This is a genomic window from Saccharospirillaceae bacterium, from assembly GCA_022448365.1.
GTDB lineage: Bacteria > Pseudomonadota > Gammaproteobacteria > Pseudomonadales > Oceanobacteraceae > Bacterioplanoides.
Window position 1 is genome coordinate 288,357 of record JAKVCS010000001.1, and the last position, 461,373, is coordinate 749,729.

The 461,373-nt window shown below is 48.3% G+C and carries 417 protein-coding genes, 9 tRNA genes and 6 pseudogenes (1 of these 432 cut by a window edge); 146 read left to right on the plus strand and 286 right to left on the minus strand.

Going from position 1 to position 461,373, the window contains the following annotated elements:
* Positions 1 to 1,419, minus strand: partial view of an ATP-binding cassette domain-containing protein gene (locus MK185_01275; protein MCH2039254.1) — the 5' portion only. The gene continues 501 nt to the left of window position 1, outside the view; the window shows 1,419 of its 1,920 coding nt (coding positions 1–1,419); the start codon lies at positions 1,417 to 1,419; its stop codon lies beyond the left edge, outside the window.
* Between the two features lie 268 nt (positions 1,420 to 1,687).
* Here MK185_01275 and MK185_01280 point away from each other — a divergent pair, with 268 nt between their 5' ends.
* The 4 genes from MK185_01280 (at position 1,688) to MK185_01295 (ending at position 6,398) form a co-directional block, all read left to right on the plus strand.
* Positions 1,688 to 2,833 (plus strand): efflux RND transporter periplasmic adaptor subunit, encoded by a 1,146-nt coding sequence (locus MK185_01280; protein ID MCH2039255.1) that lies wholly within the window; start codon positions 1,688 to 1,690, stop codon positions 2,831 to 2,833.
* Positions 2,834 to 2,836: 3 nt separating this feature from the next.
* The gene (locus MK185_01285) at positions 2,837 to 5,980 is read left to right on the plus strand and encodes an efflux RND transporter permease subunit (GenBank protein MCH2039256.1); all 3,144 of its coding nucleotides are present in this window, start codon (positions 2,837 to 2,839) and stop codon (positions 5,978 to 5,980) included.
* A 236-nt stretch (positions 5,981 to 6,216) separates the two neighbouring features.
* Positions 6,217 to 6,292, plus strand: a tRNA-Val gene (locus tag MK185_01290).
* 29 nt (positions 6,293 to 6,321) lie between these two features.
* Positions 6,322 to 6,398: transfer RNA gene (locus MK185_01295), tRNA-Asp, on the plus strand.
* A gap of 389 nt (positions 6,399 to 6,787) precedes the next feature.
* On the opposite strand, the gene MK185_01300 is transcribed toward MK185_01295, so the two are convergent.
* The 11 genes from MK185_01300 to MK185_01350 form a co-directional block, all read right to left on the minus strand.
* Positions 6,788 to 7,813: an AraC family transcriptional regulator gene (locus tag MK185_01300; protein ID MCH2039257.1), complete on the minus strand. Its 1,026-nt coding sequence runs from the start codon at positions 7,811 to 7,813 to the stop codon at positions 6,788 to 6,790.
* Positions 7,814 to 7,818: 5 nt separating this feature from the next.
* Positions 7,819 to 8,625, minus strand: a complete 807-nt coding sequence (locus MK185_01305; protein MCH2039258.1) for a hypothetical protein — start codon at positions 8,623 to 8,625, stop codon at positions 7,819 to 7,821.
* Positions 8,626 to 8,716: 91 nt separating this feature from the next.
* Positions 8,717 to 11,200, minus strand: a complete 2,484-nt coding sequence (locus MK185_01310) for an MMPL family transporter (protein MCH2039259.1) — start codon at positions 11,198 to 11,200, stop codon at positions 8,717 to 8,719.
* A gap of 2 nt (positions 11,201 to 11,202) precedes the next feature.
* A complete protein-coding gene (locus MK185_01315) occupies positions 11,203 to 12,429 on the minus strand; it encodes a YCF48-related protein (GenBank protein MCH2039260.1) in 1,227 nt (408 codons plus the stop codon).
* A 184-nt stretch (positions 12,430 to 12,613) separates the two neighbouring features.
* Positions 12,614 to 13,984, minus strand: coding sequence for a DUF1329 domain-containing protein (locus MK185_01320; GenBank protein MCH2039261.1), 1,371 nt, complete (start codon positions 13,982 to 13,984; stop codon positions 12,614 to 12,616).
* Positions 13,985 to 14,052: 68 nt separating this feature from the next.
* Positions 14,053 to 16,680 (minus strand): aminopeptidase N, encoded by a 2,628-nt coding sequence (pepN, locus tag MK185_01325; protein MCH2039262.1) that lies wholly within the window; start codon positions 16,678 to 16,680, stop codon positions 14,053 to 14,055.
* Positions 16,681 to 16,714: 34 nt separating this feature from the next.
* Positions 16,715 to 17,566 (minus strand): DUF2797 domain-containing protein, encoded by an 852-nt coding sequence (locus MK185_01330; protein MCH2039263.1) that lies wholly within the window; start codon positions 17,564 to 17,566, stop codon positions 16,715 to 16,717.
* A gap of 13 nt (positions 17,567 to 17,579) precedes the next feature.
* Complete coding sequence (locus tag MK185_01335) at positions 17,580 to 17,828, minus strand: YeaC family protein (GenBank protein ID MCH2039264.1); 249 nt, start codon at positions 17,826 to 17,828, stop codon at positions 17,580 to 17,582.
* Positions 17,829 to 17,885: 57 nt separating this feature from the next.
* Positions 17,886 to 18,743, minus strand: a complete 858-nt coding sequence (locus tag MK185_01340; protein ID MCH2039265.1) for a rhomboid family intramembrane serine protease — start codon at positions 18,741 to 18,743, stop codon at positions 17,886 to 17,888.
* Complete coding sequence (locus MK185_01345; GenBank protein MCH2039266.1) at positions 18,744 to 19,700, minus strand: metallophosphoesterase; 957 nt, start codon at positions 19,698 to 19,700, stop codon at positions 18,744 to 18,746. It abuts the gene before it with no gap.
* Between the two features lie 2 nt (positions 19,701 to 19,702).
* Positions 19,703 to 20,587: an NAD(+) kinase gene (locus MK185_01350; protein MCH2039267.1), complete on the minus strand. Its 885-nt coding sequence runs from the start codon at positions 20,585 to 20,587 to the stop codon at positions 19,703 to 19,705.
* Positions 20,588 to 20,673: 86 nt separating this feature from the next.
* Between MK185_01350 and MK185_01355 the strand changes: the two genes are divergently transcribed.
* Entirely contained in the window at positions 20,674 to 21,555 is an 882-nt protein-coding gene (locus tag MK185_01355) for a DUF1853 family protein (GenBank protein MCH2039268.1), read from the plus strand.
* Positions 21,556 to 21,559: 4 nt separating this feature from the next.
* Here MK185_01355 and MK185_01360 read toward each other — a convergent pair whose 3' ends face one another.
* The 3 genes from MK185_01360 to MK185_01370 all read right to left on the minus strand — a co-directional run bounded on the left by MK185_01360 (position 21,560) and on the right by MK185_01370 (position 24,535).
* A complete protein-coding gene (locus MK185_01360; protein ID MCH2039269.1) occupies positions 21,560 to 22,423 on the minus strand; it encodes a pyridoxal-phosphate dependent enzyme in 864 nt (287 codons plus the stop codon).
* Positions 22,424 to 22,441: 18 nt separating this feature from the next.
* Positions 22,442 to 23,641, minus strand: a complete 1,200-nt coding sequence (locus MK185_01365) for a hypothetical protein (protein ID MCH2039270.1) — start codon at positions 23,639 to 23,641, stop codon at positions 22,442 to 22,444.
* A 117-nt stretch (positions 23,642 to 23,758) separates the two neighbouring features.
* Positions 23,759 to 24,535 (minus strand): hypothetical protein, encoded by a 777-nt coding sequence (locus MK185_01370; protein MCH2039271.1) that lies wholly within the window; start codon positions 24,533 to 24,535, stop codon positions 23,759 to 23,761.
* A 188-nt stretch (positions 24,536 to 24,723) separates the two neighbouring features.
* Between MK185_01370 and topA the strand changes: the two genes are divergently transcribed.
* Both topA and MK185_01380 read left to right on the plus strand, forming a co-directional pair.
* Positions 24,724 to 27,408 (plus strand): type I DNA topoisomerase, encoded by a 2,685-nt coding sequence (gene topA, locus MK185_01375; GenBank protein ID MCH2039272.1) that lies wholly within the window; start codon positions 24,724 to 24,726, stop codon positions 27,406 to 27,408.
* 211 nt (positions 27,409 to 27,619) lie between these two features.
* A pseudogene (locus MK185_01380) lies at positions 27,620 to 27,817 on the plus strand (helix-hairpin-helix domain-containing protein).
* A 64-nt stretch (positions 27,818 to 27,881) separates the two neighbouring features.
* Here MK185_01380 and MK185_01385 read toward each other — a convergent pair.
* From MK185_01385 to MK185_01405, 5 genes are all read right to left on the minus strand, one after another.
* Positions 27,882 to 28,592, minus strand: a complete 711-nt coding sequence (locus MK185_01385) for a hypothetical protein (protein MCH2039273.1) — start codon at positions 28,590 to 28,592, stop codon at positions 27,882 to 27,884.
* Positions 28,593 to 28,602: 10 nt separating this feature from the next.
* Positions 28,603 to 28,854, minus strand: coding sequence for a glutaredoxin family protein (locus tag MK185_01390; GenBank protein ID MCH2039274.1), 252 nt, complete (start codon positions 28,852 to 28,854; stop codon positions 28,603 to 28,605).
* Between the two features lie 74 nt (positions 28,855 to 28,928).
* A complete protein-coding gene (locus MK185_01395) occupies positions 28,929 to 29,981 on the minus strand; it encodes a DUF5610 domain-containing protein (protein ID MCH2039275.1) in 1,053 nt (350 codons plus the stop codon).
* Positions 29,982 to 30,093: 112 nt separating this feature from the next.
* Positions 30,094 to 30,378 (minus strand): hypothetical protein, encoded by a 285-nt coding sequence (locus MK185_01400; protein ID MCH2039276.1) that lies wholly within the window; start codon positions 30,376 to 30,378, stop codon positions 30,094 to 30,096.
* A gap of 122 nt (positions 30,379 to 30,500) precedes the next feature.
* Positions 30,501 to 31,598 (minus strand): AraC family transcriptional regulator, encoded by a 1,098-nt coding sequence (locus MK185_01405; GenBank protein MCH2039277.1) that lies wholly within the window; start codon positions 31,596 to 31,598, stop codon positions 30,501 to 30,503.
* A 99-nt stretch (positions 31,599 to 31,697) separates the two neighbouring features.
* Between MK185_01405 and MK185_01410 the strand changes: the two genes are divergently transcribed.
* Entirely contained in the window at positions 31,698 to 32,570 is an 873-nt protein-coding gene (locus MK185_01410; GenBank protein ID MCH2039278.1) for an acyl dehydratase, read from the plus strand.
* 116 nt (positions 32,571 to 32,686) lie between these two features.
* On the opposite strand, the gene MK185_01415 is transcribed toward MK185_01410, so the two are convergent.
* Positions 32,687 to 33,091 carry a hypothetical protein gene (locus MK185_01415; GenBank protein MCH2039279.1) on the minus strand — a complete coding sequence of 135 codons (405 nt, stop codon included), beginning with the start codon at positions 33,089 to 33,091 and terminating at the stop codon, positions 32,687 to 32,689.
* Positions 33,092 to 33,300: 209 nt separating this feature from the next.
* Between MK185_01415 and MK185_01420 the strand changes: the two genes are divergently transcribed.
* Positions 33,301 to 34,056, plus strand: a complete 756-nt coding sequence (locus tag MK185_01420; GenBank protein MCH2039280.1) for an outer membrane beta-barrel protein — start codon at positions 33,301 to 33,303, stop codon at positions 34,054 to 34,056.
* A 376-nt stretch (positions 34,057 to 34,432) separates the two neighbouring features.
* Entirely contained in the window at positions 34,433 to 35,476 is a 1,044-nt protein-coding gene (locus MK185_01425) for an AraC family transcriptional regulator (protein MCH2039281.1), read from the plus strand.
* Positions 35,477 to 35,492: 16 nt separating this feature from the next.
* On the opposite strand, the gene MK185_01430 is transcribed toward MK185_01425, so the two are convergent.
* From MK185_01430 to lepB, 7 genes are all read right to left on the minus strand, one after another.
* Entirely contained in the window at positions 35,493 to 36,038 is a 546-nt protein-coding gene (locus MK185_01430) for an NUDIX hydrolase (protein MCH2039282.1), read from the minus strand.
* Positions 36,025 to 36,633, minus strand: a complete 609-nt coding sequence (gene rrtA / locus MK185_01435; protein ID MCH2039283.1) for a rhombosortase — start codon at positions 36,631 to 36,633, stop codon at positions 36,025 to 36,027. Before rrtA ends, MK185_01430 begins: the two co-directional genes overlap by 14 nt.
* A gap of 31 nt (positions 36,634 to 36,664) precedes the next feature.
* The gene (locus tag MK185_01440; protein ID MCH2039284.1) at positions 36,665 to 38,824 is read right to left on the minus strand and encodes a M6 family metalloprotease domain-containing protein; all 2,160 of its coding nucleotides are present in this window, start codon (positions 38,822 to 38,824) and stop codon (positions 36,665 to 36,667) included.
* 133 nt (positions 38,825 to 38,957) lie between these two features.
* On the minus strand, positions 38,958 to 39,986 hold the full coding sequence (locus MK185_01445; GenBank protein ID MCH2039285.1) for an alpha/beta fold hydrolase: 1,029 nt from the start codon (positions 39,984 to 39,986) through the stop codon (positions 38,958 to 38,960).
* Positions 39,987 to 40,082: 96 nt separating this feature from the next.
* A complete protein-coding gene (locus tag MK185_01450) occupies positions 40,083 to 40,439 on the minus strand; it encodes a glutaredoxin (GenBank protein ID MCH2039286.1) in 357 nt (118 codons plus the stop codon).
* Positions 40,440 to 40,545: 106 nt separating this feature from the next.
* Positions 40,546 to 40,698 carry a hypothetical protein gene (locus tag MK185_01455; GenBank protein MCH2039287.1) on the minus strand — a complete coding sequence of 51 codons (153 nt, stop codon included), beginning with the start codon at positions 40,696 to 40,698 and terminating at the stop codon, positions 40,546 to 40,548.
* A gap of 32 nt (positions 40,699 to 40,730) precedes the next feature.
* The gene (gene lepB / locus MK185_01460; GenBank protein MCH2039288.1) at positions 40,731 to 41,561 is read right to left on the minus strand and encodes a signal peptidase I; all 831 of its coding nucleotides are present in this window, start codon (positions 41,559 to 41,561) and stop codon (positions 40,731 to 40,733) included.
* A gap of 108 nt (positions 41,562 to 41,669) precedes the next feature.
* On the opposite strand from lepB, the gene MK185_01465 reads away from it, so the two are divergent.
* Complete coding sequence (locus tag MK185_01465; protein MCH2039289.1) at positions 41,670 to 42,653, plus strand: alpha/beta fold hydrolase; 984 nt, start codon at positions 41,670 to 41,672, stop codon at positions 42,651 to 42,653.
* Here the strand turns inward: MK185_01465 and MK185_01470 are convergent.
* The 4 genes from MK185_01470 to MK185_01485 all read right to left on the minus strand — a co-directional run bounded on the left by MK185_01470 (position 42,641) and on the right by MK185_01485 (position 46,133).
* On the minus strand, positions 42,641 to 43,975 hold the full coding sequence (locus MK185_01470; protein ID MCH2039290.1) for a deoxyguanosinetriphosphate triphosphohydrolase: 1,335 nt from the start codon (positions 43,973 to 43,975) through the stop codon (positions 42,641 to 42,643). The genes MK185_01465 and MK185_01470 overlap by 13 nt on opposite strands.
* An 83-nt stretch (positions 43,976 to 44,058) precedes the next feature.
* Complete coding sequence (locus MK185_01475) at positions 44,059 to 45,096, minus strand: aldo/keto reductase (GenBank protein MCH2039291.1); 1,038 nt, start codon at positions 45,094 to 45,096, stop codon at positions 44,059 to 44,061.
* A gap of 69 nt (positions 45,097 to 45,165) precedes the next feature.
* Positions 45,166 to 45,651: a PaaI family thioesterase gene (locus MK185_01480; GenBank protein ID MCH2039292.1), complete on the minus strand. Its 486-nt coding sequence runs from the start codon at positions 45,649 to 45,651 to the stop codon at positions 45,166 to 45,168.
* A complete protein-coding gene (locus MK185_01485; GenBank protein MCH2039293.1) occupies positions 45,648 to 46,133 on the minus strand; it encodes a PaaI family thioesterase in 486 nt (161 codons plus the stop codon). The genes MK185_01480 and MK185_01485 overlap by 4 nt, the downstream gene beginning before the upstream one ends.
* 186 nt (positions 46,134 to 46,319) lie before the next feature.
* Here MK185_01485 and MK185_01490 point away from each other — a divergent pair, with 186 nt between their 5' ends.
* From MK185_01490 to MK185_01515, 6 genes are all read left to right on the plus strand, one after another.
* Positions 46,320 to 47,135, plus strand: coding sequence for a thioesterase family protein (locus MK185_01490; GenBank protein MCH2039294.1), 816 nt, complete (start codon positions 46,320 to 46,322; stop codon positions 47,133 to 47,135).
* Between the two features lie 233 nt (positions 47,136 to 47,368).
* A complete protein-coding gene (locus tag MK185_01495; GenBank protein MCH2039295.1) occupies positions 47,369 to 47,746 on the plus strand; it encodes a response regulator in 378 nt (125 codons plus the stop codon).
* A gap of 1 nt (position 47,747) precedes the next feature.
* Positions 47,748 to 48,356 carry a histidine kinase gene (locus tag MK185_01500; protein ID MCH2039296.1) on the plus strand — a complete coding sequence of 203 codons (609 nt, stop codon included), beginning with the start codon at positions 47,748 to 47,750 and terminating at the stop codon, positions 48,354 to 48,356.
* Positions 48,357 to 48,358: 2 nt separating this feature from the next.
* Positions 48,359 to 49,330 carry a diguanylate cyclase gene (locus MK185_01505; GenBank protein MCH2039297.1) on the plus strand — a complete coding sequence of 324 codons (972 nt, stop codon included), beginning with the start codon at positions 48,359 to 48,361 and terminating at the stop codon, positions 49,328 to 49,330.
* Positions 49,331 to 49,410: 80 nt separating this feature from the next.
* A complete protein-coding gene (locus tag MK185_01510) occupies positions 49,411 to 50,436 on the plus strand; it encodes an AraC family transcriptional regulator (protein MCH2039298.1) in 1,026 nt (341 codons plus the stop codon).
* A 49-nt stretch (positions 50,437 to 50,485) separates the two neighbouring features.
* The gene (locus MK185_01515; protein ID MCH2039299.1) at positions 50,486 to 52,117 is read left to right on the plus strand and encodes an alpha-amylase family glycosyl hydrolase; all 1,632 of its coding nucleotides are present in this window, start codon (positions 50,486 to 50,488) and stop codon (positions 52,115 to 52,117) included.
* A gap of 30 nt (positions 52,118 to 52,147) precedes the next feature.
* Here the strand turns inward: MK185_01515 and MK185_01520 are convergent, their stop codons facing one another.
* Complete coding sequence (locus MK185_01520; GenBank protein MCH2039300.1) at positions 52,148 to 53,023, minus strand: prephenate dehydratase; 876 nt, start codon at positions 53,021 to 53,023, stop codon at positions 52,148 to 52,150.
* A gap of 275 nt (positions 53,024 to 53,298) precedes the next feature.
* On the opposite strand from MK185_01520, the gene MK185_01525 reads away from it, so the two are divergent.
* The 3 genes from MK185_01525 (at position 53,299) to MK185_01535 (ending at position 56,379) form a co-directional block, all read left to right on the plus strand.
* Positions 53,299 to 54,270 carry a hypothetical protein gene (locus MK185_01525; protein MCH2039301.1) on the plus strand — a complete coding sequence of 324 codons (972 nt, stop codon included), beginning with the start codon at positions 53,299 to 53,301 and terminating at the stop codon, positions 54,268 to 54,270.
* Positions 54,267 to 55,106: an HAD-IIB family hydrolase gene (locus tag MK185_01530; GenBank protein ID MCH2039302.1), complete on the plus strand. Its 840-nt coding sequence runs from the start codon at positions 54,267 to 54,269 to the stop codon at positions 55,104 to 55,106. Before MK185_01525 ends, MK185_01530 begins: the two co-directional genes overlap by 4 nt.
* Positions 55,107 to 55,167: 61 nt before the next feature.
* Complete coding sequence (locus tag MK185_01535) at positions 55,168 to 56,379, plus strand: glycosyl transferase (GenBank protein ID MCH2039303.1); 1,212 nt, start codon at positions 55,168 to 55,170, stop codon at positions 56,377 to 56,379.
* A gap of 158 nt (positions 56,380 to 56,537) precedes the next feature.
* On the opposite strand, the gene MK185_01540 is transcribed toward MK185_01535, so the two are convergent.
* Positions 56,538 to 56,828 carry a DUF6482 family protein gene (locus tag MK185_01540; protein ID MCH2039304.1) on the minus strand — a complete coding sequence of 97 codons (291 nt, stop codon included), beginning with the start codon at positions 56,826 to 56,828 and terminating at the stop codon, positions 56,538 to 56,540.
* 108 nt (positions 56,829 to 56,936) lie between these two features.
* Here MK185_01540 and MK185_01545 point away from each other — a divergent pair, with 108 nt between their 5' ends.
* A complete protein-coding gene (locus tag MK185_01545) occupies positions 56,937 to 57,620 on the plus strand; it encodes a DnaJ domain-containing protein (protein ID MCH2039305.1) in 684 nt (227 codons plus the stop codon).
* A gap of 114 nt (positions 57,621 to 57,734) precedes the next feature.
* Positions 57,735 to 58,808, plus strand: coding sequence for a polysaccharide deacetylase family protein (locus MK185_01550; protein ID MCH2039306.1), 1,074 nt, complete (start codon positions 57,735 to 57,737; stop codon positions 58,806 to 58,808).
* A gap of 16 nt (positions 58,809 to 58,824) precedes the next feature.
* Here the strand turns inward: MK185_01550 and MK185_01555 are convergent, their stop codons facing one another.
* Positions 58,825 to 59,529: a M48 family metallopeptidase gene (locus tag MK185_01555; protein MCH2039307.1), complete on the minus strand. Its 705-nt coding sequence runs from the start codon at positions 59,527 to 59,529 to the stop codon at positions 58,825 to 58,827.
* A gap of 38 nt (positions 59,530 to 59,567) precedes the next feature.
* On the opposite strand from MK185_01555, the gene MK185_01560 reads away from it, so the two are divergent.
* Complete coding sequence (locus MK185_01560; GenBank protein MCH2039308.1) at positions 59,568 to 60,143, plus strand: YecA family protein; 576 nt, start codon at positions 59,568 to 59,570, stop codon at positions 60,141 to 60,143.
* A 78-nt stretch (positions 60,144 to 60,221) separates the two neighbouring features.
* On the opposite strand, the gene MK185_01565 is transcribed toward MK185_01560, so the two are convergent.
* From MK185_01565 to MK185_01575, 3 genes are all read right to left on the minus strand, one after another.
* Positions 60,222 to 61,598 (minus strand): phosphate ABC transporter substrate-binding/OmpA family protein, encoded by a 1,377-nt coding sequence (locus MK185_01565; GenBank protein ID MCH2039309.1) that lies wholly within the window; start codon positions 61,596 to 61,598, stop codon positions 60,222 to 60,224.
* Between the two features lie 150 nt (positions 61,599 to 61,748).
* Positions 61,749 to 62,399, minus strand: coding sequence for an START domain-containing protein (locus MK185_01570; protein MCH2039310.1), 651 nt, complete (start codon positions 62,397 to 62,399; stop codon positions 61,749 to 61,751).
* Between the two features lie 76 nt (positions 62,400 to 62,475).
* The gene (locus MK185_01575) at positions 62,476 to 62,790 is read right to left on the minus strand and encodes a BolA family transcriptional regulator (GenBank protein MCH2039311.1); all 315 of its coding nucleotides are present in this window, start codon (positions 62,788 to 62,790) and stop codon (positions 62,476 to 62,478) included.
* Between the two features lie 130 nt (positions 62,791 to 62,920).
* On the opposite strand from MK185_01575, the gene MK185_01580 reads away from it, so the two are divergent.
* On the plus strand, positions 62,921 to 63,568 hold the full coding sequence (locus MK185_01580) for a hypothetical protein (GenBank protein ID MCH2039312.1): 648 nt from the start codon (positions 62,921 to 62,923) through the stop codon (positions 63,566 to 63,568).
* 99 nt (positions 63,569 to 63,667) lie between these two features.
* Here the strand turns inward: MK185_01580 and MK185_01585 are convergent, their stop codons facing one another.
* A complete protein-coding gene (locus MK185_01585) occupies positions 63,668 to 63,859 on the minus strand; it encodes a hypothetical protein (protein ID MCH2039313.1) in 192 nt (63 codons plus the stop codon).
* Between the two features lie 213 nt (positions 63,860 to 64,072).
* Between MK185_01585 and ylqF the strand changes: the two genes are divergently transcribed.
* Positions 64,073 to 64,990 (plus strand): ribosome biogenesis GTPase YlqF, encoded by a 918-nt coding sequence (gene ylqF, locus MK185_01590; GenBank protein ID MCH2039314.1) that lies wholly within the window; start codon positions 64,073 to 64,075, stop codon positions 64,988 to 64,990.
* 120 nt (positions 64,991 to 65,110) lie between these two features.
* Here ylqF and MK185_01595 read toward each other — a convergent pair whose 3' ends face one another.
* Positions 65,111 to 65,548 carry a DUF695 domain-containing protein gene (locus MK185_01595; GenBank protein MCH2039315.1) on the minus strand — a complete coding sequence of 146 codons (438 nt, stop codon included), beginning with the start codon at positions 65,546 to 65,548 and terminating at the stop codon, positions 65,111 to 65,113.
* A 266-nt stretch (positions 65,549 to 65,814) separates the two neighbouring features.
* Here MK185_01595 and MK185_01600 point away from each other — a divergent pair, with 266 nt between their 5' ends.
* Entirely contained in the window at positions 65,815 to 66,309 is a 495-nt protein-coding gene (locus MK185_01600) for a DUF2489 domain-containing protein (GenBank protein MCH2039316.1), read from the plus strand.
* 38 nt (positions 66,310 to 66,347) lie between these two features.
* Complete coding sequence (locus tag MK185_01605) at positions 66,348 to 66,929, plus strand: YceI family protein (GenBank protein MCH2039317.1); 582 nt, start codon at positions 66,348 to 66,350, stop codon at positions 66,927 to 66,929.
* 71 nt (positions 66,930 to 67,000) lie between these two features.
* Here the strand turns inward: MK185_01605 and MK185_01610 are convergent, their stop codons facing one another.
* Positions 67,001 to 69,250, minus strand: a complete 2,250-nt coding sequence (locus MK185_01610; GenBank protein MCH2039318.1) for an EAL domain-containing protein — start codon at positions 69,248 to 69,250, stop codon at positions 67,001 to 67,003.
* 96 nt (positions 69,251 to 69,346) lie between these two features.
* Positions 69,347 to 70,336, minus strand: a complete 990-nt coding sequence (locus MK185_01615; protein ID MCH2039319.1) for an AraC family transcriptional regulator — start codon at positions 70,334 to 70,336, stop codon at positions 69,347 to 69,349.
* A 207-nt stretch (positions 70,337 to 70,543) separates the two neighbouring features.
* Here MK185_01615 and MK185_01620 point away from each other — a divergent pair.
* A tRNA-Val gene (locus MK185_01620) sits at positions 70,544 to 70,620 on the plus strand.
* Between the two features lie 144 nt (positions 70,621 to 70,764).
* On the opposite strand, the gene uvrB is transcribed toward MK185_01620, so the two are convergent.
* Complete coding sequence (gene uvrB, locus MK185_01625) at positions 70,765 to 72,804, minus strand: excinuclease ABC subunit UvrB (GenBank protein ID MCH2039320.1); 2,040 nt, start codon at positions 72,802 to 72,804, stop codon at positions 70,765 to 70,767.
* A gap of 140 nt (positions 72,805 to 72,944) precedes the next feature.
* Between uvrB and MK185_01630 the strand changes: the two genes are divergently transcribed.
* Positions 72,945 to 74,126, plus strand: coding sequence for a pyridoxal phosphate-dependent aminotransferase (locus MK185_01630; GenBank protein MCH2039321.1), 1,182 nt, complete (start codon positions 72,945 to 72,947; stop codon positions 74,124 to 74,126).
* 84 nt (positions 74,127 to 74,210) lie between these two features.
* On the opposite strand, the gene hda is transcribed toward MK185_01630, so the two are convergent.
* Both hda and MK185_01640 read right to left on the minus strand, forming a co-directional pair.
* Positions 74,211 to 74,918 carry a DnaA regulatory inactivator Hda gene (gene hda / locus MK185_01635; GenBank protein ID MCH2039322.1) on the minus strand — a complete coding sequence of 236 codons (708 nt, stop codon included), beginning with the start codon at positions 74,916 to 74,918 and terminating at the stop codon, positions 74,211 to 74,213.
* 18 nt (positions 74,919 to 74,936) lie between these two features.
* A complete protein-coding gene (locus MK185_01640; GenBank protein ID MCH2039323.1) occupies positions 74,937 to 75,959 on the minus strand; it encodes a DUF2066 domain-containing protein in 1,023 nt (340 codons plus the stop codon).
* Positions 75,960 to 76,134: 175 nt separating this feature from the next.
* Here MK185_01640 and purM point away from each other — a divergent pair, with 175 nt between their 5' ends.
* The 5 genes from purM (at position 76,135) to MK185_01665 (ending at position 81,356) form a co-directional block, all read left to right on the plus strand.
* Positions 76,135 to 77,202: a phosphoribosylformylglycinamidine cyclo-ligase gene (gene purM / locus MK185_01645; GenBank protein MCH2039324.1), complete on the plus strand. Its 1,068-nt coding sequence runs from the start codon at positions 76,135 to 76,137 to the stop codon at positions 77,200 to 77,202.
* Positions 77,199 to 77,891, plus strand: coding sequence for a phosphoribosylglycinamide formyltransferase (gene purN, locus MK185_01650; protein ID MCH2039325.1), 693 nt, complete (start codon positions 77,199 to 77,201; stop codon positions 77,889 to 77,891). The genes purM and purN overlap by 4 nt, the downstream gene beginning before the upstream one ends.
* A gap of 65 nt (positions 77,892 to 77,956) precedes the next feature.
* Positions 77,957 to 78,709 (plus strand): DUF3108 domain-containing protein, encoded by a 753-nt coding sequence (locus MK185_01655; GenBank protein ID MCH2039326.1) that lies wholly within the window; start codon positions 77,957 to 77,959, stop codon positions 78,707 to 78,709.
* A 62-nt stretch (positions 78,710 to 78,771) separates the two neighbouring features.
* Entirely contained in the window at positions 78,772 to 79,353 is a 582-nt protein-coding gene (gene dcd, locus MK185_01660; GenBank protein ID MCH2039327.1) for a dCTP deaminase, read from the plus strand.
* Positions 79,354 to 79,541: 188 nt separating this feature from the next.
* Positions 79,542 to 81,356: a polysaccharide biosynthesis protein gene (locus MK185_01665; GenBank protein ID MCH2039328.1), complete on the plus strand. Its 1,815-nt coding sequence runs from the start codon at positions 79,542 to 79,544 to the stop codon at positions 81,354 to 81,356.
* Positions 81,357 to 81,376: 20 nt separating this feature from the next.
* Here the strand turns inward: MK185_01665 and MK185_01670 are convergent, their stop codons facing one another.
* The 24 genes from MK185_01670 to gyrA all read right to left on the minus strand — a co-directional run bounded on the left by MK185_01670 (position 81,377) and on the right by gyrA (position 106,126).
* Positions 81,377 to 81,922 (minus strand): sugar transferase, encoded by a 546-nt coding sequence (locus MK185_01670; GenBank protein MCH2039329.1) that lies wholly within the window; start codon positions 81,920 to 81,922, stop codon positions 81,377 to 81,379.
* Between the two features lies 1 nt (position 81,923).
* Positions 81,924 to 82,868 carry an NAD-dependent epimerase/dehydratase family protein gene (locus tag MK185_01675; protein ID MCH2039330.1) on the minus strand — a complete coding sequence of 315 codons (945 nt, stop codon included), beginning with the start codon at positions 82,866 to 82,868 and terminating at the stop codon, positions 81,924 to 81,926.
* A 104-nt stretch (positions 82,869 to 82,972) separates the two neighbouring features.
* The gene (locus tag MK185_01680; GenBank protein ID MCH2039331.1) at positions 82,973 to 83,722 is read right to left on the minus strand and encodes a class I SAM-dependent methyltransferase; all 750 of its coding nucleotides are present in this window, start codon (positions 83,720 to 83,722) and stop codon (positions 82,973 to 82,975) included.
* Positions 83,723 to 83,873: 151 nt separating this feature from the next.
* Positions 83,874 to 84,911 (minus strand): WavE lipopolysaccharide synthesis family protein, encoded by a 1,038-nt coding sequence (locus tag MK185_01685; GenBank protein ID MCH2039332.1) that lies wholly within the window; start codon positions 84,909 to 84,911, stop codon positions 83,874 to 83,876.
* A gap of 2 nt (positions 84,912 to 84,913) precedes the next feature.
* Positions 84,914 to 85,465, minus strand: coding sequence for a hypothetical protein (locus MK185_01690; GenBank protein ID MCH2039333.1), 552 nt, complete (start codon positions 85,463 to 85,465; stop codon positions 84,914 to 84,916).
* Positions 85,465 to 87,252, minus strand: a complete 1,788-nt coding sequence (locus tag MK185_01695) for a hypothetical protein (GenBank protein ID MCH2039334.1) — start codon at positions 87,250 to 87,252, stop codon at positions 85,465 to 85,467. The genes MK185_01690 and MK185_01695 overlap by 1 nt, the downstream gene beginning before the upstream one ends.
* A 9-nt stretch (positions 87,253 to 87,261) precedes the next feature.
* A complete protein-coding gene (locus tag MK185_01700) occupies positions 87,262 to 87,969 on the minus strand; it encodes an ABC transporter ATP-binding protein (protein ID MCH2039335.1) in 708 nt (235 codons plus the stop codon).
* Position 87,970: 1 nt separating this feature from the next.
* On the minus strand, positions 87,971 to 88,738 hold the full coding sequence (locus tag MK185_01705) for an ABC transporter permease (GenBank protein ID MCH2039336.1): 768 nt from the start codon (positions 88,736 to 88,738) through the stop codon (positions 87,971 to 87,973).
* 61 nt (positions 88,739 to 88,799) lie between these two features.
* Positions 88,800 to 89,861 carry a nuclear transport factor 2 family protein gene (locus MK185_01710; GenBank protein MCH2039337.1) on the minus strand — a complete coding sequence of 354 codons (1,062 nt, stop codon included), beginning with the start codon at positions 89,859 to 89,861 and terminating at the stop codon, positions 88,800 to 88,802.
* Positions 89,858 to 90,493 carry an HAD family phosphatase gene (locus MK185_01715; GenBank protein ID MCH2039338.1) on the minus strand — a complete coding sequence of 212 codons (636 nt, stop codon included), beginning with the start codon at positions 90,491 to 90,493 and terminating at the stop codon, positions 89,858 to 89,860. Before MK185_01715 ends, MK185_01710 begins: the two co-directional genes overlap by 4 nt.
* Positions 90,483 to 91,121, minus strand: coding sequence for a hypothetical protein (locus MK185_01720; protein ID MCH2039339.1), 639 nt, complete (start codon positions 91,119 to 91,121; stop codon positions 90,483 to 90,485). Before MK185_01720 ends, MK185_01715 begins: the two co-directional genes overlap by 11 nt.
* Before the next feature lie 9 nt (positions 91,122 to 91,130).
* Positions 91,131 to 91,886: a glycosyltransferase family 2 protein gene (locus tag MK185_01725; GenBank protein ID MCH2039340.1), complete on the minus strand. Its 756-nt coding sequence runs from the start codon at positions 91,884 to 91,886 to the stop codon at positions 91,131 to 91,133.
* Positions 91,879 to 92,214 (minus strand): hypothetical protein, encoded by a 336-nt coding sequence (locus tag MK185_01730; protein ID MCH2039341.1) that lies wholly within the window; start codon positions 92,212 to 92,214, stop codon positions 91,879 to 91,881. The genes MK185_01725 and MK185_01730 overlap by 8 nt, the downstream gene beginning before the upstream one ends.
* 14 nt (positions 92,215 to 92,228) lie before the next feature.
* Positions 92,229 to 92,930 (minus strand): orotidine-5'-phosphate decarboxylase, encoded by a 702-nt coding sequence (gene pyrF, locus MK185_01735; protein MCH2039342.1) that lies wholly within the window; start codon positions 92,928 to 92,930, stop codon positions 92,229 to 92,231.
* Complete coding sequence (locus tag MK185_01740) at positions 92,927 to 94,105, minus strand: tetratricopeptide repeat protein (protein ID MCH2039343.1); 1,179 nt, start codon at positions 94,103 to 94,105, stop codon at positions 92,927 to 92,929. The genes pyrF and MK185_01740 overlap by 4 nt, the downstream gene beginning before the upstream one ends.
* Positions 94,106 to 94,107: 2 nt before the next feature.
* Positions 94,108 to 94,389 carry a LapA family protein gene (locus MK185_01745; protein ID MCH2039344.1) on the minus strand — a complete coding sequence of 94 codons (282 nt, stop codon included), beginning with the start codon at positions 94,387 to 94,389 and terminating at the stop codon, positions 94,108 to 94,110.
* 15 nt (positions 94,390 to 94,404) lie between these two features.
* The gene (gene ihfB / locus MK185_01750; protein ID MCH2039345.1) at positions 94,405 to 94,701 is read right to left on the minus strand and encodes an integration host factor subunit beta; all 297 of its coding nucleotides are present in this window, start codon (positions 94,699 to 94,701) and stop codon (positions 94,405 to 94,407) included.
* A 207-nt stretch (positions 94,702 to 94,908) separates the two neighbouring features.
* Positions 94,909 to 96,585 (minus strand): 30S ribosomal protein S1, encoded by a 1,677-nt coding sequence (gene rpsA, locus MK185_01755; protein ID MCH2039346.1) that lies wholly within the window; start codon positions 96,583 to 96,585, stop codon positions 94,909 to 94,911.
* Positions 96,586 to 96,819: 234 nt separating this feature from the next.
* Entirely contained in the window at positions 96,820 to 97,509 is a 690-nt protein-coding gene (gene cmk / locus MK185_01760) for a (d)CMP kinase (protein MCH2039347.1), read from the minus strand.
* Positions 97,510 to 97,511: 2 nt separating this feature from the next.
* Positions 97,512 to 99,791 carry a bifunctional prephenate dehydrogenase/3-phosphoshikimate 1-carboxyvinyltransferase gene (locus MK185_01765; GenBank protein ID MCH2039348.1) on the minus strand — a complete coding sequence of 760 codons (2,280 nt, stop codon included), beginning with the start codon at positions 99,789 to 99,791 and terminating at the stop codon, positions 97,512 to 97,514.
* Between the two features lie 2 nt (positions 99,792 to 99,793).
* On the minus strand, positions 99,794 to 100,933 hold the full coding sequence (gene hisC, locus MK185_01770) for a histidinol-phosphate transaminase (GenBank protein MCH2039349.1): 1,140 nt from the start codon (positions 100,931 to 100,933) through the stop codon (positions 99,794 to 99,796).
* A gap of 3 nt (positions 100,934 to 100,936) precedes the next feature.
* Positions 100,937 to 102,034 carry a prephenate dehydratase gene (gene pheA / locus MK185_01775; protein MCH2039350.1) on the minus strand — a complete coding sequence of 366 codons (1,098 nt, stop codon included), beginning with the start codon at positions 102,032 to 102,034 and terminating at the stop codon, positions 100,937 to 100,939.
* 286 nt (positions 102,035 to 102,320) lie between these two features.
* Positions 102,321 to 103,403, minus strand: a complete 1,083-nt coding sequence (gene serC, locus MK185_01780) for a 3-phosphoserine/phosphohydroxythreonine transaminase (protein ID MCH2039351.1) — start codon at positions 103,401 to 103,403, stop codon at positions 102,321 to 102,323.
* Between the two features lie 83 nt (positions 103,404 to 103,486).
* Positions 103,487 to 106,126, minus strand: a complete 2,640-nt coding sequence (gene gyrA, locus MK185_01785) for a DNA gyrase subunit A (GenBank protein ID MCH2039352.1) — start codon at positions 106,124 to 106,126, stop codon at positions 103,487 to 103,489.
* Positions 106,127 to 106,418: 292 nt separating this feature from the next.
* On the opposite strand from gyrA, the gene MK185_01790 reads away from it, so the two are divergent.
* From MK185_01790 to MK185_01810, 5 genes are all read left to right on the plus strand, one after another.
* The gene (locus tag MK185_01790; protein ID MCH2039353.1) at positions 106,419 to 107,741 is read left to right on the plus strand and encodes a TRZ/ATZ family hydrolase; all 1,323 of its coding nucleotides are present in this window, start codon (positions 106,419 to 106,421) and stop codon (positions 107,739 to 107,741) included.
* A gap of 155 nt (positions 107,742 to 107,896) precedes the next feature.
* Positions 107,897 to 108,631 carry a bifunctional 2-polyprenyl-6-hydroxyphenol methylase/3-demethylubiquinol 3-O-methyltransferase UbiG gene (gene ubiG / locus MK185_01795; GenBank protein MCH2039354.1) on the plus strand — a complete coding sequence of 245 codons (735 nt, stop codon included), beginning with the start codon at positions 107,897 to 107,899 and terminating at the stop codon, positions 108,629 to 108,631.
* Positions 108,621 to 109,298: an HAD-IA family hydrolase gene (locus tag MK185_01800; protein MCH2039355.1), complete on the plus strand. Its 678-nt coding sequence runs from the start codon at positions 108,621 to 108,623 to the stop codon at positions 109,296 to 109,298. The genes ubiG and MK185_01800 overlap by 11 nt, the downstream gene beginning before the upstream one ends.
* A 48-nt stretch (positions 109,299 to 109,346) precedes the next feature.
* Complete coding sequence (locus tag MK185_01805; protein ID MCH2039356.1) at positions 109,347 to 110,147, plus strand: YciK family oxidoreductase; 801 nt, start codon at positions 109,347 to 109,349, stop codon at positions 110,145 to 110,147.
* A 128-nt stretch (positions 110,148 to 110,275) separates the two neighbouring features.
* Positions 110,276 to 111,403, plus strand: a complete 1,128-nt coding sequence (locus tag MK185_01810; GenBank protein ID MCH2039357.1) for an aminotransferase class V-fold PLP-dependent enzyme — start codon at positions 110,276 to 110,278, stop codon at positions 111,401 to 111,403.
* 205 nt (positions 111,404 to 111,608) lie between these two features.
* Here MK185_01810 and MK185_01815 read toward each other — a convergent pair whose 3' ends face one another.
* Positions 111,609 to 111,998 carry a DUF3127 domain-containing protein gene (locus MK185_01815; protein MCH2039358.1) on the minus strand — a complete coding sequence of 130 codons (390 nt, stop codon included), beginning with the start codon at positions 111,996 to 111,998 and terminating at the stop codon, positions 111,609 to 111,611.
* 113 nt (positions 111,999 to 112,111) lie between these two features.
* Between MK185_01815 and MK185_01820 the strand changes: the two genes are divergently transcribed.
* Positions 112,112 to 112,816, plus strand: coding sequence for an endonuclease I family protein (locus MK185_01820; protein ID MCH2039359.1), 705 nt, complete (start codon positions 112,112 to 112,114; stop codon positions 112,814 to 112,816).
* Between the two features lie 67 nt (positions 112,817 to 112,883).
* Here the strand turns inward: MK185_01820 and MK185_01825 are convergent, their stop codons facing one another.
* The 10 genes and pseudogenes from MK185_01825 to MK185_01870 form a co-directional block, all read right to left on the minus strand.
* Positions 112,884 to 114,314: a phosphatidylinositol-specific phospholipase C domain-containing protein gene (locus MK185_01825; GenBank protein MCH2039360.1), complete on the minus strand. Its 1,431-nt coding sequence runs from the start codon at positions 114,312 to 114,314 to the stop codon at positions 112,884 to 112,886.
* 138 nt (positions 114,315 to 114,452) lie between these two features.
* Positions 114,453 to 114,800, minus strand: a complete 348-nt coding sequence (locus MK185_01830; GenBank protein MCH2039361.1) for a DOPA 4,5-dioxygenase family protein — start codon at positions 114,798 to 114,800, stop codon at positions 114,453 to 114,455.
* Positions 114,800 to 115,063, minus strand: coding sequence for a hypothetical protein (locus tag MK185_01835; protein MCH2039362.1), 264 nt, complete (start codon positions 115,061 to 115,063; stop codon positions 114,800 to 114,802). The genes MK185_01830 and MK185_01835 overlap by 1 nt, the downstream gene beginning before the upstream one ends.
* A 146-nt stretch (positions 115,064 to 115,209) precedes the next feature.
* The gene (locus MK185_01840) at positions 115,210 to 115,563 is read right to left on the minus strand and encodes a hypothetical protein (GenBank protein MCH2039363.1); all 354 of its coding nucleotides are present in this window, start codon (positions 115,561 to 115,563) and stop codon (positions 115,210 to 115,212) included.
* Between the two features lie 38 nt (positions 115,564 to 115,601).
* The gene (locus MK185_01845; protein ID MCH2039364.1) at positions 115,602 to 116,117 is read right to left on the minus strand and encodes a glycine-rich domain-containing protein-like; all 516 of its coding nucleotides are present in this window, start codon (positions 116,115 to 116,117) and stop codon (positions 115,602 to 115,604) included.
* A 46-nt stretch (positions 116,118 to 116,163) separates the two neighbouring features.
* On the minus strand, positions 116,164 to 117,909 hold the full coding sequence (locus MK185_01850; protein ID MCH2039365.1) for a hypothetical protein: 1,746 nt from the start codon (positions 117,907 to 117,909) through the stop codon (positions 116,164 to 116,166).
* Between the two features lie 314 nt (positions 117,910 to 118,223).
* Positions 118,224 to 121,136: a type I restriction endonuclease subunit R gene (locus MK185_01855; protein ID MCH2039366.1), complete on the minus strand. Its 2,913-nt coding sequence runs from the start codon at positions 121,134 to 121,136 to the stop codon at positions 118,224 to 118,226.
* A 43-nt stretch (positions 121,137 to 121,179) separates the two neighbouring features.
* Positions 121,180 to 122,415: a restriction endonuclease subunit S gene (locus MK185_01860; GenBank protein ID MCH2039367.1), complete on the minus strand. Its 1,236-nt coding sequence runs from the start codon at positions 122,413 to 122,415 to the stop codon at positions 121,180 to 121,182.
* 9 nt (positions 122,416 to 122,424) lie between these two features.
* A pseudogene (locus MK185_01865) lies at positions 122,425 to 123,996 on the minus strand (type I restriction-modification system subunit M).
* Positions 123,997 to 124,121: 125 nt separating this feature from the next.
* The gene (locus tag MK185_01870; protein ID MCH2039368.1) at positions 124,122 to 124,982 is read right to left on the minus strand and encodes a restriction endonuclease; all 861 of its coding nucleotides are present in this window, start codon (positions 124,980 to 124,982) and stop codon (positions 124,122 to 124,124) included.
* A 351-nt stretch (positions 124,983 to 125,333) separates the two neighbouring features.
* On the opposite strand from MK185_01870, the gene MK185_01875 reads away from it, so the two are divergent.
* Positions 125,334 to 126,920, plus strand: coding sequence for a phosphoglucomutase, alpha-D-glucose phosphate-specific (locus tag MK185_01875; GenBank protein ID MCH2039369.1), 1,587 nt, complete (start codon positions 125,334 to 125,336; stop codon positions 126,918 to 126,920).
* Between the two features lie 62 nt (positions 126,921 to 126,982).
* Here MK185_01875 and MK185_01880 read toward each other — a convergent pair whose 3' ends face one another.
* A complete protein-coding gene (locus MK185_01880; GenBank protein MCH2039370.1) occupies positions 126,983 to 127,156 on the minus strand; it encodes a hypothetical protein in 174 nt (57 codons plus the stop codon).
* 131 nt (positions 127,157 to 127,287) lie between these two features.
* On the opposite strand from MK185_01880, the gene MK185_01885 reads away from it, so the two are divergent.
* The gene (locus tag MK185_01885; GenBank protein MCH2039371.1) at positions 127,288 to 128,232 is read left to right on the plus strand and encodes a GGDEF domain-containing protein; all 945 of its coding nucleotides are present in this window, start codon (positions 127,288 to 127,290) and stop codon (positions 128,230 to 128,232) included.
* Positions 128,233 to 128,400: 168 nt separating this feature from the next.
* Here the strand turns inward: MK185_01885 and MK185_01890 are convergent, their stop codons facing one another.
* Entirely contained in the window at positions 128,401 to 130,209 is a 1,809-nt protein-coding gene (locus MK185_01890; protein MCH2039372.1) for an acyl-CoA dehydrogenase, read from the minus strand.
* Positions 130,210 to 130,549: 340 nt separating this feature from the next.
* Positions 130,550 to 132,274 carry a long-chain fatty acid--CoA ligase gene (locus MK185_01895; protein MCH2039373.1) on the minus strand — a complete coding sequence of 575 codons (1,725 nt, stop codon included), beginning with the start codon at positions 132,272 to 132,274 and terminating at the stop codon, positions 130,550 to 130,552.
* Between the two features lie 208 nt (positions 132,275 to 132,482).
* On the opposite strand from MK185_01895, the gene MK185_01900 reads away from it, so the two are divergent.
* The 4 genes from MK185_01900 to MK185_01915 all read left to right on the plus strand — a co-directional run bounded on the left by MK185_01900 (position 132,483) and on the right by MK185_01915 (position 137,329).
* Positions 132,483 to 133,535: an AraC family transcriptional regulator gene (locus MK185_01900; protein MCH2039374.1), complete on the plus strand. Its 1,053-nt coding sequence runs from the start codon at positions 132,483 to 132,485 to the stop codon at positions 133,533 to 133,535.
* Between the two features lie 119 nt (positions 133,536 to 133,654).
* A complete protein-coding gene (locus MK185_01905) occupies positions 133,655 to 134,728 on the plus strand; it encodes an acyl-CoA desaturase (protein ID MCH2039375.1) in 1,074 nt (357 codons plus the stop codon).
* A 160-nt stretch (positions 134,729 to 134,888) separates the two neighbouring features.
* A complete protein-coding gene (locus tag MK185_01910) occupies positions 134,889 to 136,787 on the plus strand; it encodes an EAL domain-containing protein (protein MCH2039376.1) in 1,899 nt (632 codons plus the stop codon).
* A gap of 77 nt (positions 136,788 to 136,864) precedes the next feature.
* The gene (locus MK185_01915; protein MCH2039377.1) at positions 136,865 to 137,329 is read left to right on the plus strand and encodes a hypothetical protein; all 465 of its coding nucleotides are present in this window, start codon (positions 136,865 to 136,867) and stop codon (positions 137,327 to 137,329) included.
* Positions 137,330 to 137,359: 30 nt separating this feature from the next.
* On the opposite strand, the gene MK185_01920 is transcribed toward MK185_01915, so the two are convergent.
* The 4 genes from MK185_01920 to MK185_01935 all read right to left on the minus strand — a co-directional run bounded on the left by MK185_01920 (position 137,360) and on the right by MK185_01935 (position 141,766).
* Positions 137,360 to 138,508 carry a 2-oxo acid dehydrogenase subunit E2 gene (locus MK185_01920; GenBank protein MCH2039378.1) on the minus strand — a complete coding sequence of 383 codons (1,149 nt, stop codon included), beginning with the start codon at positions 138,506 to 138,508 and terminating at the stop codon, positions 137,360 to 137,362.
* Between the two features lie 69 nt (positions 138,509 to 138,577).
* Complete coding sequence (locus tag MK185_01925; GenBank protein MCH2039379.1) at positions 138,578 to 139,582, minus strand: alpha-ketoacid dehydrogenase subunit beta; 1,005 nt, start codon at positions 139,580 to 139,582, stop codon at positions 138,578 to 138,580.
* Positions 139,583 to 139,604: 22 nt separating this feature from the next.
* Positions 139,605 to 140,681, minus strand: coding sequence for a pyruvate dehydrogenase (acetyl-transferring) E1 component subunit alpha (pdhA, locus tag MK185_01930; GenBank protein ID MCH2039380.1), 1,077 nt, complete (start codon positions 140,679 to 140,681; stop codon positions 139,605 to 139,607).
* 44 nt (positions 140,682 to 140,725) lie between these two features.
* Positions 140,726 to 141,766 carry an amino acid dehydrogenase gene (locus MK185_01935; GenBank protein MCH2039381.1) on the minus strand — a complete coding sequence of 347 codons (1,041 nt, stop codon included), beginning with the start codon at positions 141,764 to 141,766 and terminating at the stop codon, positions 140,726 to 140,728.
* A 331-nt stretch (positions 141,767 to 142,097) separates the two neighbouring features.
* Between MK185_01935 and MK185_01940 the strand changes: the two genes are divergently transcribed.
* Positions 142,098 to 142,634, plus strand: a complete 537-nt coding sequence (locus MK185_01940) for a YaeQ family protein (protein ID MCH2039382.1) — start codon at positions 142,098 to 142,100, stop codon at positions 142,632 to 142,634.
* Positions 142,635 to 142,678: 44 nt separating this feature from the next.
* Here MK185_01940 and MK185_01945 read toward each other — a convergent pair whose 3' ends face one another.
* Together MK185_01945 and MK185_01950 are read right to left on the minus strand one after the other, a co-directional pair.
* Complete coding sequence (locus tag MK185_01945; protein ID MCH2039383.1) at positions 142,679 to 143,824, minus strand: hypothetical protein; 1,146 nt, start codon at positions 143,822 to 143,824, stop codon at positions 142,679 to 142,681.
* Positions 143,825 to 143,841: 17 nt separating this feature from the next.
* Entirely contained in the window at positions 143,842 to 144,990 is a 1,149-nt protein-coding gene (locus MK185_01950; protein MCH2039384.1) for a 1-acyl-sn-glycerol-3-phosphate acyltransferase, read from the minus strand.
* A 259-nt stretch (positions 144,991 to 145,249) separates the two neighbouring features.
* On the opposite strand from MK185_01950, the gene MK185_01955 reads away from it, so the two are divergent.
* A complete protein-coding gene (locus MK185_01955) occupies positions 145,250 to 145,651 on the plus strand; it encodes a hypothetical protein (GenBank protein MCH2039385.1) in 402 nt (133 codons plus the stop codon).
* 38 nt (positions 145,652 to 145,689) lie between these two features.
* On the opposite strand, the gene MK185_01960 is transcribed toward MK185_01955, so the two are convergent.
* Complete coding sequence (locus MK185_01960) at positions 145,690 to 147,711, minus strand: response regulator (GenBank protein MCH2039386.1); 2,022 nt, start codon at positions 147,709 to 147,711, stop codon at positions 145,690 to 145,692.
* 48 nt (positions 147,712 to 147,759) lie between these two features.
* Positions 147,760 to 148,305: a helix-turn-helix domain-containing protein gene (locus tag MK185_01965; GenBank protein ID MCH2039387.1), complete on the minus strand. Its 546-nt coding sequence runs from the start codon at positions 148,303 to 148,305 to the stop codon at positions 147,760 to 147,762.
* A gap of 248 nt (positions 148,306 to 148,553) precedes the next feature.
* On the opposite strand from MK185_01965, the gene MK185_01970 reads away from it, so the two are divergent.
* The 4 genes from MK185_01970 to MK185_01985 all read left to right on the plus strand — a co-directional run bounded on the left by MK185_01970 (position 148,554) and on the right by MK185_01985 (position 154,752).
* Positions 148,554 to 150,386 (plus strand): response regulator, encoded by a 1,833-nt coding sequence (locus MK185_01970; GenBank protein MCH2039388.1) that lies wholly within the window; start codon positions 148,554 to 148,556, stop codon positions 150,384 to 150,386.
* A gap of 145 nt (positions 150,387 to 150,531) precedes the next feature.
* Complete coding sequence (locus tag MK185_01975; protein ID MCH2039389.1) at positions 150,532 to 150,792, plus strand: hypothetical protein; 261 nt, start codon at positions 150,532 to 150,534, stop codon at positions 150,790 to 150,792.
* Positions 150,793 to 150,832: 40 nt separating this feature from the next.
* Positions 150,833 to 153,685 carry an insulinase family protein gene (locus MK185_01980; GenBank protein ID MCH2039390.1) on the plus strand — a complete coding sequence of 951 codons (2,853 nt, stop codon included), beginning with the start codon at positions 150,833 to 150,835 and terminating at the stop codon, positions 153,683 to 153,685.
* A gap of 296 nt (positions 153,686 to 153,981) precedes the next feature.
* Positions 153,982 to 154,752, plus strand: coding sequence for an SDR family oxidoreductase (locus tag MK185_01985; GenBank protein MCH2039391.1), 771 nt, complete (start codon positions 153,982 to 153,984; stop codon positions 154,750 to 154,752).
* Positions 154,753 to 154,806: 54 nt separating this feature from the next.
* On the opposite strand, the gene MK185_01990 is transcribed toward MK185_01985, so the two are convergent.
* Entirely contained in the window at positions 154,807 to 155,124 is a 318-nt protein-coding gene (locus MK185_01990) for a hypothetical protein (GenBank protein ID MCH2039392.1), read from the minus strand.
* 113 nt (positions 155,125 to 155,237) lie between these two features.
* Between MK185_01990 and MK185_01995 the strand changes: the two genes are divergently transcribed.
* Genes MK185_01995 through MK185_02015 form a run of 5 tightly spaced genes read left to right on the plus strand, consistent with a single transcriptional unit; the run spans position 155,238 to position 158,297 of the window.
* The gene (locus MK185_01995) at positions 155,238 to 155,564 is read left to right on the plus strand and encodes a DUF2282 domain-containing protein (GenBank protein ID MCH2039393.1); all 327 of its coding nucleotides are present in this window, start codon (positions 155,238 to 155,240) and stop codon (positions 155,562 to 155,564) included.
* A 7-nt stretch (positions 155,565 to 155,571) separates the two neighbouring features.
* Complete coding sequence (locus tag MK185_02000) at positions 155,572 to 156,543, plus strand: DUF692 domain-containing protein (protein MCH2039394.1); 972 nt, start codon at positions 155,572 to 155,574, stop codon at positions 156,541 to 156,543.
* Positions 156,540 to 157,076: a DNA-binding domain-containing protein gene (locus MK185_02005; GenBank protein ID MCH2039395.1), complete on the plus strand. Its 537-nt coding sequence runs from the start codon at positions 156,540 to 156,542 to the stop codon at positions 157,074 to 157,076. Before MK185_02000 ends, MK185_02005 begins: the two co-directional genes overlap by 4 nt.
* Complete coding sequence (locus MK185_02010) at positions 157,069 to 157,608, plus strand: sigma-70 family RNA polymerase sigma factor (GenBank protein MCH2039396.1); 540 nt, start codon at positions 157,069 to 157,071, stop codon at positions 157,606 to 157,608. The genes MK185_02005 and MK185_02010 overlap by 8 nt, the downstream gene beginning before the upstream one ends.
* Positions 157,605 to 158,297 carry a hypothetical protein gene (locus MK185_02015; GenBank protein MCH2039397.1) on the plus strand — a complete coding sequence of 231 codons (693 nt, stop codon included), beginning with the start codon at positions 157,605 to 157,607 and terminating at the stop codon, positions 158,295 to 158,297. Before MK185_02010 ends, MK185_02015 begins: the two co-directional genes overlap by 4 nt.
* 49 nt (positions 158,298 to 158,346) lie before the next feature.
* Here MK185_02015 and MK185_02020 read toward each other — a convergent pair whose 3' ends face one another.
* From MK185_02020 to MK185_02050, 7 genes are all read right to left on the minus strand, one after another.
* Positions 158,347 to 160,251: a TIGR03545 family protein gene (locus MK185_02020; protein MCH2039398.1), complete on the minus strand. Its 1,905-nt coding sequence runs from the start codon at positions 160,249 to 160,251 to the stop codon at positions 158,347 to 158,349.
* Positions 160,252 to 160,261: 10 nt separating this feature from the next.
* Positions 160,262 to 160,768 carry a TIGR03546 family protein gene (locus MK185_02025; GenBank protein MCH2039399.1) on the minus strand — a complete coding sequence of 169 codons (507 nt, stop codon included), beginning with the start codon at positions 160,766 to 160,768 and terminating at the stop codon, positions 160,262 to 160,264.
* 95 nt (positions 160,769 to 160,863) lie between these two features.
* Positions 160,864 to 161,727 (minus strand): DMT family transporter, encoded by an 864-nt coding sequence (locus MK185_02030; protein MCH2039400.1) that lies wholly within the window; start codon positions 161,725 to 161,727, stop codon positions 160,864 to 160,866.
* Positions 161,728 to 161,814: 87 nt separating this feature from the next.
* Positions 161,815 to 162,648 carry an HDOD domain-containing protein gene (locus MK185_02035; GenBank protein MCH2039401.1) on the minus strand — a complete coding sequence of 278 codons (834 nt, stop codon included), beginning with the start codon at positions 162,646 to 162,648 and terminating at the stop codon, positions 161,815 to 161,817.
* Between the two features lie 285 nt (positions 162,649 to 162,933).
* A complete protein-coding gene (locus tag MK185_02040; GenBank protein ID MCH2039402.1) occupies positions 162,934 to 163,380 on the minus strand; it encodes a DUF4124 domain-containing protein in 447 nt (148 codons plus the stop codon).
* Between the two features lie 2 nt (positions 163,381 to 163,382).
* Positions 163,383 to 165,107, minus strand: coding sequence for a single-stranded-DNA-specific exonuclease RecJ (recJ, locus tag MK185_02045; protein ID MCH2039403.1), 1,725 nt, complete (start codon positions 165,105 to 165,107; stop codon positions 163,383 to 163,385).
* Positions 165,108 to 165,119: 12 nt separating this feature from the next.
* Complete coding sequence (locus MK185_02050; GenBank protein ID MCH2039404.1) at positions 165,120 to 165,968, minus strand: DNA ligase; 849 nt, start codon at positions 165,966 to 165,968, stop codon at positions 165,120 to 165,122.
* Positions 165,969 to 166,168: 200 nt separating this feature from the next.
* Between MK185_02050 and folK the strand changes: the two genes are divergently transcribed.
* A complete protein-coding gene (folK, locus tag MK185_02055; GenBank protein ID MCH2039405.1) occupies positions 166,169 to 166,576 on the plus strand; it encodes a 2-amino-4-hydroxy-6-hydroxymethyldihydropteridine diphosphokinase in 408 nt (135 codons plus the stop codon).
* Here folK and MK185_02060 read toward each other — a convergent pair.
* From MK185_02060 to MK185_02080, 5 genes are all read right to left on the minus strand, one after another.
* Positions 166,563 to 167,291, minus strand: coding sequence for an SDR family NAD(P)-dependent oxidoreductase (locus MK185_02060; GenBank protein ID MCH2039406.1), 729 nt, complete (start codon positions 167,289 to 167,291; stop codon positions 166,563 to 166,565). The genes folK and MK185_02060 overlap by 14 nt on opposite strands.
* Positions 167,292 to 167,392: 101 nt before the next feature.
* Positions 167,393 to 169,945 carry a penicillin acylase family protein gene (locus tag MK185_02065; protein ID MCH2039407.1) on the minus strand — a complete coding sequence of 851 codons (2,553 nt, stop codon included), beginning with the start codon at positions 169,943 to 169,945 and terminating at the stop codon, positions 167,393 to 167,395.
* Positions 169,946 to 170,127: 182 nt separating this feature from the next.
* A complete protein-coding gene (locus MK185_02070; GenBank protein ID MCH2039408.1) occupies positions 170,128 to 170,580 on the minus strand; it encodes a hypothetical protein in 453 nt (150 codons plus the stop codon).
* A gap of 317 nt (positions 170,581 to 170,897) precedes the next feature.
* Positions 170,898 to 170,974 (minus strand) — tRNA-Met (locus MK185_02075).
* 124 nt (positions 170,975 to 171,098) lie between these two features.
* A tRNA-Met gene (locus MK185_02080) sits at positions 171,099 to 171,175 on the minus strand.
* A gap of 235 nt (positions 171,176 to 171,410) precedes the next feature.
* Between MK185_02080 and MK185_02085 the strand changes: the two genes are divergently transcribed.
* The gene (locus MK185_02085) at positions 171,411 to 172,460 is read left to right on the plus strand and encodes an AraC family transcriptional regulator (protein MCH2039409.1); all 1,050 of its coding nucleotides are present in this window, start codon (positions 171,411 to 171,413) and stop codon (positions 172,458 to 172,460) included.
* A 62-nt stretch (positions 172,461 to 172,522) separates the two neighbouring features.
* Here the strand turns inward: MK185_02085 and MK185_02090 are convergent, their stop codons facing one another.
* Positions 172,523 to 173,461, minus strand: coding sequence for a LysR family transcriptional regulator (locus MK185_02090; GenBank protein MCH2039410.1), 939 nt, complete (start codon positions 173,459 to 173,461; stop codon positions 172,523 to 172,525).
* 113 nt (positions 173,462 to 173,574) lie between these two features.
* Between MK185_02090 and MK185_02095 the strand changes: the two genes are divergently transcribed.
* The 3 genes from MK185_02095 (at position 173,575) to MK185_02105 (ending at position 175,466) form a co-directional block, all read left to right on the plus strand.
* On the plus strand, positions 173,575 to 174,012 hold the full coding sequence (locus MK185_02095) for an acyl-CoA thioesterase (protein MCH2039411.1): 438 nt from the start codon (positions 173,575 to 173,577) through the stop codon (positions 174,010 to 174,012).
* Between the two features lie 262 nt (positions 174,013 to 174,274).
* Positions 174,275 to 175,003 (plus strand): DJ-1/PfpI family protein, encoded by a 729-nt coding sequence (locus MK185_02100; GenBank protein MCH2039412.1) that lies wholly within the window; start codon positions 174,275 to 174,277, stop codon positions 175,001 to 175,003.
* A gap of 94 nt (positions 175,004 to 175,097) precedes the next feature.
* Positions 175,098 to 175,466: a hypothetical protein gene (locus MK185_02105; GenBank protein ID MCH2039413.1), complete on the plus strand. Its 369-nt coding sequence runs from the start codon at positions 175,098 to 175,100 to the stop codon at positions 175,464 to 175,466.
* 153 nt (positions 175,467 to 175,619) lie between these two features.
* Here the strand turns inward: MK185_02105 and clpB are convergent, their stop codons facing one another.
* The gene (clpB, locus tag MK185_02110) at positions 175,620 to 178,223 is read right to left on the minus strand and encodes an ATP-dependent chaperone ClpB (protein MCH2039414.1); all 2,604 of its coding nucleotides are present in this window, start codon (positions 178,221 to 178,223) and stop codon (positions 175,620 to 175,622) included.
* A 272-nt stretch (positions 178,224 to 178,495) separates the two neighbouring features.
* On the opposite strand from clpB, the gene MK185_02115 reads away from it, so the two are divergent.
* Positions 178,496 to 179,380 (plus strand): DMT family transporter, encoded by an 885-nt coding sequence (locus MK185_02115; GenBank protein ID MCH2039415.1) that lies wholly within the window; start codon positions 178,496 to 178,498, stop codon positions 179,378 to 179,380.
* Positions 179,381 to 179,524: 144 nt separating this feature from the next.
* Entirely contained in the window at positions 179,525 to 180,430 is a 906-nt protein-coding gene (locus tag MK185_02120; protein ID MCH2039416.1) for a LysR family transcriptional regulator, read from the plus strand.
* A 49-nt stretch (positions 180,431 to 180,479) separates the two neighbouring features.
* Here MK185_02120 and MK185_02125 read toward each other — a convergent pair whose 3' ends face one another.
* Positions 180,480 to 180,944: a thioesterase family protein gene (locus MK185_02125; protein ID MCH2039417.1), complete on the minus strand. Its 465-nt coding sequence runs from the start codon at positions 180,942 to 180,944 to the stop codon at positions 180,480 to 180,482.
* Positions 180,945 to 181,185: 241 nt separating this feature from the next.
* Between MK185_02125 and MK185_02130 the strand changes: the two genes are divergently transcribed.
* The 3 genes from MK185_02130 to MK185_02140 all read left to right on the plus strand — a co-directional run bounded on the left by MK185_02130 (position 181,186) and on the right by MK185_02140 (position 184,898).
* Positions 181,186 to 183,408 carry a carboxy terminal-processing peptidase gene (locus MK185_02130; protein ID MCH2039418.1) on the plus strand — a complete coding sequence of 741 codons (2,223 nt, stop codon included), beginning with the start codon at positions 181,186 to 181,188 and terminating at the stop codon, positions 183,406 to 183,408.
* Between the two features lie 164 nt (positions 183,409 to 183,572).
* Positions 183,573 to 184,328, plus strand: a complete 756-nt coding sequence (locus MK185_02135) for an enoyl-CoA hydratase-related protein (protein ID MCH2039419.1) — start codon at positions 183,573 to 183,575, stop codon at positions 184,326 to 184,328.
* Positions 184,329 to 184,559: 231 nt separating this feature from the next.
* Positions 184,560 to 184,898: an HPF/RaiA family ribosome-associated protein gene (locus MK185_02140; GenBank protein MCH2039420.1), complete on the plus strand. Its 339-nt coding sequence runs from the start codon at positions 184,560 to 184,562 to the stop codon at positions 184,896 to 184,898.
* A 72-nt stretch (positions 184,899 to 184,970) separates the two neighbouring features.
* Here the strand turns inward: MK185_02140 and MK185_02145 are convergent, their stop codons facing one another.
* Together MK185_02145 and yaaA are read right to left on the minus strand one after the other, a co-directional pair.
* On the minus strand, positions 184,971 to 185,549 hold the full coding sequence (locus MK185_02145) for a YajG family lipoprotein (protein ID MCH2039421.1): 579 nt from the start codon (positions 185,547 to 185,549) through the stop codon (positions 184,971 to 184,973).
* Complete coding sequence (yaaA, locus tag MK185_02150; protein MCH2039422.1) at positions 185,542 to 186,330, minus strand: peroxide stress protein YaaA; 789 nt, start codon at positions 186,328 to 186,330, stop codon at positions 185,542 to 185,544. The genes MK185_02145 and yaaA overlap by 8 nt, the downstream gene beginning before the upstream one ends.
* A gap of 106 nt (positions 186,331 to 186,436) precedes the next feature.
* Between yaaA and MK185_02155 the strand changes: the two genes are divergently transcribed.
* From MK185_02155 to sufT, 8 genes are all read left to right on the plus strand, one after another.
* Positions 186,437 to 187,108, plus strand: coding sequence for an adenosylcobinamide amidohydrolase (locus MK185_02155; protein ID MCH2039423.1), 672 nt, complete (start codon positions 186,437 to 186,439; stop codon positions 187,106 to 187,108).
* Between the two features lie 306 nt (positions 187,109 to 187,414).
* Positions 187,415 to 188,737 carry an acyl-CoA dehydrogenase family protein gene (locus tag MK185_02160; GenBank protein MCH2039424.1) on the plus strand — a complete coding sequence of 441 codons (1,323 nt, stop codon included), beginning with the start codon at positions 187,415 to 187,417 and terminating at the stop codon, positions 188,735 to 188,737.
* 178 nt (positions 188,738 to 188,915) lie between these two features.
* A complete protein-coding gene (locus MK185_02165) occupies positions 188,916 to 190,136 on the plus strand; it encodes an acyl-CoA dehydrogenase family protein (protein MCH2039425.1) in 1,221 nt (406 codons plus the stop codon).
* A gap of 140 nt (positions 190,137 to 190,276) precedes the next feature.
* The gene (locus MK185_02170; GenBank protein ID MCH2039426.1) at positions 190,277 to 192,100 is read left to right on the plus strand and encodes a long-chain-acyl-CoA synthetase; all 1,824 of its coding nucleotides are present in this window, start codon (positions 190,277 to 190,279) and stop codon (positions 192,098 to 192,100) included.
* Positions 192,101 to 192,404: 304 nt separating this feature from the next.
* The gene (purE, locus tag MK185_02175; protein ID MCH2039427.1) at positions 192,405 to 192,899 is read left to right on the plus strand and encodes a 5-(carboxyamino)imidazole ribonucleotide mutase; all 495 of its coding nucleotides are present in this window, start codon (positions 192,405 to 192,407) and stop codon (positions 192,897 to 192,899) included.
* 85 nt (positions 192,900 to 192,984) lie between these two features.
* A complete protein-coding gene (locus MK185_02180) occupies positions 192,985 to 194,058 on the plus strand; it encodes a 5-(carboxyamino)imidazole ribonucleotide synthase (protein MCH2039428.1) in 1,074 nt (357 codons plus the stop codon).
* Positions 194,059 to 194,117: 59 nt separating this feature from the next.
* The gene (locus tag MK185_02185; protein MCH2039429.1) at positions 194,118 to 194,663 is read left to right on the plus strand and encodes a DUF2058 domain-containing protein; all 546 of its coding nucleotides are present in this window, start codon (positions 194,118 to 194,120) and stop codon (positions 194,661 to 194,663) included.
* 13 nt (positions 194,664 to 194,676) lie between these two features.
* A complete protein-coding gene (sufT, locus tag MK185_02190) occupies positions 194,677 to 195,204 on the plus strand; it encodes a putative Fe-S cluster assembly protein SufT (GenBank protein MCH2039430.1) in 528 nt (175 codons plus the stop codon).
* Between the two features lie 123 nt (positions 195,205 to 195,327).
* Here the strand turns inward: sufT and MK185_02195 are convergent, their stop codons facing one another.
* Complete coding sequence (locus tag MK185_02195) at positions 195,328 to 196,149, minus strand: NmrA family NAD(P)-binding protein (GenBank protein ID MCH2039431.1); 822 nt, start codon at positions 196,147 to 196,149, stop codon at positions 195,328 to 195,330.
* Between the two features lie 140 nt (positions 196,150 to 196,289).
* On the opposite strand from MK185_02195, the gene MK185_02200 reads away from it, so the two are divergent.
* On the plus strand, positions 196,290 to 197,306 hold the full coding sequence (locus tag MK185_02200; GenBank protein ID MCH2039432.1) for an AraC family transcriptional regulator: 1,017 nt from the start codon (positions 196,290 to 196,292) through the stop codon (positions 197,304 to 197,306).
* A 49-nt stretch (positions 197,307 to 197,355) separates the two neighbouring features.
* Here the strand turns inward: MK185_02200 and MK185_02205 are convergent, their stop codons facing one another.
* The 5 genes from MK185_02205 to MK185_02225 form a co-directional block, all read right to left on the minus strand.
* Positions 197,356 to 197,514, minus strand: coding sequence for a hypothetical protein (locus MK185_02205; protein ID MCH2039433.1), 159 nt, complete (start codon positions 197,512 to 197,514; stop codon positions 197,356 to 197,358).
* Positions 197,515 to 197,538: 24 nt separating this feature from the next.
* Entirely contained in the window at positions 197,539 to 197,853 is a 315-nt protein-coding gene (locus MK185_02210) for a hypothetical protein (GenBank protein MCH2039434.1), read from the minus strand.
* 99 nt (positions 197,854 to 197,952) lie between these two features.
* Positions 197,953 to 198,168 (minus strand): TIGR02450 family Trp-rich protein, encoded by a 216-nt coding sequence (locus tag MK185_02215; protein MCH2039435.1) that lies wholly within the window; start codon positions 198,166 to 198,168, stop codon positions 197,953 to 197,955.
* Between the two features lie 165 nt (positions 198,169 to 198,333).
* Positions 198,334 to 199,185, minus strand: a complete 852-nt coding sequence (locus MK185_02220) for a PhzF family phenazine biosynthesis protein (protein ID MCH2039436.1) — start codon at positions 199,183 to 199,185, stop codon at positions 198,334 to 198,336.
* A 257-nt stretch (positions 199,186 to 199,442) separates the two neighbouring features.
* Positions 199,443 to 200,015 (minus strand): NAD(P)H-dependent oxidoreductase, encoded by a 573-nt coding sequence (locus tag MK185_02225; protein ID MCH2039437.1) that lies wholly within the window; start codon positions 200,013 to 200,015, stop codon positions 199,443 to 199,445.
* A 192-nt stretch (positions 200,016 to 200,207) separates the two neighbouring features.
* Here MK185_02225 and MK185_02230 point away from each other — a divergent pair, with 192 nt between their 5' ends.
* A complete protein-coding gene (locus tag MK185_02230) occupies positions 200,208 to 200,780 on the plus strand; it encodes a TetR/AcrR family transcriptional regulator (protein ID MCH2039438.1) in 573 nt (190 codons plus the stop codon).
* Between the two features lie 53 nt (positions 200,781 to 200,833).
* Here the strand turns inward: MK185_02230 and MK185_02235 are convergent, their stop codons facing one another.
* From MK185_02235 to MK185_02270, 8 genes are all read right to left on the minus strand, one after another.
* A complete protein-coding gene (locus tag MK185_02235) occupies positions 200,834 to 201,199 on the minus strand; it encodes a VOC family protein (GenBank protein MCH2039439.1) in 366 nt (121 codons plus the stop codon).
* 107 nt (positions 201,200 to 201,306) lie between these two features.
* Positions 201,307 to 203,370, minus strand: coding sequence for a hypothetical protein (locus MK185_02240; GenBank protein MCH2039440.1), 2,064 nt, complete (start codon positions 203,368 to 203,370; stop codon positions 201,307 to 201,309).
* A 142-nt stretch (positions 203,371 to 203,512) separates the two neighbouring features.
* Entirely contained in the window at positions 203,513 to 206,668 is a 3,156-nt protein-coding gene (locus tag MK185_02245) for an efflux RND transporter permease subunit (GenBank protein ID MCH2039441.1), read from the minus strand.
* Between the two features lie 24 nt (positions 206,669 to 206,692).
* Positions 206,693 to 207,892 (minus strand): efflux RND transporter periplasmic adaptor subunit, encoded by a 1,200-nt coding sequence (locus tag MK185_02250; protein MCH2039442.1) that lies wholly within the window; start codon positions 207,890 to 207,892, stop codon positions 206,693 to 206,695.
* 311 nt (positions 207,893 to 208,203) lie between these two features.
* Positions 208,204 to 209,202: a tRNA 5-methoxyuridine(34)/uridine 5-oxyacetic acid(34) synthase CmoB gene (gene cmoB, locus MK185_02255; GenBank protein MCH2039443.1), complete on the minus strand. Its 999-nt coding sequence runs from the start codon at positions 209,200 to 209,202 to the stop codon at positions 208,204 to 208,206.
* Positions 209,203 to 209,211: 9 nt separating this feature from the next.
* Complete coding sequence (gene cmoA / locus MK185_02260) at positions 209,212 to 209,973, minus strand: carboxy-S-adenosyl-L-methionine synthase CmoA (GenBank protein MCH2039444.1); 762 nt, start codon at positions 209,971 to 209,973, stop codon at positions 209,212 to 209,214.
* A 201-nt stretch (positions 209,974 to 210,174) separates the two neighbouring features.
* Complete coding sequence (locus MK185_02265) at positions 210,175 to 211,671, minus strand: hypothetical protein (GenBank protein MCH2039445.1); 1,497 nt, start codon at positions 211,669 to 211,671, stop codon at positions 210,175 to 210,177.
* Positions 211,672 to 211,816: 145 nt separating this feature from the next.
* On the minus strand, positions 211,817 to 213,133 hold the full coding sequence (locus tag MK185_02270; GenBank protein ID MCH2039446.1) for a DsbA family protein: 1,317 nt from the start codon (positions 213,131 to 213,133) through the stop codon (positions 211,817 to 211,819).
* Between the two features lie 134 nt (positions 213,134 to 213,267).
* Here MK185_02270 and MK185_02275 point away from each other — a divergent pair, with 134 nt between their 5' ends.
* Positions 213,268 to 213,588 (plus strand): hypothetical protein, encoded by a 321-nt coding sequence (locus MK185_02275; GenBank protein MCH2039447.1) that lies wholly within the window; start codon positions 213,268 to 213,270, stop codon positions 213,586 to 213,588.
* Positions 213,589 to 213,597: 9 nt separating this feature from the next.
* Positions 213,598 to 214,812 carry a cation:proton antiporter gene (locus tag MK185_02280; GenBank protein MCH2039448.1) on the plus strand — a complete coding sequence of 405 codons (1,215 nt, stop codon included), beginning with the start codon at positions 213,598 to 213,600 and terminating at the stop codon, positions 214,810 to 214,812.
* Between the two features lie 7 nt (positions 214,813 to 214,819).
* On the opposite strand, the gene flgL is transcribed toward MK185_02280, so the two are convergent.
* The 14 genes from flgL to MK185_02350 form a co-directional block, all read right to left on the minus strand.
* Entirely contained in the window at positions 214,820 to 216,058 is a 1,239-nt protein-coding gene (gene flgL / locus MK185_02285; protein ID MCH2039449.1) for a flagellar hook-associated protein FlgL, read from the minus strand.
* A gap of 9 nt (positions 216,059 to 216,067) precedes the next feature.
* Entirely contained in the window at positions 216,068 to 219,055 is a 2,988-nt protein-coding gene (gene flgK / locus MK185_02290; GenBank protein ID MCH2039450.1) for a flagellar hook-associated protein FlgK, read from the minus strand.
* Positions 219,048 to 220,127: a flagellar assembly peptidoglycan hydrolase FlgJ gene (flgJ, locus tag MK185_02295; GenBank protein ID MCH2039451.1), complete on the minus strand. Its 1,080-nt coding sequence runs from the start codon at positions 220,125 to 220,127 to the stop codon at positions 219,048 to 219,050. The genes flgK and flgJ overlap by 8 nt, the downstream gene beginning before the upstream one ends.
* A gap of 120 nt (positions 220,128 to 220,247) precedes the next feature.
* Complete coding sequence (locus tag MK185_02300) at positions 220,248 to 220,559, minus strand: hypothetical protein (protein ID MCH2039452.1); 312 nt, start codon at positions 220,557 to 220,559, stop codon at positions 220,248 to 220,250.
* Positions 220,556 to 221,653 (minus strand): flagellar basal body P-ring protein FlgI, encoded by a 1,098-nt coding sequence (locus MK185_02305; protein MCH2039453.1) that lies wholly within the window; start codon positions 221,651 to 221,653, stop codon positions 220,556 to 220,558. The genes MK185_02300 and MK185_02305 overlap by 4 nt, the downstream gene beginning before the upstream one ends.
* Before the next feature lie 4 nt (positions 221,654 to 221,657).
* The gene (locus MK185_02310; GenBank protein ID MCH2039454.1) at positions 221,658 to 222,335 is read right to left on the minus strand and encodes a flagellar basal body L-ring protein FlgH; all 678 of its coding nucleotides are present in this window, start codon (positions 222,333 to 222,335) and stop codon (positions 221,658 to 221,660) included.
* A 25-nt stretch (positions 222,336 to 222,360) separates the two neighbouring features.
* Positions 222,361 to 223,146, minus strand: a complete 786-nt coding sequence (flgG, locus tag MK185_02315) for a flagellar basal-body rod protein FlgG (protein MCH2039455.1) — start codon at positions 223,144 to 223,146, stop codon at positions 222,361 to 222,363.
* Positions 223,147 to 223,171: 25 nt separating this feature from the next.
* Entirely contained in the window at positions 223,172 to 223,918 is a 747-nt protein-coding gene (gene flgF, locus MK185_02320) for a flagellar basal-body rod protein FlgF (protein ID MCH2039456.1), read from the minus strand.
* 165 nt (positions 223,919 to 224,083) lie between these two features.
* A complete protein-coding gene (locus tag MK185_02325) occupies positions 224,084 to 227,695 on the minus strand; it encodes a flagellar hook-basal body complex protein (protein ID MCH2039457.1) in 3,612 nt (1,203 codons plus the stop codon).
* Positions 227,696 to 227,713: 18 nt separating this feature from the next.
* Entirely contained in the window at positions 227,714 to 228,505 is a 792-nt protein-coding gene (locus MK185_02330; GenBank protein MCH2039458.1) for a flagellar hook assembly protein FlgD, read from the minus strand.
* A 10-nt stretch (positions 228,506 to 228,515) separates the two neighbouring features.
* Positions 228,516 to 228,962: a flagellar basal body rod protein FlgC gene (gene flgC, locus MK185_02335; protein MCH2039459.1), complete on the minus strand. Its 447-nt coding sequence runs from the start codon at positions 228,960 to 228,962 to the stop codon at positions 228,516 to 228,518.
* Positions 228,963 to 228,964: 2 nt separating this feature from the next.
* Entirely contained in the window at positions 228,965 to 229,363 is a 399-nt protein-coding gene (flgB, locus tag MK185_02340) for a flagellar basal body rod protein FlgB (protein MCH2039460.1), read from the minus strand.
* Positions 229,364 to 229,565: 202 nt separating this feature from the next.
* Complete coding sequence (locus tag MK185_02345) at positions 229,566 to 230,387, minus strand: protein-glutamate O-methyltransferase CheR (protein ID MCH2039461.1); 822 nt, start codon at positions 230,385 to 230,387, stop codon at positions 229,566 to 229,568.
* Positions 230,388 to 230,409: 22 nt separating this feature from the next.
* Positions 230,410 to 231,336 (minus strand): chemotaxis protein CheV, encoded by a 927-nt coding sequence (locus MK185_02350; GenBank protein ID MCH2039462.1) that lies wholly within the window; start codon positions 231,334 to 231,336, stop codon positions 230,410 to 230,412.
* 92 nt (positions 231,337 to 231,428) lie between these two features.
* Here MK185_02350 and flgA point away from each other — a divergent pair, with 92 nt between their 5' ends.
* The 6 genes from flgA (at position 231,429) to MK185_02380 (ending at position 234,572) form a co-directional block, all read left to right on the plus strand.
* A complete protein-coding gene (flgA, locus tag MK185_02355; protein MCH2039463.1) occupies positions 231,429 to 232,148 on the plus strand; it encodes a flagellar basal body P-ring formation chaperone FlgA in 720 nt (239 codons plus the stop codon).
* A gap of 90 nt (positions 232,149 to 232,238) precedes the next feature.
* Positions 232,239 to 232,544 carry a flagellar biosynthesis anti-sigma factor FlgM gene (gene flgM / locus MK185_02360; protein MCH2039464.1) on the plus strand — a complete coding sequence of 102 codons (306 nt, stop codon included), beginning with the start codon at positions 232,239 to 232,241 and terminating at the stop codon, positions 232,542 to 232,544.
* A 14-nt stretch (positions 232,545 to 232,558) separates the two neighbouring features.
* Complete coding sequence (locus MK185_02365) at positions 232,559 to 233,029, plus strand: flagellar protein FlgN (protein MCH2039465.1); 471 nt, start codon at positions 232,559 to 232,561, stop codon at positions 233,027 to 233,029.
* Positions 233,030 to 233,064: 35 nt separating this feature from the next.
* Positions 233,065 to 233,805 carry a flagellar brake protein gene (locus tag MK185_02370; GenBank protein MCH2039466.1) on the plus strand — a complete coding sequence of 247 codons (741 nt, stop codon included), beginning with the start codon at positions 233,065 to 233,067 and terminating at the stop codon, positions 233,803 to 233,805.
* Between the two features lie 73 nt (positions 233,806 to 233,878).
* A tRNA-Arg gene (locus tag MK185_02375) sits at positions 233,879 to 233,954 on the plus strand.
* 366 nt (positions 233,955 to 234,320) lie between these two features.
* Entirely contained in the window at positions 234,321 to 234,572 is a 252-nt protein-coding gene (locus MK185_02380) for a hypothetical protein (GenBank protein ID MCH2039467.1), read from the plus strand.
* A gap of 224 nt (positions 234,573 to 234,796) precedes the next feature.
* Here the strand turns inward: MK185_02380 and MK185_02385 are convergent.
* The 4 genes and pseudogenes from MK185_02385 to MK185_02400 form a co-directional block, all read right to left on the minus strand.
* Positions 234,797 to 234,912: pseudogene (locus MK185_02385) on the minus strand (transposase).
* A gap of 190 nt (positions 234,913 to 235,102) precedes the next feature.
* Positions 235,103 to 235,882: an oxidoreductase gene (locus tag MK185_02390; GenBank protein MCH2039468.1), complete on the minus strand. Its 780-nt coding sequence runs from the start codon at positions 235,880 to 235,882 to the stop codon at positions 235,103 to 235,105.
* Positions 235,883 to 235,922: 40 nt separating this feature from the next.
* On the minus strand, positions 235,923 to 237,260 hold the full coding sequence (locus MK185_02395; protein ID MCH2039469.1) for an aldehyde dehydrogenase family protein: 1,338 nt from the start codon (positions 237,258 to 237,260) through the stop codon (positions 235,923 to 235,925).
* Positions 237,261 to 237,262: 2 nt separating this feature from the next.
* Positions 237,263 to 238,063, minus strand: coding sequence for a hypothetical protein (locus MK185_02400; protein MCH2039470.1), 801 nt, complete (start codon positions 238,061 to 238,063; stop codon positions 237,263 to 237,265).
* A gap of 166 nt (positions 238,064 to 238,229) precedes the next feature.
* Here MK185_02400 and MK185_02405 point away from each other — a divergent pair, with 166 nt between their 5' ends.
* The 4 genes from MK185_02405 to MK185_02420 all read left to right on the plus strand — a co-directional run bounded on the left by MK185_02405 (position 238,230) and on the right by MK185_02420 (position 241,922).
* Entirely contained in the window at positions 238,230 to 239,045 is an 816-nt protein-coding gene (locus MK185_02405) for a LysR family transcriptional regulator (protein MCH2039471.1), read from the plus strand.
* Positions 239,046 to 239,148: 103 nt separating this feature from the next.
* On the plus strand, positions 239,149 to 239,685 hold the full coding sequence (locus MK185_02410; GenBank protein ID MCH2039472.1) for a redoxin family protein: 537 nt from the start codon (positions 239,149 to 239,151) through the stop codon (positions 239,683 to 239,685).
* A gap of 97 nt (positions 239,686 to 239,782) precedes the next feature.
* Positions 239,783 to 240,973 (plus strand): low temperature requirement protein A, encoded by a 1,191-nt coding sequence (locus tag MK185_02415; GenBank protein MCH2039473.1) that lies wholly within the window; start codon positions 239,783 to 239,785, stop codon positions 240,971 to 240,973.
* Positions 240,966 to 241,922 (plus strand): ion transporter, encoded by a 957-nt coding sequence (locus MK185_02420; protein MCH2039474.1) that lies wholly within the window; start codon positions 240,966 to 240,968, stop codon positions 241,920 to 241,922. The genes MK185_02415 and MK185_02420 overlap by 8 nt, the downstream gene beginning before the upstream one ends.
* A 74-nt stretch (positions 241,923 to 241,996) precedes the next feature.
* Here the strand turns inward: MK185_02420 and MK185_02425 are convergent, their stop codons facing one another.
* From MK185_02425 to MK185_02440, 4 genes are all read right to left on the minus strand, one after another.
* A complete protein-coding gene (locus MK185_02425) occupies positions 241,997 to 242,554 on the minus strand; it encodes a carboxymuconolactone decarboxylase family protein (protein ID MCH2039475.1) in 558 nt (185 codons plus the stop codon).
* A gap of 31 nt (positions 242,555 to 242,585) precedes the next feature.
* The gene (locus MK185_02430) at positions 242,586 to 243,230 is read right to left on the minus strand and encodes a DsbA family oxidoreductase (protein MCH2039476.1); all 645 of its coding nucleotides are present in this window, start codon (positions 243,228 to 243,230) and stop codon (positions 242,586 to 242,588) included.
* Positions 243,220 to 243,525: a hypothetical protein gene (locus MK185_02435; protein MCH2039477.1), complete on the minus strand. Its 306-nt coding sequence runs from the start codon at positions 243,523 to 243,525 to the stop codon at positions 243,220 to 243,222. The genes MK185_02430 and MK185_02435 overlap by 11 nt, the downstream gene beginning before the upstream one ends.
* A 102-nt stretch (positions 243,526 to 243,627) precedes the next feature.
* The gene (locus MK185_02440; GenBank protein MCH2039478.1) at positions 243,628 to 244,212 is read right to left on the minus strand and encodes an NAD(P)H-dependent oxidoreductase; all 585 of its coding nucleotides are present in this window, start codon (positions 244,210 to 244,212) and stop codon (positions 243,628 to 243,630) included.
* 137 nt (positions 244,213 to 244,349) lie between these two features.
* Here MK185_02440 and MK185_02445 point away from each other — a divergent pair, with 137 nt between their 5' ends.
* Positions 244,350 to 244,706 carry a helix-turn-helix transcriptional regulator gene (locus MK185_02445; GenBank protein ID MCH2039479.1) on the plus strand — a complete coding sequence of 119 codons (357 nt, stop codon included), beginning with the start codon at positions 244,350 to 244,352 and terminating at the stop codon, positions 244,704 to 244,706.
* Between the two features lie 505 nt (positions 244,707 to 245,211).
* Here the strand turns inward: MK185_02445 and MK185_02450 are convergent.
* The 9 genes from MK185_02450 to MK185_02490 form a co-directional block, all read right to left on the minus strand.
* Positions 245,212 to 246,552 (minus strand): RHS repeat protein, encoded by a 1,341-nt coding sequence (locus tag MK185_02450; GenBank protein MCH2039480.1) that lies wholly within the window; start codon positions 246,550 to 246,552, stop codon positions 245,212 to 245,214.
* A 178-nt stretch (positions 246,553 to 246,730) separates the two neighbouring features.
* Positions 246,731 to 247,087 (minus strand): hypothetical protein, encoded by a 357-nt coding sequence (locus MK185_02455; protein MCH2039481.1) that lies wholly within the window; start codon positions 247,085 to 247,087, stop codon positions 246,731 to 246,733.
* Entirely contained in the window at positions 247,071 to 247,529 is a 459-nt protein-coding gene (locus MK185_02460) for a hypothetical protein (GenBank protein ID MCH2039482.1), read from the minus strand. The genes MK185_02455 and MK185_02460 overlap by 17 nt, the downstream gene beginning before the upstream one ends.
* Positions 247,526 to 247,765, minus strand: coding sequence for an RHS repeat-associated core domain-containing protein (locus MK185_02465; protein ID MCH2039483.1), 240 nt, complete (start codon positions 247,763 to 247,765; stop codon positions 247,526 to 247,528). The genes MK185_02460 and MK185_02465 overlap by 4 nt, the downstream gene beginning before the upstream one ends.
* 263 nt (positions 247,766 to 248,028) lie before the next feature.
* A complete protein-coding gene (locus tag MK185_02470; protein MCH2039484.1) occupies positions 248,029 to 248,733 on the minus strand; it encodes a UTRA domain-containing protein in 705 nt (234 codons plus the stop codon).
* A 28-nt stretch (positions 248,734 to 248,761) separates the two neighbouring features.
* The gene (locus MK185_02475) at positions 248,762 to 250,153 is read right to left on the minus strand and encodes a DUF5690 family protein (protein MCH2039485.1); all 1,392 of its coding nucleotides are present in this window, start codon (positions 250,151 to 250,153) and stop codon (positions 248,762 to 248,764) included.
* A gap of 20 nt (positions 250,154 to 250,173) precedes the next feature.
* The gene (locus MK185_02480) at positions 250,174 to 251,418 is read right to left on the minus strand and encodes an FAD-binding oxidoreductase (GenBank protein MCH2039486.1); all 1,245 of its coding nucleotides are present in this window, start codon (positions 251,416 to 251,418) and stop codon (positions 250,174 to 250,176) included.
* Positions 251,419 to 251,609: 191 nt separating this feature from the next.
* On the minus strand, positions 251,610 to 256,436 hold the full coding sequence (locus tag MK185_02485) for a PA14 domain-containing protein (GenBank protein ID MCH2039487.1): 4,827 nt from the start codon (positions 256,434 to 256,436) through the stop codon (positions 251,610 to 251,612).
* Between the two features lie 276 nt (positions 256,437 to 256,712).
* Positions 256,713 to 259,331 (minus strand): TonB-dependent receptor, encoded by a 2,619-nt coding sequence (locus MK185_02490; protein ID MCH2039488.1) that lies wholly within the window; start codon positions 259,329 to 259,331, stop codon positions 256,713 to 256,715.
* 404 nt (positions 259,332 to 259,735) lie between these two features.
* Between MK185_02490 and MK185_02495 the strand changes: the two genes are divergently transcribed.
* The 4 genes from MK185_02495 to MK185_02510 all read left to right on the plus strand — a co-directional run bounded on the left by MK185_02495 (position 259,736) and on the right by MK185_02510 (position 264,126).
* The gene (locus tag MK185_02495) at positions 259,736 to 259,999 is read left to right on the plus strand and encodes a DUF4212 domain-containing protein (protein MCH2039489.1); all 264 of its coding nucleotides are present in this window, start codon (positions 259,736 to 259,738) and stop codon (positions 259,997 to 259,999) included.
* Positions 260,000 to 260,014: 15 nt separating this feature from the next.
* Positions 260,015 to 261,790, plus strand: a complete 1,776-nt coding sequence (locus MK185_02500) for a cation acetate symporter (protein ID MCH2039490.1) — start codon at positions 260,015 to 260,017, stop codon at positions 261,788 to 261,790.
* 413 nt (positions 261,791 to 262,203) lie between these two features.
* Complete coding sequence (locus MK185_02505) at positions 262,204 to 263,583, plus strand: PhoH family protein (GenBank protein MCH2039491.1); 1,380 nt, start codon at positions 262,204 to 262,206, stop codon at positions 263,581 to 263,583.
* 132 nt (positions 263,584 to 263,715) lie between these two features.
* Entirely contained in the window at positions 263,716 to 264,126 is a 411-nt protein-coding gene (locus MK185_02510) for a hypothetical protein (GenBank protein MCH2039492.1), read from the plus strand.
* Positions 264,127 to 264,202: 76 nt separating this feature from the next.
* Here the strand turns inward: MK185_02510 and MK185_02515 are convergent, their stop codons facing one another.
* From MK185_02515 to MK185_02540, 6 genes are all read right to left on the minus strand, one after another.
* Positions 264,203 to 264,673 (minus strand): hypothetical protein, encoded by a 471-nt coding sequence (locus MK185_02515; protein MCH2039493.1) that lies wholly within the window; start codon positions 264,671 to 264,673, stop codon positions 264,203 to 264,205.
* A 208-nt stretch (positions 264,674 to 264,881) separates the two neighbouring features.
* Positions 264,882 to 265,133 carry a hypothetical protein gene (locus tag MK185_02520; protein MCH2039494.1) on the minus strand — a complete coding sequence of 84 codons (252 nt, stop codon included), beginning with the start codon at positions 265,131 to 265,133 and terminating at the stop codon, positions 264,882 to 264,884.
* Positions 265,134 to 265,392: 259 nt separating this feature from the next.
* Positions 265,393 to 266,529 (minus strand): ATP-NAD kinase family protein, encoded by a 1,137-nt coding sequence (locus MK185_02525; GenBank protein MCH2039495.1) that lies wholly within the window; start codon positions 266,527 to 266,529, stop codon positions 265,393 to 265,395.
* A gap of 105 nt (positions 266,530 to 266,634) precedes the next feature.
* A complete protein-coding gene (locus MK185_02530; GenBank protein ID MCH2039496.1) occupies positions 266,635 to 267,663 on the minus strand; it encodes a phospholipase A in 1,029 nt (342 codons plus the stop codon).
* Between the two features lie 122 nt (positions 267,664 to 267,785).
* Positions 267,786 to 268,235: a hypothetical protein gene (locus MK185_02535; protein ID MCH2039497.1), complete on the minus strand. Its 450-nt coding sequence runs from the start codon at positions 268,233 to 268,235 to the stop codon at positions 267,786 to 267,788.
* A gap of 161 nt (positions 268,236 to 268,396) precedes the next feature.
* Positions 268,397 to 269,170, minus strand: a complete 774-nt coding sequence (locus MK185_02540) for a ferredoxin--NADP reductase (protein ID MCH2039498.1) — start codon at positions 269,168 to 269,170, stop codon at positions 268,397 to 268,399.
* Between the two features lie 114 nt (positions 269,171 to 269,284).
* Between MK185_02540 and MK185_02545 the strand changes: the two genes are divergently transcribed.
* Entirely contained in the window at positions 269,285 to 270,178 is an 894-nt protein-coding gene (locus MK185_02545) for a LysR family transcriptional regulator (protein ID MCH2039499.1), read from the plus strand.
* Between the two features lie 24 nt (positions 270,179 to 270,202).
* On the opposite strand, the gene MK185_02550 is transcribed toward MK185_02545, so the two are convergent.
* Positions 270,203 to 270,454 carry a cysteine-rich CWC family protein gene (locus tag MK185_02550; protein MCH2039500.1) on the minus strand — a complete coding sequence of 84 codons (252 nt, stop codon included), beginning with the start codon at positions 270,452 to 270,454 and terminating at the stop codon, positions 270,203 to 270,205.
* A gap of 121 nt (positions 270,455 to 270,575) precedes the next feature.
* Here MK185_02550 and MK185_02555 point away from each other — a divergent pair, with 121 nt between their 5' ends.
* Positions 270,576 to 270,908, plus strand: coding sequence for a type 1 pili tip component (locus MK185_02555; GenBank protein ID MCH2039501.1), 333 nt, complete (start codon positions 270,576 to 270,578; stop codon positions 270,906 to 270,908).
* 2 nt (positions 270,909 to 270,910) lie between these two features.
* On the opposite strand, the gene mazG is transcribed toward MK185_02555, so the two are convergent.
* The 4 genes from mazG to cysM all read right to left on the minus strand — a co-directional run bounded on the left by mazG (position 270,911) and on the right by cysM (position 276,461).
* Complete coding sequence (mazG, locus tag MK185_02560) at positions 270,911 to 271,750, minus strand: nucleoside triphosphate pyrophosphohydrolase (protein MCH2039502.1); 840 nt, start codon at positions 271,748 to 271,750, stop codon at positions 270,911 to 270,913.
* Positions 271,747 to 274,008: a GTP diphosphokinase gene (gene relA / locus MK185_02565; protein MCH2039503.1), complete on the minus strand. Its 2,262-nt coding sequence runs from the start codon at positions 274,006 to 274,008 to the stop codon at positions 271,747 to 271,749. The genes mazG and relA overlap by 4 nt, the downstream gene beginning before the upstream one ends.
* Positions 274,001 to 275,398, minus strand: a complete 1,398-nt coding sequence (rlmD, locus tag MK185_02570) for a 23S rRNA (uracil(1939)-C(5))-methyltransferase RlmD (protein MCH2039504.1) — start codon at positions 275,396 to 275,398, stop codon at positions 274,001 to 274,003. Before rlmD ends, relA begins: the two co-directional genes overlap by 8 nt.
* Positions 275,399 to 275,552: 154 nt before the next feature.
* The gene (gene cysM, locus MK185_02575) at positions 275,553 to 276,461 is read right to left on the minus strand and encodes a cysteine synthase CysM (protein MCH2039505.1); all 909 of its coding nucleotides are present in this window, start codon (positions 276,459 to 276,461) and stop codon (positions 275,553 to 275,555) included.
* A gap of 193 nt (positions 276,462 to 276,654) precedes the next feature.
* Between cysM and MK185_02580 the strand changes: the two genes are divergently transcribed.
* Entirely contained in the window at positions 276,655 to 279,501 is a 2,847-nt protein-coding gene (locus MK185_02580; protein ID MCH2039506.1) for an ATP-binding protein, read from the plus strand.
* Here MK185_02580 and acpS read toward each other — a convergent pair.
* The 12 genes from acpS to rpoE form a co-directional block, all read right to left on the minus strand.
* The gene (gene acpS, locus MK185_02585; GenBank protein ID MCH2039507.1) at positions 279,474 to 279,881 is read right to left on the minus strand and encodes a holo-ACP synthase; all 408 of its coding nucleotides are present in this window, start codon (positions 279,879 to 279,881) and stop codon (positions 279,474 to 279,476) included. The genes MK185_02580 and acpS overlap by 28 nt on opposite strands.
* A complete protein-coding gene (gene pdxJ, locus MK185_02590) occupies positions 279,881 to 280,633 on the minus strand; it encodes a pyridoxine 5'-phosphate synthase (protein MCH2039508.1) in 753 nt (250 codons plus the stop codon). The genes acpS and pdxJ overlap by 1 nt, the downstream gene beginning before the upstream one ends.
* Positions 280,634 to 280,658: 25 nt before the next feature.
* Positions 280,659 to 281,360: a DNA repair protein RecO C-terminal domain-containing protein gene (locus MK185_02595; GenBank protein ID MCH2039509.1), complete on the minus strand. Its 702-nt coding sequence runs from the start codon at positions 281,358 to 281,360 to the stop codon at positions 280,659 to 280,661.
* 198 nt (positions 281,361 to 281,558) lie between these two features.
* Positions 281,559 to 282,464 (minus strand): GTPase Era, encoded by a 906-nt coding sequence (gene era, locus MK185_02600; GenBank protein ID MCH2039510.1) that lies wholly within the window; start codon positions 282,462 to 282,464, stop codon positions 281,559 to 281,561.
* Positions 282,461 to 283,162, minus strand: coding sequence for a ribonuclease III (gene rnc, locus MK185_02605; GenBank protein ID MCH2039511.1), 702 nt, complete (start codon positions 283,160 to 283,162; stop codon positions 282,461 to 282,463). Before rnc ends, era begins: the two co-directional genes overlap by 4 nt.
* On the minus strand, positions 283,159 to 283,542 hold the full coding sequence (locus MK185_02610; GenBank protein ID MCH2039512.1) for a DUF4845 domain-containing protein: 384 nt from the start codon (positions 283,540 to 283,542) through the stop codon (positions 283,159 to 283,161). The genes rnc and MK185_02610 overlap by 4 nt, the downstream gene beginning before the upstream one ends.
* A 15-nt stretch (positions 283,543 to 283,557) precedes the next feature.
* Positions 283,558 to 285,357 (minus strand): translation elongation factor 4, encoded by a 1,800-nt coding sequence (gene lepA / locus MK185_02615; protein ID MCH2039513.1) that lies wholly within the window; start codon positions 285,355 to 285,357, stop codon positions 283,558 to 283,560.
* Between the two features lie 223 nt (positions 285,358 to 285,580).
* A complete protein-coding gene (locus tag MK185_02620; GenBank protein MCH2039514.1) occupies positions 285,581 to 286,996 on the minus strand; it encodes a DegQ family serine endoprotease in 1,416 nt (471 codons plus the stop codon).
* Positions 286,997 to 287,109: 113 nt separating this feature from the next.
* Positions 287,110 to 287,550: a SoxR reducing system RseC family protein gene (locus MK185_02625; protein ID MCH2039515.1), complete on the minus strand. Its 441-nt coding sequence runs from the start codon at positions 287,548 to 287,550 to the stop codon at positions 287,110 to 287,112.
* 36 nt (positions 287,551 to 287,586) lie between these two features.
* Positions 287,587 to 288,576: a MucB/RseB C-terminal domain-containing protein gene (locus tag MK185_02630; GenBank protein MCH2039516.1), complete on the minus strand. Its 990-nt coding sequence runs from the start codon at positions 288,574 to 288,576 to the stop codon at positions 287,587 to 287,589.
* A gap of 1 nt (position 288,577) precedes the next feature.
* The gene (locus MK185_02635) at positions 288,578 to 289,228 is read right to left on the minus strand and encodes a sigma-E factor negative regulatory protein (GenBank protein ID MCH2039517.1); all 651 of its coding nucleotides are present in this window, start codon (positions 289,226 to 289,228) and stop codon (positions 288,578 to 288,580) included.
* 42 nt (positions 289,229 to 289,270) lie between these two features.
* The gene (gene rpoE, locus MK185_02640; GenBank protein MCH2039518.1) at positions 289,271 to 289,858 is read right to left on the minus strand and encodes an RNA polymerase sigma factor RpoE; all 588 of its coding nucleotides are present in this window, start codon (positions 289,856 to 289,858) and stop codon (positions 289,271 to 289,273) included.
* Positions 289,859 to 290,055: 197 nt separating this feature from the next.
* Between rpoE and nadB the strand changes: the two genes are divergently transcribed.
* Positions 290,056 to 291,660, plus strand: a complete 1,605-nt coding sequence (gene nadB / locus MK185_02645; protein ID MCH2039519.1) for an L-aspartate oxidase — start codon at positions 290,056 to 290,058, stop codon at positions 291,658 to 291,660.
* 14 nt (positions 291,661 to 291,674) lie between these two features.
* Here nadB and MK185_02650 read toward each other — a convergent pair whose 3' ends face one another.
* Positions 291,675 to 292,076, minus strand: a complete 402-nt coding sequence (locus MK185_02650; protein ID MCH2039520.1) for a hypothetical protein — start codon at positions 292,074 to 292,076, stop codon at positions 291,675 to 291,677.
* A complete protein-coding gene (locus MK185_02655; protein ID MCH2039521.1) occupies positions 292,066 to 292,341 on the minus strand; it encodes a succinate dehydrogenase assembly factor 2 in 276 nt (91 codons plus the stop codon). Before MK185_02655 ends, MK185_02650 begins: the two co-directional genes overlap by 11 nt.
* Before the next feature lie 128 nt (positions 292,342 to 292,469).
* Between MK185_02655 and MK185_02660 the strand changes: the two genes are divergently transcribed.
* The 3 genes from MK185_02660 to MK185_02670 are packed head-to-tail and all read left to right on the plus strand — an operon-like array spanning position 292,470 to position 295,157.
* Positions 292,470 to 293,450 carry a hypothetical protein gene (locus MK185_02660; GenBank protein ID MCH2039522.1) on the plus strand — a complete coding sequence of 327 codons (981 nt, stop codon included), beginning with the start codon at positions 292,470 to 292,472 and terminating at the stop codon, positions 293,448 to 293,450.
* A 37-nt stretch (positions 293,451 to 293,487) separates the two neighbouring features.
* The gene (locus MK185_02665; protein MCH2039523.1) at positions 293,488 to 294,330 is read left to right on the plus strand and encodes an HDOD domain-containing protein; all 843 of its coding nucleotides are present in this window, start codon (positions 293,488 to 293,490) and stop codon (positions 294,328 to 294,330) included.
* Positions 294,331 to 294,347: 17 nt separating this feature from the next.
* Positions 294,348 to 295,157 carry an HDOD domain-containing protein gene (locus tag MK185_02670; GenBank protein ID MCH2039524.1) on the plus strand — a complete coding sequence of 270 codons (810 nt, stop codon included), beginning with the start codon at positions 294,348 to 294,350 and terminating at the stop codon, positions 295,155 to 295,157.
* Positions 295,158 to 295,207: 50 nt separating this feature from the next.
* Here MK185_02670 and MK185_02675 read toward each other — a convergent pair whose 3' ends face one another.
* Positions 295,208 to 296,347 carry an enoyl-CoA hydratase/isomerase family protein gene (locus MK185_02675; GenBank protein MCH2039525.1) on the minus strand — a complete coding sequence of 380 codons (1,140 nt, stop codon included), beginning with the start codon at positions 296,345 to 296,347 and terminating at the stop codon, positions 295,208 to 295,210.
* A gap of 79 nt (positions 296,348 to 296,426) precedes the next feature.
* Here MK185_02675 and MK185_02680 point away from each other — a divergent pair, with 79 nt between their 5' ends.
* The 3 genes from MK185_02680 to tsaA all read left to right on the plus strand — a co-directional run bounded on the left by MK185_02680 (position 296,427) and on the right by tsaA (position 298,936).
* Complete coding sequence (locus MK185_02680) at positions 296,427 to 297,122, plus strand: hypothetical protein (GenBank protein ID MCH2039526.1); 696 nt, start codon at positions 296,427 to 296,429, stop codon at positions 297,120 to 297,122.
* A 21-nt stretch (positions 297,123 to 297,143) separates the two neighbouring features.
* On the plus strand, positions 297,144 to 298,088 hold the full coding sequence (locus MK185_02685) for an alpha/beta hydrolase (GenBank protein MCH2039527.1): 945 nt from the start codon (positions 297,144 to 297,146) through the stop codon (positions 298,086 to 298,088).
* 131 nt (positions 298,089 to 298,219) lie between these two features.
* Positions 298,220 to 298,936: a tRNA (N6-threonylcarbamoyladenosine(37)-N6)-methyltransferase TrmO gene (gene tsaA, locus MK185_02690; protein MCH2039528.1), complete on the plus strand. Its 717-nt coding sequence runs from the start codon at positions 298,220 to 298,222 to the stop codon at positions 298,934 to 298,936.
* Here tsaA and tmpT read toward each other — a convergent pair.
* Entirely contained in the window at positions 298,928 to 299,587 is a 660-nt protein-coding gene (gene tmpT, locus MK185_02695) for a thiopurine S-methyltransferase (protein ID MCH2039529.1), read from the minus strand. The two genes, tsaA and tmpT, sit on opposite strands and share 9 nt — an antisense overlap.
* A 387-nt stretch (positions 299,588 to 299,974) precedes the next feature.
* On the opposite strand from tmpT, the gene MK185_02700 reads away from it, so the two are divergent.
* Both MK185_02700 and MK185_02705 read left to right on the plus strand, forming a co-directional pair.
* Positions 299,975 to 301,429: an RsmB/NOP family class I SAM-dependent RNA methyltransferase gene (locus MK185_02700; protein MCH2039530.1), complete on the plus strand. Its 1,455-nt coding sequence runs from the start codon at positions 299,975 to 299,977 to the stop codon at positions 301,427 to 301,429.
* 174 nt (positions 301,430 to 301,603) lie between these two features.
* Positions 301,604 to 302,461 (plus strand): CPBP family intramembrane metalloprotease, encoded by an 858-nt coding sequence (locus tag MK185_02705; GenBank protein MCH2039531.1) that lies wholly within the window; start codon positions 301,604 to 301,606, stop codon positions 302,459 to 302,461.
* Between the two features lie 98 nt (positions 302,462 to 302,559).
* Here MK185_02705 and MK185_02710 read toward each other — a convergent pair whose 3' ends face one another.
* From MK185_02710 to MK185_02720, 3 genes and pseudogenes are all read right to left on the minus strand, one after another.
* Positions 302,560 to 303,366 carry a transporter substrate-binding domain-containing protein gene (locus tag MK185_02710; protein MCH2039532.1) on the minus strand — a complete coding sequence of 269 codons (807 nt, stop codon included), beginning with the start codon at positions 303,364 to 303,366 and terminating at the stop codon, positions 302,560 to 302,562.
* Between the two features lie 107 nt (positions 303,367 to 303,473).
* A pseudogene (locus MK185_02715) lies at positions 303,474 to 303,824 on the minus strand (FKBP-type peptidyl-prolyl cis-trans isomerase).
* A pseudogene (locus tag MK185_02720) lies at positions 303,822 to 303,866 on the minus strand (hypothetical protein). The pseudogenes MK185_02715 and MK185_02720 overlap by 3 nt, the downstream one beginning before the upstream one ends.
* A gap of 225 nt (positions 303,867 to 304,091) precedes the next feature.
* Here MK185_02720 and MK185_02725 point away from each other — a divergent pair.
* The 3 genes from MK185_02725 (at position 304,092) to MK185_02735 (ending at position 306,714) form a co-directional block, all read left to right on the plus strand.
* Positions 304,092 to 304,940, plus strand: a complete 849-nt coding sequence (locus MK185_02725) for an HDOD domain-containing protein (protein ID MCH2039533.1) — start codon at positions 304,092 to 304,094, stop codon at positions 304,938 to 304,940.
* 89 nt (positions 304,941 to 305,029) lie between these two features.
* Positions 305,030 to 305,524, plus strand: a complete 495-nt coding sequence (locus MK185_02730; GenBank protein ID MCH2039534.1) for a hypothetical protein — start codon at positions 305,030 to 305,032, stop codon at positions 305,522 to 305,524.
* A 26-nt stretch (positions 305,525 to 305,550) separates the two neighbouring features.
* Positions 305,551 to 306,714 carry a putative manganese transporter gene (locus tag MK185_02735; GenBank protein ID MCH2039535.1) on the plus strand — a complete coding sequence of 388 codons (1,164 nt, stop codon included), beginning with the start codon at positions 305,551 to 305,553 and terminating at the stop codon, positions 306,712 to 306,714.
* 79 nt (positions 306,715 to 306,793) lie between these two features.
* On the opposite strand, the gene MK185_02740 is transcribed toward MK185_02735, so the two are convergent.
* From MK185_02740 to MK185_02750, 3 genes are all read right to left on the minus strand, one after another.
* Positions 306,794 to 307,279: a peptidylprolyl isomerase gene (locus tag MK185_02740; protein ID MCH2039536.1), complete on the minus strand. Its 486-nt coding sequence runs from the start codon at positions 307,277 to 307,279 to the stop codon at positions 306,794 to 306,796.
* A 136-nt stretch (positions 307,280 to 307,415) separates the two neighbouring features.
* On the minus strand, positions 307,416 to 308,630 hold the full coding sequence (locus MK185_02745; GenBank protein MCH2039537.1) for a DUF4124 domain-containing protein: 1,215 nt from the start codon (positions 308,628 to 308,630) through the stop codon (positions 307,416 to 307,418).
* Between the two features lie 356 nt (positions 308,631 to 308,986).
* Positions 308,987 to 311,272, minus strand: a complete 2,286-nt coding sequence (locus MK185_02750) for an ATP-dependent helicase (protein ID MCH2039538.1) — start codon at positions 311,270 to 311,272, stop codon at positions 308,987 to 308,989.
* A gap of 103 nt (positions 311,273 to 311,375) precedes the next feature.
* Here MK185_02750 and MK185_02755 point away from each other — a divergent pair, with 103 nt between their 5' ends.
* Positions 311,376 to 312,665 carry a protein kinase gene (locus MK185_02755; protein ID MCH2039539.1) on the plus strand — a complete coding sequence of 430 codons (1,290 nt, stop codon included), beginning with the start codon at positions 311,376 to 311,378 and terminating at the stop codon, positions 312,663 to 312,665.
* 174 nt (positions 312,666 to 312,839) lie between these two features.
* Here MK185_02755 and trpS read toward each other — a convergent pair whose 3' ends face one another.
* The 3 genes from trpS to MK185_02770 all read right to left on the minus strand — a co-directional run bounded on the left by trpS (position 312,840) and on the right by MK185_02770 (position 315,616).
* On the minus strand, positions 312,840 to 313,859 hold the full coding sequence (trpS, locus tag MK185_02760) for a tryptophan--tRNA ligase (GenBank protein MCH2039540.1): 1,020 nt from the start codon (positions 313,857 to 313,859) through the stop codon (positions 312,840 to 312,842).
* Positions 313,860 to 314,035: 176 nt separating this feature from the next.
* Positions 314,036 to 314,656 carry a threonylcarbamoyl-AMP synthase gene (locus MK185_02765; GenBank protein MCH2039541.1) on the minus strand — a complete coding sequence of 207 codons (621 nt, stop codon included), beginning with the start codon at positions 314,654 to 314,656 and terminating at the stop codon, positions 314,036 to 314,038.
* A gap of 99 nt (positions 314,657 to 314,755) precedes the next feature.
* Complete coding sequence (locus MK185_02770) at positions 314,756 to 315,616, minus strand: PHP domain-containing protein (protein ID MCH2039542.1); 861 nt, start codon at positions 315,614 to 315,616, stop codon at positions 314,756 to 314,758.
* A 234-nt stretch (positions 315,617 to 315,850) separates the two neighbouring features.
* Between MK185_02770 and MK185_02775 the strand changes: the two genes are divergently transcribed.
* From MK185_02775 to MK185_02805, 7 genes are all read left to right on the plus strand, one after another.
* Entirely contained in the window at positions 315,851 to 316,150 is a 300-nt protein-coding gene (locus tag MK185_02775; protein MCH2039543.1) for a YciI family protein, read from the plus strand.
* A gap of 24 nt (positions 316,151 to 316,174) precedes the next feature.
* Positions 316,175 to 316,843, plus strand: coding sequence for a TIGR04211 family SH3 domain-containing protein (locus MK185_02780; GenBank protein ID MCH2039544.1), 669 nt, complete (start codon positions 316,175 to 316,177; stop codon positions 316,841 to 316,843).
* Positions 316,844 to 317,233: 390 nt separating this feature from the next.
* Positions 317,234 to 318,727 (plus strand): Fe-S cluster assembly protein SufB, encoded by a 1,494-nt coding sequence (gene sufB / locus MK185_02785; protein MCH2039545.1) that lies wholly within the window; start codon positions 317,234 to 317,236, stop codon positions 318,725 to 318,727.
* Positions 318,728 to 318,890: 163 nt separating this feature from the next.
* A complete protein-coding gene (gene sufC, locus MK185_02790; GenBank protein ID MCH2039546.1) occupies positions 318,891 to 319,640 on the plus strand; it encodes a Fe-S cluster assembly ATPase SufC in 750 nt (249 codons plus the stop codon).
* 10 nt (positions 319,641 to 319,650) lie between these two features.
* Complete coding sequence (gene sufD / locus MK185_02795; protein ID MCH2039547.1) at positions 319,651 to 320,955, plus strand: Fe-S cluster assembly protein SufD; 1,305 nt, start codon at positions 319,651 to 319,653, stop codon at positions 320,953 to 320,955.
* Between the two features lie 40 nt (positions 320,956 to 320,995).
* Positions 320,996 to 322,216 carry a cysteine desulfurase gene (locus MK185_02800; protein ID MCH2039548.1) on the plus strand — a complete coding sequence of 407 codons (1,221 nt, stop codon included), beginning with the start codon at positions 320,996 to 320,998 and terminating at the stop codon, positions 322,214 to 322,216.
* Positions 322,217 to 322,241: 25 nt separating this feature from the next.
* Positions 322,242 to 322,616: an iron-sulfur cluster assembly accessory protein gene (locus tag MK185_02805; GenBank protein ID MCH2039549.1), complete on the plus strand. Its 375-nt coding sequence runs from the start codon at positions 322,242 to 322,244 to the stop codon at positions 322,614 to 322,616.
* Positions 322,617 to 322,745: 129 nt separating this feature from the next.
* Here MK185_02805 and MK185_02810 read toward each other — a convergent pair whose 3' ends face one another.
* From MK185_02810 to MK185_02885, 16 genes are all read right to left on the minus strand, one after another.
* On the minus strand, positions 322,746 to 324,086 hold the full coding sequence (locus tag MK185_02810) for a DUF3570 domain-containing protein (protein ID MCH2039550.1): 1,341 nt from the start codon (positions 324,084 to 324,086) through the stop codon (positions 322,746 to 322,748).
* Positions 324,022 to 324,402 carry a DUF4266 domain-containing protein gene (locus tag MK185_02815; GenBank protein ID MCH2039551.1) on the minus strand — a complete coding sequence of 127 codons (381 nt, stop codon included), beginning with the start codon at positions 324,400 to 324,402 and terminating at the stop codon, positions 324,022 to 324,024. The genes MK185_02810 and MK185_02815 overlap by 65 nt, the downstream gene beginning before the upstream one ends.
* Positions 324,403 to 324,442: 40 nt before the next feature.
* Positions 324,443 to 324,922 carry a TlpA family protein disulfide reductase gene (locus tag MK185_02820; protein MCH2039552.1) on the minus strand — a complete coding sequence of 160 codons (480 nt, stop codon included), beginning with the start codon at positions 324,920 to 324,922 and terminating at the stop codon, positions 324,443 to 324,445.
* Between the two features lie 59 nt (positions 324,923 to 324,981).
* A complete protein-coding gene (locus MK185_02825; protein MCH2039553.1) occupies positions 324,982 to 326,223 on the minus strand; it encodes a hypothetical protein in 1,242 nt (413 codons plus the stop codon).
* Between the two features lies 1 nt (position 326,224).
* Positions 326,225 to 326,821, minus strand: coding sequence for a hypothetical protein (locus MK185_02830; protein MCH2039554.1), 597 nt, complete (start codon positions 326,819 to 326,821; stop codon positions 326,225 to 326,227).
* 4 nt (positions 326,822 to 326,825) lie between these two features.
* Positions 326,826 to 327,332, minus strand: a complete 507-nt coding sequence (locus MK185_02835; protein MCH2039555.1) for a hypothetical protein — start codon at positions 327,330 to 327,332, stop codon at positions 326,826 to 326,828.
* Positions 327,329 to 328,132 (minus strand): hypothetical protein, encoded by an 804-nt coding sequence (locus MK185_02840; GenBank protein MCH2039556.1) that lies wholly within the window; start codon positions 328,130 to 328,132, stop codon positions 327,329 to 327,331. Before MK185_02840 ends, MK185_02835 begins: the two co-directional genes overlap by 4 nt.
* Before the next feature lie 104 nt (positions 328,133 to 328,236).
* The gene (locus tag MK185_02845) at positions 328,237 to 329,217 is read right to left on the minus strand and encodes a type II secretion system F family protein (protein ID MCH2039557.1); all 981 of its coding nucleotides are present in this window, start codon (positions 329,215 to 329,217) and stop codon (positions 328,237 to 328,239) included.
* A gap of 14 nt (positions 329,218 to 329,231) precedes the next feature.
* A complete protein-coding gene (locus tag MK185_02850) occupies positions 329,232 to 330,407 on the minus strand; it encodes a type II secretion system F family protein (protein MCH2039558.1) in 1,176 nt (391 codons plus the stop codon).
* Positions 330,404 to 331,948 (minus strand): CpaF family protein, encoded by a 1,545-nt coding sequence (locus MK185_02855; GenBank protein ID MCH2039559.1) that lies wholly within the window; start codon positions 331,946 to 331,948, stop codon positions 330,404 to 330,406. Before MK185_02855 ends, MK185_02850 begins: the two co-directional genes overlap by 4 nt.
* A complete protein-coding gene (locus tag MK185_02860; protein ID MCH2039560.1) occupies positions 331,948 to 333,243 on the minus strand; it encodes a hypothetical protein in 1,296 nt (431 codons plus the stop codon). Before MK185_02860 ends, MK185_02855 begins: the two co-directional genes overlap by 1 nt.
* Before the next feature lies 1 nt (position 333,244).
* Complete coding sequence (locus MK185_02865) at positions 333,245 to 333,847, minus strand: hypothetical protein (GenBank protein MCH2039561.1); 603 nt, start codon at positions 333,845 to 333,847, stop codon at positions 333,245 to 333,247.
* Between the two features lie 28 nt (positions 333,848 to 333,875).
* Positions 333,876 to 335,213 (minus strand): type II and III secretion system protein family protein, encoded by a 1,338-nt coding sequence (locus MK185_02870; GenBank protein MCH2039562.1) that lies wholly within the window; start codon positions 335,211 to 335,213, stop codon positions 333,876 to 333,878.
* The gene (cpaB, locus tag MK185_02875) at positions 335,203 to 336,078 is read right to left on the minus strand and encodes a Flp pilus assembly protein CpaB (protein ID MCH2039563.1); all 876 of its coding nucleotides are present in this window, start codon (positions 336,076 to 336,078) and stop codon (positions 335,203 to 335,205) included. Before cpaB ends, MK185_02870 begins: the two co-directional genes overlap by 11 nt.
* A 73-nt stretch (positions 336,079 to 336,151) precedes the next feature.
* On the minus strand, positions 336,152 to 336,340 hold the full coding sequence (locus tag MK185_02880) for a Flp family type IVb pilin (protein ID MCH2039564.1): 189 nt from the start codon (positions 336,338 to 336,340) through the stop codon (positions 336,152 to 336,154).
* A 100-nt stretch (positions 336,341 to 336,440) separates the two neighbouring features.
* Complete coding sequence (locus tag MK185_02885; protein MCH2039565.1) at positions 336,441 to 343,160, minus strand: hypothetical protein; 6,720 nt, start codon at positions 343,158 to 343,160, stop codon at positions 336,441 to 336,443.
* A 356-nt stretch (positions 343,161 to 343,516) separates the two neighbouring features.
* Between MK185_02885 and MK185_02890 the strand changes: the two genes are divergently transcribed.
* Together MK185_02890 and MK185_02895 are read left to right on the plus strand one after the other, a co-directional pair.
* The gene (locus tag MK185_02890; protein ID MCH2039566.1) at positions 343,517 to 345,889 is read left to right on the plus strand and encodes a hypothetical protein; all 2,373 of its coding nucleotides are present in this window, start codon (positions 343,517 to 343,519) and stop codon (positions 345,887 to 345,889) included.
* Between the two features lie 203 nt (positions 345,890 to 346,092).
* Positions 346,093 to 346,169: transfer RNA gene (locus MK185_02895), tRNA-Met, on the plus strand.
* 101 nt (positions 346,170 to 346,270) lie between these two features.
* On the opposite strand, the gene MK185_02900 is transcribed toward MK185_02895, so the two are convergent.
* The 11 genes from MK185_02900 to rlmF all read right to left on the minus strand — a co-directional run bounded on the left by MK185_02900 (position 346,271) and on the right by rlmF (position 357,018).
* Positions 346,271 to 347,164: a tyrosine-type recombinase/integrase gene (locus MK185_02900; GenBank protein MCH2039567.1), complete on the minus strand. Its 894-nt coding sequence runs from the start codon at positions 347,162 to 347,164 to the stop codon at positions 346,271 to 346,273.
* Entirely contained in the window at positions 347,164 to 348,471 is a 1,308-nt protein-coding gene (locus MK185_02905; protein MCH2039568.1) for a hypothetical protein, read from the minus strand. Before MK185_02905 ends, MK185_02900 begins: the two co-directional genes overlap by 1 nt.
* 189 nt (positions 348,472 to 348,660) lie before the next feature.
* Positions 348,661 to 349,803: an assembly protein gene (locus MK185_02910; GenBank protein MCH2039569.1), complete on the minus strand. Its 1,143-nt coding sequence runs from the start codon at positions 349,801 to 349,803 to the stop codon at positions 348,661 to 348,663.
* A gap of 15 nt (positions 349,804 to 349,818) precedes the next feature.
* A complete protein-coding gene (locus MK185_02915) occupies positions 349,819 to 350,160 on the minus strand; it encodes a minor coat protein (protein MCH2039570.1) in 342 nt (113 codons plus the stop codon).
* Complete coding sequence (locus MK185_02920; protein MCH2039571.1) at positions 350,160 to 351,185, minus strand: hypothetical protein; 1,026 nt, start codon at positions 351,183 to 351,185, stop codon at positions 350,160 to 350,162. Before MK185_02920 ends, MK185_02915 begins: the two co-directional genes overlap by 1 nt.
* A gap of 87 nt (positions 351,186 to 351,272) precedes the next feature.
* On the minus strand, positions 351,273 to 351,497 hold the full coding sequence (locus tag MK185_02925) for a hypothetical protein (GenBank protein ID MCH2039572.1): 225 nt from the start codon (positions 351,495 to 351,497) through the stop codon (positions 351,273 to 351,275).
* Positions 351,498 to 351,815: 318 nt separating this feature from the next.
* Complete coding sequence (locus tag MK185_02930; protein MCH2039573.1) at positions 351,816 to 352,121, minus strand: hypothetical protein; 306 nt, start codon at positions 352,119 to 352,121, stop codon at positions 351,816 to 351,818.
* 80 nt (positions 352,122 to 352,201) lie between these two features.
* A complete protein-coding gene (locus MK185_02935) occupies positions 352,202 to 352,489 on the minus strand; it encodes a hypothetical protein (protein MCH2039574.1) in 288 nt (95 codons plus the stop codon).
* A 1,003-nt stretch (positions 352,490 to 353,492) separates the two neighbouring features.
* Positions 353,493 to 354,206, minus strand: a complete 714-nt coding sequence (locus tag MK185_02940) for an MFS transporter (GenBank protein MCH2039575.1) — start codon at positions 354,204 to 354,206, stop codon at positions 353,493 to 353,495.
* Between the two features lie 212 nt (positions 354,207 to 354,418).
* Positions 354,419 to 355,663, minus strand: a complete 1,245-nt coding sequence (gene moeA / locus MK185_02945) for a molybdopterin molybdotransferase MoeA (GenBank protein ID MCH2039576.1) — start codon at positions 355,661 to 355,663, stop codon at positions 354,419 to 354,421.
* Between the two features lie 236 nt (positions 355,664 to 355,899).
* Positions 355,900 to 357,018: a 23S rRNA (adenine(1618)-N(6))-methyltransferase RlmF gene (gene rlmF, locus MK185_02950; GenBank protein MCH2039577.1), complete on the minus strand. Its 1,119-nt coding sequence runs from the start codon at positions 357,016 to 357,018 to the stop codon at positions 355,900 to 355,902.
* Between the two features lie 301 nt (positions 357,019 to 357,319).
* Between rlmF and MK185_02955 the strand changes: the two genes are divergently transcribed.
* A complete protein-coding gene (locus MK185_02955; GenBank protein MCH2039578.1) occupies positions 357,320 to 358,585 on the plus strand; it encodes an inorganic phosphate transporter in 1,266 nt (421 codons plus the stop codon).
* A gap of 80 nt (positions 358,586 to 358,665) precedes the next feature.
* Here the strand turns inward: MK185_02955 and MK185_02960 are convergent, their stop codons facing one another.
* The gene (locus MK185_02960) at positions 358,666 to 359,271 is read right to left on the minus strand and encodes a YIP1 family protein (GenBank protein MCH2039579.1); all 606 of its coding nucleotides are present in this window, start codon (positions 359,269 to 359,271) and stop codon (positions 358,666 to 358,668) included.
* A 162-nt stretch (positions 359,272 to 359,433) separates the two neighbouring features.
* Positions 359,434 to 360,255, minus strand: a complete 822-nt coding sequence (locus MK185_02965; GenBank protein MCH2039580.1) for a TatD family hydrolase — start codon at positions 360,253 to 360,255, stop codon at positions 359,434 to 359,436.
* A gap of 82 nt (positions 360,256 to 360,337) precedes the next feature.
* On the opposite strand from MK185_02965, the gene MK185_02970 reads away from it, so the two are divergent.
* Positions 360,338 to 360,718: a hypothetical protein gene (locus MK185_02970; GenBank protein MCH2039581.1), complete on the plus strand. Its 381-nt coding sequence runs from the start codon at positions 360,338 to 360,340 to the stop codon at positions 360,716 to 360,718.
* Position 360,719: 1 nt separating this feature from the next.
* Here MK185_02970 and msrA read toward each other — a convergent pair whose 3' ends face one another.
* A complete protein-coding gene (msrA, locus tag MK185_02975; protein MCH2039582.1) occupies positions 360,720 to 361,334 on the minus strand; it encodes a peptide-methionine (S)-S-oxide reductase MsrA in 615 nt (204 codons plus the stop codon).
* Between the two features lie 54 nt (positions 361,335 to 361,388).
* On the opposite strand from msrA, the gene MK185_02980 reads away from it, so the two are divergent.
* Together MK185_02980 and MK185_02985 are read left to right on the plus strand one after the other, a co-directional pair.
* Entirely contained in the window at positions 361,389 to 362,126 is a 738-nt protein-coding gene (locus MK185_02980; protein MCH2039583.1) for an MBL fold metallo-hydrolase, read from the plus strand.
* Positions 362,127 to 362,150: 24 nt separating this feature from the next.
* Complete coding sequence (locus MK185_02985; GenBank protein MCH2039584.1) at positions 362,151 to 362,804, plus strand: 50S ribosomal protein L11 methyltransferase; 654 nt, start codon at positions 362,151 to 362,153, stop codon at positions 362,802 to 362,804.
* Positions 362,805 to 362,880: 76 nt separating this feature from the next.
* Here MK185_02985 and MK185_02990 read toward each other — a convergent pair whose 3' ends face one another.
* The gene (locus tag MK185_02990; protein MCH2039585.1) at positions 362,881 to 364,692 is read right to left on the minus strand and encodes an alkaline phosphatase D family protein; all 1,812 of its coding nucleotides are present in this window, start codon (positions 364,690 to 364,692) and stop codon (positions 362,881 to 362,883) included.
* A gap of 293 nt (positions 364,693 to 364,985) precedes the next feature.
* Here MK185_02990 and MK185_02995 point away from each other — a divergent pair, with 293 nt between their 5' ends.
* Positions 364,986 to 365,348, plus strand: coding sequence for a hypothetical protein (locus tag MK185_02995; GenBank protein ID MCH2039586.1), 363 nt, complete (start codon positions 364,986 to 364,988; stop codon positions 365,346 to 365,348).
* Positions 365,321 to 366,910 carry a VacB/RNase II family 3'-5' exoribonuclease gene (locus tag MK185_03000; GenBank protein MCH2039587.1) on the plus strand — a complete coding sequence of 530 codons (1,590 nt, stop codon included), beginning with the start codon at positions 365,321 to 365,323 and terminating at the stop codon, positions 366,908 to 366,910. Before MK185_02995 ends, MK185_03000 begins: the two co-directional genes overlap by 28 nt.
* Positions 366,911 to 367,003: 93 nt before the next feature.
* On the opposite strand, the gene MK185_03005 is transcribed toward MK185_03000, so the two are convergent.
* The 7 genes from MK185_03005 to MK185_03035 all read right to left on the minus strand — a co-directional run bounded on the left by MK185_03005 (position 367,004) and on the right by MK185_03035 (position 372,515).
* Entirely contained in the window at positions 367,004 to 367,756 is a 753-nt protein-coding gene (locus MK185_03005; protein MCH2039588.1) for a TIGR04219 family outer membrane beta-barrel protein, read from the minus strand.
* 244 nt (positions 367,757 to 368,000) lie between these two features.
* Positions 368,001 to 368,711: a phosphoribosylaminoimidazolesuccinocarboxamide synthase gene (locus tag MK185_03010; GenBank protein ID MCH2039589.1), complete on the minus strand. Its 711-nt coding sequence runs from the start codon at positions 368,709 to 368,711 to the stop codon at positions 368,001 to 368,003.
* 64 nt (positions 368,712 to 368,775) lie between these two features.
* Complete coding sequence (locus MK185_03015; protein MCH2039590.1) at positions 368,776 to 369,540, minus strand: MBL fold metallo-hydrolase; 765 nt, start codon at positions 369,538 to 369,540, stop codon at positions 368,776 to 368,778.
* A complete protein-coding gene (gene bamC, locus MK185_03020) occupies positions 369,537 to 370,208 on the minus strand; it encodes an outer membrane protein assembly factor BamC (GenBank protein ID MCH2039591.1) in 672 nt (223 codons plus the stop codon). Before bamC ends, MK185_03015 begins: the two co-directional genes overlap by 4 nt.
* The gene (gene dapA / locus MK185_03025; protein MCH2039592.1) at positions 370,209 to 371,084 is read right to left on the minus strand and encodes a 4-hydroxy-tetrahydrodipicolinate synthase; all 876 of its coding nucleotides are present in this window, start codon (positions 371,082 to 371,084) and stop codon (positions 370,209 to 370,211) included. It abuts the gene before it with no gap.
* Between the two features lie 112 nt (positions 371,085 to 371,196).
* Positions 371,197 to 372,267, minus strand: a complete 1,071-nt coding sequence (locus tag MK185_03030) for an AI-2E family transporter (protein MCH2039593.1) — start codon at positions 372,265 to 372,267, stop codon at positions 371,197 to 371,199.
* Positions 372,268 to 372,272: 5 nt separating this feature from the next.
* The gene (locus MK185_03035) at positions 372,273 to 372,515 is read right to left on the minus strand and encodes a sulfurtransferase TusA family protein (GenBank protein MCH2039594.1); all 243 of its coding nucleotides are present in this window, start codon (positions 372,513 to 372,515) and stop codon (positions 372,273 to 372,275) included.
* 197 nt (positions 372,516 to 372,712) lie between these two features.
* On the opposite strand from MK185_03035, the gene MK185_03040 reads away from it, so the two are divergent.
* A complete protein-coding gene (locus MK185_03040) occupies positions 372,713 to 374,164 on the plus strand; it encodes a M48 family metalloprotease (GenBank protein MCH2039595.1) in 1,452 nt (483 codons plus the stop codon).
* 63 nt (positions 374,165 to 374,227) lie between these two features.
* On the opposite strand, the gene nadA is transcribed toward MK185_03040, so the two are convergent.
* The 20 genes from nadA to MK185_03140 all read right to left on the minus strand — a co-directional run bounded on the left by nadA (position 374,228) and on the right by MK185_03140 (position 389,745).
* Entirely contained in the window at positions 374,228 to 375,256 is a 1,029-nt protein-coding gene (gene nadA / locus MK185_03045; GenBank protein ID MCH2039596.1) for a quinolinate synthase NadA, read from the minus strand.
* Positions 375,257 to 375,467: 211 nt separating this feature from the next.
* Positions 375,468 to 375,543: transfer RNA gene (locus tag MK185_03050), tRNA-Lys, on the minus strand.
* An 84-nt stretch (positions 375,544 to 375,627) separates the two neighbouring features.
* Positions 375,628 to 375,703, minus strand: a tRNA-Lys gene (locus MK185_03055).
* Positions 375,704 to 375,882: 179 nt separating this feature from the next.
* Complete coding sequence (gene ybgF, locus MK185_03060) at positions 375,883 to 376,671, minus strand: tol-pal system protein YbgF (protein MCH2039597.1); 789 nt, start codon at positions 376,669 to 376,671, stop codon at positions 375,883 to 375,885.
* Positions 376,671 to 377,237: a peptidoglycan-associated lipoprotein Pal gene (gene pal, locus MK185_03065; protein MCH2039598.1), complete on the minus strand. Its 567-nt coding sequence runs from the start codon at positions 377,235 to 377,237 to the stop codon at positions 376,671 to 376,673. Before pal ends, ybgF begins: the two co-directional genes overlap by 1 nt.
* Positions 377,238 to 377,270: 33 nt before the next feature.
* On the minus strand, positions 377,271 to 378,560 hold the full coding sequence (tolB, locus tag MK185_03070; protein MCH2039599.1) for a Tol-Pal system beta propeller repeat protein TolB: 1,290 nt from the start codon (positions 378,558 to 378,560) through the stop codon (positions 377,271 to 377,273).
* Positions 378,560 to 379,396, minus strand: a complete 837-nt coding sequence (tolA, locus tag MK185_03075) for a cell envelope integrity protein TolA (GenBank protein ID MCH2039600.1) — start codon at positions 379,394 to 379,396, stop codon at positions 378,560 to 378,562. Before tolA ends, tolB begins: the two co-directional genes overlap by 1 nt.
* A gap of 16 nt (positions 379,397 to 379,412) precedes the next feature.
* Positions 379,413 to 379,862: a protein TolR gene (gene tolR / locus MK185_03080; GenBank protein ID MCH2039601.1), complete on the minus strand. Its 450-nt coding sequence runs from the start codon at positions 379,860 to 379,862 to the stop codon at positions 379,413 to 379,415.
* A complete protein-coding gene (tolQ, locus tag MK185_03085; GenBank protein ID MCH2039602.1) occupies positions 379,862 to 380,587 on the minus strand; it encodes a protein TolQ in 726 nt (241 codons plus the stop codon). The genes tolR and tolQ overlap by 1 nt, the downstream gene beginning before the upstream one ends.
* A 45-nt stretch (positions 380,588 to 380,632) precedes the next feature.
* Positions 380,633 to 381,058, minus strand: coding sequence for a tol-pal system-associated acyl-CoA thioesterase (gene ybgC / locus MK185_03090; GenBank protein MCH2039603.1), 426 nt, complete (start codon positions 381,056 to 381,058; stop codon positions 380,633 to 380,635).
* Positions 381,058 to 382,086: a Holliday junction branch migration DNA helicase RuvB gene (ruvB, locus tag MK185_03095; GenBank protein MCH2039604.1), complete on the minus strand. Its 1,029-nt coding sequence runs from the start codon at positions 382,084 to 382,086 to the stop codon at positions 381,058 to 381,060. The genes ybgC and ruvB overlap by 1 nt, the downstream gene beginning before the upstream one ends.
* 14 nt (positions 382,087 to 382,100) lie before the next feature.
* Complete coding sequence (gene ruvA / locus MK185_03100) at positions 382,101 to 382,709, minus strand: Holliday junction branch migration protein RuvA (GenBank protein MCH2039605.1); 609 nt, start codon at positions 382,707 to 382,709, stop codon at positions 382,101 to 382,103.
* 113 nt (positions 382,710 to 382,822) lie between these two features.
* Positions 382,823 to 383,353, minus strand: a complete 531-nt coding sequence (ruvC, locus tag MK185_03105) for a crossover junction endodeoxyribonuclease RuvC (GenBank protein MCH2039606.1) — start codon at positions 383,351 to 383,353, stop codon at positions 382,823 to 382,825.
* 76 nt (positions 383,354 to 383,429) lie between these two features.
* Positions 383,430 to 383,870 (minus strand): protease complex subunit PrcB family protein, encoded by a 441-nt coding sequence (locus MK185_03110; protein MCH2039607.1) that lies wholly within the window; start codon positions 383,868 to 383,870, stop codon positions 383,430 to 383,432.
* Between the two features lie 5 nt (positions 383,871 to 383,875).
* Positions 383,876 to 384,331, minus strand: a complete 456-nt coding sequence (locus MK185_03115) for a hypothetical protein (GenBank protein ID MCH2039608.1) — start codon at positions 384,329 to 384,331, stop codon at positions 383,876 to 383,878.
* Between the two features lie 128 nt (positions 384,332 to 384,459).
* The gene (locus MK185_03120; GenBank protein MCH2039609.1) at positions 384,460 to 385,035 is read right to left on the minus strand and encodes a hypothetical protein; all 576 of its coding nucleotides are present in this window, start codon (positions 385,033 to 385,035) and stop codon (positions 384,460 to 384,462) included.
* Positions 385,036 to 385,087: 52 nt separating this feature from the next.
* A complete protein-coding gene (locus MK185_03125; GenBank protein MCH2039610.1) occupies positions 385,088 to 385,723 on the minus strand; it encodes a 50S ribosomal protein L11 methyltransferase in 636 nt (211 codons plus the stop codon).
* A complete protein-coding gene (locus MK185_03130) occupies positions 385,710 to 386,762 on the minus strand; it encodes a murein transglycosylase domain-containing protein (protein ID MCH2039611.1) in 1,053 nt (350 codons plus the stop codon). Before MK185_03130 ends, MK185_03125 begins: the two co-directional genes overlap by 14 nt.
* Before the next feature lie 70 nt (positions 386,763 to 386,832).
* On the minus strand, positions 386,833 to 388,137 hold the full coding sequence (locus MK185_03135; protein ID MCH2039612.1) for a DUF1329 domain-containing protein: 1,305 nt from the start codon (positions 388,135 to 388,137) through the stop codon (positions 386,833 to 386,835).
* A gap of 309 nt (positions 388,138 to 388,446) precedes the next feature.
* Positions 388,447 to 389,745: a homoserine dehydrogenase gene (locus MK185_03140; protein MCH2039613.1), complete on the minus strand. Its 1,299-nt coding sequence runs from the start codon at positions 389,743 to 389,745 to the stop codon at positions 388,447 to 388,449.
* A gap of 229 nt (positions 389,746 to 389,974) precedes the next feature.
* Here MK185_03140 and MK185_03145 point away from each other — a divergent pair, with 229 nt between their 5' ends.
* Positions 389,975 to 390,490 (plus strand): glycine cleavage system protein R, encoded by a 516-nt coding sequence (locus MK185_03145; protein MCH2039614.1) that lies wholly within the window; start codon positions 389,975 to 389,977, stop codon positions 390,488 to 390,490.
* A gap of 77 nt (positions 390,491 to 390,567) precedes the next feature.
* Here the strand turns inward: MK185_03145 and MK185_03150 are convergent, their stop codons facing one another.
* The 13 genes from MK185_03150 to MK185_03210 all read right to left on the minus strand — a co-directional run bounded on the left by MK185_03150 (position 390,568) and on the right by MK185_03210 (position 408,650).
* Complete coding sequence (locus MK185_03150; GenBank protein MCH2039615.1) at positions 390,568 to 391,428, minus strand: DsbC family protein; 861 nt, start codon at positions 391,426 to 391,428, stop codon at positions 390,568 to 390,570.
* A gap of 210 nt (positions 391,429 to 391,638) precedes the next feature.
* Positions 391,639 to 392,004 (minus strand): 50S ribosomal protein L19, encoded by a 366-nt coding sequence (gene rplS / locus MK185_03155; GenBank protein MCH2039616.1) that lies wholly within the window; start codon positions 392,002 to 392,004, stop codon positions 391,639 to 391,641.
* Positions 392,005 to 392,031: 27 nt separating this feature from the next.
* Positions 392,032 to 392,784 (minus strand): tRNA (guanosine(37)-N1)-methyltransferase TrmD, encoded by a 753-nt coding sequence (gene trmD / locus MK185_03160; GenBank protein ID MCH2039617.1) that lies wholly within the window; start codon positions 392,782 to 392,784, stop codon positions 392,032 to 392,034.
* A gap of 21 nt (positions 392,785 to 392,805) precedes the next feature.
* Positions 392,806 to 393,357: a ribosome maturation factor RimM gene (gene rimM, locus MK185_03165; protein MCH2039618.1), complete on the minus strand. Its 552-nt coding sequence runs from the start codon at positions 393,355 to 393,357 to the stop codon at positions 392,806 to 392,808.
* Between the two features lie 18 nt (positions 393,358 to 393,375).
* Positions 393,376 to 393,627, minus strand: coding sequence for a 30S ribosomal protein S16 (gene rpsP / locus MK185_03170; GenBank protein MCH2039619.1), 252 nt, complete (start codon positions 393,625 to 393,627; stop codon positions 393,376 to 393,378).
* Between the two features lie 192 nt (positions 393,628 to 393,819).
* Positions 393,820 to 395,067: a CDP-archaeol synthase gene (locus MK185_03175; protein ID MCH2039620.1), complete on the minus strand. Its 1,248-nt coding sequence runs from the start codon at positions 395,065 to 395,067 to the stop codon at positions 393,820 to 393,822.
* A gap of 210 nt (positions 395,068 to 395,277) precedes the next feature.
* Positions 395,278 to 396,903, minus strand: coding sequence for an AMP-binding protein (locus tag MK185_03180; GenBank protein ID MCH2039621.1), 1,626 nt, complete (start codon positions 396,901 to 396,903; stop codon positions 395,278 to 395,280).
* A complete protein-coding gene (locus tag MK185_03185; protein MCH2039622.1) occupies positions 396,900 to 398,042 on the minus strand; it encodes a hypothetical protein in 1,143 nt (380 codons plus the stop codon). Before MK185_03185 ends, MK185_03180 begins: the two co-directional genes overlap by 4 nt.
* 282 nt (positions 398,043 to 398,324) lie before the next feature.
* Positions 398,325 to 401,090, minus strand: coding sequence for a phosphoenolpyruvate synthase (locus MK185_03190; protein ID MCH2039623.1), 2,766 nt, complete (start codon positions 401,088 to 401,090; stop codon positions 398,325 to 398,327).
* On the minus strand, positions 401,083 to 403,941 hold the full coding sequence (locus MK185_03195) for a phosphotransferase (GenBank protein ID MCH2039624.1): 2,859 nt from the start codon (positions 403,939 to 403,941) through the stop codon (positions 401,083 to 401,085). Before MK185_03195 ends, MK185_03190 begins: the two co-directional genes overlap by 8 nt.
* Positions 403,938 to 404,873 carry a UbiA family prenyltransferase gene (locus tag MK185_03200; protein ID MCH2039625.1) on the minus strand — a complete coding sequence of 312 codons (936 nt, stop codon included), beginning with the start codon at positions 404,871 to 404,873 and terminating at the stop codon, positions 403,938 to 403,940. Before MK185_03200 ends, MK185_03195 begins: the two co-directional genes overlap by 4 nt.
* Positions 404,874 to 404,905: 32 nt before the next feature.
* Positions 404,906 to 407,215, minus strand: coding sequence for an MMPL family transporter (locus MK185_03205; GenBank protein ID MCH2039626.1), 2,310 nt, complete (start codon positions 407,213 to 407,215; stop codon positions 404,906 to 404,908).
* Between the two features lie 376 nt (positions 407,216 to 407,591).
* Complete coding sequence (locus tag MK185_03210) at positions 407,592 to 408,650, minus strand: GGDEF domain-containing protein (GenBank protein ID MCH2039627.1); 1,059 nt, start codon at positions 408,648 to 408,650, stop codon at positions 407,592 to 407,594.
* 234 nt (positions 408,651 to 408,884) lie between these two features.
* On the opposite strand from MK185_03210, the gene MK185_03215 reads away from it, so the two are divergent.
* Positions 408,885 to 411,209 carry a M48 family metallopeptidase gene (locus MK185_03215; GenBank protein MCH2039628.1) on the plus strand — a complete coding sequence of 775 codons (2,325 nt, stop codon included), beginning with the start codon at positions 408,885 to 408,887 and terminating at the stop codon, positions 411,207 to 411,209.
* A 119-nt stretch (positions 411,210 to 411,328) separates the two neighbouring features.
* The gene (locus MK185_03220) at positions 411,329 to 411,892 is read left to right on the plus strand and encodes a rhomboid family intramembrane serine protease (GenBank protein ID MCH2039629.1); all 564 of its coding nucleotides are present in this window, start codon (positions 411,329 to 411,331) and stop codon (positions 411,890 to 411,892) included.
* Positions 411,893 to 411,944: 52 nt separating this feature from the next.
* Here MK185_03220 and MK185_03225 read toward each other — a convergent pair whose 3' ends face one another.
* From MK185_03225 to purL, 3 genes are all read right to left on the minus strand, one after another.
* The gene (locus MK185_03225; GenBank protein ID MCH2039630.1) at positions 411,945 to 412,148 is read right to left on the minus strand and encodes a hypothetical protein; all 204 of its coding nucleotides are present in this window, start codon (positions 412,146 to 412,148) and stop codon (positions 411,945 to 411,947) included.
* A 27-nt stretch (positions 412,149 to 412,175) separates the two neighbouring features.
* Positions 412,176 to 412,949 (minus strand): hypothetical protein, encoded by a 774-nt coding sequence (locus MK185_03230; protein MCH2039631.1) that lies wholly within the window; start codon positions 412,947 to 412,949, stop codon positions 412,176 to 412,178.
* A gap of 93 nt (positions 412,950 to 413,042) precedes the next feature.
* A complete protein-coding gene (purL, locus tag MK185_03235; GenBank protein ID MCH2039632.1) occupies positions 413,043 to 416,939 on the minus strand; it encodes a phosphoribosylformylglycinamidine synthase in 3,897 nt (1,298 codons plus the stop codon).
* Between the two features lie 497 nt (positions 416,940 to 417,436).
* Here purL and mltF point away from each other — a divergent pair, with 497 nt between their 5' ends.
* Positions 417,437 to 418,894: a membrane-bound lytic murein transglycosylase MltF gene (mltF, locus tag MK185_03240; protein ID MCH2039633.1), complete on the plus strand. Its 1,458-nt coding sequence runs from the start codon at positions 417,437 to 417,439 to the stop codon at positions 418,892 to 418,894.
* A 149-nt stretch (positions 418,895 to 419,043) separates the two neighbouring features.
* On the opposite strand, the gene MK185_03245 is transcribed toward mltF, so the two are convergent.
* Positions 419,044 to 420,111 carry an alpha/beta hydrolase gene (locus MK185_03245; GenBank protein ID MCH2039634.1) on the minus strand — a complete coding sequence of 356 codons (1,068 nt, stop codon included), beginning with the start codon at positions 420,109 to 420,111 and terminating at the stop codon, positions 419,044 to 419,046.
* A gap of 55 nt (positions 420,112 to 420,166) precedes the next feature.
* Complete coding sequence (gene tadA, locus MK185_03250) at positions 420,167 to 420,640, minus strand: tRNA adenosine(34) deaminase TadA (protein MCH2039635.1); 474 nt, start codon at positions 420,638 to 420,640, stop codon at positions 420,167 to 420,169.
* A 363-nt stretch (positions 420,641 to 421,003) separates the two neighbouring features.
* On the opposite strand from tadA, the gene MK185_03255 reads away from it, so the two are divergent.
* A complete protein-coding gene (locus tag MK185_03255) occupies positions 421,004 to 421,399 on the plus strand; it encodes an acyl-CoA thioesterase (protein MCH2039636.1) in 396 nt (131 codons plus the stop codon).
* Between the two features lie 44 nt (positions 421,400 to 421,443).
* Here MK185_03255 and MK185_03260 read toward each other — a convergent pair whose 3' ends face one another.
* Positions 421,444 to 421,689: a hypothetical protein gene (locus MK185_03260; protein MCH2039637.1), complete on the minus strand. Its 246-nt coding sequence runs from the start codon at positions 421,687 to 421,689 to the stop codon at positions 421,444 to 421,446.
* A 209-nt stretch (positions 421,690 to 421,898) separates the two neighbouring features.
* Between MK185_03260 and MK185_03265 the strand changes: the two genes are divergently transcribed.
* Positions 421,899 to 422,465, plus strand: a complete 567-nt coding sequence (locus tag MK185_03265; protein MCH2039638.1) for a TIGR00730 family Rossman fold protein — start codon at positions 421,899 to 421,901, stop codon at positions 422,463 to 422,465.
* A 104-nt stretch (positions 422,466 to 422,569) separates the two neighbouring features.
* Here the strand turns inward: MK185_03265 and MK185_03270 are convergent, their stop codons facing one another.
* On the minus strand, positions 422,570 to 424,132 hold the full coding sequence (locus tag MK185_03270; protein MCH2039639.1) for a cation:proton antiporter: 1,563 nt from the start codon (positions 424,130 to 424,132) through the stop codon (positions 422,570 to 422,572).
* Between the two features lie 74 nt (positions 424,133 to 424,206).
* On the opposite strand from MK185_03270, the gene MK185_03275 reads away from it, so the two are divergent.
* Together MK185_03275 and MK185_03280 are read left to right on the plus strand one after the other, a co-directional pair.
* On the plus strand, positions 424,207 to 424,824 hold the full coding sequence (locus MK185_03275; protein ID MCH2039640.1) for a DUF924 domain-containing protein: 618 nt from the start codon (positions 424,207 to 424,209) through the stop codon (positions 424,822 to 424,824).
* Between the two features lie 140 nt (positions 424,825 to 424,964).
* Entirely contained in the window at positions 424,965 to 427,025 is a 2,061-nt protein-coding gene (locus tag MK185_03280) for a neutral/alkaline non-lysosomal ceramidase N-terminal domain-containing protein (GenBank protein MCH2039641.1), read from the plus strand.
* A gap of 96 nt (positions 427,026 to 427,121) precedes the next feature.
* Here MK185_03280 and arsH read toward each other — a convergent pair whose 3' ends face one another.
* The 4 genes and pseudogenes from arsH to MK185_03300 all read right to left on the minus strand — a co-directional run bounded on the left by arsH (position 427,122) and on the right by MK185_03300 (position 429,937).
* Positions 427,122 to 427,847, minus strand: a complete 726-nt coding sequence (gene arsH / locus MK185_03285) for an arsenical resistance protein ArsH (GenBank protein ID MCH2039642.1) — start codon at positions 427,845 to 427,847, stop codon at positions 427,122 to 427,124.
* Between the two features lie 114 nt (positions 427,848 to 427,961).
* Entirely contained in the window at positions 427,962 to 428,981 is a 1,020-nt protein-coding gene (arsB, locus tag MK185_03290; GenBank protein ID MCH2039643.1) for an ACR3 family arsenite efflux transporter, read from the minus strand.
* Positions 428,982 to 428,991: 10 nt separating this feature from the next.
* Positions 428,992 to 429,483, minus strand: a complete 492-nt coding sequence (locus tag MK185_03295) for an arsenate reductase ArsC (GenBank protein ID MCH2039644.1) — start codon at positions 429,481 to 429,483, stop codon at positions 428,992 to 428,994.
* A 181-nt stretch (positions 429,484 to 429,664) separates the two neighbouring features.
* Positions 429,665 to 429,937 (minus strand): annotated as a pseudogene (locus tag MK185_03300) (metalloregulator ArsR/SmtB family transcription factor).
* A gap of 235 nt (positions 429,938 to 430,172) precedes the next feature.
* Between MK185_03300 and MK185_03305 the strand changes: the two are divergent.
* The gene (locus MK185_03305; protein ID MCH2039645.1) at positions 430,173 to 431,006 is read left to right on the plus strand and encodes a sulfite exporter TauE/SafE family protein; all 834 of its coding nucleotides are present in this window, start codon (positions 430,173 to 430,175) and stop codon (positions 431,004 to 431,006) included.
* Between the two features lie 121 nt (positions 431,007 to 431,127).
* Here the strand turns inward: MK185_03305 and MK185_03310 are convergent, their stop codons facing one another.
* Together MK185_03310 and MK185_03315 are read right to left on the minus strand one after the other, a co-directional pair.
* Entirely contained in the window at positions 431,128 to 432,156 is a 1,029-nt protein-coding gene (locus tag MK185_03310; protein ID MCH2039646.1) for a methionine synthase, read from the minus strand.
* A gap of 15 nt (positions 432,157 to 432,171) precedes the next feature.
* Positions 432,172 to 433,173 (minus strand): DUF1852 domain-containing protein, encoded by a 1,002-nt coding sequence (locus MK185_03315; protein MCH2039647.1) that lies wholly within the window; start codon positions 433,171 to 433,173, stop codon positions 432,172 to 432,174.
* Positions 433,174 to 433,480: 307 nt separating this feature from the next.
* Here MK185_03315 and MK185_03320 point away from each other — a divergent pair, with 307 nt between their 5' ends.
* Together MK185_03320 and sph are read left to right on the plus strand one after the other, a co-directional pair.
* On the plus strand, positions 433,481 to 434,740 hold the full coding sequence (locus tag MK185_03320) for a saccharopine dehydrogenase NADP-binding domain-containing protein (protein ID MCH2039648.1): 1,260 nt from the start codon (positions 433,481 to 433,483) through the stop codon (positions 434,738 to 434,740).
* Positions 434,741 to 435,175: 435 nt separating this feature from the next.
* Complete coding sequence (gene sph, locus MK185_03325; protein MCH2039649.1) at positions 435,176 to 436,750, plus strand: sphingomyelin phosphodiesterase; 1,575 nt, start codon at positions 435,176 to 435,178, stop codon at positions 436,748 to 436,750.
* Positions 436,751 to 436,853: 103 nt separating this feature from the next.
* Here sph and MK185_03330 read toward each other — a convergent pair whose 3' ends face one another.
* The 4 genes from MK185_03330 to MK185_03345 form a co-directional block, all read right to left on the minus strand.
* Entirely contained in the window at positions 436,854 to 437,192 is a 339-nt protein-coding gene (locus tag MK185_03330) for a hypothetical protein (GenBank protein ID MCH2039650.1), read from the minus strand.
* Between the two features lie 332 nt (positions 437,193 to 437,524).
* Positions 437,525 to 437,992: a hypothetical protein gene (locus MK185_03335; protein MCH2039651.1), complete on the minus strand. Its 468-nt coding sequence runs from the start codon at positions 437,990 to 437,992 to the stop codon at positions 437,525 to 437,527.
* 32 nt (positions 437,993 to 438,024) lie between these two features.
* Entirely contained in the window at positions 438,025 to 438,732 is a 708-nt protein-coding gene (locus tag MK185_03340; GenBank protein MCH2039652.1) for an OmpA family protein, read from the minus strand.
* Between the two features lie 21 nt (positions 438,733 to 438,753).
* A complete protein-coding gene (locus tag MK185_03345; GenBank protein MCH2039653.1) occupies positions 438,754 to 440,004 on the minus strand; it encodes a hypothetical protein in 1,251 nt (416 codons plus the stop codon).
* A gap of 395 nt (positions 440,005 to 440,399) precedes the next feature.
* On the opposite strand from MK185_03345, the gene MK185_03350 reads away from it, so the two are divergent.
* From MK185_03350 to MK185_03365, 4 genes are all read left to right on the plus strand, one after another.
* The gene (locus MK185_03350; GenBank protein ID MCH2039654.1) at positions 440,400 to 442,889 is read left to right on the plus strand and encodes an acyl-CoA dehydrogenase; all 2,490 of its coding nucleotides are present in this window, start codon (positions 440,400 to 440,402) and stop codon (positions 442,887 to 442,889) included.
* A gap of 296 nt (positions 442,890 to 443,185) precedes the next feature.
* Positions 443,186 to 443,506, plus strand: coding sequence for a YbjQ family protein (locus MK185_03355; GenBank protein MCH2039655.1), 321 nt, complete (start codon positions 443,186 to 443,188; stop codon positions 443,504 to 443,506).
* On the plus strand, positions 443,506 to 444,006 hold the full coding sequence (locus tag MK185_03360) for a YbjQ family protein (protein MCH2039656.1): 501 nt from the start codon (positions 443,506 to 443,508) through the stop codon (positions 444,004 to 444,006). The genes MK185_03355 and MK185_03360 overlap by 1 nt, the downstream gene beginning before the upstream one ends.
* A gap of 2 nt (positions 444,007 to 444,008) precedes the next feature.
* Positions 444,009 to 444,845 (plus strand): M48 family metallopeptidase, encoded by an 837-nt coding sequence (locus MK185_03365; GenBank protein ID MCH2039657.1) that lies wholly within the window; start codon positions 444,009 to 444,011, stop codon positions 444,843 to 444,845.
* Between the two features lie 50 nt (positions 444,846 to 444,895).
* Here the strand turns inward: MK185_03365 and MK185_03370 are convergent, their stop codons facing one another.
* The 4 genes from MK185_03370 to MK185_03385 form a co-directional block, all read right to left on the minus strand.
* The gene (locus MK185_03370; GenBank protein ID MCH2039658.1) at positions 444,896 to 445,579 is read right to left on the minus strand and encodes a PepSY domain-containing protein; all 684 of its coding nucleotides are present in this window, start codon (positions 445,577 to 445,579) and stop codon (positions 444,896 to 444,898) included.
* Between the two features lie 11 nt (positions 445,580 to 445,590).
* The gene (locus MK185_03375) at positions 445,591 to 447,006 is read right to left on the minus strand and encodes an ATP-binding protein (protein MCH2039659.1); all 1,416 of its coding nucleotides are present in this window, start codon (positions 447,004 to 447,006) and stop codon (positions 445,591 to 445,593) included.
* Positions 447,003 to 447,713, minus strand: coding sequence for a response regulator transcription factor (locus MK185_03380; protein ID MCH2039660.1), 711 nt, complete (start codon positions 447,711 to 447,713; stop codon positions 447,003 to 447,005). Before MK185_03380 ends, MK185_03375 begins: the two co-directional genes overlap by 4 nt.
* A 231-nt stretch (positions 447,714 to 447,944) precedes the next feature.
* Positions 447,945 to 448,547, minus strand: a complete 603-nt coding sequence (locus MK185_03385; GenBank protein MCH2039661.1) for a peroxiredoxin — start codon at positions 448,545 to 448,547, stop codon at positions 447,945 to 447,947.
* A gap of 142 nt (positions 448,548 to 448,689) precedes the next feature.
* On the opposite strand from MK185_03385, the gene MK185_03390 reads away from it, so the two are divergent.
* Positions 448,690 to 449,631, plus strand: coding sequence for a hypothetical protein (locus MK185_03390; GenBank protein ID MCH2039662.1), 942 nt, complete (start codon positions 448,690 to 448,692; stop codon positions 449,629 to 449,631).
* A 136-nt stretch (positions 449,632 to 449,767) separates the two neighbouring features.
* On the opposite strand, the gene MK185_03395 is transcribed toward MK185_03390, so the two are convergent.
* Positions 449,768 to 452,815, minus strand: coding sequence for an efflux RND transporter permease subunit (locus MK185_03395; protein ID MCH2039663.1), 3,048 nt, complete (start codon positions 452,813 to 452,815; stop codon positions 449,768 to 449,770).
* An 18-nt stretch (positions 452,816 to 452,833) separates the two neighbouring features.
* Positions 452,834 to 453,907, minus strand: coding sequence for an efflux RND transporter periplasmic adaptor subunit (locus tag MK185_03400; protein ID MCH2039664.1), 1,074 nt, complete (start codon positions 453,905 to 453,907; stop codon positions 452,834 to 452,836).
* Positions 453,908 to 454,109: 202 nt separating this feature from the next.
* Between MK185_03400 and MK185_03405 the strand changes: the two genes are divergently transcribed.
* The 4 genes from MK185_03405 to gcvP all read left to right on the plus strand — a co-directional run bounded on the left by MK185_03405 (position 454,110) and on the right by gcvP (position 459,623).
* Positions 454,110 to 454,769: a TetR/AcrR family transcriptional regulator gene (locus MK185_03405; protein MCH2039665.1), complete on the plus strand. Its 660-nt coding sequence runs from the start codon at positions 454,110 to 454,112 to the stop codon at positions 454,767 to 454,769.
* Between the two features lie 259 nt (positions 454,770 to 455,028).
* Positions 455,029 to 456,111, plus strand: a complete 1,083-nt coding sequence (gene gcvT, locus MK185_03410; protein ID MCH2039666.1) for a glycine cleavage system aminomethyltransferase GcvT — start codon at positions 455,029 to 455,031, stop codon at positions 456,109 to 456,111.
* 98 nt (positions 456,112 to 456,209) lie between these two features.
* On the plus strand, positions 456,210 to 456,593 hold the full coding sequence (gene gcvH / locus MK185_03415) for a glycine cleavage system protein GcvH (protein MCH2039667.1): 384 nt from the start codon (positions 456,210 to 456,212) through the stop codon (positions 456,591 to 456,593).
* A 102-nt stretch (positions 456,594 to 456,695) separates the two neighbouring features.
* Positions 456,696 to 459,623, plus strand: a complete 2,928-nt coding sequence (gene gcvP / locus MK185_03420) for an aminomethyl-transferring glycine dehydrogenase (GenBank protein MCH2039668.1) — start codon at positions 456,696 to 456,698, stop codon at positions 459,621 to 459,623.
* Positions 459,624 to 459,761: 138 nt separating this feature from the next.
* Here the strand turns inward: gcvP and MK185_03425 are convergent, their stop codons facing one another.
* Together MK185_03425 and MK185_03430 are read right to left on the minus strand one after the other, a co-directional pair.
* Positions 459,762 to 460,358: a hypothetical protein gene (locus MK185_03425; protein ID MCH2039669.1), complete on the minus strand. Its 597-nt coding sequence runs from the start codon at positions 460,356 to 460,358 to the stop codon at positions 459,762 to 459,764.
* A 56-nt stretch (positions 460,359 to 460,414) separates the two neighbouring features.
* Entirely contained in the window at positions 460,415 to 461,338 is a 924-nt protein-coding gene (locus MK185_03430) for a hypothetical protein (GenBank protein ID MCH2039670.1), read from the minus strand.
* Positions 461,339 to 461,373: the final 35 nt, after the last annotated feature.

Here is a 461,373-nt window from a genome sequence, read left to right on the forward strand (position 1 = left end):
ATCCAAGTCGTTGGTCGGTTCATCCATTACCAGCAGGTTGCAGGGTTTCAGGAATAACTTCGCCAGTAAAACCCGGTTACGCTCACCGCCAGACAGTGCCTTGACCGGCGTCCGCGCTCGCTCACCTGAAAACAAAAAATCACCCAGGTAGCCGATAATATGACGCGAGTTGCCATTAACGATCACATGATCTTTGCCATCAGCAACGTTATCAGCAATCGATTTTTCTTCGTCTAACTGATGACGAGCCTGGTCAAAATAGGCAACTTCCAGTTTGGTTCCGACTTTGATTTTGCCTTGCTGTGGTTCGAGTTTGCCCAACAGCAACTTCAGTAATGTACTTTTTCCAACACCATTGGGACCAACCAAACCAATACGATCGCCACGCAATACATTGGTTGTGAAATCGTCCACCTGTGGCACCGATTCACCCGTTGCTTTCTGCCAGGCATACGAAAGGTTCTGAATTTCGAACACCATTTTCCCGGAGCTTTCCGCCTGCCCCAGGTTGAGGTTCGCTGTGCCGCTCACTTCTCGGCGAGCTTTGCGATCTTTCCGCATTTCTTTCAGTCGCTCTACACGACCTTCATTACGGGTTCGGCGCGCTTTAATCCCCTGGCGAATCCACTTCTCTTCCTCTGCCAGCCGCTTATCAAACAAAGCATTCTGTGCTGCTTCGTCTTCCAGACGTTTCTCACGGTGACCGATAAAGCTCTGGTAATCACCACGCCATTCATAAATGTGACCGCGATCCAGATCAAAAATCCGCGTTGAAAGATTCTGCACGAATGCCCGGTCGTGACTGATAAAGACCAGAGAGCCATTGAATTGCTTTAACTGCTCCTCCAGCCATTCGATCGTAGGAACATCCATATGGTTCGTTGGCTCATCGAGAATCAACAATTCCGGTTCAACCACCAACGCACGGGCCAGCATGACACGACGTTGCCAGCCCCCGGAAAGGGACGCAAAACTGGCTTCCCCAGGAAGATTGAGCTTCTGAATAATGGCATCCACTTTCTGCTGCCAGCTCCAGCCATCTGCGGCTTCGATCTGATTCTGCAGTTTTTCCAATACCTTCAGATCGGCCGCCTCACCTTTCGCAGTTTCATCGTGATACAACGCAATGGCATGGCCTAACTCGCCGAGACCGTCGGCTACCACGTCGTATACCGGTGAGTCTGTTGCCTGTGGGAGTTCCTGCTGCAATACCGCTACCCGTAACATATCCCGACGAACGACAGAGCCATCGTCGGGAATCACGTCACCACTGAGTACTTTTAACAGCGTCGATTTACCTGCACCATTTCGACCAACGATACAGACACGCTCACCGGAGTGAATTTCAGCATCAATTTTATCGAACAGCACATGATCACCAAACGCCAGTTCAACCTGCTTCAACTGCACTAACATCATTACCGGATATCACCCTAATTTTACGGCAAAGCGCGCAGTATACTGGAATCAGGAAAACAATTGCTTTGTCCTAAATACGAAACACAGTGTTGCTAATAACTTTGCAAATAAATAACTTACTTCTGTCGTCTTCTAAGGTACAAAAGCCGATTGGATTATCCAACCGACTTGCGAGATAACATCATGCCGCACGTCGATATTCACAGACAAAAATCACTCGCAAACAGTGACAGCACAGAAAACTCGTTTTAGTAACGGAAACACAATAATGACAATACATCTGAATCAGGGGCACTTTGCTGCCATCGTTTTGTTTCTGGGTATGATCCTATGGGTCGCCAGCGGTAGCCTCGGCCCGGAGCAAGAATTCTCGAATCCCCGCCCTCTGGTTATGGAAACGGGTTTAAAACGTGTTCAGGTAGAACGCATGGAAGGCAAAGCAACCCGACGAGATGTGCTGGTGTCCGCTCATACTGCCGCCAATCGCCGTGTTGAACTGCGCTCGGAGATTCGCGCCAGAGTCATCCGTATCGCTAAGGCCAAGGGTGAAATGGTTAAACAAGGCGATGTTCTGGTAGAGCTGGACGCCCGCGACTGGCCAGCGCGACTGAAACAAGCGAAAGCCAGCCTCAAGCAACGTCAGCTGGAAGCGCAAAGCGCGCAAACACTGTTCAACAAAGAGCTAGCCAATGAAGCACAGCTGGCACAGGCTCAAACGGCACTGGCAAATGCCGAAGCGGAGATGATTCAGGCGCGTATTCAGGTCAACGCAACCAAAATACGCGCGCCATTTGATGGCATTGTCGATCAGCGTATGGTGGAAGTGGGTGATTTCGTCAAAGACTCCCAGGCCATTATCACGGTTCTCGATTTCTCACCGTACCTGGTGGTGGGTAACCTGCCAGAAATTGAAACGGCGAATGTGCACATCGGTGACCGTGGTTACGCCATTCTGGTTGATGGCAGTCGCGTTGATGGCAGAATTCGATTTGTTGCCGCAGAAGCGGACAGCCAAACCCGCACTTTCCCAATCGAACTGGAAATTGATAATCCCAGTGGTGTGATGACCAGCGGTCTGACGGCAAAAATACACGTACCTCAACCGGAGACACACGCCTATCACGTATCCCCGGCGCTATTGATTCTGAGTGATGATGGTCATCTGGGCCTGAAAGGTATCGATGAACAACACAACGTGGTGTTCCGTCCAATCAGCCTGCTGAAAGCCGATAACGATGGCATCTGGGTACACGGCCTGGGAAAGCAAGCTGACATCATTACCGTAGGCCAGGGTTTCGTCGAGTATGGAGAGCAAGTTGAGCCGGTATTCGTCAGTGAGGAAATGCACAGCCAAACCGGCGAACCGACCTCTCAGCCAACCGCTGATGAACAAACCGCTCTGACGGCAGGATAAGTCATGAATAGCTTAATTGATGCTTCCCTGCACCGCACCAGAACCGTTCTGATGCTGTTCTGCCTGATTGCCCTGGTCGGTATTGTCACTCTGGTGACCATTCCGAAAGAGAGCAATCCGGATATTACCGTTCCCCTGGTTTACGTTTCCGTCAACCATGATGGTATCTCTCCGGAAGATGCCGACACCCTGATATACAAGCCGCTTGAGAAAGAGCTGCGCGCTCTGGATGGCCTGAAAGAAATGATCTCTACCGCCACCGCCGGTCATTTATCGATTCAGCTGGAATTCTACACCGATACCGATATTGACCAGGCGTTATTGGACGTGCGACAGAAAGTCGACGATGCCAAAGGAGAATTACCCTCAGATTCGAAAGAACCAAAAGTGAGAGAGATCAACGTCGCGCTGTTTCCGGTCATGGTAGTCACACTCGCCGGTGAAATTAATGAATCGGCCTTGTATGCCGTTGCAAATGACTTGCAGGACCGTCTCGAAGCTTTACCCGGCGTCCTGGAAGTAAAAGTGCGTGGCAAACGAGAAGAAATTGCTGAGATCATCGTTGATCCGGCACGGATGGATAATTACGGCCTGACATTAGGTGAGCTTGGCCGTTTGGTGGGGAATAACGCACAGCTGGTTGCCAGTGAAGATCTGGACACCGGCGTTGGACGGTTTGGTATTAAAGTGCCTGGTCTTGTCGAAAGTATTCCTGACATCCTCGAGTTGCCGGTGAAAGCCAACGGTGATGATGTGGTGTTGTTTCGCGATATTGCTGTCGGTCGTCTGGCTTACAAAGACCGCAAAAACAGCGCGCGGGTTAATGGCAAACAGGCCGTTACACTGGAAATCAAAAAGCGCATTGGCTCCAACATCATTCATACGTTGGATGACGTCAAAGGCATCATTAAGGAAGTAGAGCCGTATTGGCCGAACGGTATTCAGGTAGGTTTATCACAGGATGAATCCGACCAGATCAAAGAAATGCTCAACGACCTGTTTAACAACGTACTGGTGGCAACCCTGCTGGTGATGATTCTGATACTCGCCAGTCTTGGCGTACGCAGCTCTGTTATGGTTGGCATGGCCATTCCCGGCGCTTTCCTGATGGCACTGATTGTCTTAAGCATGATGGGCTATACGCTCAATATGGTGGTGTTATTTTCGCTGATTCTGTCGGTCGGCATGCTGGTTGATGGCGCTATCGTTGTAACCGAATACGCTGATCGCCGGCTGGCCGAGGGCGCTCCCGCGCGCCACGCTTACAGTGAAGCGGCGAAACGCATGGCCTGGCCAATTATTGCTTCAACGGCTACGACCCTCGCGGTATTCCTGCCTCTGCTGTTCTGGCCAGGAACCACGGGGGAATTCATGAAGTATTTACCCCTGACTCTGCTGTTTACTCTCACCGCATCTTTAATTATGGCGTTGATAGTTGTGCCAACCATCGGTGCTTTGATCGGCAAACAATCGACTCAGAACCTCAAGACGCTGAAGATGGTGAAAGCCGCAGAAGAAGGCCATTTTGACGAGGTTACTGGTTTCACCGGGGGGTATATCCGATTGTTAAATCGTGCTTTGCGCCACCCATTGAAAATTCTAGGCACTGCTATCGCTACGCTGATCTTATCCTTTGTCGTGTATGGCAAGTTGGGACACGGTGTTGAGTTCTTCCCCGATGTCGATATCGATGTTGGCCTGGTGGATGTTCGCGCTCGAGGCAATTTGTCGATAGAGGAAAACGAAGCATTGGTGCAGCAGGTTGAGGCCCGAATCTTCGATATGGCAGAAATTGAGTCGATATATACGACCACCTTCGTGCGCGCCCCCAGTGACGCAGCGGATGACGTGGTTGGCCGAATTCAGATTGAGCTGGTTAATTGGAAGCACCGGCGTACAGCGAACGAAATTTTAAAAGATATCGAAGTACGCACCGCAGATATCGCCGGCATCATTGTCGAAACACAGAAAAAAGAAAACGGACCGTCTGCTGGTGCCGACATCCAACTCCAGTTCACTGCTGCCAGTGCCGACGACATTATTCCGATGCTTGAACAGGTCAAAGCCATTTTCGCTGCCGACCCCGATTTGAAAGATGTGCGCGATGACCGGCCACAAGACGGCATCGAATGGCAAATGGATATCAATCGTGAAAAAGCCACCCGGTTCGGCACCGACATTGTCAGTACCGGATCAATGATTCGCATGATTACCGGCGGTCAGAAAGTCGGCGAATTTCAACCGGATTACACCGATGAAGAAGTCGAAATCATGCTGCGCTACCCGACCCAGGCACGCAATATTGACCAGTTCTCACAATTTAACGTTCAGACCGCCTATGGTTTGGTACCAGTCTCTAACTTTATGGAGCGCATCGCTGTTCCCAAATCCGGTGACGTTGTGCGGATTGATGGCAAACGACGCTACCGCTTAACCGCCAACGTACAGGACGATGTCAATCCTACCGATAAGATCCTGCAATTGACGGAACAACTGAAACAGTTTGACTGGCGTTCTGCCGGGGTTGAACCTCGATTCCGTGGTGACTTTGAGAAAATGGCCGAAACCGGCGCTTTCCTGGGTAAAGCGTTTGGCATCGCAATCTTCCTGATGGCCACCATCCTGGTAACCCAGTTCAACAGCTTCTACAACGCTGGATTGATCATGAGCGCTATCGTGTTGTCGATTGTTGGCGTGCTGTTTGGTCTGCTGATTCGTGGCGAGCCGTTTGGCATTGTCATGAGTGGCCTTGGTGTGATCGCCCTGGCCGGTATTGTGGTCAACAACAACATTGTCCTGATCGACACCTTCAACCGCTTGATCCGGGACGGTCTGTCACCTTTGGATGCAGCACTGCGCACTGGTGCACAACGGTTACGCCCGGTGATGCTGACAGCCATCACCACCGTCCTCGGTCTGATGCCAATGGTTTTACAATGGAACATTGACCTGATGAACCGCCAGTTTTCCGTTGGCGCACCGTCTTCTCAGTGGTGGACTCAGCTATCCACCGCCATTGCCGGAGGTTTAACCTTTGCGACCATACTGACGCTTATCATGACGCCGTGCCTGCTGGTACTCGGTGAAAATATGAAACAGAAAAGCCGCGACAAAAAAGCGGCCAAACAAGCAACCGCAAACGCTTGATCGACGGCGCTGGAAGCGGGCGAAACAATCGCCGCTGATGATTTTTCATCGGCGGTGCTCTTGAGTTTCTGTTCGACACTTGCGAACGTCGATTAAATAACTCTGATCAGTTTGCGAGCAAAAAGGATGTAATTCTCGCAAGTTACTGAAAAAATTAAAAAAAACGATCAAATTTCTAAATAAATGTTTGACACTTCAAGGATTCTGAGTAGAATGCGACCTCGCTTTTACGGGAAGGGTGATTAGCTCAGCTGGGAGAGCATCTGCCTTACAAGCAGAGGGTCGGCGGTTCGATCCCGTCATCACCCACCAAGCCGTAAAGCAGCGATTTACGAAACGATGGACTGGTAGTTCAGTTGGTTAGAATACCGGCCTGTCACGCCGGGGGTCGCGGGTTCGAGTCCCGTCCACTCCGCCATTTCTTCGTTAGTCCCCTTCGATCAAAAAAATACCTTATCTTGCTGTTTTGCAGTTAATCGAATCCGATTTTGTCATCTGTCGTTCATCTAATTAATTTACTGTCTTTTGTAATCAGTCTGATTCTGAATTCGTCTATTTTCTTGACCATTAAGTCAGATTAGATATGATTAGTAAATCTGGCACATATGATGCTAAATCCATACATCAGCATCAAAGCAAACAGTCGGATGCCTGCAGCAAAGGGAACGCAGGAAGTAAGAAACTAAGGAAACGAAGGAGGACAATTATGTCTGATTATATTGATGATCTGCTCGACGTTGGTTACGACGATTTTGACGACGATGTCGATGACGCAGTAGAGCTGTAATGCTCTTGCACGCTGGCCAGCTAATTTAACCGGCCACGGGCATCTTCTCTGAAACGACCGGGCGCCTGCCCGGTCCATCGTTTAAAGGCTCTCTGAAACGCAGCTGTCGAGCCAAACCCCAGCAGAAAAGCAATCTCCCCCAAGGTTAAGGTGGTATCACGCACATAGCTGACTGCCAGATCTCGCCGTGTATCGTTCATTACTTGCTGGAAACTGATGCCTTCGGCATTGAGACGCCGTCTAACCGTCCAGGGCGCCATATTCAAACGATGGGCAACCATATCAAGCGTCGGCGTCTGACCTTTCAGCAGAGGTCCAATGGCGCGCTCAATCACCTCCCGAAAACTCAATCCCAGGCGCACACGCTCCAGTTCACGCTCAGCCAACTGTTTTAATCCCTGATACGTCGATGCACAACGATGGAGCGAAGGCAGTGCCAATGCCCAGTCGTGAATCACCACAGCGTTGCGTTCAGCACCAAAACGCACATCACAATCAAAGTATTGATCATACTGATCACTGTATGACGGAGCGCGAAACTCAAACTCAACACGTTTCACCAGATCATCACGGCCACTGAGCCATTGCAACATTCTCACCCAACCAGCCAGCACAGAATCAACCACAAACAGGTTGTATTCATTGTAAGGGCTTATCGAATAAAAATTGGCAACGCCATCGCCATTTTCGAGATAAAAACCGGAGCGCCCTCGGGCATTGAAAGAAGATAACAATTCGAATTCAGCAATGGCTTTGCAGGCGACCCTGACATCGGGCGCAGTCTGAGCTACCAGCCCTGCCAACCCAAGGCTACCGGCTGAAGTCAAACGCCCCATTTCAAGACCCAACCATGGAATCTGATGTGCCTCGATACAAGCATGGCCCAAACGCATAAAGCGCGGAATACTGATACGGGCATCCGGTGAATTCAACTTCACCAGATCCATCTGATACTGATCAAACTGAGCAGCTGGATCTCCACCCAACGACTCCACCGCGCGTCCCATGACCTCAACAATTGCTACCGAAACGTCACCTAACTTCATAGTGATCAGGCGTCAAAACTGTTGTCATCAGATGCTGGAGGTGCCTCCTGCGACTGCTCCTCACCCTCATAAAAATCGAGTAAGAAACGATAAGAGAGCGATAGCATCACCAAGCCAACCAGAGTTGTCAGGTAAATGCCGAATGCCGCGAGGTAGTTCAGTAGTCCAGACGCATCCTGTGCAATAAAAGCCAGCCAGAACGGCAACGCCATAATAATCGGTACTACCCAAACAACCACAACCAACCGACTGCCGTTACCCTTACTGATATCCCAGGCACGTGCCAAACCGGTTTGGGTACCCAGCGCAACTTCAGGCAAAGTAATCGACAACCGCGACCAGATATACAATGTCAACATCACAGCCACAGCAACGGCGAATATCGTGCGCTCCGGCCCTACAAGCGCCATCAATCCCATCATCACCGAGGAAAACACGACCACACAACAAACGGTAATTTGCAGGCCACGCAACAAATAACGAAATTCATTACGTCCAAAGCCATGAATCGCATTGGCGTTCCAGCCCTCTTTCGGCAACAAGGTGAACCGGTGACAGGCCGTCGCCATCAATATACTGAGAACAATCGAGGCAACCACAAATATCAGCTGTTCAGGATGGAAAACCGGTATCTCTGCATCCACATCGGCCGGGAAGAAATAATGACTGGCCCAATCGATTGCTGCAAGAATCAGCATCGCCGGCAAAAACATCCTGATGACATCGGCACGTTTTTCCCACAGTAACTCAACGGCTTCCTGAACAATGTCAACCACAGGCAGTTCAGCTTCCAGACCCAGACGACTTTTCATTCCATTCCTCGATTTAATGACACAAAAAAAGCGCTGCTATCTTAATGTGATTAACATCAAGCTAACACCGCTTTTTTAATAGCTCAGCTAATTAACCGGCTGGCGGTACATCACCATGACGCTTGTTATGGCGCTTGATAATGCGCTCCGGACTGAGCAGGAAGTGAGCCAGCGCAGGCAGTAAGATCAGTGCACCCAGCATGTTCCATAGGAACATAAAGGTCAGCAAGATACCCATGTCAGCCTGAAACTTGATCGGCGAGAAGATCCAGGTGGTAACGCCTAATGCCAAAGTAATACCCGTAAAGCTCACTGCTTTACCCGTGGATTTCAGTGTCTCGAGGAAAGACTCCTGCAACGACTTACCAGCGATAATCATGACTTCCAGACGGCTGTAGATATAGATACCGTAGTCAACACCAATCCCCACACCCAGGGCGATAACCGGCAATGTTGCCACCTTCACACCGATACCCAAGTAGGTCATCAGCGCCTGACTCAGTACAGAAGTAAGAGCGAGCGGAATGATGATACAAGCAACGGCGGTGAACGATCGGAACGTTGCGAAACACAACAGGAACACAACCACGTACACAAAAATCAGCATGGTGTTCTGAGCTTCTGCAATAACCTGATTGGTTGCCGCTTCGATACCGGCATTACCTGACGCCAGCTGGAACCTTATCGGCACAGAATCAATCTCACCATCAGCGACAGCCTGGTCGATTTCAGAGATGCTGTAGCCAAAGTATTTCTGATCAACCTTATCGTCGTACTGAGCTTTAAAGTCTTCAACTGCTTTTACTGCGGTTTCCAACGTCTCAGCTTTGTGGTCATTCAGATAAACAATAACCGGTGCCATTGAACACTCCGAATTCAACAGCGAACTCGGGGCGCGCTGAATTGAAGTATTCAAAATGGTCTGGTTACGTGACAACGCAGACCAGTTGAGGTTGCCCTCGTTCATCGCTTTCGTTACCAGCTTAGACACGGTTACCAAGGAGGTCGTCGATTGCACACCCGGTACGTTTTCCATGTACCACATAAAGCGATCTACAGCGTCCATCACCTTGTAAGAGTTACATTGCTCTTTTGCCGTTTCCACCATCACAACCAACAGGTCGGAACTGGTGGAGTAATTACTCACCATAAAATCATTATCGAGGTTATAGCGCGAGTCGGCACGAAGTTCTGGCGCGCCTTTATCAAGATCCCCAATTTTCAGATCCTGACTGACAAAGTAACCCCCAAAGGCCATCGCTATGGCAATAACAATAGGGAAAGGCGCAACTTTACGGGTCGCAAAGTGCGATAGAAATTTCCACAGCTTCGGCTCGGATTTTTCGGTTTTCTCGGCGTGGCGGATGCCACTGGCACTGATGCCGATGTAAGACATGATGATCGGCAACAACACCAGATTGGTGATAATGATCATTGCGACACCAACCGAGGCAGAAACCGCCAGCTCCTGAATCACGCCGATATCAATGAACAGCAGCGTCAGGAACCCCATCGCGTCACTCATTAGCGCCAACATACCCGGAACGTACAAGCCACGGAACGCTTTACGCGCTGCCATCAGGCGGTTCTCACCTTTACCCGCTTCAATTGCGATACCAGATATAATCTGAACCGCATGACTGATACCAATCGCAAACACCAGGAAAGGCACCAGTACCGAATACAAATCAACGGTGTATCCCATCAGAGCCAAAGCACCGAGCTGCCAGACAACTGCGATCAATGATGCCAGGATAGGAACAACGGTTCCTTTGATGCAACGAGAGTACAGGAACAACAAAACAGCCGTCGCACCCATAGCCATCAGGAAGAAGATCGCTATTTTGCCAGCACCATCTAACAGATCACCGAGCTTTTTCGGCGTACCAGTGATGTAAATACGATAGTTTTGATCACCGTATTTGGTGCGTATTTTGTCTTCCAGATCATGGGAGAACTGTTGGTAATTCAGTTTTTCACCGGTATCCGGATCCTTCTCAACCAGAGGCACGTCAATAATGGATGAGCGAAAATCATTAGAAACCAGACGTCCGACCTGACCGGATTTCAGCACGTTCTGACGCACCTGCTCCAGGCTGTCTTCCGAACCGTCGTAAGTACTCGGAATAACCGGACCACCCTGAAAGCCCTCTTCCGTCACTTCAGTCCAGCGTACATTCGGCGTCCACAAAGACTTCATGCTCGAACGATCAACGCCTTTAACGAAGAAAACTTCATCGTTAATTTTACTCAGAGTTTCCATGTACTCTTTAGTGAAAATTTCGCCTTTAGTGGACTCAACCGAAATCTTTACGTTGGCAACGCCACTTTTCATCGAGTCTTTGTGTACCAGGAAGTTCTGGATGTACTCGTGATTCAGCGGGATGTATTTCTCAATGCTGGAGTCCAGTTTTACCTTAGTTAAACCGTAGGCAAAAACGGTGGTTAATGCCGTCAGAATCAGCAATACCAGAAACCGGTTATTAAAAAACAAACGCTCAAGCATGGGTTCGGCTTGCGGAGTCAGGATGAAATGCTCCGGCTCCGATGAGAAATGATGTTTTTGTTCAGCCATTATCAGAAGTCTCCTGCAGCCATACTCACGGTTTGATCAATTAGTTCACCGGTTGCGCTCAGCAGCTGGATACCCGCTTCACCGACCAGAATAAAGCTGCCATCTGAAGCTTCTGCAACAGCGGCGTAGGCTTTTCGGCCTTCGAGAATTAACGTACGACTTTTCTTTAATGCCTTATCAAACAAAATTGCAGAACCGCCATTACCAACCAGTACCGCATTTTTCAACCCAACAACACCGGACAGCAGAGTCTGCTCGCTACCCGTCATAATTTCGGTCCAGCTAATGCCCGCATCAGAAGAACTGTATACATGCCCCCGCAAACCGAACAATAATTGCTGATCACCGACATTAATAAGGCTGAATAAAGAGCCCGCATAGGGTGACGGAATCGAATGCCAGGTTTCACCCAGATCGTCCGAACGCAGAATCATTCCCATTTCACCAACCACAACCAACGAACGGTTACCCACTAGCGTTATAGAGTTCAGGTGGAATCGCTCCGGATTCGGCAGTCGGGCTGAAACATCTTTCCAGGTATTACCGCCGTCGGAGGTGTAGAAGAACATTCCGTATGCACCCACGGCGAAACCTCGGCGGGCATCATAGAACCAAACGTCCAGAAATGGCTTGGTTGATCCAGTGCTGGCATCGTATTCGGCATCTTCGAGAGAATAAGTAGCGGCTTCCAGCGCCATTTCAGCTTCCTCGATCAGCACTGTGTTATTCGAAGCCTCTGCGGCATCCAGTGCTACCTGAGACTGCTGCTTTTTATTTTTCGCAGCCGTAACAATCGCTTTGTTGGCGCTGTAACCATCGAACTGACGTTTCCAGCTTTGGCCAGAATCGTTCGACATAAGCACGACACCATCATGACCAACCGCCCAACCATGCTTAGCAGATGAAAAATAGACAGCGGTTAACGTCACACTGACAGGAACTCTTGCTTGCTGCCAGCTGCGGCCGTTGTCATCGGAATAGATGATATGACCATGACCACCGACCGCGACCAACCGCTGACCAGCACGAACAACGTCTAATAATAATGTTTTATGGGCCTTGGAAGTTGAAGCCGCCGGCGTGTCCAGTGGATCTTTCCACTTCGCTTGACTGGCTTGAGCAAAAAACAGTTGAGAAAAAACCAAGGTCAGAATGACCCAAAACTGGCGTGAGCCTGAGCGATGTGCTTTCCCCAAAGCAGCATCCGGCTGAACCAAATTAAACCTCATAAAGGGCTCCGTTCTTATACTAATGTCGGAAGGCAGCTAGTCTAGCCGACGATGTTATCAATGACTAACGCCCCGTTGTTACGAAATGTTAAGTCATTTCAGGTCTAATTTACGACTTTCCGTATCGATTGTTCCAGATATGACAACGGAGGGGCAAAAGCACCATCCGCATCATACTTAAGGATTAGCGACGACCACGTCGGCGTAATTCCGAAGGCGTAAAGTAACGCTCGCCCGGTGGCTTATCACTGAAATCAATGGTCTTCTGTTCTTCGTTATCCAAGCCTTGTACATGATAGCGCTTCGCTTTCAGATCATGGAAAACATCCAGCGTTGTCCAGGTTACCGGTAACTCGTAGAACGTCTTAATGTAGGCCATATTCACTCGCCACAATTCACCAGCCGAATCGTACAAATCACCAGCAGCAATACCCCACGTATCCTCATCAAGATAGAAGCGGCGTTTGTGATAAACATGGCGGCTACCCTCTTTCAGGGTAGCTTCAACAATCCAGACACGGTGTTTCTCATACCGCGTAAAGTCTGGATTAAGATGACCCGGTTTAATCATGTCATCGTAACTGGTCTGATTAGAACTCAACTTGTAGTTGTTGTACGGAATGAAAATTTCTTTTTTGCCGATCAGTTTCCAGTCGTAACGATCCGGAGCACCGTTAAACATATCGGTATCATCGGCATAACGCAGACCATCGGCGGCCGCGATTGGTGTGTCATAGGCCAGGTTGGGAGCACGGCGCACACGACGTTGACCCGCGTTGTATCCCCACGCTTGACGAGGCTCGTCAACCTGATTCAGAGTTTCGTGTACTAATACCGCACCACCAGCCAGACGCGCTGGAGCTTTGGTGAATGACAAGTAATAGAACAAAATATTGTCCAGATCATTGATGCTGCGATCCTGGCGGTAGTAGTTGAATTCAACTTCTTGCTGCACCGTCACCAACGAATAATCACCGTTAACCTGAACAGCAATTTCAGAAGCACGACGCGTCAGATAGACACCGCGCCAGCGGGTTATGTGATTCCAGATCGCTTCCAGACCATTTTGAGCTATCGGAAAAGGAATACCACCGTAGGCATACAGCAGGCCGTTCCCATTTTCAGCCAGGTCAGCACGCAGAGCATTTTTATAGGTATTGTCATACACCCATTCCGGTGCAGCTGCAGTGCGACGGGTTTGATAGATTGGCATTTTGAAGGTATCAGGATACGTATCGAACAAGGCCCTTTGGCCATCGGTTAAAAATTCCTGATACTGCTTCACATTGGCCGCAGTAATGGTGAACAGAGGTTTGTCAGATGCGTAAGGGTCAGGGTGGTGCTGGCCAGCTTTTGAGTACTCCAGTGGCGGAAGGTTTAAGCCACCACGCCACGGTGGAATATCCCCACTTTTATTACCCGCGCGTTCAGCCCCCAAAGGCGTTAATTCGTTTTTCAGGCGTTCGGCCTGCTCGACCGAAACAGCTGCGATTGACGACGGAGCTGCAAGAGACAGTGCCAACGCACCTGCCGCGATCCAATTATTTTTCTTCATTTTGCGACCTCAAGACACCGCTTCAGCGGCTTATATGCGCTCAAGCATAAAGAATAAACGCTTTATGCTCAAACCAAACTCTTACTAACCACTTCGTATACGTCTTTCGACAAGTCCTTCTGGCCAATAATACGCTGCAGCTGAGCCTGCATTTGTTGTCCTTGGGAAGGAATTAAACGCTTCCACTTTGTGAGAGGCGCCAGTAAACGCGATGCAATTTGCGGGTTGGATGCGTTCAGACGAATCACCGCATCCGCCAACAACTGATAGCCTCGACCGTCCTCAGCATGAAAATGACAAAGCGCCTGGTTGGCAAATGCCCCAATCACAGAACGCACCTTGTTTGGATTGCGCCAGTCAAAGGCGTCATGCGCCAGCAGTGATTCGATAAAGTCTGCTGTGCCAAGCTTGCTTGATCCCGCCTGAACCGACAACCACTGGTTAATCACCAAGACATCGTCTTTCCATTGTTGATAGAAACGGTTCAGGTAATCAGTCGCTAAACCAGAATCGGCACCGTTGATCAGAGTCACCAATGCTGACATCTGATCAGTCATGTTATCTGCTTGCTGGTACTGCCGCTCAGCGCTGGTCACTCCATCCTCTGAAACCAGTGATAAGTAGCTCAGTGCCAGATTTTTCAACGCCCTGGCCGACATTTGCTGTGGTTCAGGCGCGTAAGGGAAATCAGATTCCATCCGTGTGTAGACTGCAGAAAATTCCGACTGCAAGGATTCCGCGATGACTTGGCGTACTTGCTGGCGCGCTTTATAAATCGCTTGCGGATCAATTTTGGCTGAGAACTCTGCAATGTAAGCTTCCGAAGGCAAAGTCAGCAGATAAGCTACCATTGCTGGGTCCAATGATTCGTCTTTCAGCAGGGATGCCAAAGCCTTTCGGGCTGGCTCATCGAGGACAAACGATGCATTCATTGCATCATTTATCCAGCCAAGCATCAGTCGTTGACCCGCATCCCAACGATTAAAACCATCACCATCATGCTCTAACAGGAACAATAACTCATCACGACTCTGATCAAATTCCACTTTAACCGGCGCGGAAAAATCGCGGAATAGCGACAGCACCGGACGCTCAGGCAAATGGTTAAACACAAATGTCTGAGTCGCCTCCGTCAGGTGTAACACCTGACTGCTGGCTGTCCACGCGGAAGCTGGCTCAACATGAACCGCCATATCACGTCCGTGACGATCCAGCAGGCCCATTTGCACTGGAATCCACATCGGTTGCTTATCAGTTTGTCCCGGGGTATCCGGGCATTGCTGTGTCAATGTCAGAGTTAATGCCTGTGAGACATCATCGTATTCACTCCTCACCTGCACAACGGGTGTACCCGCCTGCTTGTACCAGCGTTTGAACAGGGTCAGATCGCAACCATTTGCGTCTTCCATAGCTTGGGTAAAATCGTAAATAGTCACGGCCTGACCGTCATGGCGCTCAAAGTATAAATCTGAGCCTTTGCGGAAACCTGCCTCGCCAAGAATCTTGCGCTGCATTCCAACCACCTCAGCGCCTTTTTCGTAGATAGTGACGGTATAAAAGTTGGATATTTCGATAAAGGAATCCGGTTGCACCGGATGTGCCATCGGCCCTGCATCTTCAGCAAACTGCACGGTACGCATGATACGCGCGTCTTCAATGCGCTTTACCGTGGCAGAGTTCATATCCGCCGAGAAGGAGGCATCGCGGAAAACCGTAAAGCCTTCTTTCAGACTGAGCTGGAACCAATCTCGACAGGTAACCCGGTTACCCGACCAGTTGTGAAAATACTCATGGGCAACAATGGCTTCTATTCGTTGATAGGCCGCATCGGTTGCGGTAGCCGGATTCGCCAGCACACAGGAGGAATTAAAAATATTTAATCCTTTGTTCTCCATGGCGCCCATATTAAAATCATCGACCGCAACGATCATGAATATGTCCAGATCGTATTCCCGCCCATAAGTGTCTTCATCCCACTTCATTGAACGTTTTAAGGCATCCAGGGCGTAGTCGGTTTTATCGACATTCTGAGGCTCGACAAAAATCTTCAACGCCACGTCACGACCACTCATGGTGACAAAACGATCTTCTTTCACCTGCAAATCTCCGGCGACCAGAGCAAACAGGTAAGCCGGTTTTTTATGAGGATCATTCCAGCTGACTTTTTTCAGGCCGCCCGGCAGATTTTCCTCATTTATCAGGTTACCGTTAGACAGCAATACCGGATGTTGCTCGGCGTTGGCGATAATGTGGGTCGTGAATACCGACATCACGTCTGGTCGGTCGAGGTAATAGGTAATGCGCCTGAAGCCTTCTGCTTCACACTGGGTACAGTACATAGAACCCGACTGGTAAAGACCCTCCAGTGCTGTGTTTTTATCCGGATAAATCCGGGTTTTGATGGTCAGTTCATGTCCTGAAGACAGCTGATGAAGCGTCAGACTCTCTTCATCAAGATCGTATTGGTGCGATTCAAGCGCCAAGCCATCAACTGCGACGGAGATTAATTCAAGCTGCTGGCCGTCCAAACGCAGCGATCCGTCCCCATCTACCTGAGCGTTGCGTACAACATGCAAGTTCGCCGTTACCAGCGTATATTCCGCCTGCAATTCAAATGTCAGATCCGTTTGCTCAATCCAGTAACCAGGTTGCTGGTAGTCCTTTAAATAAATGGCATTAGGTTGTGCGTCGCGCATAGTCGCCTCTGATGAATGACCATAAACAATAACGTTAGTCGTTAACCTTAACGGTAACGGCATAGGATGTGAATTTACGAATATTAATCACACCACTGTCTAAGATGAGGTATTGCCCTTTCACGCCCATCAGCGTGCCCTCAACCAACGGATTTTTATCAAAATTAAAACTACTCACCTTAGTTGGAAACTGCTGGACCGGAAAATCAAATGAATAAGGTTCAGCATCGTACAACAACTCAATATCGCCCGGTGCTTGCGCCGCAATAATCGAGTTCAGATCGAGTGAAAACAGGTCAAACAAACGATCACGTTCAGCTTCCAAATCAACCGGATCTGCGTTGCCCTTAAGCATTGCCCGCCAATTGGTTTTGTCAGCGATATCCTGGCGCAGGCAATCTTCGATCAATCCCGATTGGCGCCGGGTTGCAACGCGAGCAATCGGTAACGCCTGGGTCGCTCCCTGATCCAACCAACGAACCGGAACCTGAGTCGCACGAGTGATCCCCACCTTGATACCGGATGAATTGGCCAGATAAACGACATGCTCGTTAAAGCAAACCTTTTGAGCCCATTCAGGCTCACGACAAGTACCCAGATGAAAGTGACACTTTTCAGGACTCATCATGCAGGAATCACATTGCGCCAGCTTGCTGAAACACGGGTAGCAGTAACCCTGTCCAAAGCTCTTTTTGCTTTTACGTCCGCAATGACAACAATGGATATCTCCCTGATACTCGATTGTCAGTTTCTTACCGATCAGGGGTAACAGCGGAATTGGCTGGTTATCTACCAGCAATTCATAATGAACGATGTCGCTGTCTTGATGATTTGCAGCAACCGCTCGTGCAGCCATCTTTTGCAGATGGCCGGAAAACTCACTCATGTCAGTCCCCAGATTACTGCAGGGTCAGGGTCTGAATATCATCATCACCGGTGGATGACTTGCAACCGTCTGCAACATAACCCACACGCTGTTCAACAGGCACATCGTGACTACGTTCGTAATGCAGAATGGCTTCCATGCACAACTCGCGCTGCCCTTCTTTCAGTTTAATACCGTTAGGCCAGCGACCCGTCGCCACGGCATTTTTGAGGTTTTCATAGACTTCTGGGGTCAGGGATTGAATCAGTTGATCAAGCGTCATGTCATTCTCATCAATTATCACGGGGTCCGGTTGATCACCGGTTTTTGTTAATTCAGATTACTGAGCAGGAGGCTCAGGCACGATTCGGCGTGCTGGCCACAGCTGGGACAATAATAACCCACAAATCAGGCCACCAAAATGGGCGCCGTGGGCAGTACCGGACAAACCCGGTACCACAGTGTCGCCCAGCAAGGTCAGCAGTAACCAGGCAATCATCACCGTCAGTAATACCGGTGGTACCTGATATCCAAGCCTGAATCGGTGTTCACGGCTGGCAACCCAGGCCAGCATGCCCAGCGTCACACCAGAGGCACCACCAAAACCCGGACCGCCGTACCACCACTGCGCCGCATTGCCCATTACCCCACAGAGCAGAACGATCAACAGCATTGCGGCTTTGCCATCGATGACTTCAATGCGACGTGCCAGAACCCACCACCAGACCATATTCATAAGGATATGCAGAAGAGAAAAGTGCAATAAGGTAGGCCGCCACAACTGCCAAAGCCCTATTTCAACATAAGCATTCAGACTGAATCTGTGTTCCGGCCACAATGCCTGCCCCAGCATCACCCAGGCGTTCCAGTCCGTACTGATGTGCATCCAGGCGAATACGGAGGCAAACAACGGGATGAATAAAAACGCCAGTGGAGCCTCACTGATTTTTAGCACCCAACTGCCGTTGTGACTTTCGCTAATCAGGTCAGCTTCGTCCAACTGCCCTTGCTGCCATTCTTCAAGCCAGGTCTGAACCTGCGCCATATCGCGGTCATCAGCCAGATACAGGCACTGTTTACCTTCCTGAGTAATCACCCGATGAGTAATTTTGTTTGCCCATAAACGCCCGGTCAGTGGTGACAAATCCACATCTGGCTCAGCCACCAGAGCTAACATGGGTTCGATCTCAGTCTTCACTCAGCGCTCACTCTTTTCAACACGAACCCAGGCAAACTTCCCGGGCTGCAAGTGGTGCTCATTATCCATACGGTATGCAACAAGACGGCCGTATTTCACCGCACTGTAATCCAGGCAGGCGATGTTTTTTTCTATCGGAGCCGGGATGCCCCACATCCAATAGTGACCAATAAATAAAGGTTTTTCCTGAGGGCCGTAATACAGCAGCTGTTCTTTTTCTTCAGCCGATAATAGCGCATGCTGCAGGTCGTCCGGCAAAGGGTCTGGCTGAAAAATCACATCGCGGTAGCGCTGTGGCGAATCCGCCCAGAACTTGGTGCGGAAAAACTGACGCACCATGCCGTCTTTCGCCGTCATTGATCGACCATCCGGTAATTTCAGCGACGTACCGCGCAAGGTACGATCAAGAAACCGATAAATGAAGGAATCCGTTTGTACGGATTCTTCCAGCAAGCCTTTATGCAGCCGGTTCCCTCCGTATTGAGCAATGAATTCATCAATCATCGCCTGATCCCAGCAAGCATGAACCACCCGAAAATGTTCGAATTCCTGAAACAGTGGTAGCTCGACAAACCAGTCAAGAAAGTCATTAAAATCGTGCGGATGATTAGCAAACTGCTCCATCGTCTGCTCAACGATAAAATCGTTTCTTTTAGTGTGTGGTCGCAAGAACGGCTGACGCATCCCCGCGGGCGCCTCAGTGCAATAGGTGACCACGTTGTATTCGTGATTGCCCATAACGATCTCGGCATGGCCTGCGTCCACCATATCGCGCACGATATGGCAGGCCATACGTATGTGCGGGCCGCGATCAACAATATCCCCTAAAAACACTACCTTGCGTTTAGGGTGCTGATACACACCGTTCTTTTTACTGTAACCCATTTGTTCCAGCAAACTGACCAGCGTCTTACCACAACCGTGAATATCCCCGATTAAATCGTATCCCTGGCGCATCATTAGTCCCCCAGGTTGCTGGCCCATCCTAGCTTGGTTCGGCAAATCTCATAGAAGTTATGACCTTGCGGATGAATCAGCTTCAGCTTATGGGCTTTCTTGCGGATAGTAATCGCATCACCAGGCGCACAGGGTATATGGTTCTGGCCATCGCAACTTACCGTTGGATAAATATCCTGCTCAGCACTAACAACAATTTTAATTTCACTTTTACCGTCGACCACAATCGGGCGGCTGGACAGGGTATGAGGAAACATTGGCACCAACACCAGAGCATCGAGACGAGGATGCATGATCGGGCCGCCACCTGACAACGAATACGCAGTGGAACCGGTTGGCGTCGATACAATCAGGCCATCAGAACGCAAGCTGTAGACAAACTGGCCTTCGATGTACAGATCAAAGGCGATCATCCGCGCCGATTTTCCCGGATGCAGTACCACATCATTTAATGCCGCTGCAGACCCAATCGGATTTCCATCACGCTTCACTTCGGCATCGAGCAAGAAGCGACGTTCCTCTTTGTAGTGTCCATCGAGTACATCCTGTACCGCGTCCAGCATGGTTTCATCTGGGCTGATATCTGTGAGGAAACCCAAACGACCTCGGTTAATGCCAAGAACCGGGGTATTAAATTTCGCCAATGCGCGAGCAGCTCCCAGCAAGCTGCCATCACCACCCACCACGATCACCAAATCGCAAATTTCGCCAAGAATACTGACCTTTGACGTTTGCATCCCATGGCCCGGCATCACTTCTGCGATACGATCTTCGAGGATCACGTGATAGCCCTCTTCCATCAAGTACTGCTTCAGTCTCTTGATGGTCTCAATCACTTTTTTACTATTGAGGCGACCTATAATGCCAATATTGCGGAACTCTTCCATCTGCTGTTAACTCGTCGAATTCGGATGCATGGGGTATAACTGCGGGTTATACCACAGCCGCTTGTAAAACGCTTTCAGGAGTCTTTGTGTTTTTCCCCCCGCTTGACCCCAATCATCCCTATTTTGCGCTACCCAGCCAACACCAACGCGACCTGATCTGGAGCTTGCTTGGTCCGGCATTGCTGGACTGCCCATGGTCTCCAGCGACATCCGAGTTGCTATCGGAGGCCAATACATGGCAGCAATGGATTACTGAAATAGCTGGGGCACCGGATTATCGCAGCCCGAGACTTGGGCTGATGTTCGAGCAAATATGGCATCAATACCTGGAGTTATGCGGCCATCGCTGGCAGGCGAATCTGCAGATACAACAACAGAAGAAGACGGTGGGTGAATTTGATTTGCTGGTTGAGAACCAGGACTCCGAACCGCAACAGTGGCACCTGGAATTGGCGTTAAAGTTTTACCTTGGTTTTAATCACGACTGGATTGGGCCCAATCGTCGTGACTATTTAGCAGATAAGATCCGTCATACCGTTGATAGGCAGTTGCAATTATCGAGAAACCCGGCGGCACATGAGCAACTTAGGCACAACAACTGGCACTCACTGCAACCACAAGCATTGATGCGCGGTTGTTTATTTCATCCCGCTGACGAGAGCATAACAGCCACCTTACCCGAAGAGGTTAACGCCAGACACTGGCGTGGTTACTGGATACACCAGTCGAGTGCTCAGCGTTATCTTCCGCAGGGACATTGGTATTTGTTGTCAAAACCGCAATGGATCAGTCCTGCCCGGGTTGATTTCAGTGTCGACAAAAAAACACTGCTTCGTCATAAAGACCTTCATTTTCAACACATGGACACCGCTCTCTGTGCCGTCCAGGTAAAACGAAATACTGCCGGGTTCTGGTGTGAACAACAACGCTGGCTGATCATGCCGGATCAGTGGCCGCAGCCTGGATAAAACATCAAAGAAAGTAACCTCGTCGCCCCTGCAGACCACCAGAGTGAATCAACAGCACTCGCTGATCAATGAGCGCCTGCCGCTCGCGCTCCTTCAGATAAGCGTAAACCAACTTAGCGGTGTATACCGGGTCAAGCGGCAGGCCTGATACATCGAATTCCCGAATCATCTCATGCAACTGCTTATTAGTGCGGGCAAAACCTCCAAAATGATAATCATCAAGTAATTTCCAGTTATTCCCGGTCATCATCTGCTGCCACGCTGCTTGTCGTTCACCATGATCCGCCACCACATTAACACCGACAACCCGACAGGTTGATTGTTGCTGCTGCAACGCGTTGGCGAGACCTAGCGCAGTCGTGCCGGTACCAACGGCAAGCCACACCTGATCAAACTCCTGGCAATAGGGAGCCAATAATTGACATCCTTTCAGCCCCTCGGGGCCAGCGCCGCCCTCCTCAATCACATATGCCTGAAATTCATCGGCCAACTGCTGCCGATAATCAGCCTGATAACGCTGGGCGTAGCGCTTTTTATCGGCAAATACCAACTGCATACCGTATGACTGACAATCCTGTAACGTTTCCGTGAGAGGAAGATGCTTATAACCACGAACAATGCCTATGGTTTCAAGACTAAGGCGTTTCCCAACGGCAGCAAGGGCATGAAGGTGATTCGAAAAAGGGCCGCCAAAGCTGACGATACGAGTTACATTTAGCGCTTGGGCACGTTCGATGTGACCAAGCAGCTTATACGCTTTATTGCCCGAAATGACCGGATCAAGGCGATCCAGGCGCAGGACCCTTGCCTGATTACAACCCGGTAAGGGCTCTACAGGCAGTTTTTTTTGCAATAGCTGGCGTAACACAACACTTCCGCGAGACAGTTAGCCAACAAGATTAGCTCTTTTATGAAGTTTACAAAAGGCACTGAGACGGTATTCGAAATCGCGCGGTTGCTCGACTCTGGGAATTTCTGCCTGACACTGCTGACATCGTGGGTCGTCGTAATGATCCAGCCAGTTGCGATATTCCTCTTCACCAACAAAGCACTTTTGCGCCGCATAGGCAATTGGGTTGTCCGCATACAACTTCATGTTATCGGGTGTGATCGTGAGATGCCCGGCGCCGGGATGAAATGCAACCAACACTGCATCAAGGCCTCCGATACGACTGACGAAGCGATCAATACTTTGCTCTTCAAGGTTTTCGACCTGCTGCTGCAAACGCAGCATCTGGTCATTATCTGCTCCGCTCTCCGCTGCCGGTGCTGAACAGGCGTCAACACCAGTGTCAGTTGTCGAATTGTGTAAAGCCAGCTCCAACTCAGATTTCAACTGCTCGATCTGTTGCTCCAGATCCGCGACTTGCTGACAATGAAGCTGCCGTAATTGCTCCACATCGTCATGATGACCATGCGCCATCGAAGCCTGAGTCTGGCGGTTGAGCTTTTCGTTCATTCCGCGCTGGCGCTCGATCTCGTGCTGCAATTGCGCCAACTGATTGCGGTAGGCTTCCACTTCATTACGCAATGTTCGCTTGAGTTCTTCAACTTCTGGATCAGTGTGCTTTTGCGCCAGTAATGAACTCGCTGACGTACCACTGACACGTTCCACCGCGGATACAGGATCAACCGTTTTCTCAGCCGATTGGGCGGTTGTTGCACCGGCCGCCAGGCGATTATCCCGCAATGCTTTACGGATCGCCATGAAGTCAGACGTCACAGGTTCCCAGAGTGAATCAGCATGCCAGGAGATAGAGCACTGCGTCTGACAAGCGAGCTTAATCCGACCCGCACCCATATTCGGGCCACGACCAGCGCTGTCAGCAAGGCGTCGCAACGGCATGTACCAATCACTTACCGGCACTCCCACTTCACTGCTGTCGCGTTGCAACGGAATTTCAAACAGTACGATAGCTTCTGCACAACGGTGATTCCCGATCTGGACATAAGCAGCCAATAGTTTATCACTGGCAATACTGGCTAGGGATGACTGACGACGCACACGCTGTTCAAAATCTGCGAGCCAATAACTGGCGACTACGTCATGCTGATGCAGGATAAATACAGCTTCCTGAAGACTCATCAATGGTATCTCGAATGTAATAACTTATTATTTTGGACCGCACACTAATCAAAATGTGCACCGGGCTAAAGGTTTTTCCGATGATCGGTAGGTGTTTGTGACTCAGTTCACATGTGCTCAGAACTTTTGCTTTTCTCCTGCGGATGGGTCAGCGGGAATACCAAACTCGTTCTGCCCCTTGGTTTCCTCTTGAGATAAAGCCTTGCTAAGGTTGTCTTCCGGTTCTTCACCACCGTTATAAAGCGAGCTGGTTCGGTTGGCAATTCCACGGATTTTGTCATTTTTCTCCGGGTATTGAATATCAAACTCAATCAGCAGTTTCTTCGCTGCTTTATAATAATTTCCAGCCGTAACCACATCCCCTCTTTTGGCCGCTACATCGCCTTGGGCGGTATAGGTGTCCACTTCACAATCGAGCAAAGTCATGCGCAAGTAACGACGGTATTCCATCATTGCAGTCTCAGAGATAATGCGTTGCTTCATCATCGGGCTGAGGGTTTTCATTATTCGCGAAAACTGTTGCTTGGCATAGCGAATCTCACGATCACTCTTCAAAACCTTGCGAACCGTCTTGGTGGCCTCAATTTTTTCCTGATACGGCGCTTTGTCAAAGGCTAAATCCTCGGTATGTCGCTCTTTCTTAGTCAGTGCATCCTGATAACGCTGGTACAGATAGTCCACCCGGTCGAGAACAACCAGCTGAATTTCTTTGAAGTTGTCGACCAGCATAAGGAACTCCAGCGCCTCCAGAAGATCTTCGGCCGCTGTTTTTATCGCCCTTGCCTGTGAGCGCTGTTTAAATTCCAATTGCTGCCGACGACCCGCGAAAACCAGGCCAATTAACACCAATGCAATCGGTAGCGCGATCGCAACAACTAGGCCAATCGCAGACATAAGTTGTCATCCCCCCCCAATTCTGTGCTATTCCTGAAAAAGATGAATACATCTGAGTTTAGCAACAATTGACCAGTACGCCGGGCGAGTTTTGTCAAAATGAAGCTTGACCGCACCCCCGGTATTGCCATTAAAGTGTCGCCTCTTAGCGACTGGCTGGTTCAACTACAAGGGTAAAACGAAGGATTATGGGCAAATCGCTGGTAATTGTGGAGTCGCCTGCCAAGGCCAAAACCATTAATAAATATTTGGGCAAAGACTACGTTGTGAAGTCCAGCGTTGGACACGTTCGCGACTTGCCTACCTCTGGCTCAGGCAAAAAGTCTGACCCGAAAGAGCGCGCTCGCCAAGCTGCGCTGACCCGTAAAATGTCGCCAGAAGAAAAAGTGGCGCACAAAAAACGAAAAGCCAAAGAACAGCTGATCAGCCGCATGGGGGTAAACCCGGAAGACGGCTGGAAAGCGAACTACCAGGTGTTACCCGGCAAAGAAAAAGTTGTCGATGAATTAAAACGCCTGGCCAAAGATGCCGATCATATCTATCTCGCAACCGATTTGGACCGCGAAGGGGAAGCCATTGCCTGGCACCTGCGGGAAATCATCGGAGAGAAAAACAAAGACTACCGTCGTGTCGTGTTTAACGAGATCACCAAAAAGGCGATTCAGGCGGCATTTGAACAGCCGTCAGAGCTGAATATGAATCGCGTTAACGCCCAACAGGCTCGGCGCTTTCTCGACCGTGTTGTTGGCTTCATGGTTTCGCCTCTGCTCTGGAGTAAAGTTGCCCGTGGCTTGTCTGCAGGTCGTGTGCAATCCGTTGCGGTACGGTTAATCGTTGAGCGTGAGCGTGAAATACGTGCCTTTATCCCGGTGGAATATTGGGAGGCATTTGCCCAACTAACCACCGCTGACGGCACTGAACTACGCACCCAGGTAGTAAAGTACAAGGGCGAAGAATTCCGTCCGGGCAATGAAGCCGACACGATGTCGGCGGTAGAGACACTGCGTGCCAGTGAGTTCCTGGTTAAAAGCCGTGAAGACAAACCAACCAGCTCTAAACCCGCGGCACCTTTTATCACCTCGACCCTGCAACAAGCCGCCAGCACACGCCTGAGCTTCAGCGTTAAAAAAACCATGATGCTGGCGCAGCGACTCTATGAGGCTGGCTATATCACCTATATGCGAACCGACTCCACCAACCTGAGTCAGGACGCAATAGACAGCGTACGAAACTACATCAGCGATAAACTGGGCGAGAGCTATTTGCCCGAAAAACCGCGAATTTACAGCAGCAAAGAAGGCGCTCAAGAAGCACACGAAGCGATTCGCCCTTCCGATGTAAAATTGCGTGCGGCTGATCTGAAAAGCATGGAGCCGGATGCTGAACGTCTTTACGATCTGATCTGGCGCCGCTTTGTCGCTTGTCAGACAAACGATGCCAAGTTTACCAGTACGACCATTACCGTCGCTGCCGCCGATTACGATCTCAAGACCCGCGGTCGTGTGATTCGCTTTGATGGCCACCTGAAAGTACTGCCGCCTGTCAGCAAAGGTGACGATGACCTGTTATTGCCTGACGTAGAGCAAGGTGAAAAACTGAACTTGCTGGAGCTGCTGCCGAAGCAGCACTTCACCAAACCTGCTCCGCGTTTCTCTGAAGCTGCGCTCGTTAAAGAACTGGAAAAACGCGGTATTGGCCGCCCCTCTACCTATGCCTCTATTATTTCCACGATTCAGGATCGTGGTTATGTAAGCCTGCAGGGACGTCGCTTTTACGCCGAAAAAATGGGTGACATTGTTACCAGTCGCCTGGTTGAAAGCTTCGATGAACTGATGGATTTTGGCTTTACCGCCAGCATGGAAGAAAAGTTGGATGATATCGCTGACGGTGCCATCAACTGGACTCAGGTTCTTGATAATTTTTACACCGATTTCCACGGTCAACTGGATACAGCAGAAAGCGAAGATGGCATGCGCCTCAATGCGCCGGTCGATACCGATATCGAATGCCCGAAGTGTTCTCGTAATATGCAAATCCGCACTGGCACAACTGGCGTATTTCTGGGCTGCTCAGGGTATAGCCTGCCTCCCAAAGAACGCTGCACCCAGACACTGAACTTAATTCCAGGTGATGAGGCCATCACAGCGGACGAGGACGAAGAGGCGGAAAGCCGTCGATTAATGGATAAGCGTCGCTGTACCATCTGTGATGCCGCCATGGACAGTTACCTGCTTGATGAAACTCGTAAGGTTCATATCTGTGGCAACAACCCGGATTGCTCAGGCTTCGAGGTTGAACAAGGGCAATTTAAGATCAAAGGCTACGATGGTCCAACCCTTGAGTGTGATCGCTGTGGCAGTGAAATGCAGCTTAAATCTGGCCGCTTTGGTAAGTATTTTGGCTGTACCAACGAGGAATGTAAAAATACCCGCAAGCTGCTGAAAAACGGTGAGGCTGCGCCTCCCAAAATGGATCCGATTGCCATGCCGGAACTGGCTTGTCAGAAAGTTGAGGATACTTATGTATTGCGGGATGGCGCAGCCGGACTATTCCTGGCTGCCAGCCAGTTCCCTAAGAACCGTGAAACCCGTGCTCCATTAGTCGCAGAATTAATACCGCACCAAGCGGAGTTACCGGAAAAGTATCATTACCTGCTCGACGCTCCACGTGCTGACAGTGATGGCAACCAGGCAACCATTCGATACAGCCGTAAGACCAAAGAGCAATACGTTATGACCGAGGATGAAAAAGGCAAAGCCAGTGGCTGGGCAGCGCACTTTGTTGACAGCGCCTGGGTAATAACAGAGAAGAAAAAAGCGGCCAAGAAACCTGTAGCTAAAAAAACAACGGCGAAGAAAAGCGCAAAGTCCTGATCAAGTATCTGACTGGCTCATAAAATAATCCGAGAAAAGTCTCAGTTAATTGATGCTTTTCCCGGATTTTTTTATATCTCAAGATTGTTATTTTCTGAGTTCTACTCATGGAATAAGGAAAATAATGATGAAATGGCTACCAAAAGCGCTGATCGTTTTGTGCATTTCTGCTGCAACTTTTATGGCACTGGCTAACGAAAAAGCAACGCCGGTGAACATCAATACTGCTTCTGCTGAACAACTGACTGAACTGAAAGGAATCGGACTGAACAAAGCAAAAGCCATTGTGCAATACCGTAAGGATAAAGGCCCGTTCAGCTCTGTAAATGAGCTGATATTGGTCAAAGGCATCGGCGAAAGCACACTAAAAAATAATGACGGTATGCTCGTCACCACAACGGAACAATGATTGGAGTATTAATAAAGGGTCATAAACACGATGGTGTTTATGACCCGACAATCAAAGTGACCGATCACTCCGTAATCAGGCAGTTCCCCCACTCACAACGAGCAAGAATATAGCTGCCATCCGGGCAGCGACCATCATAAACTTCATGAGGCCAGTCATTCTTCAGCAGCTGAACCCGAGCACCCGGACAGCCATGTCGTTTCGCTAACTTTTCCACCACATAGAATGAACGACCGTAAACCTTTTTGGTTCGTTTTTCGATTGATGCGCGTTTCATTGCTAAATCCTTACCCTGACTTTGCGCACGACGCTGAAGTTTCACCAGGCCCTGATAGAGCTCTTCATTACCGCGCAAATCCATTTCGCCCTCGTTATAGCGCTCAAGCACTCGCAGGCATAAATCTTCTTTGTCGGAAGCGCCGGTCATCAACTCGTTAACTTCCTGCTCAGCGGTCTCAACAACCTGCCAGGTCAGTGCCATAGCCATTCTCGCACCAGTTTCAGCACGGTCATCAGTGACTTTAATAATGTCGTATGCCAGACCAAAATCCGCCCCTTCAACAAAGGCTCCGTTACGTTTCCACCAGTTTCTCTGAGTACGCAGTGCTTCTTGCTTGGTTTCACTACTCACATCGTAACAGGCGTCAACCCAGCTGCGCAGACTGGTATCTGTCTGCAGGGCGTAATAAACAGCCTCGCCTGTCGGCGAAAGCGGGTTAGAAGAACAACCGACTAACCCGAGGCTGAGCAGAAACATTGAAATAATAAAACGCATGGGAATCCCCTTAAGATATTGTGTCCTTTTGATTTAACCAAACAAACAACTCTTCGTAATTAAATGGCCAGTCTAATTCACGGCCGGATTGTTCGTCCTTGAGAACGGGGATACGAGTACCAAAACTGGCAACCAGCTGTTCAGATTCTGCAATATCCTCAACATATACTTCCAGCGGGATATCAGCAGCGACCTCAACAATGACCTGTTGTGCTAATTCGCAAAGATGGCAGGCTTCAGTGCCATACAAAACATACGCCATGAAAGTCCTCCGTTATCAACGCCGTTATTATAGCGTTGATAACGAGTCACACTGAACAGAATATAACGAGGATATTAACTTTCGTTACCTGACAGCAACCCGGATAACTTTCCAGCAGCTTCCAGACCCTGCTGGAACTGATTCCAGATGGGTAAACGCTCCTCTTCAGGCAGCAGGCTATTCATCAGGTCTTGCAGAGTTTTTTCAGGTTTTGCCAGTGCATCAGCCTGCTCTATCGCGCGAGTGTAAGCGTCAATGTAGGAAGCGAGTGGTGCCTTCAAAGCTTCAAGCTGCTCCGTTGGCAACTGTGGCTGAACCTGAGAGTAGGCTCTGGTACTGGTCATCACTGTTTGCTGCGTCAGATTCAGACTTAGCGATGCAAGTTCGTTACCATCAAATCCCAAAGACATAGCCTGCTCCAATGCACTGCCGAGATCGCCCGAAAAGAAACGTTCACTCAGGTCCTGCACTGAATTAAACAGATTGCTCAGGGCTTTCTGTTCTGCCTCATCGAGGTTACCTTCGACTTCAAAGGTCCAGGCAGAACGATTACTGGAACTCACCTGAAGAAAGTCCGGGGCAGACTCTGAGCGCCGTTGCTCTGACTGGGAAAACGATACGGTTACGCTATCACCGTCACGTGTCATAACATCCAATGTCAACGAATTTGCCACTTTAAGAGAAGAAGTCGAAGTGATCTCATTCAGTTGACGCGTGTCAGTATAGTTTTGCTCGCCACGCTCGATTTGATTAATTCCCTCCTCAACCAATTTTCGCCCTGCTGCGATTTCCTGCCTGAGCTCGTCGGTCATCAAACCACGGGCTTCAATAATCTCCTCTGCCTCCGCATAACCGCGAGCAACGCCTTCACGAGCAGCTGCAATCCTGTCTGCGACCCGCTCTGTGCTGGCACCCGAGGCGCGTAAACTATCGACCCCCCGACCAATAAAATCGAGCATATTATCAGCGGTACGCTGGGGGGATTGCCTTGCAGTTTTTAACAACTCCTGAGCAACTGGTTCAGTCACTGTTTTATTCGTTGCATAGGCTTGGTTAGAAACGGCGTCGCCGGCCCTGCCTTGCGGTTGCAGAAAGCCGAATTGACTGGGATTGACGGTAATAGACATAAGAGGCCACCAAACAAACAGAGCTATACCAGACGTTATCGGCAGCCCTGGCTGGTCATTTAGTGAAAATGAAAACTTTACACTTCAGCGTACCAGCCTGCTGAGGGACTGGCTAATAACAAATAGCCCCTTGCTGAAAGTCCTCAGAAAATTCGATGTTCCAGCTTATCTGGTGCTTATCGAGTTCCAACATGACTTCCTCTACCGATGAAGACAACAGTTGCATCATTTTCATCGCTTTAAATGCCGCACGACAAGCTGCTTCATCCAAACCCATGGTTTCCTCAAGCGACATAACTCCCTGCTCCACCAGAGCAACACGCCAGCTGTTAGTATCACCATGACTTAGCAGGTGATCGACGAGAGGTTTTATCAGGGAGTGTTTTTCCGTAGCCATATGCCACCTCTTTATTCGACTTAACGATTATTCAGTTGAATACTAAAGATGGCCCGGCATTAGCCAGAAATCCAGTGCAAAAAATGAACAGTCCTATGACTTTAACTCACAAATGCCAAAGTTCATCCCTGTTTGCGCTGGTTTCTATACTCGACAGGTGTTTGGTTGGTCCAGCGCTTGAACGCGCGATAGAAGGTACTGGGCTCAGAAAACCCTGTCAGGTAAACAATTTCATCAATGCTCTCGTCAGTCCCTGATAGCAGTCGTTTTGCCAGATTACAGCGGTAGTCCGCTAGTAGTTGATTGAAGTTGGTTCCGGCTTCCGTCAATCGAGTCCGCAAGGTTCTCGGTTTAATATCCAGACGCGCAGCCACATCATCCAGATTTACCTGGCCGGTCTCCAACACTTCACCAAAAACTTTGTAGACCTTTGATACAACATCTTGACGCTCGAGTTTTGCCACGTGCTCACTCGCCAGCTTTTCGTGCAATTGCAGCAGCTCAGGCTCGGCATGGGACGAAGGCAGGTCAAGAATTTTCACATCAAAGTAGATACGGACTTCGGATTCAGAAAATCTCACAGGACACTGATAGATTCTCTCATGTTCTCTGCTGTTTTCAGGGGCTGCGTGCGAGAAATGAATACAGGATGGCTTAAACGCGCCGTCGGTTACATATTGGAAAAACTGAATTAAACCCAGTGCCATGCATTCCGATAAGTGCCTCAACGCGTGGACTTTCTGGCTACTGCTATCAACGCAGATATAAGCCTGTCCGTTGTTCATACCAATACTCGCTTGTGATGCATCACTGAGCAATCGTTGGTAATTTAAGACACGATTTAAGCCTTCACCAAAAGTCGGACTGGACAAAAACAGATATTGCAGAACCTGACCTTTAAACAGCGGCATTTTTTCGCCGAGATGCAGCCCGATATTTTGGTCACCGCTGATCTCTTCCAACACATTCCAGAATAATACCTGTGCATCATGAGGCGTCCGCAGATGTCGGTCTTCGAGCAACTCTGGTGTAATACCCAGACGCGCACATACAGCCTCAACGTCCAGACCCAGCTTAACCATTGCCTGGTAAGCCAGTTGAATCATAATGCCTGAGTCGCGCAGTTCTGCCATTCCGCCGGACATAAGTGCTTGAATTTCCTCATGAGTGTTGCTGAATTCTGCCAGATATAACGCTTCCTGCAAGTCCTTATTGGCCAATCTGACGGCGAGCCTGCACTAACTTGCCAATGGGGGGACTTCTGGCACCGCCTAAACTCGTGTGTTTACAAAGCGTTCTCCCCGTTTAAGGTTTTCAACATGACTCAAGCGACACGTCTGCAATTCAACGAAACGCCCGGTACTCTTGGGCAATATGCCCGCGCATTATTGGCAAAAGGTAGTAAACAAAAAAATCCCGAACTACCACAGCTAGAAGCGATTCAGACCGGCGTTAAAGCCGATAAAAACAAAGTGGCGACCTATGCCGATGTTTGCGGCTTTAACAGAGATAGCTCCGTTCTGCCGCTGACTTATCCTCACATCCTAGCCTTCCCGTTACATATGGAATTGATGCTGCACAAGTCATTCCCTCTGGCACTGATGGGTCTGGTTCATATCCGTAACAGCATTACTCAGTTCCGCAGTATTCGTGTCGAAGAAAAACTCGATGTACGGTGCTTCATCGCTGGCAGTGAACGAACTGACAAGGGACTGGAGTTCGATATCAAGGCAGAAGTTTCAGTCGCTGGCGAATTGGTATGGGAATCGCTGAGCACCAACCTGGCGCGCATTGGTGGAAGCGTCAAAAAAGCCAAAGAAAATAAAGCACGCCCGGCACTACCAGTCCATGCAATGGCAGAGCGATGGACGCTAGCCAGTGATCTGGGGCGCCGCTATGCACGAGTTTCTGGTGATTCTAACCCGATACACCTGTACGCCATGTCCGCAAAACTGTTTGGCTTCAAAAGCCACATAGCCCACGGAATGTGGAGTAAGGCTCGTACGGCAGCTGCTTTACAGAAAAAGCTCGGGGCTGAGGCGTGTACGATTGTGACTGAGTTCAAATTGCCGGTGCATTTGCCGACAACTGTTGAGATGGATTACACCCAGGAAGCAGGTGACATCTCATTTGATCTACGAGATATAAAAGGGCAAAAAGTGCACATGAAAGGCTCAATAAGTGCACTGTAATTTCAAACGAGGGTCTGCTGCATTGCAGCAGATTCCCCTTCAGCACATCATCCGGCATACGCCATAGCGCTTCGTAAACACACTGCTTTAGCCTTCGGACCTTTTAACAGCCCCGCTTACATGACTTCTTCACCTTGCGGCCTTCCCGACAACCACTCACAAGCCTCACTCTGATTATCAAACAACTCAACAGGGTAGTCTGGGGCATGATAGCTGACAAAAACTGAAACAAAGTGTTTGAGCATGAAAGACTGCCCTACAATGGCCAGTGCGGTTGTCAGAAACTGAGTATCAGGGCGGGAGGCAAACAACTGAACTTCAAAGTCGATGGTCAGCAGATCTTTCGCCAGCAACAGCAGCGGTAGTTTCTCTTTACTGGCAAGACGGCGACGTTCCCGATAAACAAACTGCACCAGCTCCAGGCTCAAATGGCGAGTGCCGCGCAGATCTGCGTATACAATTTTGTCTTCCCCCAGCCAAACATCGGGCTTGGGGGGAAGGTCAACACCGCGAACTGTCATATTTCTTTCAGTTATAAGAATAAAGTTTTAGAAACAATATCAGAATTTTCGTTAAAGAACAGTGACAAAGTAAACTCTGGTGTATTGAATCAAGCACTTCAAAGGTTAATGCCGACAAAGCTCACAGAACTCAGGCATATATTGCGCTTGTCACAACATTTACACTCATCATCAAAACCCCACTTTAACTTAACTGCGGCGCTGGTATTATGTCCGACAGAACCGCTCTGACGGACAAAAAACAACAAAAACGGACTCACCTCACTATGCGCTTTTCGTTGAGCTTCGCTCCCGCAATGTTTTCTTTTCTGGCTGTGATCATGCCTGCATCCGCACACGCAGAGGGTGGATTTGTCAGTATGCAGGCTGGAATCACCGATTCTCAGGACATGGGTAAGTTCGGCACGGCCTACAAAATCCACTTTGGTCCGAATATCCTCGATAACCTCGCGCTTGAGTTTGGCCTGTTGGATATGGGAGAGGCGAGTTACAACGACCCTACCCCCATTTATGATGATGTCAGTGACACCAACGCACCGCGTTTCAGAAACAGTGGCCATGGAGAGGTGACACGGACTGACGGCAGTGCCGACGAGCCATCCAAAGCGACCTTTACCGGAATATCTTCCGCTCACCCACGCGGCTTTTTGATAGCGTTTCGTTATAGCTTCGACCTTTCAGACACCTTGAGGTTTTTCGTAAAAACCGGAGCCAACATCTGGCAAGCTGATTTTGAGGAGATCGAATTAATAGCAAACCAGAACAAGGATCCCGTCCAGCGCCGCGTTGTGAGTTCGAACAAGAAAGCGTCGGCTGTCGATCAAATCTCTGGTGGTGGTTTGTTATGGCAACCGGTTAAAAACCTGGCATTACGTGCCGAATTAGAGACCACTGCCCTCGATAGTAAGGATTTCAACAGAGTTCGTTTCCAAATGATTACTCTCGGCGCCCAATACGAGTTTTGATCGATCAAAGGGGGGCGACGCTCTCAATGCCGATGGTTGAGTATTTCTCTTTTCTGGCTCTAAAAAAATTGAAAATCATTCGCAGCCATCGCCCTTACCGTGCCGCTTATCCGTTTCTGCAGGCTAAGGTCGCAAGCCAATTGACAGATAACTTACAAAAGCCAGATACTCTGAATTGTCGTATCCCAATGAATGAGACCCGCTTCACAGCGGCGGGTATAAGCGTGTCACATCGTTGTTACGAAAAGTAACAACGAACAATTTTTGTCACATGGTTTTACGATAAAACCTGCCATTTTAGCAATATGACCAATGGCATAACGATTGCTAAAGGTTATAGTCTAACAATAAGAATGAATCGCGTGGGCACTCAATAATGGAACAAGGCTATCTTTCGACTGCACTGATCAGACCACTCCTGGAATCTGCAGGTTCTGATTTCTTCAATGAGATCCAGTCACACCCAGATTCCGTCCAACGAATCCTGAAGCAACTGAAAGACCCTGACAGCCGAGTCAGTGCCAGTGACGCCGATCAACTGGTCAGCGAATTAATTGGCAGTACGCATGACGAATCCCTCTGCGTACAACCTGCTCACAAATTTAATGCACATAGCAGCTGCCAGTTACAGCATCTATTTTTATGCTGCAACACCTTGCGAGAAGCTTTGTATTACCTGGAAAAATTCTCCTCCCTATTGGGCGACCAACTTGAAGTCCAGGTAACGCGAACTCGCGACAACATCATTAAGGTTAAATTGCCGGTCAATGAAAACTTTATCGTCGCTGCAGAAAGACGACGCAGTGAAATGGTCATCAGTGCACTGCTAAGTTGGCTTCGTCAGTTATGTGGGCCGGAACTGCAAATTACGTCGATTCAGTTGCCATTTCCGGCAACTCAATACAGCAGTCAATACCAACGCGCCTGGAAAACCGAGACTGAATTTAATTGCGACGAGTGCAACATTCAATTCCACAGTAAATGGCTGGATGAAGGTTTACACAATACCAATCCGCACATTCTGAAAATGATGAAACGCGAGGTTGAAGAACAATATAGAAAACTCGCACGCTCAGGATCACTCGCGGAACGAATTCGTAAAGCTCTGACCCAGAATAAAGTTCGCCTTAATGCTAACCAGCAAGAAGTAGCTGACTACTTTCATATCAGTGCTCGCACTCTGAATCGTCATTTGCATAAAGAAGAAACATCACTCAAACAAATTGTCACGGATGTAAGAATCGAAACCGCAAAACGTTTACTCGTTACCAGCGACGACAGTATTGAACAAATAGCCCTGCATATTGGACTTTCAGGGCGCCGAACTCTGGATCGTATTTTTATAAAGGAAATCAACCAAAGTCCCGCGCAATACCGACAAAGCCAGCGTTCTACCCCTTTGGTTGCAGTGGCGGGTTAGATTCTAACAATGCGTGTCAGGCCATTCCCTCAAGCCTGACTCGCATTAATGCTGCAACACTGATTGCATCTGTAATTTCGCCATTCAAAACCATCGTTAGAGCATCTTCAAAAGCTATCCGGCGAATACTGATCACCTCTGTTTCTTCAAACTCAGTTTCTCCCTGAGACAAACCACGAGCAACGAAAACTTCCGCTTCTTCGTTAGTAATCGAATTACTCAGATGCAAATTGAATAAGCTGACAACATCCGTTGCGATTAATCCGGTTTCCTCTTTTAACTCGCGAACCGCGCAATCCTTACCAGATTCTCCATAAGGTGCACCACCCATTGGAATTTCCCAGTGATATTGCCGCAAGGGATAACGATATTGGCCCACAAGCCAGGTGTCGCCATTTTCTGCGATAGGAACAATACCAATTGCCCGGTTTTTAAAGCTGACGGTTCCATAAATTCCAGGATTTCCAGCTGGGTTTAATACATCATGGTGCTCGACTTCGATCCAGGGGTTTTGATAAACCGTTTCCTTGCTGATCAGTTGCCATGGATTATCCGTGCTCATATTCCCTCCATCGTTTTAGACCGAAATACGCTGTTAAAAATAACACACCTGAAACGGTACCCAGCAAATGTGAGTTAGTTTCCACTCGCCCACCAATATAACCGTACATCGCCATATCATCGTACCAGGGTAACTGTTCCCAGATGACTTTAGCGATAATAACGGTAGCGAATAACCACGCCATGCGATGACTGTAATATTTGGAAATAAAGGGAGCGACTAATAACAAGCCGTGCAAAACACCGGACATCCCAACGTATTGCTGAAGGTAATCGGCATAGATATAAAGGCCTGTCCCGACCCACATGCAACACCAGAGAAGCAATAAAACACCGGTAGCATTATTCAGATATCGCCCTGCAATATAGGCAAACAGCACCATCCCCAGAGAGTTTCCAAGTAAATGATTGACCGATAAATGAACCCAGTTGGCAGAGAAAACGCGCCACCATTCACCAACATCAATCTGAGATCGGTTGAACTGCAACCATTGGGAAGAATGAGGTTGTCCAAGCGCCAACGCCAACATAATTAAGATGACGATCAGATAAAGCGAATAACTTTGCCAGAATAATCGAACCGTAGAAACCAACACAGGAGACGTCCTGTCAGAGAATAGGTCGCTATTATACCCGGCGACGACGCGGAACCAAGATCAATAGCAACAACGACAACATGCCAGCACCGGATGAACTTTCCCCTTCCGCTCGGGATACATCGCCACGATTCAGGAAAGGTGCAGCTGGTATGTCTCGATTCATGACCAACAAGCGGGTGGCGACATCAAATTCGGCCGCCTCAAAATTATCAGTAGCCACCTCACGTACCCAGGTCTTTTCACTTAACTGGCCCTGCAGATCTATCGCAAGTGGTTGATGGTCGGAATCAGCACGACTGGTTAATAATACGAACACACGACCGTAATTCTGGTTTTGCAGGCGCTGATTTAACATCAAACGGTTCCAGCCGGATACCACTGGAAAACCCGATTCCTTCCACAACGCGCCCTGATAACCAGAGCGCACGGGATCATCAGGAAATATTTCAACGTCAACCCGCCCCTCTCCCAACGCAAACCAATCAACACCGTCGATCCAAACCACATTGTCACTCAGAGATAATTCGATCAGCACTTGGGCAGCACCGCTGTATTTACCCCAGGCCGCATTTGGACCAACGTCGTCATACCCCAGATTATCGCCGAATACCGGATTAGTGACATTGAGGCTCACGTCCGCAACGATCCCGGTTTCCATTTCCAATAACTCAACGACATTGGGTAACTCGTTGGCAGCCGGACTTGGGCTGACAGCTGAAAATAATGTCTGATCAGACGCCGAACGGAACACATCATTAGCATCGCCACGATTGCGATTCTGATCGAGATCTGAACCACCATCAGCTTCCTCAACATTCACCAGCTGGCGACTGACATCATCATTTTGATTACCCAATGGGCCATACCCGACCCAGTCGTCGATACGCGTGACTAATACGCCCTCTCCCGGCAAACCCAGGTCGTAGTTGTCGTGACGACGATGCTCAAGCAGGATACGCTGCCCATGGCGGTACCCATCCAGATTCACTTCCAGTACATCCGGGCCATCAGTCACTGCGCGCATGGTGACATTATTCATCCCCTCCTTGACCTGGCCCAGGGAGATGAAACCTGCCTGTTCCTTACTCCAACCCAACATATGCGCCGGGCTGTTGCCAGCAGCACCAGATGCTGAATTCCAGCCACCCAGCCCCATCAATCCCCAACGACCAATTCCCATACTTTTACCACGGCGGTCATACAAGTCAGGCAAATCGAACAGCAAGTGACCAAGTTCGTGACAGATGATTCCAATCGTGGCTTGCTGGGTTTGATGACGTTCGCCAAACATCGCATATTCGCCGATATTCAGATCTTGATACTGCCCCCGATACAAACTGCTTTTGTGTGCCCAGATACGCGGGCGAGTTGTGCCGGCACCAGCAAAAGCCTGTTCATAGCCTGAAACTAAAAACACCACACCCAGTTCGTTGGGATCGAGCCAATGATCACCGTTTTTATCGTATTCCCCCAAATTCAGATCTGCTGGCAAACGCTGCAGCACTTCCCGGGCAAGGTTTTGACTGGCGCTGCCGTATGCACTGCCGAAGTCGGGGTGTTTTCCCGGGAGAGTGATCGACACAATGCCGTCATTGGCCGTTCCTACGTTCTCAGTAACGGGGCGCACATCGAAATTGCCATAGGAATTTTCAAGAAAATAATGATTAACGCTGTCTGTCTCACCAAATAAGCTGCGCGCGACTTCCGCATCCGAGTAACGGAACCCCTGATCAGCGAAGGCAACCCGAATCACCAACAAGTTCTGGCGGAAATATTCCCAGCCTCCCGGATATCGATAAGGTATTCGGGTGTCGGTTTGCTGGTTCTGAGCGGAAATGACCGATAAGGCTTGCCGGTTATGTATTTTGAAGTCAGCGGTCGAGTGCTGATGAAGGTTTGTGTTCTCAATAATATGGCTGACATCGAGCCCATCAACTACCGGTGAATCAGTTGCCACAACGACACCCTGACTATTAACGTCGGCATAAAACCAGATATCGCCGCGCTGCAGGATTTTTCTGCCACCGAGTGTTTCAAGCCAATGATTGTCGCGATTACCTGCGGGTGTAACCTGAATTTCAGAGCCATCAGACAACATCAGCATAAAAGGTTGTTGCAAAGGCAACACATTAGCCGCGGCAGCCTGAGCCAGAAAGTAAATAAGGATGTAGGCAATCGATCTGAACATGATTATGGATCAAGCAATTTCTTACTCTAACCATAGACAACCCCAGTTCCTTAAAAGGCTGAATTAACAAACCCCTACAGATAAACGTTTTATTGACAGTAGATATACAAAGTTATGCCAATTTTTTCCGTACTCAATCCTGATCAGTTACTAAAGCCTCGCACTTCCTCTCAACCACCGTATCGTTATCAATCAGTGAATCGATAAACGCCATCGCCCTTTCTTCCATCCAATAAGTTTGATCTCGACTTTTTTTAATAAACCCAACGTGACCTCCGGATTCGGGGACTTCGAGGTATAAATGCGGATGATCACAAGCGATATCATGCGGATAACAGGAGGGGGACAGAAACGGATCGTTTCTGGCATTCACCAATAATGCCGGAATATTGATGTCTTTTAAGTACCCCAGACAGCTGGATTGTGCCCAATAGTCCAGTGCGTCATCAAAACCATGCAGAGGCGCGGTGTAACGATCATCAAACTGGCGAAACGTGCGAATATTGCGGTAGTTATCGACTGACACTAAATCCGGGAACTGCTCCGCCTTTTGCGTCATTTTTACTCGTAAATCGCGCAGGAAGCGCCACATGAATATGCGGTTCTCTGGTTTGGCCAACTGGTCTGCACTGCCGCGTAAATCGCAGGGTACCGAAAAGGCACAAACCCCCTTAACCTGTTCAGCAATTGGTCGCTCACGCCCGGCGTAAATCAGGCTCAGATTCCCCCCCATCGAATAACCAACCAAAAATATCTGCTGATAACCTTTGCCAATGGCATGCTGCACAACAGCATCCAGGTCTTCAGTCGCGCCACTGTGATACATGCGTGCCAAGCGGTTAGGTTCCGGGCTGCAGTTGCGAAAATTCCAGGCCAAGGCGTCATATCCATGACGATTGGCCTGACGCAGTGTACCGAGGATATAAGGACGTCGGGAGTGCCCTTCGAGTCCATGAGATACAATAACCAGAGGTGGTAAGGCTTCACCGCTTTCTACCGTTTTTGACCAATCAAGATCCAGAAAATCACCATCGTCCAACTCAATCCGCTCCACCTGCAATTCGGGTATATCAAGCTTGCGAAACACCGTTGGATAAATACTCTGAACATAACCGTTGGTAAAACCATACGGTGCACGATAACGGGATTGGATAATTGGCATAACAGCTCTGCTGGCAGTGTGTCTGAGCAGGCATTGTAACTGCCCGAATAAGAAATTCAGCAGCGGAAAGTGCAATAACCAGAGGCACTCGGGCCATCAGAAGTGTTGGTTAAGGTACTCAAGAATTTTATCACGGCTATAGAGCCAGTTTTCATCCGGCCCATCGGCAACTCGCAAACAGGGGACACGCGGAGCACCTCCACCATGGAGTAATTCATTGCGGTAAGCGTTCACCCGCAAGACATCCTTTTCAACAACGTTGAGACCGAGTTTCTGACAGTGGCGTTTTATTTCAATGGAGGATGGGCAAGTCCGACAAAAATAAAGATGCATGCGCCGTGAAGCACGATTGAGATGATTTTGTTCTGCGACAGAACGCGCTATCGGTTTCACTGGCAAAATACGGTCGATAAAGTCCGCCGTCATACCTTTGAATTGTCGTGTCAGTCTCATCGCAAACCACTCGATCACATGAAGGCGGCATTGTAAGCAGTTGGCGACAAATATCCAGTAGTGAATCGTCCGAATTGACCGAGATTTTATTCTTACCCTGACACCCTCAGGGGTTATTCAGTAGGGTGATGGACGAAAGAACCACCAGAATGGTAACAACCATCAACCAGCGACTGCGCTGGCAGAACTTGCAGGAGGCCTTTTCTGGTTTTCTGGTCGGTTCCGAACGGCCGGCAGAGGTGCGGCGGATAGCAAACATAATTAATCTCCGAATCTGCTATCCAGTATAGATCAGTTAATCAGCTTATTACGGCTGAAGCTGGGGATGTCAGTCCAGTTTTCCCAGTGCATCCAAACAGCAACGGCTTTCCCCACAATATTTTCCTCGGGAACAAATCCCCAGCCACGGCTATCGTGACTGTTACCTCGGTTATCCCCCATCATAAAGTAGCTGCCCTCGGGCACAGACCACTCACCCTCCGGACCTGCCCAAACAACCTTCTGGTTAGTTCGGCGGTCAACACCGACAACCCACTGGACATCGGCGTCAGCAGCATCCATTTGCTCCTGCACCAGATATTTCGTGGGATTATAAGGCGGTTCACCGCCCAGTTCTTGAGTCGGTATCACGTTGCCATTAATGGTCAGCTGTTTATTGCGGTAAACAATATTATCACCCGGTAACCCAATCACTCGTTTAATAAAGTAACGAGGATCATTCGGCGGAAAAAATACCATCACATCACCACGCTCAGGTTCACCAACGGGTACCAGAGTGTTGCCAAATACCGGCATTCTTAAACCGTAGTGGAACTTGCTCACCAGAATAAAATCGCCCTTAATCAGGCCCGGTTCCATCGAACCCGAGGGTATCTGGAAGGGTTCTGCAATAAAAGATCGAAGCACAAACACGATCGCCAGTACCGGGAAGAAAGACTTGCCCTGCTCAATAATGAACGGCTCTTTAGCTGCGTCTTTAATTTCTTCGGGAGTGGCGTGGCGTTGACGAAGCTGCTCGATGCGAGCGAAGCGTTGATTGGCAAACCATACTTTATCCGCCAAAGCGATTAATCCGGTTACAGAAGTAGCCACCATGAGGATGAGCGGGAAATCGATGTCCATAATAATTCTTATAACGTGTAATAATAAAAAAGGGCATTCTAACCGCCTGTCCAACTTTACGCGAGCGGCTAAACTCTTTATTACGATTTTCAGCAGCCACATACCATAATGACTGAGATAACCACCCACAGCGGCCTGAAACTGGCTTATGAAAGCTTTGGCAAGCCAACCAACCCAGCCGTCATCCTGATTATGGGCCTTGGCGCCCAAATGAAAATCTGGCCTGATGCTCTGTGCACAGCCATCGCCGAAGCAGGCTACTTTGTCATCCGTTTCGATAATCGCGACGTTGGCCGCTCCAGCCAATTTGATCAACACGGCAATCCCAGTCTGATCAAAACATGGCTGCAACAAAAACTGCAGCAAAAACCTAAGGTTCCCTACACATTACGTGATATGAGCCGTGATGTTCTGGCATTGATGAATCAGCTTGAGTTGGATAGTGGTCACCTCGTAGGCGCCTCAATGGGTGGCATGATCGCTCAAATCCTGGCCGCAAAGCACAGGAAACGTGTGCGTAGTCTGACGTCGATTATGTCTGCCCCGCGGGCGCCAGATTTGCCAGACCCAAACCTCAAGGTGTTGCTGCAGCTGGCAAAACGACCTCCCCCACTCAACAGGGAAGCCGCCATTCGTTACACCATGCGCATGAACCGACTGATTGGTTCACCAGCCTACCCGATGGATGAGTTCGAATTAAGACAGTTGGCAGAAACCAGTTTCGAGCGCAGTGGCACACCCGGCGGCTTTAAGCGTCAGTTGGTGGCGATTACGGCTGCCGGAGATCGCAGCCGGTTGTTACAGAAAATTAAGGTGCCAGCTCTGGTCATCCACGGCTCCGACGATCCTCTGATTCCGGCTCGTTTAGGCGAGGATACCGCGGCCAATATCCGTAAAGCCAAATTAAAAATCATTCAGGGTATGGGCCATGACCTGCCTCCGGCATTGGTGCCGAAGTTAAGCCGTATATTGATTAAACACCTGCAAAAATCGGAAAAAAAATGGCAGCGTAAACTCGCCAGAAAAGAGCAAAGTCAGCCAGAATTTTGCCCGAAACAATCTAATACCAATCAACAGACTCAAACCGGTTGATAACCAGAAAATTGTTTTGCCAAGTCTGCAGCATAGTTATCTGTCATCCCTGAAATATAATCCAACGCGCGCATATAGGCCTGATACAAACTCCAGTCACTTTGCGGCGCTGATTTACCCATCAATTCCAATACCCGCTCATTGCGAAATGTCGCCTGCCCCTCGCAAATACGCTGCCGAACGGCGGTCAGAAAGGCCTCGAGTAAGATACCCAGCGTTGAATACGAACCGATTTCCACGGCAAGCTTACGGCCGTCTTTAAAAATTCTCTGGCGGGCTAAATCTTTTGCTGCATAAATCACTTGTGCAACCGGACCATCGCAATAATCAACCAGGTCGCCTTTCAGCGTACCCGACAACAAGGCAGCCTGCTGCTTCACAAATGCGTTACTAACCGCACCTACCATGGCTTCCATCACATGCCCGCGCAACATCTGTAAACGCCGCCGATCATTGTCTGCCTGGGCCAGATCGAGACTTGAGTCCTGCCACTGCTGTGCTAACAAAGGTCGTAATAAATCTTCGACTTCCCGATAACGCAGCAGCCCCATTTCAATACCATCCTCGAGATCAATCAGGCCATAACAGATATCATCAGCAGCCTCTAACAAGTACACCAAAGGATGACGACACCAGGCATTTTCGTGGATTTGTATAAGCCCTAATGTATTGGCCACTTCACGTAGAATGGGTAACTCTGTCTGGTAACAACCGAATTTTTTGCGGTCACCCCGGTCAATATAATCAACACTCCAGGGGTACTTCAGAAAAGCCCCGAGGGTGCCGTAAGTCAGACGCATACCACCCTGAAACCGGTGATATTCAACCTGTGTGACAATCCGCAAACCCTGAGCATTACCCTCAAATGTTTGCAGATCGGCTTTCTCAAGATCACTCAAACCCTCGAGGAAATGTTGATTCTGTGGATCACGGAACCAATGGCGAATCGCATCTTCTCCGGTGTGCCCATAAGGCGGATTACCAATATCATGCGCCAGGCACGCCGCCTGAACCATTGCACCAAGATCCTGTGGTGTAATCGCTTCAGGCAGTTGGCTCTGCAGTGCTTCACCAACCCGCGTACCTAATGATCGACCGACACAGGCTACTTCCAGACTGTGGGTCAGACGGCTATGGATGTGGTCATTCTCCGATAAAGGATGAACCTGTGTTTTGCGGTCCAGGCGACGAAATGCGGAAGAAAAGATAATACGGTCGTAGTCTTTGTGAAATGGCGAGCGCCCCAGTTCGACGGCCAGGGTACACTCGGGCGCACCAAACCGCATAGGCGACAATAGTTGTTGCCAATTCATCATTTCCATATTACTTCCTTATTACAAATGCTTCGCAACGCCCAGGCAATAAGCCAGCAAGCCGTTAATCGAGGTAGCCGTAAAAATACGGGTCAGAAAACCGCAGGGTACTCGCGCCGAATAGCCTCAATCCCCTCAAAAACCTCCTGCGACAAGGTCACATCAATAGCATCGATGTTAGTTTTCAGCTGCTCCATGCCGGTTGCACCAATTAACGTAGAGCTGACAAACGGCTTACTGTTAACAAAGGCAATCGCCATCTGACACGGATCAAGACCATGAGCCCTGGCCAAATTAATGTACTTTTCCGCAGCAGCATCAACAGCCCTGCCTGTTCGGTGTTCCGGCCGGGTCTCGATGGTCAGGCGAGCGCCATGCGGTTTAGCACCACCCAGGTATTTGCCACTGAGGATGCCGCGGGTTAACGGCGACCACGCCAGCAAACCACAATCTTCGGCTAACGCTATTTCTGCCAGGTCAGGTTCAAAATATCGGCACAATAACGAATATTCATTTTGAATACTGGCCATACGCGGCAACTGATTGTCTTCCGACAGACGCAGCCACTTTTGAGTACCCCAAGCCGTTTCATTGGACAAACCAACGTGTCGTATTTTTCCCTGGTCAATTAATTCTTGATAGGTACGCAGTACCTCAAGGAAATTATCCTGCTCTTTTTCCGCATCAAACTGCGGAGCAAACCCCCAGGTTTTGCCAAAATGGTAGGAACCCCGGTTAGGCCAGTGCATCTGATACAGATCGATGTAATCGGTTTGTAACCGTGTCAGACTGTCTTCCACCGCTTTGATAATATTGTCGCGGTTAATGACATCGCCATCTCGAATCCAGGCTAATCCGGGACCAGTAATTTTACTGGCGAGAATGACCTTATCGCGCTGCCCACGTTCTTTAAACCATTGGCCAATAATGGTTTCGGTTGTGCCGTAAGTTTCCGGGGACGGTGGAATTGCATACATTTCCGCCGTATCGAAAAAGTTAATGCCGCGCTCCAGCGCATAATCCATTTGCTCAAAGCCCTCGGCCTGGGTGTTTTGTTTGCCCCACGTCATGGTGCCCAAGCCGATTAAACTGATATCCAGGCCAGTACGACCCAATTTGCGGTATTCCACGTAAAACTCCTGTCACTAACAGAAGCCAGAGTTTAACAAGTATTTAATGAGGCCGCTTCAGGCAGTTGCTTATCGGTTGAGCAGGAAATGAGCACGCGCGGTGGCTATCGGACTGGATCGCTCAGTTTGCCAGGCGTTGATCGCAACATTGGCTACGCGGGTGCCCTGGCGCCAGACCTGACATTCCGCATACGTATCCTGATGTCGCCCCGCCCGTAAATAATCCAGCGAGAAGTCGATCATCTTGGGCAGCGTTGCACAATCCATATTCATAATCAGGTGCAATGAGGCAGATAGCTCCATAAAGCCACCAATCACGCCGCCATGTATCGCGGGTAGAATCGGGTTACCGATGTTGTCGTCGTTTTTTGGCAGCTGGAATAAAACGTCTTTCCCCAAACGCTGAAATTGCAAACCAATCAGGTTGGCATACGGAATACTGTCTACCAGCGGCTGAAAGTTTCCACTTTGCTGAGCCTGGTGCAGCACGTCTTCAAAGAAGCTATTACTCTCGACCACTATCGGGTCCGGAGTCACAATGGGTGAGTCAGTCATGCATCGTCTCCGAATTCAATTTTGGCACGGAATTCTGGTGGGGTCATGCTTGCCCCAATTCTCATAAAGGTCGCAGCACACTTTGCAATAAGATCGCCTCTCTCACCGCCTTCTTCCTGATACACCTCACATTCGGTAAATACCACACTGCTGGCGATACGTGTCGCTTTCGCCACCGCAACCAGATCCAATCCTGGTGTTGCCGGCTTCATGTAATCCATGCGCAAATCCAGTGTTGGGCACAATTCGAAATCCGGCAATATCGAAAAAACGGCAGTGCCACAGGCGGTATCCATAAGTGTCGTCAAACTGCCACCATGCACAGTTCCCATTACCGGGTTACCGACAATTTGCTGCGCATAAGGCAGGCGCATGGTTACGCTGTCCGGCCCGGCGCCGTCAACTGTCAGACCTAAAACCTGGCAATGACGTAACATGGCCAGGAAGCGCTTGGCTCGGGTTTCTATAGAAAGTGATGTCATAAAACTTACCTAACTGCAGAGGTCGCGGTTATACCGGATTTAATAGAATAGGCAATGATCATTTTGTCGCACACAATTGACATAAACGCCAATTCACAAGCAGTAACTTGTTCAATTATGCCAAGACATTGCAGGCCATAAGTTTACACCGTAAACTTCACATCGACATTCTAGGAAGTACAGGCAATGACACAAGCACAGAACACGATCGATTTCTATCTGAATCAGGTTGGCCAACAAGACATCGTACTTGACCCAAGCTGGGGCCAGGGAAGAACCACCTTTGGTGGGATGTCAGCCGCATTAGTGCTGAAGCTGCTAAATGATCAGGCGGCGGATGATGGCTTGTTGCGATCGTTGAATATTGCCTTCTGTGGTCCGCTGTTTACCGAGCAAGCCTGTTCTCTGCAATCTCAGGTCATTCGCCGGGGAAAGTCCATCAGTCATTTACAGGGACAGATTTTACAAGATAACAAAGTAGCCACCCTGGTGAACGCCTGTTACGGGCGCGAGCGCGAATCTGATGTGCTCGTTCATCACTCTCCGGTTAGCCTTTTGAAAGAAAAAGACGGGCAGAAACTCAATTATATAAAGGGCATCACGCCTGAATTTGTGCGTCATGTCGACTTCATCTACCACAGTGGTCAGTTTCCGTTTACCAACAGCAAAGTGAATCATATTCACGGTATGATGCGATTCTGCGATCATCCACAAGAAATTCGTGATGAACATCTGGTTGCACTCATCGATGCATGGCCACCAACGGTGTTGCAAAAACTAAAATCACCTGCACCCTGCGCCAGCGTCACCTGGAGCCTGGAGATGGTCACCCCGCTCAGTCAATTGCCTCAGCCAATCACTGGTGATGACTATTTGATTTACGAAGCCGAAATTCGTCAGGCGCATGACGGATACGCACATACCGAAGCACGGATCGCCTCTCCAGACGGCATTCTGTTAGCCCTCAGCCGTCAATTGATTGCGGTTTACGACAAGCGCTGATCAGCTGAAGGCCAACCACAGGCAATGGCAGCGGTAATGATTTGCGGGGAAATTCGCTTGTCGTTGATAGCCAGCTCTGACGCAATGCGCTCAGAATCCAATGTCACTAAAACACAAATAAAAATACCCTTTTATCAATAACTAAAGCCTTGTCTGAGTCAGGGTTTTAAGTTGCCGAATCGCCGCAGGCCAGCTATTACTTAAGAGTATTTATTGACTGGCCCAGAGATATTATGGCGACAAAGGTTCTTATTTGCGACGACTCCAGCTTCGCGCGAAAGCAGATGGCACGTGCCCTTCCACCGGAATGGGACGTTGAAGTTCATTTTGCCAGCGACGGAGTGGAAGGCGTCGAACAGATTCGCCAGGGCAACGGCGATGTAGTATTCCTCGATCTGACCATGCCGAATATGGATGGGTATGGTGTATTGGAAACCATCAAACGTGACGACCTTCCGGCTATGGTTCTGGTGGTATCCGGCGATATCCAACCTGACGCCCAGGAAAGAGTGAGAAAACTCGGAGCCATGGCTTTTATCAAAAAGCCCATCGATGCCGACAAAGCACGCACCGTGCTGGCTGAGTACGGCATTCTGACGATGGAGGCCTGATATGAGCGAGGTAACTCTGAGCGAAGATCAGCGAGATTGCTATCAAGAGCTGACTAATGTCGCCATGGGCCAGGCTGCAGACCGCTTAGCAAGATTGCTCGACGCTTATGTTGTGCTACCGATTCCGCGCGTGAATCTGATTGAGAACAGTGAGCTGCACATGGCCATTCAGGATGCGGAGAAAGACGCCGCTATTTCTGCCGTTTGCCAGGGCTTTATTGGCTCGGGAATTGCCGGTGAAGCGTTACTGTTGTTTAACGACACCAGCTTTCAGGATCTATCCTCTCTGATGAGTTATACCGGTCCACTGGATCGGCATGCTGAGCTGGAGTTGCTGATGGACGTGAGTTCGGTGTTAATCGGAGCGTGTATTCAGGGCATCGGTGAACAGCTGGAAATTCACTTTAATCAGGGTCATCCGGTTGTCCTCGGTCAGCATTGTCAGGTAGCCGACATTCTTAAGAGTGGCAATCATCAATGGAGTAAAACCCTGGCGATTGAAATCCATTACACCATTGAACACGTCAACATCGACTGTGATTTATTACTGCTGTTTACCGAAGACTCGGTACACAAGCTCAATAATGTTATCGACTTTTTGCTGGATTAATCATGAGTGATTCAAATTTTGATATCGGCGACATTCACTGGTTAATGGATATTTTGCAAAATATCGACGTTGGCCTGGTGGTGCTTGATCGCAACTATGAAATACATCTCTGGAATGGTTTTATGGAAAGCCACAGCGGTATCAGCCCACAGAATGCCAAAGGGCAAAATTTATTTGAGCTGTTCGATGAAATTCCACGGGAGTGGTTCACGCAAAAGTCAGAAGCGGTTTTCCAATTAAAAACCCGCACCTTTACTATCTGGGAACAACGGCCATATCTGTTTAAATTCAAAAACTACCGACCCATAACCGGCCGCGCCGCCACCATGTATCAGAACACCAGTATTATCCCGCTGGAATCGATTAATAAAACCGTCGATCACATCTGCATCATTATTTACGACGTAACCGACGTGGCCGTGAATCGCGAAGATGCGTTAAAAGCCGCCCAATCACTTGGGCAACTCAGCCGCGCAGACCACCTAACCGAGTTGCCTAACCGGGTCGTCTGGGAGCAGGAGGTTCAGCGCGAATACAGCCGCTGTTGCCGCAGTCAGAACCCATCGACACTGGTGGTGTTTGATATCGATAATCTTAAACAAATTAATGCGGCATATGGCCACAAAACCGGTGACGAAGTCCTGAAAATTGTCTCCGATTCGTTGCGCCAGACAATGCGTCAGACCGATATGCCCTGCCGTTTTGGTGGCGATATGTTTGCCATATTGCTGGTGGACACCAGCGAGGTTAACGCCAGCCGCTTTGCAGAGCGAATCCGTAAAGCCATTGAGGTGCTGGACATACGAACACAAGAGCAGCAACTTAGGGTCACTGCCAGTATTGGTGTTGCGGAGTTCTCCAATACCTTCGCTAACGAAACAGATTGGATTCACGCGACCAACAAAGCGTTACTGCACGGAAAGCAACTTGGGGGCGATCAGGTAACTCTTTATCATTCTAAGGCGCTGCAATAGTCGTCGCTGCACTGGTCAGCATTGCCATGATTGACATATTCGCTCAAACTGCCTGCGTGTTTTGAACTCAATCGCAGGCCATGTCCAAACATCACGCTCAAGTCCCTCACGAATTTATTGATGCTCCGTTAAGAGGTGCCGAGTCCCTCGGTATCTCACGCCAGCAGATCTGGCAAACTGCTGGCCTCGATCACCGCTTGTTGGCGCAGCAGGGATTTACCATCAGCCATGAGAGCTACGCCAGGCTGATGGGAAGCCTATGGCGCGAGTGCGACGATGAATTTATGGGGTTGGCCAAAGTGCGCTCCCACTTTGGTACCTTCAGTATGATGTGCAAAGCCATCATTAGCTGTACCTCGCTGGAACATGCGTTACAGCGCGCGCGTCAATTTTATGCCCTGTTTGACCACGCTCCGAATATCCGTCTGGAAAAAGACAAACGCTTAAGCAAGATCATTATTGAACATGACACCCGTTATGATCCGGATTTTTTTCTTGCAGAGTCATTACTGGCCATCTGGCATCGCCTCAGTAGCTGGTTGGTTGGCCAGGGAATTCCCTTGCTATCCGTCAGCTGTGCTTACCCACCGCCACGCCATCATCCGTTGTATCAGGTTTTGTTCGCTACCCCGGTTAAATTTTCTCAGAGCGAAACTTATTTGCGGATACCAACCCGTATGTTGTCATTGCCGGTGAGTCAGACCCCAGCGTCATTGCGAGCTTTCCTGGCAACATCGCCAGCCGATTTCCTGGCCCGGCCAAATCCTCACGAGAGCATGACCGGTAAGTTACGACAGCTCTTCCGTCAGTACCCACTGGAAGAGCTACCAGCGCTGAACGATACCGCCAGCCTTCTGAGTATTTCCGGTGCGACGTTACGTCGCCGCTTGAGTGAAGAGCAAACTTCGTATCAAAAATTAAAAGACGAATGCCGATTAGAAGAGGCAAGCCTGCTGCTGACCCAAGCCGACGCCAATATTCGCAACATCGCCGAACACCTGGGCTTTACCGAAGCAAGCACCTTTCATCGTGCCTTTAAAAAATGGCAAGGTCTTACACCCGGCGAATATCGGGCACAAAAATTGGCTGAAAAGAATTTGTCATAACCTGGCTTTACCCTCGGACTATCGACCATGAGCGTTCGGGAGACACATTGTGTGGTGGAAGCAAGGCGTTATATATCAGATTTATCCACGCAGTTTTCAGGACAGTTCAGACACCCCCGATGGCATCGGCGATCTGCGTGGTTTAATACATCGCCTGGACTACCTTAATGATGGAACAGAACAATCGCTGGGGATTGATGCCATTTGGCTTTCGCCTTGTTTCCCCTCTCCGATGGCCGATTTTGGTTACGATATTCAGGATTATTGCGCTATTGATCCGGTATTCGGTTCCATGGCTGACTTTGAAGAGCTACTTGTAGAAGCACATCGACGCGGTATTCGTATCATCCTCGATTTGGTGGTCAATCACAGCTCCGATCAACACCCGTGGTTTATCGAAAGCTGCAACCCAGCCTCTGAAAAAGCGGATTGGTATATATGGCAGGAAGGCACGGAGAATCGGCCTCCGAATAATTGGCTGAGTTGTTTTGGTGGCCAGGGATGGACCTATCATAAAAGCCGTAAAGCCTGGTATTACCACTCATTTTTGTCGCAACAACCGGACCTGAACTGGCGAAATCCGATGGTACAGTCCGCCATAAAACAAGTGATGAAATTCTGGCTGGATAAAGGTGTTGATGGTTTCCGCCTGGATGTTGTGAATCTTTATTTCAAAGATCAGCAACTTCAGAACAATCCAATTCATCGATTTAAAGTTGCCCGTGCCTACGATCGGCAGCGACATGAGTTTGATCGTGATCAGCCGGAAATGCATGCGTTATTGCAGCAGATGCGCCAGTGGGTTGATGACTATCCAGATCGTATGATGATCGGTGAAGTGATGCTGGCCGATGAATCCAACAGCGAGTTACCTGCCAGCTATTACGGTAATAACGACGAATTGCACCAGGCGTTCAATTTCGAATTTTTACGCTGTCCATTCAACGCAGATGCTTTCCGGGCGGTAATAGAAAAATGGTCAGCTTTACTCGGCGAGAAAAACTGGCCCAATTATACCCTCAGCAACCATGATTTTGTTCGCCATGCCAGTCGCTATCAGCAGACAAGACACACTCAGGCACGATTAAAATTACTGGCATTGCTGTTACTGACATTGCGCGGTACACCGTATCTTTATTACGGCGAAGAGATCGGGATGCCAGAGCAACCGGTCAAACGCAGGGATATTCAGGACCCGGTGGGTAAACGTTACTGGCCGATATATTCCGGCCGCGACGGTTGTCGCAAACCCATGATGTGGAGCTCCAAACGTCGGTCACGAGGTGGGTTCAGCCGCGAACGCAGCTGGCTGCCACAGACACCAATCGCAGGCATTAGTGTGGCAGAGCAGCACTCGGATCCTAACAGTTTATTAAGCTGGTACCGACAGTTGATCTGGCTACGCAAACGCACCCCGGCTTTGCATTCAGGGTCATTAACTCTGTTGAAGAGCGATAAAGATATTCTGGCTTATCAGCGGGAACTGGATAACGAGCGATTTTTAGTGGTGTTGAATTTTTCCGCGAAAACGAAACATTTCGACAAACACATACACGGCTCATACAACAGTAGCGACCTACACGTCATTATTAACTCGCACCCACCATCGCCAGACAATAAGGAAGTGCGTCAGTCACCCCCAAACTTATTGCCGTACCAGGGGCTTATCGTTAAATATTAAACGGTAACTTTTAAACATTCGTGGGAAGCATTACACGAAAGCACTACGCTTACGATATTCGTGCGCCGGATAAGCGCCCAAAATGCGCAAATCCCGAGAGAAATGCTCAAGTTCCTCAAGCGCGTGAATCATCGATGGTTGGTCTGGATGACCCAATACATCCAGATGAAAATGACTGGCTTCCATCGTGCCACCATCCATATAGCTCTCAAGTTTGATCATGTTAATACCATTAGTGGCAAACCCACCCAACGCTTTATACAAGGCCGCTGGTATGTTGCGTACCGCAAACAGCATGCTGGTAATATAGGTGGTATCCGGCTGGTAATCCTTATGCTCCGGTTCTCGACTGAAAACCAGAAAACGTGTGGTATTACCCATCACATCCTGAAAATTATCATGCAGAATTTCAAGACCATATAACTCCGCTGCCAACTCAGAAGCAATGGCGCCACGCTTCAGATTACGGGTCTGACTCAGCTTCTCAGCTTCCATTGCTGTATCCATCATGGCGACCGGCTTCATCCCGAGATTGATAATACGCTGATGACATTGCGCGAGTGCCTGGGGGTGAGATGCAACTTCCTCAATATCCGTCAGCTTGACACCCGGTACTGCCAACAAACAGTGGTTTACCGGCTCGAAATGCTCTCCAATCACATGCAGCTGTGTTCGTGGAATCAGCCTGTAAATCTCTTCAACACGTCCTGCGGTGGAATTTTCCAATGGAATCATAGCGCGATCAGCGAAACCATTGGCAACCAGATCCAGTGCCGACAGAAAGTCTTCACAAGCCACTGCTTCCCAATCAGAAAACACCTTGCGACAGGATAAGTGCGAGTAGGCACCTGCGGTTCCCTGATAAGCAACACGATGCGTTGTGGATGAAAAAGCCTGCTGAGTCATGCTGTTTTCCCTTCGCGCCCTAAAAACGGGCATTTTTACCGACTGACATTGATGACACTTCTTTCTAAGCTCTTTTTTGGTGCGCGTGTAAACCGAAACAAACTCAGAAATAAGTACTCAAAAAAGAGGATTGTACGTTATTCCTTAACGATTACCTTGTACTAAAACAACATCGCACGCAGTTTTCTTCGTTAAACCGCTCGACAGTACAGAGCATTAAACGGTGTGGCACAGAGTCTGCAACGTATCAATTAATCATAGGATTCGAGGTGAGCATGGCAACGGTATGGCCTGACGCTTTAACAACACACAATCAGACGCTGGTGGAACAGGCACAGGGCGCCTGGCTGGCAATGCCGGAAGCCTGGAAGGAGCAACTGGAGACGTGTTGGCTGCCATTGGCGAGCCATCTGGCTGAGTTCAGCAAGCAATACAAAGCCAAACATCATCAGCCAGCCATCGTCGGTGTTCATGGCGGTCAGGGGTCAGGTAAATCAACTCTGTGCCGGGCACTGGCCGATATTTATCAGCAAGCGTTCAACTGGAAAGTTGCGGTTATTTCAATCGATGATTTGTACCTGACTAAACAGGAACGGCAGCAGCTGGCCAGCGATATACATCCTCTATTGGCAACCCGAGGCGTACCCGGTACCCACGATGTTGCTACTGGTGCTGAGCTATTGCAGCAACTCAGGACGCTCGGCAGCAGCAAGTACCTCAACTATCCGGCCTTCGATAAAATATCTGATGACCGTTGCCCACAGGATGAATGGCACGGCATCAGTGGTCCTGTTGATCTCATTCTGTTCGAGGGTTGGTGCGTAGGCTGCCAGGCTGCAGACAATACCGAATTACAGCAGCCAGTTAACGCTCTGGAACAACAAGAAGACAACAAGGGTTTTTGGCGCCAGTGGGTGAACGATCAGTTAAAAGATTATTATGAACCCTGGTTTCAGCAAATTGATTATTTGCTGATGCTAAAAGTCCCGGATATTGACAGTGTTAATCAATGGCGCTGCCAGCAGGAACGCGACAACGAAAAGCTGAGCAGTAATACCCGGTCTGCCTCCGGCATGACGGATGCTCAGATTCGTCGTTTCGTTCAGCATTATCAACGCTTAACCGAACGCGCATTAAGAGACATGCCGGGTTATGCCGATCTGATATTAGAGCTTAATAATCAGCATCAGGTCAGTGCAGTACACTACAATACATCACAGCTTATCTCTGTGGAGGAAAGTGTATGAAAGCGTTTACCCACTGGATCGTTCTGACCGATCTTGATGGCACCTTACTCGATCATGACAGCTACAGCTCAAAGCCAGCTCACGATGCCATATCCCGCCTGGTACTGTCGAATATACCCTGTATTTTTAATACCAGTAAAACCTTTGCCGAAGTTGCTCAGCTGCGTCGTGACATGCATATCACAAGCCCGTTTGTATGTGAAAACGGTAGCGCTTTATTTATTGCAAAAAATAACGGTCAATTTAATCCGCTCAGTACGCAACAACAGGATTACAACAGCGAAGTTCTGGCAACCCCCTATGCAGACCTGATTAAAATTCTGTATCTGGCGCGCCAACAAGGTTTTAACTTTCGTAGCTTTAACGATATGCCTGCCAATGAAGTCGCTGCGATAACAGGATTAAGCGAAGATAAAGCCTGGCTGGCAAAACAACGCAGCGCATCCGAACCATTACTGTGGCGTGGTCATAAAGAAGAGTTGCCAGCATTCCGGCAATTTATCGAATCGCATAAATTGCAACTTATACAAGGGGGTCGTTTTTATCACGTTATGGGGGCCAGCGACAAAGCCAATGCAAATCACTTTTTCCGTAACTATTACGCCGAACAGCATGAAGTGGCACCAGAAAAAATTGGCATTATCGCATTGGGTGACGGTGAAAATGACCGCAACATGCTTGAGCAAGCGAACTATCCGATAGTGATACCCGCCGCAGAAAATACCACACTGCAGTTGAACAACCCAAACACCATTATCGCAAAACACGCCGGTCCAGTGGGCTGGAACCAGGAAATTCTGAAACTGATTGAACAACTCGGCGCCAAATCCGGATAACCGTTAGTGTTTTAAGACGGCTCGGATAGACGCATTACTGGCTGTATTAAGGAGCATCACAGTGGCTGATTTTTATCAAAACGGCATAATTACTAATCTGCATAACCTGACGGATAGACCGTTGGAGGATATCGAAAAGGAGTTAATGAGCTTCTCGCGGGTGCGCCCCATGTCACTTGTTTTACCATCACTCTACTCCGAACTGGAAGGTCCGGCTCTGGATAATATTATTCAGGAAATCTGTCAGGTGCCCTACCTGAACGAAATTGTGATTGGCCTTGATCGTGCCAGCGAACAACAATATCACCATGCTCAGGAGTTTTTCGGCCGTCTGCCACAGCATCATCGTATTTTATGGAATGATGGCCCCCGTCTGAAAAAACTCGACTCGTTATTGCAGGAAGAAGGCCTGGCTCCTAAAGAACTCGGAAAAGGCCGCAATGTCTGGTATTGCTATGGTTATGTATTGGCATCCGGCAGAGCCGAGTCGGTGGCATTACACGATTGCGATATCGTTACCTACGACCGCAGCCTGCTGGCACGTTTGATATATCCGGTCGCCAATCCCGGATTCAACTATGAGTTCGCCAAAGGTTACTATGCCCGCATCGCGCAGCAAAAGATGAATGGCCGGGTCAGTCGACTGTTGGTGACTCCCCTTTTGCGCGCACTGAAGAAGGTTTACGGTTCTCTCGATTTTTTAGAGTACCTTGATAGCTTTCGCTATCCATTGTCGGGCGAGTTTTCAATGCGCACCGACGTACTCAACGATATTCGCATTCCAAGCGACTGGGGTCTGGAGATTGGTGTACTTTCAGAGATGAAACGTAACTATTCAACCAACCGCATCTGCCAGGTTGATATTGCCGACGTTTACGACCACAAACATCAGCCACTGTCAGAAGAAGATGCCAACGCTGGCCTATCGAAAATGAGCATTGATATCTGTAAAGCCATTTTCCGAAAACTGGCGACCCAGGGCGAAGTATTCACCAACGAAACTTTCCGCTCTTTAAAGGCAACTTACTTCCGGATTGCATTGGATTTTATTGAAACCTACTACAACGATGCCCGGATGAACGGCCTTAACCTCGACCGTCATGCTGAAGAAAAAGCCGTAGAGTTGTTTGCCGAAAATATTATGCGAGCAGGTGAACACTTCCTTGCAAACCCAATGGAAACACCATTTATTCCAAGCTGGAACCGGGTTATTTCAGCTATGCCAGATGTGCTGGATCGACTATACGAAGCGGTGGAGGAAGATAACGTCTGAAGTGAGCGCCAAAGCGGCGTTGTATTGCTTGAATGATCCGAGGCCCTTCCTACTTGGTAGAGTCGGGCCAATCTCAGTTCCTTCCTGTGCGGTTCACACGAGACGACCGCTTGTGCAGAACCATACATAGGCACCGGCCTCAAACAGTATCGCCGTATTCAGTGAAAATGTAGCCGTTGCCGTTCGCTGTGTGCTACTGAATCAGTACTGTTGACCATTTCATCGTACGGCATACTTTGAATCATATATCCGTGTTGTACGCCTAACATGGCGAGCTGATGCGAACATTCAGCCAAGCTTCTAAAGCGCTTCGGCTGATTGTTCTCCATCAGCAAACTCTGCATACCATCATGAAAAATCTGAACCAGATACAAGTCCCCTTCATTCGCCAACACATGCACTTCGGGACGGGAATAATGAGCACAACGCTTTAACTCTTTTAACGTCATGATGACCTCCAAAGCTGTACATTCCTTGTACAGAGTGCGATAAAGCCATATCGCGCTCCAGTAAAGATTTGCTAACCCGGATTTGCATCACTCTGTTACAGTCTGAATATGAAACCTATTGATTCCAGTGATGATCAAAACCACCAGGCACCAGACCAGCAACAAGCTCTGGGTGATCTGGACGTTATTCGTCAGCTGCTGGCCAGTTATTTGTCCGACAGTAAGCGCAGCTCCGTTTATGAGCTGGTCAAATGGTTGCAGCAACCGGAACAGGCTATTTTTAACGAGGATGCCCTGAAAGATGCGTTAATGCTGTTCCGCTGCAATTTCTTCATCATGCACGCACTTTACCAATTGAGAAATCACTGGCTGAGTCTCGGCGTCGGGGAGCTATTGATCTCGGCACTGCATGTCCAGCTTGTACGGCAATCACCCGAACAGAAAACCGCAGAGCAACATTCTGCAATCAGCAGTAACTCACGAGATCTGGACTGTGCCGACCCACTACAGGCGTATTATCTCGACCTCAATAATCTGTCGACCAGTCGTGAGGAAGTTGAACGGTTAATGGAGCAATTCTGGAAAAAGATGGCGCGACCGGATTACAGCAGCCATCAGGATGACGATCTGGCTACGCTGGAGCTGAAACCACCGGTATCTGCACGTGAAGTACGCCAGCAATATCGGCGCCTGGCGATGAAACATCACCCCGATCGGGGTGGTGACAGTTTGCGCTTCCGACAGATCAACGCGGCATTCCAACGTCTCAAGCAAGCACCCTTTTATCACTGAAGATCCTAACCAGCCGATGTCTAATACACGCACATCACTCGCAGACTGAAGTTACGAAAGTCGTTTGAGTCTTCTGCTATCATCTGTCAGAAATCACATTCGACAGAGAGAATTATGCATTTTTCCCGGCTTTTCATTTTGCTTCTATCGACGCTGCTGCTGTCTCCGATATCTCAGGCACTGGTGATTCTTCAATATCATCATATTGATGCTACTACGCCACCGGTAACCAGTATTTCTCCAGACAATTTCGAACAGCACATGCAGCTGTTAGAGAGGGAGGGGATGCAGGTGGTTGATCTGGAAGCGGCTCTGCTGGCACTACAAAATGGCGAAGCACTGCCACTTAAAGCCGTTGCGATCTCCTTTGACGATGCTTGGGAATCGATTTACCTGAATGCATTTCCATTACTGAAAAAGCGAAATTGGCCCTTTACCATTTTTGTTAATACTCAGGCTGTGGACGAGAAGCACAAAAAAGTCGCCAGCTGGGAGCAGTTAGCTGACATGCAACAATTCGGTGGAACGATGGCAAATCACTCACATAGCCATCCGTATTTAATCGAAAAACCGACTGATCTGTCGTTGGATGAATGGTTAACCAAAGAAGTCATCGAGCCGGAAAAGCGCATTCAGAAAAAGCTGGGCGTCAGTCATAAAATGCTGGCTTACCCCTATGGTGAATTTAATACCGATATTGCCGACTGGCTGAAGAAAAAAGGTTATATCGCCTTTGGTCAACAATCAGGTCCGGTTGGTAAACACTCACATTTCCAGGCATTACCGCGTTTTCCAGCGGCCGGGATCTACGCTAACCCAAAAACACTAAAAACCAAGTTAAAAACTCTGGCATTTCCAATTACGTCCGAGCAACTGGTTGACCCTGTTCTGGCTGAAAATAATCCACCAGAATTAACCGTAAGTTTTGTTTCTAACGATTTATATCGATCTCAGATTCAGTGCTTTGCCAGCGGCGAAGGTGCAATTAAAACTGAGGCTAAAGCCCAAAAGATCTTAAACCCGGAAACGGGTAAAGAAGATCAACACATCCGTATCGTCACCCAGGCTGAAAAACCAATAACAGCAGGCCGCGGTCGATACAACTGCACGGCGGCCAGTAAAAAGCATAAAGGTTTTTATTACTGGTATTCTCAGGTATGGATTAACACTGACGTTAAAAAACGCTGATTTTTAGTCAAGCGAATCAGAGAACGTTTGCAGATGCCTGTTGCAGGCGTTTCTCGCGCTGGCGCCAGTCCGGCAGTGCTTCACTCATCAGCGACTTAAATCCTGTACCGTGATCAAAATGTTTCAAGTGACACAACTCATGCACCACCACCAGCTCGATCAGCTCAGCCGGTAATTGCATCAGTCCCAGGTTAAGGTTGATATAACCACGTTGGGATAAACTTCCCCAGCGGGTTTTCATCTTCTTCACTCTCAACGTCGGCTGCCGGTTCGCGAAGCGGCTGAAAAACGGCCACCAGTGATCAATTTGTTGCTGGAAGTAGGCGCGCGCCTGGGGCCTTAACCAGTTATCCATGGCGTCACGTACATCAATAAAGTTCCAGTCATGAGGCACCCACACCTGATTGTCGGTGACCAGGAACTCATCCAGCGCACTGGTCTGAATGGGATATTCCTTTCCCAGAATTGAAAAACTTTCCAATGCCTGCTGTTGGCGCTGTAACGCACCGGCTCGCTGACGCTTCAGCCAGGCTTCATTCATTTTCACAAATGCCAGTACGTCATTTTTCGCGCACCCCAGAGGAATACGCAGGTCGACCTCACCCTGCTCGTTAATTTGCAGCCGCATACTTTTGCGTTTCATGGCACTAATGAGCAGTTTTACCGGCTCACCATCAATATCCAGCCACATTTGTTGTTGATACGATTTTCGCGCGCCCATAAGCCTGTTAGGATTGCCTGCAAATTCAGGAGTATTGTATGTCTGACCTCAACAGTATCCCAGCTTTAACTGAAGATGAGCTGGAAACCCTCGGCGTTTTGCTGGAAACAGAAGCAGAACGTCAAGACAGTTTCGATTTTTTTGCCGTTCACGGTCTCATAACCGCCCTGCTCTCTGGCCCGAATGAGTTCGATATTCGCCAGGTATGGGATTGTGCATTTGACGAACAATTAGGTTTCAGTAAAGAGCAGAAAGTCCAGGTTAACGAGCTGATGTTAAAACTCAGCAAAGAAATCCAGGCCTGGTTAGATTCCGGACAGGATTTCCCGGTACCCGCCGACCTGACTCTGGTCGATGACGAAGAGGAAGAGCCCCCTCTTGAAAGCTGGGCCATCGGCTATATGACAGCAGTGATGCTGCAGGAAGAAGACTGGTACGCCGAACACGAGGAGAAGGTCGCTGAGTGTCTGTTCCCGATCATGTATGCCTCCGGTCTGTTTTCAGATGAACCGGAAATGGCTGACATCGACGAAGACGTGGAATTGTCTGATCAGATGTGTGGCAATATTCCAGCCGCCGTCATTCAGGTGTATTTGCAGCTGCACAGCAAGTAAGCCAGGCCAGTACGTCATCATGAAAAAGCCCCTGCCAGCCAAACTGACAGGGGCTTTTTATATTGATGATCCGCTTGCTCAGTCTGCCGCTGCAATCGCTCCAGAATCGCGCAACCATACTTCCACCCGCCGGTTTTTCATTCGGCCCTCGCTGCGGTTAATGGATGCCACCGGTAAATATTCCCCATAGCCAACTGACTGTTTCGGATAAATACCATTGCGAACCAGCTCTCGTCGTACTGCCATGGCACGAAGTTTCGATAATAACTTGGCACGTTTTTCCGTTTTCTTCTTGTCTCCGAAACCGATCAACAGCACTTCACGCTGCTTTTGTGACTGCAGATAATCCACCAGCCGTTCAATATCTTTCAGTGCTTTATTATCAAGCTTGGCACTGCCCTGTTTAAAACGGAAATTAATCGTCAGGCGCTGAGAATCCGAAGTTAGTTCCCTAAAATCCTGAGGAAGATCGGCATAAAATTCTGGCGTGACCGCTTTTAGTTCCTGCGAGATAAAGCCGGTATCCGCAACAATTTTCTGACCCGCATCGTGCAGAGCGAACTCGATAAACTCCGTGGCATACTGATTGTCGGATGCACCCGGTGTGTACATGAACAACCGGCGAGCTAACGCATAGTCCTCGGTAGCAACAGTCAATTTATTCGGTAGCAGTGCTTTAGCACTGCCGTCCGATACAGCAATCAGCTTGGCGCTGCGCACCGAGGCTAAACCAACAAAACCGATACCGGCGATATCCCCGGCGACCGTATCTGAAAGCGCGTCGTTAGACTCGAATCGCTGTGCACTGTCGATCAGCTTCTTTTGCTTCCCCAGCACCATGCCGTTGAATGAATCCCAGGTACCGGATTTATCATCACGTGCATACACATTAATTGGCCCCGGCTTACCGCCCAGCTCAGACCAATCCTGATAACCACCGGAAAATATCTCAGCGATTTCGTTGACACTCAGATCCTGAATCGGATTCTCCGGATTAATAATGATTGCCAGACCATCAATGCCAACAATGTGCTCACTCTGGGGGGCACGCATGTCGGCACTGTCTTTAAGCAGGTTGAATTCTTTGTCTTTAACCGGGCGTGAGGCAGCAGCGATATCAGCTGCGCCTGAAGCTAAACCTTTAAAACCGGTGCCGGAACCATGAGCAGCGACAGCGATATACACCTGAGTACGACTGTCACGCACAAAAGCGCTTATCACCTTCTCATTCTCAACAGCACTCTCCTGCACCTCAATTCGCTCAGCACCTTTGCGGCGCAAATACTCTTTCACAAGGTTCGGAGCCAGAGCCGCACCAATCGTATTGGAGCCCTGTATCGTAAACAGTGTTGTCTCGCCATCGATCGGCAAATCACGGAATTCGGATACAACAGCCTGTGCCGCTGACAGCCCGAAAGAACAAATAAGAATGGTTAAAACACGCAGGAATTTCATCGCCTGTGGACGCCCATTTAAAATTTCCGGGCAGTGTATGACGTATTTATGACAATGCAATGACACATGTCATTGAGGAGGACTCTGCCAACCCCCCTTTTGCCCACCGTTTCAGTGGGCAGTTGCTGGCTGATATCCGGCAGTGAACGCTCAGCGGTTCTTGATAAATGACAGCTCAGCACTCTGATATCGATCATTGGTCAGCAGCTTTTGCATGTTTTTCATGGTGTTGTACGGAGTGTCTACCACCACGCTGTTGGCCAACCAGGATGGCAGGCCGCCATTTGGCTCTGCATGGACTTCATACACGATATCCACCAAACCCTCTGAGTTTGGCGTGAAACTCCAGAACCCTTTCATGGTCGTGATGCGAATGTAATCGTCGTTTGCCGGGAATACGTCGTTGCGCGCTTCAACATCAACGCGCACAGCAAGCGTTTTCGGGTCTTGCGTGGCCAGGCTGTGAACCACCGTATCACGATCAGAAACCGGCCATGGTGCTTTAGTGATCATGTAAGAGATGGCTTCGCCGGGTTTTATGTCGTCAATGATCTCCAACACACCGCAATTATGCATCCACTCAGGCGCGCGCTTGGTATCCTCGATCAGGGCTACAGGTGCAGTTAGCGTGGTTTTAAAGCTCATTTCGCCACGAAACGCCTTCAGATCCGAACCCTCCACTTCCCGGGTGAATACTCGGATACCACGCTCTTCATCTTCCTTCTCTAACTGCCATTGGTTCTCAGCAATAGCAACATAGCTGAACAGCAGGCCGACAAGGCCGGTTAAAACATACTTCATTGTTATTCTCGCGATGGAATGTGCCGGGCAGTGTGCCAGACTTGCCAGATGGCGACACTGTCCGTAGCGGCGGACCTTATCCGCCTTTGCTGCCACCAAGGCAATTCGGCGAATCCGGAACCTGGCCACTTTGTTGCCACTCTTGTGGGGTGTAGAGATGTAAGGCCAGTGCGTGCACCGGCCCTGCTAATTCCTCAGCTAGCACGCCGTAAATCAACTGATGACGAGCAACTGGGCGCTTGCCGTCGAACTGATTACTCACCACGGTCAGTTTGAAGTGCGAATCAGTCGCCGGGCCAGAGTGCATATGACTTTCATTGGCAATTTCCAGAAATGCTGGCTCAAGATGTTGTAGCTTAAGGTTGATGGTATGTTCTATTGAAGCGGACATAGGGTTCTCCGGCACATAAATCACGCACTATAAATCATCCGCTAGTGGTTGCACAAAACCTCTGTAAGCATATACAGTAACTGTGAAATTTTTGTTGAACCAATTCAGGCCATTGCCAGGACCCCATTACATGCAGGATATCGATATCACCAGCACTCAATCTCTTATCGACCGTTACTACGAGGAAGAAAAAGCTCAGCGCGAAATGGAGCAAACGCTGGCCAGCGTAACCACGCGCCTGGATGCCAGCGACCTGGCAATGTTGTCGATTATCTCAAAACGCTTTCGCAAAACCCGCGAAGAAGTCGCTCAGGAAATATTGTCCAGCGCATTGGTCGATCTGTTTGCCCGCGTCGATGCCAGTGAGCGTAAACTGATGGCACGTGATGCCGACGATGCGGCCAAATCCATTGCCAACGAAATTGCGGAAGAGAACGGCGTTCACAGTATTGAGTTTAAGGGCGGGGCCTGGGGTAACCATGATCGTGCAGTCACAAAACTCGAACGAAAGAAGGCCAAACAGGACGAAGAAGCAGAGGCCAACTTTGAAAAGGCTGTGGCTGAACGCGTTGCAGCAGCTGTGGCAGCCGAACAAAGCGAACCGCAAGCGGCCGATGAGACAGCGGAGGTTGAGGAAACCAGTCAGTACGCTGAAACAGCTGCCATCGATAAGACACCGGCTGCTGTTGAAACTCAGGTAGAAGAAGATAGCCAAGCGACTGCCGCAGAAATGGCTGACGAGAAATCAGAAGCTCCGGCTTCAATGTTTGCCGGCTAGTCACTCATCAGCGATAGCGCTTACACGGCTGATAACGTTAACCTCCTCTTCATACGAAGCGGAGGTTATTTTTTATCTGTCTGACGTTGATACGGCTGTTCACTTACGCCAGATACGTAACTCACGGAACTCACCCGGTCCGGCCTGCATCCACAAGACTTCGGTCTGATCTGAAAAAACGAATTTGTTTCCAACGAGAAACCCGGCACGACGACGTCCGGAAACGGTAGCAGAGGCCTGTCGCCCCTGCTGTTTGGCACTTTGGGCAAAATCATCAGGTAAGAGATCCATAGGTCTGTCTCCCGTCAAACTCAACTTCCACCAGCGTAAGCCGGTTTTGTGACAATCCTGTGTCGCTGACTGCTAGGCCTGTTCTCTGTGGCGCCGTACCTGATTTCGGTACGATTATGAATAGCGTGAGTACAGCTTTAGCAGTTGCTCTACACAGGCCTTGCTTTACAATGTGCCGCCCTTTTCATCCATCGTCAATCGGAAATCGTCACTATGGCAATCCACTGGTTCCCGGGCCATATGAACAAAGCCCGCAAAAAAATCGCCGAAGCCATGCCGGAAATCGATCTGGTGGTTGAGGTGCTCGATGCCCGTTTACCGTTTTCCAGCACCAATCCTCTGGTGGATGAACTCAGAGGCGACACCCCTTGTATTAAGATTCTCAACAAGTCAGATCTGGCCGACCCGAAGGTTACCCAGCAATGGGTGAATTACTTTGGTAACCAACACAACACCCAGGCTATGCCGCTGGTTGCTGAAGACAAGAAGCAGGTTAAAAAGGTAATTCAGCTGTGTAAGAAACTGGGGAGTCGGCGTACAGAGAAAAAGCTGGCGATCCGCGTGATGATTATGGGTATCCCGAACGTGGGTAAATCCACGTTGATTAATGCGCTTGCTGGTCGCCAGATTGCCCGCACTGGTAATGAGCCAGCAGTTACAAAAGCCAATCAAATGATCGACCTCAAGAACGGAGTGGTGTTATCCGACACCCCAGGCATCCTTTGGCCCAAATTCGAGAACGAAAAAAGCGGTTACCGACTGGCTGCCAGCGGCGCGGTCAAAGATACCGCCATCGAGTACACCGATGTTGCGCACTTTGCATTAGGTTACTTACTGGAAGCCTATCAACAACCGCTGATGACACGATTCAAAATGAAAGCGCCGCCGGAGAATGCCGAGCAGGCTCTGAATACAATCGCCGCGAAGCGAGGCTGCTTGCGTCCGGGAGGCATTGCCGATCTGCACAAAGCGTCAGAACTGTGCCTTCACGAATTACGCTCAGGGAAGATTGGTTTGGTCTCACTGGAAACACCAGATATGGTCGAAACGGAATTAGCAGAGATTGAAGCCATCCGCATCGCTGCAATGGCAGCGGAAGAACAACAAAACGACAATGAGCAGAAGCGTTGATCGGGTGGGCGATACTGTTTTCTGCTTCACAACCACCGCGATACGCTACTGACGAAACACAGAAGTATCAGGTGTTTATTGGACACTACCCGGTCTTTGTTTGTCGGTTTGCCAGTTAGCTTAATCCTGTTGCTGGATAACGCTATAAACCTGATTGAAGATCAACCACTGCGGGTCTTCGTCAGCAACCACTTCAATCGGGTACAAACCTCTGTCTGTCGGAATGTCGTCCAGAGCGGTTTTCAGGCTTTCCAGATCTGTGCAGTAAATGATCCACTGATTGACCGCATCGTGGGTAATCATCATTGAGACAACGGCGTTTTCATTGGGTTCCAACGCTACCTGAAGACTCTGATGAAACACCAGAATGCTTTGTTGTTCGCTGTCTGCCGGAAAACCGCTGCTTTCGTCCTGAGTGTCGGCGTGCCAGGCAATTTGAACACAGATGGGAAACTTTTCCGATTCGGCAGCCAACTGCCAGTCTTCGCGGAACTGAATACTGATCGGCTTCCCGTTTAGATCTCCGGTTGCCCTTACCCAACGATTATTGACCAGCATGGTCATTTTCCTTATTCGTTTTTCTGATCATTCAGAGTAACCAATATTAGGAAAAATGCCATAGATACACCGGCTTTTATACCCGACAGCCCGGTGATTGATTTGCCAGACACCGTCAGGGAACACGTAACGACTGTGAATAAGACCAAAACAGACTTTTCGCCAGAATGCCAAACGAAGGGTGTTTATCCGGTAAAGACTAGCCTAGACGGTGCAACACTCGTCATAATAACGCCCTGTTTTGATTACGTGAACGAAATAACCTTATGAGCCCCACTACCCTGTTTGCCATCGTTGGTCTGATCATCATCATTATACTCGCAGCCTATGCCTGGAATCTGGTTAAACAAGTAAAACAAGCTGAAGCCGACGTCGAACGTCAGCAACAGGAGGAGGCGGCAAAGGCGGCTCACAATCTCCGCCAGAAACAATTGGAACTGGTTAATGATATCCGCTTTGTTGCACGCTCGGTGCTGGAACAGCAATGTGAAATCACCGAAGGCGTATTGCGTATCCATTATCTGATTTCAGGTCTGGATCCAGATGCATGGCAGCTACCAGAATTGACGCAACTGCGTAAGCACTACGAATCGACACGATCAATGCCGATTCTTGATGAATATAAAAAGCTCAATAAGAAGCAGCAATTTAAGCTGGATACACAACGCTGGACGCTGGAAAGCGATAATAAAGAGGCGATCGAAAAGGATCTTCGCTGGCTGGTGACTTACTCTTTCCCGCAGGTTACGCTGCTGCAATAATCCTGTTCTTAACTAAAACAAGTCGAGGGAAAGAACCTATGCCGTTGAAGAGATTTGCCCCAACGTTATTGGTAACAATGCTGAGCAGCACATCGGTACTGGCAGACTGGCAACTTGTCCAACCGTCGGAAGTGACATTTGTTACGGCTAAAAACAACCACCTGTTGGAAGTGCATCGCTTTGACCAACTAAGTGGTGAGATCTCTGATGATGGTCTGGCTAAGGTCGAGATCAACTTAACCAGCATCGACTCACGCATCCCTATTCGCGACCAGCGTATGCGCGATCTGTTATTTGAGGTTTCCAGCTTCGCCAAAGCGACCATCGAAGCGCAATTGCCAACTGACTTAATGCAAAAACTCAAAGCCGGTAGCGTTCAGCAAGTTGAATTAGCTGCGACATTAAGCCTGCACGGTAGCAAGGAAGAAATAAACCTGAAGCTTCTGGCGGTGCCGTCCAAAGATGGGCAACTCATTGTTACCAGTTTGCAGCCTGTTTTGATTCACGCTAATGATTTTGCCATGACGAAAGGTATTCATTTACTGCGCGACATTGCGAAATTAAAAGTCATTGCTGAAGTGGTTCCGGTTAATCTGACTCTGACATTCACTGCTCAATAGATAAACTCTTAAAGCAGCTTTTCCTGATAACGATCAGGAAGAGCTGCTTTGTTAAAGGCCAAGAGATTCAGTCAAAAGTAATTTTTCTCAATATCGTTGGCAGAGACCGGTTTACTGAAGTAAAACCCCTGAATTTCTTCAACTCCCAGTTCTTCAATGATCTTCAACTGCTCCTCATTCTCTACACCTTCTGCAATCACCGTCAAATCGAGGTTATGAGCGAGGTCAACAATGGTTTTTGCCAACGTTCGATCGTCCGGGTTATTTTCAATATTCATAACAAACGCACGGTCAATTTTTAATTTATCAATCGGAAAATCTTTGAGGTAACTCAGTGATGAATAACCCGTGCCAAAATCATCTATCGACAATTTAAAGCCCAAAGCCTTCAATTCATGCATGGTTTCAATGCTTTTTCGAATGTCATTCATCAGTAAGCTTTCTGTAATTTCAAGCTCGATCATCGTCGGGTCAATCTCATAATGGTGCAAACATTCACTCACCATCGGGATAAAATCGGGATGACGGAACTGTCTCGCTGACAAATTAATTGCAACGTTCAACGGCTTTTCATCATTCCAGCACTCGAACTGGCGGCACGCTTCATGAATCACCCATGCACCAATCATAACGATTAATCCGGTTTGCTCAGCCACCGGAATAAACTCACCTGGCGACACCATACTGCCATCGGCGCGCCGCCATCTGATCAAAGCTTCAACACCCGAGATCTGGTGCGTGTGGGCGGAAATTTTCGGCTGATAGTGCAGTACCAGCTCCTGATCATCGATGGCATGACGCAGATTACGTTCAATATCAATCCAGGCCTGCTCTCTCACATGGATATCCTGGCTGTAGCTTAATAAGCCATCACCACCGTCACGCTTGACGCGAGTGAGTGCGGCATCCGCGTTGGCAATCAAAGTCTCTCCATTCTCGCCATGATCTGGGCAATGACTTACGCCAACGCTCACTGTCAAATGGAACTCGTTATTGTCCACATACACCGGCACTTTCATTTCTTCAACCAAAGCAGCCGCCAGGTTCTCTGCAAAATCATGTTCCGGTAATTCATCCACCAAGAGAGCGAACTTACTGGAATCCAAACGGTACATTTTGTTGCCAAGATCCAGCGTGCAGTAGTTCTGAATAAAATGATTGAGGTTGTCAGAAACAGCTTTCAAAATCTGATCGCCGACCTGATAGCCAACACTTGCCGTGACCAGATCAAACCGATCCAGGCTCACCAACACCAGTGCAAATGGGGCTTTATGTTGGTTATTTGTCACCAGGGTTTTAAGGCACTCATTAAAAAACCGCCGGTTTGGCATCTCGGTGAGCACATCGTGGTAAGCCTGAAACTCCAGCTCCTGTTGTGCCTTCGTGCGTTCACTGATGTTTTCAATGTACAAATGTACTGTATCCAGATCACGCAACAACGACAGCGAATATTGCAGCGTACAGCCGTCCGATAGACAGGAAACCCATTGCGAATAATTGTTTTTACTCTTCTGCAGGCTGAGCAACAGTTGTTGAAAATCGTCTGGAAGCAGACTTTCGGCACGTCGAGAATCATTTCCGAGAGTTCTCATCAGGTCGAAACAGGCCGGATTACTGTAGGTTATTTTCCCACGCCAGCTAAAGCTCATAATCGGATTAGGACTGCGCTCAGCAAACATAGCTAAACGACGGCGCTTTACCGTTTCACTGATGTAGCTGTTTACGTAAAAACCAACAAAGGCAGCAATTACAATCACTAATAACGCAAATCCAATGACGAGTGAACTACTCAACTCCGTTTGCTCCTGCGTGTGCTCTGCAGTCACCACTGCATCGTCTTTGATTGTCTCCACCAATAGATCCAGACTCGGCAAAATCCGTCGACCAGCTGCGCTGACAAAACCAAGCAGTTCGCGGGCTTTATCCCAATCAATTTCTCCCGACCGGAACATACGGTCCAATTGTATCGAGTATTGACTCACCATATTCTCATCGCTGCGGATTTGCTCAATCTCGATGATGTGCGGGAATACATTGGCGATCTGCTCTAAATCTCTGGAGATGCGCTGACGATTCTGTGTCAGCAATGGCTCAAATTGTTCACTATCGGTTGTTGCGTAATATTCATAGAGCAGGCGCTCGTTTTCGATGATGGCGATGTACAGATCGTTAATACTATCGAGCCGGGGTAGTTTTTCTTCCACCAGTTGATTCGTCGTTTCTGTAACATGGCGTCCTGATATGAAGATGCTGCTGGAAATTGCCAGGCCTAGCGCCAGAATCAGAAGATAAACCAACAGAATTCGAATTCTTAGCTGCAAAACAGACTCCTCGTATCGGTTAATCGAGACTATCTTTCTGAGTCTAGTTCATCCTCGGTTGTCTGCTCTTCTCGCTCTTCATATCGGCAGTCGCGCTCAATGGCTATTCTGGTATTGGCGCGGAGTGACGCCAGCCTCTCGCTTAAACGCACGCTGGAAAGCGCTTTGTTCCGAATAGCCGAGCAGTAAGGCAATCTCCGCCAATGTTAGTTGGCCCGACTTCAACTGTTCTTTGGCCAGCTCGGTACGTGTCTGGGCAAGAATCTGCTTAAAAGTGAAGTTGTATTGTTGCAACCTCCGAAATAGGGTTCGCTCAGACATACGTAATTCGGTGGCAACAAAACCCGACGTCGCCTGACCTTTGTGCAGAGCTTTCAACAAAGCATCCCTCAGGTGGACGATCAGGTCATCCTGTTGCGGCAAAATCGCCAACATGGCTTTTGCCTGCTGTTGCAGCAAAGATTTCAGATCCGGGTCGCTATTAACGATTGGCCAATTAACGTATTCCGCCGGGAAACAAATCGATGTTGCCGGTTGATCAAACAGCACCTCGTCACACAACGATTGGTACCCATCCTGTGACCCGTCAGGCTGGGGAAAAGAAAAACACAAGGTGGTGGCTTTAAGCTCAGATTGGCCAACCATGGTGCGAATAAAATTCACCATGCCGCTGATCAACACCTGATCTGACAACACATGACTGAGCTGATAGTGGCGACTCCAGCTCAATGTCATAAGTTGACCATCGGTGCTTGCCTGGGCACGATCGCCATCGTGCAATAGACCCTGATAGCGCTGAAACTCAAGCAATGCCTCGGCCATTGTGTTGCATGCCAGCACCAGGTAACCCAGTACTCCGAGGTGCACCGGACGAACACTCTCCCCCAATTCCAAGGCAATATTTTTATTCGGGTAACGCGCCTGCAAAGCTTCGAGAATCGTCCACCAGCGCTCAAACGTAATGCGGTTATTCGCCGCAATGCTCTCAAGCTCCAGATAAAGATACCAGTCACAATCATTCTGCTGCTGCAGATACTGGCGGACCAAGCCCGCAAGATCACCACTCACCTGAAATTGTGTTTGCACAGAAATGCTCCCGATTATTGATCGACTACTGTAATGGCAGGAAAAGTCAAAAATCAACCTATATTCCCGCACGGAACGCCAGCACTGGACATCGATACTGAGCACGGTTCAAAGGCTACCAGACTGATTTAAAAGAATTTTCTTCACTATAAAAGCTTCAACAGGGTTGCAGAGAGCCAAACGCCCAGTTAATATACTCGCCAATTCAGGACTATAGCTCAGTTGGTTAGAGCGCTACCTTGACATGGTAGAGGTCCCCAGTTCGAATCTGGGTAGTCCTACCAAGATGATGAAAAAAGGCGCCCAGAGGCGCCTTTTTTGTACCTGATGTACCCGCAGCCTGCATTCAAGCAGGTGATACGGTGAGTTATTTCTGAATCTCTCGGCGTTATCAGAGCAATCCATTGCTGACTACAAACACCCTACGACTAACTGTTTTCGATAACCTTTTGCTTCATTTCATGCAATAAATCACGCAACCGTGCGGCTTCCTCAAAGTCGAGGTCCTTCGCTGCTTTGAACATCCGGTCTTCAACCTCGGCAACATGCTGTACTAATTTAGGCGCTGGCAACGATTTCCAGTCCTGGGCTTCATACTCAGCAACGTCTTCAGCCACTTGCCGTACGCGATTGCCCTTACCACGACCTTTAGATTTTTTGCCCGGCGGGGGGGCTGCTTCAAGAATATCTTCAACGGATTTGGTCACACCCGTCGGCACAATTCCGTGCTCTTCATTAAAGGCAATCTGTTTCTCGCGGCGGCGATCCGTTTCGTCCATCGCTCGTTGCATAGAATCAGTAATCCGATCGGCATAAAGAATCGCTTTGCCGTTTAGATTTCGCGCTGCACGACCAATGGTCTGAATCAGTGAACGTTCCGACCGTAAGAAACCTTCTTTGTCGGCATCGAAAATCGCCACCAGCGATACTTCCGGGATATCAAGACCTTCTCGCAATAAATTGATACCGACTAACACATCAAACTCACCAAGCCGAAGGTCGCGAATGATTTCCACCCTTTCGACGGTATCGATGTCGGAATGCAGGTAACGCACCCGAATACCTTGATCCAGCAAAAAATCGGTTAGATCTTCCGCCATTCGCTTGGTTAATACGGTAATCAGAATCCGCTCACCTTTGGCGACGCGTTCCTGAAGCTCATGCAATACATCATCTACCTGTCCAGTCGCCGGGCGTACTTCTAATTCGGGATCGATTAACCCAGTGGGTCGAACCACCTGCTCAACCACATGATCTTGATGATCCTTTTCGTAATTACCCGGTGTCGCGGATACAAAAATGCATTGGGGCACAATCGCTTCCCATTCTTCGAACCGCATCGGACGGTTATCCAACGCTGATGGAAGACGGAAACCAAATTGCACCAGCGTCTCTTTGCGGGAGCGGTCTCCCCGGTACATGCCACCAATTTGTGGAATGGTGACGTGAGATTCATCCACAAATACCAGGGCATCTTTCGGAATGTAATCAAACAGGGTGGGCGGTGCATCGCCCTCCGAACGGCCAGATAAATACCGTGAGTAGTTTTCGATCCCGGAGCAATACCCCAGCTCACGCATCATCTCGACATCATAACGAGTACGCTGTTCGAGACGCTGTGCTTCTACCAGCAGATTATTGTCTCGATAATATTCAAGGCGCTCCTTCAACTCTTCTTCAATCCCATCAATGGCACCAATGATGGTTTCCCGAGGTGTGACATAGTGTGTCTTGGGGTAGATCGTCACCCGCGCCAGACGTGAACGAACTTCACCCGTCAGTGGATCGAACAGGGAAATTTGCTCAATTTCATCGTCAAAAAGTTCGATTCGAACCGCTTCGTCATCACTTTCTGCCGGAAAGATATCAATCACATCACCGCGTACCCGGTAAGTCCCACGATGAAAATCTATATCGTTACGGGTGTATTGCAATTCAGCCAAACGGCGCAAGACAGTACGTTGGTCGACTTCATCACCCCGCACCATATGCAACATCATTTTCAGGTAGGAGTCTGGGTCACCCAAACCATAAATAGCTGATACCGTTGCAACGATCACGGCATCACGACGTTCCATCAACGCCTTAGTTGCTGATAAACGCATCTGCTCGATGTGTTCATTAACCGATGCATCTTTATCGATAAAAGTATCCGATGCGGGTACATAAGCTTCGGGCTGATAGTAGTCGTAATAGGAGACAAAGTACTCAACAGCATTATTCGGGAAAAATTCTTTAAACTCTCCGTAAAGCTGAGCTGCCAGAGTCTTGTTGTGCGCCATAATAATAGCGGGACGCTTACACTCTGCGATAACGTTGGCCATGGTGTAGGTCTTACCAGACCCCGTCACACCCAGCAGCGTTTGCTTTAACAATCCGGCTTCAACCCCTTGAATCAGACCTTTAATAGCCGTCGGTTGATCTCCGGCAGGAGAGTATTTTGACTGAAGTTCAAATGCCTTACTCATCAGGATTCCAGAAAGTCGTTGTTTCGCTAAGTAACAGTTTCGATTAGAATTATACGGATTTTTTACGGCAGTAGTTGTCAGTAGCGACAGAAACTCGCAACGAACTGCTTTCCCACCACGCGTTTACTGAGGATACACACTTGGACCTGCAATTGTCTGATCGCGTTCAACAGATCAAGCCATCTCCTACTCTGGCGGTAACAAACCGCGCAGCAGAACTGCGAGCGGCAGGCAAAGATATTATTGGCCTGGGCGCTGGCGAGCCGGATTTCGACACTCCACAACACATCAAAGATGCAGCCACAAAAGCGATTGCTGATGGCTTCACCAAGTACACTGCGGTGGATGGTACTCCGTCTCTGAAGAAAGCGATTATTGACAAGTTCAAGCGTGACAACGGTTTAAGCTACGAGCCAAATCAAATCCTGGTGTCTTGTGGTGGTAAACAAAGCTTTTTCAATCTGGCTTTGGCACTGCTGAACCCAGGTGATGAAGTTGTGATTCCTGCGCCGTACTGGGTATCTTATCCAGACATGGTGAAAATCGCTGAGGGTGTTCCGGTTGTTGTTGAAACAGACCAAAGTGCCCGCTTTAAAATGACAGCGGACCAACTGGATGCGGCAATCACCGAGAAAACCAAACTGGTTGTCATCAACAGTCCATCCAATCCTTCCGGCGTGGCGTATACCGAATCAGAACTGAAAGCTCTGGCTGGCGTTCTGAAAAAATACCCGAACGTATTAATCGCGACTGACGACATGTACGAGCATATTTTATGGGCTGAAGGTGGTTTCCATAATATCGTAACAGTATGCCCTGAGCTTTATGACCGCACACTGGTTATGAACGGTGTTTCGAAAGCATACAGCATGACCGGATGGCGTATCGGATACGTAGGTGGCCCGCAAAAGCTAGTTGCAGCCATGAAAAAAATTCAGTCACAAAGCACCTCGAACCCAACGTCAATTGCTCAGGTCGCGGCTGAAGCTGCGCTGAACGGAGATCAAGGCTGCGTTCAGGATATGTTAAAAGCATTCAAAGAGCGTCACGACTATGTCGTCGCTGCACTGAATGACCTGCCAGGGGTTGAGTGTGTTGAAAGTGACGGTACCTTCTATGCCTTCCCAAGCTTCAATGGAGCCATGGAAGCCGCAGGTATCGACTCCGACGTCGACTTCGCGGAAAAATTGCTGAACGAGGCCGAAGTAGCACTGGTTCCGGGTTCAGCATTCGGTACTCCTGGCCATATGCGTTTGTCTTTCGCAACCAGCATGGAAGTTCTGCAGCAAGCGATTAGCCGTCTGAAACAAGCACTAAGCTGATCAGAGCACCGTCTGACAGACAAATAAAAAGGCCGTTCTTTACAGAACGGCCTTTTTTGTATTCAAAACAATAAATCAGAAAAGCTACCAATCCAGTTCAGCTTTGATAAACGGGATGGTCAGTTTGCGCTGTGCAGATAATGACGCCTGATCAAGCTTGTCCAATAAATCAAACAACCCCTGCATATCACGCGGGCCGCGTGTCAGAATAAAACGTGCCACATCATCACCCATGTTTAGACCACGACGCTTAGCGCGCAACAACAACGCCTGAACTTTATCCTCATCTTCTAAGGGTTCCACTTGATAAGTCATACCCCAGGTAAGCCGGGAGACTAAATCCGGTAGGTTCACGCCGATCGATTTAGGGCTATTATCAGCAGCAATCAACAAGTGTCCCTGACGATCGCGTATGCAGTTAAACAAATGGAACAGCGCCTCTTCCCATTCAGGGTTACCAGTGACCGCCTGAATGTTATCCAGAGCAACCAAAGGTAATTGTTCCATTGAGTCGAGTACGGCCGGGCTATATTCTGCCAATTCATCCAGTGGCAAATAAACACTCTGATGCCCAAGACCTTCAGAGTAGTGACAAGCAGCCTGCAGCAGATGACTGCAACCAACGCCATTGGCGCCCCAGAGAAAAATGAAAGGCTCTCCCCGAGTCGTCCACTGACGTTGCAGTTCATGGACAACCTGCTCATTCGGCCCAGCATAATAGTTTGCAAAGCGGGCATCATCTCGAATCGCTACCGATAATGTCAGCTGCTGTTGCGGCTCAACAATAGCCATATTTTCCTGCGTCATAACCTACTTATATTGCCCCCAGTGCAATACACCCGCGTCTTCACCCATGCTCAAACGCTTATCAAGCGACATCACACTCCAAACCTGCTGCCAATCGGCCGCCAAATCCAGCGCCAGTGTAAGACGGGTACCATCCACACTGAGCAAGCTTACGTTATTTATGGCCACCTTAGAATTGAGATACATTAATAACTCATGGTACCCAGCAAAATTCTCCACACCCGTGACCTGTAACTGAAATCCATCAGACTGGCCGACAACGTTCGTTTCAACCGCGTATTGGGAAGCAAAATAATTCGCAACCTGATCGGCTATCAAACGCAATACGCCTTCGGCATCTGCTGCCTGAGCCGACAATGACAATGTCGTTTGCTGATGGAAAAGAATACCGCTGTAATTCCAGCCCGACGCTGTGGCCGGACTCAACCTGCCAGCAACAACGGCATCCGCTTGGTAACGACCGGATGCGACCCGGATATCTTGTTTGAATAGACCCCAGAGTTTTTCCAGCGGCAAAACAAGTTCATCCGCCAGGTCCAACGTTGGCCATAATACAGGTAGGCCACGTTCAGACATTACGCGTTCAAACAATACTGGCCATGCACCGCTATCCTGATGAAGAAGTTGTCTTTGGGTATCTTCTTCCACCGCCTGCCAGATAAGAATCAGAGGTCGGCTTGCCCCCCAAATAGGCTCACCGGCATTGCGCAAAAGACGGTCAATCATATTGCCAGCAAAAATCACTTTCAGCCTGACAGAGTCATCGACTTCGTCGCGGGCGTATCGATAACGTTTTACCAGACGATCAGCACGACTCAATTGTTGCTGTATCGCCGGGTTATCCAATACCGATTGCTTACCCGACACTTTCACCAGTGCTCTTTGCAATGCGAGTGCCATTCCCAACTCACGATTTTTCGGCGTTTGGTCCGCCACTGCAACGTCGATTTCATACAGGTCTGAAACCATAACAGCAGTAGAAAAACTCGACCAAACCGTCAGCATTAACAACAAAAATGGGCGCACAATCAGGCTTTACCTCCAACCGAATTCGATCAATTGAGGCGTATTGTGCCATGACGTGTAAATTTAACCAGTAGTCAGGGCAGAAATTGATAAAAACAGAAGAAATGCAGGATGCGTTTACCATGACAAATCGTTAGAATACGCGCCTTTCCATTAGCCAACCTGTGACAACGGCATGAGCGAACAGCAATCTCCTGAAAAACAATCCCTTAGCTATAAAGACGCAGGCGTCGACATTGACGCAGGTAACGCTTTAGTCGATCGAATTAAAGGGGTTGCTAAACGCACCCGACGCCCGGAAGTTCTGGCTGGATTGGGTGGCTTTGGCGCTCTGTTCGAGTTACCTCAAGGGTACAAGCAGCCAGTCCTGGTTTCCGGCACCGATGGCGTTGGCACCAAACTGCGCTTAGCCATGGATCTGAATAAGCATGACTCTATTGGCATCGACCTGGTAGCCATGTGTGTAAACGATCTGGTAGTTGCTGGTGCAGAACCCTTGTTCTTCCTTGACTACTACGCAACAGGCAAACTGAATGTTGATGTAGCCGCCGCCGTTGTGGAGGGCATTGGTGAAGGCTGTTCACAGGCCGGTGCTTCTCTGGTTGGCGGTGAAACCGCTGAAATGCCGGGCATGTATGAAGGTGAAGATTACGACCTCGCCGGTTTCTGCGTCGGTATCGCAGAAAAAGAAGACATTATTGATGGCACCAAGGTTCAGGCTGGCGATAAGCTGGTGGCCTTAGCTTCAAGTGGCCCACACTCTAACGGATACTCTTTGATCCGCAAAATTATTGAAGTATCCGGCGCAGACCTAAGCGGTGAACTGGATGGTCAACCGCTAACTGATGCGTTGATGGCACCAACGAAAATCTACGTAAAATCGACTCTGAAACTGATCAGCACGTCCGATGTTCACGCGCTCTCACACATCACCGGTGGTGGCTTCCAGGAAAACATCCCGCGCGTTCTGCCAGAAAACTGTAAAGCGGTTATCGACAGCAACAGCTGGCAATGGCCTGCTGTTTTCAACTGGCTGCAAGAACAAGGCAACGTCGAAACTGCTGAAATGTACCGCACCTTCAACTGCGGCGTTGGTATGATCATCGCCTTGCCAGAAGACAAGGCAGATGCGGCCGTTGCATTACTGAACGCAGAAGGTGAGCACGCCTGGATTATTGGTGAAATCCAGCCCCAGGCCGAAGGTGAAGCTCAGGTTCAGTTCACTGGCAAACACCAATTATGAGCGTAGACACGCTGAATGCGGGCAGCCTGCCCGCAGAGAAAGATGACAAACCTCAAATCGTTGTACTGATATCAGGCAGTGGCTCCAATATGGTCGCCATTGCTGATGCTGTAAAAAATGGCGATATCGACGGCGAAATTGCCGCTGTCATTTGTAATCGCCCCGAAGCTCCAGGCATTCAGAAAGCAAAAGATCGCGATATCGAAACTCAGATTGTCGACCACAAAGAATTTGCCAGCCGCGAAGACTTTGATGTTGCACTGATGCGAGCCATTGATGAATATCAACCAGACCTTGTTGTGCTTGCGGGCTTTATGCGAATTCTCACACCATCGTTTGTGATTCGATATCACGGACGCATGCTGAACATTCATCCCTCTTTACTGCCTAAGTATCAGGGACTCAATACCCATCAACGCGCACTTGATGCCGGAGATGAAAAGCATGGGGTTACCGTTCATTTTGTAACAGAGGAGCTGGATGGTGGACCGAATATCATCCAGGCAGTAGTTCCCGTTTACGATGGTGACGATGCGACCAGCTTGCAGCAGCGGGTTCATACTCAGGAGCACATCATCTACCCTATTGCAGTTAAGTGGTTTGTGAACGGTCGCTTAACGATGAAAGGCAGTAATGCCCTACTGGATGGAAATGTGATTCCCGACACAGGCTTACGTCTGGATCTGTAAATAGCTAAACGCACATCGAGTTTGGCTATATACTGGCTGGCAAATGGACTTGCCGGACAAGCTTTATGCTCAAGCAACTATTAATTTTTCTTACCTTTTTCAGTGCCGTCGTCAGCGCTGACCCGCAGCCATCCGGCATTACCGATAATTCAGCCCCCGCGCAGCAGGAACCACAGACTAAAATCATCCCCTTCATCGCCAAGTACAAGACCGAGTGGAAGCTGGGATGGTTCAGTGTGGATATTGATGCTAAACGAGAACTGAAAAAGATCGGCAACAACCGCTGGAAACTTGTTTTCGAGGCAGAAACCGGCACAGCCAAATTAAAAGAAAGTTCCGAATTTACCTTTTCATCTACCGATCGTTTGCAACCTCTTCAATATGCCTATCGCGCCAGCGGTCTATTTAATGAAGATGATCGCACCCTGAGCTTCCACCCGAATGACAACTCGGTCCTAGATAAGGAAAAGAACATCACCCATCAGAGCGTATGGCAGAATGAAATACAGGACAATCTGACCTATATGCTTCAGGCGGGCCTCGATCTGGCAGCAGGGAAGACTGAATTCAGTTATCCCGTGTTTGAAAAAAACAAAAGCAAGGACTTTCACTTCAAGGTTATCGGCGAGGAACAGCTGAAAACGAAAGCAGGCAAATTAAATACCATCAAAGTTCAGCAAATACGCAAGAAGAAAGGTCGTGAGGTCTATGCATGGTTTGCAAAAGACAAAAATTACCTGCTAGTTCGGCTGCTCGATAAAAAGAAAGGCAAGAAACGCTACGAAATCAATGTGACCAAAATCAACATGCAAGAGTGATAGGCTAACGAAGTCGATCTGAGGTAAAATCCCACAACTTTAATTCCAGCGGGACTCTACCTATGCGACTCAGTGATGGCGACATCGAACAACGCCTGCAAGACAAAAGCATCACCATCACGCCAGCTCCTGACGCCGACGCCATAGCAGGCATCAGTGTTGACTTGCGCCTAGACCACCGTTTCAGAGTGTTCAGCAACAACTCAGCAACCCACCTTGATTTGTCTGGCGACAGAGAGCAACTTGAACGCGACATTGATCGCATTATGAGCAAAGAGATCGAGATTGCCCAAGATGAAGCACTATTTATTCACCCTGGCGAACTCATCCTTGGTGCCACATTGGAATCCGTGACCATCCCTGACGACTTGGTAGGCTGGCTCGATGGTCGTAGCTCATTAGCGCGGCTTGGCTTAATGGTACATGTAACCGCAGGTCGCATTGATCCGGGCTGGGAAGGGCAAATCGTACTGGAGTTTTACAACAACGGTAAATTGCCACTGGCCTTGCGCCCGGGAATGGTAATCTGCGCCATGTCTTTTGAGACGCTGAGCAGCCCAGCCCAGCGCCCTTACAACAAACGAGCAAATGCCAAATATCGCGATCAACAAGGGGCGGTAGGTAGCCGTATTTCGAAAGATTAAGTCGAGAATATGGGTATAAACTCAGCAACTTATGATTAGTGACTAAACTTCAGGCAGGTCAATGTTTATGTGGTATATTCAACACACATCTATATACACAGGCTAGAGCAAACAGAATGTTATCTTATCTACTGAGTGCTAGACGCCCCGTAAAACGTTTGATCACCCTGTCATATGACGCGATAGCAATGCCTATAGCTATTTATTTGGCATTAGCTTTACGCCACGGTGATATATTTCCAACAATCAATCACAGCATAGCTGTAAGCGTTCTGACTACAACAGTATTGAGCTTAGTCGTATTTGTTAAGCTAGGCTTCTATAAAGCTGTTATTCGCTTTATGACCAGTAAAGCATTTAATTCTCTAGGTATCGGTATATTAGTTTCTGCCACTATATTAGGCACTAGTAGCTTTCTCACCCAAGCCTCCATCCCTCGCTCTAGTATTATTATTTATATATTCACCGCTTTTGCGCTACTTGCCTTACCACGATTATTTATTCGAAGCCTAGTTATCCAGCAGGGTAAAATAAGAGCTCAACCCGTTATTATCTATGGAGCCGGTCAACAAGGTCTAGAATTGAATCAATCGCTTGCAACCAACAAAGAGTACCGACCGATTGCATTCATCGACGACAATATAAAGAAACAAGGATCCCAGATTAATGGCCTAAAAGTTATTTCTTCATCTGAGTTGGAGGAAGTACTAGAAAATCAGCCATGTAGGAAAGTGCTACTCGCATTAGGAAATACTAGCTCCTCGAGAAGAAAGCGCTTAATTGAAGAGCTCGCAGAAAAAAAATTGGAGGTCCTTACTACACCAACGGTTGCTGACATCGTCAGCGGAAAAGCAAGAATTGAGGAAATTCGTGAAATTGAGATTGAAGATTTATTAGGTAGAGACTCGGTAAGTCCACAGCATCATCTGATTGGTCAGAATATTACAGATAAAGTTGTTCTAGTAACTGGTGCTGGTGGCTCAATAGGCTCGGAACTTTGCAGGCAAGCGATTTGCCAGAAGCCAAGTAAGCTAATCATGCTGGAGCTAAACGAATTTAGTCTATACTCTATTGAGCAGGAGTTGAGTCAGATTAATGAGAATGATCAACTCAGTGTTGAATTAATATCCATATTGGGGTCAGTACAACGTAAAAATCTCCTAGAAACTATATTTAAAACCTTCAGAGTTCAAACAATCTACCATGCTGCAGCTTATAAACACGTGCCATTGGTAGAACACAATGTCATAGAAGGTGTGCGCAATATTGTTTTCGGAACTTGGTGCTGCGCGGAAGCCGCAATAACTGCGGGAGTAGAGCGTTTTGTATTGATCTCGACTGATAAAGCAGTACGCCCAACCAACGTTATGGGTGCATCGAAGCGTTTAGCAGAACTGATATTGCAGGCACTCAACGCTCGTCAGAAAGACACCCTTTTTTGTATGGTACGCTTCGGAAATGTATTAGGTTCTTCAGGCTCTGTAGTTCCTCTTTTCCGCAACCAGATTAAGGAGGGAGGCCCTATCACTGTAACTCACCCGGATATCATGCGTTATTTTATGACGATTCCAGAAGCCTCACAGTTAGTTATTCAAGCAGGAGCGATGGGCAAAGGCGGCGATGTATTCGTATTAGACATGGGTGAACCAGTAAGAATAACAAACCTTGCAAAAAAGATGATTCAACTCTCGGGCTTAACTGAGAAAACTGAAGAAATATCAAACGGTGATATCGAAATAAGATTTTCAGGGCTCCGCCCAGGGGAAAAACTATATGAGGAACTATTGATAGGAGACAACGTTGAAGGTACGAACCACCCACGAATAATGACAGCAAAAGAAACCTTCCTAACTTGGCCAGAAACTCACAATCTTCTTCATCGACTAGATAATGCATGCGAAGAATTTCGAGTGAGTGACGTAATCAATCTATTACTTGAAGCACCTGCATCCTATGTTAGTCAAGGAGACTGTCCAGACTGGGTGATGAATGCAAATAACTGAAAGATAGAAGATTTAAGGGATTAGCCACCCCCAAACCTATCTCCCGAACCTTTACCTGCTAGTGTTTTCATAATAAATCTAAAATAATTTGCAATTGACATTTCTTTAATCATCTTAGCATCAGTCATCGCTAACAACTCGGGTGTCGACATATCAATCTCATTTATCTGAGCCAAGCCAGTAATTCCTGGGCGGACGCGATACACGGAAAGAGCATCTCGCTCGGCAATAAGCGCCTTTTGATTGAATAGATTCGGCCGCGGACCAACTAAGCTCATATCACCGATCAACACATTCCAAAGTTGTGGTAATTCATCCAATTTAGACCTGCGTAGAAACATTCCAAATCTAGTCACCGATTCAGGAGTTAAAAGGTGTGTAGCGACAGATTCCGTTCCTTGCTTCAATGTGCGAAACTTAATTAAAATAAAGGGAACCTTATTTCTACCAACACGCTCCTGAAGAAACAAAGCAGATTGGCCATTTAATATATATATCACCACCAATAACGGAAAACTGATGAGCAACCCGAACAAAGAAAATATAATATCAATTTTACGAAACATTCTACTCACGCCCCTCATCCCAGTGAACGACAGAATCTCTAATACCTTGCTCAACAGTATAAGGTGGGATCCAGCACATTTGGGAAGTTACCTTAGAGTTATCGACCTGGAGATTTCCGATTAACTTATTAATGACTGAAGATTTATTAAAAACAATTCCAGCGATCCGAAATACAAAAACAGGGACAGAAAATAGGTTTCTTCGTAGTCCTCTGAAGTTTCTCAAAAAACAAACTAGTTCCGACAAAGACAGATCGTTTCCATCGCAGACTAAAAAAATCTGATTCGAAGCCTTGTCGTCGCAGAGACAGCAAGTAATGAAGTCAACTAAATTTTTCACATATATCAAGCTACGCTTGTTTCTAATAGAAGCAAATGGCAATGGCAACCCCGTCGAAACCAGCTTCATTAACCTTGAGAAATTTCCGGGTGCGGAAGGGCCATAAATTAGAGGTGGACGGATGATCACGTAATCCATACAATGCTTTCCACTTTCGGATTTAAGAGCCTTTTCTGCTTCATACTTTGAGGCGGAATATATATCCTGCGGTTTCTCTTGACTAAACTCAGTAAATGGTTTCGCAGAATTTTGCCCATTTACACCGATACTACTGATAAATATAAACCGCTTAACGCCCGCAACAGATGCTTGCCGAGCTAACGCTCTTGTGCCTGAAGTATTAACCTCTTCAAATTGATCAACGTCTATCGCCTTATGGTCGCCCAAAACATGTGCCAAACCTGCCAAATGAATGACAACCTGGACTCCTTCCAGCGCTTTCGAGAAATCTGTAAGGCCACTTATGTTCCCAATAGCAACTTGGTCTACCTGATATTCTTCGATTCTGCTATGACGTACAGCTAGCCTTATATCTAGTCCCAAAGCGATAAGCTTTTCCGTAAGGTTTCTCCCTAAAAATCCGCTTGCACCAGTTATAAGAATCATAAGTCACGTAAGCATTAATAAACGATTTAAGAGGAGAAACTCCACACCCTGAAGACACACTCGCAATCAACTTTAATATATAGAGTTGCGTGTAAAAGTACTGCCTATTTAGAGCAGAACCACATCGCCCTTAACCCATGCCTCCAATCCTCAGAGTCTGTTTGTTTCCAGTTATACTGATGAAAGTTAGAATTACACCTTGCATCTACTACCCGATGAAATTCTACGTTGTTAGACGCAAAAAAGTTTTCAAGATAAGCCCCCGATGGCCGGCTTCCCCTGCCAGTAAAGGATTGGTCATAACCACTTGAGTCTTCATCAATAACCAGTACAAAATTTGGATCAGTTGAGTCTGATATTTCAGTTTCCAACACAAGATTATTACTAAATTGCAAGCATTTTTCAAGAGAGTACTGAATATCTCCCAAGTGATATAAAAGCCCCATGTGTATAATCAGATCGTACCTTGACTCAAATGGCCACTCGCTGTTTACATCTGCTTTTATAGTGGTCATCCAAGGATAGCGTGAATTCACAATATCCAAGTGCTCTTGACGTGCGTCACTAACAGTCACATCCGCACCTAGAGCAGCAAACATTAGACTAATGTCAGCATATCCGCACCCAATTTCTAAAATCTTTTTACCTTTAAACCAAAGAGGTCCATAATGTTCAATTATTGCAGTTACTCTTTTTTCACGCCAGATTTCATAATGACCTGAAAATCTGTTTTCTTTTAATGCCACGATATCACTCTCAGCCAATGCAAGGTTTTCCTTTAACTCCTTCACTAAAGAGACTTTCTCTAATAACTGAGAATCTAGTATATCAACCCTGCTTTCCAGATAATTCAAGCTTTCTTGAAAGGCATTTTCCTTAGCAATAGTCCTTTATTTTCTGGCCTTAAGGTAGCGTATCATATATTTTTCTTCCTTTATAAAACCCGTACAAAAATAATCAATGTGTTCTTCGTAGTAAATAGTAATTTATTTTACGCTACAATTATTATCGACTCCCTCTTGGGTGTGATAGGTTGCGAGATTTTTTTAAATTTCGCCTTACCTTTAACGCCAGTGAAGGCGATATACGAAACAAAATCATATTGATACAGCTATATATAAAGATTGGCTTCAACCAGCATGTTATATATTTAGCAATTAACACCTGAGAGTACCTAAAGAAAGAGAAATATCTATTCCCAGATCTGCGGATCAATTTATCAAGTGTACTTTGTTGATAGCCAGAGTGCTTGCTATAGCTTGCATTAAAAATCTGAGGTGGATAACGTAAACCGAGATCTTTCCAGCTGATAATCATAAAATTATACGAGATATAACTTTCAGAGATTCTGAACATAGAATAACTCGAAAAACCTGCATAGGGCAGTTCAACATAGACACCATGCTTATCAAGCCATCGGATCATTAATGTCTGTTCTGGAACATGCTTCATTCTGCTATAACCCAGCAAATTTCCGAAGAGGCGTCTTTGAACAACAGGAAACATCGCATCCCCTTCTTCAATCGAATCGCCACACCATAAATCGATAAGGTCTTTAGTATAACCAAAGTGTATTAAATCAGAGGGATGAAATAATAAAGGTACTTTAGTCGGGTCCCTCGATATAAGATCCGACATACCTATCTTGTTATGTAACAAACTATACTTTGATTTAGATGATAAACACTCCCCCCCACACCGAACCATCTCCTCAATAATGTTGATAAGATTACCATTTTCAAAGAAATGATCTGCCCTTACCTTGACAGCAAATTCAGTTTTAACAGCTGCAAGGCCCATAGAAGTAGACAACACCTGAGAGGCAATATAATTATTCCGTTCATTAAAATCTAAAAATGGGACTAGGGGGTCAGATAAGATAATCTGATCCACATTTAGTCCCTCTATACTTTCGTCACGCCAAGTAGAAACAACTATTGGCGCACCAGGAAAATACTTATGAATTGAACTTACGCAACTATCTACACCAGCAAGAGGTCCCTGAATTACGAAAGTCAAATCGTCAGTAGAGATAGTTTTCATATCTACTTTAAACGTCGTTTACGAGAAAAGAGATCAGATAGAGAAGAAATTCCATATGCAAACCTGGTAATCTTTGACCTACGATAAAACCATTTAACTTTATGCGAAAGATCTGAAATATCTATACCGGTAGGAGTGTAATAGACCCTATCAACCAACAACGATGATATAAAACTCAATTCAAAATCTGGCACAATAAATACAAAATCTAGATCCCTCTTGCTATACAACATTTCTTTTCGAATAACTTCCAAAGCCTGACCGAAATAAAATCGCTCAAAAACCGAGAAGTCTAAGACAACAAACCCTCCAGAGCAAGACATAATAAAGTTAGCCAGCTTTGATTTTTCAACTTGATTTTCTTCATTAAGGAAGTCTGTAATAACTCCGATGGAGTAATCATCGAAATTTTCATTCCTGCACCTCAATATAGCTGGTAGAGACTCGATTGAAAAAACATTCACCAGAGGGTCGTCTAAACTATCCTTATTTAAAGCAGCGAACAAAGTGCTTGAAAGAGCTTGTTCAGCCAAATCAGAACTAATAAGCAACATCATTTTTCTCCGGCTCTATCCAAGTATGGAGTAGAGGCACTAATCGCCCTCAACATGGCTTTCCTCCCGCCACGCAAATAAACCAGGTCTGTGAAATAACACAGCCACATGGCGCTAATACTAGAACCCAAATAACTTAAAGGCCCTTTTTTAACATAGTAATCACTATAAGACTTCAAAAAAATTCCTTTAGAGGAACGCTGAGAAATTTGACTAGCCAAGCCAACTTTCTCCACCAAGCCATTAAGATCAATATCCCCACCTTGCTCCAATATACTCTCAATCATCCAATACTTAGCGCTCGGGCTTATTTCATCCAGAAAAAGATATTTTTCCAGATCTAAAACGAACCTATGAACACTGCCACGATCGAGCTTCAAGGTTGTAGCCTCGAGCAAACCCATTATTACTAACAACCTTTCTTTGTTAGATACAACTTTTTTAGAAAGGATCTCTAAAATATCAGTGATTGCTTCCTTATTCTTCACATAGATGTTCGTATAAATGTAGCACTTCCTGACAAATTCATCTTTTGTGAGCCTAAAAAGTGGTTTTCTAGGTATAGGAAAGAACTCAAAAGCCCCAAATACATAAGATAACTTGCCTGAAGTTTTCTCTGCTATTACTCCCCCATAATGAGAGAGCAAAGGCCGCGAATTAATTGACTGCGTTAAAGAATACGGATTTACAACTGAAGGTACACCAAACTTAAATGCTCGAATACCATACTCTACATCTTCAAATTCAGCCCAATATAATGATTCATCTTGCGAAACATACTTCCAGAGAGCTTTCTTTACAATATAGAGACTTCCAGTTGCGTAAGAACTGCCGGGATGCCCACGCCTTGGGTGCGCGTATGCGAAGCCAGACGAATCTACCAATTTTAATATAGGCTTAAATACGGCCCCCCCGTTTAAATTCTGATCGCTCTTAAAGAAACCAGAAACTCCATTAGACAATCTTCCCTTGATGAAATTGAAGTCAGAATAACGCCTTGGACAAAAATTATATTTATCATCGAAAAATAAGCTCTGGAAGGTAAGAAGGGGATAATTATCCCCATATCTTGACATTGCCTCACCAAAGTCTAAAGGCAGGTAAACTCTATCATGAAGCATACAAATATTATTATAGCTAGCCGATTCGACAAGGATATTCTTTTTCTTAGTGATCCAAACAGGTGGAGCAGGTATATCTTCACCTACAATTTTTACTGAGTCAAAGTACTTGAAGTTTTCGCCCGGACGGCCACACAATATAACCTCTTTCACCGGAACATCGATATCCAAAATTCGCTCTACAATTTTATTCAAGACAGTTGCATCACCAGGGCCAACAGGTATACAAAAACTCCAATCATTTAATCCCGACGATGATTCAACGCGTAGCCTATCCACCTTTTTATATACAACTCCCCTTTCACCCTGACTAATATTTTCAAAACTATCTGCATAGTACTCAGGTAAAGAGTATGAGAGGTTACAATCTTCAATAATCTCCACTGTTCCACCGAGCGGAACTAAATGAAGCACATCCCAGAGTATATTGGCATAAAACTGAGAATCATTAATGACATTATACAAAACTATGTTTCGACACTTCCCAATACTTATCCGCGAGCATCCATCAAACTTTCTAATTTTTCTGGATTTATATTTTCTAGGATAAGGACGAAAGCTAAATATCGCGGTATTATTGCTTTCAAAGGAGTCTAAGGACACCTTAGGAAGTTTACGAGGCGATACACAACCCAATTTCTTGTCTGCAACCAGCTGGTACAACATAATAAAACCCTAATAAGAACCAGACCTATTTATTTTACCGCCTGAAAGTTCGATAAACTTTGTACAAAAGTGGGAAGCCTGCTCTTCAGAATGTGTTACCAAAATCAAAGTAACCCCAGAGTTTTGCAACTCCCTTATTTTTTCATAACATTTTTCTTGAAAAGGAGCATCGCCTACTGCGAGTATTTCATCAGCCAATATAATATCCGGCTGCATATGAACAGCAATAGAAAATCCCAAGCGCATCTGCATGCCAGACGAATAGTTCTTTAAAGGAACATCAATAAAATCACCAAGCCCTGAAAATTCGACTATTTCTTCGTATACTGACTGAGCATATTCATTAGTAACACCAAAAAAAGATGAATTTAAAAATATGTTATCAGAACCAGTCAATTCAGAGTGAAAGCCTGCACCCAACTCGATCAAAGGAGCAACTCTACCTTTTACTTCAACACTGCCCGAGTTTTCTTTGTAGACACCTGCAAGAACACGCAACAAGGTACTCTTACCTGACCCGTTACATCCCAATAACGCTACTGAATCCCCTGAGGAAACAGAAAGGCTTACATCATCAAGAACTCTATATCTCTGCTTAACACTTCTAATACTTCTATTAAAAAAACCAATAAAAGCTTGCTTAACACCAGAAGGTTGGTTATGAATCAAGTCGAATTCTTTAACTACATTTTTTATATCAATTGCTAACTCAGTCACGTCACAACCTCTCTATGGCATGTCTAGAGTATCTATTAAAAACAGACCACCCGATCCAAAAAGCCAAACAACTCGAAAAAAACATTATTAGCCAGTCTACATCATCAGGGATTTGATTTTCGTGCAAAATACCATTGATAGATCCAATATAGCAGGCAACCGGGTTCAAGTTATAATAGAGAACTAGGCCTTCAGGAACCAGGCTGATGGAATATACAACAGGGGACAACCAAAATAGCAACGGTAAAAATACATCAATCAAATGCTTCACATCACGAAAATAGACATAAAGAACACTTAAGAGCAAACTAATGCCGTAAATAAAAATAAGATACAGAAACAAGGCAATAGGATAGTATAAGAGCTCTACCTCAATTGCACCACCTAAATAATGAAAAGCACATGCATATATAATTAAAGCTACCATCCAGAAGCATAAAGCAGTAACAAAGTTTGCACTTACAATATGACTCATAGGAAATGCCATCTTCCTCAATAGTGAAACATTTCTGACAAGAAGATCACTACTTTGGCTAATAATCTGAGAAAACAACGACCAGTGAATAAAACCAGTCACAACATATAGTGAAAAGTTCTCTATTGGGCTAGGAAAAACCACCGTAAAAACGTAATAGTAAACCGCAATATATAAGAGAGGACTTCCTAGGGACCATAACACCCCCATATAGGCACCCATATATCTTACTTTTATTTCCGCTCTAACAAGGTTTCCGAAAAGATCTCTATAAGAAACTTTTTTTGCTTTCATAGTTTATGACGCTTAAAAAATAGTACAAAACAAAGGAGAGCCTCAGCTCTCCCTATGTCAATCATATCTCGTAGAGATACGCATTCAAAGATGATATCAAGCCCCCCTTCCAACGAATTATATCTGTCCCCCTAAAGCTTTTATCATTTAGAATCAATACAAACTCTATTACCGAGTGATGCAATCCTGAAGAAATGGATTTGATATCAAAATCTAATCTTTCGATTGATGCAAATAAATCAGATATATATTCCCTGATCTTTCCAACCCCTGTCAATGATACCGAAGGGTCAACGAGATCCGCATTATCGCAAAACATTTCAATAACCCTATCAAGATCCTTGTTTTGAAAAGCACTACAATATTTATTTGTCAACTCTCTCAAAACCTCGCATTCAGATTTAGAATCGCGTTCGAATTTTTTGATTGCATGTACATCGTAGAAATTATAATACTCTTTATTTAAAGCATGCGCGGCCACTTTCTTTCCTTTTAAAATAAAATCATTCAATACCGCAGAAATATAGTACTGACCCTCATTATGACCTTGTTTCCGAATAACATTCTTGGCCGATTCAAAAAAGTCACCAGCTCTTTTAAAGTAAAAGAAACCTGCAAGAGCATTATTACTAACGACTTTCTTTTCAGAAACCTGCACAACATTGCCATTTACGTCCATTTGAATATAAGACCATTTAGGGTGAACTGATTCAAAGGTTAATACTCCTGCATCAGCTAATTGATCTGTAAAATAGTCTAAGCATTGATCAATATCATCCTGAATAACTTGATCGGCAGACGAAATTATTAGAGGCGAATCATGATCAATGGAATCACAAGCTAAAAGGCAAGTACACAATGCACCAGCTGTTGGCCCTTGTATCTCGTAAACACTACCTTTGCCGGCAGTTGCAACGCGACATATATCAGCAAGCCCAAGCTCTTTATTCTTCGTAGATGGAACAGCAAATAAGAAATTACTATTTCGCTTCATATCAGAAAATGATTTCAACGAAAGTTCAAGCAATGTCTTACCATTTAACTCAGTAAGAATTCTTGGATATTGATACTCATCAGAGACACTATACAATACATCGCCACACATCGGCATTAATATATTCATATTTCCTCCTGAGCTTTGCAAATTGCTTCTTGAATATTTTTAAAGTTAACGTCAAACACCGTTTCAACCTTCAACACATGCGCTCCACTTGCATATGCAGCTCTCAATCCATTTTCATTATCTTCAACAATGAGACACTCCTTAGGAGTTAATCCCAGCTTATCGATAGCTAAGTTGTACATTTCAGGATCTGGCTTACCATTTGAAACATCTTCGTTTGATACGAAGAACTCTAAATAGTCGATTAAATGGGCTCGAGTTAACATTGACGCGATAGTTGCACTAATTGAGTTTGAAGCAACAGCTATTTTGTACCCTGAATTACTCAGGCTCGACAATGCATACTCATGATGAAACAAAGGCCTACACAGATTATTCACCATTTCCATAGTAAACTGCTGCTTCATCTCGTTTATAAATGAGTGCAACCCGGCCGACAGGCCTTTATCTCTAGACAGCATCTTTAACTTATCTTTTGTAGGGAGACCATCATACGTTGTTTCGTGTTCAGTGCGTGTAATCTCCATCCCGAAAAGTTCTAGAGCCTTATTTAAAGCATCATAATGCCACTCTTTTGCATCGATCAATACGCCATCCATATCAAAAATGACGGCTTTAATTTTACAACCCATTTATAAAGTACTCCTTAGCCAGTTCAGGGATATCTGTACATAAAATTGTGACAACACCCCGCTGCTTTTCTATCACATCCTTTAACAATCGCCATTCGGCATCATGAGGCCGTTTATGCAACTCAGGGGAAACGATACAAATATCTTTTCCGGTTGAGTTAACGCGCTCTAAAAAGCCACAATCAAATTGATGCCCTAAAAAGCTATCTACCCATATCCCACTAGCCTGCTCCCAGAGATCACTCTCCCTTTCATACTCACTGGAGCGCATAAATACACGCAACCCCTTATCGATATATCCGACAGTGTCTGGAATCGACATATCAAAAAGAAAATAGGTCGAAACAGAGTATTTCTTCAGAATCCTCTCTACTTCCGCCTGTAATCCATCACTTTTGATATTTAAGGCTAGAGATAGACTCTTGTCATATCGACAATAAATACCAAGAAACTCTTCAAATGTAATCTCATCACCGGTCGGCATATCATGACTGATAACAATTTCGCCACATCTATCTCGCAAATCGGTTTCAGTTCCGAATCCCATTGAGAAAGATCGCTCGAAAGCTACTACTGAATTTTTCTCTTCCTCTGATTTCCAGTAACCTCTGTGGGATATAATTTCCATTTTGCCCTCCTAAAAACTGATCGCCTTTTCATATACAGCCTGGGTTTTAAATAACTCCAAATCAGCAGGGATGCCTAAGCCATACATCCCGTTGGCCTCTTCCCCAATGTTATAAACGCCAACTTTAGCTGCATCATCTTCATGCATATAAGTATAGACAGGTGCGACGTAATACTCACCGTTTGACATGATTTTATTGTCGATCATCTTTTCAGCTTTCTTTACAAAATCAGCTCCATTTCTATAGTTGTATATCCCCACGGTAGCCTCGTCAGAAACAACAACCTTTTCAACAACTTCGTTAACCAGACCGTCATCACCAACTTTCGCATATGACCACTTAGGATCATCAGCCTTCATTGTCATAATCAAGCCATCAAGGGAATTAGACGCCATATGCTGGAGGTAGTCGTTAATATCAACATCTACCCATTGATCTGAGTTAGCAATCATAAGCGCGTCATCATTATCAATGTACTCTTTTGCACATAACACAGTACAAGCGGCTCCCTCTGTGACTCCATCGATGCTGACAATAATAGAACCCGGAGCCCACTCTTCCAATTTTGGAGCAAGACTATACTCCTCAACATGCTGCCGCTGACATATAAAAATGAAACGATGCTCACACTTTGGTCTCAGGTTGTTTATTACAACCTCAATCATCCGCTTATCATCTAGCTTAATTAGCGGCTTTGGATCCGAGTAGCCTTCTCTGGCAAATCGACTCCCTCTTCCAGCCATTGGAATAACAATATTAAGCATTTGTATCCTTCTCCAAGTATTTATCATTTAACGCGCCTGGTACTTTAACAACAGCTGTGACTGTATCCTCTATTGCTCTGAAGTCAGTGAATTCTCCAGGTTGTATTTTGACAATATCACCAGCCCGGTAAATACCACCCTTCATTTCTGCTTTACCAGAAATAATAACAGTAATTTCTGTTGCTATTTTATGGCAATGGCTTTCTTCGTAGTCCCCGACTACAAACTTTTGAATAGCAACCTCAACATCCGTTGTTTTGACTACGTTCGGCTCGAAGCCTCCAACAAACCATCCTCGCACCATGTCTTCTAATTTGAATTTTTCCATCAACTAAGCTCTCATTATATTTTCACCATATCGGCAAGAATATTATTACAAGCCAAATATGGTTCTTTTTCCCCAGTAATCGGTCTGCCAATCACCATATAATTCACACCAGCAGCTAGCGCTTGCTGCGGAGTCAAGACACGACGCTGATCACCTTGATCTGAGCCTGCCGGGCGAATCCCTGGAGTCACTGTCAAAAACTCAGGACTGCAATTATTACGAATTAACTCAACTTCCTGTGCCGAACAAACAACACCATCCAGGCCTGAATTCTGAGTCAGTAGTGCCAAACGGCGAACCTGCTCTTGAGGATCCAGGTTTAAGCCAATTTCAGCAAGATCATTCTGTTCCATTGAGGTCAGAACAGTCACACCTATCAACAAAGGCTGATGCGATTTTTTATCTAATTCGTTACGCGCAGCTTCCATCATACGGCGACCACCTGACGCATGAACGTTCACCATCCAAACACCAAGATCAGCGGCAGCACCAACGGCTTTGGCACATGTATTTGGAATATCGTGAAACTTCAGATCCAGGAATACATCAAAGCCCAATGCATGCAGTTTTTCTAAGATAACCGGGCCCGAGGCGGTATACAGCTCTTTGCCAACTTTCACCCGACATTGGGCCGGATCAAGTTGCTGAGCCATTTTTATCGCCAAATCCTGATTCGGGTAATCCAGTGCTACTACAACTGGTGACAAAGTAGTCATATATCCAATTTCGCTTTTTGAGCCGTTGGTACAAAAGAAGCCACTGTTGCCCAATTCTTACAACTCGGGCACCGCCAATGAGGCTCTTTTGCTTTAAATCCACAATTTTTACAAATGAACTTAGGTTCATTTTCTACAATGCGCCGGAGAATATCATAGAGTATTAACAACTGCGACTTATCAAGCTGCTGTTTGTGACGTACAACCATCTCGACCAACGAGAAAAAACCCGAGTTAGAGGGCTGATTTTGTAGCTCCTGCAGAAGAGAGCCAATAGCCACTTCCGGACCCTGACCTTCAGCCAGACAGTCTATTTTTGCCACCAATGCCGGGACGTAATGAGTTTCCTTCCAGTGGCGAGATAAGTGATTCAATAAACCACCGGCATCGCCGACGTGCTTGAACGAATCCACCAGAGGATCAAGGATCGATATCAATGCCTGAGAATCGATTTCTACCGCTCTTAAATAACAGCGAACGGCCTCATGATATTCTTTCTGGCTGAACGCCATATTCCCAGACACGACAAAGGCCCTGGCACAGGCGCTATCGATTTTTAAAGCAGCACGTGAGAGTTTTTGCGCTTCAAGAAAGTCACCAGCAATAACAGCAGACTCCGCCAACTCACAGACCGCGTGAGATACTCGTCTGGCTAACAACGGAGAAATATGAATTTTTTTGTTCAGATAGAGATCGTATATTTCCTGCCACTCACCTTCCTCCTCATACAATTCAACCAAATGAGAGGAAGCTTTTTCTCTGACGCGCCCCTTTGCATCTAATAGCTCGCTGAATAGGCGCTCAGCCCGATCAAGTAAACCTGCATAAGAAAAGTCGATCGCGAGTTCTAATTCAAGAGTTTGTAAAGTTGTTTTGGAAAGATCGGTTCGGGCAAACAAAGACTGATGAAGATGGATAGCCCGGTCAACCTCACCCTTCTCACGCAGAGTTTTGCCAAGCTTAAGAAACAGGTCAATAGAGTCATCATCAAGACTCGAGACATTTAGGAGACGCTCGAGCGAAACATCACCCGCCTGCGCCAGCAAATCTTCCACACTTGGCATCCAGTCATCGGGAGTCGATTTCTTCGCTTGCCTGGCGAAGCGGTACCCCAGCGTCCAGCCAATGGCGATACCCAATAAAAGCAGCACATAAATCAGTGCAGAATCCATCATTTTCAGGATACCCGATCAAGACGCCGCTTGGATTCTTCCAACTCTTTTTGCAACTTGCGTAATTTCATTTTCTGCGATGCATCCCTAACACCTGTAATCAACCAGGCCAATAACGCTCCGACAGAAAAAAATAGACCTACCCACAAAGCCATGGGCATGGTGACTTCCAGACCTGCAAGAAAGTTGATGCTGATCATTGAACTGTTGTGTGCAGCAAAAGCCAATGTGTAAGCCAATACGGCAAGAAACACCGCAATACTCAGCACTAACCTAATCTGTTTCATGTGACTTCCTGAAGATTAATGCTCTTCAACCAAGCTATCGTTTACCTGGTCTCTGAGTTCTTTTCCCGGCTTGAAATGCGGAACAAACTTTCCTTTCAGATCAACCGTCTCGCCTGTCTTGGGGTTTCGTCCCACACGAGGAGCGCGATAATGCAGCGAAAAACTACCAAAACCCCGAATCTCAATTCTCTCGCCAGACGACAAAGTCTGAGACATATGATCCAGCAAAGTCTTCACCGCCAGCTCTACATCCTTAGATGATAACTGAGGCTGCCTGGACACAATTTTTTCGATAAGTTCAGATTTTGTCACCTTCATTCCCTCCTTGAGAACGTGCCTTTGTGTGTAGCATGACAATAAACCTAGCTAAATCATGCAGTTAGGTGATTTTATTTGCAACCCCAGATGAACATTATTTAGACAATTGTGAAAATTACACCATTTTTCACACTGTATAAAACGAAAAAACCCGCCAAAAGGCGGGTTTTTCTTAGACTGATTTCTCAGAACAGCGAACAATTACTTGTTCAGCTGCTCCTTGATCAGATCACCGATAGTGGTAGGACCGGCTACTTCAGCATCAGCTTTCGCACGCTGCTCTTTCAGAGCTGCTTTATCAGCTGCATCGTCTTTAGCCTTAACAGACAGAGCCAAAGTACGGTTCTTACGGTCAACAACTGTAATAACGGCTTCAACTGCATCGCCTTCGTTCAGAACGTTACGCGCATCTTCTACACGATCACGACTGATATCAGATGCCTTCAGTACCGCTTCAACACCTTCAGCCAGCTCAACAGTAGCGGCTTTAGCGTCTACAGCAACAACCTTACCAGTTACCAGAGCACCCTTGTCGTTCTCAGCAACAAACTCGGAGAATGGATCACTTTCCAGCTGCTTAACACCCAGGGAGATACGCTCACGCTCAGGGTCGATAGACAGGATAACAGTTTCCAGCTCATCGCCTTTCTTGTAGTTACGAACAGCGTCTTCGCCGTTGTCGTTCCAGGAGATGTCAGACAAATGAACCAGACCGTCGATACCACCGTCCAGACCGATGAAGATACCGAAGTCAGTGATAGACTTGATCTTGCCGCTGATCTTGTCGCCTTTGTTAAACTTAGTACCGAACTCTTCCCATGGGTTCATGGTGCACTGCTTGATACCCAGAGAGATACGACGACGCTCTTCGTCGATATCCAGAACCATCACTTCTACTTCGTCGCCCAGTTGAACAACTTTGCTTGGGTGAATGTTCTTGTTAGTCCAATCCATTTCAGAAACGTGAACCAGACCTTCAACACCTTCTTCCAGCTCAGCGAAACAGCCGTAGTCAGTCAGGTTAGTCACGCGCGCTTTAACACGTGCGTTTTCTGGATAACGCTCATTGATGTTAACCCATGGATCATCACCCAGTTGCTTCAGACCCAGAGATACGCGGTTGCGCTCACGGTCGAACTTCAGAACTTTAACGTCGATCTCGTCACCAACAGCAACGATTTCGCTTGGGTGCTTGATACGCTTCCAAGCCATGTCAGTGATGTGCAGCAGGCCGTCAACACCGCCCAGATCTACGAATGCACCGTAGTCGGTCAGGTTCTTAACGATACCCTTAACAGACTGACCTTCTTGCAGGTTAGCCAGCAGCTCTTCACGCTCTTGAGAGTTAGCAGCTTCAAGAACAGCACGACGAGAAACAACCACGTTGTTACGCTTGGCGTCCAGCTTGATAACTTTGAATTCCAGCTCTTTGCCTTCCAGGTGCAGAGTGTCGCGTACCGGACGTACGTCAACCAGAGAACCAGGCAGGAATGCACGGATGTTTTTCAGGTCAACGGTGAAACCACCTTTAACCTTACCATTGATGATACCGGTAACCAGCTCATCAGCTTCGAAAGCTTTTTCCAGCTCTTTCCAGCTTTCAGCACGCTTAGCTTTTTCACGAGACAGTTTGGTCTCACCGAAGCCGTCTTCAACTGCTTCCAGAGAAACCTGAGTTTCGTCGCCAATAGCAACTTCTAACTCGCCTTTTTCGTTCAGGAACTGGCTGCGAGGGATAACCGCTTCAGACTTCAGGCCAGAGTTTACTGTTACCCAGTCGCTGTCGATATCAACAACAGTACCGGTAACAATAGAACCAGGCTGCATATCCAGTTCTTTTAAGGATTCTTCAAATAGTTCAGCAAAGCTTTCGCTCATGGTCATGATATATACCTATCTCGTTACGCGCGCTTCGAACTTGACCTTTGTTGATTAACGGTCGGGAAGCCGAAGTTAACGCTTGCCGGATAGCCAGTTATCCGGGGTTAGTTTATTTTCAAAATAAAGCACTGTTGAGCCAGTCTTCAGCGATGTTAGCGCTTGTGACTGCACGGCCCACTGGCCAGTGTTTTATTTCAATCTCAGAGTACGCTGCTCTGTATACACACCTACTCAGGCCAATCCGGATTTATTCACCAGATCCAGCACCTGATTGCAGACTTCTTCAATGGTCATAGAAGTGCTGTCAATAACAGTGGCATCGTCGGCAGGCTTCAGGGGAGCCACAGCACGGTTGCTGTCTCGCTCATCCCGGGCACGTATGTCTTCGATAAGGGCGGGCAAACTAGCATCAAAGCCTTTTTCAGTCAACTGTTTATAGCGGCGCTGACCACGCTCTTCAGCGCTTGCCGTGAGGAACACTTTGACCCGAGCCAGAGGAAATACCACGGTCCCCATATCCCGGCCGTCGGCAATCACGCCCGGTAACGTTTGAAAGTCACGCTGACGCTGCAATAACGCCGAACGAACTTCTGGCAAAGCAGCTACCTGAGACGCCAGACTACCTACCTCTTCGGTACGGATCTGATCAGTCACATCATCACCTTCCAGAATCACTTTGACACCTACCGGAGTCGGCTCGAAGCGCACATCCAGATTGGCAGCCACTTCCGAGATGGCATCTTCGTCATCCAGCGCAAGGCCTTTACGATCCGACGCCAAGCCGGTAATGCGATACAAAGCACCGCTGTCTAACAACTGCCAATTCAGCGCCTGAGCTAAACGAGCGCAAACGGTGCCTTTACCAGCACCTGACGGGCCATCAACTGTGATTACCGGAGCATCTGGATTAACAACAGCCATGTTTACACCTCTTCCACAGTCAGATTCATACCAGCGCCATTAGCCAGTTCAACAAAGTTCGGGAAAGACGTTGCGACATTAGCGCAATCAAGAATATTGATCGGCGCCTCGCTACCACGCAGAGAGGCAACAGCAAAACTCATGGCAATACGGTGATCGTGGTGAGTAACGATATCTCCGCCACCAAAGCTACCTTCAGAACCAAAGCCCTGAATGACAGCACCATCCTCAGTGCCCTTCGCATCAACACCTAACGCCACCAAGCCATCGACCATCGCCTGAATGCGATCGCTCTCTTTTACGCGTAATTCTTCAGCGCCAGTCAGAATGGTTTCCCCTTCCGCACAGGAAGCTGCAATAAACAACGCCGGGAATTCATCAATCGCCAGCGGTACCTGATCTTCCGGAATATGAATACCTTTTAGCGGAGCGCTCTGAATACGGATATCCGCCACCGGCTCGCCACCCACTTCGCGCTCATTCAATACCTCCAGATTACCACCCATGGCTTTCAGAATATTGATCACACCAATACGGGTTGGGTTAATGCCCACGTGCTCCAGAGTAATATCAGAACCTGGCATAATACTCGCCGCAACCATAAAGAAAGCGGCAGAGGAGATATCAGACGGTACATCGATACTGGTCGCGGTTAATTCACCGCCTGACTTCAGAGTTACCGTATTACCGTCAACCTGAACGTCATAGCCGAAGCCTTTTAACATACGCTCTGTGTGATCACGGGTTGGTGCCGGTTCAGTCACAGAGGTTTCGCCTTCGGCATACAAACCCGCCAACAGCACGCAGCTTTTTACCTGAGCACTAGCCATTGGCAGATCGTAATGAATGCCTTTCAGAGCAGAGCCACCTTTAACCAATTCACTGCCTTTAATAACCAGAGGCGGGCGACCGTTTTCAGCCGTCTCAACTACAGCACCCATTTCTTTTAACGGATTGGCAACACGACCCATTGGGCGTTTGGACAGCGATTCATCGCCACTCATTTCAACATCAAACTTCTGACCTGCCATCAAGCCCGACAACAAGCGAATGGTGGTACCCGAGTTACCAACATACAACGCATTGGGCGGCGCCTGCAGACCATGCAAACCAACACCATGAATAGTCACACGACCGCGATGCGGCCCCTCAATAACTACCCCCATATCACGGAATGCCTGTAACGTTGCCAAAGCATCTTCGCCTTCGAGGAAGCCAGTCACTTCGGTCGTGCCGTTTGCCAGCGAGCCCAGCATGATTGAGCGGTGAGAAATGGATTTATCCCCCGGCACTCGAAAGCTGCCGGATAATGCCTTACCCGGAAGGGCACGGTAAGTGATAGATGTCGCTTTCATAGGTTCCACATAGGCCCTGCGGGCGAGTATTTTTGAGAAGTGGTCACGCGCAACCTTGGCCCGGGTCAGAACCCCCATAACCTGGGTGGTATCATCGTCCTCGATGGCCTGGCGCAAAAATTTGAGATCGTGCTGAAATAAATCCAGCGTCTTTAAAATCTGGTCTTTGTTGGCAGAAAAAATATCCCGCCACATTACCGGGCTACTGGCTGCAATGCGGGTAAAGTCGCGAAAGCCGCCGGCCGCGTAATTAAAAATTTCTTTATTTTCATGACTGTTCGCCAGCGTATCAACCAGCGAATATGCCAATAAATGCGGTAAGTGACTGGTAGCAGCCAACACCTCATCATGGTGCTCCACAGCCATGTATTCGACATCGGCACCCACCACACACCAGGCATTGCGCACTAACGCCAGCGCCTGATGAGACGTATGACTTTCCGGTGTAATAATAACTTTGTGGTTGAGATACAGATGTTCATCCGCAGCAGTCACACCACTGCGTTCGGAGCCTGCAATCGGATGGCCAAGGACAAAACGATTAAAATCAGCACCAAAGATTTTCGAGGCTGAAGCAGCCACCGAACCTTTAACCGAACCTACGTCGGTTAACACGGTATTTTCACCAATAAACGGAGCAATGGATTCCAGAACCGAATCAATCGCCAAAATAGGCACAGAGACAATCACCAGATCAGCACCACGCACAACCTGCTGGATATCTTCATCGTAGGAATCAATGATGCCGTGCTCTTGCGCCAACTGCATGGAGTCCAGGTTACGGTCATAACCCGAGACCTGCTGCACGCAACCGCGCATACGCAGACCTTTAACCCAGGAACAACCAATCAACCCCAGGCCAATCACCGCGATTTTGTTAATGCAAAAGCCTGGATTGACCTTTGTTACTGAACCGGTAATCGACACACTCAAGCGTTCACCTGCTCGGCTTTCACCTGAGCTAACACGTTTTCTAATGCAGCGATGAATGCCTGGTTTTCTTTTGCAATACCAATAGAAACCCTTAAGTGCTCAGGCATTTCATAATTGGCTACCGGACGAATAATCACACCCTGGCGTAAAAGGCCATCATTTACCGCCATCGGATCAACCCCTAAGGGCATTTTAACGCAGATAAAATTACCAACCGATTGGATAAAGTCGAGACCTAAACGGTTAAACTCGCCCTCCAGGTAAGCCATGCCATCGTTATTTACAGCAATACTCTCTGCCACATATTCGTCATCCAACAACGTCGCCTTCGCAGCCGCCAGGGCAAACGAATTGACATTGAATGGTGGTCGTACACGATTCAGTAAATCTGCGATTTCCGGACTGGAAACACCATAACCAACGCGCATCGACGCCAGACCATAAGCTTTAGAGAAAGTGCGAGTTACCACCAGATTTGAGTACTGCGGCAACAGCGCCATGCCATTCGGATAGTCTGCTTCATCAACGTACTCGAAGTATGCTTCATCCAACAACACCAGAACACGCTCAGGTACTTTATCCAGGAACGCAATCAGCTCGTCCTTTTTGATCCAGGTGCCAGTGGGGTTATTCGGGTTGGTCACAAACACGATACGGGTTTTATCGTTAATAGCCGCCAGCATAGCGTCCAGATCGTGAGCAAAATTCTTCGCTGGTGCAGCAATGGTTTCCGCCCCCACCATTTTTGCCACCAGACCATAAATCGCAAACGCGTGCTGAGAAACAACAATATTGTCGCCATCATTCACAAACACACGGGTGATAAAATCTAAAATATCGGACGAACCATTACCCAACGTGATTTGCTCTGGCTGGATATTCAGTTTTTTACACAGAACGTTCTTTAGTTCGAATCCTGCACCATCCGGGTAACGGGTCAACTCTTCCAGCTCACCCTGAATTGCCGCCAGCGCTTTGGGACTTGGACCGACCGGATTTTCGTTACTGGCCAGCTTAACGATGTCTCTCTCGTTTAAACCAAGCTCGCGCGCCAGTTCATCAATTGGCTTACCTGGCTGATACGGGCGCAAACTCTGAACACCTTCAACCGCCTGGCTCTTGTAATCTGTAGTCATAATTTAAAGCACCGCTTTTGGGTAAGAACCCAGACATTTAAAATCAACAGAGATATTGCGCAGATTTTCCAATACCGGTGCGATATGCGCGTCGTCTGCATGACCTTCAAAATCAATAAAAAATACGTAATTCCAGGTACCAGATTCAGAAGGACGACTCTCAATACGCGTCATACTGATGCCCGCCTGATGGAACGGCTCCAGCACCTCGTATAACGCACCCGGCTGATTACGGCTGGATACCAGAATAGAGGTTTTGTCTTCACCGGAAGTCATGGTCTTTTGTGGACCAATAATCAGGAAGCGTGTGGTATTGTCGGGACGATCTTCAATCTTGGCATTTTTCATTACCAGATCGTACAGCTCCGACGCAGCTTCTGAAGCAATAGCAGCTGCACCCGGCTCTTGTGCTGCGCGCTTAGCCGCTTCGGCATTGGAGTTCACCGGAATACGCTCTACATTCGGATAGTTCTGATCCAGCCACAATCGACACTGCCCCAGAGACTGAGCGTGAGAATAAATCTTTTTAATCTCACTTTCTGTTTCGCTTTCTTTAACCAGCAAATGGTGATGAATGCGCAGAGCAACTTCGCCGCAGATGTTCAGATTGGAATGAACAAAGGTATCCAGCGTATGAGTTACAACACCTTCGGTCGAATTCTCCACCGGAACAACGCCGTAATTCGCATTGCCGCTTTCTACTTCACGAAACACATCAGCAATAGAAACCTGACCGGTACATTGAACAGCATGACCAAAGTGCTTCACTGCCGCTTGCTGAGTAAAGGTACCTTCCGGGCCTAAATACGCTACGTTTAAAGGCTCTTCTAATGCCAGGCACTGAGACATGATCTCGCGGAATAAGCGCGCCATAGACTCATCAGCCAACGGACCCTCATTACGATCCATGACTTTACGCAACACCTGAGCTTCACGCTCAGGACGGTAAAACACCACGTGCTCACCCGGAGCTGCGTATTTTTGTTTTACCTCGGCGACTTCCTGAGCACAGCGTGCGCGCTCATTAATCAGCTTATGGATTTCTTTATCCAGGCTATCGATTTTATTGCGTAAAACCTCAAGTTCCTGTGCTTCGCTCATGCCGCTTCCAATCCCATCCAGGCAGAAGAAGGTGGTCTGTTTTTCATAGCAGCAACATGGATGTTGCATGCTCATCAAAGGACGCAGGGACGCTCCTTGTGATGAGTGCGGCCGAATAACAGTCCACCTTTCCCGCCGATATTTATCTGACTATTAGCCACCAGCCATATAATTCTTCAGCCGCCGGATCAGTGTCACGTCCATGTGCCTTGATCCTAACGCGACATCCTGTCGCTGCTTTTGAAGAACAATATGACTAGAGGCTTCAAATTTCTTTAATTTAAATCTACGAATTTTTAGCCGCAAACTCAGCCATAAATTCAATTAACGCATCCACGCCCGCTTCCGGCACTGCGTTATAAATGCTTGCACGCATACCGCCCACACTGCGGTGACCTGCCAGATTTAATAAACCTGCTGATTCAGTCTCTGCCAGGAAGGTTTTATCCAGCGCATCATCTTTCAGCGTGAAAGGCACATTCATGATCGAGCGATTGTTTTTAGCAACCGGGTTAGCGTAAAAACCACTACCATCAATATAATCGTACAGTTTCTGGGCTTTGCGCTGATTAATTTCTGCCATAGCAGCAACGCCACCCTGCTCTTTTAACCATTCAAACACCAGCCCCGCCAGATACCAGCTGTAGCTTGGTGGCGTGTTGTACATAGAGCCATTATCCGCAGCAACCGTGTAATTAAACATGGTTGGCGTACCGTCAATCGCTTCGCCCAGTAAGTCTTCACGAATAATGACGACACACAGACCAGCAGGGCCGATATTTTTCTGAGCACCGGCGTAAATCATGCCGAACTTAGAAACATCAATTTCTTCTGACAGAATCGCTGAAGAGAAATCTGCCACCAGCGGCACGTCGCCAGTTTCCGGAATGTAATCGAACTTCACACCACCAATGGTCTCATTCGGGCAGTAATGAACATAAGCCGCATCAGCGGATAAGTTCAGTTCATCCTGTGCTGGTGCAGAAGTAAATTTATTACCTTCTGTCGTTGCGGCGACATTCACGTCACAATAACGCTTAGCTTCAGCAATCGCTTTTTTAGACCATTGACCAGTATTGATGTAGTCAGCTTTCGGCTTGCCGCGTAACAGGTTCATCGGAATCATCGCGAACTGGCTGCTGGCACCACCCTGCATAAACAGAACTTTGTAGTTATCAGGAATCTGCATTAAGTCGCGCAGATCCCGCTCGGCTTTTTCCGCAACAGAAACAAACTCTTTGCTACGGTGGCTCATTTCCATAATGGACAAGCCCTTGCCATGCCAATCAGCCATTTCCTGCTGAGCGCGCTCTAAAACTGCCGTTGGCAAAGCCGCTGGGCCTGCACAAAAATTAAATGCTCGGGTCATATTGCTCGATCTACAAATAGTTTGTTTGTATAAATTCTTTCACAAGAAGAAAACACCCACTATTGCGGGTGTTGTTTGGATGCTTACTCAGCCACTGGCGCATCGCCTTCAGCATCGCCATTGCTTTCACTATCAGGAGTGTTTTCTACACCCTCTGCATTTTCAGCATCCAGATTTTCTTCATCTTCGTCAGCGGCATCACAAATACGCTCAACACCCACCAACTTCTCTTTTTCAGACACTTTAATCAGAGTCACACCCTGAGTATTACGGCCTAATTGAGAAACTTCGTTAACGCGGGTACGAACCAATGTGCCTTGATCAGAAACCAGCATCACTTCGTCGTTTTCGAATACCTGAACAGCCCCCACCAGCGAACCATTACGCTCACTGGTTACCATGGCAATAACACCTTGCGTACCACGGCCTTTGGTCGGGAATTCAGTCACTGCCGTACGTTTACCAAAACCACGTTCAGACGCCGTCAGGATGGTACCGCCCTCTTCCGGGATAATCAGAGAGATAACATTCTGGTCATCGGCCAGTTTGATACCACGAACACCACGAGCAGTACGACCCATTGGACGAACCGCCTCTTCGCTGAAGCGTACCGCTTTACCAGCATCCGACATCATCAGAATATCTTTCGAACCATCGGTAATCGCAACGCCAACCAGGTGATCACCGTCATCCAGTTCACAAGCAATCAGGCCCGTGGAACGTGGACGCGAGAACTGATCCAGAGAGGTTTTCTTAACCGTGCCTTTCGACGTCGCCATAAATACATAACGATCAGCACTGTATTCATCCACCGGCAGAATTGCGGTGATACGCTCACCCTCTTCGGATAAATTCAACACGTTAACAATCGGGCGGCCTTTCGCATTACGGCCAGCTTGCGGAATGTCGTATACGGTTAACCAGTAAACCTTACCAGCATCAGTGAAACACAGTACGGTATCGTGGCTGTTTACCACCAGTAAATGCTCAACAAAGTCTTCGTCTTTCACCGAAGTTGCCGACTTCCCTTTACCACCACGACGCTGCGCCTGATAAGTATCCATCGGTTGAGTTTTGGCGTAACCACCGTGAGACAGAGTCAACACCAGATCCTCTTCCGGAATCAGATCCGCCATGGTCAGGTCACGTTTTTGCGCGATGATCTCAGTACGACGTTCATCGCCGTATTCTTCACGAATCGCTTCTAATTCTTCACGAATCACCTGCATCAAACGCTCAGCACTGCCGAGGATTTCCAGATATTCAGCAATTTCCGTCAATTTAACCTGATATTCTTCAATCAGTTTTTCGTGTTCCAGGCCGGTCAGTTTCTGCAAACGCAAATCCAGAATCGCCTGAGCCTGAACCGGCGACAAATAATAACGACCATCACGGAAACCATACTGCTCTGGCAGATCATCCGGACGACACGCGTCTTCACCGGCACGCTCAAGCATGTCGGACACATCACCGGGTTCCCAGGCCGTATTAATCAGCGCTTCTTTGGCCTCAGCCGCTGTCGGAGAGCGCTTGATCAGCTCAATAACCGGATCAATATTCGCCAGTGCCAGCGCCAGACCTTCAAGAATATGGCCACGCTCACGGGCCTTACGCAGTTCGAAAATGGTACGACGGGTCACCACCTCACGACGGTGTTTAACAAAGGCGTCCAGCAGTTGTTTCAGGTTCAGCGTACGTGGCTGACCATCCACCAAAGCCACGGTATTAATACCAAATACCGTTTGCAATTGCGTTTGTGCAAACAGGTTATTCAGAACCACTTCCGGCATTTCGCCACGACGCAATTCCACAACGATACGCATACCGTCTTTATCAGATTCATCACGCAGTTCCGTGATGCCTTCGATTTTTTTGTCTTTGACCAGCTCGGCGATTTTTTCAATCAGACGCGCTTTGTTCACCTGGTAAGGAATTTCGGTGAAGATAATTGAAACTTTGTCGTTTCTTTCATTTTCTTCAAAGTGGTGTTTGGCACGCATGTAAATACGGCCACGACCGGTACGATACGCGTCAACAATACCGTCACGACCATTGATAAAAGCACCGGTCGGGAAATCCGGACCTGGGATATATTCCATCAAGCCATCAACATCCAAATCCGGATTGTCGATCAATGCCAGTGTGCCGTTCAGCACTTCGGTGATGTTATGAGGAGGAATATTGGTCGCCATACCCACGGCGATACCAGAAGAACCGTTTACCAACAGGTTCGGAATGCGGGTCGGCAATACTTCCGGAATCTGCTCAGTACCGTCGTAGTTAGGTACCCAATCAACGGTTTCTTTTTCGATGTCACCCAGCATGCTGTGGCTGATTTTCGCCATCCGCACTTCGGTATAACGCATTGCCGCTGCAGAGTCGCCATCGATCGAGCCAAAGTTACCCTGGCCATCCACCATCATATAACGCATGGAGAAGTCCTGGGCCATACGCACGATGGTGTCGTATACCGCAGAATCACCATGAGGGTGGTATTTACCGATTACGTCACCAACCACACGGGCGGATTTTTTGTATGGCTTATTCCAGTCATTGCCCAGTACGTTCATGGCATGTAACACACGACGGTGTACCGGCTTTAAACCGTCACGTACGTCAGGTAATGCACGACCAACAATTACGCTCATGGCGTAATCAAGGTACGATTGCTGCAGCTCGTCCTCGATGTTGATTGGCAGTACTTCTTTGGCTAACTCACCCATAGATATCCGACCTGTTCCTTTTTAAGGGGTTAACGCTCTGCTTGAACGTTAAATACAAAGCATCGGAGCATATCACAGTTACCAACCAAAAACCGAAGAAAAACAGGGAAATACCCGCTGAGAGCTCCTGTATCGCGCTCTCAGCGATTTTTGCTTTCAGACACCTGTCTATATCGGTTAAAAAACAGACAACAAAAACCCAGCGCCAACAGCAACAACAAGCTCTGAGAGATTGATAAAAATCAGATATACTCTTACACCACTATGATAACCAGATCCGGAACCCTGACGTATGCAGGCTGATATTCAGATTAACGCCCGCTGGGTCGCACCATTAAGCGCTTCCCATAGCCGCACATTGCTAAACAACCAGGCAGTATTCGTAAAGGATGGCAAAATCCTCGCCATTCAGGATCAACAAGCAACAAGCCATGAAGCGGACCAAGTTGTTGAATTAACGGACCACCTCTTATTACCCGGCTACGTGAATGCTCACGGCCATGCAGCCATGTCATTATTCCGTGGCCTGGCCGACGACCTGCCGCTGATGACCTGGCTAAACGAACATATCTGGCCCGCGGAAGCCAAATGGACAACCGCTGAATTTGTTCTGGATGGCACACGACTGGCCATTGCAGAAATGCTTAAATGCGGCACCACGACCTATTCCGATATGTACTTTTATCCGCAGCAAGGGGCACAAGCGGCCTTCGAGTCCGGTATTAGAAACGTCAGCTTTACGCCGATTCTGGATTTCCCGACGAACTTTGCCCAAAACGCCGACGATTACATTGAAAAGGCCGTTGCCGCACACAAGCACTACCAAAACCAGCCTCGGATTACTTTGGGACTCGGGCCACACGCACCGTATACGGTTTCGGATACCCCTTTGAAAGAGGTAACTGCACTGGCGGATCAGCTGGATATTCCGGTTCAGATTCATTTGCACGAAACCGCTTTTGAAGTCGCCCAAAGCCTGGAAGAAAAAGGCAAACGACCGACTCAGCGCTTAGCCGATTTAGGTTTTTTAACCGAGCGTGTCAGCTGTGTGCACATGACACAGATCTCCGACGACGACATTGAAATTCTGAAACAAACCGGCGCTTCCGTTGTGCATTGCCCGGAATCCAACTTAAAACTGGCCAGTGGTTTTTGCCCAACCGCCAAACTGTTAAGCAATGGCATTAATGTAGGCTTGGGAACCGACGGGGCCGCCAGTAATAACGATTTAAATATTCAGGGCGAAATGAAAACCGCCGCGATGCTGGCCAAAGCCGTCGCTGAAGATGCCGCCGCTCTGCCCGCCTGGCAAGCTTTGGAAATGGCTACCATTGGCAGCGCCAAATCTCTGGGGATTGATGATCAGGTTGGCTCACTGGACGTTGGCAAGTGGGCGGATATGCAGGCCGTGAATTTATCTCAGCTGGGTCAGAACCCACTGTACGATCCAATTTCGCAACTGGTTTATACCGATTCGAGTCGTGCCACCGAGTACGTTTGGGTTGAAGGTAAAGCCTTATTAGAAAAAGGCCAGTTAAGTGAAGCCAGCGGCCTGGATGAAGAACAGTTAATTGCCAATGCAGTGCAGTGGCAGAAGAAAATTTCGCAAAATTAATTTTTAGGAACCGCAAGCAGGGTCAGTACCCATTATTTTTCAGCCGCCGGACCGAACAGCACATCACTGTGCTGGCGATCCTACCGCCACATCCTGTGGCGGCTTTGAAAAACAATCTGTACTAATACTGCTTCCTGGTCAGATGAAGTGACAAAATGACTACTAAAAATAGACAAAACGTCGACAGCGCAGAAATCGCAAAATTTGAAGCTCTGGCCACCCGCTGGTGGGACCTGGAAAGTGAATTCAAGCCGCTTCACGAAATCAATCCACTGCGAACGAACTACGTTGATTCCATCGCTCACCTGGCCGGCAAAAAGGTGCTGGATGTGGGCTGCGGTGGTGGCATTCTGTCAGAAGCAATGGCGCAACGCGGTGCTGACGTTACCGGTATCGACATGGGTCAGGCCAATTTAAATACCGCTAAGCTGCACGCGTTAGAAAGCGGCGTAAAAGTCGATTACCAATGCATCCCGGTAGAGGAACTGGCCGATCAACAGCCGGAATCATTCGATGTGGTAACCTGCCTGGAAATGCTGGAACACGTGCCGGATCCACTTTCCATAATAAAAGCGTGTCATAAGCTGGTTAAGCCTGGCGGCCATGTGATCTTCTCCACAATCAACCGCAACCCAAAGTCTTACGCCTTCGCCATTATTGGCGCTGAATATGTACTGGGTCTGGTTCCGACAGGCACTCACGATTACCACAAGTTTATAAAGCCGAGCGAGATGACCCGCTGGTGCCGCGAAACCGGTTTAGTCGTTACCGATATGACCGGCATGGTCTACAACCCAATCACTAAGGTTTACAGCCTCAAAGACAACGATGTGGACGTCAACTACCTGATGGCAACCGAGAAAAAGGAAGGTCCGTCGAATGAAGCCTGAAGCAATCCTGTTTGATCTGGACGGCACTCTGGTCGATACCGCTCCTGACTTTTTTGCCGTGGTTAATGGCTTGCGTAAAGATCAGGGCAAACCGGAGTTAGCGGATGAGAAAATACGCGAACAGGTTTCTAATGGTGGCTCTGCCCTGACCCGAATCGCCTTTGATTACCCCGATCAGGCTGGTCGTGATTTAGCAACAGCCTCCGCTGTTTTTATTGAACATCGCCAACAGCTACTGGACCGCTACTTCGATAATATCGGTACCTTAAGCGGCTATTTTTCTGGCTTCGAAACGGTACTGGCAGAACTGGAAAAACAGCAGATTCGCTGGGGCATTGTGACCAACAAGCCACGCCTTTATACCGACGAGCTGCTGCAGAAGCTGAATATTCAGTGTGATGTGGTGATTTGTCCAGATGATGTTTCCAAAGCAAAACCCGATCCGGAGCCACTGTTAAAAGCCGCTGAAATGTTAGGGCTGAAAGCCGGACAATGCTGGTACGTTGGCGATCATATCCGCGACATACAAGCTGGCAAGGCTGCCGAGATGTTCACTCTGGCAGCCAGCTTCGGTTATATCGAAGCCGACGACAGTGCTGAGAACTGGAATGCAGATGCCATTATTGAAACACCTGAAGCACTGCTGCAAGAACTCGCAGCGCGGTAAAAAATACAAACTGAACTTAATCCGATTAAAAATTACGAAGCAAACACAATGATCGATATTAGCCAGCTAAAGCCTGTTAAACAGGCACAACAAGAACAGGTTTTAAAAGGCCGCGTTATTCTGGTAACGGGCGCTGGTTACGGCATTGGCCGCACTGCCGCATTAACCTACGCACGCGCTGGCGCAACCGTTCTGCTGCTGGGCCGCACTCAGGAAGCGTTAAACGACACTTACGATTTAATTGAAGCGGAAAACCTGCCTCAGCCTGCCGTACTACCGTTCGACTTGGAAGAAAATGACGAAGATAAATTCCGCCAACTGGCAAATTTAATTGACGACAATTTCAATCACTTAGATGGTGTATTATTAAATGCTGGTGTCTTAGGGCAGCGTACGCCTTTGGATAATTACGATTGGAATACCTGGCAAAAGGTAATGCAGATTAATGTGAACGGTCAGTTCGTATTAATGAAGCACCTGATTCCACTGCTGCGCCAGGCTCCCAACGATGCTGCCGTCGTTTTTACCACGTCTAGCGTGGGCCGCAAGGGGCGTGCTTATTGGGGTGCTTACTCTGTATCAAAATTCGCCACCGAAGGCCTGATGCAGGTTCTGGCAGAAGAACTGGAAAATACCTCAGACGTACGGGTGAATTGCATTAACCCAGGCGGTACCCGCACTCAAATGCGCGCTTCAGCGTACCCGAACGAACACCCACACAGCGTTCCTGAAGCAGATGAAATTATGCCTCTGTATATGTACCTGATGTCACCGGATTCTATCGACGTTAATTGCGAAAGTATTGACGCTCAACCGAAGAAGGCACCGGGCGCTCGCAGCGGCCAGTAAATGGAACTCGCGATCGCTGAATCGCTACCTGGATAATACAGTTCCGGCCTGTGCGCTTTACCCGCACAGGCTTTTATTATCTAATCGACGAAAATTTGTCTTATTTTTACCAATTTGCAGGAGACAGCATGGCTGGCTTACTTCCGGATATGGATCCAGACGGCTTATTAGAATATTCCGTTGTTTTTACTGATCGCTCTCTGAACCACATGTCACAACAGTTCCAGACTGTCATGAATGACATTTCATCAACCCTCAAATCCGTATACAGCGCCGATGCCGTCGTTGTAGTGCCAGGTGGCGGAACTTACGGTATGGAAGCCGTGGCTCGTCAATTTGCACAAGACAAAAAGGCCCTGGTGCTTCGTAACGGCTGGTTCAGCTACCGCTGGACTCAGATTTTTGAGATGGCCAACATCCCGGCCTCTTGCACGGTATTAAAAGCTCAGCGCATCGAAGAAGGCTCACAAGCACCATTCGCTCCACAGCCAATCGACGAAGTGGTCGCCACCATCAAAGCTGAAAAGCCGGAAATGGTATTCGCACCACATGTAGAAACCGCATCCGGCATGATTCTTCCAAACGACTACCTGAAAGCCGTTGCCGATGCCGTGCATTCGGTTGGCGGATTGTTCGTTCTGGATTGCGTGGCTTCTGGTACCTTGTGGGTTGATATGAAAGCCATCGGTGTCGATGTACTCATCAGCGCACCTCAAAAAGGCTGGAGTTCTTCGCCATGTGCCGCACTGGTGATGATGAGCCAGGCTGCTGTGAATACGATGGAAAACACCACCAGTACCAGCTTTGCAGCCAACCTCAAGCAGTGGCACATGATCATGCAAGCCTACGAAAACGGCGGCCATGCTTACCATGCAACCATGCCAACCGATGCACTGACCAAATTCCGCGACACCATGATGGAAACCAAAGAATACGGTTTCGATAAAGTGCGCGAAGAACAGTTAGAGCTGGGTAGACGCGTACGTGAGATGCTCGAAAGCAAAGGCATCAAAAGTGTTGCCGCAGAAGGCTTTAAAGCACCCGGCGTTGTCGTTAATTACACCACCGACAGTGATATGCAAAACGGTAAAAAATTCGCCGCACAAGGCATGCAGGCTGCTGCCGGTGTACCACTGATGTGCGACGAAGGTGACGACTACCAGTCTTTCCGTATCGGCTTATTTGGTTTAGACAAACTGCACGATGTTGACGGTGCGGTTGATCGCCTGGAAAAAGTGATAGATCAGATTCTGTAATTCCTGATCAATACTGCTTATACAGAAAAGCCGGAGATGAGTTTATCCATATCATTTGCGGCTTTTTTGTTTATCCAGACCAGTGCTTAAAACCTGCACTTTTTCAGCGTTTTAACCAACACGCAGGCATAAAAAAACCGCCATCGTCATAACAGCGGTTTTTAAAACAATCGCACGGCTTACACAACAAAGCCGGGGGCAGTCATCAGAACGGCACGTCATCATCAAACGCAGGGCCAGAGGACGACGGCGCAAAACCGCCCATATCAAAATTCTGAGCCGGAGCGGCATCACCGGCGCGGTCTACTTTCCAAGCCTGCAGGCTGGTAAAGCACTTTTCCGGCTTACCTGGCGCATTCCAGAGACGGCCCGACAGATTAAACGTCACCATCACCTCATCGCCTACCTGATAGGCATCCATCAGTGCACACTTGTCTTTAATCAACTCCAGCGCCACATAGTTCGGGTAATCCGGGTTTTCACCTTCACCGCTCAGCTTGATAACAAACTCACGCTTGGTGAAACCGTTCTGACCGTATTCGCGGGTCTGATCGATGGAGTGAATGATTCCCTGGGCTTCGAAGCTCTTAGACATATGACTACCTGATGGCTGATAAATTGAATGCCGTCATGATACCACCTTACCAATGATTTCTAACCCTATTACAATGTTGAACCTTCAGAATCTGAGTTGTATCTGAGCCCGATATGCCGTCTTTGTATGCCCTGACCGTGCTGGCATTCAGCACCCTGCTGTTCGTTTCCCATACCTCTGCCGAGCCACTCACCTTTCGCCAGGCCAAAAAACAGCTGAAAGCCCTGTATCAGGACGAACACCAAACCAGCTTCTATTGCGGTTGTGACTTTCGTTATCAGGGTAAAAAACTGATTCCAGACCTCAACAGTTGCGGCTATCAGGTACGTAAACAACACAAACGCGCCAGCCGTATCGAATGGGAGCACATCGTCCCGGCCTGGGCCTTTGGGCATCAGCGCCAGTGCTGGCAAAACGGCGGCCGCAAAGCCTGTAAAAGAGACCGCGTATTTCGCCTGATGGAAGGGGATATGCACAACCTGGTACCCGCCATTGGTGAAGTGAATGGCGACCGCTCGAATTATCGCTTCAGCGATTGGAACGGCTTCCCGCAGCAATATGGCCAGTGCGCCATGGTGGTCGATTTTAAAGGCAAGCGCGTACAGCCAACGCAGCAAAGCCGCGGCGCCATTGCCCGCGCTTACTTATATATGGAAGAAAAATACTCACTGCGATTATCGAAAAAAGAGCGCAAACAATACCAGGCGTGGAATAAACAACAGCCGCCCGGCCGCTGGGAATGTCGCCGCAATCGTTTAATTGAGAAAATTCAGGGAAACAGAAACCCATTCATTAAGAACTGCAAACGCACGCAATAAAATATCCAGAAATAAAAAAGCCCGGTTTGTTTTCCAAATCGGGCTTTATTCAGGCATCAGGGTGCAATCAATTCCCCCAGTGCCATTGCTGGTTCGCACCACCGTGGTAACTCCACTGGCCTACCTGACTGCCGGCACCCGTACCATACGCATCCACAGCGATATTGTTATTGTGACGATTGCGCAGCGAAGTACCGACCCAATCGAACTTCAGGTTGTTGCTGTTTACACAATCCCAAATCACAATCTCACCACCGTTATGGGCCTGGCCACGGTTATCCAAACACTTGCCTAACGCACTGCGCATAAAACCCGTGCTGGCATCATAAGCCCACTTCTGATTCTGGCCGCCGTGACAAGTCCACAGCGCCACATTAGTGCCGTTCGCACTGCTACCGCCGGAAACATCCAGACATAAACCACTGCGGCCATCTTTCAGTTCACGATACTTTTGTTCTGGGTGCAGGGGTTTTAGATCATTTAATTTAATGATGTTCTCGATCAAACGCTTACCTGGGAAATCCGCCATCACCATACCGGTGAAACCACCATTCGCGATGTAATCTGCGGTCAGAGTATTGGTACCTTCAAAGGCAATGGTACAGATGCCGATAAAACAGCTGACACGAGGGAAATCAGGATACGAGTTTTTCCAACCCGGAGTGGTTAAACCCGTCGCCAAACGTGGTGCCGAAGTACCATTGCTGGAATGACCACTGGACACGAAATAAGGCATAGAGCCAACCGCCGCCGACAGGTAATTCATATAAATAGTATTGCGGTTACCGTTCTGGGCTTTGACGATGTGATTTTTAATACGGGTCCACTTGTCGTACAGATCCCAGTTGGTCGACATCTGGTAATCGTCCTGCTTATCGATATAGCCGTACGACAAACCGTAGTTACCGCCCGAGAACTCCTGCAGAATCACAAACTTGCCACGGATTTCATCCAGCGTTGGGTTGCTGTTGGTTGGCACCCAGTGCTTGGAACCATTCTGGGCCAAATAAGAATCCAGCGTTGCGGCATAACTGCGGGTATTGTTTTCAGAAGTATGCTCAGCACGTAAACGAAACAGCACAGTTTCAGACGGGTTAGCATTCAGGAAGTGAGTAATATCGCGTAATACATCATCAAAATAAGTATCCTGAGCGATTATACCGTGGTGCATACGGAAGGTATCGTTGATATGACGGGTACGCATATCAAATACCCGAATACCGGAATTCAACTGCTGCATTAAGGTCATGGTCTGGTTTTGCCAGATATCTCCCGCCTTAATCGACATAGTATCGTGAGTACCCGGAAGTGAGAGCTGACTGACTCGTTTGCTACCATCAACCCGAGACATCCAGCTTGGATTATGGGCAACAGCGGCGTAATCGTGATTATAGGCACCGTCGTTATGGGCGCTGGCAGAATGGCTGAAACCTAACAGACTCAAACCCGGCAGAGCAGCCATCAGGGCGATCAGAGTTTTTCGTTTAATGTTTATCATGTTTGGACCGTGAGATTATTTCTTTATTGTTTTTATCAGGTCGCAATAAATCATTAACGCGAGCGAACCTCAATCAATAACTGTCCGAGAGGGTACATTGGCACAGAAAAGCACAAGCAGATTAGGGCTTTATCACAATCAGAACATGGATAAATCCAGTTCCACCGCATCACCTAACCAATAGGCGTAAGTCGTATGATCAGCCAGATCATTACCCGTTAATGCATGAACCAGCACACTTAAATCGCCACGCTGCTCATCCAGCCAGGGAATAAACGCATCAAACGACTTTTTGCCAAAGATAATCTGGCAACTCCAACGGGTATGAGGGCCGATGGGCCTGCGATGAACGCGACCCACCCTTAAACCAAACAGCTCCCCTGCTTGCTGGCACAGGTGGGTAGCAAAATCGACCGTTGCTCCATCAAAATACACATGAGCGTGATAAGCCTTGTGCTTGTTGACGGGCCGCTGAGGAGCTGACATTAACGATCACCTTTGATTTTTCGCCGTAGCCACATAAAAGGATAGCTAATCACCACAAACGGATACATCAGCGGCGGGTACACAGAAAACACCACCGCCATTAATGGCAGGCAGAACAGCACAACCACATTGAAGGTGCCAAGCTCGTCAAATACACCATTGATTCCGCCAGGGGCCTCTTCCAGGTACAGAGTGAGCTTAACGGCACCAATAGTGAGCAGAATGAGTGCGGCGAAGTAAATCAGGGCTTTGGAGAGTTTCATAGGAATGACGGCGATGAATCAACGAGTGGTGATATTAACACACGACGCGCAGGCCATATAAGCGCAGCGCCATCCGGAAGTGCCGTCATGCACGGTGTCACGGAAATGCCGATTACGAATTTCATAACCGGCACATAAAGCCAATATTAATAACCTCGCTTTGTTAAATGCCAGCCATCTGAATAGGGACATGGATAAGCCGTCAGAATGCGTCCTTCTTGACGTTCGATAATAAATGCGCGTTTTACCGCCTCAGCACGGCTGCGATAGGTTGCTTTTGCATAACCGCTCCCACTGATGCAGTGATCACACTTATAACTTGGCGTGAGCCTATCCGCAGGTGCTAAGTGCCAGAATTGGCATTTATTGCAAAGATATGGGAGCAGCTCCCGGCCAAATTCTGACTGAACATAGTCCGCAGCATCAGAAGCTTCCTGTTCTGAACTATAAACCGACAGCGGTTCCCCAGACACCTTACCAAAACAACTTTCACTTTTCATAGATACCTCCAGAAGCGCCCTATCGGGCGCAGTGATCGTTATTTACAAGCGCCTGGGACACGGCAAGCACATTCCGAAGGCGCATGGCAGGCGTGATCAGGCCCACAACGCGATGCATTTAAAGGGCTTTTGCTCGGATACAAACCAAAATGCTTTTCGTATAAAGCAATGGTTTTATCAAAGGCCGCAATCAGTTTGGAATAATCTTCCTTTCCGTAAATGCCAAAATACGGATAGTGATCAATAAAACAGCCAAATATCTTTTGGCAATCCTCACGGTAAGCCTTGGTATCGAGAATATGCGCATGCCATATCTGATCGATCTGCTTGCTTGGTACAAACGAAACTCCCGGGTAGAGTTTCTTCAGATGAAGAAAACGGCGGTACTCGAGTTCGGCTTTGTCCCACTGTTCAGCTGTCATCTCAGCCTCTGGGGCTTGGGTATACTTGTGGCGCAAGTGTGAGAAGTCCAAAGCCTGGATTTCAGGTAATAAATCCTCAGCAAGCATGTGAACAGGGCTGACCAAAGCAGGTAAAGTCTGAATAGTAGTCATAGCTATCTCCTTAAAGTCTAAAAGTTAGTTTTCGATAAATAAGTTGTTATTTGGACATGTCGTAACAGATCCGAAAACCAATTTTTAGATGCTTATATTTCCCAGAAGAATCTAAAGGAGGAGATGAGCGATTAACATTATCATTTCCGTAGAAGCTCTTTAATGAAGCAGACCGAATACATGCTTTATCAGAAACCCACTCCGCAAAATCATTGCTATTTAGGAACACCAAGCCACTACCATGCTCAATTTCTGAAATTCCTTTTTTGTATTCTACTTTCAAAGATTGGAAAGAATCCTCTGGCATGTATGGAGGGTGCTTTGAATAAACATGATTATTGGGGCCAGTATATCTAAGATGTTCATGGATACTGTCTTTCAACGACAAGCCCACGCACTCTTTCCGTAACGATAAATATTCTGAAGACGATAACAATCGAACAGGAATTTTGTATTTATCACCATACCATTTGCAATAGGCTAAAGCATCAAACCAAGTACAGGCCACTGGCAGAGCTTCATCAGTATCAGAATTTATGGGTAAAATAGCATCTCCTACACGATACTCTAAATACTCACTATTCTCACTTAAAAACTCGTTAAAATCTTTTATCGATACAAGGTTTGATATACATATTTCTTCTTCTAACAAAGACACTGGCAAGAAGCCATTCTGATAAGTTCCATAGTGTCTAACCTGGTCACTAAATAACTGTTGATATTTTAAATAATTTATTAGTATCTCATTAGATCCGGGATAGTTACTTGACTCTCCTCCCATCTTGTAATAGTGACACTCTGACTCATGATTGTCTTTTTCACGCCAGCCTTTATATTCGAAATAATGCCAACGATCGAACGCATAATCAGAAACAAAATACGGAACATCCGCGATTTTTAGCTGATTCTCCATAAACTTATGCTGGAACTCATGGTCTTTCAATCCACGATATACAAAGTCAAAATTACCATCGCGCCCTTTTAAAAAAACAAGATTGTTATTAAAGGGCATAATCTCTACCCAACCTTGATCCTGACCATCAATACGCTGCCTAAACAATTCCATAATCAGGCAACTCCCTTTTAAAGAATCCTGATAGCCTTTACACCCTAGATCATTATTATACAGTGCTATCACACTGTGTCTTTCGCGCGGTGAGACCAAGTCATCACCAATAAGATTAAAACCACTATCGATATCTTGATCGTAACCACCCAATACGAAATCAATCAAACGTCGATCTGAATAACCAATACTCCCTTTCACAATACAATCACTATTAGCCTTGGCGATTTTAAGGTTATGAATCACTGCTCTTAAACCATGCCCAGGCACAACTAAGTCTTCGAGAAACTCTTCATCCCTCATACGATGATTAAAGTACCAGAAGCCATCACTGAAAGTATCTGCATAATTGAAGTCATAACCTGTAAAAATACGCGCAGGGGTAGGCGAACCGGATACAAACAATCTTTCGGCTATCTTCTGTTTTGAAAGCCTAGGGGGATAACCGTGGCCTGGATTCCTTATTTCACAAAGGTCAACCTGTTTTAACAGGTTATGTTTCCTCAAAAAAGGAAAAAGCTCTTCTTCATATACTTTCTTATATGCAGAAAATCCACCTTTAATCCCAAAGGACTTAGCAATGAAGTTAAGAATAGAAGTATGAGATATTATCTCTCGATCCTTCTTAATCTTCTTTGCTGATTTTTTTAATTGCTCAGGGGCTAGCTCACGGATTGGAACGACATGAAAATTATTGAAAGGTAAGTAAGAGATAGAAGCTTTCATAATATAAACCTATTTCTAGATCACTCAGGCAGAGCCTGCTACTTCTGGGAGATCCAATAAATTTATATTGAGGTCGGTAGTTCTTTGAATATTGCAAAAGCAAATATTTTGAGCGCTTTGTTTGACAGAAGTACAATCAACCGCAGGTATGACTCAACCCTATGACCCGTACGATATATACTACGAAATATCTTGTCAATTGATTTTTCATTGATTGTAAACTTGTTCTACTGAACAACCACAACACTAGCCCTACTTGTGTCCAGTGCATAACAACTTAATTAGATCAGTGTGATTAATTCCTTCCATCTTACTTACAGCCCCTGATAAAACACCTCAACAAACTGGCGCATTTTATCGGTGATTCTCGGAATCACTTTTTTACGCTGCATCAGTGAGGGCTTGGTTTCCATGGCTTCGGCGATATCCTCGCGGCGAGGGTCTTGATTGGTGGTGATCATTTGCTCTACCAGCGCCTGTACATTGGCAGGAATCAACTTTTCCTCATCACACACCGCATTAAGCTGTTCAGTTTTTTGCGCTTCCCAATAGTTATCAAAGGCTTCCAGCACTTGCTCTTCGCTGTCCAGACCTTCCATATTTTTCTGGATAAACTGGTCGATCAACTCTTGTTTGTTGCGCAGTTCAGGTGAGCCGCCTAACAAGTCCATAATGGATTTGTATTGGTATTCGTACTCTTTCTCGGTATCGCTGCCCGCCAGTGCGGCAATCAGGTTAAGGATGTACTTAACGTTGATTTCATCGCGCTGGATCAGCTCCAGCTCAAAGTCGACTTCTTTCAGGATGGAGGTTTTCTGAACCTGATTGTCGGTACGTACCTTATCGTACAGGTCGAGGTATTTGCTCTTATAATCCTCGAACTCCTGCTCTTCCATATTGACCTGCTCAAAATCGAAGTCGGCAAAGCTGGTGAGAATATTGCGTAAGCGCATCAATTCACGGAAGGCCTGCACAAACTTCAACTCTTCTTCCTCGTCTTTCAGCACATCCACATCGTCCAGATCCGGGCATATCGCTTTCATCTCGAAGTAGGTCTTATTAAATAACTTAATAAAGTCTTCCAGCGGCGGCATGATCACGGTTTCTTTAGCGTCTTTGTTGCTGAACAGGGTGAGCGCTTCATCGGTGGCGTTCTTCAGGTTACGGAAACAAACGATATTACCCTGAGATTTTTGCTCATTCAGGATACGGTTGGTACGGGAAAACGCCTGAATCAAACCATGATGCTTGAGGTTTTTGTCCACGTAGAGGGTATTCAGTGGCTTGCTGTCAAAACCGGTGAGGAACATATTCACCACCAGCAGAATATCGACCTTACGCTCACGTACCTTTTTCGACAGATCGTTGTAGTAGTTATAAAACGACTTGCTGTCTTTGGTGGTATAAGCCGTACCGTACATCTGGTTGTAGTCATCAATATAAGACTCCAGCTTATCGCGGCTATGGCTGAATACCCGGCTGTTATAGGGTGCCGCCTGTTCTGCCACGTTGTTGAAATCGGTACCATCAACTTCATCAACGCCATCCAAAAAGCCATTGGCATCCGGGTCGTCTTCATTGGTGCCATAAGAAAAGATGGTGGCGATTTTTAAATCGTGCTCACCCGCTTCTTTTTTGCGCTTAAACAGATCGTAATATTTGATCAGGGTCTCGACACTGCTGACACAAAACATGCCGGTAAAGTCAGGATAGCGGGTTTTGTGTTTATGATGGGCAATAATATAGTCACTGATTTTCTCCAAACGGCGCTCATCATCCATCAGCTCTTTGGTATCAATGCCCTCTACTTCGATATCCATTTCGTTGTTACTGCCGACTTTCTTATAGCGGCCAACGTACTCCACCGAGAACTTCAGTACGTTTTCGTCTTTAATGGCATCAACAATGGTGTATTTGTGCAAACACTTGTCGAATAAGTCTTTGGTGGTGACTTTACGGCTGGCCTTGGTGTGGGCATTTTCTACTAAAATCGGCGTACCGGTAAAACCAAACAGCTGGCTGTTATTGAAAAACGACACGATGCTCTGGTGAGTATCACCAAACTGGCTGCGATGGCACTCATCAAAGATAAAGACGATACGTTTATCTTTTAAGCCATCCATCTTCTGGCTGTAACGCTTTTTAGTAATGGCGTTATTCAGCTTTTGGATGGTAGTAACAATCAGCTTGCTATTACGGGTATTCTGGTTGTGTTTCGACACGTAGCTGTCGCTGAATTGCTGCACCAGCACATTGGTTTTGTCGGTGCCGTCGACACAACCTTTGGAAAAAGTATTAAATTCTTTACTGGTCTGGTAATCCAGGTCTTTGCGGTCAACTACAAATACAACTTTGTGTACTTCGGGCAAGGCAGTCAGCAGTTGGGCAGTTTTAAACGATGTAAGCGTTTTGCCGGAGCCAGTCGTGTGCCAGATATATCCATTTCTGCCTTCATCTTTCGGCGGATTCTGAACCCGATCAATAATCGCTTCGGTGGCGTAGATCTGATACGGGCGCATCACCATTAGAATCTTTTCCGCTTCGTTTTGTACGATATAGCGGTTAAACATCTTATTCAGGTGTTCGCGGTTTAAAAACACCGCAGAAAAATCGCTTAATTCGGTATGGCGGTTGTTTTCTTTATCCGCCCAGAAGAAGGTCTGTTTAAAGCTCTGTTTTTTGTTATTGGCGTAATATTTGGTGTTTACGCCGTTAGAAATAACAAACATCTGTACATACTGGAACAGGCCATAACTGGCCCAATAGCTGTGGCGCTGATAGCGCTGAATCTGGTTAAAAGCTTCTTTCATCTCCAGACCACGACGTTTTAATTCGATTTGCACCAGTGGCAAACCGTTTACCAGAATAGTAACGTCGTAACGGTTTTTATAACGCCCTTCCACCGTCACCTGCTGGGTGGCCTGCCAGCGGTTTTGGGCAAAATCGTCGTGCAAAAAACGCACATAACCCGGTGTGCCGTCGTCTTTATCGTACTGAAAGCGGTCACGCAGAGTTTTGGCCTTGTCAAAAATCGAACCCTTCGCTAGATGATTTAAGATCTGTTTAAACTCGCCATCGCTGAACTGCACATCGTTCAACTGCTGCAACTGCCTTTTTAAGTTCGCCAGCAAGCTGGCCTCGTCGCTGACGCTGACCAGCTCAAACGATTGCTGCTGTAATTGCTTAAGCAAATCCGATTCTAATACGGCTTCGGGCTGAATGGCCATGGTTCTCCTTAACGCTTTGTTCTTTTGCTAGTCAGGTATTGGGTTATACAAACATCTGCTGCAATAAGCCTTGTTTATAGGCTTGGGTTTGCTCGATTTGTTGTTGAATTAGATCTAGTTTTCTTTCTAATTCAATCGAGAAACTCACAATTCGTTTTTGCTCATCCAATGAAGGAAGCTTAACTCTTGTTTTTAACCAGTCTTGTGTTTTAAACAGAAGCTTCTCTATGTGAACACCATCGCTATTCCTGAAATAGACCTTTTTCATTTTAGGGGTTTTAGATAATAGATTGAAATAGTGAATATCAAGCACATCCGGCACTCCCTCAAATACATTGTATTCATTTGATAGTATTGCGCCTTCTAAGTACTTGGGCACTATACCACATGCGCCGTGTACAATTTGTCGCTTTGAAATCACAAACTGGTTTTCTTTTAACTTAAATTGCGTTTTTACCAGCACTTCCTTTCCAAGGTACTTCCCACGGCTTACAATCCCTCCATTTCGCCGCTTGGCAGTAATAAGTTCGTATTCTTCATTATCTTGCATATCGACAGGATTACTCTGCAATAGCAATACTTTCTTCAGTTGTATGGATTTCCAATCCGGGAAGTCCTGACCATTATCATCTTTAAACCGCAGCTGCTGGCTAAACAACTGCTGCATGATGCCTTTTTTGTATTGCACCAGTTGTTCGTGCTTTTGTTTTAGCAGACTGATTTTTTTGTCGATGGTAGAGAGAAAAATGGAATTACGACGTTGCTCAGTCAAATCTGGGATAGCTAAACGAAACTGTTTAATTAGCCCTCCGCTTAAATTTTTTTGACCGCCATCATTTGACAAATTTCGGAGATTTTCATAATGAGACTGAAGAAGATAAAAAATAAAGCGCGTATCACACCTTTCTTTATCCAATAAAATCGCCGCACAGGCCTGATTAGTAGTAGCTTCAATATTCAAAACTGAAACTCTACCCCTTGTAATTCCTTGTCCATACAGAGCAAGAAGAATCGTTCCTTCGGGAAACAACTTTGCAGAGCTATTAGCTAAACCGTCCAAAGTGATATAGTTTTCAGCTTCAACTATGTCTTCAAAGTTAATTTGGGACGTAGTCACCCATGGAATTTCCCCACCCCAATATGCTGAATTTGCTCTATTTGGCGTCCCACCAGATGTAACTTTCGCAATTGATCCAATACTAGTTATTTTCCAACTATCACTAAACCCCAGAAACCTAAGCTGAGGCACCTTGCTTTTTATATTTATTACATTACCCATAAACGCCTCCTAAGGTGCCTGAATGCCCAGCTGCTGACAAAACTCCAGCAGCTTTTCGTCCACATCTTCCAACTCGGTTTCAATACCTTTAATATCTTCGGAAACCGCCGCTAAATCCACCGGTTCTTCTTCTTCAAAGGTGTCGACATAACGCGGGATATTCAGGTTAAAGTCGTTATCGGTCAGGGAGTTGCTGTCTTCCGCGACTTCGCCATTGTTATCCCGCTCCGGCTTAATCGACGCCACATAGGCGAATTTGTCGATAAATTCGCGTTTGCTATAGGCCGCCATAATGCGCTCAAGGTCTTCGTCGCGCAGGTAGTTCTGGTTGGTGGCTTTACCAAAATGGGCGCTGGCATCAATAAATAAAACGTCTTTAGACTGCTCTTTGCGCTCAGGGCTGTTGCGATTTTTCTTCAACACCAGAATACAGGTCGGAATTGAGGTACCAAAAAACACATTGGCCGGTAAACCAATGACCGCATCTAAAGCATTATGGGTTTCGATTAAGAACTTACGGATATGGCCTTCAGCCGCGCCTCTGAATAGCACACCATGGGGCAATACCACCGCCAAGGTGCCGTTATCCTCCAGTTGGTGATACATATGCTGCACAAAGGCAAAGTCGGCTTTACTGGCGGGGGCTAACTTGCCGTAATCCTGAAAGCGTTCGTCACTTAAATGCTCAGCGGCGGCTGACCATTTAGCAGAAAACGGTGGATTGGCCACCACCGCATCAAAACACTGATCAATATGGTGTGGTGCTTCTAAGGTGTCGTCTTGCTGAATATCAAAGCGGCTATAATGCACGTCGTGCAGAATCATATTCATGCGCGCCAGGTTATAGGTGCTGGGGTTCGACTCCTAACCAAAATACTGCAGGGTTTTGGTGAGCTGCTCACCATTCTTGTGAGTCGCCAGTTCCCTTGCGACCCGTAATAACAGGGAGCCAGAACCACACGTTGGATCGTATACGCTTTTGATGTCATCACGACCATGGGTAACGATTTGCGCTAACAGCTTCGATACCATTTGTGGGGTGTAGAACTCACCGGCTTTTTTACCGGCACCACTGGCGAATTGACCAATCAGGTATTCGTAGGCATCACCCAATACGTCGATTTCGGTATCACCTAACGCAAAGTCGATGGCATCTAAGTGGCTGAGCACTTTGGCAATCAGCTCATTTTTAGCTTTTTCGGTTTTACCCAGTTTGTTAGAGCTTAAATCCAGGTCATCAAACAGGCCGTTAAAGTCGTCTTCAGCATCGGTGCCCATGGTGGATTGTTCGATATGGCGTAATACTTCACCGAGCTGCTCGATAATAAATTCGTCCTGCTCACCTTTTTGCGCAATCACATGGAACAATTCAGAGGGCTTTAAGAAATAGCCCAGGTGGTCGATAGTTTCTTCTTTTACCGCTTCCAGTATTTCCTGGCCTTCTGCACTGGTTTCATCAATATCGATGAATGTAATACCGTCTTCGGCCAATAGTTTGTCGGCGTAGAGATGGATTTTCTCGGACAGAAACTTGTAAAAGATAAAGCCTAAGATGTAATCGCGGAAATCATCGGCACTCATATTGCCGCGCAGGGTATTGGCGATGTTCCAGAGTTGTTTTTCTAAATTCTTTTTGTGTTGTTCGACCATGGGGTTTCCTATCCTGCAGAACCATCAAATAGCAGGCTGTTGATGCTTGAAGAGGATTAGTCTTCGTTAAAATAATCACTGTCGATGGACTTAACTTCCACCACCCGTTTGATCGCTACACCCAGGTTATGGTCAATCATTAGATTGGTTAACGTTTCACCGTCAATCAGCACAATGCGCTTCTCAATTAAGGAGACGAATTCTACCGCATCGGCGCTGAACTTGCTGGTTGTAATAAACACGCCTTTCTTAGCACGCTGCATATCCAGCGCACCGGCAAATGCCTGTACTTCCGGGCGACCAACGGTTTTATCTGCATAACGTTTGGCTTGCAGGTAAATGATGTCTAAGCCGAGTGGATCTTCATTGATGATGCCGTCGATACCACCATCACTGGTGTATTGGGTCGCCTGCCCTGCTTCTTTACTAAAACCGCCGTAACCCATGGCTAACATCAGGTCGACGACCAGCTGCTCAAAAAAACGGGGGGACGCTTGTTTAGTTTGCTCTAATAAGTCAGATGCTAAGGTACGCCTCAGCTCATCGGCGGCTTTATCAAACAACTCTTCCGGCGTGGAGTCGTCATCTTTCAGGCTTTCGATTAGATTCGAGCCTCCATCATTCTGCTGGCCATCATCTTTGCCTTTCGCTGGACGAATAAACTCAACAAATTCGGGATATTGCTTCAGGAAAGCATTGTTTATTTGAGAGCAATCACGAAGAGCTGTTTGTCCTCTACAAGTAATCTGAACATAACCAGGCTCTGGAATACTTAGTAACTTCGCTTTATACAGGTAGGTACGAGCCCATCCCAAACGATTCGCAACCACTGTACCTTTACCGCTAGCAATGGTTTTTCCTTGATCACTCTCAGATATGTCCAACAACTCGCAAATCATCACTTTTATGTCACTCAAGCGACGACTTTACCCATCCTCTAACAAGCTAATTAGTGGGTGCATAAATGATTGGTAGCTGGGGATCGGCATCACGCTTCCTTACGAGTTTGAGGAAGTTGATTATACGAATTAATAACTAATTTAACAGTTTAAAGAGGCCCGATTTTGAAGATTCCCCCGGTGGCGTTGCGCTTACTCACTCCGCGATGTGATTCGGAGCAGGTTGGGCTGCGCCGAACAATTCTGTCATATCCGGCTTTTATGCTTCGCCACAAGACTTCCAGCGCTGTTTGTTAGAAAATAGTGCCCATCAGATTACTCTCAGGCCGGTACCGACACCGCCCTGTTTCACAATTCCAAGGAATGAAGATGTTTAACGATTCTGTTCTTACCCTGTTTGCCGCCAGCGAAATCAATGGCGAAGCATTAAAACCGGTAAAGTTTGGTACCTCTGGCCATCGCGGTACGTCCCTGAAAGGCAGCTTTAACGAACAACATATTGTTGCCATTGCCCAGGCGGTGGTTGATTACCGTCAAGAAAACTGCATTAACGGGCCGCTGTTTGTCGGCCGCGATACCCACGCCCTATCTAAACCCGCCTGGGAAATTGTGGTGCAGGTTCTGGCCGCGAACGGCGTTGATGTACGTATCGCTCAGGATAATGAAGTCACAGCAACTCCACTGGTCAGCCACGCCATTTTGACGGCAAATACCGCCTCCGAGCAGCTGGCCGACGGTATTATCATTACCCCATCTCACAATCCGCCGGAAGACGGTGGCATTAAATACAACACCCCGGATGGTGGCCCGGCCGACGGCTCAGTAACCGGCTGGATCGAAAACCGCGCGAACCAGTATCTGCAACAGTTACAGCAAAATAATGAGGCCGATATTCAGCGCGTTTCACTGGATGAAGCCCTGGCCAAAGCCAGTACTTACGATTTCGTTGGCATTTATGTTGATGACCTGAAACGTGTGGTGGATCTGGATGCCATCGCCAACAGCTCCCTGAAACTGGGTGCCGATCCGATGGGTGGCACGGCCTTACCGGTATGGAACAAGCTGGCAGAAAATGCGGCGTTTAACCTGAAAGTGGTGAACGATCAGATAGATGAATCCTTTGCTTTTATGCCGCCAGACCACGATGGTCGCATTCGCATGGATTGCTCCAGCACTGCCGCCATGGCCAAGCTGCTGGATATTCGCGATCAGTTTGATCTGGCCTTTGGTAACGATCCGGATGCCGATCGCCACGGCATTGTTGATGCCGCAGGTCTGATGAATCCCAACCACTATTTGTGCGTGTGTGTCGATTATTTGATGAAACATCGCCCGCAGTGGTCGCGCGATTTAAAAATCGGTAAAACCCTGGTGACATCATCAATGATGGACCGCGTGGTATCCGCTAACGAGCGTGTGCTGTACGAAGTACCGGTTGGCTTTAAATGGTTCGTTCAGGGCTTGTTCCATGGCGATCTGGCGTTTGGTGGTGAAGAAAGCGCCGGTGCCAGCTTATTAACCTTCGACGGCAATGCCTGGAGCACGGATAAAGACGGTGTGGTGCTGTGTTTATTAGCGGCAGAAATTACCGCCGTAACCGGTTTAACGCCATCGCAATATTATGCTGAGCTGGTAAAGCAACACGGCAACCCGCATTACAAGCGTGTCGATGCTGCAGCAACACCGGAGCAAAAAGCGGCTTTTAGTCAGTTAACCGCCGACAGCGTAACTGAAAGCGAACTGGCGGGTTACGCTATTACCTCGGTTCATACCAATGCTCCGGGTAACAACGCCGCCATTGGTGGCTTAAAAGTATGTACCGAGCAAGGCTGGTTCGCCGCCCGTCCAAGTGGTACCGAAGATATTTATAAAATCTACGCGGAAAGCTTCCAGGGTGAGGCGCATCTGCAATCGCTCATTGAAGAGGCGCAAAAGCTGCTGAGCCAGATTCTGTAGCTTCCTTCTGGCGACTGGCAATCGGCCACAGCGGCAACGAGCAGTGCTTGTTCTTGCCGCTTTTAGGCTGGCGGGTTAGCCGTTGCCGCTACCTGAGTATGAATTGCTGTGGTGATACGCTGCTGAAACTCATTCTGACAGCTTAGACAGGGCAGGTTCGACGGATATTTGCCACATAGACGATTACTACAAGTCATTTTCTTGGCTAAATAACTGACAAATTGATCGTCAAACATCCAGCTTTTCCTCTGAATTTTCGATAAAACCCTTTAAATTACTGTTTTTTAACGATATTTTTTCAGTTAAAACTCTGGCATAGAAATCGCTTAACAGCTGATATGAATTTTTTGCCAGAACGAGGTGGCTCATGGTGAGTCCATTACACAGCAATGGTCGTGCACAATTACGAGAAGAGAAATCAGTGACCACCATTGGTGAACTAGCACTAAAGCCCGACCTGCGCCCGGAAGTGTTGCTGAAATTGTCCGGCAAATTGCAAACCACGCTGGAGTTGTCACAACTGCTGGAAATATTCTTCGAAGAAATCCAGCAAGCCGTACTAGTTGACGGCGTAACCTTCAGCCACACGGCTAATAACTTGCTGTTGAGCGAAGGGAAGACGTCACCGCATTCAATCAGCTACCGGTTGCAAACACAGCAGGATTACATGGGCGATCTGACGTTCCATCGCGCTACTCGTTTTCGCGAGCATGAGTTGGCTAACTTGGAAGGATTGCTGTCAACACTGGTATATCCGATGCGCAACGCGCTACGTTATTTCGAAGCTTTGGCGGCAGCGTTCCGCGACCCACTGACGGGCGCTGGTAACCGCGTTGCGTTGGATAAAACACTGGGCCGTGAAGTAGAACTGGCAAAACGCCACGGCCAGCAACTGTCGGTACTGATGATTGATCTTGACCACTTTAAACAAGTGAACGACGAGTTTGGTCACAGTATGGGTGATAAGGTGTTAAAAGACGCAGTCAGTTGTATTACCGCCTGTATCCGACAAACCGATATGTGTTTCCGCTATGGCGGCGAAGAATTCCTGGTCATGCTTTCCAGTGCAGACCAAGCGGGTGCATTGCGCATTGCTGAGCGCATTCGTATGGGCATTGGTGCCTTAGAGTTTAAAAACAGCCGCGGAAAATTGCAGGTTACCTCAAGCGTGGGCAGTGCAACATTACGCGGTACCGACTCTATGGACAGTCTGGTGCAACGCGCCGACAACGCATTATACGAAGCGAAGAACGGCGGACGTAATCGGGTAATCAGCGATGCCGACACCGCCTTCACTGCACTGGAGCATTAGTCGGGATTTATCGTTACCGATTTGCTTGCCGATTCTGAATGCACCCAGGAATCGGCTTTTTTATTGTGTGATTACGTAAAAACTGTCAGCAAATAAAAACCGCATGCTGCCTGCTCGTATTCTGAGCGCAGAATGTGGTTTTTATTTTTCCGGATTAATTATTAGCCATTAATCCAGGAACGAAAAATGTTCGTCTTCCATCTGCATCAGCGACTTAGGATCACGAACCATCATTTTGGCATGACCTTTTGCACGCGGCAAAATACGCTTGAAGTAGAATTCAGCCGTCTGAATTTTTGCTTTGTAAAAGTTAATATCACCTTCCCCTGCTTCAATTTTTGCGTAAGCAGTTTCAGCCATCAGAGCCCAATAATAAGACATGGCGATATAACCGGCATACATCAGATAATCAAAGGAAGCCGAACCCACCATATCGCGATCTTTAGACGCTTTAAAAGCGATGCGGTAGTTGTTCAGCTTCCAAGCCAGCATGTTGCGCTTCAATGACTTCACCATCTTCTTCATTTCCGGGCGCTTATTCTTTTTGGTGAACTCACTAACCAGGTCTGCGAAAGTATTAAAAGACTTGAACTTACCCAACAGCATCTTACGCCCTAACAGGTCGAGCGCCTGAACACCGGTAGTACCTTCATAAAGCTTGGAAATCTGAGCATCACGAACAATCTGCTCCATACCCCATTCTTTAATAAAACCGTGACCGCCGTAAACCTGAACACCGTGGTTAGCCGCTTCATAACCCAGTTCGGTCAGGAAGGCTTTCAGAATCGGCGTCATAAAGCCCAGCTCATCATCGTACTGGTCATACAGTTTCTGGTCACCACGGGTGTGGGCCGCAGTCATCAGATCCGCCAGGCGAGCGGCGTGATACACCATCGCACGACCACCCTCAGCGATGGCCTTCTGGGTCAGTAACATACGACGTACATCGGGATGAACCATCAACGTATCAGCGACTTTATCCGGATCTTTGGTGCCACTCAGCGACCGCATCGAACGACGGTCTTTGGCGTATGGCAGTGCTCCCTGGAATGACAACTCCGCAGATGCGACGCCCTGGAGAGATGTACCGATACGTGCAGTGTTCATAAAGGTAAACATGCACATCAGGCCTTTGTTTTCCGGGCCAATCAAGAAGCCTTTCGCGCCGTCAAAGTTCATTACACAAGTAGAAGATGCATGGATACCCATCTTTTCTTCAATCGAGCCACAACTAACGGGATTACGGTCACCCAGCGAGCCATCTTCATTAACGTTAAATTTGGGCACAATAAACAGAGAAATTCCGCGTGTGCCTTCGGGTGCATTGGGCAGCCGTGCCAATACGATATGAACAATATTCTCGGTCATATCGTGCTCACCCGAGGAGATAAAAATCTTCTGACCGGTAATAGAGTAAGAACCGTCCGCGTTTGGCTCGGCCTTGGTTTTTACCTGTCCCAGATCTGTACCACACTGGGCTTCGGTCAGACACATGGTACCCGTCCAGCGTCCCTCAGACAGAGGAATAAAGAACTCTTGCTTTTGCGCTTCTGTACCGTGCATCCAAATGGTATTCATGGCACCCAGAGACAAGCCGGGGTACATGCCCCAACTCCAGTTTGCGGTGCCGATCATTTCAGACTTGGCCAGTGCCAAGGACATAGGCAAGCCCTGACCACCGTATTCAATCGGCGTCGCCATCGACTGCCAGCCATTTTCTACGTACATCTGGTAAGCTTCTTTAAAACCTTTAGGGGTTTTAACGTCACCACCCTCGAAGACACAACCCTCATCGCCACTCTGATACAGCGGTGCAATCACCTCTTCAGAGAAAGAAGCGGCTGCCTCTAAAATCATATCGACCATTTCATCGGTCGCTTCCTCACCACCCGGAATGGTTTTGTAATGATCCTGGAACTTATAAACGTCGTTCATCAGGAATTTAATGTCTTTAACCGGAGCCTTGTACTGAACCATGGTGCTTCCTAATCAAAAAAAACTGAATGTTATTGTTAGTTGGAACTTCATCATTCTTACAATTGGTTACAAAAGCGCCATTGGCTTAACGGCCGGATAACGGTGTCAGTTCGGTCTTTCAGGGCGGAAATTGATAGGAAGCGGATATTCAGGAAGAAATTTTCCTGAGCATAAAAAAACGCGCCCTGCTTTCGCAGGACGCGTTTTTATTCGATCACGCTGAAAGCGTCATCGAGGAAGTCAGAGCAAGACAAAAATCAATTCAGAAGCACAGTTTATTCGTTATAAAGGAGCATTATGAATTGATTTTTAACACCGCTCAGGCGACGCAGATAGCTCGTTAGGCTGGTTCTGCTGCGCGCTTGGCTTCCTCTTCGTCTTTCAGCTCTCGACGCAGAATCTTACCAACCGGCGTCATTGGCAATTCGTCACGGAACTCAACGTAACGAGGTACTTTATACGCTGTCAGGTTTTCACGACAGAAATTCCGGATCTCATCGACCGTCACATTTTCATCAGAAACCACCACAAACAGCTTCACAGCTTCGCCGGTTTTCGCATCTGGAATACCGATCGCTGCACAGTTCTCTACCGCTGGGTGACCTGCTGCAACATCTTCAATCTCGTTAGGATAAACGTTGAAACCTGAAACAAGAATCATATCTTTAATGCGGTCAACAATCTTCACGAAGCCATCATCATCAATAACGGCAACGTCACCGGTGCGCAACCATTGGCCGTCGGCAGTGAATGAATCAGCGGTTGCTTCCGGGCGATTCCAGTAGCCTTTCATTACCTGAGGACCATTAACGCACAATTCACCGCGCTCGCCTGGTGCCACTTCGTTGCCGTTATCGTCGATGCACTTCAGGGCAGTACCAGGAACGGCCTGACCCACGGTACCCATACGCTCCAGACCCGCTGCCGGGTTCATAGTAACGGCAGGAGAACACTCGGTTAAACCGTAGGCTTCCGATACACCAACGCCCGTCACCTCTTTCCAGCGCTTGGCTGTGTCATCCATTAATGCGGTACCACCGGACAGGGTAATACGCAGCTTCGAGAAATCCATTTCACGGAATTCTTTGTGATCCAGCAAGGATACGAACAACGTATTCAAACCGATAATGCCGGTCAGTTGATGCGGTTTCATCATACGAACGAACATATCGGTATCGCGTGGGTTCGCAATCAGAATACTGTGGTCGCCCGCCTCAAACAGAGCCATCAAATGAACGGTGAATGAGTAGATGTGGTAAAGCGGTAGAGGCGCAACGATCTTGGCACCGGTTTCCGGCTTCAGTGGCTGCCCCTGATCATCAGTCTGTTGCAGCATGGCGTGAGACTGCATCATGTTAGCAACCAGGTTGCGGTTGGTCAGTTCAGCACCTTTGGCAACACCGGTGGTGCCGCCAGTGTATTGCAGGATGATCGTATCGTTCGGATTCTTGATGTAATTCGGTTCGAAACCGTTGTGCTTAGCACCTTGTGCCAGCGCCTTACGAAATGGAACAGCTTCTGGCAGGCTGTATGCTGGCACCATTTTCTTGATGTACTTAGCCGCACTGTTAATCACTGTACGTTTCAGGAAAGGCAGCATGTCAGCCAGAGACGTCACAATGATGTGCTTCAGGCCGGTTTCTTCTTTGATGTTCTGTACCGATGCGGCGAATACGTCCATACACACCAGCGCTTTAGCGCCGGAATCGTTGAACTGGTGAAGCATCTCACGCTCGGTGTAAAGCGGGTTAGTATTTACCACAACCATGCCAGCGCGCAGTGCACCGTACATAGCAATCGGGAATTGCAGAATATTTGGCATCTGAATCGCGATACGATCGCCCTGTTTCAGGCTGGTATGATTCTGCAGATAGGCAGCAAATGCAGCGGAATACTCATCGATCTGACGATACGTCAGTGTGTAACCAATGCTGGTGAAAGCCGGACGATCGGCATACCGTTTAAATGAGTTTTCAACAACCTCAACAACGGCGTCGTATTCGTTCAAGTTAATGCTGTCGGGCACGCCAGGTGCGCGCTTACCATCCCAGAAAGATGCTTCCACGTGTAGTCTCCCCAAATGCGGATATCGAAGAAAGAACCAATTACCAACCCATTTCACCGCGTTATTTTTGGCTTTGTGAGGGTTAGCTGAAGGCCTGTTTGTTTTTTTATTGGCCAGAACTATGAACGAAAGTGCATTTGAGTTAAAGAGGAAATCGTGACATGATTCCGGTCATTCTACGCCAGAGAGCAAAAACTGCCTGACCAATATGCCCAATATCAGCGCAGCATCGCGCCCTTTTATTGCCACCGAATACTTGTCGCAACTGATTGATTTATTAGCCAAGCAAGGGATAAACGCTGCACAACTGGCTCACGGTACGGGTTTGACTGCCGCAACCCTGACTTCGCCTCAGGAATACATCTCTCCGCTGCAATATCATAAGGTCATCGAAAACGCACTGGCGCTGAGTGGCGACCCGTTGTTGGGTCTGGAACACGGCAAACGCATGAATATTTCCAGCCATGGATTTCTTGGTTTTGCCATCATGGCCTCTGATACTCTGGGCGATGCGCTGTCGCTGGCTATTCGATACGCCCGGACACGCACTCTGCTGGCTGATATCCGTTTTATTCAGGAAGACGATACGGCCATTATTCAGATCAATCGACTGGCGGCCATGCCCACAACGTTTTCATTTGTGGTTCAGAACATCATTTCGACCTTTGTCACCATTGCCCGCTTTCTCACCCAGAATCAGGATGAATTAACCGCTCTGGTGAAGTTCGTTGACTCACCGGCCCGCCCTGAGTCCTGCTACGAAGGCCTGCTCGGCCTGCCTGTGATGTTTAACCAACCACACAATCAGCTGTGTTTGCCTGCCTTTTTACTCGACACACCGGTTTCTACCGCCAACACCACCGCACGGCGAATGGCCGAGACAGAATGCGAGAAATTGTTGGCAGAGCTGGATCGGGGCCAGGACCTGGTGACTCAGATTCGTCGCCATCTGGAACAGATGAAGGCTTTTCCAACGCTCACCGTGATGGCCGACAAGCTGCAGTCCAGTCCGCGCACGATCAACCGTCAGTTGGCTCAGTTGAATACGACGTATCAGAAAATCATCGACGAGGCGCGACGAGAACAGGCAATGCTATTGCTGCTGGAAAGCAGTACGTCGGTTGAGGACATCGCACATCAACTGGGGTACAACGATCCATCAAACTTTGGGCGGGCATTTCGCCGCTGGTTGGGAATCTCTCCACGGGCCTTCCGGAAGAAAGCGCGTGAAAAGAACGAAAAGTTCATACCAGATGCCTAGCGCAACATCACTCCTTCTGAATTGGCTGATCTGACAACAGCAATAAGCTGTACGAACGTATGATCAGCGATTTTTTTCCGCTAAGATGATGTTGGCCTAATGAAGACTCAACGATAACAATGAATGCAATCCATTTTCCAAACGGTCAACGCGCCGTTTATCAGCGACTGTCTGCAGCGGTCAACCAATATTTCAAAGATCAAAACAGCGCCAAAACCGGAAACTCAACCCTGTACCGTAAAGCGCTGATCATTACCTCACTGTTTATTTCCAGCTACGCACTGATATTTTTCTTACCACAGACCTATCATTGGCTGGCCTGGGTGGGTCATGGTCTGGCAACGGCACTGGTTGGATTTAACATCATGCATGATGGCGCACACGCCTCATTCAGCAAATCGCGCCGCATTAATCGGCTAGCTGCCATGACGTTTAACCTGATTGGTTCTAATCGGTTTTACTGGGCACAAAAGCACAATCGTAATCACCACACTTTTACCAATGTGGATGAGCTGGATGAAGACATTGATGCTTTTGGCCTGCTACGCATGAGTCCGCGCCAGAAGCGCTTAATGTTCCATCGCTGGCAGCATATTTACGCCTGGTTCCTGTACCCACTGACCAGTTTGTTCTGGTTTTTCGCACTCGACTACAAAGCGTACTTCACTCAAAGAATCGCAACACGCGACTTCAGCCATAAAATGGGTTGGGCAGATCACATTGAATTTTGGCTTTCCAAAGGGTTATACATCGCTCTGTATTTAGTCCTGCCCGCTGTTGTGATTGGCTGGGAGGCTACCATTACAGGATTCTTGCTGATGCATGCGATTCTCGGTTTTCTGTTTGCAGTGGTGTTTCAATTAGCCCACGTGGTGGATCAGGCCGAGTTTCCCGAACCCCAAAAAGATGGACCAAACGATGGTGAAATGGCGGATGAATGGGCTATCCATCAATTGCGAACCACGGTCGATTTTGCCACCAGTAATCGCTTGGTAACCTGGGCATTGGGTGGACTGAACTTTCAGGTTGAACATCACCTTTTCCCTCGAGTCAGCCACGTTCATTACCCAACGTTACACAAAATTCTGCAGCCTGCCTGCGCCGATGCCGCTCATCCGATTCGCAGCTATCCTACCGTCAGTGCTGCACTCAAGGGCCACTACCAACATCTGAAGCATCTTGGCTCAGCGTAAAGCGCTGATGCCGGCTTCTGTCGACAGTAAACATTTGTTAATCGCTGCATTCACAGCTCGTAATCCCTGCTAAACTTTGTTCGTATTGTCATGTTAATAATGGTGATCTTTCGCCAGCTCTCGAGACATGGCAACGTTGTTTAATCACAAGAGAGTGAGCATGCATCGAGTACTGAAACAGCAGATTGCACAGTATCTGGCTGGGGAAATCCCTGAGCCTCTGTCGCCACTACTGGATGCTATCAACGCCACCTACGAAAAAGCCGACGTTGAACGCTCAGAACTGGAACAATCATTACACTCCTCCTCTGAAAAATTGCTCCTTCAGAACAAGAAACTGAATCTCAATTTAAAAGAGCAGCAAGCGGCACAGCAAGAACTGAGTCGTTCCTTCAGCATCATTAATGCAACGCTGGATGCCTCCCAAGAAGGCGTACTGGTCATTAACCACGATGGCATCCCGATTTTATTCAATGATCGCTATCTGCAAATCAATCAGTTGACCGAGTCACGTTTGATGTCGATGACGCATCAGGATCTGCTGCAAAATTCGATGAATCGGATTACCGAGCCAGATCGCCTGAAGTTGCAAATGACTTCTTTGGCGGGAAAACCCGGCTCCGACAATCGCGGGATTTATAAAAGCTACGACGGACATTGGATCGAGGCTTACGCCTGTAATGACCCGGTCGCTGGTTTTATCTGGATGCTGCGCGACATCACGGAAGTGCGTAAGAAAGAAGCGACCATTGCTCACCAGGCACAACACGATGCCCTGACCGAACTGCCCAACCGAACGTTATTACTGGACCGGATGGAGAACGCCATTCACCGCGCGGACCAGAACCATCAGCGTTTCGCCGTGTGTTATCTGGATCTTGATGGATTTAAAACTATTAACGACAGTCTCGGCCATGACGCTGGCGATCAGCTGTTAATTAAAGTCAGCAAACGACTACAAACCCGTATCCGTGGCGGCGACACGATCGCCCGGATTGGTGGCGACGAATTCGTCATCATTTTAGATAACGTCAGCCACCAGGAAGAAGTGCTGTATATGGCAGAAGGTTTGCTGATGGCATTGAATGACCCAATCATGTTTGCCGGACGTCAGTTTTTTGTTGGCGCATCGATGGGTATCGCCATGTACCCTAATGATGGCAGGGACCCGGGGGTATTACTCAAAAATTCTGATATTGCCATGTATCGGGCAAAACAAAACGGCAAGAATCGTTTCCACTTTTTTACTCCGTCGCTGGAGCGTGTGGCGCAACACAGACTGGCCATGGAGACAAAACTGCGCAAAGCGATGGAAGATGAAGAACTGGAGCTGTACTACCAACCCAAAGTGTACTTAGCAGGAAATGAAAGGCAACCGACAGGCACGTTGCATAGTTTTGAAGCACTGTTGCGCTGGCCCCAGGCGGGTGGTGGTTTTATCTCGCCAGAGAGTTTTATTCACATTGCAGAAGATGCCGGCATGATTGGTCATATCGGCCATTGGGTACTCGAACAGGCCGCAATACAGGCGAAAACCTGGTACGAGCAAGGCCTTAAAACCAATATCAGCATTAATATTTCACCGAAGCAATTTCTGATTCCGGATTTTGAACGCGATATCATCGACACACTAAAAGCACTGGATGTACCCGACAATCTGATATCGCTGGAAATTACTGAGAGCTTATTAATGCAAGATCTGGAGAGCGCGCGTCATGTGCTGGAGTTTTTCCGGAAACATGGGGTTCAGATTTATCTTGATGATTTTGGAACCGGATTTTCTTCACTGAATTATTTGAAAAATCTCCCGGTGGATTCGATTAAAATTGATCGAACGTTTGTGAAAGACCTGAGCAACAATCCCGCTGACCAAGCCATAGCTTCATCAATTATCGCCCTGGGTAAAAACCTTGGTATGAGTGTTGTTGCGGAAGGCGTAGAAACACAGGCCCAGGCGAATATTCTGATTGCTCACGGCTGTGATCTGGCACAAGGCTATTATTATGGTCGCCCGGTCAGTGCCGCTAAAGCGGAGCAGTTTTTCCCCAGCAGGCTGTAAGAGTCTTGCCAAGGTACTGATCAGACCTTACATTGCGCTCATCTGTAAACCGCGTAAAACTAATATTGAGGTCTGTTATGCAATATCCACACTTTCTTGCCGTTGACGGCAGCTCCTGGGAAGAACAGGCCCACCCGATTGCGATCGCCTGGTCACTGGCCGACGGCAGCATCAAAACCACCATGATTCAGCCAGAAGACGACTGGGATGACTGGGATTTCGCCCTGGAAGATCTGCACGGTATTAATCAGGACACTCTCTATCAACGTGGTGAAACCTGTTATTCCGTTTTGCGCGAGTTAGAGCATGACCTGGAACAACCCCGGGTTGCCACAGACGACCGCGAGCGCTGTGAACTGTTGCTTGAAAAGTTGTATGAAGGTTGCGGTCGTGATGTCAGCCTGGAGATTGATGATTATCTCGATGATGTTCAGGACAGGTCTAGCATCGAAGAAGTACGCGACCAATTGCAACTGTCGCAACAAATGTGTGAAGACCGTGTGCGGTTAATGCTGGAAGTGTGGGCCAGAGAGAACGCCTGAGTTCACTGTAAACGGCTACCTGGATAAAATCTAATCATCAATATCCGGCTCAGTCTGCAAACTTTTAATCACTGCCGCCATAAAACGGGCAGACTCACCCCCGGTGACCACTCTGTGATCAAAGGTCAGCGATAACGGCAGCGCTTTACCGGCGAATAACTCTCCGAGCTGAGCCATGGGTTTTTCAATGACTTTCCCGGCACCTAAAATCGCTACCGTTGGCGGCACCACAATCGGTGTGCCGTAACGCCCTGCCAACGCGCCATAATTGGATAAGGTAAAAGTAGCTCCCTGCAATTCTTTTGGCGGAATGGTTCGCGCCTGAACATCTTTTTTCAGATGATTTAATCCGGCGCGCAAATCATCGGCGCAGCGGTTAGCCACATCACGTAGCACCGGTACAAATAAACCGTGCTCGGTATCTACCGCAATGCCCAAATCAATTCTTTCGATTAATCGCCGGGTTAATTGTTCGCCATTAAACCAGGCATTTAAATCCGGCTCTTGGCTGCAGGCATAGGCAATCGCCTGAACCAACCTCACCGTAGTATCTTCACCATCATTCCACTGGCTGACATTCGCTTCATCAAACAAAGTAACCGGAACCACTTGCTGATGTGCCATGGCCATATTTTTCGCCATGGATTTACGCACGCCGGTTAATCGCTCACCACTGCCATGCTGCTGATTTAAACGACTGGATTTTTCAATGTCGTCGGCGGTTATACGCCCTTCCTGACCGGTAGCGACAACCTGTTGAATATCGACGTTCAGGCGTTTTGCTAATGCCCGGACACTGGGCGTTGCTTTGACTTTTTCTGCAACCGAAGCCTGGGGAGCTAACGAAAACTGATCCTGAGTCACGGATTGCGCCTGCGGGATATCACCCACAACCGTGCCACTGTCTGCAGAAGACTCGACGGTAGCAATATGGTCAGACTCCTCATCGGTAATAAACTCCACCAGAGGTTCGTCGATATTTACCGTATCGCCTTCGACACCAAAACGATGAAGGATCTTCCCGGCACAAGGAGATGGCACCTCGACAATAGCTTTGGCAGTTTCGACCGATACCAGTAACTGATCAACCTGCACTTCATCTCCTTCTGCGACATGCCATTCAACGATGTCGGCTTCCATTAAACCTTCACCTAAATCGGGTAATTTAAAGTAACGCATCGGCTATCCCCTGCTCTGTTATTACATCGGTTTTCTGCCTATCGAAGATCATAAATTCACCCTGGTTTGCTAGCGATAATTGAATGTGGCCTGCGCCGCCGCCATCACATCTGCTGCATTGGGCATGTAGAGATCTTCCTGACGAAAGTACGGCATTGGCGTATCAAACCCGGTAACCCGGTTTATCGGCGCTTGCAAATATTCCAGGCTGTGCTCTGCCAGTTGTGCCGAAATATCAGCACCAATACCTCCTGAACGAGCCGCTTCATGAACAATCACACAGCGACCGGTTTTCTCCACTGACGTACGAATACTGGCCATGTCCAACGGTGAAACCGTCGCCACATCAATCACTTCCGCACTGATGCCTTGTTGCGCTAATTGATGGGCAACCTCCAGAGTTTCTTGTACACAGGCGCCCCAGGTCACCAGGGTAATGTCGGTGCCCTCTCGCAAAATAAAACAGCGATCCAAGGGCAGCCGTTCACCGTCATCGGTAATGGGTTGTTTTACCGCACGATAAATCCGTTTCGGTTCAAGAAATAACACCGGGTCCGGACTATCTATTGCGCTCAGCAATAAGCCATAAGCCCGTTTAGGTGAGGACGGAATCACAACGCGAATGCCAGGAATATGCGCGAATAAGGCTTCGGTACTTTCTGAATGATGTTCAGGTGCATGAATACCGCCGCCAAATGGCGCACGAATCACCATCGGGCAATGCAAGCGCCCCCGGGTGCGGTTACGCATTCTCGCCGCATGAGTCACCAGCTGCTCCATCGCTGGAAAAATAAATCCCATAAACTGAATTTCCATCACAGGTTTTAAACCGTGCACCGCCATACCAATCGCAGTACCGGCAATCAGGGTTTCTGCCAGTGGCGTATCCATTACCCGCTGCTGACCAAACGCCTGCTGCAGGCCAACGGTTGCGCGGAAGACACCACCGTTAACACCAATATCTTCACCCAGCATCACCACCGAATCGTCGTGTTTCATCGCATGGTGAAGCGCCAGATTGACCGCTTCGACCAGGGTCAGATCCTGAGTCTGAACTGTATTAACACTATTCATCACTCTGCTCCTATCTCCTGATTTATTGGCCCGAATCCCGGCTTTGTTTGGCTGCAAACAGGTCCAGCTGATCATCAAGATTGCCCGGCCACTCGGCGTACAAATGATCAAACATGGCTTCATCCGGTTGAGGCGGAACCGCCTGATACTGCTCAACGGCTTTGCTGACGGCGGTATGGCAATGATCCTGCCAGCGTTGTTCCATGGTGTCGTTCCATGCACCCTGGTGCTGCAGAAACTGGCGCATGCGCAACATAGGTTCGCGCTGCCAGGCGGATTCTACTTCTTGCTGATCACGGTAACGGCTGGCGTCATCGGCCGTGGTATGGTCGCCAAGACGGTAACTGATCGCTTCGATCAGTGTTGGACCTTTTCGGTCCCGGGCGCGCTCTAACGAATCCTGGACCACATCCAGCATGGCAATCAGGTCATTACCATCCACCTGAACACTGTGGATTCCAGCGCCGATACCTTTTTGCGCCAGGCTCACAGCACCGCTTTGTAAATGACGCGGAACGGAGATCGCCCATTGGTTGTTATTGATGATAAAGACCACGGGTAAATGCCAGGTACCGGCCAAATTCAGGGCTTCAAGAAAATCACCTTTGGAGGAGCCACCATCGCCTATAGAGCACAATACGGCCTGTTGCTCGCCACGAATTTTCATCGCACTGGCAATGCCCACGGCATGTCCGGCCTGGGTAGCAATCGGGACACAAATCGGCATATCCTGAACCGGTCCCGCATTACTGCCGCGTTCATCTCCGCCCCAATAAAGCAGTAATTCATGCAGGTTATAACCACGCACCAGTTGAGCACCGTGATCGCGGTAATACGGTACCAGTACGTCGCTATCATCCAGCGCCATACCACATGCGACCGCCATGGCCTCCTGACCCAAACACGATGGATACGTGCCAATCTGGCCAGTGCGCTGCAATGCCACGGCCTTTTGGTCAAAAGTGCGGGTTAACATCATCCACTCGTAGGCTTTCACCAGATATTCCATATCATGGGCCCACATAGGGACTTCTCTTGTGGGGACGCCATCGCTGCCGAGATACTGCACCATGCCGGGGTTAGCTGCATACGAATTCATAACCTTGCCTCCAAAGCGAACACAGAAAGAATGATCTGATGCACTCAAGCAGTGAGTTTCAGATGATCTCTGGCCAGCGTTTGAATGGCCTGATCAACAGCAATCTGATGCACACCACAACCACGACTGTTTGCTGCAACAAACAACCGCAACAGGCTGTAATAAATTTGCTGCAGACGACGTTCAATCTGATCGGCGTTTTGCTGGTCATAACAACTGGCCGCATAAATCAAACCGCCAGCGTTAATGACAAAATCCGGCGCATACAGAATATCCCGTGCAACCAGCGACTCGCCCATGGTGTTATCTGCCAATTGGTTGTTGGCACACCCGGCAATAATTTTGCAGTTAAGCAGGGGTAGAGTCTGAGCATTAATAACAGCCCCTAAAGCACAAGGCGCGAATACATCCACGGGAAGACGATAAATATCATCCAGTTCAACCACTGTTGCGCCCATTTCAGCGGCTTTGTGGCAAGCCTGAACATTAGGATCAGTCACCCACACTTTGGCACCCGCACGGATTAACAATCGCGCCAGTTCAAGACCAACGTGACCTAACCCCTGAATCGCGATACTGGCATCTCGAATTTCTCGATGGAGGCGAAATTCCAACGCAGCGCGAATACCGTTTAAAACCCCCTGAGCCGTATATGGCGATGGATCACCAATCGCACTGTGACTGGCTACGTGCTGGGTTCGATTAACCATTAAATCCATATCAGCAACCTGAGTTCCGGCATCCATTGCGGTGATATAACGACCGTTTAGGCTATCAACACAATCAGCGAACCAGCGGAATAGTGCCTTTCGGTCGTAGGGTTGCCGGGGTTCAATAATTACCGATTTACCACCACCGTGAGGGATGTCGGCTAATGCCGCTTTGTAGCTCATCCCCTGTGCCAGGCGCATGGCGTCATTGAGAGCGGCCTGTTCACTCCTGTAGGGCTGCAAACGACATCCCCCCAGAGCAGCTCCCCGGTCCGTGTTGTGCAAAACGATGTACGCTCGGAATGATGCGGATGATTGAGTAGAACTGAAGCAATGCACGGACTCGCATTGCATTTCTTGCATGCGTTTAAACATAGCGTTTCCTCCGGCTTGTGGCCATGGGCAGTCTCACTGCTGGTACTGACAAGGGCTTTTGGCCCATCAATACAATTAACGCGCTTGATTTAATAATTAGCGGATAAATCTCCAAAAAGGAAAGTGGAATCTGGCTTTTAGACATTAAAAAAATAAAACCAGCATTTCTAAGAAAAAAAACTTGGAACTACTGGCACGTATTTTTATTGAGAATACAGCGCAATTAGCCATACGACTGCTCCATCAACCATTGCATGCATGTACGAAACCTCTGAAATGTCTTGTCAGCTGTAATAAAATGCCTGCCTAACTATCACATTCGGGACATCTCATGGCCTTGTCTGCCACCATTTTTAAATGCCAATTATCGGTTTCTGATCTCAGCCGCCACCACTATCAGGATTACAGCCTGACCCTTGCACAACACCCTTCCGAAACCGAAATGCGCATGATGGTACGCATACTTGCTTTTGCGATATTCGCCCACGAGCAGCTCGAATTTAGCCGTGGATTGAGTAATGACGATGAGCCGGATTTATGGCAAAAGAATCTTACCGGAGAGATCGAAAACTGGATCGAACTGGGGCAACCCGAAGAGAAACGCATTCGCAAAGCCAGCGCCTTAGCGAAACAAGTGGTTGTGATTAACTACCAACAAAATGCATCCAATATCTGGTGGCAACAGAATTCAGCTAAGTTGACTCGGTTCAAAAACCTGCAGGTAATATCGTTGTCGGAAAATGCAGTTGAACAACTGGCATCATTGTGCAGCCGCGGCATGCAACTGCAGGTTACTATCGAAGACGGTACATTGTGGGTGAACAATGGCAGTGACAATCTGGAAGTGGAATTTCGTCAACGCGACTGACAGCAATCCCAGTCTCACCCGGTACGGGTGAGACTGCTCACCCATCAGTTCAGAGGCGGCCACCAGCTGACGTCGTAATCGTCGCCACTGGTATCATCGTTGTACTCTTTCACACAATCGTCAAAATCCTCTCCCGGATTTTCATCGCATTGAACGGCTGAAACAATAATTTCAGTTCCCTGCACATAACCCACCAGCAGTAACAGGTTATCACTGTCTATCGCAGAATTAATCGCAGCACAGCGAGTATCACAGGCCATCACCTGACCACCGTCATACAGAGCAATTTTGTTATCGCTGTTTGACTTACTTAAAGATGCTCCATTTAAAATAAACGCAAAACTGTTGGCAGTATCCAGTTTATCTTCCGGCGTTGCATCGTTCGTCTTTAATTTTGCAGATACCAACTGGCCGCCGTTACTAACGGTTTTTTCCACTTCAATGTCGTATTCCTTCCCCCAGTCCGGTACAAAATCACTGATATTGCCATCGTCGGTGCGTAATAACTCCCAGTCATCGGAACTATTGATGCGATAAACAAGGCACAAATTACCGCTGGACTGATTACAATCACTCTGGAAATGGGCGATGCGCCAGGTTGACGTGCTGGTTCCTTCACAATTTGCGGCGAAATTATCTTCTGCAGCTGAACACTTTACCTTAGTCAACGTCAGATTATTATTCGCTGCAGTGAATTCTAACTGAATAACTTTTTTATCGCTGACGGCTGCCGCGATGGCACTACCTTGTTCTGCAGTAGCCGTAAAATTGGCTTCCCCGGCCAATGACCAATTGGTCTGATCGGAAGACGTCAGGATATCCGTTGCGGTATATAGCGTTAAAGCAAAGGCATTACCGTCTGCTTGTTCAGTGGCAACAGAACGAAAATCATATTGGTTGGGTTTGCCATTTTTATCAAAAGAGGTCTCGACGTTCAGACTGTAACGGTTACCCCACTGAAAAGACGAAAAGCCATTCAGATTTTCAAACACAGAATAGTCGCTCTTTTCATTCTCGCGGGTAACAAAACACAATGTGGCCGATGTTTTATCGCATTGCTGTTTGTAGTGTCCGACCTCGATGGTTTGATTTTTATCGCTGTAGTCGATGCCAAGGTCAAGACAGCCGGCCAACAACATTGTAATTAGTGGTATCAGCATTACTGAGACGCGCTGAAAGATAACACTCATGTGACAGAGTTTCCCTGTTAGGTTTTAGTGGCCTCAAGTATCAGAGGCGCGGCATAATTTTCCAGCAGCCGTTGTTGAACTGCACTGCTTTGACCAGCAATACGTTGATTAAGGGCTTCGATGTCCTTACTCAGGTTCAGAGTGAGATCAACCCGATGCTGACTGAAACGATCACTCTTCTGTTGCAATAACCATAACGCCGCATGGTGTACCGGCAGCACTTCAATCATGCTCTGAAGTTGCTGATCAATATGGTTCGCCATTATATCAGCATCCTGCAATTGTTCAGCGACTAACGGCGTACCGAAATTAACTTTTACTTTACCTTTAGCACCGGTGAGACCCGTGAGAATACTACGCACATCTTCTTCGTCATCTTTTTGATAATCATCGGCACTGGCGCGACTGACCAGTTCCTTGGCTTTCATCAGATCGCAAGGGTCCCATTCATACTCAATTGAAACCGGAACGGGGTTGAGCGCCTGCATGGTCTCAGCAAAGCTCTCCTTACGCTCTCTGCCATGCAGTGCCAGCATTTTCAACACGGCGGTATCGGTTTTATCGATATTGTCTTTAGCCCGGCCTTCGCGCTGGGCGATCCAGATAGACTGCCCTTCTTCGATCGAGTGTCGGATATAGCCGGAAAGACGCTGTAATTCACGCAATTTCTGGCGTTTATTATCGATACTGCGCTTGACGATAAAGCTCTTATTTAGCCGCATGATGTCGGCTACGTCCGGGTTATTCAGCAGGTTGTCGCCAATCGCAATCCGGCTGGTAGGCCAGCCTGCCAGATGCAGTGAATAATTAATCATGGTGGGGTCCATGGCAATATCGCGATGGTTTGAGATCCAGGCGTACGGCGTTGCAGGATTGAGCTGATCGAGCCCCTCTACCACAACCTCCGTGGTAGAGCGTTGTAACAGACGTTCAATTTTAGGTTCCAGCCACAGCTGAAACGCCTCTATCGAATCGACCTGAGAGAACTCTTTTCTTACCCGGGCCGAAAATACCGGCTTTGCGATCGGCTTAACAATACCGGGCAACGATGGGAAGCGGTAATTCAACAGCGCTCCTAATAACTCATCCGAAGTCAGTAAACGCTGCAATACAGTAGTCACCTCTTCATCGTTAAAAGGACGAATGTCAGCGTAATTGTCAGTCATAAATCATCTCATATTCCCAATTTGGCCGTACCCTTCATCTCAGCCAGCACAATGGATTTACCGACCGGGCAAATAGCCATTACAGTAACCAACCAACAATACAAATAACCAGCATAACTATTTATTTGTTGAACGACGTACCGATACAGATACAGATACAACAAGTCTGACCAGGTTATTGTCTGCAATGGGCCGTTCGCAGGGTCAGTCGCTTTAGTATATCCTTGCCGCTTTCTCAGAGCGAACAAGGTAATTAATAATGGTTGATACGTGGCAACCTGCCGGTGGTGATACCACTGAACCAGACTTGACAGTATTGAAAACGCTGGCCAGCCTGCACCAGCAACTGGAAATATCCACGGATCTGAATGCTGCAATCGATGAACAGAATCTGGCACGAGCCCGCAGCTGGATTCAGCTTGCGGAAGATCAGTGGCAGACGGTGATCAATGAAATGGAACAACAGGAACGACTTGATCTGGCTACTTTTTATACAGTTGCAGAGATGAAGTTAAGCGGCTGGGAAGCACGGGATAAAAACCCTGCGATCTGGATTTACCGGTTTCTGAAGAAAACTAAGCAACTTCCGGAAAAAGACATTATCAAAGCACTCAAAGGTAAAACAGATAATCGTTATATTCCGTATGGCAGTGTTTTATAACGCACATCCCCTGACAGACGACGTGATTGACGCCAGTCTTACGCTAGATATTGCTGTAATGCCTGGCGTAACGCGTCAAATTTAACCGGCTTGGACAGATAGTCATTCATTCCGGCTTCTACACAGGCTTTTTTCTGTTCTGCCATCACATCCGCCGACAGTGCCAATACCGGCAAATCCAGATTCATCTCTCGACGAATCTCGCGTGTCGCTTCAAGGCCATCCATTACCGGCATATGACAATCCATTAATACCAGATCAAAACGATCAGACTGCAGTTTCCGAAGCGCTTCCTCACCGTTATCAGCAATGATGGTGTCACACCCCATCCGTTTCAGCATCTGACTGGCGACCTTCTGGTTAACCGGATTATCTTCTGCAAGAAGAATACGCTTACCCTGCAATACACCCGTACCATCAGGTACGGGGCTGACTGTCCGAGAGTATGGGCTGATCACCTGTTGACGGTCATGATTCAACGCGATGTTTGTTAATAATTGTTCCAGATTTTTCTGGCCTATGGGCCAATCCCAATAAGCGCTTACACCATTTTTAAGCAGAACACTTGGGTCGAAATGAATGGTATCGGGATAAGTCACGGCAATATGGATTTGCGCCCGTTGCAATATTTCCCAATCGTCCTGCAAAGACGCAAACAAGCGTTTCGACAGCACAAGAATGGCCGGAGATTCATTCTTAAGAGCATCCAACAAAGCGTTTTTATTAGAAAATTCTCGTTGTGGTGCACCCAACCCGCGCGCCACGGCAACCACGAGTGCCCGGTTAACACGCAATTCATCGGCAATCCAGATAGGTAATTCTGCAAAGGCCACTGTGCTGTCGGTATTAGCATCCGTTTCCTCACGACTGGCAACCTTCAGATGCAGATCGAGCCAGAAATTCGAGCCCACCTCGGGTGAACTGATCACACCCACTTTGCCACTCATCAACTGCGCTAAGCGACGGCTGATACTTAACCCAAGCCCCGTACCGCCTGCCATTGTCGAGAGTTTTCCATGAGCAAAGGTGTATTCATCAAACAAATGCATCGCCTTGGATGCTTCGATCCCAATTCCAGTGTCTTCCACCGAAAAACGCAGATGAACGGTTTCTCCGCGACGAGCAACGACCACCAGACGCAATAACACGTGTCCTTGATTGGTAAATTTGATCGCATTGGTCAGAAAGTTCATCAGGATCTGGCGGATTCGTACCGCATCACCGACCAGGACTTCAGGAATGCCATCTTCGACAAATGACTGCAACGCCAGCGACTTCTCTTTGGCTTTGGCTGAAACCATACGTAAAACGTCATCCGCCATGGCACGAACATTAAACGCTTCCTCTTCGATGGTGAGCTTTTCTGCTTCGATTTTAGAAATATCGAGGATATCGTTGATTACCGCTAACAGGTGATCAGAAGATGATTGAATGACTTTCAAAAAGCCAAGCTGTTCTTCGCTCAATGATGTCTGCTCCATCAGCGATACCATACCGAGCAAACCATTCATGGGTGTCCGGATTTCGTGACTCATACTGGCAAGAAACCGGCTCTTGGCCAGACTCGCCTGATCGGCATCATCACGCTCTTGCTCCAGTAGGTCTCTGGCTTTAATTTGTTCGGTAATGTCCGTACTGATTACCAACAGGCTCTGCAGCTCATTGTCGACCACCACCGGCACCAACTGATTCGACAACAACACTCTGCCACCGCCAGGCACCGGGACACTCATTTCGTACGATTGCGGTTGATGGCTTTCAACCGCGCTTCTCAGGCGAGCGAGAAAAGCTTGGGCAAATTCAGGGGAAAGATGCTCAGTGCTCAGGGTACCGATCAGATTCTCACGTTCGTAACCATTGAGTATGTGATTAACATCAAGGATGCGACCGGCTGAATCGATTTCAGTGACAATATCGGGAAGATGTTTCCAAAGCAGGGCAAAACGCTGACGCTCTTTATTAACCTGCTCAAGTTCTCTGCGGGCTCTTTGCAAGAACCCGGCAATGAAGACACACAAAAGCGCAATCAACAATGTTGACAATTGCCAGATCAGTTCCATTGCTTCGGCCTCATGTCATTGATCACGCACAGCCAGAGTATTGGCTACTCAGGCAGCGACGTCGCTGGTTAATCCATTAATCAGCTCCTGCTGATCATGGGGCCAGCTATAGTACATCCAACTGTGACTGTTTGCCGCTTCTTTATTGGTCGGAACATCAAAGCACAGGCACATAATGTCCCGCCCTTCGACGTCTTTGATGACTTTTTCAACCGAATGCCGATCTCGGTCAGCGGTTACCGCAATGGCTCCGGGTTGATGCTGGGCAATCTGGTAGCCAAACTGAACCGGATCGGAAGTGACAATGACATCCCACCCGGCACGGCGAACAACCGATGCTATTTCAATCGACTTTTCATTGGATTCTGACAACAGCAACAGGGTTTTACCGCCCATCATCAAATCATCAGGGACCGGCATGTTATTGCCTTTGAGAAAACTCACGAAACTGTCGACCGGGATCCGGTTATCACCGCGCCCCGGAAGCTTGTAAGCATCCAGGTGACCACGCTCAATCCAGCGAATGACGGTCCGGAAATTAACGCCACAATATTTGGCGACCTCTCCGGTTGTTAAAGCTTGTTTATCCCTCACTGCGCACTCTCAATTTCTGCATGACTCTTAAAGCAAGTATAGATAGCCCTGAGGCTTTTCAAGGAGAAAAAACGTAAATAGAAAAAGGGATATAAAAAAGCTGGCTTCAGTAGCGTTTTAAACTGAAGGATTTTCGCAAGCGGTTGCATTCTTTTACAAAGCGCTACATTTTACCGGTGACAATAAGAACAGCAGGCTCAGATAAAGCCTAGTCTTAAATAAAAGCAAGCGGATCAGTGAGGTGATCTATGCAGTGGAATTTGTTGCTAGTGGATGATGAAGTCGGCATTTTGCAGGCTATTCGCCGCATGCTGAGACCGGAACAATATACTTTGTTCGAGGCAGGTAACACCGCTGAAGCGATGGAAATCCTGCAAGAGCAAGATATTCATCTGATGATTACCGATTTTAAAATGCCGGGGGGCGATGGTCTGAGTCTGTGTCGTAAGGTGCGTCAGATATCCCCGGCAACCTACCGTATTTTGCTGTCAGGACAGGTGGATTATCCGGAATTACAACAAGCCTGGCGTGACGGTGACGTTCACCGCTTTGTCGCTAAGCCCTGGGACAATCTGCTGTTGACCAGCGACATCAAAGAGGGGCTAAAACAACATCACCTGTTGCGCAAAGCCCAGCTACTGCGCCATACGATCCAGGATGAGCAGCCGCTGCTGCTGACTGATGTTAATTGGATTGTGCGCCTGGTAAACCGTCCAATGTGTGAAGCACTGGGGTTAAACGAACAACAGCTGACCGGTAAAAATCTGTTTGCACCTCATATTTCAGCCATGCCGGTTGAATTAGAAACGGAAGTGACGCTGCAGGTTGAGGCAGATCATTCATGGCTCGGCTTTTTTAATTTTCTGCAAAAGGACCAACAGAAGGTCCCGAGCTGGATGACGGTCACTTCCGTAAGCGACCAATTCCGGGTCTGCCTGTGTCGCTTTGTTGGCGACGATATCAGCCCACCATCGGATTTCAAGGATGAACTGAAACGTTACTCCGGTAGCCATCACCTCAACCGCCTGGAGCGTGATGCTCATGATTCCGATGATACTCTCGAGTTACTGGTCGTCAGTTTTGACCCCCAACAGGTTGATAACAAAGACTTGTCTTCTATTTGTTACGAACGTCTGCAAGCTGCGACCAACGAGCAATTCGAAATTTACTCTCCTCAGTTGCATGTCTTCCTGATTCTGGTCCCGGCCCGCGAAGGTATTGCAATCGCCCAGCAGCGCCACATAAGCGATGATTTCCAAGACCCGATCAAATTCCGTGGCGAACGTCTGATCGTTCAACCTGGTGTCGTTATCGAACAAAAACGAGACGACCGACTCAATTGGGACGAATGGTTGCGTCAGAGGCTGGGGTTGATTCCGGAGGCAATGCAACAGGAGCCGCAAAAGCCAGCGTTGCGACTGAGCGAAGCGGCCAAAGCAACCTCACCGGCAGCGCCAGAACACCAGGCACTGCTGTTGTTTAGTCAACGCGGAGAGCTGGTTGCACTGAAGCCTGTTCAGAACAGCAGTGATACGGAACATTGGAGCGACTGGCTGACCACGATGAATACCGCCTGGAGGGCCAGCTACCCTGGACATATGACCGTCATTTTTGACGCTCAGGGGGCTTCTCTCGAACACTGCCGTGCCTACCTTGATGCCATAGGGCATTTCAATATCGAGCATGACCTTCGCAGTATTGTGATCCTCGATGAAAACCAGCTTCTATGTCAGGACAACGATGAACAGGTGTTGCGATCGGAGCTTCATCAAGCCAACTGTCAGCTGTTTATGGCCAACTTTGGACGCAGCTTTCTAAACTCGCGCCAGGTGCTCTCGCTGCCTATTCAAGGGGTAATGCTGGCGCCAGAGTTTTTATCAAACATGCGGCACAGTAAATCACTACCGCAAAGCCGGCGCCTGTTGCACCGTATCCATGATCATGATCTGCTGATTTACGCTCCGGAAATCAATGTCACTGAGAGCCTGGCTGCCGCCCATCAGAGCAATGTTGACTGGCTCAGTGGTGATGTATTGTCTCGTCCACTGAGTGCCGACCAACTGCATTGGTTTGCGCAATAAACCAATAGTTGCATGGGCTCTGGCTGAATGTCTGCGCCCTAACACTTTCCGACACGTTAGCTCTTCTCATTAGCACCTGCTGCGTTATGATAGTCGGCCTTAACAGCCGCTCAGGGCGGCTATGTGTTGTATCAGGAGCCCGTTAGTGAACAAAGATCAAGCCTACCACCAGATTGCCTTAGCCTGTCTGAAATCCCTGCGCGAATCGAATGCTGCTAACAGTAAAGATCAGGCACAGGAACTGTATGACGCAATTGATGAAGGCTTTCAAAACCAGTTTGCTCTGGTAATGGCGGAACTTGAAGATGCCAAACAGCGTCTCAGCCTGATCAACCAACTCGACCCGAAGCAGCATTCTCTGGCCGATGCACAGGCCATCATTAATGCCCAGGGAACGGCGCACTGATCGCCTAATAAATATCACAGCGTAATTCACAGGAGCTGATATGCTGTCACCCCGTTATTGGACCTTTCTACTCATCGTCTTTGCAGCGATCGTCTTTTCTATGTACAAAAAACTGAACCAGCCAGATCTAATCGTTAGTCCATCGGATGCCTACGATTATCGTTATCTCGAGCTGGATAACGGCTTGCGCACATTATTAGTACAAACGCCGGATTCAGAAAAAGCCGCTGCAGCCGTGTCCGTCGAAGTCGGGAGCGGCGATGACCCTAAAGGCCGCGAGGGTCTGGCGCACTTCCTTGAGCATATGCTGTTTCTTGGTACCGAGCCATTTCCCGATGCCGGTGAGTATCAGGCCTATATTTCCCGTAATGGTGGCTCACACAACGCCTTTACAGCTTATGGTCAGACGACCTACTTCTTCGACATCAATAACCGAGACATGAAAGGTGCACTGGATCGTTTTGCACCTTTCTTTATTTCTCCGACGTTTGATGAACAGTTTGTTGAACGGGAAAAAAATGCCGTTCATGCGGAGTATAAGTCAAAATACAAAGACGATTTCCGTCGCGTCTACTCTGCTGAAAAACAGGCAATGAATCCTGAGCATCCTCTGGCTTCTTTTGCCACCGGCAATCTGGATACCCTATCCGATCGCGAAGGCAGTAAAATCCGTGATGAATTATTAAAGTTTTATGCAGAACACTATTCATCAGACCGAATGACGTTGGTTCTTGCCGGCAATTACTCACTTGACCAGTTAGAGCAATGGGCTGTTTCCCATTTCTCCGATGTTCCAAAACGTGAGACTCAACCGGTGAAGTCCAAAGCACCGTTGTTCACTGAAGGCCAGTTACCGCTGGATATGAATATCGAACCGGTAAAGGAAATCCGTCGCCTGCAATTCACTTTCCCGCTACCACCATCAAAACACCTCTATGAATTTAAACCGATTCAGGTCATCAGTAATTTGCTTGGTCATGAAGGGGAAGGCAGTCTGCTGGAGTTTCTGAAAGACAAAGGCTGGGCCGAAAGTTTAAGCGCTGGCCGCTCTTTTGCGACAGATAATGAAACTACGATGGTGGTGCAGATCAGTCTGACAAAAAAAGGCTTGTTGCACACAGAGCAAGTTACCCAAGCGTTGATGCACTATATCGACTTGCTGAAAGACAAGCCGTTACCGGGTTACTTGATTGAAGAACAGGCTCAATTAAGCGAACTGGCCTTTCGGTTCCAGGAAAAAAGCCGTTTATCGGATTATGTAGTGCGCCTGAGCAGCAATTTGTTGGTTTACCCGGCCCACGACAGCATCTACGGTGATTACAAGTGGCAGACTATCAGTCAGCCAACATTAAAACCATTCCTTGATGCTCTGAATTCAGACAATATGTTGCGAACCCTGATTGCACCGAATGTTGCAACGGATATTCAGGACCCTTGGTACGAAACCAATATTCGATTACGTCCTGGTCGTTACAGCCGCCAGGATACTGAGACAACCGGTCTTGATCAGATGCACTTACCGGATGCCAATCCGTTTGTGCCGGAAAACTTCGAGCTGATTAGTGCGGCGAATCAGACAATACCTCAAGCACTGATCGATGAAGCAAACCGCTCATTGTGGTACTACGCCGATACCGATTTTAAACAACCGAAAGCACATGTCAGAGTGTTGCTTGAACAATACGACATACAAAATTCGGCGCGTGAACGCGTTCTGGCACGTCTATACAGCCGCACCGTTAATGAAGCGCTGAATACCTATAGCTACCCAGCCTATCTGGCCGGTTTAAGTTACAACCTGAGTACTACCGGCCAGGGTCTGCTGCTGCATATTGGCGGTTATCAGGATAAGTTACCGGAATTATTGAGCCGCATTCTGACAGAAATGCAAACGATTGAACTGGATGAGGATGCGTTCGTTCGCTACAAAAATTCGCTGCAGCGCGCATTGGAGAATCAGTTAAAAGGCAAACCGTATCACCGCACACTGGAGGAATTGAAGCACTGGTTGTATGAGCCAAGTTTTAATCAGCAACAGCTGCTAGCTGAGCTTGCATCGGTTGAACGCCAGGACGTATTAACGTTTGCTGAAAATTTCCACAAAAAGCTGGCTCAGGAAATTTATATTCACGGGAACCTGAACGAACAGCAGGCACATGATATGGCGGCGATGGTGAATCAGTATTTCCCGGCTAACAACCAACAATTATCTCCGGCAGAACTGCTACAGGCGCCGATTGGTCTGTTCCAGCAACAACTGCAGCTCGATCATCAGGATAATGCCTTTACTCTGTATATTCAGGGGAGTGACAGCAGCGATCGCAGCCGCGCCAGCTTCAGTCTGTTGGGGCAAATTTTATCGGCGCCGTATTATCAGTATATGCGCACCGAACAACAGTTGGGCTACATCGTATTTGCGACTCCTTATCCACAACAAACGGTGCCCGCACTGGCTTTCATTGTTCAGTCTCCGGAAACGGCACCGCAGCAGTTATTGCAGCATAGTGAAACTTTTTTCAAACAATATGAAGAAAAGTTAGCAGCATTAACACCGGATGAGTTTGCCAGCTTTAAGCAGGGATTAGTCAATCTGTTATTGGAAAAACCGAAAAATCTGGCAGAAAAAGCCAGTCGTTTCTGGCGCGAACTGAATCAACACCGTTATCAATTCAATACCATGGAGTCGATTGCTAAAGAAGTTGAAACGCTGACGCTGGATGAGATAACTACGCTGTATAAAAAAGCGATCAGTGAAAAGCAGCATCCATGGCTGATGATGGTTCAGGGTGGCGAATTGCAGGATGTCGCGCAGTTGTCTGAGATCGAACGCAATGAGCTGGCACGTTTTACTCTGCCCACAGCGGTTAAAAAATCAGCAGCCGATAAAAATTAACCTTTTGTCATTACCTCTTCCGGCAAACCTGAACTGCTTCCAAGTACCGGTTTGTCGGAAATTTATTCCTCGCTCAACCCCCTCAGCCGCTGATCTGCCATGATGGCTGTATCGAATAGTGTCATCGTTTTGGTGGCACCAATATCGATTGATGATCTGCGATGTAATCTGTTGAATCCGGCACCTTCGAACCTATCGACAGAGCTTTGATGGCTCTACAATCCATAGGGAAATTGTTAGCGATGCCAGTGACAGCAGGCATCAGAGGGACACCACAATCCAACAGGGAAATCAGCATGACACAAACCGCATTTATTACCGGTGCCGCTTCCGGTATTGGTAAAGCCACAGCAGAAGCTTTGTATCACCGTGGCTGGTCACTGGCATTGGCAGATATCAACCTGGTTGCTCTGCAGCAACAAACTGAGGATTGGGATCAACAACGGGTTTGTTGCTACGCATTGGATGTGACCAATATCGATCAATGCCAGCAAAGCGTCAATGAATTTGTTCAACAGCACGGCCAACAACTGAATCTGTTGCTTAATAGCGCCGGTATTTTGCAAATAGATCGCTTCGAAGAAATCAGCAACCAGCGGCATCAGCAGATTATCAATATTAACGTAACGGGCGTGATTAACTGCTGCCAGGCCGCCTTTCCTTATCTCAAGCACACCGAAAATGCCGTGGTGATTAATATGAGCTCAGCTTCGGCAACCTATGGTGTTCCTATGCTGGCTTCTTATTCGGCATCCAAATTTGCGGTCCGTGGCCTCACCGAAGGCTTGAGAATCGAATGGGAAGAGCACGGTATTAAAGTCTGTGATGTGATGCCACCGTTTGTGAATACGCATATGCTGCAATCGCAACAAAGCTCAGCGCCGGTATTGGAGAAACTGGGTGTACATATCGGTGCCAACGACGTCGTATCGGAAATTCTCAAGCAAATTGAACAACCAAAAACCCACCGTGCCGTTAGCCTGCAGTTCAAAGTTGCCTACTTCTTCAGCGAACTGCTACCAACGCGTATCACTGGCGGAATTATGCGATTATTGCATCGAGGCTGACGATCACAGCAGCGCATAGGACTATCAATCCTATGCTCTTTTCTTTACCTGAAATTATTCTTCCGGTGGCTGAGTGTTTGGCGGATTAATATCCAGCAGGAAATGCCCGTAAACACATTTTCCACCGAGATCAATCACGATCACCATCGCCAGACCTTTGTATTGGCTATTGATCAGAATATGTTCATATTCATCACCCATGCGATATACATGACTGACCTGCCCCTCGCGACAGTCTGCCACTCCGAAATCCTCAGAAGGAATGGCTTCGACATAGGCCCAGAAGTCCATAGGCGGTTCTCCACCTTCAACTCGCTTTGGCTCACTGCGGGTAGCATCAAATTCGGCTTTGCTTAATAAACGGGTTTGCATACGACACCTGAAACATTATTTGCCGGGCATTTTATGGCAGTCACACAAGGATGCAATCAAATCTGAAGTTCTTTCGTCCCTTATTCGAAGCCGTACTCACCCTGGTGTGAGTGATGGAAACCGCGATCGCATTCAGCGCTCGCATTAATGATGAGGAACAGACAATGAATAACAAACGATTACTATCAGCCACTCTGGCTGGTCTGGCGTCTCTGGCTGCAATTCCGGCACAAGCAGTGCCCGATACTCCCAAAGCCTGGGAAAAGTGTGCGGGGATTGCAAAGGCAGGTATGAATGACTGTGGCGCACTCGATGGCTCACATGGCTGCGCAGGTCAGGCAAAAATGGACAATATGGACACTGAATGGGTCTACGTTCCTGAAGGTACCTGCGAAAAAATCACCGGGGGTCGTGTTGCTAAAGTAAAACCGGCAAAGTAAGACAAGGATGGTAAGCGTCAACAACACCCGGATAACCGCTGCAGAGGGCGTAGGCTTAGGCCTGCGTATTCCTCATTTAAGTTATATATTGCAACACCGCCCTGCCATTAACTGGTTTGAAGTGCCGGTCTGCAATTTTCTGAGAGCACCGTTCAATCGTGATTTATTGCATCAGATCAGCGCTCATTATCCACTCAGTTTTCATGGTGTGAGTCTGAATCTCGGTGGCAGTGACCAACTGAACCAGGAATATTTATCCGCGCTGAAACGGGCCGTTGATGAATTTCAACCGGCACTGGTTTCTGAACACGCTTGCTTTACCGCGCATCAAGGACAGCATTTTCATGATTTGCTACCGGTTCCCTACACCCAACAAGGCGTAAAACACTTTGTGGACCGCCTTGATCAGGTACAAAATGTTCTCGGCCGGAAAATTCTGATTGAGAATGTCTCACGCTATTGTGCTTACCCTGAAAGCGAGATGAGTGAGGCCGAGTTTCTCGCAGCCATTTGCCACCACAGTGGCTGTGGACTGGTGCTTGATCTCAACAATATCTATGTCAATCAAATGAACTTTCCCAAAGACACTCACTTATCGCTGGAACATTTCATCCGGCATATTCCCTTAGACAGCATCGGTGAACTGCACCTGGCCGGTCATAGCCGCCAAGGGGAATATCTGGTGGATACTCACGGCAGCGAAATTTGTGATCCGGTCTGGGATCTCTATAGCGACTTTCTCAAATACTGGCGCAGCAACAGCACCAAACAGCATCGAACCAAAACCGCTCCGCCCTGTCTGATTGAATGGGACAATAACTTACCGACGTTTTCGGTACTGCAACAACAAGGTGAAAAAGCGCAATTGCTGATGGAAAGTACTTTGAACAGAAGCACCCCGGTTGAAAACAACAGGTTTAGAAACGACCGGATCAAAGACAACCACCAAGACAATGCCGCCAGGGAGCTTTTATTGTGAGCGTCGCTTACCAACAGAGCCTGGATCAATTTTGTCAGCAGACGTTGGCGCAGCATCCGGTGTATGCCAATAATCAACGGGCAAGCCATTATCAGGCGCTGGCAAATAATCTGCCACTGACTCACCACCTGTGTGGTGATGACGACTTTTATGCTCTGGCCGAATGTTTTCGACAGCATAACGACCAGCATCACTGGGATATTAATACCCACGGTGAACAGTTCCCGTTATTGCTCGACCATCAGCAATACGGTGTCAAAGCCGATAGCAAAGACTGGTCATTACTCAGCCAGGTGGCAACGTTCGAATATCAGCTGATTGCTCTGTATTACCAGCAAAAAACCGCTTGTATGCAACAATCTCTGCCTCACGCCGAGCAGTTATTGCCCGCATTGCAACATTTTCATCCTTACCTCGATATCAGCGCAGCCGGCCAGCGGAACACGTGTTTTGATTTGATTTACCACCTCACCGATGATCATTTCAGTATCCGGGTCAGGGACTCAGTAATGGCTGACTGTTCACATGACTGAACATCATCACAACCGACTGCTACCAGAAGAGCTGCAACAGCTATTTCAATACGCAATGGTATTATGCCAACAGACGGATGATGCCCAGGACCTGCTTCAATCAGCGGTGGAACGTTATCTGTTAGCAATACGTCGTGGACATTCCATAACTAATAAAATGGCTTATCTTCGCAGCACTATCCGTAATCGATTTATTGATTCATATCGACATCAGCAGCGGTGGCCCAACGAATCCTTTGAAGAACAGCAGGACTACGATATTTCACCGGTCGATATCGAGCAGCTTCATATCGAGCAACAAATTCTTCAGCAAGTATGGCAAACACTGGCGCCTAAGGATCGGGATATTCTGTACCACTGGGCTGTCCTGGGTCATACCACAGACGAGGCCTGCGAAATTCTGAATATGCCCCGTGGTAGCTTCCTGTCGAGAATTCATCGCTTGCGTAAACGCTGCGAGCAACTGCAGCATGCAATGAATAAACCGACCAGTGGCAATTACCAACACACCTGTGGAGGACATGGCGAATGAAACCGATACAACCCCCACCGGGTGATAAACCTTTTCGCGATACGGTTCGCCAGATTTGTCTGCAGCCTGAATTAGAGCAACAAAAATTACAGGAGTTATTGCAACTGCAAGACGAATTATTAGATAAGACACCTAACAATAATTATAACCGGCAAAGTCTCTCGACTAACGCAGCTATCACTGAAAAGAAAGCGGCCAGATGGATTAATTGGATGGCATCACCTGTGAGTGGTTGGGTAGCCTCGGTGGTCATCGCCATTGGGTTGGTAATGTTCATGTTACAGCCTGATAACTACAGCGAGGAAATTGCCTATGAAGTGGTTAAAAATCATCTGAAGCTCAAACCACTGGATATACAAACCAATGCTATGGCGGATATTCAGGGCTATTTTTCTCAATTGGATTTCTCTCCTGCCCGATCCAGCTTGTTGGAAACCACATTAACATTGACTGAAAGGTATCTGCTTGGTGGTCGCTACTGTTCGATCAAAGGCGTAACAGCAGCTCAATTGCGTTACCGCAAACATGATATTCAGACGCTCTATCAGGTTCCTTACGACAAGGCGCTGCACGGAAATATTGCCGATATTGCACACCAACCAGAGCCGGAGACACTGCATCTTAAAGGCTTAAACATTCAGCTCTGGCAGGAACATGGGTTATTAATGGTACTGGTGAGCAAACCATAACAAGCCCACAAAAAAAACGGCCATCAGGCCGTTTTTATCTGACATTGGCTCAAAACAGACTTTTCAGCTTTTCTTTGGCTTTGCGCTCCAGCTCTTTCTGTTTTTTCTTTGCTTTCTCGTCGGCTTTGCGTTTTTCGGCTTCCAGTTTCCGCTTTGCTTTTTCCTCCTCAGCTTTGGCCTTTGCTTGCGCTTTAGCACGCTGCTGAGCCTCGAAATCTTTAAGTTTACTGTCTGCCATCTTTTGCAGTTCGGCCGTTTTTTCATCAAGCGAATTATCTAGCGAGTTCAGCTGTTGCAGGTCATCTGAATAATCGCCGAGGTAAGACTGCATTTTTTCCTGTAACCGTTTTTCCAGTTTCCTTTCCAGTTCATTTTGCTTATCTTTTAGGCGCTGCTTAAATGCCTGATTCAATCGCTTATCCAGATCGGAACCCAATTCAACATCGGGGGAAGTGATGCTGCCATTTGCCTTCGCATTAATATTGAATTGATTAATCTTCGCCAGTGCCAGATTTGTTTCTTTGGCAAAGCTGGTTTTCCCTTGTCCACCAAACTGCGCCTGTGAAACTTGCGCATCGGCTTGCGCCTGAAGAGTTCCTGAAGAAACAACGGCCAGTCCTTGCACCTGAAACAAAGCGCTGTCGAGCTTGCTGCCAGCGATGCCTAAGTTAATATCACGCACCGTCCAGTCTTTCACCGTCAGGGTAACGTTATCGCGGTTTATTCCCTGCCGGTGATCCAGCACCACATCGATATTCAGGTCTTCGATATCCGTCAGCTGCTGTCCCTGCAGAGTAATGTGCGCAGGACGGCCAAGCACGTCTTGCTGGTGAGTCATATCCAGCGCATTAATTTCCAGTGATCCCCCCAACATCGGGGCGCTCATCGTGGCTTTGCGAATCAGGAATTCTGGCCATGGATCATCCGATGGAAAATGAATAAAACGTCCCGTCGAACGCTGTGCCGCAGCCGACGTACTGGCATCTGCGACCTCTTCTTCGTCAGAAGCCAGATACGGTTTCACTTTCTCATACCAGTACAGCGCCTTGTTCGCCCATTCACCAGCCTCGTTACCGAACAACAGTGCGCTCAGATTTGCTGCTCCCTGAGCATCAAACTGATATTTACCTTTAATTGTCGCGACGTCCTGTCCCGGTGCTTTCTTTAGTTCGCTCAATTTTTCGGCAAGCTCGCGGCGGCTGTTACTGATCACCGCTTTCGCTTGCGATACCGCATCTTTGTCCTGTCGGAATTGTTTCTTCAGCGCATCCAACTGTTGTTTGCGCTGCTTGAAGTCATCCAGTGATTTGATATCGGTAGACAACAACGCCTTTAATTCGTCCTCATAACGCGCCAGCTGTTTGCTATCCGGAACCGCAGCTGTTGCCTGATCAATCGATGCTTTGCTGTCGTCGAATGCCTGCTGGACATCTTGACCAGCCTGTTCCGTCTTAAGTGGTTCACGTGCCAGAATCTCATCAACCGAAGGAACGCTGGCAATAGACGGTGACGAATCCTTCGCAGCGCCATCAGCGCCATCAGCGTTTGTTTCGCTGTCGTGTGTGTCGCTATCCATTTCATCAGTGATCTCCAGCTTTCCCGATTCTGAACGAGGGGTATTAAACTGCAGATTATTAACCGACAAATCTTTTACAATGCCCTTGCCCAATAACACGGGGGCCAGTTCCAGTTGAGCAACAGCCTGATCAAGCTGAATCAGGTTCTCCATCGGCTTATCAGCATCAGCAATTTCCAGATTATCGAGCGTCACTCCCAAAGGGCTCAAACTGACATGAACATCTTCAACACTGACTTTTGCTCCGGCCGCCTGACTGCCAAAGTGCTCTATGCTGCTTTTAATAATGGGTCCTGCGGCAAATAATAAAAAAGCCATCAACCCTGCCAGAGTGACCACAAATCCGATTAATCCTGACCAGCGAATCCACTGTTTCATGCCTTACTCCTTAATCCGCCAGTGACTTATACAAACCGTAAAACTTGCTGGCCTTTAATATTTTCGAAATTTTCAGTTTCTCAAACCAGGCCAGTAATTTATCGCGGTAGGTATTTACCAGAATTCTGGAAATGATAAATACCGGAATAAAAGCCACCAACGATAACAACAAACCACCCAGCGTCAGTGTGTTATTAAATGCCGTCATACGCCACCAATCGTTCTGATAAAGCTCGGTCCAGGTCGGTACTAAGTCGGGATTCTGAAGCAGACTTTCACCCAATTTCACAGAGTATGGATCAATCAGGTAGCCAAGGCCGGAGAAGAACGCCACACCAAGAAAGAATGCCGACAAATTAATTCTCAGAATAAAAGCCAACAGCAATACAATCACATTGTGAAAGCTCATTAGTGGGGTCAATCCGACAATCACAGCCAGTGCGAATGCCAGAGCTATTTGTCCTGGCGCTGACTCTGAGTTCAGCGCTTTCAACAGCTTGGCTAACATGGTGAGCATAAGAGCATCCTTGGAAATTCGGTTATGCCGAGACTATAACGCGATATCATCAGAATTCCAGCTACTGATAACCTCGGTAGCTAATGATCATAGCCTCAGCGCAGAGAGGTGCGGTGAATTACCGTCGATAAAGCCACACCGGTTGTAATCAATACCATTGCCTCCAGCGCATGCTGGCTCAGTGTTTCACCAAGAAAAATCATGCCCATCAACAGAGAAATAACCGGAACCAGTAGCTGAAATTGTGCTGCTTTACTCAATCCCAGTCTGGGCAGAATACGATACCAGAGGAAATACCCCAGCCCCGAAGCCACAACACCCGACACCAGGGCCAGCACCCAAGGTATCCAGTGCCAATGTGACCAGTCCTGTAACAACAAAGGAGACAACAGCAATGTGATGACTGAAGCTGCCACAAATGCCTGTTGAACATCCTGTAGCGGCCGTTGCGATTGCTTCCCCAGCATCACAAACCAGCTCCAGCCTGATGCTGCAACCAACATCAGTCCAGCGGAAAACAGGTCAGGCGCCGCGGAATTGGGCAGTAACAGCCAGCTCAAGCCCGCCAATGAAATAATAACCCCAGCCCATTGCACCAAGGATAGGCGCTCACCGAGTACGAAAGCCGCAAACTGGATTACAATCTGAATGGTGGCAAATAAGATAAAAGCACCAACACCGGTGTCCAGTTGCAAATAGGCCCAGGAAAAACCCACAGCATAAATGGCCAGGGCCGCACCCAGTTTCCAGAAGTGTCCTTCTCGCCATGGCACGAGATTGACCTCAGAGTTCGCTGGGACGAAGCGATACAGTAAAATACTCAGAATAAAGGCGCCACTTGAAAGACGGACAAGGGAAAATAACATCGGGTCGAACTGGTGAACATCCAGCGCCCAGCGACATAGCAAAGAATTGGCGGCGAATGCCAACAACACAATGGTCAACTGAACATATAACATAACAATTTCCGGGATATTCTGATCAAATACTGCAGCAGGGCAGTGAGAACCGGAAATCAGCCAGAAGTTCAGCCGGATTTAACGGAATCAGTTGTCTATTTCTGACAAAACCAGTCGCTCAACCAAATCATCTTTCATATCCAGATACTCATCCTCATCAATTTCAAGGTAAGCAGTTGCCTTATCAACCAGTTTAGCGAGCGCATCGCGCGACTCAAAGCTCCAATAACTCTGATATTCTGCGCTGATATCTTTCGCCAGAATCAACAAACTGTTGGCGGTTAAGACCTCTTTACTGACCGTCGCATTCCCCATCAACGCAGCCTGAGCATGGGCTTGCAACAACAGGGCTTCACTGACGTCACCCGGCATGTACCATTCTTTCGCCAATCGCCCGGCAATTTCAAACCGATCAGTTGCAAAACTGTTTCGCTCTACCCGTCGGATAAAAGCAGCATTACAACTGTTGGCGTCACCGATAACAACATCGTAGTTTTCAAAACTGTCGAGCATCACCGCTACACCAATATCATGCATCATACCCAAGGTATACGCAGAATCGGCAGGCATAGATCGGGTACTGTGAGCCAGCTGATGACATACTGTTGCCACCTCTGTTGCCGCCTCCCAAAAACGCAGCAAACGCCCGTCCGGATCGATGGAGGTTCTCATAGCCACTGCCTGAACAAGACTCGAAACCCGTTCAATACCCAACGTTGCCACCGCGTGCTCAACCGATTCAATCAGGAACTGACGACGAAACAAAGGACTGTTCACCGTCGATAGCAGCACAGTATAAAGGCCGACATCGCGGCGGATAAGGCGAATAAGTTCCGAGGTTTCAGGATTGGCATCAGACAGTAACTGCTGAATTTCCATCAGCAGTTCCGGGCGCGGTGGGATAATAAGCTTCTCAGTCATAATGCCTTTGATTTGTAATTATTCCTATCAAAAAGAGTTTAGTTACAAATCTGTGAAATGTATCTCTTTTTTCTGTTTATTGTGGTTAAGGAAGTTGTCTGTTTGCCGCACTTTTGTTGTCACCGGGCACACCACATCGCCCGAGTTATTTGCAAGCAACTGAAGATATGGCGTGCGAGTCACCGCAGAACAAAACGATAAATTAGCGCAGTGGCGGAATATTTGGCGATTTACGATGACAACAACGGAGCAGATCACCCATGTAAGTCACGCGATTACCAGTGCTCAGTGGCAATACGCCTTCATTTTTTGTTTCAATCGTTCACGCCTGGCATGCTTCTTTCGCAGACTGCTGAGACTGCCTGCTGCCACTGGTTTCATCTGGTGACTGCGATACTTCGAGCGTGCATTCTTACACCGACGTTTGTTAGCCGCTGAGCGTCGCGCTTCCCGTTCCCGTTCCAGACGCCGGTTTTTCTTACGGGACTTGGCTGCGGCTTCCTTTTCGCGCCAACGACCAGCAGGGGTCAGGCTTACTTTGGGTTTTACTGATTGAATTTCAGTGATGGGTTCAAGCTTGATAGTCTCTACTCTTAGAGTGTCTTTCCCCGATTGCTGCGCGGGTGGCGAATCCGAAAACTGCAGTCGCCCATGTTCATCGCGCCACTGATACACTTCCGCCATTACCGGGGTTAACAACAGCAGCAATAACATCCCTGTTAACAATTTCATTGTCAGACATTTCCTATGTCAGTTTCCAGATATCTCACCAATAGTTGCACATTGATCTGACCACGAAATTCGTTCACATCCAGCTGAAACGCAGCTGTCACCTGGTCAATATTCAGATTCGGCCAACGCTGCGGGTCAATGTTAAACTGGATAGCATCCAACAGTTGATCGCTCCCGTGTGGCTGCAACACCATTTTTAAATGCCGCTCACCAACGATGCGTTGCTGTAATACGCGGAAACGACCGTGAAACACAGGTTCGGGAAAGTTCTGCCCCCAAGGACCGGCCCAGCGCAGTTGCTGCGCCAGCTCAAGCGTATATTCCGACACCAGCAGTTCTCCATCGCTGTCAATATTTTGCTCAAGCTGACTGCTGCTTAGATGGCGCTCACACACATGATTAAAAGCCGTACTGAAGGCCTGATAACAACCAGAATTTAATGTCAGGCCCGCTGCCATAGCATGACCACCAAATTTTTTGATCAGGCCCGGATACTGTTTATCAACTTCATCGAGCGCATCTCGCATGTGCAATCCGGCGATTGAGCGGGCAGATCCTTTCAGTTCCGGCTCGTCCGCATCACTATCCGCTGCAAAAGCAATTACCGGACGATGCACTTTATCCTTAATACGGGACGCGAGAATTCCAATAACCCCCTGGTGCCAGTCGGGCTGGTACAAACATACACCCACCGGCAAGTTATCCACGGAGAAGTCTTTCAGGTAATTCAGGGCTTCCTGCTGCATGCCCTGCTCTATTTCACGCCGGTTGCGATTCATTTCATCCAGCTCTTGAGCCATTGATACAGCCAGAGATGGATCATCGGTCAGCAGGCATTCTATCCCCAATGACATATCATCAAGCCGTCCTGCAGCATTCAACCGCGGTCCCAAAGCAAAACCAAAATCCGACGACACAATGGTTTGAGGTACTTTGCCAGCTAAACGCAATAACGCATCCATACCTGCTTGAACCTGGCCAGCACGTATGCGGCGAAGCCCCTGCTCCACCAGAATCCGATTGTTGAAATCCAGCGGAACCACATCAGCAACTGTCGCCAGTGCCACCAAATCTAACAACTGTGCCATATTGACCGGCTGACTGAGATTGTGCGTCTCGTTCAAACGTGCGCGTAACGCCAGCATCACATAAAACACTACGGTGCAGCCACAAGCGGATTTACTGGCAAACTGGCACCCTGGCTGATTCGGATTAACAATCGCAGCGGCATCCGGTAGCTGTTCTCCCGGCAAATGGTGGTCGGTGACCAGCACCGGAATGCCACACTCCGCCGCCGCCGCGACACCCGCCACAGATGCAATGCCATTATCAACCGTCATAATCAGATCGGGTGACCTCTGGCGCGCAACCTCAACCAATTCAGGCGATAAGCCATAGCCAAAATCAAACCGATTGGGCACCAGATAATCGAGGTTGACCGCGCCTAATAAGCGCAATGCACGGATAGCTAAGGCGGTACTGGTAGCCCCATCAACATCAAAATCACCTACGATCAGGAGCTTTTTCTGCTGCAGCACAACCGGCAGTAATAAATCCACTGCGGTGTTGATGCCTTTCAGAGTTTGCCAGGGCAAAAGCTGCTTTAATTGCAGCTCAAGCTCGTTAGCATGAACAACCCCTCGCGCGGCATAAATGCGCTGCAGTCGTTCAGGGATGTCGCCAAGCTGCCACTGATCGGGCACTGGCCGGGTAATAATCTTGGTCATGGTGCGAGTATATCACTCAGGCAACCGCTCCCGTAAGAAACGCGCGAACCGCGGCACACCCGAGTTGGTCACACCGTTAAATGAGAAAGTCACCAAGCTGCCTATCTGCGGCGGATAGCGACGCTCATGATCCGTGAATCCGGTGCCCAGCCGAAACTCACGGCCATCACTGTCTCTTACCAGCAAAGACCCCATCATCCCCTGGTATTTCCCTTCTCCGGGAATATGCGCCAAAACCGTTGCCTCTGCGTCGTACAATGGTTTCAGTTTGAGCAAATCGTTGCTGCGGTTCACCTGATAATAGGCACGCGAGTGACGCAACATCAGCCCCTCGCCACCGCCAACCACGACCTGCGCCAAACGATCTTTAAGCTCCTGCTCTGAGTTCAGCTTTCTCTGATCAACCGCTTTCAGCCAGGGTTTACGCTGCTCTGCAACCAGCGTACGCAAGACCCAGAGTCGTTCGTAAAACGGTGCCACCATATCCGGCAGGTCATAAACCATATATCGGACGTTGGCCCAATCAGCATCTTTCGGTTTTTTACGACGCACCAGGCCACTGATCTCGTCAAATCGTCCACGTCCTAACCAGAGTTCGCCATCTAACCGATCTTTGGGTAAAGCCGCTAAAAACCATACCGGTGCCGCGATTTTCTGACCGGAACGCGTACGTAGCTGCTGACCATCCCAGTAAGCACGGACACCATCCAGTTTTTCACTGACAAAATACTTATTCACGTCAATACCCTGAATGTATTGCTGCGCCAGCATCAAAGGCGGTGCCATCGTCTGGTTAGAAACGGCATAAATTGGCCACAAACTGGCGAGGAAAAATAACAAAATCGTTAAATAGGTTTCCATGGGGCTGCCCTCCCTGACAATCCATGACGACAATCGATATCACTCGACGCTCTGATTTGTTAATCTGGCAGTCATAAAGATAAGACTCTAGGCATCCTGTCAAGATTCAGACTTTTTGCCGAGAGCTTTTTACAGTTTTTTTGTTTTAAACCGACTGTAGTTATTAACCACTCAGGAAAAGTACCCACGACGGAATAATCATGAGCTATTTTTTATTAGGTTTAGGCAGCAACATTGAACCAGAGAATAACCTCAGAAAAGCCTTGGAATTATTACAACAGCAGGGGGAAGTTGTTTCCGCATCGCCCGCCGTTACAACCGAAGCAGTGGGTGATACTTTCCACTTTGCGTTTATGAATCAGCTGGTTATTTTGCACAGCGAACAGCAGCCGAACTTTCTCAAAATAAAATTGCAAAATATCGAACGCGCACTTGGACGGGAAGCAAAAAATCCCGAAAGAAAAGAGAAAGACCGCACAATTGACATTGATATTCTCTATCGTTCCGATGAGATGAACCTTTGCCTTAATGCCGAACTTGAGGACAGTTACAATCAACAAGTTCAGCAATTATGGCTGGAGCAAAATAACGGGATTACTCAGAACTGAACGTCTGGGTATACCGGTTTGCGACAAAACGACCGCCATCTACCCGCATCACATTGCCACATACCGCGTGACTGTTTGCCAGGTAATCACAGGCTTCGACTATGGCCTGGTATCCCAGCTCATGTTTAATTAATGATTGAGACAATACCTTGTTGCGATAGGCCTCGTTGTGCTCTGGTAAAAACTGAATCGGTCCGGGCTGAATAATATTAGTTCGCACCCGCGGTGATAAACGCTGCGCCATACTCAAAGCCCAATTCTGTAACGCCGCTTTGGATGCACAATACACCGCAAATTTCTCGTTGGGAATTTCGCTGTAAATGTCTGTAATCACGGTCATCCAACTATTTTCTGACCAGCTATCCTGCAATGCTTCTGTAATCGCCATTGGTGCCAGAGCATGAACCGCGAAGTGCTTCTGAAAATGCGCCGTCAAAGACTCACCGGCATCGGCCGCCACATGATCGGCGACAAAGCATGACGCGTTATGAATAACACCGCTGTAAGGTCCATATTGTTTGAGTTGCTGACACAGTTCTTGTAACTGCTGAGGATGCGATAGATCCGCCTGAATACAGGTTAATAACGGATGATCCGGTAATTCATTCACTGTATTAAAATGAGCGATTACCCGAAACTTCTGAGCCAGATAATGCTCTGCCAGTTGCTTACCAAGGCGCTTACCCGCACCGGAAATAAATACTGTATTCGTCATACCATCTCCAAAAAGAAAACCCCGTAACGGACATACCGCTACGGGGTTATTATGGCTTGGTGGAATTTATTCGGCCACCGCTTTTATTGCATCAACAGCCCTTACTCAGTAGCAGCTTTCAGCAACGTCAGATTATTAAAATGCGCTTTCACTTTTTTATCTGAGTTGAAGGGTAAATTGCGATTTTTACGACTCAGCCATAAATTGATCCCGTCATCATAATGCGGCGACGCCGGATTGCCCGACTGACCACCCGCCACCACTAAACTGAGCGGTTCTTCCTGACTGAAATCCACAATCATACGCATTGCCGGTACATTCCAGACCTTATAATCCGTTCCCAGGTCGTGCCCTGCGACATTCAGGGTGTTACGGTTGCCACCCGCGGGATAAGGGCCACGATCGGTATATCCAGCCAGTTTCCCGACCGCATAAGCCTCTACGCCGGACAGGTATTTCTGAAATTTGGTCGAATTGGTTTGCCAGTGATAGGTCAGCAGCTTGCCCCACTGCCAATCCGCAACCTCGTCTCCGAGCTGTTGCTCAAGGTGTACATAGGCGTCCGCCGCAGCCCGCACAATAATATCGACTTCCTGCTCGACAACCTCTTCAGTGGATACATCATCCCAGAACGGCGCGCCTTCACGACCCAGTACATGATCCTGATACGCTGAATACGCACGGCCATTCACCGACATAAATACGTGCCATAAATGGCTGTCATCGGGGCCTAATTCATCAAGAAAAATTGCTCGGATCAAGCTGTGCTCCAGCGCCCCCCAGATTGCCGCATTGGCTGAGGTTTCACGCATCTCACCGTTAAATTCCATCATGCGCTCAAGAATAAAACGGGCATTTTCCTGCTCATCATCATCGAACAGCTGTAATGCCGTTTCAATATTCTTCCACTGATCCGCATCCGCCCAACGCTGCTGAACTTTGGCAATAAATACATCGCGACGGTCAGCCTGCATCGCTTCCATGCTGGCGTAATTATGCTTCTTCGACGTATTTAACATCTGAGCAATACGTTCATAACGTTCCGGGTAGTACCAAGAGCTGGTCAAAGTCGGAGAAAAGCCCGGTTCAACCGTGCGATGATTGCCAGTACCCAGCCACCCTTGTTCCGGATTGACCTGACGTGGCGTATTGTCACCACCCCACGGACCCGTCCAATCGTATTCGCCAGTCCAGCCAGGACTTGGAAAATGACCAGTGCCTTTTTTGCGCAATGGATACGTGCCGGTAACCTGCCAGCCAATACTATCAGCATCGCCATACACAACGTTCAAATGAATAAAACCAACGCCATTTAGCGCTCGCTCGACCTGCTCAAGAGTCTTAGCCTGACCAAGACTGAAAAAGGATTCGATGGTCTTATCGGCATACTGCGCAGTCCAGGCCAACGCCAGACCGTATTCACTTTCAATTCTTGGCGGCACAATTTCATGCTTGGATTTTGCAGCCAGTGCGGTATTTAACAGCGGCCCATGGCGTGTCGATTGAACGACAAGCTCAACATCATCCTCCCCCTTGACCCTGATAACCTCAGTACGCTCGTTTACCGGGTACCAGTTATCCTGATACAAATATTCCGTGACGCCGCTGTTATCACGCAGTTTCTCCAGAAAGATGTCCATGGTATCTGCCATTACCATGGTTTCACCCCAGGCAATGTGGCCGTTGTAACCTGCAACCAGCGCAGGAACCCCCGCTAAAGTAATCCCCACTCCCGAATACTCTGGGCTTTTCACTTCCATTAAGGTCCAGGTCGATGGATGGGTTAACAATAAGTGCGTGTCATTGGTCACCAGAGAGGCGCCATTTTGTGTTTTGTTTTTATGCACGGCCCAGTTATTTGACGCGGCAATTCCCTGACCGTTCACAGCCTTTAATTGCTGCTCTACCGCAGAAATACGCTGCAATTGTTGATTCAGTGCAGCAACCGTTTCATCACTGAACTGTAATTGGGAAATCTTTTCTGCCTCGGAAAAATCGATATTTTCATCCGGATAAACCGGTGCCAGATAAGCGGCTTTTTGCCAACCAAACTTCTGAGCAAACTGCAGGAAACCCAATTCTTCATGCAGATTAAAACCAACACCGAGGTTCAATAACACAAAAATTCCGATGGTATTACTGGCGTGCCATGCTTCTGGCTGATAGCCACTGAGAGTCAGTTCCAGCGGTAAACGATCTTCATGCGAGTCAATATAGGCATTTACCCCATCAGTAAAGCGCTGCAGATGTGCTTTTATATCGTTATTCAGTTCAGCGTAACGCTGTTCAATAATTTCGGTCACCCCCAGGGTGCGCATGTAGATATCCATCTCCAGCGCCATTGGTCCGGCCATTTCACTCAGGCGACCGCGGGATAACAGGTTCATTCCGACCATTTCAGCGAGACGGTCCTGAGCCATGGAGTAACCCATGCCATAGGCCAGATCACCAATATTATCCGCTTCAATCATGGGGACACCGTATGCATCACGGCGAATTTTTACGTCCTGAGTAATCCCGCTGGTTTCAACTTCGGTATTAACGTCGTCAAGATTTCTTTCTGAAATGTAGTTAAACAGGCCATCACAACCGACTAATGCTGACCCTAATGCCACTACCCCAACTGCTCGACTGATTTTAGTAACCAGACTCATGGTGAATTCCTTGTTTTATCTAATTATTAGCGCCGTGGATTATGCCCCCTGGTTCATGGCGGTGACAGGGTGAATTCAGACAGAGTGGATCACCCCAAACCCGCTAAAATGGCTTGGTAGCGACACATCAGGGAAGATACACATTGGGGTTTAGTCATTGCTGTCGCAGCATAAGCTTGATACTAAACAGCGACTACCTCTGCCCTACCAACTTCATTTACGATGGGGCTTGCGCTACAAATGACTTCTAAACATTCATCAGCAGTAATTAATAAGTGCGACCATTCGCCCTCATTGCCCATGAAAAAGGTCAGCGGACTTTCGTTGTGCCAGCCATGGCCCTTTATTTTAACCGTGTTTGACCTCGGTCGATCAAGGCTCCAGACTTCTGTTAACCCATGCTCATCGAGACAACGGAATCCGCAAACAGATTCGAATAATAGCTCGAATACCGTTTTCGATTCTTCGTGAAACACGCGAGCAACCAGCTCGTGGTGTTCGTGTTTTGCGTCGCCTCTGACGATGTACTTTACCTTGTTCGGTTTTTCCAGAGTCCACTCTTTGGTCCCCCAAGATAAATCGATCAACCACAAATTGCCCTCTTCAAAGGGTGTAGACCAGCTATCAAATTCCATTCAGCTACCTATGTCCTGGTAATGTATAAATTTCAGGCCTAAGAACCAGCTCTCGGCTGGTTAACCTTGAAATTGGTTGCGGGGCAGGATTCGATCGGGGGCGCCTAGCTCGACGGCCGTTCTGATCACCGTTCTCGAGCAATTTATAAATTTCAGACCTAAAAGACCAGCTCGCGGCTGGTGAATCTTTAAATTGGTTGCGGGGGCCGGATTCGATCGGGGGCGCCTAGCTCGACGGCCGTTCTGATCGTCGTTTTCGGGCCATTCATAAATTTCAGACCCAAAAAAACCAGCTCGCGGCTGGTTAATCTTCAAATTGGTTGCGGGGGCCGGATTCGAACCGACGACCTTCGGGTTATGAGCCCGACGAGCTACCAGGCTGCTCCACCCCGCGTCAATTTTGTAGTCGGTACTGATATATGAGCAATCCATAATAACAGTGGTAGTGAGCATACTACCCGACGTTGTACTTCTGAACTTATAACCTTCTTTCTACTATCAAAATGACAACGTAAAGTTGGTTGCGGGGGCCGGATTCGAACCGACGACCTTCGGGTTATGAGCCCGACGAGCTACCAGGCTGCTCCACCCCGCGTCAGAGGCTGCGCATGTTACGGATATCCCATCATTGTGTCAACACTAACTTTTTGAAAAACCAAGTTTTTTTCATTCCAGTAAGTAGTTCCCGCAATTAACTAATTACACAATAGAAATATTTCTGAAAAATTGCATAAAAATGCCTTTGCCCGTCTAGTCTAATACTACATCTGGTGGTAGCTTAATTTCTGGACATTAAAGAATAACAATAATGACAAAAGCATCATATTAATATGAGTCAACATACACCCAATACAATGACAACGGCGGCACTGCAGCCTTTGCTCCGACTATTGGAAAGTAAGGGCTTTTCCGGCAATGAATTGCTGACTTCTGCAGGCCTGGATGCCAATGCCGTTACCGGTTCCAATCAGCGTATTTCGATCCATAATTTTGATCGGATTCTTGAGCAATGCAGCCGCTTACTGGACGAACCGGCCATCGGACTGAACGCCGGGCAGCGCCTCGAATTGCACAGCTTTTACTTATTAGGGTTTCTGGTAAGCAGCTGTCAGACGGGTCGTGAAGCGCTGGCGATTATGCGTCGCTATTATTCGTTGATCAGTGATTCACGCTCGCCCGATTTTTACATCGGTCAGGAGTCGGTCAAGGTTGTCTTTTACCTTACTGACGGCAGTACCTTCGGCAATCAGGCACGAGCGGAATTTATTGCAGCGGGCATTCACAGTGTTGGGAAAGCTATCGGTGGAAGTTATTACAAACTTCAGGGGATTGGTTTCCGTTGCCCTCCGCCAACTTATCGCGACCAGTTAGACCAATTTTTTGGGGTAAAGGTAGAGTTCAACCAGCCGCAAAACTGGATCAACACGTGCGGCAAACATCTGGACGCACCCTTGGCATACGCCAATCCAGTACTTTATAACGCATTGCGCAATCAGGCAGAGAAGGCTATTTCCCGTTTCAGTTGGTTAAAGGCCTTCAGTCAAAAAGTTATGCACGTGTTGCATCAATGGCCGGAGTCTGTGCCGATTACTAAGGGCGCCGTTGCCGAGCTGTTAAATACCAGCAGCCGAACCCTGACGCGCCGCTTACAGGAAGAGGATTGCCAATTCTCTTCACTGGTCAAAGAAGTGAGACTGGAAAAAGCAAAACAGGCTTTGCAACACAATCATACCGATGTGCAACAACTGGCGCTGGACCTCGGATTTTCTGACCGCCGTGGCTTTGAGCGAGCCTTCAAACAGTGGACTGGGGAAACGCCGGCGTCCTATCGTCGTAACTACCGGTCGGGTGCCCGAGAGGGAGTAGCAGTCGCTAGTTAAACCAAAACGCACAGCGCCAAATCAATACAGCCCGGTCCATCCGGGCTTTTTTGTATTTAGCTTCAGGTAGTCAAAGGCGTCTGGTTGTGACGACTGCGCTTAGCGTATAACTCATCAACGATAAACTGACGAAACCATTGGTGAAACGGGTCTTTATGGAGACGCGCATGCCAGAACATAATCACTTCCATGTCCGGTACCTCAAATGGAGGTGGCAACACCACAAAATCATCTTGGTTGACGTACCTTTTTATAAAATGCTGTGGTACCAAAATTATATGATCAGTATTAGCGATGATCCCGAGTGCCGCAAAGAAGTGAGAAACCCGCACCGCTATGTCGCGCTGTAAACCCTGCGTTTTCAGTAAACGATCGACTTCGGTCAAACCATGTCCGGTCGAACTGATAATAATGTGCTTCAGTGACAGATATTGCTTCAGGTTTATACCAGCAGCAAACGGATGTCCCCTTCGCACCAGTGCATACATCGGCTCACGTGCCATAACCCGCTGGTATATTTCGCCGCCAGAAATGTGGCCGCCACCAATAATCAGATCAACTTTATTCTGCTCGAGATCGCTGAGTGTATCTTTTGGCCATTCAAGTGCCGTCAGCTTAACCCCAGGCGCTGCGCTGGTCAGCATCGGTATCAGCCTCGGTAATATTGAATGGGTACCGTAGTCGGAAGTCGCCAGACGAACACTGCCAAGAAATCGTTGAGGATCAAAGGTCTGTGGCTGAAGCAGAGCTTCGGCCTGGCTCAACAGAGCATTCAATGGTTCAACCAACTCAATCGCTGCAGGAGTCAGTGTTAATTGCTTGCCAACACTGACCAACAGTGGGTCATCAAATGCCTGCCGCAAACGAGCGAGACTACGACTGACCGCAGACTGTGTCAGATTCAATTGCTGCGCTGCTCGGGTCACGTGGCATTCATCGAGCAACACCTTAAGGACCACCAGCGAGTTCATATCAAACTTTCGCAACAAACGTAAATCCATTAAGCAGCAACTCCATGATGATTCAGAATCATAGTAACAATATCAATTATGAATTTCACTTATCAATGTAATAACCCGACAATGGCACCATCGAGTAATCGGGAAAACAGTTTATGAATCAGGCTCTGTATAACAAAGAATTTGAAGTTCGCTGGGCAGACTGTGATGCAAACAATCATATGCGCCACAGTGCGTATGCTGATATGGCCGCTCATGCCCGAATTGGCTATCTTACTGAAATAGGCATCGGTCCAGAGTGGCTCAGCGAGAACAACGCAGGCCCGGTGCTATTCAAAGAAACGACAGAGTATTTTCGTGAAGTAAAAATGAACGAAGTGCTATCCATTACAGTCGAGGCCGGAGAACCAACGGGTTCTGATAAGACCGTCACTCTGGTCAACAACATCTACAAAGAAAGCGGCGAACTGGCAGCACGCGTCAGTGTATTGTTTGCCTGGATGGACATCATAGCGCGAAAGGTAATCGTGGTACCGGAAAAAGTCCGTCAAGCAGACGCCTTCAGGAATCCAGACGAAACAGCGCAGCCATAGCAACCAAAAATTTCAAATAATAAAAGTGGTCATTTTAAACTGTGTTAATAAATGAATCAGGTTCAATCTGATTCTAATGCGGGGCATCCGGTAATGAATCGTTTTGACTTGTAAAACTCATTCGGAAAATAAGTTCACATAAAAAGGAATAATGACGTTATCGCGATAATACTAAACCACGAATAACAGAATTCGTGCATTCGCAATTCCAACCTATCATTCTCAGTCATTCATTAATTTGTAGCAGATTAAGGTGATTTAAATGCAAATAGCTATAGTACTTTACCAAGGAATTACCGCTCTTGACGCAGTAGGCCCTTACGAAGTTTTGCGCTTTATTCCCGATGCAGACATACGATTTGTAAGTGATAAACCACAACCGATCACGACAGATAGTGGCGTATTGGTTATGGGAGCAACACATTCCTATTCAGAAACCCTTAATCCAGATATTGTCTTAGTCCCAGGGTCATCCGCTAATACAACGACAGCCATGGCCGATGGTAAACTGATCGAATGGCTGCAATCTGTTCATCAAACAACGAAGCTGACTCTTTCTGTGTGTTCCGGTGCCTTAGTTCTCGCTGCGGCTGGGATTATTGAAGGAAAGCCAGCAACAACACATTGGATAGCCCAGAAAAAGCTAAGCGCATTCGGAGCCTACCCACAACCGAATGAAAGAATCGTACAATCCGGAAAAGTCATCACAGCTGCTGGAGTATCTGCAGGTATCGATTTGGCTTTATCAATCGTACAGGAGCTCTATGGTAAAGAAAGAGCCGAGATTATTCAGCTTCTTATAGAGTACGACCCAACTCCCCCAATAGACTCAGGCCACCCCACTAAAGCGTCAAAAAATGTTTATAACCTGGCAAAGTTGCAAATGATAAACGAAGCAAAAAATCGAAGAAACATGTTGTCAATCCCTTTGATACTATGGCGCCATACAATAAAGAGGGTGCGAAATAAAATCGCAAAAAGCAGAATCTGAGATAATTCTCGTCAGGATCGTATGATCGCAACTTACAAAACCATTCCGTAATAAAAATCAACCATCAAAAAATGTAATAATCAAAGGAGCTTACATGCTGATTACAGGTGCTTTTATAGCAATATTTTTAGGCTTTGTGCATTCTTATCTTGGTGAACGCTATATTCTGATCCGGCTATTTAGACAGGATTTACCAAAGCTACTTGGTGATGACTGGTTTACTAAGAGAATTCTTAGATTTGCCTGGCATTTAACAACCGTGGCCTGGTTTGGCTTCGCAGGTATTCTGTTCATTCTCTCCAACCCCGGCGAACATATTCAGAGGCAAATACTGATGGTTATTGCAGCTGTATTTTTAGTGAGTGGTGTTTTTTCAGCGGCTTTTACCAAAGGCAAACATGTTTCCTGGATATTTTTCTGGGCAATCTCCGGCCTTAGTTTATATGTCGCCCTAAGCAGTTAACGGGTTATTATTCAATCAGGCAAACTGACGCTGAATGATTCCGCTATATCACCGATAACACGTATCATAACGAAGGCACCGCGAAGATTCAGTCATGAGCAACTTCGGGGTGCGCTTCACATCAGAGTCTATTAACGAACGCGTCAGGCTACTTCAGCCATGAAATATCAGTTCGTCACCTTTCACATCGGCTCTTATGGTTTGTCCGGCAACAAATTTTCCGCCGAGAATATCCTGTGCCAATGGATTTTCGATCCATTGTTGAATCGCACGTTTCAGAGGACGGGCGCCAAACACCGGATCGTAACCGACATCCACCAATTTACTGATGGCGGCGTCGGTAAGTTCCAGCGACAAATCACGTTCACGCAGTCGTTGATGCAGCAATTGCAACTGGATCTCTGCAATTCCACGTATCTGTTCTTTCTGCAGTGGATGGAACACCACAGCCTCATCGATACGGTTAATAAATTCTGGGCGGAAGTGAGTTCCGACAATTCCCATCACCGCCTCACGCATGTCTTCATAATCAGGCGCACTGCCCTCGTCCGCTGACGCACCGGCCAAAGTTTGAATGACATCAGAACCCAGGTTAGAGGTCATCACTAATACGGTGTTTTTGAAATCGACTTTACGACCCTGCCCATCGGTCAGCTGACCGTCATCCAACACCTGTAACAGGATATTAAAAACATCCGGATGGGCCTTTTCCACCTCATCGAGCAGAATCACGGAGTACGGTTTACGACGCACGGCTTCGGTTAAATACCCCCCCTCTTCATAACCGACATAACCCGGAGGTGCGCCAATTAAGCGGGCAACTGAATGCTTCTCCATGTATTCCGACATATCAATACGCACCATGGCGTCTTTACTGTCGAACAAGAAAGTGGCCAGCGCCTTACACAACTCGGTTTTACCAACACCGGTTGGCCCAAGAAACAGGAACGAACCGTTCGGGCGATTCGGATCACTTAAACCAGCGCGAGAACGACGCACCGCATTGGATACTGCAGCAATTGCCTGCTGCTGACCAACGACAGAATCATGCAGCACCTGCTCCATACGCAATAGTTTATCGCGTTCACCCTCCAGCATTTTTGTTACCGGTACGCCAGTCCATTTAGATACTACTTCTGCAATTTCATCTTCAGTCACCTTATTACGCAACAGACTGAATTCCTGAGCGCCAGCTGCTTCTGCTTCGTTAGCGGAGGCCAGTTTTTTTTCCAACTCAGGAATGGTGCCATACTGCAGTTCCGACATTTTCTGCAAATCACCGCCGCGACGCGCGGCTTCTAGGTCAAGCTTGGCTTGCTCCAGCAGCTCTTTGGACTTCGATGCACCTTCGAGCAATGCTTTTTCTTTCTTCCATACTTCTTCTAATTCAACGTAGGCGCTACCAGCTTTATTAATTTCCTCATTGAGGCCCGATAAGCGCTTACGTGCCGCATCGTCTTTTTCTTTTTTAAGGGCTTCCCGCTCAATTTTCAGCTGAATTAAACGACGCTCCAGTTTATCCATTTCCTGCGGTTTGGAATCAATTTCCATGCGAATCACAGAAGCCGCTTCGTCAATCAGATCGATGGCTTTATCCGGCAGCTGACGATCGGTGATATATCGCTGTGAGAGTTTAGCGGCGGCAATAATAGCGCTATCCGTAATCTGTACACCGTGATGCACTTCGTAACGTTCCTTTAAGCCACGCAGAATGGCAACCGTATCTTCTTCAGACGGTTCATCCACCAGCACTTTCTGAAAACGGCGCTCCAGTGCGGCGTCTTTTTCGATGTATTCACGGTATTCATCCAGCGTGGTGGCACCAACGCAATGCAACTCGCCACGCGCCAGTGCTGGCTTAAGCATATTGCCCGCATCCATCGCACCGTCGCCTTTACCAGCGCCAACCATGGTATGCAATTCGTCGACAAACAAAATGATGCGACCGTCGTGCTTGGCAACGTCTTTTAATACCGCTTTTAATCGCTCTTCAAACTCTCCACGATATTTGGCACCCGCGACCAGCGCCCCCATATCCAATGAAAGGATACGCTTGTCCTTCAGGTTTTCAGGCACTTCGCCGTTAATGATGCGCTGCGCCAGGCCCTCAACCACCGCGGTTTTGCCAACGCCAGGCTGACCGATGAGTACCGGATTATTTTTTGTTCGGCGTTGCAATACCTGAACGGTACGACGAATCTCGTCGTCCCGACCAATCACCGGATCCAGCTTGCCTTGCTCAGCCCGTTCGGTCAGATCGATGCAATATTTATCCAACGACTGACGATTATCTTCGGCATTGGCATCGCTGACGGCATCGCCACCCCGCATGTCTTCAATCGCATTTTCTAGAGCTTTGGCGTTCAAACCGACATCGGTCAGTACTTTGCCTGCGGCACCTCTGTCCTGAAGAGCGACTAATAGAAATATCTCACTCGAGACAAACTGATCACCGCGTTTTTGCGCGTCTTTATCAGCCAGGTTGAGTAATCGCCCCAGCTCCTGAGCTAATTGAATGTTGCCATCCGGCGAACTGACGATTGGCTGGTCATTCATTACTGCACGCAGCGCACGTTCAAGTTCCGACACATTAACGCCAGCGCGGCGAATAACATCCTTAATGGAGCTACTGGTTTGTTCCAAAAGTGCCAGCAGTACGTGCACCGTATCAATCTGATTGTGGTCCTGACCCAATGCCAGGCTCTGACTCTCGGCCAGTGCATTCTGTAAACTGGTAGTCAAACGATCCATACGCATAATTCACACACTCCTCTTATCGATCGACTTCATCATAATTTCTCTGCCTGAAACATATCTGCGGATTAATTAATTAATTTCAAGACTTTTAATGGAAACTTTATTTTTTCTAATCATTACAGCCACTGCAGGATGCCGCGATGCAAAAAGTCGTGACAGGATGCTTTATAATCCCGACTTTGTATTCTTTATCTACCTCTTATATTGCCCCGCTTCATTGAATTTAAAGACCCAGAGGTCGTATTCACGAGGTAAATCATCCGGAGCTTCCTGTGTCAGACCACCCAGCCGCCCATTCAGTCAGTCACGCCAAGCGCGACGCCATACGCACGGGTGCTCTATTTTTGATCGGCGGCGAAGCCTTGCTGGCTGTCATGGGTGCGCTGATTAAATATGTGTCAGATGAGCTGTCGACCGAACAAATTGTCTTTTTCCGAAATCTGGCCGGACTCATCATTCTGATTCCATTGATTCTGCGCCAGGGTCCGTCATTGCTGAAAACCCGAGTCTGGCACTGGCACCTGATGCGCGGTCTGGTCGGCGTAACCGCCATGTATTGCTACTTCTGGGCAATTGCTAACATGCCATTAACCGAAGCATTTCTGGTAAAACTCTCCAGCCCCCTGTTTATGCCTCTGATCGCCTGGGTATGGCTGTCAGAAAAGTCAGGCAAAAATAGTCTGCTGGCTCTGCTCGTGGGTTTTACCGGCGTGGCGTTTATTCTTCGTCCTGGCGGTGATGAAGGCTTCTCTTACGTGGCATTAGTCGGTCTGTTGGGGGCATTTCTGGCTGCCCTCGCCAAAGTAACGATTCGCAAATTATCGGTAACCCGCGAACCAAGCCAGCGAATTGTGTTTTATTTCGGTGTGATTGCAACCACGGTGTCGTTGCCCGCCGCTTTGACAAACTGGAACCCGGTGCCGCCGTCTTACTGGGCACTGTTATTGGTGCTGGGTGCCGTTGCCACCTTTGGCCAGCTGGCACTCACTAAAGCTTACAAGATTGCCCCAACCGGCAGTGTCGGCGTTTATGCGTACAGCGCGGTTGTTTACGGCGCGTTTATGGGCTGGTTATTCTGGGATGAGATACCTCTATGGAGCACCTGGATAGGCGCAGCTCTGATCATCAGTTCTGGGCTTATCAATTTGCGTAGGTAGCGGTAATTCCCTGCGATTATTTCCTCTAAATTAATACTGAATGGCGAGAAACCGGTAGGAAATAACAAAAAACAACGTCATTGTTTCCTGGAAATACAATATAGTAAATATAATCACAACGTTTATCTGAATGAGTCAACAATCATGTCTCGTATCGATTCCCTGCAAACCTTCGTCTCCGTCGTGCGTTCGCGTAATTTTACCTCGGCAGCTGATTCACTGGGTGTAACCCCGTCTGCTGTCAGTAAGCAGATCAGTGGACTGGAAGAGCGACTGGGGGTTCGCCTGCTCAACCGCACCACCCGCTCAGTCAGCCCGACCGAAGCGGGTCAGATGTTTTACCAGCATTGCGAGAACATCCTTGAATCCATTACTGAAGCCGAAAAGCTGGTCACTGACTTTGATGTGACGCCGCGGGGCCGATTGCGAATCACCGCCATGTCAAACTTCGGTCGCCGCGAGCTGGCTAGAATTTTCAATGATTTTTCCGAACAGTTCCCGGATATCAGCTTCGAACTGCACATCTCAGATCGCCCGCTGGATATCGTAAAGGAGGGCTATGACTTTGCTTTGCGTATCGGCACGCTGGAAGATTCGCGTTTAATCGCAAAGCCAGTAGCAGAGCAAAAGATTGCCATTTGTGCCTCACCAGAATACCTAAACCGCTGGGGAACACCGCAAACCTTCGAAGATATCAACCAACACCGCATCCTGGTCGTTGCCAATGCCGAATACGCCCGCATCAACTGGTTGCGTCAGTTTGAGAAAGATCACGGTTTTACCTTACAAAACATCGAGCGGAAGTTAACCGTTAATGACATTGACCTTGTCTATGAAGCCTGCCTGAAAGGCATGGGGATTACCGCATTACCAACTTACATAGCCGAACGTCATCTGGAGAATGGTGAATTGGTGCAACTGTTTACCGAAGTGGAGATACCGGTTAGAACCATCAAGGTAGTGTTCCCGCAAAACCGCTATTTAGCTAATAAAAGTCGGGCGTTTCTCGACTTTATTACCAACTACTTCAGCGATGAAATTCAGCAATAAAAAACCCGCCAGCGATGCCGCGGACGGGTTACATCATCTTTATTACCGATCAGTCAACTTCAGCGATCGGCTCTAACAAGTTGAGCTGTCTTGGAGCACAGCGTTCCAGGAATATCTTCGGAATACGGGCAATCTTACGCTCGTCGTAGTCAAAGAAAACAATACCGGTTTTCGCCTTAGCGACTATTTTATCTTCGGCGTGATTTTCAACCTGATACACCACATCACAACCGTATTTGTTAAAGTCGTGCAGTCCCACGCGAATGGTTAAGAGTTCACCGACAAAAGATTCCGCCATAAAGGAAACCACCACGTCGGTGACCATGATTCCCAAACCGGCAATATTAAACTCACCGAAATCATGTTCACGCATAAAGCGCAAGCGTGCTTCGTGCAGTAAAGACACCATCCGGTCGTTACCGACATGGTTGCCGTAATTGATATCTGACACCCGAACATCCAGCACTGTACTGAAGCTGAAACAATCCGGTAAATCGAGCTTAACTCGCGCCACAAGCTACTCCGTTATTTGAATTTATCTTTCCGATGCCGGTCGAAGATGGACTAATCTGTCTTTATTCGGTGATTGGTCTGAAGGGCCTAAGTCAATACGGTGTGTAAGGCTTTGTAAAAGGCCCGACAGTAACATGAAGCAAAGATGACAGCCCTGTCGAGATACCGTAGCATCAAGGGGCGGCATGATACCCGTGCTCAGGTGTCAGCACAAACAACAATAAGGAATTATGGCGACAACTATGCGTTTTACTTTTATCAGCAAAGCATCAGCCTTTTTACTGACAACACTTTTGTCATTGAGTGCATCAGCCACCATCGAAAGCATTGAGCCTGGAACTCCTTTCAAGAAACTGGAACCAAGTCGCAACCATTCGCTGACCAGCCAGCAAATCATGCAGAACCTGCTGCGCAACCATTACGCCCATCAACGCCTGGACGACAAAATGTCGTCTAAAGTTCTGGATATTCTGCTGGAAGACATCGACAGCACGCGCAGTTATTTTCTTGCTGGCGACGTGCAAGAGTTTGAAAAATACCGTAAAGAACTGGATGACGCCCTGGCACGCAGTGATATGCGTCCTGGCTTTCTGATTTTTAACCGTTTTCAACAACGAGTTTCTGAGCGCTTATCGTTTTTAATGACGGAATTAAAAGCCAATGCAAAAGCGTACCGGTTTGATCAGGACGAATCGCTGGAACTGGATCGAGAAGAAGCTCAATGGGCAACCAGCCAGGCTGAACTGAACGAGTTGTGGCGCAAACGTCTTAAAAACTCGATGCTGAATTTAAAACTGGCAGGCAAAGAAAAAGACGACATTATTGAACTGTTAACTAAACGTTATCAGAATCAGCTGAACCGGGTACATCAATCCAAACCGGAAGATGCCTATCAAACCTTTATGAACGCCGTGACGCGTTCATTTGATCCACACACTCAGTACTTTTCTCCGCGTAATACCGAGAACTTTAATATCAATATGAGCCTGTCATTGCAGGGGATCGGTGCGGTATTACAAACCGAAGACGAACATACCAAAGTCGTGCGCCTGGTTCCGGCAGGTCCGGCAGATAAAGCTGGTAATCTGGAACCTGCGGATAAAATTGTTGGCGTCGGCCAAAATGCCGATGGCGAGATGGTTGATGTGATCGGCTGGCGCCTGGATGAAGTGGTTGATTTGATTCGTGGTACCAAGGGAACCACAGTCCGACTGGAAATCCTGCCAGCCAGTGGCAATGGCAGTGAAAGCAAAGTCGTTTCGATTGTTCGTGATGAGGTTAAGCTGGAAGAGCAATCAGCTCAGAAAGATATTATTGAATTACAAGACGGCAATTCAGAAAACCCAACAGTACGCAAAGTAGGCGTTATTGATATCCCAACCTTCTACATTGATTTCCAGGGCCGTATGGAAAACAAACCGGATTATCGCTCAACCACCCGCGATGTCGCCAAACTGATTCAGGAGTTAAAAGTTGAAGGCGTTGAAGGCCTGATTATCGATCTTCGTAACAACGGCGGTGGTTCGCTGGAAGAAGCCATTCACCTGACGGGTCTGTTTATTCCCACCGGCCCGGTAGTTCAGGTTCGCAGTATTCGTGGTCATGTTGAAGTTCTGAAAGATCAGGACCCAGAGGTATTATATGATGGCCCGATCACCGTTCTGGTGAATCGCTTAAGTGCATCGGCATCGGAGATCTTCGCTGGCGCGATTCAGGATTATGGTCGCGGCATCGTTGTGGGCGGCCAGACCTTTGGTAAAGGCACCGTACAATCGCTGCGTCGTTTACACCACGGCCAATTGAAGATTACCCAGGCTAAGTTCTACCGCGTTTCCGGAGACAGCACTCAGCATCAAGGGGTGATCCCTGATATTTTGTTCCCATCACTGTTCGATAAAGACAAAATCGGCGAAAGTGCCCTGGACGAAGCACTGGCCTGGGACACCATCCGTCCGGCGGAACATAAGAAAAGTGGCGAAGTAAATCGTCTCGTGCCGTCACTACGGAATAAACATCATCAACGTATCGCCGATAACCCCGACTTTCAGTTTATGCGCTCACAAAAGGCATTAATTACCGAACTGCGTGATAAAACTCAGGTATCTCTGAACGAAAAAGTCCGCAAGGAAGAACGTCAAGCCAATGATGATCGTCGTTTAGCACTGGAGAATACCCGCCGCAAAGCCAAAGGGCTGGAACTGCTCGATAGCCTGGAGGATGACGAAGAGAAAGAAACCTCTCAGTCCGGCAAGGATAAGAAATCCACCGATCAAGCTGACAACAAACAAAACGGCGACACAGATACCAAAGATGAGGCAACGGCTAAAGACGGATCTGAAACCGATGATGAAAAGAAAGACGAGGAAGAAGACGCCATACTGGTAGAGGCCGGTCAGATTCTGCTCGACTATATTCAACTGAGCAGCCCAAATCAAAAGGCGGCGATTGCCCAACGCCTGAATTAATTTCAATGTTGATTAACTTCATTAAAAGCGCTCATCGTTGAGCGCTTTTTTGTGCCTGCGGAATTTTAAAGCGTAAGCAATTTCAAACAGTTGTTTGAAATATACCCGGCGCTCTGCCATCATCGACCAACTAAAACTAAGCGCAGACAACAAGAGATCAGCTTATGTATCAGGATATCGACTACAGCCTGGAAAACGGCATTGCTTTAATCACGATCAATCGCCCAAAAGTACTGAACGCGATTCGTGTACAAACCTACAAAGATGTGATTGCCGCACTGCAGGAAAGTGAAAAGAATAACGATGTAAAAGTAATTGTGATCACCGGTGCCGAAGGCAAGTTTACGGCGGGGAATGATCTGCGCGACCTGCTTCCAGACGGAGATCTGGCTGGTGTTCAACAAGGTGTTGCCGGTATTTTTGACACGTTGGCTGCCATGGAGAAGCCACTGATTTTAGCTCAGGAGGGCGTTGCTGTTGGTATTGGAGCCAATCTGCTGTTGCACGCCGATTTAGCCTACGCAGGCAACAGTATCCGCTACAGCCTGCCGTTTGCCAAAATTGGGGTTGCTGCCGAGGGTGCTTCTTCGGTGATGCTGAAGGAAGCCATTGGTGCTAAAAACGCCGCCGATCTGCTGTTCACCGGCCGTTTCTTTAAAGCGGCCGAAGCAGAAAAATGGGGGCTGATCAATGCCGCTGTTGAAGACGGTACGGCATTAGAGCACGCGATGAAAGCAGCACAAGCATTACTGAAAAACTCTCAGGATGCTTTGCGTGCCATTAAACAGCTGGGGAAAGCCGAAGGTCACCGTGAGCGCGTAAACGCCGCTGTGGAAGCTGAGATGGTCGCATTCTCCGCCTTGTTGCAAACTCCAGAAACGCAGATGCGCATCAATCACGTGCTGAAAGGCGGCAAGTAAGCCTTATCCATCAGGACAAAAGGCGCTGATTGTCAGCGCCTTTTTAATACCAGTCTTTTCGACCAAACCGTTTACCTTCAAAACAATCATCACGATGACAAGTCAATGATTTTTTAGTGTCATTAATTGTCGATACATTTGCAAAAGTTTGCCAATTCTTCACAAAAACTATCTTTCCTCAGCTCTGCTCCCGGCGTAGTCTCAATTGTGAAACGTTCAGGAGGAATACCAATGCATATTGAAATTCAATCACGCAACGTTAAGCTGACTCGCGGACTGCGTAGATTATTGAATAGACGGGTTGAGTTTGCATTTAACCGTTTTAAAGACAGAATACAGAGAGTAAAAATTCAGCTCAGTGACATCAATGGACAGAAAGGCGGCCTTGATAAAGAATGCCAATTCCACCTGACGTTACCTGACCAACCCGATGTGATCGTTAAAGGCACCTCAGATAAACTTGAAAGTGCCATATCCACAACAGCAACCCGAAGCGCCAAGACACTGGCACGCAAACTGAAACGCAAACCTTCGTTTACAGCCCTGAAATACAACACTGTCGATGCCTGACCTCTCTCAAACTCGCCATTGGAGCATGATTGCTTCAATGGCTGATGAGTCTGCCCTGCGGGCGGCTATTATTTATTGCCGGACACCAAGAACCGAACGCAACTGCGCATCAGAAAACATGTAATTCCATAGTTTATCCAGGACTTCATTCACCCACTGCTGGTTATACTCCGCATTGGGGGATGCGGCCAAACGGCGACGTTCGTTAACAGTAAACGGTTTGGTGAATTTCTCTGCCTCAGTGATCACTGTTAACTGTAGCTCCATTTCCATGCCACATTGATTAACCAGAACCCCCTCGTTACAGCTGAAATCAAATTGATTTATATCCAGTTGCACTTTAATTGGTTGCAATGGACTTGATCCACCAAAACCCAGTTGTGCTAGTGAACCCTGCAAGCGTCTGGTAAGTGTGTCAGATAAATCCTGTTGCACCAGCAAAGGAGAATTTTCCGGCAAACGTCCGCCACGGTGACCAATGCGCTTGCCCTGCTGCAAACGCTGATCAACCACACGCACCAGCGCATCTCTTTGTGGACTTATGGTACCTGCGGTGATTGGGTAGTTCTCGTTCAACTCAATGGTTTGTGGTGCCAGAACACAACCGCTTAACGACAGTAATGCCAGACTTGTTGCCATCAATTTACCCATTAGGGATATCCTTTTCAGCACGTTTAAACACCCAGGTATCGGCATTAGAATCTTCGCCACTGAAGCGGTATCCAGCAATATCAAACGCTTTTAATTCTTCTACGTTGTCTATGCCGTTTTTCATTATGTATGCAGCCATCAAACCACGCGCCTTTTTCGCATAGAAACTGATGATTTTATACTGACCATTTTTCTCGTCTTTAAATACGGGCGTAATTAAATCACCCTGTAATTGCTTCTGTTTTACCGACTTAAAGTACTCATTGGACGCGAGATTAACGATGGTTTTATGGCTGTGTGTTTCAAGCTCGGTATTCAACGCATCAGTAATAATGGTGCCCCAAAATTCGTAAAGGTTTTTACCACGTGGATTCTCAAGCTTGGTACCCATTTCCAGACGGTACGGCTGAATTAAATCCAATGGCCGCAATAAACCGTACAAACCGCTGAGAATACGTAAATGTTGTTGCGAGAACTCCAGCGTCTGCTGGCTGAAAGTTTCGGCTTCCAGACCTGTGTATACATCACCTTTAAAAGCCAACACCGCTGCCTTGGCATTGTCTGCAGTAAACGGCAGCAGCCAGTCGTGATAGCGCTTTACATTCAGCTCAGACAATGCCGGGCTGAGTTTCATTAATGCGCCAACTTCGTCTGGAGAATAGGGTTTTAACACATCCACCAGTGCCGCAGAATGATCCAGAAAATCAGCCTGGGTTGCAGTTTTAGTGGTCGGTGGCGTGTCAAAATCCAATGTTTTAGCAGGCGACAACAAAGTCAGCATAACAACATATCCTTCTTAATAACCCGGTCGGGAAGCAATTCGTTAAGATGGACGATATCATACCAGTCCTGTCGCTCTGCCTGAATCCGTTAACCGGCGAAAAACCATGAAGTGTATTAATCGACCCGATTACATCAGCCTATGTTTCGATCAACCGCAGCAGATACTCAGCTCTGCGGTATTCAACGGAGGCTTCGGCGAGGCGCACTCGCTGTTAAACCTAAAGGTGAACCAATACGCCAAACCACCATTTGAGCCACCGGCACAAACCCTGAGTGCCAAGGCCCGCGAGTTGCAGCTACCGCTGCCGGTAACCGCAATGATGACCGCAGCATCAATGAAGTCGCTGCGTCATCGAAAAATATGCATTGCCAACCATACCGTTCAGGCCTGGGTAACCTGCGGTTTGAGTAATCTGTTGCGACCAGGTGACCCGGTTCAGGAAGTGACGGACATACCGGAACACGGCACTATTAATATCTGGCTACACTGCGGCACACCATTAACACCAGCAGCACTGGCCGAAGCGCTGATTCTGCTGACCGAAGCGAAAACAACGGCGGTTCGAGACTTTCAGCTCAAAAGTCGCGAAACCGATCGGGATGCCAGTGGCACCGGTACCGACAGTCACGCTGTACTCTGCCCCATTGCAGTAAAAAATACCCGCGCCAGTGAATATTGCGGTAAACACACACAACTGGGTGAAGCCATCGGTTTGGCGGTTTATCAAGCTGTGAGTGAGTCCATTCAGGCCTGTCTAAACAACCTTAAGGCATGATCCAACCTACCGTGCTGATTTCCCACCCAAATTGGGTAACCCAATGGCAGTTCAGGCCATTTCATAACGCCTCTTGTGCCAATGAGGCATTCCTCAAGCCTTGCGACACTGTATGACGACTGACCTGCATCGGTGTTGTTTCATTGACTCCCGGCAAGGTGTTACAAATAACGTGTTAGAAACAAAATGTGGCGTCGGGTATGCACACAGCACAATCGCAACCGGCAGTGTCAGTCAGCAGATAAAGTTAATAACCAGAAACAATAAATCCTGTAACAACAAACCGAACAACAAAAGGGCGTTTTCATGGCAAAAGATATTCAGGGTCTGGGTCTCGGCCTCGCCAGCAAATTTGCTGGCAGCCAATTTGCAGAAAAATACAAGCTGCGTAAATCTGCAGAGAAGATGGCTTACCTGTCGACCAAAACGGGTTTTAAAATGGCAGGAGAGTTGTTGAAACGCGCCAACAATAAGAAAAAAGTCGACAATAATATGTTGTTGCCAGCACCCGCCAAAAAAAATGTGTTATTCGATCTGAGCCTTACTGAAGAGCAACAGATGATCAAAGACACGGTACGTGCTTACACTACCGATGTCATCCGAGACCTGGCTCTGGATGCGGATGAAAACAAGGCCCTGCCGCAAGACTATCTCACCAACCTGATGGACATCGGCCTGAACTATTTTTCAGTACCAGAGGCATTAGGAGGTGCGGCACAAAGTTATAGCCCCACCACCAGCGCCATCATTGCAGAAGAGCTGGCGTGGGGAGATATGGGGCTGGCGTACGCGGCACTGGCACCCACTGCGGTCGCCAACGCCATTGTTCGTTGGGGCACGGCAGAACAAAAGAAAAATTATCTGCCGCGGTATCTGGAAGAGACGCCGGTTAAAGCGGCAATCGCAGTTCAGGAAGCGCATCCATTATTCGATGCCAATAAACTGAGTTGCAGCGCCAAGAAAACCAAAAAAGGATATCTGATCAACGGCCAGAAAACCCTGGTGCCGTTTGCTGGCGATGCCGATTTATATCTGGTTGCAGCCATGCTGAAAGGCAAACCTGCGGTCTTTATTGTGCCGGGTAAAAGTGCCGGTATTCACTTTAAAAAAGTACCAGCCATGGGGTTACGTGGTGCAACCACCGGCCAACTGACCTTAAAAAATGTTGAGCTGGCCTCGGACGCATTGTTAGGCAGTGAAGGGTTCAGCGCCTCACCATCCAACTACCAGGAATTTATCGATCTGGGGCAATTACATTGGTGTGCGCTGGCCATTGGTACCGCTCAGGCTGCGCTGGATTACGTAATCACCTACTGTAATGAACGAGAAGCCTTTGGCGAACCCATCAGCCACCGTCAGTCGGTTGCATTTTTGATTGCTGATATCGGTATTGAACTGGATGCCATGCGCCTGTTGACGTGGCGTGCGGCAGCTTTGGCAGAAGAAGGGAAATCGTTCCATCGCGAAGCGTTTCTGGCACATACCTTGTGCGCCGAAAAAGCCATGAAAATTGGTACCGATGCGGTCCAATTGCTGGGCGGCCATGGCTTTACCAAGGAACACCCTGCTGAACGCTGGTATCGGGATTTACGGGTACTGGCCTGTAACACCAGCGGCATGCACCTGTGATTGAAAGTAACTGCATTGCCGTAACAGGGTTCACAGTCGGTCGGGATGGCTTAGGTATTTATTGAAGCATCCCCCTTACTGAATAACAGCTCACACAGATCAAATGAGTGCCCTTCTCTGGCGAATGCGTTAACCCTTCATAGGTGTTTAAGAAAAAGAATTAATAGGAATAAAAGAAATGATTAATTTAGAAGTTCCAAAAAAGTTTCAGCCGTTGGTAAACCAGGCGCGTCAGGTTGCGGAAAATGTCTTCCGTCCTATTTCACGTAAATACGATGCCAGCGAGCATGCCTATCCGGTAGAACTGGATATGCTCGCCGCCATTATGGATGGTATGAACGACGCGGTGGCGCAAACCGGTATCGGTGAAGGCGCTGGCGCTGGTAAATTAAAACAAGACGCTAAAAAATCGGAAGGTATTCAGAATGGTACCAACCTGTCGACGGTTCTTGGACTGCAGGAGCTGTGCTGGGGTGACGTCGGTTTATCTCTGACATTGCCGCGTCAGGGGTTAGGTAACGCAGCCATTGCCGCTGTGGCTAACGATGAGCAAATGGCTCGATTTGGTCATAAGTGGGCCGCCATGGCAATTACTGAACCCGGCTTTGGTTCTGACTCCGCGGCAGTGCGCACCACCGCGGTTAAAGATGGTGATGACTACATCATTAACGGTGAGAAAATCTACGTCACGTCTGGAGAACGAGCTGATGCGGTAGTGGTATGGGCCAGTGTCGATCGCTCATTGGGCCGGGCTGCGATTAAATCGTTTGTCGTAGAAAAAGGCACCCCGGGTATGGAAGTAGTACGATTGGAAAAGAAGCTGGGTATTAAAGCATCGGATACCGCGGCTATTGTATTCAGTGATTGTCGTGTGCCCGCAGCCAACCTGCTGGGATCACCAGAGGTCAATGTCGAGAAAGGTTTTGCCGGTGTTATGCAGACCTTCGACAATACGCGCCCGGTGGTTGCCGCCATGGCAGTGGGTGTAGCCAAAGCATCCATTGATCGTACCCGTGAAATTCTCAGTAAAATGGGCGTAAAGGCCGACTATGCAACATCGGTAAAAAATGCCAGCCAAATAGAAGCGACGTTATATCGCTACGAGGCCGAATGGGAAGCATCACGATTGTTAACCCTGAAAGCTGCTTGGATGGCAGACAATGGTAAGCCGAATTCAAAAGAAGCATCAATGGCAAAAGCCAAAGCAGGCCGTGTAGCCAATGAAATTACTCTCGGGTGTGTCGAGTTACTGGGCACTCTGGGTTACTGCGAAGATGAGTTGCTGGAAAAGTGGGCGCGTGATTCAAAAATCCTCGATATTTTTGAAGGCACACAACAGATACAGCAGTTAATTGTCGCACGACGACTGTTAAATAAATCCTCTGCTGAGCTGAAATAAACTGCGATTACAAGCCTCTGTCTGTCCTCGCACAGGCTTTACGTATTTCTGCTATAGGCTTTAACAAAAGCCTATGGCAGACTCGTTTCTATACTGAAAAAACTCATCCCCCAGCTAAAACAACAATAAAAGGATCTGCTATGTCTGATGCTGCAAAAACCGTTTCTTTAGGGAATATTGTTAGTCAATTAATACGCCAGCTTCCGGATATGCCTACCACCCTAAAAGGGGTAGCAGCTCTGGCAGGTACGAAACCGAATAAAAACAAGTCCATTGGTCTGTTGCTGGAAAAGCACGCAAAGAATCAGCCGAATCATATTGCTGTTCGCTATCAGTCGATCACTTACACCTACGGTGAATTAAATAAACAGGCCAATCGCCTGGCACATTTGATTGCCAGTCAGGGCGTGGGGATGGGTGATACTGTGGGTATTTTACTGGAGAATCGCCCGGAAACGTTAATCGCCGTATTAGCCACGGTAAAGCTGGGCGCTATCGCCAGTATGATGAACACCTCACAACGCGGTGAAGTGCTGTTGCACAGCATTACACTGGTGTCGCCCAAGTTGATGCTGGTTGGCGAAGAGATGCTGGAAAATATGGCCACGGTGGAACAACAGCTACCGGTTGAACTGACAACGCAACTTTATTACGTCAGAGACACGGGCCATAAAGAAGCCCCCGCGCACTATCAGGATATCGAACCACTCTGCGCACAGCACACAGGCGATAACCCCGCGTCCACCAAACAGGTAAAAATGCATCAACCGTGCTATTACATTTTTACGTCCGGTACGACAGGACTGCCAAAAGCGTCTGTTATGAGTCATTACCGCTGGCATAAATCGATGGCAGGAATGGGTCTGGCATCGATGAAACTGAAAAAAGATGACGTGTTGTATGTCTCCCTGCCGCTCTATCATAACAATGCCTTAACGGTTTCTCTGGCTGCGGTGTTGGGTGCCGGTGCCTGTATTGCCATTTCACGTAAATTCAGTGTCAGCCGCTTCTGGGATGAAGTTCGCGATTACGGAGCAACCGCGTTCTGTTACATCGGTGAATTGTGTCGCTACCTGCTAAACACACAACCAGCGGCCAATGATCAGGATCATAAAATCCGGGTCGTTATTGGTAACGGGTTACGTCCGGATATCTGGATGGAATTCAAACAGCGTTTTGGTATTCAACACATTAACGAATTTTATGGCGCCAGCGAATGCAACCTGGTGTTTACCAATGTCTTTAATCTGGATAAGACCGCTGGCTTCTGCCCCCTGCCTTACAACATTGTCGAATACGATATCGAACAAGATGCACCTGTGCGTAATAACAAGAACTACATGAATCCGGTAAAAGCAGGCAGCACCGGATTATTAATCACTGAGGTCAATGACAAACAGCCGTTTGAAGGTTATACCGATGAAGAAGCCACGAATAAAAAACTGTTTCGTGATGTGTTCAAAAAAGGGGATTGCTGGTTTAACACCGGAGACATGGTGTTAAATCAGGGTTACGGCCATATCGCGTTCGCCGACCGCCTGGGCGATACCTTCCGCTGGAAAGGCGAAAACGTTGCCACAACAGAGGTCGAATCGGTATTAATGGATTATCCCGACATTGAACATGCCGTCGCTTATGGTGTAGAAGTTCCCTACACCGATGGCCGTGCAGGCATGGCGGCCTTGACGCTGAACACTTCCGCAGACAAGGTCAATTGGGGCGCAGTCACCCGGCATCTGCGCGAAAAACTGCCCACCTATGCCATTCCTTTATTTTTACGTATCCGCGAACAGGAAGAGATTACCGGTACGTTTAAATACCGCAAAGTTGAGCTGAAAAAAGAAGCGTATCACCTTGATCAGGTGTCTGAGCCAGTACTGGTATTAGCCAATAAAGCGCCCAGCTACGAAGCGCTCAAAACCGATGCTGAAAGTCAGATTAACAGTGGTGAATTCGCACTCTGACCAGGTTCAAGACACGGTTCAGGAGAAGCGTCCCCCAGGCCAACACCATCAGAAAGGCCCAGCAGAATACAAATGGGCCTCGGACGGGGGACGACTCAGCAACATTAATAACATTATCTTTTGCAGAATCGCACAAAATCCTGACCAAGTGGTTACCCAGAAACGGAGAAAATTTGCCATCCAGCCTCAGTATTTGAGTGCTTTATGCTAGAATGCGCGCCTTTCAAATCTCAGCAGCGGTATCTGCAGATTGTCAGACACCCAGCCTGAGTTAAATACGCATTACACAGCAAAAGGTGTCTCCATGACTGTACCCGTCGGAATTATTATGGGCTCCAAGAGCGATTGGCCAACCATGCAACATGCGGCCGATATGCTGGACAAACTGGGCGTTGCCTACGAAGTCAAGGTCGTTTCGGCCCACCGCACTCCGGATTTGCTGTTTAGCTACGCCAAAGAAGCTCAGGGGCGTGGTATCAAAGTTATTATCGCTGGTGCTGGCGGTGCTGCTCACTTGCCCGGTATGGCGGCTTCACAAACGTCTTTACCTGTATTAGGTGTACCGGTTAAAAGCCGCGCGTTAAATGGTATCGATTCGCTGCTGTCGATTGCACAAATGCCGGGTGGCGTGGCCGTAGGCACCCTCGCTATTGGTGATGCCGGAGCTAAAAATGCCGGCCTGCTGGCAGCACAGATTCTGGCAACCTCGGATGATGAGCTGCTGAAACGGGTTGATGCTTTCCGCGCGGAACAAACCGAGACGGTATTGTCACAACCAGACCCTCGCGACGCTGAGTAATCTATCGACCCGATCAGGCGGCTATTGTGATGAGACACAGTCAGCCTGACCTCCCTATTCCATTGATGAGCAAACGAGACACCCGATGAAAATTGGTATCTTAGGAAACGGCCAGTTAGGCCAGATGTTAGAGTCCAGTGTTACCGATCTGAGTGATCTGGCAATCTCCCTGTACGATCTGCGCGCCCATGAAGAAGGTAAGCTGAACGCCTTTGTCAACGAGGTCGATATCGTTTCCTACGAAACCGAAAACATTCCGGCGCACATCGTGGAACTGCTGGAACCGGTTGAAGACAAGGTATTCCCGAGCCTGAAAGCACTCAAAGTATTCCAGAACCGTTTACTGGAAAAGAATGCGTTACGCGCTGCCGGTATCGATACCGCTGATTTCTGTGCGGTCAACTCGCTGGAAGACGTACACACCGCGATTGAAACCCTCGGTCTGCCGATTGTGATGAAAACCACCACCGAAGGTTACGACGGCAAAGGTCAGTTTGTATTACGCACTGCGGAAGATGCCGCCCCCGCCTGGAACACCATTGGCAACCGCGAACTTATCGCCGAAGCTTTCGTCCCGTTCCTGCGCGAAACCTCCGTGATCGCCAGTCGCGATCGCGACGGTAACGTTAACGTCTGGCCAATGACCGAAAACGTACACCACGAAGGCATCCTGCGTTATTCCCTGTATCCGGCCACGGGCCTGTCTGACGACAAAGCACAAATCGCAGAACGTTATATCCGTGACCTGGCCAACAGCCTGGATTATGTCGGCACCATGACCCTGGAGCTGTTTGAAACCGAACAGGGCCTGGTCGCCAATGAAGTGGCACCTCGCGTTCACAACTCCGGCCACTGGTCGATTGAGGGCGCCGAAGCCAGCCAGTTCCGTAACCATATGCTGGCGTTAAGTGGTAAACCACTGGGCAATACCGACTCCAAATACCCGGCAGTAGCCATGTTAAATGTGATTGGTGAAGAGGATTCTTCATTAAAAGCCGACAGCCTCAGCAACGCTTACCGTCACTCTTATGGTAAAGAAGCACGTCCGGCCCGGAAGCTTGGGCACATTACCGTCGTTGCCGACAGCGTTGAAGAACGTGACCTGACAATTGATGCCTTAGTCGACGTCATGCCGGAAGGTGTGTGGAATAAAGGGTAACTGAGGTAACATAACACCCGGTTAACCCAGTTATTTTGAGATTATTAGAGACAGTTGAGATGGCAAAATCTCTGCAAGAACAGCTTTTAGCGGCTGGCCTGGTCGACAAGAAAAAGGCCAAAAAGAACGCCAAAGCAATGAAAAAGCAGGAACACCTGCAACGTACCGGCCAGGAAAATGAGCTGGATGTTGCCAAGCAAAAAGCGGAACAAGCACGCCAGAAAAAGGCCGAGCAGGATCGCGAGCTGAATCTGAAGCGTGAAGAAGAAGCGCAGCAAAAAGCCATTCAGGCGCAGATTAAACAGCTGATTGATACCAACGCCATCCGCAGCGAAAAAGGCGACATCAAATACCAGTTTGTTGGCGCCGACAACAAGATCAAACAACTGTACGTTGATCAGGCCATCTGGGATCGCCTGAGTCGTGGTCAACTGGCAATTATTGCCCAGGGAAAAAGCCACGCGGTGATTCCCGTGCCGGTAACCGAGAAAATCCGTCAGCGTGATGAAAAACTCTTTATCTATATCGCAGAAAACCAGAGCGCCGAACTGGAAGAAGACGATCCGTATGCGGCATACCAGATCCCAGATGATCTGATGTGGTAACAGGAGCGAGCTCATGGAAAAACGAATGGTCGTGGCACAACTTGAGTGCCCTGCCCGTCAGGTACCTTCCGGCGTTCCGACTCTGATTCCGGCTGGCACCTTTGTCACCATCAATCAGGCGCTGGGCGGCAACTACACGGTAACGGTTAACGGCAATATGATGCGCGTTGATGGTACCGACGCTGCTGCACTGGGCCTGGAAGCGGAAGACATTCAGTTTGAAGACCGCGGTGATAACGCCGTTCATAAAGATCAGATTGAACAGGCACTACGTACGATTTTTGATCCGGAAATTCCGATTAACCTGCTCGATCTGGGTTTAATTTACGGCATTGATATCGACGGCAGCAAAGCGCATATCCGCATGACGTTAACCGCTCCGACCTGCGGCATGGGTCCGGTGTTAATTTCCGATGTAAAATACCGTGTGGCGAAAGTGCCGAATGTATCCGAGGTGGAAGTTGAACTGGTGTTTGATCCGCCCTGGAGCAAAGACATGATGACGGAAGAAGCCCAGCTGGAAGCGGGTTTGTTCTTCTGAGGCAAGCAAGTCTTTGATAAAAAAACAGCGGCGAGTTTGCCGCTGTTTTTTAGTTGTGATGCAGTCACCTTAACGACTCAGAAATCCAAATTCGCGATTATAAAAAGTCGTGCGTAGAAACCGTTATTTCCATACACCCTGCGTGGCAACGACACCCGCATAATCCAGAAATGAACGCGCTGGCCGACCGAGTATTGTCTCCACAGTATTCGTGATCGATTCATTGCGACCATCCAGTACGTTGACGAATAACTCATGAATTAACCAGGCCATATCATCCGCCATCCCATGCTGTTTGGCAGCTTCAAGGTAGGCGTCCACAGGCACCGGAATGAAGGCAATGTCACGATCCACAACCTGGCTGATGTGCCCGACGCAGTACTCAAATGTCAGTAGCTCAGGGCCGGTAACTTCAAACAACTGATTCTGTAATGCCGGATCGGTTAACGCAGTAACCGCAACGTCGGCGATGTCATCCACATCAATAAAAGGCTCTGTTGCGTTCGGCTGTGGCAGCACCAGCTCACCCGCTTGGATACCGTCGAGCATAAAGCTCTCACTGAAGTTCTGCATGAACCAGCTGGCACGCACAATATTCCAGCTCAGGCCGCTATTGATGACCGCGTTTTCTGCCCGCTGCGCCCCATCCTCGCCACGACCCGATAATAACACCAGATGTTTAACTCCCTGCTGCCGTGCAACGTCAACAAGTTCACGAAGATCATCTTCTGCTTGCGGAATTGCCAAATCCGGGTGATAGGTCACATAAGCCGCGCTAACCCCCTGTAAGGCAGCAAACCAACTACTGCGGTCGCTCCAGTCAAAAGGTATCTCGCTGGTACGCGATAACCCGCGGGTTGAGTAACCCAAACGGTCCAATCGCGATAACACCCGTGCGCCGGTTTTACCTGTTGCGCCGATTACGGCAATTATTTCTGTAGCCATTACTTCACCTTCCAGATAATTAATGAGTGGCTACCAGTGTAAAACTGCGCAACTTGATATTACTTTGCTGTATCGCCATACTTTTTGGCAGTTCGTCCAAATCAGACTTTACCGTTAGCCGATGGAAGCGAGAGTAGCCGATGAGCGACCAGCATGTGTCTGGGCAAGGCGTCAATAATTACCGGGAAATACCGCGCGCCTCCGATACGCTTGGTGACACGTTATATTCATTACGACTTGATGGTGTCATTTACGCCAGCTCAGAATTAATCTCTCCCTGGGGCATTGCCATGCCAGCCCTAAGTGGGAAGATGATGTTCCACATCGTTACCGAAGGTGGCTGCTGGCTGCGCTTTAAAGATGGTGAAAGTCATTATCTGAAACCGGGTGAGCTGGCACTCATTCCACGTGGTGAAGGTCATTGTATATCTGATACCACGAAACAACGTTGTGCGCCTTTTTTCGATATTCCGGTAATCCGCTTATCCGATCGATTTGAATTAATTCGTTATGGCGGTCGCTCTCAGGCAAATAACACACATTCCAGCAACGGCCCGCCGGATACTCGCCTGACCTGTGGTGTATTAAATTTTGACCAAGTGCTGGGGAAGAAATTAATAAATCAATTACCACAGATTATTCACATCACCAGCGACGATGACACCTCAACGCAACACTTACAGACGCTTCTGCAATTAATGGGGCAGGAAGCACGCACACTATCGCCCGGCGGTGAAACCGTAATTGCCAATCTGGCCGATATCATTGTTATTCAGGCGTTACGCCATTGGCTTAGCCATTCACCGCAAGCCAACATCGGTTGGCTGGGAGCACTGAAAGACCCGAAACTGGGAAAAGCTCTGACCGCAATTCACAACAGTCCGGAAACCAGCTGGACCGTTCAGCAACTGGCACAACAAGCGGGGATGTCACGTTCTGGCTTTTCCGCGCGTTTTACCGAGGTTATCGGTACCTCGGTTAAGCAATATGTTACCGACTGGCGCATGAATTTAGCCCGACTACGAATTATGCAATCGGACGTTACCCTGGCGCAGTTGGCTGATGAACTGGGTTATCAATCGGAAGCGGCATTTTCACGCGCGTATAAACGGGTTGTCGGAGAACCGCCGATGCGAGCGCGAGCGACGGCGGAATAGGCACTCTGGCTTGGTCCGACAATCACGAGAAAGTCAGTAACGGTAATCCTCAGTTGAACGACACCGGTACTTCAGCATAATTGTCTAAGCAGGTTTGGTTGTCGTCTTTATCACTGCAGAAGGTCGCCATAATAAAGCCCGATTGCGGCAAACTCTGTGAATCAAATGTCAGCGATAGCGGGAAGGTCACATTAATGTTCAGTGTCATCACGCGCGCTCCGACATCCCTGGTTTACGTGACTGCCAACGTATCACAGGTTACCGACAAAGACGTCAGGTACTTACAGCCGAGCACATAAGAGATATCGCCTCTCATGGGGGGCAATGGAAAGCTGAATCCTGTCAGTGAAAACAGCGGGTCTGTCAGAACCTCACGCTCGACTGGCTCATCATCGAAATAAAATTTTAAGCGCTCATCCGATGGCTGCCCTTCATAAACACGACTTGTCGAATTCACCGTCAGGCCAATATAAAACCTGCCGCTGTCCATATTGGTATGCAACTGCGCCTTACCATCAGATACTTCGGCGTTACCTGTTACCCGCATGGAATCGATTTTACTGAGGCTGTTATTACCGTTGGTGCCCGTTACTTCGATACGGGTCGCGTTGTTCCGTAAAGACTTAGCAAGTCAAGCTGAAGCGGGTTACTTCCAGCCCTGCCGCCATTGAGCATCATCCTTCAGATCTTGCCAATCGATTGCGCACTCGTTGTGTGTCATCACCGCTTCAATTAAGCAGTGGATAACGTCACCTTCCTCGTCAAACTCGACTTCGGTAATCATAAAGTGCTTTTCTTTGTTTTTCGGTTTAACGGCAGTCCATTTGCTGTTGAGAAGTTTTTTCGGATTAATTCTGTTCAAGGGTATCCCCTGTGGTTTCATGACAGCCCGGCACATCGAAGAATCATAGTAATGACACCTCACTGACTCAGATAGAATGTTCTCAGGTGAAAGGTGTCATGGTCAAGGAAGACGAAACAGAGTCCAGGCATATCTGAGAATCGGTTAATTCAAATCAACCGATCTTCAGACAAACGAAATATCTGCCACTTTAATCACAGTGCCGGAGACCCAGATATTTGTGATAACGTCATCTTCAGTTTCTGCGGAGGCAACAATTTCGCTGGGCCGGCCTAACAACCTTCCCTGCGAAATAGTGATCGGATTTTCTGTTGAACAAACCCGGTGCTTGTACAAGTAGGCTGCCGTCGGGCCAGCCGCACTGCCAGTGGCGATATCTTCAACAGAACCATCGTTATCCCAGGTTCGTCCCTCAAAATTATTGATATCAAAGATATAAACGAACTTAGCCCCGAAACTCTCCAACAAACTTTCAAAATCAGAGACAGAGATTTTTGCATTCTCCAAACCACTTGAAACAGGAACAATTAAGTACGGCAAGCCGGTCGAAATTACTTCCAGAGGATAGTCCGTTAAGTTCATCGTATCCAGATTGAGAGCAACACGTACTTTTTCCGTTTGATCGACATTGAGTACACCCAGAAACTCGGGCTTCCCCTGATCCATCGAGGCTTTGAAATACTTGTCAGTCACTTCAGTTTTGACATGTACGGTCTTTCGGTTCAACACAATATCCCAATCATGGTGGTTATTGTTACCGTATTCGTCATGTAAATGTGCCGCTAAACCAACCACGGGATGACCAGCAAAGTCTAACTCTTCATCAACTGTGAATATTCTGGCCCTGACCGAAGAATCCGTGATGCGTTCAGAGATGAATATTGATTCAAATTGTCTCATCTCTTGCGTTAGTGCCAGCATTTGCCGGGCATCCAGTGATTCATAATCGTAGAAAATGGTCAGGCCGTTACCTGAAAGCCGCTGTTTAGCAAATACATCAACCAGTTTACATTTCATCATATTCTCTTTACTTATCTGGGTTCACAAAGGTGGGTTGCTGTTTCTTGACAATCAGACAGACTATTTTTGATGTTGCTTTTCATTCTATTCTCCCAGTAACTGGTCACTGCGTCTGGATACGGAGGAAAGACAACCAAAGCCCCATTGGAATGCATGGAATTCTATGTCTCATGAGACAGATTTATCAAACATGATGTTGTATTTTTCTGTTCTCATGAATCTAAAATTCTGGCTGGTTACGCGTTCGTTATTTACTAAATACTCGCAGCCAATCTGGTAACTTTTTCGTGCCAACCTTCGATATCCTTATGCTTCGACGATATTACCGGACCAAAATATGTAGTCCGGTTGTTCTTGATACCAGAAAAATCTAACACGGTTCTCTTTAAATGCTTGTAAATCACATTACCTTGAATGTATTTATACCAGAAAACCGGAGTATCAAGCGTAACAATCATTTCCGCCGTTTTACCTTTCAATAGCTTCTTGGGTATCGCCTTACCTTCTTCGTATTTAAACGCAAAACCCGGAAGAAACGTCCTGTCTATGAGTCCTTTGAACTTTGCCGGTACCGTACCCCACCAAACAGGAGAGAGAATGACTATGTGTTCAGCCCATGAAATCAGTGCTTGTGTATTCACTAAATCAGGTTCCAGCTGCTGAATCGTTTGATAACCCTCCTTCAAGTCTGGAGTGAAATCCAGGTCACCAATGTGAATCACCTTCACTTCATATTGACTATTAACGCTATCCGTATACTGGTTCGCTAATGACTTGGTTAAGCTATCAGTTTTAGGATTTGCGTTTATCACCAGTACTCTTTTCACAGTTCACCTCACAAGACAAAACTGGGTCAAGCGACCCAGTTATTGAGACTAGAGCCATACAAACAGATTGTCAATATAAACTGGGTCGATTGACCCATTGAGATTCGTAATATAACCTGAGCCTCAATCAGAATATTTGATCTAAAGGGTAACCAGTTGAGTAATCGAGGTGTTGAAACCAAAGGACAGATTATGGACGCAGCCCTGTCCGTATTAAAAGTCTCAGGTGTGGAAGGCCTTACGATGCGTGGCGTTGCTGCGACAGCAGGCCGGAGTCTCAATAATATCCAGCATCATTTTAAGAATAAACAGGTTCTTTTAAACGCCTTAACAGAACACTACTTCGACCAGTGTAATGACACACTTCAACAATATTCTCCTGGAAAACTGCCCACTGATCCGAAACAAGAACTGTATAACCTTATTCTGTTCGTACTAAAACAAACGGAGCAAATCAACGATGCCTGTATCGTGTTCAGGGAGCTTTGGGCTGTATCAATGCGCGATAGAGAGATTGAAGATAAACTCAACCAGTTTTATTCCGCATCAGTGGAAAAGTTATGTTCATTCTGGGAGCAGTATGATGAAAATAACGCAGCACATGCGGCTGCAATACTGCTACCGTACATTGAAGGCTACTCCATACAACACAAAGCGCTACCGATTACTACCGATGAAATTGCGAAGATGCTTACGGATATTATTTATTCTGTGCTGACACGAGAAATCAATGCCGCGGGCGAACCCTCCCACATTCCGTTTTAGGCTTAATCTCCATCATTTAATTATAACCGATGCTCTTGCTGATCGTGCCCAGCTTACACATTCTGGGCGAAACGCCATAGTACACCGCTTGGATCGAATACCACGAATTCAAGCATGCCCCAGGGCTGCTGATTAACTTCAGAAATTTTAACCTTATATTTATCCGCTATCCGTGAATCTTTAATAGATTGATGCCAACAATAAACATCTTCTACAAGCATGTGCATCATGAAGTTCTCAGCGCTACTCTTTTGATAAAAATCCTGAAGTAAGAAGCTGGAACTTCCATGATGGAAATAAGCAATACCATCGGTGTCTGATGCCAAAGTAAAGCCCATATCCGCATAAAAGGCTTTCGATAAATCAAAGTCCTTTGCCGGTACGAATGCCTTTATTTCGATTGTATTCAGATTGCTCAATGCTCAACTCTCCTTTCGGTTCTTATGGTCGTTATGTTGTATTGGTTAGAATAGCATTACCTCTTTCTGACATAACGGCACCAGCCATAAAGGGCATGAAATGCCCTCTATCGATTCGGCCCGTTATAGCTTGGGTCGTGTGCATCCATAATAGCCTTAGCTATCGCTTTCAGATCCGTTTGGTAACCATCATCCAACGTGTACGTGTCCAGGTCGATACCATAGATCGCATCGATCCAGATGTATTCGACCAAATCCTTTAGCAGTTGACCTCCATGCCCTTTGTAGTCTGTGAATAGTGAACTTTCGCTGTTACCCTCAAAATTGTCTATATCGGTCAGGTTGCCCGCCTCAAACCGGGTTCGTAACTCATTTACCCCTGCACCGTATGGAATGGTGTAGATGACTACGCCCGGATACTGCGAACGCAGGTCGTCGACTGCTGGTAACACCAAGGTGTTGTAAAACAGCTCCCAGATTTCGCTGTATTCTGCTGCGTCAGCATAGTCGGTGGGATAATCAATCCATGGTATGCCAATGAAGAATTCAGTATCTGGATTTTGTGCCAGTGCGTAGTCAAACCAGCTTTTCCAGCCGTCCAGCGACAATATCGGGTCGCCGTCAGGTGTGAGTGCTGAGTCACCGTCTGCGGTGAGCTGCCAATCGCAACAGGTCATACCAAATACGTCGACATCGCCGGCATTCAGTACCGCTTGTATATTATTGCGATGCTCCGCATCCTTCCATAGTGACAAAGGTGTACCCGAGGCACCGCCTGAAAACTCGACGCTCTGACTATGACCGTCAACGCCCGTGCGTGAAGCGTGAAAAGGCATCTCATCGGCAAACGGCCGGAAGAAACTGTGGCCCATCATCATCATTTTATCGCCGGGAATAAGCGTGGGCTTGGCAGCAAACGGAGGCTGTGGATTATCCGCGAGAATCCGGCCAATAAACGCATCCACGATGTCCTGCGCGGGTGATACATAATTGGTGGGCACGTGGGTTTCACCTGGCAATAAACTCACTTGATGCGGACTGTTTGGCTGATTATTCACCGACTCTGTAAGCTCTTCCCAGACATACTCACAATTGGTCAGACCGCGCACGGCGGCTTCAGGTACAGCCGATTGATGGCCGATGCAGAATGGGTCCTGATCACCGCCAATAAACAATACCGGCACGTCATCGAAGCCAGCGTCAATACGGTCTTCTGCGGCTGAACCTTGGTCAATATCAGCAAAATAGCCAATTTTATCCGACGCCTTTTTCGAGTCGTAGCCGCTTTGATAGGGGGAGTTCCCTGCAAATTCGTCCAGTAATGGCAGCGCTCGCTCGCCCAGATAGAAATCCGAGACGATTCCGGTTAACTCGATGCCTTCAGCTGCATAGCTTATCGCCAGATTAAAGGCGCCAATGCCACCAGCACTGGTGCCATGAGCAAATACATGGGTCGTTGGATAATTCGCTACGGTGTAATCCAGCGCAGCCATGGTCGCCTGCATACCGTTGACTTCAGCAGCAGGATCGGGGTGATTCAGATAAGGGGTTCCCAGGCCAGAATACAAATCATGGTCACACATTGAAACCAACAGCAAGCGGTAGCCCTCCTGCAGACGCCGGGTCAGGGTAATGTCCTGACGCTCTCCATTTTCAGTCGTTCTTGTTTGCAATTGAGTGACGAGGAAGTCGTTAAAGGTTTCTTCGTGATTCCAGGAGTCTTCCGTTTGCCCGTTAGTGCCGAAGTAGGCGCCGTTTTCGCCGTAATAACCACTCCCACCACCGTGTAAATAAACCCACAGAGGGGCTTCATCATTGGCACTACCATTGACAGGATTGACAACCATGAAGGTGTAGTAACCACTGAGGCCACATTCGTAAGTGCTGTTGCGATAGAATTCAAATTCAAACGTTTCAGCCGTATCAGTTTGAGTAAGACTGTCGGCGGCGTTAATACCAGCCGTTGTCCGAACTACCGGCAACGCGTTTGACGGATCGCTTGCACCGCTTGAGTACTCCTCATCCGCCGTATTTTCATCACCCGCGTCACTGGCACTGCCTTCATCACACCCTGCGATCATTAACCAGACTGGCAGACAGAGAATGATCATTCTGAGAACAGACAGGGTTCGTACCCCAGACGTTCGATCGGCGTTGTTAGTCAACATCATATTGGCAACTCCTCGCTGCATGGCTTTACGTACTAAACGCGCAAGCCGTCGAGTGGTTGACAATGGATGATAAAAAAACCGCCTGCTATCGTAGATAACAGACGGTTTTAAACTAAACCACTTATCGTTCAGGCGTTAAGAATTAACGCTCAGCTTCTTTGCGTTTGTCTTTATCAAAGGCGGTCATCGCCATGTAGAACACCGGGGTAAACAGCAGACCAAAGAAGGTCACCCCCAACATACCGGCGAACACTGCATTCCCCATGGCCTGGCGCATTTCTGCGCCGGCACCGGTTGCCAGCACCAGAGGTACGACACCCGCGGTAAACGCAATGGACGTCATCAGAATCGGACGTAAACGCAATCGACAAGCTTCCAGAATCGCGTCCAATCGCGATAAACCACCCCGGTTACGATCACGAGCAAATTCCACCATTAAAATGGCGTTTTTACAGGCCAGTGCCACCAATACAATCAAGGCGATTCGGGTAAAGATATTGTTATCACCACCATCGATAGCGACGCCTAACAGTGCCGATAAAATGGTCATGGGTACGATTAAAATAATCGCCATTGGCAAGGTCAGACTCTCATACGTTGCTGCTAACACCAGGAAGACCAACAGCACCACCAGCGGAAAGATATAGACCATAGTGTTACCGGCCAGAATCTGCTGATAAGTGACTTCGGTCCATTCGTAGGCAATACCATCCGGCAGGTTTTCATCCAGAATTTTGCTCATCGCAGCCAGCGCCTGATCTGAGCTGTAACCCGGTGATGGATTACCGTTCAATTCGGCACTCATATAACCGTTGTAGCGCATAACCCGATCCGGCCCTGTGGTTGGTTTGATTTCTACCATCGCCCCCAGAGGCACCATCTCACCGGCCGCATTACGCACTTCTAAGCGCAGAATATGTTCCGGGTCTAAGCGGTATTGTGCATCCGCCTGAGCATTAACCTGATAAGTCCGGCCAAACAGGTTGAAGTCATTCACATACACAGAACCCAGATAAATCTGCAACGCATCAAACACTTCACTCAGTGGCACGCCCTGTAGCAATGCCTGCTCGCGGTCAACACTGATATCCAGCTGCGGTACCTGAATACGGAAACTGGAGAATAATCCAGTTAATGCCGGGTCTTGCCAGCCCATGCCCTGAACTTTTTGCAGCGCTGCAAATAAGGCATCAAAACCTAAGTTGCCGCGATCTTCCAGCTGCACTTTAAAACCACCAGTGGTACCCAGTCCCAAAATGGGAGGTGGTGGGAATACCGCCACAAACGCTTCATCAATGGCGCCATATTGAGCATTCAGTGCACCTGCAATGGCAAACGCATTTTGTGATGGGTCACCTTTGCGCGCTTCAAACGATTTTAAAGGCAGGAATACAATGGCGGCGTTCGATGAATTAACAAAGCCGTTAGCAGATAAACCTGGAAAACCAATGGCATTGGCCACACCTGGATTTGCCAGGGCGATGCCGGTCATTTCACGCACCACTTGTTCGGTACGATCAAGGCTGGAAGCGTCCGGCAATTGCGCAATCGCCACCAGGTACTGTTTATCCTGTGCCGGGATAAAACCACCCGGCACATCGTTAAACACTTTCCCGGTTAACGCTAATAGACCGAAATACACCAGACCAACAATGGCACCAAAACGAATCAAACGGCGCACGGCACCTTCATACAGGTCCGAGCTTTTATCGAATAAACGGTTGAATGGACGGAATAACCAGGCACCAAAGATTTTATCCATGCCGCGGGTTAATGCGTCTGGTTTGTCGTCATGACCTTTCAACAAAATGGCTGACAGCGCCGGAGATAAAGTCAGCGAGTTAAAGGCTGAAATTAACGTTGAAATGGTGATTGTCAAAGCGAACTGTTTATAGAACTGGCCACTTAACCCCTGAATAAAGGCAGTTGGAATAAAGACCGCACACAGTACCAGTGCAATGGCAATAATTGGCCCGGTTACTTCAGTCATCGCTTGTTTGGTAGCTTCAACCGGTGACAAACCATTGCCGATATTACGCTCGACATTTTCAACCACCACGATGGCGTCATCCACCACGATACCAATCGCCAATACTAAGCCGAACAACGACAGCGTATTAATCGATACACCTAACCATTGCATCACCGCAAAGGTACCAATTAATGACACCGGTACCGCAATTAACGGAATAATCGACGCACGCCAGGTTTGCAGGAATAAAATAACCACCAATACCACCAGCACAATCGCTTCCAGCAGTGTGGTGATTACCGCATCAATCGACCCACGTACAAAGACCGTAGGATCGTATGCAATCTCATAGCTCATACCGGCCGGGAAGTTTTCTGACAGCTCCGCCATTTTTGCCCGTACCGCATCCGACAGCGCAATGGCGTTCGAACCCGGGCGCTGAAAAATCGGAATGGCAATCGCATTCTGGCCGTCTAACAACGAGCGCAATGCATAGGTATTTTCACCGAGTTCAACACGAGCAACGTCTTTTAAGCGGGTAATAGCGCCCTGTTCACCGACACGAATTACGATGTTCTGGAATTCTTCTACCGTGCTTAAACGCCCCTGCACATTCAGCAAAATCTGAAACTGATTTTCACGCACCATAGGTTGTGCGCCCAGAGTACCCGCCGCCACCTGACGGTTTTGCTGGCGTACTGCGGTTATGACATCACCCGCGGTTAAACGGCGTTCCGCCAGCGCTTCTGGTTGTAACCACAAACGCATGGAATAAGAACCACCACCAAACAGCTGAACATTACCCACACCTTCAACCGCTTTTAGTTCGTCTTCGATATAAATATCGCCATAGTTGGCCAGATAACTGTTATCACGCGAGCCATCCGGCGAAAAAATATGCACCACCATGGTGAGGTTCGGTGAGGCTTTTTCGACGGTGACACCGAAACGTTGTACTTCCTGCGGTAAGCGCGGTAATGCCGTATTAACACGGTTCTGAACCTGTTGCTGTGCCCGGTCTAAATCGGTGCCCAGCTTCAGGGTAATGGTTAATGTCATGCGGCCATCAGCGGTCGACTGCGACGACTGATACAACATATTGTCGAGGCCGGCCATTTCCTGCTCCAGCGGTGACGCTACGGTATCGGCAATCACCTTCGGGTTAGCACCAGGATAGTTAGCGGTTACTACCACCGTTGGTGGCACCACTTCCGGGTATTCGCTTACCGGTAACTGGAATAATGAAATGCTGCCACCGATTAAAATCAGCAACGACAATACCGATGCAAAAATCGGCCGGTTAATAAAAAAGTGACTGAAATTCATCTGCGCATATCTCCCGAATCAGTACTATTCGACCAGCGCCACGGCGCTGCTCTTCACAGAATTTTCGATGCGGGTCAGCGGAATTTTTTTATCCAGCACTGAGATGTCAACGTCCACTTCCCGTGGCTCAATCGGCATGCCAGGGCCAACGCGGGCCGGACCATTAACCGCAATACGGTCACCTTCTTTTAATCCGGTTTTAATCACACGTAAGCTGCCGATACGGGTACCCAAAGTTACCAGGCGATATGCCAGTTTATTTTCGACATCAACCGTTAATACAAAACGGTTTTTCAGATCGGTGCCAATCGCCGTTTCCGGTACCAGAATGCTGCTGGTTTGCTGGTGAGGGGCAATACGCACACGGGCAAACGCCCCCGGACGTAATTTGTTGCTGTCGGTTGGGAACGTGCCACGCACTCGCAGAGTGCCGGTATTAAAATCAACACGGTTATCGATAAAGTCGAGTACACCCATGTGGCCGTAATCGTCTTCACCGGTTAATTGCAAATACACCGCCAATTGAGTGTCGGCAGTAACATCAGCGAACTGAGCATTCCAGGTACGTTCATCGATATCAAAATAAGCGTGAACCTGTTCCGTCGATACCAGATTGGTTAATACACTGGCATTGGCATTAACCGTGTTGCCCGGTTGGATAAAGGCATTCGAGGTGTTGCCATTTAATGGCGAGCGAATCTCGGTAAATTCCAGATTCAGGCGCGCAGCTTCCAATGCGGCTTCAACCGAAGCCAGCTCTGCACGACGTTGTTGCGCCTGAAATATCCGGGCGTCAGCCTCTTCCGCAGAGATGGCTTTGTTTTTACGCAAACTGGAGCTGCGGCGTTCTTCTAACTCAGCCTGTTTTAAGGCGGCTTTCGCGGCATCACGCTGAGCTTTTAAACGATTCACCTCTGCAGCAAACGGACGAGGGTCCAATTTTACCAACAGGTCGCCTTGATCAACCCGGCTGCCTTCGGTGAATTCGATGGATTCAATCACACCGCTGACGCGAGGACGCAATTCAACAGTCTGAGGCGCCTGCAAACGGGTGGTGAAATTACTCCAATCGACCACATCTGCAGTAACAACACGGGCAACATCAATCGGTTGCAATGGTTGCTGCGTCGCGCCTTGTGGAGTATCCGCCTGCTCTGATGAGCAGGATGCCAACAATACCGCTGCACTCAACATGGCTACCAACGGTAATTTGAATGATTTCATAGCTTAAATTTCCCTGAAAAGGGCCTCCCAATTGATGGAGCACACTTTACGCGCGCGGAAAGTTGCCAACAATGCATCCTTTTAGCATCGATTTGTTCCATAAATGGAACTAAAGATAGGGCATATCAGGTCAGATTGAATGCAAAGCCGGGCACTCTACACTATTAATATTTATAACAACAGATAGCCGCTTGACTGACAGCTGGCTATTACGCGCCAACTGCAGTCCTTTAGTGGGATTAATCAGGGGAGAATTCGTCAGGCATCGGTACTGACTATTGAGCGAATCGGACTGTGCTGACGCCGGATCGTTATGCTTCTGCGATTACCACCGCTCGCAACGGCGCTGGATAACCTTCGGCGGTTTTATTGGTATCAGCCGGATCAAGAAAGTCTTTCAGCGAATTGTATTGCATCCATTCAGTGCTGCGCTGTTCATCGAGCGAAGTCTGGTTTAAATCCACCACTCGCGCATTTTTAAAACCAATGCGGCGACACCAGAGCAATAACGTTTCGGTTGATGGCAGAAACCAAACGTTGCGCATCATGGCATATCGGTCTTCCGGCATCAGCGTATCGCCCAAACCCCCGTCGATCACCAGGGTTTCCAACACCAGTTCACCGCCGGGTCGCAATGCATCCTTTAATTCCTGCAAATGCTCTAGCGGCGACTTACGGTGATACAGGACGCCCATGGAGAAGACGGTATCAAACGCTTTTAACCGAGGCGGTACGTCTTCCATTTTTAATGGCAATAAGTCAGCCCGTACCGGTTCAGATTGAGTGGACTGCAAATACCGCTTCATCGCCTGAAACTGCATCAGAAACAAACGGGATGGGTCCACACCAACAACACGATAAGCGCCCTCACCTAACATGCGCCACATGTGGTAGCCAGAGCCACAACCAACGTCCAGCACGACCCGGTTTTTTAAGGACGATAAATGCGGAAGAACCCGCTCCCACTTCCAGTCCGAACGCCACTCGGTATCGATGTGCGTGGCGAAGAACTGAAACGGACCTTTACGCCAGGGCATCAATCCCTTTAAGCCGTCCAGTACTTGCTGCTGTTGCTGGTCGTTGATGGCTTCGCTGGATAAACGCAAGTCATGAGCGGTTAATTCAGCAGACACACCAGCAACCACTGGCAAGCTGTTCAGTGCCTTCAGCCAACGTGGCTGATCACCGTGTTCCTTAGCGACCAGGATCTCCTGCAGTTGTTGTGGCAATACATCGGCCCAGGGAGCCAATTTACCTTCACGCATGAAATCGGTGAGTTCTTCGAACCAGGAGAGGATATTTTCACTCATGAAATACAACTATTTAACCGCTAAAAATGACACAAAATTAAAACACTGATACCAGCGGATGACGTTAGAGAAACCCGCCTGTTTTAATCGCTGGGTATGTGTGTCTTCGGTTTCCGGAAGTAACACATTTTCGATGGCAGCCCGCTTCTGCGCGATCTCTAAGTCGGAGTAGCCATTGGCGCGTTTAAAATCGTGATGCAGGTCGGTTTGCAGCTGTTGCTCGGTTGTGTCGAAACACAACTTCTCCGACAAAATCAGCGCACCACCCGGATTGGTTGACGCCGCCACGTGCGTTAATAAATCCAGTCGCTGATCCAGTGGAATAAACTGCAGCACAAAATTAAGCGCCGTCACCGAGGCGTTGTTCATTGGGTAAGAACAGATATCGTCACACACCAGATCAACGTCAATCGGTGAATCGTCCAGTGCCACGTAATGACCCGCGCGCTCCAGCATCGAAGCTGAATTGTCGATACCCACCACACGGCAGTTCTTTAATTCAGGCTTGCCATCAACACCATGACGCATCGCCAGGGTAACCGCCCCCAGAGAACAGCCTAAATCGTACAGGTTTGAGTTGGGCTGCGCATAGCGACCAGCGATCACACCTGACATGGCAACCGTTTCCGCATAGCCCGGCACCGAGCGTTTAATCATATCCGGGAATACCCGCGCAACCGCACCATCAAATGCAAAGTTGGCCACTTCGCCGTGGTCTGCCTGATAGATACGGTCAGTATCCTGTTCGATATCGGGTTTTTGCGGAGTCATAACGATTTGCGATTCAAATTTGAGGCGCGCATTCTATCAGAAGCCAGCACGATGCAGCACATTTCAAGCTACCAGCGTTGAAACGCACGGTCGTTTAAGTCATGGCTTGTCAGTTATGTCAGGGGTTACGGCTTCTCAACAATACCCGCCCAGGCCATTCTCAGGACAATTGATAGTGACATGGGCTTTTCTGTGAACGAGCTAAACCAATTCATCGTCAAGGCTGGTTGTCAGTGCCGCCTTGATATTGGCCATCATGGCTTCGCCAGCTTGACGCCCTTTAATGCCTTCGACCAGTTTTATACTCTGGCCATCGATCTCAGCGTAAAGCGCCATATACTCGGTTTTAACATGATCGTGCGCAGTGGAAGTCATGGTGGCTTTTAGTTGTAGTTGTGACGGTGAAGTTATCTTGCCATTACGCTGATACAACTGACGTCCGAATAAACTGCGGATAACCTGCACATGCCCATCTCGCAAAGACGTCTCCAGTTTGCGTCCAGACACAAATAATCCGTAGAAAAACATTCCCCAACCAGCCAAAACAAACGCCGAGGCCATAAACCACAGGCCGCCTCCTTGCCGCAGTGCTCCCTGAACCAGAAAGATACCGACGACGCCAAGGATAAAACCGAACACCAACAGCATGCCCCACATACCCTTGTTACGACCCGCCTCACTAATTAACGATATCGAGCCATCGGCCTCCGCTTCCATGGCAATTTGACGACTGACACTTTGCTGAGCTTCCTGCTGTTTCTCACGCTGCACCGTTTCCTGATGTTGTTTGGGAATATGTAACTGTGATGCTTGCATTTCGATGCCTAACTCATTGGCCAATTCCAACGACAAGAATGGAATATCCCAGGTTCGGGAAAATTCCATTAATTCTGCAATCTGGGTTCCCGGTACTTTGCGATTGGTTGTCACCTGACCCGTTGCTTTTAACTGCCAACGAATGGTACCGCGATGCTCGTTGCTGTCAGTACCCGGAACATCCGATGGGATATCAAACAAAAATACAACGCGCTGCTGCTCGCTGGTATCGGTATCGGTATCGGTATCGATAAAGGCTCGGGTGTCCTGCTGGTGAAGAACATCCGTATGATTAGTGCGATTATCGCCGCTTCCAGTGGTATACGAGTGCAAACAGGTAAGCCTGAGCGTCAAGCCGTTACGTGGCTTTGCCTGTAAGGGAAATGAGCCGCCAAACTCACGACCCACGATCACAAATTTAGGGTCCAGCTGTATCGGCGTAGCGCCAATCGCATCGTAAGCACTCTTACTTTTTCGACCAAAAGCGAATAACACGTAGCCCACAATTAAAAACAGCAGCGACATTACATTCAAAGAACCGCTGAACACCATGCCATAGATCGCCACCAGCAGCGCAGGGACGCTTATAAGACCGGCTGTAATATAGAATCCGAGATGAGAGCTTTTCTGATCACTGTAGATACCAGCCCCTTCAATTTCCGTCAAACGCTTGCGCACTGCGTTTTTTCTGAATGAAAGCCTGATAACCGAATAACCCACGATCCCGAATAAGAGTAACAGAGCAACGGCGACCATAATCTGGTCCATTACTCTGACTCCGGAAACTTCTTCCATTATGATGGTGAAAAACGGTACAGCCCCGGCCAGAAACAATGCGCCGCCAACAAGAATACGAGCGATACCCTTGGATTTTTTAATCATTTTACATCCTGAATTAGCGAATAAACGCACCACAGAGAAGCGTTCAGCCTACTGTGAGTAACGCATTATTTTAGTATACAAAGCTATCAATAAAAACCGTAACCGGGAGTGTCCATCCCGGCAATACTGGCAGCCATTACCTGCCTCACTGTTCAGGCCCTAACAAAGCGTGTCGAATTGCTTGTTCAATAAACTCAATCCGATCCTGCCCCCATAAGGTCATATTGTGATAGCGGAGGCTCGGCACTCCCCACTGTCCCTGCTGAATCATTTCTTCGCGATGGTCGTTAGCCCATTTATGCCAATCGGTACGCCAGCCCGGCTTGGTAAGAATTGCCTGAGCAGCAGACCACTCCAGGCCCGCACGCTCGACAATCATTTTTAAGCCCGCATCGGTTTCCGACAAAATACCCTCGGCATTGACACCACGGGCGTAGCTCAGCAAGTAATTGACCTCTTTCCCCAACTGACGAGCGTATTCGAATAACGCGTAACAACGTTCAACACCCAGACCCAGAGGATCTGCAACAAAGCCATAATCAATCCCGAATTTGTCTGCTTCACGCTTAGTATCAGAGAAGATATAAAACTTCTTGGTCGGTGGTACGTTCAGACCACGCATCATCATTGGTAAAACCGGTTTTACAATAACAGGAATATCGTAATGTCGAGCCAAAGTTACTGCCCGCTCCAGACCAAGATGAGAGTATGGGCTGCGGATGGAAAAATACAGAATCAAAGGCTGTTTTTTCTGTTCGTAATCAACATGTTTGGCATCGTACGGGCGACAGAAGTCAACGTAGGTTTTGTTAAATATGACATTGGCTGTTGCCGTATTTAATTTAAGACTATTTAACCGCCGCTCCAGATGATCCATACGATCCAGACCCCAATACCATTCCCCCTGAAAGTTGAGTGTTGCACTGAGGTAATGTCCTTTTTTCTGCAACAATTGCTCATTATCCGCCAACAGCTGTTTCTGCGCGTTCGTCAGACAGATTGATGCACGCAGATTGCCCAGCCAAAGATCGTCATAAACAGCAATAACCTGTTGCCAGTCGAGGGGCTTTCGTTGCAATTCCAGTAGCCTGGCGGTTGCCACTTCAACCTGAGCAATGGAAGGCGCTTCCAATGCCGGGGATGTTAATCCGTACAATTCGGCAAGGTAACCACTGTCCAGCACAGCATTGCTTTGCCACATTTCCGGCTCGGGGTACATAACATCCTGTAACGATGCAATTACCCGAAAGCGCCAGTTAACCGCAAAGCGCTGCTGTAGCGATGGCAATATCTGGACCAGTAGGTAGCAATATGGGTCGTTCGCGCGCAGCCAGACTTCCACCTCAGGCTGACCTGCCGTTAATGCCTGACGTACTTGCCAGCCACGGCGTTTCAGGTTCTTCAGGGTATGACTGCTGAGCAGACGGGCGCCATGTCTCTGGAGGCGTTTTTTTAACATCATAGAATTTTCGCTCGACATTTTTTGCGGCTTTCTGGCCACACAGGTCAACGGATCACTGGGCACAGCGGTGATCTTGTTATTTGTCGGTTATACTAACGGATTAGTCGGTTTTACGTGCAGTAGTTTCCAGTACTATGAATAAACGTCCGAGCAAGAGTGAAGTCCGCGATCAGATCAATTCTGAGGTCGAAGCATTTCTGCGAAAAGGCGGTCAGGTTACCGAGCTGTCTCGCGGCGAAACCGGCTTGATTAATGGCGCATACAACGACCGCTCACTGGGGTTCGAAAAACCCAAAGAGGAGCGAACTCCGGTTGATCACGTACTGCAAACCATTGACCAGCGCCGTCAGGACAAACGTAAACCCGCAGCGTCGAAACCCAAACGCAGGAAACCTCGCAAAAAAGTCATTTACGATGACTTTGGAGAACCCATCAGGATCATTTGGGAGGACTGAGATAGCCCTATGGAAGCTCACGTGATGCTGCTGCTGGCAGCGACCCTGTTTGGCTATGGATTATTAGCACAGAAGATTGATCAGGCCGATGTTACCGCACCGATGGTGTTTGTCCTGGCCGGGATCATTGCCGGCCCTATGGTTCTCGGCTGGGTGGATACGGAACTGTCCAACCCGGCCATCACACTACTGGCAGAGCTGACGCTGGCCATTGTTTTGTTCAGCGATGCCTCCCGGATACGTCTGAAAGATCTGATTCAGTTCGAACGCTATCCCATACGCCTGCTCGCCATCGGACTGCCATTAACCATTCTCTGCGGCGCACTACTGGCACACTGGCTACTGGGTGTTTCCTGGTTATTTGCCTTTATTCTGGCAACGATTCTGACACCAACCGATGCGGCGCTGGCACAGAGCGTGATGGATAAGAAAGACATCAAACGCGATTTGCGCCGTTCCATTAACGTAGAAAGTGGCTTAAACGATGGCATCGCGCTGCCACTGTTATTGATGCTACTGGCGTTCCTGACGCTGGCCAGCGACGAACACCTGGACGGTTTTTATTGGGCAGAAACCATCAGCTTACAACTGATATTGGGCACATTGAGTGGCATTGTGATCGGTCGTCTGGGGAGCTATCTGATCAATCGGGCACACAATAGCCATTGGATCTCCCCAATGTATCAGCGTTTATCATCCATCAGTTTGGCGATTGTTGCGTTCAGTCTTGCGGAAGTTCTGCACGGTAATGGCTTTATTGCTGTGTTCCTGGCTGGGCTGTTCTTACAGTCCCGTCATAAGTTAGTGATCGGGCGGATTAAGGAGTTTGGTGAGGCAGAAGGCCAGCTATTAACTCTGGCCGTGTTTTTTATCTTTGGTGCGGTATTCGTTCCGGTCGCCTGGGGAACTGTCACTATTGAGAGTGCTTTTTATGCCGTATTAAGCCTGACATTGATCCGCATGCTGCCGGTTTGGGTCAGTCTGATTGGGACCAAGCTGGCATTCAAAGCCAAAGCCTTTCTTGCCTGGTTCGGACCACGCGGTATTGCCAGTGTTCTTTATCTGTTACTGCTGCTGGAGCACACCACATTTCTGAAAGATGACATTAAAAAAGATACGGACCTTCAACTGTTGTACAGCACCGCGACCCTGACGATATTTATCAGTATCTTTGTACACGGCGCATCAACATCATTCTGGAATCGTCTGTTTAAAAAGCCTTAGTCGCTGTTTACAGTTTATCGAATAATGACAGGCGAGAAATCGTAACGTAACTTTGTTGCGCAGCCTCCAACACCACGGTCTGAAAACTCAAACGACTGGCTGCCTCAGCAAAATCAACATCGGATAGCTCTGACAGTACTTTCTTACTCACCAATTCGACGTCGGCGATGAGCTTTTCGTTATTCTCAACCACATTCAGGCGTGCACCAATTTTACTGCGGGTTTTCGATATTGATTCTTCAGAAAAACTGAGATTGTTCAGCGTATCTGATATCAGGTTATCAAGTATTTCTGAATCTGCCTGATTGTCTTGTAACGTATCGAGTCCTTCTGACAAGCGATACAGAGTATCGGTGATGCTCTGACGCGGTGATGATTTAATAATAAACTGATCACCCTGTTGAGGAATATCGTAGATTTTAAACTGTACACCTTCGGCTTCAATCGATGTACCGGCGTTATACGGCATCTTATCCAGCCCGTCTACGATGCGGTTGTCCGAGGCGCGACGAACACTAAAGGTTGATCTATTCGGCGTCACTGCATCATCCGGATTAAAAGTGATCACCAAATCGTCCGGATAGAATTCAGCGTATTTCTCTTTATCGCTGACAAATCCGGCACTGATTTTCGCGTCCCCCTGGTTGGCTGTACTGACCTGGGTACTGAAGGTATTCGCAATGGCTTTTACATCAACAAAAATGCCTTTACCACTGTCTCCGGTTGGAATTGTGGTGGAATCACTGATGGCAAGAAAACGCTGTCCTTCATCGCCTTTAAAGTCATACCGACCGTTTTCACCGCGTACAAATGGCTGTTCACTACCCCGGAATCCCGCGAAAATATATTCACCGCCGGCATCTTTAGTATTAAACAAATCCACCATGGCTTTTTCGATTTGTTTTACTTCGGCCGAGATTGCCTGGCGATCTTCGATGGTCAAACTGCCGCCACCGGCATTCACAGTCAGCTCTTTTAACCGTGCCAGGTTATCAGTTGCGGTCTTCAGCGTTGCTTCTTCCAGATTCAGACGGTTTTTAGCTGCCGTCATATTGCGTTTGTATTGGTCTTTCTGAGCAATATCCTGCTGTAATTGCAAAATCTTGGTAGAAGCAATTGGGTCATCTGCCGGTGTCAGCACCCGACGACCGGACGAAATCTGCTGCTGCGTTTTATTCACGCCCGTTTGACGATCGAGAATACCGTTAATGCCGTTCTGAAAGGTTTGTAGTGTAGAAATGCGCATATGCTTCCCCTATCGGAACGTCGCTATCAGAGTATCGAAAATTTCCTGTGCCGTTTTAATCACCTGAGCACTGGCGTTATACGCCAGCTGATGTTTAATCAGCGCGGCAGCTTCTTCATCCAGATTGACACCGGATTTACTGGTCACGGCTTGTTCAGAATTTCGTTGCAGTACTTCGCTGGAAGAACGATTGACCTCAGCCCTGCTGGTGATTGAACCAACCGTTTCCACCAGCCGCGAGTAGGCTTCGGTATAGTTAGTATTACCGCTCAACGTGTCCTGAGTTTTCAGGTCCGCCAACGCCACGCCGTTGCGGCTATCCGAGGTACCGTTTTCGTTGAAATCAACCGTAAATTCATCCCCTTGTTTTGCCAGGCCAGTAATCTCCAGATCAAAACCAAAATGTACCGGTTCGCCCTCTGGTTTAGCCGGGAACAGGTTATTACCCGGCGGCTCAATTTCCAGGCTGTAACCCGGTTCGGTAACCACCTTAAGCTGACCGCCCATGGTAATTTTATTCGAGCCATTCGGACCGGTACCATTCACATCCAGACGCGGCTGAAAACTGATTTGACCACGCTCGTTAATCTCTACATCAAGGTTACCGGCGTAGGTAAATCCGGCATTTTCCAGCTTATCTTTAATGCCATTAACCAGATCTGTACCTGAGTTGTAGCGCTCGTTTAATTCGATGGCGAATGTTCCCTGGCCAGGAATATCAAATTCGTAGGTATATGGGCCGTCATTTCTGAAATCAAAGCCACTGTTCTCAGTCAGTGCTTTTATCGGTAAGTTACCGGTTTCTTTTAATACGATGTCCTGGCCATTACTGACCGAAAAACCATCATTCGCATCACCCGTTACTTCCAGTGCAATGTCGTCGCCATTGAGCGCAATAATAGTCAATGTATCGCCATCTGAACGGGCAATAATTCCCTGATCACGAAAGTCAAAGTTGGCGTTAATCCGATCCGCCAGAAAATTGGGTGTCATTGGATCAGGAACATCGGTCGGGTAACCATCTTCGTACTTGGTTTGAGTGCTGCCCAACACATCGGTCATTTCAATACCGTTCACCGTTAAACCCACTTTCATAAAGCCGGTTGGTGATACTTCATTCTTAAAATCAGACAGCTGCACTGTGGTTCTTGCAGAAGCCTCAACGCCATCACGTTCACTCAACAGCTGAGCAATTTCTTTGGCCGACGCGTTCGCCGGTGTTAATAACGTAGGCTGCGTCACCTGCAGACCGGTCAACGGGTCCGTCTTGCTGATCATTACCCGCTCAGGAAAAAAGCCATTACCCGCGGAAACCGTCGCTGCAGGGAATGGTGGCTGATACGTGGGAGCCACCGGCAAATAACCACCAAAGCTGGTAAACGCTGTTTTTCCGGTATTCTCCGGTAAAATATTATTGGTGATGCCAGACACAAATGGTTGGTTCATCAATGGCGGAAACAACGGAATTGGATTTACCGGATCTGAGTTATCCAGCACATCGTAACTGGTTGGCGAGGTAAAGCGAATTATCAGCGGAGGGTCCATTTTCCCTTCATTCGACAGATACGATGTATTGGTGTCATACACCCTGCCCTGGGAAATGGTCGCGCTACCTTGGTTACCCGATGCCGACAAGGTTTTAATCGGGGTTGCCAAAGCCACCTGCTCAGGGCGTGTCAGATTCACTTCCATATCCCCAGCACCGCTGCGGGTTGGAAAAACACGGAACTGATCACCTTGCTGGAAGCTGCCCTCTTCGAAGCGAATCTCAAAACCTTCTACCTCAACGGTATCGGGTAATGCACCGCGCAGGGTATTTTTTAAAACAACTTCATTGTCGCTCATACGAACAACTTTGTAGGTCAGATCATCCGGGCCGGTAAACTCTACCCGATAATCGCTGGTCGTTAATTTACCAGCATCGGTAATATGCACTGAAACTTGACGATCATTCGGTTGGGCATTATTGCGATTACCAATAACGCGTTCATAGGTGCGTTGTGGTTCATTAATATTGGTAAAAAAATCCACACCTTTGCGGCTGTCGAAGTCGATACCCAGCTTGTGCTGCTCGTTAAATGTCTGATTAATAACCAGCGCCATACGGCCAAGGCCGTTAATACTTGGCTCAAGAACAGTTTTCCGAAAATCAAGCATGCCGCCGATTTCACCACCAGTCAGCTCTTCAGTGATATTCTGAACCGAATCACCATCCCGAAAAAATACCTCTACGCGGGTTGGATCTGTTTCACCCACCTCGGTAAACACTTCACGCGATTCATTACCAATCACCAACGCCTGCCCATTGCCAATAAACACGTTTACGCCGGCATTATCTTGCTGCACCACCTCGACTTTGACATGCACCGCCAGGCTTTGCAGCAACTGATCGCGTTGATCCAGCAAGTCATTTGGCTCATTGCCCTGAGCCGAAGCGGTAGCAAATTGAATTTGTTCATTTAATTCGGCAATGGCCTTACCGATGGTAGTAATTTCACCCGCAACGGCACCCAGTTGACCGTTCAGTACTTTATTCTGTTCATTCAGGCGATCATTAATGGTGGTAAAACGACTGATCAGACCTTTGGATTCACTCAGCAGTACCTCACGCGCAGGCAACGATGCAGGATCATCCACGGCACTTTGCAACGCGCCGAACATTTTCTCCAGACCGGGTTGAACCCCTGTACCCGGATCAGCCAACAGGCTGTCGATTTGTTTGGCATTTTCTGCCAGCGTTTTAAATTGATTAAAATTGGTCGTATCGCGGCGCAGTTGTTCGGTTAAAAACTGATCATGAATGCGATTAACAGAAGCGACGTTAACGCCACTGCCCACCCAAACACGGCCCTGGAATTGAGGGTCATTCTGATTAAATTCAACACGCTGGCGGCTGTATCCTTCCGTGCCGGCATTTGAAATATTCTGACCAGTAACCGTAAGTGCAGTTTTCTGAGCATTCAGACCGGAAATACCGATATTGAGTAAATTACCCATCGTTATTTTCTCCAGCCTGCATCTGCTGCAGCGCATTGGTCATAATAGCACCAGCAGAAATACGGTTAATTTTATGACCGTATGCCGGATCGGTGGCGTAACCGGCTTTCTGCAATTCATGACCATAGTGTTTACCGGTTAACCCCTGACCAACGGCATTTTCATAACGTTTGTTATCACTCAGGAAGCGTGCATAATCTGCCAGGCCGTCTGATAGTGATGCATAAGAACGAAACGAAGCTTTCTCGTTCATACGTACACCACCACGATATTCGTGGGTCATAATGTCTACTTTATCGCCATGCCAGCGCGAGTCGGCTTTAATACCAAAGAAGTTAAAACTATTATTGCCCTGCTGATCGCTGATCATGTGTTTGCCCCACCCGGTTTCCAGTGCTGCCTGGGCAACGATGGCTTTCGGGTCTACTTGCAACTGCTGACCAATCTTTTGTGCATGGGGATACAAAGCGGCAACAAACGCTTGTGGAGTGGCAAACTGTTGCCCTTTCACTCCCTCACCGCTCGCCGCTGTAATTACTGACGGCATGGCCACCGAAGGTACTGATCGCGTCGCAGTTGCCGTTGAAACGGCAGGCACATCCGACCTGTCTGCTTGCGCTGGGCGAGCTTCCCGCTCGGGCTCTTCAGCTGCGCTGGTGCCGAGCATATCGTTCACCTGTTCGATGGCTTTATTCAGACTGGAGTCGTGTCGACGTAACTGATCGTGATTCAATTCCGGCTTGTCCTGTTGCATACCGTAGTTGGCCAGCATCTGACGATGAATCACCTTGGCAAGCCCCGTGCCCTGGGAGCCGGAGAGTGACAAGGCGATCTGGTCATCGTACATTTTCTGATAGAAATCAGACTCAGACGAGCTGAACAGCGAGTCTTCTTTAAAGACCTGATTGGCCTGACGCATCGAAGACAACATCATATTCAGGAACATAGACTCAAACTGCTTCGCTACTTCCATAAGCGCCGCGTCTTTGTCGTCTTTTCCTAGCTGTCGAATACCCTGCAACGCATTGATGTCGGTATATACATTGGCAGCCTGATGTTGGCTTTGAATCATAACAATCACCTCTTTGCAGGAAATTGCAATTAGTTTGCCAGTTTTGGAGATTAAGCAGAGTTAAAATAAAAAACCCCATAATGTCGCCATTATGGGGTTTAAGAAGCGGTTGTCCGCTGACTAAAGTTTATGATTACCGGCAATGTTCTGGTATTGGGTCAATTTTTTCCGGCCATTCATATCCATCGCCAGTTCTTTCTGCTCCTGCTCCAACTCCTTTAACAAGGATTGTTCCTGTTGCAGCATATCCTCGAGAAAAAGCTGCTGCTCATTGGTAATATCGATCAGCGCACTCATTTCAGTAAACCACTCCTGCAACAGAGCATTGCGTTCGTCAATACGTTCACTGATACCATCGCGTACCCCTTGACGTACCAGCGCCTGAATTTCCAGCGACATGCCTTTCAGGCGTGCAAACATTTCATTGTTCATATCACAATTAGCTCCGCTTTTAACGCACCCGCTTGTTTCATTGCTTCCAGAATCGCCATTAAATCACCGGGAGCTGCACCCACTTCGTTGACCGCTCTGACGATACTGTCGAGTGAAACACCCGGACCAAATTTAAACATCCGGCTGTCGCCACCATCATCGATATTAATGTTCGTTTGTGGCACCACAACAGTATCACCCTCGGCAAGCGGATTGGGCTGCTCAACATTAAAATCTTCTGTGATGGTGACGACCAGATTTCCATGGGTGACGGCCACCGGATCAATCATGACATTCTGGCCCATCACGATCGTGCCGGTGCGCGAATTAATAATAATTTTTGCACGCTCTTTGCCAGTCTCAATCTCCAGGTTCTCGATAACCGACAAGTAACTGACCCGCTGAGTTGTATCTCTGGGAGCGCTGACACGAACAGACGTTGCATCAATAGCTTCCGCAGTTCCCGGCCCCAACAGTTCATTAATTTTTTCGACCATAGCGCGTGCGGTTGTAAAGTCAGCCTGATCAAGATTAAAAATCAAACTGTCTCCGCGGGCAAAGTTACTCGGTACAGCACGCTCAACCGTAGCACCGTTAGGAATACGACCAACACTGGGAACATTCACAGTAATTTTTGAACCATCATTACCTTCAGCGCCAAACCCGGCAACCACCAGATTACCCTGTGCAACCGCATAAATATTTCCGTCAGCGCCCTTCAGCGGTGTAAAAATGAGCGAACCACCTCGCAGGCTTTTGGCATTGCCCAACGACGAAACCGTGATATCAATGCGCTGGCCAGGTTTGGCAAATGCTGGCAGTTCTGTGGTCACTGTGACGGCCGCAACGTTGCGCAATTTAGGATCAACGCCCGGTGGCAAACTGATACCAAATTCAGTCATCATGTTACGAAATGTCTGAGTGGTAAACGGTGCTTTATCGCCGGTGCCATCCAGACCCACGACCAGCCCATAACCAATTAATTGATTGCTGCGTACTCCGGAAATAGAAGTGATGTCTTTGATACGCTCGGCATACCCTGACCCAGCGCTCAAACTCAGTAACAAGAAAAACAGTACTCTGAACATCTGCATCCCCTTAAAAAGGCCACCAGGGTGAATTAAAGATCCGGTCAGCCCAGCCGTGTTTGGTGGCATTGTTCAGTGAGCCACGACCACCAAATGAGATTCTTGCATCCGCTACTTTACTCGAAACTACGGTATTATCCGGCGTAATGTCCTGTGGCCGTATCATGCCGGTAATGCGGATGTATTCGTCACCTTCACTGATTGTCAGCCATTTTTCGCCACGAATTTTCAGTATGCCGTTAGGCAAGATATCCGCCACCGACACACTGATCAGACCGGTTAAACTGTTGGAACGATCGGCTTCACCTTTACCGGCAAATTTTCGTTCGTTTTTAAGATCAACACCCAGGTCCATATTACGAAAGCCGGGCACAGTACCCAATAGATTACCAGCGTTAGCGCTATTCTCAGATGACTTGTCCGACTTGGTTTCAGCCGACTTTTGCGACCGATACCGCTCATCAAAAATCACGGTAATAATGTCACCGATACGGCGTGCCTGCTGATCCGTAAAAAAGCCATTTGGATAACCCGCACTAAACAAAGACCCACTCACACTGGGTGGTGGCTGAAGGCTTTGGGCAGATACCGGGGCATAATCCGGGTCGTCCGGGTAGATGTCTTTTTCCAGCGGGACACTGGTGCAACCGATAAATAAAATACTGAGAGAAATTAATAAATATCGCATAACTACCTCACCGTAAAACTGAACGTTATACGTTCTGAGTCAGGAACTGCAGCATACCATCTGCAGCCGAAACAACTTTCGAATTCATTTCGTAAGAGCGTTGAACGGTAATCATTTTTACCAGTTCTTCCACCACTTCGACGTTGGATTTTTCCAGTGCACCCTGTTCAATATTGCCGAACCCTGCTTCATTAGGTACACCAGCCTGGGGGGCACCACTGGAAGCGGTTTCACGGAATAAGTTACCACCAGCCGCTTCCAATCCTGCTGGATTAATAAAATCGACCGTCTCTATCTGACCGAGCTGCTGTGGTGCCGGATCGCCGCTGATAGTAACTTGCACAATACCGTCTTTACTGACGGTCACTTTATTGGCTTGTTCCGGTACAGTAATCTGTGGTTCCAGTGGATACCCATTAACGTTCACCACCACACCTTCGTTGTTAATCTGAAAAGTACCATCACGGGTATAAGCGAGGTTGCCATCCGGCAAGGTAATCTGGAAGAAACCACGGCCATTTACCGCCAGATCGAGCGGCTGATCGGTTAACTCCAGCGAACCGGTGGTAAAGATTTTTTGTGTGCCAGCAGTACGAACACCGGTACCTAATTGCAACCCTGAGGGTAAGCGACTGTCTGCCGATGAGTTAGCGCCGGGCTGACGCTGGATCTGATAAAGCAAGTCTTCAAATACCGGACGATCTTTCTTGAAACCGGTAGTTGCGACGTTCGCCAGGTTATTTGATACCGTCGACAGTGCCAGATCCTGAGCTTCTAAGCCGGTTTTACTTACCCAAAGTGCTGGTAACATAATCTTATCCTCAAGCTTCTGGCGATTATTGCGCCGATAGAATTTGTGTAGTGGCCGATGAATTTTCATCCGCTTTTTTCATTAGTTTGACTTGCATTTCGTATTGGCGATTCAATGCAATCAGATCGGTGAGTTCTTTCACCGCATTCACATTGCTACCCTCAATAAAGCCGTTTGCTAATGTGATATTCGGATCAGCCGGAGCCTGAACCGTCGCCGGATCACGAAAACGAAACAAACCGTCTTCGCCTTTTTCCAGTAATTGTGGGTCCGGGTTGACTAATTTCAGTTGAACCGGTTCAGCAACCGCCGCCGGGGTTTCCCCCAGAGGCTGTACCGAAACAATACCGGCACGGCTGATTTCAATTTTTTCGTATTCCGGTAACACCACCGGTCCACCGTCACCAATCATTTGCAGACCATTACCGTTCACCAGACGACCGGCAGGATCAACGCTCATATCGCCAGCACGGGTGTAAGCTTCCTGACCATCTGGTCCCACCACCGCAAACCAACCAGCTCCTTCGATAGTGACATCCATGCGCCGACCAGTTTCAACCAGAGGTCCCTGGCGGAAGTCACTCGCCGGACGCTCGGTCATGGCGTAGGCGCGGCTTGGAAAATGATCGCCAAATACCCCCATGGCGCGGCTCTGCGTGTAATCAGAGCGAAAACCCGTGGTATTCACATTAGCGAGGTTATTTGCATGGGCACTCTGGCCGAGCGTATTTTGCTTGGCACCAGACATGGCAATGTAAAGAGCACGATCCATAACAACCTCGGAAAAATAGTACGTACCCGAGTTGTTGCAGGTGTCATGCCAAAGATATTAAATCTATATAATTCAATAACTTAAGAGATAATAAGGGAATTTTGACGGAAAAAGCGGCAAGCATTCCGTCAAGATAACGGAAGAGGCTTGCCGCCGCAGGAAGAATCAGATCTGCAGAATGGTCTGGGTAACCTGATCCACTGTCTCGATGGTTTTTGCGCTCGCCTGGAAGTTACGCTGGGCAACAATCAAACCAACCAGCTGCTCAGACAGTTCAACATTGGAATCCTCCAGTGCCGAGGACTTTATCTGTCCGAAAGAGGCTGTTTTTGGCGAACCAACCGTTGCCACACCCGATTCAGCCGATTCAGCCCAGCCGGTATCACCCTGAGGAATCAGACCTTCCGGGTTACGGAAATTAGCCAACGCTACCTGACCCAGCGTCTGAGCCTGACCATTGGTGAAACGCGCAAAGATCAAACCTTCCTTGTCAATCTCCAGGCCCGTCAGGCGGCCAGTGGTGTAACCATTTTGTGATACCTGATTCACCGCAAATGGGCTACCAAACTGAGTCGAGCCATCCAGTTTAATCTCAAAGTTGGAGTTGGTCGGCGGATCGTTCAGTGGCAGGCCTCCCTCCAGCACGTTTTGCGAAGTAACTGCACCAGTGGCATTGCCATCCGCATCTTTAGGGTCCCAGTTGGTGACGTACATTTTGCCGGTAGCCGTCACATCAAGCGTACCATCTGCATTAAAAAACAACTCCTGACGATAGCGCGTCGCCTCCAGGTTCTCCGGGAACGGCTTGGTTGGATCGGGATCGCCCACTTCATTTCCGTCGATCAGCACATACATTGCCCAAACGGTTTTTTCGTCCGCGCGATTAGGGTCGACCGGTTCCTTGACGAAGTACTGAGTCATTACATGGGAGTTACCCAGACTATCGTAAATCGTTGTAGACGTTGCGTGGTTATAGGTACCCTGATCTTTCGGATCAAACTGATTCAGTGTCACGGAGGTAAATTCACTGTCGGCCAGAGCACCAAAGATCCCGGATACAGCCGGGTCCGGGTCCTGCAACAGATACCCCTGATTCAGCGTGAAGTTAACTTCACCGCCGACTGCAGCAGCTTTTGGTCCGGTCGCGCTGCCACCCAGAACCACAGGGCCGGTATTATCTTTACCCTGCACCACCAGCGAGTCTGTGGCTACCGGGCTGACAATTTCAATTTTTACATCCCGACCAATTTCATTGGTAATCACCATGTCACCGGCTGGATTAATTTCTGCTTTGAAACCCGGCAAGGTCGTACCTCGGAAAGTACCGATTTCTTTCGCCATGTCTGTCAGCGATGTCGAGTCCAGCAACTGACCATTCACTTTAATCTTCATATTGCCAGCCGGACTGTTAAAGCCGTTTTGTGGCAAAGTTACGACGGTCTCTGCGCTGGCAGTGACACCCGGCTGCTTATTAAAGATTGAGACGATGGCGTTCGCTTCGCTGTTTTCCGGAATGACAATTTCAGTCTTGTTTCCGTCAGGGTCCTGAAGCGTTACTTTTTGTTCCGGATACTCGTTGGTTACTCCCTCAATACCGGTTGTTAATAACGAGGTGTCATTGAGATCGGCCTGTAACAGGCCGAACATCTGACCTTCGGTAATATCAGCACCAGAAGCCGTGATGTCTGAAATTTTAATAATGGACGCTTCGCCATCTTGTACGGCCAGGAAACGCAGCTTAAATTGTGGTGGCGTCACTTTCGGCTCAATTTCAACCGCCTCAGCCCGTACACCGATATAGTCATCCGAGTTTTGACTGTTCAGCTGACGGTTAATGCTTGCCGCCAACTGTTGCACCGAACGATATTCCTCATCCAGCTGAATCAATACCGAGCCACTGCGTTTGTCGTTGTCTGGCGCAGGTACTGTCAGGTTAATCCGGAAGCTGTTTGCACGATCGACTGTATCCTGACCGGCAACGGTGAACATGCTATTAAAACCCAACGCATTCACGGCTTGAGGTTCAGCGGCTGTCGCTGTAATCGCGATCCCCTCGCCACCGCCAATTTTGCTGTTGGTGAATACGATCTGGCCACCCACTGCCGATACCGAGACCTTGTCAGCCAGACCGGTGCCGCCGATATAGGTATCAACCTGATTTTGAATGGCCGCAGCAAGATCATCCAATGTCGCGTAGTTTGCCGGAGGGATCACAATGGTAAACGGCCCGGCAGCGTTACCTGTTGAACTGGTCACTGCCAGCTGGAATTCGTTATTGGCCTGAACCGGCGCTGTACCGGAATTGAAGAAGTTGCTGCTCAAGAACCCGAGGTTGCCCAGATTTAAACCGCTCGATAACGCAGCGTTATCAGCAATTCGCACAAAGTCACCCGGCGCGGCCGGTGCTTTCACCTGAAACTCGATCCGACCAGCGTTATCAACTGCCTGTACCCTGGCATTAGCAACACCACCGGCGGCGGCATTAATCTGCGTATTAATCTGCGCCACAACGTCAGCAATGGGAACCGTGGCAAAACCACCGGCCGGTGCTGCACCGCTCCAGGTCGCCTGGCCCAGCCGAACAGTTCGCGATGCGCCACCCTCGGTCGCAACCGAAAAGGTTAAGTTATTCGGCGCCGATAGATCCAGTGCAGCGTAGTTGTTGTTCGCCGTTAACTGAGCAAAGGAACCTGGATTACTGGTCACAATATTCAAAGGGGGCGTTGATGTGGTTCGGGTAGTGGTAGAAGTGCCCGGCACACTGCGAAAATCGGCGATAGTGGGCGTGCTGCCAATAAACAGTGCGGAACCCGGCGCACCGGCAGTAACCACGCCACTGGCACCGAAGCGCGCATCCCATGCCGCTTTGTTGGTCACAGTGAACCCAGCACCAGTGGTACCCGCATAGCCAGTCCGCTCGATCGCTAACTCACCGCCTGGCGTAACCTGTGTTGCTCGCAGTTCCTGAGTACCAAAGGTGGCATCCAGTGCGCGCTGTACGTCATTAAGGATTGCCTGAGGAGTCGCACCAGCAGCAATACCCGTCAGCGAAACCGTTTGTGGACCGCTGCCGTCACCGATATCGATGGTGATGTTCGCTGCGGTATAGTTACCGATGGTGGCCAAGTCCGTACCAAACTGGATACGTGACGGGGTACCGCCTGTGGTCGGCTGATCTTTACTGGCAAGAATGGTGGCTGTTGACTCTGGTATACCAGCATCAGCAGCACCAATTGCAAGACCCGCCGTGGAAATGGTTTTACCCTGCTCCTGCAGTACTTCAGCACCCGCATTGACGTTGACAATTGCGGCCACCAGATTGGTCAGTCGTGGCGGTTGGTTAGCAATTTCAATCTGGATATCACCTAATACACCGTTCACAACACCACTGGAATTGGCATCATAACCTTGCAGGCGTGCACCGTTATTAGCAACAACATAACCGTCTTTATCCAGTGCGTAAGCACCGGCACGAGTATAAGAGACAGCGCCCCGGTCACTGACAATAAAGAAACCATTGCCATCAATGGCCATGTCCAGTGCTTTACCGGTACCAGAGATATTACCCTGACTGAATTTCTGACGAACGTTATCCACCAGCACGCCGCTGCCCACCGGTTTTACCCCGGTACCCAGCAAGGTGGTGGTGTACACATCGCCAAACTCCGTACGGGATTCTTTAAAACCCGTTGTACTGGCGTTTGCTACGTTATTACCGCGTACTTCCAGATCCGTAGAGGCGGCGCGAATTCCACTTAAACCAATATTAAATGCCATATCTGTTCTCCCGCCTGATTACAAACTCAGAACCTGTTTGATTTCATCCATGGTGGCACGCTGACCACCGGTTAAATTCAGCGTCACTTTGCCGCCTGTGCCCATTGTCACACTGTCGACTCTGGAGCTCATTTGCATGCCTACCTGTTCGGTTTTATTGTCCATGGTGGCCGTGACTTTAAATCGATATTCACCTGGTGGGTAAGGCAGCGGAATCTTGTTACCATCGCCGTCTTTAATAAACTCACCATCCTGATCTTTAGCGTATTCCTGACGACGCAACTTGCTGGCATCAAATTCCACCACCTTGCCATCCACCATCAGATTTAAACCATCCCAGCGAACCGACATGGAACCAGCCTCGTGATTATCCAGTGAGAATTTTTCCAGCAGCTGACCTTCACCATCTTCAATTTGCAGCTCAACATTCGTGGCCGTACTCGGAACATCTGCGTAACCGCTGACGATGCCGTTTTGCAGTAAGAAGCCGTTTTCATTGCCGTCCACAATCACGTTCTGACCGACCAGGCTGGACGCCTGAAGTGCCGATGCTGAATTAAAACGAGTGGATAAATCCTCAGCCGTGGTATTCAGTTGACCGATACCTTCGACCGTTGAAAACTGGGCGAGCTGGGCTACGAATGCCTGGTTATCGGTCGGTTTCAGCGGGTTCTGATTCTCCAACTGGGCAACCATCAGCTGTAAAAATGCATCTCTGCCCAGCTCGTTACTTTTTTCCTCAGGCTTCTTGTCTTTGACCTGGTACTGCTCAAGTGCTTTAGCAGCATCACCGACATTACTTACAGTCATCAGCGGCTCCTTATTGTCCCAGCGTTAAAGTACGTTGCAGCATTTGTTTTGCTGTTTTCAGAACTTCGACATTCATTTGATAACTGCGGGATGACGACATCATATCGGTCATTTCTTCAACCACATTAACGTTCGGGTAATACACATAGCCGTCTTCATTCGCCATCGGATGATCAGGTTGAAAACGTTGCTGCAGCGGTGCGTCTTTTTCAACGATTCCCAATACCTGCACACCCACCCCGGTTTCTCCTTCCAATTGCTGAAATTCGCCTTTCTGATTAACCGATACAAACTCTTTTTGCATAACCGCAAACCAGGGCTTACGCGCACGGTAGGTTTCATCGACTGAACTGGAGGCACTATCGGCATTGGCAATATTACTGGCGGTGGTATTCAGGCGAATTGATTGTGCGTTCATACCAGAACCGGCAATATCAAATACGTTGGTTAATGACATGATTATTCTCCCCGTACCGCGTTACGCAAACCCTTGAATTTACCGCTGAGAAACTCGAACGTAGCGTTGTAGTCCATGCTGTTTTTGGCGAAATGTGATTTCTCAATCTGGGTTTCAACCGTATTTCCATCGATCGATGGTTGATTTGGATTGCGGTACAGCAATTGCTCGTTTGTTGCCACACGACCGGACAGGTGGCCCGAATTCGTGCGCTCCACCGACAACCCCTGAGAGCGCTCAACTTCACCAGCAAGAACTGCACGGAAGTTGATGTCTCGGGCTTTAAATCCGGGTGTATCAGCATTTGCCAGGTTGTTGGCTAATACTTCCGCTCGTGCTGCCCGCACATGCAGCGCTTTTGCGTGAAGTCCTAATGCATTGTCGAAACTGATTGAAGCCATGATTACCACTTGCCGTAAATTCTCGTTTGGTTGGATACAGCAATCCTGATGCCAATTATATTTTTCTATATATTTCAATAACTTAAGAATTAACAGCAGAATAATGAGCGGCAAACGGCAAGGTAATTTTTGCCGCAGCGGCAAAGCGGTAGGCACAAAAAAGCCACCCGAAGGTGGCCATTTAATCACGATGTTAAGAACGCTACTTAGCTCGGTAAATAATACCCGGGTGACACTGCACCATTTCGTAGTAGTCCTGAAGGTTATTCATCGCCTCTGAAGCACCCAGCATCAAATACCCGCCCGGATTCAGACTGGCATGCATACGTTTAAGAATGTCCAGCTTCAGATCGGACGAAAAATAGATCAGTACATTACGGCAAAAGATGACATCAAACTTCCCTAGTAGCGCAAAGCTCTGTTGCAGATTTTGCGGACGAAAATCAACACGGCTTTTAACCTGCGAGTTAATCGCCCAGCTTTCGTCTGGCTGCAAATCGAAATACGTTTTGAGGTACTGATCCGTCATCCCGCGCCGAATAGCCATCTGCTGGTATTTTCCGTTGCGGGCCGATTCCAGCGCACTGGGAGAAATATCGGTCGCTAAAATTCGCTCTCCCGGCGACAGCGCGCCAGGGTGCTTGCGTTTGTATTCTTCAATCTCGATGCTCAGTGAATACGGTTCCTGGCCAGTTGAGCAGGCTGCAGACCAGATTTTAAAAGGACGACGCCGCTCAGCCAGTTCAGGCAGTAACTTTTCCCGAAATATCCGATACGGATGATCATCGCGAAACCACAAAGTTTCATTGGTTGTCATCGCATCCACAACAGATTCCTGCAGGCTGCGGTTACGGCTCACAGCGGTCAGCAAGTCAGAAACACTGGCGAGAGACTCACGCTCCATCATTCTGCGCAAACGACTGGTAACCAGATACTCCTTACCTTCTCCCAGCATTATGCCGCTGGAATTTTCCAACATATGGCGGAACTTATTATATTCATCCGCCGAAATTGTGAGCGCCATATTAATCCACTGACTCCATTAATCAGGATACACCATCGATCCGCTGTACAACCTGTTCCGCCAGGACATCCGGGTCAAACTTCGCAATAAAGTTATCTGCACCGACCTTCTCAACCATTGCCTTGTTAAACACACCACTCAGCGATGAATGCAACACAACATGAAAGCCTTCCATGCGGTTGTCTGAACGAATTTTGGCAGTCAGGGTATAACCATCCATTTCCGGCATTTCGATATCAGAAATCAGCATCATGTATTGATCCGATAATTTCTGACCACCTTCAACAATGCCTTCCAGGTGTTCCCAGGCTTCTTTACCATCATTCAGCGCGACCACCTCAACACCGATGTGCTCAAGACAGCGGCAGATTTGCTTACGAGCGATTTTTGAGTCATCAACGATCAACACCCGTTTTTGTTGCGCCACTTCGTGGACTTCTTCAGAGACAACCCCTTCGCTGACTTCTTCGTTGATCGGTGAAACTTCCGCCAGAATCTTCTCCACATCAATAATTTCAACCAACTGATTGTCTACTTCCGTCACAGCGGTCAGGTAGTGATCGCGACCAGTGCCCTTCGGTGGTGGATGAATCTCTTCCCAGTTCATATTGACGATGCGTTCAACACCCGCAACCAAAAAGCCCTGAGTCTTGCCGTTGTATTCAGTAATGATGACAAAGGTATTCTCAAGATCCGGCAATGCCGCGTTACCGGTAGCCATGCTCATATCCATAATCGGCAGTGTGCCGGAACGAATGTGAGCCACCCCCCTGACAACAGGGTTACTGCCCGGCAATATGGTCAGATCGGGGCACTGAAGCACCTCGCGTACTTTAAATACGTTAATTCCATATACCTGGCTGCCGTTTACCCTGAACAACAACAGCTCCAGCCGGTTTTCCCCAACAAGCTGGGTACGCTGGTTAACTGTGTCTAAAACACCCGCCATACAATGCTCCTGACCTGGCTGTAATATTATCCGGCATGACCTTTGCTCAGAACTGTTTAGAACGTGCAAAACGCCAATTAGCCGCCGGATCTATGACACTAAAAATTCTTAATAACTTGAGCATAGTCGAGAACCCGAAACTTGTTCGGTTTATTCGCGCTTTTTTGCTCCTCACGTTGTCGTGGCCCGCCTGCGGCGACTGGCGTGAGCAGGTCGAGCAACAACTGCTGACGCAGTGGCGACAACTTACTGGCGGTTCAGCAGAAACACAGGTCAGCTTTATTGGTATCAGCGATGACTACCAACTACAGCGCTGCCGGGAACAACCCGAAGTACGTCTAACCAGAGCGCTTCAAGCTGGCAAGAACGGCTTACAACTGAGCTGTGGCTCTCCTTACTGGAACCAACACATCGCTATTCAGCTTCATGTGTTGCAACCAGTCGTAGTACTGACACGACCACTGCGAAACAAGGAGCTGGTGACCAGCAGTCATTTACGTGTCAGCAAGCTGGACATTGGCGAGTTGAATAAAGGTTTCTTCAACAGAATCGACGAAGTCAGCGGTTTACAGGCTAAGCGCAGCCTGCCGCCGGGTACCGTATTGAGCCCGGACATGCTGAAACAGCCGATCCTGATAAAACGTGGGGAAAAGGTCGCTATCCGCCTCTCACGTCCGGGGATTCAGGTTGAAATGGATGGTCAGGCAATGGCACAAGGCCGGGCAGGAGAACGAATACGCGTGCGGAATTTGCAGTCAAAGAAAATCATCAGCGCAGTCGTCATCGCGCGTGGTTTAGTACAGGTACAATAAGTTTTCAAAAAAAACCTAAAGTTCTAATTTTAGGCGCCGATAACACCTATGCAGGAGTGTATACTAGCTATGAAGCTCGGAGATCTAGTCATGAATATTAACAAATTTACTGGTGGACTCGACAACAACGCGAGGACCCGGAACGAGGCGCCCAAAGCGCCATCCAATGAGGCCCCACAGGCCAAAGCAGAACAAAGCGCAGGCATGACTGATCAGGTTAAACTGAGCGCCAGCAGCAAAAGCATCCAGCAGATCGAAGCCGAGGTGCGTAACCTGCCTGAAGTCGATGACAGTACTGTTGATCGTATCCGCAGCCAGATCGAAAATGGCGAATACAAAATCGATTATCAGAAACTGGCAGGGAAAATGCTTGATTTCGAGGAGCGTTTAAACTGATCAAGTGAGGCTCCATGACTGCCGCCAACATAACCTTTGCTCACCTGCTATCCTCCGAGCTAGAGCTGACTTCTGCCCTGCATCAGCTTCTCGAGCAAGAACTGGCGGCTCTTCAAGAACAAGCAATAGAGCCGCTTTCAATCTTACAGCATAAAAAATCCGAACTTCTGCAACAGTTGCAAAATCAGTCACGGCAACGTATCGACTGGATGGAGCAGCAGCAGCTTCCCCAAACGAAAGAGTGCCTCAAGCGGCCGGATTTTGCCGCCGATGATCATTTGCAACAACAATGGCAGCAACTCGGTGAAAGCTACGAAAAGAATCAGAAACTGTCGCAAGTGCTTGGACAAATTGTGTTAACCGCACGAAAGCGTTCAATTGATCTGCTTAATATCTTGCACGGTAAGCAGAATGATCCACACTTATATAACTCAAATGGGAAAGCCAGTGGCTTAAATCAGGGTTTAGGTTATACCCAAGCCTGATCGTGTGACAAACAGCAGCAATACCGGATTAACGAATGGCACAGGAAAGCAATCAGGAATACACACTCACTGCCCCGGAAGATGTTTATGGCGCCTTGCGGAAGATTGTGTTGATGGAAACCCCTGTAAAAGTGCACATAGAAGGCAGTAGCGAGATCTTTCGCTCAGCTGTCACTAAAGCAGTACTTAAAAGTCGCAGTTTTTTTATGGACCAGGTGATTCCTAACGAAGGTAACGACCTGATTCGTAAAGGGAGACGATTCAGTATCGAGTGCGATTCCCAGGGTGTGCGCATCGAATTCAAAGTATCCGGGCGAATGAAATTTAACCCGTCCAAAGAGCAATACCGCGTCGAGTTCCCTGAAAGCCTACTCTACTTACAGCGTCGCACTGCCTATCGCGTGATGGTTCCACCGGCGCATGACATTCGTCTGAAAGTAAAAATGAGCGACGACCAGGGCGAAGTTGCTGGCATAATTAAAGACCTCTCATCCAGCGGCTTCCGCGCTCAGATAAAGGGCAATGTCAAAAAACGACTGGAAGAAATCCGAAATTTTCCGATAGCAAAAATCCGTTTTAATCAGGAACATTTTATGGATTGCTCACTGGAGGCACGGCACGTCATTCTTGACGACAATGGCGATACTCACTGTGGTTTCGCTTTCAGCATGATGTCAGCAACCGCGCAGCGCTATATTGACCGCCTGATTACCGAATTCCAATGGGAAGAACGACGGATGAAAGAGCAGCAAGACTCGGAGCTTGGCAATGTCTGATCGCTGGGAACCGACGGGTTATGCTGTCATACATGACATTGGCGCTATTACGTATTAGAATCAGCAACACAGCCTCCCTATAGTTTAACCGGATAAAACTGCCGCCTCCTAAGCGGCTGCTCCAGGTTCGAGTCCTGGTAGGGAGGCCATCTTGTACTTACTCCTCTTTGCTGTGCGGCAAAGCTTAACTTGAGCACATTTCTAGATAACTCGAGCAAATCCATCATTCTATGATCTTCTACTAGATAACTCGAGCAGCTTGCCGCACATTGCTGCACTCCAAATAGAAATGCGACTTCTATTTACCAAAGACGACTTATAAGCGGAGCTATGATAGCCTCTACACCATTGTCGATAAAAACCTCAATAATTAAAAAATTTGCTGCGATAGCATAAGAAGCCTCCGAGAAAATTGAAGCACAAACTAAGTAGAGTAAGCAGCTTTCTGAGCTTATGAACTGGTTACTATCAATGCTAATGAACGGTCAAGTAACAGAGAAGTAAAAGGATTTATTATGATTAGGGCTGAATATCAACGTTTCATGCAAACATTGCAGGGCCCGAATGCAACTGAAGCTATGCGCAAGGTTGCGAACATAGTTTCTGCCCACCTTGATGAATTAATGCCATTAACTACTCACCAAGGGCAACGTATCCGTAAGATGGTTGGATTATGCCAAGCTAATTGGAACAGCATATCAACCAATATTCCCCCACTCGTTGAACAGAGCATTGAACCAGCAGTCTCCTTGTCGCGTCTAAAATAGCAAATCGCTCTCATTAACACACAAGCCAGAGCCAAGGTGTTATGGAATACAGGTACGACTATAATCCGCGACTGATGAGTCCGCAACGCCAGGTAATAAGATACCCACATACATGAGACCGACATGCAAGATCTGGCTAAGCAAATGGGGCGAATCTCAGCTACATCTGCTGCAGCTTGATTATGTTGATCAGCATCAGGGCCGTAGCGTTTAATCCAGGCTTATAGGCTGTGTGTGGTTGTTCCAAGTCGCTCTGCTACATCGGCAACGCTATGACCTGTAACAGTCACTTGCTTCACGGCTCAATCTTAAACTCTTCGGGATATCGTTTGTTGCTCATACACACCTCTGCTTGAGTCATTTTCTCTAACTAAAAGGTGTCTAGAAAATTGGTGGCGATTCAGCCACAAGTATATAGCCTTTTCATTGTTCAAATACTGAATCGCCACCAGTTTAGACTTTGCGGGAAATATACGCCATTCTTCACAGTTCTACGAAACTTCAATGTTACCACAAATAACATCCTTCAATTAAATCGTAAAAAGCAAATCTGTACGTATAATATATTTGGCTCCTTTAGAGATGGGCTGAGAACTGTGTAAATAATGCAAAGGATGATGCCCGTGTGGAAAACAAAGGACACCACCAATAGGTGTGCGGATATCAACTTCCTTAACCGATGCATTTCCTCGTACTGGACGCGTTGGATCTTCTGAGTTCACCAAAAACCTAGTTGCTCCACCTTCAAAGTCTTCGTTAAGTAAAATAAGAAATGTCATCTGGCTATATCGATCAGGATAAGCGTTGTGAATAAGTTCTTCATTCACCACTCGTGAGCCAGGCCACGCTCCATCGATATGATTCTTAAAAAAGTCGCCCTCGCTATAGCGGTAAAAACGAAATCGAGCATTAATCCCTACAGCCTCTTGGCTATCAAACATCTCTGGATTGTGGTTGGTTAAGTGCTTCACACGTTCCCAGATAAGCTGATCAGTAGCCTCATCAGTCACCCACGTAAGATTGTCGTTATGTCTGATTTCTCTAGGTAGAGACACGGCAGCATCTTTTAAGTAGCCAAGAGACTCAGTAAGCTCGATAAATCGTTTACACTCCTCCTCAGTAAAAACATTAAGTAGCTGAAAAGCACCTGGAACCTCTGGTATCTCTTTACGCTTCACCTTGCTAATCTCAAATAAGGTATCCAAATTAATTGGATTTGATTTACGGTTAGCCCAAGTTGGTAATGAAGGATTTTCTGCACCCGCTTCACGCGCCACCACGTAAAAGTCACTATTCATTTCTGTACTCATTCGCAATTCTCCGAACTTCAGTCTTTACCAATCTGATTTTTTAATAGCTCACTACTCGAACTTGAGTAAACTGACGATTCCCAGCTTTTGAGCCGTGAAAACCGAAGCCACTTTGTTTCGCACCCACCCACGGAGAGTCTCCCATTCCACCGACACCTTGGTTAACGGATACCATGCCTGCCTCAAGCCTCTCTGCGACCTCTCTGGCGTTTGCACCGCCAAACACGACGGCTCCTAATCCAAATACCGAGTCGTTTGCTCGCTTAACCGCTTCATCAATTGAATCAAACTCTGCAATGGCGACTACTGGACCAAACGTTTCTTCATTCTCCAGACGCATTTCTTTACTAAGGTTTGAGACAACTGTTGCTTCGATATAAGGCGCTTTCTGTCGAGCATGTCCAAGCAAAAACTTAGCGCCGTTTGCCTCAGCATCAATTAACTGATCTACAATTTTTTGATGTTGATGAGGGTTTGCAATGGGGCCAATATTCACACCAGGCTGATTCCACGGGCCTGTTTGATATTGACTGGCAACCGCAACAACCTCATCTTCAAATGCTTTAGCAATACTTGCATCAACATAAACCCGCTCCGTAGAGGTGCACATCTGCCCAGCATTTTCGAATGAGCTTGCGACAGCGAACCTAGCAGCAGCTCTAAGATCAGCATTGCGCATAACAATCATTGGATCATTGCCACCAAGCTCCATTACAAGCCTTTTCAGATCCAGCGCAGCACCAGCCATTATGTTTCGACCAGCCTCAAGCGACCCGGTAAAAGCGACCATATTTATCTCCGCTTTAACGAGTGCTCTACCCACTTCACCATCACCATGAACAATTTGTACTAGGTTCTCAGGCAAGCTTTCCTGGAGCGCTTTGACAAACAAGTCCGCTACCAAAGGGGTATGTTCAGAAGGTTTGAGTATCACACTATTACCGGCAACCAATGAGGGGATAATCAAGTTATTGGCCATCGCTAGCGGGTAATTCCAAGGAGAAATTACTGCAACCACTCCTAATGGTTGGTATTGAATCTGGCTTCTTCCTCCTAATGATTCCGGTCTAAATGCATCCAGTGCACTATTGATAAAATATTCCGCGTTATGAAGCACGCCTCTTACCTCAAACCCTGCACGACGAGCATCTTTTCCCATCTCCAAACTAATGAGTTGTGATAACTGCTCCAAATAAGGACTTAACTTTGCATAAGCGCCTGTAACTACCTCAGCTCTCTCCTTTAAAGTTTTACCTGCCCAACTTCTTTGAGCGGCTTTACCAAGTGATACCTTTTCATGCAGCTCGGTATTCGAAGTAATACTTACGTGCCCTATAACCTCTTGGTTAAGGGGGTTACGAGATTCCAATAACGACATGCTTACTGATCCTCAAAGAAGGCGATTGTTCGTAGTTCAATGCTGTTGCGTGCGTTTTTATATTCCTTGTGTACGACGTCATCGACCGCAGAATGAGGGACACCATTTAGATATGTCGGCATTTGACTATCAAACACCTTAAGCAGAAGTACTTCTCCTGGCTCCATATCTGAGAAATAAACCCATTGATGATTCTGGTTATAAGAAATCGCTGCCAGCTCACCCGTTCTATCCGGATAGACTAGCTTCAATGGATGATAGTCCTCTCGACCAACAGAGCGCATATCGACCATAGCGAGCGGAGATTCTTCAACCTTGTGATGAACAGGAATCCACAAATTGACGAATTTGTAGCGCTTGGACCTTAACTCAAGATCTAACTTCGTTTCTTCCAAGCGTCGATAATCAGCGGATTTTGAGGTGTAATCGTTATGAACGGTTTTAACCGGTGCACGATTATGAATGCTTAGATCGTTTCGATTCTTAGAGCGGTAGGTATGATCGAACACTTTTACAACGTTCGCGCCAAGTTTTGATCGCAACCACTCCGCAACCTTCGGGTATAAAACGCCTTGTATAGCCTCATCATTCTCATAGTCAGAGAACCCAAGCTCAAGATTCATTAACTCGAAACCATTTTTGTCTAATGAATAAGCTTCATGTTCCAGACGCCCATCTTTTACTTTTACGACTCTACGATCTATAGAATCAATTAACTGTTCACTGCCAGGTCCAAGGTGTGTTTGATCATATACGTGATCATTTCCAGGCCTCGCATAGTTGACTCGGTATTCGGCATGCATGGTTTGCACCTCAAATAAGAAATAGATGATGCGAGTTTAGGGATCTATAGATACAATTAGAAACAAGACCTATTGATGAGTGATACAAGTGAAACTTTTAAACAGAATCGATATCCGACAACTACAAGTACTAAGAGCGCTGTTACAAGAAAGAAATTTGTCTCGCGTGGCTGACCAGCTGGGAGTCACACAACAAGCAGTGAGTGATCAACTCCGTAAGTTACGCGATACGCTAGATGATCGTTTATTTGTGCGCACCAGCAACGGCGTGATCCCCACGCCATTTGCAGAGTCACTCCAGTTAAAAGTGGAACACATTCTTGAATCAATTGAATCGTTATTAGAACCTGAAGCTTTTGAACCTCAAACCGTTACACGAACATTCACTTTGAGTTCTACTGACCTTGAGCAAAGGGTGATACTGCCTCAATTATTAAGAATAATTCGCCAAGAAGCGCCTGGTGTAAAGCTATCAGTCAGAAAACTTGAGATTGATCAGATCACCAACGCCTTATTAACCGGAGAAGTAGACTTAGTCATTAGCAACCCAGCCTTCGTACCGTCAAACCTACCCACGCTTAATTTGTATCCTGAAAGCTACACCTGCGTGGCTTCCAAGAATAATACGATGCTAAGTAAGAAAATGACTATTTCTGACATTGCAAAAATCCCCCAGCTAGTTGTCTCCCCCTCACGCGGTGACTTTGTAGGTGCGGCAAATGATTGGTTTAGACAACAGGGGCATCCAAGAAACGTTGTGTTGTCTGTACCCACGTTTACCGCCGCAAAAGCTTGTATAGCTGAGAGTGATTTGTGCGGCTTTATTCCATCTCGACTACTACCTGATAACGACCTAAAAGTAATTGCGCTTGATAAGACAATTCCAGGGTTTGATGTCATTGCAACCTGGCACCAGCGTAGTAATCAAGACCCGCTAAATATTTGGATTCGCGACAAGCTGGCTAGTATTTGTTCCTTATAAAATTAGTTATTGTGTACCTGGTAACCAAAAGGTAACCAATTGTTTTTCTATTGAAGCTACCAATAATAGTAGTCACTGATTATCTTTATTGGAGACCAAAGGTATGAGCACATACAAATTTGAAGCTGGATCAACGTTCCCATCCATCACCAAATCAACTCTCGAAGGCACAACACGGGACCTAAGCAAACCTTTAGAAGGAAAAGACTGGCAAATGCTTGTCGTCTACAGAGGTAGACACTGCCCATTGTGTACACGTTTCCTCAATCAATTGACAGAATATAAGTCACGCTTAGAAGCTATAAATATCGACCTGGTCGCTGTATCAGGTGATAGCAAAGCGCAGTTAAAGGAGCACACGAGTAGGCTGGATGTAGATTTCCCGCTGTTCTACGGCTTATCTTTAGAAGAAATGAAATCTCTGGGGCTTTACATCTCACATCCCCGCTCAGATCAGGAAACGGATCACCCGTTTGCTGAACCGGGGCTCTATGTCATTAATGAACATGGAACGCTTCAGGTAGTGGACATATCGAATAATCCTTTTGTACGTCCTGATTTAGATAATCTTATTTCGGGCCTTGAGTGGATTCGTAGCAATAACTATCCGATTCGCGGAACCTTTTCTTACGATAACTAACACCTTATTGCCACACACAAAGACTTAGAAAACAACATGTGGCTGCCTGATTTGCGTCAGCCTAGGACCCCTGCGTATTAGAGAGAGCAATTTTCCTATGGCATTACAAGATCACCCAATGTGGCGAAAGCCCCAACACCATCAAGATTTAGATCATGCTCATGACCACGTACATTGGGTAGAGCTGTTCTATGACTTGATTCATGTGGTCACAATCTTTCTTCTCGGAAATTACTTATCACACCATTTGAACATAGATGGCTTCTTGGTGTTTTGTGGAATCTTCATTGCATTGTGGTATGCCTGGGGTGAGCTCAGTATTTTCAACTCTATTTATGTCAGCACGGATATTTGGCATCGTATCATTATGTCCGTAATGATCTGTACATTGATGTTTATGGCCGCAGCGATACCCGCAATTGAAGGGAAAGGATGGGCTTTCTTTGCACTGGGATTTGCCGCGAATCGAGCAATGCTCGCCATGCTATATGTAAGAGCTCGGCGAAACAATTCAGAAACACACTCAATGTGCAATGAGCAGATCCGAAACTTATCAAGTTTCGCCATTATATTTGCCATTACAGCATTTCTGCCAAAACCCTATGCTTTCTGGGTCTTTGCGGCGGCTCTGGTTGCCACGCAAACGCTTTACATGATTCCGAAAGTCTCTGTACTACGCCATGAACGCTTTGCTCCTCGACTCGGTCATATGGCGGAACGCTTCTCTCTACTCACACTTATCATTCTCGGCGAAGGCTTTTTTAAGTTAGTTATTACACTTTCCGAAAAAGGTATCTATAAAGTTTCCTCCGACGTGCTTGTCAATTTCGTTATTGGCGGAATTTCCATGTTCATCATGTGCTGGATCTATTTTGACTTTGTCGGCAACGGAAAGACCAAGGACGATAAGCTTTCGACATTAGTCAAATGGTGGCTTGCGCATTTAACGCTCATGATTTGCGGGGTAATGGTTGGCGTAGCACTCGCTGCCGAAGTAAAAGTTGGTTTCTGGGAACCCTACCCAACCAAATATGCGGCTATTGGGTGCTTCGGGCTAGCGGGATATATTGCCATGTTGTGGGTACTAAAGAACGTCATCGAGCATCGTGTCGCATCAGACCATGGTCGTTGGGATGTCCGATTATTTGGAATTGTTGTTGCTGTAGGATGTTTCTTTATTGTCCCTCACGTACCCTCAATTGTAGCCAACCTGATATGGGGGACTGCATTACTATCACAAATAGTTATTCCCGTAACGCGCGCGTGGATGACCTTCCGCCATGAGTGATATTTTAGTATCTAAAAATAAACTTCGGGCAAAGGTCTATTGGTGGTTGGAACGGCCTGATAGAGAGGCTTGGGGTCCCAAACTTCTGGAGGTTGCCCTCGTTGTGCTGATCATACTCAATGTCAGCGCCGTTATTTTGGAAACGGTTGATTCCATCTACCAAAGCTGGGAAGGAGCCTTTAGTGTATTTGAAGGCATTTCCTTATGCATCTTTATTTTAGAGTACCTGTTGCGCTTATGGATCGTACCTGAAAATCAAGATTCACCTTCTCGTATATCATGGATGCGATCGCCGATTGCGATTATTGACTTGCTTGCTATCTTACCTGCGTTGCTCTATCTGTTCATTCCAATCGATCTGCGCATTCTTAGAACCTTCCGGATGTTGCGCCTACTTAAACTGACTCGGTATTCACCTGCTCTAGGCATGTTGCTTGCCGTTTTCGAGGAAGAAGCAGGCGCCTTCTTTGCCGGATTCTTCATTCTCATGCTCATGTTAATTTTTGCTGCCAGCGGTGCTTGGTTAGCAGAGCACAGTGTCCAACCCGATGCATTTGGTTCAATTCCCGAAGCAATGTGGTGGGCCGTGGCCACACTAACAACCGTCGGTTATGGCGATGTCACGCCTATAACCGTCGCCGGTAAGCTATTTGGCGCCCTCGTTACAGTGATTGGCATCGGCATGGCTGCGCTGCCCGCAGGCATCATAGCAAGCGGCCTGAATGAACAGATTCATCGTCGCCGTTCCAGTCTACAAAGCGAGTTCAGAAAAGCGTTGGAAGACGGCATGATTTGTCAGCAAGAAGAGGAAGACATCGAAGCATTAAGAAAGCAGTTAGGTTTGTCGCATCGGACTGCTGATAGTATTCGTGAAGCTGTTCATGGAGAAGTAAAATCAAAAATTGGCGCAACATGTAGGCATTGTGGTAAACCCTACGAGCCAAGTTAGAATTTGATAATTGTGCTCAATAAAGGAGTTACCCAAGGAAAATCTGAGCTCTCCTTTATTGAATAAAGCCTATGTTATCGCTGTGAAGGATGAGTCCAAGCGTATTTCTTAAACGCATCATCTGGCTCTGTATGTGCCAAGGCATTGGTAAAATTAGAGATCAACTTAGCCGATAAACCAGTTATTACTTCCAATGCCTGGCGCTTTGTATAACCTGCATCAAAAAAGGTTTGTAGCTTTTCATCTCCTATGTGGCCACGCTTATCTAGTAGTGCTTTAGCATAGCTGTGTAATGCTTGAAGCTTAGCGTCAGGTATCTCAGTCCCTTCACGTAATGCTTCGATAACTTCCTCAGACATTTTCGCGGAATACATCATCCAGGTATGACCCGGCACGCAGTAGTGGCAGTTATTTTCAAAATTCGCAGTCATAAATACCACCTGCTGCTCGATCGGCGACAAGGTCGTGTTCTTCATGAAAAGGTTAAACACAGTATTGTAAGCCTCATAAGTAGCAGGTGCTTCTGCTAATATCTTGTGCAAATTAGGTATCATGCCAAAACCTTTCAACGAATCTTCCATTAACGATTTCGACTCTTCTGGCGCAGTATCGGTTTCATAGTATGTAAACATAAAAATTCCTCTGTTCTATATAGTTCTGCCTTTAGGAAGCAGTAGTTAAAGCTTTGCGGTAGGTTTCGGTTTCTTGAGCACCTTGTAGTACTTCTTCACTATTAATAATTACTACTGGCACTCCGTGAAAACCTCCAGACAACCACTTTCTTTCAATTTCGACCAACTCAGCTTGAAAAGAAGCGTTACCTAAGACATCTTCGGCTTCGCTTTTATCTAAGCCTGAGATAGCGACTATTTGCAGCAAAACCTCCTTGTTTGATATATCTTTTTGGTCCGAGAAGTAGGCTCTAAAAAATGATTCGGCAAGTTGAGTTTGCTTGCCTTTCTCTTCTGCCCACCTCAACAACAAATGTACTTTTCGGGTATTAAACATGCGCATATCATCGAAGTAGTTGAATTGAAAGCCCACCTCTTGGCCCAAAGCCGTCAAACGCTTACGTGCCTCAATACTTCCGTTAATCGTCGTTCCATATTTAGCTGCGAGATGCTCTCTGAGATTCTCACCTTCTTCCGCCATGGAAGGATTTAGTTCGAATGGGTGCCACCGTATGGAGACTTGATCTTCGATTCCCAGGTCTTTAATAGCGACCTGAATTCTGTAATAACCGATCACGCACCAAGGACATACAACGTCAGATAAGATATCGATCATAATCTGTTTGCTATTGCTCATGGTGGCTTACCTTTGATTCAACAATAATTGCGACTACTTCGGTATCACCCGTATTGCTAACTTGATGTGCCCATGCTTCGTGCCCCATCACATGCCCATCAAGAACATTTGCAACAAAGGACTCTCCATTTTCCTCGGTAATCGTCAGCTGGCCACCTTTTGGAAAGTAAACCGTCTCGTTGTGATGACGATGAGACATATCAGACTCTCCTGGCTGAAGCACCATCTTAAGCACCAGCACGTGTTCGTTTTCCAGCAGAACATGGTAGTACTCGGGTGAAGAGATGTGCGCCAAAGGAACTGCCTGAGCACCCGAAACTGAGGCGGACGAAAATAGGACTAATCCCAGAATGAGCCTTTTGATAAGCGTTTTCATAAGGCATTACTCCCGATTGGATTAAAAATTCTCTTGAATGTGCGCAGAGAAACGCTTGAAGTCATTCTCAGCTTCCGCATTTTTCATCACATCGAAACTCGCGAAAGTCGGAAGCGCTTCCATACCAAAGAAGCGGAAGTTCATGTGCATTGGGAAAAACAAGTCATCCACACTCTTGCCTTGGAATAAATATTCGTTTTCGTCATCAAATGACTCTTTCGGTGCGTTAAAGGTCAGAGACAACATATAAGTTTTACCCGTGAGCGTACCGCCCGCACCGTAGTTCTTCTTGGGAGCATCCTCATGACGACCATCACCGTTGCATAATTGCCCTCCCATGCCTGCGGTATAGACTTCATCCATATATTTCTTAAAGGTCCAAGGTACGCCCATCCAGTTCACGGGCGATTGAAGAATGATCGTGTCAGCCCATTGATGGTTTTCAAGCTCAGTTTCAACATTCCATTCTTCATCGATGTTTACGATACGTATTTCATGGCCTTTCGCTTTCAATAGTTTGTCTGCCATCTGAACCAGAGCGCCATTTAAACGACCTTCTGAGAATGGATATCTGTGGTGTGCATTGATAATCAAAATATTGCTCATGTCTTCTTTCCTCGCTTTGAACGAACTGTTTAATAAGTAATAGTGGTTAATTAACCTTTCCAGGTTTATTATGGTTACCTAGAATATCTAATCAATTAGTATACTTTTGGTAACCTATAGGAAATGAGCAAGAAAACATGAAAAGTCGCGTAGAAACAGATAGTTACGGCCGAAAAAAAGTTTATGATGCGTGTCTCGAGCCTTGTGCGATAGAAAAAGGCATGCGCTTCATTGGCGGAAAATGGACAGGATCAATTGTCTATCACCTCAAAGATGGGCCGGTACGATTTAATGACTTAACCAGAATGTTAGGAGGGGCAAGTAAGAAAATGATCGATCAAAGGCTTAAGGAGTTAGAGGCTAGAGATATGGTACTTCGAACAGTGATAAGTGATCGACCTGTCGCCGTAACTTATGAACTGACCGAGTTTGGTCGCTCAGCACTAGATATTTTGGATCAGCTTCGGATCTGGTCAGAGTCAAATCAGTTGTAACAATATGAGCTGACTACTGACTACTGACTACTGACTACTGACTACCAATTCACTATACCGCGAATTACTTTCAGTCCTCCAAACTGAATCGCCACCAATTTGCTAGACACCTTTTAGTTAGAGAAAATTACTCAAACAGGGAGATGTATGAGCTACAAACGATATACCGAAGAATTTAAGATTGATGCTATTAAGCAAGAGATAGTTGCAGGCCATAGCCTAATCTATGTAGATGATTTTGCAGTTATTTCTATGCTCATTAGATGTAACCCCAAAAAAACCTTCACAATCAGACCATAAAGTCGCACATTGATTAATAATTTGGAACATTTTGCTCAAGTTATCTAGAAATTTGCTCACTTTCTGCTTTACCGCACAGCCTGGCTTCCAAACTGTATTTAACGATCAACAGTGCTGGTTAATTGAGTCTCCATTCCACTATCCGATAAATAAAACTGTCGGACTTTTGAGTTTAAACGATTGATACTCTGAACCAGATAGTTCCTTACAGATTGGTACCCTCACCTGCAAAACCATACGGTATTTCAAATTCAGGATTGCTATCTGAGACGACATTGCCAAAAGCATCATAGTCGATCTGCTTGATCACTCCACCGTGAGCATCGGAGATGATTTTTGGTGAACCAACCTGATCTGTCAGGATGTAATAGCGCTGCCCAGCCTGAGTAAAGCGGGTTGGCACATGGCCAAGCGTGTATTCAAAGCGTTGTTTCAGACTATTACCGCCGTCATACACAGCTAACAAGGTCGTTTTGTTTTGCCACAGATACTTTTCAACGATTTCGCCGTCAATCAGCTTGGCAACACGATTACCCAAGGCGTTGTGTTTGTACTCAATGGTTTTTGCCGGAGTAACAACTTTAAGCAAACGACCTTGGCTATCGCACTGATACGTAGTAACAACCTGGGCATTATCATCCGTGGTTCGGGTGACTTTACTCAGGCGTCCATTCGCATCGTACTCATAGACTTTATTACCAAAGGTCAGCAGTTGATCAGCAATATTGTAGGTTGCTGCAACAGCAGAAACATTCAATAGACTGGATGTCGTTGCCGTACGGTTACCATTTGCGTCATAGCCATATTGCTCGACAATTTCATCATCACGATAAACCTTCGTCAGGCGATATTTGTTATCGTACTCATACTCGTAACGGTGACTAACATTGCCACTGCCGGAGTTAACCACTTCAGTTTTCTCAGTAATCTGGCCAACAGCGTTGTACTGGTAACTATTATTTACTACAGCCCCACCAGAAACACGTTGATTAAAGTCTTCTGCTTCAGCGAATCCATTGAAATTGCGTTCCTGAGTTAACTTGGCATCCCTTACATACTCTGGTAGATCATTTTGAGGATTACGTTCTATCGTAAAATCATGAATGTTGGTAATCAGGCCGTCTTTATCGTACTTAATTGCAGAGGATTCACCAGCATAGGTCATGCTTGAAAGCTCAAAACCTGGCGCATAGTCATACGAAATCACTGCATCCAGTTCGCCCGAGTATTCGATCCGATTTAATAGAACACCGGAATAGTCGTAACTCAAGGTTTCACTGCCCTCGCGTACCGAAGTTAATTTATTACCACACTGATACTCATATTCAATCAAGCCTTCAGGTGTTTGGGTATCCTGTAACAAGCCATCACGATAGTTATGATGAATAATCTGGCCCGATGGCAAGGTAATATCTGTCAAGCGGCGATCACGATCGTAGTTGTAGGTCGTAGTCTGGTTCAGTGGAGTTTTATTGGTGGTAACTTTATTAATCGCATTCAGGGTAAAGCTATGGGTGTGGTTGGTAGGAACCACCAGCTCTTCCATATTGCCATTATTGTCGTAGCGTTGAAGAACACTGTGTCCATCTGGATAAATGGTCTTATTCAGACGTCCCTTGCTGTCATACTCAAACTGAGTTTGTTTGCCATCAGCAGCAATAACCGCGGTAACATTCCCTTTGCCAGCAGGATCATAAACATAGGTTTTTACCCGGTTGCCAGATTTATATTCGATCCTTAAACTTGTAAAGAATTGGCGTCAAAGGACGAAAGGTACCGTAAAAATAAAGATATATCGCAGGCAAGATAAGGGAAATAATTAAATGATGAAGCTGAAACGGCTCATTCCCACCAGAAGCACCGAGTGCTATCAACAAGGATAGCATACCTCCGACCATAAATACCTTGTAGGTCAGTGAAACTGGCCCTTTCGAATCATACAGCAAATGGCAGTGTGGACATTTATAACGAGTCCCTGTTCTTCCCAAAGCAGCAAAAGCATTACTTGGCTTAAAGCGCTCAAGTGAGTTTTTGCAGCGTAAACATTTGAATAAAACAGTACCTTTACTTTTTACAGCCATCTAATGCCTCTTCAAGTAGCTTTTGACTTTCTTCGATAGTCAAATTAAGAGCGGCGGCGAGAATTTGCCCTAACAAAATTTTCTCAGCTGCAGAAAGTGCAGATGCGACTTCATGCAATATCTTTGCTGGAGCATCAATTCCCTTGGCAATTCTCTTTTGGATCTTTTCTCCCATACTACCACCTCCAACATTAGCTAAGAACGAAAGAGCTGCTGCTTGGGCTGCTTCTGCTAATGTGCCTCCATCTAGGTAAGTACCAACAGCAGCGGATGCGATCGAGCCAACAGTATCTGCTACATCACCTAACTTTGGACCGGGAAGTATTGCTCCACCTATCGTCCCAGACGCTGTTCCGATAGCTGCTTGAGCAATAACGTTAGCCCAATTAATATTCTTTCCACTATCTGTGTATCCACTAACAGTATCATAAACAGCAGTCACACCACTAACGACTCCCCCACAATCGCACCAGCAACAGCCCATGCAGCCTCACCATTTGGGTCCACGAGGTTTATCGGATCACTTAACACATACCCATAAAGGTTGGTATCACCACCGGCAAAGCCAATCGGATCACGAGCTGTCCAACGGCCCGTTTCCGGATCATAGTCACGGTAACCAAAACGAATTAGGCCCGTATCGGTATCCTGCAAACCACCAGCAAAGCCAAACGGAATCTCAAACTCAGGGTTGCTATCTGAGATTACATTACCAAAGGCACCATAGTCGATCTGCTTAACAATGGGATTACCCGAAGCGTTGTGTTTGTACTCAATGGCTTTCGTTGTAGCTAGAGCTTTTTATGGTTCCGTCATAGCAGGTTTAGTTTTCACGGCAGTCCAAAACCATTACCCATAACATTGCTATTGAGTAATCTCCCTTCCGGCTAAATAGCTTCGGCGCTTTGAAAAAGCTACTTTCTCTCCGGAACCAATCATCTTTAAGTCGAACAAAAGGCCCGCAGTTCGATGGCGCTGTGCACCCAGAATTCCTGATCGTATTCTACCGGTAGGCGATTCCCTTCAAAGCGAATTCGCTCAATGTCCAGGCAAGGTGCACCATTGATGTGTGATAAAGCCTCAGCAATATCATCGTACACCGCTGAGACTCTGATACGGTTATCTTCGTGTGTAATGTCCACGTCGTAATCGCGCTGCATCAGTGTAGTGAGTGATCCTTCAAGATGTTTTTTAGTGATACCGGAGAAGCGCGATTCTGGCAAATAAATCAGCTCATACAAAACCGGGCGGCCATCCAGTGAGCGCAGGCGTTTCAGTTCGATCAATTTTTCAGAATCGGTTACCTGCAACACTTTCCTTACCTTGGACGGCCCTTTGATACAACGCTGACTGATCAACTCTGTTGCGGGCTCCTTATTCTGTTGTGCCGCCAGCATATAAAAGTTCACCCGTGAGGACGGGTCGTATTCCAACCTGGATGGCGTAACGAACCAGCCGCGGCGGTTGGAGCGATAAATCAGACCTTCCGATTCCAGCTTCGACAATGCATCACGCACCGTTATCCGTGTACTGTTAAATTGCTCCACCAGCTCTCGCTCGGAGGGTAAGCGTGCGTTCACACGCAGCTTTCCGGAACTGATCTGGTGAGCAAGATAATCGCGTATTTCTAAACTGGCGGATTGCATAGTCAGTTTCCCCGATGCCGGTGTTCTGTTAGTCACGGGCAAATTCTACCTGTCTGGCCGGAGCGAAAGAAGCGTCTTTTTCACCCTGGCTGAGCAGGTTTTTGCATTTAACTTCAGAAGCAGTTTTTTCCGGGAGCTGTTCAACAAAAAAACGCCAACGGAAGTATAGCCAAGAGGTTAATGTCAGCGAGCCACCCGCAATTGCAGTGACATAAATTGCCTTGATAAAGAAGATCAGCCAGCTGAGATCGGGAGAATGAAAGTTTTTCACCAGCATCAAGCTGACACTGCCCAGATAGCCTGCACTGTCTGCCAGATAAATTAAGAAACCCGCGTTAGCAACGCCACCAGCGATGGCAACAAAACGATCGAATAGAAAGCAGTTAAACGGGATATAAGATAAATATAACCCGGTACCCAGTAACACCATCCAGGCTTTGCTATCGAGTCCAGCGAACTGGTACGCCCAGGTTGATCCGCCGAGAATCATACAACCCAGAATAATCGCGATATGATTCGCTGTGAACGCTTTAAAGTTGTCGCGAATAAACATCAGCAGCGCTAATGCCACCAGTACCATGGCAGCAATGCGGACACCGGCATAAGTAAATATTTCAGGCTCATTGCCATAACCCAATGCCATCCAAATCTCTGAAGAAAAGTTATCGCGAAAATCGCGCAATGCAGTGAACAGCAGAAAGGCAGTAATTAACGCTAATAAACCAAACCAGTATTTCGAAAACAGATTCCAGCGATCGGTGGCCGTCATCGGCTGTCGTTTCTGTCGGGCAGCTTCATCATCGGCGTTCGGCTCAGGTAATAGTGATAACGCATACACAGAGATAAACAACAGCGGCGTAAATACCAGACCAGTAAGCACCGGCATCCAGAATTCCGGTACATCAAAATAAATAATCAGAGATTTTCCCGCTGAACGAACCATACCCGATGCAACAATAAAAGAGGCGCTTAACCCTGCACCTAATAGTTCACTGCTGCGCCGCCCTTCGAGATAACTAAAGACCAGCCCCCAAATCATCCCCAGTGGCAAGCCGTTTAGAAACATTGCCAGCGGTTTCCATTCCAGTGGTACCACCGCAAACAACAGCAGTGCCAGTTCTGCTGACATAATCAGAGTCAGAATCGCAATAGCACGCCGGTTGTGCAGCATCGAAGAAACAACTTTAATGCCAATAAATTTCGATAGTAAATAACCCATTACCTGAGACAAAATCAGCATGACTTTAAAATCAACACCAAACCAGTCGCTGTATTCGTAATGACCAACCACAAACGGCTTGCGAAACGCATACATGGAAAAATAGGTCAGAAATGCTGCACTGATGGCAAAAATAACGAACCAGGGTAATGGAGCCCGCTCTAACCAGTGATGAATTTTACGCTGAATTTTTGTGTGCATATCGGGTACCTTGCTGACCATTAGCCCGTTCTTTTCTGACTGCGTGCCGCGGCACATTGTTGTTGAAATTCATCACTGAACACATCGGTATCATGACTAAAGCGATCTAACCGATAAGGCTGGATATCCAACTCACAAGATTCCCGGGTAATCGTGGCCGCCATCGCCTTACCAATACCACCACTCCAGGCAATACCCGCACCGGAGCAACCACTGGCGACATAAAAGTTTTGCCAGCCAGGGGCCTTACCCAATAATGGTTTTCCATCCGGGGTATAGCTGGAAACACCGGCAATGTAGTGGTTCAGCTGAGCCTGTTCCAACAGCGGACAGCGCTCAATCAGTGCCTGCCAGTTCTCTTCCAACGCTGCCCAACCCTGAGGGTCCTGACCAAACCCCAACGAATGAATATCATCCGGTAAATGGTTGGCATCCACGTAACAGCCCTGGCTATCGCGAACACCAAATAACAAGGCACCATTTTCACTGCGAAAATAGAAACCATTTTCCTGATCAATCAGCATCGGCATATCACGACTGACCATGGCTTGAAAATCCGTGATCCAGTAATGACTGCGCACCGTCGCCATTGCCAGTGTCACACCGTATTCCCGGGCAAATGTCTTTGACCAAGGGCCAGCAGCCAGGAGTACATCATCGCACTCAAATATTTCGTCAGCGCTACGAACTGCGCAGATTTTCCCCGCCTTTGTTTCAAGCCCCTTGACTTTGGTATTAGCCAGAAACCGGACACCGTTTAATTTCGCTTGCTGCATATAGACAATGGCTAATTGATAAGGGTCAATGTAGCCATCATCCAGATACGCCAGCGCAGAGGCATCGGCAGCAATGTTAATCCAGGGGAAAGTAGCCGAGATATCCTCAGCGTTTCTGTCGTGAACCAGTGATGACTGAATATCTGAAGTCTGTTGCTGTGCCAGCTGCCGATACAACGCCAGCGTCGTACGCGGATAATCGCCATCGGCAAGATGCCAACAGCCACTTCGCCGCATCAAACGTTCTCTACGATCACGTTCAAAACGTTTAATCACGTCATGGGTTTCGGCTACAAACAGGCTGGCATTCAGGTCACCACGGGCGCGGGTTAATAGTGCCGCTGCCTGTGATGTGGTCGCAGCCGCAAATTCACCCGCTTCCAGTACTGTTACCTGAACATCATCACGGCGCTGCAGGTAATAGGCACAAGCAAGGCCAAGAATGCCACCGCCAATAATCACAACCTGTCGTTTTTCTGAATTTGTCACTTTACCACCAAGAATTCTGGACTAGTCCAATTAAACTATTCCGATATGACAGTGCAGTGACACTTGAGTACAGAGACTACAAGCAGAATGACAAGCAATAAAAAACCGGCGATTGCCGGTTTTTTTAAGTTCAATAACGGGTCAGATTGGTCACTCACTGCGCTGGATAAACCATCACAGCGTTGCCTGAATTACTGTGCAGAAAGCGCCCGTATTTCACCCACCGTCAGCGCCTTGTGATAAACCTTAACGTCATCAAATGCCTGGTTTTGCGGTAACTCACAGGTTTTGGCATCCCCTTCGCCGCTGCAGGTTAATTGTGCGTGTCCACCCACACGGAACGGCGATCCTCCACCGTAGCTGGTGTTATTCATCGCTGCGGTTATCGGGCCAGCTCCCTGAGGCAAGGTGGCCGTGGTCGTCAGCGCGATGCCGTTAACATAACCGCGTAACTCGTTATTCTCGCGATCAATCACCATAGCCAGATGATGCCAGACGCCATCAGTTAACGCATTTTCCTGAGTGATCAGTGCATGATTGGTAATCATCAAACGATCACGGAAATTCACCTGCATCTGAACCGCACTGCCGTTACTACGGATCTCCCAGCCACCGTATTCCATATTATTCGGCCCACTGGACGATTTACCCATCAGCAAGCGGGCACCGTCCAGGTTGTTGTATCTTATCCGCATGGTGGCGGTAAAACTTTTATGGCCCGGGTCTAATTTATGCGGCAATAGCTTGTGGCCAAGGGCGTCTTCTGCTTTTTCTGCGGATGCCATCAACTGCAAAGTCATTGCATGATTGCTGTTATCGGCCTCACGGATATCCGTCAGCGAGCTGCCGCTGGTCAGAGCAGACAGTTCCGGTGCGTTTAAATGATTGTGATCGCCACTGCTGTCCAGCACCTGGTTATTATCGCCAATCTTTTCCATAGTCCAGTCACCGGTAATTCCCTGGCGCATTACCTGAATCTGCACCGGACCCACGGTATGCGTGGTACCGTCAGTGACGGTGTAGGTAAACTGATCAACACCAATATAATCGGTTGGTGGCGTGTAGCGCAGGATATTACCTTGCTGGCTGACTTGCCCGCCTTTAGCCGTTGTGGCCTGAAATTCCAGAATGGATAGCACCTCTCCGTTGACATCATAATCGTTGGCCAATACCGCAATATTGCCTGCTTCATTCTGATAAACCGACAGATAATCTTTAAAAGCCGCCGGTGGCATAACGTCAGTAATGGTCTTAGCAGGCTTAAATTTACTGCCCGCCTGCAGGCGACGGGTGGTTTTCCGCGCCTGCATATTCCCCAGCTGACTGCCCGGTGCCATGATCTGATTATTATTATCCGTTTGTTCGCCATGGCCCAAGCCCATGTTATGACCAATCTCATGGGTGAAGCCCCAGTTATGGGTGAAATTAGCGACACAGCCAACCCAGTCACCGCCGCCCCAGCAATAACCGCCATTCACCGGGTCCTGGAATTCAATGGTGAAATTGGTGGCATCGGTTGCTGTTGGTCGTGGCTGAGTATTTTCTGCGGTTGAATCACCGTGTACTTCAATTAATGCACGGCCCACATCCCAGCGTAAGCCGGTTTTTTGTGCCCAAACATAATCGGTTTCATTAATATGATTTTCCATTTGTGCAATGGAATTAATGATGTTGCCACGCGCCTGATTCACAAACTGATTGTATTCATGCTTAAACGACACCCGCGCCAGATTATTATGAAAATCCGCGCCAGGCTGCGGTACAAAGTAGCGGTTATTATCGTTAGCCGGAACATCAACACTGATCTGCAACTCGTCTGTCGTTGTTTCATTATTCCCAAGGGCGTCAGCGTCAATTAAATGAGAAACATCAGCAACCTTACCCCAGGCACGACCATCACCACGCCAGGCTGAAATATGCATGTTGCCATCGGCATCAATTACCCCGGTTACCACCAGATAAGGGTCGTTTGTCACACGGCCACGATAGGTTCTTGGCTCTGGCATGGGTACTACCGCCTGATATTGTTGCTGGCGGCGATCATCAAAGGTTAATAACTGATAATTAGGGGAACGTACACTGTGTTTATAAAAACTCAGATGCTTATTTTCGCCATTAATGTCAACGCTGATATTAATGGTTTGTGGTAGAGCTTCCCCGGCTTGTTTACCTGCCGGAATAATCTGCGTAGTAACAGGAACAACACTACTCCAGCTACTGCCCGCCGCACCACGTACTTCGACCCGGACAAAATAATCTTGTCCCGGAATAATACCCGGTAAGTTCACCTGCTGCTGACCCGCAGCTAACGTGCCGGCTGATTGTATGTTTTGCCAACCGGAAATCTGATCACCAGCATCAACCGTTCCGTAATAAATAAATACCGGCAGTCCTGCAGCGTCGGCGGGAATATTCAGCGTTAATGCCAGCTGCTCCCCCTGTTGATCAAAACCCGATTGCACCAGTTGGTCAACCGTTGGCGTCGACGGATACAAAGCACTGAACGGCATTAAGTACTCGCCACTCATACGCGATTTATTCGCCATTTCCGGTCCCTGCCAGGCCACCGACATATGATCGCCACCGCCTCCTTCTTTATGCAGTACTTCGATGTAATACAGCTGGCCTGCTTTCAGTTCAATGTTGGTTTTCACCCGGTTACCGTTGTACCAGGCGTCGATACCGGTGTAACCATTTACCCGTGCGATTAATTCGGCTTTGTTCGGGTCCATATCCGGCGATAGTAATAACTGACTGTTGTCGTCAGACGCAATCCAGAAATTGTAATTGCCATCACGGGGAACCTCTAAAAAGCCACGTACCCGCTGGCCGTAATAATTACCCAGCGCCGGTTTACTCGCTAATTCCATTAACAGGTTCTGGCTTTGTGGCATGGCGGTTAATGGAATATTTGCCACACTGTTTCCGGAAATACCGGTCCAGATTTGCTGATTAACCCCCTGCTGATTGAATCGTTCAGCAGCAATGACCATTACCTGTAACTGCATGGAACCGACGGCCGTTCCTTGCGTCGCCTCAACAGTCAATGTGTATTGCTGACCACTGGCGCCAGCAGCAGAACGTTGCAATGTTAACAAACCATCGCTTGATAAACTGAATAAACCACCGGAGCTGTCCTCAGTCAGGTTGTAACTGATAACATCGTTGCTGCCATTAACCGCTGTTGCCTGCGCTTTAAAAACAAGACGACCGATGGCGCTGTCTGCAGCTACCGCAGCATAAAATTGCTGGCCATTAAAATCTGGGGCATCAGTACTGACCTCGGTAGTCGTCAGGTTGATCTCAGCCGCTTGCTCCGAAGTATTTCCAGCCGCATCAACACTTACTACTTTTAATGCGTAATCCGTTGCAGGATCGAGATTCGATAATAAATACTGTACCTGAGTTGTGGTCACGATTAAGGTTTCATCGTCAAAAATACGATACAGCAGATTAGATTCTGGCTGTATCCAGTTTAACTGTGCTGAAAACGGAGTAATATCAGTCACCGTAAGATTGGTCACCGCAGTGGGTGCAATATAGTCACTGATCATAATCGCGGCGACATTGCTACGGGCGGAACGGTTACCGGCAGCATCGTACGCAACCAGATAAAAGTCATAGCGAGTGCCACTGTCGAGGTTTGTCATTTCAATATTAGTTTCAGATAAATCGGCAGCATTTATTTCAGATAGCTTGAGTCCGCCGTTCCAAACCTCGTATCCGGTAACGGCTTTGTTATCGTTTGGCGCCTGCCACTCAAGAATAATTCCGGCATCTTCCGTTTGAATAACCGTCAGATCATCAACGGCTTCAGGCGCCTGAGTATCCAGAGGCTGCCGTAAAAACGGACCATCAATAATAGTCCGTTCACCACCCGGTGGTTGCCAGGCAACGGATAAATGATCAGCACCACCAACTTCAACCATTAGTGCTTCGATGTAATATACTTCTCCCGCTTGCAGAGAAATAAATTGCGATTGCTGGCTGGTATGGCGATCCCAGTTATCCTCACCTACCCAGCCACTGACACTGGCGATGGTTTTCGCATTGTCTGCATTGCTATCGCTGCTTAGACGCAGTTCTGAGCTATCGTCTGAAGCAATCCAAAAACGATAATCACCACTGATCGCCGGTAATAAATAGCCCGCCATGCGCTGGCCATAATTACCACCGATATTACTGGGAGATTTAAATTGGTTTTCGAGACTGGTGGATGCCGGACTATCGGGATAATGATCGAACGACAATAGTGAACTGACTTCAGTGGTAAAAGTCTGACCACTGTATACCTGCCGTAACAGGCCTTGCTGCTCGGCTTTCAAGGCCATTTCAATAAAACCGATATTGACTGATACCGCACTGACACTGATGCCATCACTGACTTCCAACTGCAACTGATATACTTTGCCACCCATACCGGCTGCGGCTTGCTTTAAACTCAGTTCCCCCTGGGCAGAAATAACAAACAGAGCACTATTATCTCCGGATAAACGCCAGCTTAATGACTGGTTTTCTTTATCGGTAGCAAAAAACTGATACACCAACTGATCTTTCTTCGCTTCACTGGTTAAGGTGATTGATGGCGGATAGTCGCGGATTTCAGGTGCTTCATTAGCAATGGTGGTGGCCGATACTGAGACCGATTCGGATCGCTGCCCTGATGCATTCAGTGCGATCACCTGATAGCCAAATGTCTGATTTGGCTGAAGGTTATTATCCTGATAAGACAATAAATCGCCATTGATGGTTGCGATGACTTTGCCATCGCGCTGAATTTCAAAGTATGTGGCAGACGTCGGATATTGCCAGCGTAATAAAATGCTGTTGGCGCGGGTTTCGGCGATCTGGAGATTGGTTACAGCCAGTACCTCTGCCTCAGGATGGTTGGGTTTATTGGGTTCAGCATCAACACTGACCCCGGAACTTCCACCACCACAACCGCTTAACACCAGCGGCGACAAAAACGTCAGTGACAATAATAGTTTCGTTAGACAATGGATCGACAACCACTTCATGATCTCTCCAGTTTTTTGTGATTATTAGCGCTCTCGTTGGCGAGGCGACATCGTCACCAAACTGTGTCCACCGAAGCGGTCGGCAAGGTAACCAGTATTGACTAGGTGTTCAATACCGGTTTAAGCCAATACCGTCAATATGCCTCTTATTTCAGGTAACATTTGGTATCTTCTGGACAAAAAAGGCCGCTACCCGCTCTTTCTTATTCGAAACGGTAACGGCCCAACCGGAAAGAAGGTTAACGGTATGCAGCACCATGGCTGCTGTTAGTTCAGTCAGAAAAAGCTGTATTTAATCCCTGCACTCATACGGTACCCGTAATACTCGGTTTGCAATGGACGCTTTTTACTGCCCAGGTAGTACTTCAGAGGTTCGTTGGTGATGTTGTTCATATCGATATAGAACATCAGGTCGTCACTGTGAGTGTAAGAAGCACTCAGATCAACACTCATGTTGTCGCCATAGATTTCATCAGAAGAACGGTTGTCACCGTGCTCCAGAATATAATCACCCTTGTGGTTAACCGCTAAACGAACGGCGTATTTGCTGTCGTCATAGAATACCGAAGCGTTGTACAAGCTGTCTGCCTGACGAGGAATACGAGTCTTGCGACCGTTTGGTAGCTCCATCACCGAACGCATACGGGTGTAGTTCGCCTGCACACCAAAGTTGTACAGAGAGTCCATAACAAAATCGAGTCGCCGGCTGAAGGCAAACTCAACCCCCCCTAACCAGGCAGCATCTCCATTTTCTTCACGAACGGTTTTCACTGTTTGGCCACGAAAGCTGGTAGTGCCTTTATCAGAGAAAATCGGGTCGCTGATGTGTTTATAAAACGCCCCTGCCGATACCAGACCCACGTCGCCGTAGTATTGCTCAAACATCACATCGAGATTCTCAGAATACGTCGGGTCCAGATCTGGGTTACCACTTTTTAAGACGTTATCGGCTTCGTTGTAACTTCCACCCGGCGTCAGTGCGCCAAAGTCCGGGCGGGCAAACGTGCGCGTGAGTGCGACACGCAAATTCTGATCTTCCGTCAGTGCATGGGTTACGTGTAAAGAAGGTAATACGGAGGTGTAATCTTTGCTTTCGCTGCGGGGCCTGGTCACACCGTTTTCCTGCAGATAACCATCCACATCCGTTTGGGTTTTTTCGATACGGATACCACCCACCACTTTGGTTTCATCATTGACTTGATACGTCGCCATGCCGTAAGCCGCGGTATGCGTTTCCTCCACATCGAAGTTACGGCTTAAGGCACCACCGTTTGCTATCGTGGCGGAGTCGCCATCAACAAATTCAAATTTATCGCGGTTATTATTCCAGAAATCTTCCAGATCAGACATGCTGGCGACCTGACTGAAATCTTTATCGTAATTTGCATTAATATCACTTAAATAGTCACTGCGACCAGGCTGGTTTTTTAACTTGAAATCTGACAGTACCGGCGTTGTTGTACTGTCTGACCAGGTGTAAAACTCGTCGGAGAAGCTGGCTTTACGTTCTTTCTGACGATATTTAAGACCCGTTTTTATTTGCAGGTCGTAATTCACATCGTGACTGAAATCCAGCTGTGCAACAATCTTGTCTTTTTCCCGTACATCGACTTTATACAAATTAATATCGGCCAGTTTCATTTGTGTTGGGTCCATTTTGAACCCAGAGGGTAAATGGGTAGATGGCTTACTCGCCGAACTGCTGCCACCATCAATTATATTATTTGAACGACCTTCGCCATCGGCGTCGTATTGCAGCCCATCAAACACTACATTTTTCTGGGTAAATTTGGCAACAAAGTAGCTGTTGTCTTTACCGTTAGGTGAATCACCGTAATAAAAGTGATTGTCGTACGTGGCTAGTTTCCAGTCGAGTTTACTGTCTTGAGTAATAAAATGCTCACCGCCGAATTCGTGTGCTTTCAGTTCGGTCTTCAGGATGTCATGAATATGTTGCACTTCAACACGACCACCTGAAACTGCTCCGGACTGTGGATCGCGGCTTTGTTTATCGAAGCGGTAACGATGCTTATAATGGGTTTCATCGTCGGTTAATGAGCCATACAAGGTACGGGCATAAATGCTGTCGCCGTTATCGAAGTTATATTCAACCGCACCGTTTAAACCGCGAGTATCGCGCTTACCGGTGTAATCGCGCAGCTCCAGACGATAGATGCTGCCGTCACTGTTGCGGCGTGGCTCAAAGTTATCCGTCGCCCAGTTACGATAATTGGTTGTCGCATTGACGATATAGCCGAACTTACCATCCTCACTGCGGTCGCCAGCCATCACATTAATGTTATAACCGGTTTTATCCGCTTTCTCGTTATAGTTGGTACCCAAGGTCACATCCAGCACCGTATCTTCCGGGGCTTTGCGGGTAATAAAATTCGCGTTACCACCAATGGCATCACCCTCCATATCTGGGGTAATGGCTTTACTCACTTCGATGCTTTCGATCATTTCAGTCGGAAAGAAATCAAATGCTGTGGCGCGCGAAGTGGTTTCTTCTTCCGCTGTCGGTATACGGTCACCGTTCACTGAAGCAGAACTCCACTGTGCCGGTAGTCCACGAACCGCAACAAAACGGCCTTCACCCTGGTCACGTTCGATCGAGACACCCGGCAGGCGCTGTACCGCCTCGGCGGCATTACGATCAGGTAACTTACCAATACCGTCAGCCGAAATAACATTCAGAATTCTATCCGAATTCCGCTGAGTATCGACGGCCTTAGCCTGTCCCTGAAAAATCACCCCGACCGCAACGACTTCTTCAATATCGCCATTGACGTCGGACGAAGTTTCATTGCTGGTCTCTGCCAGTGCTGAAAAACTGTATCCTGAAAATGCTCCGGCGATAGCCAATGACAACATGTGTTTTGCAAACTTATCCATAAATCCCCCCTCGTATTTCCTAAAAGCTGAACGTCGTAAACGATGTTCCGTTCATTTCTGTAAAAATATTTTTGGTATAGACCAGATAAAAAGGAGATTAAGAGTAAATTATGACGGCGATATGACCGGGGCGTACAGATAGGTGAAATTATTCTCTGCTGAAATGTGATACATCTTCCTCTGTCAACCATATCAACGACCAAATCGACTAATACCAAGGTCTCCCCACATCCAAAATCAACACCAAGGAATTCCGATAAGCTGTTGTTTTTATTGAATTTTAATTACTTTCAATGATGCTGATATCGAGATACTTATCCAGCTACTACCAAGGTCTATCTTCTTTCAATTGCGTGACTGCCCTAGTTTTGGGATGTATCTGATAAAAACGAGGAGAGGGGATTATGGCTTTTAAGTCTGAAGACGATAAGCGAGCGTACTGGCACAAAAATATCAGCCTGATGCTGAAATTGCTGCTCTTATGGGCCGTGGTTTCTTATGGCTTTGGCATCTTGTTACGGGAGGTGCTGGATGTGATTCCGCTGAATGGTGTCGGCCTCGGGTTCTGGTTTGCACAACAAGGCTCTATCTATGTGTTCCTGTTCATTGTGTTCTTCTACGCCAAAAAAATGCGTGAACTTGATCGTGAATTTGGCGTTGACGACTAATCTGAGGAGCGAATTATGGATCTGCAAACGTTAACCTATTTGATTGTTGGAGCAACCTTCGCATTGTATATGGGGATTGCGGTTTGGGCGCGTGCCGGTACGACCGGAGAGTTCTACGCCGCTGGCGGTGGTGTTCATCCGATTGCCAATGGTATGGCTACCGGTGCTGACTGGATGTCGGCGGCTTCGTTTATTGGCATGGCCGGACTGATTGCCTTTAAAGGCTATGACGCCTCTATTTTCCTAATGGGCTGGACGGGCGGTTATGTATTGCTCGCTCTGTGCCTCGCTCCTTACCTGCGTAAATTCGGTAAATTCACCGTGCCGGATTTTATTGGTGATCGTTACTACTCCCGCACCGCTCGGATTGTCGCGGTTGTGTGTTTGATCATTGCCTCGTTAACTTACGTTATTGGCCAAATGAAAGGCATCGGTGTGGCTTTCTCTCGTTTTCTCGACGTGGACTATGCCTCAGGCTTGTATGCGGGCATGGGCATCGTATTTTTCTACGCCGTCCTGGGTGGAATGAAAGGTGTGACCTACACCCAGATCGCTCAATACTGTGTACTGATTTTTGCTTACACCGTTCCAGCGGTATTTATTTCTCTGAATCTGACGGGGAATCCATTGCCCCAACTGGGTCTGCTGAGTGATACCGCGGATGGCACGCCGTTACTGCTGAAACTTGACCAGACGCTGGTCGATTTAGGGTTCGCCGAATACACCGCGCAAAAAGGCGGCTCATTCAACATGCTGATGTACACGCTGTCGCTGATGATGGGTACAGCAGGACTTCCACACGTCATTATCCGCTTCTTCACCGTGCCGAAGGTATCTGATGCGCGTACCTCCGCCGGCTGGGCACTGCTGTTTATTGCCATTCTCTACACCACAGCTCCCGCAGTGGGATCCATGGCACGTCTAAACCTGACCAACACCATTCAGCACGGCGAAGTGGGGACTACGGAGGGTAATCTGCTCTACGCGGAACGTCCCGACTGGTTCCGCAACTGGGAAACGACGGGACTGCTGAAATTTGAAGACAAGAACAACGATGGCCGTATCCAGTATTACGACGACAAAAACCCTGAGTTTGCTGCGAAAGCTCAAGAGTTTGGCTGGAAAGGTAACGAGATGACCAAAGTTGATCGCGACATCATGGTGCTGGCAAACCCTGAAATCGCAAATCTGCCTAACTGGGTCATCGCTCTGGTGGCTGCCGGTGGTCTGGCAGCGGCATTGTCGACTGCCGCAGGCTTGTTGCTAGCGATTTCGTCAGCCATATCGCATGACCTGCTGAAAAGCACCTTTATGCCTCAGATCAATGAACAACAGGAATTGATGGCCGCACGTATCGCCATGGCAGGGGCCATTCTGGTTGCCGGATACCTTGGCCTGAATCCGCCGGGCTTTGCCGCCCAGGTCGTCGCACTGGCCTTCGGCCTGGCTGCATCCTCGATCTTCCCGGTCCTGATGATGGGTATCTTCAGTACCAGGGTGAATAATGCTGGCGCAGTCAGCGGTATGCTGGTTGGTCTGACCTCAACACTGCTTTACATCTTCACCTACAAGGGCTGGTTCTTCGTATCCGGTACCAACATGCTGGCCAATACGCCGGATAACTGGTTATTAGGGATCGCACCAGAGGCATTTGGTGCCGTTGGAGCGCTGCTGAACTTTACAACGGCCTTCATCGTGTCAAGTATTACCGCTCCCGTTCCCGACAATATCCGTCATATGATCGAAGATATCCGTATACCCAAGGGCGCGGCTGCCGCTCAGAATCACTGAGCGTCTAAACAACAACCCCACAGAAGCCCGGTCGGAACCGGGCTTTTTTTATGCAATTTTTCGATAACCGCTGAAAAGATGTAACAAAATCGACACTTGCCAAGCCGGAAAAAAGCCAACATAGTGAAGGAAAGCAAAGGAGATACACTTGACGGCAAACCATGGCTTTATATGGCGTCCGCACAGTATCAGCAGCGGACGTTCTGACACCAGACAACGGCAGTATCATGCTCTGTCGCACCCTCTTTCGCTGTGCTTTCAGCGGCTTTTTATCCCGACAACCTTATTTTTGCCCGTCGCTTGCTTCTCTCTGGAACCGCCCACACTGCGTCGTCACGCTTCACTACCGAATCCCTGCTTAATATCGCTCGTTCCTGATTACACACTCCCCCACTGCCATGGAGAATGACTGTATGGCTGCAACAAAGTCCGCTACCAAACTGTACGTACTCGATACCAATGTATTGATTCACGACCCACAGGCGATTCTCAATTTTGAGGAACACCAGGTGGTGATACCAATGACCGTACTGGAGGAACTGGATAAGTTAAAAATGGGCAAAGCATCAATTGCGACCGACTGTCGCGAGGCCATCCGGCAAATCGACCGGATTATTGGCGATGCATCACCCACTGAAATTGCCAAAGGCGTGCCTATCGTGCGCCCGGATGGCAACATTCAAGGGCACTTCTCGATATTACTGGATAATTTTGAGAGTAAAAATCAGACACTACCAAGCCATCTCAACGACAATAAAATCATCAACAGCCTGGTCAGTCTGCAAGAGAAATATCCGCGCCGGAATGTCGTACTGATTACCAAAGATATTAACATGCGCCTGAAGGCTCGCGGCTGCGGTGTCGGCGCTCAGGACTATCAAAACGACCAATTACTGGACGATGTCTCGTTATTAGAAACCGGATACCACACCTATGCCGACTCCTTTTGGGAGAGTCAGGATAAGGTTGAAACCTTCCACGATGAAACCGGAACCTACCACAGAATTCCGAGAAGTAATCTTCCGGAAGAGCTGTTCCTGAATCGTTTTATCATCGATGAAACCGGTTTTATTGCCAAGGTAGTTGCCATGGAGGAGAAAACGGCGGTGCTGCAGGATTTACCGGCAGAACAGCTATTGGGGCGAAGTGCCTGGGGGTTAACCCCACGGGATATACCCCAAGCCATCGCATTAAATCTGCTTCTCGACCCGGACGTACACCTGGTCACTCTGACCGGGCAGGCCGGTTCCGGAAAAACCATTCTGGCGCTGGCAGCCGCGATAGAAATGACCGTTGCCACAGCACAATTTCGCCGCATTATTGCGACGCGCAGTACCCGTGGGCTGGATGAAGATATTGGCTATCTGCCCGGCACTGAAGCTGAAAAAATGGAACCGTGGTTAGGCGCGATCACCGACAACCTTGAAGCATTGCACAGCGATGATGAGCATTCTCCTTCCAGTGTGGATTATATTTTGCAGAAAGTGCCTTTGCAGTTTAAATCACTGAATTACATTCGTGGCCGAAGTTTTCAGCACAGCCTGATTCTGATCGACGAATGTCAGAACCTGACGCCGCACCAGATTAAAACCATTATTACCCGCGCAGGTGCCGGCAGTAAGGTGGTGTGTTTAGGCAATCTGGCACAGATCGATACGCCTTACCTGAACCCCATCAGCTCGGGTTTGACCTATCTGATCGAGCGTTTTAAAGAGTTTGACCACGGAGGCACAGTGCATCTGGAAGGCTCACCAAGATCGGTGTTGGCGGAATACGCCGAAAACCATCTGTAACAGGGGAAATTCCGGTTCAAACTTTGACGATATAAGAAACGTGAACTATATAACTATAACTATTTGAATTTTTCGGGGGCCAAGGCCCCCGAAAACCTGATCAGCCACCTCCGGAGAATCCACGGAAGGCCTATGAAAGCAATAATCTGTGCTGCTCTAATCGCAGCTTCTGCCAACCTGCTGGCAGCCGAAAAAATCTATGAACTGGAGTTTGAAACAGACTCGAATTGGACCAGCCTGGAAATCCGCGATGATGCCGTTTTTGTTAACGCGCCGGCAGGACAAAGTATGAACGTGACTTCTAAGGATGGTCTGCGTTCTTATACTACGTCGCCGAAGAAGATATACCTGCGCTCACGTACCCGTGGTCTGGTGAATATGAATCTGTTCGTCAAATCAAAAAATAACGTATTAGGTTTAACCATTTGTAAAGGTTCCCCCTCCAGTTACACCTGGATCAAGTCGGACCAGTCCAAACAAAAGAGTGACCTGAAGAAAAAAGATCACTGTGAGCAAGCCGCATTGGTGCTGAACCTGTTCTGAGGAATATCTTTTCCTTTCGACATAAAAAAACCGCCAGTTGGCGGTTTTTTTATGTCGTGTATCAGCGCTGAATCTATTAACCCACTTTCCAGGTTTTTACGATTTCAAAGCCATATTCAGCAATCCACTCATCCAGCTGACGTGGATTACGCTTAATCTTTTCTACCTTTTCATTGGTAGCTGGATTCTGATATTCACCAACGGGCAGTTTTGGCTTCGGCAGAGTAGATACTTTCTCCGCTTTGCCGCCACCACGAGCTTCTTTGGCAATGACTTTTTCGAAGTGCTTCTTCAGATTTTTGTAGATAGAAGATGGCGTTTCTGCTTTAGCCATGCTTACCAGCCATTCTTCAATCTTGTCGGCACGGGATACGTACAGTTCTTCTTCCGTCAGGCTATTCTGATTGCACAGGCGTTTAATCTGAACTTCAAATTCTTTGATACCTTCGAATTTCTTTTCCTGATCAACTTTCAGCTTTTCCAGTTCCTGAATTTTCAGCTGGTGTTGTTGGATTTGCTTATCGATATCGGTGGCAAATACGCTCACTTAAGACCCCAAATATTATAAATAATAAATAAAACGCCCGCAGCTTTATAGCCGACCCGGTTTTATAGATTGCGATTAACCGCAGAATGCGGCACTGGTGCGATATTAACGGATATCCAGAATAAGGCAATACAAGAATATTATATTGGGATTGATAAGACGTAAAATTCGGTCAATTACATCTGATATCGATAATATCGCTTAAAAATTATCCAAATAAAGTAACCTCATCCCAAACATCGACCTGTGTATGTTGCGCATCACGAACATTTAATTCCATCTTCACCATATCAAATAATTCATGTAACTCTTCGATCGGCAACGAACGCAGGTTCAGATGATGAAATATCCTTTGTTCTATCAGACTCTTTTCAAAACAGGATTTGTGGGCAGGGCCAACACCGGATACCGTAATAGGCTCAGCAGAAAGGACACTCTGCTGGCAATAACAACACTTCATATGCACTCCTAAAAACTTATGGAGAGCGAGTTTAAGACAGTTTACAAATCAGTCAACAGGCACCCGCGTCAACCATTAGTCAGCGCTGTACTTCCACCAGAAATAAATCGTAAGTCTTTGTTTTTTAAAAACTTTACCTAGAGAACTCGGAGATTATAAAAACGTTTCTGTTTGTTACTGATGCCCAGGCTGCAGTAGTTAGTAATTGCTATTGACCATCACATCATATGTGCGCAGATAATAACCAAAGGAATCCGATCTACCTGACATTTTGGACAACGATATCACGATACCCTGTAATGACCTCGATTGTACCAGCCCAGTTCTTATCCAATTGCGGATCGCCAGAATCAATCAACAGTGGACGTCCTTCTAAGCTGAGCAATTTGGTTTTAGTTGAAATCAGGTACATGTTCTCTTTACCTAACATCGTTAATACCCGCGCACTGAATTGCTGATTACCACGACCAATAATGTGCCCCTGGCCTCCCATCACACTTAAAATTGCTCTACGTTCCGGGTATTGCTCAAATAATGACAATATATCGCTTTCATTTATATCACTGGCCAACAGTTCACCATTAAGCACAGCATCAACACCCAATAAGGTATGCTCCAATCCAAGATCTTCCATAACCGCTAAGGTCGTTTTGCCGGAACCAATCAAATACAGGGTATCCGGATGGTCATCCATATCGTCGCGTACCTGAGCAGCGATATCGGCCAACACCAGCGCTTCGGATTCCACCCCTCCCTGCTTAACCGCCTGAACAAAATGACCTAATTGAGGAACCCGCATATCACCGTAATGCCGGGCACGAACCTGATTATTGCGGAATGCATCTTCGTCAAGATCGCGCACTTCCGATTCTTTGATATCCACCAGCTGCCCCTGAATCAGAGCCGACAGCACTTCCCCCGACGCTGCTGGAGTGACACCATAAACCCCGGAATGAATCTTAACTCCAGCCGGAATACCCAGCACTGCAATATCTTGCTGGCCTCGTTCGACCAGCGCCGCATAGATATCTCTGGCGGTTCCATCACCACCAGCAAACACCAAAACATCAATACCAGCTTCGGCCATTATCTGGGCAGCCAACTGAGTATCAGCAGCACACGTTCGCTGCCCGGTCAAAGCGAGATCAATTAACTGATAGTCCAGACCCAGTGCCGACAATACGGATTCACCCATATCACCCGGACAGGTCAGAAAACGACATTGATGTTTCAACTCAAGCAAAGACTGAAGTGCAGTCTCCGCTCGCATCATCGCCTTTTGTTCGGCGCCACGACTGGTCGCTTCAGCAACAATGGCATCACCGTCACTGCCTTTCAGACCCACTGCTCCACCGATACCAGCATAAGGATTAATAATCAGGCCAAAGGTCAGCATATTGGTCATCGTCCGAAAAAATGAGCATTATAACCGGCAAAAGAAAACCCGGCGATTGCCGGGTTTTCTTTTTATCGGTTTTTTATCCGATCGTGGATTTTGTCATCAAATCCAGTCAGATAATTTAATACCAAGACCAAAGCGCTCCTGGTAGCGATTGTAGTCAATCAGGCTTTCACCATAGCCGTTAAAATACTGAAAATACCCTTTCAATCGTTTGGTTAACGGGAAACTCCAGTCCAGTTGCACGGCACCACGATTTTCATCAAAGTTGAAATTATTTCGCGCCATCACCGTGAGCATGTGTTTATCCATAACACGCAGATAATACAGTTCACCAGGCCCCATATAATCATCGATGTCTGGATTATCGTTATCACTCGGATCAAATGGGTCTGCTTTTTTTCCTTCCGGAATACGCCACCAGGTGCGGACTACCCAGATGCCTTTACCGACAACCGATGCGCCTTCAAGAATCACACGATTCCAGCTGCGCGACAAAGAACTGGTCTGGCCATTGGATTGATGGTTCAGAGACAGTCCCGCGTGTTCGATCCACTTAATGTGTTTTGGCCGCCATGACAACATCAACTCAGGCTCGTGGTTGGTTTCTCGGAACGGTTTAGAGATTTTGTCGTTATATGCCTGCCAGAACGAGCGGTTGGTGTAACCGACTTCCAGGCGACTGTGTTTATCCCACAGATCCTCGGCTAATACCGACTTAATGCTGATCTGAAATACCGCTTCAACATGTTCAAACTCCCCCGCCTGACCTTGCTGACGACCGTCACTGACTTGATTAATCAGTCGATCCCACTCACGATCATCCGGGCGTGTCTGATAAGTAAACGGCATCACATAATTTGGGCGATGCGGCAACAGCAGATGCCGATTATCGGCAGCCGCACGCTCTACCTGAATCTTTTCAACCAGCTCTGGCAGATTACGGAACGATTCCGGCAGCTCCGAGGGATCAATAACCTCGATTTCTGCCGTGGTGGTTTTTACGTCAGCCCGATGATCATACCAATGCAGTTCCTGAGGTTCTTTCTGAGGTGAGTCCTGCAACGGGTTTTGCTCTGCGAAAACCTGGTGCGTCATGACCAGACCCATCAGTAAAATGAGAGGTTTCATACACTGCCCTTCAACGTCCGAATTGATGGCCGAATAATAGTTATGGGGAACCTAATGCGCCAGTAAAAAAGCCTGCGTTTGCCGCTTTCTGTCCACTTTTGTCTCATTTGTTATCGGCCGTTTCAAACGGCCAATACATCCGCTTCAATGTAAGGGGTACGGGCAGTCTGATATTCATTTTTGCAGCAGGGACAAATACGAATGTCATTACTCAAAACACGGTTGTGCAAATGAATCAGTTTCTGATCATTCTCCCAACAAAAAGAACAATAAGGTTGGCCATAAGGGCGATTATCGATGGTACGGTAATAACCATCACCGCGGCGCTTTACGTTACCGCGATAAGTCAGTGCTTCTGCCTGGCGCAACAGCTCTGCATCTTTTTCATCAATGCTTTCCTGTAACAGTGTCAATTCCATTTTCGCCACCGATAAGTAAGCGGTGAGGTCGGTCAGATGCTTTTTCATTTCCATCCGTTCGAGGATAAAATTCGCGTCCCGGATTTCTTTGCCGATTTCGCTGGCACCATTGAGACTTCTGAGTACTGCACTGACCTTGCCATAGCCGGGCATATCATTCTCCTGACAACAATTTGACTGATTACCTGAGTTGATGAGTTACAGCAGGTTTAGTGCCAGATTTCAGGCATAAAAAAAACCCACTGCCTGAGCCAATAAACAGACAGTGGGGTAAAACTGGACAATCGGTTACCAGGACGTCAACCCTGACAAGGCTATTTTTCGACGAACGCCCGCTCAATCACATAATGGCCTGCCTGACCGGCGCGCGCTTCTCTGAAGCCCAATTCATCCAACATGGCGGTTAGCTCATCCAACATCGCCGGGCTGCCACACAACATAAATCGGTCGTTTTCCGGGTCGAGGTCAGCCAGACCAATATCGGCAGTTAGCTGACCGCTGCGGATTAGATCTGTCAAACGACCCGTATTACGATATTCTTCCCGAGTCACCGTTGGGTAGTAAATCAGCTTATCGCGCACGACATCACCAAAGTACTCGTTATTAGGCAGTTCGTTTTCGATACGCTCCTGATAAGCGAGTTCAGATACATAACGTACACCGTGCGTCAGTACGACCTTTTCGTACTGTTCGTAAACGTCAAGGTCCTTAATGATGCTCATAAAGGGCGCCAGTCCGGTGCCGGTGGATAACAGGTACAGATTTTTACCCGGTAATAAGCTATCGGTGATCAACGTTCCAACGGGCTTAGTACCGACTAAAATCTCATCACCAACAGCCAGCTTCTGCAGACGAGAGGTCAGTGGACCGTCCTGAACTTTGATGGAAAAAAACTCCATTTCTTCCTCGTAGTTGGCACTGGCTATGCTGTAGGCGCGCAACAGTGGCTTATTTTCAACTTCCAGACCAATCATCGTGAAATGACCATTCTTAAAACGCAGCCCCTGATTACGTGTTGTTGTGAAGCTGAACAGGGTTTCGTTCCAGTGATGCACACTGGTCACGGTTTCTCGAATCAGGTTGCTCATTATTAATCTCCGGCCATCGGGTTATTTATTGCAATCCAGCTTAATGCAGCTCAAAATATCGGTAAAACCAGTTAATCCCATATAGATATTCTGTTTTACCGATAAGGCAAATTTATGCGCTACACACTGCGTCAGCTGGAAGTCTTTCTTACCATTGCCCACCATCAAAACCTGACCCGTGCGGCCAGCGAACTGGCAATGTCGCAGAGTGCAGCCAGCAGTTCATTAAAAGACCTTGAGAACCAATTCGATATCCAGTTGTTTGATCGCATTGGTAAACGGCTGAAACTGAATGAACAGGGCAGGCAATTACGTCCAAAAGCCGAAGCCTTATTGCAACAGGCTAAAGAGTTCGAACAATCGTTAATGCAGCATGCTGATGCCGGGCCACTAAACGTCGGAGCAACACTGACCATCGGCAACTACCTCGCGGTTGAGTTAATGGCGCGCTATATGAAAGATAACCCTTCAGCGCCGGTGCATCTTAACGTCGCGAATACCGCTCAGATTGCCGAGCAGGTATTAAATTTCCAGCTCGATATCGGCTTGATTGAAGGTGAAGTTAATCATCCTGATTTGGAGGTGATTGCGTGGCGCGAAGATGAACAGGCCATTTTTTGCCACCAGAATCATCCGCTGGCACTGAAGCAAGCACGTGGTGACGCCATCACCGATGAGGATTTGATCGCTGCAGACTGGATTTTACGCGAACCCGGTTCCGGTACTCGACAGACCTTTGATCGTGCCATGCATGGCCTGTTGCCGGACTTATCAGTGACGCTGGAATTACAACATACCGAAGCGATTAAGCGTGCAGTGGAAACCGGTCTCGGCATCGGCTGTTTATCAATGATCAGCCTCGATGCTGAGATTCAGCGCGGTAACCTGGTACATATCCAACTGCCCGAACGCGATTTCTCCAGAGTACTTTACCTGATTATTCACCGACAAAAGTATCGCAGTGCCGGATTAAACAACTGGCTGGCGTTGTGTGTACAACATTCGTGAATAAATACCGGTTTATTCTCTAAGCTAGCGGTTAAGCTCGCCGGCCCAGTAGCGTTGCAGGCACGTTTCGCAGACACATGCTTTACCTCGCTGATTGGCCGGAACCATGTTTAATAATTCGTCGGGAATCTTTTCTTCCAGACGCATACACCAGCAATCATTAATACTGCCCTGACCACGGGAAAGCACACACTGATTTTGCTGCAGACAAATCGGGCAAAGCTGATCGTTATCGGCATCGGTATTGGTGGTCATGGCATCTGAATATTCGACCATAATTCTCCACAAAAACGTTTGTATCCTAACCGGTTAAATCTGTAACCATTTGTTGGCACGTCTTCCTTGCAGCCTAAAAACATCTATTCTTAAACAACACGGTCCGGAATAAGGAAAAGTTATGACGTCTCGCGATTTGTTGCAACACTGGCAAGAGAATTTTGGCGAAGCAATTACCAGCAGCGAATACACTTTAAAACTGAACACGAAAGACGCTGCACGCATTGAAGCCTTGTGTGAAATGTTTCCCTCAAGCAATAAAGACCAGATTCTCAGAGATTTAATCAGCGCAGCATTAAATGATCTTACCAGCGGCTTTCCGTATAGAGCCGGACAGAAAGTTGTAGCACAGGATGAAGAAGGCGATCCGATATACGAGGACGTCGGGCCGACCCCTCGGTTTCTGAATCTGACTCGTAAACACATGAACGTTTTGCAAAAGCAGTCCCACTGATATCAGTCAGCCTGCTTCTGTCGTCGTTTCGCGGCCTCCCAGGCCGCTCCCATTTCATCCTGAGTAACCTTATCCCAGCCACCCCATTGTTCAACCTGCTGTTCAACGTCAGTAAAGCGCTGGTAAAAACGCTGGTTCGTTCCGCGCAAAGCGACCTCTGGGTCAATGTTGCTATGACGAGCCAGGTTGGTTACTGCAAACAATAAATCGCCAATCTCTGATTCCAGTGCCGCCTGGTCGCCACTGATAATTTCTGCTTCCACTTCCTTCAGCTCTTCGCGGATCTTATCCAGCACGCCGTCGATATAAGGCCAGTCAAACCCGACTTTTGCTGCTTTCTTCTGCATTTTTACTGCGCGATTCATGGCTGGAAGTGTCATCGGAATATCGGCCAGCAAGCCACTATCATTGGGTTCAACAATGCCCTGCTGAGCCTTCAACCGTTTTTCCTGACGTTTAATCGCATCCCAGTTGGCATTCACTTCTGCCTCCTCAGGAGAAATACCGGCGTCACGCTCAGATTCGAGCGTGCCTTGCGGAAAAACATGCGGGTGGCGACGAATCAGCTTGGCGACCAGTTTGTCGATCACCGAATAAACACTGAACAAATCCCGTTCCGTGGCTATCTGACCATAAAAAATCACCTGAAATAACAGGTCACCCAGCTCCTCTTCCAGGTGAGGCCAGTCCTGGCGTTCAATGGCATCCGCCACTTCGTAGGCTTCTTCCAGGGTGTGCGGCAGAATGCTGGCAAAGTCCTGCTTGAGATCCCAGGGGCAACCGGTTTCCGGATTCCGAAGGCGCGCCATACACACCAATAAGTCTTGCAGGCTGTAACTCACAACTGCCCTCCTCGAACCCGGCGTGCTGAAATCACATTGGGTAACTGCTCGATTTTATTCATCAGCCGCAGCAAACCTTCAAGACTCTCGACTTCCACCGTCAGACTCATGTGAGCGATGTTTTCACCTGGATTCGATTGAGTATTGACCGCCAGAACATTCATTCGTTCGTTGGCCAATAAACCACTGACATCGCGCAGCAACCCCGTGCGATCGTAGGCCTGAATCTGCATATCTACCGGATAATGCTGTGTCGGACGGGAACCCCAATTCACCTGCAACACACGCTGCGGTTCTGTCATTTCAAGGTGCAATAAATTCTCACAATCACTGCGGTGCACGTTTACACCGCGGCCCAACGTAACATAGCCACGGATGTCATCACCGGGTACCGGCTGACAACAATTCGCCAGGTTGGTGAGCAGATTGCCAACACCTTCGATATAAACATCATCAGCACTGGCAGATTTTTCGCTCGACTCAGGCTTGCGCAGCAACGGCAGTTCCTGCTTATCCAGCTGTGGCGCAAGACGGTCAGCCTGCTGTAGCACTGCATGCACCACCTGGCCGGTTCGCAAATCACCGGCACCAACTGCGGCGAACATATCGTCGACCGACTTCATATTCATACGCTCAGCAATATTACTCAGCGGCTGATCGATCAAGTCGAGACGATCCAGCTCACGCAGTACCAACTGGCGTCCCTCGTCGGTGTTTTGATCTTTAGCCTGCAACTTAAACCAGTGTGCAACCTTGGCGCGCGCGCGACTGGAATGGATATAACCGGACTCCGGATACAACCAGTCCCGGCTGGGATGCGCATTGGCATTGGTGAGGATTTCAACCTGCTCGCCGGTACCCAGCAAATAAGTCAGCGGTACGATGCGGCCATTCACTTTGGCACCGCGACACTTATTACCTACTTCAGTATGAACCCGGTATGCAAAGTCAATCGGCGTGGCTTTTGGTGGCAAATCGACCACATGGCCATCCGGAGTAAACACATAGATCCGGTCTGGGCTGATATTGCTGCTTAATTCACCGATTAATTCCGGCAAATCGCCCAGCTCGTCATGCCATTCCATCACCTGACGCAACCAGGCAATTTTCTGCTCATAGCCCTGATCTTTGGCATTTACATCCGTGCCCTTATACAACCAGTGAGCACAGACGCCAAGCTCGGCATCTTCATGCATTTCATGAGTACGTATCTGTACTTCAAGAATTTTGCCTTCCGGACCAATCACCGCGGTGTGAAGGGAGCGATAGCCATTTTCTTTCGGATTGGCAATGTAGTCATCAAACTCATTGGGGATATGGCGCCAGAGTGAGTGAATAATTCCCAACGTGGCGTAACAGTCTTTGATTTGTGGCACCAGAATACGCACCGCACGAATATCGTAAATCTGACTGAAATCGAGATTCTTGCGGTTCATTTTGCGCCAGATGCTGTAGATGTGCTTAGCGCGACCGTAAACATCACATTTGATACCCGCTGACAACAACTCGTCACGCATGCGCTGCACCACATTTTCAATGTAGCCCTGGCGAGTCAGGCGTTTTTCGTCCAGCAGCTTGGCAATCTTTTTGTAGGAAGCCGGTTCCAGATAACGAAACGATAAATCTTCCAGCTCCCACTTGAGGTGTCCGATACCCAAACGGTGGGCCAGCGGTGCGTAGATGTTGAAAACTTCCTCTGCCACCTTACGACGCTTGTCATCCGGTGCATCTTTAACGGCACGGATAGCAGAAGTTCGTTCAGCCAGTTTGATCAATGCAACACGCACATCATCAATCATGGCGACCAGCATTTTGCGCACGTTATCGACCTGCGCTTCACGCTGGCCGAGCACACTCTCGTCCTGGTTGTCGGTATTTTGTATGGCACTGATCGCTGCCATTCGCAGAACACCCTCAATCAGCTTGGCGACTTCTTTGCCAAAGTCTTTTTCGACCTTGCTCAGTGCTAACCGGCCTTCACGCACTGCGCGATAGAGAACTGCGGCCACAATCGAATCGGTGTCGAGTCGCAGATCCAACAGAATCTGCGCCATTTCAATGCCCATTTGCACACTGTCAATCGACCAATAGGTACGATTGGCAATGGCTTCATCCGACAACCGCTTTGCTGTCGATAGCGCTTTGTGCAGTGTTTCAGGATCCAATACATCCTGCGACTGCTGAATACTCTCCATCCAGCGATCCACATCCAGTGAACCATCATGGAGCAGTGGGTGGTCGTCTCTGACCTTAACCATGCTTGTTACTCTCGCGTTGCAGCAGCACCATAGTTTCCACATGATGTGTTTGTGGAAACATATCCATAATGCCTGCTTTAGTCACCCGGTACCCTGCTTCGTTTAATCGCCCTAAGTCGCGTGCCAGCGTAGCGACGTCGCAGGATACGTATACAATTCTCTCAATCTGGCGTTTTATCAGCTCTGCCATGACCTCAAGTGCCCCGGCACGGGGCGGGTCAAGCAACACGGCATCAGGCTGAGGTAATGACGCCAGGCTTTGTGGCTGAGATAAATCAGCCTTTTTCCCTAGCAAAGGAAGGGCCAGATTTTCCGCCTGTGCGACAACACTGTTCACCATACTGTCCTGAACCTCAACAGCAATCACCTGGTGACTGCGTTGCGCCAGCGGCATACTGAAATTTCCGTGGCCGGAAAACAGATCCCAGATGCAATCTTCCGAACCCGGTTGCAACCACTCAAGCGCTTGCTCAACCATCGACTGATTCACGGTCGAATTCACCTGAATAAAGTCACTTAAGGCCATATTCAGACGCATATCATTCACCTGATGCCACAGCGTCTCTGGCGCGGACGATGGATAAATACACTGTTCACCCTGGTCATTTTTCAGCCATAACTGCACGGCTAAATCACTGCCACTGGCCAGTCTTTCAATCAGTTGACATAAACTCTGCTGGTCTTCCTCTGACAGCGGTTTCAATACCCGCAGCACCAGCGCCAATGCGTTATCGGCGGCGATTACTTCAATCTGGCTGATTCTGTCGCGATGGCGCAACGAGGAAATCTGCTGGCGCCAGGCCTGCCAATTCAGAACCGGGTGCTGAACCAGAACCGGGCAAGCATCCACATCGGAAATATGACTCGATGCCGATTCACGAAAACCAATGTAGTTACGTTCTTCCGCTTTCGAATAACGCACCCCCAAACGTGCTTTACGCCGATAATTCCATGGCGCTGCCGTTATCGCCGGTGACCAATTCGCAGCCACAATACCCTGGCGCTGAAACTCTCGTTCAACCCGAGCCTGCTTTGCTGCAACCTGGGCCGGATAATTGAGGTGTTGCAGGTCGCAACCACCGCATTTGTCATAATGAGGACAGGTGGGTTCCACCCGATCAGGAGAAGGCTGTGTGATACGGCGAAGGCGGGTTTGCCAAACTTTCTTGCGTCGGCCGTCCAGCACCACATCGGCCGTTTCACCGGGCAAAGCGCCCGGTACGAAATACACTTCGCGACCACGGCGCGCAACACCCTGACCTTCTGACGTCAGATTATCAATTTCCAGCGTGAGACACTGAGACTCAGTCTGCGGACGTTGCACCGGTGCCTGGCGTGGGCGCCGGCGACCGGAAGTGGTTGAAGATTTACGACTGCGTGGATGACTCACCACAAACTCCCAACAAAGGCCAGAACAACGCCAACGGTGCTCGGAGCGCCAACGGTACTGAGGGCCAGTTTCTTTGCCGCAACTATGAGGGCAAACGTAATTTTTTCAAGCTAACTGGCTCAAATGATCTGTCCTCGGGTACATCAGACAGGCTTCATTGTGGGACCTGTTGCGATGCATACACACCAGAAGACAAATAACGATCGCCACGATCACAGATAATCGCCACAATAGTGGCGTTTTCAAGCGTTTGCGACAGGCGCAGGGCGCCGGCAACGGAGCCTCCGGAGGAAACACCACAGAAAATGCCTTCTTCCCGCGCTAAACGGCGCATCGTCTCTTCGGCTTCCTGCTGACCGATATCCATCACCTGATCGACCCGCTGGCGCTCGAAAATAGTAGGCAGATACGCCTCGGGCCAGCGACGGATACCCGGGATTGAAGCGCCGTCAGCGGGCTGCAGGCCAACAATCTGAACGCCGGGGTTTTGCTCCTTCAGAAACCGTGAGGTTCCCATGATTGTGCCCGTCGTGCCCATCGAACTCACAAAGTGCGTGACACGCCCCTCAGTTTGTCGCCAGATTTCAGGCCCCGTGCCGACATAATGGGCTTGTGGATTATCGAAGTTACCGAATTGATTCAGAACAATACCTTCACCTTTCTGCTGCATCGACAGAGCCAGATCCCGCGCACCTTCCATACCCTCTTCCTTAGAAACGAGTATCAGCTCCGCACCGTAAGCCTCCATTGCCCAGCGACGTTCCATCGTAGCGTTGTCCGGCATGATCAGTATCATACGGTAGCCCATAATTGCAGCTGCCATCGCCAGGGCAATCCCGGTGTTGCCGCTGGTCGCCTCGATCAGCACGTCACCCGGTTTGATATCACCGCGTTGTTGAGCTTGCTGGATCATCGATAATGCCGGGCGGTCTTTTACCGAGCCAGCCGGATTATTGCCTTCCAGTTTCAGCAAGACGGTATTGTTACCTGTTTCCGGTACAATGCGTTGTAATCGCACCAAAGGTGTATTTCCGACACAATCGGCAATGGTTGGGTAACTGATCTGACTCACGTTGCTTTTCCTGACACGGTTTGACGAAAGTTATGGTCTTATAACGAAAGACCTGCATCTTACTGATTTGTTTCAGTAAAAGGTAATAACCAAACGGCATTTGGTTATATAGTTTCTGGATGACACCCGGGCGTCGCACCTTTAACCTGTATATTTACCAGAAAGATACGGACTCAAATACGGCATGAAGCACTGGAAAATACAAACCCGCATTATGTTTATGGCGTTATTGCCGGGCGTTATTGTATCGCTGACTCTGGGCGTGTTTTTTATCAGTGACCGTAGCCAAGATCTGGACGATCTGCTCGATCAGCGAGCCATGGCGATGGCCAAACAACTGGCGCCGACCTGCGAATACGGCGTCATGACCGGCAATGTGGGGATTCTGCAAAACATCGCCAATAACATGCTGGAAGAACGCGATGTACGTGCCGTCAGCATCTACAACCAAGACGTCGATATCCTCGCGCATGCCGGTCCCAAAATGATGACCGAACGAATCGGCTCAGCCGAATTGCAGGAACATCAGCTGCAGCTGCTGAGGACTGAAAGCACCGTGCGCGTCAGAGCGCCCGTCTTTGCGGAGAACCTGGTGATATCCGACCAATTCTCCGATCAGTTTTACGCAGAACAATCCGAGCAGGTGGCTTTGCTTGGTTGGGCAGAGGTTGAACTCTCGACCACAAACACGCTGTTAACCCGTTATCAGCATCTGGCGAATTCATTAGCCATCGTTGTGCTGGTCTTGTTCATATGCAGTTTTCTGGCGTACCGCATCAGCCGCCAGATATCGGTGCCGATTTCGCGTCTGGCAAGTGGTATTAACGAACTGGGTGAGGGCCATCTGGAGAAACGTATCCATATCGATAGCGCACCAGAATTTAACCGCATGGCACTGGGTATCAATTCGATGGCCAGCCGCATGCAGAGTTCAGAAGATGAACACCAGACCAATATGGAACAGAACATGCGGGACCTGCAGGAAACGCTTGATGAGTTGGAGGTGCGCAACAGTGAATTGCAACTTGGCCGTAAGCAAGCGGTACAGGCAAGCCAGATGAAATCGCAGTTCCTGGCCAACGTCAGCCACGAAATCCGAACGCCATTAAACGGTATTATTGGCTTTACTGATCTGCTCGACCGAACCCAGGTGACCCATCTGCAAGCAGACTACCTCGACACCATTCGTAAGTCGTCGCAGGATTTGCTCAACATCATTAACGACATCCTTGATCTGTCTAAAATTGATGCCGACAAACTGATTATCGAACAAACCAATTTTAATCTGCGTGACGTGATTGAGCAGGTACTAACGGTACTGGCTCCCCCAGCATACGACAAAAACCTCGACCTCTATTACCACATAGATACCGATGTACCACTGCAGGTCCGAGGTGATCCGCTGCGATTAAAACAGGTCCTGACCAATCTGGTGAACAACGCGGTGAAATTCACTGAGTATGGCAATGTCAAAGTACTGATTTCACAGATTAACCAAACCTCTCAACGCAGCACATTGAAATTCGAAGTGCGCGATACCGGTATTGGTATGAGTGAAGAGCAGATTGAGAAGATTTTTACGGCGTTCTCCCAGGCAGACACCAGTACCGCGCGTCAGTTTGGCGGCACCGGGCTTGGTCTGATTATCTGTAAAGCACTGATTAAGGCGATGCATGGCGATATCACCGTGGAAAGTTCGCCGGGTCAGGGTTCCAGTTTTGTATTTCATATTGATACTGGTACCAGCAGCGAAAACAGCAACAGCAACCTGCAGCTTCTGGCCGGCTATCAGATTGCCGTCTATGAACCGCATGACCTCAACCGCCAGATGCTGGCGTCGATGCTGGATGAGTGGCAGCTGGATTATCACCTGGCAGAAGATCAGGACGATTTGCTGAATCAGGTAGCTCAGGAAAGTAACCTGTCGGCCATACTGCTAACCGTTGATCGGCGCCAGATTCACCAACCGCGTCTGCAACGTTTTCTGCAGCAGTTGACGTTAATCGACATACCGATTATCACCATGACCAACACAGTGCAGCACGAGGACCTGCAATGGTTGGAGAGCCAGGGCGCCCACTGCACCATGTCTCAGCCGATAGCACAGAACAAGTTGTGTGAAACATTACGCCAGGTCTTGCTGCAAGAATCACCGGCCGACGAAGACCAGCAGGATAGCGACTTCGAGCTGACTCAACAGCGCCAGCCTCCCTGCATTCTCGCGGTCGATGACAACGACGCCAATCTGAAACTGGTTACTGCACTGCTGGCTGAGCTGGGCGTAAGCGTCTGTTCGGCGACGTCGGGCCAGGAGGCGATCGATAAAGTTGCCGGTAATAATATCGAGATGGTATTTATGGATATTCAGATGCCGAACATGACAGGCCTTGAAGCCACTCAGCACATCCGTGGCTTACCGGGTAAAGCCCATTTACCAATCGTTGCACTCACAGCTCATGCTCTGGCGGATGAAAAGCAATTGCTGCTCAACAGTGGCATGAACGATTATCAGACCAAACCCATCAGTCTCGATCAACTGGCAGACTGTGTGAATCGCTGGACCGGCTATCAACCCAATATCAAGCCCAAGCCAAGCCAGAGTGAACAACGCGATGAACAGTCGGTAAATGCTGCGACCTCAGACGAAGAAGCCATGTTCGATGCCGTGGACGGGCTGCGGTTAGCGAATTTCAAACAGGATCTGGCGCTGGATATGTTCACCATGCTTCTGCGCTCGCTGGAGCGCGATTGTGAAGCGGTTCGAGACGCCTGGGAAGAGGAAGACTTTGACACATTGCTGGAAAAGGTACATAAAATTCACGGTGCCAGTCGTTATTGCGGTGTGCCAAAGTTACGCAGCATTCTTAACGCTTTTGAGACAGAGCTGAAAGCCGGTGGAAGGCGCCAACTGCCTGAGCATATGCGTACATTTGTTCAAGAAGTGGCAATGCTGCAGCAGTGGGCAGAAGAACATGACTGGCAGGCAATGCTTGCGCGCGCCAGTCAGCAGGAGATCACTGCAAACGCCTGAATCCATTCCCCTTCGTCCGACAGGCTGACATAAGCCTGTCGCCCGCCCAGATCCGTCATGCGTTGCTGCGCGGCCTGATACAGGTTAACGACCGGAGCGCCCTGCTCGTTATTTAATATTTCCAACTGCTGGAAACCAACGCCCCTGGCAATACCCGTCCCCAATGCTTTGGCCAGGGCTTCTTTTGCAGCGTAACGTTTTGCCAGGTAGTTAATACCATCCGCGCGCTGGTGAAATATTTGCTGCTCCGCCGGTGTTAAAAAGCGCTGCAGCAAACGTTCACCATGGCGCTGATAAGCGCTTTGAATGCGCGATGCATCCAGTAAGTCGGTACCGATACCGACCACACCGATGGTTCCATCAGACGGTAAGTCATTCATTAACGCGTGCTGGCCTTTTCCAGTAAGGCACGCATTTCGCTAACAGCTTCCTTAAGACCAACAAATACCGCGCGAGCAACAATCGCATGGCCAATATTTAATTCGTTCATTCCGGGAATTGCGGCAATGGCTTCCACATTGTGGTAGTTCAGACCATGCCCGGCGTTCACAATAAGGCCTTTATCCAACGCATAAGCCGCTGCTAGCTGAATACGAGCCAATTCTCGTTGTTGCTCAGCTTCGCTCTCGGCATCGGCGTAAGCGCCGGTATGCAGTTCAATTACCGGTGCACCGCAACGTACAGTAGCATCAATCTGTGCTTCATCCGGATCGATAAATAGCGACACTTCACTATCGACAGCTGCCAGGCGCTCACACGCGTTTTTGATAGCCGCTTCATTACCCACCACATCCAGACCACCTTCCGTCGTTAGCTCCTCGCGTTTCTCTGGCACCAGACACGTGGCTTCCGGACCCACCTCCTCAGCCAGCTCAAGCATGCCTTCTGTGACTGCCATTTCAAGATTCATGCGGGTGCCCAGTGTTTCAGCCAATACATACACGTCACGGGTCTGGATATGACGACGGTCTTCACGTGGGTGGATGGTAATGCCATCAGCTCCGGCTTCCTCGGCAATAAAAGCAGCCTGAACCGGGTCGGGATAGCGGGTACCACGTGCTTGTCGTAAGGTTGCGATATGATCGATATTCACACCCAACAAAACGCGTTGCGGATTTTTTACCTGAGACATTTTCGATCCTTAAATAAACTGAACACTAAATTTTTGATGGATTAAATAACTGCCGGCTGATTAACGGTCGCTCCAGTACATGCTCCAGAGCGAGACGCAGCACCTGCTTCGCTGTTTGCCAGACACTAACATCGTGTGGGACTTCAGCAAAGTTTTTCAGCCAACCAGCAAATGCCAGTATATCGCTGCCGCGAAAAAAACCCGCACCGTGTAAATAAAATCCTTCCTGCGGATTGAATCGATACCGCTGGTGCAGGGTTATCGGCCGCGCCAAACTGTCCTGCTGCCAGGAAAACCCCAGCCCAAGTTGCTGCAGCAGCTGATATTCAAACAGCCGTAGCCAGGGTTCCAGTGCCCCGCCGTTTGCACTGTCATTGTTATCTTCCAGAGCATTAATCACACTGGCATACAACAGAAAGAGATCTTTGGCGGGTTCGTTTCGGGGTAACAGGCGGGCAAGCAATTCATTCAGATATAAACCGCAATACAGAGAATTGTTTCGCAACTGAAATGTCCGCTGACGCTGAAGAGCTTTGATCTGTGGCCAGTCTTCGCCAACGCGCCAATCAGCCTGACATTGTTGAAAGCAATCGGGGATAAAAGCATCTTGTTTGGCAGAACGCTGCGGCGTGACTACGGACAACCTGCCAGCTTCGGCGGAGAAGATATCCAGCAAGAACTGATACTCACCAACTGGCTGGCGCTGCAAAACAAACAGCTTTTTCATATTTTTCTAGCCCCAAATGCCAGGAAAAAAGTCTGCATTATTCTCCAGCACCGCAACCATGTGTTGAGATGCCTGCGCGACACCCCTTCGCGGATGAGAACAATAATCCGGGCTTTTACCGATTGATCATCTGAAGGGATATCGCTGCTGTAAAGCACATGCGTTGTTTACTGACAGGGTAAGCGGAATGTTGCCAAATTACTCGTCGTTATAACCCAGGCTCCGCAGTGCCCTTTCGTCATCCGACCAATTGGATTTAACCTTCACCCACAAATTCAACATCACTTTGCAGTCAAACATCTGTTCCATATCCTTACGGGCTTCGATGCCGATCTGTTTTATACGATACCCTTTATCACCAATCACAATGCGTTTCTGAGAGTCACGCTCAACCAGAATTAACGCACTGATTTCAGCCATGCGACCATCATGAGTGAATTCTTCAATTTCTACCGTCATTTCGTAGGGTAATTCATCGCCCAACTGGCGCATGATCTTTTCACGGACCAGTTCTGCCGCCAGGAAGCGAGAACTGCGATCGGTGATCTGGTCTTCCGGATAAAAATACTGACTTTCTGGCAAGTAGCTCTCAATCAGACTTTCCAGACGCTCAACGTTGTGTCCAGTCTTCGCGGATACCGGAATAATCTGATCAAAGTTATGGCGGCTACTGAGCTCTTGCAGATATGGCAACAGCTCATCTTTGTCTTTCACAAAATCGACTTTATTGACCACCAGAACCGCTGGTGCGCGTTGCTGCTTAATGGCCTGCAACACCATTTCATCTTCGTCAGTCCAGCGCATACGATCGATCAGCATCACAATCAGATCAACGTCTTTTACCGCCGTGGTTGCCGCTTTATTCATGTAGCGATTAATCGCTTTATCATGGTTTTTATGGATTCCCGGCGTATCGACATACACCACCTGGCTGCCATTTTCCGTTTTGATGCCCAGAATCTGGTGACGAGTGGTTTGCGGCTTACGCGATGTGATCGACAGCTTTTGCCCAAGAATTCGATTTAACAGGGTCGATTTGCCGACGTTTGGGCGACCAACAATGGCAACAAAGCCTGTGCGGGTAATCAGATTTTCTTCACTCATGCGCTTACCTCGGCCGCATCCCCGGCTTGTTTCAGCTGTTCCAGAACGGTGGCTGCAGCGGTTTGTTCGGCATTTCGACGACTCGAGCCGGTCGCAGTCACTGGTGCTTCAATTTCGGGAATAAAACAGGTGACAGTAAATACCTGCTCATTAGTTGGGCCGTCCACTGACAGCACTTCGTATTTTGGAAGGCGCGAACCTGCAGCCTGTTGAATTTCCTGCAGCTGTGTTTTCGGGTCTTTAATCGGGTCTTCCAGGCTCAGATTATCCAACCGGGTTTGAAACCAGGCTAAGATACGTTCACGCGCAGCGTCCAGACCGGCATCCAGATAGATGGCACCGATCAACGCCTCAACCGCATCAGCGAGAATCGAATCACGCTTATGCCCGCCGCTTTTCAGCTCACCGGAACCAAGCAGCAGAAAATCACCCAGATCGAATTCTTTGGCAACTTCAGCCAGAGTTTTGCCTTTTACGATCCTTGCCCGCAAACGGCTCAACTTGCCCTCTTTTGCTTCAGGAAAGCGCTGATACAGATCTTCAGAAATAACCACACTGAGAATCGAGTCGCCCAGGAACTCCAGACGTTCATTATTATCGACGCCTTTGGAGCGATGAGTTAAAGCCAGCTCAACCAGGCTCTGGTCTTTAAAGCGATAACCCAGGCGCTGGGAAAGTTTTATCAAAGGATTATTCACTGGCTAAAGTCTTTCTGATGTTGAAACCGACCAACCAGATCAATGTTAGCAAACAAATTGCCACGCTTTTCGTAGCTCAGAAACAACACAATGCCGTTACGGGTACGGCGAATTTCAAGGCCATCTAGGGGTATATCAGCCTGACCGTTCTCCAAACGTCGCTCCAGTAACGCGCGCAATTGCTTCGAGCGGGTACGGCTGGTGACTTCCCCGGAAGACTGCAGTGTATCAAGCACCTGAGTAACCACACTGTCCTGCAGATACATCGGCACGACTGCAAAGGCAACTTTGATAACCAGAATCAGACCAAAAATAGCCAGCAGAACCGGTAAAGCCGCCATCCCTGATTGTTTGCCATAAGGCGCTTTCATCATTTTCATCAGTCAGTCACCGAACTAGTCATCAACACGTAAAACAGCCAGGAATGCCGACTGCGGAATTTCTACATTACCAATCTGCTTCATGCGCTTTTTACCTTCTTTCTGCTTCTGCAGCAGCTTCTTCTTACGGCTGACGTCACCGCCATAACACTTGGCCGTTACGTTTTTACGCAGCGCTTTTACCGTGGTACGGGCAACAACCTGATTGCCAACCGCCGCCTGAATCGCTACATCAAACATCTGACGTGGGATCAGTTCTTTCATTTTTTCAGTCAGCAAAGCGCCACGACGACGAATATTGTCACGGTGCATAATCACTGCCAACGCATCGACACGATCGCCATTCACCAGCACATCAAGGCGCACCAGCGGAGCTTCCTGGAAACGCAGGAAGTTGTAGTCGAGTGACGCAAACCCACGGCTGGCAGACTTAAGGCGGTCAAAGAAGTCCATGACCACTTCGGCCATCGGAATCTCATAACGCAATGACACCTGGGAACCGGTGTATTGCATATCAATCTGCACGCCACGCTTTTCTATACACAGAGAAATCACATTACCCAGATATTCCTGTGGCACCAGAATATTACACTCGGCAATCGGTTCTAACATTTCTTCGATGGTGCCCGCATCCGGCAGTTTGGACGGGTTATCAACCGATAAAGTTTCGCCCTTACGATTAACCACCTGATAAATTACGGTTGGTGCAGTCGTGATCAGATCCAGGTCGTATTCACGCTCAAGCCGCTCCTGAATGATCTCCATGTGCAGCATCCCAAGGAAGCCGCAACGAAAACCGAAGCCCAATGCGTCGGAGTTTTCCGGCTCATAGAACAACGAAGCATCATTCAGCGACAGTTTTTCCAGTGCATCACGGAACGATTCAAAGTCATCAGAGGAAACCGGGAATAAGCCAGCATAAACCTGAGGTTTTACTTTCTGGAAACCCGGTAACTCTTCAGTGTCAGGTTGTTTCGCTCCCACGATGGTGTCACCCACCGGAGCACCGTGAATATCTTTAATTCCGGCAACCAGGTAGCCCACTTCACCGCAACCTAAGTGACCGGTCTCATTGCGCTTCGGCGTGAAGATACCGACGCCATCGACGCCATGATCTTTACCCGTCGACTTAATACGAATTTTGTCGCCTTTTTTGATCGAACCGTTTTTCACCCGAATCAGGGAAACAACGCCTAAGTAAGGGTCAAACCAGGAATCAATAATCAGGGCTTGTAACGGTGCGTCCGGATCACCTTCAGGTGCTGGAACATTAGCGACCAACTCCTCAAGTACGTCATCGATATTCAGACCACTCTTGGCAGAACAGCGCACCGCTTCCATGGCATCAATGCCAATAATATCTTCAATTTCCTGCGCTACCCGGTCTGGATCCGCCTGTGGCAAATCCATCTTGTTCAGAACCGGCAAAACTTCCAGTCCCTGCTCAATCGCGGTGTAACAGTTTGCTACCGACTGTGCTTCCACACCCTGGGCAGCATCAACCACCAGCAGCGCACCCTCACAAGCCGACAGTGAGCGCGATACCTCGTAACTGAAGTCTACGTGTCCGGGAGTATCAATAAAATTCAGCTGGTAGGTCTTACCGTCACGGGCTTTGTAGTCCAGCGTCACACTCTGGGCCTTAATGGTAATGCCACGCTCACGCTCGATATCCATGGAATCGAGGACTTGCTGCTGCATTTCACGGTCAGACAAACCACCACACACCTGAATAAACCGATCTGACAGAGTCGATTTACCGTGGTCGATGTGGGCAATAATGGAAAAGTTACGAATGTGGTCCAGTTGGCTCACGAATATGATCCGCTTCAGAATTCAAATGGGCCGGAATTCTACTTGAAAGGCGGACTAAAGGCTAACGCATTCAGATGGTTAGCCGGTAGCGGAAGGTCGTCTGACAATAAGTTTTGCAACTTGACTGCTCTACTGGTTCCACAGCAACAGGAAGTGGCAGTAGGTGGCTGGGTCTGGGGCGACCCTGTTTTTCTGCAACCAAAACCCAGCCTTGTGTCTCGGCTTATTCCGTAATCCGCAACGGGATAAACATAGCCGCACCGCGGCGTACAATTCGCATGGGGACGCTGCGGTTCTTCGGTAATGAGTTGACGATTTTATTGAAATCAGCAACAGAGCGCACAGATTCGCCGTAGATCATGGTAATGACATCCCCATTAACCAGCCCGGCAAACGCCGCTGGTCCCTGTTTGACGTCTTGAACCACCACGCCATCACCGCTTTTATTGCGCTGTTTTTCAGACAACTCCGCAACCACAACACCCAACCGGTTACTTTCCGATTGCTTTGGAACACTGTTATTGGTCAGTTCAATACCGTCGCCATCAGGCAAGGTACCAATGCTGATGTTCAGTAACTTGCGCTTGCCGTTACGAACCACTTTTACTTTTGCCTTTGTACCCGGCTTGACGCGCCCTACCTGATGCGGCAGATCGGATGACAAGAAAATTTCGTTACCGTCAAAGTGGGTAATGATATCGCCATTTTCCAAACCACCCGATTGTGCTGGACTGTTAGGTACAACCTGAGCGACCAGTGCGCCAGCGGCTTTATCCAAACCAAATGACTCTGCCAGGTCCTTATTGACTTCCTGGATCACAACACCCAACCAACCGCGGCTGACTTTACCTTTTTCTTTGAGCTGATCAGCCACATTCATCGCAACATTCATAGGAATCGCAAACGACACACCCATAAAGCCGCCGGAACGGGTATAAATCTGCGAGTTAATACCCACCACTTCGCCATCCAGATTAAACAGGGGGCCACCGGAATTGCCCGGGTTTATCGCCACGTCAGTCTGGATAAAGGGGACATAATTTTCATTCGGCAGGCTGCGGCCTTTGGCCGAAACGATGCCAGCCGTCACCGAGTAGTCAAAGCCAAACGGCGAGCCAATCGCAACCACCCATTCCCCAACTTCGAGCTTATCGGAGTCGCCCAGATCCACCGTTGGCAGGTCTTCAGCCTCGACTTTCAGCAAAGCCAGATCGCTGCTTGGGTCAGCACCAATCAGCTCTGCGGTTAACTCCCGCCGGTCATTGAGGCGAACAATGATCTCATCAGCCCCCTGAATCACATGATTGTTGGTTAGCAGATAACCATCCTCAGAAATAATAAAACCGGACCCTAAGGATGACTTTTCCTGTTGCCCTCCACGTGGACCATGTGGATTCTGACCGTAAGGCATGGGTTGGCCGAAGAAGTGCCGAAAGATCTCCGGGACGTCTTCCGGTAATCCATAACGCTGCATCATGTTGCGCTTATCCTGATGCTGTATGGTGGAAATATTAACGACTGCAGGAGAGGTTTCTTTTACCAGATCACGAAAATCCGGTAGCGCGGCATTTACAGCCGAAGCCAGTACAGAAAGTAGTACAGCAATACTCACCGGTATTGCCCGAAGCGATTGCAACATAGATATCCCCGCGTCACTTTTAACCATTAGTCACTAGACGATAACGATGGCTCAGCTCAGAGGGTTTGTCATGTATAAAAAAGTAAGAGAGTGCGAACCTATGGCAAGTATTCTCAGAAGACTTGTTCTACCGGAATATGACTGCAAGCCTCTTTAAAGTGCGGTTGCCAATCTTCCTTTTTTTGTTCGGAGATTGTTTTAGCGAACCAGAAACCCGCCAACAGGCCACTCAAACCCGCCACCAAAGAGCCTGTTTCTCCAGCCGCAAAATGTCCGGCAACAGCAAATGACAATAACCCCAGCATCGGCATGCCATAAAGCACCAGAGCGCTCATCGCCAGGCTACCATCCGGTAAAGTCAGCGTTGCCTGTTCGCCAATTCGGAAATGTTTATCGGTAGGAACCCACAGACGCATTTTACGTCCGAGCTTGCTCAGAGAGTGCTGCCCACATCCACTGCGCGCATTGCAGGATGAACAGGCGCTTTGCTGCATAGCTTCTACCCAGACACCCTGTTTACCCAACTCCACAATTTCAACAATTTCCTGACTCAAGCGCTTAACCCGGTTTATTCATAGCAAGCCGCTATTTTATTGTGGTAAGACCGAAGCTGCAATTTTCTCCGCGGTCATCAGAGGAACTTCACCCACAACAGCAATGCGGTATTTCCCAGTATCGGTTGTCAGATATCGCACCACCGCAGAGGTTGGTCCCCATTGCTGGCTGAGACCAGACATGATTTGTTTCTCATCAGCCTGATCCACGAACAGGGTAATAGCGGCTAAGCCATCGGTGTACATCAAAGTGGTTAACGAACCATCCACATCATCTGCTGACCCAATGCGCCTCACCTGGCTTGCAGTCTCCATAAAACCACGCGGTACCCAGCTGAGCTGCCACTCCGGCGTTTGTGTCTTTGACTGCGAACTCTCTTGCGCCGTTGTGTGAGGCACAACACGGTGCCCACTGATCTCGGGCTCAAATGCGGCGCTGGGGATGGCCTGCCCTATGTCGATCTCTGCGAACTGAAAACGTTCCAGTACCCTACCTTGGGCATCAACCAAATCGGAACGCAATAGTAACCCGCTGTCTTCATCCAGCCACAGGCGATAGCCATAGCGGTAACGATCCTGCGGCGATAACAGCACTTTCTGCGTCGCACGACCGGCGATACGCTCACCCGGCTCCAAACCAAGATGATAGTATGAATCAATGGCCCCGCTTTGATGCACAAAACCCTGAGATAAAGGGTTTGGGTGACTCTCGAGGCGCATCACATTCTCCCCCGGATGAATACAGGTGATGTCATGGCCTTTGCGCACCACCTCTCGGGCTTCACCGGTGAGATGCAATAAACGCTCATGCTCAACACCGTTTACAACACCATGGGTGATCTTCAGCGTTTGCCACTGCTGGTCGTCTCCGTAGATCAGAACACCCTGATAATTCTGCTCCTTAAACGCATGCGACATACGATCCAGCCAACCACGGGCGTCAAGCGACTGGGGTAAGGCCTGAACCGTATGAACCATCATCAGCGCCAGACCCAGCATCACCGCCGGCAAAGACACCCGCTTCATCTTATTTTTCCACGTTAACAGCATCAGCTTTGCTTTCGTCCTGCATATCCCTGTTGACTTCAACATCGCTGGTCATGCTGCTGCCTGATTCGTCAAAACTCGCTACTCTGGCGAATGGCATCATGCCACGTCCGGTATTCAGGGCGGCATTTTCAGTATGCTGCAGAACGTACTCCTGCAGTTTTCGCTGCGCTTGTTCCAACTCAACCGCATCCACCGGGTTGCTTACCAAGCGTTGCTCGACCGTTTCACCGGACAGTTCTGCATCCGCAACCAAATCCTGCTGCTGAAGATCGTGGTTAAGACGCACACCCAGGAGAACGGCAATTGTCACGGAGGCCGCTACCGCTGCAGACGCTATCCAATTTACACTGCGTTTCGTCTGCCGGTGGCCGTTTTGCTCCTGATTCACCTCATGATCCGTCGGTACCTCATCCATTGGCTCGCCTTCAATGGCCTGCATAATCCCGCGCGACAAATCCGTGGTCGCAACCGGTTCGTCACGCATCAGAGAGCCAATCATTTGATAACGCTGCCAGCTGTCGCGCAGCTCACTGTCTTCCTCAACCTGGTTGAGAATCCGGCGCACTTCCAACTCATCGGTCTCACCATCCACCAACGCCGACAAAGATTCTTTCATTCTATCGTTCATATATCACCTTCCAAACATCGACCGTTTATCCTGCTGTCAGTATTAAGCACTGGCACTCAGCAGCGGCTGCATTTTTTTATCGATTGCTTCCCTTGCGCGAAAAATACGCGAGCGAATCGTTCCAATCGGGCATTCCATTACCTCGGCTATTTCTTCGTAACTCATGCCATCTATTTCGCGCAACGTGACCGCCATTCTTAATTCTTCCGGCAGGTTTTCGATGGCGTCAAACACCACTTTCTGCAGTTGATCGCGGTGCAGCAAATTATCCGGTGTGGCTACATCTTTCATGTGCGACTCGTCGGCAAAGAATTCGGCGTCCTCAAGATCCACATCATGAGTGGGCGTTTTACGTCCGCGACTCACCAAATGGTTTTTAGCGGTGTTAACCCCAATCCGGTACATCCAGGTGTAAAAGGCGCTTTCACCGCGAAAATTTGGCAATGCTCTGAACGCTTTAATAAACGCCTCCTGCGTCACGTCCTGAGCCTCCGCGTGATCGTTGATAAAGCGTCCGACCAAAGCCAGAATTTTATGCTGATACTTGATTACCAGCAGGTCAAAGGCTCTGCGATCACCCTTCTGAACCCGCGCAACAAGTTGTCGATCGGTTTGTTGTTGATCTGTCATGCTGTTATCCGCTGTCACCCGCTCCTGTTCCACAGCTACCGCTAAACTCGCCAATTCTCACCTCCTTCACATCCTATGCGATGCCTTAGGTGATGTAAGAATCCACTTTTACTGAAAAGTTCCCGAGCTGTTGCACGCTTTTCATAACATAGCGGTGAAAGTATAGTGCTCAGCAGTTTAAACGAAGAATCGGATACATGACTCAATCACTGTCTTACGATGTGGTCATCATCGGTAGCGGCGCTGCCGGCCTGACCCTCGCTCTCTCTTTACCAGATCATATGCAGGTTGCTGTGATCAGCAAAGATCGCCTGGACGCGGGATCAACACGCTGGGCGCAGGGGGGCGTTGCCGCTGTTCTGGACGAAGAGGACAGCGTTGAGGCGCATGTGAATGACACCCTGATAGCGGGTGCTGGCTTGTGCCATGAACCCAGCGTGCAGTTCACGGTAGAAAATTCCACCGAGGCTATTCAGTGGCTTATTGATATCGGTGTGCCCTTCACTCAGGACGGTGACCGGTTTCATCTGACGCGCGAGGGCGGCCACAGTGCCCGCCGAATTATTCACGCAGCCGATGCTACCGGCCACGCAATCTCCGATACGTTGTTAAAACGGGCAGAGGAAAGAAGTAACCTGACACTGCTGCATGACTATATCGCCATTGACCTGATTACCCGGGAAAAACTTGGACTTGAAGGCCAGGGCTGTATCGGCGCGTATTTTCTCAATAATCGCAACGGTGAAGTTGACACGATTTCTGCCCATGCTGTGGTATTGGCTACCGGAGGTGCCAGTAAAGCCTACCTGTACACCAGTAATCCGGATGGCGCATCCGGTGATGGTATTGCCATGGCATTTCGCGCTGGGTGCCGGGTTGCTAATATGGAATTTAATCAATTCCATCCAACCTGCTTGTATCATCCGCAGGCGAAATCGTTCCTGATCACTGAAGCGGTTCGCGGCGAAGGGGGTCGGTTATTACTCCCGGACGGGCAGCCATTTATGCAACGCTTCGATAAGCGTAATGAGCTTGCTCCACGCGATATCGTTGCCCGCGCTATCGACCACGAAATGAAACGTTTGGGGGCTGACTGCCTGTTCCTAGACATCAGCCACAAACCAGCTGCGTTCATCCTGGAACACTTTCCGACGATACACGAGCGTTGTTTGCAATTGGGCATCGATATCACCAAAGACCCCATTCCGGTGGTACCTGCCGCTCATTACACCTGCGGTGGTGTCGTAACCGATAACTTTGGCAGAACGGACATTCCAGACCTGTATGCCGTCGGTGAAGTCGCCTCAACCGGCTTGCATGGTGCTAACCGGCTTGCCAGCAACTCGTTGCTCGAGTGTCTGGTGTATGCGCGCTCAGCCGCGCAGCATATTAGCGCCAATATTGATCTGAATACCGACGTGCCTGCAGCCCCGGTATGGGACTCAAGCCAGGTGACGGACTCTGATGAAGCTATTGTGATTTCCCACAACTGGGACGAGTTACGGCGCTTTATGTGGGACTATGTAGGCATTGTACGCACCACAAAACGTTTGCTTCGGGCGAAACACAGGGTGAAGCTGCTGAGACAGGAAATTCAGGAGTTTTACAGCAGTCATCACATCAATAACGACCTGCTGGAATTACGAAACCTGGTGGATGTGGCTGATGTGATCATCCGCTCGGCACTGTTGCGCAAGGAAAGCCGGGGACTGCACTACAGTCGCGACTATCCGGAACCATTACCACGAGCATTTGATACTGTCCTGACGCCAAAATATTTGAACGAGTTGGGCGAGCTTTAGGCCGTATTCTGAGGTCAGATACTGCCGTAAAGTGCAGCCTTGAGCTGCCTGAATTCGGCTTCACTGGCAAAACTGTCAGGACGTAAAATCAGGCGGTTCCATGGCCAGAACGACCAACACAGAATAATCACATTCGCTCGTCTGACCGAGCCGGCCTGCCAACAAACTGCCTGGCGCTGGCCAGATACTTCGACCCACCAGCTGTGCTGGTTGTTCAACATCTGGTAACCAAGACGCCATTGGCGTTGATGACCAAAGCGATTGATTTGCCACAAGACAACGACTGCGAGCAGCAGCGCTGTCAGTGCACCCGCAATCGGTGAACTCAATGTCACGATCGCAGCTAACAACAGCAGCGAAGCCAAATCACGCCGCTGTTGCTGCTGCGATGATCTAACCTGCCACTCAGCGCGCACGGGTGCGCGAATGTTCCCGAACCATCATAATAATTTTTTCCATATCCGGGTCTCCGGGCATTTTATGCTCCATAAACCAGGTGAACAGATCTGGATCTTCACGGTCAAGTAACGCGAGATAACGATCCTTATCTTCTCGACTGAGGCCGGGGAAGGCTTCCTCAGCAAATGGTAATAACAAAACATCCAGTTCCAGCATGCCGCGACGGCTGTGCCAGGCTGTGCGTTTGTTTTCAATAGCTTCAGGGCTGGTTTGATCAGTCACAGGAGACTCCTCTTAAAGTTGCGGCATTATACCACTGCATTGACGTTATAAAGCCATACCCTTTTTGGCGTTATGCCCAACGCGAAGATGGAGTAAACTCTCAACTTTATCCGGAAACTGACTTTGCCATGTCACAGATTTTTAATGCAGTACTGCAATCAGGCTGTTTTGTCCCTGATAACGACGCTGACCAACAGCAACCCGCTCATAGCTGGTTGGCACAGTTTTCCTTGTTGCGTGTCAATGGCCCGGACAGTGAGCGCTTTCTCCAGGGCCAGCTGACCTGCAATGTAGCTGAGTTATCAGACAACAAATGGAGCCTTGGTGCCTGTTGTACGGCCAAAGGACGCATGGTGGCCAATTTTGTTATTGCACGGGACAGCAGTGATGGTTACTGGCTCCGTTTGCCAACCGCACAGGTAGCTGCTCTGATCCAGCATCTGAAAAAGTACGCTGTATTTTTTAAAACGCAACTGACCGATTTGTCAGAAGACTACAAAATTGTCGCCTTGATTCCCGCCTCTCAGCCTGCCCAGCCACAACTGGACAGCGAGAACATCATCAGCCAGCGCACACTGAACTGGTCAGAGCAAGGCGCAGAGCTGCTTTATCACGACGGCCGAAAGGAGCTTTGGCTAAGCAATGACCAGGCTGGCGACATGTTAACCGGACAGACGCTGTGTGATTCGAGACGCTGGCAACTGTTTGACATTAATCAGGCCACCATCTGGGTCGACACAGACACACGTGAACATTGGATACCACAGAATATTGACTGGCACCGCCAAGGTGGCGTCAGCTTCAGTAAGGGGTGTTACACCGGCCAGGAGATCGTCGCTCGCCTGCAATACCTCGGCAAAGCGAAAAAAGCGCTGTATCGGGTTAACAGCGAACAAGCCCATCCGCTGATGACACTGGCTGACATAAAAACCGCAGAAGGCCGCTCAATTGGTGAACTGTGTAGCTGGTCTGATAATCAGGGGCTGGCTCTATTGACTGTGACGGAAGGGCTGGAACAGGTGTTGCTGGTAACAGAAAGTTCGGAAATTCCACTCAGTATCGAAAAGCTCTCCTATACTCTAGAGCAGGAAAATATCACCGACGCCTGACCTGATTCCGGGCGTCGCTCGTTGGAGAGACGTCCACATGACCACCGATCTGGCCAAGCAGGTAAAAGACGATATCGTCGCTCAGATTAAAAACGATGAACTCGTATTGCCAACCCTGCCGGAAATTGCCCTGAAAGTCAGGGAAGTTGCTGAAGACCCCAATGCCACCATTGACGATTTGTGCGAAATCATTGCCCGCGATCCGGCACTCAGTGCCCGGATAATCAAAGTCACTAACAGCCCTTTATTGCGATCCAGTATGCCAGTGGACGATCTGGTGACAGCCGTATCTCGCCTAGGCATCGATTTTACCTCCAATCTGGCGATTGGCCTGGCGATGGAGCAAATGTTTCAGGCCACACACGATATGATTGATAAACGCATGCGTGCTTGCTGGTCAAGAGCAATGGAAATTGCAGCCACTGCCCAGGTGATGGCTCGTCACTTCACCCGACTGAAACCCGATCAGGCGATGCTTGCAGGTTTGATTCATCAGATTGGCATTCTGCCGATTCTGGCTTACGCCGAAAATAATGAGAACCTGCTGGCTGACAGTATTTCTCTGGATAAAGTGATCGAACGCTTACATCCGGCGTTGGGGAGTTATATTTTGCGCAGTTGGGAATTTCCCGCCGAGATTGTTTCTGTTCCAAAACACTATCTCGATCAGAACTACGACAGCAGCGAGGTCAGCTACGTTGATCTGGTTCAGGTTGCAACGTTCCAGAGTTATGCCAATACCCACCACCGCCTTGCCAACATTAACCGCGGTGCTTTGGGCTCCTTCAAACGCCTGGGTCTTGATGCCGATGAAGAAGTCACGCATTGGCAGGCGTTAAGTGACGAAGTCGATGCCACGCAGGCGGCTATAGCCGGATAAAAAAGGATAAAACCATCATGACTCAGGATCTTACGCCCCAGGCCATCATGCGCGAAATTTTGCAGCAGGTTGAATCGGGAGAGCTGACGCTTCCAACCCTGCCATCAATGGCACAGAAAATTCTCAAAGCAAACCAGGATGACTCCCTGACAACGGAGTCGTTAACCAACCTGATTGAGCAAGACCCGGCTATCGCCGCACACTTAGTACGTATCGCTAACAGTCCATTGGTTGGCAGTAAAGTAGACATCACCGATCTGAAAACGGCGATTGGCTTATTTGGCGTGAGTTATTGCAGCCAGCTGGCCATCAGTCTCGCACTGAAGCAGTTATTCCGAGCGCGGAATAAGAATGTTTCTGGATTAATCAGAAAAACCTGGGAGCAATCATCGCGCCTGGCCAGTTTGTGCATGGTAATGGCTAAGGATTACGACATTAACCCAGGCAGCGCATATCTGGCGGGCCTGCTGCATAAAATTGGCGCCCTGCCGATTTTACGCTGGCTCGATAATCAGGATTCCATCCCACTGACCAGTGAGCAGATACAACAATTACTGGAGCAACATCAGGCACAGCTGGCCGAACAATTATTGGACGACTGGCAATTTCCGCCGTCGCTCTGCTGCGTGCCACATAATTATCTGAATATGGATCATAATGGTAAAGATCGCGCCGATCTGACGGACCTTGTTGCCAGCGCTTATTTCTTTTTATCTGAGCAGAGAAAAGACTGGCAGGATTGTAAAGTACTGGAACGTATGGGTGTCACCACAGAAGAAATTCAAAAACGTATGATGGCCTGGCAAACCAAAGCCACCAGTGTCTGAGTACGCTGTCTCGTAATCATCCGTAATAAGGCGCTGCGGCTACGCAGCGCTTACAATTCAGAATATGGGTGATTTCCTTTTGCCCATGGGTTAGTTGTCAGTTGCTTCACCCATTCTGCCGGAACGTCGTTAACCGTTTTATGCTGCCACACCGGTTTGTAGTCTTTATCAACCACCATCGCGCGAATTCCCTCGCAAAAATCCGGATGACGAACTGCCTGATAGGCCAAAGTCAACTCCCAGCTGACTACCTCCCTGAGACTCATGTGTGCGCCCTGAGCAATCTGCCGCATAATCAGATGGGCAGTCGCCGGGCAAGCTTTTTCAAAGTTATCTAATCCCTGTTTCAGCCATTGATTTTCAGTTTTATACTGTCGCATGCGCGCAGCAATACTTTTCAGATCCGTATCGGAAAACACGTATTCGAGGTCAGGCGCGATATCGTCCAATTGACTGGCGGGCATATTTTCAACGCTATCAGCGTCCATTTTGTTCAGAACAGCGCGTACATGCTGGTGATTTACCGCGCGGTTATTACTCCAATTTTGCTGTAACAGCGTATCAATCATCGTTTGCCAACAGGTATGACTGATCGCATATTGAATCAGCTTTAGCTTTTTACTGTCCGTCGTATTCATATGGCTGCCACTGAGTCCCATCCAGTGACCTACCGGATATGGCAAGCGCGATAAATAATAACTGGCAGCCACATCCGGATATAAACCAATCCGGACTTCCGGCCATGCAAGCTTTAGGCATTCACTACCAACTCTGTGGTTGGCAGCAATAAACAGCCCCAATCCGCCCCCCATCACAAAGCCGTGCCCCCAGGCAATTAATGGCTTGGTAACCTGATGCAAACGATAATTTTTAGCGTATTCGCCTTTAAAAAAAGCGTCGGCATATTGTAGCCGCTGATCCTCGTCAGAATTGATCATGCTGTCGTACAACTTGAGAATATTGCCACCGGCACAAAACGCTTTCTCACCAGAGCCGCGCATTATGATCGCAGCGATGCTGTTATCCTGATTCCATTGCTCAATCTGGCCATCGATCAGGTTCACCATGTCCAGATCAACGGCATTCATGGCTTCAGGAACATTCAATGTCATCAGCGCTAATTTATAGCCCGATCCACTGTCAATTTCTTCGAATAAAACAGCGTCGGGTGACATTTTATCAAGGGTCACAGAGTTTCCTCGCAATCGGATTTGTAGCATCGCAACAGACTACGGATAATAGCGCTTTTTAGTTGGGCTCACAGTTGCTATGACAGTGGTTTTAAGTCTTATTGTGCTTTTGGTTATCTTTGTATCGCTGTTTTTATTACTGCTCGTGGATAAAGACAACCGCACAAAACAGTTACGTCGTTGCGCAGATCAGCTGGCGCTGAACTATAGGCCGTTTGCGGCTCTCAGCAGCGAAATGCGGGATGCTCACTTTTATATCATTGAGATTGGTCAATTCCGCAATTTTCGTCATCTAATCGAAGGGAAGCTGACGAGTAATAACCAACAGCTACCCGTGAATCTGTTCGACTATAGTCTGGTCAGCAATGATGGCACAGCAAACCAGACATTGGTGCTTATTCATTGCCCCCTGCCCTGCAGCAAATTAAGAATTCAGCAAAAATCCTGGTTACAAGGCGACGCTTTTACCGGCCCGGAGATTGATACCCTGACCCGCCTACAAACCGGCCAACTTCATCCGGAAATCAGCAACTGGCAGGTATTCAGCGAACGCCCGGCAGAAACCAATCGATTACTTACACCACACGTTCGCCAATGGCTTTTGGCACATCCTCACCTTCACATAGAATGGAGTAATGGCATCCTGCTGCTATACCGTCCAAAGCACCTATTGGATGAACAAGCGATTGCGGCCGCACTGGAAGCAGCCGGAGAACTGGTTCAGTTGCTGCAAAACAGCACGCAATTCGACAGTACTCCTCCGCGGAATACATAACGATTATAAAGAGATATTCACATGCAACTTGGCAAACTTATTACAGCTGCGGGTCTTATTCTGATACTGACCGCTTGCAGCCATAGCCAGCAAGACAGCCTGCTACAGACCGTTGTCAAAATGGGACGTGACGCAGCCAGTCTGGAGGTTAAAACCAGCAAACTTAACGACGTAACCATGACTTACCTGGAACGCCAGGGAGAAGGCCCGGTTATGCTGCTATTGCACGGTTTTTCTGCCAATAAAGACACCTGGATTCAGTTCGCTGCCGAACTGCCTGACCATTATCGTCTGATCGTGCCTGACCTGGCGGGTCACGGTGATACGCCTGCTCCAAAAGGGGAAGACTATAATCTGATTCGCCAGGCAGAACGACTGAATCAATTAATGGCGAATATTAATATCAACAAATTTCATATCGCCGGTAACTCCATGGGCGGCGCCATCAGTGCAATTTATGCCACGCTTTATCCACAACAAATCAGCAGCCTGACACTGATTGATGCTGCCGGTGTCGATGCACCGAATCAAAGCGAATATATGGCTGCGCTTGAAGCGGGTAACAACCCATTGATTGCTACGGATGAAGCCAGTTTCGAATACCGCATGGATTTTGTAATGTCAAAAGCGCCATTGCTACCCTGGCCACTGCGCCCGGCTCTGATGCGCAAAACTCTCGCTCGCCAACAGCTTAATAAAGAGATCTTTGAAGATCTGTTAGCAACCCGAAAACAGCTTGAGAACAGTGACTTCGAAGCTCGCCTGAGCAAAACCGTCACCATGCCAACGTTAATTATCTGGGGCGAAGAGGACCGCGTTCTGGATGTGTCAGCTGTCGAAGTCTTTAAGCAAAAGATTCCGCACGCTCAGGTAAAAATCTACGAGGGCATCGGCCACTTACCGATGGTCGAAATTCCGGAAGAGACAGCCACTCTCTACTCTGAGTTTGTCGCCGCTGCAGAATAACCAACGCATCGGAAACACAAATAAAACGGGGCTTGGTTCGTTTCGTCGTATGCGGTGATTATTACTCGTCACCATAATGAGCCGGAGTTAAAATCCCGGCTCTTTTAGTTACAGCAGTAAAGGCGTATAACATGGCAATTGAGCTGAATACCGTGGCGATTGCGCACACCCCGTTTGCCGAGAAGTTTGCAATCCCGCGACAGCCGGCACTGGCGCCCGCTGCTGAAGCCTGCATCGAGCTTATTCCACCGTATGACCAACCAGCAGCATTTGCCGGACTCGAGCAGGTAAGCCACGTCTGGCTGATTTTTCAATTTCATCAGGCGCTGCCAAAGACAAACGACAAACCTCATCTGAGAGTCCGCCCACCCCGCCTCGGTGGCAATGAAAAAATCGGAGTGTTTGCCAGTCGAGCAACACACAGGCCAAATAGCCTGGGACAATCGGTGGTCAAACTGCAACGGGTGGATGGCCATAAATTATGGGTCAGTGGTATCGACTTGCTCGACGGTACCCCCATTCTTGATATCAAACCCTACGTCCCCTATGCCGATTGTATCCATTCGTCCTATAACCAGATTGCCAGCGAGGCACCTGATACAGTCGCCGTTAACTGGAATGACTATGCCCATCAATCCGCTCAGCAACACGGTAAAAGATTACAGCGAGACGTTGTTGCTTTGATTGAGCAATGTCTGGCGCAAGACCCCAAACCGGCCTATCAAAAGCCAGATCCTCAACACCACTACGGTGTCCGGTTTTGGGATCTCAATATCAGCTGGCACTACCCCGAATCAAAGCAGATTCAGATCGTATCGGTGACACGGTATAACGAGGACTCAGCGTAACAAGTACACATCCTGCTTAAACGATGTGACACCGCGCTGCTTGAACTTAGGTTCCTGGTCAATAAGCTCACGGCTTTCCTGTAACTCAACCTGGTAGTTACCCCGATAAAGAGTCCTTACTTCTTGCTCTATCAGTGAAAATGGCGGGCCGGCCATTTCATCCTGGCGATAGTTCAGTGTGATTAAAAGCTGCGGCGCATTGTCACTGATGAAACACAAATGCTGACTGTATTGCTGACGCATTTCCTGAGGCAAAGCAACCAGCGCAGCCCGATCGTAACTCCAGTCTACCGAGCCAACATCCTCTGAAGACAATGCAAAAAAATCACCACAGATCAAAGTCAGCTTATCGGCCTCATAGATAATCTTATCGCCATCGCTGCGCTTTTCGATAGCAAGTGATAACTGATTGCTGATATCCGCAGCCAACTCATCCAACGCAATTTCGCTGAGTTCAACAGCAATCACGTCTGCACCTTGTTGTAACAACCAGACAATATCCAGGGTTTTACCGCACAGCGGCACAAAAATCCGCTGCCCCTTCACTGACGCCATAGCAGGCCAGTATTTCAAGAGTGCTTTGTTCACTTCTCCAAGGTGGAAACCGATTTGATTTGTTGCCCAGCGTTGGTGCCAGAAGTTACTGTCCATTAATAGTGCCCCTGTCTCAGTTCGGCTGAATGCAGCTCGGTGATTCGCGTTAAGGTAAATTGGCGCCAGTATAATTCGTTGATAATTTACTGTCTTGTTGCCACCAGGCTGGTTTTTAAGCGTTCACCTTCTGGCTGGTAACAGACGCAGTTCGGTTAACATCCTCCTGATGTCATTATCGCTGTTTTTAGCGGGGAGACTCTGCACTTCGAAAGCTCGCAATGTTGACGAGACAGACCGTCGATAACGAGCAGCCTGGCTTATTGAAAGATCCGCCGGTGAATCACTATCGAGCAATACAAAAGTTCCTTTGCATACAACTCAACAGGGGAATCTCCATGGCCGTTTTGATAAACTCCGCACACTTTTATGCCCGGATTTTCTGCTATGCCCAAACCACAACGTCGTCCTTCGTCTTCCAACCGCCTAAACCCCAAAAGAGCAAAGAGCAGATCGGGCAGGAATCAACAGGAAGGCGGACAACGCCAACCCAGTTCCAGCGAGATTCACCATCACGAACTGGTCGCATTGTGGCAACAGTGGCGCGAAGCACAGCAAGATACGCCACAACCACTGGATCGCTGGCTCAGCAAGTACCACAGCACAGCACGCCAGCGTCGCCCGTCGCATAAAATTAGCAGTCGCAGTGTTTGGCTACAGAATGCTGCGATGATGACGGCAGCTCGCTTTCAGCAATTGGCAGCCGCTCTGGAAGCACAATACCGCCAAGAACAGGAGATCGACTGGCTCGATTGGGATCAACAATGGCAAGAACAACAACTTGATCAGCTGAACCCGGAAGCCATGTGGTACTGGCTTGGTTTGCGTACCCAAGCTGATTGGCTTTCCTCCTATAAGAAATCGTCAACCGAACTGCGCGACACCCTCTACCGCCAGCGTTTATTTGAAGCAGTTCAACATCAGGCACTGGAACAGCCGTTAACGCCACTGTGGTTACTGTGGCACGGCATCCGACCACAATGGCTACCACTTCTGGAGCAACGCGCACAACAAAGTGGCTGGAACAACAAACAGCTCCAGAACTTTGTCAAAAAACAAACCTCGTTCCCACCGCTGTGGCTGCGTGCAAAACCCGGTGCCGATTTGGAAGCATTGCAAGTGTCACTGTCAAATCAGGGCATCGACGCTCAGTTGAAGCACATCAATGGTGAATCACTGTTAGCGGCTTATGGCGGCAAAGCCCTGCAAAGCAGCGAAGAATATCAGGCCGGTCAGATTGAAATTCAGGATCTTGCCAGCCAACAAATCGCCGCTGCCTGTCAGCCCGCACCGGGGATGAAAATCTGGGATGCCTGCGCCGGCGCCGGTGGTAAAACTCTGGCAATGGCCGCACAGATGAATGGCAAAGGTTCAGTGACCGCCACCGACCTGAAAACCTTCAAACTGGATGAACTGAAGCGTCGTGCCAAACGCGCAGAAATTCAGAATATCCGCACCTTTGCCTGGAACGGCGAGGCTCCACTGCGCCTGCCGGCCGAGATTAAAAAACAACAGGGGTTCGATCGGGTGTTAATTGATGCGCCCTGTACTTCTGCCGGAACCTGGCGCCGCAACCCGGATGCCCGCTGGCGTTTCAACACTGAAGACACACAGCAACTGTGCCAACTGCAACAACAATTGCTGACCCATGCTGCCGATTCTGTGCGTCCGGGCGGCGAACTGGTGTACGCCACCTGCAGCTGGCAACTGACTGAAAACGAGCAACAGGTTGAACGTTTCTTAGAACAGTACACACACTTCGAATTGCTGGAACAATGCATGGTAGGCGCGCCGGATGACGACGCAGACTGCATGTTCTATGCACGCTTAGTGAAACGCTGACACACCAATATCTGCATCAACTGCGATTATTAGCGACTCAGTTGGCGCAGATTTTGTCTTACGAGCAGGCGACTGAGCCTGACGAATATGCAGGCATTGGCAAATCAATTGCCGGATCGGATAATACCGCAACAACTGACCCGTTGTGGGCAGTCATAACCCGATACGGATATTATGAGTCATTTCAAAAACCCACTTTATTGGTTACACCCCAAACAAATCTGGTCTCACGTAAATGCCATTGATGAACAAGCAAAGGTTGATCGTGAGCATTGCGATGAAGTCACATTGAAGAACCGCGCCTGGGTCGTTATTGCCATCGCTTGTGTGTGTCTGCTGATGCTGCACTATCTGAAATACTCCAGTAACTTATCCACGGTAATTCCAATGCTGGAAAGCTGGTTCTCTGATAGTAGCGGCCAATGGCTCAGGGCTTATTACAATAGCCAATACCGTGAATTACTGGGTTATGTCTGGTGGGGTAGCTGGCATCTTCTGGCCTTTATTTTAATTCCGGTCTTCGCCATTAAAGTGCTGCTGAAACAGCCGCTGAGAGACTATGGTTTGCAATTGGGCGACGTCCATAAACATTGGTTGGGTTATGTATTACTGACAACGCCCATTATCGGCTTCGCTATTATGGCCAGCTTTCGCAGTGATTTTGCGAATCATTATCCCTTCTATGATCTGGCTCACATCAGCTGGCTCGATTTGATTTTGTGGGAATGTATTTATATCACCCAATTTATTGCAGTGGAGTTCTTCTTCCGTGGTTTTCTGGTGAATGGTTTACGCACCCAGCTTGGGAGCCTGTCGATTGCGGTTATGTGCTTACCTTATCTGATGCTGCATTTCCCTAAACTCTGGCTGGAGTCGACCGGGGCTATTTTGTTTGGCTTTTTCCTGGGTGTTCTGGCGTTGAAATCACGGTCTATCTGGGGGGGAGTGGCGGTGCATGTTGCCATCGCTCTGACGATGGATTTTGCAGCAATGATTCAGACCAAAGGTCTGCCTGAGCAATGGTTCCGATAGGTCAGGCTGCCTTTTCTGCCGAGAGACAAAAACGCAAATCAGCCTTTGGCAACGATCTTCTCTTTTCAGGATGGTGCCCGGCATTTGGGAAAGATCGATTATTGGCGATGCTGCAACAACACAGGATCATCGTCAAAACCGTACTTTTTCATCAGTGTCTGGTAGGCGTTTGAGTTCATATATTGCTGTTGGGCACGATTAAACCGTTGAACCACTTCTGTTAGATTGCGAAGTTTACGGGAAAAAGCCAGATAGTCTTCGCCATTGTCGATCGCCGGCAGTAGCACACGAATCCGGTCTTCCTGGTTTTGCAATCGCGCATGGTAAGAAACAATGGCCCGGTTACTGATAGCAACCATTGGTCGACCAGAGAGCAGGCGACGCACTACTTCGGATTCACTGGTTACCTCCTGCTTCTCGAGGTAATTGGCTTCCGTAAATTGCTCTCCGTGAAAGTAGCCGCGAACGCTGACAACTGGATAATCTTTGAATGCCCGGAAATCACCATCAAAGCGGTCGGGAAATACCTCATGATCGGTCGCAACCAAAATATAACTTTTTTCATGAATATACGGTTGATCCAGATAGTGAATGTATTCCTCGCGTTGCTGATTTTTAAACAGCAGCACAACCATATCAATTCGGCCATCGCGCAGTTCATGCAGAATCCGCTCGAACGGTATGCGTTCAAAATTCAACTGATAGCCGGCCTTATCCGCGACTGCTCGAGCATACTCAATGGATACCCCCACCAGCTTGTCGTCACTCAAGTAATGGTAAGGTGGGAAGTCCAGCTCACTGATCCCCACCCGCAAGGTCTCAGCTCGCAGTTCTGCACATAGCAGCCATAACAGCAACAATATCCAGCAGATTGACGCACTCCGGCGGGCGATAGGTCCGTTCATAGCGATAAGCTCTGGTTAACTTACATATAAGCGTAGCCTGCTGCACACCATTTAGAAATCAACGAACCGATGTTGGGTTGGAGAGCTCAACGCCCCACTCAGCTGTGTTACTGAACTTCGATCAACTCGACGTCAAAAATCAGCAGTGAACCCGGAGGGATTGTACCAGCAGCCCGATCGCCATAAGCCAGCTCAGACGGGATAAACAAGCGGGTTTTGCCACCCTCCTTCATTAATTGCAGGCCTTCAGTCCAGCCAGGAATCACCTGATTTAAGCCGAAGCTGATTGGCTGGCCACGATCAACAGAGCTATCAAATACACTGCCATCCAATAACGTACCGTGGTAGTGAACCTTGACCATATCGGTGGCCGCTGGAGTGTTGCCACTTCCTTCCTCCAGAACCAGATATTGCAGACCGCTGCGGGTTTGCTCAACGCCTTCTTTGCTGGCATTTTCAGTCCAGAAGTCCTTGGCCTTACTTTTATTATCCTCAGCCATTTTCTTATTATTTGTTGCTCGTCGTATCCCCCAGATAACCAGAAGTATCAAGACGACCACACCAATAATATTCATTCGAATTCCTCATTAAAAAATTGATAAAAGAAACAACAAAACAGAGGGACGATTATGTCCCGAATACCGTCGTTTCGCCATTTAAAACATGAAATTTGAATCCAGCCAACTATATTGAATTATATGAACAACTGCCGCCGTAGGCCCGATATGTCAGAAGCTGCTAAAAAGATTGATCTTACAGACCAAATAGAAATACCAGGACCACCCGCTATTATTGAAACACTCGGCCGTTCAATGGCAGACCTGAACACCATCGGTAAAATGATTGCAGAGCAGGAAGAACTCGCCAACGAGGTGGTAAACACCATTAACGCTCCTTGCTTCAATTTGGTTCGTAAGATTGCCAACATAGAGGAAGCTGTGCGCTTCCTAGGGCAGGACCGCATTGTCCGTCTGGCAACCGGGCGCTCACTGCGCGGTGCATTTTTTAACAGCAATCAAAGTTTTCCCGAAGAAATCTGGAGTGTCGCGAACCGGGTTGCAGCAGCTTCGGTATTAATCGCTAAAGAGTTAAAGCTGACAGAAGCAGACAGTGCTTACGAATTAGGATTGTTCCATAACATTGGAATGGCATTGATCTACAACCACACCACTCGCTACAGAAACATCGTAAAAGCCGCTTATCGTCATGAAAGCGGAGCGATTGGTCCCTTCGAAAAACATCACCTCGGAATCAGTCACGCGGAATTGAGTGGCCAACTGGCTGAGCGCTGGCACCTGGATGCTACCGCGGTTGAGGTGATTCGTTATCATCATTCCATGCCCTGGATCAGGAATGCATTCCAAACCAGTGATGACGACGACAAACTGAAGCTGATTGCCATGCTCAAACTGGCCGAACGAATTGCCCATTCGTCCGGCTTTATTGCCCAGGCCCCGATAAATCATGAATGGGAAAAGCTGGCAGAGGTGATTATGAATTATCTCGGTTTAAACGATATGCAGCTTGAACGCCTGAAGCGAAATGTACTGGAGGGTATGAAAGACGAAAGTTAGCTGCATGCCCTAATCAGAAACCACGACTTTACAAGCAATCGCATCTAGATGATAATAATTATCATTAATATGTAAGACGGGTATCGCACGTGGTTTCTTTCAAAACCCTGCCAATACAAGGCAATCGTCCTGAGCGCCTGCTCACACTGCTGCACTCTGTTGCCAGTAACGAACTGCTGACACACAAGTTGTATGCAGAATTCCTCAATAACGCTGCAGGCATCAGCCCTGACATTTCTGATCTTTGCCAGAGCGCTCTGGATGAAGACCAGGATCACCTGCATTCGATAAAACAGTGCATCGAACGTCTTAACGGCAGTCTGCCTCAGGCATCCACATTAGCCAAGATGCCGGCGACACAGAAACTGACGACGAACTACCTGTTGGCGCAACTGCAAAAAAATGAAGCGTTTTCAGTGAAGGCTTACAACGAAATCTGCGCCATATCGATGGAATACGATTATCAGGTTTTTGATTTATCCTACCGCAATATGAATGAGAACATGGCACACCTGGACTTTGTCAGCAACTTGCTGAACAACCTGAATGCGAAGACGGATACTGTCGCTGGAATGGCATCGTGATTGCCCGGGTATTGAGAAGAACCGGGATGACTCACATCGGTGGCAAACCAATGGTATCCATGATCAAACCCGGACGAGATCACTTGCTCGTCTCTCTGATGCTGACATCACTATACGTTCTTCATATTGCCGACCCGCAACTGTTTGAACTGATCATGTCGACTCTGAGTGACGCTTATCTCGGAGTCAGTATCTTTATCGCAGCAACACTCGCGGTATTTTATGCACTGGATCGGCAAATGAAGTCAGGGCTGACCCAGGTGTTAAATCGAAACAGTATCTTTCAGGTGCCGGTTGCCGCTTTGTTGGGCGCTCTGCCTGGCTGCGGTGGTGCGATTATTGTCGTTACTCAGTTTGTTAACGGCCAAATGAGCTTTGGTGCGCTGGTCGCCGTATTGATTGCCACCATGGGCGATGCCGCTTTTCTGCTGCTGTCGAGGGAACCACAAACCGCGTTATTGGTGTATGGCATCAGCCTGATCACAGGTGTGCTGTCGGGCTATTTAGTTAATGCCATTCACGGGCATCATTATCTGAAATCGTCGCAGAATAAAACCGACGACGCTGATATTACGATTCCTCGCTTACCACCCAAGCTCAGTGCTTTTTTTGTGTTAATGCTAATCCCCAGCACGCTATTCGGCCTGCTGGAGGCTTTTCAGTATGATAGCAATCAACTGTTCGGACGCTGGGCAGAACTAGAGCTTGTCCAATGGCTTGGCTTTCTCGGCGCGGTGTTATGCATCTCGGTGTGGATCAGTCAGCCTCTGGACTCCTGGTCAGCACGATTCGCGGCAAAAAATGAAATTAAATATCTGCGCGAAACAGTGGTCGCTGAAACCAGTTTCATTTCCGTATGGGTTATTGCCGGTTTTTTAAGCTATGAGTTATTGGTGTATTTCACCGGACTGAACTTTCAGGCGATGTTCTATAACTTCGGTAGTCTGGCCATATTGTTTGCCGTTTTACTTGGCTTTGTTCCTGGATGTGGCCCCCAAATTGTTTTGACCACACTCTATCTCAATGGTGTTGTACCCTTATCGGCGCAACTGGCGAATGCAATCAGCAATGATGGCGACGCATTATTCCCTGCTATTGCGCTTGCACCCAAAGCAGCCATTCAGGCGACTCTATACAGCGCAGTACCGGCGGCAATTGTTGGCGTAGTCACATTTAATCTGGGCTGGTAATCATGATTGGTATTGGTAACTGATCGACAAGCATAAAAAAACGCAGCCAATGGCTGCGTTTTTTTATCAATCTGAGCGGTTAGTCGTGATGACCATCCGGCCCGTGTACATGACCGTGAGCCACTTCTTCGTTTGACGCATCGCGAACAGACTCAACCTGCACACTGAACGACAGAGACTTACCCGCCAGTGGATGGTTCGCATCGACCGTCACCGTTGTATCGTCAACTTCCGTAACAATCAGATTAACTGGACCGTGTTCGGTATCTGCTGTAAATGCCATGCCTGGCTCAACGTTTTCGACACCTTCAAAGGCGGCCACCGGAACCTGCTGAATACGTTCATCGCTGTATTCGCCGTAGGCGTCAGCCGGGGCAACCGTCACTTCAAATTCGTCACCAACCTGCTTGCCTTCTAACGCATTCTCAAGACCCGGAATAATGTTCTGCGCACCGTGCAGGTAAGTCATTGGCTCTGCGCCTTCGGAGGAATCGATAACGTCGCCACTATCAACATCAACAACTTTATAGTGAATGGTTACAACTTTGTGCTGTGCGATTGTCATATACAGTCCTGTCAGCGTGAGAAATAAAAAAAGCAGGTAGTATCGACTACCTGCTTACTCTGGGTGTGAGTATAACGACTCCGGTTATCAGAAGAAACCTTACTGTTTTGATCTGTCAGCCGCGGTTGGAGCGCTATCAGTAGTAATGGGTGCGATATTCACGGGCCTGCAGCCACTGGCTGTATTGTTGGCTGGCACCCGCGATACCACCGGGGTAGCTTTGATTAAAAAAGCGCTCAGCGTCATAAGGACCGCACGGATTAATAGCAAAATAACCCAGCACTTCTTTCACCCAAAACTGACCGGCGCGGTGCCCCAATAAGAAATGCATCATGGCTGATGATTGGTGATAGTTATCTGCCTGATCGATGTTGTTAAATTCGAAATGACTCAGCTCCGCCACACGAGCAAAACCACCGCTGTTGTGGCTTGCTAAACGATCAAAGACAGATTGGTCGACCTTCACCAACGCAGCACTCATATGCCAGTCGAGGCGCTCGAGGTATTGCGCCAGTCCCTCACTGATCCAGATGGGTGTGGTACCCAGCATGCCCACCATCATGGCGTGTGTTATCTCATGACGGGCAATGCGCATGGTCATCTCATGATTGGCCTGACGCGCCAGGTAAGCCTGGTTATTTTGACCGTCGTAATACGCCATCCACCCGGCGTTTGCCCCTTGCTCAGTTTTATAATGTTCAAACCTTGCCTGACTCGGAAAAATCATCAAATTCAGATTAATCTGGCGCCATTCATGACGTGGGATGTACTGCGTCAGTATGCGGTACATCAGACTCGCCTGTTTTTTCAACTCTGCGCTGAGTGCTCTGTCACCTTCCCAACCCATGTATTGAATGTTGAGTTTGACGCCCTGAGTTCGACGACCGTAGGCTTTACTCATATCTTCGGCGCGCTGGCTCTTCGCTTTATCACCAAAATGAACTCTGCCATTTGCGTCGGTCCAACGATATATGGACTGTTTTTCAACTGCCGTAATGTCCTGAGTGGGTGGTTTAACGCAGTGCTGGCGCACATGGCTGTAATGAGCCCGGGTTAGACTGTTGGTATTTTTATTCTGAGGAACACTCTGATGTTTGGTCAGCCGGAATTGCTCTGGGCTCACGCGTTTTTCGGTAGCGATCACTCTTTGCTGGACGGGATTGGCGAGAATATTCAGCAGCTGTGGCAAGATTGGCTGAGTGGTTTCAGTGACCACAAGGGTTTCGAGCCCAGGAGCTGGTAATACTCTCAACCAACGCACCCGCTGATCCGGTGAACTGCTGATCCAGAATAGCTCCGTCGCTGCGATAGCAATGGCAAAGGTGAAAAAAATCTGAAAAAGGGATTTCACTCTCCGACCTCTCAGCAAGAACAGAAACACGGGATAAACGCTTGGATACCCCAAATCTAGGTCAGTCTCGGGAAACCCACCTGAAGCCAGAAAGAAAGTCAGGACATTTCTTAATTTAGCCAAGAATCAGCTGAAAAGTAACCACTAACATTGGTGCTTTAGCGCCAGACTGAAAACGCCAGCGCCGAATTGCGACTCAGGTCACAAAACTCCAATTGCTGAACGGCTGCTTTCCTTTAAATCCAAATCACGGTAGTAAGGCGATACCGGCTGAATACAGCATCAGCCGAATAAAATGGCGACCATCAGCACCGTTGCCACACTGCAAAAGCAGTGTGTGTCAGATATGTTTTCTGTTATTCGTATTGCAATAACCCAGCAATTTTTTCCCGGCTCAGGGTTCTCAGTTTTGTCTCTCCGTCAAAGCGTATCTTTAAATACTGATCATCTTCCGACAGGATATAGCCCGCTCCCAGAACGTTGTGGCGTACCCGCTGCTTGGTCTCAGGCTCCGGATATTTGCGATCAATAATAAAATCGTTCTGCAGCGTCGGTTTTTTCGCCGGCTTTTCACTCACCATTAAAGCGCAGTGCTGTTCCGCCAGGTATCGATCAAGCCAGGCGGCTTTAATATCCAGCTCTAGTTCGTTTTGCTGTTGGTGTTCAACATTATGGTAAATTGCTCTGGCAACAGACTGACTGGCAACCACATTCAGTTCTCGCTGGAAGCGGCTGGTTTTTTCGTGCTCTGGGGGCTTCTTACGTCGTTTTGAGTCAAATGCCGGCGCCAACAAATGCAGCTGCTGCTGGCTACGGGTCATAGCAACGTATAATAATCGCCGCTCACTTTCTTCACTGGCCGCCGTGGTAAATTCGCCTTCCGGGTGATACGGATAATATTGGGCATTTAATCCCGGAATAATTACTACCGGCCACTCCAACCCTTTACTTTTGTGAATCGACGTCAGGTGTACACCGGTATTATTTTCCTGCTGTAACCGCTGTGCTTTTAACTCCAGTAAATAGTCATGGGCAGCACGGCTGGATTGCTGGCTTTCTTTAATAAAAGCAACAAATGCCTTTATGGTCTGACGCCGGTCTTCGATTTGCTGGGCAGAAAATGCGCTGTCTTCGATACCCTGATACAAATCAGACTCATCGATATAATCCTGAATAATACGGAAGGCCGAGGTATTAATATGCTCAGCATTAGCAATAACAGCCGCCCGGGCTTCCAGTTGTTCTCTTTGCCATTTGGAAATGTCATCCGGAATGGCTTCAACCATAGCTTCAGCAAAATCCTGTTCAGCAACGGCGGTTTTTTTCGCAATCTGCTCTAACATCGAACGTTTAATTTTGGGATACGGCGTGGTCAGAATATGCAGCCAGGCCTGCTCTCGTTCAGACTGACTGCGCTGCGAAAATTTCGCCGCCGCAATTTCCAGCAACAGCCAGAAAATATGCAATTCCCAGCGATCCAGTACCGACAATGAATTATGTAACTGATATGGGATTTTCTTCTGCAGTAACGCCAGCTCAACCGGCGCACATAACGCCCATAAACGATTAATAACGGCAATCTGTTCCAGCGGCCGCTTCTCCGCTTCACTTTCGATCAGGGTCAGAATTAACCGGGCTTCGTGATGCGCCTGATGTAGCTGCACCTGACTGACGGGAGTGCTCTGATGGGATAAACACAATACCGGTTCACGTTGCTGGTTGTGGCTGATCAGGTGGTTGGCCAGCAGTGAGATTTCATGTCCGTAACGAAAGGTATGTGGCAATGTATAGCGGCTAACCGCTTGCTGAGATTGACCCAGACGACGATCAAATTCCTGCACAATAAATTCCGGCTTCGAACCACGGAATTCGTAGATGGTCTGGTCCGGGTCACCAATCACCATCACCGAGCCACGGCCGGCATATAATACTTCGAGAAAATATTGCTGAATCTCGTTAATGTCCTGATATTCGTCGACCAATATCCATTGCATATGGCCGCCAAAATGCGCGGCGACTTCCGGATTACGGCGAAAGCACATCACCGGATCGTAAATCATATCGTTAAAGCTGATACGGTTTTGCGATTTACGCCACTGTTCAAATTGCTCAAAACATTCAACAAACAGGCGACAAGCCGGTGATAAATCGAGTGTGTCGAACACATCCGCCGGGGGTAAAAGTCCGGCTTTAACCAGATCGATAAAACCCATTGCCGGCTCAACCCATTTCTTTTTCTGCGACAGAATTTCCTGGCGGGTGTCGTCATCGGCAATTTGTTGCAATAACCGCCAGACGACATTTTCGACTTCACCGTCAGACAGCAATTTATCCTGGAACGCAGGTAAATGCCCCTGCTGAATCAGACGCTGATAAATTCGCAGGCCAAGCGAATGAAAGGTGCGAATCTGAGGTAATGGCTTACCGGGCAACAAACGTTGCAGCTTGGCCTCAAAATCCTGCTGTGCGGCCTTGTTATACATCAACACCAGCATCCGCCGGGGATCACAGCTGTGCTCCAGACGCGCCGCAATAAAGTGCGTCAGCGTGGTGGTTTTACCAGCGCCGGCAACGGCTATGACTTTGGCGTGACCTTGCTGGTGATTGACCACCGCAAGTTGTTCAGATGTTAAGTTATTCAAGTTGGCCCCCGGTTATGACGCCCATTCTAACTGAAACCATTCATTCCCTAAATCAGTCAATCTGCCTTATTATGGCGGCCCGATTCATCGTCAGGACGCATTCATGAGCGAAACACGTATCCAGATCCAGCAGCAATTAACCGAATTTCCGCGTGAAGTATTCGATCATGCCGATACGCTGGAAATCCTTGATCTGGGTAATAACCAATTGTCGGACCTGCCAGATGACTTCAGCCGGCTTAAGCAGCTAAAGATCCTGTTCCTGACCAACAACCGTTTTACTCATATTCCACCAGTACTGGCCCAGTGCCCGGCTCTGGAGATGATCGCCTTTAAAGAAAATCAGCTGACGGAATTTGCTGAAGACAGCATTCCGGAGCATACCCGCTGGCTGATTCTGACCGGCAACCAGCTGGCGCGCCTGCCGGACTCTATGGGCAAGCTGCATCGCCTGCAGAAGTTGGCACTGGCGGGCAATCAACTGACCGAACTGCCAGACAGCATGGCTAACTGTCGTAACCTCGAACTGGTTCGTCTATCAGCTAATCGCTTTGAGGCACTGCCCGATTGGTTATTCAAACTGCCCCGCTTATCCTGGCTGGCTTTTGCCGGTAATCCGTTTTCCAGTTCGGTATTTACCGGCGTGGAGCACGCATCGAAAACAGTACCGTTTGTGCATCTGGATGATCTGGAGCTGGACGAAAAGCTGGGCGAAGGCGCCTCTGGCACCATTTATCGTGGTCACTGGAAGCAAGCTCATGAACACCTGGGTAAGCCAGATATCGCGGTTAAATTATTTAAAGGCGATGTCACCAGCGACGGTTATCCGCAGGACGAATTAGATTGCTGCCTCGATGCTGGCCATCACCCGCATATTGTAAAAACCATTGGTGAGATTAAAGACCCTGGCGAGCTTGGTATCGTAATGGAGTTGATTCCAGCGGGTTACCGTAACCTGGGCAACCCACCCAATTTTGATACCTGCAGTCGCGATACCTTTGCTGAAGGCGTTTCTTTTAGCGCAGAACAAATCGCTAAAATTGCTGCTGATTTTGCCAGCGCGGCCCATCACCTCCACCAGCAAGGTGTCAGTCATGGGGATTTATACGCTCATAACACGCTGGTGAATGATCAATGTGAAATCCTGATTGGTGATTTTGGTGCGGCTTCTGACTGTAAGACACTTCCTGAGAATCAACGTGCCGATATGGAGAAAGTGGAGGTAAGAGCGCTAGGTTGTTTATTGGATGATTTATTAACGTTGCCAGCCAATCCGCTGGACGATGAAAATGGTTTGGTGAAGATGCTGAACTCGTTAAGAGATCGGTGTTTTATTGAGGATGTAAGTCAAAGACCTGACTTTAAAAAAGTCCTGAAAACTCTTTCTAAATAAATACCTACTATTATCTTTAGCCACCGCATCTGTGCTACATCCCTGTAGCTAGATGCTAACGCGACATCCTATCGCTGCTACAAAAACAATAGCAGGTATTAATTTAAGAGTTTCAGACACAAAAAAGCCGATCACTAGGATCGGCTTTTTTATTTCGGCAGAAAAATTAGCTTTTTATTTCAGACCAAAAATACCAACGGCTTCACGTACCTGTTCCATCAGCGGAACACTCAGTTTGCGGGCTTTTTCAGCACCTTTCTGCAGCTCAGCTTCAATATCCTGTGGACGCGTCAGCAGATCGTTGTATTTTTCGCGAGCTTCGGCAATTTCTTCATTAACCAGAGCAAACAGTTTTTTCTTAGCATCGCCCCAGCCAATACCATCGGCATAAGCCTGTGTCATTTCAGCCAGCTGCTCTTCGTTTGCGAAGGCTTTCCAGATCTGGAACACGGTCGAATCATTCGGGTCTTTCGGTTCGCCGGGTTCTAACAGGTTGGTTTTAATTTTGTTGATGTGTTTCTGCAGCTGTTTTTCAGTCAGAAACAGAGGAATGGTATTGCCATAACTCTTACTCATCTTACGGCCGTCTAAGCCCTGCAAAATCGCGACGTTATCGTCCACCACATATTCCGGCAGTGTTAACAGTGGGTTCTTTTTGCTGGAATAGATATGGTTAAAACGCTGAGCCATATCACGCGCCATTTCGACGTGCTGGATCTGGTCTTTGCCTACCGGTACTTTGTTAGCACCAAACATCAGAATGTCGGCAGCCATTAATACCGGGTAGCTGAACAGACCCATGGTAATGGCCTTATCGGCGTCTTCGTTCTCTGCCAGGTTGGCATCGACCGCACCTTTATAAGCGTGAGCGCGGTTCATCAGGCCTTTGGCGCAGATGCAGTTCAGCATCCAGGTCAGTTCCGGAATCTCGCGTATGTCCGACTGACGGTAGAACATGGTGTTGTCGGTATCTAAGCCCAAAGCCAGCCAGGTTGCTGCAATCTCAGTGGTCGACTGGTGAACCAGTTTAGGGTCCTGACACTTAATCAGGGCATGGTAGTCTGCCAGAAAGAAGAAAGATTCGATGTCGCTGTTTTGGCTGGCTTCAATTGCCGGACGAATTGCACCAACGTAGTTACCCAGATGTGGGGTGCCAGTGGTGGTAATACCAGTAAGAACGCGCTGCTTGCTCATGAAACGGACTCTGTAAAAACTGAGAGAATAGAAAGCGCGACATGATACCTGTTTCACCGCTCTTAACAAAGTTCACCACTTTGGCAATCCAATAAGCATGGGTATCTTCCCGCGTGCCCGTCGTAAGGGGAACCATACCTATTGGATTGAAGCAGAATCGGGGGATAAAAAAGCGATTACACAAACGCTGAAGCGTCACCCACACCTTGTCGCAACACCTCCGGTGCCTCGTCCATCAGATCAATCACGGTCGTGGCTTCAAAACCGCAATAACCGCCATCAATTACCAGGTCCAGCTCATGTTCCAGCTGCTGACGAATGTCGTACGGGTCCGACATCGGCATATCATCACCGGGCATAATCAGCGAGGTAATCATGATCGGTTCATTCATCTCAGACAGCAGATCCATCGCAATTTGATTATCCGGAACCCGAATACCAATGGTGCGTTTTTTCGGATGCATCAACAAACGAGGTACCTGGCGGGTTGCTTCCAGGATAAAAGTAAAAGCGCCCGGTGTGTGATTCTTCAGCAAACGGTATTTGACGTTATCAACTTTGGCGAAGTCAGACAGCTCCGATAAATCGCGGCACAACAAGGTGAAGTTGTGATGTTTATCGAGTTGACGCAAACGACGGACTTTTTCTGTCGCGTTTTTATCGCCGATGCGGCATGCCAGAGCATAGGCACAGTCGGTGGGAATAACCGCTAGACCGCCACTGCGAATAATTTCCGCGGCTTGTTTAACCAATCGTGCCTGTGGATTTTCAGGATGGATCTGAAAGAACTGACTCACTGTTGCTCCGTTATGTCTGCCAGCGCAGACAATAGAATATTTTATTAGAGCGTGCAGTATATCCCTTAACAGGAGTGCCGAGGGCGAATTAACCGATTTTTAGCCAACTAATTGCCAGTCAGACCATACAGGATCAATATCTTTCGGGAATGTCGGCATCACCCCCAGGTCTAATCCAAAACGATTCGGACCGTGGTAATCGCTGCCACAAGACCCTTTGAGACCATAATCTTTCGCCAGCGTTTTCATTTGGCCCTGCTGGTTGTTATCCATCATACCGTACGCAACCTCAAGACCACTGCCACCAGCGTCGACAAAATCGTCCATGCAGGCGCGCAACTTGGTACGTGTCATATTGTATAAGTGGGCGTGAGCCATAACTGCAATGCCGCCAGAATCAACAATCCAGCGCACCACCTTATCCAGCTGCGGCCAATTAGCCTGTACATCACCTACTTTGCCGGCACCCAGATATTTTTTAAAAGCCGTCGCCATATCCGGTACAAGGTTGTGATCAATCAGGTATTGGGCAAAGTGCGGGCGTCCCACCAGCTCGCTGGCCTCACCATCGCCACCGGCAATCGTCTGTATATCTTTGATATCGATATCATGCTTTAGCTTTTTCGACAGTTTGTCGGCAATGATCAGCGAGCGTTGCTTACGCGCTTCAATCTGTGCCTGCTCCGCAGCCAGCATTACCTCAGACTGAGGGTCAAAGTTCAGCCCAACAATATGGATGGTGACACCACCCCAAACGCACGACAGTTCAATTCCCGGAATCAGATTCAGGCCCTTTTCCCGCGCTACCGGCAACGCTTCGCGGTAACCTTCAACAGTATCATGGTCAGTAATTGCTAACGTTTTGATACCCCGTTCACAAGCGCGTGCGACCAGATCGGCTGGGGCGTGTTTACCGTCAGATGCGGTAGTGTGGCAATGCAAATCAAATTCTGAAATCACAACGCTGCTCTGTTGTTAACTGGGTATGTCCGATTATTGTAATGGCCGCGACGTCAATAAGCGACAGTAGCAACCTTGTAATTACGGCTTCTCACACGCCATCAATCAGAAACACAGGTTTGTGCGCCATAACTAACTTCTGAGGATTCAGTTTGCTCGACCTGACAATCCTCTTTATTATCCGTCAGTCTCTTTTCTTATACCGCTACATGAACCATGAGGAGCAGTAAGCGCATGTGGTATGCCATTATCAGCCAGGATGTTGAAAACAGTCTGGAGAAACGCATGGGTGCTCGCCCGGCTCATCTGGAACGTTTGAACGCATTAAAAGATGAAGGCCGCTTACTGATTGCAGGCCCACACCCGGCAATCGACAGCAATGATCCAGGTGAAGCCGGTTTCACCGGCAGCTTAGTGGTTGCGGAATTTGACTCGCTGGAAACCGCACAAAGCTGGGCGGATGCCGATCCTTACGTAGCCGCAGGCGTTTACGCCAGCGTTACTGTAAAGCCATTTAAGAAAGTACTGCCCTAATCTGCGACCGACAAGGACATGATTGTGAAAAAGATTCTGTTAGCCAGTGTTGCTCTGTTATTTGCCATGACCGCTCAAGCAGCGGTGGAAAAACGTTATGTTGCTGATAGCCTGTGGCTGCAGCTGCGCAGTGGTCCCGGCAATGAGTTTCGTATTCTCAAAGCACTGCGAAGTGGTGAGCACCTGATCTTTATTGAAGAAGATCTGGAAAAGAAATACACCAAGGTCAAGACTTCCAAAGGCCTGGAAGGCTGGGTATTAACCCGCTTTCTGGTGAACGAGCCAATCGCTAAAGAGAAGCTGATTCTGGCCAATCGGGAAATGGATAAAATCAAAGCCGAACTGGTGACTTTAAAAACACAAAAGAGTGAGCTGGAAACTCAGGTAGAGAGTCTGAAAAGTGACCGCTCTGGCCTTAACCGCAGTCAGGGAAAATTGGAAAAAGAACTGAAGCGCATCAAAACCATTTCTGCCAATGCTCTGGCACTGGATGAAAAAAGTAAAAAGCTCACTCAACGCAATCAGGAACTGGAAATCCAGGTTGAAGCATTAACCGCTGAAAACGCACAACTGCGCGACGATCGACAGCAAACGTATCTGATTTACGGTGGCGGCCTGGTGGTCATTGGCATCTTCGCTGGGCTGCTATTGCCATCGTTACGTGGTGGTAAACGCAACGGTGGCTGGGCTTAAGCCAAAAAAGGCGACACTCTTTCCGTCAAAAAAGCAGCTTAGGCTGCTTTTTTCGTCCCTGAATTCGGCATCTGATGCACCGCAATTGTGCCATTAACGCGAATGGGAATAGGAATCTGTCTCAATTGGTCATATTTCGTCCATTTTGTTAGAATCGCCACTTCGATAATCAATGCATACCAATCTGGTATAGATTATTGGCAAACGCGAAAAGCCTGAGTAAAATACTCAGGTTTTCTGAATTGTTTGCGAATGACGCCGTCATCTCAAAATCAGACTGCAAAACGCCAATGTATTCAGATGCAATTACCGTTCACCGACCCGGGACAGGTCGCTCGCCACCGCAGGATGCCAGGGCACAGCAACACGCATATTCAGAGAGACACAGCTATGAGCAGCAGTGCAGAAATCGAACAAACAACTCAGGCAACGGTCGAGTTAACCGGTAAAGACGCCGAGATCGGCAATCGTATTGACCGTGAATACCAAGCGGGTTTTGTCACGGATATCGAATCCGAAACCATTGCACCGGGCCTGAATGAAGACGTTGTACGCTGGATATCCGCGAAAAAGGGTGAACCAGAGTGGCTGACCGAGTGGCGCTTAAAAGCCTTCCGGGCTTGGGAACAGATGGAAGAGCCGGATTGGGCACACGTTAATTACGAAAAACCAGACTTCCAGGCATTGTCTTACTACTCCGCACCAAAGAGCATGGAAGATAAGCCGAAATCTCTCGACGAGGTAGATCCTGAGCTGCTCAAGACTTACGAAAAGCTTGGTATTCCGCTGCATGAGCAAATGGCACTGGCTGGCGTAGCTGTTGATGCTGTATTCGACTCAGTGTCGGTTGCTACCACATTCCGTGAGAAGTTGTCGGAAGCCGGTGTGATTTTTATGCCACTGTCGGAAGCCGTTCACGAACATCCGGAACTGGTTAAAAAATACCTCGGTACCGTCGTGCCCCAGCGCGATAACTTCTATTCTGCACTGAATTCTGCAGTGTTCTCCGATGGTTCGTTTGTCTACATCCCCAAAGGCGTGCGCTGCCCAATGGAGCTGTCGACGTATTTCCGTATTAACGAAGCCAAAACCGGCCAGTTTGAACGGACTTTAATTGTTGCAGATGAAGGCTCTCACGTTTCTTACCTGGAAGGCTGTACTGCACCGATGCGGGATGAAAATCAATTGCATGCCGCGGTGGTTGAACTGGTTGCATTGGACGATGCCGAAATTAAATATTCCACCGTGCAGAACTGGTACCCGGGTGATGCCGAAGGCAAAGGTGGCATCTACAACTTTGTAACCAAGCGTGCGGTCGCTCATACCAACGCGAAGGTTTCCTGGACTCAGGTAGAAACCGGTTCTGCGGTAACCTGGAAATACCCAAGTTGTATTTTAAAGGGCGATAATGCTGTTGGTGAGTTCTACTCCGTTGCTTTAACCAACAACTATCAGCAAGCCGATACGGGCACCAAGATGATCCACCTGGGCAAGAACACCAGCTCAACCATCATCTCCAAAGGTATTTCAGCAGGCAAGAGCCAGAACGCTTACCGCGGTCTGGTGCGTATGGGGCCGAATGCCAAGGGTGCGCGTAACTTCACCCAGTGTGACTCACTGTTAATTGGCGATCAGTGCGGCGCTCACACCTTCCCTTACATCGAAAGCAAACACCCGTCGGCGGTGGTTGAACACGAAGCGACAACCTCAACCGTCAGTGATGACCAGTTATTCCTGTGTCAGCAACGGGGCATTGATACTGAAAAAGCCGTCTCTATGATCGTAAACGGTTTCTGTAAAGAGGTATTTAAAGAGCTACCGATGGAGTTTGCGGTTGAAGCCGGCAAGTTACTGGAAGTGTCATTAGAAGGATCTGTTGGTTAATCATTCATGAGCCAACGGTTCTGTATAACGAGTTAAGGAATCACCGGTTATTGTCCCCTTCGCCAGTCTCTCTTCTGCCGGAAGCTGCCGTAGACAACAACCTGTACTTTCCCTCAGCGGCCAGAAAACGCTGATGTAAAAATTAGAAATTTTGGAAAACACCATGATTAGCATCAAAAACCTGCAAGCCAAGGTTGAAGAAAAAGATATCCTCAAAGGCCTGAACCTGGAGATTAAGCCGGGTGAAGTTCACGCCATCATGGGCCCGAATGGTGCCGGTAAAAGTACCCTGGGTAATGTGTTGGCAGGTCGTGAAGGTTATGACGTTACCGGTGGAAGCGCCGAATTAAACGGCACCGATATTCTTGATATGGATCCGGAAGAACGCGCCCGGGAAGGTTTATTCCTGGCATTCCAATACCCGGTTGAAATTCCGGGTGTATCGAATCTGGAGTTTTTGAAAGCGTCCGTTGACGCAGTTCGCGAGCATCAGGGCAAAGACCCGCTGGACAGCGTTCAGTTTCTGAAACTGGCGCGTGAAAAGTGCAAAGCCGTCAACCTGGATCAAAGTTTCCTGAAACGCGGTGTCAGCGAAGGATTTTCCGGCGGTGAGAAAAAGCGTAACGAATTAATGCAGATGATGCTGCTGGAACCGCAGCTGTGCATCCTCGATGAAACCGATTCCGGTCTGGATATTGATGCACTTCAGGTAGTCGCTGAAGGCGTTAACTCCATGCGTGACGAAAACCGCAGTTTTATCGTTGTGACTCACTACCAGCGACTGCTGGACTACATCGTACCTGATTATGTACACGTTCTGGCCGACGGAAAAATTGTTAAATCCGGTGGTAAAGAACTGGCGCTGGAACTGGAAGAAAAAGGTTACGGCTGGTTAGAAGAAGCTGGCCAATAAGGAGCTGAGAATGTCTGAACAATTTCGAGCTCAACAACTGGCTTTAGCAGCAAGCTCTTCCGCCTATGCTGAATTAAATACGGCTGGCCGCGCTGCGTTTGAGCAAGCGGTAATTCCAACCCGTAAACACGAAGCATGGAAATACACCTCTCTGCGTCATTTGACGGAAGGTGTCTATGGTAATGTGGCCAGCAGCCACAGCGCGGCAGGCTTGGACGGTGTGGCAACCATTCCGGCACTGGGCAGCCAACGTCTGGTCTTTGTGAACGGCGTGATTTCAGAAGAGTTGTCCAGCAACGAAGCACTGGAAAATCTGACGTTATTCAGCCAGGCAAACGACGACCAGAAAGCACTCATCGCCGCAAAACTCGACACCATCATAGCAGGTCAGAATCGTCATTTATTTAATGAACTCAATAATGCGCAGCTAACCGACGGCGTATTACTGCACGTTGGTAAAAATGTTCAGCAGCAGCAAGCGATTCAGGTAAGCTGGCTAACCACTAAGCAAGCCGATGCTTTCAGTGTTAATGCGCGTTTGCTGGTCGTGGTTGAGCAAGGTGCTAATGCCACACTGGTTGAGCACTATGCCTCTGCTGATGCCGAACAAAACAACTTTACTAATGCTGTAACCGAGATTGCGATTGGCGCTAACGCCAAGCTACAACACTATCGCCTGAATATGTCTCAGGAAGATGCTCTGCATATTGGTGCAACCCATGTCGATCTGGACCGTGATGCACAATATCACGCCTTTCATTTGGGCCTCGGCAGTAAGCTGACGCGCAATGACATTGTGGTTAACCATAACGGTGGTGGCTCTCATGTCGAAATGAGCGGCGTTTATGTTCCACAGAATAAACAATTGGTGGACTTCCATACCTGCATCGAACACAAGGTACCACGTTGTACGACTAATGAAATATTCCGCGGCATTATGAACGACAGCGCAAAAGCGGTATTTAACGGTCGAATCCATATTCATCCGGATGCTCAGAAAACACTGGCAGAAATGAGCAATAAGAATCTGCTGCTCACTAACGAGGCGGAAATTAATACCAAGCCTGAGCTGGAGATTTACGCCGATGACGTACAGTGTGCACACGGTGCAACCGTAGCTCAACTGGAAGAAAAAGCGCTGTTTTATATGCAAAGCCGGGGCATTTCCAAACGGGAAGCAGAGGTCATGTTGAGCTTTGGTTTTATTAATGAATTGTTAGAAGCATTACCGGACGAAGCCATTGGCAATTACTTACGTCCGATTCTGGCGCATCGGTTCGGTCGTGAGCAATCTCTGACCCGCCATATTGCTTAATGCGCAGACTCTGTGTGCAAAAAAGAGACAGGTGAAACGAATGACTGACCTGATTAACCAGATTCGCAACGACTTTCCGGCGCTTCATCAGGAAGTGAACGGCAAGCCGCTGGTGTATCTCGACAATGGCGCCACCACGCACAAACCCAATGCTGTGATTAACGCCATCAGCGATTACTACCGAACTGATAATTCCAATGTTCATCGCGGTGCACATACCCTGAGTGATCGTGCCACTCAGCGTTTTGAGGATGCACGTAAAACCGTACAGGCATTTTTAAATGCCGAAAAAGCCGAAGAAATTGTCTGGACCCGAGGTACCACAGAGTCCATCAATATCGTTGCTAATACGTGGGCGCGACAGAACCTGAAGGCAGGTGACCAGATTCTGGTAACTGCGATGGAACACCACTCTAATATCGTGCCGTGGCAAATGTTATGCGAGCAAACCGGCGCTGAGCTGATTCCGATTCCGGTTTCTGCTGCTGGCGAACTGGATATGGCTGCTTTCGCAGAGTTGCTGAATGAGCGCGTAAAACTGGTATCAGTTGTTCATGTATCCAACGCATTGGGTACCATTAACCCCGTGGCTGAGATTATAGAAAAAGCCCATAGCATCGGCGCCAAAGTACTGGTAGACGGTGCTCAGGCGGTCGCCCATTGGGATATCGATGTTCAGGCATTGGATGCTGACTTTTACGTATTCTCAGGGCACAAACTGTTTGGCCCGACTGGTATTGGTGTATTGTACGGTAAAGAGGCGCTATTAAACGCGATGCCACCCTACCAGGGCGGTGGTGAAATGATTGAGCATGTGAGCTTCGCTAAAACCACCTACAACAGCCTGCCATACAAGTTCGAGGCCGGTACTCCGAGCATCGCTGGTGCCATTGGCCTGGGCGCTGCTATTGATTATCTCAACGGCCTGGATCGAGTGGCTCTGGCTGCCCACGAAGATGCGCTATTAGCCCGTTCAGTAGAACTCGCAGAGCAACTGGGTGGCATCCAACCAATTGGGACGGCAGCCAATAAAGCCAGCGTATTCAGTTTTCTGTTAGAAGGCGCACATCCTGGTGATGTTGGTACTCTGCTTGATCAGCAAGGTGTGGCGGTACGTACTGGTCACCACTGTACTATGCCGATTATGGATCAATTTGGTATCCCGGGTACGGTGCGTGCGTCTTACAGCTTCTACAACACATTAGAGGATGTAGAAACACTGTTCCGTGGTCTGGAGAAAGCCAAGATGTTCTTATTGTAAGATACAGGGGCAAGAGGAAATACACATGACTATTGAAACGTTCGATCCGAATTCTGCACAGTCCGCTGCATCCCCTGAAGTAAGCATGACCGATGCAGCGCTGAAACACGTGCGTAAGCAACTGGATAAAAACACCCAAATGGCTGGCGTTCGTCTGGGCGTGAAAAAAAGTGGTTGCTCGGGTTTTAAATACGATATCGAGTTTGTCGAAGCCGCTCAGGATGGCGATATTGCCATTCAGGCGGCAGATGATGTAACGCTGTATATCTCTGCCCAAGCTGCCCCAATGGTGAAAGGCACAGAGATCGACTTCAGTCGTGAGGGTCTGAATTCAACCATTAAGTTCAATAATCCGAACGCCAAAGATTTATGCGGTTGTGGTGAGTCCTTCTCAGTTTAACTTCGTCAGTGCTTAACCCGAAAAACTAAAAAAAGGCCGTTATTGTTGTGAATAACGGCCTTTTTTATCGCTTATCTTTTATTCAAGAGTGCCTTAAACAAAACGCTCAAGAACAGTCAGCTCCAGGCATTACTTGTGCTTATAACTCACGCCTAACATCAGCCAGTTAGCGCTGAAGTCACTGTTTTGCCTTTCACTATTTTCCTGAAAATAATGCGCCACACTTAAATCCAATGTAAGACTTTTTATAACCGAATACTGCGCCCCCAGTTCAAACCGATGGGCGACAAACTCGCTGAGGCGCTCATCCGAACTGGCAGGACCACTGTCGCCGAATAATGCCTGTTCGTTACTGGCATAAGGGTTCTTGTAGAAGAAGGCCTGACTCTGGCTGTAGTAGCGGTAGGCTGGTAATAAACGCCATTCAGCGGATCGGCGTTTTGGTTTGTTTAAGCCAAAGAAGCCATAGAAAGGAACATCCAGGTTTACCGCCATCGTGTGGCTGGTAATACCCCAGTCATCATCGAAGAAACGATAGCCCAGCTGGCTGGTAACCCAGTTGTCCCACTGCTTGATCCACGAGGCGTTAATACCTTTGCCCAGACGCTCTTCCGGGCGCAGTTCACCCGCCAGAAAAACCTCGTTAAGACGATCAATCACCCCATCACGGTTGACATCAATGGCACGTAAAATCGTCTGATAATGATTACTCAGATAACCACTGTCATGACTGGCAAACAAGGAAACGGTCGCCGTTGATGAAGCAGACAAGGTCTGATTAATACCGGCTTCAATATCGAACGCGTGGTTCTTATCGATAATCTGATCGGCATAACTACCGTTAAATACATAACTTTCGTTATAGATATACGAGCCACCCAACGTGTAAGAACGATTTTTACGCCGGTCTGCCCACCACAACTTCGATGCACTGACACTGGAGCTGGAATAATCGCTCTCTTTCGAATAGCCCGCCGTTACGGTAGTTTCATTACGAAGTTCATCACGGCTGGTCAACGAAAGGTTAATCGAGCGACGAACGTCGGTCAGCTGAACTTTCTCAACCTGATATTCGCCATTCGGGTCGTATCCAAGTATTAACTTATCACTGACTTGGCGGGCGGCATCCAGTTTGGCTATCCGGTTTCTGCTATCGTCATCACTGGCAACGGGGGTTTTAGAGCGCAAAGTTGGAGAAGCACCAGAAATTGCGTCGTAGCCAAGATCGATCGAATAATCGTAATCGACTCCTTTCTTGCCTTTAATACTCACCGCGTGATCCGTTACCTTCACCCGGTCGTCACCTTCAACATAACGCAACACGTGATAACCCACAGTGGTTTCTGCAATCACTACTGCAGAAAATACCAGCAATAAAACAGCAGCAATACTTCTCTGCAGTTTCTTAGTTACAACCACAACCACCCCCGCCAATGCCGGTACCGCCTCGGGTATTTTCTTTTGATGCAAACACTTTGGTTGCAAACTTATTCATCGTTGGCATACGACCACCAGGCTTCATTTCATCCTTAGCCAGCGTTCCTTTATGCCACGGTTTAACATCCTCAATGCCTAAAACCGGTTCAATGAAATTCAGCGCAGAATGTTTCGGCAGCTTAGCTTTAGGCTTCTTAATCTTGTTGATTTTTTTAACATCGTTCCCGGGTCTATCAGCACCCGCTTGTGAACTTTGTTGTTGCATTTCTGGTGCAACATAAATCGTTTTTACTTCAGCCGAAATACTGGCTGAAAATAACAGAGCGGCAGTTAATAACAAACGCATCATAACTCTCCCCGACAATACGAGATATCACGTCGTCTTAGAATCAAAGTTCAACACCCAAACCAGCAAGATCAGCCTCGATGACTTCATCAATATGATCAATAGCCCCCAGATGCTGACCCAAAATAACACCATCGCGAATGTAATACAGAGCTGGCATACCCAGTGGTTCAAAGATTTCAATCAGTTCACTTTCGGTGTCATTAATTACGCGAAACTCAATGCCCAACTGCTTCTGAAATGCTTTTGCAACCGCTTCATCTTCATCAACATCAACACCAACCACAGCGACTTTTTCTGAATCTTTGTAGCTGTTATGGAATTTATTAACCAGAGGTAGCTCAATTCGACATGACACACACCATTGAGCAAAAAAGTCGATCACATAAACTTTACCCGGCTCAGGAGCCACTTCAGCTCGAATAGAATCCGGCAGACTATCACCGATTTCCAGAGCAGAAAGTGGCAGACTCAGCGATGCTAACGCTACCAGTGTCACTAGCAAATGTTTGATTTTTTTCATATTAAGTACCTGTATAGTCATTGGTTAATATCATTCGTTTCGAGGGGTTTGTTAATCGTTTATGCATCTTCATTGATTAATCGCAATTTCGCTCTGGCACTGCTGGCAATGATTTTTTTAATGACTTCTTCCAGCTGAGAGGCATTGCGTGCCGTTAAAAACTGATCTCCGAAACAACGACGAAAATAATCATCTTGCCTTAATGTTTCGATACCAAAACCAACGAACCATAAATCAATACCGCGTGCTCTGACCTCATCACACATACCACTGTCGACCAGATTACGCATCGTATAAGAACCCGCACCATCAGCACCATCGGTTAACAGCACCATTACTTTATCGGCAACGGTATTTGGGCGGGGTAAATCCTCCAGATTCCAATGCCCCTGCCAATTTTCCAGTAATGTACGAACTCCCCAGATAAACCCTTGCAAACTGGCAGTAGAGCTGCCGTTAGCATCGGGCATCTGACGGATACTCTGCTGCAGAAGGATATGATCATTGGTCAATGGAATAACCTTTTGAGAGGGACACTCTTCCGCCAGCCATTCGCCTCCTCCCTGAGGTTTGGTAGTCACCTGGATATTACCAGGATCATCGAATAACTGAGCGAGAATGCTTGCTGCATTGTCGCTACTACCACGGCCATCGACACAGGTTGGCTGAGCATAAGATTCAGGGAGCCATAGAGCACCATTGATATTGACCCCACCCAATTCATGATAAGGCACCATGCCCAGCGCGACACTCTCTGGCAGATCATTAATCAGATTTAATAACGTTTGTTGAAGCTGAGCAAAATTTGAGTCAGTCACGCCAGATGACAGTGCGGCCCCCATCGAACTGGAAACATCCACCACGAAACTCATATCCAATGCACCGGGTTCATAGGCGTAATCAGCACGCGCCTGATAGCGAACCTGAACCGTTCGGAACGACTCAATAAAAGCACCAAGAAACATACTGTCAACATCACGCTCGGCGGATATAACAACCTGCTGCGCAGGGTTCATCGGGATTATCGTTGTTTTATTATCCCCAAAATAAGCAAGTGAGAGTTCACTCGCTATTGCATTTGCCTCAGCCAAAAGCTGTGCATTATTTTTCTCTTTACTTAACGCGACTCGCCCGGCAATGTTCATCGCGGCCACCCGGGAAAACTCCGTTAATTTCTGGCGTTGTAATAGCCACTGTCCAGCATCAACAGCGCCCAGAGAAAGTGTGGCCAGCATCGGTAAAACCAATACCGTAAGAATACTCGCCTGACCCTGCTGGCGGACCATTGAAGGAAAATACATATCAATATCCATCCCGTTCAATCAGGACACTGCGTGCAGAGAGCACAGGAAATGCTTTTTCACCATCACCACCACTATTAAACCAGTCAGCCGACAAACCGCTACGTTGTTCCAGACACACGGTAACTATCCAGACCGCAGGACGCTGACCATTGGCTAACGGTTGTAATAAAGTACTGAGATCGGCAACCGAAACAGCCGACCGACGATGGCTGCCACAATCGTTTGGGTCCCATTCGAGAGGCGCTTCCTGATGACGTAAACGCGCAATTGCTACTTGTGGCATTTCCTGATCGTCATTGTTATCCCGACTCCAGAGTTCTTCCGCCAGGTTCGTATACTGATCATGATTTACCTGCTGTTGAGCATCCGCGAGATTATTCTCAACATCAAAGTCAGTTAAATCGCGCTGTGAGGAAACCAGCCACACCAGATCTTCACTTAATTGCTGCAAACGCTGTTGCTGATAACCCGGCTGCGCCAAATCCACTAACGCCAGCGATAAAATCATTGCGGCCAAGAGAACCACACTGATTTCAACTTCAGCAACGCCGCGTTGTTTGTGATGCATATAATGCTGATGCCTAGACAGATTCATTAATTCAGTTTTCCGGCTTGGCATCGGCTGGAATCACCAATAACCGACGAAAGGTAAAAGACACACTATTCCAGCCAAAACCAGCAATGGCTTCAAACGCAGATAAGGTTGCTGAGCTGGTGAACTCCCAGGTTAATAACGCGCAGCAACTATTATTACTGTCCCAACTGGCATCCCCCACTGAGCTCGCAGCCAGAATTTGCTCACGATTGAGAAAATAGCTCCCCTCCGGCGCGCCATTGTTAATTTCAATATCTGCCAACAACCATTGATCCTGTTTCACCTGTTGCCATATCTCCTGAGCCTGATCTTCCGGCAAAATATTGAGCTGACGCAGATCTGGCTTGGATAATAATTGACGGTTCACGTCTTCAACGGCTTCCGCCAATAAGGATCGCACCAATAATTGACGGCCAAGATCCAGCATCAGGACCAGAGTGAATACCATGATCGGTAATAATATTAAAAAGCCGATGGAACCGGAGCCACGCTGACGAATGACCAACGTCATAATGACCCCACGTCAGTATTCAAACGCTCGCGGAATTGTCGATACACATTGAGCTGTTGTTGCTGTTCATCTGGCGCTAACGGGCTTAACCACTTCAGCGCCTGTTGTTCATTATTTTGTAAGCCATAACTCAGAGCCAGTAATTGCATCAATGGTAATGGACAGGTCGATTGCTGACAGTCCGGCAAAAGCAGTGCCTGAGCCTTGTTGGTGTGTTTTTCCAATAAATAAATCAGTGCCAGATTGTAACGATAAGGCCAATGTTCCGGATCACTCAGTAGTAGGCGTTGATACAATTCTTGCGCCTGATCGAGCTGCCCACGCAGTGCGAATAAGTGAGCCTGGAGTGAATAACAATGACGTAATTCAGGCTGCAATGATCGATAATCTAATGCCGGAGATGTGCTTAGCCATAACCAGGCCTGCTCTGCTGAAGCACTATTGGTGTTGGTCTGATTACTATCCAAAGAATCCAGTAAACTGACTGCACGAATACAACGCCAGTTCATCAACCCGTTATAGCGTCGTGAAATCGTAATCTGATGCTGTTGATCGGACAGTACCTGTGATAATGACACATGACGTTCGGTATCAGATAACAGTGCCATGGCATGGGTAAACTGCTGACTTTTCCGATATAGCCAGAATAATGCCGTGCGATGCTCACCACTAACCGGACTGTCAGTATTTCCGTATTTATCCAACTGGCTTTTATGCATATCAATCGCCAGTTGATAAAAACCGCTGCGCCCAGCCTTTTCTGCCAGCGTAAATACCTGCTGCTGTCCTTGCTTTGACACAGCAGCTGCTTTTTCCGGTGTTGCACTACAACCGCAGATAAGCATCAGCAACGTTATTAATCCAATGCATCGACAAACGAACACGAAACGACAATAAAACTGCATTAACCTTCTCCGCTTAACTGACGGATTAACATGATAAAAGCTGGTCCAGCTAATAGCGCGACTAAAGGCAGAATGATAAATACCATTAAAGGAACCGACATTTGTGCCGGTACTTTTGCCATACGTTCTTCCAGCGCCAGACCTTGTATTGTTCGACTATGACCTGCAAGTTCCCGCAACCCCTCTGCCAACGGTGTGCCGTAATCATCAGCCTGGGTGATCAACCAACTCAACTGCCGCAGATCATCCAACGGCAAACGTTGCGCCAGCTCATTAAACGCATGGCTACGACTGTTGGTAATGCGCAGGTCATCACTTAGTGCGGCGAAGTGTTTTGCCAATGCTGGATTTACTACACGCATTTCTTCGCCTATCCGCGCCAATGCAGCATCAATACTTAAACCTGCCTCAAGACACAAAGCCAATAAATCGAAGACCTGGGGCAAATGACCCTGTATACGTAGGGCACGATCTCGACAGAACAATCCAAACAGTGCCTCCGGAATTAGATTGGCAACCACCATAGAAATGATCAGCAGTAGAAAATCCATTGCTTTCTGCCCCTCCGGCCAGAGCCAAAGCGCAGCAATCACAGCGGTGATGATTTTACTGAGCCAGAAATACCGACCGAGAATCACCAGACTGGTTTGACCGGCTTCATTACCCGGGTGGATAAAACCCGCTTGTCTCGCTAAAGTAATTTGCGCTGGCGGTAACCGGAAACGACCGTCGAGCCAGGCAACCAGAGTTTTAAACGCCTGAGCAACAACAACGATTTGCTCATTCTGATTGCCCAACAGTGGGCTTCCCGAAATCGCCTGAAGTCCACTGGCACTGTCTTTATTCAGTTCCGCATCAATGCTCTGTAACTGCAGCAGTTTTTGTCGCCGTTGCTGATTTTGCAGCCGTTGATACACAGCAAAACCAATCAACAATGCTCCGGCAAGTAACAACAAAATGGCGATAAATGGAGTACTCATGACTGTATCCGGCATCAGCGGCCACCTCCAATCACCATTAAGCGAATCAGAAATAAGCCAAATGCAATGCTACCCAGACTATAAGCCAGCAATTGCTGACCACTGGCATCGTCGAGTAAAAACTCCAGATGGCCCGGATTCAGCCAGGCCAGCGCAGATAACATCAGAATAGGAATCGCAGCAACCACGTTGGCCGACAAACGAGGTTCACTGGTCAACGCATCCAGCTTATGTTTTGCCCGCTGAGCTTCTTTTAGTTGCGCACTCTGGCGCGCCAATACCTGAGCCAGGCGACCGCCGGTTTGCAGATTCAGTAATAACGTCATACCAAAAAAACGATAACTGATCAGAGGTAAGCGTAATCCAGCCAATTCAATCACCTGCTCGGGTGGATCACCAATACGCAGACGCGATAGCAACCACTCCAGTTCACGAGCAAGAATAATCCGTCCGAGTGACTCATTATCAACACTCGCCTCAACATCTGCGTTCGGAGATAACTGGACAACAACCTGAGATAAAGCCTGATGAATACCCATACCCGCTGAAACAGCACGAGCCAGTTGTTCCAGCGCTTGCGGTAATGCCTGTTCACAAGCCTGCATGCTCTGTTGCAAACGACGCTGTAAACGCCAGGACAAAATAATCAGTGCCGAGAAAAAGCCCGTCACAACCGCAGTGATAAATTTAACCAGCAAAAATTCGGTTGGCAGTTTTACCCAGACCAATAAAAATAGCGGTACCGCCATGGCAAGTGACGTTAACCATTGGCGTTGCAACCACTGCGACAAACTGCGTTGCTGTGGCGGCAGAATTAATTGCAGCTGCAATAATTTTCCCTGGAAATAATGATTCAGGCGCGAAGCCGTAGCTGGACGGTATTTTTGCAACTGACGATAAAGACCCCGCAAAGGTGCAGCAATAAAACTGAATACCGATAAATCCTGATTATCGGCAAACGGGTCAGCCTGATTCTGGCCTGCCAGAGATAACAACGGCGCAGTACTTTGCCCTGCACCGGCAATCTGTACGCCGGCACTATCACCTGACGTATCCAGTTGCTGAATATCCCGTAAGCGCTGCTGACGCTGCTGCTGTGCCTGAAACTGACGATAATACATCACCAGCAATGCCATACCCGCCAGCGATAATAACCAGGGGCTGCTACTGACCCAGTTAAAAAAACTCATCCGAAGTTTTCTCCGGATGTCTGGGTATTAAAACCGCCACTGTTGCTGGATAAGCGATTAACCAGAGCCTGTAATTCGTCACCCAGTCCCATGGTGCGGGCACGCTCCATTAATGCCGGACGCAGATTCTGATACTGATAACTCGGAGTTTCCTGCGGATTATTATCGTTACTTTTGTATTGCCATAAGGTTTGCAGCGTCACCGTATCGCCTTCGATACCGATTACTTCAACAATCGCGGTGACCCGACGGACACCATCGCGATCACGATTGACCTGAATAATCATATCCAGTGCGCTGACCATCTGACGACGAATCGCTACTAACGGCACATTCGCTTGCTGCATTAATAATAAATTCTCCAGACGAATAAGAGCATCACCCGGACTGTTGGCGTGCAGCGTTGACATTGAACCATCGTGGCCGGTGTTCATCGCCTGCATCATATCGAACGCTTCGTTGGAACGAACCTCACCCAAAACAATACGATCCGGCCGCATCCGCAGCGCATTAACCAATAATTGCTGTTGATTAATACCACCACCACCCTCGAGCGACGGCGGACGGGTTTCCAGTCGCACCACATGAGGTTGTTGTAATGCCAATTCGGCTGCGTCTTCAATGGTTACGATGCGCTCGTCGCCACCAATATGACGTGACAACGCATTGAGTAACGAGGTTTTACCTGCACCGGTTCCACCAGAAATCAGAATATTCGCGCGCGATGCCGTGGCAATTTTTAACAGCTGCGCCATTTCGGCAGTCATCGACCCCAGGTGTACCAGATGGTCTAAATCAAATCCGTCACGATTAAATTTACGAATTGAAATACTGGTGCCGTCCAGTGCCAGTGGCGGGATAATAATATTTACCCGGCTGCCGTCTTCTAAACGTGCATCCACCATCGGATTACTTTCATCGATACGGCGACCAATGGCAGCAGCAATACGGCGGGCCACGTGTTTTACGTGAGCTTCATCGTGAAACTGCACACCGGCAGGCTGTAATTTACCGCGACGTTCAACGTAAACCTGAAACGGGCCATTCACCAGTACATCGGCAACCGTCGGGTCGTCTAATAATGCCTGAATCGGACCTAAGCCCAGCATATCGTCCAACAAAGCATCGGCCAGCTGTTGCTGATCCTGTGCGGTTAACGGCAATTTTCGCTGACTGGCCAGTTCACCCGATTCACGAATTATGCGCGCCCGTAATGCCGCACGATTGAGTCTCAGCACCACAGAAGCATCCAGACGCTCCAGCAATAATAAACGCAATTCGTTTAATAACGGCGACATGGCGGCCGTTGGCGCTGCTGCAACAGAAGCATTTTTATCCGCGGCCATTAGCTGGCCAATCGTATTAACACTGTTTGCCGCTTTAACACCGGCTGCCGCATCAACACCGTTTGCAGATTCTGGAGTGCTGTTTAAATCGGCTTCCCGTGTACTATCAGATGCGCCCTCTTTAACGCCCACGTTTTCTGTAGTGGCTGCGGTTGCGGCTTTGCCGGGTGACGAATCAGAACGACGACCAAACATCAGCTCCCCCGGTTTAATAAACGTTGCAGAATGCCGGATTCGCGTTGCACAGACGGTGTTAACGCCAACCAATCGTCAATAAAACGATTCACCTGTTTGCTTAAACGGCTCTGATCAATATTTGGTGTGTCTGCCATCAATTGCTTTAAGGCAGACTTATCATGGTCCAGTGCGCTCAGTGGTGTGTTAGTAAACGGATTAATTGCCGCCATATCCTCAACCGTTACAGCGGCAGCGTTATAAGGCTGGTTTACCAACAGGTGTACTTTGTTTAACAAACCATGCTGCTGATAAAAATCCTGCAGTCGCTTTAATTCACGCGCAGCCGATGGGTGTGGGTGTGTCACCAGGACAATATGATCGGCATTTTTTAACAGCTCCAGCGCCATGGGTGTGGTGTTATGCGCTGCAGGCAAATCCCAGCACAAAGCACTGAACTGTGGAGCAAGCTTGGCCGTTAACGCATTAATAACACCCGATTTCTGTAATAACTGGTTTTGTTTTCCGGCGGCGTTAACGTCCACCACAGAGCTGAACAAGGTCAAACGAGAATGCAGTTCACTGCCAGCCCGCTGGACTAATAAATCATCCGCGGTATCCGGGTCAGCCAATAAACTGGCAAATGCCGCATTGGCCGGACTGTTTAAATAAATATCAAGGCTACCGGCACTGTCGAGATCCAGCAGTGCCAAATGCATACCCGGGTCACGACTCAACTTTCCGGCAACCAGCGCGGCAATTAAACTGCAACCAATTCCGGAATGGGTCGCAGTAATCACCATATTACGGCCACGCGGTGCAGCCGGGCGCAGTGTATCGTTTTCCCGCGCACTGTTATGAACACCGTTATAGCCATCGTTATGCGCCTGATCATCATGAAAGCGACGGTGAGGTTCACTCAGACGACGTAATTGTGCCCGCAATTGCACTTCATCAACCGGTAACACCAGATAATCATCAACGCCCAGCGACATCAGCTGGCGATAAAACCCCAGATCATCACGCTGTCCCAACAATAAAACCCGGGTACTGGCCTGACAGACTTCAGCCAACTGTGCCAGACCATCAATCGGGTCTGAGGAATTAACCGGATCACTGATATCAACAATTAATAATTCCGGTGAGCTGTGACTGCGATAATATTCTATCGCCCGGCTTAATGCGCTAGCCGATGTATTCGTCGCCTGGCTAACAGGAATAATCGTCAGCTCAAGGGCCGCACAAGCCAGTGCGGCTTGTGTCAGAGTCTGTTCTTCCTGCTTGCTGTTTACAAAACCGTGTAGTTGCTGGGTCATATTAATTTCCAATGGTACTGCCGGTCGTGGTACGACGTTCCAACGGCTGGTTTTCGCGACTGAATTCCAGCGCTTTCAGTGCAGAAATTCCGTCCAGTGATTTATCCGCTGGCGGAGCAATCACTAATTGTTTCGGGTTGGCCATCTGCATCAGATTATTACGATTAGCACAGCCAAAGTGATCGGCTCTGCACACGCGAATGTTGGCCATAAACCACTCGATACGTACTTCAAGCAGACGCTCGTTGTCTGTCTGATTCTTCTTAGCCGCAATTTTGTTGCCCGGCTTTAAGTCATAACGCAGCTGCAGTTGTGAATCGTTGATGCCTGCGCGTTTCAGCTCAGCAATAACTTTTCGACTATCACCGTCAAACCCTTTTAACGGAATCAGCATTAACGAAAATTCCTGAAGTTGTTGTTGCGACATCAGAAACCGATTCAGTTCTGTTTTTTGTAACGGCCATACAAACGATTGTTGCTGTACCTCTACACCACTACCGGAGTGGCGCAGCTCTGCCTGAGCAACCAGCGGTAGTAACAATTGCAACACCAGAGCCAGCGCAATCAGACACTGGGACATAATTTTCTTAGTAAACATCATCATGCGGTTATCCAATAAAACGGCACATCAATTAATAAATAAAGTCTGGGTTACCCCATAGACGAATAGTACTGTCTGTTGTTTTTCCAGTGGCGTTTTTATGGCTTTTGCCCAACAACATTTGTTCGAACAACGAGTTGGCTTTTAACCCTTCGCCGGGAAGCACAAATTCATTGGCCTGCTGTGGCTCAACGGCATAAGCACTGACGATAATGACCAGTTCCGTTTCTTCACGACGGAATTCCTGACTGCGGAACAACGCGCCCAACACCGGAATATCACCAAGAAACGGCAGTTTGTTAATGGTGCTGACATCATTTGCCTGAATTAATCCGGCAAGCGCAAAACTTTCACCCGACTGCAGCTCGATGGTGCTTTCCGCACTGCGTACCTGCAGCGACGGTAACTGCAAATTACGCCCTTCAACCTGCACCTCAGTTGACAAATTAGAAACTTCCGGACGTACTTTTAAGCGGATACGATTGCCTTCCAATACGGTTGGTTGCATATCCAGCTTGATACCAAATTCGCGGAAATCGATACTGTAGGTATCCAATTGAGGCAGAGGAATCGCATAAGGGTATTCACCACCAGCATGGAAATGAGCGGTTTCACCACTGAGTGCAGTCAGGTTTGGCTCCGCTAACACTTTTGCTAACCCTTCATTTGCCATCGCTTGTAATACACCGGATAACGGATCCTGACCAAAGTCCAGTTCGCGGGTGCTAAGTGTTACCAGACGACGATCAAACGCGATGCTGCCATTAATTAAAGTTCCCCAGCGAATACCTAACTGGTGGCCCACTTCGCGTTTAACTTCAGCAATACGCAGACGAATATTCACTTGTTTTGCCATATCCACTTGTATGCGGTTAATTACTTCACCGTTTTCAGCAATAAAGCCCTTAGCCATGGCCACGGCTGCTTCAATCGTCAGACTGGAATCCACCAAACCTGTTAACAGAATATTATTACCCTGTGCGCTGGCGTTTAATTGGTTTCTTCCCTGCTCAGATAACTCCTGCTGTAACTGGCTGTTTAACTGTTCCAGATTATGACGTACCTCAATCTGACGCTGATAAATGGTGCGTTGCTTACTGTCCAGTACAAATATTTCGGTAACGCCCGGCTTTTTCGCGAAAATAAATAACGAACGACTGGCGGGTAACTGGTAGTTAGCCACCGAAGAGTCAGAGATAAATACCGTTTTGGCATCGCCATTGAGCCGGATTAATTCACCTTTACCCACGTTCAATGCCAGCGGTTTTACTGCAGCCTGGGTTAATGCGGATAATCCGAATAAACCCATTAACAGAATAAATACGCTAACGGCTGAATGTATTTTTTGGTGCAACTGCTTATAAACCACCAGACACCTCACGTTGTTCGCCACGGATCAGGAAGGTGTTTTCATCCAGACCGCTGTCTTTGGTTTCCGGGAATAAGTCGCTGGCTCCGCTGCCAGCGCTGCTGACACCATTATCGTTAGGGTTACGCAGGCTGATGGATAATGAGCCACCGTTCGCTGCCATTTGTAATGCCAGAGGCACACGCACCGCTTGTTGTGGTGTTGCTTCAAACGTAACAACGGCATCGCGATCACGACGACGCTTATTGTTATTTAGCTGATCGGCTTCATAGTTCTGACTGGAAAAACGGTTAATCGCCAACACCCGCAAACCGGATGCCGCGACCGCACTGCGCCAGGTACGGAAATCGCGTTTACTCGGAACTGAATCACTCGAGGCACGCACCTGCTGTGCCTGGGTAGTAATGATCAGATCAACCACATCACCGGGAGAAACCAGGCCGGAACTTAAATAAGCCAGTTTAATATTCACCGATACCGCTCGCATGCCTGGTCGCACGGTTAATGCCAGAAAACCACTGTCGTCCGGTGATACCAACAGACGTTTATCCAACGCATCGTTGTTCTTTAATGGCTGACGTAACGCACTGCCAACTAACTGCTGCTCGATTTCCTGTTGCTGTTGTTCGGACTGAGCCAGCCACCAGTGAGCCTGTTGCTCCTGCTGCTGTTGCTCGTCTTCTGTCAGCGTTCGCCAATACAGCGCATCAGAGCTGATTAACTGGCCATCCTGATAGGCCTGATTAATCACCAGTATTTTTTCATCCTCGGCAACGGACGTGCCTTTATCGGAAGAATTTAAACTGAGCAATACCCCACTCAGTGCCAGCGCAATACCGGCATATAGCAGCCAGGAAGACTTCATATCGCGATCATACCCGCAAAAATCAATATAAAAGGTGTCGTTACAGATTTTTCATACAAATTAAAAATCTGCTTTATTCACTGCCTTCGGTGATGGTTTCTTTCACTTTTTCGAATGACGTATTTAACGCATCCTGCAATGGACCACCCGGTCCCACAGCTACAAATAATGTGCCTGCCAGCGCTGCAGCCAGAATCGCGTATTCAACAGCAGTAACACCCAGTTGCTTTTTTACGCTTTTTATTGAGGTTGATTTTTTCATGATTATTTCCTGTTTAACTTATTACTAATTAGTCTGTTCTATAACGAAAAACAGGCGCATGGCTAAAAGCCATGCGCCGCGTCCTTGCGTTCGTTTCTAATTAGTTGGTTGTGTAAATATAACGGTTATGATTTTTTGGAGCAGAACTACTGTAGCGGTCAATAGTTAATTGTTGCTCATTACCTTCATGGGTGATAACAGTAGCAATCTGGTCACAGCCCCAGCCGGTGCATGCTGGATCATCCTTAATATCGGATGTCCAATAACTGCCATCGATCACCCGATCGCCATGCAGGTTGGTTAACGCTGGTTCGCTGTATAGAGATTTCATCTGCGCAACAGTTGGGTATTTCCAATCATTGCCAGAAATACCACAGTAGCGTGTAAAGCTTGAAACTCCGGAGTGATTACTGGCATCTTTACTCACACTTAAGTGAGTGGTCCAGACATTGCCACTGGACTCTTCACGAATGCAGTAGTTAACACCAGTGAGGGTTACCTGACCCAGGTTATCGAGCCCAACAAAACCGCTTGCCAAGCCTGCCCTGGCTGATCCAGTTGCATTAGTCACCCACAGTCCCATGTATCCGTCGGAATTACGTCCGGTTTCTGAATTGCCCGTTTTGAAGCTGAAGACTACCGGCATCAGACGGTCGTACACATCTTTCTCTGTTGCCGATGTCATGTAATTGACGTCCTCATTGATCGTTGCAAAATGACGTCCATCAACCGGGCGTAACGCCTGCAATTCAGCAACGCTTGGTAAACGCCAATCACTGCTACCACAAATATTAACCATATCAATTTCTGCTGTAGCTACGGCAAGAGTACGTGCAACACCCGGTTGTGGCATTTGGCTTTCGCGTAACCAGATCAGTCCATTGTCAACATGACGCGAACATACCCAATCGTCCGCTGACGTGGTTACTTCGCCCGCAACATTCAGCATCTCAAACTTGGATGGCGGCGCGGTGAAGCTCACGAGGCGAGCAAATACCAGATAACCGGAATCCAATGTATCAGTGATATCCAACGACAGAGTTTCAGCTTTATAATAACCGTTTGTGTTAAAGGTATACGCAAGCCGTTCACCCGCATTGCCGGCAACAGATGTCCACTGCCAATAGCGCTGAAATGCATCGGAGCTACCGTATTTATCCGCTGAGCCTGCGTAATTCACGAAGACGGTTGGATCAATGGTGGTATCGTAGTAATAACTGTTTTCATCAAGAGTATTCAGGCTACTCAGCTGTTTGACTGTTGGCAGGCTCCAGTTATCTTTGCCGCACCAATTATTGGTGTTGGCTTCAGCCAGCAAATCAACAGCGTCGGTGAAGTCCTGACGATTTTTCAGATCATCACTGCCTTTTTCTAACAAACGCCAGATCACTGCAGAATCGGAAGCCTTATCCTGCTCTTCACGCAGATCCTGCACACAGCGATAGCCCTGAATATAAGTCGTATCGGCAGGGATATAACGACCTTTCTCATCCAGCTTGGCAAAACTCACACTGCCGGAAACAATCGTCGCCGCCGCAACCGATACGGTATAGCCATTTGCAAAGGCGTCATCAACTGCCAGGTCAGTCACTGGGGTACGGGTATTAATCCAGTTCTGCAAGTTAGTAATCTGCTGATCAAGCACACCTAATTGATTTTGGTAAGCTGCAATCAAGTTGCTACCAAATGCACCGTCGGCTAATTCAATAATTAAATCCACCAACGCCTGACGGCGTTGCTGCAAATCAGTCAGGGTTTGTTGTGCTTTGAAAATCTCAGCTAGACCGGTACGCGCTGCCAGATACAGAGTTTCTGCCAGTGCTGCATCATTTGGCGTATCACTAACCGCTTGCTGTGCTGCAGTTACTTCACCTGCCTGAGTGTTGGCCGTAAGTAGCTGATCGTTTGCAGCGGCCGTGTCAGTAGCTAACTGCGCCGCCGTTTCAGTGTCGCCTATTACACCGGCTACTTTGCTCTGCATCGCAGCCAAAGTCGCAATAGCATCGGTAATATCGCTGTTTTGCGCCGCTTTATAAGCGCTTAACGCAGCTTCGAATTCAGCCAGTGCCGCATTAAATTGCTGCAATTCAGCATCACTCACCTGACCATCAGGGTTGTTATTCAGCCGTGTTACATCAGCATTAAATTCGGTCAGTTTTGCATCGAAATTATCAGTTAATGTATTCACCGAATCCTGACGGGTATTAGCCTGCTCAATACGTGCCAGCAGTAAACCTTTCAGTCGGGTTAAATCGGCAGAGTTAACCGCTGCAGTAAATTCTGACTGACTGGTGGTGACGCTGTTACGTGCGTCAGTCTGCCAGCCAGGCAGAGTCGTCTGAGCACTGGTCAACTCCAACTTTGACGCGGCAACTTTGGCAATATAAGTCGCACCAATAACTGGCACCCGAGTCAGTAGCTGATAATACTTCTGCGACAACTCCCTATCGCTTGTGGACAACTGTGAGTAACCACGAGAAGCTACACGACGTTTCGTTGTGTCAATCACACCGTTTTCAACAGCAAAATCACGGCTCCAGTAGTAATCCGAACCGTAGCTGGACATAAAGCTGAAGTATTTACCATTACCCCAATGCAGGTTTTCTTGGCTATAGCCAGGCTCGATATACGTGTAAGTCCGCAGTTTCTGCAATTCTGCAATGGAGGCTGCCTGCCAATCAGAAAAACCACATATGGCAGAGCTATTGCTGCGGGTAATTTCACTTTCTATCGTTTTAATCGAACTGTCACTGTTAGTGTACGGAACGGTATCACTGTATTGATTACTGGATTTTTGCCAGTAAATACCGCCTGAAAATCTACTGTCTCTAATACAGGAAAAATCAGTTGCTGTAGACAATAAACGCTCGCCATCTGCGTCTAATTTCACAAACTCGGTTTTAGTAAATGCAATCGATTCAGCCACTTCATTTTGCTCACCAGCAACACGCAGTTTTACCGTGCCGACAAAATCATCCGACAGCTGAATTGGTTTTGCAGTGGCGTTTTGCCATGCCTGAGTTTCACCCGCAATAACCAATGCGTACTGGTAATCAGCCGCATTGTCGAAACCAGCAATGTTTTTCCAGTTCAGCGTATCGTCATCGTCTTCCACCACCAGATTGTTTGGTGCAGCAACAATAACCAGCTGCGTAAACTCCGCACTAACAGCGCTTGCTCCGGCGTCATTAATTCCGGTTACGGCAGCAACACGAACCTGAACATAGCCCGCAGTGCGATTTTCATCACCGACATTAACGGATGTATCGCTGTCAGTAGCAACACGCCAGTCGGCGCTGCCAATTTTAATTTCGTAAGTGCTGATATTTTCGTAACCGGAAACAAAGCTCCAGCTAAAGGTATCGGCATCATCATCGGAGGTCGCAACCGGAGCTGCGATATTTTTGATCACCTTCGCGAATGCGGTTGGGTTGCTAGCAGTTGCACCTGCTTCACGTCCCGTCGCCGCTTTGACACGCAACTGCAGAGCACCAGCGGCAATGCCAACATCACCCACTTCAATCGGTTTAGCAGAGGTAACCTGCCAGTTACCGTCACCGGTGTGGAATTCGTAGTCAGCAATATTGGTGTAACCTGCTACGTTGGTCCAGTCCAGCGTATTGGCAACGTCGTTGACCTGCAGATTGGTTGGTGCAGCGATATTACGGATAACGGCGTTAAACCCTTGCGGGCTGCGCGCAACCTGACCAGCCAGACGAACGTCAGCAACAGCAGCTACCCGGATTTCAATGGCATTCGCATCGATATCAAAGTCACCCACCACCAGCGGCTTGGCGCCAATGGTTTGCCAGTCACTTTGCTGACTGCCCGAGGTAATACGATATTCATAATCGGACGTGTCGGTGAATCCAGCAACATAATTCCAGTCCAGAGTGTCAGTAACATCATTAGTGACCAATCCGGTTGGCGCGGCCGCTGATACCAGTGCTTTTTTGAACTCAGCACTCTGAGCAATCGCACCCGCTTCGCGAATTCCATTAACAGCAGCCACACGAACCTGGATATAACCGGCGGCACGGGCAACATCACCCATCGCAATATTGCGATCTGCCGCAATGGCTGCTCGCCAATCTGCGCTATCGATTTTGATTTCGTAATCGCTGATGTCGTTATAACCGTTCACCAGCGACCAGCTGAAGCTGTCAGCATCGTCATCAGACGTTGGCACAGGCGCAGCGATACCGCGAATCACTTCCGCAAAGGCTTCAGTATTTTTCGCAATCTGGCCTGCCAGACGTTCGCTGGCAATCGGCGCAATACGCAGCTCCATATCACCCACGGCAATAGCAACGTCACCCACCTGAATCGGCTTGGTCGTCACTGGCTGCCAGCGACCCGAATTAATACGGTATTGGTAATCTGATACCTTGGTGTAATCACTGACGAAGGTCCAATTCAGGGTATTCACCGCGTCGTTTACAACCAGATTGGTTGGTGCAGGGGCAACAACCAGAGTTTTCTTAAAGGCCGGGCTTTTAGCGATGGCACCGGCATTACGAAGACCCGCAACGGCTTTAACACGCACTTCGATATAACCGCCATCGCGGTCTACATCGCCAATAGCAATGGTGCGCTGTGCGTCGGTGGCCACAGTCCAGCTGCCATCGTTAATGCGGATTTCATAGTCAGACACGTTGTCGTAACCAGCAACAAAGCTCCAGCTGAAGGTATTGGCAGTGTCATCGCCACTCACCTGAGGAGCAGCAATATCGGTGACAACAATCGTAAAAGCATCGGCATTGGTAATGACCGGACTGGCCAGCCACTCACCGGCAACGGCAGCCACACGTAATTCAACACCACCTGCAGCAATGGCCACATCACCCACCTGAACAGGTTTGGCTGTAGCTGTCATCCACGCGCCATTACCAATGCGATATTGGTAATCAGCAGCCTTGGTGAAGCCGTTGGCAAAGGTCCAGTCGAAGGTATTAGTAACGTCATCAACCACAGGATTGGTTGGTGCCGGAGCCGCTGTCGCTGCCTTAGTAAAGGCAGAACTTGAAGCTGTCGCACCGACTTCACGTACACCAGCAACCGCTTTAACACGAACACGCACGTAACCCGCATCACGCTTTTCATTGCCGATAGCAATAGAACGATCGGTGGCCGTCGCAGTGCGCCAGGCCGCAGAATTAATGCTGATTTCATAATCACTGATCTGGCCGTAGCCACTCACCAGCTGCCAGGCAAAGGTATCAGCTGAATCATCGGAGACGCTTACTGGCGCTGCGATGTTGCGGATAACGGTATTAAATGCGGCACCGCTACTGGCACTGGCACCCGCTACCTGACCGGCATTGGCTTTAACACGCAGCTGCAACGCTCCGGCAGCAATTGCAACATCCCCCACCTGCAATGGCTTGGCATTCACGGTTTGCCATTGGCCATTGCCCGTGTGGTACTCATAATCTCCGGCACTGGAGAAACCAGTTACAAATTGCCAGTCCAGCGTATTAGCAACATCATCCACCACCAGGTTGGCTGGTGCAGCGATGTTACGTACAACCGCGTTAAAGGCCAGAGGGTTGCGTGCAACCTGACCTGCCAGGTTCTTTGACGCAACGGCCTTCACACGAATTTCAATGGCGTTTACCGCCACGTCAAAATCGCCGATCACTAACGGCTTAACATTGACGGCTTGCCAGTCGCGCTGCTGGGAACCAGAGGTGATACGATATTCATAATCGCTGAGGTTGCTGTAACCGCTAACGTTATCCCAGTCGAGAGTATCTTGGGCATCGTTAACTAAGAGATTCTTCGGTGCAGCAATGTCATCAACGATGCGTGTCAGCGGCGATGCGTTTTTCGCTGCCACACCCACTGGGTTGTTATTGGTCACATCCGCGCGAACACGTAACTGAACTTGTCCGGTAGCATAAGCCAGATTCTCCAGGACAACCGGTTTGACAGTCACAACCTGGAAGCTGGCCCCACTATTAACCGAGAATTCATAATGTTGCGGCTGTTCAAAACCCGCAACAAACGCCCAATCCAGCGTATCAGCGGCGTCGTCAATGGTTAACACCGCGGCGGCTGGGCGAACAACTACCTGAACGTCATTATCCAGGTCCTGCTGTACATCATCGGAGGCAAGTGCAGCGGCACTGCTGGTCAGAATCTGACTCCAGGAGGCACCCGCATTATCGCTTGCCTGCTTAACAATCACTTCTTCCCATTTTTGCTGAATCTCGCGAGCAGCGGCACGAACCGGGGCATCTTTGTTATTGCTGTTGGCGGCCACATAATCAACTGCGTAGAAATCGTCTTGCAGCGCCCACTTCTCGGCCAGCTGAGCGGCAATTACTTCAACGGGTTCGCCACTGTCTTTCGCCAGCGCACCAATTACAGTAGTGAATGGCGTCACTAAGTTACTGTTGTCATCACCGCCTTTAACGTTAACCGGCAATAAAACACTCTGTCGGGTTATTGCCTGATCCGGGTTATCCATATCAACGGTCTGACCCGGCACGATTTGCGCCAGTAATTTATCCACCGCCTGACCGGCTGGTACCGTCAACTCAAAACGACCCTGCGCATCAGTGGTTGCGCGATATTCACCGGCAGCGTCACAAACGAAGTTGTCGTTATTATCGATACAAACAAATGCATTGCTCAGGTAACCGTCGATAACCTGGCCGCGGACGGCCGTCTGATTGACCGGAGTTGGCTGGGTTGGACCGCCGTTATCAACGTCAGGCGAGGCACCGCTGGAGCCCTGGTCACCACTACAAGCAACTAAGCTGGCCACGCCAATCGCGAGAGCGATCTTGCGCGGCAGGAACGCGTGATTCTTCATGATGTACTTCCAATTTTCCGGACAAGTCAGGCCGCGCTGATTGTTGTTCTGGCAATGTTCTGAAGGCGTTTTTTTCGCGCTACATATACCTGCGTGTCCGCACTTAATATGCTAAGCAACAGTTGTGAATGAGATCCGGGCGCGGATCGTAATCTAAATGACAAACGTTTGCAATTGATAGTTAATTCAAATTAACATAGCGGTCAACTTTTACGATTGATCAGTTATTCAATCTAAAAATACCTGCAAAAAAAGGTCTTTTTAGATGAACAGGTAATCTGAATTCTTGTACAAACCGGTCAGGTGGTTAAGCGCAATATGCATGACTCATCAGACACATTAAAAAAGAAGTAATCATGACGTCTAAAAACTCCTCCCACGCACCTGCTCAGATGCGACGCTCGGCGCTGTTAGCATCGGCGATATCGGTGGCCATTCTCAGTGGTTGCGGTGGTGGTGGCGGTAGCTCCTCTGCCACTCCAACAAGTGTCAACCGATGTTCCGACTGGAACCTCAACGCCAGCTGTGAAGCCTTCGAAATTCACTCTCATGCATCCCTGGCACAAGAGGGAAAGAACGGTCCGTTTTTAACCCCGGGCAGCACGATTACTGCCAGCTCTGCGGTCAATCGCAGTGGTTTTATGACGGCACCCGATGGTGCACAAATTGTCTCGCCATTCACCACCCTGATCGCCAGTGAATTGTTGTTTAACCCGAATATTCCGGCGCTGTCCGATAGCGAACAGGAAGAACGATTAACTCAGGCAACGACCTACCTGAACAGTAAGTTTCCGGAACTGGATTTCTCTCGCTACCTGTTTCAACAGGGACCAAGCACTCATGGGCAGCAAATTCAGGCCAGTATTGATCGTGCTTTATCCAACATTACCGACCTGAATCCGTACTGCATTGTCGCCGCTGTGGTTGATGCCATGGTGATAAACCAATCGTTCGACGTCAGCATTCAACGCGATCAGGCAGCAGTGCAATGTCCGGCTGCAAATGTCAGCGTTGGTATTCTTAACGATACCCTGAGCCGCTTTGAAACCGTCGGTATTGCAGAACAGCAAGACATCATTGTCGCCGCGACTAAAAATGAGCTGACAGTATGGAGCAACGACCAGTTAACGGCCGCCAATGCCAGTGCGATCAGCAGCCAAAACGCGACTGACAACGCACCATCCGTACCGGGACAAAAAACCATCAGCGACGCTCTGCTGAAACAACTGAACCAACCGTTATCAGCATTAGATGATGACGATGACAACGATGACGATGACGACGACGACGACTACGATGGCGGCTCTGGTGCTTCCAACGTTGGCGGTGGCGGCCAGCCAACCACACCGCCGGTCACCGTACCGGTAACCACGCGACAATTTGATAACATCACCCTGGTAAAACCAGCTTACAACACACAATCGGTTTACCTGGTAAACAGCAGCTTCCTGACGTTCAATGAAACACGTAATCAAGCCTGCGATAGCGGCGCAACGGGTAATGATGGTTTGCATAAAGTTCAACTGCACAGCAACACTGCAAACACATTGAGCAGCTCCAGTATTACTGCGCTATTGGCTACCAGCCAGATCCCTGTTGCAAAACAACTGCCCGCTGACATCACCCCGGATGACGCCTCAGTGAATGGCAGTACGCTCGATGAACGCCGTTTCGATGCATTTGCGGGTGCTACGGGCTACGTACCGCCGCCCACAACACCAACCGTACCAACACCGACCAGTCCAGCACCGGGTACGGATGCCAGCTGTCTTAATGACGCCTTCGCCCACCTGGCGATTTCGGCTAACGAACAAGTGCTGATGGCAGCAACCGATAAGCGTCTTTTCCGCCTGAACATGGAAAATCTGGAGCAAATAGGCAACGCCTATGCCCCATTTGCCGATTCGGTGGATATAAACCACATCAGCCTCAGCGCTGACGGCAGTCTAGTTTTGGTCAGCACCAACGAGAACCGCGGTCTCAGCCTGGTAAATACCGCCACAATGACGCAAGCAGGCTGGCTATCCGCACCAGCAGAAGGCCAAACCGAACTGACTCAGGTGAAGCAGGCTTTCTTCTTCAATAAGCACCAACAAATTGCGGCGATTGAAGGCGGTACTGGTATTAGCGCCAACAAACTGCACATCATTGACAGCAGCAAAACCAACAGTCCAACTGTTAGCCAGAGCATGGAACTAACAGCCCCGATTGCCCATATCTCAGTATCGCCGGATCGCGAACATCTGGCAGCGCTGACCACAGACAATAAATTGTGGCTATATCAACTGAGTGGCACCGTTGAGCTATTGGAAACCTTCGGCCCGGTAGCGCAAGCACAGCAACTGCTGCTACAAAATGACCAGGCGTTGATTCTGGATAACACGGGCGAGGTATTACAAACCTTTAATTTCGGAAACCGCTTTGGTAACCCACTGGTTCAGGCAAAAAATGAGCTTAGCCTGGCACGTATTCTGGGCGTGAACGCCAATCGTCAGAAAGTGAACAAAGACATGTTCCTGCCACAAAGCGGCGCAGAAATCGGCAAAGACCTTGGCTCTGTTACAATCAGCTGGACCAGTACCAGCGAGTCGGCAGTAAACCCGACCACAGGTAACGTCAGCGTAACATCGAACGCTCTGCCGGTAATTCTGGATGCGACTTTGACGGGCGACTACCGTGGTGAAACCATCACTCTGAAAAAATCGTTCCAGATTCAGGTCAGCAACTAGTCTCCACGCCAATGCCCAAGGCCGTATCTGATTGAAGATACGGCCTTTTTTATCTCTGCCACACGGGCTTTCCGGTAGTACAAGGAGCTGTCTATAACTCTTTGAAAAACTTAGTGAAAAAAGTGTTGACGAGATAAAAGATCGTGGCATAATACGCGCCACTTGAGATGGCAAGGTGTTCAACACCCCGCTCAATGTGATGTGGCTATGTAGCTCAGCTGGTTAGAGCACAGCATTCATAATGCTGGGGTCGGCAGTTCAAGTCTGCCCATAGCTACCACTTATTCCGAAGGCTAGCAGGTTAGTACTTGCTAGCTTTTTTCGTTTTTGGGTTAGGTTTTTAAAGAACATGGCCCACAGGCCGCATAAACACTGACTTTCTCAAAGCTTTAAGCTTTCAAATATACCGACAACATTTGAACTTGACTGACTGATACCGACCAAAGGGTTTAGGTCTAAAGCCTGATTCATATACTCAGGGGATAAATGGGCATATCGCATTGTGATTTTTATATCAGAATGACCGAGTAACTCCTTTAACGTGAGTATATTGCCGCCGTTCATCATGAAGTGACTCGCAAAGGTATGCCTCAGTATGTGGGTCGCCTGACCTTCGGGGAGCTGAATACGGGAACGCTTAACAGCAGAACGGAAAGCAGACCGGCAGTCATTGAATAACCTAATATTCTGAGCAGACCTGGCGACCGATAATATCTCTAAGTGAAGCTGGCTGGAGATAGGAACAGACCGAGATTTTCCGTTCTTGGTGTCAGTAAAACGTAAGGCGGGCTGGTCGGTATTAAGCAAACCTGACCTTAGCAAGTATTCAGCCTCGCCAAAGCGGGCTCCTGTAGAAAGGCAAATTTTGACAACGGTGGTTAAGTGCCTGTTACGTGATTCTGAACAAGCTGAAAGCAAAAACGGAATTTGATCAGTAGTTAAAAAACCTAGTTGGCGTTCAGTTTCACGAAATTGACGGATTTTGGACAACGGGTTACCACCGTCATAAAAACCAAGTCGGTCGAGTTCATTGAACACAGCGCGAAGATAACGCATTTCATGATTTACGGTGACAGCCTTAACCTGAGTAATACGAAAAGCCCTGTATTCTGAAAATACGGAGGCATCAAAATCAGATACGAGTGGATTATTCATCCTATAACAAGTGGCTATCAAGCGATCGTAGCGATACTTGTGATCTTTAAGCGTTTTACCATGAGCGTTATACCAGATGTCAACCAACTGGCTAAGCCGGGTTATAGCTGGGTCAATCATTAAAAAGGAACCGCCGTATTGCTTTGTATGCTGCCAACGCCGTTAAGCCGATGCGTTAACAGTCGATCTTCCACAAATTCAGTGACAAGCGATTCCAGTTCAGAGGAATTACCATACAAGAGAAGACCAAAATACTGGGCTAAGTCTGAGTCCAAACCACTACTTTTTAGAATGTGGTTTACGGCGTGTTTTACGGTTAGGCCCTTGCGGGCTGCTAACTTTAAATAATTACCCATGTACATGGCGACATTACGTTTACTGGTATCGTCCTGGGTAACTTTCTGCGCTCTTGAGTAGTTGAAGTCTTCATTTAAGTCATACCAATGAATGTCTTCCATTAGAAGCTGCCAGATTGGGTGTATATAAGTGGTTGAGTGCTGAAGACGAAAATTATTCAGGGCATAGAGCCAGAGGCCGCGTAAGTGCTTTTTCAGGTCGCGTGGTTCGCGTATACAAACATACTGGCCGGTTTTAAGAAGATTGCCGTTTTCGAATTCTTTGATGATGGTGTGAGAAAAACGGAATTCAATCCGGCGTACTTGATCCCCTTCTTTGTATTCAGATTCGCGCGGATTTTCAACAGAGGGAGTACAGCGCCAAGTGCCTTGCCAGTAGTCTTTTTTACCGGTGGCTTCGATTTCTTCGGTTTTATCGTACACACAGAGCTGTAAGCCACTGGACTGGCCAAACATATAGGTTTGGTTCTGGCCATATACGAAAGCAGCGCCAGCGGCCGAGAAATGCGCGTTAGAGATGCCGGATACCTTCATTTGACGCTTAGAGCGAGTAACCATTTTTTGTTCGAAATCATCAGGTAATTCGAAACCCTTTGCATCAACAGCCAAGTGAACAGCAACACCGGACGCGATCAGGGTATCAGCAAAGTGATTTCCGACCTCGTGGAGCTTGTTTGTCAGACCTTCTAGGCCGTAATAGCCGATAGCCTCTGGTGATACTTCGATTTTTAAGTGAGGGCCGGTTTGGTCAGCTTCTTTGAAAAAACTCTTGAATAGAACAACAAAGCCAAGCTCTAAGTTTTTTAGAACATATTGATACCCGGACTGACTGCCAGCACGAGAAAAACGCCAGTTAATACCGCCAATATTAACAATATCAGTATTTTTACTATCAAAGTGATTAGCGAGAGTCTCTAAAACGTCTTCCTTTGGTGTGCAGTTGTATAACTGCCTGATGGTATCAACACCAATGTGTAAAAAACGAACGTCAGAGAGATCATAAGAAACGGTACATTTTTCATTCTCAAATGTCTGACCTTTACGAACCATCTTTTGATTTTTATATCTCATAGAGAAATTCCATTTTTTGCGGGGTGTAGAGGAGATAAGTCCCCTTTTAAATTAAGTGTTACAAGCACTTAGTGCAGAAGGCTTCGATACCGCCTCGCCGCGCTAATCACTGCGTGTTATCGCGGCTCGTCAGCAGCTCGCCTGTTTGCGCCAGAGGCGCGTTGTTAGTGAAAAGGTGCAAAGCCATACCTAGAAGCAATAAACGTCTTTAAACATGGACTGGTAATGAATGCGAAGGTGACAAGGTGTCATTGGCTGAATATTAAAAGTCATTAATTCACTAGTGGACACGGTAGGCATCCTTTCATCGGGGCCAATCTTGTTGTCTTTCATTGGTGGTTCTAAGTCGTAATAGATAGAACCGGAATAATCAGAAAAGCCAACTATTCTCCAGCCTTCAAACTGGGCAAGGTGTTCGTTTTCAAAATCAGAGTCCACGGGGGAAGACATAGGAGCCGGCCTGTTTTTGATCTCATGCTGCAAACGTTCGTAATCCCTATAAAACCGATCATTCGCATAAAGTGTCATGGCGTAAGAAGACAGAACACCAAAAATAATGCCGCAGAAAATCGCCAATGGTGACTTCAGCTTTTTGAAATAAATCTTTGTGATTCTCATATAAAAATCCAAGTTACGTTTTGCCCGGTAGTGCCGGGTTAAGTGCCAAGGTGTCAGCAATGAGTGAGGGCCATGCGGGTAATCTTCACGAAAAATTTGTTTTGTATCGTAGGCGTTATAAAGATCGGTTCCGCGGTACACCCAGCGGTCAGAAAGCGGGTCAGTAGGTGAAGCACCATAAACAACCCTGGCAACGTGCATTCTTGGTAGTTTGAGGCGCGAACCAGTTATTGCCTTATATAAACCGCCGATCAACGGGACTTGAAAATTATCCATTCGCTTACAGAATGCGACATGCTCCGAAAGCGCCTCACGCGCTTGGTTATCAATTAAACTGATGTCCTGAACAATCAGAATGCAATCCCAGCCTAGTTTCCGTGCATGACGAAACCAATCGTTTACTTCGGCGCGCCCTTTGGCCTGCCAGTTACGGGAGTTAAACCAGCTACCGCATTCATCAAGAACCAAGAGGCCATGTTTTTCCTCATTGTAAGACTCAGTGCCTTTACCAATGACCTCAAGGTCAGACAATGTTGGCTTATCAGGGACACGGATAACATCAATATTGCGAGCCGTGGGACCGAACATAGAAACAAGATCAAGATCAATATTTGTGGCGATCCGACAGCCCTGTTCAATCTTTTGTTTAATCCGGGAAACAGAAACGAGGCTTTTGCCGTTACCTAATTTTCCCGTCACAAAGTAGAAAGCCATAGCAAAAACCCAACGTTAAAAAAGCTTGTACTGGATAACGCGTACATTCCATTCATACGCCCAGCGAGCAATGCGCCCGGTCATAATGACGGAAATACAAGCGGCGGTATTATCGGGAACGACCAAGGAGGCGGCGGTAGATAACCAAGGCGGCGAGACAACAGCCAGACCACTTGCAAGCCCGGTAATCAGAGAGATAAAAGTAATGGTGCTGGCAGAAATTAAAACGATAGCAGCAGCGACAACGGCGAATTTCTTTGTAACGAATTTAGCAAAGTAGCTAAATACAGACGTAAAAATAATACCGATAACACCAGCTAGCCAGCTCATGCCGGTCATAACTACAGGGAACGCCATTACGCTTTAGCCTCTACAGGTCGGATTAAAAGATCGATCAAAGACATAACTGTCCAGATGGCAAGCAACCACGAAAAAACACGTTTCAATTGATTAAAGCGCTCGCAAGGAATAGCCATAGACATGATTGCAAAATCCATAGTCAGAGCAGAACAGGCCGAATGAGAAGGCAATAATTTAGTAACGGTATCAGCTGCAGAATCCATCATGTCCTCACTAAAAGGCGAAGGTTGATCTAATAACTCTTGCTGCGCGTTATAGGCACCTTGAACAGCAGAATCACCGTCGAGCCTATTGGTAACAGCCTGACCAAAATTATCTGCGTCTTCTGCGTTTTCCGTTAAGCCATTAATACCAGATTCAATATCTGATAAATCGCCAGACAATTGCGCAATAGCGTCATTTATATCGCCTAGTAAATTAGAGTCTGATTCTTGATTTGAAATAATATTGTCAAGACGATCATTAACTGGCGACAAATCCAAATCAAGAGAGCCATTATCATTATCAGGATCAGGATCAGGGATATCGGGTTCAGGTTCTACATAGCAAGCGGTACCGGGCGGGCATGTTTCGCAACCGCCAGCCCAAGAATATTTGCCTTCTCCAGCACAATCGACACCGGGAGAACAACGCCCTTCTATGTCGTCATAAGAATGACCAATTGGGCATTGGTTTTCATCATCATTAATACACCGCCCGGAAGCGTCCTCAATGTAGTTATGATGCTGAGGGCATTTTGGTTCCTTTGGTTCTTCTCCTATGCCGAGACACTGGGCAGCACAATTAACGTAATAAAAATTGCCTTCAAAAGATATGGTAGCGGAATAAGAGTACTGACCAATATGACATGTAGTGCGGGCGTATGGGTGTTGTAAATCGGATTTAGTCCAGTTGCGGCGACCAAAAGTATTTTTCTGGAGAGTGTCAAAGGACTGACCACCGGGACAAGATGAAGCAAACGCACTAGGAGAAAATAGAGACACCCCGGAAACCAGAAAGAAAGCCAATATAAAAAGTTTCATAAAACATATCTGACCAGAGGGTGAATAAAAAAGAAGGAACAAAAAGAAGGGAGCGATAGCAGGTTCGCCCCCTTAAAGGTTTTAAAATTAAACCTTGTTGGCGAAACGCTTGACCAATTTAATGATGATGCTAGCTACAAGAGCAGCACCAATGACAGGCCAAACAGCGGTTTCGGCATCGGTCACACCCGTCGAGATATTGCCAATTGCGGCAGAAGCAGCAGCCGGAAGGTCAGCAGAAGCAGCACCAGAAGCAGCAAAACCCAAAGCGATATAACCCGTTCTTTTCATCTTGATAAGTTTGTTTTTCATATGTAATTGCCTAATTTGCGAATGAAGTAAATGAGGAAGCCGGAAGACCACCCAATTACATAAGCACCGAATAACTGACTAAAGTAATAAATAACTTCCTGTTCAGTCATGATGCGTATGCCCTGTTAAATCCCATTACTGCTGCAACAAAAAACGAGAAATAATACAAATATTCAGCAGCCATATCTGGTTGGATCGTTTCCATATAAAAACCTCGTATTAACTGCTGAACATAAAAACACTACCGCGCTACGCTTGGTTGAACCCCCTTCATAACAAAACAAGTTTTGTCACTCAGTGCGTTCTGTACCTGCATTATTATTTAGAAGGCTTTGAAGCAACGGTTTTTTCAGTAACGATAGACAAAACGTGAGTGGTCATCGCTCCAGATTTAATCTTGTTCTTAACCTCGACAGTAAGCTGCATCGGATATGAGCCGCCGTCTGGAAGGGCGTCAATAACCTGCGGTTCGCAACTCATTTTTGCAGATTGAAAACCGTACATTTCATTTGCGTTATCTTCATCATCAGCCATAAAGCCAACAGTAAGAGAAGAATAAACAACACCATCAACAGCTACCTTTTTACCGCCGAGAACAGTCAATACTTGAGTAGAAGTAGACATATTAATCACCTTTTTTTTTGAGTCCCGTTATTAGTTATTACCGCCACACGGGATTAATAGCGATAACAATAAAATTGATCCTAATGGTCTATATTGGCCAACTGGCAGGCAGCAAGCCGTAAGCGCTCGATACCGCGCGAGTTGAGTTCGCTACGAGACTGCAAAGCAAAATTTCTAACTTTGTCGTGAGATTCATCTGAAGTGACAAGGTAAATCAGATAACGGAGCATCAGTTCGGGGAGATCGACATTCTCATTAAGGAATGACGCTTTATATTCTGGGCCGGTAACAGTGCCATCAACCGGAAGCAATTCAGATTGAAAAGAAAGACAAAATTTAGGACATGATGAATTAGCACTATTGGCCATTTCGTAAACTCCCAGCCCATTTATCGACATGACCCCCGCTATGGGGGTTATGTGATAGGCTTTCTGGTTGAATTTAGAGAAAACCGTACCTGTTGCAGCAGGTACAAATGAATAATAGGAGGCATGCACATTATGCGCAAGTAAATTCGCATTATGTAGCCATTGTTTTTATCAATATGAATCCGATTGTAGATAGATTTTTACTAATTATTAAATACGAAGACATTAGAATGCCATGGCTAGAAAAACAGACAGGTATAGAGGCAAAACGTTGGCATTCGATAAAACAAAGAAAAGTCATGAGGACGTCAGAATTGGAAGCGATACAAACGCTATATCCTGACTATGCAGTATGGCTTAGTACGGGGATTGAGATACCAGAAGCAGGACACATCAGCCCTATGACCAAGAGAGCAAAACGAGCTTCCGGATAATAGGGCTGGTTTGTTGGTTGCGAGAAGAGTGGCAGAAAGATGGAAGCTCTAGAGACCACTCAGACTGAAGGTACACAAAGCAAAAATTGGTAAGACACCAATCAAAACCGAGTGACACCATAAAAATAAATATAACGAAGAACTGAAAGCAGAAAAGGAAACTAATAGTTCAAAAATAAACAATTGATTAGTAAACGAATTAATGGTTTAGAAAAACAGGTTTCATAATGCTGGGGTCGGCAGTTCAAGTCTGCCCATAGCTACCACTTATTCCGAAGGCTAGCAGGTTAGTACTTGCTAGCTTTTTTTGTTTTTGGATTAGGTTTTTCTGAAACAGTCTTAGATACCCTAAAAGCGCAGGTCCAACGAAGCGCTAAGCTCTCCAGAACATCGTACACATTCCCCTTCTTTGCCAAACCGACATGAGCCAATTGCTGAAGGTCGGAAGCTAATCAGGCGTTAGAGGTATTGCATGGTTACTCTCAGGTCAGAACGTCAAGCGATCGACTGCGGTGTGAGTGTGTTCTCCGCCCCGCAGCCGCAAGCACATACAATAACCCTCAGCGGAATCATTGGTACATAAAGTCTTCCAGACCCTGACCTGTTGCCGCTTTAATGTGCTTAAACAAATACCAGATCGCAGCACCCAGCAGTACCATACTGGGCAGTACAATCACCGGATAGCTCAGCGCCGTCATGGTACCGAGCTGCTCGTTGTATTCCGGCGTTCCGGCCGGACTGGTCACAATGTAGCGAGCTAAGCCGTAGTTCAGTGCCGAAGACAAGAAGAACGAAGCGGCGACAATTTTATTGGCCACGTTTAAGCTGCGGTCGAACATCGCCTGCTGGCCGCGCTCTGCCACCAGCTGCTTCAGACGCGCCACATCGAGAATTTCTTCATTAAGAATAATCAGTCGAATCAGCGAGTATTTGGTGTTTAACGTCAGTAGTACGCCGATACCAATCAGGCCGGGAATCAGGGCTTCTTTAATAGCGATGTATTCCGGCGGTAATTTCAGCAGACTGATTCCACCGGTCAGCAACACGCTGACTACACCCAGAATAGAGAACACGTTTACCTTGCCCGAACCGCGCAAATCCCAAATGCCAAACGCCAGAGGGAAAATCAGCGCACAGATCACTCCCAGGGTTGGCCCAAGCATGTCATCACCACTGGCCTTGGTCAGAATCAGGGTGGGAATAACGATATTAAACGCCAGGTTGGTGAGGAAATTGTGATTCGGCTTACTGTGTTTCTCAGCCGCTTTACCTTGTTCGGTCATAAAACTATCCGCGTGACTTCTATGTGCTGGTTGATCTCGGGGCCAGTATAGCGGTGCTTAGCCCGAGACAGAACCACCGGTTAGCCTATAACTGTCAGACGCATTGCCATTCACTGACGATCCTTATTGTCGATTTAAGCACTCTCATCAAAAAAGCCATTGCGATGCAGGTCGCAATGGCTTTCTGGCGAGTTCTATTGAACAAAAGACAATCAGCTCACAATGTGATCAAACGGTTCGACGATTACACGCTCACCAACCTCCACACTGCCCCGCTGCTGCTCAAGAATGATGTAACAATTTGCCAGGTTCATAGACGTCAGCATACCCGACCCCTGGCTTCCGGTGGTAACCACCGTCACATTGCCTTGTTGGTCTGTGCTGTAGATACCCCGCTGAAAATCCGTACGCCCCGGCGATTTGTTAATCGCACAACCGGCTGTGGCAGCAAGACGCAATGGAGCATGACTTTTCTGACCGCTGATTTTATTCAGCATGGGTACCGCCAGCTGATGCAGCGTTACTAGTGCGGATACCGGGTTTCCCGGTAGTCCGATAAATACGCTGTCGGGTAAAAAGCCAAAGGCAAAAGGTTTGCCCGGTTTAATCGCCAACTTCCAGAAGGCAATTTCACCCAGCTCGTCCAGTACGTCTTTTACATAGTCGGCCTCGCCCACCGACACACCGCCGGACGTAATTACCACGTCAGCAACTTCATTCGCCTGTCGAAATGCAGATCGCAACGTTTCCAGGTCATCGGGCAAAATACCGAAGTTAGTGATCTCGGCGTTCAGCTTGTGTAAAACAGCAGAAATGGTGTAACCGTTACTCTCATAAAATTGACCCGCTGCCAGTGTCTCACCCGGTTTTTTCAACTCATCACCGGTTGACAACACAGCAACCCGTATGCGGCGAACCACCCGCACTTTTGCCAGGCCAAGACTGGACAGTAATCCAATATCGGCTGCACGCAGCCTACGTCCCGGCTCGAATACCGTCTGACCAACAGCAATGTCCTCACCCGCATGGCGCACATGACTGCCACTGCGAACCTCGCGTTGCAGGGTCACCAAGGCATTGTTGGTCTCATTAACCGTTACCTGTTCCTGCATAATAACGGCGTCCGCGCCTGTAGGAATTTCGGCACCGGTCATAATACGGACACACTCGCCCGCGCCCATTTGTCCGCTGAACGGGTGCCCTGCGAAGGATTTTCCAACCCGAGTAAGCGTTGCGCCCCTTGCGCCGTCGCAGCCACGAATGGCATACCCGTCCATGGCAGAATTATCAGCTGGCGGAATGTTCAGGGTACTGCTCACCGGTTCAGCAATCACTCTGCCCAGTGCCTCATCAATACCGATCAGTTCGGTCTCGGTGATCGGTTTAAGTCCAGCCAACAACTCTTCAAGAGCCTGATCCAATGGTGTCAGGCCGGGAGCGCTAAAGCAGTCATTCATACCCGTACTCATTTCATGCGTTGCTAAGTTAAGTACTCTGTTTCTTCAGGTACTGCGGTTGCTGATCATCTGATTGTTGTTTTGCGCTCACACCAGACCTTAAGCGTAAGTACACAGATTTATTTTTTCAGCAGATGTCGCCATGTACTCTAACTGTTCCGTCACGGATATTCAGCTACCGATGATTCAGATTTGAGGCAGCTGTTTTGCTGAGGCTAACGCTAGTCTTGCCCGAGTCAGAAACACCATGCGATAAACCGACTGATTTTTTGGCCCTGGGCCATCTTAACCACTTCGGTTTTTTTCACCCCTTGAGCTTTCAGATATTCGAGCACCAGAGGCACATTTTCTTGCTTAGAAACCAACGACGTAAACCAAGTGACCTGCTGCTCGTATTGCTGACTCTCACGCGCCATACGTTTCAGAAAAGCCAGCTCGCCACCCTCGCACCATAGCTCATTATTCTGACCACCAAAGTTGCGCTGTTTTTCAGCATTTACCTTCGCTTTGCCCCATGGGTCTGTACTAACTGAAGCGGTTTGCTCAGTGGCCTGAGGTAGCTGGCGTTTTTGCTGATGGCGCGACAGATTACGCTGCTTACGCAGGTTTTCGGCCTCGGCCTCTTCTTTCGAGGCATAAAATGGCGGGTTACATACCGATAGCGCAAAGCGCTCACCCGGTCGGATCAGATTACGGAAGACGGATCGTTCATCGGCTTGCTGACGCACTTCGATCTTATGTGCCAGCGATGGGTTGGCAGTCAGAATCTTCTGGGCTGAACGGATGGCCGTTTCATCTGTATCGCTGGCCAGCATATCCCATTGATACTGACTGGCACCCAGCAAAGAGTAAATAAGATTGGCACCGGTGCCGATATCCAAAACCCGCACCGGTTGCTGATTCAGCTGATATTTATTCAACAAGTCAGCCGCGTAATGAATGTAATCGGCACGCCCGGGAATCGGCGGACATAAATACCCGGCCGGGATATCCCAGCCTTCGATACCGTAGTGGTGCTTCAACAATGCCTGGTTCAGGCAAATCACTGCCTGGCTATCGGCAAAATCGATGGTTTGCTCACCACGCGGGTTGCTCGTCAGATACTGTTCCAATTGTGGCAGCGTCTGTATCAGAGCATCCATATCGTAACGACCCTGATGTGGGTTACGTGGATGCATGGTCAACGGCTTACGCGGTTTGCTACCCGTGTAAGAAGCAGACTTATTACCCGAACGGCGTTCTGCTCCTCCCGGTTTTGCAGCGCGGACTTTTATGCTGGGTTTCTTTGGCCCGGCATCACCGCTTCGGGATAAGCGTTTGTTCGCCAACGGCCGCGAGTTATCTGAGTGACTCATCGTTTACATTTCCGCACTGAATTCTGGCGCGAACTTTACCACATTTACTGCACAGGATCGCCGCAACACGGAAACGTACAATGGCTCAATTACTAAGCAGTTTTAGCCGGATGATGACCTTCACCGCTATTTACTTTCAGCAATTTTTATGGCGCTGACCAACTGGTCAGGTCAATTGGTGATACTGATTACAAAAAAGCATCAATTGAAGGTGTTTTTCATACCGATTTACCTAGGAAGGATACATTGGCTGGGGTAAAATTCGCGCCGCTTTTTACTTGCGAATATTCAGGAGTTCATCATGGAACTTATCGCCGACCAGGGGTCGTTGTTTATTATCCTGGCCTGCATCTTTGGTGCATTTATGGCTTGGGGCATTGGCGCTAATGATGTAGCCAATGCAATGGGAACCTCGGTAGGTTCTAAAGCCATCACGATTAAACAAGCAGTACTGATCGCGATTATTTTCGAGTTCGCCGGTGCCTTTTTTGCCGGTGGTGAAGTAACGGCGACTATTCGTAAGGGGATTATCGACCCGTCTTATATTGCCGGAACGCCTGACTTGTTGGTGTTTGGTATGTTGTCTGCGTTGTTGGCTGCAGGTACCTGGCTGCTGATCGCGTCTTATCGTGGTTGGCCAGTATCGACAACTCATTCCATTGTGGGTGCTATTGTGGGTTTCGCCGCCGTGGGAATTTCCATGGAAGCCGTTAACTGGGGAAAAGTGGGCAGTATTGCAGCCAGCTGGATTGTCTCCCCGGCAGTTGCAGGCAGTATTGCGTTTATTCTTTACAAAACGGTTCAGCATTGGATTCACGACAGTCATGATCCATTTGCGCAGTCTAAGCGCCTGGTACCGTTTTATATTTTGTTGGTGGGCTTCGTTATTTCGATGGTTACGCTGACCAAAGGCCTGAAACACTTAGGCCTGAATATCTCTTACCAGGACGCCTTATGGATGGCGGCGATATCCGGTGGCGTCATCATGGCCATTGGAACATTCTTTGTAAGCCGCATTCACGCGGACCCGGAACTGTCTGAAAAAGCTCACTTCGCCAACGTTGAAAAAGTATTTTCGGTGTTGATGATCTTTACCGCCTGTGCAATGGCATTTGCACACGGTTCAAATGACGTGGCCAATGCTATTGGTCCGGTTGCAGCCGTAGTCAGTGTAATTGAAAACGGCGGCGAGATTGCCGCAAAATCTGCGTTGCCAATCTGGATCTTGCTAGTAGGTGCGCTGGGGATTGTCGCTGGCTTGATTACTTTCGGCCACCGCGTAATTGCAACCGTTGGCAGTGGAATTACTGAGTTAACTCCAAGCCGTGGTTTTGCCGCCACATTGGCTGCCGCAACCACAGTGGTGGTTGCATCGGGCACCGGCCTGCCGATCTCCACCACTCACGTTTTGGTTGGTGCTATTCTGGGCGTTGGTCTGGCTATGGGTGCAGGCTCGCTGAACATCCGCAAAGTCGGATCTATTTTTGTTTCCTGGATTGTTACTCTGCCTGCCGGTGCCGCATTAGCAGTCACCTTTTTCTATATCTTCAGAGCTATTTGGGGCTGATCTGCCCTCATACAACAGCCACTAAAAAGCCCGGTTGCTAGCCGGGCTTTCTTATCTTGGGCTTGGCAATATTGAGCGAGTCACCCGACGAATTGCGGTCCTAATCCCATCCCCCACATCACAACCGTGATCGCCATACAGCCGACCAGTGCGCACAATCCGACGGTCAACATAGCGCTGGCAAAAATAAAGCCACGCTCTTCCGGAATATCCATAAAAATTGGAATACCGCTGTACAGCAGATAAACGGTGTAACTGACCGCACCGAGTACCACAAATACATCCAGCCACAGAATAGGAACCAGACCGATAAAGCCGGATAAAAACAGTGGAATCGAGGTATACACGGTAAAAATCAGGCAGCGCTCGAAACTGGCGGTGACACCGAATGTCCGCTCCATCCAGAACATACAGTAGGACACAAAGGCCAGACCAAACAACAAGGCAAAGTAAAAGCCGACCGCAATCGGTATCGCACTTTCGACACTGAGTTTGACCACATCTCCACCGGCGATACTCCAGCCCATCTGCGTCGTACCGATAAACAGCGACACCGGAGGTATTAATGCCAACACCAGGGCATAACGAGCAAAAACCTGAACAAGACTGGGTGCGCCTTCCTTGCGGATCGCGTCCCACTCTTCCCTTGGATGATAGAGCAGTCCGAACATATGGTGGGCAAACATGGCAGGTAACCTCTGCAGTGGCTTCAACTTAAAGCTATACAGTCGCCTGCCTTTGTACAAGTATGTGAAAAAACCTGATCTAAAAAACCACCGCTTCAGCTCTTAATTCTATAAAAATAACGGGAACTTTTTCTAAGCGACGGTTTTAAGCGTTAAATGTTCTTAAAACTTAATAGCAGGTAACGCAGCGTTAAGATTACGTCTGAGTTGCTGAGACAGTGCCTCCGTTGATTCCTGACGTAATGCCGCCAGAAGGTAGCCATAAAGCGGAATCATTTCCGGTGTATTGGTTTTTCCAGCCAGAAATGCCGGTGACATATCCGGCGCATCGGTTTCAAGCAGCCAGGCTGAAGACGGCAGTTGCTGTAATGTTCTGCGCAGCTTTCTGGCCCTTGGAAAGGTCATCGCACCACCAATCCCCAATTTAAAACCCGCATCGAGCCAACGTTTACCTTGTTGTACACTGCCGGAAAAAGCATGCACAACCCCCCCATGGCTGAAGCCTTGCTGCCTCAGATAACCAGATACTTCATCATGCGCGCCGCGAACATGGAGAATAATGGGTAATTCTAAAGCCTTGGCAATGGCAACCTGATCTGCAAAGAATCGCCACTGGGATTTACGTTCTGCTTCCGGATCTTCACATTGCTGTTGCAGTCGTTTATCTATACCAATTTCACCCACTGCCACTGCATTGGATTGTCGCAATTCAGACTCCAGACCATTCAGGTCACGACTGTCTGCCTGACCGATAAAATACGGATGAATCCCCTGAGCAAAATACCAACCGGAGCGACAGAAGCCCGCCAACCTTTTACTTTGAGCCAGCGTGATTCCCGGAATTAACATACCCAGCACCCCCGCTTGTTGCGCGCGCTGCCACAGCTCGATGCGTTCTTCGTCAAACTGTCGGAAATCGAAATGGCAATGACTGTCAAACCAGGATATTGAAGTTTTCTCCATTCCTTCAGCTGAATCTGGCATAAATTTCACTCGGCATACTGGCGAACCAAAGGTAGTCTGCTAATTGGTTAAAAGTTGTGTATTTTTCAGGAACAAGCTTGCCATGGAACTGGATGCAAAAGAACTGCGGGAAACGGTGATTCGTCCAACCCTAAAATATCTGGGCAAAGATTCAGATGCTACAGAGAATATCTTGCTGGCATTGGCACAAATCGGCCAACAAAGCGTTAGTCACCAGGAAAAAAGTTACGGCATCTTCCAGATCGACGCCGCACTCCACCAGAAAGTCTGGAATAAGTACCTTGCGTTTGATCCTGATTTAGCCAGCCGCATCCGTGGTCTGGCTTCACAGCGCGAGTTTCTTAATAACCCGCACATCGAACTGACCACCAACCTGGCTTATGCCTGTGCTATCGCCTGGGCCATTCACCTCGCTTTTCCACAGGTAAAACAGCACAGTCATGCGGGTAGCACCACCAGCTGAGCTAGTCGTAGCTGATATTACAACCACCCAGACCACAGTAACCATTAGGATTTTTGGCTAAATACTGCTGATGGTAAGTTTCCGCCAGGAAGTACGGAATATCTTGCAGGACCTCGGTGGTGATTTGATCCGTTTTACCTGCCGCTATCAACTGTTGCTGATAATGCAGCAACGAACGTCGGGCTAACTCAATGTCGCCATCATACTGCAAATAAATTCCCGAACGATATTGTGTGCCAACGTCATTACCCTGGCGCATTCCCTGTGTTGGGTCGTGGCTTTCCCAAAATATTTTCAACAGCACTTCCAGACTGGTGCGCTGTGGATCGTACCAGATTCGCACCAATTCATTGTGACCCGTATCACCGCTACAGACTTCCTGATAAGTGGGATTCGGTGTGTGCCCTGCACCGTAGCCAACGGAGGTGACAACAACACCATCCGCTTGCCAGAAGCGACGTTCTGCTCCCCAGAAACACCCCATACCAACGATTAACTCCCGAAGATTGTCGGGGCAATCGCCAACAAAATGCTCACCATTTACAAAATGAACGGGATCAACTTCCAGCGGTTCTGGCCGCCCCGGCAGCGCTTCTGCCGCGGAAGGGATGGACATTAATTTCGGACGCCACATAATGCAGACCTCTCTGAATATCGGAAACTGTTGTATATGACCGCAAAAACGGCTCAATATTCGCTGAATTTTCATGGTTGTGGTAGCGGTGGCCAGTTGGCCGTCGGTAGCTCCGCGGCAACGCTGGAACTTAATGGCCAGCCGCAGTTATTAATCGACTGTGGCCCGGGCACACTGCACAGTTTTCAGCAACGCTATCAGCAGTTGCCCGACGCCATCTTTATCAGCCATTGTCATCTCGATCATATCGCTGATTTGGAAATATTAACGGTTCGGGCGAAGCTGAGCCAGACTCAGCCCATTAAACTGTTTGTACCACTGAGCATTATCGGCACATTGCATCAGCGATTAGCCACGTATCCGGAATTGGGCAGTATGGCTGAAGGACAGCACAATTTCTGGCAATCGTTTCAGCTGATTCCTGTAACCGACGAGTTTTACTGGCGTGACTGTCATTTTCGTTTATACCCAACACGACATCATGCACCGAACTCCAGCTTTGCGTTGCACCTGCCCGGACGCTTTTTTTACAGTGGCGATACCCGGCCGGTTCCGGAAATTCTTCACCATAAAATCAGCGGGCAGGAGCGAATTTTTCATGATTGCGGCGTCGAACCTAACCCCTCTCACACTGGCTTGGCCGATCTCACAGAATATCAGCCCGAAATTCGCCAACGGCTGGTGCTGTATCACTACGCCGATCAAACCGCGGCCGAAGCGTTGAAGGCATCGGGCTATGAAGTCGCTGAACCCGATTGCGCGGTTTTGTTGTAACGCATGCCTGACAATGATAATCCTATGACATCTTCACAAGATTCGCTGAATATCCAGATTCAAAAGATGCTGACCGATGCCAGCGTCAGTGTTCAGGTATTACCTCAATGTCCGCAAATAAAACTTTGGCTGGTTGAACCTGAAACCATGCGCCGACCTTTTTCTCAAGATGAAATATTATCGATTCAGAATTATCCGGCTTATTGGGCATTTTGCTGGGCCAGCGGCCAGATATTGGCACGGGAAATTCTGGCGAATCCTCATTGGGTAAAAGGTAAAAAGGTGATGGACTTTGGCGCTGGTTCCGGCGTGGTTGCCATCGCCTGCGTAATGGCTGGCGCGAAGGAAGTGATAGCCTGCGACATTGATCCGGATGCATTATTATCCTGCCAGGCCAACGGCAAACTCAACAATACGGAATATCGTCTGCACGGCGATTTATTTGCATTTGATGAGCCGCTGGATTTATTAATTGCGGCCGACGTTTTATACGATAAAGCGAATCTGCCATTGCTTGACATCTTCCGCCAGAAAGCCGATGGAGTGTTGGTGGCCGACTCACGGGTAAAGAACTTTGACTTTCCTCCGTATCAGAAAATCGGGCGCGAAGAGTCTTTTACCGTTCCGGATCTGGATGAGCTGGATGAATTTCGTTGGGTGAATTTGTATAAAGCCTGAGATACATCTGACCATTAAAGAGCCAATAAAAAACCCGCTAGCGCGGGTTTTTTATTGGCTGAGTAACGTCGGTTACTTACACCAGAGGGACATTGTTCAGTGTCAGATCTGAATGAGACGCTTCCATTTTCTTACCCACCGATGCGGTGTAAGTTGTTGAACTCACTGAGTCAACATAACGCCACTCGCTGCTGGCTTTTTCCGGAGTAATTTCGACCATCATATAACCGCGGTTAGCGGCATTGAGATATTTCAAATCGTCAACCAGCGTCGTTACTGCTTGTTCAAACCCAGCTTGTAAGGCCGTGTTCTCGCCAAAACCCACATAGGTTTCAAAGCCCGGAGACGTTACAGATGAGGTGGCAAACTCAACACCGACCGGGCCATTTTCACGTAAGACATTAGCGTTGTCGTCAGCTTCATACAGCTCACTCGCCCAGGCATTGTGTGTATCACCAGCCAACACGACCAGTTTCTTATTGAACAGTCGGGCACGACGCAGAATTTCTTCACGTGCTGGGAAATACCCATCCCAGGCATCCAGGTTATAGGGTGCTGTGGCTTCAACACGGCCTCTTTCTTCAGCAGTAACCGTTGGGTCACCTGCCAGAATACGGCCTTTAATGGTAGCCAGTTCGGTTAGCATGGCTGCGGTAGCAGCTTGTGCGCTACTGGCATCCCCCCCTGCACCAATCGTTTGTTGAATCGTTGCCAGATTCAACAACAGTTCCTGAGGAACAAAAATACGTCCCATCAGAACCTGCTGTCCCAGAACCTGCCATTTTGCTGTCGAATTAAATATGGCCGCAACCACCGATTGTTGCTGCTCAGCACCCAGCAAAGTGCGGTTCTGATCAGCCAAAGCCGCTTGGAAAGCAGCAGCATCGATGCCAGTCTGAGTTAGGTAGTCGCTATAATCCAACGGCTTATCACGAGCAATGATACGGGTATCCATCATATGCAGGCTTAACAGATCACCAAAGTCAAAGCTGCGGTAAATTTTGCCACGATCGTCACCCGTGCGAATGGGTAGCCATTCGTGATACGCCTGTAATGCCGCTTCGCGACGTGCTGCGAAATCACCTTCACCTTCGTTGTGATTTTCCGCGCCATCCTTATAAGCATCGTTGGCTAACTCATGGTCATCCCAAACACAGATAAACGGTTTGGCTGCATGAACTGTCTGCAAGTCGGAATCACGGCGATACTGGTTATAGCGAGCACGGTACTGATCCAGTGTCACAATTTCCTGAGCGGGGTCTAACTGACGGTTTTCTGCCGGGGTTTCTGGGTAAACACCAGACTCGTACTCATAAATATAATCACCGAGGTGCAGTACAACCTGAGCATCGGAGTTAGCAATTTCTTTGTATACGTTGAATGTTCCGTAAGGAAAATTAGCGCAAGAACAAACCGCCATACTTACTTTAGAGACATCACCAACAGGGAGTGTTTTGGTTTGGCCAACTGGCGAAGTTACGCCGTTTGGCCCCGTGAACTGGTAATAGTACGCTGTATTATCATTTAAGCCGGTTACATCAACCTTAATCGTCAGGTCTTTTGCACGGCTGGTGTTGTATGAACCTTGAGATACAACATTTTGCATGCCTGCATCTGTAGCAACGACCCATTTCACCGGCACAGTGGATGATCCGACTGAAACATCTGGCGTAATACGCGACCAGATAATTACGCGATCAGCAAGGGGATCGCCAGATGCAACACCGTGACCAAAGCTGAATACAACTTGAGACAGGGTATTGTCTTTGTTGTCTTTATCATCATCACTAATGCAGCCGGTTAACGCTGCTGGAACAGATGCTGCACCCGCGCCTGCTGCCACCGACTTCACAAAGCTGCGGCGACTCATTTGATTTTTTGTGGTCATTAAAGAAACCTTTAGGATTTATTTTGTAATTATTGATTTTCTATCGAGCATTGTTCAGCGCAAACTGCGCCGAGAACTAGGTATAAAAGCCTAGCTATGAAAGTAACTTTTTCAGACATTTGCATTACAGACAACAACATTTCTTGTAACTTTTTGTTAAAATCTAAAATTCAGTCATATCTCGCCAAGTATTCCAGTGCAGCTATTCACTGTTCGTGGTTATCCGCTGGCCTCAATCAGCCTTTTTCCGTAAACTGGCGGCCTTTTCAAATTTCAATTTGGTTGCCCTGCGGATGCTCGATAAAAACGCCCTTACCCAGCTTAAAAGCCTGAAAAAAGAGATACACGACAGCACTCCCCGACACGAAGGTCGGGTGCGGGCAACGGCCGGTCGTTTTGGTTTCGTTAATACGGAAGACAAACAGCAGTTCTTTCTGTCACCGGATGAGATGGAAAAAATACTTCCGGGCGATAATGTTGCTTTTCGGGTTGAGTCTGCAGGCGAAGGTAAACAACAGGCAATCGTTGAAAAAGTAGTAAGCAGTGATGTTAAAGAATTCTTTGGTACGTATGTGATTCGCGGCAAGGCCACTTTATCGAACCCGACGACGACCTGCTCAATCGCTGGATTTTTGTACCGCCCGCCAAACGTATGAACGCTCAGGAAGGTGACCTGGTACGCGCCCACATCAGCCAGCATCCCTACCCGAATGGTCGTGCACAAGCGCACGTTGATGAAATCATCGGCAAGCCAGAAGAAGCGCATATTGAACATGACTTTATTCTGTCCAAGTATGCTATCCAATCCGGCTTTTCTGAAGAAGTGAACCAACAAGTCGCCAGCCTGGTTGAGCAAGGCCTGGATGGCGAACTCGCCGGCCGTACCGATCTGACGCACTTACCGTTTGTAACCATCGATTCAGCCGGTACCCGGGATATCGATGACGCTTTATACGCTGAAGCTCACAGCCAAGGCTGGTCGTTATGGATTGCCATTGCCGACCCGGCAGCACTGATTACCGCTGGCAGCCCATTGGATAAAACCGCTTCATTAAGCGCCACTTCGTCGTACTTCCCTGACCGTGTTTTGCCAATGCTACCGGCGGAGCTCTCCGAACAACTTTGTTCGCTACAGGAAAACGAATTACGCCTGGCCATGGTGGTTGAATTAAAAGTCGCGGAAGACGGCACCATCGAAAGCACTAGCATTCATAACGCTAAAATCCGCAGCCAGGCCAAACTGAGTTACATTCAGGTTGCGCAGCTGATCAATGGGGAAGATAACGAGATTCCCGCGGAATTAAACGGCCACATTATTCATCTCCACAATTGCTCACAGGCGCTGTCATCTTTCCGTGAGCAAAACTGCCTGATCATGGAAGAACGTCCGGATTTTAAAATCATTACCGACGAGCAGGGCAAGGCCAAAGAAATTGTGAAGCTGGAGCGCAATCAGGCCCATCGTTTGGTTGAAGAATGCATGCTGGCCTGTAACCGGTCTATAGCCAACTGGCTGGCAGAAAAAGAAAGCGGTTTTTTTATCAACCACAATGGTGTCCGTACCGAGCGTATCGGCGAAGTGGTTGCGCTGATTCGTGAACAGCTGGACCTGGAACGCAAGCCCAAAATCCAAACCCTGACTGAATTTGTTGAATGGGTACAGAAGGCAGAGCAAACCGACTCCCCATTCCCGCTGAGAACCATCATCAGTCGCCAACTGGAACGCAGCAATCTGAGTCTTGAAGCCGGTGCGCATTTCGGTCTGGGTTTTGAACATTACACAACGTTCAGTTCTCCTCTACGCAAATACAACGATCTGCTGCTGCATCGGCTGATCAAAGAGCTACTGAATGGTGAAGCTGCGCAGTTGCCGACTGAAGAACAGTTAGCAGACATCCAGCAACGCCAAGCCACCAGCCGCAGCGCCGCCTGGCAAACTGAAAGCTGGTTGAAATTGAACTGGTTGGCACAACAGGGAAAAGACGCCCAATACGATGCCAGCATCGTGCATATGAATTCTCAGAATTTTACTGTTCGTCTTGAGGACAATGGCATTGAGGGCACGATTGATCGTCGCAAAGCCAAAGACTGGACATTCGATACCAAAACACTCAGTCACTATAAAGGTGACGAACGTTTTATTCTGAATCAGAGGGTATGCGTCAGCGTTGCAGACATTAAAACGGCTAGCCGTACGGTTCGGTTTACGCTGGTTTGATAACGCCTGGGGCTCTGCCTGCAAATTAGCATTAAAAAAAGGCTGCCTTCGAGAGAAGGCAGCCTTTTTTGTCATTATACTGTTTCCGATCAATCAGAAACCTACAGAGAAGTTAGCACCGAAATACGCACCTTTAATTTCCACGTCGGTATCGATATCAGCCAGGTCTTCATCGGTTTCCAGTGTGATAGAACGGTAACCCGCCTCTAAGCCCAGATCAACAATCGGAATCGGCAGGTCGTAACCAATACCCGCAGACATGTCCTGAAGCTTGTTGTCGCCGTAACCAATGTAATTCACATCCGCATGGCCATAAATACCGAAAGGCGTGCCGATTTGTACTTCACCGTACAGCAGTGGCATTACAAAATCTAAATCTACACCTTCACGTAAACCGGTTTCCTCACCACGAACTTCTGCAGAACCGTCGAACTGACGTGCCGTCAAACCAAAATTGATGTCGATGAATGGCAGCGGCAGAGGTAAACCCCACACAAGGGTTAAATCTTTATGACTCAAATCCAGTGTGCTTTTCGCCTTCTCATTAAAGTCCTGATCAAGGAAGTTAACGTTAAGATTACCGTCACCGGAAATATCCAGGTTGGTTTGTTTCAGGCGGATATTTGGAATAAATGGCAGCGGATGTTCAAAATAAACCGCCAGTTGCTGACCGTTTTCTGAATCCAGGTTCAGGCCATCTTCTTCAACCGATACACCTTTATCCAGCTGACCCGTAGGCTCAGCGTTCCAGATACTGGCTTTCGCACCAACAGTAAAAAGTAAGTCGGCTTGTGCTGCCATTGGAGTCATTGCCGCCAGAATTGCCGCAATCGCAGTCTTCTTCATGATGTATTCCTGTATTTTTTTAAGTCCAATCGACCGGATAGGTGTGCCGCAGCGTATGATACTGTCAGCAAATCTGTAACTCATTGTTCCGTTAGTTTGCCTGCAAAATCCCAGATTGCAAATAATTTGGCCGTAAAGCACGAGCGGATCACATTATTAAAGTGGCAGCGGGAAAAGATAAAAAAACCCGCCTGAAATTCTTCAGACGGGTTTTATCAGGTTCATATTATGAACAGCAGTTTAATCAGAACTCGACACCAATTCGGCGACCAACTTCTTCGTAAGATTCAACAACGTTACCCAATCCCTGACGGAAACGATCTTTGTCGAGTTTCTCGCGGGTTTCTGCATCCCATAAACGGCAACCGTCAGGAGAGAATTCATCGCCAAGAACCACTTCACCATTAAACAAACCGAATTCCAGTTTGTAGTCGACTAATAACATACCACCGTCAGCGAACAACTGTTTCAATACATCGTTAACTTTAAACGTCAGTTCCTTCATTTTGGCGATGTGTTCTTCCTGTGCCCAACCAAATGACCGTGCGTGGTATTCGTTCACCATCGGATCACCTAACTCATCATTTTTCAGGAACAATTCGAACGTTGGTGGCACCAGGTCAATGCCTTCTTCAACGCCCAAACGGCGAACCAGACTGCCAGCAGCAACGTTACGAACCACACACTCCAATGGAATCATGTCCAGACGCTTAACCAGAGAATCGGTGTCGGACAGCAGCTTATCGAAGTGAGTCGGAATACCGGCTTCCGCTAACTTGGTCATAACATGAGCATTGAACTTGTTGTTCACCAGACCTTTACGATCCAGCTGCTCCATTTTTTTACCATCAAAGGCCGAGGTATCATTACGGAATTCAAGCACCATCAGATCATTGTCGTCTGTGGTATAAACGGATTTAGCTTTACCGGAATAAAGCAGTTCACGTTTTTCCATAGGAGTTTCTCCGGAAAATAGTTTAAAGATTTTCGCACCGGAAATGCCGGTGCGTTTAAAATTGCTATACCAACTGATACCAGTCTGACACCACATCCTGCTCCAGCAAATCGACATCCGCAGGGTGACAATTCAGCAGCGGAGCCAGTAGCTCACGAACCAGATTACGGTCGTTATTTTTCTCACTGATGTGCCCTGCACTAACGCGTTTCAGACCACTCCACTGAACCCGTGCTACCAATTCAGCGCATTGCTGATTACTCAGATGACCGTAATTACCAGCAACCCGCACCCGCAGACTTGGAGGATACGGTCCGACCTGCAACAAATGAGGGTCATGGTTCGCTTCAATTTGCAATGCATGGCAACCGGAATAATGCTCAACGATGTGCGGGGTAAGCGAACCCAGGTCTGACAAAATTCCCAGCTTCATACCTTGCGGACTGTTCATCACATATTGCAGCGGTTCCTGTGCATCATGCGGCACACACACTGGTGTAACTTCAAGACCGATCAGTTCCAGTGGCTGCTCTGAGCGTATGCAGCGCCACAGACCATGCTGCAACCAGTCCATCTTTCTTGCCGTACCGAAAGAGGCATAAAAAGGGATGTTCAGACTATCGCACAGTGTCTGTACACCTTTTGCGTGGTCACTGTGCTCATGTGTAACCAGCACGGCCCTCAGCTGTGCTGGCTCAAGTTCCAGCTGAGCCATTCTTTGCAGAGTACTTTTTCGGCTGAAACCACAATCGATCAGCAGGCATTCGCCCTGATGCTCAATTACAGTGGCGTTGCCACGACTACCACTGCCTAAAGATGCGTATCTCACCGGGTCAGCTGAGTCTCAATCTCGGCCAACACACGAGATGTTTGTTCGGCTTCTGCCAGATTATCCGCATCGGTCAGCAGCGATAAATAAACCCCCTGACGCGAGCGATTCATCTTCAGCAGATACGTCGCCGTGGTAACCAATTCTTCACCCCACAACTTATCCCACCAGCTGCGTTCATCGACCACTTTCGTTTTACTCAGCTCAAGATAATACGTTCCGGTACTGCGGTTTAGGTCGGTTAATTTCAGATCAGAAGCCGCGATCGCTTCAGTAACCGCCGCCCAGGAAGCGGCAAAACCCAGATCCAGACGTAAAATCTCAGTACCTGCACCGTCTCTGTCGAGGCGCGGGTTCAATGCTTCGGAGCGATACTGAGCCAAACTGGTCACCACCGCCTCATCGTTCGTCTCGGCGATAAATACCAGCGGTCTTGGTGTCTCAAAACTATCAGGCTGTTTCGGTTCGACTGGCAGCTCAGGAATAACATTGGCATCTCTGAACGTCAGCTCCGGTGAATCATCAGCGAGTTTAATAACCGGTAGCTCGCCGGAAGTCAGGTAGTTTTCGGCACGATCATTAAAGGTATCACCGAACAAGCTGCAACCACTGGCCACAAACACAGTCATTACAATCGCAGTCAGTTTCAGAAATGCAAATTTCATCATTTAAATCAGATCCAGACCAGACAACGCCATTTCAAGCTTCGCACGGTAGCGGTTTTCCAGTTCCACCAGCGGTAAACGAATCCCTTTGCCCATATGACCCATCTTATGCATTGCCCACTTCACCGGAATCGGATTCGCTTCAGAAAACATCGCCTGATGCACCGGCATCAGTTTATCGTTCAGTGCTTTCGCTTCGTCTGCTTTGCCATCCAAAGCCAGCATACACAGATCGTGCATCATGGCAGGCGCAACATTGGCGGTAACCGAGATATTGCCTTTACCACCAAGCAGAATAAGCTCATAAGCCGTTTCATCATCGCCGGAATAAACCGCCATACGATCGCCGACAAGATCGATCACCTGGCGTGCACGTTGAAGGTCGCCAGTCGCTTCTTTGACGGCAACAATCTGCTCAACATCAGCCAGTGCTGCGATGGTTTCCGGCAGCATATCGCAGGCAGTTCGCCCAGGTACGTTATAAAGAATCTGTGGAATATCGACAGCAGCGGCTATCGCTTCATGGTGAGCAATCAAACCACGCTGCGGCGGTTTGTTGTAATAAGGCGTTACCAGCAAAGCGGCATCAGCACCCAGGACTTTTGCTTCTTGGGTGAGTTCAATGGCTTCTGAGGTGGAGTTAGCTCCCGTGCCGGCAATAATTGGACGGCGACCCGCAGCCACTTTCACCACCCGGTCAATCACAGCGCAATGCTCTTTAGTATCCAGCGTGGCAGACTCACCGGTAGTTCCCACGGCAACGATGGCATCAGTACCCTGTTTGATGTGGAATTCAACCAGGCGGTCGAGGGCTTCCCAATCTACCTGACCATCGTCATGCATAGGGGTTACCAAAGCAACAATACTGCCGGTAATCATTGAGCGATACTCCAAAATCTGAGCGTAAAAACGAAGGCGCAATACTACTGATGCAAGGCCTCAGAAACAAGAGAGAGCGGCAATTCGACGATTAATTTAGCCAGCATGAAACTCAAGCTGGCGGATCGTCAATTGCCTGCTGATTGGGCCAGGCTTGTAACACAGCTTTGAACAGTGTCGCCAGTGGAATAGCAAAAAATACCCCCCAGAAGCCCCAGAGCCCTCCAAACACCAAGACTGCCACAATGATGGCAACCGGATGCAAACTGACAACCTCTGAAAACAACAAAGGGACCAACACGTTACCATCAAGCGCCTGAATGATGCCGTACACCACCATCAGGTAAATAAAATCGTTACTCCAGCCCCACTGAACATAGCCAACCATTGCCACTGGCACCGTTATCACTGCTGCTCCGATATAGGGAATCAATACCGATAACCCCACACCAATCGCTAATAACGCGGCGTAGTTAACCCCAAGGATGACAAATGCAATGTAAGTAACACCGCCCACAATGCCAATCTCCACCACTTTGCCGCGAATATAATTGGCAAACTGCTCGTCCATTTCAGCCCAGACTTTGTTCAGCATATTGCGCCGCTGCGGTAAGAATGACGTGCCCCACTTCACAATCTGTCCCGAATCTTTAAGCAGAAAAAACACCAGAATCGGCACCAGTACACAATAGATCAGTACCGCCATGACGCCGGTGATACCGGATATAGAAAAACTCAGTGCCAGCTGACCGACTTTCGCCAGCTCCTCGCCTATCTGGTGCGTCCACTCATGCACCTGATCAATCGATACCAGTTCGGGGTACTTTTCCGGCAGCAGCATCAACAGCGCCTGCCCTTTCGTTGCCATGCGCGGTAATTCATAGAAAAACTGAGTCGTTTGCTGCCAGATGGCTGGCATGATGATAAACAACAAAGCCAGAAATAAACTGACAAACAGCAGGAATACAGTAACAGTTGCACCCAGATGGCCAAGCCCACGGCTCTTGCAGTAATTCATACCGCCCTGGAGCAGATACGCCAGTACAACCGCTGTCAGAAAAGGGGCCAGGACCTGACCCAGCATGACAATAATAACCAGCACTGCAGCAATCAACAGCAACAACAATAACGCTTCTTCGTCAGAAAAGTAGCGATCTATCCAGCGTCTTACGACATTTAACATGCCAATCAGGCTCCCTTTTTAATCCAGTACTGATAGACGCCATCATTATTCTGAGAGTCAATCAGCTCGTGAGTGGTCAGTTCCGTAAACTTACGGATGTCACGCCATGAGCCGGCATCCGTTGCTGTCACCCATAATAACTGGCCAACGGCAAGTTGCTTCAGAGCCAGCTTTGTTTTTAACAAAGGCATTGGACATTCCAGTCCGGTTACATCGAGATGTTGTTGATAAGTTGTTGAATCAGACACGAAAAACGCCTTTTGCCAAACAGAACTTGGCATTATAGGGTGGATACCACAAGGGCTAACAGCGAAAACCCTCTTCAACTGACAAATGCCCACTATGCTTTAGAGGTCTTTGCAGAACTTTTCACCGTCTTGACTGCTCTAAACCGTGGCTTAAGGTGATAATCAGATCAATGGAATCAGATCAGGATACTCTAATAGTGAAACATCAGCTCGCCACATTGTGCTGCCTTGCTGCCCTGAGCAGCCCTATCAACACAACCCTGGCCAATACCGAACTGCCCGATCTGGGTGACAGTGCGTCGAGCTATGTATCATTACAACAAGAGCATCAACTCGGTCGCCTGTGGCTGCGGCAATTGCGCAGTCAAACCTCCACTATTGAATTACCATTAGCGAATCAGTTTCTCGAAAATCTCATTTTCCGCCTGATTCCCTACAGCGAAGTCAAACTATCCGACTTTGAGTTTGTCATTATCGATCGCCCGGAACTGAACGCATTTGCCGTTCCAGGCGGCATCATCGGCATTAACTTTGGCATCATGCTGTACGCCCGGGATGAAGATGAGTTATCCGCCGTACTTGCACACGAGCTGGCCCACCTTAGTCAACGTCATTTTGCCCGTCAGATTGAAAACGCAGAAAAACAACAACCGGTCGCGATTGCTGCCTTGCTTGCCAGCATTCTGTTAATTGCCACGAATAATGCAGATGCCGGTTTTGCCGGCCTGGTTACCAGTCAGGCGGCTTCTGTACAAAGTCAGCTGGCTTACAGCCGCGATTGGGAGCGAGAAGCAGATCGTATTGGCATGAAAGCATTGGTTGGCGCAGGCCTTGATCCCAATGCTATGCCATCGATGTTTCAGGCAATGCTGCAAGCAAATCGCTTTAACAAACGTCCGCCAGAATTTCTTTTAACTCACCCGGTGACCGAAACACGGGTGGCCGATGCGGCAGGCCGGGCTGAAAGCTTCCCGCGCAAACCACGATTGGTCAGTTTCGAGTTCGATATTCTGCGTAATATCGCCATGATGCGTTACCAACTGAATGCCGCCGAGCAAGCCGCTTACTTCAGCCATCAGCTGACGTTGGAGGATAAAAACAGTCAGCGTTATGCCGCCAATCAGATTGCACTTGCGTTGGTCGCCGCTGAAAACAGTGAAGCAGAAAAAGGCCTTAAATTGCTGTCTGAGGTCGCCGCACCGTATAACGAGCATGTCGCTTTCATCACACTGAAAGCGGAATTGCTGTCACAACTAAAACAGTTCAGCAAAGCCCTTGATATCCTCAACAATGGACTGATTTATCAGCCCCAGGACTTCCAGTTACAGAGCACCAAAGCCCGCGTGCTGATGGCCGCACAACAATTTGAGCTGGCGACTGAAGCATTAAAGTCACTATCTGAGCAACGTCCAAACAACCCTCAGGTATGGCGTAAACTCGCAGAAGCTGCCGGCAAAGCAGATCATATTCTGTTATCTCACAGAGCCAACGGTGAATATCTGTTTGCTACCGGTTTTCAGGCTAAAGCACTGAGACAAATGGAACTGGCACTGAAATTGGCAAAAAAACATAAAGATTTTCAGCAAGAATCAGCCATTAGTCGTCGGGTGCGGATGATGGCCAATAGCCCAACGTCTTTCGGTAACTAACGCTGACAAGTAAAAAACGCCGCGTGAGTAAATTTCAGGCGGCGTTTTTTTATGCGCGAAAGCTTATTTGTTAAAGCTCAGCATACGATCCAGGCTGATCACCGCGCGCTGGCGCAAGCCCTCTTCAATCAGAATTTCCTGGCTGCCATGCTTTACCACATCGCGCATATTCTGCAGCTCATTCATTCCCATCCACGGGCAATGAGCACAACTGCGACAGGTTGCACCATTACCAGCAGTAGGTGCTTCAATCAGCAACTTATCGGGTGCTTCCTGCTGCATTTTATAGAAAATGGCTTTATCAGTAGCAACGATTAAGGTGTCGTTCGGCAACGATTTTGCTGCAGCAATTAACTGACTGGTTGAACCCGCAACATCCGCCAGCTGCACAACCGCATCCGGTGATTCCGGGTGAACAAGCACTGCAGCATCGGGGTGAACTTTCTTCAGGTCTTCAACGCCTTTGGCTTTAAACTCATCATGCACAATACAGGCACTGTCCCACAGGATCATATCAGCACCGGTCTGCTTCTCGATGTAGGTCCCCAGGTGTTTATCCGGCGCCCAGATCAGCTTCTCTCCCTGGTCTTTCAGATGAGTCACAACCTCCAGTGCGATGCTGGAGGTGACCACCCAATCCGCCCGTGCCTTAACGGCAGCAGAAGTATTGGCATACACCACGACGGTGCGATCGGGATACTGGTCACAGAATTGAGAGAAATCTTCCACCGGACAACCAATATCCAGGGAACAGGTGGCTTCCAGAGTTGGCATCAGAATGCGTTTTTCCGGACTGAGAATCTTCGCCGTCTCACCCATAAAACGAACACCCGCAACCAGCAAGGTACTGGCCTTGTGATCGCGACCAAACCTTGCCATCTCAAGCGAGTCAGCGACAGTACCACCGGTTTCTTCAGCCAGTGCCTGAATTTCCGGATCGCAATAGTAATGCGCCACCAGTACAGCATCTTCCTGCACTAAAAGTTCACGAATATCCTGCTTCAGGGCCTCTTTTTCAGCCGATGTCGCAGTGTCTTCTTTGTTCCAGTAGTCGCGAATTACTTGTTGCGGCGTTTGTAGCGCGTCAGACATAGCTCTCTCATCACTCAATTTGACCGCCACCGATTACTGCAGTGGCGCAGACATACTACCACAGCGGCTGCCTGTCGCCGCGTCGGCATTCTGCTGTTTGCTAAAACACTATTTCTCTGCCTTGATTATCCGTACACGGACTATGTGATTTTCTGACAGGAAATAAAAAAGGGGAGAAAACCGGCTGGCTTTCTCCCCTTTCAGGAATAAATGGTGGGTCGTGCTGGATTCGAACCAGCGACCAATTGGTTAAAAGCCAACTGCTCTACCAACTGAGCTAACGACCCGATAAGTGCTGTGCAGATGAATCTTGCTTTTACCTGAATCATAAATTCAGTAACAATTTCAGCGACTTAACTTCCGTTGAATGATGGTGGGTCGTGCTGGATTCGAACCAGCGACCAATTGGTTAAAAGCCAACTGCTCTACCAACTGAGCTAACGACCCCGGAAGTGCGGCGTATATTACAGAGATATTCTGAGGTAGCAAGTACTTTTTTAAAAAAAGTTTCGATTTCAGCAACTTAGCCATTTTTCAGAGCACCCAATGGCAACAAAAAAAGCCCATGATCGCAATAATCACGGGCTTTATTGGCCAAACCGCCAGATTTTCGATTTGCCTGCAGACTACTGCAATTTCTTAAGGTAGGCCTGCGCCAGGCGCACGGTGCCGTCAGCTTTGCCCGGATACTGGTCGATCACCTTCTCCAACCATTCACGCGCCAAAGCATCATCGCCCAATTTATGCAGCGTAACACCCAGTTTATAACTGGCATCTGCGGTTTTTGAATGATCCGGAAACTGAGCTACCACTTGCTCAAATGCGACCTTAGCCTCATCCAGTTTGTTCTGTACCAGATAGACCTCGCCGTTCCAATAAAACGCATTGGCAACCAACTTATCTTGCGGATAGTCTGCAGTGAACGCAGAAAAAGCCTGATTGGCTTCGCTGAACTTCTTCTCGCGCACCAGCGTCATTGCCGCTTTGTAGGCATCCGCCGGCGAAACCGCCTTAGCAGGCGAACCTTCTGGGGCAGTTTGCTCAGGCTGAGTAGCTACAGGTTGAGTCATTAAACTGGCGATACGACGATCCAGGTCGAGGTAACGTGTTTGCTGTTCTTGTTCAAGCGTCGCGAGTTGTTTTTCCTGGGTTTCAACCAGGCTACGCAAAGTAGCAATTTCCTGCTGCATCTGTTCCATCTGAATTAAAAGTTCAGACATCAGGTCACCGCCACCGGCAACATCATTAACAGATTCAGGAATAGCAGAGGGATTAGCAGGAGTTGTTTCAGCTGGGACAACGACATCGGTTTGAGCAGGTGCCACGGCAGTGTTGGCACCTACTGAAACCCATTCATCCTCGGCAACAGCGCCGATGGACGTCACCAGCGCTAAAGGCAGGATGAACTTTTTCATTAACGGCTCTGGTATTTCACTTCAACGCGACGATTCTTGGCCCATGACGCATCGTTTTGACCAACAACAGCCGGACGCTCTTCACCAAAGCTTACAACCTGAAGCTGACCCGCTTGGGCATTGTTAGCCATCAGGAAACGACGAACGGCCATGGCGCGGCGCTCACCCAGAGCCAGGTTGTATTCAACGGTACCACGCTCGTCCGCGTGACCTTCCAGTACAACGCGAGCAGACGGGTTAGCAGCCAGGTAAGCAGCGTGTGCCTTCAGTGCATCTTTACCGTCTTCTGCCAGAGAACTCTGATCGAAGCCGAAGTAGAATACGGTCATTTCCAACAAAGCAGTTTGAGCAGCGTTGGCTTCTGCTTCCAGTTTATCAGCAACAACAGCGCCAGATTCTACCGCTTGCGTTTGTGCTTCCTGGCCTTGCTCAGCAACTTGCTCTTCAATTGCAGTAGGCTCAGAGCTAGCTGCACCTTCGTTTACTTCGCCAGTGCTGGAACAAGCAGACATCAGAACAGCGCCCAGAGTTAAACCCAAAGCTTTATACAGTGCAGTTTTTTGCATATCAGTCTTCCAATCCGAAAGTTAATTTGAAAATCATTGTAAAATCGGTGACCAAGCCGGTTCCCTGACGTCTCCGTACTTCGATGGCAGGCGGAATTTTACCTCTCCATCAACCGATACTGCGGCAAGAATGCTACGATCAGCCTCACTTGCCGCATAAATTACCATACTTCCATTGGGTGCAACACTAGGTGATTCATCCAATTCGGTCTCACTGGTAAGAATGTGCACTCTGCCACTTTTCATATCCTGTGAAGCGATGTGAAAACGTTGACCAGATTGATGCACATAAACCATCTTACGTCCGTCGGCAGTCAGGCGAGCACGTGCATTGTATTTCCCCTCGAATGTCAGTCGCTCAACCTTCCTGGATGCCAGATTGATCTGGTAAATCTGTGGACCTCCGGCGCGGCTCGAAGTAAAGATCAGGCTTTGACCATCGATTGTCCATTGCGGTTCGGTATCAATTGCATAATGTTTGGTGATGCGCTCGAGCTTGCGGCTATTCAGATCCATTACCCAGATATCGGGGTTACCGAGCTTAGAGCGCACAAATGCGAGCTTAGTACCATCCGGTGAAAACGCAGGCGCGCTGTTTGAACCAGTAAAAGCTGCAATTTTCTCGCGCTTACCGGTGGCTAATGTCTGGAAAAAAATCTCGCTTTTACCATTTTCAAACGACACGTAAGCGACTTTTTTGCCATCAGGAGACCAGGCCGGTGAAATAATAGGATGTCTGGATTTAAAGATACGACGTTCACGCGCGCCATCGGCATCAGCGTACATCAGGTTAAACAAGGTACGCTCGCGATTGGTGGTGACGTAAATCAGATTGGTTGAAAATACACCGTCAATGCCCGTCAGTTTTTTAAAAATAAAATCACTGATGTAATGCGCCACATCACGCAATTGGCTGGCTTTGCCTTTTACCCGATGACGAAACACCTCAACTTTCTGGTGTACGTCCAGAACATGAAATTCAACAGCATAACCGGTCGGCAGCACACTCAGACGACCCAGCACAACAAAATCCTGTTGTAACTTAGCCCAATCGTCGTAATTCACCTGCGATAATTCCGTTGGTCGGCTGATCATATTTTCGGCCGGAATCAGGCGAAAATAGCCACTGCCAGCCAGATCATTGGCAACGATACTGCTGACATCCTCGGGAGGCGGATTCTGGCCCGCCCAGGCAAAGGGAACCACCGCCAGTGGAATGGCACTTTGTTTGCCCTGAGTCACTTCAATCACTAACTCAGCACGGGTCATCGTGCTGGTCAGGGTTAGGCTGATAAACAGAGAAAAAACGGCTAAAAAACGAATTACCACGAGGCATTCTCCGGTCGGAATTTCATCGTAAAATTGCGAAAGTTCTGTTCAAACACTGCAATCTCCTTTGGCACTGGTAACGGTGAGGCTTTGCGTATCGCCTGCTCCACAGAACGATCCAGTGCCGGGTTACCACTACTTTTTACAATCTGTACCTGCACCACCTCCCCGGTTGGGACCAGACTCAGTCTTAACTCAACTTCCATGGTGGAATCCACCGCAGGCGGATAGCGCCATTGTGACTGAATCTGTTCTTTAATCTGCAGTGTGTGCTCAGACGTCATCACCGCTGCGCGCTCAGCTCTGGCTTCGGCTTCTTTCTGAGCCAGCAGTTCCGCTTCAGCCTGCTCCTGAGCCATCTGCTCCAGCATATCCTGCTCTTGTTGCAGCTGCTCCTGACGCAAACGCTCGGCTTGCTCGGCAGCAGCTTTGTCATCAGCGGCTTTTTTCTCAGCAGCACGCTGAGCGTCAGCCTGACGTTTTTTCTCTGCCGCCGCTTTTTGTTTTGCTAATTTTTCTTTTCTGAGTTTGTCTTGCCGCGCCTTTTCTTTTTTTCGTCGGGCTTCCAATTTCCGTTTACGTTCTTTGTCCGCGCGCTTTTTCGCGGCTCGTTGTTGGCGCTTCTTTTCCAGCTCCGCTTTGCGCTTACGCTCTTTAACGGCTTTGTTTTCTTCCTGCACCACATTGGCCATGACATGTTGTGGCAGCGGCTCAACAACAGGGGGGCTGCTTTCAGGCCATTCTATTAAGAACACACCAGCAACGGCCAAATGAATCACAATGGCGACAAAGGTGGCAAAGCCGTAGCTGCTGGGGTTTTTCCAACTCATAACGGATTACGCTGAATCAGCGTTTGGCCTCCGGATCCGGCGCTTCGGTAATCAAGCCAATATTGTTCACTCCGATCGACTGCAGACTCCCCATCAACACCACAACTTTACCGTAAGCGACGTCTTCGTCGCCGCGGATCAGCAGCTTGGTTGACGGCACTTGCGCGGTGACTTTACGGGCGTAATTCTGAACATCCGTAAGTGCCATAGCGCGTGGTTGTTCTTCACCACGCTCAACAAAATACAAACCGCGGGCATCCACTGAGATAACAATCGTGCTGTCGTCCGGCTCTATTTCAGTTGGTGTGGCATCAACTGCTGGCAGATTCACCGGTACGCTTTGCACCAGCATCGGAGCCGTAACCATAAAAATAATAAGCAGAACAAGCATTACGTCGATATAAGGAACGACGTTGATCTCTGCCATTGGCCGGCGTTTTTGTGCCGGTGGCGCCATTGACTCCATCAGTTAGACCCCGCAGAACCGGCTTGAATGCCCTGGCTGCTGCTGGCCTGATGAATTTTGTGCGCCTGGCGATACAACAATGATGAGAACTCATCGGCAAAGGTATGCATACCGGTGACCATCTGATCAACACGAGTAGCAAAGCGGTTATAGAAAATAACAGCTGGAATTGCAGCCAAAAGACCCATGGCCGTGGCGATCAAAGCTTCCGAAATACCCGGCGCCACGGTAGCAATCGTCGCCTGTTTAACCGCTGCTAACCCCTGGAAAGAGTGCATAATTCCCCAGACAGTGCCAAACAAACCGATATACGGACTGGTGGAACCGACGGTCGCCAGAAACGGTAGGTGGGTATCCAGGGCTTCCGACTCGCGGGTAATGCTGATACGCATTGCCCGCTGCACGCCGGCCATTACGGCATCCGGATCGTTGGTATTTTGCTGTCGCATCTTGCCGAATTCTTTTAATCCCGACATAAATACATTTTCGACTGCAGTGGGTGCAGGGCTTTGCTGGCACTCACGATACAGCGCATTTAAATCAACACCGGACCAGAAGCGTTCTTCGAAATCGAGCAGCTGGTCACGACTTGCTGACAACAAACGGCTGCGTTGCACAATCACAATCCAGCTCAAAACCGAGGCTGCCAACAGCATCAACATAACCAATTGAACAACAATACTGGCATTGGCAATTAACGAAATAATGGACATGGATTCGTTCACAAAGACTCCCGTCTGATAAAAAGAACGTTAAATTTAACTCAAAAGCTAAGGCAGTTTTGCCGCAGCAATAATTTCTGGTGGAATTAACCGGGGTTTTCCGTCATCACCAATGCAGGCAATCGACACACTGCCAGTTATCAGAAGTTGCTCACCATCCGCAGAAATACGATAAACACTCTGCGACAGGTTAAAACTGGCTTTACCCATCTTTTCGACGACAACAGTGACTTCCAATTCGTCATCAAGACGCGCCGGTTTTAGATATTTGGCGTTGATCTCGCGCACGACAAATAGAATGCCCTGCTCTCTGAGATGCTCCTGACTGAATTCTGAGTGCATTTGCCCGCCACCAAGCTGACGCAGCCATTCGGTGCGGGCACGCTCAAGAAACCTGAAATAATTAGCGTGATACACAATGCCACCAGCATCCGTATCTTCGTAATACACTCTGACAGGCCAGCGAAATGCCATCAGTCTCCCTCATCCGCGAGGAAGCGTTTCGGTAACTCCAGACCAAAGTGCTGATAAGACTGTCGAGTTGCCATACGCCCTCTTGGAGTGCGGGTAATATAGCCCTGTTGCATCAGGTAAGGCTCAAGCACGTCCTCAATGGTATCGCGTTCTTCACCAATGGAGGCAGCCAGACTTTCCACGCCCGCCGGACCACCGTCGTATTTTTCTAACAATGTCAGCAATAATTTGCGGTCCATGTGATCAAAGCCCTGCGCATCGACATTCAGCATATTCAACGCAGCATCAGCCACACTCTTGCTCACCATGCCATCGGATTTTACCTGGGCATAATCCCGCACTCGACGTAACAAGCGATTAGCAATCCGCGGTGTACCGCGCGCACGACGAGCAACCTCTCGCGCACCGTCATCATCAACGTCAAGTTCCATTAACCTCCCGGAACGGGAAACAATGCCCGTGAGGTCATCAATATTGTAGAACTCAAGACGCTGTACAATGCCGAAACGATCACGCAGTGGCGATGTTAACAAACCCGCGCGGGTAGTCGCGCCAACCAATGTAAAAGGTGGTAAATCAATTTTGATCGAGCGTGCTGCCGGTCCTTCGCCAACCATGATATCCAGTTGATAATCTTCCATGGCCGGATACAAGACTTCTTCCACAGCCGGGTTAAGACGATGAATTTCGTCGATAAAAAGCACATCGCCATCTTCAAGGTTAGTCAGCATGGCGGCAAGATCGCCGGCTTTTTCCAACACCGGTCCGGAGGTTGACTTGATCTGCGATCCCATTTCTTCGGCAATAATATTCGCCAATGTGGTTTTACCTAACCCTGGCGGTCCAAACACCAGGGTATGGTCCAGTGCCTCATTACGCGCACGCGCAGCACCAATAAAAATCTCCATTTGCTCACGAACGTGGGGCTGGCCAATATAATCGTCCAGGCTTTTCGGTCGAATGGCCCGGTCCTGACGCTCTTCCCCCGTAGAGGGCTGAGGGCTGATAAAACGATCTTCCTCAATCACAATTGGTTACTCCACTATCGGCCCAGTGTGCTTTTCAGCGCCATACGGATCAGTTCTTCTGCCGACAGGTCATCACCATCGACCTTATTCAGCATCTTTGCGGCATCAGTCGGCTTATAACCGAGAGCCACCAGCGCACTTTCGGCCTCTGCCAGGACCTGATCACGGGAGGACTGCTCTTTTGCGTCAACGGCAGCCCATAGCGGTGCCGGCGATTGCCATTCCTTAAGGCGATCACGCATTTCGACAATTAAACGCTCGGCGGTTTTTTTACCAACTCCAGGCAATTTAGTTAAAGCCGTCACATCTTCAGCATGAACACAGCTGGCAAAAGAATTGACATCCATACCGGATAAGATCGCCAGCGCCAGTTTAGGGCCAACACCACTCACCTTAACCAGAGTACGAAACAGCGTACGCTGACCTTTATCGCTGAAGCCGTACAACTGATGAGCATCTTCACGGATCGCCAGATGGGTATAAATCACGGCAACATCGCCGGGCTTGCCCAGACTGACGAAGGTCGACAGTGGCGCCTGGACTTCATAGCCCACACCGTTGACGTCAATTAATAAATCCGGCGCTTGTTTTTCGAGGATGATGCCTTGCAGACGACCAATCATGGGAATACAGATACTTGCTTATTGGAAAGCGGCTAGCCTATCAGTAAACGGGTGTTTGGCTCAATCGACCCAGGCAGACAACAAACGTTACGGAGTCTCTGGAGACGCCGTTCTCAGCCGTGATTGTTTTTAAGCCGCCCGCGGGCATAACTGTTAATACCCGCCTGGGTGACGAGACTGGCGCGGGTATTGGCGTGGGTAATAGCAATCGCCAGAGCATCGGCAGCATCAGCCTGAGGTTTACCGGGCAACTTCAACAGATGCTGCACCATATGCTGCACCTGCTCTTTGGTGGCCGAGCCTTTGCCCACCACCGCCTGTTTAATACTGCGGGGAGCGTATTCACCAACCGGCAGTCCTTGCAGAGATGCCGCTACAATGGCGACGCCACGGGCCTGGCCAAGCTTTAAGGCAGAATCGGCATTCTTTCCCATAAACACCTGTTCAATGGCAAATTCCTGAGGCGAATGGGTTTCGATCAGTTCAGTGACACAATCAAAGATTTTTTTCAGACGATCAGGCAACTCGCCATCACCGACCCGAATGCAACCACTGGTGATGTATTCGTTCTTCTGGCCAACCGAGTTAATCACTCCAAAGCCGGTAATACGTGAGCCAGGATCAATGCCAAGAATGATGGCCATTGGCGAGTCTACTCCACAAAATAAGGCTGTCATGGTACTGACAGAAAGACGGCAGGGAAAGACGGGAAGCGGCCGCTTAATATCTTTTCTCTGAGACGGGCTCAGAGCGGAAGTGCCGATGTTGGCCGTTGTCAGAGTGATACACTTCCACCTCTTGCCAGCCATCCGGCAGGGATAAAGTAACACATGGGCTGGTTATAACCGCAGCCACCAGCGCATCGGCGTCCGGGCGAATCTCGCGATAGTGAACACTTACATCAGCACCATTCCAATGCTGCGTCAGATCAATGGTATAGCCAGCCGATGGTCGCTGCCCAAGGCCGATGCGTAATTCAGCATTACTCAACAGCGACACACCTTCACCAATGTCGCAGTGTTGTTCGTGCCTGACTGGCATTTGGCCAGGCGGGGTGGAAGCACAACTGGCGATGCAGCCGCACATAAACAAAGCGGCGATGCCAGACAAACGCCCGGCAAAACCGAATCTTGAGTAACTCAGGGACGGTGACTCAGCCACCGGGCTTACCAATCATTGGCGGACAGTGCAGCACGAACCGTGCGGACTTTTTCGGTTTCTTCCAGCTGCACCAGGTTTTCAAACAGCTGTCGAGAGTCGCTGTTGGTCGATTCACTGGCCATCTGGCGATAGAGGGATATCAGGTAGTCGTCAATTCTCAGCGCAATATGAGTCAGCTCATCGACGGACATATCGGGATGGCAGTCTTTACACCCATCCAGAGCTTCAGAAATTGAGCCGGGTTCAAACTGATGCCATTCACTGAGCACCTTTGCACTGGCGCGACCTTTCAGATTTTCCATCGACTGCGCCAGGGTATTTTCATGCTCAGCCAACAGCTGCAACATCATATCCACCCGATCTCGCTGGGTCTGGTCACGCAATTGCTGGTACAGATTGCGCGCATGCTCGTGCAGCGTTTGGCTGTAATCAATAACGTCTTTAACCGTGGAATAACTCATACGGTGTCTCCATGTCTGCTCGCTGGGCGGCACACGACCACCCTTCCTATTGAGCTTAGCTTAGCTTTTGCGGCTTAGCCCTCCTTACCTCAGGACATCCTATCGTATGACAGTGAACTCCCACCCAATCAGTGCTGGTGAGAATCTGGGCGCTGTTCATCAAATTGCTGAGCGATACGCTCAACGTAGGGGCGAACGGTGGCCTTGTTCTTCGCAGGCACCTTATTGGCCGCCTGTACCATCATCAAGGATGCCTTCATCATTTGTTCCATCATGGCCTTTTCGCTGGGTGAAAGACCCTCAGCAGACTGCAACTGCCTGAGTTGAGCTTCCATTTGCGAAGCACTGACCATTTCGTTCTCCATCTCGATCGCCATATATGCCATGGTGATATCACGGGATAAACCGGCCCACTGTTCAACATTTTGGAAACCAGCGTCAGTCACTTGTTTATTAAAATCATTGTAGAGACCTTTTTCGCGCAGCTGCTCGACACCTTTTGCAAATACCTGGTCCATGCTGGCGCTTTCTTTCATCACGTCATCTGCTGCCAGCTTCTCTTCATGTTGACTGAGCCACTGGGTTAACACCGGCATCGCCACCAGCCATTGCTCGAGTTGCTTAGCAGTCAGGTCTTGTGCCATTGCCATTGGCACCATTGCCATGGCGATAACGGTCAGCAACATCAGTTTCAATGTTTTCATCTGAATTCCTTGATTCATTCTTTTTATAGACTGGCGATTACGCTATCACAGCTCACTCACAGCGACCATAGACCTGCAGTGACACACTCTCATCAAAATCTCCAATCGCCGGTAATGTTGACGTATTGCAATGCCAAAGCGGCTGTAACTGAACCCAATCTGGCGCTACCTGCTCATTTTCGGCCAGTAACCAATCGGGTATTTGCAACATCAAGTTGCGCAGATCGTGACTGGAGCTGATGTCGTACAACACATCACTGGCCAACAGGAGGTCAACATCCGGCCAACCTACATCCGAATCCACCAGCTGAACAGTCACATCATTCAATTCGGCATTGGCCTTTGCTGCCAATAACGCATGAGAGTCCAGGTCTGCGACCCATACCTCAGACGCGCCGGCTTTGGCTGCTGCGATACCCACTAAACCAGAGCCACAACCAAAATCCAGTACCCGTTTACCCGCAACCGCCTGCGGATGATCAACAATATATTGCGCCAAAACCCGGCCACCAGCCCAGGCAAACGCCCAATACGGCAAATTTTGCCAGAACTGTCCTATCTGCTTCGCATCCATGTGCACGGACTCGACGTCCAGATCCAACAACCAAAGTTTCAGTTGCTGGGTGACGGTTTGTTTGAGCTGAGCGCCCGGCAAAAGCAAGGCTCTGGATAATTCACCAATTGACATATTTCTTCTTAAATTTGATCACTTTCTGCAGATAACGGCGAGACTCTAATTTAGGATGGTCATTAACGATGGTGTTATACACTTGCTGAGTGCTCATCGCATTAATGCGCGCCAGCGCTTTCCTGCGGTTGGAATGAAACGCCTTAAACAAATTACCAGCCCCGCCGTTGTATGCCGCTATCACGCAATATTCTTTTTTCAGCCATCCCTGTACACCCTTGAGGTACACATCGCGCAGAATAGACAGGTATGCGGAACCAGCGTCGATATTCTTCTCCGGGTCCAATAAATAATTGCGGCTGGGTTTATCACGGCGCTTGTAAATGCGCTGAAAAACATCCTTACCTGCGGTGTTACGCATCACTTGCATCAGACCGTAAGCCTTGGCATGGGAAACCGCCATTGGGTTAAAGCTGCTTTCAGTTTCCATAATGGCGAAAATCAATGCTTCAGATACCCGGTATTTTTCGGCGGCAGCAACGACCGGAAGGCGATAACGATTCGCGCCTACCTTACGATAGTTACCCACCATCGGAATATCGATCCAGTATCGAGAACCGCGTTTTTGGAGTTTTTTCGATGTCAGGTACTTCGCGTATTGCTCGGCTCGCCATGGGTACAGCACACTTTTCCCCTGATGGTCGACCACCTGACCAGCCAGAAACGGTTTGCCGGTCAAACCGAAATCAGACGCTGTGTATAAATCGATGGCATTAGGGTTGGCTGGCGTTAAGAGCGTTGCGCTGATGGCTTTTTGTAACGATTTAAGCGGCGTTTTTGAACCCTGACTTTCTACCCGGATTCGCCCCCTGGCAAAGTCGATTCGTACACGCGTGTGATAGTTATCGAGGTATTTCACCATTGAGTGAATTGAGCTTTCTTCAAACGCCTCACCCCAGACCTGGTCGGCCTGCTCGGCAAAAAATGCATATTCCAGAATCACCGCCTGAACATCGTCAGGCAGCTCAGCAAAATTTTCGGGGAGTTCTGTGGCACTCAAAGAACCACAAAATAAAAACAGCAGAAAAAGTAAGGGCACTGGCGTTTCAGTTAATCAAAAACGCCAGTGTAATGTGGAAAGCAGACAATGTCAGGCCGCTTAGGATCGGTTAACGTTTTGCCTCACGACGAACAGCGCTGGTGGAGAACTGACGTTTATTAAAATCTTCAAATGCGTTCAGCGTTGAACCGCGCTCATTATCGAGACCTTCTGCGTAATAAAGGTTCCTTTTTATATCGTAAGTCACCTCCAGCGTCGGATACACTAACTGCATGTCATAGAAATTGATCGGATGCGCTTCCGTCACTTGCAAAAGCTCCCCCTCTTTCGAATATTCTTCGGCGTAAATAATCGACCAGGAATCTTCATCGACATAGTAACGACGCTTGGCGTACTTGTGGTCAAAGCCAACACGCAATGTTGCTTCAACGACCCAGACACGATGTGGCTCGTAACGCAACAATGACGAATTCAGGTGATTGTCCAACAGAATGTCGTTGTTTGTCAGATCGCCTTGATGCACTTTGTAAGCATTATACGGAATGAATAACTCCTGCTTACCAATCAACTCCCATTGATAGTAATCGGGAGCGCCATTAAACATATCAACCTGGTCGATGGTCCGGATTGAGTTAGTGTTTACGTCTGCAGTGTCATACGACAAATCCGGTGTACGACGCAGCCTCCGTTGTCCCGGCACATATACCCAGGATTTACGCGGTGAGCGAACCTGATCGAGTGTCTCATGCACCAGCGTGATGCGCCCGGCCAATTTAGCCGGAGCCAGGGTTTTACGCTTTAGAAAGAAGATTTTATTATCGAGTTCTTTTGCATCAATACCCGGCACGCTGTAAGCAAAAAAGTACTGATAATCTCTTAACGTTTCAGAGCGGCTACCGCCTGCAGTCACAGAGGCCGTGTAAGCCGAGAAAGAAAATGAGTGTCCACGAAACCGCAAAGTGTGATTCCACAGCACTTCCAAACCGCTTTTCGGTATTGGGAAAGGTGATGACATCATGGCACCGGTTACACCAGAGCCATACTTCATCAGTTCCGCCGATGTGGCATTGGCCTTGATTGCGTCGTATACGTACTGCGGATATGAAGCAGAGCGGCGGCTCGGATACACTTCAAAAAACATATCCGGGAAGGCACGCAACAGCGCTTTTTGCCCCTTGGTCAGACGCTTTTCATGTTGGTCGATATTTTGTGCAGTAATACGATACAGAGGTTGATCATTGGCAAACGGATCAGCATGAAACTGTCCGGGAACCATTCCGTCTTTTCTGTCCAGACCGCCACGCCAGGCCGGGATATCTGAGCCATTTCCCAGCTTATCAGCACCGACCGGCGTCAGATCTTTTCCCAATCGTTGTGCATCCTGCTCCGATACGGCGGCATAAGTCTGATTCATTAGTCCCATTATCAGACTGGCTAAGCATATTGCTGATCCAACAACTCGCATTAAAACATACCTCGGTAATCGACGTTAAAGCGGCGCGCAGGCTATCGGGCGGTGATTTTTTGATCAATAGAGGGTTACAAATTGCTACAATTTTAACAAGCGTTTGCTTGGTATTTAATCAATCTTAACAAGAATCTGACAAAGGCCGGACGTTTGAGTGAGTTGATCACTTTGCCGTCGCCACAAAAAAACCGCCACTCCATAGAGTAGCGGTTCCTTTTTATGGCGGTACAGACTGACAGCAGAGTCAGCCGGTAATCAGCTCAGATGTTCAACGCGAATACGGGTAACTGCGCCGACAGTGCTTTCCAAACCTTCAATCGCGCTGATCGCATTGTTCATGGTTTTTTCCACAATACGGTGGGTCAGCAAAATGATTTGCGCCAGATCTTCACCTTCTTTTGGTTCCTTCTGAATGATGGCCTCAATATTGATACCACGTTCACTCAGAATCGATGCGACATTGGCCAGCACACCGGCTTTGTCCTGCGCTTCAATACGCAGGTAATATGCTGTTTCAACCTCATCCATCGGCAGCACAGCCACATTATCAATACTGGTGAACGCCAGATGATTCACCCGGGCCGAGGCCGGTGCATCAATTGCGCGTGCCAGATCGACGATGTCTGCGACGACGGCAGAAGCCGTTGGCCCAGCACCAGCACCAGCACCAACATACAAAGTATCACCAACCGCATCGCCGTTAACCATAACCGCGTTTAATACGCCATCAACGGTCGCAATCGGACGGCCAACCGGGATCATGGTTGGATGAACACGCAGATCAATACCGTTGTCAGCACGACGGCTGACACCCAGATGTTTGATGCGATAGCCCAGCTCTTCCGCGTACTCAACATCATCCGGCGTGATGTTGCCGATACCTTCGGTATAGCAGCGGTCAAATTGCAATGGAATGCCATAAGCAATGGAAGACAATATGGTCAACTTATGCGCAGCATCGATGCCTTCAACGTCGAATGTTGGATCGGCCTCTGCGTATCCCAGCTCCTGAGCTTCTTTTAATACGTCAGCAAAGTCACGTCCTTTGTCACGCATTTCAGTCAGAATGAAGTTACCGGTGCCGTTAATAATGCCAGCGAGCCAGTTAATACTATTGGCAGCTAAGCCCTCCCTCACCGCCTTGATGATTGGGATGCCACCAGCAACACCGGCTTCGTACATAACAGAAACGCCTTGGGCTTCTGCTGCCGCAAAAATTTCGTCACCGTGTACTGCAATCAGTGCCTTGTTCGCAGTAACCACGTGCTTACCGTTTTCAATCGCAGTTAACACCAACTCGCGAGCAACGTCGTAGCCACCAATCAGTTCAACAATAACGTCGATCTCCGGGTTTCTTGCCACATCAAAAATGTCACGACTAACGGCTGTGCTGCTGGTGTCACAATCTGGATTATCGCGCCGAGTGCCAATCTGCTCGACAATAATTTCACGACCTGCCCGGCGCGCAATTTCCTGCGCATTGCTGGTGAGAACATTAAACGTGCCGCCGCCAACTGTACCTAAACCACAGATACCCACTTTAACCGGTTTCAAGGTCATCTCCTCTCGAGAATTTTCTCTATCAAGTCGTTATATGCCGGGGGTTATTAAATTGAGATTCCCCCGTTCATGAAAGTGCAGCAATGTACCACAAAGGCTTGCGGGTCTGAACTGCTTATGAGGTAACAGTTTGGCAGATAAATTCTCGTCTGCCTTACTTACCCCAAAGGGCTATGCTAAGGTCTGAGTTACAATGAAAAGAAACAATAGTTAAGGACATTCTATGTCGACCTTCCTGGTATTAACCGTCATCGCCGATGACAAACCCGGCATCGTAGAGCAACTGTCTGCTGTTATTGCAGAACAAGGTGGTAACTGGTTGGAAAGCCGTATGTCCCATATGGCTGGCAAATTTGCCGGTATCCTGCGGGTCAGCATTGATGAAAGCAAAAGCAACAGCCTGGTCAGTGCGCTGACATCACTCAGCTCTAGCGGCATCGTTATAAATGCTGAGCACAGTAAAGATGCGGGCGAAGTTGTCTCCAGTAAAGATCTGACCCTGAATCTGGTGGGTAATGATCGTCCGGGTATTGTGCGTGAAGTTTCTCAAACATTGGCGAAACTGGGGGTGAACGTGCTGGAGTTAACCACCAACTGCGAAAGTGCTGAAATGTCGGCTGTGGCTCTGTTCCGGACCGTTGCTCATTTGCGTGTCCCTGAAGATTTCGAAGCCGACGAACTGACGGATGCACTGGAAGCTATTTCTAACGATTTAATGGTGGAAATTAACCTCGATTAGTTGCTTACCGTGCGACAAAAAAGCCCGCATTATCTTTCGATAGCGCGGGCTTTTTTTGTTGGGCTAGTGCAACAGTGTTAATTAATACCTAAACGGGTCGCAAGCTCATCGGCTGGCAAATACCCAGGGAACAGCTGACCATCCTGGGTAATAATCGCCGGCGTACCGGTTACACCCAATTCCCCACCCAGGCTGTATTGAGCTGCAATTGGTGCCCCGCAGTCTTTCGACTTATTCATCATGGCTGACATTTGAGTCTGAATTGCGCGGAACTGTTTTTCAGTATCGGCATTCGGGCTCTGGCGCAAACGCTGACCCAATACACTTAACTCGCGCTGACTGGCCTTCATGGTCGTCATCGCCTCTTTACGATCTTCTTCGCACCAGACGTAATTAATTTTCTGATACGAACCGGTCAGCTGACCCGTCTGAGGGTTTTTGATGCCAGCACGTGGATAGGCGAGATAACGGACTGCAATGCCCAATTCATTCAGGCGAGGAATTTCCCGGTGTAGCTTCTGGCAGTAACCACAATCAATATCGGTGAAGACATTAACCAGCGCTTTTTGCTCACCCTTGGCAGGGAAAAATACGGTCTCTTTGTCGGCAACCGCCGCAAGTTTGTCTGCACGCTTGGGATTCATGCGAGCCTGAGTCATATTCACAGGGCCGTTCGCACCCAACGCATACAACTCATCGCGATAGATAAAGTTGTTGGTGTCCGGTGTCATGTGCATAACAGTGCCGTCGATCAGTACCACCTCCAGCATTTGACCGTTGGCGACCAGGTTAACGTCACGAACCTTCAATCGTGGTCCGAACGCAGAGACCAGCTTGCTCTCAACCTGCACTGTTAAATCTTTGACCGGGGTATTTTCTGCCTGCAACGGACTGACCATCGCAAAACCACACATGATGGCCAACAGGGTCTTTTTCATTGGGTAAACCTTGTAGTTAGATTACTGACAATTCGATGGATACTGCCCGGAAAAAGTTCCCTGTTTAAAGAGTTTTATTCCCGACCATGTCAATACCGGGGATGAAGCATACCGCAATTTGATGGCAGCTACATTTATACACACAACAAAAAAAGGGCGTAAACCGGAGTTTACGCCCTTTTTTGGTAAAGCTTGGTCAAGCCAAAGCGATTAGCTTTGCTTAGCCAGCTTCTCTTTAATACGTGCAGACTTACCGCTACGCTCACGCAGGTAGTACAGTTTCGCCTGACGAACGTCACCACGACGCTTAACTGCTACGCTGTCAACCAGTGGGCTGTGAGTCTGGAAAGTACGTTCAACGCCAACACCGTGAGAAATCTTACGTACGGTGAAAGCAGAGTTCAGGCCACGGTTACGCTTACCGATTACCACACCTTCGAACGCCTGCAGACGCTCACGGTTACCTTCTTTTACTTTAACCTGTACGACGACAGTGTCACCTGGGCCGAATTCTGGTAAGTCAGTTTTCAGCTGTGCGTTTTCAATCTGCTGAATGATTAAGTTTTTGTTGCTCATTGTTTTCTCCTCAACAGTCTGGGGGCTTTATTCGAACTTCTGTTCATCAAGCTCAGCCAGATATTCTGTCAATAACCTTTGTTGCTCGTTTGTCAGTTCCAGCGCTTCCAATAAATCGGGTCTGCGCTGCCAGGTACGACCTAACGACTGCTTTAGTCGCCATTGACGAATTTTTTCATGGTTGCCACTCAGCAACACTTCCGGAACCACCTGCCCCTCAAACAGCTCAGGGCGCGTGTAATGTGGACAATCCAGCAAGCCATCGGAAAATGAGTCCTGCTGCGCCGAAAGTTCATGGCCTAAAACACCAGGAACTAATCGGATAACAGCATCCATCATGGTCATCGCAGCCATTTCGCCACCACTGAGAACAAAATCTCCCAGCGACCATTCTTCGTCGATCTCAGTTTCGATCAGACGCTCATCGATGCCCTCATACCGTCCGGCAACCAGAATCAGATTTTGTTGCTGAGCCAACTCTTCGACTCCGCGCTGATCCAGCCTGCGACCCTGAGGAGACATATAAATCACCTTAGCATCACCACCGGCAGCTGCTTTTGCAGCCTTGATAGCGTCCTTTAAAGGCTGAATTTTCATCAGCATGCCAGGACCACCACCGTACGGTCGATCATCCACAGTCTGATAGTTGTCGTGAGTGAAATCCCTTGGATTCCAACACTGGATTGATACCTTCTGCTGCTTTACTGACCGACCAGTAACACCATGGTCAATCAACGCCTGAAACATATCAGGAAACAGTGTAACGATATCGAATCTCATACCAGCCTGTTCAGTACCGGATTAAAAATCCGCTTCCCAGTCCACCTGGATTTCACCGCCTTCCAGATCGACCTCAAGAACAATTGCATCCACGAATGGAATCAGTCGCTGTTGTTTATCAATGCTGCCTTCGCAACCCTTGATAACCACCACCTGATTGCCACCACCGGAGTCAAATAGTTCCTTTACCTGGCCCAGCAACTGCCCTTCAGTATTCACGACCTTCAGGCCGACAAGCTGGAACCAATAATGTTCGTCTTCTTCGAGTTCAGGTAACTCATTGGTTGGAATACCGATTTCAAGCTGCGATAAAGCCAGAGCCTGATCACGATCGTTAATTCCTTCCAGAGCTGCCGCTAACCCTTTGCCTTGGGGACGACTGTCACGCAGTTTGTATTCTTTCCAGTGGCCATTTACGTTTAACAACCAAACCGGATACTGCAGAATGTTCGTCATGGGATCGGTATACGAGTACACCTTAACCCAACCTTTAATGCCAAACGCAGTAGTAACTTTTCCCAGGACTGTGATATCCCGATGAGTTACGTTACCAGCAACGCTTTGACCTGCCATGACTTCCCCGTGCGTCAATTAAGCTTCTGCTTTCTTAACGTCTTTCAGTAACTTAGCTACACGATCAGTTGGCTGAGCGCCTTTACCGATCCAGTACTCTACGCGTTCAAGATCAACACGCAGACGCTCTTCCTGGCCACGAGCAACAGGGTTGAAGAACCCAACACGCTCGATAAAGCGACCGTCGCGAGGCATGCGAACGTCAGCTACGTTAATGCTATAGAAAGGGCGTTTTTTAGAGCCGCCACGGGCTAAACGGATAACTACCATAAAATTGATCACTCCGATCGTTTATCAATGACAGGTTTTAATATCGCCTGCCGTTTAACATACCTTGTTATCAATCCAGCATAACGGCCAGAAATCCAACAAGAGTTTGGGAGCTGTCTGCCTTCGCAGAAGACACACAGACCCCAGTAAAAGGGCGCGTAGTTTACAGGAGCAGCGAGGCAGCTGTCCAGCTCAGACTGCGCTTTGTTTGAGCGCGTTTTTATGCAGCCAATCTTTCACAATCAAGGCGGTCAGCGGAAAACTGACAATATACCAGCCCACCACCTCGGTACTGATACCCAACCACAGGGAGTAAGCGATGGCGACACCAATGGCAGAGTCCAGCTGATCCACCGCAATTGTAATCACCTTTCCCTGCTCCGGCAGTTCGCCAGCACCAATGCCCAAACGGCGTTTAATCAGCGAGTTCGGTAATTCACCGAACATATAACCCAGACCAGCGATGGCACCAGCAATCAGCAAAGAATGTCCGGCAAAGGGTGAATGGTCGCCTAACAACCATTCCAATGGCAGTAAGACGAGCGCCCCCGCGGCCGTCAAAACCGGCACGACCAGAAAGCCACGCCAGGTTTTATTGGCACCAAACGCTGTTTTCCAGATCGGCTTAGCCAGCAGCGGAAAATAGTTGCGACTCACGACAACCATATGCAGCACGCCGCCAATTACAACCGGAATCTGAAGGTAAAAGGCTGTTAATAACGCTTTTGCCAGGCCATCACTATCGCTGACCAACGTCCATAAGAGGAAGCCACCCAGAGTCAATGTCAGAATTTGTTGCAGCGAGCTGAACTTAAAGAAACGTGCTTTACGAACCATCAAGTAACTGAATACCGTCAGAGCAACAGCCAGTAATACCTTGGTTACCGGCATTGACACGAATCCCAGTGTGTTCAGCCACAATAATGGGGCAATAATAAACAGACTCCAGAATACTGGCATACCCTGGTAGGCCAGACCATCAGCAGAAGTTTCGCTCACCGGTTCTTTCTGCTCATTGCCATGCTCTGCTGCATTGTCACCTGGCTTCGCAGCCTCTTCTTGTTGGTCTTCTCCCAGATTGCCGGTCTCATTAAATACCGACAACCGAATACAACCACAGCCAACCATAAGCAGCAGCGGAATCATCCACCAACCATTAAAGCCCCATTGCATCAAAATCAGTGCCGGAGCCAACAGGTAGATCAATACATCCATAAAGCCGTCAAGATAGCGGCCAAAATTACGGGTTAAATTCCAGCGCCGGGCCAGCATGCCATCCAGTGCATCTGCAGTCATTGCCAAATACAGCAGCCCAAGGGCAGACATAATATGTTGTTGTAACACTTCGCTGATCGCCAATAACGTCAGCGGGACGCTTAATAAGGTGATGCAATCGACACGATTTAAGCGAATTAACCACGGTGAATTTGTATTTGTCATGTTTCACATCTTGTAAGAAATACAGATAACGCGAGCGGCATGTTTTTCAACGCTGCGACACAAAATGACAGGTTAGCTTTTGCATCGCTGACCAGCCAACATGGCAACACACACGGATGTGCGGTGTGCGCATGTTAGCAGCGCCTCCAAGAAGTAATAATGCCCCCTGGAGTGGCCGTGACAGAACATTATCCGCTTACTTTTTCCAAGCTAGTCTTTTTCGAAAACCAGCTCTTCCAGTTTATTTTTTAATTTGCCATCGGCTATTTGTTGTCGCAGTCCTGGTCGATCTATTTTACTGTTATGACGACCATCGACCGGCATTTCTTTCAATCGGATTAATAACCAGGATGCTGCTGGCATAAATTCTTCGATCAAAATTTCGATATCATCAAGAACATGGTCGCTGACAACAAACAGACAGAGCCTTTCGCCACACTGCACAGCGGCGCTGCGCTGAATTCCCGCTAACTGATCAAGCTGCTGTTCCAGTGGGAACGGCTGCATAAAACCGCTCTTTAACCGAATAGCGTCCACCAAACGGCCGGTTAACCACAGGCGTTGATCCGGATCAAAGTACCCCACATCGCCGGTGCGGTGCCAAACATCGCCCTGTGGCCGGGGAATTTTATTGGCTTTATCCGCCACAGGGTTATGGTAGTAACCCTGCAATACATGCGGGCCAGCCACCAGTATCTCGCCCGCCTCTCCCTGATCACAAGCAATCGGTTGCCCATCAGAATCCAGATTGGCAATCAGCAACTCGGCTTCATCAACCACCGACCCGACCAATAAACCCGCGGATGGATCAGGGAAGTTTAAATAATCGTCCAACTCCAATGCAGCAATCGGCTCCGCTTCAGTCGAGCCATAAGCAATCCGCGCCCAGGCATTGGGAAAGACTTCGCGCAGCTTGTTTGCCAGCTCCAGAGACACGGGTGCGCCACCAATGCTTAGGCTGGTGATTTGGGGCAAAGACTGATCATTACCGATTAAATAATCACAAACAGCGGAAAAATACGCCGGAGCACCGCTGATCCGTTCAACGCTATGTAGCTGCCAATGCGCCACCAAAGGTTCAACATTTACCTGAGCGGGTGCCGCAAGATCCACTTTCGGCATCACCGTACTCATGCCGCAGCTGAGATTGTGTAACACGAGAACCGGAAAACACGGGCTATCGACTTCACCGTCTTTGTCCGGCCAATGATGCCGGATAGCAAAATGCTGCTGATCCAAACTGTTGTGTGTTCGATCAGCACCTTTAGGGCGTCCTGTACTGCCCGAGGTAAAGGAAATTAAGCCATGATCATGTTCGGGTGGAATCATAAGTTGCAGCTTATCATCCGGACGAACCGTCATCGGCAGAGCGCGTAAGAATAAACCAGCACCATCGATACACCAGCTGCTGATTTTACGTAGTTCAGGAATCAGCCAGCGTAATTTCAGTAGTGATTTCATACTGACAATGGCTTTGGCATCTGCATCCTGCAACGCCTGACGAATCTTGGTTTTACCCATGCCCGTGTCGATAAATACCGCAACCAGGCCCGATGCTAATAAACTCAACACCACCGCGTACAATGCCGGAGACGGTTTAGCAATAACCACCACTCGATCACCGGCGGTTAATCCGTGTCCCCGACTCATGCCGCGACTGGCACCATTTTTTAGCCAATGACGCTGTAACGCTCCGGCCAGCTGATTGAGTTCGCCGTAAGTCATCACATCCTCACCGATACATTCCAAACCCTGCATTTGTGGAATGCGCAAAGCCGGACGTTGTGGATGATTTGTTGCCTGAGTCAGAAAGTGACGGCAAAAGTTATCCGTCATACCTTTCCCCCCGTCATGTTTCGTTCATTCGAATACAGTTTTTTCGAATACAGCGCATAAACCCGTTCCTGCTCACCATTACCGGCGTATTTCAGTGACGGATTATCTTCCCGCACCAATGACGCTGCCATACGTTGGTAATACGGAGCACCCCAGGTGGTCAGCTGCATCGACATTAAAGTAAATAAACCCGCTTTACGGTAATCCGGATGAACTGCACCGGTTTTAGCCAGTGCCATACGCGGCTCAGGCAGCAGGTCAAAGTGCTGCTCAAAATTGGCTTCTTCTGCTGTGGTGATGCCCTGGCGAATCAATGGGCTGAAATCAGGAAATACCAGAAAGTAACCCGCAATTTGTCCGTCGTTCCCGGTCACAAGGACAGAACTGTTCGGGCATAATTTTTTTGCGAATGACTCCCCACAGGCCGCTCTGAACTGCGTTTCAGAAATAGCAGAATATGCGAAGTTATTGCGGAACATTTTATCGGTGATCGGATACAGTTCCGTCAGCTTTTCACGCCAGATATCAGCGGTGAAGCGGTGAAATTCAACCTCACCTGCTAACGCGCGCTTACCCTGCTCCAGCATCGGAGCGACCGCCTGAGCCAACTGAGCTGGATTATTATTAATACGAGTAAAGTAGCGATAACGAATATCGTAGCCTAAATCATCCAATAAGCCGGCATAATAATCCGGGTTATAGGGTTCACCAATAAATGGCGCGGATTCAGCATCATCACCCTCTGCGGAGAGCCTGATACGATTCATGCCATAGGTATTAAAGTTGATCGGTCCATAGATCGTTTGCGCGCCCTGCTCTTTAGCCCAGCTTTCGAAACGCTGAAACAGTTGTGCGTTATTATCGGCATTGTCTGAGGTTTCCCAGAAACCAAAATAGGCGACGGACTCACCATCAATCTTCATATTCGGATCATAGAAACCCGTCAGGCGTGAACACTCTTCGTTGCCATGCTCATTAATACGGGTAATGCAGTCCGCCCAAACCTGACCACCACTTTGCTGATAGTCGCTGTTATCTGCAAACGCTTGTGTAATTGCTGTCGGGTTTTCACCCAACCAATACGCATCGTTCTGGTAAATATTTTGTGCTGTCTGAAAAAAAGATTCTGGTAGTTGCATCCTCTACCCTTCCCTAATCTGCTGGGCCAAAGGACGGTGCATTCAGATTATTTTTAAGCTACCGCATCCCGGGACTATCCATGGTCAGGATACTTGCGCGTTGCTAGCGCTGCTTTTAAAAACCGTCTGAAGGCTCTGCCCTCTTCGAATAAAATTCAGCCAGTCATATTGGTCAGTTTTCAAAAGCAGCCACAAACTGTAGCGAAAAGATCGCCAGCACAGGGATGTGCTGTACGACCCGACAACTGAAAAATAACCAATAACACTGGCGGGATTCTGAAATTAAGCGTCGGCGTCAGCCTCAACATCCAAACGAACAACCCGACCGCTGCTGCCATCCATACGAACTGATTCTCGATCTTTTACAATCGAAGTTAATCCCGGAATACCAACAACAGCAGGGATACCCAATTCACGGGCTACCACAGCTGAGTGACTTAAGGTAGAGCCACGCTCAACCAAAATGCCACCTGCAGTCGGGAATAATGGCGCCCAACCCGGATCCGTTCGCACTGTACATAGAATCTGACCATCCAGGTTTAACTCATCTTCTGGCGAAAAAATCAGACGAATATTATTTTCGACAATTCCCGGATAACAACCCGTTCCCTTCAATTCATTCCCGGAAAGCGGTATTTCCTCCTGGAACGGATATTCGTAGTCGTTGTTGCAGTACACAACGCCATGCGTATGGAAGTGATGAGCTGGCTCTTGTTCAGTTTCGTATTCGGCAAACTCCGCTTTACGTGCTGCGACTAAGGGGCGTAATACCGCACTGATACTCCGGCCATCGGAATAGGCATATATATCTTCTACGCTTAAATAAAAGATATCTTCAGCATCATCCAACTGCCCATAAAACGCTAATTGCTCGCCTAATTGACGATAAATATCGCGATACAAACCAAACATACGAGTACGGGCTAAACGCATATTTTCCCGATTACGGATTGCATCACGCAGCTTAGCTAAATCTTTCTTAAACTTCGTTAACGCACGACCACCCAGCTTTTGTTTTAACAGTGGGAACACCTGCTGTTCTGCGTCAGCACGGAATTTGGCTTCATTCTGCGCCAGTGTTTCCAACGTTAAATCATCGCGTGTCAGGAAGTTTTTCAGAATTGCGAACATAAAAGACGCATCCTGACGGAGGGTTTTTGACTCCAGCTTCAGCTCGCCCATGGTGCGATCGCCATAACGCTCAATATAATCCAGACACTGAGCATGGAACGAAGGGAACTGCTGTTGTAATAATGTTAGCAGCTGTTCGTTTTCAACCTCCTGTAAAACGCTCAGCAGTTCTGGTTGTGTTCTGGCCTGGTCACATAAACGCAGTAAATACTTCGTCGGCTCGGTACTTTCAATACCTTCTTCGCCGGACAATAAATTGTTCTGTACCAGATCAATATTCTCGATATTAATCTTTTCCAGCCAACGATGTACCTTACCGTTCATCATCATGACGTAGAAGTCATTCACAATGGGAGTGGTCCAGCGTTGTAATAAATTTTCATCCAGCGATCGGCTCAGTTCAATTAACTGATCCATACTGTAAGTGTGTAATTGCTCACGTGGAACCGAAGCATACTGCTCGGCAAACATAGAGCGGAACCCTTCCACTAACTGATCCATTTTGCGGAAGCGACTCAACAGAGAAAACAGCGCACGAATGACTTGTGGAATACGGGCTAACTTTTCTTTCGTGGTTAACTCTCGATCCTGAATCAAATCAACCGGGTCCTGCAGACCCATCATACGCTCCATATCAGCCTTATTCGTCTTAAACGACGGCAGGAACAATAATCCGCGATACCAGTTATTAATGTTGTAATACACCCGACCACGTACCAGGCCCAACATATTTTCCAACATCGGCTGATGCGCCTGAATGACATCACCTTTTACACCAATCAAGCGCATGGTTTGTTCGTAAACCGTTTTATAAGCACGATTAGCGAAACTGAAGGTCAAGGGTGTTGTTACACCACAATAAGACTCCTGGATATTGGAGTTATCCCAAACCTGCAAGCGATCCTCATCGGGATTTTTTTCCGGTAATGAAGTAACCGGACGTGCCTGCAGGATATACACCTGATTATCACGCACACACCATTCGATATCCTGAGGGGATTGATAGCTTTCTGCGATTTCTTTACCAGCATCGCGCAATGCCAGAATCTGTGCTTCCGACAAACACAGCTGCTGTCGCAGGTTTTCTTCGACCTCCAGCTCAACCGTTCCGCCTTCAGGTCCCTGACGCAGCGCAATATCTTTATCCGCGGTCTGAGCATCAATGCTGTTATCGTATAAACCAACGGTGATTTCATCGGCGTTACAAATACCAGATACCAGGCCCTCGCCACATCCCCATGTGGCCGAGATAAGCGCCTGACTGCGGTTGCCGTTAACCGGATTCGCGGTAAACATCACACCGGATACTTCGGCATCCAGCATACGCTGAATAATGACCGCCGCCTGGATATCGACCACACTCAGACCTTTCTGTAAACGATAGGCCAGGGCGCGGGCATTAAACGCACTTTGCATCACTTTTAATACCGACTCGGCAATCGCTGCTTCGCCCTTCTGATACAGGTAGCTGTCCATTTGACCCGCAAACGAAGCGCCAGCAGAATCCTCTCCGACAACCGATGAACGTACCGCCCAGAATTCATCAGTTAAATCGTGTTGGGGTAATTCGGCTCGAATAGCACTCAGAATTTCCGGGTGTAATCCCACCTCCCCAAGACGTTGCTGAATGAGTTCCGCTGCCTGAGTCAGTCCAGCGTTATCCACCTCTTGCTGAGCATTCCCGTCATCAGCTTCGATTGCAAAAGGCGCTAATTGCTGCTGAATCCATGCGCCTAATGTAACGTCACCTTCGAAGGGTAATTGCAGCTGCAATTCAAATGCGGCAACAGGCACTACCCACCACTGTGGTACGTTAAATCCAAAGCGACTTAAAAAGGCCAGGTTGTGCGCTTTACCGCCAAGTTGCGACGGCGCTGTCAAGCTGGCTTGCTGCTGATCAATACACCACTCAGTCATTATTTTGCTCCGCGCCGTTTAAATCATCCATTAATCCAAGCGCCATTAAACGCTCGTTTTCGTTATCCAACAGACGACGAGAAGTCATCACCACACGCTCCATAAATGGATAGTGACGGAAGGTGTGTGCCATGACATACATCGGTAAACGACACACCACCAGGTCCCACAAACTCAGCGTGAAACCTAAACGCCATTCAGTGGCATCAATGTCGCTACCGCTGGCCGCTTGTAATGCCAGACGATGGCGTTCGATAAGTGCTTCGACTTGCTCCGCATCAAAGTCTGTTTGTAACGCGAAGGCCAACAGCTCGACTAAATCGTGCTGTGGTAACTGCATGGTAGCCAGCTCCCAGTCGTAAGCACATAGCGTCAACTGATTATCTTCACCGCGACGGAAAGCAATATTGCGTGGATTAAAATCGTTGTGCGTCAGTGTTTTCTTCATGCTATCCAGTTTCGGATACCAGTCTTTCAGGCTGTAGATTCGGTCGCGATAACGCGTCATATCTTCATCGCTGAACCACTCCGGGAATTCCTGCTGTGCATGAGCACCCAACATTTCCCATAAACGCATTTTTTCGGTCATGGATTCTGTGGTCGGTGAATCCACCAGCCAGTCAAATTCCTGCAGTTCCTGCTCTCGGCCATACCAGATGCTGTGTACCTGAGCAATGCCATCAACAGCAGCGTTAAAATGCTCAATCGTCCAACCGGAAGTATCATCAGCCGAGTCCATCAACTCCAGACCGTCGAGATACTCCTGAACGATCACGTAAGCTTCACGTGAACTGTCTTCCCAGGCACGGTAAGTTTTTGGTGCAAATTGCGTAAAGCGTTCATCTTGCTGACTCATCACCGCCAATTCACGGCGATGACATTGCTTAAAGCCGAGCTGATTTTTGAATTCGTTATAAGCATGAGCTAAACGGGCGTCACACATGGAAGCCATTGAGTTCAGCATCAGAATGACTTCGTCGTCCAGAGGCTTAACTTTCACCATCATTTCATGGCTTTCGCTCGGCGCTTCACCTTCTTCTCCGGTGATCACCCTGAATGGGAAATGTCCAACCAGCTTATTAATTTTATGCGCCGTCAGTTCGGTAATAATCGAACTGCCTTTCGAAGATAAACTCAGTGGCTGCAGTTCTTTAACCGGCGCCCGGTAATCACCGGATTCGGATAACGCCTGAGCAAAGAAGTCTTCATTTAAATCACCCAGTTTTAACCATTCCACCGGACGGTTACGACCCAGTTTTTCATGAGCACGGGCAAACTGGTCACTGGCGATTGCAGACAAAGTAGAGATATCAAGCGCCAGACAGAAACTGGCAATCACTTCGGCCAGCTTGTGCGCACAACCAGGACCAGCACAACCGATTAATTCAAGGCATTCTTTTTGTTGTGGCAGACTGGTACCACCACCCACAGTACCAACAACCAAAGACGGTAGACGCAATGTTGCATAAACATCCCCCTCTTCCGTCAGCTCCATATGCAGCTGACCAATAGCCGACTCGTGCACACAGGCAATGTCTTGACCGGTTGCGGTAAACATCGCACCAATCACGTTGGCAATGTTAATGTTGATACCCACCATACCGGCCGCGATACTGCCGCCGACAAACTGGTTATAAGCAGTAAATAACTGGCGGGCACTGACTTTTAAGACCCGCTGACACACTTCGTCGGTTAATAACGTTTCTGCCAATACCCGAACACCACGACCACGCAGGTAGGAGTTGTAGGTTACTTTTTTATCGTTCGATAAGTTGGCTTCAATCAGGAAATTTTCAAACTCAATACCTTCAAACGGCTGCATCTGTGCCAGAATCCACTGACACGCCTGCCAGGTGCAGGTGGTGGTCATGTTCTGGCCAGCCGCATCACCGGTTTCATAAATAAACTGAACATGAACACTGCGACCCATTAGCTCCGCACGCACTTCCACCAAATTGGCGTAGTTCGAATATTTGCGGGTCTGGGTGGCGATTTCATCCTGATGATCTTTAACCCATTCGGCAAAAAACAGAGCCGATGACAAATCAGATAATACGAACACTGGTACACGCAACATACGCTGACCCAGTACTTTTACACGCACACCGCCCGAACGGGAAATTGCCGTGGCGCCACGCGTAGCGGAGGCCACTAACGCACCTTCCGACGTTGCCATTGGTGCATAAAACAAACCGTTAGCGTGATCACCAAGAATATGCAAAGGACCTGCAATACCAACCGGAATTTCTACAGAACCGATTAAAGCCTCGATATTACTCACCAGTGCTTTAGGTTCGAGGTTAATCTGTTCGACTTCGGTTAATGCAGACTCAGAATTTTCACGCGCAAAACTCAAACGCTGCTGACGAGCTTCCTCTGTGTACAAGCCTCGTGCCGGGACTTTGGGTAAGTTAAATTCATCGTACCGTGGGGCTTCAGTTTTTGCCGGCAATTGACGCAAGGCATAACTGATCTGCCATAACAGGCGGGCATTTTCCTGTCCCTGATCGGTGTCTGTGTCTTCGTTACTCAACAGGATGCGCTGCTGACGTCCATCGTCAGACAGCGTTGATTTGCTCACACGCAAACGGTTCAAGCGGAACTGTTGCCCATTTAAATCAATCGTCAGTTCGCCGCAAGCAACACCTTCAGATAACAACTCGCACGGCTGAGTTAATACACAGATATGGCTCTTAGAGACATCCACCGCTTCGGCATCACGCCACTGCTCACCACACAACAGTTTTATATCAACATCATGACCCTGACCAAAAGCGTAACGGGCTTCACTGGTAAAAACCTGAGCTTTGCTGGTGATTGTTTTATTATTCATAGTATTGGCAGAACTCATGCTGCACCTCCGATTAATAGAGCGGCAATCACCAGGACGTAACCCAGTAGCATCGTAATCGCTACCGCTTTTTCATTGTCTTCACGGCCTTCCAGAGTTGGCGCCTTCAGGAATTTCATTAACGATTTAATGGCTAAACCCCAAACCAAAATGGCCAGCACAGCATACACAATCAGCCAGCTCACATTGGCCAGTAACAACAGTACGATCTGATTGGCAACCATGGCTGATACCAACACGAATACCAGTGTCGTTGCACCTTTAACGCCGAGTATCTTGGTGTAAGAATCTACTGTATCGCGCTCTTCTTCTGGCCCACGGGTTTTACGGGTAATTTCAAAACAAAAACCACTAACAAAGGCCAGACTCATCATGGCGATCAGCACAGGCGTAAACTGTACCTCCGGATTGGCTACGACCGCTAACCACCAAACAATTAACGGCATAATCGCCATGTGCGTTAAGGCGTAAAGCAATAGCTGCTTTTCTAACCATTCACCGCAGAAAAACTCTACTCCCATCAGGCACAGGTAGGCGAACATAATGCCCCATACCATCACACCAACTTCACCGGCAACCAGCCAGGAAAAGACCAGTTGCACAACAATCGCAATGGCGCCCAGCGTTTTCAGGTGAGTCAAGGTAATGCGGCCACTCTGCAATACCCGTTGAGGGTGGTTAATTACATCAATGGCATAATCTTTGTGCTCGTCAAAAATACGAATCAACAGAAATAATGACCATGTCACAAGACAGGCGAGAATATCTGTCCATTGTAATCCGGCACTTTCCGTTCCATCCCGGGCAACAACAGCACAGGCCAAATACAGAATAAAAAATAAAAGGGCGTTTGCTGCTGGAAAACGTTCGTCCATCCAGGCACCAATTCGACGCCACAGGGGATCCGTGTGGCTGACAGAGACTTCAGTCATAACTACTCCATGAAAGGTAAGAATTTAAATTTTTAATCAGAAATAACCGCGTCACTGTCTTTTGTCCGATTCACCGGGACTTTTTCCCGATCAAACAAAAGCAACAACAGCGGCAATAGAATAATGTCGGCAACAAACGCCAGTATCACAGTCAGACTCATCAAAGCCCCCATTCCCCAGGTTGGTGAGAACGGTGATAACACCAGCAAAGCAAAACCCGCAGCCAATACGACTGTGGTGATTAACATCGCAACACCAACGGTTGCAAAAGCAAATTCAACTGCTTGTTCCGGCGTGTTTCCCTGCTCACGGGCGTAACGGTATTTGGTCAGGAAATGCACGCTGTCATCCACGACCAAACCGAGACTCATACAAGCAACAATGCTCAAGCCCAGGTCAACCTGACCAGAGACATACCCCCAGGCGCCGTATGCCAGCAAAGCCGGCAGCATGTTCGGAATCAGACTCAGGGCACCGAGGCGCAGAGAACTCAGGAACCACATCATCGACAAAGAAATTAATATCAGTGCCATTAACGTGCCCAAAAATAAACTGATACTGTTGCGATCAGAAATTTGAGCAAACACCATGTCCAGGCCAGTGCCCGGAGTCAGGTTAAGCGCCGGAGTATTTTCAACAGCCCACACCCGGATTTTTTCATCCAACGCGACCAACTCACGCGAAGTGTGTTTATGCAGATTTAAAGTCAGACGAGTTGCGGTCTTATCGATGTTGATGCGCTCTTCCAGCCCCATACCAAATGGCAAAGACATTTCATACAGTAGCATCGACTGAGCAATTTCATCGGCACTGTCAGGAACACGATAAAATTCGGGTTTATCAGCATGTAATTTCTGACTGATTTCCAACAACTGCCGGTGCAGACTATCGACGTAGCCGACATTCGGCTGTTGCTCCAACCAGTTCACCAACTGCTGCAGCTGCGTCATATAATCCGGGGTGTAAACCGAACCACCCTGCTTCGCTGCGACGGAATACTGGATAAAGTTAACGCCATACAGCTCATTTTCCTGAACTTCTAACGCCTGACGGACTGCAAAACTTTCATCATAGTAGTGGTACCACTGCTCATTAAACTGCAACTTAAATAAACCAGCACCGATACCAATGGTCGCAATTACCGCGATTGCAAAAGTCCGTTTGGGCGCCGGAGCAATTACGGTGCGATAGAAATTCAGCAACAACTGTCCCAGACCAGAATCAGCACGAGCCGCAGGGGGTGCTGGCAATAATTGCAGTAAAGCCACAAACCAGGTCAGACTTAACACACCGGCCAACAATGCCGCCATAGCAACCAGATTACCCAGGTCACGGTAGGGTGGAGACTCACTAAAATTCAGACACAATAAACCCAAAGCTGTCGTCACCGATGTGATCATTACGGGTTTGATATTCAGTGCCTGAGCTTTTGCCAGGGCAGCAGATTTATCCAGACCTTCTCTTAAAGCATGCTGATAAGAAACCAGAATATGCAAACAGTCAGCGACAACAATAATCATAATCATTGATGGGACGGCACCGACAACCGGTGTCAATGTTGCGCCACTCCAACCAAGCACACCAAACACTGCTGCAACCGACAGCAGGGTCAGCGTCAGAGATAACACCGAACCAGCCAGAGATCGGGTTAGTAAAAACAAGGCCGTAAAAATCAATAAATAACTACCGGGGATTAATGCCGCCATATCCCGTTCGACCGCTTCTGCCAGAGCAACGTTAATAACGGCTGTCCCCAGCAGTTTTACATCAAAGTCATCTAAGTCTGATTGCTCCACCAGCTTGCGCGCAGCTGATACCAATTCAGCGGTTGCTTGTGGGTCATTCGCGGGCAAGGATAAATTCACCACCACCTGGGTTAATCTGCCATCCTGACTCAACAAACGACCGGCTATCTGAGGATGAGATTGAGCGAAGCCTGTAATATCCTGAAGGGAATGTTCCTCATCGGCGCCGTATAAATCACGAACAAATATATCATCTTGATCGGATTCTATTCGCTGATAATTGCTGAGAGAATCAACTCGCCGGGCATAAGGCAGACGCCATGAGGCTTCAGTCAACTGTTCTACAGCAGCCAGACGCGACGCCGTAAAGACACTATCAGCATCATTACTTTGCAGCAGAAAAATAAGCGAATCCTGCTTATTAAAGTCGGCTTCCAGCTTTTCAAAAGCCTGTAGCTGAGGATTATCCGCACTGAAATAGGTACGAAAATCCGTTGTGAGTTGCAGCTGGCCTGCTCCTCCAGCCATCAGCAATATAAGAGTCGTGAGCACTAAGAAGGTGCGCCACGGGTTATTCCTTGAGAATGCAATAGTCATAACAACCGCCCGAGAATTCCTAACAACGGGTTCTGTAAACAAACTTATCATCTATGAAAAGCTGGCTGGCTGTTTTTGTTATTGTGGCCTACTGAACCGAGCCGCATATTAGCTCAAGCTAATCCGGTTAGACTAGGACATTTCATAAAATCTTCAATAAAATGTCGTACTTACAGAACAATTTTACAAAAGGCCATTTTGCTTATTACAACTGTCGTAATAAAGCATCACAAAAAAGGACAAACAACACGCCATAAAGGACAAAGTGATATCATCACCTACCCTTAATAAGCTCTTAAAATAGTAAAAATAAGCTACAGAAATGATGGCCACTGATAAATTCCAGTGGCACTAATAATAAAAAAGTCAACTAAAATCATGGATTAACTACTTGATTTCTGCCACTGCCTTTCCCCCGATAAAGGGCCTCATCAGCCCGGCCAACCAACTGATCGAAGCTGTCTTCTTTCATCAACTCTGCGATCCCAATGGTAGTTGTGGTAAAAATTTCATGATCGTCTACGGTGACTGACGTCTTCTCCAGACAACTGCGGATACGCTCAGCAACAACAATTGCTTCGCTTGCAGTGGTTGCAGGCAACAATAACAGAAACTCTTCTCCCCCCCAGCGCGCGGCATAATCACCATTGCGTAATTCCTGCTTCAGAACTTCAGAAAAATTCCGAATCACCGCATCGCCTGTTTGGTGACCAAACAAATCGTTAACCCGTTTGAAATTATCCAGATCGCATAAAAGTACAGCCAGCTGAAGATCATTTTCCTGATGATAGCGGATGGCACGCATCGCCCAACGATGCAAACTGCGACGATTGAGCAGGCCCGTTAGGGAATCCGTCGTTGCCAGTTGGCGTAACTTACGTTCGTTATTCACCACCAGTCGATAATATAAACCGGACAAAAACACCATCACGGTTAATACAGCGATCAAATTGAAGTAGTAAAGACTGCCAAGCACCAGACTACCGATGTCGTAAACCGGTTCAACGTGTCGCAACATGTAATCCATGATCACGTACAACATCATCATACCCATCACCAACGGCATCTTCTCTAATCCGTCCCTGAGTGGACTGATCATAACAACCGGCGGAATGATCATGGCGTAGAAATGAAAACCACTGTCCCAGCCCAGCAAAAAGACAGCCAGCCCAGCATGCCCGAGAATCTCCACCACCACCGCAGCCCAGGCTGAAAAGCGATAACGGCGGGTCAGAATCACAAAGAAGACCGCGACATACAGCAAGACACTGAAGACGTTAACCACCCCCAGCAGCCAGATATCGTGGTAGAAAAACAAACAAGAGAAAGCAACGTGTATAAACGCTGCGATTACGCTGATCTGGAGCATCAGCTTGCGAAACAAATATTCGCCGTCCTGAACTTCTGCTCCCTTCAGCGCCGCCAAAAGATCCATCGAGAATGTGCCATTTTTTTAAATTATTAGTAATACAAAAAGTATTGGTGACGATAGGCTTCTTTACAAATGCATCCCTGTTGTAAAAGCGTAACAACAGGTGTCTGCTGTCTTTACATGCCAACCGACAGCAAACGACAACGTTATCTGATCGATACCGAACATGATTGTTCCCACAATGTGGCATTTAGCACATAATGACAGCTACGACAGTTAACAAATCAAGGAAGAATAATGTCGATCGAATTTCTATACCCCAAATCCCCAACCGGTATCCCGCAAGACCTGACCAAAGCAAAGGCAAGCTATCAACGACAAGCCATGCTGGCGATGCTGGGTCTTATTACTTTTATGTCAGTTTATCTTGCACTGGCTGTTTGTTTTGGTCTGATTACCTATAACACGGCGCATCAAATGATTGGCCAGGAGCTGGATCTGATGAGCCTGCTGATCGTTTTCTGTTCCGGACTGCTGACCATCTTCATGGTCAAATCGTTGTTGGTAGTCAAAAAGCCGGGCAACCCCGGAGGCGTCGAGGTAAGCGCTGACGACGAGCCAGAGCTCTTTGCATTTTTGCACCAACTATCGGATGAGATAGGCGCCCCACGCCCTCATCGTGTATTTATCACCCCTGAAGTAAATGCCGCTGTTTTTTACGACCTGTCGCTATTCAACCTGTTCTTTCCATCGAAACAGAATCTGATCATCGGTCTTGGATTGGTAAATGTACTGAACCTTGGCGAGTTGAAAGCGGTATTAGCACACGAGTTTGGCCATTTTGCTCAAGGGTCGATGGTAGTTGGCCGCTGGGTCTATATTGCACAACAAATCATCGGCCATATGGTTGCTACCAGAGATTGGTTGGATAAGGTTGTTCGCTTCATATCAAAGATCGATCTGCGGATTGCCTGGTTGGGCTGGCTACTGGGCCTGATTATCTGGTCAATCCGATCATTGATGGATACGTTATTCAGTTTAGTCGTTATGGCTGAGCGAGCATTGAGCCGTGAGATGGAGTTTAATGCAGACCTTGTGGCAGTCTCTGTTACCGGCAGTGATGCGCTGATCAATGCATTACATAAGCTACAAGCTGCCGATAGCGCCTGGCAAACCGCGCTCAATGTTGCCTCATCGGAAGCAAGAAACGGCAAGTTGTTGAGAGATTTGTTTGCTGCGCAAAAAGCCGCCATCGCAGAAGTCGGACGTGTTCTTGATGACAAAGACTATGGTGCAACGCCTGAAAAACCTGAACATGTTGATGCAGCAAAGCATCGCATTTTCACTGAAAGTATGGCTAACCCTCCGCAAATGTGGTCGACCCACCCACTGAACAGCGATCGCGAAGAAAATGCCAAGGCACGTTATTTTCCGGCTGAAATTGATAGCCGCGATGCCTGGCTGATTTTTTCTGATTCAGAAAGAATGCGTGAAGCCGTCAGCTCCGGCTTTTATCGCCTGGAAGAAGATACCGAAGTTGCATATGAATCCCCCACTGACGCGGTAGCCAAACGATTTGCTCATGATATTTATGATCCTAAATACCGAGGCACGTACCTGAGTCGTAACTGGGTGCGTAATTTCGAAAGCCCGGAACAGATTTTTAATTTGGCTCCGGTCGAAGGTCTGGCAGCTGAGACCATCGCAGAGCTGTATCCGCAGGAGCTGTCTGAACAACTGGCGGCCGCCCGCAACCTGGATATGGAACGACATTCCCTGGAAGCCTTAGCTTCCGGTGAAATGAAACCATCCGGTGGTGTAATCCGACACCGCGGTCACGAAATCAAGAAAGATGAAATTCCTCAGGCGCTTGAAGAAATTGCAAATGAACGTCGCGAAATAGCAGATCAGCTGAAACAGCACGACTCGTTATGCCGCAATGCTCATATAGCGGCCGCCAGTCAGTGGAATAGCGGTTGGGATCGTTATTTGCGTAGCCTGACCAGCTTAATGCACTGTGGCGCTCACTTAAAAGCCGTGGTTGATAACGAATCGGCCTTGTTATCCAACACCTGGTCGGTGATTACCGCAGATGGACAAATTGGATACTTTGAAAAGCGTCGTATGATCAATGCCTGTAAAAGCATTCACCAGGTAATGAAGACTGTTGATGATGCGGCCAAACAAATACAGTTATCGCCAGACGTAATGCAAACAGCAGGCATCGAAAACTGGCCGGAGCAGTATCCGGAATTTGACCTGATTGAAGTATCGAAGAAAAACTGGCAAGACTGGTGTGGTGCTGCATCAGAAAGAATGTCGAATATTTCTTACGTGTTTGGCTTGATTGAGGATATCGCTCAGGATCTGCTGATACGGGCTGAAAAAACGGTAGAGCAACACACACGCGCTGAAACTCAGCCCGAACAGGAACAAACGGACTTCTCTGTAATTCCTGATGATTACCCGGTGCTGTTACCGGGCAACGAACACGTTTTGCAGCGGAAGCTGGATTTATGGAACCGCTTCCAGCTAGCGCATGGATTCTTGCCCACGCTTAGCCGCTTAATGGTTTCGGCCGGCGTGATCGGCGGGACAATTTATGGTGGATTCTTTTACTAACTGAGTTACTGCCCACACTTTTTAATGGAAGGGTGTGGGCAGTCGTTTCAGCATGGTAATCTCAAGACCTGGCTGAATTCCTCATCAACAGTCAGCGCGACCGAGTCATAAGCATACCGATGAAAAGGCAGCATATTCGTTTAACAGCTCAGCTGAAAATTACCGCCGTCATTGTGATTGCTCTGACATTGGTCGAAGCGATCAATCTCTTCACAGCACGCTCTCTGAATATCTGGGGCATTCTTCCCCGCTCGGAAGAGCATTGGATCGGTATTTTCGCAGCACCGTTTCTGCACGGCAGTGTTTCTCACTTTTCCAGTAACATTATTCCTCTGGCGATCTTTACCATGCTGGTATTGCAACATGGGCTTAAACGCTTCTGCTACGCCTCGGTGTTTATTATTCTGGTAACTGGTGTACTTGTTTGGCTGTTTGGCCGCCCAGCAATTCACGTGGGCGCCAGTGGCTTGATTTATGGCTACTTTGGTTTTCTGCTTGTTGCTGGATTTGTTAGTCGCGAATTTAAGCTGATTAGTATTTCGTTGCTGGTCGGTTTTTTGTACGGCGGTATGATCTGGGGGGTATTACCGCTATCGCCGTATATCTCGTTTGAGTCGCATTTATTTGGGGCTTTGTCAGGGGCTGTGGCAGGATTTATCTGGGGGAAGGATAAGAGTCGCTGACATCAATACAGAATGCACTTTGCTTGTTCGGCCTACGAATCTTCAATTAGTCTCAAATAAGGTCTTCGTTATAAACAATAATTGATGGCTTATCGCCATCAGAGTCGAAATGTTTATGCTCCCACTCATCACCTTGCTGTTCAATTTCATCAGCGCATTGCTGTAAGAACTTAGCCAGCTCTCTTAATTTTTTGGGGTTGGAGAGCAGAGTTACTTCGCTGAGTGATTCAGGTGAATCAGAGGTTTTTTTTGGCAATAACCGAATATTTTCATTAGAAGGTCTTTAATTCAATAGAGAAAGGTCGACATTGATGCGAACAGCATCATCCCAATTAGGGCTGGATGATTTCATCAAATACGTATTATCTACTTTTCCGTCAACAGCTTGATATACGATCAAATCTCCAGTTGAGTTCATGGCCACAGGAATAGCATCTGAACAAAATCGTCGAAGTTTATGCACTTCATACATAACCATAGCCTCTTCACTACCAAATAACATCACAATATCTTCGACTTTTATATGTGGCGCTTCTATCCCATTTTCTTGCAATAGGATATTTTTTAAGTCCTCAGGCATAGGGGCTTTAAAGAATAACTCCCATAAACGTATATGCTCATCACTTGCTGACTCTTTTCTTTTATGTGAGTTCAAAATTCCATATCGTTCAATGGCCTCAGTTTGATACATCATATAAGACAAGCATTTTATAAAATAAGACATACCGCAGAATTCACAATAAAATGGGGGTCTTATTGTTCGGACAGATTCACTTCCACAAGCTGTACACTTAAATGGATTTGCAATCTTGTAACTTATATATAAGGCGATGCAGAGTGATAGCGGCGACAGAGCGACCAGTAGAATGTGATTATATTGATCGTTTAAAGCCTGACTGCCAAGCAGACCTACACCAAAGAGCAAAATAAATATTGCGAAGAAGGCAATGTATTTGCCCCACCATTTAAAGTAAGCCTTGATTCGAAAAATCTTGTCATTTCTATAACGAGATTGTGCTTCTTCCAGTGTCAGCGTCGAAGTTTTATAAGATTCCATTTTCTGATTCACCATGTAGACACTAAAAACCCGCTGCCTATTTCTAGAGCAACGGGTTTCTTTTCTATAAAACTAAGTTCTCTTTAAAAGAACTTAGTTCTCCTCACACCATACACGAGCGTTACGGAACATACGCATCCAGGCGCCGTCTTCATCCCAGTGATCCGGTGCCCAGCTGTTTTGCACAGCGCGGAACACACGCTCCGGGTGAGGCATCATAATGGTGACGCGACCATCGTTCGCGGTCAGGCCGGTAATACCTTGTGGAGAACCGTTCGGGTTAGCCGGGTATTGTTCGGTGGTTTCGCCGTAGTTATTCACATAACGCAGAGCAATCTGACCGGCCAGCTCGTCGATATCCGCTTCATCCGCGAATTCCGCACGACCTTCACCGTGTGCCACTGCGATCGGCATTTGTGAGCCCGCCATGCCCGCCAGGAATACAGAATCAGATTCCTGAATTTCGACCAGAGAAACACGTGCTTCAAACTGTTCGCTCATGTTGCGAACGAAGTGTGGCCAGTGTTCTGCACCCGGAATCAGTTCGTGCAGGTTCGACAGCATCTGACAGCCGTTACACACACCCAGTGCGAAGGTATCAGCACGCTCGAAGAATGCTGCAAACTGGCTACGCGCCTGTTCGTTAAACAGGATGGATTTCGCCCAACCTTCACCCGCACCTAATACGTCACCGTATGAGAAGCCGCCACAAGCAACCAAGCCACGGAACTGATCCAGCGTTACTGCACCAGACAGAACGTCACTCATATGCACGTCGATGGTGGTGAAGCCAGCGCGATCAAACGCGGCTGCCATTTCGATCTGGCCGTTTACACCCTGCTCACGCAGAATCGCGACTTTTGGAGCATCTTCAGAGCCAGCCGCAGGAAGGTCTGAAGTGATGTCTTCATTAATGTCGAAGCTCAGCTCGGCATTTAAGCCCGGATCTTCGGCATCCAGCAGGGTGTCGAATTCTTGCTGAGCGCAGTCAGCGTTATCACGCAGCGCCTGCATCTCATAGCTGGTTTGTGTCCAGGCACGCTGCCAGTTCACACGGGATTCGCTCAGGAATTCTTCGTCCTGGAAGCTGAAGGTAATCTGGTCGTCTTCGTTCAGAGTACCAATCACTTGCGTGCAATCACCCAGGCCGGCCGCTTCGAATTGAGCCAGTACTTCTTCCAGATCGTCACGACGAACCTGAATGACACCACCCAGTTCTTCGGCGAACAGCGCAGCGGCCAGTTCGTCTTCAGACTCGGCCAGCAGGTCCATCTTCACGTCCATACCCACATGACCAGCGAAGGCCATTTCGGTCAAGGTAGTGAATAAACCACCGTCAGAACGGTCGTGATAAGCCAGCAATTTATTGTCGGCGTTTAAGCCCTGCATCACAGCGAAGAAGGCCTTCAGATCTTCGGCATCGTCCAGATCGGCCGGTACGCTACCGACTTCACCGTAAACCTGTGCCAGACAAGAAGCGCCCAGACGGTTCTGGCCACGACCCAGGTCGATTAATAACAGGTCAGTTTCGCCTTGGTCTGCACGCAGCTGAGGCGTCAGCACTTTGCGAGCATCAGTGACAGGCGCAAAACCGGTAATAATCAACGACATTGGCGCGGTAACGGCTTTGTCTTCGCCATTGTCTTGCCAACGAGTCTTCATCGACATGGAGTCTTTACCCACAGGGATGGTTACCTGCAGTTCTGGGCACAATTCCATACCAACCGCTTTTACGGTTTCGTATAACTTCTGGTCTTCACCGTCGTGACCGGCAGCGCACATCCAGTTAGCCGACATCTTTACGTCAGCCAGTTTGGCAATGGGTGCAGCGGCTAAGTTAGTAATGGCTTCGGCTACGGCCAAACGACCGGACGCCGGGCTATCCAGCAGCGCAACCGGGGTGCGTTCGCCCATTGCCATCGCCTCACCGACATAACTGTCGTAGGAGGAAGTGGTGACCGCCACGTCGGCCACCGGCACCTGCCAAGGGCCAACAAACTGATCGCGTGCCACGGTACCGGTAATGGAACGGTCACCAATGGTAATCAGGAAGCTTTTAGAAGCTACGGTCGGTAATTTCAGAACACGCTCAGCCGCTTCCGCCAATTGGATGCCCGCGCTTTCGAAGTTCTCAGCTTTCAGCGCACGTGATTTCACATCACGGTGCATACGTGGCGTTTTGCCTAACAACACAGACAGCGGCAAATCCACTGGCTTATTGTCGAAGTGGCTGTCGGTGACGGTTAAATGTTCTTCTTCGGTGGCGTAACCCACTACCGCGTATGGGCAGCGCTCACGCTCACAAATCGCATCGAAGGTATCCATATCTTCTTCAGCAACCGCCATCACATAGCGTTCCTGAGATTCGTTCGACCAGATCGCCAGCGGGCTCATGCCGGGTTCGTCGTTGGGAACGTTACGCAGCTCGAAGTTACCACCACGGCCACCATCACCAACCAGCTCAGGGAAGGCGTTGGATAAACCACCGGCACCCACATCGTGAATAAAGGCGATTGGGTTTTCATCACCCAGCTGCCAGCAGCGGTCGATCACTTCCTGACAACGACGTTCCATTTCCGGGTTTTCACGCTGAACGGACGCGAAGTCCAGATCGGCATTGGATTGACCGGAAGACATAGAAGACGCTGCACCGCCACCCAGACCGATTTGCATCGCCGGGCCACCCAGTGCGATCAGACGAGCGCCAACCGGGATATCCCCTTTTTGTACATGTTCGTCACGGATGTTGCCGTAACCACCGGCAATCATAATGGGCTTGTGGTAGCCACGGACTTCGCCGTCGTGCTGCAGCTCGAAAGTACGGAAGTAACCGTTCAGTGCCGGGCGACCAAATTCGTTGTTAAATGCCGCACCACCAATCGGGCCTTCCAACATAATATCGAGCGCCGATACGATACGGTCTGGCTTACCATATTGGCTTTCCCATGGCTGTTCGAAACCCGGGATTTTTAAGTCGGATACGGTGAAACCAGTTAAACCTGCTTTTGGCTTGGAACCTCTGCCTGTTGCACCTTCGTCACGAATTTCACCACCAGAACCCGTCGCAGCGCCGGAATGAGGTGCAATGGCGGTTGGGTGGTTGTGGGTTTCAACCTTCATCAGGATATGCATATCTTCTTCGTGATACGCGTAGCCTTTATTTTCCGGGTTCGGAAAGAAGCGACCAGCTTTATGGCCAGTAATTACAGAAGCGTTGTCTTTGTAAGCCGACAGAATATTTTCGTTGTAACACTCGTAGGTGTTCTTAATCATCTGGAACAGTGACTTATCCTGTTCCTCGCCATCAATACTCCAACTGGCATTGAAGATTTTATGACGACAGTGCTCTGAGTTTGCCTGGGCAAACATCATTAGCTCAACATCGGTTGGGTTACGGTCGAGTTTTCGGTAGTTTTCAACCAGATAGTCGATTTCATCATCGGCCAGTGCCAGGCCCAGATTTTTATCGGCGGCAACCAATGCGTCACGACCACCTACCAAAATTTCGACCGTACTCAATGGCGCCGGTTCGGCATGGGAGAACAGCTTTTCTGCATCGCCGCTGTCGGCAAGTACCGTTTCAACCATACGATCGTGGAGAGCAGCCGCGATAGCGTCGCGGTCAGCGGCAGTAGCAGCCCCATCAAGTTTCACGTAATAAACGATGCCACGCTCCAAGCGCAGTACTTTATCCAAGCCACAGTTATGAGCGATATCAGATGCTTTGGAAGACCACGGCGAAATGGTGCCAAACCTTGGTACCACCAGAAACGCTTCGCCGGCGCTTTCTTTTACATCAGCCTTCGGACCGTATTTCAGCAGCCGGGCCAGAACCTGGAGTTCGTTGCCGTCCAGTTCGGCACTGGTATCGGCAAAATGCACAAATTCGCCGTAAACAGAGGTCACTGCCGGTACAACCGATTGCAGTTTTGACAGGACTTTATTCTGACGGAATTCAGAAAGCGCTGGTGCGCCACGCAACTCTAACATGGTGGAAAAACTCCAGTGGTTGGGAGCAAATAGAGGGAGCCAAAAATGAAGCGCGAATAATACCGGACAGGCCGGTCGCACACCAGACAGGAAGCGGGCTTTCACGCAGTAAAAATGCGGGTTTTCCAGCCATATAAGACACCGCAAGTTTTGATTGTCTACCAGACGATCAAAACTGATCAACAAGACAGTTTTTTACTTACAATTTGTTGCTTGCAAAATCTCTATTCAGCGGGCCATAAATAGTCACATCACGCCTTTGAGGCCTCATGAAAAAGTATAAAAAACTGAATAAAAGCTGAATTGTTTCATTTATAGCAACATAGAGTTGCCTTCGTTCCGAATTAAAGAAAATTCTATATATATCAATACGTTAGATCAATATCACGACAAACTTCTGTAACCATATTGAAACCTTACGTACTGCATCGATTGTTTTTTAAGCAACTCACGCGATAAAATGGGCCATCAAATCCAAAAACGCACCATTATAGTGCATGAAAATAGAAATCATTATGATTCGTGGCTCATCCAGTCTAGTTCTAAAATCGCTGATTGCTCTTATGTGCTTCCTGGCACTGACGGGCAGCGTGCGCCCGACAGGACTTGAGCAAACCCGCATGAGCGGTGAGATCGTGATGATTACCCGCAACAGCCCAACTACCTACTACGAAGACCGCAGTGGTGTAACCGGCTACGAATACGAACTTGCTTCTGCCTTTGCCGATTACCTGGGCGTTGATCTCAAGGTAGAAGTCGCAGACAACTTATCCGACATCTTCACTAAATTGGACAAAGGTCAGGCAGCGTTCGCAGCAGCCGGTCTGACCGTTACGGATGAAAGGAAACGCTGGGCCCACTTCTCCAAACCCTATCTCAATGTCTCCGAGCAGGTTATTTACCGGCGTGGTGGCATGCGGCCAAAACAAGTCATTGACCTGGCCAACGGTCAATTAGTGGTGTCATCGGATTCCAGTCACTCGCAACGCTTGCTCAACTTACAAGCAGATGAAGTACCCGAACTGACCTGGAGCGAAAGTCCAGATCTTGAGGTCAGCGATTTGCTGCAGATGGTTTCGAGCGGAAACATTGATTTCACCATTGTTGATTCCAATGAGTTCGACGTATTGAAAGCGTATTTCCCCAATCTGGCGGTTGCCTTCGAGCTGTCTGGCGAACAAAACATTGCCTGGGCCTTCGAGTTATCCCGTGATAGCAGCCTGCACGAAGCAGCCAACGAGTTCTTCAACCAGGGCGCAACCCGTGACAAGCTCGCGGCTTTGTCTGAGAGGTTTTACGGGCATCTTGACCAGCTGAACTATGTCGGAGCAAAACACTTTCTGCGTCAGACAAAACGAAAGCTGGATCGTTACAAAGGGGACTTCCAACAAGCTGCGGATAAACACCAGTTTGACTGGCGTTTGTTAGCCGCTATGGGTTATCAGGAAAGTCACTGGAACCCTGACGCCAAAAGTTTTACCGGTGTCCGTGGTCTGATGATGTTGACCCGCAACACCGCGAAAGAACTCGGCATCAAAAACCGTTTAGATGCCAAACAGAGTATTGCAGGTGGTGGCCTGTACCTGGCGAAATTACGTAAGCGTATTGGTGCTGAGGTGACAGAGCCAGATCGCACCTGGATGGCTCTGGCTGCATATAACGTTGGGCTGGGTCATCTGCGCGATGCCCGCAAACTCACCAAGGAAATGGGCGGTAACCCGAACCTTTGGCTCGATGTGAAAGACACTCTGCCGCTGCTTACTCAGAAGCGCTATTACCGACACACCGCTCATGGCTATGCTCGCGGGCATGAGCCGGTGACCTATGTGCAGAATATTCGTCGTTACTACGACGTACTGGTATGGCAGGACAAGCAGCAACCGGTATTTCTTGAAGAAGAGCAACATATTCTGCTGTCGTCTTCGTTAATGACTGTTATTCCTCCACTCCTTTAGTCATCAAATTTGCTGGCTTAAAAGAGTTTTCGCGGGTTCAGGATTTCCTGAAGCCCGCTTTTTTTTTGTGTTTTTTTCATCATCGATTAAAAATCAGAATCGTAAAAAAGGCGGGAAAATCCCGCCTTAAAATCCTTCAGAGTAGCTGGCTACTCCTGCGACAGCCTCTCAACCGAATCCTCTTTAGGCTGCATCACCGTCGCCAACTTCTGAGCGACAGAAAGCTGGTTTTTATCGCTGGTTTTCGCCTGAGCTTTTTTCGCTTGTTTTTCAACAGATTCAACAAACTCCAGCACCAGCTCGGCACTTTCATCCGGCGACTCCAGCATCGGCGCATGACCTAAATCCGGGAAAATAAAGCTGCGACTGTCTGACAGATGTTGTTCAAATACGGCTACGCTGCTGACATCCAGTGCCCGGTCTTTTTCACCCCACAGGATCAATACCGGTTGATGAATTTGCTGCAGCATCTTCAGGTTATCGTCACTGTTTTTTGCCTGTTCTGCCATAGCGTGAATGTCGGCAAAAATCTTGGTATTAATTGCTTGGCGCGCCTGAGCGCGACGAGCCAGCACATTGCTAGCAGGCCATGGAAGAAACGGCTGTTTAACCATTGCAAAATTGCGTAACGCATCGAAGTCTTCAACGCTGTTAACGATCAGAGGGTTTTTGCCGCCGTTATCGATGATTTTCTGAAGGTCGGATTTCTTCGGCGGATGAACGCCTGCCGCGTCAATTAAGGTAATGGATTGCACCTTATCCGGGCGGCCGTAGCTGTACATCAACGCAATTCCTCCCCCCATAGAATTGCCCATTATGTGCAGATCGTTAAGCGCCAATGCTTCAGTGAAACCATCCAGCCATACTGCCTGCTGCACAAAATCATAAGTGAACTCGGGGTTGTAACTGGTTTCACCGTGGCCCGGTAAATCCGGGGCAATCACCCGATAATCATCAAAACTGCGAGCGAATCGTAGCCAGTTATCTTTATCCACAGCAAAACCATGCAGCATCAGCAGTACCGGTTTACTGCCATCCTCCGGTGCGGAATCGAGATAAGTCCAATCATGATCAGCCACAGACATGTGCTGGAGTTCCAGACCAGACATTGAGCGTTCAACTTTAAGACCTGCGTCAAACAAAGAATCCTGCACATGGACACAGGCAGTAAGCGAGATAAGACTGACGACCAAGAGCAGTCGGATGATACGTAACATTGTTTGTTCCCTGAGTATGGTGATTTTTTATTGTATATAGCCACCAACCCAGACGTTATTTTCCGGTTGGTGGTGTCCGTTGCTTCAGGCGTTTTTTCGCCGCCCGCCGCATCGCGAAGAATTCAGACATAATAGCGGAACATTCAACCGCCAGTACACCACTGGTGCGCTCAATGGCGTGATTAAAGAAAGGTTGATCTAATAGCGCCATGGCACTTTCTACAGCGCCGGATTTTGGTTCGGTAGTGCCATAAACAAGCCTTTGAATACGACTGTGAATCAGCAATCCCGAGCACATAGTGCAGGGTTCAACGGTGACATACAGCGTCGCACCAGACAACCGGTAATTACCGATATTTTTTGCCGCATCACGTAATGCCACCATCTCTGCGTGAGCACTCGGATCAAGGGAAGTAATCGGCTGATTGTAACCACGCCCAATGATCTCACCGTCCAATACCACTACCGCACCAACGGGCACCTCACCAGCGTCAAATGCCAACTGTGCCTGAAACAAGGCCTGCTGCATAAAAAATGAATCAGAATGCTCACGCGGTTCGGACAAATGGATGTCGGACAAGGTTTTGGCCATCTTTCGCTGAAAAGACGCATCATAAACCACGCGTCGCAGAAACGACACCAACGCGCTCAGGGCTAGTGCCTGGCGGCTAACCACTATCTGCAAACCCGATAACCGGACCGTTCAACCATATGACTGCGTCAGATACACACAAACCTCTGCAGATACAAGCAACACCCTGTTGTTCTGTCCTCGCACATTCTGACGGCTGGCCGCACCTGTTCAATGACGCCAGCATTGGCCATTCATCCCCTCTTTGGATGCAACAATTGTTGCTAAACTTCGCTGCATTAACAAAAGGGGCAAGTATCTATGTGGACTTTAACGGTAGAACCGCGATTTAACGAGACCGATGCGCTGGGGCATATTAACAACACCACCCTGCCGATCTGGTTTGAACAGGCACGTACGCCAATCTTTCGCTATTTCACTCCGGACCTGAACCCGAATGACTGGCACCTGATAATTGCCAAAATAGATGTAGAATTTATGGCCGAATTATATCTGCAGCACCCAGTGGAAATTCGCACTTACTTCAGCAAAATCGGAACGTCATCAATGACAATTGTGCATGAGGCATGGCAACAAGGAAGGATGTGCGCCAAAGGGCACGCCGTTATGGTGCACTATGACCACCAAGAAAAAGGCTCTAAAGCGATTCCAGCTGGAATCAAAGCCACATTAACCGAGCATCTGGTGGAACTCTAATCACCTTGAATCAGCCCGGAATTCTGGGGTCCGGGCTGCGTTGTTCAGTGTTCCAGAATATCTCGCTTAAAGTCTCCCTTAAACTGGGGGATTTCATGCAGCTCCTGTTCACCCTCCATGCTGAAGTACATTGAGCTTTGTTCCGGCGGGAATATTTTTACGTTACTCTGAGCACTGATTGGTCGCTGTCCATGCATCATATCTTTTAACATCAGATAGATTTCTTCATAACTTTCAGCCTTCAGCTCGACTTCCACTTCGGTCATAAAACGAAATGACATTTTAGCCATGGTTGCTCTCCTCTGCGGGTTCACCGTCAGACTTTTAAGGGGGATCATTTCGAGCCTAGTTCAGACCCTTTTTTCTCGCGCTGAAAAAATGTGCAATAGCACTACTGAGCCTAATAATTTCGCCATAAAGATTGCTCTGGTATAAGCTTGCACCAGCAAAATCAATTTATTTGCCAGAACGGCTGGTTAAATCGAAAGAGATTACAGGAATGACAGAACAGGCAATTAAGCGCGTTGCTATTTATTGTGGTGCAAAACATGGAAATAATCCGGCGTTTGAACAAAGCGCCCGCGATCTTGCCGGCTGGCTGGCAAAAAATAATATGGAGATTGTATATGGTGGTGGCCATACCGGTTTAATGGGCGTAATCGCTGATGCGGCCTTGGATGCCGGTGGAAAGGTTATTGGTGTCATTCCAGATACGCTCTACCAGCGCGAGGTTGCTCATCAGGGGCTAACTTGCCTGGAACATGTAGACAGCATGCATGAACGCAAAGCGCGAATGGCTGAGCTGGCAGACGCTTTTATTGCACTGCCGGGCGGAATTGGTACGCTGGATGAATTAATTGAGGTCTGGTGCTGGGCAGGACTTGGAGATCACGATAAACCCATTATTTGTTTTGATGTCGATGACTTCTGGCAACCGTTTTTTAATTTATTAAAACACGTGGAATCGACCGGTTTTTCTCATCACCAAAAGCCGATGTTACGAGCGAATAACTGCGATGAGTTAGCGGCGTTATTTACGTTGAAGGTAACACCGAAGATCAACTGAAGGCAGACCATCAGCAATCTTTTTCTTCAGCGTATCGCAGGTGCAGCTAATCCCCTGCTATACGCTGTCACCATCACCATGTTGCTTTCCTCTGTAAGTTGAACTCAGTCGGCCAACAATAAATGCTGACTCTCGGCAGCAAATCCTGCTCCAACTTCAGCGTAATAATTGAAGACGACGTCGACCCCCAGAGCTAAGAGCTGTTCACGCTCATCCTCATAACGCGCTACCGTAGCCACCTTACCTTGATAATTCGACATTCTCAGCATCTCCAATGTGCTCAGGATTTCCTGCTGTGACGGTAATGCCAACATCACCAAACGAATATTCTGTGTACAAACCCGTTGCCAGAATTCCATATCATCTGAGTCACCTAACACGATCGAAAACCCCTGTTGTTTCAGCTTCTGCACTCGCTCAGGGTCGGATTCAATACCCCAAACCTTCTCACCGTATTCAGGCTGCAATGCGCTGTAAGCTCCCTTGCCAACCCGTCCCATGCCCAACACCAGCACTTCCGCCCCCACCGGACGATCAAACTTATGATGGGCGCCGTTGCGTTCGAATCGATTAATGCTGTCTTTGTGAATCGCATAATAGTGGTGCGCTTTGCGATACATAAAGCTCGACAATATAAAAGAAACCGACATCACCAGCGCAATAATCACCAACCAGTCTTGAGACATCCAACCATTCCCCACACTCAGGTGGGCGACAATCAGACCAAATTCCGAGTAATTGGTCAGCGCCAATGCAGTTAAAAATGATGCGCGCCCAGAGACTTTGAACGCCAGCAACAGAAAGAAGAACAGCAACAGCTTAACCACCAGCAGTGCCATCAAAATTGCACTTGTTAACGCCATATCCAACGTGGGGAGTGCGGTGAAACCAATCGACAGAAAAAAGCCTATCAAGAACAAATCCTTAAAACTCATCAAAGATTTATACAATTCAGACGCCTTGGCATGGCTGGCCAGCAACATACCGATAATCAGTGCTCCCAGGTCACCTTTCATATCCACCAAATAGAAAAGTTCAGCACCACCTAAGGCCAGAAAAAACCCTGCTAACGATAATAACTCTCCGTGACCAGCGCGATTCAGCACCAGGCCAAGAACCGGCTTCATCAACCACAAACCAAGTAATGCCAGCGCCCAATAAGATGGTAACTTACCGGTAGACACCACCAGAAAAACCACAGCGACAATATCCTGAATAATCAAAATACCCAGCGCCAGTTTACCGTGGCGTACTTTCAGCTCAGACGCCTCTTCCAGCATCTTCACCACACAGACAGTAGAAGAAAAACTCAGCGCAAAACCAATCAATGCCTGGGTATGCAGTGGCACATCAAAATAATGACTCACCCCTAACCAGCCAGCCATCGAAATAATGGCCATTAACAGCCCGACCCATAATCCGGTATGAAGCGCAGAACTGGCCCACACCTCCGGTTTAATCAGAGCCTTGACGTTAATCTTTAACCCAATGGTAAACAGCATCAGAGTGATGCCCATATTGGCCAGTGTTTCCAGGCTTTCGGCCGGTTCAACGCCCACTGCGTGCAAAACAAAACCGGCCGCTAAATAACCGACTAACGGTGGCATACTCAATTGTTTAACGCCGAAGCCACACAGAAAGGCGACCAGAATCCAGAGAAAGTCCATAAATAAGATAAAACAGTATTCAAAATCAGATGGGCGTATAGTATCCCACAGACTTATATAACGGCAGCGCAGAAATGGATAAACACAACATTCTCGACTTCTGGTTTGACGCAGCTCAGGATAATAGCGCTGTGGCGTTAAGCGATGATGACATCAGCAAACGCCAGTCGGCGCTCTGGTGGCAGAAAAACCCGGCGGTCGATACCGATATTCGTCAACGTTTTGAGCCGGTATTAAAAGCGCTGTTACGCGGCCAGTTTAATGACTGGTTAGAAGATGCCGAAGGCAGGCTGGCTGCCATCATTGTGTTGGATCAATTCAGCCGCAATATGTACCGCAACAGCGCGCTGTCATACACCCAGGACAGCCTGGCTCTGCACTGGTGCCTGGAAGGCATTCGCCTCGGCCACGACAAGCAGTTACGTCCGATTCAGCGAGTATTCTTCTATATGCCGCTGGAACACGCCGAGAGTCCCCAGATGCAAGCTTTGTGTCTGGAAAAGTTTCAGCAGCTGAAAGCCGATTCACCCGACTCTTTCGAGTCAGCCGCCGATGGCTTTATCGACTTTGCCCGAAGGCATCAGGTTATTGTGGATCGCTTCGGGCACTTCCCACATCGAAACGCCATTCTGGGACGTGAAAGCACTACCGAGGAAATCGAGTTTCTGCAGCAGCCCGGCTCGGGATTCTAATTACCGCCGCCAATAAAGACACCCATCGCGCTTCATTTGCCTGCAAAGTGGCGGAATATTCCCTGTTTACTTAGTAGTACTTTCGTGCAAAATCACACCATCTAACAATAACACCGATGCAACTATCCTCAGGGAAGCTTATGTCTATCCGACTTCTGGGCCTGCTGGCACTCACAACCGTGCTAAGCGCCTGCAGCACACAACAGACCTTTACCATTGATCAGCCGCGAGCCGCTGCCGTTGCAACGGAGGAAACCGCTACCGCAGCCGCTGTTGCTGTCGATATCACACCGCCTCCGGGCATTGCCAAAGGCGCATATTCGATTCTGGGTAACAAGGCGATTGGTTTCCGTACCCGTTTAAAAGCCCGAATCTTTTACCTCAACGATGGTAAAGGCCAATCGATTGCGATGATTCAGGGAGACCTGGCAGGCAGTTCGCTGCTGATGCATCACAAGGTGGCCGCATTAGTCGCAGAAAAAACGGGTCTGAAGCCCGGTGATATTTTTATCACCGGTACACACAGCCACTCGTCGTTTGGTAACCATTTTCATAATGACTTCTACAACAAGCACTTCTCCAGTATTCAGGGTCTGGAGCCTGAGCTGTTGGAAGAAATCAGCAACCGCATCGCCGCAGGTGTTTTACAAGCACATAAACAGCGCCGTCCGGCAAAAGTCGCAACCGGCCGCAAAGACATATATGGCTATAACCGCAACCGCATGCTGGAAGCGTATCGTTTAAACCCCGGTAAAGGTGATCTGGACTTAGAAGACCCGGAAACCAAATTTAAGGAAGTCAATCCGTCCCTGTATATGGTGCGCATTGATGCGCTGGACGACGATGGCCAGTACAAGCCACTGGGAGCTTTCTCCAGTTTCTCTGTTCATGGCACCGTCATCAGTGCACCGGTTCGTGTCTACAATGGCGATTTATTTGCCTACGCCCAACGCGAATTAGAATGGGATATCCAGAACAAATATCAGCCAAGCTGGCAGGTACTGCATGGCATGACCACTGGCACTCAAGGGGATATGGCACCAGCGGTAAAAGAAGGCGACAACTACTTTTCACACGCCGATGTGGACTTTGTTGCAGCACGAGAGTTAGGCATCGGTATCGGTAAAGAAGCCATTGCCTTGTTCAACTCGCTGGAAAAAGACCTTAGCCAGGACGTGACCGTTGCCAGTGCAGCACGTGAAGTTAATATTCGTGATAACAATAAAATTGCCGATGTTGAATTATGTGACACACCGTATGTCGGCACAGCCACTGCCGGCGGTGCGTACGAGCGTCGCAGTCCGTGGTTAAGTGTTCTGCCAACGTTACGCGGCGGCTGGGGATCAAAACGTTTGTGGTTCGGTACAGATGGCTGCCAGGGCAATAAGCGTATTCTCGGGACCAGCTGGTTCCAGCCCCTGTTGGAGCCAACAGATTCGTTCCCTACGACGGTGTTATTTCAGATTGTCCGTGTCAACGATACTCTGATTATGCCGCTGCCCTTTGAGATGACCACACAATCCGGTTTACGCGCTGCGGCCAAGGTAAAAAAAGAATTTAATGCCAATGGCAAAAAAATAGAGCACAGCTGGGTAACCAGCGTAGCCAACGGTTATTTTGGCTATTCGGTCACTCCGGAGGAGTACCAGTATCAATCCTATGAAGGTGGCTCAACGATGTACGGCCAATACTCCACGCCCTACATCAGCGCACAGTTACAGCAACTGGCGAAAGATTTTAATACTCAGGGTGAAGTGGAAGAAATGATGTCCAACTGGACCTACACACTGAACATCACCGATATGATGCCAGTCGAGCAAGCAGCAACCGGCTCGGAGAAAATATTGCAGCAAGCCGAATTTGTTGATACCGACGAAGCCAATGAGGAAGACTATTACGCGGTACGCTTCCTTGGCGTCAATGCTTCAAAAATTAATCTGCACCAGCCATTGGCGCATATCGAAATAAAAGGCGATAACGGTTGGCAGCCACTGGCGGTTGGGAAACACATCATCAATGATCAGGGCTACGATGTTGAAGTGCGTTTAACGGACGAAGAAGATCAGGGGATGGCAGAGTATGAAGTGCGCTGGTACAACCCACAAGCCGCTCAAGCGCAGGCAGCCGGCAAACAATATCGCTTTGTTATTCAGCGTCGTTTAGCGGACAGACCGTTGGTTTCAGAGGTCGTGACTCTGTAATCCGCGGTACATTCTGATCTCACAATAGAGCCTGATATTTTTGCAGTAACAGCACCGGATATTAAAACATCCGGTGCCGTTACTGTTCAGGAGAAATCAGATCGAGCGCTGATTAACACGCTTCATTAATTCTTCCGCACTTTCCTTTCGTTCAGAATAACGATCAACCAGGTAATCACTGCGGTCACGAACCAGATAAGTGAACTTCACCAACTCTTCAAGTACATCAACAATACGGTCGTAATAACCCGACGGCTTCATCCGGTCATTATCATCAAACTCCGTCCAGGCTTTGGCGACAGAAGACTGATTCGGGATGGTTAACATACGCATCCAACGCCCTAACACGCGCAGTTGATTGACCACATTAAACGATTGCGAACCACCACAAACCTGCATCACTGCCAGGGTTTTCCCCTGGGTGGGGCGAACGGCACCCAACGATAGCGGAATCCAGTCAATCTGAGATTTCATAATGCCTGTCATTGCACCATGACGCTCAGGCGAACACCACACCATACCCTCACTCCACTGCACTAACTCACGCAGTTCCTGAACCTTTTCGTGCTCTGCGTCAGCATCATCCGGCAGCGGTAAACCCGACGGATTAAAGATACGGGTTTCTGCACCCATCTTTTCTAAAATACGGGCACTTTCCTCTACCACTAAACGAGAGAAAGAACGTTCACGTAATGAGCCATACAATAATAAAATTCGTGGCTTATGTTCGCTTATGGAATCAGCGAATACCTTTTCCTGAGTTGGAACCTGAAAACAATCGTCAACCAGATTGGCTGGTTCCTGTTTTTTTAAATCTGTCATATTGAATAAACTCTTATAACGGCGGAAGGCGCTTCGCTTGTTCACCCTACGATCACATAATTCAATTTGTGTAGGCAGGGTAAGCGAAGCGCCCACGGGATTTCTGATATTTGATTAATTCTCAAACCAGCCACGAGTGCGGTTAGCAAACCACACCAGCGATAGCATCACCGGCACTTCCACCAGTACACCCACAACGGTCGCCAGAGCCGCTCCCGAGTGCAAACCAAATAATGAGATAGCCACGGCAACTGCCAATTCAAAAAAGTTACTGGTACCAATCATACAAGCCGGAGCGGCAATGTTATGGGCCAGTTTCAGTTTCAACGCAGCAAAATAGGCGACAAAGAAGATACCGTAGGTTTGAATCATCAGTGGAATCGCGATCAATACAATGTCCTGCGGCTTTTCGACAATAGTAGGTGCCTGTAAACCAAATAAAATTACAACGGTGCTGATTAAACCAATGATCGACCAGGGCTTTAATTTGCCTGTAAAATGCTCGATCGCATGGTCTTCATGCCGACGTTCTAAGACCTTGCGGGTTAGCGCACCCGCCACCAACGGCAGAACAACGTATAACACCACAGACAACAGAAGCGTTTCCCAGGGCACTTCAACATCGGTTACTCCCAATAAAAACGCGGTAAGCGGTGCAAATGCAAAGATCATAATAATATCGTTAACCGATACCTGGACGAGGGTGTAATTAGCATCGCCTTTGGTCAGCTGACTCCAGACAAACACCATGGCGGTACAGGGCGCTACCCCTAATAAAATCATTCCCGCGATATACTCACTGGCCGTCTGAGGATCGACCCAATCGGCAAATAGCCCCTGGAAAAATAACCAACCTATTGCTGCCATTGAAAAGGGCTTAATCAACCAGTTGATAACCAGGGTCAGAACCAGGCCTTGTGGTTTTTTACCGACATCTTTTATCGCCGAAAAATCCACCTGCACCATCATTGGATAAATCATCATCCAGATTAAAACGGCAACCACCAGGTTAACGTGTGCAAACTCATAACCAGCAATAGCAGTAAACAGCTCAGGGACTGATAAACCTGCGACCACGCCGCCAAGAATACCGACAGCAATCCATATCGATAAATAACGCTCAAAAATACCCATTCTATTTCTCTTAACGTATTGTGCTTAGATCGTTTAATACCTGATGCAGCTGCGCATCATCTGTAACATCTGCAGTTAATAAAGCCTGGATACGCTTTGTTAATGTCGCCGCCACTTTTTCAAACAGTGCAGCCTGCTCAGCTTTATCGTCTAACTTGGATGGGTCCGGTAATCCCCAGTGCGCCTTGGTGCCCCGGCCGAACCACACAGGACAGGATTCACCCGCAGCGCTGTCGCACACAGTGATAGCAATCACTGGACCGCTTTCTGAGTCAGTAAAATACTCTTCAAACTCATCCCAGCTCTGGCTTTGCAAACCTTCAGTCGAAATACCCTGTTGTTGCAGGAAATTAATCGTGCCAGGGTAAACCACACCCGCGGGCTGACTACCGGCACTGCGTACCTGCCAATCAGAGTTTTCTTTGGTAATCACATCGCGCGCAATGGCTTCCGCCAGAATGCTGCGGCAGCGATTATGGGTGCAGATAAATAATAATTTCACGTTTTACCTCTCACTTGACCAGGATATCCAGATATTCAGGTGTTCTTTAACGCACCACTTATCCAACATGGTGTATTTAATATTCAGCGACTTAACAACAATCCGTCTCTGCGGCGCGTTGTGGACTGACCTTGCATAAACGTTGGTTAATATCAGCCAAAAAATCGGCATTATGCATTAAGGTATGGGAAATCAGCTCCTTCACCCAGCCATCCAGTTCGGGATGCAGAAAATAGTGCACCCACTGGCCTCGTTTCTCCCCAACCAGCAGGTTGCTCTCGCGCAAGTGTGCCAGATGACGAGACACTTTCGGTTGGCTCAGTTGCAGCGCTTCCGTCAGTTCACACACGCACAACTCACCGTGTTGCTGAATTAACAGCAGCAAAGCGAGGCGTGTTTCATCCGCCATACACTTAAACAGCGCTTGTGGTGATCGCCCAGATAACGACAACATATTTGCCCCAAGAATTAATATATGAAAAATCATATATATGTTTTTTCATATGTCAAATCCTGATGGACCATTTGAAATTCGACCGATGTGATGACAGACCCATGGCCCACAACACCGGACAATATCGCCATCAGTTGAATTTTATTAATAATAAATTGAAAACAAACCATTTTTGTTCAAGTTATTGTGTGCGTATATTACGGCCGCAACTTCCTTAATCTGGCAATAGAAGCGCATGAACATTGTTGAACTGATAACAACCAACCTCCCTACTTTGCTGGCTCTGATCGCCACCGGTATCTTCGCTGGCATTCTTGCTGGTTTGTTAGGTGTCGGCGGCGGCATTGTTATCGTACCGGTACTGTTCTTTCTGTTTCAGGGATTTGGTGTATCGCCGGAGTCCGCCATGCTCGTCGCTACTGCAACGTCACTGGCAACCATTATCCCAACGTCAGTCAGCTCGATTCGAGCTCACAGCCAAAAAGGCAATGTCGATACCGAATTACTGAAGCGCTGGGCTCTGTTTATTTTTGCCGGGGTACTGGTTGGCAGCTGGTTGGTGACTCGTATCGATGGCACCTGGCTGACGGTGTTGTTTGGTGTGATTGCTACTCTTTCAGCCTTGAACATGTTGTTGCGATCCGGTAAAGCCGCCATATTTCCGCAACTACCGGGGAGAACCGGACAAGGTCTGATGGCAACCGCGATTGGCTTTTTCAGCGCCATGGTGGGTATTGGTGGCGGAACCATCTCTGTACCGCTGTTAACGCTGTATAACTATCCGGCACACAAAGCGGTGGGTACCGCCGCAGCCATCGGTTTAATTATTTCGTTACCGGGCGCTTTAACCATGTTGGTAGTGGGCAAAACACCAACGGATGCACCAACAGCCACTTTTGGCCTGGTGAACCTGATTGGCTTTATATGCATCGTACCATTAACGGTTAAATTTGCTCCGGTTGGTGCCGCTTTAGCGGCCAAATTAGATGCTGCTAAATTGAAGAAGGTATTTGCACTGGTGTTATTAATTACCGGCGTACGGATGCTGGCTCAGATCTTTTGGGCATAATCAAGAACGCATTCCGGTAAGATCATAATAATCAGTGAGGGGATTGGAGGGTTATGGACAATATCCATAACCCGGTTATTTTTTGCGGTTTACTCTTTCTTTGACCCACCATCAATGTTGGTCAGCCTACCAACTCCTGACGGACAATTTCAGCGCCGGCACTGAGTGCTTTCAACTTATTACGAGCAATATCACGCGCCAGCGGAGCCATACCACAATTAGTGCATGGATAGAGTTTATCGGCGTCGACATACTTGAGCGCTTGACGCAGAGTAACCGCAACCTCCTCTGGCGTTTCAATGACATCCGTCGCGACATCTATCGCTCCTACCATGACCTTTTTACCGCGTATCAGTTCCAATACCTCAAAAGGCACACGACCGTTATGACATTCAAGCGAGATAATATCGAGTGATGATTGTTGTAACGCAGGGAATGTTTGCTCGTAGTGCAGCCACTCGCTTCCCAACGTTTTTTTCCAATCCGTATTCGCTTGAATACCATAGCCGTAACAAATATGAACGGCAGTTTCACACGTTAACCCTTCACAAGCTTTTTCCAGCGCTTCAATTCCCCAGTCAACCACATCACCTAAAAACACGTTAAATGCAGGTTCATCAAACTGAATAATATCGACCCCTGCCGCTTCCAGCTCCCGGGCTTCCTGATTCAGCGCTTTGGCGAACTCAAACGCCAGGGTTTTGCGGTCTTTATAATAATCATCATACAAGGTGTCCACCATGGTCATTGGACCAGGCAAGGCCCACTTAATCGGCTGGTCAGTCTGTGAACGCAAAAATTCTGCATCCTCGACGAACACAGGTTTCTGGCGTGAAACCGGACCAACAATACCCGGCACTTCTGCATCGTAACGATTGCGGATAAATACGGTTTTTTTATTTTTCCAATCAACACCAGTCAAATGTTCAATAAATGTGGTTACAAAATGCTGCCTGCTTTGCTCACCATCGCTGACGATATCGATACCTGCATTATCCTGTTCCTGTAAGGTAATACGTAGCGCATCCTTTTTAGCCAAGACCAGCTCCTCTCCCGCCAGCTTCCAGGGCGACCAGAGCTTTTCCGGTTCCGCCAACCAGGCCGGTTTAGGCAGACTGCCAGCGGTTGAAGTTGGTAACAGTGTTTTCATAATTTTGCTCAACCTCTATAAAACGCAGTTTGCCGACCACTGTTCCAGTACGGTCTGGAACGGCTTGATAAAATGTTCTTCCGCGAACTTACCCTGGGTGACTGCCAGCTGACTGCGCTCTACTCTGTCATAAACGATCTGAGTTAATGAATGATCAGTGTGCTTGAGGTTTGGCTGATAACGCGTTCCCGCGACGGCATTCGCGTTATAAATCTCCGGACGATAAATTTTCTGGAAAGTTTCCATGGTGCTGATGGTGCTGATCAGCTCCAGATTGGTGTAATCTGTCAGCAGATCTCCAAAGAAATAAAATGCCAATGGCGCCACGCTATTCGGCGGCATGAAGTAACGCACCTCAAGACCCATTTTCTTAAAATACTGTTCTGTCAACGATGATTCGTTCGGCAGATATTCCACTCCCAATACCGGGTGCTGATTGTCCGAGCGTTGATACACCTTATTATCGGACACACTCAGACAAATAACCGGAAGCTTACTGAAGTTTTGTCGATAGGCCTCAGAGCGGACAAAATCTTTAAATAATTTGCCATGCAGATCACCGAAGTCCTCCGGAATACTGAACTGAGGTTTATCTTTGTTATGATCCATCAGCAACACGCTGAAGTCGTAGTCGCGTACATACGATGAAAAGTTATTGCCAACAATCCCTTCAATGCGCTTATTGGTTTTGTTGTCGACAATGTGGGTCTTGAGAATTTCAATGGTCGGAAACGTTTCGCCGTTACCATTAATATCAATATCAACGGATACAATTTCCAGTTCAACCGCATAACGGTCGCCCTTTGGATTGTCCCAGGGCGCTAACGCGTTAAAACGACTATTGACCATTCGCAGCGCATTACGCAGATTCTGCTCGCGGCTCGAACCACGAGCCAGATTAGCAAAATTGGTGGTAATACGGGTGCCGTCCACAGGCTGATAATTTTCGTCAAAATTGATTTTTTTAATCCCATACCTGAAGTGGTTGCCAGCAGCATTGTCGACTTCGTTACTCATAATCTGTTGTTCCTTTCCTGCGTTCATTTCAACGTGTCTTGTTGAGTATCCGTTATACGCAGACTTGAACATGAGTAAAAACGATATTATTTCACTAAAAGTTGAAATTATCTCAATATTAGAAAGACACAGACAATATCCTGTGGAATCAATGCCGCTTTCTGTCGATTCAGACAAGCTAAGAGAGCGTAATAGATGCAGCCAACGGCAACGCTTTCTGCTGAAACGGCATCATTGGCCCTTAATCTGACCAATAAACACTGCTAACTTTCCGTCATCATTATGGAAATAACGTTTGGAAAGGGTTATGCCTGCTAAAAAGTTTGATCTGATTGTGTTTGGTGCCAGCAGCTTTGTTGGTGAAATTCTGACCCGCTACCTGGCGGAAACCTATGGTCTGGATGGCGAGCTGAGCTGGGCTATTGCTGGCCGGAGTGAACGTAAGCTACAAAAAGTCCGTGGCACTCTGGCACCGATTCTGGGTGACAAAGCCAAAGACGTTGAATACCTGATCGCCGATGCGGCCGATGAGGAAGCGTTAAAAGAGTTAACTGCCAGAACTAAGGTCATTGTATCAACCGTTGGCCCTTATGCCTTATACGGCGAACCGCTGGTGAAAGTCTGCGCCGAAAATGGTACTGACTACTGCGACCTCACGGGTGAGGCTCAGTGGATCAGACGTATGCTGGAGAAATACGAAGCCAAAGCCCAGGAATCCGGAGCACGAATTGTACACTGCTGTGGCTTCGACTCCGTTCCCTCGGATATGGGTGTCTACTTCCTGCAACAACAGGCAGAGCAGGAATTCGGTGCCATGGCCCCACGTATCAAGATGCGGGTTAAAGCCGCTAAAGGCGGTATGTCCGGAGGTACCGTTGCCAGTATCATCAACCTTACAAAAGAAGCCGTTGCAAATCCGGGTCTGCGTAAAGAGCTGGCCAACCCGTTTTCGATCTGCCCGCCTGGCACCGGATTTACAGCTCGTCAGCCTAACGTGACCAGTTCAGTCATGGATAAAGATTTTAAGTCCTGGGCAACGCCGTTTATCATGGCCGCAATTAACACCCGCGTGGTTCACCGAACCAATGCACTGCGTGAGAAAGCTTACGGCGAAGAATTCGTCTACGACGAGGCCATGCTAACAGGCAAAGGGATTAAAGGACGTATGATGGCGATGGCCGTTGTCGGTGGCCTGGGTGCCTTTATGGTCGGTGCCGTGATCAAACCAACCCGCTGGCTGCTGGAGAGTTACGTGCTGCCGAAACCCGGAGAAGGCCCAAGCCCAACAGAACAGAAAAACGGGTTTTACGACATTCGTTTCAAAGGCTTCCTGAAAGACGGCCGCACGATCATTACAAAAGTAACCGGCGACCGCGATCCCGGTTACGGATCAACCGCCAAAGTACTGGGACAGGCGGCTGCCTCTCTGGCATTGGATTTTCATACCGGTACCCGTAAGAAAGGTAAAAAAGGGGGCTTCTGGACCCCTGCATCCATTTTCGACGATCGTTATATTCAACGTTTGCGCGATCATGCTGGTGTTGAATTTGAGGTGCTGGAGAAGTAACACCCATTGATTCACTATGCCCCGGTTGCAAAAGTATTCCGGAGCATAGTGTTCATATCTGCAATCCGACGGCACCATCCGGTGCCACATTCTGACAGCGACAAGTTGCGATTGATGAGCCAGAGAAACTCAATTATCGCGCGACTGCCAACCGTATTCAGGCGCTCTGCTGCACAAGCAAACGCGACAATTCTTAATAAATACATCTGCCAGGCTGAAATAAGCTTCATATTTCGCGTCAAAAACTGCCACTTTCCGACAACATGCAATAGCAATATTTGTTTTTGTCGGCCATGAACAGGGCGATTAAATAAGCTTTCAACCTGGCCCGTATTTACCATATTTCAGTTCATAAAATAGTTTTAGACTTCGCTGGATCGGGAATGGATTCCCACCTAAACGGCTCGAAATAATTAAAAATCAGTGGAGATCGAAATGTTCCCTATAAATAAACGACTGAGCGCTTTGCTAATGGCGGCAGCAATATGCGGTCCTGCGCAAGCTATGTCGAACTCACCTTCCCCTACGCCTCAACAACCACCATCGCAGCCAATTGACGCTGCACCGGTGAGTGGTCTGGCATACGCCGATGACCTGAAACTTCTGGCCTATAACGTATTTATGTTGCCGGGTGCGGTATCGGATTACGGACAGTCTGAGCGTGCAGAACTGATTCTGCAGTCAGATGTTATTGAGGGTCATGACGCCATCATTCTGAATGAACTTTTCCATAACAGCGCCTCTCAGGTGTTGCTCGATGGCCTGAAAAATCAGTATCCAAATCAGACACCGGTCATGGGTCGAGGCTACGATGGTTGGGACGAGACACTGGGTTCTTACAGCAGCACCACTCCGGAAGATGGCGGAGTTGCGATTATCAGTCGCTGGCCAATCGAGGAGCAGATCCAGTTTGTTTATAAAGATGCCTGTGCCGCCGACTGGTTTTCCAACAAAGGCTTTGTTTATGTCCGTCTGAATAAAAACGGCAATGACTATCACGTTATCGGAACTCATGCGCAGGCACAAAACAGTGGTTGCTCTGATGCCGCTGCGGTGCGTAAAAAACAATTCATCGAAATGCAGCAGTTTATTGCCGGGAAAAATATTCCAGCGGATGAAGTTCTGTTTATTGGCGGTGACTTTAATGTGATTAAAAGCAGTGACGAGTACCCTGATATGCTTGAGACACTGCGTGTGACTGCACCTGATGCTTATGCAGGTTTCGATACCTCGTGGGACCCGAAATCAAATGGTATGGCGGCTACCCAGTATCCCGATCTGCCCAGCGAATACCTTGATTATATTTTTGTCTCTCGTGATCACGCTCAGCCAACCTACTGGCATAACCAGTCATTGGACGTCACATCACCACGCTGGAATACCGGTAACTACCAGTATCAGGAATTATCCGACCACTATCCGATTGCCGGTTTCTCATACGCGGACGCGAATACCCGCACTGAGAGCTATCGCAATGTGAACCTACCCTACAGCCAGGTGCGTTTCCGTAATGAAGCCAATGGTGCCTATATCAAGATTGATTCTGGTGACAGCGATGGCTGGATGACCATCAACGGTTCAGCCAATGACACTGCAACCAGTTTTAATCTGGACAACTGGTTCCCGAAAGATCGCGCTTTCTGTATTCGTAACGATGATTTCGTTCAGGTACAAGGCAACGCTCGTGCAGGTTCCTATTGGAACTGGTGGTTAGGTGGTGGCGCCGGGAACTACGCGTATTACACAAAAGACGATAATGCCTCGAATAAACTGCGCATCCGTATTCTGAACGATGATGGCGATTGTCTGAAAAATGGCGATAAGGTCGCCTTTGTTGATCGCAATACTGTGAATGGACAAGACTATTATGTGCAGCGCTGGCCGTCCGGCTCGTGGAAAGATTATATGTTTATGTGGTCTGGAACTGTTGGCGCCAATGAAACGTTCACTGTTGAAATGGGCCAGGGTGAAAAGCAGGATTGGAGTACTAAGCTAAGGTATGCTCAATAACTTCGGTTAGCTCTGAGTGTTGAAACTCAAGCCTGAAAAAGCCCGGCTCTGATGTATCAGAGCCGGGCTTTTTGACTTTCGGTCATTGTACATTCACAGCGAGTTAATTAACCACCTCTACTGGTCCATGGTCATCACAATGACCATCATGAACATGATGCAGACGGCCATCCACGAGATAATCAATATGGTCGCCGTGGGGAACCGCTTCGTGACCACAACCCGGACCATGCACATGATCACCGCAGCTGTTTAGCGGATGACAACCATCCGGATTGCTATCGCTTACTTCGATAACGTGTTCGTCCTGATGATCCTGATGCGGGTGGTGCAAATGACCATCATGAATATAGTCAACATGACCCTCATGACGAATCGCAGTATGTCCACAATTTGGACCATGCTGGTGCTCAGGGTGTGATGCAGTATGTTCGCAAGCCATTTTCTATTCCTTATGAAATTACAGGTATCCCTATCCTAGCCATTAACACAGCACTTCCAATACTTAAAAATACTGAGTTCAATCATAAAAACTGAGCAACTATATTTTTATTCCATTTATTAATAATGAAGAAAAGATATAACATAACAATTAGAATATGGAATTTTAAATGCGATGCATGGCAACGTTACCCCTCTGTTATTTCCTTGAGATTGATATCCGGTAGCAGTCTGTTAATCGCAATCATCCGAGACTGACAGTCGATAATTCCGGAAATATGACAGCAGAATAAGTCAGTAATATTCTGGTCAAATAAATGTTCCTTAATCAGATCATTCAACCGGATAGAAGGGAAAGTCTCGCTTAAATTCAGATAATTCAAATTCTTCCTGCACCTGATCGATAAATTCACCGCGACGGATACGTCGATTATCAACGCCGTGATATTTCAACAGTGCCAGACACTCCAGGCATAAGTCATCCTCTTTATTCGCTTCTGTACCGCAATGCACATTGTGCTGACGATGACGCAGTTGTTGTACCTCCTGGCAATAAGCCAGGTGGTATTTATTATCGTGACTCAGCCAAAGCCGGGAGTTTTTATACGCCAGAGTCTTGTCTTTAAGTACCCTCAGTTCACCCGCATTGACTTCAAACTCTCCGGTTTCTAATGCTTCGCGCTCGGAATACGTAAGCTGTTTCTGAGGGTCGAACAATTCGAACTCACCCGGTTTATCCGCACCCATTCTTTCGCGCAGATTATTTAAGTCATGATCTTCGAGGAAATCAGGCAGTTTCATAGCAATTCAGCTTTGGCAGACAAGGTTCGCTTCTACAGGACTTTTTCAAGAATAGTGGCAATTCGACTGTCGGCATCGGTACGCACACGAAATTCAACCCGGCGCGAGCTTTCGGCGTTCTCATCGCCATTATCAGCACGTACCACTTTGGCGGAAGATAGGCCATTGGCGGTGAGGTGTGATTTTAACCATTCCTTATTATCAGACACCTTATTCAAACCTAACACATACCCCAATGTGGTTCGGGTACGCTCTTGCGACAGATCCATATTACGGATGTAAGCATCGTCTGCTGTCGCCGCACCTGACCAGGCGCTTGAAGTATGACCCTCAATACGCACTTCGAGGATGTCATCGCGGTATTTAGGCTGAGTAATGATATTCACATAGCGCGGAAAAAAATCAGCGAGAATATCGGCAAATTCAGGCTTTAGCTCCGCCTCACCCTGATCAAATAATACGTCGGTGTTGTTAAAACGAAATGCCAGATCTTTATCCAGTTCGGCTCCCCATCGCTTCATATCGGGAGCAAATTCATGGTTTAAATCGTCATACAACTGCGTGCGCAGATGGTCGTATAAAACAGCGATATCACGAATCTTGTTACGCTCCGTCTCGACGTTCACCATAAAGATGATCGAGATCAACATGAAAACCATCATCAGGCCAGCCATTAAATCAGAGACAGCAACCCAGTGACCTTCCTGTTCTTTTAACTGTTCCAGTTCATTTTCGTTCATTCGTCTTTATAATTCCGGCAATCAGTCATTATCGATATCGGTAACAGATTCAGCCATCTTGACCAGTTGCTGCAAGCGCTTGGTCAGTGGAGTGTAATCACTCACAAATTTCTCAGACAGAGCAGTCAGTTGCATACCAAAAGATTTCAGCGCCTTGTTGAGTTCTTCTTCCATACTTTCGTCCAGCGACTGAACCTGACGCTCTACCCGCTCACCCAAACGCTGCAGTTGCTGCAGACTATGATGTTGTTGCTCTTGCAGACGGTCATTCGACGCCTGTAACTGTTGTTCCAGCTGTTGCTCCACCCCCCGTTGCATGGCACCAAGTTGCTCAACGGCCCAACGTTGCTGGGATTGCACAGCTTCAGCCATGCCTTGTGTTAAAGCGACCACCCGATCTTCCAGTTTTGGTAAGCCATCGGCCGCATGATTCACCAGATCTGCCAGCGAGCCCAGCTGAGACTGCAGGTTCTGACGCTGAGCCTCAAGACCATTAAGCAGGTCCTGCAGCGATTCAGAAATTCCGTTGAATGCATTGGCATGCTTCACCATGTACTCAAACGCATGGCTGGCCTCTTTCATCGAGCTGGCGGTACGTTCTTGCTCGGTGATCAACTGGTGTAACTGGTCTCGGTAATTGTTCTGCCAGTCGAGCATCTTACCGACACTTTCATTCAGGCGTTTGAAGTTATCGCCGTACTGTTCGTTGATGCGGGTATTGAAATCACGCATCACCGTTTCAATCGCCTGGACGAGAGCTTTGGCATTAGCCTCTGCCATCCGCTCCTGATAACTGTCGAGGCTGTGGACAATCCGATCAAGGCGATCAAGCGTTTGCAAATGATTCCGGTCAAATGCGCGCGGAAGTGCATCCTCTCGCTCCGGATGAAATTGGTCAGCCAGATGTTTCAGTGAGGCATCAAGATCATCAATGGTGGCTACCCGGGTCTGAGAGGTTTCACGGCGACCAACCTGTGCCATGGCTGCACGTATCTTTAGCGTCAGCGCCCCAAGTAAACCAACGATCGACGACCAAAAAGCGGTTTTAAGGCCATCCATCAGTTTCGGTACGCTGCCCTGAATATCAGCGGTATCAAAATGCCACAGACCCAGAGCAACACCGAGGAAGGTACCGAATATGCCGATGCTGGTGAGAATATTGGGAGCGATCTCCGCCGTGCGATTGGAGTATCGGTAGATATGGAAGTACAGCGTCAGGATGACAATCACCGCCATTAAGCCGAGTGTCCAACCAGAAAATTGCGCCATCATGTAAAAATGTCTCAAACAAACTTGGTTTATTACAAACCAGTCTAGTTCAAGAAATTTATTTCGCTTATTGGCTATAAACACCCGGATATTTTCTGTCATTACACGCCAATCGAGTATCCGCAAGACAGTTTAAGACCTGTATTACTCGATACCCCTGAACCGCAAGCAAAAACCTCGACCAGTTACAGTCAAACTTGTTCCATAAAATCAACAATCCGAAGATTATATTTTCCTGCATGGCATTTGCGAAAAGGTGGGCTAACTGTATAAAATCCGCTGCTACGCCTGCGAGTGGATCTTTTCATTGGTTACAAACAGTGACTACAACGCCTTGCAGTGGTAACTCCAAAAATCAAAAACGTGCCGATTAACGGCCATGACTTGAGGTTCTAATCATGTCTACAACTCTGGGGAGCTTGCTCCTGATCGTTGCGCTGCTGGGCTTAGCCTATAAGCGCGTTAACCTGAAGACCTCCGCACTTGTGGTAGGTGCTATTGCTGCTCTGGGTTTCTTTGGCCCGGCGTCTGCAACTTTCACCACCATCGCCGCTGTTCTGACAGCTGTGCTTGCGGTACTGAGCATTGAAAGCTTTCGTGCTAATACCATCACCCGCCCGATCTTCGCTATTTACAAGAAGATTCTGCCAGAAATGTCAGAGACTGAAGCAACTGCTTTAGAAGCCGGTACTGTTTGGTGGGATGGCGAACTGTTCGCAGGTAAGCCTAACTGGCACAAACTGATCGATCACCCAAACCCATCAATGAGCCCGGAAGAAATCGCGTTCCTGGACAACCAGGTTGAAACCCTGTGCTCCATGATTGATGAGTGGGAAATCTCTAACCAGGGCGACATGTCAAAAGAAGTGTGGGAGTACATCCAGAAAGAACGCTTCTTCTCTATGATCATTCCAAAAGAATACGGCGGCTTAGGTTTCTCCGCTCAGGCTCAGTCTGCTGTTTTGCAGAAGCTGTCTGGTCTGTCAGGTGCTGTATTCTCTACCGTTGGTGTACCAAACTCTTTGGGCCCTGGCGAGCTGTTACTGAAGTACGGTACTGAAGAACAGAAAAATCACTACCTGCCACGTTTGGCTGACGGTCGTGAAATTCCATGTTTCGGTCTGACTGGCCCGCGTGCTGGTTCTGACGCTACCTCTTTGCCGGATACCGGTGTGGTGTGTAAAGGTGAGTGGGAAGGAAAAGAAGTTCTGGGCCTGAAACTGAACTTCTCAAAACGTTATATTACCCTGGCACCAGTGGCTACCGTTGTTGGTCTGGCATTCCGTATGTTTGACCCGGAGAAACTGTTGGGCGACAAATACGACGTCGGCATCACTGTTGCTCTGTTGCCGCGTAACCTGAAAGGTATGGACATCGGTAACCGTCATAAGCCGATTGGCTCTCCGTTCATGAACGGCCCGATCTTCGGTAAAGACGTATTTATCCCGCTGGACTTCATCATTGGTGGCGCTGATAACGCCGGTGAAGGCTGGCGCATGCTGGTTGAGTGTCTGTCTGTTGGCCGTTGTATTACACTGCCTTCTTCTGGTGCCGGTGGTGGCAAATACGGCATCGCTGCAGCCGGTGCTTACGCACGTATTCGTCGTCAGTTCGGTGTACCGATTGCCAAACTGGAAGGTGTTCAGGATTCTCTGGCACGCATCGCTGGTAATGCCTACATCAGTGCAGCTGCAGCGCGCGTTACCGCCATTTCTATCGATCAGGGTGAAAAGCCATCCGTACCTTCTGCCATTCTGAAGTACAACCTGACTGAAGCTGCTCGCCAGATCGCAATCGACAGCATGGACGTTCATGGTGGTAAGGCCATCATCAAAGGTCCGGGTAACTACGTTGAATCCGGTTACTCCTCCGTGCCTGTTGCCATTACCGTAGAAGGCGCGAACATCCTGACTCGTTCCATGATTACGTTTGGCCAGGGCGCGATCCGTTGTCATCCATTCGTACTGTCAGAAATGGATGCAGCGAAAGCCAATGACCTGAAAGCGTTCGATAAAGCACTGTTTGGTCACTTCGGTTTCATCTTCTCCAACATGTCCCGTTCTGCGGTTCTGAGCCTGACTAACTCAGCGATCACCAGCGTTCCTGTTTCTGGCCCAACCAAGAAATACTACAAGCAGATCAACCGTTACGCGGCGAACTTCGCACTGATGGTTGATATGTGTATGTTCTCTCTGGGTGGCGAGCTGAAATTCCGCGAATTGATCTCTGCCCGTCTGGCTGACATGGTCTCTAAGATGTATCTGGCTTCGATGGTGCTGAAGCACTGGGAAGATCAGGGTCGTCAGAAAGAAGATCTGATTCTGGTTGAATACGCTATGAACAAGCTGTTCTCTGAATTTGAAGCGGCTCAGGTTGGTCTTATCGAGAACCTGCCGGCGCGTCCTGTTGCCTGGTTATTGCGTGCGCTGACGATGCCTCTGGGTCGTACTGCGACTGAACCTAGCGATAAGATGATTGCTAAGATTGTTGACCTGACGTCAGCCAACACGGCGACTCGTGAGCGTCTGATCGAAGGCATCTACCGCAGCGACAACGGCAAGAACCCTCTGTTCCAATATGACTCTCTGCTGGATCGCGTTGAACGAGCTGATCCGATCTACAAGAAGATTGGCATTGCCATCAAAGCTGGTAAGTTCGATGAATCTAATCTGACCATCGAAGGCCGCATCCATGATGCCGTTGAGATGGGTATCCTGACGAAAGACGAAGGCGATTTCATGATCGCATTCGAGAAGGACGTTCTGGATATGGTTAACGTGGACGACTTCCCACTGGAACACTTCGGTGAGGTTTCCATCAAGCATGATGAGGCTGCTCCAGCAAAGAAGACCCGTAAGAAACAAACAGAAGAAACTGCTGAAGTTTAATTTCTGTTAGCACATCCTAAGTGCTGAAAAGCCCGCCAGGCAACTGGCGGGCTTTTTTATTGCACCCGCTAAAACAACCATCCAATCTGACAATGACGCCTGCTACCCTATCAGCTGGCGACAACCACTCAGATCTGCATTTGGTAGCCAGCTAATCAGGCTTATCTTAGCGTCAGAGCAGCAACGGGATTACGACGTCTTGCCTGATTGACTAAATTCTTCGGTTCGTCAGATAGGTTTTGGCCTGTGATTAAGAATTTCGTTAATATAGTGCTCAATTAACAAAGGAGTCAGATATGTTGATCAGTAATATGGAAATAGTCCCAGGCAAAGAAATTATCAGCCACCTGGGACTGGTTCAGGGCAGTACAGTAAGAGCTAAACACGCGGGCCGCGACATTATGGCCGGGCTGAAGAATATTTTTGGTGGAGAGCTTAAAGGTTATACCGAACTGCTTTCAGAATCTCGCGATGAGGCAATTGAGCGACTGAAGGAACAGGCGCAAGCCATCGGTGCCAACGCAATTGTAAACGTGCGTTTTTCGACATCATCCATTGCAGCCGGGGCATCGGAGATTTTTGTTTACGGAACCGCGGTGATCGTGGAGGACCGCTAATGGGCCAGATTATTGTCTTTCTTGCGTTGCTGGGGTTGGGCTATTTTTTTGGCCGCATGGCCGAATCACGTCATTATAAACGCATTCATCAGCGTGAACGGGCTTACCGTAAATTACTGGTGATGCCGGGAAAAACCCCGCCACTGGAATTCAGCCAGCATGAAAGTGCTCTGGTGAGCGGCAACGTTGTCATTTCAGTGGACTATTTTAAAACCGTTGCCGCAGGGCTACGGTCAATCTTTGGTGGCCGGGTGGCAGCTTACGAAAGCCTGCTCGACCGCGCCCGTCGTGAAGCCGTATTAAGAATGCAGGAAGAGGCGAAAAATAAAGGCGCCGATGCGATTTTTAACCTCAGGTTTGAAACCTCACGTATTGGCCAGAATGCCGGAAAAAGCCTGGGTTCCGTAGAGGTACTGGCGTATGGCACCGCACTGATTCCAACACCCGATATGCGCGCTGAACGCATTGCCCGCAGTAATCTGGCCGCAGCCAGTTCATAATCATGAGTCGCCAACCGCTGGAAAATCCGATTCTTCCGGATCACATCAATAATAAGAACGAGCATCCACTGAAAGACTTTCTGGTTCTGGCGATTGCGGTTGTGCTGCTCATATCTGCGGCCACCTGGGCACTGGCCAGCAGTGCTTCATGGCTTGCGCCCAAGATTCCATACGCCTGGGAATTAGCCTGGCAGACTACAACGCCGGATTCCGATGCCCAAGACACTGATACCGTCACTATGGATCAGCGGAATACTGAACAAGCACTTTCACAGCTATTAAACAAACTGATTGGCGAACATGCCCTGCCCGTCAGCGTTCATTACCTTGCCGATGAAGCAACACCCAACGCCTTTGCCACGTTAGGTGGACATATCTTTATTACTCGTGGGCTGTTAGAAAACGTACAATCGGAAAATGGATTGGCTATGGTTCTGGCGCATGAATACGCCCACATAGAATTGCGCCACCCAATGATCCTGGCACTCGAACAGCTCTCGCTGGGTCTGATAATGGCGCTGTTAGGCGGCGATAATATTGCTCAGATGGTAACTCAGAATACCTCAATGCTGACGGTGCTGGCATTCAGCCGTGATATGGAAAGAGCATCGGATGAATATGCGCTGCAGCGACTCATGATGACTTACGGCCATACCAGCGGTGCAGACGAGTTTTTCAGACAAATTCAAAAACTCGAAACAGAAGACGCATTTTCAGCAACACCTGAGACGCTGGATTTTATGCAGACACATCCGTTAACCAGCGAACGTATCGAAGCTATTGCCGCTTTTACCACAGCCGGAAAGCTAACGCCTCTGGAACCAGCACTGAAACTCTGAACACCAAACAGCCAGCGACAACATCAATGTTTGCGGCTGAATCCGCTCAGTCAGAATCTGGCAACAAGATACGCCAGCACCACCACCACGGTGCCGATACTGATCCAGCGAATTGCCGTTGCTTTCATTTTCGGTACCGCCAGTGCAACCAACACGCCACTGATGATGCTGAATACCAGGCTCAATGCCAGCATGATACCCAACCAGCGGAATAACTCACCCGCCAGTCCTTTGTGAATATAAATCAGCTGACGCATCCAATCGTTAGTTTCGACAATTATATGGGCATGACCGTCCGCCTCTGGCTCAGTCATCATCACTTCGTGATGAATATCCCAGAAACTCAGTAAATGATCGCTGTGATAATAGAGTTGCGGCAATTTTTCAGAATAAAACTGCGTAAATAACTGTCGTGCAGCTTGCTCATCCTGTGGGAAATTGGCCTGCTGTTCTTGTGTCAGCTGTATATCGATTTTTTCAGAGCTGGCCGCACCGCCTTCAAAACCGAGCAAATATAAAAAACCTGAAATAACATACAGCAAAACCAGCGGTAGAAAAAAACAGGAAATATAGGTATGCCAGCGTACCCAAAAGCTACGACCTTTAGCCCCCAGACTGAAACGAGCGGTGTGTTTTTTACGCGACTTTTTACCCGGTGTTCTGGCGGTTTTTTGTCGAGCTGTAACAACCGCTTCCTGCGAAGCGGGATCGGCGGTTTGAGTAGAATGAGACATAACAACTATCGCTATTTACGAGGTAAACGAATTTCAAATGCCAGACCAGCTACGGTTTGGCTGCCACTATCATCGGTATGGTTTAGCCGGGCGATGACGGAACCTCTCAGCGCCTGAATCTGACGTCGGCTCAGAGCCAGGCCTAAGCCATACCCTGAGCTTTTTTCATCTTTGGTACGGGCTTTATCAAGGCGGAAAAAAGGTTCAAAAATCGCATCCAGATACTCTTCTTTGACGCCCGGGCCCTGATCACTGATTTCAATCATCACGTCGTTACCCGATTCTTCAAGACTGACAGTGACTTCACTGCCCAACGGACTGTATTTCATCGCATTACGCACGATATTTTCGATCGCTTGGCCCAACGCTCTGTGATTACTGTATTCTAAAATACATTCATCCGGTAAGCGCAAAACAAGGTAATGATCAGGAAATTCAAATCGGGCGTCTTCAGCGATGGCATCAATCAATAAACAGATATCCAGAGTTTCGAGGGCGAAACCTTCTTTGTTATTTAACTCTGCATTATCAAGCCAGGATAACGTCAGAGTGTCTTCAAGCAACGACTGCATTCCATCAACTTCACGTGCAACCCGCTGTAACGCCGGATCATCCTGGTTATCACTCAGGGCCAGTTTGATTCGGGTAATGGGTGTGCGCAATTCATGAGAAATATCCTGAATTAATTGCTGCTGGCGTTGCATCAATACACTGATATGGTCTGCCATGGCGTCAAAGCTTTGTCCCAGTTCGCCAAATTCGTCCTGACGACCCTTCATATCACCGATGGTGCGCGCCTGGTAATCCCCGCTCCGAAAACGATTGGTCACATGTTGCAACAGCGTCAGTGGCGCATTGATATGACGAAACATGAGCGCGGCAAATAAAGCGACAAGTAATACCGGTAAGCCATAGGTAATCGCATGGTCAATCTCTTGTGAATAGGTACCGGGTCGCATCCTTTGCGGGAGCTGAATAAACAAAAAATAATCGGTGCCTTCCATGCGCAGTTTCATCACTGGATTAAAGCTGTAATAAAGATGAATGGGATAGTCGATACTGCGGCCGACACTGAGATCGGGATTTTCACCAAACAAGCGGGTATCCAGTTCACCGGCGAGCCATTCTGCCTGAGTTTTACCCATTGCCGCCCAGGTATTTTCTTTCGTCATCAGCTGCTTCAGCCAGCTATTGAGTTCCTGTTGACGTTGGTCAATATCGGGATAACGCAAATAAAGATTACTTGCCTGACTGGCATAGAGTCGCAGGGTTTGTCGATGCTCCGGTTCTATCAGGCTGAGCTTGCTTTCAACATAATCACTGAGCAAAACCACTATTGTTACTAATAAAATAGTGGACGACGCCATGAACAAATAGAACTTGGTGAACAGCCGCAGTGAGGCCATATAAGATACGATCTGCTTCATACTTCTGTCAGATCCAAACAATAACCCTGACCACGCACGGTTTTAATCAAATTAACCCCGAGACCAGCGGCGTTGAGTTTTTTACGTATTTTGCTGATGTGCATATCCAGTGTACGGTCGTAACGGCTGAATTCCCGCAGCAATACGTTTTGATACAAATACGCCTTGGTCAGCACTTCTCCCGTCTGATCCGCCAGCGCCTTTAATAAATCGTATTCCATCAGTGTGACACCCAGTGTTTGGCTGGTCGCCGTTTCGCTGAGAATCCGGACACTGGCCTGCTGGCTGTTGAATTCAAACAAATGCTGCGGTTGTCGACCTGCTACTGGTGAAAACAATTCCGGATTACTGCGCCGCAGAATTGCTTCCACCCGCAAATGCAATTCCGTCATATTGAATGGTTTGATGAGATAATCATCGGCGCCGCTTTTAAACCCCTGAATCCGGTCTTCTTCTCCGCCGCGCGCAGTCAGGATTAAAACCGGGGTTTGTTTACGCAAGCGCAGCCCGGCAAGCACTGTAAGTCCGTCTTTCTCAGGCATCATAATATCGAGCAGAATCAGGTGGTAATCCTGTCGACGCGCCATGGTCAGGCCCAGTTCACCATCGTGTGCCGAATCCACCTGATAACCCGAATGCTGCAACTTCTCACACAATATCTGGTTAACTGTCAGGTCATCTTCAATGATCAGGATTCGTGCAACCATACACACCTCGAATACTCGCGATTAAAACGACAAAAGCCCCTGCCTCAAAGAGTCAGGAGCTCTGCAAACGCATCATACACTAAAATTACGAATGCTTTTCAATCGCGATTAATTATCGAGTCAGCGGCTAAAATGTGTAGCATTTTTACGTTTGTTACATTCAACCCCTGGCCGCAAACATCGTGCATAAAAAAACCCGCCGAAGCGGGTTTTTCAGATACAGAGTTCAGCTTACAGCTGCTCAGTACCCTCAGACAGGTACTTAGCAACACCTTCCGGAGATGCATCCATACCCTTGTCACCTTTGTTCCAGCCAGCTGGACAAACTTCACCGTGCTCTTCGTGGAATTGCAGCGCTTCAACCAGACGCACCAATTCGTCAATGTTACGACCCAGTGGCAGATCGTTGATGTTCTGAGCGCGAACAACACCTTCTTTGTCGATTACGAATGCGCCACGCAGAGCAACACCGCCCTCAGTTTCAACATCGTATGCCTTACAGATACCGTGATCGATATCAGCAGCCATGGTGTATTTAACCGGACCGATACCACCCGCGTTGATATCCGTGTTACGCCATGCGTTGTGAGTGAAGTGAGAGTCAATGGATACAGAGATCACTTCAACACCCAGCGCTTTGAACGCGTCCATACGCTTATCCAGAGCGATCAGCTCGGATGGACACACGAAAGTGAAGTCCAATGGGTAAAAGAAAATAACGGCATATTTGCCTTTGATGGTTTCGGACAGAGAATACTCGTCAACGATGGTGCCATCGCCCAGTACCGCAGGAACGGTGAAATCAGGGGCTTGCTTGCCTACTAATACGCTCATATTTGAACTCCTTGAAAGAAAGATTGCATAACTGCATGATTTGAACGGGATATGATACAACGCGTTTCAGGTTAATCCCACCTATACTGTCCAACAACCAAGTTGTGATTAGTTTTTCCAATCGAGGCTATAGCAAAGCGCTATGACGACGGCACACTGTTCTGAACATCCATCCGACCCGATCTCAGTGCCGGTCACAAAACCACGTTTATACCGGACGTCATCAAAGCACTGGTTACGGCGTCACCGCCTGATCCTTATTACGATGATTTTCTCGCTCGCCACGCACGGTTTGTTATTGATTACAGATTCATCAGAAAAACCATTGACCAGGCCTCAGGTGATTAACGCACAACTGGTCACCGCCAAACCACAGGGCACAAACGACCGGGACCAAGATCCATCACTGCGACAGAGTCAGACCGTGCAGCCCCAAACAGCCCAACAGCAAGGCATTGTTCGCGATATCGTACCCACGGAACCTGGGCCAAAGGAACAGAAAGCGGTGCCAGCAACTGCGCCATCGACCGCTCAGAACATTATCAGTAGCCATCGTAGCGACACCCAACAAGTTACTGCAAAAAAAACAAACAGCACCGAGACAAAACCAACAGTCGCTGTTGAGACAAAACAGCCGCCAGAAAACCCACAAACCGCGGCGCTCGCCGAACGCGTAAAACCCACTGAAAAAACAGACCACAAGGATGCAGCCAAGCCACCAGCTAACAGCTCTGACATCAGCCAACAACAGCAGCAACAGCAACAGCAACAGGAACTGAAGAAACAAGGGAATGCAGAGCAGTTTTCTGATCCGGTTGAAAGAAATTATGTGCAACAACTGTTGACCCATCTGGATCAGAGAATCATTGCGCCTCAGTCTTTCAGTGGCAAAGTCCGGCTCAGTCTGACCATTAAATTCGGTCAGATTGTGACTCAGGTTGAAGTATTAACAAGCAGCGGTAATCCGCAAATCGATAGCTGGGTAACCAAAGCCGCCATTGCCGCGAACCCTTACCCACAAACTCCACCGCAACTGAAGCAGCCCTACATATTCAGGCCGACGATAGATTTGGGGGGGAAATAAAACGCGGCTGCGGCAAACACATGCTTCAGCCTTGGGGACAATTGCGACCTTAATAATCAGCGTATCAGAACCACCCGCCATTTAGGCGGGATGGTTATACGCGACCCTTGGCATATTGATCTACAGGGTCACCAATCTAAGACATCTTACCCAGATAGCGATACAACACAGGAACGACGATCAGGGTGAGCAAGGTCGAAACCAACAGCCCACCAATAATCGCCCATCCCATCGGAGACCACATGCTGGAACCCGATAAAGTTAGTGGCAATAAACCACCAATGGTTGTCAGTGTTGTCAGTACGATGGGAACAAATCGGGTTTGGGCAGCTGCTGCAATTGCTTCCAGTTGCTCCATTCCCTGCAGACGCATTTGATTGGCATAGTCCACCAGAATAATGGAATTATTCACCACAATGCCCACTAACGACGTCAACCCGATAAACGCAGTAAAACTGAAGGTATAACCCGTTATAAACAATGCAACCAGAGCGCCAATTAAAGCAAAAGGAATGGCGGCAAAGACAATCAGAGGCTGAATAAACGAGCGGAACTGCAACACCAGTACAGCGAAAATACCGAACACCGCCAGAATTAACGCTTTCGCCATGCCGCCAAATGCGCGCTTACGGTTCGCCTGTTCACCACCGACTGCATAATGAACACCATCTGGCCAGGCGTACTGGTCAAGCTGTTCAACCACAGCATTAGTAACTTTCTCGGTGGTGAAGCCTGGTAATACATCCGCCGTCACGCGTGCCATACGCTCGGTATCAAAATGCTGAAAGCGCGCAATACTGGTTTCCAGCTGAACATCGGCCACCTGTAACAATGGCACCAGTTTTCCATTTGCTGCCGGCACCTGAATGTCATCAAAGGTGGCCAATTCCGGACGTGGATATTCTGACAAACGCAATACCAGATCGTACTCTTCGCCATCGTCATCGCGATAAACTCCCATCGGCAATCCGACCAGCGCGGTACGAATGGTTCGGTCGATATTATTCAGCGGAATTCCCAACATGGCGGCTTTATCGCGATTAATATTAACGCGTAAATCGACTTTGTATTTGCCCACTGGATTATCGACACCGACAATGCCCGGTGTGCGATCCATTATATCGGCAACATCACGGGAAACCGCCTGAATTTTATCCAGGTCTTCACCAATCACACGAATCGCAACCGGAGCAACCACCGGAGGCCCTTGCAGAAATTCTTTAACAATAATCTGCGCCCCGGCAATATCGCCCAGTTCTTTACGCAGCTCAGCCACCATCGGTTCAACCACCCCAAGGTCTCCCTGTTTCAGGGTGACAAACAGCTGAGCAAAATTCACCGTCTGACGAGCTGGAAAAATATTGTAATAAATACGCGGATTACCACGACCAACATTTTGAGCAATATCCACCACCAGCTCTTTGTCCCGTACGATCGCTTCCACCCGGTCGGCCATTTTCTGGGTCTTATCGAAGCCTGTGCCTTCTGGCATATCGATATTCACCAGAACCATTGGTTTCTCAGCTTTTGGGAATAGACTCACGCCAATCATTGGAAACAATGACAAGCTGGCAATGAGCAACGTCAGAGAAATAGCCAGTACTTTGGCCGGATGACGCAGTGCCCTGTCCAACCAACGCTTGTAAGCACCGGCAGAAATCGCTTCGAGTTTTTGTTGTGAACGGGTGGTTTTACTCGCCGACTTACCGAGCTTACTGGCAATCAGTGGTGTTAATGCCAGTGCAATCAGCAACGAAGCAAATAATGTCAGTACCACCGTCACCGGCATGGCCCGTAAAAACGTACCGGAACCATTTTGCATTAACAGCATCGGTAAAAATGACAATACGGTGGTTAATGTTCCACTGGCGACGGCCCAGCCAACCTGGGAGCTTCCAGCAATGGCGGCTTGTCGTGGGGAATCGCCCTCGCGTAAATGACGCGCTACATTTTCCACCACGACAATCGCGTTATCGACCAATAAGCCCAGCGCAATCACCAAACCTACGATCGACATTTGTTGCAGACCAAAGCCAGATAAATCCACCCAGCCAATAGCAATAAAGATCGATAACGGAATCGCGGTGACCACCACCAACGCAGGCTTAAAACCTAAAACAATGATCGACAATACCGCAACCAGAGCGAGACCCTGATTTAAATTACTGAAAAAGCCATCAATCTGACGCTCGACACTGGCACTCTGATCCATCACGGTTTCGATTTCGATGGACTGAGGCAGACGCTGCTGCTGATAATCCGCCAGGTCTTGTTTAATGCCTTCCATCACCTGAAAAATCTGACTGCCTTTACGCTGCACCACAGAAACGAATACCGCACGGCGATTATTAAATTTAGCGCGGTAACTCGGCAGACTTTCGGTCAGTGAAATATCAGCAATGTCGCGCAGATAAATCAGTCGCCCCGCATTGCCCTGAATTGCCTGTCCACGAACAACGGTATCCCCAATTGCCTGCAATGATTCATAGTCACCACTGGTACGCACGGTAAACCGGCGACCACCGGCATTGGCATGTCCTCCCGGTAAGTTCTGCGCCGCGGTGTTTACCGCTGAATAAATTTCATCAAGACTGATTCCCATGCCGTTGACTTTGCGTTGATCAACCTGGATCTGAACCTCCAGTTTAGGCAGCGCTGCAATGTCTACACGCTTCACGCCACTAAGACGTTCTATGCGCTGTTCCATCGCTTCCGCATGGCGTTTTAATTGCTGATAACTGGCTGTTTCAGAAACCAGTGCCAATTGCAAAATACTGACATCCGCCGGAGAGATCTTATCAATATCCAGATCGACAATACTATCCGGTAACTGATCGCGCACCCGTGCCACGGCCGACACCACATCGTCGTATTTGTCTTCCGGATCGGTACCATAAAGAAACTCTACGCGGATAACCGCCAGGCCGTCTTCGACATTGGTTTTTACTTCACGTAAATCGTCCAGTTCATTAATGGCAGACTCAATCGGATCAACCACCAGCTTTTCCATATCCAGTGGCGTTGTGCCCGGATTCACCACTTTGATAATCGCGGCAGAAAAATCGAACTGCGGATCTTCAGAGCGTGGCATCGTAAAAAACGACACCACACCTAACAGAACCAGCAGCAAAAACATCACCAGCGTGAATTGGTGATTACGAATAGCGAGTGCAGGTAATTGCATAACGGTTTCCTGACTCAGTTACTTACTGATAGCAGCAACGGCTGCATTCACAACCTTCAGCTCGCGACCGGGCTGAACATAAGGAGCACCTGCCACAATCACCTGATCGCCGGGACGCAAACCAGTGACCACCAGATGCTCCCCATCCAGACCAATCAAAGGCAGGTGGCGCATCACAGGTTTTCCGTCGTCAACCAGATAAATATCCACACCACCGCGATCACCTTTGACCATGGCGCTCATCGGCAACAAACTGACTTTCTGCTGCTGACTTGGCTTAATCAACGCATTACCAATAAAACCGGCCAGTAGTGACTTCGACTCACCCTGCTGATTTTTACCGGACAAACGTAACTCCACTTCGAACGTTTGCGTAGCATCAGCACGACCAGCCAATTCGCTCACAGTGGCATCAAATAACTGATCCGGGTAAGCATCAAAACGCACCTGAGCTGTATCGTTTAATGCTAAACGGACAATATCGCGATCCGTCACGCCGGCACGTAATACCCAGCCGGTTTTTGTCGAAGCAAACAGGAAGGCCGGTTTGCCGGTAGCGACCAATTCATTGGGTTCAATAAAACGCTTCAGAACACGACCCGCTGACGGTGCCCGAATGACCGCATGACGCTGATTAAAACGGGCAACGGTCAAATCAGAACGGGCAACATCTACTTGAGTCTCGGCTTGTTGCAAACGATCGACCGACAGAGCGTTCGAACCCTGTAACGACTGAAAACGCGTCAGGTTACGTTCGGCGTTGGCCAGTACCGACTCCGCCTTGGCTACCTCGGCATCAATCTCTTCCAAATCGAGTGATGCCAGAATCTGTCCTTGTCTGACCCACTGGCCCTCATCAACTTTCACCTTTCCGACCAGCCCACCGATCTTGAAAGCCAGGTTCTGTTCCGATTTGTTTTCCAGCATACCGCTGATGTGAATATTACGAGCGTAATTCACTACATCGGCTTTTATCACTTCTACCGGCAATGGAGCCTGGGCAGAAACACAAACGCTGAGCAGTGTGAACGTCAGAAGAACAACTGCCTGAGAGCGGCATGCTGTTAGGGATGAGCGCAGAAATGAGTACATATTGGCCTCCAGAATGGTCGCCATCGTAATTAAAGGAATGTATCGACTGCTGTGTTGTTGATAAAAACAATGGCGCTATTCGCCTCATGTTTACAGCGAGTACATAGTATGACGAGCATGTTTACACCGTCAACACAAAGTTGACGCTGCACACAGACTTGGGTTGAATGCCCACATACGAAATTAAAAACATGGAACGAATATGAGCGCAGCACGTCCTGCAGATCCTGAACCTCAACCTTCTAACGCCACCTGTCAGTACCATCATGGCAACCTGAGAGTCGCATTGTTACAGGCTGCGGTTGAGCTGATTCGCGAAACCAGTGTGGAAGCGCTCAGTCTGAGAGCGCTGGCCAGGAAGGTGGGTGTATCGCAGACAGCGCCCTATCGACATTTTAAAGATAAAAATCATCTGCTGGTCGAAATCGCCAAAGACACGTTTGCAGAAATGGTGATGGTCACCACCAAAAAACTGGACCGCGAGCAAACACCCCCTCAAAACGTCTGTAATTGTGGCCTGGCGTATCTGCAATTCGCGATCGAGAACCCAGAGCGCTACAAACTGGTGTTTGGTCCCAGTATTAAAAATCGCGAAAACTACCCAGACCTGATGGACGCCGGTATGCGTTCATTTGCCGTGCTGATGACATTAGTAGAGGAAGGTATCGCCAGCGGAGACTTCCTCGATCATTGCCCCAAGCTACTTGCCAATGCCTGCTGGACCGCTATGCACGGGTTTGCCTCGCTGGCGATCGACGGCTTTTATCAGCGCCAGGAACTGCAGGTCGATTTTGTGACATTAATGGAAGGTCAAGTGCAGTTATCCATGCGCGCCATCCAGCGCCAGCCGAGCTGGGTATAACAGCGCCGTTAGCGGCAGAAACCCATCTAATTTCCTGACCATAAAGACAACTTATGTCTTTTTATGCCGGGCTTTCTATTCCAGTATGAACATGCCACCAGACCAGACACCATCTGGCCCGCCTGTTTTGGAACCATGGTACATAAAAATGCGTTTAAGGGGTGAATAAGCTGAATTTAAACGCTATACTGCCCGCCCTTTTTTATTGCCGTTGTGGCTGGTTGTGAGCCGAACGACAACAACTTTCAGGTAGGACGATATGGGTAAACAAACCGCCCTTTACGCAAAGCATATTGAAGCCAACGGCAAAGTCGTTGATTTTGGTGGCTGGGATATGCCAATTCACTACGGTTCGCAGATCCAGGAACACAATGCCGTGCGTGAAGACGTTGGTATGTTCGACGTTTCACACATGACCATCGTGGATGTGAAAGGCAGTGATGCCAAAGCCTACCTGCAAAAACTGCTTGCCAATGACGTTGATAAATTAAAAGACACCGGCAAAGCGCTTTACACCGGTATGTTGAATGACGCTGGCGGCGTTATCGACGACCTCATCGTTTACAACATGGACGGCTGGTACCGCACAGTTGTGAACTGTGCCACCCGCGAGAAAGATCTTGAATGGATGGACAAACAGACCACTGGTTTTGATGTGTCACTGACTGAGCGTCCTGAACTGTCGATGCTGGCGGTTCAGGGTCCTAACGCGATTGAGAAAGTGAAACAGGTTAAGCCTGAAGCAGCGGAACTGGTTGGTGGCCTGAAGATCTTCCAGGGCCTGCCTCAGAGCGACTGGTTCTTCGCCCGCACCGGTTACACCGGTGAAGACGGTCTGGAAATCATGATTCCGGAAGCTGAAATTGCAGATTTCTGGCAAGCATTGGTAGATGCGGGTGTACAACCGGCAGGTCTGGGCGCTCGTGATACTCTGCGTCTGGAAGCGGGTATGAACCTGTACGGCAATGATATGGACGAAACCATAAGCCCGTTACAAGCAGGCATGGGTTGGACCATCGCCTGGGAACCCGCTGAGCGCGACTTCAATGGTCGCAAGGCGCTGGAAGCCGAAAAAGCCAAAGGCGATATTCCTAAATTGGTTGGCTTGGTACTGGAAACCCGTGGTGTAATGCGTTCTCACCAAAAAGTGGTGGTAGACGGTATTGGTGAAGGTGAAGTGACATCGGGTACCTTCTCACCAACCCTGCAGCACTCGATTGCGATGGCCCGTGTTCCTAAAGGTACCGGCGACAGCTGTGAAATTGAAATGCGTGGCAAACTGATCCCTGCCCGCGTTGTGAAATTGCCGTTTGTACGCAACGGTAAAAAGGTTTTTGAATAAAACCAAAGAATTTCGATAACGGCGCGTCTCATTCGACACGCCTTTATCTACCAACTTAAAACGAACTGAAAAAGCGTCAGACCGTACGGAGAAAACTGATGAGCAATATCCCAACAGAATTAAAATACGTTGCATCCCACGAGTGGCTGCGCAAAGAAGAAGACGGCACCATCACTGTTGGTGTTACCGATTTCGCACAAGAACAGCTGGGCGACGTCGTATTTGTTGAGCTGCCGGAAGTGGGAACTGAAGTAGCCGCCGACGACGATATCGCTGTTGTTGAATCTGTAAAAGCTGCTTCTGACATCTACGCACCGATCTCTGGTGAAATCGTAGCGATCAACGAAGACCTGGTCGATGCGCCGGAAAAAGTAAACGAAGACCCATACGGCGAAGCCTGGTTCTTTAAGATCAAGCCAGCCAACGAAGGCGACTACGATGGCCTGTTGACCGCTGATCAATACGAAGCTGAGTGTAACTAGTACTTCAGGTATCTGAGTTTCTGTAATTATCAAAAGCCTCGGCCTTGCTTCTGCACAACCGGGGCTTTTTTCTTTCTGACATAAAGACGTACGAGACATCCCATGACGACATTGTCTTTAAATACCCAGTCCTTAAAAGAGTTGGAACAGCGCGACAACTTTGTTGGCCGCCACATTGGTTCGGACGGCGCTGGTGTGGATCACAGTGAAGAAAACGCCATGCTACAGAGCATTGGTGCTGAATCCCTCGACGCACTCACCGCTGAGATTGTACCGGCCGATATTCTGCAGGAGCCATTCCTGGATATCGCCGACAGCCGCACCGAGTTTGAAGCCCTGAACTACCTCAAGTCTCTGGCGGCCAAAAATAAGGTGTTTAAAAGCTACATCGGCATGGGTTACCACGACACTATTATTCCACCGGTGATTCTGCGTAACGTGATGGAAAATCCGGGTTGGTATACGGCATACACGCCATACCAGCCTGAAATCGCTCAGGGCCGTCTGGAATCTTTGCTGAACTTCCAGCAAATGGTGATCGACTTCACCGGTATGGAACTGGCTAACGCCTCTCTGCTGGACGAAGGTACTGCTGCGGCGGAAGCCATGGCGATGATCAAACGTTCCGTACGTAAGAACAAATCCAACACCTTCTATCTGGACGAAAACTGCCTGCCACAAACCATCGATGTGGTGAAAACCCGTGCCGAAGCGTTTGGCTGGGAGGTACAGGTCGGTCCGGCAGCTGAAGCGGCCGATGCGGATGTTTTCGGTGCACTGTTCCAATACCCGGGGGTAGACGGTGAAGTCATCGACCTGACGGACGTAATCGCTGCGCTGCACGAAAAGAATGCCATGGCGGCGGTTGCTTCCGATCTGATGGCGCTGATCATGCTGAAAGCACCGGGCGAAATGGGCGCCGATATCGTACTGGGCAACGCTCAGCACTTTGGTGTACCCATGGGTTTTGGTGGTCCACACGCTGCCTTCTTCGCCACTCGTGACGCCTTTAAGCGTTCGATTCCTGGGCGTATCATCGGTGTCTCGATCGACGCTCAGGGTAAGCAAGCACTGCGGATGGCACTGCAAACCCGTGAACAACATATCCGTCGTGAGAAAGCCAACTCCAACATCTGTACCGCTCAGGTGCTGCTGGCGAACCTGTCGGCGTTCTACGCGGTTTACCACGGTCCTAAAGGTCTGCAAACCATCGCCGGTCGCATCCACCGCCTGACCGATATTCTGGCGGCTGGCCTCTCTTCACCTCAGGGACAGGCCAAAGGCTTAGAAATCACTAATAGCCAGTGGTTCGATACCTTAACCGTAAAAGTGACTGACCGTGATGCGATTCTGGCACGTGCTGAAACCGCTGAACTGAACCTGCGTATCGACGCTGATACTCTGGGTGTGACCCTGAGTGAGAAGACTTCCGCCGAAGACGTTGCAGAATTATTTGATGTCATTATCGGCGAAGGGCACGGCCTCGACGTTTACGCACTCGACGCTGATATCGTCACCAACGGCAGTACCAGCATCGCCGAAAACGTTGCCCGTAATACCCCATTCCTGACGCATCCGACGTTCAACAGCCATCACACAGAACATGAGATGCTGCGCTATATGAAGCGTCTGGAGTCCAAAGACCTGGCGATGAATCACAGTATGATCACACTGGGTTCATGCACCATGAAGCTCAACGCCACTACCGAAATGATTCCGGTCACCTGGCCAGAATTCGGCAATATTCATCCGTTCGCGCCTCAGTCTCAGACAGTGGGCTACGAACAAATGATTGCCGAGCTGGACGACTACCTGAAACAAGTCACCGGCCTTCCGGCGGTTTGCATGCAACCGAACTCAGGCGCACAGGGTGAATACGCTGGCCTGTTAGCGATCAAGAAATACCACGAGAGCCGTGGCGAAGGGCACCGTAACGTGTGTCTGATTCCTCGCTCTGCCCACGGCACCAACCCGGCTTCAGCGCAAATGGCGTCCATGCGTGTGGTTGTGACCGACTGTGATGAAGACGGCAACGTCGATTTTGCAGACCTGAAAGCCAAAGCCGAAGAGCTGGGCGATCAACTGTCTTGCTTAATGCTGACCTACCCATCAACTCACGGTATCTATGAACAAGGTGTGCGCGAAATCTGCGACCTGATTCATGAGCACGGCGGTCAGGTATATATGGACGGCGCTAACCTGAATGCTCAGGTCGGCATTACCTCGCCAGGCCATATCGGTGCTGACGTAACACACATGAACCTGCACAAAACCTTCGCTATTCCACACGGCGGTGGTGGCCCGGGTATGGGTCCGATTGGTGTAGCAGCGCACCTGGCACCGTTTGTAGCGAACCACGCGGTACGCCCGATTGATAGCGAATCCAAAGGTAACGGTGCGGTATCCGCAGCGCCTTACGGTTCTTCTTCGATCCTCAACATCAGCTGGATGTACATCACCCTGATGGGCGGCAACGGTCTGCGCAAAGCAACCCAGGTTGCTCTGCTCAAAGCCAACTACCTGGCGAAGCGCCTGAGCACGCACTACCCGATTCTGTACTCGGGTCAAAACGGCCGTGTGGCGCACGAATGTATCGTTGACCTGCGTCCGATCAAAGCCGAAACCGGTATCAGTGAAGTCGATATCGCTAAGCGCCTGATGGACTACGGTTTCCACGCACCAACCATGTCGTTCCCGGTTGCGGGTACCTTCATGATTGAGCCGACTGAATCGGAATCTCAGGCTGAGATCGATCGTTTCGCTGATGCGATGATTGCAATTAAAGGCGAGATTGAAGCGGTTGTCCGTGGTGAGTTAGACGCGGAAAATAACCCGCTGAAAAACGCACCTCACACCGCAGAAGTGGTTACCGGTGATTGGGAACGTCCTTACTCCCGTGAACTGGCGGCTTATCCGGTTAAAGACCTGGGCGCTCATAAGTTCTGGCCAAGCGTTGGCCGTATTGATGATGTGTACGGCGACCGTAACCTGATTTGTTCTTGTCCGGCGATTGAGAACTATGAAGATTAATCTTCGTTTTTCTTAAAAACGGAAGATATAAAAAACCCCGCTAGCTGAGAAGTTAGCGGGGTTTTTATGTCTCAGGCTCATTTCTCGTTCCCACGCTCCGCGTGGTTACGCAAGCGAATAGAAAAATCAAAGAGATTGCTAATCCTGCAGTGCTTTCTCCAGCAGATGAAACACATAAGGAGCCCCGCATTTCATTGGAGCGCGGAGAATGTCATGATCATTAACAATCACACTTAACAACCTATATACTTTATTTACACCATCAACAACGTCATCGACGTATTTAAATCCTGGTAAGTATTTTTCCTTTTCCCTAAAAAATGACAGATCCTGATGAGCTAAATATTTATTACGAACAACTAGAAGCTCGCTGCGAGCAGGTTTAATCTGTTGATCGTAAATATTTTTAATTTCAGAGTAACGAGAGTGAGATTCAACACACTCACTTCTTAGAAAGTAATCTAACGTTAGATTTTTATTTATTCCATTACGTCCAGACTCGCCGTTATCTGTCATTTTGCACGCAAGAATGATCAAGTGACCATATAATTCATCGAACAGCATTTTAAAAAAGTTTAGTTCGTGATCATTAATAAGCTGAACCCTGCCATCATCCCAATAGATTTTTTTGAACTCCTCACGCAGGTTAAAAGCTCGCCTTAAAACATTTCCAAATGCATCAAGATCTGTTTTTAGCAGCTCACTTTCTTCACTCACCGGATGCTCCTTATTCATAACGTATACTCCAACCCACTTTCAATATCAGGTGCTATCAAATCTAGTAATAAAACTTACCAGCCAGCCTCATTCATCTCATCATCAAGCCCCTCAAGATATTCTTCAGAAACATCTAATGAATCAAATATTCCAGGTTTCTGATGTTTAACCATCATTGGCTTAAAGCCCTTTCCATATGGATAACCTCTACGATCACCATATTCACTTCTTTTCAAAAATCCTTCCTGAATTCCAGACCATGTATGTTTATTCACATATAGATAAGCAAGCTCATCTTTTTTATCAATTAAATCCAATAACGCCTTTTTGGTAGTTACGGAAACTACCTTTCCTTTACTGGGTCGATTCGAAACTTTATTAAAAAAGTAGCTATAGTGATAACTATCAATACCCTCAAGGTATTTTGTCCTCCAGTACCCAGGTGGAAGAACCTGAATGCCGAATTCGCCTAGCTGCTTGGAATATATTTCCCTGAAGCAAAGATTCATCTTTCCAGAGCAGAATGGCTCACCGGTTTTAAAATCCTGCGCCACAACTTCCGTTGACTGACTGCCTTGCTGCGTTATCGCCGCGGTCTTTGAAGAACTCTTAACCACGACTTTTTCTGGAGAGTCTGCAACAAAGCCCACTTTGAAGCTGCCTGAAAGCGAACACCTGATTAATCCAGATTCAGCATCAAAGCTGACGCTCTCTTGCTTCTCGACCAATCGCGCAAAAGCTTTTGTCGTAACCAACCGGTCCTCGTGGTGCTGAGCACCGCTATTGCTGGCAACACTCGAAAACTCAGATTCAACCTGCACAGTCGCCGATTGCGCAGCATCTCTGCGAGCATAATCCAATGCCATCTCACATGCTTTTAGCTTGGTGTCAGATACACCAACACCTTTAGAACTAATGATTTCCTGAGAAGCGTTTAAAGAAGTAGAAAAGCCAGCTAGCGTAAGCAACGCTGCAACCAAGTTAAGAGGAGAAGCCATACCAATTCCCTTTAAGTAATGGCCCATTGATAACA

What these genes read in the sequence shown, in the direction of transcription:
- MK185_01280 (MCH2039255.1), top strand. Translation starts at nt 1,688, where the DNA reads ATGACAATACATCTGAATCAGGGGCACTTTGCTGCCATCGTTTTGTTT.
- MK185_01285 (MCH2039256.1), top strand. Translation starts at nt 2,837, where the DNA reads ATGAATAGCTTAATTGATGCTTCCCTGCACCGCACCAGAACCGTTCTG.
- MK185_01300 (MCH2039257.1), bottom strand. Translation starts at nt 7,813, where the DNA reads ATGAAGTTAGGTGACGTTTCGGTAGCAATTGTTGAGGTCATGGGACGC.
- MK185_01305 (MCH2039258.1), bottom strand. Translation starts at nt 8,625, where the DNA reads ATGAAAAGTCGTCTGGGTCTGGAAGCTGAACTGCCTGTGGTTGACATT.
- MK185_01310 (MCH2039259.1), bottom strand. Translation starts at nt 11,200, where the DNA reads ATGGCTGAACAAAAACATCATTTCTCATCGGAGCCGGAGCATTTCATC.
- MK185_01315 (MCH2039260.1), bottom strand. Translation starts at nt 12,429, where the DNA reads ATGAGGTTTAATTTGGTTCAGCCGGATGCTGCTTTGGGGAAAGCACAT.
- MK185_01320 (MCH2039261.1), bottom strand. Translation starts at nt 13,984, where the DNA reads ATGAAGAAAAATAATTGGATCGCGGCAGGTGCGTTGGCACTGTCTCTT.
- pepN (MCH2039262.1), bottom strand. Translation starts at nt 16,680, where the DNA reads ATGCGCGACGCACAACCTAATGCCATTTATTTAAAGGACTACCAGCAA.
- MK185_01330 (MCH2039263.1), bottom strand. Translation starts at nt 17,566, where the DNA reads ATGAGTGAGTTTTCCGGCCATCTGCAAAAGATGGCTGCACGAGCGGTT.
- MK185_01335 (MCH2039264.1), bottom strand. Translation starts at nt 17,828, where the DNA reads ATGACGCTTGATCAACTGATTCAATCCCTGACCCCAGAAGTCTATGAA.
- MK185_01345 (MCH2039266.1), bottom strand. Translation starts at nt 19,700, where the DNA reads ATGCGCCAGGGATACGATTTAATCGGGGATATTCACGGTTGTGGTAAG.
- MK185_01350 (MCH2039267.1), bottom strand. Translation starts at nt 20,587, where the DNA reads ATGGAAGAGTTCCGCAATATTGGCATTATAGGTCGCCTCAATAGTAAA.
- MK185_01365 (MCH2039270.1), bottom strand. Translation starts at nt 23,641, where the DNA reads ATGAGTCTTCAGGAAGCTGTATTTATCCTGCATCAGCATGACGTAGTC.
- MK185_01370 (MCH2039271.1), bottom strand. Translation starts at nt 24,535, where the DNA reads ATGTCTGCGATTGGCCTAGTTGTTGCGATCGCGCTACCGATTGCATTG.
- topA (MCH2039272.1), top strand. Translation starts at nt 24,724, where the DNA reads ATGGGCAAATCGCTGGTAATTGTGGAGTCGCCTGCCAAGGCCAAAACC.
- MK185_01385 (MCH2039273.1), bottom strand. Translation starts at nt 28,592, where the DNA reads ATGCGTTTTATTATTTCAATGTTTCTGCTCAGCCTCGGGTTAGTCGGT.
- MK185_01390 (MCH2039274.1), bottom strand. Translation starts at nt 28,854, where the DNA reads ATGGCGTATGTTTTGTATGGCACTGAAGCCTGCCATCTTTGCGAATTA.
- MK185_01395 (MCH2039275.1), bottom strand. Translation starts at nt 29,981, where the DNA reads ATGTCTATTACCGTCAATCCCAGTCAATTCGGCTTTCTGCAACCGCAA.
- MK185_01400 (MCH2039276.1), bottom strand. Translation starts at nt 30,378, where the DNA reads ATGGCTACGGAAAAACACTCCCTGATAAAACCTCTCGTCGATCACCTG.
- MK185_01410 (MCH2039278.1), top strand. Translation starts at nt 31,698, where the DNA reads ATGACTCAAGCGACACGTCTGCAATTCAACGAAACGCCCGGTACTCTT.
- MK185_01415 (MCH2039279.1), bottom strand. Translation starts at nt 33,091, where the DNA reads ATGACAGTTCGCGGTGTTGACCTTCCCCCCAAGCCCGATGTTTGGCTG.
- MK185_01420 (MCH2039280.1), top strand. Translation starts at nt 33,301, where the DNA reads ATGTCCGACAGAACCGCTCTGACGGACAAAAAACAACAAAAACGGACT.
- MK185_01425 (MCH2039281.1), top strand. Translation starts at nt 34,433, where the DNA reads ATGGAACAAGGCTATCTTTCGACTGCACTGATCAGACCACTCCTGGAA.
- MK185_01430 (MCH2039282.1), bottom strand. Translation starts at nt 36,038, where the DNA reads ATGAGCACGGATAATCCATGGCAACTGATCAGCAAGGAAACGGTTTAT.
- MK185_01440 (MCH2039284.1), bottom strand. Translation starts at nt 38,824, where the DNA reads ATGTTCAGATCGATTGCCTACATCCTTATTTACTTTCTGGCTCAGGCT.
- MK185_01445 (MCH2039285.1), bottom strand. Translation starts at nt 39,986, where the DNA reads ATGCCAATTATCCAATCCCGTTATCGTGCACCGTATGGTTTTACCAAC.
- MK185_01450 (MCH2039286.1), bottom strand. Translation starts at nt 40,439, where the DNA reads ATGAGACTGACACGACAATTCAAAGGTATGACGGCGGACTTTATCGAC.
- MK185_01455 (MCH2039287.1), bottom strand. Translation starts at nt 40,698, where the DNA reads ATGTTTGCTATCCGCCGCACCTCTGCCGGCCGTTCGGAACCGACCAGA.
- lepB (MCH2039288.1), bottom strand. Translation starts at nt 41,561, where the DNA reads ATGGACATCGATTTCCCGCTCATCCTCATGGTGGCTACTTCTGTAACC.
- MK185_01465 (MCH2039289.1), top strand. Translation starts at nt 41,670, where the DNA reads ATGACTGAGATAACCACCCACAGCGGCCTGAAACTGGCTTATGAAAGC.
- MK185_01470 (MCH2039290.1), bottom strand. Translation starts at nt 43,975, where the DNA reads ATGGAAATGATGAATTGGCAACAACTATTGTCGCCTATGCGGTTTGGT.
- MK185_01480 (MCH2039292.1), bottom strand. Translation starts at nt 45,651, where the DNA reads ATGACTGACTCACCCATTGTGACTCCGGACCCGATAGTGGTCGAGAGT.
- MK185_01485 (MCH2039293.1), bottom strand. Translation starts at nt 46,133, where the DNA reads ATGACATCACTTTCTATAGAAACCCGAGCCAAGCGCTTCCTGGCCATG.
- MK185_01490 (MCH2039294.1), top strand. Translation starts at nt 46,320, where the DNA reads ATGACACAAGCACAGAACACGATCGATTTCTATCTGAATCAGGTTGGC.
- MK185_01495 (MCH2039295.1), top strand. Translation starts at nt 47,369, where the DNA reads ATGGCGACAAAGGTTCTTATTTGCGACGACTCCAGCTTCGCGCGAAAG.
- MK185_01500 (MCH2039296.1), top strand. Translation starts at nt 47,748, where the DNA reads ATGAGCGAGGTAACTCTGAGCGAAGATCAGCGAGATTGCTATCAAGAG.
- MK185_01505 (MCH2039297.1), top strand. Translation starts at nt 48,359, where the DNA reads ATGAGTGATTCAAATTTTGATATCGGCGACATTCACTGGTTAATGGAT.
- MK185_01510 (MCH2039298.1), top strand. Translation starts at nt 49,411, where the DNA reads ATGTCCAAACATCACGCTCAAGTCCCTCACGAATTTATTGATGCTCCG.
- MK185_01520 (MCH2039300.1), bottom strand. Translation starts at nt 53,023, where the DNA reads ATGACTCAGCAGGCTTTTTCATCCACAACGCATCGTGTTGCTTATCAG.
- MK185_01525 (MCH2039301.1), top strand. Translation starts at nt 53,299, where the DNA reads ATGGCAACGGTATGGCCTGACGCTTTAACAACACACAATCAGACGCTG.
- MK185_01530 (MCH2039302.1), top strand. Translation starts at nt 54,267, where the DNA reads ATGAAAGCGTTTACCCACTGGATCGTTCTGACCGATCTTGATGGCACC.
- MK185_01540 (MCH2039304.1), bottom strand. Translation starts at nt 56,828, where the DNA reads ATGACGTTAAAAGAGTTAAAGCGTTGTGCTCATTATTCCCGTCCCGAA.
- MK185_01545 (MCH2039305.1), top strand. Translation starts at nt 56,937, where the DNA reads ATGAAACCTATTGATTCCAGTGATGATCAAAACCACCAGGCACCAGAC.
- MK185_01550 (MCH2039306.1), top strand. Translation starts at nt 57,735, where the DNA reads ATGCATTTTTCCCGGCTTTTCATTTTGCTTCTATCGACGCTGCTGCTG.
- MK185_01555 (MCH2039307.1), bottom strand. Translation starts at nt 59,529, where the DNA reads ATGGGCGCGCGAAAATCGTATCAACAACAAATGTGGCTGGATATTGAT.
- MK185_01560 (MCH2039308.1), top strand. Translation starts at nt 59,568, where the DNA reads ATGTCTGACCTCAACAGTATCCCAGCTTTAACTGAAGATGAGCTGGAA.
- MK185_01565 (MCH2039309.1), bottom strand. Translation starts at nt 61,598, where the DNA reads ATGAAATTCCTGCGTGTTTTAACCATTCTTATTTGTTCTTTCGGGCTG.
- MK185_01570 (MCH2039310.1), bottom strand. Translation starts at nt 62,399, where the DNA reads ATGAAGTATGTTTTAACCGGCCTTGTCGGCCTGCTGTTCAGCTATGTT.
- MK185_01575 (MCH2039311.1), bottom strand. Translation starts at nt 62,790, where the DNA reads ATGTCCGCTTCAATAGAACATACCATCAACCTTAAGCTACAACATCTT.
- MK185_01580 (MCH2039312.1), top strand. Translation starts at nt 62,921, where the DNA reads ATGCAGGATATCGATATCACCAGCACTCAATCTCTTATCGACCGTTAC.
- MK185_01585 (MCH2039313.1), bottom strand. Translation starts at nt 63,859, where the DNA reads ATGGATCTCTTACCTGATGATTTTGCCCAAAGTGCCAAACAGCAGGGG.
- ylqF (MCH2039314.1), top strand. Translation starts at nt 64,073, where the DNA reads ATGGCAATCCACTGGTTCCCGGGCCATATGAACAAAGCCCGCAAAAAA.
- MK185_01595 (MCH2039315.1), bottom strand. Translation starts at nt 65,548, where the DNA reads ATGCTGGTCAATAATCGTTGGGTAAGGGCAACCGGAGATCTAAACGGG.
- MK185_01600 (MCH2039316.1), top strand. Translation starts at nt 65,815, where the DNA reads ATGAGCCCCACTACCCTGTTTGCCATCGTTGGTCTGATCATCATCATT.
- MK185_01605 (MCH2039317.1), top strand. Translation starts at nt 66,348, where the DNA reads ATGCCGTTGAAGAGATTTGCCCCAACGTTATTGGTAACAATGCTGAGC.
- uvrB (MCH2039320.1), bottom strand. Translation starts at nt 72,804, where the DNA reads ATGAGTAAGGCATTTGAACTTCAGTCAAAATACTCTCCTGCCGGAGAT.
- hda (MCH2039322.1), bottom strand. Translation starts at nt 74,918, where the DNA reads ATGGCTATTGTTGAGCCGCAACAGCAGCTGACATTATCGGTAGCGATT.
- purM (MCH2039324.1), top strand. Translation starts at nt 76,135, where the DNA reads ATGAGCGAACAGCAATCTCCTGAAAAACAATCCCTTAGCTATAAAGAC.
- purN (MCH2039325.1), top strand. Translation starts at nt 77,199, where the DNA reads ATGAGCGTAGACACGCTGAATGCGGGCAGCCTGCCCGCAGAGAAAGAT.
- MK185_01655 (MCH2039326.1), top strand. Translation starts at nt 77,957, where the DNA reads ATGCTCAAGCAACTATTAATTTTTCTTACCTTTTTCAGTGCCGTCGTC.
- dcd (MCH2039327.1), top strand. Translation starts at nt 78,772, where the DNA reads ATGCGACTCAGTGATGGCGACATCGAACAACGCCTGCAAGACAAAAGC.
- MK185_01665 (MCH2039328.1), top strand. Translation starts at nt 79,542, where the DNA reads ATGCCTATAGCTATTTATTTGGCATTAGCTTTACGCCACGGTGATATA.
- MK185_01670 (MCH2039329.1), bottom strand. Translation starts at nt 81,922, where the DNA reads ATGTTTCGTAAAATTGATATTATATTTTCTTTGTTCGGGTTGCTCATC.
- MK185_01675 (MCH2039330.1), bottom strand. Translation starts at nt 82,868, where the DNA reads ATGATTCTTATAACTGGTGCAAGCGGATTTTTAGGGAGAAACCTTACG.
- MK185_01685 (MCH2039332.1), bottom strand. Translation starts at nt 84,911, where the DNA reads ATGAAAACTATCTCTACTGACGATTTGACTTTCGTAATTCAGGGACCT.
- MK185_01690 (MCH2039333.1), bottom strand. Translation starts at nt 85,465, where the DNA reads ATGTTGCTTATTAGTTCTGATTTGGCTGAACAAGCTCTTTCAAGCACT.
- MK185_01695 (MCH2039334.1), bottom strand. Translation starts at nt 87,252, where the DNA reads ATGTTGTACCAGCTGGTTGCAGACAAGAAATTGGGTTGTGTATCGCCT.
- MK185_01705 (MCH2039336.1), bottom strand. Translation starts at nt 88,738, where the DNA reads ATGAAAGCAAAAAAAGTTTCTTATAGAGATCTTTTCGGAAACCTTGTT.
- MK185_01710 (MCH2039337.1), bottom strand. Translation starts at nt 89,861, where the DNA reads ATGAATATATTAATGCCGATGTGTGGCGATGTATTGTATAGTGTCTCT.
- MK185_01715 (MCH2039338.1), bottom strand. Translation starts at nt 90,493, where the DNA reads ATGGGTTGTAAAATTAAAGCCGTCATTTTTGATATGGATGGCGTATTG.
- MK185_01720 (MCH2039339.1), bottom strand. Translation starts at nt 91,121, where the DNA reads ATGGAAATTATATCCCACAGAGGTTACTGGAAATCAGAGGAAGAGAAA.
- MK185_01725 (MCH2039340.1), bottom strand. Translation starts at nt 91,886, where the DNA reads ATGCTTAATATTGTTATTCCAATGGCTGGAAGAGGGAGTCGATTTGCC.
- MK185_01730 (MCH2039341.1), bottom strand. Translation starts at nt 92,214, where the DNA reads ATGGAAAAATTCAAATTAGAAGACATGGTGCGAGGATGGTTTGTTGGA.
- pyrF (MCH2039342.1), bottom strand. Translation starts at nt 92,930, where the DNA reads ATGACTACTTTGTCACCAGTTGTAGTAGCACTGGATTACCCGAATCAG.
- MK185_01740 (MCH2039343.1), bottom strand. Translation starts at nt 94,105, where the DNA reads ATGATGGATTCTGCACTGATTTATGTGCTGCTTTTATTGGGTATCGCC.
- MK185_01745 (MCH2039344.1), bottom strand. Translation starts at nt 94,389, where the DNA reads ATGAAACAGATTAGGTTAGTGCTGAGTATTGCGGTGTTTCTTGCCGTA.
- rpsA (MCH2039346.1), bottom strand. Translation starts at nt 96,585, where the DNA reads ATGAGCGAAAGCTTTGCTGAACTATTTGAAGAATCCTTAAAAGAACTG.
- cmk (MCH2039347.1), bottom strand. Translation starts at nt 97,509, where the DNA reads ATGGCTGTTGTTAATCCAGATGCTCCGGTAATCACAGTTGATGGCCCG.
- hisC (MCH2039349.1), bottom strand. Translation starts at nt 100,933, where the DNA reads ATGACTACAGATTACAAGAGCCAGGCGGTTGAAGGTGTTCAGAGTTTG.
- pheA (MCH2039350.1), bottom strand. Translation starts at nt 102,034, where the DNA reads ATGAGCGAAGCACAGGAACTTGAGGTTTTACGCAATAAAATCGATAGC.
- serC (MCH2039351.1), bottom strand. Translation starts at nt 103,403, where the DNA reads ATGACCCGAGCATTTAATTTTTGTGCAGGCCCAGCGGCTTTGCCAACG.
- gyrA (MCH2039352.1), bottom strand. Translation starts at nt 106,126, where the DNA reads ATGGGTGAGTTAGCCAAAGAAGTACTGCCAATCAACATCGAGGACGAG.
- MK185_01790 (MCH2039353.1), top strand. Translation starts at nt 106,419, where the DNA reads ATGCAGGCTGATATTCAGATTAACGCCCGCTGGGTCGCACCATTAAGC.
- ubiG (MCH2039354.1), top strand. Translation starts at nt 107,897, where the DNA reads ATGACTACTAAAAATAGACAAAACGTCGACAGCGCAGAAATCGCAAAA.
- MK185_01800 (MCH2039355.1), top strand. Translation starts at nt 108,621, where the DNA reads ATGAAGCCTGAAGCAATCCTGTTTGATCTGGACGGCACTCTGGTCGAT.
- MK185_01805 (MCH2039356.1), top strand. Translation starts at nt 109,347, where the DNA reads ATGATCGATATTAGCCAGCTAAAGCCTGTTAAACAGGCACAACAAGAA.
- MK185_01810 (MCH2039357.1), top strand. Translation starts at nt 110,276, where the DNA reads ATGGCTGGCTTACTTCCGGATATGGATCCAGACGGCTTATTAGAATAT.
- MK185_01815 (MCH2039358.1), bottom strand. Translation starts at nt 111,998, where the DNA reads ATGTCTAAGAGCTTCGAAGCCCAGGGAATCATTCACTCCATCGATCAG.
- MK185_01820 (MCH2039359.1), top strand. Translation starts at nt 112,112, where the DNA reads ATGCCGTCTTTGTATGCCCTGACCGTGCTGGCATTCAGCACCCTGCTG.
- MK185_01825 (MCH2039360.1), bottom strand. Translation starts at nt 114,314, where the DNA reads ATGATAAACATTAAACGAAAAACTCTGATCGCCCTGATGGCTGCTCTG.
- MK185_01830 (MCH2039361.1), bottom strand. Translation starts at nt 114,800, where the DNA reads ATGTCAGCTCCTCAGCGGCCCGTCAACAAGCACAAGGCTTATCACGCT.
- MK185_01835 (MCH2039362.1), bottom strand. Translation starts at nt 115,063, where the DNA reads ATGAAACTCTCCAAAGCCCTGATTTACTTCGCCGCACTCATTCTGCTC.
- MK185_01840 (MCH2039363.1), bottom strand. Translation starts at nt 115,563, where the DNA reads ATGAAAAGTGAAAGTTGTTTTGGTAAGGTGTCTGGGGAACCGCTGTCG.
- MK185_01845 (MCH2039364.1), bottom strand. Translation starts at nt 116,117, where the DNA reads ATGACTACTATTCAGACTTTACCTGCTTTGGTCAGCCCTGTTCACATG.
- MK185_01850 (MCH2039365.1), bottom strand. Translation starts at nt 117,909, where the DNA reads ATGAAAGCTTCTATCTCTTACTTACCTTTCAATAATTTTCATGTCGTT.
- MK185_01855 (MCH2039366.1), bottom strand. Translation starts at nt 121,136, where the DNA reads ATGGCCATTCAGCCCGAAGCCGTATTAGAATCGGATTTGCTTAAGCAA.
- MK185_01860 (MCH2039367.1), bottom strand. Translation starts at nt 122,415, where the DNA reads ATGGGTAATGTAATAAATATAAAAAGCAAGGTGCCTCAGCTTAGGTTT.
- MK185_01875 (MCH2039369.1), top strand. Translation starts at nt 125,334, where the DNA reads ATGTTTAACGATTCTGTTCTTACCCTGTTTGCCGCCAGCGAAATCAAT.
- MK185_01880 (MCH2039370.1), bottom strand. Translation starts at nt 127,156, where the DNA reads ATGTTTGACGATCAATTTGTCAGTTATTTAGCCAAGAAAATGACTTGT.
- MK185_01885 (MCH2039371.1), top strand. Translation starts at nt 127,288, where the DNA reads ATGGTGAGTCCATTACACAGCAATGGTCGTGCACAATTACGAGAAGAG.
- MK185_01890 (MCH2039372.1), bottom strand. Translation starts at nt 130,209, where the DNA reads ATGGTTCAGTACAAGGCTCCGGTTAAAGACATTAAATTCCTGATGAAC.
- MK185_01900 (MCH2039374.1), top strand. Translation starts at nt 132,483, where the DNA reads ATGCCCAATATCAGCGCAGCATCGCGCCCTTTTATTGCCACCGAATAC.
- MK185_01905 (MCH2039375.1), top strand. Translation starts at nt 133,655, where the DNA reads ATGAATGCAATCCATTTTCCAAACGGTCAACGCGCCGTTTATCAGCGA.
- MK185_01910 (MCH2039376.1), top strand. Translation starts at nt 134,889, where the DNA reads ATGCATCGAGTACTGAAACAGCAGATTGCACAGTATCTGGCTGGGGAA.
- MK185_01915 (MCH2039377.1), top strand. Translation starts at nt 136,865, where the DNA reads ATGCAATATCCACACTTTCTTGCCGTTGACGGCAGCTCCTGGGAAGAA.
- MK185_01920 (MCH2039378.1), bottom strand. Translation starts at nt 138,508, where the DNA reads ATGCGTTACTTTAAATTACCCGATTTAGGTGAAGGTTTAATGGAAGCC.
- MK185_01925 (MCH2039379.1), bottom strand. Translation starts at nt 139,582, where the DNA reads ATGAATAGTGTTAATACAGTTCAGACTCAGGATCTGACCCTGGTCGAA.
- pdhA (MCH2039380.1), bottom strand. Translation starts at nt 140,681, where the DNA reads ATGAATTCGTATGCAGCTAACCCCGGCATGGTGCAGTATCTCGGCAGC.
- MK185_01935 (MCH2039381.1), bottom strand. Translation starts at nt 141,766, where the DNA reads ATGTTTAAACGCATGCAAGAAATGCAATGCGAGTCCGTGCATTGCTTC.
- MK185_01940 (MCH2039382.1), top strand. Translation starts at nt 142,098, where the DNA reads ATGGCCTTGTCTGCCACCATTTTTAAATGCCAATTATCGGTTTCTGAT.
- MK185_01945 (MCH2039383.1), bottom strand. Translation starts at nt 143,824, where the DNA reads ATGAGTGTTATCTTTCAGCGCGTCTCAGTAATGCTGATACCACTAATT.
- MK185_01950 (MCH2039384.1), bottom strand. Translation starts at nt 144,990, where the DNA reads ATGACTGACAATTACGCTGACATTCGTCCTTTTAACGATGAAGAGGTG.
- MK185_01955 (MCH2039385.1), top strand. Translation starts at nt 145,250, where the DNA reads ATGGTTGATACGTGGCAACCTGCCGGTGGTGATACCACTGAACCAGAC.
- MK185_01960 (MCH2039386.1), bottom strand. Translation starts at nt 147,711, where the DNA reads ATGGAACTGATCTGGCAATTGTCAACATTGTTGATTGCGCTTTTGTGT.
- MK185_01970 (MCH2039388.1), top strand. Translation starts at nt 148,554, where the DNA reads ATGCAGTGGAATTTGTTGCTAGTGGATGATGAAGTCGGCATTTTGCAG.
- MK185_01980 (MCH2039390.1), top strand. Translation starts at nt 150,833, where the DNA reads ATGCTGTCACCCCGTTATTGGACCTTTCTACTCATCGTCTTTGCAGCG.
- MK185_01985 (MCH2039391.1), top strand. Translation starts at nt 153,982, where the DNA reads ATGACACAAACCGCATTTATTACCGGTGCCGCTTCCGGTATTGGTAAA.
- MK185_01990 (MCH2039392.1), bottom strand. Translation starts at nt 155,124, where the DNA reads ATGCAAACCCGTTTATTAAGCAAAGCCGAATTTGATGCTACCCGCAGT.
- MK185_01995 (MCH2039393.1), top strand. Translation starts at nt 155,238, where the DNA reads ATGGAAACCGCGATCGCATTCAGCGCTCGCATTAATGATGAGGAACAG.
- MK185_02000 (MCH2039394.1), top strand. Translation starts at nt 155,572, where the DNA reads ATGGTAAGCGTCAACAACACCCGGATAACCGCTGCAGAGGGCGTAGGC.
- MK185_02010 (MCH2039396.1), top strand. Translation starts at nt 157,069, where the DNA reads ATGACTGAACATCATCACAACCGACTGCTACCAGAAGAGCTGCAACAG.
- MK185_02015 (MCH2039397.1), top strand. Translation starts at nt 157,605, where the DNA reads ATGAAACCGATACAACCCCCACCGGGTGATAAACCTTTTCGCGATACG.
- MK185_02020 (MCH2039398.1), bottom strand. Translation starts at nt 160,251, where the DNA reads ATGAAACAGTGGATTCGCTGGTCAGGATTAATCGGATTTGTGGTCACT.
- MK185_02025 (MCH2039399.1), bottom strand. Translation starts at nt 160,768, where the DNA reads ATGCTCACCATGTTAGCCAAGCTGTTGAAAGCGCTGAACTCAGAGTCA.
- MK185_02030 (MCH2039400.1), bottom strand. Translation starts at nt 161,727, where the DNA reads ATGTTATATGTTCAGTTGACCATTGTGTTGTTGGCATTCGCCGCCAAT.
- MK185_02035 (MCH2039401.1), bottom strand. Translation starts at nt 162,648, where the DNA reads ATGACTGAGAAGCTTATTATCCCACCGCGCCCGGAACTGCTGATGGAA.
- MK185_02040 (MCH2039402.1), bottom strand. Translation starts at nt 163,380, where the DNA reads ATGAAATTGTTAACAGGGATGTTATTGCTGCTGTTGTTAACCCCGGTA.
- recJ (MCH2039403.1), bottom strand. Translation starts at nt 165,107, where the DNA reads ATGACCAAGATTATTACCCGGCCAGTGCCCGATCAGTGGCAGCTTGGC.
- MK185_02050 (MCH2039404.1), bottom strand. Translation starts at nt 165,968, where the DNA reads ATGGAAACCTATTTAACGATTTTGTTATTTTTCCTCGCCAGTTTGTGG.
- folK (MCH2039405.1), top strand. Translation starts at nt 166,169, where the DNA reads ATGAGCTATTTTTTATTAGGTTTAGGCAGCAACATTGAACCAGAGAAT.
- MK185_02060 (MCH2039406.1), bottom strand. Translation starts at nt 167,291, where the DNA reads ATGACGAATACAGTATTTATTTCCGGTGCGGGTAAGCGCCTTGGTAAG.
- MK185_02065 (MCH2039407.1), bottom strand. Translation starts at nt 169,945, where the DNA reads ATGAGTCTGGTTACTAAAATCAGTCGAGCAGTTGGGGTAGTGGCATTA.
- MK185_02070 (MCH2039408.1), bottom strand. Translation starts at nt 170,580, where the DNA reads ATGGAATTTGATAGCTGGTCTACACCCTTTGAAGAGGGCAATTTGTGG.
- MK185_02085 (MCH2039409.1), top strand. Translation starts at nt 171,411, where the DNA reads ATGAGTCAACATACACCCAATACAATGACAACGGCGGCACTGCAGCCT.
- MK185_02090 (MCH2039410.1), bottom strand. Translation starts at nt 173,461, where the DNA reads ATGGATTTACGTTTGTTGCGAAAGTTTGATATGAACTCGCTGGTGGTC.
- MK185_02095 (MCH2039411.1), top strand. Translation starts at nt 173,575, where the DNA reads ATGAATCAGGCTCTGTATAACAAAGAATTTGAAGTTCGCTGGGCAGAC.
- MK185_02100 (MCH2039412.1), top strand. Translation starts at nt 174,275, where the DNA reads ATGCAAATAGCTATAGTACTTTACCAAGGAATTACCGCTCTTGACGCA.
- MK185_02105 (MCH2039413.1), top strand. Translation starts at nt 175,098, where the DNA reads ATGCTGATTACAGGTGCTTTTATAGCAATATTTTTAGGCTTTGTGCAT.
- clpB (MCH2039414.1), bottom strand. Translation starts at nt 178,223, where the DNA reads ATGCGTATGGATCGTTTGACTACCAGTTTACAGAATGCACTGGCCGAG.
- MK185_02120 (MCH2039416.1), top strand. Translation starts at nt 179,525, where the DNA reads ATGTCTCGTATCGATTCCCTGCAAACCTTCGTCTCCGTCGTGCGTTCG.
- MK185_02130 (MCH2039418.1), top strand. Translation starts at nt 181,186, where the DNA reads ATGCGTTTTACTTTTATCAGCAAAGCATCAGCCTTTTTACTGACAACA.
- MK185_02135 (MCH2039419.1), top strand. Translation starts at nt 183,573, where the DNA reads ATGTATCAGGATATCGACTACAGCCTGGAAAACGGCATTGCTTTAATC.
- MK185_02140 (MCH2039420.1), top strand. Translation starts at nt 184,560, where the DNA reads ATGCATATTGAAATTCAATCACGCAACGTTAAGCTGACTCGCGGACTG.
- MK185_02145 (MCH2039421.1), bottom strand. Translation starts at nt 185,549, where the DNA reads ATGGGTAAATTGATGGCAACAAGTCTGGCATTACTGTCGTTAAGCGGT.
- yaaA (MCH2039422.1), bottom strand. Translation starts at nt 186,330, where the DNA reads ATGCTGACTTTGTTGTCGCCTGCTAAAACATTGGATTTTGACACGCCA.
- MK185_02155 (MCH2039423.1), top strand. Translation starts at nt 186,437, where the DNA reads ATGAAGTGTATTAATCGACCCGATTACATCAGCCTATGTTTCGATCAA.
- MK185_02160 (MCH2039424.1), top strand. Translation starts at nt 187,415, where the DNA reads ATGGCAAAAGATATTCAGGGTCTGGGTCTCGGCCTCGCCAGCAAATTT.
- MK185_02165 (MCH2039425.1), top strand. Translation starts at nt 188,916, where the DNA reads ATGATTAATTTAGAAGTTCCAAAAAAGTTTCAGCCGTTGGTAAACCAG.
- MK185_02170 (MCH2039426.1), top strand. Translation starts at nt 190,277, where the DNA reads ATGTCTGATGCTGCAAAAACCGTTTCTTTAGGGAATATTGTTAGTCAA.
- purE (MCH2039427.1), top strand. Translation starts at nt 192,405, where the DNA reads ATGACTGTACCCGTCGGAATTATTATGGGCTCCAAGAGCGATTGGCCA.
- MK185_02180 (MCH2039428.1), top strand. Translation starts at nt 192,985, where the DNA reads ATGAAAATTGGTATCTTAGGAAACGGCCAGTTAGGCCAGATGTTAGAG.
- MK185_02185 (MCH2039429.1), top strand. Translation starts at nt 194,118, where the DNA reads ATGGCAAAATCTCTGCAAGAACAGCTTTTAGCGGCTGGCCTGGTCGAC.
- sufT (MCH2039430.1), top strand. Translation starts at nt 194,677, where the DNA reads ATGGAAAAACGAATGGTCGTGGCACAACTTGAGTGCCCTGCCCGTCAG.
- MK185_02195 (MCH2039431.1), bottom strand. Translation starts at nt 196,149, where the DNA reads ATGGCTACAGAAATAATTGCCGTAATCGGCGCAACAGGTAAAACCGGC.
- MK185_02200 (MCH2039432.1), top strand. Translation starts at nt 196,290, where the DNA reads ATGAGCGACCAGCATGTGTCTGGGCAAGGCGTCAATAATTACCGGGAA.
- MK185_02205 (MCH2039433.1), bottom strand. Translation starts at nt 197,514, where the DNA reads ATGACACTGAACATTAATGTGACCTTCCCGCTATCGCTGACATTTGAT.
- MK185_02210 (MCH2039434.1), bottom strand. Translation starts at nt 197,853, where the DNA reads ATGCGGGTAACAGGTAACGCCGAAGTATCTGATGGTAAGGCGCAGTTG.
- MK185_02220 (MCH2039436.1), bottom strand. Translation starts at nt 199,185, where the DNA reads ATGAAATGTAAACTGGTTGATGTATTTGCTAAACAGCGGCTTTCAGGT.
- MK185_02230 (MCH2039438.1), top strand. Translation starts at nt 200,208, where the DNA reads ATGGACGCAGCCCTGTCCGTATTAAAAGTCTCAGGTGTGGAAGGCCTT.
- MK185_02240 (MCH2039440.1), bottom strand. Translation starts at nt 203,370, where the DNA reads ATGATGTTGACTAACAACGCCGATCGAACGTCTGGGGTACGAACCCTG.
- MK185_02245 (MCH2039441.1), bottom strand. Translation starts at nt 206,668, where the DNA reads ATGAATTTCAGTCACTTTTTTATTAACCGGCCGATTTTTGCATCGGTA.
- MK185_02250 (MCH2039442.1), bottom strand. Translation starts at nt 207,892, where the DNA reads ATGAAATCATTCAAATTACCGTTGGTAGCCATGTTGAGTGCAGCGGTA.
- cmoB (MCH2039443.1), bottom strand. Translation starts at nt 209,202, where the DNA reads ATGAGTGAAAATATCCTCTCCTGGTTCGAAGAACTCACCGATTTCATG.
- cmoA (MCH2039444.1), bottom strand. Translation starts at nt 209,973, where the DNA reads ATGACTCCGCAAAAACCCGATATCGAACAGGATACTGACCGTATCTAT.
- MK185_02265 (MCH2039445.1), bottom strand. Translation starts at nt 211,671, where the DNA reads ATGATTAAAAAATCCAAGGGTATCGCTCGTATTCTTGTTGGCGGCGCA.
- MK185_02270 (MCH2039446.1), bottom strand. Translation starts at nt 213,133, where the DNA reads ATGATGTTAAAAAAACGCCTCCAGAGACATGGCGCCCGTCTGCTCAGC.
- MK185_02275 (MCH2039447.1), top strand. Translation starts at nt 213,268, where the DNA reads ATGAATAAACGTCCGAGCAAGAGTGAAGTCCGCGATCAGATCAATTCT.
- MK185_02280 (MCH2039448.1), top strand. Translation starts at nt 213,598, where the DNA reads ATGGAAGCTCACGTGATGCTGCTGCTGGCAGCGACCCTGTTTGGCTAT.
- flgL (MCH2039449.1), bottom strand. Translation starts at nt 216,058, where the DNA reads ATGCGCATTTCTACACTACAAACCTTTCAGAACGGCATTAACGGTATT.
- flgK (MCH2039450.1), bottom strand. Translation starts at nt 219,055, where the DNA reads ATGGGTAATTTACTCAATATCGGTATTTCCGGTCTGAATGCTCAGAAA.
- flgJ (MCH2039451.1), bottom strand. Translation starts at nt 220,127, where the DNA reads ATGATTCAAAGCCAACATCAGGCTGCCAATGTATATACCGACATCAAT.
- MK185_02300 (MCH2039452.1), bottom strand. Translation starts at nt 220,559, where the DNA reads ATGAACAATGAAATGTTTGCACGCCTGAAAGGCATGTCGCTGGAAATT.
- MK185_02305 (MCH2039453.1), bottom strand. Translation starts at nt 221,653, where the DNA reads ATGCAGATGTTCAGAGTACTGTTTTTCTTGTTACTGAGTTTGAGCGCT.
- MK185_02310 (MCH2039454.1), bottom strand. Translation starts at nt 222,335, where the DNA reads ATGCGATATTTATTAATTTCTCTCAGTATTTTATTTATCGGTTGCACC.
- flgG (MCH2039455.1), bottom strand. Translation starts at nt 223,146, where the DNA reads ATGTTACCAGCACTTTGGGTAAGTAAAACCGGCTTAGAAGCTCAGGAT.
- flgF (MCH2039456.1), bottom strand. Translation starts at nt 223,918, where the DNA reads ATGGATCGTGCTCTTTACATTGCCATGTCTGGTGCCAAGCAAAATACG.
- MK185_02325 (MCH2039457.1), bottom strand. Translation starts at nt 227,695, where the DNA reads ATGGCATTTAATATTGGTTTAAGTGGAATTCGCGCCGCCTCTACGGAT.
- MK185_02330 (MCH2039458.1), bottom strand. Translation starts at nt 228,505, where the DNA reads ATGACTGTAAGTAATGTCGGTGATGCTGCTAAAGCACTTGAGCAGTAC.
- flgC (MCH2039459.1), bottom strand. Translation starts at nt 228,962, where the DNA reads ATGTCATTAACCAACGTATTTGATATTGCCGGTTCTGGTATGAACGCA.
- flgB (MCH2039460.1), bottom strand. Translation starts at nt 229,363, where the DNA reads ATGGCTTCAATCAGTTTCGACAATGCATTAGGACTTCACGCAAAAGCG.
- MK185_02345 (MCH2039461.1), bottom strand. Translation starts at nt 230,387, where the DNA reads ATGGCGCTCACAATTTCGGCGGATGAATATAATAAGTTCCGCCATATG.
- MK185_02350 (MCH2039462.1), bottom strand. Translation starts at nt 231,336, where the DNA reads ATGGCGGGTGTTTTAGACACAGTTAACCAGCGTACCCAGCTTGTTGGG.
- flgA (MCH2039463.1), top strand. Translation starts at nt 231,429, where the DNA reads ATGACACTAAAAATTCTTAATAACTTGAGCATAGTCGAGAACCCGAAA.
- flgM (MCH2039464.1), top strand. Translation starts at nt 232,239, where the DNA reads ATGAATATTAACAAATTTACTGGTGGACTCGACAACAACGCGAGGACC.
- MK185_02365 (MCH2039465.1), top strand. Translation starts at nt 232,559, where the DNA reads ATGACTGCCGCCAACATAACCTTTGCTCACCTGCTATCCTCCGAGCTA.
- MK185_02370 (MCH2039466.1), top strand. Translation starts at nt 233,065, where the DNA reads ATGGCACAGGAAAGCAATCAGGAATACACACTCACTGCCCCGGAAGAT.
- MK185_02380 (MCH2039467.1), top strand. Translation starts at nt 234,321, where the DNA reads ATGATTAGGGCTGAATATCAACGTTTCATGCAAACATTGCAGGGCCCG.
- MK185_02390 (MCH2039468.1), bottom strand. Translation starts at nt 235,882, where the DNA reads ATGAGTACAGAAATGAATAGTGACTTTTACGTGGTGGCGCGTGAAGCG.
- MK185_02395 (MCH2039469.1), bottom strand. Translation starts at nt 237,260, where the DNA reads ATGTCGTTATTGGAATCTCGTAACCCCCTTAACCAAGAGGTTATAGGG.
- MK185_02400 (MCH2039470.1), bottom strand. Translation starts at nt 238,063, where the DNA reads ATGCATGCCGAATACCGAGTCAACTATGCGAGGCCTGGAAATGATCAC.
- MK185_02410 (MCH2039472.1), top strand. Translation starts at nt 239,149, where the DNA reads ATGAGCACATACAAATTTGAAGCTGGATCAACGTTCCCATCCATCACC.
- MK185_02415 (MCH2039473.1), top strand. Translation starts at nt 239,783, where the DNA reads ATGGCATTACAAGATCACCCAATGTGGCGAAAGCCCCAACACCATCAA.
- MK185_02420 (MCH2039474.1), top strand. Translation starts at nt 240,966, where the DNA reads ATGAGTGATATTTTAGTATCTAAAAATAAACTTCGGGCAAAGGTCTAT.
- MK185_02425 (MCH2039475.1), bottom strand. Translation starts at nt 242,554, where the DNA reads ATGTTTACATACTATGAAACCGATACTGCGCCAGAAGAGTCGAAATCG.
- MK185_02430 (MCH2039476.1), bottom strand. Translation starts at nt 243,230, where the DNA reads ATGAGCAATAGCAAACAGATTATGATCGATATCTTATCTGACGTTGTA.
- MK185_02440 (MCH2039478.1), bottom strand. Translation starts at nt 244,212, where the DNA reads ATGAGCAATATTTTGATTATCAATGCACACCACAGATATCCATTCTCA.
- MK185_02445 (MCH2039479.1), top strand. Translation starts at nt 244,350, where the DNA reads ATGAAAAGTCGCGTAGAAACAGATAGTTACGGCCGAAAAAAAGTTTAT.
- MK185_02450 (MCH2039480.1), bottom strand. Translation starts at nt 246,552, where the DNA reads ATGGAAGAGCTGGTGGTTCCTACCAACCACACCCATAGCTTTACCCTG.
- MK185_02455 (MCH2039481.1), bottom strand. Translation starts at nt 247,087, where the DNA reads ATGGCTGTAAAAAGTAAAGGTACTGTTTTATTCAAATGTTTACGCTGC.
- MK185_02470 (MCH2039484.1), bottom strand. Translation starts at nt 248,733, where the DNA reads ATGCAATCCGCCAGTTTAGAAATACGCGATTATCTTGCTCACCAGATC.
- MK185_02475 (MCH2039485.1), bottom strand. Translation starts at nt 250,153, where the DNA reads ATGCACACAAAAATTCAGCGTAAAATTCATCACTGGTTAGAGCGGGCT.
- MK185_02485 (MCH2039487.1), bottom strand. Translation starts at nt 256,436, where the DNA reads ATGAAGTGGTTGTCGATCCATTGTCTAACGAAACTATTATTGTCACTG.
- MK185_02490 (MCH2039488.1), bottom strand. Translation starts at nt 259,331, where the DNA reads ATGGATAAGTTTGCAAAACACATGTTGTCATTGGCTATCGCCGGAGCA.
- MK185_02495 (MCH2039489.1), top strand. Translation starts at nt 259,736, where the DNA reads ATGGCTTTTAAGTCTGAAGACGATAAGCGAGCGTACTGGCACAAAAAT.
- MK185_02500 (MCH2039490.1), top strand. Translation starts at nt 260,015, where the DNA reads ATGGATCTGCAAACGTTAACCTATTTGATTGTTGGAGCAACCTTCGCA.
- MK185_02505 (MCH2039491.1), top strand. Translation starts at nt 262,204, where the DNA reads ATGGCTGCAACAAAGTCCGCTACCAAACTGTACGTACTCGATACCAAT.
- MK185_02510 (MCH2039492.1), top strand. Translation starts at nt 263,716, where the DNA reads ATGAAAGCAATAATCTGTGCTGCTCTAATCGCAGCTTCTGCCAACCTG.
- MK185_02520 (MCH2039494.1), bottom strand. Translation starts at nt 265,133, where the DNA reads ATGAAGTGTTGTTATTGCCAGCAGAGTGTCCTTTCTGCTGAGCCTATT.
- MK185_02525 (MCH2039495.1), bottom strand. Translation starts at nt 266,529, where the DNA reads ATGCTGACCTTTGGCCTGATTATTAATCCTTATGCTGGTATCGGTGGA.
- MK185_02530 (MCH2039496.1), bottom strand. Translation starts at nt 267,663, where the DNA reads ATGAAACCTCTCATTTTACTGATGGGTCTGGTCATGACGCACCAGGTT.
- MK185_02535 (MCH2039497.1), bottom strand. Translation starts at nt 268,235, where the DNA reads ATGCCCGGCTATGGCAAGGTCAGTGCAGTACTCAGAAGTCTCAATGGT.
- MK185_02540 (MCH2039498.1), bottom strand. Translation starts at nt 269,170, where the DNA reads ATGAGCAACCTGATTCGAGAAACCGTGACCAGTGTGCATCACTGGAAC.
- MK185_02545 (MCH2039499.1), top strand. Translation starts at nt 269,285, where the DNA reads ATGCGCTACACACTGCGTCAGCTGGAAGTCTTTCTTACCATTGCCCAC.
- MK185_02550 (MCH2039500.1), bottom strand. Translation starts at nt 270,454, where the DNA reads ATGGTCGAATATTCAGATGCCATGACCACCAATACCGATGCCGATAAC.
- MK185_02555 (MCH2039501.1), top strand. Translation starts at nt 270,576, where the DNA reads ATGACGTCTCGCGATTTGTTGCAACACTGGCAAGAGAATTTTGGCGAA.
- relA (MCH2039503.1), bottom strand. Translation starts at nt 274,008, where the DNA reads ATGGTTAAGGTCAGAGACGACCACCCACTGCTCCATGATGGTTCACTG.
- MK185_02580 (MCH2039506.1), top strand. Translation starts at nt 276,655, where the DNA reads ATGAAGCACTGGAAAATACAAACCCGCATTATGTTTATGGCGTTATTG.
- acpS (MCH2039507.1), bottom strand. Translation starts at nt 279,881, where the DNA reads ATGAATGACTTACCGTCTGATGGAACCATCGGTGTGGTCGGTATCGGT.
- pdxJ (MCH2039508.1), bottom strand. Translation starts at nt 280,633, where the DNA reads ATGTCTCAGGTAAAAAATCCGCAACGCGTTTTGTTGGGTGTGAATATC.
- MK185_02595 (MCH2039509.1), bottom strand. Translation starts at nt 281,360, where the DNA reads ATGAAAAAGCTGTTTGTTTTGCAGCGCCAGCCAGTTGGTGAGTATCAG.
- era (MCH2039510.1), bottom strand. Translation starts at nt 282,464, where the DNA reads ATGAGTGAAGAAAATCTGATTACCCGCACAGGCTTTGTTGCCATTGTT.
- MK185_02610 (MCH2039512.1), bottom strand. Translation starts at nt 283,542, where the DNA reads ATGAAAATGATGAAAGCGCCTTATGGCAAACAATCAGGGATGGCGGCT.
- MK185_02620 (MCH2039514.1), bottom strand. Translation starts at nt 286,996, where the DNA reads ATGTTGCAATCGCTTCGGGCAATACCGGTGAGTATTGCTGTACTACTT.
- MK185_02630 (MCH2039516.1), bottom strand. Translation starts at nt 288,576, where the DNA reads ATGAAGCGGGTGTCTTTGCCGGCGGTGATGCTGGGTCTGGCGCTGATG.
- MK185_02635 (MCH2039517.1), bottom strand. Translation starts at nt 289,228, where the DNA reads ATGAACGATAGAATGAAAGAATCTTTGTCGGCGTTGGTGGATGGTGAG.
- rpoE (MCH2039518.1), bottom strand. Translation starts at nt 289,858, where the DNA reads ATGACAGATCAACAACAAACCGATCGACAACTTGTTGCGCGGGTTCAG.
- nadB (MCH2039519.1), top strand. Translation starts at nt 290,056, where the DNA reads ATGACTCAATCACTGTCTTACGATGTGGTCATCATCGGTAGCGGCGCT.
- MK185_02660 (MCH2039522.1), top strand. Translation starts at nt 292,470, where the DNA reads ATGTCACAGATTTTTAATGCAGTACTGCAATCAGGCTGTTTTGTCCCT.
- MK185_02665 (MCH2039523.1), top strand. Translation starts at nt 293,488, where the DNA reads ATGACCACCGATCTGGCCAAGCAGGTAAAAGACGATATCGTCGCTCAG.
- MK185_02670 (MCH2039524.1), top strand. Translation starts at nt 294,348, where the DNA reads ATGACTCAGGATCTTACGCCCCAGGCCATCATGCGCGAAATTTTGCAG.
- MK185_02680 (MCH2039526.1), top strand. Translation starts at nt 296,427, where the DNA reads ATGACAGTGGTTTTAAGTCTTATTGTGCTTTTGGTTATCTTTGTATCG.
- MK185_02685 (MCH2039527.1), top strand. Translation starts at nt 297,144, where the DNA reads ATGCAACTTGGCAAACTTATTACAGCTGCGGGTCTTATTCTGATACTG.
- tsaA (MCH2039528.1), top strand. Translation starts at nt 298,220, where the DNA reads ATGGCAATTGAGCTGAATACCGTGGCGATTGCGCACACCCCGTTTGCC.
- tmpT (MCH2039529.1), bottom strand. Translation starts at nt 299,587, where the DNA reads ATGGACAGTAACTTCTGGCACCAACGCTGGGCAACAAATCAAATCGGT.
- MK185_02700 (MCH2039530.1), top strand. Translation starts at nt 299,975, where the DNA reads ATGCCCAAACCACAACGTCGTCCTTCGTCTTCCAACCGCCTAAACCCC.
- MK185_02705 (MCH2039531.1), top strand. Translation starts at nt 301,604, where the DNA reads ATGAGTCATTTCAAAAACCCACTTTATTGGTTACACCCCAAACAAATC.
- MK185_02710 (MCH2039532.1), bottom strand. Translation starts at nt 303,366, where the DNA reads ATGAACGGACCTATCGCCCGCCGGAGTGCGTCAATCTGCTGGATATTG.
- MK185_02725 (MCH2039533.1), top strand. Translation starts at nt 304,092, where the DNA reads ATGTCAGAAGCTGCTAAAAAGATTGATCTTACAGACCAAATAGAAATA.
- MK185_02735 (MCH2039535.1), top strand. Translation starts at nt 305,551, where the DNA reads ATGACTCACATCGGTGGCAAACCAATGGTATCCATGATCAAACCCGGA.
- MK185_02740 (MCH2039536.1), bottom strand. Translation starts at nt 307,279, where the DNA reads ATGACAATCGCACAGCACAAAGTTGTAACCATTCACTATAAAGTTGTT.
- MK185_02755 (MCH2039539.1), top strand. Translation starts at nt 311,376, where the DNA reads ATGAGCGAAACACGTATCCAGATCCAGCAGCAATTAACCGAATTTCCG.
- trpS (MCH2039540.1), bottom strand. Translation starts at nt 313,859, where the DNA reads ATGAGCAAGCAGCGCGTTCTTACTGGTATTACCACCACTGGCACCCCA.
- MK185_02775 (MCH2039543.1), top strand. Translation starts at nt 315,851, where the DNA reads ATGTGGTATGCCATTATCAGCCAGGATGTTGAAAACAGTCTGGAGAAA.
- sufB (MCH2039545.1), top strand. Translation starts at nt 317,234, where the DNA reads ATGAGCAGCAGTGCAGAAATCGAACAAACAACTCAGGCAACGGTCGAG.
- sufC (MCH2039546.1), top strand. Translation starts at nt 318,891, where the DNA reads ATGATTAGCATCAAAAACCTGCAAGCCAAGGTTGAAGAAAAAGATATC.
- sufD (MCH2039547.1), top strand. Translation starts at nt 319,651, where the DNA reads ATGTCTGAACAATTTCGAGCTCAACAACTGGCTTTAGCAGCAAGCTCT.
- MK185_02800 (MCH2039548.1), top strand. Translation starts at nt 320,996, where the DNA reads ATGACTGACCTGATTAACCAGATTCGCAACGACTTTCCGGCGCTTCAT.
- MK185_02805 (MCH2039549.1), top strand. Translation starts at nt 322,242, where the DNA reads ATGACTATTGAAACGTTCGATCCGAATTCTGCACAGTCCGCTGCATCC.
- MK185_02815 (MCH2039551.1), bottom strand. Translation starts at nt 324,402, where the DNA reads ATGATGCGTTTGTTATTAACTGCCGCTCTGTTATTTTCAGCCAGTATT.
- MK185_02820 (MCH2039552.1), bottom strand. Translation starts at nt 324,922, where the DNA reads ATGAAAAAAATCAAACATTTGCTAGTGACACTGGTAGCGTTAGCATCG.
- MK185_02825 (MCH2039553.1), bottom strand. Translation starts at nt 326,223, where the DNA reads ATGTATTTTCCTTCAATGGTCCGCCAGCAGGGTCAGGCGAGTATTCTT.
- MK185_02830 (MCH2039554.1), bottom strand. Translation starts at nt 326,821, where the DNA reads ATGAATCTGTCTAGGCATCAGCATTATATGCATCACAAACAACGCGGC.
- MK185_02835 (MCH2039555.1), bottom strand. Translation starts at nt 327,332, where the DNA reads ATGACGTTGGTCATTCGTCAGCGTGGCTCCGGTTCCATCGGCTTTTTA.
- MK185_02845 (MCH2039557.1), bottom strand. Translation starts at nt 329,217, where the DNA reads ATGAGTACTCCATTTATCGCCATTTTGTTGTTACTTGCCGGAGCATTG.
- MK185_02850 (MCH2039558.1), bottom strand. Translation starts at nt 330,407, where the DNA reads ATGAGTTTTTTTAACTGGGTCAGTAGCAGCCCCTGGTTATTATCGCTG.
- MK185_02855 (MCH2039559.1), bottom strand. Translation starts at nt 331,948, where the DNA reads ATGTTTGGTCGTCGTTCTGATTCGTCACCCGGCAAAGCCGCAACCGCA.
- MK185_02860 (MCH2039560.1), bottom strand. Translation starts at nt 333,243, where the DNA reads ATGACCCAGCAACTACACGGTTTTGTAAACAGCAAGCAGGAAGAACAG.
- MK185_02865 (MCH2039561.1), bottom strand. Translation starts at nt 333,847, where the DNA reads ATGATGATGTTTACTAAGAAAATTATGTCCCAGTGTCTGATTGCGCTG.
- cpaB (MCH2039563.1), bottom strand. Translation starts at nt 336,078, where the DNA reads ATGAAGTCTTCCTGGCTGCTATATGCCGGTATTGCGCTGGCACTGAGT.
- MK185_02880 (MCH2039564.1), bottom strand. Translation starts at nt 336,340, where the DNA reads ATGAAAAAATCAACCTCAATAAAAAGCGTAAAAAAGCAACTGGGTGTT.
- MK185_02885 (MCH2039565.1), bottom strand. Translation starts at nt 343,160, where the DNA reads ATGAAGAATCACGCGTTCCTGCCGCGCAAGATCGCTCTCGCGATTGGC.
- MK185_02890 (MCH2039566.1), top strand. Translation starts at nt 343,517, where the DNA reads ATGACGTCTAAAAACTCCTCCCACGCACCTGCTCAGATGCGACGCTCG.
- MK185_02900 (MCH2039567.1), bottom strand. Translation starts at nt 347,164, where the DNA reads ATGATTGACCCAGCTATAACCCGGCTTAGCCAGTTGGTTGACATCTGG.
- MK185_02905 (MCH2039568.1), bottom strand. Translation starts at nt 348,471, where the DNA reads ATGAGATATAAAAATCAAAAGATGGTTCGTAAAGGTCAGACATTTGAG.
- MK185_02910 (MCH2039569.1), bottom strand. Translation starts at nt 349,803, where the DNA reads ATGGCTTTCTACTTTGTGACGGGAAAATTAGGTAACGGCAAAAGCCTC.
- MK185_02915 (MCH2039570.1), bottom strand. Translation starts at nt 350,160, where the DNA reads ATGGCGTTCCCTGTAGTTATGACCGGCATGAGCTGGCTAGCTGGTGTT.
- MK185_02920 (MCH2039571.1), bottom strand. Translation starts at nt 351,185, where the DNA reads ATGAAACTTTTTATATTGGCTTTCTTTCTGGTTTCCGGGGTGTCTCTA.
- MK185_02925 (MCH2039572.1), bottom strand. Translation starts at nt 351,497, where the DNA reads ATGAAAAACAAACTTATCAAGATGAAAAGAACGGGTTATATCGCTTTG.
- MK185_02930 (MCH2039573.1), bottom strand. Translation starts at nt 352,121, where the DNA reads ATGTCTACTTCTACTCAAGTATTGACTGTTCTCGGCGGTAAAAAGGTA.
- MK185_02935 (MCH2039574.1), bottom strand. Translation starts at nt 352,489, where the DNA reads ATGGCCAATAGTGCTAATTCATCATGTCCTAAATTTTGTCTTTCTTTT.
- MK185_02940 (MCH2039575.1), bottom strand. Translation starts at nt 354,206, where the DNA reads ATGACCGAACAAGGTAAAGCGGCTGAGAAACACAGTAAGCCGAATCAC.
- moeA (MCH2039576.1), bottom strand. Translation starts at nt 355,663, where the DNA reads ATGAATGACTGCTTTAGCGCTCCCGGCCTGACACCATTGGATCAGGCT.
- rlmF (MCH2039577.1), bottom strand. Translation starts at nt 357,018, where the DNA reads ATGAGTCACTCAGATAACTCGCGGCCGTTGGCGAACAAACGCTTATCC.
- MK185_02955 (MCH2039578.1), top strand. Translation starts at nt 357,320, where the DNA reads ATGGAACTTATCGCCGACCAGGGGTCGTTGTTTATTATCCTGGCCTGC.
- MK185_02960 (MCH2039579.1), bottom strand. Translation starts at nt 359,271, where the DNA reads ATGTTTGCCCACCATATGTTCGGACTGCTCTATCATCCAAGGGAAGAG.
- MK185_02965 (MCH2039580.1), bottom strand. Translation starts at nt 360,255, where the DNA reads ATGCCAGATTCAGCTGAAGGAATGGAGAAAACTTCAATATCCTGGTTT.
- MK185_02970 (MCH2039581.1), top strand. Translation starts at nt 360,338, where the DNA reads ATGGAACTGGATGCAAAAGAACTGCGGGAAACGGTGATTCGTCCAACC.
- msrA (MCH2039582.1), bottom strand. Translation starts at nt 361,334, where the DNA reads ATGTCCATCCCTTCCGCGGCAGAAGCGCTGCCGGGGCGGCCAGAACCG.
- MK185_02980 (MCH2039583.1), top strand. Translation starts at nt 361,389, where the DNA reads ATGACCGCAAAAACGGCTCAATATTCGCTGAATTTTCATGGTTGTGGT.
- MK185_02985 (MCH2039584.1), top strand. Translation starts at nt 362,151, where the DNA reads ATGACATCTTCACAAGATTCGCTGAATATCCAGATTCAAAAGATGCTG.
- MK185_02990 (MCH2039585.1), bottom strand. Translation starts at nt 364,692, where the DNA reads ATGACCACAAAAAATCAAATGAGTCGCCGCAGCTTTGTGAAGTCGGTG.
- MK185_02995 (MCH2039586.1), top strand. Translation starts at nt 364,986, where the DNA reads ATGCTCGATAAAAACGCCCTTACCCAGCTTAAAAGCCTGAAAAAAGAG.
- MK185_03005 (MCH2039588.1), bottom strand. Translation starts at nt 367,756, where the DNA reads ATGAAGAAGACTGCGATTGCGGCAATTCTGGCGGCAATGACTCCAATG.
- MK185_03010 (MCH2039589.1), bottom strand. Translation starts at nt 368,711, where the DNA reads ATGGAAAAACGTGAACTGCTTTATTCCGGTAAAGCTAAATCCGTTTAT.
- bamC (MCH2039591.1), bottom strand. Translation starts at nt 370,208, where the DNA reads ATGATGAAATTTGCATTTCTGAAACTGACTGCGATTGTAATGACTGTG.
- dapA (MCH2039592.1), bottom strand. Translation starts at nt 371,084, where the DNA reads ATGATTACCGGCAGTATTGTTGCTTTGGTAACCCCTATGCATGACGAT.
- MK185_03030 (MCH2039593.1), bottom strand. Translation starts at nt 372,267, where the DNA reads ATGTTAAATGTCGTAAGACGCTGGATAGATCGCTACTTTTCTGACGAA.
- nadA (MCH2039596.1), bottom strand. Translation starts at nt 375,256, where the DNA reads ATGTCTGACGCGCTACAAACGCCGCAACAAGTAATTCGCGACTACTGG.
- ybgF (MCH2039597.1), bottom strand. Translation starts at nt 376,671, where the DNA reads ATGAAAAAGTTCATCCTGCCTTTAGCGCTGGTGACGTCCATCGGCGCT.
- pal (MCH2039598.1), bottom strand. Translation starts at nt 377,237, where the DNA reads ATGCAAAAAACTGCACTGTATAAAGCTTTGGGTTTAACTCTGGGCGCT.
- tolA (MCH2039600.1), bottom strand. Translation starts at nt 379,396, where the DNA reads ATGAGTTGGAAAAACCCCAGCAGCTACGGCTTTGCCACCTTTGTCGCC.
- tolR (MCH2039601.1), bottom strand. Translation starts at nt 379,862, where the DNA reads ATGGAGTCAATGGCGCCACCGGCACAAAAACGCCGGCCAATGGCAGAG.
- ybgC (MCH2039603.1), bottom strand. Translation starts at nt 381,058, where the DNA reads ATGGCATTTCGCTGGCCTGTCAGAGTGTATTACGAAGATACGGATGCT.
- ruvA (MCH2039605.1), bottom strand. Translation starts at nt 382,709, where the DNA reads ATGATTGGTCGTCTGCAAGGCATCATCCTCGAAAAACAAGCGCCGGAT.
- ruvC (MCH2039606.1), bottom strand. Translation starts at nt 383,353, where the DNA reads ATGGCCATCATTCTTGGCATTGATCCTGGCTCACGTATTACCGGCTTT.
- MK185_03115 (MCH2039608.1), bottom strand. Translation starts at nt 384,331, where the DNA reads ATGAGTTATTCCACGGTTAAAGACGTTATTGATTACAGCCAAACGCTG.
- MK185_03120 (MCH2039609.1), bottom strand. Translation starts at nt 385,035, where the DNA reads ATGAAAACATTGAAACTGATGTTGCTGACCGTTATCGCCATGGCAATG.
- MK185_03125 (MCH2039610.1), bottom strand. Translation starts at nt 385,723, where the DNA reads ATGTCAATTGGTGAATTATCCAGAGCCTTGCTTTTGCCGGGCGCTCAG.
- MK185_03135 (MCH2039612.1), bottom strand. Translation starts at nt 388,137, where the DNA reads ATGAATCAGACTTATGCCGCCGTATCGGAGCAGGATGCACAACGATTG.
- MK185_03145 (MCH2039614.1), top strand. Translation starts at nt 389,975, where the DNA reads ATGTCGACCTTCCTGGTATTAACCGTCATCGCCGATGACAAACCCGGC.
- MK185_03150 (MCH2039615.1), bottom strand. Translation starts at nt 391,428, where the DNA reads ATGAAAAAGACCCTGTTGGCCATCATGTGTGGTTTTGCGATGGTCAGT.
- rplS (MCH2039616.1), bottom strand. Translation starts at nt 392,004, where the DNA reads ATGAGCAACAAAAACTTAATCATTCAGCAGATTGAAAACGCACAGCTG.
- trmD (MCH2039617.1), bottom strand. Translation starts at nt 392,784, where the DNA reads ATGAGATTCGATATCGTTACACTGTTTCCTGATATGTTTCAGGCGTTG.
- rimM (MCH2039618.1), bottom strand. Translation starts at nt 393,357, where the DNA reads ATGGCAGGTCAAAGCGTTGCTGGTAACGTAACTCATCGGGATATCACA.
- rpsP (MCH2039619.1), bottom strand. Translation starts at nt 393,627, where the DNA reads ATGGTAGTTATCCGTTTAGCCCGTGGCGGCTCTAAAAAACGCCCTTTC.
- MK185_03175 (MCH2039620.1), bottom strand. Translation starts at nt 395,067, where the DNA reads ATGACAAATACAAATTCACCGTGGTTAATTCGCTTAAATCGTGTCGAT.
- MK185_03180 (MCH2039621.1), bottom strand. Translation starts at nt 396,903, where the DNA reads ATGACGGATAACTTTTGCCGTCACTTTCTGACTCAGGCAACAAATCAT.
- MK185_03185 (MCH2039622.1), bottom strand. Translation starts at nt 398,042, where the DNA reads ATGCAACTACCAGAATCTTTTTTTCAGACAGCACAAAATATTTACCAG.
- MK185_03190 (MCH2039623.1), bottom strand. Translation starts at nt 401,090, where the DNA reads ATGACTGAGTGGTGTATTGATCAGCAGCAAGCCAGCTTGACAGCGCCG.
- MK185_03195 (MCH2039624.1), bottom strand. Translation starts at nt 403,941, where the DNA reads ATGAGTTCTGCCAATACTATGAATAATAAAACAATCACCAGCAAAGCT.
- MK185_03200 (MCH2039625.1), bottom strand. Translation starts at nt 404,873, where the DNA reads ATGACTGAAGTCTCTGTCAGCCACACGGATCCCCTGTGGCGTCGAATT.
- MK185_03205 (MCH2039626.1), bottom strand. Translation starts at nt 407,215, where the DNA reads ATGACTATTGCATTCTCAAGGAATAACCCGTGGCGCACCTTCTTAGTG.
- MK185_03210 (MCH2039627.1), bottom strand. Translation starts at nt 408,650, where the DNA reads ATGGATCTTTTGGCGGCGCTGAAGGGAGCAGAAGTTCAGGACGGCGAA.
- MK185_03215 (MCH2039628.1), top strand. Translation starts at nt 408,885, where the DNA reads ATGTCGATCGAATTTCTATACCCCAAATCCCCAACCGGTATCCCGCAA.
- MK185_03220 (MCH2039629.1), top strand. Translation starts at nt 411,329, where the DNA reads ATGAAAAGGCAGCATATTCGTTTAACAGCTCAGCTGAAAATTACCGCC.
- MK185_03230 (MCH2039631.1), bottom strand. Translation starts at nt 412,949, where the DNA reads ATGGAATCTTATAAAACTTCGACGCTGACACTGGAAGAAGCACAATCT.
- purL (MCH2039632.1), bottom strand. Translation starts at nt 416,939, where the DNA reads ATGTTAGAGTTGCGTGGCGCACCAGCGCTTTCTGAATTCCGTCAGAAT.
- mltF (MCH2039633.1), top strand. Translation starts at nt 417,437, where the DNA reads ATGAAAATAGAAATCATTATGATTCGTGGCTCATCCAGTCTAGTTCTA.
- MK185_03245 (MCH2039634.1), bottom strand. Translation starts at nt 420,111, where the DNA reads ATGTTACGTATCATCCGACTGCTCTTGGTCGTCAGTCTTATCTCGCTT.
- tadA (MCH2039635.1), bottom strand. Translation starts at nt 420,640, where the DNA reads ATGCAGCAGGCCTTGTTTCAGGCACAGTTGGCATTTGACGCTGGTGAG.
- MK185_03255 (MCH2039636.1), top strand. Translation starts at nt 421,004, where the DNA reads ATGTGGACTTTAACGGTAGAACCGCGATTTAACGAGACCGATGCGCTG.
- MK185_03260 (MCH2039637.1), bottom strand. Translation starts at nt 421,689, where the DNA reads ATGGCTAAAATGTCATTTCGTTTTATGACCGAAGTGGAAGTCGAGCTG.
- MK185_03265 (MCH2039638.1), top strand. Translation starts at nt 421,899, where the DNA reads ATGACAGAACAGGCAATTAAGCGCGTTGCTATTTATTGTGGTGCAAAA.
- MK185_03270 (MCH2039639.1), bottom strand. Translation starts at nt 424,132, where the DNA reads ATGGACTTTCTCTGGATTCTGGTCGCCTTTCTGTGTGGCTTCGGCGTT.
- MK185_03275 (MCH2039640.1), top strand. Translation starts at nt 424,207, where the DNA reads ATGGATAAACACAACATTCTCGACTTCTGGTTTGACGCAGCTCAGGAT.
- MK185_03280 (MCH2039641.1), top strand. Translation starts at nt 424,965, where the DNA reads ATGTCTATCCGACTTCTGGGCCTGCTGGCACTCACAACCGTGCTAAGC.
- arsH (MCH2039642.1), bottom strand. Translation starts at nt 427,847, where the DNA reads ATGACAGATTTAAAAAAACAGGAACCAGCCAATCTGGTTGACGATTGT.
- arsB (MCH2039643.1), bottom strand. Translation starts at nt 428,981, where the DNA reads ATGGGTATTTTTGAGCGTTATTTATCGATATGGATTGCTGTCGGTATT.
- MK185_03305 (MCH2039645.1), top strand. Translation starts at nt 430,173, where the DNA reads ATGAACATTGTTGAACTGATAACAACCAACCTCCCTACTTTGCTGGCT.
- MK185_03310 (MCH2039646.1), bottom strand. Translation starts at nt 432,156, where the DNA reads ATGAAAACACTGTTACCAACTTCAACCGCTGGCAGTCTGCCTAAACCG.
- MK185_03315 (MCH2039647.1), bottom strand. Translation starts at nt 433,173, where the DNA reads ATGAGTAACGAAGTCGACAATGCTGCTGGCAACCACTTCAGGTATGGG.
- MK185_03320 (MCH2039648.1), top strand. Translation starts at nt 433,481, where the DNA reads ATGCCTGCTAAAAAGTTTGATCTGATTGTGTTTGGTGCCAGCAGCTTT.
- sph (MCH2039649.1), top strand. Translation starts at nt 435,176, where the DNA reads ATGTTCCCTATAAATAAACGACTGAGCGCTTTGCTAATGGCGGCAGCA.
- MK185_03330 (MCH2039650.1), bottom strand. Translation starts at nt 437,192, where the DNA reads ATGGCTTGCGAACATACTGCATCACACCCTGAGCACCAGCATGGTCCA.
- MK185_03335 (MCH2039651.1), bottom strand. Translation starts at nt 437,992, where the DNA reads ATGAAACTGCCTGATTTCCTCGAAGATCATGACTTAAATAATCTGCGC.
- MK185_03340 (MCH2039652.1), bottom strand. Translation starts at nt 438,732, where the DNA reads ATGAACGAAAATGAACTGGAACAGTTAAAAGAACAGGAAGGTCACTGG.
- MK185_03345 (MCH2039653.1), bottom strand. Translation starts at nt 440,004, where the DNA reads ATGATGGCGCAATTTTCTGGTTGGACACTCGGCTTAATGGCGGTGATT.
- MK185_03350 (MCH2039654.1), top strand. Translation starts at nt 440,400, where the DNA reads ATGTCTACAACTCTGGGGAGCTTGCTCCTGATCGTTGCGCTGCTGGGC.
- MK185_03355 (MCH2039655.1), top strand. Translation starts at nt 443,186, where the DNA reads ATGTTGATCAGTAATATGGAAATAGTCCCAGGCAAAGAAATTATCAGC.
- MK185_03360 (MCH2039656.1), top strand. Translation starts at nt 443,506, where the DNA reads ATGGGCCAGATTATTGTCTTTCTTGCGTTGCTGGGGTTGGGCTATTTT.
- MK185_03365 (MCH2039657.1), top strand. Translation starts at nt 444,009, where the DNA reads ATGAGTCGCCAACCGCTGGAAAATCCGATTCTTCCGGATCACATCAAT.
- MK185_03370 (MCH2039658.1), bottom strand. Translation starts at nt 445,579, where the DNA reads ATGTCTCATTCTACTCAAACCGCCGATCCCGCTTCGCAGGAAGCGGTT.
- MK185_03375 (MCH2039659.1), bottom strand. Translation starts at nt 447,006, where the DNA reads ATGAAGCAGATCGTATCTTATATGGCCTCACTGCGGCTGTTCACCAAG.
- MK185_03380 (MCH2039660.1), bottom strand. Translation starts at nt 447,713, where the DNA reads ATGGTTGCACGAATCCTGATCATTGAAGATGACCTGACAGTTAACCAG.
- MK185_03385 (MCH2039661.1), bottom strand. Translation starts at nt 448,547, where the DNA reads ATGAGCGTATTAGTAGGCAAGCAAGCCCCTGATTTCACCGTTCCTGCG.
- MK185_03390 (MCH2039662.1), top strand. Translation starts at nt 448,690, where the DNA reads ATGACGACGGCACACTGTTCTGAACATCCATCCGACCCGATCTCAGTG.
- MK185_03395 (MCH2039663.1), bottom strand. Translation starts at nt 452,815, where the DNA reads ATGCAATTACCTGCACTCGCTATTCGTAATCACCAATTCACGCTGGTG.
- MK185_03400 (MCH2039664.1), bottom strand. Translation starts at nt 453,907, where the DNA reads ATGTACTCATTTCTGCGCTCATCCCTAACAGCATGCCGCTCTCAGGCA.
- MK185_03405 (MCH2039665.1), top strand. Translation starts at nt 454,110, where the DNA reads ATGAGCGCAGCACGTCCTGCAGATCCTGAACCTCAACCTTCTAACGCC.
- gcvT (MCH2039666.1), top strand. Translation starts at nt 455,029, where the DNA reads ATGGGTAAACAAACCGCCCTTTACGCAAAGCATATTGAAGCCAACGGC.
- gcvH (MCH2039667.1), top strand. Translation starts at nt 456,210, where the DNA reads ATGAGCAATATCCCAACAGAATTAAAATACGTTGCATCCCACGAGTGG.
- gcvP (MCH2039668.1), top strand. Translation starts at nt 456,696, where the DNA reads ATGACGACATTGTCTTTAAATACCCAGTCCTTAAAAGAGTTGGAACAG.
- MK185_03425 (MCH2039669.1), bottom strand. Translation starts at nt 460,358, where the DNA reads ATGAATAAGGAGCATCCGGTGAGTGAAGAAAGTGAGCTGCTAAAAACA.
- MK185_03430 (MCH2039670.1), bottom strand. Translation starts at nt 461,338, where the DNA reads ATGGCTTCTCCTCTTAACTTGGTTGCAGCGTTGCTTACGCTAGCTGGC.